Origin of the sequence: Flagellimonas sp. S3867 (genome assembly GCF_014698935.1) — a bacterium.
Classification (GTDB): Bacteria; Bacteroidota; Bacteroidia; order Flavobacteriales; family Flavobacteriaceae; genus Flagellimonas.
This window is the reverse complement of record NZ_JACVMN010000002.1, coordinates 1-461,373: the sequence shown is the minus strand read 5'-3', so window position 1 is coordinate 461,373 and position 461,373 is coordinate 1. Positions and strand designations below refer to the sequence as shown.

Genomic DNA, 461,373 nt, shown 5'->3' with positions numbered 1-461,373 from the left:
TAGATTGTATTTTTCTGGATAACGGGTAGCGAATACCAAATCCAAGATATATTTTTCAATTTTTTCATCCATGTAGACATCCTGTACGGCTTTTTGCCCACTTAGAATTTGTTTCAAAGTCACCACTGGTTTAATGGGTTCGTTTGATCCACTCAAATTTTGTCTGATAATCAACTGCTCCTCATTAAGTTTTGGGTAGTCGATCACAGTTTTGAGCATAAAACGGTCTACTTGAGCTTCTGGCAGAGGATATGTTCCCTCTTGTTCTACCGGGTTTTGCGTTGCCATTACCAGGAAAGGAGCATCCAACTTAAAGGTTTCATCACCGATGGTAACTTGCTTTTCCTGCATGGCCTCAAGCAGGGCAGATTGCACTTTAGCGGGAGCTCTGTTAATTTCATCAGCTAAGACAAAATTTGCAAAAATGGGACCCTTTTTAATGGAGAAGTCGTTCTCTTTAATGTTATAGATCATAGTTCCAACCACATCGGCAGGTAGTAGATCAGGCGTAAACTGAATTCTGCTAAAATCACCTTTTACCGCTTTTGCCAGTGTGTTAATGGCCAAGGTTTTGGCAAGCCCCGGTACACCTTCCAGCAAAATATGGCCCTTGCCCAAAAGACCGATCAGCAAGCGTTCTACCATATGTTTTTGACCAACAATGGCCTTGTTCATCTCGTGTGTAAGGAGGTCAATAAAAGCACTTTCCTTGGCAATTTTTTCATTCACAGCACTAATATCAATAGTAGTGTTTTCTTCCATACAAATTATAATTGTAAAGTGTTAACGTCAGTGTTTTTCTAAGAAGTGCAAAATGAAAATTTATTTAAAATCCACCTGTTAATTAATGGTTAAAAAAAACGCTGAACCCCCAGTTTTGTGAAGGATTTAAGGGTTTAATTTTATAATTTCACCCTTTATGCAACATACAGATAACTATTCGAGAATTATGGTTTGATTCTGATGTTCTATTCAAAATATAAAAATGAGCGAGAAAAGAACGGTCTTTATTACGGGAGCGACAAGTGGTATAGGCAAAGCTACGGCTGAATTATTGGCCAAACATGGATTTAATCTGATTCTTTGTGGACGGAGGAAAAACAGACTTGCGGTTCTAAAAGAACAATTGGGTAAAACTGCCAAGGTCCACACCCTAAATTTTGATGTTCGCGACAAAGCAGCCGTTCATAGATCAGTTGAAAGCTTACCTGCTGAATTTTCACAAATAGACATCTTGATCAACAATGCTGGAAATGCCCATGGTCTGGATTATATAGATCAAGGGAGTACCGATGATTGGGATGCCATGTTGGACATTAATGTAAAGGGATTGCTTTACGTGTCCAACGCTATATTGCCAGAAATGGTGAAACGAAAAGCGGGTCATATCATCAATATAGGATCTACTGCAGGGAAAGAGGTGTACCCCAAAGGCAATGTGTATTGTGCCAGCAAGCATGCGGTGGACGCCATCAACCAAGGGATGCGCATAGACCTGAATGAACATGGGATACGAGTGGGTGCGATAAATCCAGGGTTGGTAGAGACAGAATTTAGCGATGTTCGATTTAAAGGGGATTCAAATATAGCCGGCAAGGTTTATCAGGGATATCAACCATTGAAACCAGAAGATATTGCCGAAATCATCCATTTCACCATCACCAGACCCAATCATGTTAACATAGCGGACTTGGTGGTAATGCCAACTGCACAAGCCAGCAGCACTATTGTGAAAAAAGAGCTATGATCAACAAACGCTTATTGGTCAAAAATCTTTTGGCGCATAATGATGAGAACAGTTTTTACGACAAAAAACGGTTTATTTCCATTGGTGAAAAGGAAGGTAAGGCCAAGTTTTTAAAGCATGTTTGTGCTTTGGCCAACAGCAACCCAAAAAACAACTCATTTATTGTGGTTGGGGTTGAAGATGCCGACAACGAAATTGTAGGGGTCGATTTTTTTGATGACAGCAAAATTCAAAACTTGGTGAACGCCTATTTGGATAATCCCCCCATAATTTCTTATGAAAACATTCCATTTCCGCACTTACCCGAAGGAAGGGTTGTGGGCTTGGTGACCATAAAATCAAATGGTAAAGTATGTGCCCTTAGAAAAAACATATGGAAGTATTACGGCGGAGCTGTATTTTTCAGGGAAGGAAGCATCAGTTTGCCAAAAGCATTCGATATTGAATTGAAAGATATTAATTCGGAAGCCGTAGCTATCATAGAACAGCATGCTCGAAACAATATTGAACTGACATTGGATGCAGTAATCGATTTCATCAACACACGACATGCCGATTTAACCCGGGACTACAAGGTATTCAAAGAGCAATTTGTGGTCTGTTGGGCTGGGAACAAGAAAACCATTAAGGATAAAATATATTATTCCAGAGTAGATATTGAATTGATCAACGAACAGGTTAAACTATTTTATTCTGCCCTAGATGAAATTACAATAACCTATAATGAAGATTCTTTTAGTATGATGGAATTTGTGCAGTTGGGGTTGGGTGCGCAGCAAAAGTATTACCCTTTGGAAGAGATGGTGATTACCTTTTCTGAAAATGGAAAGTATAGAATTGATAGCAAGTTGGTTTTTGAGCCTCCTCAATATGACAAAAAAACCTTGCATCATGTATTGAATTCGAACAACTCGATCATGCAAAAACTTGAAAAAAGAATCGACCTGAACAAAACTGAGACGGAGGATTTAAATCACCTACCGGCCACATATCTTATTTGCTATTTAAACGGATTTGAGGAAGCTAGGGAACAAATGGAACGGGCTCGACCCATATTAAAGGCCGATTATAAAAAGGTGTATCGTTCATTAAAAGAATCTTTGCGAATACTTAGAAAGGTTCGATACAACTAGCCCTTCATTAACCACATAAGTTGATAAGGGTCTAATCGCAGTAAGCCGCTTTTTAATGGGACTTTTTTATTGGAAACCAGGTTTTTTGGTTCTCCTTTGGTAAAATATCCGAGTTTGGAAATCCATCGGGACTGCACAACCTGTTCTTTTTCATCAAAATTGCATAATACTAATAGCCCTTCCCTTTCGCTTGTTCGTTCAAAGGCAAAAATATGATCATTGCCGGTATGATGAATGACTAAATTGTTATCGTCAGCAAAAACAGAATGTTTTTTTCTAATGGCTATCAATTTTTGTACGGCATTAAATATTTGGGATTGCGGAAGCTTTTTATCATTTAAGTTGGCAACCATATCCCAATTTTGTTTGGGACGATTTACCCATCTGTTATCATCCTTTTTATCGGTTTCTTCCAAAAAAGAATAATCGTTGAGGGTCCCTATTTCATCCCCGCCGTAGATAAGCGGAATACCACCATATGCGAGAACAATGCCGTATAACAATATCATTTTTGATACAGCTTCTTGGATCAAAACCTTATCTTTTTTGGCGAGGCCTTTTTCCAGACCAAGCAAAGAGGTCGCACTGCCCGTGATTCTGCCATCACCAGTTTTTGGATTGTACATGAAAAGTAATCCGGTAGCAGGGGACCAATCCAATCGTTGACAATAATAATCCAGTAAAAATTTACGGTGCAATTGCGGGTTCCATCCAATTTCTCGAATAAAACCATCGTCATACCCCAGACCGATATCATCATGGCATCTGATATAATTGATCCAGGTACAATCGTTGGGTTTTTGGGGAACATTGGTAAGGCTCTTGTACAATAAAAGCGTTTTTTTGGTGGCTATGGAGTTCCAAAGCAAAGCCATTAACGAAGCATTATAGGCAATTTCACATTCGTTGCCTTTTGTGCTTTCCTGTCCGAAATATTTCACAATCTCTTTTGGTGCTACAATGGCCTCTGCCAAAAAAATCGCACCCGGAGCTATTATTTGTAGGCACATTCTGAACAGGGAAATCAAAGTATGGGCTTCAGGAAGATTTTGTGAAATGGTTCCCATTTTTTTCCAAAGAAATGCCAAGGCATCAAAACGTACGATATCGACTCCTTGGTTGACCATTTTAATGAGATTGGTCAACATTTCCAAAAAAACCTCTGGGTTGGAATAGTTTAAATCCCACTGATAATTATTGAAAACGGTCATTACCCATCTTTTCATCTCAGGATCATAGGTGAAATTCCCAGGAGAAGTTTCAGGAAACACTTCAGGCAGCGATTTTTCAAATGCCTTAGGCACTGTATCATCGGCATAGGTGTAATAATAATCTTGATATTTTTTGTCACCTGCCCTTGCTTTTTTTGCCCAAGTAAACTCATCCGATGTATGGTTGACCACAAAATCCAACATCAAAAACATATCTTGTTTTCTAAGCTCTTGGGTCAGATTTAAAAGATCTTTGGATGAACCATATTGTTTGGCCACCCCATGGTATTTGTTCACGGCATAACCCCCATCATTTTCCCCGGTTGGACGAGGCGTAATGGGCATTAAATGCAATAAGTTGATTCCTAAATCTTTCAAGTATGGTATTTTGGACTGTAGCCCCTTCAAATCTTTGTTGAAATGCTCCACGTAGAGCTGCATTCCCACCATTTTTTCAGATTGATACCAATTACCACTTTCCAGTCGATTTAAATCTTGAATTTTCAATTCGTCTGGTCGGGACTGGAAAAGTTTAGGAAGCAATACCATCAATTTTTGAAAGTGATTGCTCTCAGTTTCCTTTGGGTAAAGTTGGTGGAACAAACGTTGGACTAGACCTAAGTTTGCCGCTAAACGAAGGTCGAAAAACTGTTTGGAGCTTTTCTTGTGGCCCATCGCAGCCGTTAACCTATGAACAGAGGCTTGATTCATAAGGCTTCCAGTTCCGATTTCGTGGGAAGCGCCACGATCGCCCCGTAATTTGTTGTGGTAATTGCTCCTGCCTTATTTGCCTGCTCAACCATTTTTAGGAGCAGATCATAATTTTCAAAAACTTGGTCAAAGTTGTCCAGATTGGCAATTTGGTATAAAAGGCAGCCAATAAATGCATCTCCTGCACCTGTAGTATCAACAGGTTTTACAACAATACTTGGCACCATTTTTTTTGAACCGCCCATGCTTAGCAATGTCCCTTCTTTGCCCAAAGTAACGGTAATAATTCTTGCTCCAACACCGTGAAGTTTTTCACAAGCTTCATGAACATCTTCTTTCCCTGACAGAATTTGTGCTTCCTCCAGACTGAACTTGCACAAATGCGATTTTTCAACGAAGGGCATGCATTTTTTAATAAACTGCTGCTCGCTGCCTTTCCATAGATCCTGTCTGAAGTTTGGGTCAAAACTGATAAACATTTCCTTGGTAAGTGCGTCAAACAAATATTTGCCATAGGTTTTCTCCAAGGCACCACCCAAAAGCGCAGTTGCGGCTCCAAGATGCATCAAATTACCTTTAAAATTTTTCCGGAGAGCAGGGTCATAGGTCAATTCCTTGTCGGCACCCCGACTGAAGACAAAATCACGTTCGCCGTCTTCCGCCAATGAAACAAAAGCCAAAGTGGTGAAGGTATCACTGGTTTGGGCCATGGAAACATCTACGCGTTGTTCCTTAAGAACATTAAGCAAAAAATTGCCAAATGGATCATTGCCCACACTGCCAATAAAAAAACTTTTTCCGCCAAGTTTGGAAATGGCACAGGCTACGTTGGCAGGTGCACCGCCGGCTTTTTTTGTGAAAGTGATTGCCTTGGAAAGATCACTTCCCTGTTTTTCGGCAACAAAATCTATTAATAACTCCCCTACGCAGAATACTTTTTTCATTTTCTTGATTGGAATAGTACAATGTACACAGAAATTTAGTCCATAACCAAAAATTTAAATTGGTTTTATGGCGTTCAAATTCTCAACGCCTGCCCAAAACTTTACCTTTATTTATCATATTACATTTCCTTTGTAAGTATTATTGCAAAAAATTTCTAGATGCGAACATTGGTTGTGGGAGATGTCCATTCAGGCTTAAGAGCATTAGAACAGCTGTTGGAGAAGGCTAATGTAAATGAGAAAGATCACCTAGTTTTCTTAGGAGATTATGTTGACGGATGGAGTATGGCAGTGGAAACCGTGGATTTCTTGATCGATTTGAAATCAAGTCATAACTGCACCTTTATCAGAGGAAACCACGATGAGCTTTGCAGACATTGGTTATTGACCAAGGAAGAAAACCCACAATGGCTTGCCCATGGAGGTAAGGCAACCCGTGATTCTTATCTTAAAGCCAACAGGGAAAAATGGGATGCACATCTTGAATTTTATGCCGGATTGAAGAACTATTTTTTAGATAGTAACAATCGGCTATATCTTCATGCGGGTTATACCAATTTAAAGGGAGTGGATTTTGAATATTTCGATCAACTGTTTTATTGGGACAGAACTTTATGGGAATTGGCCAAGGCTTTGGATCCAAAATTAAAACCAGAAGATCCTAATTTCCCCAAAAGATTGACCCACTACAAAGAGATTTTTATTGGTCATACACCTATTTCAAAAAAAACCATTACTGTTCCCCAAAGAGGTGCTAACGTATGGAATATTGATACGGGAGCTGCCTTTATGGGTCAGCTTACCATGATGGATGTTGAATCAAAGGAATTTTGGCAAAGCGACCCTGTTCACACATTGTATCCTGGGGAAAACGGGAGGAACTAAAATTTACCTGATTTGTGTTTTATTTGCCATTTGGCCAATTCTTCCCATTGGCCTTTATAGGCCATTTTGGCTTGCATAGGCCATGAAGCGGGGTCATGTATTCGATACCTTTTGCCCGCAGAGGTTAAAACTTCTTGGCATTTTACGGTAGAGGTCTCGGACAGCGCTTTCCAAGTTTTTATCCCGTGATTATGAAATAAACCCTGGATTTTTGGCCCTATTCCCTCTACAAGGGTAAGGTCGTCTTCTTTTATTTTTTTTCCGAATGCCGCTTTTGCGGCCACAGCATCAAAACCATCTGCTGTCGACGTTGAAACAATTTTGGTTTTTGATGAGGCAACTGCTGCATATTGTTCTTTTTGACAAGCTTCCAACTTGGCTTGAAGGCTTTCGTTCTCGCTTTGGAGCTTCTCTATTTCCTCATTGGAAGAATTTTTTGCTTTTCCCCAATAAGAACCTATAATTCCGCCCATGAGTCCGACTAAAACCACCAGGGCCCAATACCAAATATTAATGTGTTCAAAATCCATTGTTATGGGGTTATTTTTAGCTGTCTTTACCCACAAAGTATTAAAAAAATGCTAAAAAATGGAGATTACATCCAAGAATGTGAGCTTCTTAAGAAGAAACTTGGTGAAACCACACAATGCATATTAACTAATAATGAACAAAAAGAAACCAATCATACAATTTTTTTGACCAGTGATACCAACACCTGTTCAGAATAGGGGAATTATGCAGAAATTTGGACTATATATTAGGTAAGGAACCCTATTTCTCCCGACGAAGTTCCGGCATTGAAGTAGGGTTTAATTTTTAAGTTTGAGTTAGTTAAGTTGGTTTTATAAAACCGCCTATTTTCAGGTTCGTCGAAAGTAGGCGGCTTTGTTTTTTATAGATCAAACTTTATTCCCTGTGCTAACGGAAGTTCTGTAGTGTAATTGATAGTATTGGTTTGTCTCCTCATATAAACTTTCCAGGCATCTGAACCACTTTCGCGGCCACCACCAGTTTCCTTCTCACCTCCAAAAGCTCCTCCTATTTCAGCTCCTGAGGTACCAATATTTACATTGGCGATACCGCAGTCACTACCAGAAGCAGATAAAAAACGTTCGGCCTCTCTAAGATTATTGGTCATAATCGCTGAAGAAAGACCTTGTACAACACCATTTTGTTGAGCAATGGCATTTTCCACATCACCGGAATATTTCAATAGGTACAAAATGGGGGCAAAAGTTTCCTCCTGAACAATTTCAAAAGAGTTTGCTGCTTCAACAATGGCTGGCTTTACATAACAACCACTTTCATAGCCTTCGCCGGAAAGCACTCCTCCTTCAACCAAAATGTTTCCACCTTCATTCTTGGCTTTTTCAAGCGCTTTGGAATACATATCCACGGCATCGGTATCGATAAGTGGACCAACATGATTGTTCTCATCGAGAGGGTTGCCAATACGTAATTGTTTATAGGCGTCGGTAATTGCTGTTTTTACCTGATCATAAATAGATTCATGTATAATAAGTCTACGTGTTGAGGTACAACGCTGACCGGCAGTACCAACAGCACCAAATACAGCACCAATTACCGTCATTTTGATGTCGGCTTCCGGCGTAACTATAATGGCATTGTTACCGCCAAGTTCCAAAAGGGATTTCCCGAGTCTAGCTGCGACTGCTTGGGCAACAATTTTTCCCATTCTTATTGAACCTGTAGCCGAAACTAAAGGAATTCTTTTATCGTTGGTCATATACTCCCCAACTTTATAATCTCCATTGATAAGGCAAGAAATTCCTTCCGGAAGGTTGTTTTGTTTTAAAATATCAGCAATAATGTTTTGGCAAGCAACACCGCATATCGGAGCCTTTTCTGAAGGTTTCCAAACGCAAACATCACCACATATCCATGCTAATGCCGTATTCCAGGCCCAAACCGCAACCGGGAAGTTGAAGGCAGATATTATGCCCACAATACCTAGCGGATGGTATTGTTCGTACATTCTGTGGCCTGGTCTTTCGGAGTGCATGGTCAAACCGTGCAATTGTCGTGAAAGGCCAACAGCGAAGTCACAGATATCAATCATTTCTTGAACTTCACCTAATCCTTCTTGGTAGGATTTTCCCATTTCATAGGAAACCAATTTTCCTAAAGGTTCTTTTAGCTCACGAAGCTTGTCCCCAAACTGTCGTACGATTTCTCCCCGTTGGGGAGCAGGCATTAAACGCCATTCTGCAAAAGCTGAAGACGCAGCATCCATAACTTTTTCATAATCTTCTTTGGAAGTGGTTTTTACTTTGCCGATAAGGGCACCATCTACAGGAGAATACGATTCAATAATCTCACCTGAACCAAAGTTTTCGGAACCTGTAGAGGTTCCGTTGTTTACTTCTGTTAGCCCAAGTTGTTTTAGGGCTTCGGCTATTCCAAAAGCCGTTGCAATTTTTGACATTTATAACTTTTTAAGTATGAATTGTTATATTTTTCAAAACTACGAATAATACCAGAGAGCGAAACTAAGATTTTTAAAGGAAATGGGACAATAGCAAAAGCACAATTCCGATAAGCGCGGGAAGTGCTTGTACAGTAAATATTTTTTTGGAAGCGGTCACGGCACCAAATACCCCGGCCACAGCTACACATCCTAAAAAGAATAGGGCAACGTAGAGTTGCCACTCTTGATTTTCAATCAACAAGGACCAAATTAATCCAGCAGCCAAAAAGCCATTGTACAAACCTTGGTTGGCTGCTAATGTTTTGGTAGGCTCAAAGAGATGTTCTGGTAATGAGCGAAAAACTTTTTTGGCTTTGGTGGTCCAAGCAAACATTTCCAACCATAAAAAATACAGATGCAAGATGGCAACTAATACGATAAAGAATTTTCCGGCTATAAGCATATTTAATCTTTTGCTATAAATCGTTCATCAACAGGCATAACAGTACCACAATTGTCACAGGTTCGAAGTTCTTCGGAACCATAAAAATATTCGAAATGGCCCAAAAAATCTTTTTCAATATCGTGCAAGGTAAAATAGGCCTCATACAATTTATGATTACAGTTATCACAAAACCACAACAAACCGTCATCCACGTTCATCTCTGCCCGTTTTCTTTCCACTACCAAACCAATGGACCCTTTATGTCGCACTGGCGAATGGGGAACCTTGGCCGGATGTAAATACATATCACCAGGCCCTAAGGTCATCGTCTTTTTTTGTCCATCCTCTTGAATATGTACCTCAATATTACCTTCCAACTGGTAAAAGAGCTCTTCAGTTTCATTGTAATGGTAATCTTTTCGGGCATTGGGACCGGCTACGATCATCACAATATAGTCACCGGCTTCTTTGTAAAGATTCCTGTTGCCGACCGGAGGCTTTAAGGTATCCCGGTTTTCTTCTATCCACTTGTTCAGATTAAATGGTGGTTGAATTGCCATTTTGCAATGATTTTGTGAAAGGTATAAAAATCCTTTTTTGAAACATAGGCTTTAATAAAAAAGACCCGCTATTTGCATATCTTTTTAGCACTAATATAACTACTGCCTTAAGGGTTGTTGGATTCTATCTTCATGAATATTTGGGTAAAATATGGTCTCCCATCTTTATCCAATTGCACGCTTAAGGTAGTATGTGTAAAGGCTTTTTCAAGGGTTTCTTTATGCGATGTACTGTTGAGCCATCCTTCAACGACCAGTGCTGCCGAGGAATAAAATCTAGCCACATTTTCGCCTACCTCTACCGCATTGATTTCTGTAGCTATGTCAGATGCCCGGGCATCAAAATTATCATGGCTCAATTTGTTTTTGGAAATCATGTAGGTGTTATGCTCTTGTGCATACTTATAAGACGAAGGACTAGAAATTAAAGCAGAAACTCCTATGGAGGAACGATGTTCGTTGACCATATCCAAAACCGCTTCTTCCATTTTGGAAGCATCGATTACTACCTTTTCGTTACCAGGAAACGAGCCTGAGAGATCGGTCTGCTCTTCAACTGAGGAAGATTTGCTGCATGTGCTGAGCACCACCACGGATGCCGCAGCTAAAAAAGCGTAATATAATTTTTTCATTTTCGAGGGCAATCATTGGGATTTGTTCTCTAATCCCATGTGTTCTAGGGCCTAAGCTAGAAGAGGAATATGCTTTGACCATAAATCATCCGCAGGAGGTGCAATTAATCCGTCGAGCTGCATTAAACCCCTATTAAATACCAAAAAGTTCGATATAGTGAATCCCATTCATCGGGAAAAACATACCGTTTATGTGACGCTTATGGTCGTGTTTTAGATGATGTCCAAAGACCGATTATGAAAAGTTACTCTTCGTCTGAAATAGGTTTATTATTCTCTTCTTTCAGGACAAGATCAAAAACGAAAGCACCAATTTCCTTTACCGGCTCGTAGAAGATGGATTCTTTCTTGGTTTCCTCATTTACAAAGTTGAAAGAATCGGTAAGTCGTTCGAAAAAGATGAGCAAAGCTCCGATAATGATGGCAACTTTTAAAGTGCCAAATACCCCACCTGCCAGTTTGTTTAAAAATCCGAGCATGGCAAAATCTGCAATTTTTGTCAAAAATTTTCCAGCAAAATGGACCAAGAGGACAATAGCAAAAAAAGTAATCAAAAAAGCAGTGATATTGATGTATGTTTCGCTCCAATCAAAACGTTTTGCCAGGGAGTTCCCAATAATGTATGAAAAATGGATAGCCCCATAAATTCCTCCTATAAGCGCGACCAGCGAAGCAATTTCAACAAAAAGACCATTTTTTAGTCCCTTGTATAACCCCCACACCAAAAGAATTCCTATAACAATATCCAAAAACTCCATACCTCGGTTTTAAACAAATATAGGATATTGATTTGTACCTTTGGAACTCCTAAATGCATGTATGTCCAGAGACGATAAACTTAAGGAACGATGGGAATTTTTGGTTGAAAAATTGTCCATGCAATTTTCTGATGGCGACCCTTTGGATTTGGATGGCATGATTTATTTAGTGGGCGTTCAAGAATTGGGAAAACTGCATAGAAGTTTTAAAAAAGATGAGAAGGTCAATTTGATGCATATCGCCATTTGCAGGTTGCTGGAACCATATGGCTATTATGATTTTGATTTTTTTGACGATGATGGTTGGCCACATTATAAAATAAAAGAGCAATTACCACCACTAAAGGCAGGTGAGCAGGCCGTTCTAATGAAAGAAGCATTGGTTCACTATTTTGTGGAAAAGGAATACATTAAATAAATGGAGTTACAGAAGCCCTATTACGCCGTAATTTTTACAAATACCCGAACCGAAGGCGATAACGGATATTCCCAAATGGCGGATGATATGGAAAAATTGGCCAAAGAGCAGCCGGGTTTTTTGCACTACGAAAGTGCTCGTGACGAACTGGGAATTACTATAAGTTATTGGGAGAATTTAGAGGCGATTGCCAATTGGAAAGCAAATATGGACCATAAAGTTGCCCAAAGAAAGGGAATCAAAGACTGGTATTCGTGGTACAAGGTTCGAATTTGTCTGGTGGAAAGGGAATATGAGTTCAACAAGCAGAATTGAGACAAACTTAATCTAGCTTGTTCCATGAAATATTCAAATTACCTTTTCCTTTTGCTCCAGCAGAATTAAACAGCTATGAAAAATAATATTAGATTTTCCAACCTAGATAGAAATGATGCCATTAAAAAACTTTCGGAAGAAGATTTCGATTTGGTGGTTATCGGAGGTGGTATTACTGGGGGAGGAATTGCTTTGGATGCTGCTTCAAGAGGAATGAAAGTGGCCTTGTTGGAAAAAGGGGATTTTGCATCCGGAACCAGCAGTAAATCAACCAAATTGATTCACGGAGGACTGCGTTACCTCAAACAATTCGACTTTTGGTTGGTGAAGGAAGTAGGTTCCGAAAGGGCGATTGTTCACAAATTGGCTCCCCATTTAGTGTTACCCGAAAAAATGTTGCTCCCATTGATCGAAGGAGGCTCCTATGGCAAATGGTTGACTTCAATTGGCTTAAAAGTGTACGATATTCTGGCCCAAGTAACTGGTGATGACAAACGTCAAATGTTAGAGAAAAAAGAGGCACTGAAACTTGAACCACTATTGCCGAGGAAGATTTTGAATGGAGCGGGTTATTATGCTGAATACCGAACCGATGATGCCCGACTTACCATCGAAAATATCAAAACTAGCCTTCAGTTTGGCGCTTCGGCGCTGAACTACGCCAAGGTCGTCGATTTTATATATGAAGAAGAAAAAGTTGTTGGGGTTAAGGTGAAAGATGAAGTTTCAGGCGATGAATTTCAAATAAAATCAAAGTATGTAATTAGCGCGGCCGGTCCGTGGGTAGACGAACTCCGAGGTGTAAACAAGTCCAAAAAGGGAAAACGTCTGCATTTGACAAAAGGAGCACATTTGGTATTCCCAAAGGACAAGCTTCCTGTGAAACAATCTGTCTATTTTGACATTCCTGATGGGAGAATGATGTTTGCCATCCCAAGAGGCAAAGTTACCTATGTGGGCACAACTGATACCAATTATGATTCCGATAAGGATAAAATCGATGTGGATTTAGCCGATGCCATTTATCTGATTTCTGCAGTGAACAATATGTTCCCTTCCATTAACCTGGAAATGGACGATATTATTTCTTCTTGGGCCGGACTACGTCCGCTGATTCATGAAGAAGGGAAATCAGCCTCCGAATTATCGCGCAAAGATGAGATTTTTACTTCTGATTCTGGATTAGTGAGCATTGCAGGAGGAAAATTGACCGGCTATCGAAAAATGGCCGAACGGGTGGTGAACCGTATCGCCAAGAAAATGGAGGAGGACCATGAAATTGAAGTTGAACCTTGTGTTACCGATAAAATTCCACTCTGCGGAAGCGATTTTAAAAAATACAAACAAGTAAAAAAATACATTGCACAGGTGTTTGGGCAAATCAAGGAATATGGATTTACAGAATACGATGCTTGGTATTTGGTGACCACCTACGGTAAACAGACTGACACCATTTTGGAATATTACAATACTTTAGAACACGAAAATATCCATGTTCGGATGCTATGTGCCGAGACGCAGTTTGCTATTGACCATGAGATGGTAATCAACCCAATGGACTTTTTTATTAGGCGAACAGGACGATTATACTTTGACATTGATAGTGTTCGAAATTATATGGAACCCGTTCTGGAAGAATTCAAGAAAGCGTATGAGTATGATGAGGCACAAATTCAATCTTTCAAAGAAGACCTTTTGACAGCATTGGATTCCCATTCCAATTTTTCATTGGAACGGGCTTAAGATTTTAAGCCGACCATTTCCTGGGCCCATTCAACAATTAGGTTGATGGTGCCCTCATCCCATTTACCTGGTTTTCCCTCAAAGGAATTTTTCGGACTGTCATGAATGGTATTCCAATGATCCAATCCCGGATACTCGTGTAAAAGATGGTCTTTATGTCCACTTCGTTCCAAAACATCAATAATCATTTTGTTATCGAAGGAAGACATGATCCAATCATTGGTGCCACGCAAAATACGAACCGGAACTTTTAGTTTTTCCCATTGGCCGGCCAAATCAAAATTTTGTAGTTGCTGATAATAGGCTACCGGACGACCGTACATATGTGCTGCGGAGTGATAATTATAATCTGCAAGGGCAGGATATGCATCAACCACTTCTTGATACGTCTTTTTTTCAATGAGCATCCCATAATATAAGGGGATGTAATATTTATTCATTTTTTGTACTATCTCGGATTCGCTATTACCCCTGAATTGTAGCAAGCGACGTTCAATTTCAAGCATGTGTTCATACCATGTCTTAAAAAACGTCCCATCGGAAATTACACCGGCCAAATCAAATTCATTCGCAAATAGCGGGGCAAGGGCGCTGCCCATACTTGATCCGTAAACAATGATTTTGGAAGTATCCACATAAGGTTTAGTCTTTAGTTTTTTAATGGCGGCTCGGAAGCCTTCGATATCCGTTTTAAAATCAGATTGACTACAATCACCCTCACTATCGCCAACACCTGCTTTTTCAATGCGCATAACCACCATTCCCGATTTTTCGACCAAATCCTTAATGGTCTGTACCCAATTTCCTTTTCTTCCCGGATACGTTTCAATGCTTGAACAACTTAACCCTCCAATTAAAACTATGGCTGGTTGTTTTCCAGATTTTTTAGGTTTGGTAATAATGATGCGCTGTGTAATCCCGTAAGTACTTGTTATTTCTTCATAATAGGTGTCCAATCCTGGATGATTTTCCTTTTCCAAAGGATTAAATTGAACCATGGCCTCTACCACTTCACCATTTCGGATTGCTTTTATTTTGGTGCGCTTGTTTGCCCTCAGCCCGTAGGAAACCTCGCTCCAAACCTCTTCATCAGAAATTGGGATTGCATCAACTTCGATAATAACATCATTGGCTAAGAAATTTGCTTTTCCAAGTGGAGAATTGGTTTTTACTTCCATGATTTTGGAGCCCGGAAGACCTCCTTCTGGTCCTTTTATTTTGGCTTCCCACGAGCTTCTTCTTCCTAAAATTTGAGAACTAACCGTCAAAGTTGAAAATAAGGCAAGAACACATATTACAAATAATCCGTTTTTTGATTTCATGCTGATGATTTAAGTTTTCTTTAAAATTAGATTGCCTATTTTTAGATAAGGGACAATTTATACGAAGGGAACTGTTTTTTATGCCAATGAAGCTTAGGCAATGATTTGAAATTTATAGCACGTGAAATCAGCCAATAATTTTAACCTATTTAATTCAAGAGTGGCGACACATGCCATTTTTTGGGTGCTCTATTATGTGCTTTTTGGATTGATTTGGGTAGGAGAGGAAGGCTATTTAGCCTCTTTTTATTTGGAATTTATTTTGCTGCCCATTCGAATATTGGCAGTTTATTTTACCATTTATTTTCTATTACCTCGGTTTTTGTTGAAGCGAAAGTTTAAGGAGTTTTTTACAGGTTATGCCATTGCCTTAATTTTGGGAGGCATTCTTCAACGCATTTTCATCCACCTTTTTTATGAAGAATTGTTATTGAATGATTCTAGCTCAGGATTGTTCAGTATAATGATGTTGGTGAGGGCCATTATTTTGATAAATACCACAGTTTTATTGGTGCTGGGGGCAAAATTGTTCCAATTGTGGGCGATTGAACATGAAAAAAACAAGGGTCTCGAATCTGAAATCTTGGAAATTCGCTCCAACAGAAAAACCCATCGTGTACCTATAGAAAACATTCTTTTTGTTGAAGGTCTTGGAAATTATGTGACCTATCATTTAGCCGATAAATCGAAGATTACCAGTTATGGCAGTGTAAAGGCGGCTTTAGAGGCTTTACCTGATAATTTTCGAAGGGTGCACAAATCTTATATTGTGAACAAGGCGCATATAAAATCATATGACGCTATGACCATAGATATTCAGGACAATTCCATTCCAAGAGGGAAAAGTATAAGTGATGAGGTATTGTTGAATTGATTCTGTCATATCGGGCGCAGTCGAGATGTGTTAGGCGGATATTTCAACTAGGTCTCAACCTGACAAGGGAACTATACATTGTATGATCTAGTCCAATTTTTCCGTAAGCTTTTTAAAGACTTTTTTAGGATTTTTATCTTGATAAAGGATTTGGTAAACCGCATTGATGATAGGAAGCTTCGACTTCTTTTTGTTTTTTTCATTTATTAGGTAAGCACTTTTGGTGGCATAATAACCTTCGGCTACCATATTCATTTCCATCATCGCGCTTTTTACCGTATAACCTCTGCCGATCATATTTCCGAACATACGGTTGCGACTAAAAGTAGAATATCCGGTTACTAGCAAATCACCCAAATAGGCCGAATTGTTGATATTTCGTTTCATTTTATACACTTTGCCTATAAAACGCTTCATCTCACGAATGGCATTGCTCATTAAAACACTTTGAAAATTATCACCATATCTTAGACCGTGTGCAATTCCCGCGGCAATGGCATAGATGTTTTTGAGCATTGCTGCATATTCAGTTCCTATAATATCATCGGAAATTTTAGTTCGGATGTAATGGCTTCGCAGTTTACTTGCAACTATTTCCGCTTTGGCGGCATCGGCACAAGCAATGGTGAGGTATGACAAACGCTCCAATGCAACCTCTTCCGCATGGCAAGGACCTGTAATCACACCAATGTTTTCAAATGGGATTTGATAAACGTCATGAAAATGTTCCCCCACAATTAGTCCACTCTCAGGCACAATTCCTTTAATAGCCGAAAAAATTATTTTGCCATTTAGTGAAGAGGTGAGCTTTTCAAGCTCTCCTTCCAAAAAGGCAGAGGGAATGGCAAAAATTAGAATATCAGACTGTTCAACAACCTCATTAATGTTGTTGCTCAATTGAAGTTTGGAGACGTCAAACTCAGCTGAGCTGATATAGTTGGGGTTGTGCCCCTCACTTTTTAAGTGTTCAATAACGTAGACACTTCGCATATACCAGGCAACATTGTCCAAGTTTTCAGATAGCATTTTAACAATGGCTGTTGCCCAGCTACCGCCTCCCAATACACCAAACCGAGGTTTTTGAATCATTAATAAAATTTATGGCATAAAGCTAAACAATCTAATTTTTAATATGTAAACAGATGGTTTACAGTAAGTTATAAATTTTGGCATAATGCTTGAACTTAACTAGTTGAATCAAAAAACTTGGATTATGAGATTTGGAAAACTACTTTTGGGAATATTATTTACAGGATTATTGGTCAGCTCATGCTACACAGAAGTTGTATTTGAGGATGACTTTATTGAAGAATCACCTATAAATACCGCTTTGGTATTGGAATCATACGATTTATGGTATATCGACATTAACGCCACCAAAGGAAATGGCGAAGTACCTTATTTGCAGCGTGCATTTACCATTTCATTTGACCGTGGAATTATGTACGCCAACAATAATATGGTCGGAATTGGGAAAACTGGTAACGGACTGGGAATTGATGTGGGATCCTATGCCACATTGAACGGTGTTGTTGAAATTGATCATGATGTGGATGGGCTTTGGTTGTTGGACGTTTATGCCATTAACAATAACACCTTGGAATTGTTTGATTCCCGCTCCAATACTTCCTATGTGCTGCGTGGATACCAAAAAAACATTTTCGATTATGACATGGTCTTTTATGATAACATCCATTACTTCTTGCAAGAATATGAGGCTTGGGAAAAAACCTATACCAGCGAAGTTGGTGCTGTAAATGACTTCGACGAGGAAAACCATCTTCAGTTTTTCTCCGATGAGAACTTTAGGTCATCAGTGGATGCAACAGGAACCTCGCTAGCCAATTTAGTTTGGGATCATGAAGGTGGTTTTGAAGTCTTTGATGTGGCCAATGATGCATCACTCAAAACTTTAACATTGGATTACGACTTTTTGGGCAATGATTATTTTGAGCTTTACGTTATTAATGATAGTACCATTGAATTGTACCATGTGGCGAGCGAGACCATATATGAGTTTAAGGGAAGAGGATACATTCAATATTTGAAAACAGGAAAAACAGCGGGGAAAAAACGTTCAAAAGTTAAAAATTCCATAATGAACGTGTCTAGACAAAGAAAAATGTAAGGATAAAATAGAGTCCTCGACTACGTATACAAGTTTTTTGGTTGGTTATTTAGTTAAGAATCGCTTCAGGTACCTCAACTTGGGGCGGTTCTTTTTTTTGACCTTTTGAAGTCAAAAGAGAACTTGGTACAATTACATTCTCACCTCCCTTTTGAAATTAAATCGCTTTTTTCTTTGTAACTTTTTGGTTATGAAGAAAGAAGAAAAACTTGAAATGGCCAACAAGGCACATCAAGAAATCCCAGGTAATCCATCCACAGCAACCAGTAGTAAGTTACGATTGAATGATAGATCCAATGGCAAACCACTACGTGTATTGTCCGAAGAAGATTGGGAATTTTGGATACACAATGGATACATCATTATAAAAAATGCAGTCCCCGTTGAACAGGCTAAAGCCACGGCAGATTTTCTATGGGAGTTTGAGGAAAAAAGTCCCATAGACCCAGAAACATGGTACGCCCCTCCGCGAGCTGAAATGAAAATGAAAGAGCTAACCGGAACAGGAATGGTAGAAGTGTACAACCATCAACATTTATGGAACAACAGACAACAACAAAGAGTGTACGATGCTTTTGCGGATATCTGGGGAACAGAGAAATTATGGGTGACCATAGATCGTGCAAATCTCAATTTTCCAAATCGACCAGGCTTTGAACAAAAAGGATTCATTCATTGGGATTACGACCCAGAGACTCGTCCGCAAAATGTACAAGGTGTATTGGCACTCGCCGATCAAACAGATGAAAATATGGGTGGATTTCAGTGCATTCCTTGGCTTTATCGAAATTATGATACCTGGAAATTGACACAACCTGAAGATCGTGATAGATTTCAACCCAATACAGATGGCATAGAAGACAAAATTGTGAAAGTCAAAATGAATGCGGGTGATTTGTTGATCTTTAACAGTACCGAACCCCATGGAATCCGACCAAATAAATCCAAAGATAAAGTTAGAATTGCACAGTATATTTCCATGATGCCCGCTGAAGAAGATAATGAAGAACTTAAAACATGGCGAACAAACTCTTGGAAGCATAGAATAGCCCCGGAAGGCTACGCTTTCCCGGGTGACCCAAGAAACTGGGAACGAGATAAATACGAAACTGCAAGATTAAATCCGCTAGGAGAGAAGTTATTGGGTTTAAAGCGCTGGTAATATTGCCAAATCCCTAAAAATTAGTAGAGTTATGGTCTGCTAAGGGAATAATGGTATTTTTGCCGGCTTCAAGTAGCGCAAATGAAAAAGTATCTCAATCTTTTTGACTTTTCTCAAAAAGTAAATTATAGAACAGAAGTCTTATCTGGTTTAACCGTAGCATTGGCATTGGTGCCAGAAGCAATAGCTTTTGCCTTGATTCCGGGATTTTCTCCCTTAACAGGTTTATATGCTGCTTTTATATTGGCTTTGGTGACTTCCATTTTAGGAGGTCGTCCTGGTATGATTTCAGGTGCAACCGGAGCAGTGGCGGTAATTTTTGTTGGATTAATCTTGGAGCTCAAAAGAACCTTTCCAGGAATAGAACCCTCCACGATTCTAAACTATGTTTTTGCAACCGTCATTATTGCAGGGGTACTTCAAATTTTGGCAGGCGTACTTCGCCTAGGAAAGTTTATTCGTCTTGTCCCACATCCGGTAATGTTTGGATTTGTTAACGGTCTGGCCATTATCATTTTCATGGCGCAGTTTCCCAATTTTTACGAAAAGGGAACAGACGAACTGTTGTCAGGAAGTTCATTATATATTATGTTGGGTCTAACACTTTTAACCATGGTCATTATCTGGGGATTTCCAAAACTGACAAAAGCGATACCATCTTCTTTATTGGCAATTGTTATTGTATCGGCCATTGTTATTGGTTTTGGCGTTGATACATTGACCGTTGCGGACACTATGCGTGAAGGGGAGAGCATAAAAGGTGGATTCCCACCCATATCAATCCCTACTATTCCTTTTACATGGGATTCGTTCTTGATTATTGTTCCATACGCTGGTATTGTTGCTGGAGTAGGGTTGATTGAAAGTTTATTGACGCTTAATATTATTGATGAAATAACAGAAACCCGTGGTAGTGGAAATAAAGAATGCGTAGCTCAAGGAACCGCCAATATTTTATCAGGATTTCTATCTGGTATGGGAGGCTGTGCAATGATTGGACAAAGTTTGATTAACACTTCATCAGGAGCTAGGGCAAGACTCTCTGGAATTACGGCCGCCGTTATGCTTTTGGTATTTATTATGTTCGGTAGTAGCTTAATTGAACAATTGCCAATGGCAGCTTTAGTTGGGTTGATGTTTATGGTCGCCATTGGAACTTTTGAGTGGGCCAGTTTCAAAACATTCAGAAAAATGCCTAATTCTGATGTCATTGTAATGGTCTTAGTGACATTAATAACCGCCATAACGCATAACCTTGCTGTCGCAGTTTTGTTAGGTGTAATTATTTCTGCCCTAGCCTATTCTTGGGAAAATGCAAAACGCATACGGGCAAGAAAATACATTGATGAAGATGGAGTAAAGCACTATGAAATATATGGTCCTTTATTTTTTGGATCAACCACGTTATTTGCTGAAAAATTTGATATTCAAAATGACCCAAGTGAAGTAATCATTGATTTTCAAGAAAGCCGCGTTGCCGATATGTCTGGTATAGAGGCTTTGAACAAGATTACAGAGCGTTACGCCAAGGCGGGTAAAAAGGTACATTTAAGGCACTTGAGCAAAGACTGTATTCTTTTGTTGAAAAACGCCCAAGATATTATTGAGGTCAATGTGCTTGAAGACCCAACTTATAAGGTTGTTGCTGATAAAATTTAGTTTGACCTACAGGATTGAATTATTCCCTTAATCTGCCATTAAATACACTTACCTTAGAATTGATGGGATTGCCAGATGCCCTTCGCATCAAAGTGATTTGTCCCGCATGGTAAATACAATCGGAGAGCATACCATTGATCATATTCCAATAAGGAAAAGGTGTTTGTTTTTCTCCACGCTGAAAAATGACCTTGAAGTCTTCAAAATCCGCGGCATTTTTACCTGCCATTGCTTGGCTTGCTGCTTGAAGGTTTTTTAAGGTTCCCTTACGTAAATCCTCATAGGTAAGTGAAGAGATATCCATAGGACGAACATTGGGAGTTGCCGTTGGAGCATTTTTTATCATTTCTGACATGCCATAAATGTGAAACATCGTTTCCATTATGGTTCTTCCGTCTTCTGAAGGTTTGTATTCCAAATCCTTCTGGGATAGTCCTTCTGTTGCCCAATAATAACGAAAACCTAGGCCGTCAATCATTCTTGCGACCACGTTGCCAGGGCCATAATCTTCTGGGTATTCTGGAATTTGATAATAGGGAAGTTCTTCGTTTTGTGCTTGCATACTAAATGTCAAAATGAATATAAGACCAAAAAACAGCTTTTTTTTCATATACGTGGTTATTCTAAACAACCTTTGTAAAAGGCATTAAAGGCATGGATTTCAACAGTAAAAAGTTTTTGTTGCAGCGCAACATCTTGATACAGCATCTTTTTTGCAGCTTCAAGATTGTCTGCTAATATTATAATCATTCCTGTATCGGAATATCGAGCTCCCATCGTAATTTTTTTCTCTTTCCGCATGTTGGACAAAAATTTGGAATGCTCATTAAAATACTCTTGCTCGTGAGGTTTTTTTTCTGTATCCCAAAGCTCTCCAATTGTGTATAAGGCAATGAAAGTTGATTTTTGGTTTGCGTTGTCCTGCGAAAGCACAAAAAATGGAAGTAAAAGCAGTAAAAGAAAAAGTTTCATTTTTTTGAAATTAGAAACCACACTTAAGAATGCATTATCATCGTATCAAATCTAGAGCCAATTGTTAAATAATCAATGTTGGATAGATTTTGGTTGTTAAAAGATAAAAATAGTAGTTGTAAGCTAACCTTTTCGTATCTGAAGTAAATTTTTAACATTTCCCAAATTTAGTTGGACATGGAACAAACAAAAAATGCTGTCATCCGAAAAGACGACAGCACTACATGAAACATTTTTCGCTCTTACAAAGTACGCAAGTACTCAGCGACGTCTCGAGCTTCTTCTTCGGTTAGATTTTGGTTGAGCATAATGGCATTGTTATATTCTTTGAGCAATGCTTTTGCGATAGGATCTTCCTTAAGCATCCCATCCGGATTCAGAATCATATTCATGACCCATGCAGGACTACGTCTTTCGTAAACACCCTTCATGGCCGGGCCGATCATTCGCTGATCCACCATGTGACATGCCACACAAATGGAGTTGAACGCAGTCTCGCCACGCGCTGCCATCTCAGAGTCGATATCGGACGGGAAATCCAAATCTTTTATAGGCCCCACACCATTGTTGTCCAAGTCTACAGGAACACCCTCTTTGACTTGCGCCTTTTTATCTTCTTTTTTGGCTCTACTTACTTCGAAACCTTCTTTTTTTTCTTCCTTTTTTCCACCGCAGCTTGCGATGAATGCCCCTAGAGCGATAAGCAATACCAGTTTTTTCATTGGTGATGATTTAGTTGTAGCTAACAGAAGCAACTAATATAACGAAATATTACTAGTAAAATGGACGATACAGGGCGTTTCGGAATGATTTATCAAGCGAAAACCTTTTCGTTTAACAATTCAAAACAAATGATTCAAATTTAGTTATCGATGAAAAAATCCAGTGCTCTTCTCTCTGTGTAGGTAATATTGTTTTTGCCCCAGAAACCTACATGCCCACCATAAGTTGGGGTTTGCAAAAAAAGCTTTTTGTTTTTTTCTGTTTCAGCAATAGGATAACAGTCCATTCCTAAAAAAGAATCGTTTTTTGCATTTATAATCAAGCTTGGGACAGTAATATTTGGTAAGAATTGAAGTGAACTGCACTTATCGTAATAATCGAACGCATCTTTAAAATTGTGAGCCTTGCTGGTATATACATCATCAAAATCTCTCAAAGTCTTTATGGCTTTAATATCAGCATCGGAAATGAGGTGGGGAAATTTTGGCTGTTTTAGTTTTAGTTTGGCAATCAAATGTTTTCTGAATCTTTTCTCATACAGCACATTGTTGTTTGACAGTAACTGATCGCAGGTGTCCTTTAGACTGCATGGAACTGAAACGGCTACGGCCGCTTTAATTTCCTTAGGAATTTCATTGTCTTCGCCCAAATATTTAAGTGCTAGGTTGCCCCCCAAGCTGAAACCCTTTAAGTAGACTTCTGTATAATCTTTGGTTGCCAGAATATGATGGATAATCTCCTTTAAATCTTCGGTGGCGCCAGAGTGATAAGAGCGGTAATGTTTATTGGTTTCTCCACTACACCCCCTGTAGTTTATTGCACAGGCATCAAAACCATTTTTATTGAACAATTTTGCACTTCCGGTAATATAGGGACGCTGTGCGTCACCTTCCAACCCATGTAGAAGTAGTACCAGTTTGTTGGTTTTACCTATGGCTTGGCTCCAGTCCAAGTCCAAAAAATCTTCATCTGAAAGAATTACTCGCTCCCTGGTTTGGACCAGTCCGTTAACTCTTCTGAAAAGCCCACAATATATGGTAGCCAAATGTCCGCTTCTAAAAAATAAGGGAGGGGAGTAATTTGATGGCACCAAAGGCATTGCTGTAAGGTGTTTTATTGAAGGATTATACCATTCTAGTTTTTAGGGAAAGTTTCCAACAAGTTGGCCTGCTCTTCAATTGCGGTTTTAAATTCAGATTTTAAAGTGTCCACCAATTCCGAAACGGGCATCACGTTTTCAATAGTGGTTACCCCTTGTCCGGCGGACCAAATGGTTTTCCACGCTTTGACTTCGGTGTCCAATTCCTTTCCAAAATCAACTTTATGTTCTTTTTTCAGATCTTCTTCCGTAATTCCGGCTGCTTGGAGGCTTGCCGACAAGAAATTGGCATGCACTCCAGAAATTGCCGCAGTATATACGATATCGTTAGCGCCAGCTTCAATAATCATTTTTCGATATTCTTCTGGCGCTTTGCTTTCTTCAACATTAATAAACCGGGTTCCCATATAGGCGAGATCGGCCCCCATTTGCATGGCAGAAGCAATGTCTCTTCCTGTGCTGATACAACCTGAAAGCAGAATCGTCTTTTTGAATATTTTTTTCACTTCGGCAATCAAACTCATCGGGTTAAGGTTACCTCCATGACCTCCTGCACCAGCGGAAACCAAAATAAGGCCATCTACTCCTGCTTCCGAAGCTTTCTCCGCGTGTCTCTTTTTAATGATATCATGAAAAACCAATCCGCCATAGCTGTGTATGGCATCTACGACCATACTAACGGCTCCCAGGGAAGTTATTATCAGTGGAACCTTGTGTTTCATGCAGAGTTTGACGTCTGCTTCAAGTCTTGGATTGGTCGGGTGCACAATAAGGTTTACTCCAAAAGGTGCGGGTTTTTTGCCAGTTTCCTTCTCAAACTGTTCCAGTTCCGCTTTTATTTGAACAAGCCATTCCTCAAAACCTTCGCTAGTCCGTTGGTTAAGCGCTGGAAAGGTTCCCACAATGCCATTTTTACAGCATTCCACCACCAATTTTGGACCTGAAATAAGAAACATGGGTGCAGCTACTGCAGGTAAAGAAAGGTCTTTGATGAATTCGGCTTTTTCGCTCATGGTTTTTCTGTTAAAGTGTCTTTAAAAATAGATTAATTATTGCACTCGGATGCGGTCTGTTTTCAAAACTATGGTAATTTTACAATTATTATGCATGCATAACAAATGAACAGTCCATGTTTTTTAAAGAATTTGATATTAGATGGAGCGATTTGGATGCCAATCGCCATTTGGCCAACTCGGCCTATATAAATTTTATGAGTCATACCCGAATGGCCTATTTAGGTCAGTTGGGGTTTAATCAAAAGTCCATGGCGGAACACAATATTGGTCCTGCGGTATTTTATGAGCACATGTATTACTTTAAAGAAGTATTTCCAGGAAAACCGGTAAAAGTCTCATTGAATTTAAAGGGATTGAGTGAAGATGGGATGTTCTTTGAATTTCAACATGATTTTTATGATAGTGAAGGCAAAAACTTTGCCCGTTGCCAAATGATGGGTGCCTGGATGGACCTTAACGAACGAAAGTTGACCGCCTTACCTCAAATATTTTTGGATGCTTTTCATAAAATGGAAAGGGCGATGGATTTTAAGCTTTTAACCAAAGCAGATACCCGAAAGCATGTTCAAATTCCGAAGAACTTATAATGAAGTTGATTTTATGGACTCGGTTTCGGCTTTCTACTGGCCAGATAAACTCCCAATAACACCAATACGGTCGCCAAAATCTTTACCAATGTAAGGTGGTCCTTGCCCGAAGAAAGGGCAAACAAAATTCCTAACAATGGTTGTAAATAAATAAATGCACCCACGGTGGACGCTTTGAGCTCTGTAAGGGCAAAAACATTGAATAGATAGGTCAAGAAAGTAGTGCCAATGACTACAAATGCAATTACACCATAAACCCATAATGGCATGTTTAGCCAGTCTATTTCTGAAAATTCAGGAAAGGTAATCGGAAAAGCAAGCACCAATCCAATGGCAAACAGCCATTTCATTAAAGTGAAAGGGTGATATTTTTCAATCAACTTTTTTATCAGAATAAGATAGGAACCATAAACTGTGGCATTGAGAACAAAAAGCATGTTTCCCAAAGGGATATTGGGAGCATCCTGTCGTATTTCGGCCCCGAATAAGATCAGTCCTAATGCACCAATAAATCCCATAAAAATTCCCAAGCCCTTGTTCCAGGTAATGCGTTCTTTTATGAACAGTGCCGAAAGAACCACAACAATTATGGGGGTAATGGTAACTAGAACAGAGCTATTGATGGGAGTGGACAGCTCAAGGCCTTTAAAAAAGGCAAGCATATTAATGGCCATTCCCAGAAGTGAGCAGAAGAAAATTCTTCCCCAGTCTTTTTTTTCAATTTTTTCTTTTGGACCGAAAATAGAAATAGCCCAAAAGAGTATTGTAGCACCGCCTAGGCGCAACATAATAAAACCAAACGCACCCACATAATGGGGCATTACACCCTTTGCAAGGGTATGGTTGATTCCATAAATGGTGGTGGCGCCAAGTGCAGCCAACAGGGCGAGTGTTCTTTTGCTCATGAATGTAGTGCCTCTTTAGTGGCTTCAACCACTTTTTTTGAATTTCCGATGAAAATCTGATCTTCAAAAATGGTCACTGGCCTTTTTAAAAAGGTGTAGTGCTCCAAGATGAGATTTTTAAAATCATCTTCAGACAATTGTTGCTCATGTAATCCTCTTTGACGAAAAAGCATGGCTCTTCTACTGAACAAGGCCTCGTAGCTTCCAATAAGGTTTTTCATTTCTTCCAATTGCTCTGGGGTAATGGATGCTGACTTTATTTCTTGCAATTCAATCCCGTCCAAGGGTTCCAATTCTTTCAGTATACGTTGACAGGTAGAACAGCTTCCTAAATGATAGATTTTTTTCATTGGGTGTTGAATTAATTTCAGTGGTTTTAATTAGTTTTCTATGTATTCGGAAACTCCTGTTTTTGCTGAATCTCCCAGCCATTGCCAATTCAAATGTAAATGGATTTTATTGTTTACATCAACTCGTATTTGTGCTTTTGCTTTTCCGGCCTTCAGCTCCCCATCCACAGTTATGCATTGATATAGCATTGTCAATTTGTCTCCATCGAGTTGGGCAATTATTTTCCCATATCGAATTGTTCCTCCGTCGTACTCTGCCGTTACAAGATCATCTTCTTGTTGGTATCTGAAAATGGTATTTGAATCAACCTTTCCGTTTTCAGAGTTTTCAAGAAGGGAGAAGGTCTTGTTGTTCAGGTTAAAGAGCTGCATTTATAAAACTTTTATGGATTGCATTTCGCAATGCAAAATAAATCTATTTTTAGCAAGAAAGGGATTTAGATTTAGCTTGATTTAATATTATGAAAGCGCAAAATCCACAGCTTTTTGCGCATGTATTTTTGCCGTGTCAAAAGTTGGGATATCGACCTCATCGGCCGGAATCAAAATCGGCAATTCCGTGCAGCCCAAAATGGCTCCTTCGGCCCCTTGCTCTTTCAATTTTTTAATGATTTTTATGCATGTGTTCTTGGCCTCTTCGGTAAAGATTCCTTTAACCAGTTGGTTATAGATCATATCCTGTAATATGTCCATATCCTCATTGTTGGGAACCAAGATTTCCAAACCATACTGATCTTCCAATATTTTGGTATAGAAATCTTTCTGCATAGTGAATTTGGTGCCCAAGAGCGCTACTTTTTTCAATCCTTTTGCTTGGATTGCCTCTCCCGTAGCATTGGCGATGTGCAAAAAAGGAACATTTACGGCATTGGTTATGGAATCACTGACCAAATGGATTGTATTTGTGCATAGAACCACCATTTCGGCACCAGCTTTTTCTAAATTTTTGGAATAGGAAGCCATAATATTTCCAATTTTGTCCCAGTCATTGGAAAATGAATGACGTTCAATTTCTTCAAAATCCACAGAGGAAAGAATGCTCTTGGCCGAGTGGGAACCACCCAATCTTTCACGAATCATTTCATTGATATGTTGATAGTATATTTTTGAGGATTCCCAACTCATACCACCTATTAATCCAATGGTTTTCATAGCTTTTTATTTAGTTTTTGACATATGCTCTGCACCTTCTATGGTGAAGGTCTTCACAAAGTTTGTTATTCGTTCAATTAAATTGTTATGAACCCTTTGAGGAATCACCATTTCGTCGACGCAGTTACCATTGATACAATTTTCCATAAGCTTCAAATTCATATTTCGCTAAATATCGATATGTGGAATAAAAAAATTATAAATCGTGTTTTAAGCTTTCCACATAAGCTTTGATCACTTGTTCATTTCTTTTGTAATAGGTCCATTTTCCATGCCGGGTCGGAATGACCAAATCGGCATTTTGCATGGAATTCAGATATGTTGAAATAGTAGATTGTGAGAGTCCTGTTTTGTCTTGGATGTATCCGACACAGACTCCATCATCAAAATGATCTATATCTTGGTGGGATGGAAAATTCGCTTCGGGATTCTTCAGCCACTTCAATATATTGACCCGGGTCTTGTTTGACAACACTTTACTTATTTCAACAATATCCATAGTACAAATGTATGTAAATATTTATATATCTAAATATATAGATATGTTTTAACTTAAGTTTTGCATTCTCACCCAAAAGAATGCTCTATAGTTTAATTTTCCGTTTGAGGTATTTGTTTACTTCGGCATAAGGCAAGGTCAAGTTGATTGGGCCATCGGCATAAGAAGCTACCTCATATTGATTGTAGATGAGGGCAATACCCTTAGCAGTGTATCCTATGTTTTCCGACAGGTGAAAGGCATCTCGCTCAAACATAAATCCGGTTGCATTAATGTTTACATCTTGCGGAATGTCTTCTTGAATCCGAAATTTGATCTCGGCAAACTTTAAAAACCCTTCCAAATCATCAAAAAGCTCCCAATTTTCAAGTTCAACAGCTTTTCGCTTGTCAAAATTTAAAAAAGATGTGGAGCCATAACCATGCGCTCCACCTGTAAAGGTATAGGCGTTGAACTCTAATGTTAGCATATCATTGTCCTCATAAGAGATGTCACTTTCCACACTGGCTTCCCATCCTACAGTTTCATCCGGAAATTTGGATTTCAACTCCTTAAAACTTTTTGTAAATGAAATAATAGCATCGTTGATCGAAGTAATTTCTTGTTCTTCATCAAAAGATAGAAGTAGGATAATTTCCTCTTCCAGTGCTGTATTTATTTTATTGGATATAATAGTTTCGTCCAATGCCTTTGGAATAGCTATCTCAATTTTCGGACAGCCTTCACAAACTTCATTGGTTAGGTGTATAGGTTCAAAAGTAAGTTTGTCGCCATTTTCGCAACCAAGAATGGGCAGAAAAAGTAGGAGTAGGTAAATCACTTTTCTCATAAGTTGAGGTTTTAGGGTCTTCAAAAATAAGACATGATTGATTACTCCAAAAGATAACAATACATTTGTAGCCAGATTAAGACGAAATGAGCAAAAAAGATTTGAAATTCAACAGTAAGACCATTCACGGAGGGCAGCATCCAGACAAAGCTTATGGAGCAGTTATGCCTCCCATTTATCAAACATCGACCTATGCGCAGACCACACCGGGAGGCCATAAAGGTTTTGAATATTCGCGTAGCGCCAACCCAACTCGTACAGCCTTGGAAAATTCCTTGGCCAGCATTGAAAATGGCACCTATGGCCTTGCATTTGCAAGTGGACTTTCCGCCATGGATGCAGTAATTAAATTGTTGAATCCCGGCGATGAAGTAGTTTCTACCAATGATTTATACGGGGGTAGCTATCGATTGTTCAAACAGGTTTTCGAAAAATATGGGATTACATTTCATTTTGTTGGGATGCAGAGCATTGATGCCATTGAAGAACAGATAAATGACAAGACCAAGCTAATTTGGGTGGAAACGCCAACGAATCCCATGATGAATGTTATTGATGTCAAGGCAGTATCCGATCTAGCCAAGAAAAACAACCTGCTTTTGGCCGTCGATAATACGTTTGCAACACCGTATTTGCAGCGACCATTGGATTTGGGAGCTGATATTGTGATGCATTCGGCCACTAAATATTTGGGTGGACACAGTGATGTTGTTGTTGGAGCTTTGGTTGTAAAGGATAAAGATTTGGCAGACCAACTGTATTTCATCCAAAATGCAAGTGGAGCTGTTTGTGGTCCCATGGATAGTTTTTTAACGCTTCGCGGAATCAAGACTTTGCACGTTCGTATGCAACGGCATTGCGATAATGGGAGAGCCATTGCCGAGTATTTAGCCAAACATCCAAAAATTGAAAAAGTATACTGGCCTGGATTTGAAGAGCACCCCAATCACCATGTTGCCAAAAGTCAAATGGACGATTTCGGTGGAATGATATCTTTTGTGCCAAAAGGAAGTAACTACGAAGATGCGATTAAAATTGTAGAAAAATTGGAAGTGTTCACCCTTGCCGAATCTCTAGGAGGTGTAGAAAGTTTGGCCGGTCACCCTGCAAGCATGACCCATGCCAGTATTCCCAAGGAAGAACGGGAAAAAAGCGGAGTGGTTGATTCCCTTATTCGCCTGAGTGTGGGAATCGAAGATGTGGATGATTTAATAGCTGATTTGGATCAAGCCATCGCATAATTGTTTTTTGAAAAATTTTTAAAAAACAGGGCTTTAAATTATGTAAATACCATAATTTTGCCGTCTAATTCCTAATTCAATAAAATTGACCCCAATTGAGAAACTGGGGGCATTAAATCAGTAATCCGTTTTATGGAAGCAAAAATCAAAGCATTTATGGATGAGGTCATTGCCAGAAATGGCCATGAACCTGAGTTCATCCAAGCGGTACAGGAGGTAGCTGAAACCGTTATCCCTTACATTGTAAAAAACGATATCTACCACGGGAAAAATATCCTTTTAAGAATGGTAGAGCCAGAGCGATTGATTTCGTTTAGAGTGGCTTGGGTCGATGATCAAGGAGAGATTCACGTAAATCGTGGATATCGTATACAAATGAACTCCGCAATTGGTCCGTATAAAGGCGGGCTTCGTTTTCACCCAACGGTGAATGCCAGTGTACTAAAATTCTTGGCATTTGAGCAAGTCTTTAAAAACAGCTTGACAACCTTGCCTATGGGCGGGGGTAAAGGAGGTTCCGATTTTGACCCTAAAGGAAAGTCCGATGATGAAGTAATGCGTTTTTGCCATGCTTTTATGTTGGAGCTGAACAGGCACATTGGTCCTAACACGGATGTCCCTGCCGGAGATATAGGTGTTGGTGCCAGAGAAATAGGATTCCTATTCGGAATGTACAAAAGAATCAGAAATGAATTTACCGGGGTATTAACAGGTAAAGGTCGTTCTTGGGGTGGATCGTTGATTCGTCCAGAAGCAACCGGATACGGCACGGTTTATTTTGCAGATAGCATGCTTAAAACCCAGGGTAAATCCTTCGAAGGCAAAAATGTTGTGATTTCAGGTTCTGGAAACGTGGCCCAATATGCTGCTGAAAAAGTAATGCATTTAGGAGGAAAGGTGTTGACACTTTCCGATTCTGGCGGATATGTTTATGACAAGGACGGCATTAATGAAGAAAAGTTGGCCTTTGTCATAGATTTGAAAAATAACAGAAGAGGAAGAATTTCTGAATACGCCGATAAATATGCTTCTGCGGAATATCATAAAGGAAAAACACCATGGGAGGTTGCATGTGATGTCGCATTACCATGTGCCACGCAGAACGAACTTGACGGTGACGATGCGGCCGCTTTGATCAAGAATGGTTGTACGGCAGTTGCTGAAGGTGCAAACATGCCTTCAACCCCAGAAGCTATACATGCGTTCCATGAGTCCAGAATACTTTTTGCGCCAGGAAAGGCGTCTAATGCCGGAGGGGTAGCCACCTCTGGATTGGAAATGTCACAAAATTCACTTCGCATCAGTTGGACGCGTGAAGAAGTTGATGATCGATTAAAAGGTATCATGGGCGATATCCATGACTCCTGTATCGAATATGGAAAAGAAGAAGATGGCTATTGTAATTATGTAAAAGGGGCCAATATTGCAGGTTTCGTAAAAGTTGCGGATGCTATGCTGGCACAAGGGGTGATTTAAACCTTGTCCAAATATTCAAAATGATAAAGTGGGCGGTTCATTTACAATCGCCCACTTTTTTTATCTTCATACAGAAGTAAAATGTTCCCTTAAGGGAACATTAGGGGTGTTTTTCCAAGGGTTTATATAGTCTTAATGCAGATCACAACCAAAGCCATCATATTTTCATCTCTTAAATACGGGGACACCAGCCTTATTGTAAAAGCATTTACAGAATCTGACGGACTAAAATCCTATCTGCTCAAAGGAGTTTTGACCTCCAAAAAAGGAAAATTAAAGGCCGCTTATTTTCTTCCCTTGATGCAATTGGAAATTATAGCGATACATAAAAACAAGGGAACTCTAGAAAGTATTCGCGAAGCCAAGGTTGCGGTACCCTATAAATCGCTACATACCAATATTGCCAAGAACAGTATGGTACTCTTTTTAGCGGAGATGTTGGGCAACAGCATCCAAGAAGAAGAGCAGAACGAGGGATTGTTCAACTATTTGGAATATGCACTTTATTGGCTCGATGTACATGCTCCCAATCCCAATTTCCACACCCTGTTTTTACTCAATCTGACCAAGTATTTGGGCTTCTATCCAGATACTTCATTTCAAAATCAACCCTATTTTGACCTTTTAGAAGGAAGTTTTTATAAGAAACCTTCATTGAACCCATTGATTCAGGGAGATGATTTAGACCACTTCAAGAGGCTTTTGGGCATAAATTTTGATGCACTTCCAACAGTACGAATGAACAAGCCACAAAGACAACAACTCCTAAAGAATGTTATTCTGTATTTTGAACTACATTTGCACGGATTCAGAAAACCCAAGTCCTTGGCTGTTTTAAATGCAGTTTTTGAGTAGTATGCGAACCATAGGTTTTATCCTCTTTTTTTTGCTGGCTCACACAACGGTATCCGCTCAGGAAATAACGGTGTTGGATGCCGATACCGGCACGCCTATTGCCAATATGGCCATCTACAATAAAGACAAATCAAAAACAGTTGTTACAGACGTTGAAGGGATCAGCGAACTGGATATTTTTTCCAGAAACGAACGGATTACTTTCAGACATATTAGCTACGAAGTATACAGTACAACAAAAGCACAGATAGGCCGAAAGGGCAATCGCGTTTACCTTGACCTTAAACCGGAAGAACTACAAGAAGTGGTTATGTCCGTTTCCAAATGGGAACAACAAAAAAAGGATGTCCCATTGAAAATCGAATCCATTGATGCTCGTTCCATAGCCTTTACAAATCCACAGACTTCAGCCGATCTTTTGCAGAACAGTGGGAAAGTCTTTGTGCAAAAGAGTCAATTGGGAGGAGGAAGTCCCATGATTAGAGGTTTTGCGACAAATAGATTGTTGCTCTCTGTTGATGGAGTACGAATGAACAATGCCATATTTAGAGGGGGGAATATCCAAAATGTTATTTCCATAGATCCATTCACCGTAAAAAACACCGAAGTAATTTTTGGCCCTGGATCGGTAATCTACGGTAGTGATGCCATAGGGGGTGTAATGAATTTTTTCACTCAAAAACCTCGGTTTTCATTTACCGACAGCCTCACATTCTCTGGAAATGTAAATTATAGATTCGCTTCGGCCAATAATGAAAACACCGCACATGTCGATTTTAATTTTGGACAACAAAAATGGGCTTCATACACTAGTTTCAGCTATAACGATTTTGATGATTTGACCATGGGTAAAAATGGGCCTGACACATATCTACGCAACAATTACGCAATTCGCGAAAATGGAACAGATGTATTGATGACCAATAATGATCCAAGAAAACAAGTTTCATCGGGGTATGATCAAATAAATTTCCTTCAGAAATTCACCTATCGACCTAACAACACTTGGAATTATGATTTAGGACTGTACTATTCCGAAACCTCGGAATATTCCAGGTATGATAGATTGATACGACCAAATAGTTCGGGGGATGGACTTCGCTCAGCTGAATGGTTTTACGGTCCACAAAAGTGGATGATGGGAAATTTTCAGGTGACCAAGCAGGGGAAGAATAAATTTTATGACGGTGTAAAACTGACTACCGCATATCAACATTTTGAAGAGAGCAGAAGTGAAAGATTGTTTCAAGACCCCAATCGATTTACAACAGTGGAAAAGGTAGACGCCATATCGATAAATCTTGATTTTGAGAACAAAAAAATAGGCGATTTGCGACTTTATTATGGGGCAGAATATATTTTCAATAAGGTAAATTCCGAAGGAACCCAAACCAATATTGAAACCAACACTGTGGCCGATGCCGCTTCGCGCTATCCCGATGGAGCCACCTGGCAAACCTTTGCGGGTTACATTAATGGCGAGTATAAACTGAAGCCCAACTTCACATTACTCTCAGGTGCAAGATACAGTCAGGTTTGGGTAGATGCCCAGTTCGATAAAACATTTTTCCCTTTCCCTTTTGATGAAGCGGATCTTATTACAGGTGCGTTCACCGGAAGTCTTGGATTTAGCTGGTTCCCAAAAGCGGACCTTCAGATAACACTAAATGGATCAACCGGATTTAGGGCGCCGAACATAGATGACATTGGAAAAATATTCGATTCCGAACCTGGCTCCGTGGTTGTGCCAAATCCAGAATTGGAACCCGAATATGCATATAATGCGGAGATTGGGGTTCGAAAAAACTTCAATGACAAAGTAGTTTTAAAGGGAGCGGCTTTCTATACGTATTTGGTAGATGCATTAGTGCGAAGAAATTTCACTTTTAATGGGGAAAGGGAGATTTTGTACAACGGAGAATTAAGCAATGTTCAGGCGATTCAAAATGCTGCAAAAGCTTACGTGTACGGTTTTGAGTTGGGTTTAGAAGCTTTTTTAGATGAAAACTGGTCATTAACATCAAACCTTACCATTACCGAAGGCACTGAAGAAGATGATAATGGAGAGGATTCCCCGGCAAGGCATGCTGCACCCACCTTTGGTGATTTTCATGTGATATGGCAAAATCAAAAACTAAAAACAGATTTGTTCCTAAACTATAATGGAGAAATCAGTTACAATAATTTGGCACTTTCCGAACGAAGCAAGGATTATATCTACGATATTGATGCGAATGGAAATGCATTTTCCCCTTCGTGGTATACATTAAATTTTAGGTCGCAATATCAAATATCGAACGCATTAAAAGCTACCATAAACTTGGAAAACATCACTAACCAACGATTTCGAACCTATTCGTCGGGCATAGCAGCTCCAGGCACTAACCTAATTTTAGGATTGGGGTACAGCTTTTAACAAAAAAAGGCCTGGAAAAATCCAAGCCTTTTTTATTTGGTTAGCAGAGTTTAATGGTCTAGTTCATCTGCCGCTTTTTTAAGATCGTCTGCGGTTTCTTGTACCGCATCTTTAGCATCTTCACCCATTTCTTTGGCCTTGTCCAAGGCGTCCTCACCAGCTTTTTTGATGCTGTCCAAGGCTTGTTCTCCAGCTTCTTTGGCATCCTCACCAGCTTCTTTTACAGCATCCACGGCATCATTGGCCGCATCTTTTAGGCCCTCTCCGGCCTCCTCAAGCGACTTTTCCGCTTCTTCGGTGGCCTCTTTGGCCTTGTTGGCCGACTCTTTACAAGAAATAGTTGCCGACATTGAAAAACACAATGCTACGGCTACAATCAATACTCTTTTCATTATAAAATGGTTTAGTGTTAAAGCCGTTAAGGTATGGATTTTAACGGGAAGCGTCGCTTTTGTGATTTCATATTTCGATTAACTGTCATAGGGAGTCGCAAATACCTTGTTTACAGGGGGATTATTCCATCTAAATTTATAATTTTGCAAACTTGGAAATCTTGAAGAAGTAGCAGTACATATGAAGTTTGCGGAATACAAAGGATTGGATTTACCCAAAGTATCGGAAGAGGTTCTTGACTTCTGGAAAAACAACCAGATTTTTGAGAAAAGCGTCTCTACACGAGAAGGAGGGGAAAGCTATGTATTTTATGAAGGCCCACCTTCAGCTAATGGTATGCCTGGGATTCATCATGTAATGGCCCGTACCATAAAGGATATTTTCCCAAGGTATAAGACCATGAAGGGATATCAGGTAAAGCGTAAAGCTGGATGGGATACCCATGGATTACCTATTGAGATCGGTGTTGAAAAAGAATTGGGCATTACCAAGGAAGATATTGGCAAAAAGATTTCAGTTGAGGAGTATAACGCGGCTTGTAAAAAAGCGGTAATGCGCTATACAGATGTCTGGAATGAGATGACCGAGAAAGTTGGGTATTGGGTAGATATGGATGACCCATATATTACCTACAAATCCAAGTACATGGAATCGGTTTGGTGGTTACTCAAGCAGATTTACGATAAAGGGCTTCTATATAAAGGATATACCATTCAGCCATATTCTCCGAAAGCAGGTACAGGATTGAGTTCGCATGAGCTTAATCAACCTGGAACCTATCAAGATGTTACAGATACCACGGTCACTGCTCAGTTTAAGGCTGTAGAACGCACATTACCCGAATTCTTAAAAGGGTTTGACCATCTACATTTGCTAGCTTGGACAACTACCCCGTGGACACTTCCGAGTAATACAGCGTTAACAGTAGGAGCTAAAATTGATTATGTTGTTGTTGCCACGTATAACCAATATACTTTTGAACCCCTCCATGTAATCCTTGCCAAAAATTTAGTAGGCAAACAATTTGGAGGTAAGTATGAAGAAACCGATGATGTTTCAGTGCTATCATCGTATTCCAAAGAAAACAAGAAGATACCGTTCTTGATTGCAACAGAATGTAAAGGTGCAGATTTGCTCGGAATTAAATATGAGCAGTTGATCAATTATGTGCAACCGTACCAAAACCCAGAAAATGCCTTTCGGGTTATTGCGGGTGACTTTGTTACCACTGAAGATGGTACTGGTATTGTGCACACAGCGCCCACTTTTGGTGCAGATGATGCCCTTGTGGCTAAACAGGCAAAACCTGAGGTGCCACCCATGTTGGTGTTGGATGACAATAATAATCCCGTTCCTTTAGTTGACCTTCAAGGTAGATTTAGACCTGAGATGAAAGAGTTGGGAGGTAAATACGTGAAGAATGAATATTATGCCGATGATGAGGTTCCGGAAAAGTCTGTTGACGTTGAGATTGCCATCAAACTAAAAATAGAGAACAAAGCATTTAAGGTTGAAAAGTATGTGCACAGTTACCCTAACTGTTGGCGCACCGACAAACCCATTTTATATTACCCCTTAGATTCCTGGTTCATTAAAGTGACCGATGTCAAGGACCGTATGTTCGAACTCAACCAGAGTATCAACTGGAAACCTAAAGCAACAGGTGAAGGACGTTTTGGAAATTGGCTGGCCAACGCAAACGATTGGAACTTGTCACGTTCTCGATATTGGGGTATTCCATTACCAATTTGGCGCACGGATGATGGTAAAGAAGAAATGATTATTGGTTCCGTTGAAGAATTGAAGTCAGAAATGGCCAAAGCCGTTGATGCCGAAGTTTTAGACAAAGCTGTTTTTGAGGATTTTGTGGTAGGAGACATGAGTGAGTCCAACTATGACAAAATTGATCTGCATAAGAACATTGTAGATCAAATCACCTTGGTTTCATCTTCTGGTCAACCTATGAAACGTGAATCCGACCTTATTGATGTTTGGTTCGATAGTGGTTCCATGCCCTATGCGCAATGGCACTATCCTTTTGAGAATAAAGAAATGATCGACGATGGAGCGGCTTTCCCAGCCAATTTTATCGCCGAAGGCGTCGACCAGACCAGAGGATGGTTCTACACCCTGCATGCAATCGCAACTATGGTTTTTGATACCGTTTCCTATAAAAATGTGGTTTCCAACGGACTTGTTTTGGACAAAGAAGGAAAGAAAATGTCCAAACGTTTGGGTAACGCCGTAGATCCATTTGAGGTGCTTCCAAAACATGGAGCAGATGCTACACGATGGTACATGATTTCCAATGCCAACCCATGGGACAACCTTAAGTTTGATATTGAAGGCATTGTAGAGGTAAAACGTAAGTTCTTTGGCACCCTGTACAACACCTATTCCTTTTTGACCCTATATGCCAATATTGATGAATTCACCTATGCCGAGGCCGATATTCCTTTAAAGGAAAGACCCGAGATTGATCAGTGGATTCTATCCGAATTGCATTCATTGATTAAAAAGGTGGATGAAGCCTATGCTGATTACGAAGCGACCAAGGCAGCAAGAATAATTTCTGACTATGTTCAAGAAAATCTTAGCAACTGGTATGTGCGTTTGAGCAGAAGAAGGTTTTGGAAAGGAGATTATCAACCAGATAAAATTTCGGCCTATCAAACTTTGTATACCTGTTTGGTCACCGTTGCAAAACTGTCGGCACCTATAGCTCCTTTTTATATGGAACGACTGTACAAAGATTTGGATGCCATCACCCAAAAAGAAGGTTTTGAAAGTGTGCATTTGGCCAAATTCCCAACTTTTGATACGGAGATGGTAGATGAAAAATTGGAACGAAAAATGCAATTGGCACAAAAAATTTCATCATTGGTATTGTCCATTCGTCAAAAAGAAAGAATAAAAGTGCGTCAACCCTTACAGAAAATCATGATTCCAATTTTGGATAATGCACAAAAAGAAGATATTGAAGCAGTTTCAGACTTGATCAAGTCAGAGGTTAATGTAAAGGAAATTGAACTGTTGGATGATGCCTCCGGGATTTTGGTAAAACAAATAAAACCCAATTTTAAGGTTTTGGGCCCTCGATTTGGCAAGGATATGAAGGAGATAGCAGGGGCCGTAGGTCAATTGGGGCAGGAGGATATACAAAAAATTGAGCGGGATGAAGAATTAATGCTGCAATTGAAAAATAAAAGTATTATTTTACAGTTAACTGATGTAGAAATCAGTTCCCAAGATATTGAGGGCTGGTTAGTGGCAAGTTCAGGTGCATTGACCGTGGCATTGGATGTTACTATCGATGACAACTTAAGAAAAGAAGGAATTGCCAGAGAATTGGTCAATAGAATTCAGAACCTTAGAAAAGAATCTGGATTTGAAGTGACCGATAAAATTGACATCAAAATATTAAAAGACGGCTTTGTGGAAAGTGCTGTGACCAGCAACGAGGAATACATTAAAACAGAAACCTTGACCGCTAAGCTTAATTTCGAAGAAAAATTAGATGAAGGTATAGCGATTGCCTTCGATGAAGTGAACACAAAATTGTTTATCCAAAAACATTAAAAAATGGCACAAGATTTAAAAGTAAGATATTCAGATAAAGACCTAGAGGAATTCAGAGGACTGATAGAGGAAAAAATAGATAAAGCCAATAGCCATTTAGAGCTTTTAAAAAGTTCTTATATGAACGATGGGAATAACGGAACTGACGACACTTCTCCGACGTTCAAAGCTTTTGAAGAAGGTTCCGAGACCATGAGCAAAGAAGCTAATACTCAATTGGCCATCCGTCAAGAAAAATTCATTAGGGATTTGAAGAATGCTCTACTGCGTATAGAAAACAAAACCTATGGTATTTGCCGAGTAACCGGTAAGCTGATCAATAAAGATCGCCTGAAGTTAGTTCCACACGCCACTTTGAGCATTGAAGCGAAGAATATGCAGAAATAGACAAAACGCCTCTGGCGTTTTTTGTTCATGAAAACCCTTTGCTTTTTTCTAGGATTTTTGGCTTTTGCGCACTTGCAAGGTCAAAAGCTGGTAAAAAAAGCATTAGTCAATGCGCAAACCCACTATATTCAAATTGACTCCCAGTTTTGCTACAAGGTAAATCTAGACACCTCAGCTACCGATGAGGTTACCATTGAAGCAAGTATGGAAGGGGAATATTCAAAAGATTTGATAATTGCCATTGAAGAACAAGGGGCCACTTTGCTAATTAGTGCGCGATTTCAACCCAATTTTACAAATCCTAACGATAAATTAAGTGCGCATAAAGTCATTTCCATTGCTTTGGATGTCAAACTCCCAGAATATAAAGATGTGTATATATATGGAACCAGCAGTAATGTTAGTGCAAACGGAAAATACAAAAAGCTTAAGGTAAAGCTTTCCGATGGCAGGTGCCAGCTTAACAATGTAAGGGAAACCGTTGAGGTGACCACTCAAAAGGGAGATATAACCCTAACTGTTCCTGCAGGTAATATTGTAGCGCGGAGCACTTACGGCAAAGTATTTAAAGAGGATATCCCCTTTGGGGATAATCAATTTACATTGAATACAATAGAAGGTAAAATCCATCTGAAGAAAACGAAATAATATCCATATTTTTGCCCAATCTTTTTAAAGGTATGAAACTACAGAAGTCCCTCTTAATCATTGTATTGGTCTTGTTGATAGATCAAATCAGCAAAATTTATGTCAAGACCCATTTTTTTCTTGGAGAATACCATGAAGTTTTTAGTTGGTTCAAGATTCTTTTCATTGAAAACGAAGGAGCAGCTTGGGGAACCAAACTGAGTGACTTGCTTCCGGTATCGGAGTCGGCTGGAAAATTGATATTGACCATTTTCCGACTTTTTGCCATTGCGGGTATTGGATATTGGCTTTGGGACATTATCAAAAAACAATCTCCCAAAACTCTGATTTTGGCAGTATCACTCATTTTTGCCGGCGCATTGGGAAATATTATCGACTCTGTTTTTTACGGGTTAATATTTGACCACAGCAATGGTAAGGTAGCCACATTATTTTCTCCAGAACCGTATGAGGGATTGTTTTATGGAAAAGTGGTGGATATGCTGTACTTTCCATTAGTAAATACTTCATGGCCTGATTGGGTGCCTTTTGTTGGCGGAAACCAATTCCGTTTTTTTGAGCCTGTTTTTAATATAGCGGATACTGCAATAAGTACTGGGGTCGGTATATTGATCGTATTCAATAAAAAGGCCTTTCCGAAACCCGAAAAAGAAGAAACCAAGAGCTAAAACTTATAAACTCTGTTTGGCGATATACAGTAATCCAAGCATACATCGTTAGCATGTGTTTCAATAATTGTTTCCTCTGCCTCGAACAGAGACAAACCTATTTTTACAGTTTCTTTTTTACACTTGGCCAAAAAAGTATCATAATAACCCTTGCCATATCCAACACGATTTCCGTGTTTGTCAAAAGCTAGAAGGGGTAGAAAAACGACATCAATTTTCCCCTCAGGAATTTGAACTCCTTCGACAGGCTCTGGGATGTGCCATTTGTTTTTTTTGAGGAAGGTATTATCAGTAAGCAAATAATGTTCCATAGTGTTCCCATCACTTACTTTGGGGATGACCACATTCTTGTCTTTTCCTTGTAAAAGTGTAATCAAGGGCAAGGTGTCAATTTCCTTGTTCTTTTCGATACTTAGGAACGTATGGAAATAAAAAAAATCCCAAATAGGGATTTGAAGTGCATGATTCGCTAAATTGATACTCAAATCTGAAATATGCGAACTTTCGAGCTCCGCTCTCAGACTTTTGTATTTTTTTCTTAGTTCATGTTTCAACATTTAAATGTTGAATTTTTTTGGGGTGTTTTGGGAAACTACTTACTCTCTTGTTGAGAAACGGAGAAAAAAATCTTGAAGAAAAGCATCAAGATCAAATACATTCCCAAAACGATAATATAGTTCACCTCCATAGAATTTAGAATTGTATTTATACGGTTAAAAATAAGTAAAAGAATTGGGAATTTTACTATGAAATGCATTTTTAATCGATGAAATACACTTTTTTAGCAGCAGTTTAACAAAAAATCACACTTTTTTAGACTGGTAATCCTTTGTAAAGTGAAAATACACATTGATCAAAGCGCTGGTAATACCGGTCAATTTTAACAAAAAAACACTATTATTAAGGCATACCTTTGTAAAAGCGTCAATTTTTGGAAATTATATGCCCGAACCTCCTTCCATTAGTGTTCAAATAAGCGCCCTGCCGAATAACCCTGGAGTATATCAATTTTATGATGCCGAAGGCAAAATCCTTTATGTGGGAAAGGCCAAGAACCTGAAAAAACGTGTTTCTTCCTATTTCAATAAAAAACAAGAATATGGAAAGACAAGGGTTCTTGTAAAGAAAATCAATAGCATAAAACATATAGTGGTAGCTACAGAGTCCGATGCACTCTTGTTGGAGAACAACTTGATCAAGAAACTCATGCCCCGCTATAATGTCTTACTTAAAGACGACAAATCCTATCCCTGGATCTGTATTAAGAAGGAGCGTTTTCCAAGGGTTTTTTCAACCCGGAAGCTGATCAAGGATGGGTCGGAGTATTATGGCCCTTACACAAGCATGAAAACTGTAAGAACATTATTAGATCTTGTAAGAAGTCTATACCCATTGCGAACTTGCAATTATGATTTATCCAAGGATAAAATTGAAGCTGGCAAGTACAAGGTTTGTTTAGAATATCATTTGGGAAATTGTTTGGGTCCCTGTGAAGGTTTACAAAAAGAAGAAGATTATCAGAAACAAATTGAGGACATTAGACAGATCATCAAGGGGAATTTTAAAAGTTCACTGCAATCTTTTAAGACACAAATGAAAGACTTGGCCACAGCCATGGAGTTTGAAAAAGCGCAAAGGATAAAGGACAAAATTGATATTTTGGAAAATTATCAGGCTAAATCCACCGTTGTTAATCCAAAGATCAACAACGTTGATGTGTTCACCATAATTTCGGATGAGACCCACGCTTATGTTAATTTCGTGCAGCTTTCCCATGGCGCTATTATCAGGTCGCATACAATGGAAATTAAAAAGAAACTGGAAGAGACCAATGAAGAATTACTTCAGCTTGCTATAACAGAACTCAGACAACGGTTCAAATCCCAATCTAAAGAAATTTACCTTCAATTTCCGGTAATGGTTGAGGAAGACCTTAAGGTCACCTTGCCAAAACTGGGAGATAAAAGAAGGATTTTGGAGCTTTCCGAACGCAATGCCAGATTTTTTAGACAGGATAGGTTCAAACAGATAAAAATTACTGATCCGGATAGACATACCAAGCGAATAATGGCTCAAATGAAAGCTGATTTAAGACTTTCGGAGGAGCCAACGCACATTGAATGTTTTGACAACTCCAACATACAAGGAAGCAATCCTGTAGCGGCCTGCGTGGTTTTTAAAAATGGAAAGCCCTCTAAAAAAGAGTATCGCCACTACAATATCAAAACAGTTGAAGGCCCTGACGACTTTGCGAGTATGGAGGAAGTAGTTTTTAGAAGATATAAAAGATTGCTCAATGAAGATGAACCATTGCCCCACCTTATAGTTATTGATGGAGGCAAAGGTCAGCTTTCAAGTGCATTGAAAAGTTTAGATATTTTGGGCCTTCGGGGGAAAATAGCGATTATAGGGATTGCCAAACGATTGGAAGAAATTTACTTTCCTGAGGATCCCATTCCTTTGTATTTGGATAAAAAATCGGAAAGTTTGAAAATTATCCAGCAATTGAGAAACGAGGCGCATAGATTTGGGATAACACATCATCGCAACAAAAGAAGCAAAGCCGCCATAGATTCTGAACTCGAAAATATTGAAGGGATTGGAAAAAAGACAGCAGAACAGCTTTTACAACAATTTAGATCGGTAAAACGAATAAGAGAAGCAACCATTGAGAGCCTTGCGGAATCTATAGGTATGGCCAAGGCAAAAAAAATCTATAAATCGTTCCACTAGCACATGAACTTTAAAAACATTGTAATAAGTAGTGTCTTCATTTTGTTTGGAGTTTTGGGTTGGTCGCAGACCTCGAATAACAATGACGATCTAAAGGTGGGGTTGGTTCTGAGTGGTGGAGGAGCCAAAGGCTTGGCACATATTGGAGCACTGAAAATTATTGATGAGGCCGGAATAAAGGTGGATTATATTGGTGGCACAAGTATGGGAGCCATTGTAGGGGCCCTATATGCCTCTGGGTATTCGGCAAATGAATTGGACTCCATTTTTAGGGTAACCAATTTTTCACGGCTCATCCAGGACAATGTGCCCAGGGGGGCCAAGACTTTTTACGAAAAGGAGGATTCTGAGCGTTATGCACTTAGTCTTCCCTTTACCAACTTTAATGTTTCCTTTCCGCAAGCAATTTCTGGAGGCCAAAATATTTATAACGAATTGGTGCGTCTTCTTTTTCATGTAAAAGATGTTCAGGATTTTAAAAAATTGCCAATACCCTTTTTGTGTATCGCAACCAACGTGGAGACTGGTGAGGAGGTTTTGTTGGATTCTGGGTACTTACCGGAAGCGATTATGGCCAGCGGTACATTTCCTTCGCTTTTTGAACCCGCGGAAATAGAAGGAGAAATTTTGATTGATGGAGGGGTGGTCAACAATTATCCGATAGATGAAGTAAGAGCGCTTGGCGCCAACCTTATTATAGGTGTGGATGTTCAGCATGGACTGGCCACCAGGGAATCACTTTCGTCCGCAACAGAGATTTTACTTCAAATCAACAATTATCGCACGGTAAACGATATGAAATTGAAGGCGGAAAACACGGACATCTATATTAGGCCAGATATTGATGATTTTTCGGTTATCGATTTTGATCGCGGCACCGAAATTATGGATAGTGGTGAGAAAGCAGCTTCAGCTACTATTGAAAAGCTAAAAGAACTTGCTCAAAAGCAAAAGATCGTTATCAGAAGCAGTAAAAGAATTGAATCGATGGATAGCCTAACTATTAATCGATTGATCATAAGGGGAAATGACCAATATACAAGAGGGTACATAAAAGGTAAGCTAAGGTTTAGTCTAGCGGAGAAAATCCCGTTTGACAAATTAAAACAGGGCATGAATAACCTATCGGCAACAGGGAATTTCAAGGCAATTAGGTATAAATTGGTTTCAAACGGACTGGGTACGGACCTTATTCTAAAATTAAAGGAAAACCCCACCAAAATGTTTATAAAGATGGCGGCTCACTACGATGACCTTTATAAAAGTTCCGCATTGATCAACCTAACAAAAAAGAACTTTTTAATGAAAGATGATGTGGCTTCCTTCGATTTTATTCTCGGCGACCATATTCGATATAATATGCAATATTACTTGGACAAAGGTTTTTATTGGAGCTTAGGGATCAATTCAAGATTTACAGATTTTGATGAGGAAATTGATTTTGGACTCATTCAATCCAATTTTGATGCACCCATTGATCCCAACATTCGTGAAATCAATCTTGATGTTACCGATTTAACCAACCAGATCTATCTGCAAACGGTGCTCAGGGAGGAATTTGCCTTTACCTTGGGAGCCGAGCACAAGCTTTTAAGATATAGCACCAGAACATTGAATCAGTTTGAAGAAAACGAAGCAGCGCTGCAATTGTCATCTTCAGATCGGACCTTCTTTGACAATTCTAACTTTTTCAGTGCTTATGGAAAAATTACTTTGGACACCTACGACGATAAATATTTTCCGACGAAAGGAGTGCTTTTTGATAGTGATTTCCATTTGTATCTCTTTTCATCAGACTTCAATGATAATTTCAAGGAATTTTCAATTGGAAAAGCAAAATTGGGAACAGCCTTCCCATTGGTGGATAATTTAACCTTGAATTTGGAGACTGAAGGTGGGTTTAAATTGGGCACCTCTGGTGTAACATCTTTCGATTTTGTTTTAGGTGGGTTTGGCAACGATTTCATAAATAATTTCACACCTTTTATCGGATACGATTTTTTGACCCTTCCTGGTAACAGCTATGTAAAAGCATATGGTAGATTGGACTACGAATTTGCCGCCAAGAATCATTTTTTATTTTCTGCAAATTTTGCAAACGTCGATGATGATCTGTTCAGAACCGGAGAATGGTTTTCAGAACCCAGCTTTTCAGGATATGGAGTTGGCTACGGACTGGAATCTTTTTTGGGGCCGATACAAATCTATTATTCATGGTCTCCCGAAAGCGATAATAGCAATGTATTCTTTAGTGTAGGATACTGGTTCTGATCCAGACAAAAAACAATCTAAAAACCTTGATTTTTGTAGGGGAAATATGGAATGGTGTGGGTACAAAACCCCTAATTTTTCTTAATAAATTGCCAAATGTTCGCTATTTGATAAAAAGATAGTTAAAGTACGTTAAAACTTACATTACTGAAAGGTCTTAATGTATCTTTGTGTCACATAAGGGGTGGTTCCCTTATAACTTTAAGTATTGGTTTTTCATAATTTAAAGTTTGGTTGGTTATTTAGGAAAAGCCCAGTTCACAAACTGGGCTTTTTTTGTATATAATATTTTGGAACAAGTTTTGTTAAGTATATATAAAGTACTGAAAGCGAGATGTGATTTTAGTAATTTTATACCGACAAAAGAATTATGAAAAAAATTGTTACCATATTCGCCCTCCTACTTATCATGCCACTTATGGCCCAAAAAACCCGTCCAGCGTTTAAGGCCGGAGAGTGGTTAAAATTTCGCATACACTACGGTTTTTTGAATGCGAGCTATGCAACCCTTCAACTCAGTAATGATTCAATCGATAGCATTCCGGTCTACCATGTTGTGGGAAGAGGCAAGACAACAGGTTTTGCCAGCATCTTTTTTAAAGTAGACGACACTTATGAAAGTTATTTTGGAAAAAAAGATGGAAAGCCGCACCGTTTCATTAGAAAAATAAACGAAGGAGGTTATACCAAGGACATCGAGATAGATTTTTATTATGACCAAGACAAGGCCATTTTAAAAGACAATAAAAATGGGAAACAAATGGATATTCCCGTGCACGATGACATTCAAGATTTGTTATCGGCTTCCTACCATTTGAGAAACAAATATGCTTTGGCTGATTTTGAAGTTGGCGAATCCATAGATATGGATATGCTGTTTGATGACGATGGAGTTTACAAGTTTAAACTGAAGTTTTTAGGAAAAGAAATCATTCGAACCAAGTTCGGCAAAGTAGAATGTCTTAAATTTAGGCCCGTGGTTCAATCAGGCCGTGTTTTTAAAGAACAAGAGAGTCTTACCCTGTGGGTTTCCAACGATTTGAACAAAATTCCAGTTCGAATCAAAGCAGATTTGGCCGTTGGATCATTAAAAGCAGATTTAGATGCCTATAACGGGCTAAGAAACCAGTTTAAAATCATAATGAAATAGCTTGAATGAAGAATGATGAGCGAATTGAGTCCCAAATCAATAAGCTTGAAGAAAAGTACAAAAACTCTGGACAAGACTTAAGCTCTTACCTTGACGGACTCCTTTATCAACGATACCTTACCTACTGGGATTATATCCATTTAGATACCTTGTTGAGCATTCAGGTGCCGCGCACACACTTTCCCGATGAAGAAATCTTCATCATGTATCATCAAATTACTGAGCTTTACTTTAAGCTGATTCTGCATGAGCAAAAACAGATAGTCGAGGACAAATCCCAGGACCTAGCCTTTTTTATCGAAAAAGTGAATAGGATCAACAACTACTTTAAAGCATTGACTTCTTCTTTTGGCATTATGATCAGAGGAATGGAGAGGGAGCAGTTTTTAAGATATCGAATGGCATTGTTACCTGCTAGTGGATTTCAGTCAGTACAATACCGAATGATAGAAATTTATGCCACTCCTTTAGAAAATCTGGTTCATTATACAGAACGTGAAAATTATTCAAAAAAAGACGGTATAGAAGAACTTTTTGAACATATTTATTGGAAAAAAGGAGCAACAGATCTAACCAGCGGAGAAAAGACATTGACCCTTAAACAATTTGAGTTTAGGTATACACCAAGATTGTTGCGAATAGCAAACCAGGTCAAGCATAGCAACATTTACCATAAATACCTTCAATTACCGGAGGATGCAAGAAATGATGAAACTTTGATCAAATCATTAAAAGATTTGGATCTAAATGCGAATGTGAACTGGCCCCTGATGCATATGGGGTCGGCATATAGGTATTTGGCCAAGGAAAATAAGGAGGTTGATGCTACCGGAGGCACAAATTGGAAAGACTTTTTGCCTCCAAGTTTTCAGAAAATAATATTTTTCCCAACTTTGTACTCTGAAGAAGAGCTGGATATGTGGGGAAAACAATGGGTTGACCATATTTTTAATCCAGCTAACAAGTAATAGAGATGCAAAGATTTTTTGGGGCAATCTTGGCACTATTGGTATTAGTGTCTTGCAAAGAGAAGAAAGAATTGGTACAGCAACTGGAACCTAAAGACCCAGTTCAAAAACCTATTGTAAAACGATTTGGGTTTAATCTGGATGATTTCAGTGTCGTTTACGATACCATAAAAAAAGGGGAAACTTTCGGAGAGCTCATGCTCAAAAATAAAGTAGACTACCCCAAGATCATTCACATTGCAGAAGAATACAAAGACACTTTTGATATTCGACGGATAGACAGAAAACCATATGTGCTTTTAAGATCAAAAGACACTTCCGAATCCGCCCAGGTTTTTATTTATCAAAACGATAAGATCAATTACACTGTTTTTGATTTTAGAGACAGTACGGCCAATGCTTATAAAGGAAGGAGAAAGGTAAAATCGGTAGAGCGAGAGGTGGCCGGAATTATCGAGAACAATCTTTCCGAAACACTAGATAACTTAGGAGTGGATTATAATGTGACCATAGACCTTTCGGAAATCTATGCATGGACCATTGATTTCTTCAGATTGGAAAAAGGTGACAAGTTCAAGGTCATTTACGATGAACATTTTATAAACGATTCGGTTTATGCTGGACGCGGAGCTATAAAAGCAGCGCTTTTTGAACATAAGGGCACACCCATCTATGCATTTCCCTATGTAACCGACTCCCTAAAGAACATCTTGGATTATTACGATCAAGACGCCAACAATTTGCGAAGCACATTTTTAAGAGCTCCCATAAAATTTGGATATCGACTTTCTTCAAGATATAATTTAAGAAGAAAGATTGCCTATTACGGATACAGAGTAAGACCCCATAAAGGAACAGATTATGCCGCTCCGGTTGGCACTCCCATAATCGCAACCGCAGATGGTACAGTAACCGAATCGACCCGAAGAGGTGGAAATGGCCGATATGTTAAGATCAGGCATAACGGAACCTATAGTACTCAATACCTTCACATGAGAAAGCAAAAAGCAAAGCGGGGAGAATTTGTTAGACAAGGAGACGTTATCGGCTGGGTAGGCATGACCGGAAATACTGGAGGACCTCATGTTTGCTATAGATTTTGGAAAAACGGAAGACAAGTAGATCCATTAAGAGAAAAATTACCATCAGCTGAACCTATTGTCGATTCTTTGCGAGTTGGATACCTAGCTCATATTGACCCATTAAAAACCCAGTTGGATTGCATAGAGTTCTTGGAGATGGCTCCCATTCCCATAGAACAGGAAGATCAAATAACACTGAACCCATAAAATGACGTTGCCCACCACCAACCCTACGACTACTCAGACCTGGAAAAAACTTTTAGAACACCATAAAGAAACAAAGGATACTCACTTAAGAGAGCTATTTGCTACCGACAAGGATCGTGGGCAAAAATTTTCATTGCTTTGGAATGATTTCTTCGTGGATTTCTCAAAAAACCGGATTTCAGAAGAAACTTTTTCTCTCTTATTGGATTTAGCTGATGAAGTTGGGCTAAAAGAATCTATTTCAAGTTATTTTGGTGGCGAGGCCATTAACCAGACTGAAGGTCGGGCAGTGCTTCATACCGCACTAAGGGCCAAAAAAGGGGATGAAGTTTTCGTTGATGGTGAAAACATTGTTCCAGAGGTATATCAGGTGCGTGAGAAGATAAAGACTTTCACTGAATCGATAATTTCTGGAAGTAAGAAGGGCTTCACCGATAAATCTTTTACCGATGTTGTGAATATTGGAATCGGGGGATCTGATTTAGGGCCGGCTATGGTCGCTGAGGCACTTAAATTCTACAAAAATCATCTAAAAATGCACTTTGTCAGCAATGTAGATGGTGATCACGTAAATGAAGTCCTAAAAGCACTTGATCCCGAAACCACTTTATTTGTTGTGGTATCCAAAACCTTTACAACCCAAGAGACATTGAGCAATGCATTGACCATTAAAAAATGGTTTTTGAATCATGCCTCCGAGGCGGACATTGCAAAACACTTTGTTGCAGTTTCCACAAACATTCAAAAAATAAAAGAATTTGGCATAGCTGATGAAAATGTGTTTCCGATGTGGGATTGGGTCGGCGGACGTTTCTCCCTTTGGAGTGCGGTGGGATTGTCCATAGCTTTGTCTGTAGGACACAAAAACTTCGAAGCCTTGTTGGATGGAGCCAATGAAATGGACACTCATTTTAAAGAAACCCCATTTTCAGAAAATATTCCAGTAGTTTTGGCTTTGTTGAGCGTTTGGTACAATAACTTCTTTGGGGCCGAAACAGAAGCGATAATTCCCTACACCCAATATTTACATCGATTTTCGGCCTATTTGCAGCAGGGCATCATGGAAAGTAATGGTAAAAGCGTAGATAGGGCAGGAAATAGATGCAACTACGAAACCGGCACTATTATTTGGGGAGAGCCCGGCACAAACTCCCAGCATGCATTCTTTCAATTGATTCACCAAGGAACCAAGTTGATTCCAGCCGATTTTATAGGATTCAAAGAATCACTCCATGGAGATAAAGACCACCACAACAAGCTCATGGCAAACTTCTTTGCCCAGACCGAAGCATTAATGAATGGGAAAACTGCAGATGAGGTACAATCCGAATTGCAAGCACAAGGTCTAACTCAAAACGAAATATCTTCCTTGCTCCCGTTTAAGGTTTTTGAAGGGAACAAACCCACAAATACTATTTTGATAGAAAAGTTGGATCCAAAAAACTTGGGGTCTTTAATTGCACTCTATGAGCATAAAATCTTTGTTCAGGGTATTATCTGGAATATTTTCAGTTATGATCAATGGGGTGTGGAATTGGGCAAACAGCTTGCAAAAAATATACTAGATGATATTGAAAGTTCCGAAATTGGCAAACATGATAGTTCAACCCTGAACCTTTTGCAGTTTTTTAAGAAATGATTTAAAGTTTCTTAAAATTCAAAATACTCGTAATCACCTGTTTTTCAGTAGTTTAAATAATCATTGATATTTATTATATTTGGTTTTCTTAACGTTAACTTAACATTTTGAATGTTAAAAAACGGGACTTTTGTAATGCTATTCAAATAACTTAAACACTACTGAAATGAAAAAACTGTATGTATTAATTGTGGCGCTCTTTAGCACCATGATTATGTTCTCGCAAGGAACAGTTTCTGGTACCGTAATGGACGGTGATCTTGGAAGTCCACTTCCTGGTGCCAGTGTTGTGCTTCAAGGAACAGACAATGGAGCATCAACTGACTTCGATGGTAAATTTGCACTTGAGGTTTCCGAAAGTTCGGGAACACTTGTAGTTTCTTACATCGGATTTATTACCAAAAGAATTTCTTTCAGTTCTTACGGAGATTTGGGATCAATCACTTTGAATCCTGATGCCGAAGAACTTGAAGGTGTTGTTGTAACTGGAATCTTGGATATTGCCAAGGATAGGGAAACACCTGTTGCTGTGTCAACTATCACAGCTTTAGAAATTCAAGAAAAACTTGGTTCACAAGAACTACCTGAAGTATTGAAATCAACTCCATCCATCTATGCTACTAAAACAGGCGGTGGATTTGGAGATGGTAGGATCAACGTACGTGGATTCGATTCTCAGAACACTGCGATCATGATCAATGGAATTCCAGTGAACGATATGGAAAACGGCCGTGTATTCTGGAGTAACTGGGCTGGCCTTGGTGATGTTACCACTGCGATGCAAGTTCAAAGAGGTCTTGGATCTTCCAAACTGGCGATTAGTTCAGTTGGCGGGACCATTAACATTCTTACCAAATCAACTGATAAAGAAGAGGGCGGTTCCGTTCGCTTTGGAGGTGGTAACGATGGGTACATGAAAATGACGGCCTCTTATAATACGGGCAAAAGTGAGAATGGATTCGCAGCCTCAATATTGTTGGGAAGAACAGACGGAGACGGATATGTTCAAGGGACAAATTTTGAAGGCTATAATTACTTCATCGGATTGGGGTATGAGCCAAATGACAAGAACAGCTTTCAGTTTGTACTTACCGGAGCACCTCAAGTTCACAACCAAAGAACATCGAGCTTCTTTAACGTAGCAACACTAGCAGACCATGTACAATACGGGGCTAAATACAACTTTAACGGTGGTACCCTAAACGGAGAGCAATTTGGATGGAGAAGAAACTTTTACCATAAACCGATTGCTTCTTTGAATTGGGATCACAAATTCAACGATAAAACAACACTTTCTACCTCTCTTTATGCTTCAGTGGGAAGAGGTGGTGGAACAGGGGACATAGGTGTTGGTCCAGGTTTTGGCTTCGCTAGTTCCAGTAGATATCGTATACCAGAGACTGGACAAGTAGATTATGATTTAATTTCAAGATTCAATAGTGGTGAGGCAGTTACTTTCTATAATGGGGATAACGGCGGAAATCCACGGCAAATAGCCCCTACCAATGGTGAGCAAATTGTAACAAGCTTTGGAGATGGAATTATTCGAAGAGCTTCCATGAACTCCCATAATTGGTTTGGACTTATTGCAAACTTACATACTGAAATCAACGATGAATGGAGTTGGGATGTTGGTCTAGATGCCAGGAGTTATAAGGGAATCCACTATAGAAGAGTAGATAACCTTTTAGGAGCGGACGGATATTTTGATGATGATGACATGAACAACCCAAACCATACCGTAAGACAGGATGGTGCTATAGCCTCTGATTTTGGTTCAATCATCAACATCTTTAAAAATATTGATGAAGAAGAAAAAATCGATTACTATAACGATGGTATAGTAAGATGGTTGGGTACCTTCGGACAATTGGAGTACAGCAATGGAATTGTATCTGCATTTGTACAAGGAGGTTTCTCTCAACAAGGATTCAAAAGGATAGACTATTTTGGTTATTTGAATTCTGACCCAGAACAAGAAACAGATTTTGAGAACAGATTGGGCGGAAACATCAAAGGTGGTGTTAACTATAACATTAATGAAGCTCATAACGTTTTTGTAAATGCAGGATATTATTCAAAACAACCATTGTTTGATGCTGTTTACTTGAACTTTAGAAATGACCTTAACCCAGAGTTGACTAATGAAAAAATCTTGGGTCTGGAAGCAGGTTATGGAATCAATCTAGGAGATTTTAGAGCAAAAATCAACATCTACAGAACCTCTTGGAAAGATAGGTTTGAAGATTTGGATATAGAAACTCCACAGGGAGACGAGGGAACGGCCAATATTAATGGCGTTGAACAGATTCACTCTGGATTTGAACTTGAAACTAGTTACAGAGCTTCCGAAGTTGTGCAGTTTAAAGGAATGCTTTCTATGGGTAACTGGGAATATGGAGGAGATGCAAATGGAACAGCTCTGGATGACGATAGAAACGTTATTGATCCAGATGTAACTTTGTATTTAGATGACGTTAAAGTTGGAGATGCCGCTCAGTTCACCACCAATTTGGAAATGATCATCAGACCGTGTGATAATTTGAAGTTGAGCACTAATCTTTACTCAGCTTCCAGATTGTTTGCACAGATCAATGCTGAGGATTTCGCAGACCCAGACCATCAAGGTTCTTTAAGACTGCCAAGTTATAGTTTGGTTGATTTTGGAGCATATTACAAGTTCAATATTGGTGGGGGCAACGATGCAATTAGCATTGCGGCCAATGTCTACAACCTTTTTGATACAGAGTACATTGCCGAATCATTGACAAACACTTTTGCAAGCGGTAATGACGCAACCTTTAGAGGATTGAATACAAGAAACAAAGTGTTCTTTGGTTTTGGAAGAACATGGAACATAAGCATGAGATATAACTTCTAGGAGTTCTTATCCAACATTTTGAAAAACCCGCCGATCGGCGGGTTTTTTTATGGCTAAAATCCTTACTTTTAGAATTCAAACTTTACCCATGGAAATTTTACGTTCACTTCACTCTTACTTTGCCTATATAGTATTGGCACTTTTAATTTTTGCAGTTTTCAACGCCCTAATGGGCTGGCTGGGAAAAAAGGAGTTTACCATGCATAAAGATTTAAGGATTAGTCTTTTTGCCCTGATTTTAACCCATATGCAATTGGTCATTGGGTTGATTTTGTTCTTTGTTTCTGCAAATGGTCTTAAGGCCATCCAAACTTTGGGAATGGGCGGTTTAAATTCGGCGGCTCGTTTATTGGCTGTGGAACATCCCTTTATCAACATTTTGGCTGTTGCTTTGATTACTATAGGATGGTCTCGCCATAAAAAGAAAAATGAGAGTGTGGCAAAATTCAAGAGCATTGCCATGTTGTACGGTTTTGGACTGCTATTGATTTTAACGCGTATTCCTTGGAATCAGTGGTTTAGTTAAAATCTTAAATATCATTCCCACGACCGCGTGTGCCTAAAACTTTAGCGGAGGTGCAAAGCGGGAATCTTATTCTGTTTCCTTGATCAAAAACAAATACACGGGAAAATGGTCGCTATAACCGCCGGTGTACGTGCCTCCTACATAGGTTCTTAAAGGATAACCTTTATATTTTCCATTTTGCACTTTTAAATAGGGAGGGGAGTATACTCCAGCTTTCCAAAAGCGAAAACGCTCGCTGTTTTTTTGTGCTAAGTTTGTAGTCATAAAAAATTGATCAAAAAGATTCCACTTGTCTCGATACGCCAATGAACCAATTCCTTTTTTGTACAATTTCTCCATGGGATTAAAAAGTGAAATACTATCTAGCCTTTTAATTTTTCCTTGAGTTTTTAAAATCTTTTTAAGGCTGTCGTCACGTGGGTCATCATTTAAATCACCCATGCTGATGATTTTCGCATCAGGATTTAATCGTTGAATAGAATCAATAATCCGTTTGTTTAGCAATGCGGCTCGTATTCGATTGGGTTTACTTTTGGATGCTCCACCCCTTCTTGAGGGCCAATGGTTAACAATAAAATAAAACTCATCATCATCTAGCATTCCTCCAACAACAAGTTGATCGCGGGTGTAATTCCTTTCCCCTAAATCATCAAACAAAAGCAGCCGATGACTCTTAAAAGATGATGGTAAAAATGCCGATTTCTTAAAAAGGAGAGCCACATCGATACCACGTTCATCAGGTGAATCAAAATGTATGATGCCATAATTTTTCTTGATAAGATTGTCATGTTGAATTAAATCTTCAATAACAGTTTTGTTTTCAACTTCACAAAGTCCAATGATATCTGGCGATGTTTCAGTAACATTTTCAGTGATTTTGGAAAGCACTTCCGAAACATGTTCAATTTTGTTGTTGTACCGTAGCTCTGTCCATTTATAACGACCTTCTGGCGTACGGTCATCATCGAAGATTAGAGAATCATTTTTGGTATCGAAAAGGTTTTCAACATTGTAGAAAACCACAGAACGAACCCTGTAAGTTTTCTGGGATTGTGCCGAATGAAAAACGGAAGTCAACACAAATACGTAGGTAAAAAATTTCATTTGGGTTTTGTTTTTTGCTCGAAAATAAGTAAGATTGTTTGTTTTTCGTACATATATCGAAAGATAATAGCCCCGAAACTTATTTAATTAACCTACTATAGCGAGCCTATGAGAACTGCTTTGTTCTTGTCTGTGTTTTGTTATGCTGGATTCTTCTATGGCCAGCAAAACATAACCATTACAGGATTTGTAAAAGACAAGGTCACAGAAAAACCTATACACAATACTGTAATTTATATACAGGAGTTTTCCAAAGAATTTTTTACCGACACTCAGGGTCGATTTCAAATTGAAACTTCTTTAACAGGAGAACATGTACTCAACATTAGTAGTCCGGACTTTGTATTGAAACGTCTTCCCCTGTTTTTAGAAAATCAGCACCTTGATTTGGGGATTATTTTTTTGGAGAAAGACCTCCAGACTGAAAAAGAAGACAACTTAATTGCTCTTACCGAAGGAGATTTATCCAATGATGGAGAAATTATTTCAGGATCTTCAGGATTGCTTCAATCCACTAGAGATGTTTTTTTGAGTCGTGCTGCATTTGATTTTGGACAGGCATTTTTTAGGGTAAGGGGATACGATTCTAGAAATGGAATTGTAATGCTTAATGGAATTCCTATGAATAAACTTTTTAATGGCCGTCCGCAGTGGAACAATTGGGGAGGACTTAATGATGTAACTCGAAATCAGGAATTCACCAATACCCTGTCTCTAAATCGGTATACATTTGGCGGATTATTGGGGAGTACCAACATAGATTTAAGGCCGTCCCAGCAAAGGCCAGGGACTAGGTTGTCAAGTTCCATTTCCAATCGAACTTATAGGGGAAGAATTATGGCGACCTATAATTCCGGACAGAATCAAAATGGATTGGCCTATACTTTTTCTTCTTCCCGAAGGTGGGCCAGTTCAGGATATGTTGAAGGAACGCTATATGATGCATATTCCTTTTTTGGAGCCGCCGAGTATAAAATCGACTCAAAACATAGCATTTCTCTTTCCTCAATCCTGGCCAAAAACCGAAGAGGCCGGTCTGCCGCAATTACAGATGAGGTATATGAACTCATTGGCAACAAATACAATCCATATTGGGGGAATCATAATGATAAAATGAGAAATTCACGGGAACGACAAATTTTTGAACCCTTGTTTTTGCTCAACTATTTTGGGAAATTCAAGAAGTGGAACTGGAACTCAGGCGTTGCCTATCAATTTGGCTCAAATGCCAGAAGTAGACTGGGGTATTTTAATGCACCAAGTCCAGACCCCACATATTACAGATATCTTCCGAGCTTTTATTTGAACAGTCCCATAGGTGCCGATTTTACTAATGCTGGTTTGGCCAAAAGTGGATTCCTTGAGAACTCCGCATTAGACTGGGCATCTTTATATAGGTCCAATGCCAATAATGATGGAAAAGCGGCCTATGTGTTCTATGATGATATATCCAAGAGCCATCAACTGACCCTATCAAGCGCTTTCAATTACAGCATAAACGAACACATAAAAATGGGCTTTGGCCTTAATCACAAAACCATGAACTCCGAAAATTATGCTGAAGTACAAGATTTGTTGGGAGCCCAAATTCATGAGGATTTGGACACATTTTCAAACACTAGAAATGACCTAAATGGAAATCTTGGCAAGGTCGAAAAAGAGAAGTTCAGCTATAATTATTACCTAAATACCTCCGAGACGGAAGCATTTGGCCAGCTGCAGGTAGATTTCAACAAAGTAAGTGGTTTTGCATCTATAGCGCTCAACAATTTTGGCACACAAAGAGAAGGATTATTCCAAAATGAACGGTTTTTGGAAAACTCATTGGGCAAGAGCGAAAAAGTTTCCTTTTCCAACATAAAACTAAAAGGAGGAACTTCTTTTTTCCTTTCTGCGCGACATTGGTTTACAGTAAATGGGGCCTTGATGGAACGGTCTCCAACCATGCAGAATATATTCATCAACCCGAGGGAAAACAACGAAGTTGTTCCAGAAATTTTGAGTGAGACCATTAACTCAATTGATATGGGGTACCATATTCGCTTGCCAGATGTCAGCGGCCGAATTAGTGCTTACTATACTAGGTTTCAAAACACTACCGATATCAATTTCTTTTATGTTGAATCAGGCTTGGGGTCAGATTTTGTACAAGAAGCGGTTACAGCATTGGACAAACTTCACAGGGGTATCGAATTTGGCATGCAATACGAGGTTTCTTCCAGTGTGAAACTATCAGCAGCTGGTAATCTTGGGCAATATGTTTATGCCAGCGATCCTAGAGTACAGATAAATTTTGACACTTCCGGAGAGGAAGAAGACCTTATTAATCTGGATGGAAACATCGATTTGGGCATTGCTAAACTTAAAGGCATAAAACTAGCTCAAGGACCTCAAACAGCATTTGCATTAGGAGTGGAATATCGTAGTCCCAAATATTGGTGGGCAGGGGCAACCACAAATTATCTAGCAGGTAATCATGTCGATATCTCAACAATCAGATACACCGATAGTTTCCTTTTAGACCCGGATACGGGGGAACGTTTTTTAGATGCAACTGACGAAAATGTTGGGGAAATACTGAAACAGCAAAAATTAAATGATTTCTATTTGCTCAATTTGGTTGGAGGAAAATCTTGGTTGTTGGACAAAAAATATGTCAGCGCCTTTTTGAGTATAAACAATCTTTTTGATGAGATTTTTAAAACAGGGGGTTACCAGCAAGGCAGAAATGGAAATTATGCTCAAATGTATAATGATAACCTAGGTGGGACCCCCTCATTTGGACCCAAATATTGGTTTGGTTTTGGGCGCACCTATTTTTTAAATCTAGCCGTGAGTTTTTAAATAGAACGTATGAGAATTAAGAATAAAATAGGAGGTTTTTTGATTTTGGGAACAATGTTGTCATGTGTAGAGGGTACGGAATTCGATGTGCCAAAACAAGCCTGCAATTTGAAATTGGAACCCAATATCAGCTTTGCCGAGTTGGAAGCTATGTGCCAAGAAGAAGCAATACAAATACATGAAGATGTAATCATTGAAGGGTATGTGATTTCCTCAGACAAAAGCGGAAATTTTTACAATGCCCTGTTGATTCAGGATAAACCCAACAACCCATCAGCTGGGATTCAATTGGAGATAGAATTAAGGGAATCCCATTTATCTTTTAAGCTGGGGAGCAAGCTCTTTGTAAAACTTAAAGGATTATATCTTAAAAAGACGGGCTCAATAATAGAACTTGGCGGGACATTTTCTTCTTTCGGAAACATTTCTGTTGGTAGATTGCCCACGCTTAAAATCAAGGACCATCTATATCCATCATGTGAAGATTTGGAGCCGGTGGAACCTACATCGACCACACTTTTAGAACTGGACAGCATAGGACTAAATACCTTAATTCGAGTTGACGGAATGGAAGTGGTTGATGGGGAAATTGGAAATACTTTTGCCACTTCTGGACAGGAAACCAAACGTACACTTAAAGATTGTGAAGAGAATACCATTGTTTTGTTCAACAGCGGATTTTCAGATTTTCAAGATGAACCTTTACCCCAGGGTAATGGAACTATAATTGGAATTCTACAAAAAGACAAAGATGAGTTCCAGTTGATAATCAGAGGTAGTAACGACTTGGACTTTTCAAATGAACGTTGCCCAGAAATTATTACCGAATTTACCTCAGCCCAGTTTTTTATTTCTGAATTGGCGGACCCTGATAATAATTCAAAAGCAAGATTTGTTGAATTGTACAATGCTGCCGAAGAGCCTTTGGATTTGAATAAATGGTCATTGAGACGCTATACCAATGACAAGACAGAGGTGAGCTCTACAATTGATTTATCCGGTTTTGTCGTCGAGCCCAAAAACACTCTTGTTATTTCTCCTAATGCTGTCGAATTTGAGTTAGTGTATGGTTTTTCGCCGGACATGGGAGTGTCGACCAATAGTCCGGCGGATTCCAATGGAGATGACAATTTAGAATTGGTAGACCCCTTCGGGGTCGTTATTGATAGGTTTGGAGTAGTTGGCGAAGATGGTTCTGGCACCAATCACGAATTTGAAGATGGCAGGGCCTTAAGAAATGCTAACATTACCGAAGGTAATCACATATACACTTTTGAAGAGTGGACAATTTTTAACGATACGGGTGATTCGGGGACAACAAAATTGCCCCAAAATGCACCTGAGGATTTTACTCCAGGAGTTAGGCAATAGATGCCCCCTTGAGGGCTTCGTTTGGGTTGCAAAACGTCCAATCCTTCACATATTCACGTAAATCATAGCATAACATAATAACCATAACTATGAAACACGTTTTATTTACCCTTGTTTTGGGTCTTGCACTAGTTTTTCAGGGCCAAGCCCAAGAAATTTCAAAACATGCACTTGGAATCCGTGCCGGCGACGACGACGGCTTTGATTCTTTGGGAGCTGAAATTAGCTATCAATTGGGTCTTACCGAGAATAACAGATTGGAATTTGCTCTCGGGATTAGAAGCGGTGACGCTTATGATGCCTTTAAGGCCGTAGGTCTTTATCAATGGGTTTTCCCATTGGATCAATCTTTCCATTGGTACGTAGGAGCTGGTGCTGGACTTGGAAATGTAGATGTTGATGGAGTTGGATCGAGCACCTTTGCCTTGTTGGCCGGGGATATCGGAATTGAGTATAACTTTAAGATTCCATTACTTTTATCCTTGGATATTAGACCAGAAATTGGTTTTGGTGATGAAGGCTACGGCAGTGATTTTGACTTTGATCTAGGACTTGGAATCAGATACCAATTCTAATTCAATTACACATAAAATAGAAAATCCCAAGAAGTTTTTAATCAGCCTCTTGGGATTTTTTATGACCTTTTAATAAAGTTAAAACGGCTTATAACTGAATTTTTGGCCACCCACGGAGGCATCAGCCATTAAACCAGCCTTAGGAAGCGCAAAAACCGCGACCCCATCCTTATATTTTGCATTAAATGCTATTCCGGACTTTAAAGCCACCGCCGAAGTTTCCGCGGCAAAAGCGAATTTTCCTTCCTTAAAACGTTGCAGGTCCACCGAGGTTTCAAAGAAAATAACTTCGATAATGGCCTGTCCGCCAGCTTGCAATCCAATATTCAATTTTTTAAGGCCTGCCATTCCAACACTAGCACCTCCTTCATACACCACTCCATTGCCTGAGGCGCCGCCAATGATAAACCCACCCTTGCCAACATTGGGGAAAATCACATAGCCGGCAGAGTTATCAAAGAATCGTTCAAGTCCCGAATCCGCCTTTAAAAGTGTTTTTTTTGCCTTTTTGGCATCGTTCATTATTTTTCTATCCTTCTTATTTTGGGCAAATGTTGCAGATGTGGCCAACATCAAGCAAATTAACACAAGAGGTCTAACTAATTTCATATAGTATTGTGTTTAAAAATGAAGGTTAAAGGTAAAAAATAAACCCCTTCCAATATGGAAAGGGTTTGCCAATAAGTGTTAACACTAGTTTACTTTCCCTTCGGGAAAAGTTTGTGTGCCATTATTTCTTTCATCTGATTTACATGTCGTTCTGTATGTCCCGACATAAAAAGAACTACTTGAAGACCATCAACCGTTCCAAAAGGAAGATTGGAATTGTAGCGATTTCTTAGATCGTCATCTGTTGTTTTAATGTAGTTGATGTGTTCATCTCTTTTGTCCATAAAGGCTTTCACAGTAGCATCGTGCGAACCAAACTTACCCGTTGGTTCAAAAGGTTCTCTGGTCTTAACTCTTTTAGATCTGTCTGAGATGATGCCCAAAAGTTGATCATCCTTAAATTTCACAGAATCTTTAAGGGCAGGATTTGGACCTGCGGCCACCGTTTTTTGGATCATTCCACCAAAAGCATTTTCAGAAATTGCAAGGTGCTCAACACATTCTGCAATGGACCATGCATCCTCTTCTGCTTTAAAGTTTAGTTGTTCTTCCGAAAGTCCATGGAGAACATTGGACATTTCGTTACGAGTTTTCTTCAAATGATCAACAGCCATTTTGCGGTCATCATCCGATAGTTTGAAAGTATCTGCACTGAAACTTAAAAGTAATATAGCAACCAGTGGTAAAATCAGTTTTTTCATTTTTGTTATAGTTTAAAGTTAATTTTAAAATGTATAGACTTTATTCATAGACGTTTACCAAGTACGAAATTGGACAAGCAGTGATTTCAAAGTTAATGTAAATATGCACCATAAAAGGGGGCAAATATGCCAAAATGAATGTTGATTTGAGCAAAAAGGAAGGTTTTAGTCAAACAAACATAGATTATAGTTATGTTTTTATAATGTTTTCATATGAATTATCTATTATTTAGGGTGAAGTTTGTCTAATTTTATAGAGGCAGAAAAAATTATAAAACACTATACGATCATGAGTAAAAAATCTACAACTTCGGCAGGAGCCGAAGGAAAAAATTCAAATGGCGAAAGCAAGTGCCCATTTATGGCAGGAGCACTTAAGCATGGTGCCGGAGGTGGCACATCTAACCGCGATTGGTGGCCAAACCAATTAAGACTGAATATTCTTCGTCAACATTCTTCACTGTCCAATCCTATGGATGCCGATTTTGATTACGCGAAAGAATTCAAAACCCTTGATTTGGACGCAATTAAAAAAGATCTCTATAATTTAATGACGGATTCCCAAGATTGGTGGCCTGCCGATTATGGACATTACGGACCATTTTTCATTCGTATGGCATGGCACAGCGCCGGTACGTATCGTATTGCAGATGGAAGAGGGGGAGCTGGTTCGGGAACGCAAAGATTTGCGCCATTGAATAGCTGGCCAGATAATGCCAATCTTGATAAGGCTCGTTTGTTGCTATGGCCTATCAAGCAGAAATACGGAAAGAAAATTTCATGGGCAGATTTGATGATTCTTGCAGGTAACTGCGCATTGGAATCCATGGGCTTTAAAACCTTCGGTTTTGCAGGAGGACGCGAAGATGTTTGGGAACCAGAGGAAGATGTGTATTGGGGAGCTGAAACAGAATGGCTTGGTGACAAGCGTTATGAAGGTGATCGCGAGTTGGAAAATCCATTGGGAGCTGTACAAATGGGATTGATTTATGTGAATCCCGAAGGACCTAATGGAAACCCTGACCCTATAGCTGCTGCTCATGATATTCGTGAGACTTTTGGCAGAATGGCTATGGACGATGAGGAAACCGTTGCGTTGATCGCAGGCGGACATACTTTTGGAAAGACCCATGGTGCAGCAGATCCTGATAAATATGTAGAGCGAGAACCTGCAGCAGCCGGAATCGAAGAACAAAGCCAAGGATGGAAGAATAACTATGGAACGGGAAATGCTGGTGATACGATTACCAGTGGCCTAGAAGGTGCTTGGACCACTACACCCACCAAATGGAGCAACAACTTTTTCTGGAATTTGTTCGGGTACGAATGGGAATTGACCAAAAGTCCTGCAGGAGCCCAACAATGGATTCCAACACATGGTGCTGGAGCCAATAGTGTGCCCGATGCCCATGATTCTTCTAAAAGACATACACCTATAATGTTGACAACGGACCTTTCCCTTCGGGAGGATCCAGCTTATGAAAAAATCTCAAGACGTTTTCATGAAAACCCGGATGATTTTGCAGATGCCTTTGCAAGGGCTTGGTTTAAACTCACCCATCGTGATATGGGTCCAATTTCAAGATATTTAGGTTCCGAAGTACCCTCGGAGGAATTGATTTGGCAAGACCCAATTCCAGCCGTTGACCATGAGTTGATCAGCGAGGAGGATATAACTGCTTTAAAACAGAATATTTTGGCTTCTGGACTTTCTGTTTCAGAGTTGGTAGGTACTGCCTGGGCTTCAGCTTCTACATTTAGAGGTTCGGATAAAAGAGGCGGTGCCAATGGTGCACGCATCAGGCTTGCGCCACAAAAAGATTGGGAAGTGAACAATCCGGAGCAACTTTCAAAAGTATTGGACACCTTGGAAAGAATCCAAAATGAGTTCAACAGTAACCAATCCGGCAAAAAGAAGGTTTCCATAGCAGATTTAATTGTGCTTGGAGGAAATGTGGGAATTGAACAGGCTGCCACAAATGCTGGTCAAAATGTTACAGTTCCTTTCGCACCGGGAAGAGGAGATGCTTCACAAGAGCAAACAGATGTAGGGTCCATGGCGGTATTAGAACCCAAAGCTGATGGATTTAGAAATTATATGAAGTCAAAATATACGGTATCCGCTGAGGAAATGTTGATTGACAGAGCTCAGTTATTGACCTTGTCGGCTCCAGAAATGACCGTCCTTTTAGGTGGACTTCGTGTACTGGATATCAACCATGACCAATCACAGCATGGTGTTTTCACGGAACGAGCTGGATCACTGACCAACGATTTCTTTGTAAATCTATTAAACCTAAGCACCAAGTGGGAAGCAACATCTGATGAAGAAAATGTGTTTGCTGGTCGTGATCGGGCTTCAGGCGAGGTTAAGTGGGCCGGTAGTCGTGTCGATTTAATATTTGGATCAAACACCGAACTTAGGGCAATTGCAGAAGTTTATGGAAGTGCTGATTCCAATGATCGTTTTCTGAACGATTTTGTTGCTGCATGGACCAAAGTGATGAACCTAGATCGTTTTGATTTGGTATAAAAGAGAAAAAGAAAATTAATTTAAAGAACTGTCACTTCCTTCAAAAGTTGTGGCAGTTTTTTTATAACTTTCCGTAAGATTATGAGCAATACAGAAGACTTCTTCAATGCAATCAGAAATGGCAATCTTGATACCACCTCTAAATTACTGGAATCGGACACCACTTTATTGGAAACCAAGGACGAACGAGGTTCAACACCTCTGATTTTGGCCACCTATTACAATCATGAAAACATAACAGCACTGTTGCTGGAAAAAGGTGCGAATATTGATGCCAAGGATGGGTCCGGAAATACTGCATTGATGGGTGTATGCTTCAAAGGATTTTTAGGGATAGCAGAACTTTTAATCAAAGCCGGAGCCAATGTTAACCACATAAACGCCATGGGTGCTACCTGCCTAATTTATGCCGCTACTTTTAATAGAATAGAAATAGCACGATTATTACTGGAACATAAAGCAGATGTTTCAATTAAGGATGCTCGAGGCAGTACGGCCTTAGACCATGCCAAAATACAGGGAACAAAACCTTTGATACAACTATTGCAGGAAAACCAAAAACTTTAATGGACTCTAAAGAACAGCTCAACCTGATCAAACGCATAAAAGCAATTTCCGAAATAGGATTGGTATACGCCCAGGACCCTTATGATCGAGAGCGGTACGAAGAACTTCAGCAGATAAGTCTAAACCTCATGTCCAATATTGGCGATACTGCCATTGAAGTGTTGCAAGAATTTTTTATGCCGCAAGATGATTACCCAACACCAAAAGTGGACGTACGGGGATTTGTATTGAACGAAAAAGATGAAATTCTAATGGCGAAGGAAAGTATAGACGGCAAATGGACAATTCCAGGCGGTTGGGCGGATATCGGAAGTACCCCTTCAGAAATAGCCATTAAAGAAATAGAAGAGGAAACAGGGTTAAAAGTTGAGGTGGTAAAACTACTTGCCGTTTATGACAAACAAGTACATCCGCATCCGCCAGAGCCCTATTACATTTACAAGCTGAATTTTTTCTGTAAGATTGTTGGAGGTGAACTGAAACCAGGATTTGATATGTTGGGAGCTGAGTTTTTTGCTTTGGATAGTCTACCCGAGCTTTCCGAAGAACGTATTTTGGAAAGTCAGTTGAAGCATTTGTTTCAATTGGCAAAATCCTCCGCGCCAGAAGTGTATTTTGATTAGCAATAGATAAAATTGTCATGCTGAGCCTGTCGAAGCATGTTTTTACTACAAGCGATGAACCAAAAATTAAAACTAGCCTTAATACAATCCCATCTAATTTGGGAAGATCCCGAAGCCAATAGAAAACTGTTTGATGGGAAGATCGGGGCAATTTCTGAAGATGTGGATATAATAGTACTCCCAGAAATGTTTTCTACAGGATTTACTATGAATCCTGAACATATAAATGCTGACGAAGGAAGAAAGACTCTGACCTGGATGCGAAATTTGGCACAACAAAAGCATACGGCATTGATCGGCAGTATCATTTTTTATGAAGATGGTAAAAACCACAACCGATTGTTTTTTGTTGACCCTGATGGAAAGGTTGAGCATTACGACAAGAAACACTCCTTCACCTTAGCTGGGGAGGATAAGGTTTTTAAAGCTGGGAAATCAAAGCTGATTTTGGAGTACAAGGAGTTTAAACTTTTTCCATTGATCTGTTATGATCTTCGTTTTCCTGTTTGGGCACGAAACATAGAAAATTATGATGCCTTGATCTATGTGGCCAATTGGCCAAAAGCCCGTATTCAAGCTTGGGATACACTTTTAAAAGCCCGGGCTATTGAAAATATGGCATACTGTGTAGGGGTTAACCGAATAGGCTCTGATGGAATGGGATATGAATACTCAGGGCATTCTGCTGCATATGATGTTTTAGGAGATCAATTGGCCTATTCTGAGGACGAAGAAATACTCTATGTTACCTTGAATAAGGAACACATTGCATCAAATAGAGAAAAATTAAGGTTTTTAGAAGATCGAGATCACTTTACTCTGAAATGACAAAAGTCTGTTCCAGTTCCCAGTTGGCGCGCACATCAATGACATCGGGATAATAACTCACCTTTTCGGGTTGAACCTTTGTCAAGTAACTTCCCGTATCCCACTTGCCGTTTCCATTCTCGTCAAAGATTACCCGAATTATATAATCACTTGGCTCAAGATTGTTAAATTCAAACTGTCTGGGTTGGTCGGCAAAAAGTTCACGTTTAGTATCACCGGCCTTATCGGTCAGTTGTACAATAAGGGGGTATCGGACAGCGCCACCAATATTCAATCTTAGGTTGCCAAAATCTGCATAACCTTGAGTAGAAAACCGGTAATTGAGTGAGTCATTTTGAATTCCAAAAAAGTCAGTAACTGCACCTGGCAATAGCTCAAAGGAGTAGCTCTGGTTGGGTTCAACGGCAAAATCAAAATCGATTTTATTCTCCAAAGTATCCAATTCAATAGAAAAAGGAGAACTTATGGAATCACTAATAAACAGGGCAATTTTAGAAGAATCCATTTCAGCGATTGGAGTATTTGCCAAAATGCTGAAAGTATCCTCAAAACCCAAAGCTCTTCCCACATTTGTTCTTAATTTCAAAGAGTCTAGCGGAAGCTTTCTGGTTTTTACGGTGAAAGTATCTATGGCTTCAAGCTTTTTGTTTGCCACCGTAAAAATTATGGAATCGATATCTGTGGGCGTCAACCAATAATCCAAGGTGTCCTTTTCCCTATCCTTTAAAATCATAGTTTTTACAGAATCGGGAAGTGGGGTTAAAGCCGATATTTCAATATCCTTATGATTTCCCTGATACCCAAAGATTATCCGATTTTTGGAAACATAACTTGGTACAGAAACACTGTAGTCAGGCAACTCCTGAAAAAGAGTTAAGAGGTAAATGGAATCTGTGGGAATGGTAATCGTGTCCTGCAAAAAACCAATCTTATCTTGCCGTTGATCAAACATGTTGTTTTTGTTGATGTCCTTTACGGCGGCCAAGGCATATTCTCCGGCCTTTAAATTTTTTAGTTCAAAAAAGGGAACACTATCCAATGTATTGGTGATATAATTGGGGGGATTTTTATAAATGGTAGAGTCGGTATAGGCCGTGTCCAATTCATAGAGCATTACACTTATAAATTGATCCGCCTTTCGATTAAACGCATCCTTGACAGCACCCGATAAAGTCAAAGAATCAATATAATCTCCAGTGGAGAAAACATAACTTAAAAAACTATTTGGATTTCCCTCATTGTTGTCGGTGATGCTCTGCCCAAAATTAAAAGTGTACGTGGTGTTCTCTTTTAAAGTATCCTTTATTACTACCTGAATGTACTTACTGGCTCCACCTTGCGGGGTGACTTCGGGGGGATATTTCAATGGAGGGGAAACAATCAGTTGATTTTGAACGTCTTTGAGTTTAATGAATTCATCAAAATACAATCGAATTTCTTTCGCCTTAAAATTAATGGAAAAATTATCGGGCTCCGTTCTAAGAAGTACAGGTGGAGTTACGTCTTTTGGTCCACCCGTGGGTGTACCTCTTTTGGCACATTGCCAAAGCGCCAAACCCATTAGAAAAAGGAAGGACAGACTCAACAGTTTTTTTAAGTACCGCATTGAAAAACAAGTGTTGGGCAAAGAAACAACTAATTTAAAAATTGAAACCAAGGATTTATAGAATTTTAACCCTTGGGTACTACCGCCATACTCAGTACTGAAACGGACACATTACCAAGTGTATGTAGTTTTTTTGCACAGGCCTCAATGGTTGCTCCTGTCGTAATAACATCATCTACCAGTAAAATATGTTGAAAGCTTTTTTTGGCGATAGGGTTTACCTCAAAGACCTCTTGGGCATTTTCCCATCGCAAAAGCCTGCCTTTTTTGGTTTGTGTCTTAGTGTTATTGACTTTTATTAAAATATCATCTCTGTACTGCGCCTGTATGGCATTCGAAATACTTTTTGCAAACAAGGTCACTTGGTTATAACCTCGCTTCTTTTGTTTCTTGGGATGAAGTGGAACCGGAACTACAATATCGACTGATTTAAGGTTTTCCTCGTCCTCCAAATAAGCACCACACCATTCCCCTAAAAAGCTTCCGACCGTCTCTTGGTTTTTGTATTTTAGGTAATGTAATAGCTGTTTTACAGCACCTTGTTTTGAAAAAAACAGGAAAGAAACCGCCTTTTTTATAGGAATCCTCCCATAAAATATGCGGTCTACGGGGTTTTCATCGGAGAAGTTATAATCGGTGAGTGGCATTTCATGTCGACAAACGGCACACAATACGTTTTCTCCTCTGGATAATTGCGCATTACATCCAAAACATACCCTTGGCAATAGGATGTTGTTAATCTCGTTTAGTATCTTAGCCAACTTATCGATCAAGTCTTATACGCGTTACAGAAGCCTAATTGACCCCATGGATGCCCAAGATAACAATTTCAACTACAAGATTATCTTCGCAGCGCTTGTCGCGGTAATCGTAGGCATTCTAATAGCTTTTTACTACAGTTATGCGCAGTCCCAAAACCAAATGACCTTTTTGGAACAAGAAAAATCACTTTTGGTTAAGGATTTGACATTGATGAAGGCCGAAGTAGATCGTTTGTCCGGTTTAAATGAAGTCAATGAAATTGAGTTACAGACATCCCGTTTCAGAGTTCAAGAATTGTTGGATTCTGTAGGCAGGTTGAATTTCAGTTTAACCAAACTGAAAGAGACTCGAAAAGAGCTCCGTATGTTGGAAATCGGGTTCGATAGTCTAAAACTCAAGAACAACTTTCTCCGCTATAACAATAGTTTGTTGGCCAATCGATATGAGGAAACCCGAAAACAATTGGAAGATGCGAGAGGCAGGGCAAGTTCAATGGAACAAGCTGAATCTTTACTGCGAGAAACCAATAAAGAATTGGCAAGAGAATTGCGCATCAAAAGTTACCTAAAACTTCAAGATGCCGAGGGCAGTGGTTTTAGACTACGGGCAGGTAGGCCCCTGAAAACCAATAAAGCATCTACCATAGAAAAACTGAGGGGCTGCGTAACTATTTTGGCAAATCCCGGTGAAGAAGGAGATGTTAAAGTCTTATACCTTCAATTTTTGGACCCCAATATGGCGGTTATTGAGGATAATGCCAGTACTATTTCCGTTAGTGGGAATACCTATAGCAAAAAAGTAGAGATTATTTACACCGGTAAAGAGATTAGTGTATGTGATGCTATCACAGTGCCCGAAGGCTCCTTGGCGGAAGGAATTTACACGCTGAATGTATTTGAGGACGAGAGATTATTGGCTTCCACCGAATTTCAGTTGAAATAGCACTTTTCTTTTAGGGCAAAATTCTATTTTTGCCCAATGGCAAATCAAGAAGACATTTTTAAGAAGGTTATCTCCCATGCAAAGGAGTATGGATACGTATTCCAATCCAGTGAGATTTATGACGGACTCAGTGCGGTATATGATTATGCGCAGAATGGAGCTGAGCTAAAGAAAAATATTCGGGAATATTGGTGGCAAGCCATGGTGCAGCTCAATGATAATATTGTTGGGATTGACGCTGCTATTTTTATGCACCCCACCACTTGGAAAGCGTCCGGTCACGTAGATGCCTTCAATGACCCATTGATTGATAACAAAGATTCCAAAAAAAGATATCGTGCTGATGTTTTGGTTGAGGACCATGTTGCGAAAATTGAGGCCAAAATAGAGAAGGAAGTCAAGAAAGCCGCTAAACGCTTTGGCGATAGTTTTGACAAGGAACAATTCTTGGCCACCAACCAACGTGTATTGGATTACCAAGCCAAAGGCGATGGAATCCTAAAACGTTTGGGCAAATCATTGGAAAACGAAGATTTGGCAGATGTAAAGGCATTGATTGAAGAATTGGAAATTGCATGTCCACTTTCGGGATCCAAAAACTGGACCGATGTGAAGCAGTTCAATCTGATGTTCGGAACCAAGTTGGGAGCTTCCGCAGATTCTGCTATGGACCTCTACCTTCGTCCAGAGACAGCACAGGGAATATTCGTCAACTTTTTAAATGTTCAGAAAACAGGACGTATGAAAATCCCGTTTGGAATTGCCCAAACTGGAAAAGCCTTCCGTAACGAGATCGTTGCTCGTCAGTTCATCTTCCGGATGCGTGAATTTGAACAGATGGAAATGCAATATTTCATCAAGCCCGGCACCCAGCAAGAATGGTATGAGAAATGGAAAGAAAAAAGAATGAAATGGCATCTTTCTTTGGGAATGGGAGAAGATAATTATCGTTTTCATGATCATGAAAAATTGGCTCATTACGCCGATGCCGCTGCGGATATCGAATTCAAGTTTCCATTTGGGTTTAAGGAACTGGAAGGAATCCATTCCCGTACCGATTTCGATTTAAGTCAACACGAAGAATTTTCAGGTAAAAAATTACAATATTTCGACCCCGAGGAAAATAAGAGCTACGTACCTTATGTACTTGAAACTTCCATTGGGTTGGATCGTATGTTTTTGGCTGTTTTTTCAAACTCCTTGAAAGAAGAGGAATTGGAAAATGGTACTACACGGACAGTGTTGAAATTGCCGGCGGTACTGGCACCGACCAAAGCGGCAGTTTTACCATTGCTAAAACGAGATGGACTGCCTGAAGTGGCCCACAAGCTTATTGATGATTTGAAATGGGATTTTAACGTAATATATGATGAGAAGGATGCCGTGGGTCGCCGTTACCGACGTCAAGATGCTGCCGGCACACCTTTCTGTATTACTGTTGACCATCAAACTTTGGAAGATGATACCGTTACCATTCGTCATCGTGATACGATGGAACAGCAACGTGTAAAACTGGATGAGGTCAAAGAAATCATCTCCAAAGAGGTGGATATGCGCTATTGGTTACAGCGTATCTAAATCATAGAGTTTAGAACAGACCCGTAATCTCACCATCATCATTTACATCTATCCCTTCGGATGAAGGTTGGGCTGGCAAGCCGGGCATACGCATTATATCTCCGGTAATGGGAACTAAAAATCCCGCTCCAACCGCAATTTCGATTTCCCGAACGGTGATGATAAAATCCTTAGGCCGTCCTAACAGTTTAGGATTGTCCGAAAGGGACTTTTGAGTTTTAGCAATACAAACGGGTAGATGGTCCAAGCCTAAATTCGTTATTTTTCTAAGATGCGCTTTAGCCTTGGAAGTATAGTCCACATATTCAGCTCCATAAATTTCGGTAGCAATGGTTGCAATTTTATCCATGACACTCGATTCCCATTTGTACAAGGGTGTAAAATCTGAAGCGTCAGATTCCACAATATCAATGACATGTTGCGCCAACTCCTCTGCACCTTCTCCGCCTTTGGCCCAAACTTCTGCCAAGGCCACACGAACACCTTTGGATGCTGCCAATTCTTTTATGGCGGCAATTTCCTCATCCGTATCGGTTACAAATCTATTGATGGAAATAACAGGAACAACATTGAACTTGGCTATATTCTCCAGATGCTTCTCTAGATTGGGCAATCCTTTTTTAAGTGCCTCTACATTAGGTTCGGTCAACGATTTCAAATCGGCTCCTCCATGATATTTTAATGCTCGAATAGTTGCGGTGAGCACAACAGCCTTTGGCTTTAATCCTGCACTCTGACATTTGATATCGAAGAACTTTTCGGCCCCTAGATCAAATCCGAAACCTGCTTCCGTAACAGTGTAATCCGAATATGTCATCCCAATTCGCGTTGCAATCACAGAGTTCGTTCCTTGGGCGATATTCGCAAATGGACCACCGTGAATAATTGCCGGATTCCCTTCCATCGTCTGCACTAGGTTAGGTTTGATAGCATCTTTCAGCAAAGCCGTCATGGCGCCTTCGGCATTTAAGTCTCGCGCATAAATCGGCTCTTTGTCAAAAGTATAACCGATAAAAATGTTCCCTAAGCGTTTTTTGAGGTCGCTCAGGTTTTCGGCCAAACATAAAATGGCCATTATTTCGGATGCGGCCGTAATATCAAAACCCGTTTCTCTGGGTATACCTGATGTGGTTCCGCCCAAACCTACAATAACATGGCGAAGTGAACGGTCGTTCATATCCATCACCCTTTTCCAGCCAATGGTCCTGGGGTCCAACCGTAAAGACCTTGTTTTGCTTTGTATATTATTGTCAATAACTGCTGAAAGTAGATTATGCGCTTTTTCTATGGCGGCAAAATCCCCGGTAAAATGAAGGTTGATATCCTCCATCGGAAGTACCTGTGAATATCCACCTCCTGTGGCCCCGCCTTTGATGCCAAAAACAGGTCCCAAAGAAGGTTCTCGCAGCACTACCGTTGTTTTTTTGCCCAAGCGGTTCAATCCTTCGGTCAACCCAATGGACATGGTAGTCTTGCCCTCCCCTGCAGGGGTCGGGGAAATGGCCGACACCAAAATAAGGTTACTTTGTTCTGCTTTGGACTTATCAATGGCGTTCAAAGGTAATTTAGCTTTATGCTTGCCATACATTTCTATGGAATCTGGATCAATTCCAAATTTTTCTGCAATGTTAGAAATAGGTTGTAGGGTAACGCCTTTGGCAATTTCCAAATCGGTCATAGGTTGTTGTTTTGAATTAGTCGGAATGGAACAAAATGGTTCCGTGTTAGCTTGTACAATATACTACAATCGGAACAGTTTTCAAGGTCATTTTCTGGCCCTTTTTTGTTTGAAATACCCCTTGTCCGCAATGTAAATGGTCTTCTTGACTTGGCAGAAGACTTTGCTTTTGTCTTTGTTGGTGAGGTCAGTGGTTTTTATGATCTCCAATTCGTTTTGTCGGATCACTTGAGCTTTAATTTCCTCAAGCTCATTCAAAGTATATTGGAATTCGGCATAGAGAGTTTCCTTTGCGGGACGCTTAAAGAAAATCTCTGCGGATTTATCCCAAACCACATAATCAGGACCCAATAGATTGATGAGTTGCACCATGGGTATGGGATCAGTGGCCGAAAACATACTACCTCCAAAAATGGTGTTCACATAGTTTCGGTTTTTGTAGGTAATGGGAAGTTTCATTTTCATCGTCAACAAGTCCTCTGAAATAAAAGTGATCCTACCCGTGCTACGTCGATACATGGGAGACAGATTGAAGCCATATTTTAGAAGGACATTCTTGTTTAAGAACTTGGTGCCGAAATCCATTAAGGTTTGGTACATGGTCTGTTAATTTGAGGGTTCTGGCAAAAAGGCATAATGCCCAATAATCTTAAAATCAAAAAGGATGTCTTCCATCACCTGCCCACGGCCAATATTATGGACAATCAGATGTCGTTTTCCATCACGTGATTTTTTATCCACCACAATCCCGATATGGGTGATAGCTCCGCCCAAGTTCCAGCAGACCACATCTCCAGGAAGGTAATCTTTCGCATTATCGGTAATGGGCTTTTCAGCGCCTTGACGTTTAAAATAGGTCATCAAATTGGGAACACGGCGATGGTCTATATTGGTATCGGTTCGGGAAAGACCCCAAATGTTTGGATAGGCTCTAAAGTTGGCCTTCATATCTTCATGCACCTCTTTTTGAAGGTCCACCCCCATTTTTCGGTAGGCACGGATGACCACATCGGTACAAACACCTTTGCCTTTCGGCACATCTCCGTTGGGATAGGGAATGGAAAAATAACTGCCGTCGTAGGTCACTTGTTGTTGGGTGAGCTCAAGAGCCGCATCCACCAATTCCGAAGAAGTAACGGTGATTTGAGACCACAACATTTGGCACATCAAAAAAAACAAAACAAATATGGGATGGCACTTCCGCATTGGACTAAGATAAGAAGCAGAATAGAAAATCAAACCCTTTTAACGAAGGCTTATGAACGGTTATAACCCCAAACTAGGCAAATGTTTTACCTTATGGTATTGCAAAGTGGTACGAATGCAGTTTTTGAGTTCCTCCACAGGGAGTTTATCCTCCAACTGAAACACGATGGCCCGATTGCCCTCATAGCTGAATGTATTACCGTAGACCATTTTAAAGGTGGATACCAACATACTGGAACATTGAAAATAGAGCGCATATTGGTGGGGCGATTTGGCTTTCCAGTCCATACGAAGGGTGCTCCCTTTGTTAGTCAGGTAACTAGGTTCGCTCCATTTTAGGGTTTCCTCGAGTTTAGTGATTTCGGGAGTTTCTTGGGCAACCTCGAGGACCAATTGTCGTAGGGTTTCCATTTTTTTACGGACCGTATCGGGGTAGTTTTTAAAAACCGTAGCAACTGCTGGGTTTGATTGTAGTTGTAATGTTCCCATGAGTTAGCTTTCATTGAATCTTAAACGGTACATACCACTCTCCGCTTTTACAAACCCCAGTTTTGTGTATAAACGGATGGCACTTTGCCTATGGTTGCCTGTAAAGAGCAATACCTCGGTTAGGCCTTTTTGTTCAGCTATGGTAAGCAGTTGCTCCATAAGTTTGCGGCCAAGGCCCTTGCCCCGGGAGTTGACATCTACCACCACATCTTCTACCAAACCTTTACTGCCCGAAAGTACACTGTAAGCAACCATGGAGGCCATCCCTATGATTTGGCTGCCCTCATGGCAATATACCAAGCTCAACTGGTCTTGTTTTTCCATGATCTTGGCAAAGGGGTTGAGTTGTAGATCAGGGTTAAGTTGCTTAAAAAGGCTAACCATTTGGTTTTCCATATCAGTAGTTAAGTCTTCTGGGGTTAGGAGTTTGATGGTCATTCTTCCGTTTTTCTATTTTAAAAATACTACTAATTAGTGGTTACATAGTTCTGTTTTGCGGTTTACCTTGCACCCATGTTGACACCTTCCCAAATTGAAAACCTAAACGAATGGATCAAGGAGGCCTATGGCTCTCCTGAAGAATTAATTAAACAATTGGACAACATAGTTTTTATGCTCCACTTTTTGGAAGAAGAAGTTTTTACCCGAAGGGAGGTTCAAAGTGCTGTAGAATTGTTAAAGGGATTGGGAGAGGTTTTGGGATAAAAGATTTCTGTATATATCTTTCATTTTTCCATTTTGTTACCTTACCCACAATTACTTATATACACTGTTATGGGTACGTGATTTATCAATTTCAATTAGCATGGTTAAATAGTTTTTGGCTTTACTATTATCTGGCTCAATTGTTAATACATAATTCAACTTTCCGATTAAAGATTCCAAATAATTTGGGTTTCGGATTTTCAGTTTAGTTCTATGGGAATTTAAACCAAATATTTCTATATAGTATAGAGTTTGGAATAATTTTCTCTTGTAGCTTTTTGGCGCCTTAACTATTTCTCCATTTACTGCTACACCAGTAATAATTCTTTTTCCTTTGCTTTTATGTAATTGTGTTTTTGAGTTATTTATCTCAAAACTCTCTGTTGTGACAATTTCTGTAACATAATCAATGAAACGAGCAGGAATGTTGCCTCCGGAGAATGCTAGATCATCTGCATATCTTGTATATCTAATTTCAAATTTTTGAGATAAAGCGAATAGTCTATTATCTAGACTTTTTGCTATAATGTTGCTAATAGATGGACTTGTTGGGGCTCCTTGAGGTAAGCAATCCATTTTGCAGCAAATAGAAGCAAGATAAAATGACACTTCTGTTGAGTAACCTAATTTACAGAACATCGCTATAACTCGACCTTTTTTTATTGAAGGAAAAAAGTCTTTCAAATCTATTTTGAGCAAATGCTCCTGATTTGTGTGCTTCCTAGCATTAGTTACTATTGACTTTTTTTTTGCGAATCCGTGAGCATAGGGGCTAATTTTTACCTTTGACAATATGTTTTTATGAATCCATTTCTGACATTCAAGAAGTGCTGGATATGGAACTGATATTATCCTGAAACCACCTTTCCGTTTTCTTAATTTAAAATCGCGATAATGCAATTCTGTACTAAAAACAACAGAATTCAAATAAACCTCATTTCTTCCTAATAAAAGTGAAAGGTGCTCAGATTCAAAAATTATAGGTAAATTATTTGTCAATAACCCATCTATATATACCAAATAAGAATCTAGAAGGTTTTTTTCAAGACCTCGATTCGAAAAATAATCTTCCCATTTATTATATATAATTTTATGATTGGTCATATTTTAAAAAAGGTGATGGCAAACTTCTTTCTTCATCTTTAGCATTCCACTTATATTAATATTTAAGTGGAGACGCTACACTTAAATATTAATTAAGTGCGTGAATCTCATCTTTGATGAGTGAACCGGAATAAAATAAACAATCTCTGATTTTAATTTTATTCCCAATGGCTAAATCTAGCCTTAGTTCACGAAGGCGACTACACCTTCTAAATGCAAGTTCTTTTAGCCATCACCTTTGATTTTTAAATTTAAAATTTCTTTTGATATTTTACTTAAATTTGGAATGTAAGGTGCATTTACACCTATTTTATTCCCTAAAAATTCTTTTGGTATTCTATCATATTTGTGATTGTCATAAATAAACCTATTCTCTTCTACAAATGCTTTTCCCTTTTCTGTAATAAATAGTTTGTCATCTTTATTGACAATGAATTCCATTTTTTGAAATCTAGTTGAGGACTTGAACACCGTTGGAGGTGTATATTTATACCTTTGATAAAAAATATAAGGCCCCAAACCATCAGCTGACTTATATAGGTCCACTAGTATTTTGATATCTGTTTTAGTCACCTTCATAAACCTAATCCTTCCTCATTTCTTATTAATAGAGAATTTCTAAGAGTTTCTTTTACATCATATGGCCACCAAAAAAAAGGAAATAACGAATTTGGTGCATTTCCATATGATGAATACAATGCTTCAGCCTTACCAAAACCAAATGAATAGTCAGTTAATTTCTTTTTGTTTATTACGGGTAATAATTGATTTTCTAGTTCAAGCATTTGTTTAATTGCTTCTTCTTTCTCAGGGCTATCATATTTATCGCTTATCCCTTTTTTCAAAGGGATTAAACACCTAAAATCATTAAATCTAGTTTTAACATTATTTATTCCATCTTCCATTCCTGAAAGAAATATTGCATTTATAACATATTCCTCATTGGCTTTTTTCTCTAAATAGTCTAATCGCCCATCAACAGATTGACCAGTTCCTATAAATTCATCGATTAAAATTAAATTTGTTAATCCTTCTTTATTTAATTTTCTAACTGCTCGATGAAATTCGGTTGTAATTTTAACATTATTCCAACCTTTCTTAGTTAGAATAGGTTTTAGAAATTGCAAAATCCATTGACTACTATCGGGGTTTGAATCCATAACCATTCCAACAATTTGCGTGTTATCTATATCAAATCCAGATTCGTTAATGATATAATCTGCGATATCCTCTAAATATCTCATAAAAAGCTTATAGTCAACATACCTGAAATCTTCCAGCAATTCAAAGAGTAACTTTTTTTGACTTTTGTATTTACAGCTTGAAATTAAGCTAATCATTTGCTCTTCTTTCTCAGCTAGCCAAGCTTGTCTTGGTAAAAGTTCAAAGTAATTTTTAAAATCCTCTTTTGTCATGCGATGTAGTTATTCAGCATTATCCACAACGAAATCAGCCATTGATTAATACTTTTATTTCGGTGTGGAACAAAACCACAATGAATTATAGCCAATGTTGGGCTTAGTTATTTTTATTTTTTACTCAAATTTTCAATAACTCCAAGCACCTTTTCCTGATCAGTACCGACTCGTTGGTAAGTAATGCCTTCTTCATGCCTATAATTATAAAGCTTGTCAATTTTGTAATTTGCTGATTGACTTAAATTTGAGTAAGTCCCATTGATATAGAGATAGAGGCTAATTATATTTTCGTCAAATGGGATTAAACCTCTGTAGGCTTTAGTTAATATTTCCGAATTTTTAGGTATCAATTCCGTTGGGTGTAACTTCGTCGAACCATTTTTATATTCGGCGAGAATAAAGCAGTCCAATTCGAAATTTGTCGACCCAGCATTTAGACTTTCTAAACAAAGCCAAAAATAAGGTCCAGAGGTTGTGTCCTTGATTTCAATTCCATTCTTGCTATTTATACTTAATGTTGGTTCTTTATGAATTGATGCAGAACTTTTTAGGATCTCTTTTTTTGAGTCACTAATCTTTTCAAGAATTATTTTCTGATTTTCCACAGCGGATTTACTTCTACCTTTTTGAATATAATAATTACCCAATGCCCCAAATAGGGCCATAAGTATGACTCCTATGCATATTAAAATAATTCCAGTCGACATTTCTTTGTTCATTTTTATAATTAAGCCCAACTTGTCTATATAGATGTAAAATACATCGACATATCTCCAAATATAGCGTATAAACGCCATAAACTGTAAGGGGTATCTGTAATGTTTTAAATAAGATAAGTTGGTTTCTTTGGCTAAAAAGATACTTGAAACTGTATAACTTCACTAGGTTTAAACCCAATTCTATGGGCTTCAATTTCCAGTTGGGTGCCATTCTGCACTTTAAAAGGTGCTGTATAAATTTTCCATGGTGTGGCTGGGTCATCACCCATAATCCGGTAGCCAATGGAGGCGCCTTCAGTCTTACATTCCATCGTAATCTCGTTATCCACTTGGATCAGCACAGGTTTAGCGGTCACGGGTTGTTCATTGGCTCCTTGCCATAGTTGGTCTATAAGTTCGCGTTCAGGCAAGTTGGGTTGGTCGCCAATTTCAGCCAGCCAACGGTCCATTTCGGAGCTTAACTCTTGGAGTTTTTGGGCGTATTCCGGGTTTTGGACAAGGTTGTTGATTTCGTGGGGGTCGTTTACACAATCGTACAGTTCTTCTTTGGGCTTGCTTTCGCTAAACCAAAGCATTTGTGTTTCGTTCAGCTGCCCATTATCGCGCATGCGCAAGAGTTCTTGCATGGTGGGTATGCGCTCCCGGTACGTATTGGCCAAATAGTTGCCCTGCTCCGGCCTATAGTTTCTAACATATTTAAAACGTTGATCTCGCACCGCCCGGATGGCATCGGTAACACCATCAAACCGGTCCGCCGCCCCATGGATGTACTGTCTGGGTTGTTGGTCACCCATAAAGGTTTGGCCTTGAAGGTGCTCGGGAGGGGTCTGTCCTGTCAAAGTGAGCATGGTAGGGGCAAAATCTATAAAACTGATGAGCTGATCGTTGCTAGTTCCGGCATGTGATTTATCTGGAAAACGTATGATCATGGGCACATTCAGTCCAGAATCATACACCAATCTTTTTTGGCGCGGCAATGGCCCACCATGATCGGCATAGAAAAAGATGATGGTGCTTTCCAAAAGTCCGTCGGCCTCCAATTGCTCCAAGATTTCCCCAACCTGCCGGTCCATTAGAGCGATATTGTTGTACATTTTCCAAAGGTCATGACGCACCACTTCGGTATCTGGCAAATAAGGCGGAATGGGAAATGGCGTATCCTTGGGGATGACTTCTTCCCTTTCATAAGGTTCAAAAAGCCCCGATTCATGTGTTACCCCAATATTAAAAATGGAAAAGAAGGGTTGCTCAGGGTTTCGGTTTCTCCAATGGCCGTTTTTGGCATTTTGGTCCCAAGCGGTTACGGGAGCCTTAAATTGATAATCGTTTTTGGCATTGTTGGTGCAAAAGTAGCCTTCGCTTCGCAGTAGTTCACTGAACATTTTTACCTGTGGCGGAGGAATGGCTTCGTATGGGGGCAATCCGGTAACCTCGGTATAGGAATGGGTACGCATATGGCTGGCCCCAATACTGGTTGGGTACATGCCCGTAGCAATGGCGGCCCTACTCGGAGCACAAACCCCGGAAGGAGAAAAAACATGGGTATACCGGATGCCTTCGGATGCCAATTTGCTCAGGTTGGGCGTGAATACGGTTGAATCTCCAAAGGAGGGAATGTACGGCCCCATATCCTCGACCACCAACCATAAGATATTGGGCTGCTCAAATGCTGAAGTGGATTCAACTTCCTTGTCTTTGGATTTGGTCTGGCATGCCAATACCAAGATCAAAATACATAAGGCCGAAGTGCTTTTTAATCGTGGTATCATAATCGGATGTTGGTTGGGTATTCAAATATAGCTTATAAACCCAATCAATGTTAAGGTGCTTTAATCAACAAAGCCCCGATTCGGGGCTTTGCTAAACATCAATCATCGGAACACTAACGTTCCAAACTTTTGTCATAATCCCCATAAAATTTATGTTGGTCCTCCAACAAATCCATATAGGATTTACCGAAAACATAATCGCTATTATCTCCAAACAGCACCAAAATACCTTCTAGAGGTTCGTCATACGGGTTATAGATCACATGCTTTACGTAAGGCCCGATAAAAATGCTCATCCCTGGTTCTAATTCCACCACGCCTTCGCCCAGCTCGGCACGGCCTTTACCTTTGGTAATAATAAAGAGATTGGGCACCTGGCCTTTGTCCAGACCTCGTTCTGTGTTTGCTGCCTGCTCAGGTCCAATACTGAACCAACCTATGCGCTTGTCCTTCATGGTGTAGAGACCCACATGATCAACGCCATGGGTTGGAAGCGAGGCATCGCGGGTAAAATAAGTAATCTCCACAGCGTCTTTTTTCCAAAAATGTTCCATGACCTCATAGGCAAGCGCATCTTCTTGAATACCACTCTTGTACCCTTTCATATCGCGGATGTTCAGTCCTACCACATCCGACCCAAAAGATTTTGCCGAAGCTGTCGATGCCGTCCACTTTTTGGAGTAAATGTTGTTCAGCACCTCTTTGTTCGCAAAATGAAAGTACCAAGTTGGCTTGTTGGGCTTTCCTTTGTGCAAGCTCACTGTATGTGGACCAAAATTATGGAAGGTGTACTGTTTCTTTTTCCCGACGGCATAGCCTTCTTGCTTTCTTTGGGAGCGCACATGCCACCAATCTTCACCCACTTTTATGCCAAAGGTCACGGTATGGGCCATATGATCCTTTTTGTAACTGTCCACAAAACTTTGGAGCATTTTCTCTGTGGTTTCTGTCTGGGCTTGTATGGCTGAAAGACTACATAGCATACAAAGGCTTAATAGCCCAATAGTTCTTCTGTTTAATCGAAATCTTGTTTTCATTTTGATTGATTTTTTAGGTTAATAATTTGTATTGTTCATACAGAAGAGTGTTGGAAAAGGCCCTTTGTTACTGCGGTGGTAAGGTATTGTGGTGAAATTTCCCTATTTGTGGTGAAATCGCATATCAGCCAAAATTCTTAAGGCTACGCAGATTTTTTAGCACAGCACTTTTGAAGGATTTTGAAATGGGTACGGTAGCATTTGAGGGGTCAAGATGGAGGGTCAAATCTTGGTTTCCGCCTTTTATGGATTTAACGTGCAACAAGTTTACCATATAGGATCGGTGACACCTAACAATGGCCATGTTGTTGATTGAGGAAACCAAATTCCCCAAAGGGGAACGCATTAAAAATTTCTTCAATTGTTGTTGCTCCAGGTAAACGAGTTCCACATAATTATCCTGTGCCTTTCCATACAGAAAACTGGAAGCTGAAAGGGTGATCTGATCTTTGCTTCCCATGCCTTTGAATAGAATCAACTGTCCGGAATCTACGTATTCCTCTTTGGTGGTAAGGATATGCTCCATTTGATTTTGCAAAGACCGAAACTTAAAAAAGAAAAATGTGCCGACCATGGGAAAAAGCAATACCGCCGAAACATCACGTAAAAACCCAAAATAACTTGTTAGGAAAAAGTCATGCCAATTGCCCAAGTAGTTATAGGTAAAGAAAATGATGGTCGATAAAAGAACTAGTGTCCAAACACTCCATAAAATCACTTTTTTTAGCGTAGCTTTTTTGAAGAACAGGGGACGAAGTAGAAATTCATTCAACAGCAAAAACAAGGACAAGGGAATTAAAAAGTAAATGAATTCCAGTAGGAAGCTGAGGGTATATTCATGGTTTGGATTGTAATTATCCACTCCAAATGGCAGAAAAAAAACAATAAAACAATAGAAAAACACAGCTATGGCCATGCTCAGGCTGAGCTTATATTTTTTGGTGTCGTAAAACGAGAGGTCATTTTTGTCCATTAGGCGGGTAAACCAATTTTCCCAGGATTAAATATAATGGATCGGGTAAATAAATTGAAAAACATAGAGGAGTGGTAGTTAAAAAAGATACCCCAATTTCACCCCTCCGTAAAAGTTTCTGTCATTTCCGGGATAAAAATAGCGAGGCAGAGCGCCACCAAAACCAACGGCATTGATCAATACACTTTGGGCATAACTGGTATCGAACAGATTGTTCACGCCAAGATTCAGTCCTAAAGAAAAATGGTTGGAGAGCTGGGTTTCGTATCCCATTTTGGCATTGAACACATTGAAGGAATCACTATTTAGAGAATTGGCATCGGTTAACGGAATCTCGTCCACAAATTGATGGATCAGATTCAATTGCAATCCACCGGTGTGCTTTAGATCAATCCCAGAACTAATTCGGTGTTTGGGTACCCCGGTCAAAGGATTGCCAGAGAAATCATCGTCTTCGTCCACAAAATCCACAAAACTATGGTCACTATAAGTGTAGTTTAGGTAGGGATAGACCTTTAGGTCTTTGCAAAGTGTGAATGCTGATCTTGCACTGAGTTCCAGACCTTGGTGGCGGGTCTCACCTGCATTTCGGCCAATAAATTGATCTTCACCCACACGTTGGGCCACCAACAGATTGTTGATATCCATTCGGTAGAGGGACCAATCTAAAAATAGACGTTCATTGAAAAGGGTAGCAATTCCTCCAAGTTCATAATTGGTTCCGGTCTCTTGGGCAATATCCGGATTGATCACCCCGTCAGGTGTCAAAGTTTCCTCCAAACTGGGGTTGGAGAATCCACGACTTACATTGGCATATAACTTTCCACCAGCAAACAGATATTGCAATCCAAAACTGGGCAAGAGTATGGCATCAAAATTTCGGTTGGCGGAGGTATTTGCATCTCCCTGATTGAAAAGGTCTTGAAAATTGTAATTGGTCTTATTCAGGTTGAGTCCCAATTGGGCCGAAAACCGAGTGGTAAAGTTATGGGTGAGCGTACCAAACAGGTTAAACTGCCTCCGAAATTCACTGTTATCGCTTAAGCGATCTCCCTGTAAGCTTCCATTGCCATTATTATCCCTAAAAAGGTTCTGAAAAGTGCCCCAATGGTATTCGTCTTTGTACAACTCCCCCCCAAAAGTGTACTCAATACTTCCGGCCATGCCCTTAAACTGGCTTCGAACACCAAATCCGTTGGTGAACTCATCTAAAATATTGAAAGGTCGAGGCTCATAATGGTCTAAATAGGTGTAAAAAATACTGGTGGTGTTTTTAAAGGTCTGATCAAATTCGTAAGTATGGTATAGTCCGGCAAGCACATATTTATTGGCCTCAAAACCTTGTGCTGCGAGCCAATTTCCCGCAGCACGGGTTGGGTCTTCGTCAAAATCGGTCTGGTTCAACGAACTCGGAATCTGTGCGGTGTAGTCAATATAATTGACCAATAGACCCAATTTGCTTTTTTCACTGAGGTCAACATTGGTACTCAGCAAAAAGCCATCGCGATCAAAGCGGTTATTTTGTCGATAACCATCTGTTTCAAAATGATTGTAATTAAAGGTCAAGTTGAAATTATCTTCGGAATGTGTGAAAGATAGATTCTCTTTTAACATTTGATACGAACCCAAGGTGAAGGAACTCCTTAATTCAGTTTTGTTCTCCGCATGATCTTTGGTATCCAGCAGAATTGCCCCACCCAAATTGGTTCCGATAGCGGTGCCCTTTGGACCTTTGATAACTTCAATTTTGCCCAAATTCTCCAAATCGAAGGCTTCAATAGTAGAAGACCCTGTTCCGTTGGTCACCGGGATTCCGTTAAAATACATACGTAGCTTATCCGTTCCAAAAGGAGTACGCGCGCCCACTCCGCGGATAGTGATTCGGTTAGTGTTGAGCGCTCCGGAGAGCACATAAACCCCGGGAATTTGATTTACAGCCGAAGAAATGTCTATCGGATTAAATTTTGCAAAGGTCTGCTCATTTATGATGGAATACGGGGTGATTCCGGTGGCATTTCTGATGGTAATATCCTCGATAAGAATGATTTCATCCAATTGGTTTACAGAATCTTTTTGGACTTCCTGAGCAAAGAAAGAAGTTGTAAAAAACAATAGAATAATGAAGGGGGCTTTTATATATGGCATGGGTTGAATTGTGGTTGAGATTGATGAATTTAGTTGTTCAAGTTGATTGTTTTTCCATATTTGGCACTTTCTCGTGCGGCGTCCAAAATTTCCATAACCACCAAATTGTTTTCCAAAGAGGAGAGACTATATGGTCGTAACCGAATTTTATGCTGCACAACTGCAGCCAACATGGCAAAAGGGTCGTTATAAGGAGAGGGCCTTTCTTGTAAAGTGAATTTTTCCTCATGATAACCATCATAACCCTCTGCGATCCGAAGACGAAGTTCATTTCTGTTATCGGCAAAGAGGGCACCTATCAATCCATATAATTCCATATCCTTGCGACCAATGGGCCAATTCCACGAAGCTTGGATGATGGCTTGGGTGTTATCGTAGGTAAGTAGAATGGTGGCTTCGTCATCTACTTTTGGGTTGTTTTCGGGCTGTAGTTGTTGGGTAATAGCGGTTACGGTATTGGGTCGCATTCCATTCATGAGCCATGTGGTCAAATTGGCACCGTAGCAACCAAAATCAGTAATCGCTCCCCCACCATTTTCCTTTGGGTCTTGCAGCCAGTCCAAAAACTCTTTGTTGACACCTATTTTAACCGGTCCTTTATGTCCATCCCGAATAATCACCTTTCTAAGTCTTCCAATTTTACCGTGGTTTAAAAACTGCTTGGCCATATGGTTTGTTGGATACCAAGTGGTCTCATAATTGGTCAATAAATGGATATCGTGTTTTTCCGCAAGGGCGGCCATTTGCTTGGCATGATCCAAACTCACGGCCAAAGGTTTTTCTACCATTACATGAATGCCCAAAGGAGCACAAGTCTGTACAACCTCCAAATGATCATAAATAGTTCCGAAGGCGGTAACAGCCTCGGGTTTAGTTGCGTAGATCATTTCTTCTAGGGTATTGAAGACCAAATCCATGGAATATCCGTACTGATCAGCGTAGCGTTGTGCCAGTTCGCGATTGGGCTCGGTAATGCCTACAATTTCAATGTCACCCAAATCTTCTCTTCCCAAAATCCAATGCACGTGGGTATGGGTAAGTCCGGCCACACCAATTCTTAAGGGTTTTTCTTGAGCTTGGGCAAAACCAACGATAGTTAAACAAAAGATGCAAAAAATGAGATATGGATGTAAAAGGGTCTTTTTAAAATGCATTATCGGATTCATGATTCAATGGGCAAGTTGGTTTAGTATGGTTTTGGTATTCTTTATAGCTGCAAATTCGTCTTTTAGATTGGCCAAAGCAGCATTATGAATAAGATGTGCGCTAAGTTTTTGGCCGTCAACCCCGACTTTATCAAAAGCTGCCGTGGCATCGGAAACCAAAGTTACATTGAACCCCAAATTGGCGGCCATTCGTACCGATGTTGATACACAATGTTCCGTGGTAAGCCCAGCTATGATAATGTCAGTGATATTTTGGTTTTTGAGTTGTTGCTCTAAATCAGTTCCGATAAAAGCGCTGTTCACACTTTTTTGAATAATAGGTTCCCCATTTATAGGAGTTACCACGGGATGGAACCCATTTCCTTTTTTGGCGGGAAATAATGGAGACTGCGGATTGGATGAGTTATGCTGAACGTGAAAGACCGATAGATTTCTATTTCGACAACTGCTCAAGATTTTACCTGCATTGATTTCGGCATTCGGATTGTTTCGTTCACTCCCATAAAAATGGGTTTCTTGGAGACCAAGTTGGATATCTATCAATACTAAGGCGTTCATTCAGGAAAACTTAAGCTTAAATTTAACGTTTAAACCTATAATTCTTATTGGTTCGCCAGACATTAACAATCTTTTATGTTGATACGGTTATTACAAAAATCAATTTTAAAGAGCCAAATACTATGGCTACATTTAGTGAAAATTTTGAAATGAAAATTGTTACTTACAACGTAAACGGAATCAGGGCCGCATTGAACAAGGGTTTTATTGATTGGCTGCAAGCTGTTGATCCAGATGTAGTTTGTCTTCAAGAAACCAAGGCGATGAAGGAGCAGGTCGATGTCGCTTTGTTTGAAGCTGCTGGCTATAACCATCATTATTGGTTCAGTGCCCAAAAAAAAGGGTACAGTGGTGTTGCTTTGTTATGTAAGGAAAAGCCGGACCATATTGAATATGGCACGGGTATAGATTATATGGATTTTGAAGGTCGAAATATTAGAGCTGACTACGGAGATATATCGGTAATGAGCATGTATTTACCTTCTGGAACCAATTTGGATCGTTTGGAGCATAAGCTCACGTACATGGCAGATTTTCAGAAATATGCTGATAATCTTCGAAAAGAAAGACCGAATCTTATTGTTTGTGGTGATTATAATATTTGTCATGAAGCTATTGACATCCATGATCCTGTCCGAAACAAAAATGTATCGGGATTTTTACCTGTTGAGCGGGAATGGATCAGTAATTTCATCAAAAGTGGATTTATAGACAGTTTCAGGCATTTCAACCAAGAGCCCCATAACTATACATGGTGGAGCTACCGAGCAAATTCTAGGGCCAATAATAAAGGTTGGCGATTGGATTATGGTATGGTCAATGAATCATTAAAGGATAGGCTTAAGCGTTCCGTAATTCTTTCGGATGCCAAACACAGTGATCACTGCCCCGTTCTTCTAGAGATAGAAAAATAACAATTCCATTTAAAGGTGAAATTATGGATTAAGTATTTTTGCCTGTTCAAAAAACATTGCTAAATGAAATATACCAGACTACCACATACCGATATCAAAGTCAGCAAAATCTGTTTGGGAACCATGACATGGGGGCGACAGAATACGGAAGAGGAGGGTCATGAACAGATGGACTATGCGCTCGATCAAGGAATTAATTTCTTTGATACGGCCGAAATGTATCCAATTCCACCGAAAAAGGAGCTGTATGCGGTAACGGAGGAATTTATCGGAAGCTGGTTCAAAAAAACGGGAAATCGTGATAAAGTTGTGCTTGCCACTAAAATTGTTGGAAGGGCCGATTTCGCAAAATATATCCGAACGACTGGGTTTAGCAAAGATTCTATAATCAGCGCCGTCGAAGGAAGTTTAAAGCGTTTACAGACCGATTATATCGATTTGTACCAATTGCACTGGCCGGAACGTAACACCAACTTTTTTGGTCAACGCGGATTCAATGCGCACTCTTTAGATCCATGGGAAGATAATATCCATCAAATTTTGGAAACCCTACGGGACTTAATTGCTGAAGGAAAGATTCGGCAGGTTGGATTATCCAATGAAACCCCATGGGGAACAATGCGTTATTTGGAAGAAAGCAAGGTACACCAGGATCTTCCACGGATGCTGACGATACAAAACCCATACAACCTGTTGAACAGATTATACGAAGTGGGACTTTCAGAAATTTCAATACGCGAAGATATTGGTCTTTTGGCCTATTCGCCATTGGCATTTGGTGTGTTGAGCGGTAAATATCTGGATGATATAGGTCCTAGAAAAGGAAGATTGACCTTGTTTCCGCATTATGATCGTTACAGTGGTGAAACTGCGACTGCCGCTACCCAAAAGTATGATCAATTGGCAAAGGAACATGGTATGAGTTTGGCTCAAATGGCATTGGCTTTTATTAATACAAGACCATTTTTGACGAGCAATATTATCGGGGCCACGAGTATGGAACAATTGAAGGAGAATATCGAGAGCATCGATATTGAGCTTTCCGATGAAGTGATAAAGGGGATTGAGGATATCCATAATTCCATTCCCAATCCGGCTCCATAATCTTACTCTAGAGCATACGCCCGATATTCATCACCAGATGGAGTTCCCATTTTTCCACCTCCGCAGGAAATGACCACATACTGCTTACCATTAACTTCATAGGTGGCGGGGGTAGCGTAACCACCAGCGGGAAGTTTATCTTCCCATAACATTTTCCCCGTTTTCATATGAAAAGCACGGATTTTTTCATCTTTCGTGGCGGCAATGAATAAGATTCCACCTGCGGTAATTACGGGACCACCATAGTTTTCTGTGCCCGAAACTTGAATTTCAGGGTCATTCAATTGATTTTCATGCCCAAGAGGAACCTTCCAAAGGTACTCTCCGGTATTTAAATTGATGGCGTTTAGGGTACCCCAAGGCGGTTTTACAACTGGGAAGCCTCGATCATCTTTAAAACGGCCAAATCCGGCTACTGCATAGGGAACTTCTGTATCGGTTTTTTCTGCTCGATGATCGGTTTCTTCTTCAATGCCTAAAAGAAAATTGGTGATTCCCGAAATTTCATCATCTGATAGATTGGGCATTCCAGGCATGGCACCTTTGCCATTTTTTATAATGCTCGATATGGAATCTGGCGTAAACTTTTCTTTTAAATCCTGAAGATTGGGAATGTCATCCAGCCCTTGAAGCTCACCTCCGTGGCATCGGGCACAATGAATTTGGGCAAGCGTGTTGCCTCTATGGGATGCACCCCCAGCCTTTCCTCCAACTTTGGACATACGAACGATCCAAGCCATTTCATTGGAATTCACATACATTACGCCATTGTTGGGGTCCAATGCCGCCCCTCCCCATTCAGCTCCTCCATCGGCTCCTGGATATAGAACGACTCCGGTGGTGTCGATGGGAATAAATTGCCCTTCGGAAGTGATTTGTTCAAACTTTTCCAATACGGTCGGGGGGTCAATATTTTGATCTTTGTCAACAAAATCATCCACAAAGGCAGGTCTGTCAGGATCATATAAATCCTCTTTCCGTAAAATTTGACGTGCAAAAGGTTCTGGTTTTAAGGGTAATGGCTGTGTTGTATGGGCTATTTCACCTTCAAGTTTGGAGGCGGGATATTCCTTTTCTTCAATTGGAAAAAGCGGTTCACCTGTTAAACGATCAAAGATAAAAACATGTCCACTTTTGGTCACCTGGGCAACTGCTGGAATCTTTTCACCGTCTCGCTCTGCTTCAAAAAGATTTGGAGGCGCTGGCAAATCCCTATCCCACATATCATGATGAACCATTTGAAAATGCCAAATGCGGTCGCCGGTTCCTGCATTCAAAGCCAATAAGGTATTGGCAAATAAATTTTCTCCCTCACGATCACCGCCATACCAATCAAATGCGGCTGACCCTGTTGGAACATAGGCAATGCCATTTTTTTCGTCCAAAGCAATGCCCGCCCAGCTGTTTGACCCACCTACTGTTTTGTAGGCTTCTTTGGGCCAAGTGTCGTATCCGAACTCACCGGGCTGGGGAATGGTATGGAAAATCCATTCGATGGCACCGGTAATTACGTTATAAGCTCTAATGTGCCCCGGGGAAGATCCTGGTCCTTCACCTACACGGGTTCCCATAATGAGCAAGTCTTTATAAATGACCCCGGGGGTATTGGCAACCACCGATAATTTTTTGGAATCTCTTCCCAGACCATCTCGCAGATCAATACTTCCATTTGAGCCAAAGGAATTAACAACCTCACCTGTTTTAATGTCCACAGCATACATCTTGGGGCCTGAAGAAAAGAACAATCTACTTTTTTCAGTTGAATTGGATTCCCAAAAACTTAAACCACGATTCACCCCAAGTCCTGAAACATCTGCCAATGGAGTTTTGAATTTCCAAATCTCCTTGCCTGAACTGGCGTTTAGGGCAAATAGTTCAATAGCGGCGTTTACCCCATATAAAACATCATTAATAATCAAAGGATTTGTTTGAATTTGGGTTGTTCTGCCTTCCTCAATTCCACCACTTTTGTACGACCAAGCCAACTTGAGTTTGGTTACGTTTGAAGTATCGATTTGAGTCAATGTTGAAAAATGGGATCTACCTGGATCGCCAAGATAGTGCTGCCATGTGGTATGATGTTCTTTAATCGAGGATTCGTTGCAGGAAAAAAGAAGAAAAATCAGAAAAACGGAAAGTTTGAAGTTTTTCATGTGGCTGTTTTTCTAAATATAGCAAGATAACTCTAGAGAATCAAGATAGGTAAAGACCTTCTAAAACAAGGCGCTAACAACATCCTCAATTTTGGAGACCAAATGCACTTGGATAGTTGTGTTCTTTAGACCGATTTTATTGTTTTTGGCAACATAAATTACAGTGAAACCTAATTTTTCGGCTTCCAAAATGCGTTGGTCTATACGCTGAACGGGCCTGACCTCTCCCGCAAGTCCTATTTCGGCCGCAAAACAGACTCCTTTTTCAATCGGAATATCAGCATTGCTGGAAAGGATTGCGGCTACAACAGCTAAATCTATAGCTGGGTCATCTACAGAAATTCCGCCAGTAATGTTTAAAAAGACATCTTTGGCTCCAAGTTTAAATCCAGCTCTTTTTTCAAGTACGGCCAAAAGCATGTTCAAACGTTTTGCATTAAATCCTGTTGCCGAACGTTGAGGGGTTCCATAAACGGCTGTGCTCACCAAGGCTTGTATTTCAATCAATAATGGGCGCATGCCTTCAACGGTAGCTGCTATAGCTGTTCCGCTTAGGTCTTCCTCATTTTTGGAAATCAAAACTTCAGATGGATTGTTTACCTCTCGAAGTCCACTTCCCTGCATTTCATAAATACCAAGTTCGGCAGTGGAACCAAATCGATTTTTTAAAGAGCGAAGAATTCTATACACATAATTGCGGTCACCTTCAAATTGCAAAACCGTATCGACCATGTGTTCCAAAATCTTTGGTCCGGCAATAGCGCCATCCTTCGTAATATGACCTACTAAAATGACCGGAGTATGGCTCTCTTTTGCAAATTTGATAAGCTCCGCAGTGCATCCCCTAATTTGCGAAATGCTACCGGCTGCCGACTCAATATAATCGGTATGCAAGGTTTGAATAGAATCTATTACAAGAATATCTGGCTCAAGAGCGGCAATTTGTTGAAAGATATTTTGGGTCTTGGTTTCGGTAAGGATATAGCAATTTTCACTATTGGGGTGAATGCGATCTGCTCGCATTTTAATCTGCTTTTGACTTTCCTCCCCGGAAACATATAATGTTTTGTAAGACAGTTTTAGAGCTATCTGTAAAAGTAGTGTGCTTTTTCCTATCCCAGGTTCTCCACCTAATAGCGTCAAGGAACCAGGCACCAAACCACCACCTAAAACTCGATTGAACTCTTGATCTTTTGTATCTAACCGAAGCTCTTTTTCATTGGTTATTTCGGAGATTCTTAATGGCGTAGTTGCCTTTTTTGTGATATTGGAGCTGTTTTTCCAATTTTGTTTTTCTTCTTTTTGAACGACTTCTTCCACAATAGTGTTCCATTGTTTACAGGATGAGCATTGCCCAATCCATTTTGGATATTGGGAACCGCAGTTTTGACAAAAAAAAGCTGTTTTGGTTTTGGCCATTCGTTTTAAAAGAAGAGCCTAAAGATATGGATTATCCGACTACTTAGTATCCGAAGTCTGCTTTGAGTGCATCAATTTTTTCGAGAGCCATGTCCTTGGTCAAAAAATCGATTTCTTCCATTTGAAATGCCTTTTCGAATGTTTTAAAGGCTTTTTTGGGTTCACCAAGTTGCTCGTAATATTCGCCTTCAAAATAAAAACCCATCATGGTATCAGGAAACTGCTTTTTGCAGACCTCTGCCAATGGTTTCAAGGATTCAAAATCCTCTTTTTTCAAAGAGGCAGCATAAATGGCCATGATATCATTGAGTTCGACAGGTTTTCTGAACCCAAGCAAACTCTCTATCATATCGTATCGGTCTTGTAGATATTTAAATACCGGTTCGTCCGAAGCCAGAATTTCCGTTTTGTATTCTTTTGGAGTAATGGGACGGAAGATTTTGAAAACATTATCAAAAGCTTTGCTTATGCCATATGCGGCGATGGAAACATGGTCAGCATTGTTGTACTCATCAAAAAAGTAATGCAATGATTCTTTATCTATGGACTTGATCGCATTGTTCATTTGCAAAATTCGCTGCCTATCTTCTGTGGGTTCTTTTTCCAGTACTACATTATAAAAAATTTGTTGATTTAAATCAGACAATCTTGCGGGCACCCTACTCTCCATTTCTGTAGCAAGCACTGGTGATATAGATAGGTATGAATTGAACAACGATTTGTCCTTGAACAAAAAGTAGTTGCCAAAATTTGCTGTGATGTCGTACCCTATGAACATTTTGAAAGGGGCAACATTGTATTGTGTCTCTAAATATGGAATAAGCTCAGTGCCTAAAAATTCATAAAACTTGGCGCCTTTCTCTGTTGGAAGTCCAGAAGTCTGATCAAAGTCACAATCTTCCCAACGCAAATCATTTTCAGCTTGATCGATACCTACAATTATAACTTCAGGCATCCGATGATGCCTACTATAAAACTTAGCATTGGCTACCACAATATCAAAAAGATATTCAGCATCAAGTACCACCAAAAGTGGGTATTTTTTTTCTTCGGAATAATCTTCTGGGAAGTAATAGGAAACATCCCTTCTTTCTTGAAGTTTAAAGGATTCAAAAATCTCTTTTTTTACCTGCGCACCTAAGTTGAAGCACAGTAGGCCTATTAAAATAAATAGACATCTTTTCATTTGGTAAAATTTTACGTGGTCGGGATCTACCGATTTCTATTCAATAACGGCAAGATGATAAAGGATATTGTCCCGAAAACAACGACCATCAAGGTCTGAGCGGTCCACATGATCCAACCATAGGCGTCACCTGAGGTTTTGCTGACACCATAAACGGACAAAGCTGCGGTAACAACTATTGGGAAGAGTCCCAAGCCGCCATTGGTTGTTGCCATTGCAAAAGCTCCTGCAACAAATGCTACCAAAAAGGCCCCTAAGGGAAGTTCGGTTGTTTCGGGCACAGTAAATTTTATTACCCAGAACATGGCTATGTAGCATGCCCATATAAAGAAGGTGTGAAAGATAAAAGCACCTCTTCGTTTCATTTTGAAGATGCTGAGCACTCCATCTAAAAGACCTTTCAAGAAAGTTTTTATTCTCACCGCAAATTTGGAAGTTGACTTTTTAATAAGATGTATCGATATGAAAAGTCCAAGCACTCCAACCAAAAGCAATACTAGAGACCCTACCAAACCAACACCATTTTCTTCTAAAATGCCCAATATTACATCGGTTTGGACAACAAGAGCAGCGGTTATAATCAACAAAAGCATGATTACATCAATAATCCTTTCCGTTACAATGGTGCCGAAGCCTTTTTCAAAGGGTACGTCCTCGTAGGTGTTCAATGCAGTTGCCCTAAGAAATTCACCAGAACGTAAAACAAGGGTATTTGCAAAATAGCTGGTAAGGATAATAAGTACGTTATTGACCAACTTTGGTTTGTAACCCATTGGTTCCAAAAGATAATTCCAGCGGATTGCCCTGGAAATATGACTTAATACACCAATAAATATGGATAAGAAAACCCAGATCGGGTTTGCGTTTTTAATTGCTTCAACAATTCTAGCCCGATCATCTGGAGTTGTGGAAGAATAAGAATAAAAAACAAGGCCTAACCCAATTAGGATCGGAACCAAAATTTTTAATGTCTTTTTTAAAGAACTGCTCAAAACTAATTCAAAAGGTTGGTTTCCTCGTTTGGAAATACCAATGCTGGATTGAATGATTTGGCTTCTTCAATTTCCATCCAAGCATAGGTAATTAGAATAAGCACATCGCCAACCGCAACTTTGCGGGCCGCTGCTCCGTTTAGGGTGAGTTCGCCAGAGCCTCTTGGTCCCGGTATTGCGTAGGTTTCCAAACGCTCTCCGTTGTTGTTGTTCACAATCTGTACTTTTTCTCCTCGAATTATGTTTGCGGCATCCATCAAATCTTCATCAATGGTTATGCTGCCAATATAATTGAGGTCGGCCCCTGTGACCTTTACTCTGTGAACTTTAGATTTTACAACTTCTACTTGCATGGTGCAAAATTAGTTAATTCAGTCTTAGATTGTCTATCAGCCTTACGCCTTCGGCATAAACGGCAATAAAAGCTCTATATTTTTTATAGGTCTGCTTTTCTGAGACTGGAGTCAAGGTTTCTTCATCTGAAATTTCGAAATACTCCAACTCCAACACTTCGTTTTTAACAAATTGGTCATTTACCCAATCCACTATATGATTAGCACTTTCCGTGCCAAATTTTGATTTGGCAGCTTGCAAGGTTTTATAAATAAAACCTGCTTCATTTCTGGTGGTTTGTGATAGGCGTTCGTTGCGTGAACTCATAGCCAAACCATGTGGCTCACGTTCTATTGGGCAGGGTACAATCTCATAAGGCAAGCCCTTCAATTGCACCATCTTTTTAATAATCTGGAGCTGTTGAAAATCTTTCTCCCCAAAATAAGCCTTATCTGGAGAAACTGCTGCAAGCAAAAGTCCCACAATTGTTCCAACACCGTCAAAATGTCCTTCCCTGAATTTGCCTTCCATCACCTGGTCCAAACCATCAAACTGATAAGATTCAGATTGCACCTTACCATTATAAATTTCGTTGACAGATGGTGCGAAAACCACAATGTCCTTATCAATATCATTTAAGAGTGCAAGATCCTCATCCAGATTACGAGGGTATTTTTTCAGATCATCTTTCTTGTCAAATTGGGTAGGATTTACAAAAATGCTTACTACCACAACATCATTTTGATCAAGCGCTGCCCTTACGAGCGACAAATGTCCTTGATGCAATGCGCCCATAGTGGGGACCAGTCCAACACTTCGATTTTCATCTTTATGGGACGATAGGAACGGAATTAAATCCTTTTTTTGGTCAAATACTTGCATTGTAAGGTTCAAAAGCGTGCAAAAATACTATAAATACTGCTAATCGGCATAATTTTTGTACTTTTGCAGCTACGTTTTTCAGATAAGCAAAAGAAAGTGTTTATGAATGGTAAAAAGATATTGTTTGTATCTTCTGAATTAGTACCCTATCTACCAGAGAACCCAGTTTCCTTAATGTCATACGAAGCGCCGAGAATGGTCAACAGCAATGGGGGCCAAATCCGCATTTTTATGCCAAGGTATGGAAACATAAACGAAAGAAGACATCAGTTGCATGAGGTAATTCGTTTATCTGGGATGAATTTGGTGATCAATGACATGGATATGCCACTTATCATTAAAGTAGCTTCCATTCCAAGGGAACGTATCCAGGTTTATTTTATTGATAACGAAGAATATTTTAAGAGAAAGGCCACGTTTGAAGATGCCGATGGGAATTTGTTTCCAGATAATGATGAACGGGCAATCTTTTTTGCAAAAGGCGTTGTTGAAACGGTAAAAAAGCTCAACTGGTCGCCAGATATTATTCATGTGCATGGTTGGATGGCTTCATTGCTTCCTTTGTACTTGCGCAAGTATTATGCTGATGAACCCTTGTTTGCAGACAGTAAAATTGTCACATCAATATATAATAAGGGGTATGATGGAGAGCTCGATGGAGGTATGATGGATAAAATTGCTTTTGATGGTATTGACAAGGAAAGTATTTCTTCTCTTTCAACACCTGACTATAATAATTTGTTAAAAGTTGCCGCCGATTATTCCGATGCGATTATTTTAGCCTCGGAAGAGGTGTCGGAGGACTTGAAAAATCATATTGCAAATCTTTCCAAACCGGTATTGCCCTATGTCTCGCTTCAGGAGGCAGAGGAAGCATACACAAATTTCTATCAAACAGAGGTTTTAAAATAAGTTGCATGAAATTTTCTAGGATTATAAAAGTTTCAGCTTTCGTTGGAGCTTTATTTCTAATCATTACTTCTTGTGAAGAAGAATTGGGAACAATTGGAGAAGGAGTTGTTGGTGGTGAACCTTTTACAACAGGGAAGCAGTCATTTGATGTTTTTGCATTTAATAAAGGCATTGAGGCCGTGCAAACCAATCAATTGCCACTATACCAATTGGGCATGTTCGACGACCCAGTTTATGGCCGACGAAATGCGAGTATAGTGTCGCAGCTAATTTTGCCCAATGGCGGACAGGGAAATCCAACATTTGGTGATTCTACACAAGAAACTGAAGATAATGCTGATAACGATGACTTGGATACTACCATTCCTGAAAACGAAACCGTAAAGGAAGTTTATCTGTATATACCTTTTCAATTACCTCCTGCTTCGTTGCGAGACAACGATGGTGATGGAGTGGAGAATATGTTCGATGACGATTCCAATGATCCTAATACTGATGAGGACGGAGATGGAGTTAGTGATAATGAAGAACGTATTATTGGCTCCAATCCTTTTGATCCAAATGAAGATGGTACCGGCGAGGATTTTGTTGCGAATACATTTCCTAAAAAGTTTGATCTTGACAGCATTTATGGAGATAGGCAAGAAGCTTTTAATTTAAGGGTGGCAAGGAATACTTTTTTCTTAAGAGATCTTGATCCAAATGCCAACTTTGAAGAAGCCCAGGAGTATTTTTCCAACCAAGATTTTACCTCTTTTGAAGGAGAGGTACTGTTTGAAGGCCCCGTGACCATAAGTGATGAGGAAATGTTATTTTTTAATGAAGATGACCCAGAGACCGATGATATTGATGAATCTACAACGGTTAGAACTCGACTTAACCCGGGAATTCGTGTAGCCTTGAACAACGACTTTTTTCAAACCAATATTTTGGACAAGGAAGGGCAGTCAGAGTTGCTGAGTCAAGCTAACTTCCGGGATTTCTTAAGAGGAATCCGGATTTCTGGAGTCACAGATACTGAAAAACTAATGTTCTTGTTTGATTTAACCCAAGCAAATATTACAATAACCTATAATTATCAAGATTACAATGCAACCGATGATGTTATAGAGACGGCCGAAAGAGATTTCGTGCTCAATCTTTTGATAAATACAAATGGAATTGTTTCTGGTAATGCAGTAAATACCTTTACAAATGATCCTTTACCTATTGCCAATGAATTGGATAATGGTGAAAACGCTTCTAGAATATATGTGAAAGGAGCTGGTACATTTACAGAGATCAGATTGTTCGACGAGGCTGAAAATGGTGGTGGAGATCTAATAAACCAAATACGATCAAACAACTGGATAATCAACGAAGCCAATCTTGTATTTTATGTAGATCAATCAGCTGGAGTTGGAGAAGAACCACCACGACTATATTTATACAACGGGGAAACCAATCAGATTATATTTAATCCAGCTACTGAAAATAATGTTACCAATGAACCTTTGGGGCTTTTTCTGGAATACGATGGTATACTGGAAAAGGAAAATAATCAAGGGAAATACACTGTTCGAATTACTGATCATATCAACAATATCATTGTAAGAGATTCAACAAATGCTAAATTGGCACTTACTTTAACTTCTAACATAGGTGTAGGTGTGGTATCAGAAGCTGTTGGAACCCAAGAACCCGTTCTGGATGTTCCGATTATGGCTAACATAAACCCTTTGGGAACTGTTCTTTTTGGCAGTAATGTTGACCCGGCCGATGAGGATAAAAAGTTGAAACTGGAGATTTACTACACCCAGGCCAACTAATCATACACAATTTACTACCATTTATAGATTTTTTCTGCGTTAGAACCCTTGTGATACAAATTATCCCAATTGTAATACTAAATTTGCAGGTAACTCAAACTATTATAACTACTTAAAACTATCCTTATGTGTGGAATTGTTGGATATATTGGTCACAGGGATGCTTATCCCGTCATTATAAAAGGGTTGCAACGTCTCGAATATAGGGGGTATGATAGCGCCGGTATTGTGCTATTTGATGGAGAGGAAACCCACCTTTCCAAAACCAAGGGCAAGGTCGAAGACTTAAAGAAAAAGTCTGAAGCAACTATTGACACCAAAGGAAAATTAGGACTTGGACACACTCGATGGGCAACCCACGGGGTGCCAAATGATGCGAACTCGCATCCACATTATTCCAATTCTGGAGACTTGGTTATCATCCATAATGGGATTATCGAAAACTATGAAGCCATAAAAAAAGCGCTCATAGAAAGAGGATACACCTTTCAGTCGGATACGGATACCGAAGTATTGATTAACCTTATCGAAGAGGTAAAGAAAAAAGAAGGCGTTAAATTGGGGCAAGCTGTTCAAATTGCGCTGAACCAGGTTGTGGGGGCCTATGCCATTGCCGTTTTTGATAGGAATAAACCCGATGAGATTGTAGTGGCAAAACTGGGAAGCCCTCTTGCTATCGGTATTGGTGAAAATGAATATTTTATTGCTTCTGATGCTTCACCGTTTATTGAATTCACCAATAATGCCGTGTATTTGGAAGATGAAGAAATGGCCATTGTGCGTATTGGTAAAGAAATCAAGTTACGTAAGATAAAGGACGATGCGATCGCATATCCGAATATTCTTGAACTTCAATTGAACCTTGAGGAAATTGAAAAAGGAGGTTACGATCATTTCATGCTCAAAGAAATATACGAGCAGCCTAGAGCAATTTTGGATACTTATCGAGGCCGCTTATTGGCCGATCAGGGCATAATTAGGATGGCGGGAATTGACCAGAATTTGGAAAAGTTCCTGAACGCAAATAGAATCATCATTGTGGCTTGCGGTACTTCATGGCATGCAGGCCTTGTAGCCGAGTATATTTTTGAGGACTTGGCAAGAATTCCCGTTGAGGTAGAATACGCCTCCGAGTTCCGATATAGAAATCCGGTCATTACCGAGAATGATGTCCTAATCGCCATTTCACAATCTGGTGAGACCGCAGATACCTTGGCAGCTATTAAAATGGCCAAAGAAAAAGGAGCCTTCGTATTTGGAGTTTGCAATGTAGTTGGATCTTCCATTGCCCGGGAAACACATGCAGGCGCTTACACACATGCTGGTCCTGAAATAGGAGTGGCTTCTACAAAAGCATTTACAACACAGATTACGGTTCTTACCCTAATCGCCCTGAAATTGGCCCATGAAAAAGGAATTTTTTCAGAATCCAAATACCATGAATATCTAGCTGAATTGGAAAGCGTTCCCGCTAAAGTGGAAAAGATGTTGGAATCCAATCAGGTTGTCGAAGATATAGCAGAGATATATAAAGACTCCACCAATTGTCTTTATTTAGGTCGGGGGTATAATTTCCCTGTTGCCTTGGAAGGCGCACTTAAACTGAAAGAAATCAGTTATATACATGCAGAGGGATATCCAGCAGCAGAAATGAAGCATGGTCCCATTGCATTGATTGATGAACAAATGCCTGTTGTGGTCATTGCCACTAAAAAAGGACATTATGAAAAAGTGGTAAGCAATATCCAGGAAATCAAATCGAGGAGCGGTAAGATCATTGCAATAGTTACTGAAGGAGATGTGTCGGTAAAAGAACTGGCAGACCATGTAATTGAGGTTCCAGAAACTTCTGAAAGTTTATCTCCACTGTTGACAACAATTCCCTTACAATTGCTTTCGTATCACATTGCCGTGATGAGAGATTGCAATGTAGATCAGCCTCGAAATCTAGCCAAATCGGTTACCGTGGAGTGACTTGGTTTAATAAATAAAATTTAGAAAAGGCGTCGATTTCAACGCCTTTTTTGTTAAAACCACAGATAAACCACGGTTTTCTTAGCAAAAAATTACTATGCATGCATAATTTTTTTCAATTTTGTGGTGAGCAAATGAAAAAAAATGTATCTTCCGACTCCAATACTTAGCAGATCTTTAAACTAATTAACTCTAATATAAAACTGATGAGAAGATTAATGATTATTTCCCTCATGCTGTTTGGTGTTATCGCTTATGCACAAACCACAGTTCAGGGAAAAGTAGTTGACGAAAATAACGAACCAATACCAGGAACCAATGTGATCTTGGTAGGAAAGGCAGAAGGTACAACGACCGATTTCGATGGAAATTTTACCTTCAATACTTCTGAACAACCTCCCTTTCAACTACGATTTACCAGCATAGGATTTTCCGATTTCCTTGCCAGCGTAACTTCGAATAATCAAACACTTTCCATAACCTTGTCCGAAGCGTCGACACTTTTGGATGAAATTGTAATATCGGCCTCAAGAACGCCCGAACGTATTTTTGAGTCCCCGGTCTCCGTTGAGCGATTCGGGTTGAAGGAAATCAAGAATACAACAGCTGAATCCTTCTATGGCGGATTGCAAAATCTAAAAGGTGTTGATATCAACACGAACAGTTTAACCTTCCAATCCATTAACACTAGAGGTTTTGCCACTTTTGCAAACAACAGGTTTTTGCAATTGGTTGATGGAATGGACAACTCAGCACCAGGACTGAACTTCGTTCTTGGAAACTTGGTGGGTATGTCAGAATTGGAAGTTCAAAGTATAGAGATCCTGCCAGGAGCATCCTCCGCACTATATGGTGCCGGCGCCTTCAACGGTATTTTGTTTATGAACAGTAAAAGTCCGTTTGACTTCCAAGGAATAAGTGCCTATGGCAAAACGGGTATAACCTCGCAAGATGCCGCAGGAGACAACAACTACTATGATTTTGGAATAAGGGTTGCACATGCATTTAGCGACAAATTTGCGGTCAAAGCAAATCTATCTTTTTTAAAAGGAGAAGATTGGCATGCAGTCAATACTTTAGATCTAAACAATCTTGGTGCGGATAGAACAGATCCTAATTATAATGGTTTAAATATATATGGTGATGAAGTTTCTACTTTATTGAACTTTGATGAAGCAGCAGGCTTTCCAACGGGCACAGTTGGAAGTGCTCAGGTTTCACGAACCGGATATGCAGAAAGCGATCTGTTAGATTATGATGCGGAAAGTGTGAAGACTGATTTTTCACTTTTCTACAGACCATTTGCTGATGATTTTGAAATTATTTATAACGGAAGAGTTGGGCGTGGTAATACTATTTATCAAGGAGCCAATCGATATTCGGTTAAAAACTTTATTCTTCAGCAGCATAAAATTGAATTCAGAAATAAAAACTTCTTCCTAAGAGGATATATCACAACGGAGAATGCAGGTGATTCTTACGATACCCGGTTTACGGCCATTAACGTGAATAGGGCATGGAAAGATGATGTGCCATGGTTTACTGATTATGCTACGGCCTACATTCCTGCATTCTTAGGTGGAATTCAGCAGGGAGGACTTACCAGGGAGCAAGCATCTGTGGCTGCCCATGCAGCGGCAAGACAAGCAGCAGATACTGGAAGGCTTATCCCGGGAACTCCTGGGTTCCAAAGTGCATTTAATAGAGTTACCAATGATGGTGACCTAACAACTGGAGCAAAATTTATAGACAATACCAAATTCCGTCACATTAACGGAAACTATAATTTGGCACATTTGATTGACAATTGGGCTGATTTACAAGTAGGTGGTTCATATAGACAATACGAGTTGAATTCTGGAGGAACGATTTTTACGGATTTCGATGGACCAATAGAGTATAATGAATATGGTGCCTATGTCCAGCTTCAAAAAAAGCTATTGGATGATCGATTGAAGTTTACTGGTTCCGCTCGTTATGATAAAAATGAATTTTTTGATGGATTCGTTTCTCCAAGAATTTCATTGGGTTATACGGCCGGTGAAAGAAGAAATCACAACATAAGGGTTTCAGCCCAGCAAGGTTTTAGAAACCCAACAACCCAGGATTTGTTTATTGGGTTGAATGCAGGTTCGGCTATTTTAGTCGGATCAGCACCGTCAAACCTGGATAGAGATGTTAGAACTTTTCCAGTAAGCCAAAGCGGACAAGGTGTTATTGGTCAATCTACTGTAGATATTGTAGGTAGGGCTGCATATGAAAATGCTTACTCATTAAGCTCAGTTCTTAGTGGAGCTCCAGAAGCTGTTAACACATCAATAATCAAACCTGAAGAAATTACAGCTTTGGAAGCGGGATACAGAGGTCAGGTTGGGAAATTCACCATTGATTTAAGTGGATATTACAATAGCTACAAAGATTTCATAGCTAATGTAACCGTTTTGGTTCCGTTTTATGGTACCGCAGGAGATGGCGGACTTTCATTGCTTGCACTTCAAAATGGTGATAGACAGGCCTATCAAACATACACCAATTCAACAACCGATATTAATTCTTACGGAGGAACAATTGGAGTGGACACCAAGCTTGGAAACTTTGATTTGGGTGTTAACTATACGTATGCTGAATTGGATTTTGATGAAGCAAGGTTCCCGGACTTTAGAACTAACTTCAATACACCTAAACATAAAGTAAAAGCTTCCTTTGGAAATACAGAACTTTTCAAAAACTTCGGTTTCAATGTAAACTACAGATGGAGCGATAGCTATTTCTGGGAAGCATCTTTTGCTGATGGAGATGTACCAGCGTATACAGTTCTTGATGCCCAGATCAACTATTCCGTACCAAGTATAAAATCTGTTTTCAAGGCAGGTGGGTCCAATCTTTTGGGAGATGAATACTTTACGGCTGTGGGTACAGGTAACATAGGTTCAATCTACTACGTGTCTTGGACAGTAAATCCATAGAAAAGAAAGAAAAAATACTACCTAAGGCGCTGAGAAAATCAGCGCCTTTTTTGTTGCTAAAAAAACAGTTTATAAGTTTCATTTAAAAAATGGAATAGTATATCTTTGCAGCCGGAAAAAAAGCAGTTTTTTCCTTCGTATTCAATTAAAAATAAACACAGTAATGTCTAAAGTTACAGGTAAGGTTGCACAGATTATTGGCCCGGTCATTGATGTTGAGTTTGAATCGGGAACTGAAATCCCGAAAATTTACGATTCCCTTGAAATCAATAAAGAAGATGGCTCCAAATTAGTATTGGAAGTTCAATCCCATGTTGGTGAAAACACAGTAAGAACCATTTCCATGGATTCTACAGATGGTTTGAGCAGAGGAGTTGAGGCCCATGCCACTGGAAATGCAATACAAATGCCAATTGGAGAGGATGTTTACGGACGACTTTTCAATGTAATTGGAGATGCTATCGATGGAATGGAAAACCTGCCAAAAACTGGCGACAACGGATTGCCAATTCACAGGGAAGCGCCAAAATTTGAAGACCTTTCTACATCTACTGAAGTACTTTTTACTGGAATCAAGGTTATCGATTTGATTGAGCCTTATGCAAAAGGTGGTAAAATTGGATTGTTTGGTGGTGCTGGTGTGGGTAAAACCGTATTGATTCAGGAATTGATCAACAACATTGCCAAAGGACACGGTGGTCTTTCTGTATTTGCCGGTGTTGGTGAAAGAACACGTGAAGGGAACGATTTACTACGTGAGATGTTGGAATCAGGGATTATCAAATACGGAGACGATTTCTTGCATTCCATGGAAGAAGGTGGATGGGATTTATCCAAAGTAGATAAAAAAGCAATGAAGGAGTCCAAAGCGACTTTCGTTTTCGGACAGATGAACGAACCTCCTGGTGCTCGTGCCCGTGTTGCCCTTTCAGGATTGACAATCGCCGAATATTTCCGTGATGGAGCTGGAGATGGACAAGGAAAAGATGTTCTTTTCTTCGTAGATAACATTTTCCGTTTTACGCAAGCTGGTTCCGAGGTATCTGCACTTTTGGGTCGTATGCCTTCAGCGGTGGGTTACCAACCAACCTTGGCAACAGAGATGGGTGCGATGCAGGAAAGAATTACTTCTACAAAAAGAGGTTCCATTACATCAGTACAGGCGGTTTACGTTCCTGCGGATGATTTAACGGATCCTGCACCTGCTACAACATTTGCTCACTTGGATGCTACAACAGTACTTTCACGTAAAATTGCTGAGCTGGGTATTTATCCTGCGGTTGATCCTTTGGATTCAACTTCAAGGATTCTTACTGCTGAGATTTTAGGAAAAGATCATTACGCATGTGCACAGCGCGTAAAAGAGTTGTTGCAACGCTATAAAGAACTTCAAGATATTATTGCCATCCTTGGTATGGAAGAACTTTCAGAAGAGGATAAATTGGCGGTAGGTAGAGCAAGAAGAGTACAACGCTTCTTGTCACAACCTTTCCATGTCGCTGAACAGTTTACCGGAATCCCTGGGGTATTGGTAGACATTAAGGACACCATCAAAGGATTTAACATGATTATGGATGGAGAACTAGATCACCTTCCAGAGTCCGCCTTCAACCTTAAAGGGAGCATCCAAGATGCAATTGAAGCTGGAGAGAAAATGTTGGCCGAAGCATAATTAGTAAAGAGTTATCAGTATTGAGTAGTTAGAAAGACTCAGTACTTTATTCTCAATACGCAATACTTGAAAAAATGTATTTAGAAATTGTATCACCAGAAGCCACTTTGTTTGCCGGAGAAGTAACCTCGGTTACCGTTCCCGGAATCAATGGCGAATTTCAAATGTTGCAGAATCACGCACCTATTGTTTCTTTGTTACAAGAGGGTCATGTGAAGGTACAAGGAGACATCACTATTGAAGAAGATTTTCAAAACAAATTTTCAAAGGGACCAAACGGAGAAACGGTATTGTCCATTTCTAGCGGCACCATTGAAATGAAGGATAACAAAGTTATTGTGTTGGCCGATTAGACCAATTCAAACATATAGATAGATAAAAAAGCCACTCATTTGAGTGGCTTTTTTTATGATAAAGTAATGAGCAGCCAATCTTTTCCATCTGAGCAATACTTTTTAAGCTCGGTAAAACCAATAGTCTTATGTGCGTTGATAGATCGCTGATTTTCGGCATCTACCTCGGTGATGATAGTGTCAAACCCAATTGGCAATTTTTCCTTCATGGTTTCGTAGAGCCGTCTGAATATGCCTTTACCTCGATATGATTTGGCTACACAAATCTGCCCCATCACCATATAATTGTCTTTCTCCTTTACAACTTTGTTGATTTCATGGAACATGGGTTTAAGCACTTCAATACTTTCTGCATATTTGGGATGCATGCAGAGCGCATAAGCGACCACTTTCTCATTTTCCAAAGCGATAATGTGCCCACATTCATCATTCATTTCTTTTAGCAGGGGCAAAGAGTGCTCCACAGTCAAAAACCCTTCAAGTTTCTTTTCTTCATCCGCAAGATTCTTGGGAAGATTTTCTTGTTGCAACAAAAGAATCTGCACAAGATGGTCAATAGTTGAGGCTTGGGCATAGCGTATCATCTAATCACTTTTAAGCCATTCCTTTCGCTTTTTCAACATATCTTCAGTGGGCTGTTTTTTGGTGTCCTCCATGAGGTTTATGGAATAATTGGGGCTCGGTGTCAGAATCAACCTTGTTTTTTTAGCATTGCCAAAGCGTGAATAGTTGACCTCCAAAGAATCACCTAATGTAAATTGCTTTAGATAATCCGAAAACTTTTGTCCTGGAGTAAATGGAATATTATTGATATTTTGGATTACATCCCCTTTGGTCAAACTGGCATTATATGCTGAACTTCCCTTCTTTGGATTTCCGGCAATGGTTCCCTCCGTAGCTTCGTTATTTACAGATACAAAAGCTCCGAAATAGGGATTTTCTTTCTTTTGTTTTAAAACTACCCCCATCGATTCAAAGAGCGTAGCATAATTAGGCATCCCACTTTGATAGATATACTTGTTGAAAAAATCATCCCCAAAGGCTTTCCCTGCATACTCATTTAATAGCTTATGTAAATTTTCGATGGCATATGGAATTTCCCTTTTTCCATGTCGCCGCCAAACCAATTTCATATAATCATCTAGGTTCAATCCCTTTTCTCTTAAAGATAAATCAAGTGCCAACCCCAAAACACTGCCATAGGAATAATAGGAGATAAAGGTGTTTTCTCGGTTTACAGGATCCACCGAGGTAGCAGCGTCCACAAAGGGAGCTTGGTAGCTCATTTCAATGGGGTTAAAAAACTGTCGCGCAGGAGAAGTCCAAACATAGTTGAAATTCCCGGCAAGCCCTTCCACATATTCTTTTGGGGAAATAAGACCAGCTCTGCACAGAATTAAGTTGGTATAATAACTTGTAAAACCTTCAGCAAACCAAAGCGCTCCGCTCATATCAGCAGCTTCAAAATCGAAAGGCTCCAAGCTTTTGGGACGGATACGTTCAACATTCCATGCATGAAAAAACTCATGGGAAACAGTTCCTAGGTTTCCCTTCATACCTCCTCCTGCCAAACTTCTGGTGCTGGTTAAAATGGTGGAATTTCTATGTTCCATCCCATCACCTGATGCATTTGGAATGTAACATGCCAAAAAAGTATAGGTATCATAATCAAAGTCGGGAAGTTCGCCAAACACCTTTTTTTCCGCCAAAACAGTTTTTTTGACGCTTTCAAAGTAATCATCAGCTTCCTCTTCAGTACCATTATGATGAAGAGCCAATTGTATTTTTTGTGAATCCAATTCAAAGGATTTGAGTGTGAAATTGCTGATTTCGGTCGGGCTATCCATAAAATAATACAGATTTGGAGCCATATAAGTTGTCCCAGAAATTAAGGGCAGTTGTGTGGCCACTTTCCAATTTAAATCTTCCCGAACGTCAAAATCCACTTCAATTTTTCGGTCACTTAATGCGGGAGCATACATAAATGTTGCAGGAATATTCAAATGGGCGTGGGTTTCATCAATTTGTGAATATGTCCCGTCTCCTCGATTGGCAAAAAGAATGTAATTTATTTTTACTGTGCCATCATGCCCTGTCACTTCCCATTCGTAGGGGTTTGGTCTAGATGTCGTCAACGGATTTCCTTTACCATCTGTGGCTTTGAATCCGTATACATTTTTGGCAAATTCGTGTAGAGCATACCTTCCAGGGGACGTTCTGCTCATTCGTAATGAAATGGTATCCATACTTAAATTTGGAAAAGAGGCTTCGATCATAGCTTCGTGATGCACAGCATTCTCAAATGATATTTTGTAGGTGTTTGTTTGACCTAATGCCAGGCAAGAATAAAAGAGGATTAATAAAGTAAATGGGATTTTCATATTCCAATGGTTTATTGATGACGAATATAATGTTTAAGGATAGTAAATACTAAATTTGCCGTATGGCAAAACTTCCCGAGAAGCTTGAGCAAAAATTAGAAAAAAGACGATTGGACAATGCGTTAAGGGCACTTCCTGAGACACCATCCCTTATTGACTTTTCTTCAAATGACTATTTGGGCTTTACTCGAAAGGAGGAGATGGTCAACGATACCTCAAAATTGCTAAACGAGGAAAAATTGACTTCTATAGGGTCCACAGGATCCAGATTGCTTACTGGAAATCATATTTTGTACAAAGAGCTGGAGGATTTTTTGGCAGTTTACCATGTGTCGGACTCCGCCTTGGTGTTCAACTCAGGATACGATGCTAACATCGGCTTTTTTTCTTCTGTTCCGCAGCGAGGAGATATTGTTTTTTATGACGAATTGGTTCATGCCAGTATCCGTGATGGTATAAAAATGGGCAATGCCAAAAGTTATAAGTTCGCTCACAACGATTTGAATGATTTGCGCCGTCAGATTGAGCGAAGTCAAAATATAGACGGCAATACAGAAGTTTACATCGTCACAGAAGCTGTCTTTTCCATGGATGGAGATTCCCCCGACTTAAAAGCTCTTGCCAATTTATGCGCGAAAAACAACTATCATTTGATTGTGGATGAAGCTCATGCCGTTGGAATTTTTGGAGGTGGGAAAGGATTGATTTCCGAATTGGGAATTGAAAAAGATGTATTTGCCCGTGTCGTTACCTTTGGCAAGGCCATGGGTTGCCATGGAGCGGCAATATTATGTGGTAATGAATTGAAAACGTATCTCGTTAATTTTGCCCGCAGCTTAATTTATACTACTGCACTTTCGCCACATGCCATTGCTTCCGTTTTAGTTGCATATCAATATTTGGAGCAATACGGGAAAGAGGAAATTACTGGACTTCGAGCCAATATCTTATATTTTAAAGAACAGATTCATCATTTGGAACTAGAAGAAAGTTTTATCCAAAGTAATTCCTCGATCCATTGTTTATTGGCGCCAGGAAACCAAAAAGCAAAACAATTGTCCAAACAACTTAAGGAAGAAGGTTTTGATGTGAAACCCATTCTTTCCCCAACGGTAAAGATGGGTGAGGAACGACTTCGATTTTGTTTACATTCGTATAACACAAAAGAGGAAATAAAAAACTTACTTCAAATAATTAGAACGTATATATGAGCAGAGATTTAGTGACCTTGGGAAGTTTTGAATTCTTGGCAGATGTTCAGATCATAAAAGGCAGATTGGAGGCGGAAGGCATTGAAGTTGTTTTAAAAGATGCAAATACCGTAAGTGTTGAACCTTTTGCCAGCAATGCTTTGGGAGGCATTAAATTGCAGGTCTATGCTGGCGATAAAGAAAAAGCACAAACTATTTTTAATGAGGTTAGAAATTATGCTGTCGATGAGAACGGCACTCTGATAAAATGCCCCAACTGTGGCCAGAGCAAATCTGAAACACATTATTTAAGAAACACCATTTTCTATAAACTGTTTCCCTTTTTCGAACCAAAAAAGTACAGATGTACCCATTGTAATTTTATCACCAAACCACAGTAATGAAATTTTTTGTTACAGGAATATCCACAGAGGTTGGCAAAACCATAGCTTCGGCCATTGTTGTTGAGGCACTTGAGGCTGACTATTGGAAACCTGTTCAGGCGGGGGATTTGGACAATTCGGATAGCCATAAGATTCAAGATTTGATTTCGAATGGTAGAACAAAAATCCATGAGAACAGCTATGCGCTCAATACTCCTATGAGCCCTCATGCAGCTGCAGAGATTGATGGAATCACCATCGAATTGGACAAGATTATTCCTCCTGAAACTGAAAACCACTTGATAATTGAAGGTGCTGGCGGACTATTGGTTCCATTGAATGATACGGACACTATTTTTGATATAATTCAACCCGATGACAAGGTCATTGTTGTGTCTCGGCATTATTTGGGAAGTATAAATCATTCCCTTTTAACCATTGAAAAACTTCAGGAAAGAAGTCTTAAGGTTGGAATCATTTTTAGTGGAGATGAACACCCGACCACGGAGAGCATTATCCTTAAAAAAACGGGGGTGACTTTTTTAGGCAGAATCAATGAAGAAGTAAGTTTTAACAGGCAAGTGGTTAAAAAATATGCAGCTCAGTTTAAAGATGCACTGGAATCATTTTAGTCGTTGATAGACGAGCCCTCTGTCAATGGTCTTGATTAAAGTATAGTTTTCTTCTAGATAAGAATCAATGTAAAAATTGAATTCGGTAAGTTTTTTATCAAAAATGTGCTTGCCTTTTCGAGCTACAACAGTTTCGGGTTTTACTACTTCCAAAATATATCTTAGTTCTTGCATTCCTGTCTTTCTCGGGTTATTCATATAAGGAAAAAGTTCCTCTCGGGTTATACTGCTTGGGTGCGTAGCAGCTTTAGTGAGTGGGTGTTCACCCAAAACCCAATACCCAATATGATATTCAGTAAAAAAGATATTTTCCGTGTCAATATTATTTTCAATAATGTAATTGGGGACATCAATGCCTTCACCGTTAAAAAAGGAACCCTTTTCTACCTTATTGGAAATTACGTTGGCATATTCCAAATAGGCTTCCATAGGAAGCAAAACAAAAAGAAAGACAACAACGAAAGTATATTTTTTAGGTATGGAGGGTAGTTTACTTAATGCAATTCCTAATGGAATCAAGATGAACGGGTACAACTGAATCAAATAATGACCATTAACCTTGCCGGTCTGCATAAACGAAATCAAAACACCTATAGTAATAGCCGTAAGTAGTTGAACTGGTTTTGACTTGAAATCAACAATTTTTGATTTGTAACCTCCGAACAACAAACCCACTATAATAAATACAAAAGGGAGTGTTTTTAAAAATGAATGCTGTTTAGACCCTGCATATGCAAGAGGAGCTTCAAAAATAGATACCCACCATATTTGGATTTCTCCCTGCAAGTAATATGGGACAGCGGTCATTACCACAAGGGCGATAAAACCAATTCCCATAAAAACAAGCCGGTGAAAACTATGCCAAAACTGTCTTTTTGCCCAAGCGTCCCAAATTAAATAAACTACCAAAGAAAGTAAGGGATAGGCCATGTTCAATTTTGACATCACAGACAATCCAAAAAGAAGCCCGATTACCAAATACCAACCTTTACTTTCTTTAGAAAGTAAAAGATATACTCCCAAAACAAAAAACAAGGTGCAGATGTGTTCGGACATAACTCCCTGTAAACTTCCAAACGAACTCAGCAAGAAAACACAGAACACCGCACACCAAAAACTTACTTTTCTGGTTGTGACTTTTCTTCCAATACCATAGGTGAACAGGGCTGTAAGAGCAACCAAAACAACCCCAAAAAAACGGACAGCTATAAAACTCTTGCCAAATACTTTAATGATCACGGCAAAAAACAAAAAGGTAATAGGAGGTTTAAGGTCCCAAAGTTGGGTATATGGTAAATGCCCCTCAACCCAGGATTGCGCCATAATTATAAAGGTGCTTTCATCACGATCCACATAATCCCGGAAAAAAAATGGGAAACGGATAAAAAAGGCAATCAAAAACACAATTAGGAAAACCGTTTTCCAATCTAAGGTTTGATAATTGGGGGTTAAATATGAGGTTGCTTTTTTAAGCACTGTTGTAATGAGGTTTTATGTGTTTTATTAGCATCTTTGCAAGATAGATAAATTGAAGCGTTTGACTGATCCAGTTGCATCGGAAAAAATTTCGGAGAGGGACAAAAAACACCTTTGGCACCCATTGACCCAACATAAAACCCACCCAGAGATGTTGGCGATAGCCAAGGCTAAAGGCGCAGTACTTTTTGACGAGGATGGCAAAGAATACATCGATGGTATCGCATCGTGGTATACCTGTATGTATGGGCATTGTAATCCACATATTTTGAAAAAAGTAGGTGAACAGATGCAGCAATTGGATCAAGTAGTATTTAGTGGGTTTACTCATGAACCTGCGGTTAAGCTATCCGAAGCATTGATTAAAATCCTTCCTGAAAACCAGCAAAAATTGTTCTTTTCGGACAATGGTTCCACAGCCACCGAAATCGGGATAAAAATGGCTTTGCAATATCATTTTAATACGGGAGAAAAGCGAAATGTATTATTAGCTTTTGAAGAAGGATTCCATGGTGACACCTTCGGTGCGATGTCAGTTTCCGGACTTTCCGTATATAATGGCCCTTTTGAGGATTTCTTTATTTCAGTTGAACGAATTCCTGTTCCGACTGAAGAAAACATAGTGGACATTTTAACTCAGCTAAAGAACCGGTTGGAACAAAATGATGTAGCTGGCTTTATATACGAACCTTTGGTTCAGGGTGCAGCAGCCATGAAAGTGCACGAAGCCAATGGTCTTGACCAAATTTTGGCATTGTTAAAAGAACATAACGTGCTCACTATTGCCGATGAGGTCATGACCGGATTCGGCAAAACAGGAAAATATTTTGCGTCCGATCATATAACGACCAAACCAGACATTATCTGCCTTTCCAAAGCGTTGACCGCAGGATTGGTGCCCATGGGGCTTACCACTTGCACAGAAAAAGTGTACAAGGCTTTTTATAGTGATGAGATTGCCAAGGGATTGTTCCATGGACATACCTATACCGCAAACCCATTGGCTTGCGCAGCCGCTCTGGCAGCTGTTGAGTTGCTGCAAACCAAAGAAATTCAAGATAACATCCAGAACATAATGCAATGGCATCAAGAGTTTGATGCAAAAATCAAGGATCATCCCAAAGTTGGCACAACACGCCAATTAGGGGTAATTTATGCTTTGGATTTAGATATCCAAATGGAACGCTATGGGAATTTAAGGGACAAATTGTTCAAACATTTTATGGATAATGGAGTTTTTCTCCGTCCATTAGGGAACACGATTTATATTTTGGCGCCTTTTATTATTTCCAAAGAGCAAATGGAAAAGATTTATTTAACCATCCAATCCGCATTGGAAATTGTGTAGTGTTATATGCTAAAAGAGCCCATTTCTATAACAGCTTTGTCCTCAATTTCAGCACTGGGAAGTACTTCTGAAGAAGTTTGGAAATCTTATTTGGACGAAAATCATTTTTTGTCAGACATCAACATTGGCAATGATAAAGTTTGGGGCTCCAAACTGCAAAATGAGATAAAATCTTCACTGCAGGAGCTCAGAAATTCTGATTCCAAGTACCGAGATTTGGATGACACCGTTCTTTATGCGATGTATTCGGCGAGGAAAGCAGTTGAAAAAGCCGGTTGGAACGGTTCTGATAATTTTGGGGTCAATATAGGGTCATCAAGAGGAGCAACCTCGCTATTTGAAAAGTATCACAAAGAATATTTGGAAGGTGGAAAATCCTCGACCTTATCGTCCCCAACCACTACTTTAGGAAACATTTCTTCTTGGGTGGCCCATGATTTAAAAACCAAAGGACCTGAAATCTCGCATTCCATTACTTGTTCCACTGCATTGCATGCCATGTTAAACGGAATTGCGTGGATCCAAAGTGGAATGACCAATAAGTTTTTGGTTGGTGGAAGTGAGGCACCTTTGACACCTTTTACCATAGCACAAATGCAAGCCCTAAAGATTTATTCTAAATTCAAGGCAAAAGGTCATCCCGATCCTGTAGAAGGATATCCGTGCAGAGCTTTGGATTTTGAAAAAAAACAAAATACTATGGTTCTTGGAGAAGGAGCCGGAATGGCTTGTTTGGAAAAAGGTGAAAATACTAGTGCTTTGGCCTTGATTGAGGGAATTGGGTATGCCACCGAACCCTTAGAACATAATATTTCCATATCCGCAGATGCACAGTGCTTTCAAAATTCCATGAGAATGGCACTTGGAAATAGAAGTCCTGAGGAGATAGATGTTATAGTGATGCATTCACCCGGGACAATAAAAGGTGATCTATCTGAATTTAATGCCATCAAAAGTTTATTTGGAAACAACACACCTTTTTTAACCACCAATAAATGGAAAGTAGGCCACACTTTTGGCGCTTCTGGAGTGCTGAGTGTTGAGATGGGAGCACTGATGCTTAAGCACCAAAAATGTGTTCCAACGCCATTTGTCGAAAATACTTCGGAACCCAAAGAAATTAATGAAATAATGGTAAATGCCGTGGGCTTCGGTGGGAATGCGGTAAGCATACTTTTAAGAAATTCCAAAGGCAAATAAATTACCCGAGCTCGTGACAATTATCATGGCCTTTTTCTTTTTAAGGTGATATTATTACAGCATTTTACGAATAAGGGCTATTTTTGATTTTGATATACGTGTACAATGATTACAGCAAGACATAACTGGACCAAAGAAGAGATTTTGGAAATTTATAACAAGCCGTTAATGGAATTGTTATATGATGCGGCAACGATCCATAGGCAACATCACGACCCAAATACAGTTCAAGTTTCTACATTACTTTCCATTAAAACTGGAGGATGTCCTGAGGATTGTGGCTATTGTCCACAAGCAGCACGATATCATACGGATATCGAAGGCAATGATTTAATGACGGTTTCGCATGTAAAAGCCCAAGCACTTCGTGCCAAAGCTTCGGGAAGTTCAAGAGTTTGTATGGGCGCTGCATGGAGAAATGTAAAGGATGGGCCAGAGTTTGATCAAGTGTTGGAAATGGTCCGCACCATCAATAAATTGGATATGGAGGTATGCTGTACCTTGGGAATGTTAACGGAAAATCAGGCTAAAAGACTAGCTGAAGCTGGCCTTTACGCCTATAACCATAACTTGGACACTTCTGAAGATTATTACAAGGATGTCATTTCTACCCGTGCTTTTGAAGACCGATTGGAAACGATAGACAACGTTCGCAAGAGCAATGTGACTGTTTGTAGTGGCGGAATTATTGGAATGGGCGAGGCCTTGGAAGATCGTGCAGGGATGCTTGTGGCCTTGGCGTCGTTAAATCCACAACCAGAATCGGTTCCGATAAATGCCCTTGTGGCTGTGGAAGGAACGCCCATGGAGGACATGGAACCTATTTCCATTTGGGAAATGATCAGAATGGTGGCAACAACGCGAATTGTAATGCCAGAAACCCAGGTAAGACTATCTGCAGGACGTACCGATATGAGCCGCGAAGGACAGGCTATGTGTTTTTTTGCAGGAGCCAATTCCATTTTTGCCGGGGATAAATTATTGACTACACCCAATCCGGATGTGAATGAAGATATGGAAATGTTCAAGCTTCTTGGCTTGAATCCACAAAAACCATTTACCAAAATTTCCCAGCCCAAAACTGTGGAAGCGGAGGATTCGGAACTACAACCATTGGGAGAAAAACCAAAATGGTCTAGACCAGAACATAGTATTGATCGTAATGAGGCGGCCAAGCAAAAATCAAAATTGGTTTCCAAAGAATAGTAGTACAAAAGCTGTTTAAAAACCTTTTATTAATTTAGCTCTTTCAAAATCATTGAAATTTTGGAGCTCAACCTTGACCAAATTCCTCGAGAAAAAACACTTTCCAAGAAAGCGTTTATCCGAAAGTATTTTAAACCTCAAAAACCAGTTGTCATTGAACACTGTATTGAGGATTGGCCTGCATATTCTAAATGGAACCTGGATTATATGCGCGAGATTGCCGGAGACATCACAGTTCCATTATATGACGATAGGCCAGTAAAGCATGATGAGGGTTTCAATGAACCCCATGCCAAAATGAAAATGCGAAACTATATTGACCTTTTAAAAAAGGAACCCACGAAGTATCGCATATTTCTATGGAACATCTTAAAAGAAGTTCCAGGACTTCAAAAGGATTTTAAGTATCCCGATTTTGGACTTCGGTTAATGAAAGGGTTGCCAATGCTCTTTTTTGGCGGGAGCAATTCGCACACCTTTATGCATTATGATATTGACTTGGCCAATATCTTTCATTTTCATTTTGAAGGGAAGAAGCAATGCATTCTTTTTTCGCAAGCCGAAACGAAGTTTCTGTATAAAATTCCACATTCGTTGATCACTAGGGAAGATATAGATTTTGCCAATCCAGATTTGGAAAAATGGCCAGCTTTAAAGCATGCCAAAGGTCATATTGCGCAATTGGAACATGGAAATGTGCTCTATATACCTGAAGGGTATTGGCATCACATGAAATATATATCACCCGGATTTTCTATGAGCTTGAGGGCGATACCACGCAAACCCAAAAACCTGGGTAGAGCAATCTATAACATCTTTTTAATGCGTCATTTTGATAACCTAATGCGAAGATTAAAAGGACAAAAATGGATTGACTGGAAAAATGAAAGAGCTGTTTCTCGGACCCATGATTTTCTCTATGGCAGATAACAAAGACTTTTTAGATTAACTCTTTCAGCTTTTCATAGACCAGATTGCTTTCCCAACCGCGATAGAGTAAATAGTCAGCCAGTTTTTTCTTTCTCTTTTGAATGTTGGTTTCTTTGATCTGTATTAATCTTTTTTTGGCTAGTTCGTTTAAAGTGTTGTGATAGTCCTCCTCATTAATTTCTTTTAGTGCACTTTTAATGTTAAATGCTGAAATTTGACGTTGCTTCAGTTCATTTATTATTCGAATTTTGCCCCATTTTTTAATGGAAAATTTTCCTCTAGCAAAACTTCTGGCAAAGCGTTCCTCATTCAAATAGTTTTCTTGGATCAAATGGGCCATTATTTGGTCAATGGCTTCTGGAATCATTCGCATTTCTCTTAACTTTTGCAGTACCTCTTTATGGCACCGGTCTTGATAAGCACAATAGCCTTCTATTTTTCGCTGCGCTTCGGTGACGCTATAGGATTTGGAAGAGTACATTTTTCAAATATATAAAACAAAAAAAGCGACCCCATTGCTGAAGTCGCTTTGTATTATCTAATTGTTTTACCGTCTTTGTTTTTGAAACGGTATTCAAGGTAAGTATAGGCATCCCTTGGTTGAATTTTTATCCATTTTTTGTACTCCAAAAACCATTTGAAGCGCGGTGATGGAAATCCTTGGTTTAAATATGCCGCAATAAAAGGATGAATGTTCAAAATAATGCCATTATCCTTTTGGTTACCTTTCATGATTCGCTCTAAATCCACATTGATTTTATCGATCAAAACAATTGGAGCTTCCACTTCGGTACCTGTGCCGTTGGGATTTTCCTCACTTGTTTTGATGTTCATCTCGGGACGAACTCTTTGCCTTGTAATTTGTACCAATCCAAACTTACTTGGAGGTAAAATTTTGTGTTTGGCCCGATCGTCCTTCATTTCATCCCTTAAATGATCAAAAAGCTTTCTTCTATGATCACCTTTGGTCATATCGATAAAATCCACAACAATGATTCCACCCATATCACGAAGTCTAAGTTGACGTGCAATTTCAGAGGCAGCTAGTAAATTTACCTCTAAAGCGGTGTCTTCTTGGTTCTTAGCCTTGTTGGAACGGTTACCACTGTTCACATCTATTACGTGAAGTGCTTCGGTATGTTCAATTACAAGGTAAGCTCCCTTACTCATAGAGGCCGTTTGACCAAAAGAGGTTTTTATTTGACGTTCGATACCGAACTTTTCAAAAATTGGAGCTGAACCGGAATAATGTTTTACGATGGATTCTTTTTGTGGTGCGATCTCATGCAAATAATCTTTGATTTGATTAAAAAGGGTCTCATCATCAACATGAATTCCTGTAAAGGAATCGTTGAAAACATCTCTTAATATTGATGACGCTCTGTTGAGCTCTATCAATACCTTGGATGGATGAGGTGCCTTTTGCAGTCTCCTGCACATTTTCATCCATTTGGATGATAAATTCTGGAGATCTTTGTCTAGTTCTGCAACTTTTTTACCTTCTGCAACGGTACGTATAATTACGCCAAATCCTTTGGGCTTAATACTTTTTACAAGTCGTATTAGCCTATCTTTTTCTTCCTTGCTTCCTATTTTTTGTGAAACGGAAACACGGTCAGAAAATGGAACCATGACCAAATAACGTCCGGCTAAGGAAAGCTCGGAACTTATTCGTGGTCCTTTGGTGGAAATGGGTTCTTTTACAATCTGTACCAATAATGACTGATTGGCCTTAATAACTTCGTTAATACTGCCATTCTTGTCTATATCTTTTTCAAATGGAAAATCTTTTAGGGAATAATCTTTTAATTTTCCCGTTCTAACTTTTTTTATGAATTGCAACATGGAGGACAATTGCGGACCAAGGTCATGATAGTGCAGGAATGCATCTTTTTCATAACCCACATTTACGAATGCCGCATTTAGGCCAGTGACGGGTTTTCTTATCTTGGCTAAGAAGATATCCCCAACGGAAAAGTTGTTGTCATCCTCGTCTTTGTGTAATTCAATTAGTTTTCCATCCTTTAGTAAGGCAAAATCGACTGCATCAGGACTAGATCTTACTATTAATTCTCTATTCACCTGAATCGATTTTAATTTATTCCACTAATACGTTACTGGAATAAATGATTAAACAATATATAGAATCGGTTTTATTAGAAACCGATTGAAATTCTTTACTTGAATCTCTATGTCAAAGAACGTAGGTGTGTAAAATGAAAAAGTAGTTGCAACAACTACTTTTTCTTGTGTCGGTTAGCTCTTCTGCGCTTTTTACGCTTGTGGGTAGCTACCTTATGTCTTTTTCTTTTTTTACCACTCGGCATAGGGCTCTTCCTTTAGTGTTAGTTATATTTTATTTTACTTGAACGTTGCTCTTTACGCCTTCAACAAAAACCTTGGCAGGTTTAAAGGCAGGTATATTGTGTGCTGGAATTTTAATGGTAGTGTTTTTTGAGATGTTTCTACCTGTTTTTTCCGCCCTCGTCTTAATGATAAAGCTTCCAAAACCTCTTAAATAAACATTATCTCCATTCTCCAAGGACGATTTTACCTCCTCCATAAAAGATTCTACAGTCGCTTGTACGTCTCCTTTTTCTATACCTAGTTTTTCTGAGATTCTAGTTACAATATCTGCTTTCGTCATTTCGTATTATTATTTTCTTATTTTTTTAGGCTTGCAAATATAAAAATTAAAATTAATCTTTTGTTTAAACCCTTTAATTTTAAGTATATAAACTGATACATTTGGTCCTTAGTATTTTATTGAATGACTTTTTCCGAGCATATTCTTAAATGGTATGGCCAACACAAGCGCGATCTCCCGTGGAGAGCGACAAAAGATCCCTACAAAATCTGGCTTTCCGAAATTATGCTGCAACAGACTCGGGTGGCACAGGGAATGCCATATTACCATAAGTTTTTACATGCTTTTCCAACCGTTTTTGAACTTGCAAATGCCAGCGAGGAAAAAGTTTTGAAGTTATGGCAAGGCCTTGGGTACTATTCTAGGGCCAGAAATCTTCATGCAACTGCCAAAATAGTTGTGAAAACCTATGGAGGTCAGTTTCCCAATACCTATAAAGAGCTAAAAAAGTTAAAAGGTGTTGGAGATTATACGGCAAGTGCCATAGCATCCATTTGTTTTGATGAACCGGAGCCGGTGGTAGATGGAAACGTGTATCGGGTGTTGTCCAGATATTTTGGGGTTGAGACACCCATAAACAGCACCGCGGGCATCAAGTATTTCAAAAAATTGGCCAGGGAGGTAATGCATTCTGTTAATATTCGTGATTACAACCAGGGCATCATGGAGTTTGGAGCCATTCAATGCGCCCCTAAAAAACCGTACTGCTTACATTGCCCGCTAAACGGAAGTTGTGTTGCTCTTAAAGAAAATATGGTCGCTAACCTTCCTATAAAGATCAACAAGACCAAAATCAAGGATAGGTATTTTAATTATTTGGTTTTCTTGGATGATGAAGGAAAAACTTTATTGGAGCAGAGAACAGGGAAGGGCATTTGGCAAAACCTGTATCAATTTCCGTTGCTGGAATCTAAAAAAATACTGGATGGGAAACTCTTGAAAGAGGAATTGGCGCATAAAAATGGTTTCCCAATTTTTAAAACAATCAAATTGTACAACCAAGAAACTATTGTGCATAAACTGTCACATCAGCATTTGCATACCAGATTCTGGATTTTGGATACCGCACAACCAATGCCAGAAGGAATTTTATGGGAAAATATAGGCTCATTTCCTGTGCCTGTTTTGATTGCAGACTTTATTAGGACGTTTAAAATTTAGTACTTTTGATTAACTAAAAAATTATGAGCGGAACATTAAACAAAGTAATGCTGATCGGGCATTTGGGAGACGAGGTCAAAATACACTATTTTGAAGGAGGAAATTGCATTGCAAGGTTCCCATTGGCAACGAATGAAACGTATACCAATAAACAAACCGGTGAGAAAGTCACCAATACGGATTGGCACAATGTTGTAGTAAGAAACAAAGCCGCGGAAATTTGTGAAAAGTACCTTAGTAAAGGCGATAAAGTATATGTGGAAGGCAGATTAAAAAACAGACAATGGCAAGGTGAAGATGGTAATACCCGCTACACCACGGAGGTACATGTACAGGATTTCACTTTTCTATCCACTAAAAAGGAAAGCATGGCCCATGCCCAACAAGTTCCAGCAGCAAGCCCTCAGCAAGAACCAGCAAAACCTTCCGGTCCCGAATCGGTTGAAGAAGCAGAACAAGATGATGATCTACCGTTCTAAAAAGTAAGTTTAAACAATACGAATTTGGATCCCGAACCCTATTGTTTGGCATTTTTCTTGACACCCTTCAGCGGTATATTCGCCATAAAAGTGATTGTACTTTTACTTCTTTTGGTATGTTCAGCATTGATTTCTGGAGCAGAGGTGGCATTGTTCGGCCTTTCCCAAACCGATTTGAACGAACTTGAAGAAAAAGATTCACCTAGCGGAAGACGGATTGTCCAATTACTTGCTAAACCCAAAAAACTATTGGCCACCATTCTTATTGCCAATAATGCCATAAATATTGGAATAGTCTTATTGTTCAGCGCTATAGGCAATACTATTTTTTCAAAGGTTGATCAAACACTTTTTGGTGTTGTTTCGGTGAGATTCCTGTTGGAAGTTATCGTGGCAACCTTCTTGATCTTAATGTTTGGGGAAATACTACCAAAGATATATGCCAGCCGAAACAAGATCCAGTTTTCACTTTTCATGTCCATTCCGCTTAAACTGTTGAATAATGTATTCACTCCTTTAAGCTCTCCAATGAGCTCGGCAACTGGATTTCTTCAAGAAAAATTGGGAAGGCAAAAATCCAATTTGAGTGTAGATCATTTATCCCAAGCCTTAGAATTGGCTTCCGAAGGAGATACAACAAAAGAAGAACAGAAAATTTTAGAAGGGATCGTTACCTTCGGTAACACCGATACCAAGCAGGTGATGCGCCCGCGTATAGACATCTTCGCATTGAATGAGGAAATGAAGTTTTCTGAAGTATTGGAAGAGATCAAAAAAAATGGCTATTCCCGAATTCCAGTTTTTTCGGAGAACATGGACAATGTTCTTGGGGTGCTGTATGTAAAAGATCTACTGCCTTATATTGACCGAAAAAATTTCAATTGGATGCCGCTGATACGTGAACCCTATTTTGTTCCTGAGAACAAAAAACTGGATGACTTATTGTTGGAGTTCCAGGATAAAAAGAACCATTTGGCTGTGGTAGTCGATGAATATGGAGGAACATCCGGCATTGTGACCTTAGAAGATATTATCGAAGAAATTGTTGGGGACATCAGCGACGAATTTGATGATGAGGACCTCATTTTTTCCAAATTGGACGATTACAACTATGTTTTTGATGGAAAAACCACCTTGAAAGATTTTTATAGAGTGGTAAAAATTGAAGATGAGCAAGAGTTTGAAGACCAAAAAGGAGAATCGGAAACCATAGCAGGCTTTGTGCTCGAAATTTCAGGGAGTTTTCCCAAACAAGGAGAAAAAATCTTGTTCAAAAACTATCAATTTGTTGTGGAAAGTCTTGATAAAAAAAGACTTAAACGCATAAAAGTAACCCTGCCCCATGAAGCATAAATTTGCCATATATGTGATTTTGCCAATGCTTGTTGTTGGATGTAAAGAAGAGGTATTGCCCAAACCCAACGCTATGCTAAGGCTCGATTATCCCGAAGCACAGTACAGGGAAATCAATGAGAATTGTGATTATTCGTTCCAAATGAATACCCTATCGAACGTAAAAGAAAATAAGGATTGTTCTTTGGTGTTGGATTATCCAATGATGAAGGGTTCCGTTTTTCTTACCTATAAAAAAGTTGATGGCAATATCAGGGAGTTGCTTATAGATGCGCAAAATCTTACCTATGAGCATGTGGTGAAAGCAGATGGGATTTCTCCCAAGGAGTTCATCAACAAAGAGGCACAGGTTTATGGAATGTTCTATGAAGTCAGCGGAAATGCTGCTTCACAGTCGCAATTTTATGTCACTGATAGTACCAACCATTTTGTGACCGGTTCCCTGTATTTTTATGCCAAACCGAATTTCGATTCCATATTGCCGGCAGCGGCCTACCTCCAAAATGATATCCAAAGGATTATGGAAACCTTGCGTTGGAAGAAATAATAGTTTGTATTAATCGAAAAAGTTATGTGCCTGAATACATACAAACAATTTGCCCGTTTAAATCCTTGGTCATGTCCAATGGACTTTGCGTGGCAAAAAAGTTGAGGTTACCTTCTCCGTAATCCATGCAAAAAAGCGTATCGTAGAATGGGTCATAGACTTGATAGCTGCCTTCACCATCCTCGTCTTCAAAGTCTTCTTCATATCCACCACCGCCGTATTCATCTTGCCAAAAACGGGGTTCGCCAAAAATAAAATTGTTAATTAGGTAATGGTTGTTAAAATCAGGACACATTTTGATTTTAACACCCAAAGCGCTTTCCAGTTCTTTGAATAGCTCATGACATTTATCACCTAAAAGCTCCTCATAAATGCCTTCTCTCAATACCGTGAATTGGTCATCTTTATCAAAATGTATGGTAACGGCATCTTTTAATGCCAACTCAAAACCATAAGGCATTTCTTCTTGTTCTGGATATGGAGTTACCTTTAAAGCTTCTAAAGGGCCATCATAATAAAAACATTTGGCTTGGCAAAAATCATCGGTAAAGAGATAGATGATACCCTTTTCCGGAATTACCGAATATCTTTCTTCAAAAGGTTTTAATTGGCAACAATTCAGTTGGGCTATAAACAGACAGCCTTCTGGAAATGCAATGGAATCTGGTAGGTGCGGTAAGCCATAAATTTTACATGTGCCCAATGGGACGTTAGACTCATCTTTTATAGCTGTTTTGGAATAAGCCAGATAGTTGTGCAGTTTTTCGTGAAGTTTTTTTGCATGTTCTTCCAACTTATGAGTTTTCAGAAATTGATCTAGAATCCCTCTTGTTTTTTTGTAGGGTGACATAGTCAGACTTTAAGATTACTTCTGTTGAAATTAAAAAGCAACCTATATGCCAAGGGACTTCAATTGACCTATCACGCATTTGGATTGACCTATGTCGCGCAAGACCAATGTTGTCGGAAAACTTTCCGATGAAAAATTTGGTTATTCTATGGCCAAAAGTGCTTCCGCTTTTTCAATACTGGAGTTGATCTGTTCACGAAGCGCTTTTACTTTTGCCTCTTCTTCATTTAGCCATTGCTGCTTTTGTTCGGAAAGTGCTTTTCCATCCAATATCTCTTCCGAATCAAAGCGTTCCCCAAAATTCATCATCCAATCCATCATGGATTCGTTGGCGGCCTGAAGATCTTTCATGGCTGCTTCATGTTGCAAACTAGTGGCCGTGGTATCCACCTTGCTTTTTAGCTCACCTACAAGTTTTCCAAGTTTTCCCATTTTGGGCATGACCTCGTCGTGAATTGCCATTACTTGTTCCATTTGTGTTGGGGATTTATCATTCTTTTTTTCCTGTTTGCAAGAGAAAAGTGCTAAGGAAAGTACCAAAAACGAGAAAGAGATAATTTTTTTCATGATATAGAAATTGGACACAAATTTAGATATTGCAATCGAATCTTTGTCGTGTTCCAATGTAATACCTTCATTTTATTTTCAAAGCTGACTCTTGTCAGCTTTTGTAGATGAGGAATCATTAATTTTGTGATTCAAAAATAGGCCATTGACCAAAAACGACTCCAAATCGCTTGTTTTTTCACTATTTCTAATAGTCTTGATTTTGATGAGCAACCTCCGGTTTTCTTCAATGTACGTGTATTACAGCATTGACCGGGATGGGTTTATCGAAAGGCTTTGTGAGAACAAAGACAAGCCTGAGCTTAATTGTGATGGTAAATGTATGCTGTCAAAAATGTTGTCGACCCAAAATGAGGACAATGAGCTTCCAATGCCGGCAATAGGATGGGAACAAGTTTTGGTCTTTTTTGAAGAACCCCAAAACTATATTATATCAAGTGTAAAAGAAGTTGAACGGACATACTTTCACTATACCAATAACTATTCCTATAACTTCACTTCATCCTCTTACAAACCTCCTACTGTTTAAGGTTTTACATAAAAAGCGGTTGTCAAATTATTGACCGCATCGGTATAACCTTAAATATTAAATCAAAAATGAAAAATTTTACAATAATAAAACTTTTGGTTTTGTTTTTTGGGACCAGTGTGTCCTACGCGCAAGTTGAAAACGCGCAAGATTCCCTCATCCAAAAAACGGTTAAATTAAATGAAGTCGTAGTAGAGGGAGAAAATAAATCAGATCCAGTTTTTTCAATGGTGGAAAGTGAACATTCCAAAAAAATTGTCCAACCAAAGAACGTGGCGGACCTTTTTAAGGACATAAACGGGTTCTCTTTGATCAAACGTGGAAATTATGCCATAGATCCATCTTTTAGAGCCTCGCAATACGAACAATTGAACATTCAATTTAACGGGGGAACCAAGGTGATGCATGCGTGTCCAAACCGAATGGATCCCATTACAACGCATGTTATACCTGAAGAGATTGAACGTATTGAGGTGGTCAAAGGCCCATACACTTTTAGATTTGGCGCAACTTTTGGCGGGGTTGTAAACCTTGTTACCCATGAAACCGAAAAAGGAGAAAAAGGATACCATGGAAAGGTAAATTTTGGAGATGAAAGCAATGGGAACTCTATTACCACCCTTGCTAATGTGAAATATGTACACGAGGATTTCGATGTAAACCTGAACCTTGGTTATCGAGATTTTGGGAACTATGAGGACGGAGATGGAAACGAAATACCTTCCTCTTTCAAGAGTACGGACTACGGAGTTGAAGTTGGATATAATCCAAATGAGAAACAACGTTTCCAGGTAGAGTTCAGGCAATCTTATGGTAGGGATGTGATGCACGCTGGTTTACCCATGGATACAGATGAGGACAATAGTACAGTGACCTCTTTGGACTATAAATTGGAAACATCGGAAGGAGCGCTCAAACAGATGAGTGTTAAAACATACTATTCAAAGGTAGATCATATTATGTCCAATACCTTAAGACCAAGTTTTAATCGCATAGATGCAGTTTCCACTGTGGATGCAACCACAATTGGTGGAAGGATTGAGCTTGAGTGGGAGCCAAGCACAGATTTTAAACTGTTTACCGGAGTGGATGCTTTTTCAGTGGGTAGAGAAGGTGAACGGGTACGTTTGGTAAAACTCAATATGAACGGAGATCCACTGCCAAGTCCAATGGAATTTGTTGATAATGTATGGCAAGATTCCAGGATAGATGATTATGGAGTTTTTGTGGAAGGAAAATATCCGTTGGCGGAAAAACTGTTGCTCAATGTAGGTTTTCGTTATGATTTGGTAAGATCGGAAATCAATGCCGCTGATGATGATTTTAATGCACTTTATCCAGATCTGGACAGCCGTACCGAAAATAACTTCAGCGCCACAGCATCCATGAAATACATGGCAACGCCAGATATCTTGTTTGAAGTTGCATATGGCCGGGGAGTGCGATCTGCCAATATGGTTGAAAGGTTCATTAATCATTTCAATGTGGGGCAAGACCCTTATGAACATGTCGGAAATCCGTTTTTGGACGCAGAGGTCAACAACCAATTTGAATTGGGGATTAAAGCCAAAAAAACATTTGATAATTCATTTTTGGATAGGGTTGATTATGGGGCATCCGCCTATTATTCTTTTTACGACAACTATATCGCCCCTTTGATCGATGAATCATTGCAGAAGAAATACATGCCCATGGCCCAACCTCAAGAAGTGAAGAGGTTTGTGAACGTGGACGAAGCTTATAAAACAGGTTTTGAGGTCTTTGGAGAGCTACATTTTTTAGAAGATTTCAATTTAAAGACTGAAATTTCCTATGTATACACCAAAAATGAAGATTTAGATGAAGCACTTCCCTTGACTCCACCTTTGGTGACCCGTTTTAATTTAGGGTATGAAAGGGAGAAAATTTGGGCGAGGACAACCTACACCCTCACTTCCGAACAATCTGAAATAGCCTCCTCCTTCGGAGAACAGGTCACTGATGGTTATGGCATTCTTGATTTTCGTTTTGGAACTAAACCTTTTAAACACATGACATTAGGCTTGGCAGCACTGAACATTCTGGACAAAACCTATAACAACCACTTGAACTTTTCCTTTGTCAACCAAGCAGATTTTGGAAGGGTCCCGATAAACGACCCAGGCCGGAATTTTTCAGCTTTTGTACAATATAGTTTTTAGTTGTTCCGGTCTTCATAACCCATAAAATATGTGATAATTAACAGGCGTAAACAAAAAGGGCACCATTTAAATGGTGCCCTTTTTGTTCTTCATAATAATCCTCTATTCAAAATCGGAAGGGCTCACACCTTCGTTGACCTTGATTTCCTTTACTACAAATTCAAAACTTTGTGGACCCATGGTTTGGGTGAGACTGAACGGAAATTTAATTCCCGACACTTCTTGGTAGTCATCCAGCGTAACCGTATTGTTCATTTGTTGACCCTGTACCTCCTCAACACTTACTTCCTGAAGTTTGAGCCCGGTTTCAGTGTCATAAAATGCTGATTTCTTATCGGTAATTTTCAGCTTATAGGCTTTTTTATCGCCAACAGTTTCAACGCCTTCCAATGCAATGTTTCCGGCAGCTAAATAGTTAAGTTCTGGAAAGGCTGCGGATTCTTCCTTGATGCGCTCAATCTCTTCGGGAGATAGATCGTTTCGTTGTCCTTGAGCAACCATATATCCTTTATCTCCATCCAAAACTTGTTTTTGCATGGAATTCCCCATCACTTTTAGATCTTGCATAAATTGATCCTTGGAGGTTTTTTTCAACTCCAACTCAAGTTTCATCCCTTGCATTTCGGCTTCGGCCGACATCGAATAAGATTCCACCCCTTCCAATTTTGCTTGTCCGCCAATGGCAGCGATGTATTTCTGGAGAATGGATTCCACGGTTACCCCATCTGGAACAGCGGCATCGTAATCTGGTTTTTCAGTTTTACCGGCCTGCTTGTCATAAAACAAAACGGGAACCTTTTTGCCATTAAAATCAACTTTTTCCAGATTTTTCAAAACCTCACTTCCTTTTCCTGTAACCACAACTCTGGCGTTCTTGGTGGAAAAGTACTTTTGAGCGGCTTTTTGTACGTCTTCCGCGCTTACCGCTTCAATGCGCTCCAAATATGTTTTGTAGAAATCTTTGGATAGCCCTTCGGTTTCTATATTAAGCGCATAATTGGCAATAGTGGATGGGTTTTCAAGGGCCATAACAAAGCTTCCGGCGTATTTGGCCTTTGCATTGGTCAACTCCTCGGGAGTTACCGGTTCGGAAACAATTTTATCTATCTCCTTTAAAATTTCGACCACCGAACTATCGGTAACCATATTCCTGACTTGGGCTGAGGCACTAAATCGCATAGGACTGTATTTATTGGCCCGAATTCCGGAATATGATCCATAGGTATATCCCTTGTCCTCTCGCAGATTTTTAAACAACCTTGCTTGTGAACCACCTCCTAAAATCCGATTGGCCAAAAGGGCATCTAAATAATCCTCGTCCTTCATTTTAAGATTGGTGATGTTCTGCACCACAACTTCAGATTGCACGGCATTGGGAACATCAACAAAATTGATTTGCGTGTATTGCGCATCTGTTGGCTGGGAATAACTGAAAGAAGGGGGTACTGCTTTGGACCAGGGTGTGAAGTGAGTTGTTACCAATTCTTTGGCATTTTCGAACTCAACATCACCAATAATCACCAAATAGGCATTGGCCGGAACAAAGTAATCCCTGTAATGTTTCTCAACATCCGCTAAAGTCACATTGTTCACAGTCTCTTCAGAAGTAATTTCGCCAAAGGGATGGCCTTTTCCATAGGCCAGGGCCAATTGAACGCGATCTGCTATTGCCGAAACATCTTTTTCTTGTGATTTGATTCCGGTAATTATTCTATCCTTTTCCTTATCAAATTCTTCTTGGGTAAAGTTTGGATTTAAGGCAGCATCGGCCATTAATTCCAGAATTCTAGGAAAATATTTTGAAAGACAACTAGCGGAAGCGCTTTGGTCGCTGAAACTGATATTGGCACCTAAAAAGTCTACTTCTTCATTAAAATCGTCTTTGGAAATGGATTTTGACCCTTTTCCCAACAAGGTTGATGTCAAATCAGACACCCCTGCTTTGTTGCCTTGTAAAATAGGAGGATTATCAATGGTCAACGTCATGGAAACCCTTGGTAACTTGTGATTTTCTACCACCATTACCTTTAGTCCATTATTGAGCTCAAAACGTGCTGGTTCTTGCAAATTAATTTCAGGAGCAGGACCTGGTTTAGGCTGTTTGCTTCTATCTATTTGTGCTTGTGAGACTGCCATAAAAAGTGACAGCACAGAAAAAACGATATACTTTTTCATTTTAATTGGCTTCTTTTTGTTCTGGTAAATATTCTAGCTCCACCCTTTGGTTCACCTTCAAATACTTTTTGGCAACTTCCCTAATTTCCTCTCGTGTGATGGAACGATATATATCAATTTCGGTATTGATCAGGTTGGTGTTGTCCCGTAGCATATAATTTTCTGCAAGCGAATTGGCAATTCCTGAAATACTGCTGTTCGCGTTCACAAAATTGTTCTCAAACTTGTTTTGAAGCTTTTGATAGTCTTTCTCGGAGATAAGGTCGGTCTGTATTTTCAAAATTTCGGCATCGATTTCATTTTTAATGTCTTGAATCGAATTTTCACCAACAGGAAGTCCTCCAACAACATACGAACTGTAATCCTCGGCACTAATGGGTACTGAAAATATCTGAAGGGCGATTTTCTTTTCATCCACCAGCTTTTTGTATAATTTGGAACTTTCTCCATCACTGAGGTAGGTAGAGATCATGTCAATTACATAGGCATCCCTTTCTGCTTGCCCGGGAGTTCTGTATGCCAACAAAATGGCAGGGATTTGAATGTTGGGATCATAGTATTTGGTCTGTACCGTATTTACGATAGGATCTTCGACAACCTGATTTCTTTTGATTTCTGCTCCTCTGGGAATGGGCCCAAAATAATCTGAGATCATCTTCTTTGTTTTGGGTACATCAATGTCACCGGCCACGACCAAAACACCATTGTTTGGAACATAATAGGTTTTATTGAAATGTTTAAAATCTTCTAGCGTAGCACTGGCCAAATGATCCAAAGATCCTATTACACCCCATCTATATGGATGATCTTTGTAAAGATTTTTCAAAAGTACTTCAAAGAAAGCACCGTATGGAGAATTGTCTACGCGAAGCCTTCTTTCTTCTTGGACCACTTCTTTTTGGGTATCGACACCAACTTGACCAATTATGGGATGGAGCAAACGTTCAGATTCCAACCATAACCCTATTTCTAAACTATTTGATGGGAAAGTTTCATAATAATAGGTTCTATCCAAAAATGTATTTGCGTTCCCGCTGCCGCCATTGGATGCAACAATTTTATCCCATTCGCCTCTTTCAATGTTTTTGGTGCCCTCGAACAAGAGATGTTCAAAAAAATGGGCGAAACCGGTTTTTTCGGGGTCTTCATCTTTAGAGCCGACGTGGTACATAACGGCTGTAGTGACAACGGGGGCAGCATTGTCTTGATGCAAAATAACATGGAGCCCATTGTCCAAATTATACTCTTCAAAAGCAACCTCTTGAGCATTAATAGTATAGCCCATTGGAAAAATGAAAAGTACAGATAGTAGAAATCTTTTCATGATCATATGTTTTGTAATGATTTAATAAATAGGATTAGTATCAATTTTAGATTGATGTTACACGAAATATACGGGAAAAAATAAAAGATCTAGAGATTACAAGGTGGGTCTTTAACAAGAATTTGTAGCATAATTCGTCAACATTCAGTAAATTAAACATCCATCCAAAATTTTAGCGCAATGAAAAATCTATCCCTTCCCATTCGTTTTGGCATTGTAACCAGCGCTGTTCTCATAGCATATTTTTTGATTTTGGCCCTTATGGGAAAGCATACCAATGTTTTTTATAGTTTGTTCAATGGGGTGATCACAGGTCTGGGAATTTACGAGACCATAAAATATACCAAACTAAGGATGGGCAAGGAATTTGATTATGGAAAGGGATTCATGGCGGGCATCACCACAGGATTTGTGGCCACTTTGCTGTTTACTATATTCTTTGCCTTGTATTCCACAGAGCTCGATTCAGGTTTCTTGGATGAACTTTCACAGGTATGGGCCAAAGATTACAGTAATTTTCAAGGAATAGTTTTCTTTACGGTGGCAATTATGGGGTTTGCCACGACCTTGGTTTTGACATTGTCTTTTATGCAGCTCTTTAAAACCTCAAACAATCCTAAAAAATAATAGCCTGAAATGCGTTGATTGTGCTTGTACATTAAGGAATTAGCAGTATATTTGCACCCGCTAATTTTGATAAAGCGACAAATAATAAATCTAATTAACGCATTATGTACGCAATTGTAGAGATGGCAGGGCAGCAATTTAAAGTTGCAAAAGACCAGAAGGTGTACGTTCATCGTTTGCAGACAGAAGAAGGTAAAAAAGTCACTTTTGACAAAGTTCTTCTTTTGGATGACGAAGGTAACGTTACCATTGGCGCCCCAGTCATAGAAGGTGCGGCTGTTGAAGCCAAAGTTGTAAAACACCTGAAAGGTGATAAGGTAATCGTCTTTAAAAAGAAAAGACGTAAAGGTTACAGGGTAAAAAATGGACATAGACAATCTTTAACAGAGATTGTTGTTGAAGGCATTGTTGCCAAGGGCGCTAAAAAAGCAGCTCCGGCTAAACCAAAAGCGAAGGCCGAGAAACCAGCAGCGGAAGCAAAAAAAGCGGCCCCTGCAAAAAAAGAAGCTCCAAAGAAAGCAGCTCCTAAAAAGGCGGCAGTTGAAGATTTGAGTGGAAAGACCGTGGCTGAGTTGAAAGAAATGGCAAAGGCAAAAGGTATCTCTGGTATTTCTTCAATGAAGAAAGCTGACCTTATTGAAGCTCTAAAAAAATAAAACGAACTAAAATTTATATATCATGGCACATAAGAAAGGTGTAGGTAGTTCAAAAAACGGTAGAGAATCAGAATCGAAACGACTAGGTGTTAAGATTTTTGGTGGACAGGCCGCTGTAGCTGGAAACATTATTGTTAGACAGCGAGGCACAAAGCACAATCCTGGAGAAAACGTTTATGCAGGAAAAGACCATACATTGCACGCCAAAGTTGATGGTATTGTAAAGTTCCAAAAGAAAGCCGGTGGAAAATCTTTCGTTTCCATTGACCCTTTTGAAGCATAAAAAAGAAAATATTTCTTTACTATACGGACCCTCACTGCAAAGTGGGGGTTTTTCTTTTATCAAAACCGAAGCTTTCGTTTTCGCGCCGTGATTTGCCAAGAATCCACTTTCAGCCCATTTTCGATTACAGAAACTTCATCATGTAGGTTTATGGTTGGGCAAATGTGATAAGGGACTCCATAGAAAACATCCCCAATCTTGAGCTCATCCCAATTGGATACTTTGAGAACACCATGTTCTTCGCTTTGTGACAACAGCTCGTAGTTGTCAATATTTAAAAACTTCATTCTTTTATCGATGGGGTTTTCCGCAGCAACTGATTTGTGTCCCAAATCCAAGGTGACAAATCCTTCTATGGGCTTTGAAATTATCCGTGTGACCAACAACGCAGCATGTTTGAAATTTTGCTCCGTCAGTTTTTCACTATAGCCCCAATCCCATAAAACGCAGGTTCCAGGACTGGTTATTCGGTCTTTCTGTAAAAGGTGGGAAGTGAATGAAGGTGTCCCACCGCATATCAATTCAATATTGGGATATATGTGCTGCAAGGCTTCAAAATATGTGGTGACATCTTCAAACCCCGACTCAATCTTTTCATTGCGTACGGAAAATTCAGGATCCCTTAAATGTCCATCGTAAACGTGAAGACCTTTAAATTGAAGATTTTTACAATCCCTTACCACTGAAAGGAGAGAATCAAGGGCCGATCCAATTTTTATCCCCGAACGGTTCATCCCATTGTTGATATCAATATAAATATTGATTTTGAGTCCATTTTCATCAGCTTTTTTGTTTAAAAGAATAGCACTTTCAGTATCATCAATGATTGTGGAAAAAAGGGTTGCTGAAAAATGTCCTGATAGTTTAAGAAAACGATCCACTTTTGGCCCAACCAACTGATGCGCGATCAAAACTGAATTTGCTCCAGCTTCTGCCGCAATTTCTGCTTCGGCAATGGTTGAAGCTTTAAAATTGGTAATGCCTGAAGCTAATAATAGCTTTAATACCTCGGGCATTTTATTGGTTTTAAGGTGGGGCATCAGCCTATCTGCTTTGCCGTCGACCAAACTCACCATTTGTTTGATATTGAACAACAAATGTTCTCTATACAATGCTACCGAAGGTGAATCCACAGTATCCACATTTTCAATATTGAACCAATTATCTTTCATATTCCTGTGCTATCTATTACTGTTTCTTAACAATGTCCCTTACAATTTTTAGATGATGCCGTGTATGTATTTTTAAAAACTGGATACTTCGGTTTTTATCTAGGATGTCGAAATAAGGGTGCTCAAAATGAGCTTTGGAATCCAAATTTTGAAAAGTTTTTAAGTTTTCCTTTGCCCGTTCCATTTGTCGATGGAGATCCTCAGTCAGGATTTCATCAGGCGGACGCACTATTCTAGGAGCTTTGGCAATTCCCCTTGGAAAATCGCCCCATGCATAGATCACAGCTCTGGTAAGATTAAAGTTGGATTTGTACTCACAGGGGTTGGAAGCTTCCAAAGATTTGCATATCACATTGATGGTCTTGAGTATATGATCCAAATGCCAAGCAACGTCTGCTTTGGATACCCTATGATTGGATGCGTCCCTCTCCGAAATATAATCTTTTATGCGGTCGAACTCTGCATCCAAAAAGGAATATGAAGGTGAAGTATCGTTAGTCAAAAAGGATAATTTAAAATGATTATCTAAAACTAGGAAATTCCTTCGAGCTTTATAAAAAGAGATTTCTTGAACAAAAACTTTTGTAGTTTTAAGAACATTAACTATAAAATTTATTATCATGAAAAAAGTAATTAGTTGTTTGTTGTTGTCCTCCACGATTTTGTTTTCAAGTTGTTTAGGGTCTTTTAGGGCGTTCAATAATTTGAAGGATTGGAATCAAGGTGCAACGGACAGTAAATTTTTGGATAACCTAATTTTCTGGGGATTGAACATAGTTCCTGTTTATGGGTTATTTTTCATAGGCGATGCCCTCATCTTCAATGTTATCGAATTTTGGTCAGGTTCTAATCCCATAGCTATGAAAGAGGGAGATTCTGAAACCCAAATGGTGGAGCATGACGGCAATACCTTTAAAATGGTAGCAACGAAGAACAGGGTACAAGTCACGGTTGTGGAAGGGCCTAAAAAAGGAAAAAAAATCGATTTGGTATACAAACCTGATGAAAAATCATGGAACGCAGTAAGACCAAATGGAGAAATAATCAAGCTATCTTCGTTTGAAGAAGGCTTTTACATTGTGTACATGCCCAATGGAACAGAAGTAAAAATCAATCCTTTGAGTCCGCATGAAGAAGGATTGGCCATTTTAAAGGAGAACAAACTCTGTTATTACTCTGAAGGAATGTTGGCAGAGGCCAATTAGGAATATTAAAAAAACCCATGGCACGCCATGGGTTTTTTAATTCATAAGTTTAATCTTTTAGTATCTATAATACTCTGGCTTATATGGTCCTTCCACTTTTACGCCAATGTAATCCGCCTGGTCTTTTTTAAGTTCTGTGAGCTCAGCCCCTAGACGTGACAAGTGAAGTTTGGCCACTTTTTCATCCAAATGCTTTGGAAGCATATAAACATCATTTTGGTACTTGTCGCTGTTGTTCCAAAGCTCAATCTGGGCCAAGGTTTGGTTGGTAAATGAATTGCTCATCACAAAACTTGGGTGTCCAGTAGCGCATCCTAAGTTGACCAATCGACCTTCAGCTAGAATAATAATGTCTTTGCCCTCAACAGTGTATTTATCCACCTGTGGTTTGATTTCATCTTTAGTATGACCATAGGCACCATTCAACCACGCCATATCAATCTCATTGTCAAAATGACCAATATTACAAACAATGGCTTTATCCTTTAGTCCTCGGAAATGCTCTTCACGGATAATATCTTTATTTCCTGTTGTGGTAATGACAACATCGGCTTTGCCTATAACGGTTTCCAGTTTTTTAACCTCATAGCCGTCCATACAAGCTTGTAATGCGCAAATCGGATCTATTTCGGTAACTGTGACAATGGCACCTGCACCTCTAAATGAAGCGGCAGTTCCTTTCCCTACATCCCCGTAACCCGCAACTACTACCTGTTTTCCAGCCAACATAGTATCAGTGGCTCTACGTATGGCATCAACTGCACTTTCTCGACAACCGTATTTATTGTCGAATTTAGATTTGGTAACCGAATCATTCACATTAATGGCCGGCATAGGAAGTGTTCCGTTTTTTACTCGGTCATACAAACGGTGAACCCCAGTCGTGGTTTCTTCGGAAAGCCCTTTGATTGCTGACGCCAGCTCAGGGTATTGATCCAATACCATATTGGTAAGATCTCCGCCGTCGTCCAAAATCATGTTCAATGGCTGTCTGTCTTCACCAAAGAACAAGGTTTGCTCAATACACCATTCAAATTCCTCTTCAGTCATTCCTTTCCAGGCATAAACTGGAACTCCAGCGGCAGCTATCGCAGCGGCAGCATGATCTTGTGTAGAGAAGATATTACAGGAGCTCCAGGTGACATCTGCACCTAGCTCAACCAATGTTTCTATTAATACTGCCGTCTGAATGGTCATATGCAAGCATCCAGCGATTCTTGACCCTTTCAAAGGCTGTTCATTTTTATATTCTTTGCGCAATGCCATTAGACCGGGCATCTCTGCCTCCGCTAGTTCAATCTCTTTTCGGCCCCAATCTGCAAGGGAAATATCCTTTACTTTAAAAGGAACATATGGAATTGTCTTTGTGCTCATATCTAACTTCGTTTTCTTTTTGTAGCTTAGCTCTTATCGGATGCAAATATACGAAAACACTTAACGCTGTAGGGTGCCTATTTACAAAACCATAACAATTTCCCCGACCACTTCGGCATATATTTGGAAGGTGACCGAACTAGAGAAGAATTTATCTAAAGGGATTCAACTTACCCCCCATTGCCAAGCTCGCATGGATGGCATGAAATCCGAAACCCATCGCAGGGCATTTTTGAGTATTCGCCATCTCATGGGTCTTGCGGGATACAAGGATTATGATTTGTACTATGACGATTTTGGCAAGCCCCATCTAAAAGATGGAAACCATATTTCCATCACACATTCCCATAATTTTACGGGTATTATCATTAGTAAAACTGATGAGGTGGGCATTGATATTGAAATGCAGCGCGATAAAATTTTGAGAATTGCCAATAAGTTCACACCTCTGCAAGAATATAGAACGCTTGCCAATACTGAGGCTATAATAAGAAAATTGACCATAGTTTGGGGAGCCAAAGAATCGCTTTATAAAATTTATGCACAACAAGGGCTTAGCTTTTTAAAACATATTGATGTGATGGATTTTGCCTTTGATGATAAAAGAACCATAGCGCAAATTTTATATAAGGGCAAAAAATCACATTATGACGTCGAATTTTTAGAGTTTGAAGGTTTTACTTGTGTTTATGCGCTTCGAATGATGGGCGGTTGATGCTTCTTTTTAGTAGCTTTGTTCTGAAAATTTTCCATGGCCCATGAACATTTCCGTTGAGCTTACGTTGACTCCGCTTCAAGATAATTTTGAACCACCAATCATCAATTTCATTAAAAAAATAAGAGCTTCCGGACTTACTGTTTTAGAGAATCCGTTAAGCACACAGGTATATGGGTCGTATGATGACGTAATGAAGCTGTTGAGCACTGAGATAAAAGATACTTTCTCCAATTTGGAACATGTGGTGTTGACAATGAAAATGGTTAAATCGGACCGAAGCGCGTATGAGCCACATTTTTGATTGGATTTTTTCGCAGTATCAAGATGTCCCCGTCCATTTAGTTATTTTGGAAATGGTTGGTGTAGTATTCGGTTTCCTAAGTGTCTGGTACTCCAAAAGAGAAAACATCTTGGTGTTCCCTACAGGAATAATAAGCACGGGAATCTTTGTCTATATTTTATTGGTGTATGGTTTGTTGGGCGATATGCTCATCAATGCATATTATTTTATAATGAGTGTTATCGGGTGGTACCTTTGGACACGTAAAGTGGATGAAACCCATTTTGTGCCTATTACAAAAGCTACGGAAAATGAGAAAAAATGGTCTATTTTTCTGTTTGTGGGAACCATTGTATTTGTTAGCGTAGTCTATTTTGTTGCGGATAAATTTAATACATGGACAGCCTATATAGATACGGTGACCACAGCAATCTTTTTTGTGGGAATGTGGTTGATGGCAAAAAAGAGGCTTGAAAATTGGATATTCTGGATTATTGGTGATGTCATTTCCGTACCATTGTATTTATATAAAGGATTAGTGTTTTCATCATTTCAATATTTTTTGTTCACCATTATTGCTATTTACGGTTATAAAGCATGGAAGAAAAACTTGGGCAAGAGCCCTCAGACCTTGTTAAAATAGTCCTTTTTGGGCCAGAATCCACTGGGAAAACTACACTTTCAAAGCAGTTGGCCAGGCATTACAATACCGTCTGGGTTCCAGAATATGCCCGCGAGTATTTGCAGAACAAATGGAACAACGAGCGTAAAACATGTGAACCTCAAGATTTGCTGCCAATCGCAGAAGGCCAGATTCGTTTAGAAAATGAACTTTCCAAAAAAACCACCGAATTGCTTATTTGTGATACCGATTTGTTGGAGACCAAGGTCTATTCCGAAGCTTATTATATTGGTCATTGCGATCCAATTCTGGAAAAATATGCATTACAAAACCAGTATGACCTATACTTTTTGACCTACATAGATACACCTTGGGAAGCGGATGACTTAAGAGATAAACCCAATGAAAGAGAGAAAATGTTCAAGTGTTTCCAAGAAACTTTGGAAAAGTATGACAGGAATTTCGTTATCTTGAAAGGAGATAAAAAAGCAAGGTTACAAACTGCAATCAACCATATCGATAAACTCCTCAAAACATGAACAATTTAAGTCAACAAGACTTGGCCCAAATGGAAAAAAAGGGCATTTCCACAGAAAAAGTTGAAAATCAAATAGCAACATTTAAGGCAGGAATCCCATTTGTTAACCTTGAAAAAGCGGCTATAGTATCAGATGGTATTTTAAGATTTTCACAAGAAGAACAAAACAAGCTTATCCAATATTTTGAAGATGAAAGAGGAGGAATGGATCTGTTGAAATTTGTACCGGCCTCTGGAGCAGCTTCTCGTATGTTCAAGGCTATGTTTAATTTTTTGGACGCTTATGACGCTTCCAAAGAGAAACTATCCGAATATATTACACGAACTGGTGAGACTACAGTTAAACAGTTTTCAGATAATTTGGAGAACCTTCCTTTTTATGATTTGATTATGGAAAGGATTGCTGGTAAAGCAGAAAATAAGGATGAAGAAATCTATCTTTTTGTAAAGGAAATGCTGGTGGCCGAAGGATTGAACTATGGTTTTTATCCGAAGGGACTGCTCCCTTTTCATAAGTATGATGCCGGAACGGCTACCCCTTTTGAAGAACATTTAAAAGAAGCTTCGCTCTATGCAAAAACCATGGGGAAGGCCAATCTTCATTTTACGATTTCCGAACAGCACGACACCATGTTCAAAACGGAGCATAAAATTGCCGCACCAAGAGTATCGGATGCGACAAATACCCAATTTGATGTTACCTATTCCAATCAAAAACCATCCACAGACACCATTGCTGTGGACATGGAGAACAAACCGTTCAAAAATAGCGATGGTTCATTGCTGTTCCGACCAGGAGGGCACGGAGCATTGATTGAAAACCTGAACGACCAAGATGCAGATATCATTTTCATTAAGAACATAGACAATGTGGTTGTTGATGAAAATTTGAATGAAGTTGCCAATAGCAAAAAAATGCTGGCCGGAGTTTTACGAAAAGCACAAACTAGGGCATTTGAGTACGCCAAAGCAATCGAAAATAGAACCGTTTCGGAAGAAGATGTTCAGGATATAAAAAACTTCTTGGAACAAGAGCTTAATGTTCGATTGCCCAATAACTTTTCAAGCCTTGGGTTGGATGGGCAAATTTCAATGCTTGCTGATAAATTGAACCGTCCGATCAGAGTGTGCGGAATGGTTAAAAATGAAGGTGAACCTGGCGGCGGCCCATTTTGGATAACCGATGAAAATGGAAATGTTTCACTTCAAATCATCGAATCGGCCCAGGTTGATTTGTCCAATGAAGATCAAGCTTCAATTCTTAAGAATTCAACCCATTTCAACCCTGTGGATTTGATATGTGGAATTCGAAACCATAAGGGTGAGAAATACAATTTGTTGAATTTTGTTGACGTAAAGCAAGGTTTCATCACCAATAAAACAAAAGAAGGCAAAGAACTGAAGGCATTGGAACTGCCTGGATTATGGAACGGCGCAATGGCTTTTTGGAACACCATTTTTGTAGAGGTGCCTCTGGTCACGTTTAATCCGGTTAAAACCGTAAACGACCTTTTAAAACCCTCTCACCAGGTATAATAGCTATAAACGTGTTTGAATATGACCGCTCTAAAACATACTGGAGCGGTCTTTTTTGTGACCTTTTTTAAGAAATGGTGTCTAATAAGTGAAAAGGATGAAGAAATTGCATTTAAATTAAGGTTGTTAAATAATAAGATAAAGATTTTGCTAGGCGAGGGCCTAGGATTTTTGGTTGGTTGATTTGGTTTAAAAGGTCGCACTATGTGCGACCTTTTACTTTATTGTGACTTTAAATAAAAACTAGTGTCTTACAAATTAGAAGATGAAAAGATTGAAGCTGGTTCAAAAAATAATTAAAGCATTTCTAGACGTCGGTGTCTAGATTTTTTGGTTGGCAGGAGGGCTGTGCTTGCATAGTCCTCCTCTTTTGTGACCAATTCATAAAAGATGTGTCCAACTAATTGAAACACTATATATGTTTTTTGAAATAGTATTGGTTCTTGGTTTATTATCATTTGTGTTGGCAATTTTTTTGGTAGTGCCCCATTTAAGCCGAGAGTACAAAAAGGAAAAAAGAAAAAAAGTAGGATAGCTATGCAAACACTAACCTTTGCGTTATCCGCGACCGCCAATAATTAGTACGGTCCTGTTTGCTCCATAACAGGCCATAAGAATTGGCAATATAGAAAGGCTGCTTCGGCAGCCTTTTGCATTTCTTTTGGTTTTACTATGAAAACAAATTTTCCGGTATTACATTTGCGCTATCTCAAAGGGGTGCTTTTTATAAAGGCTGAGATTATACCCAATGAACCTGGGCGGGTAATGCTGCCAAGGGACTGCGCAAAGCGCATGTTGGAAATTCAACGTTTCAATTGAAACAAAATCACTTTAATTAACCAGAATAATAGCCCCTTTTATTCGTAAATTTTTTTACGGATGAAACCGCTCTATTCAATTTTTATCAAAACCGCAAATTCGAAAAGCGGTTCAATGCGACTACCAAAAATCAAAGGGAAGTTTCGCATGAAAACAGTATTATTCACAATAACGGCTTTTTTTGGCCTGGCACTGACAGGCAGTGCGCAACAATTACCAACAGATTCGCTCGAAGGAAAAAAAATTGTGCTAGACGAGGTACTGGTGCAAGCTATTCGGGTAACCAAGGAATTCCCTATTACCTTTTCCAATTTGAACAAGGAGGAAATCGCACCCAGAAATTTAGGACAGGACATCCCTGTTTTAATGAATTTCTTGCCCGCAGTGGTTACTACATCCGATGCGGGAGCAGGTATCGGCTACACAAGCATACGAGTTAGGGGAAGTGATGCGACCAGAGTCAATGTGACCATCAACGGAGTACCGTACAACGATGCCGAATCGCAAGGCACTTTTTGGGTAAATATGCCCGATTTTGCTTCTTCGACCGAAAGTCTGCAATTGCAACGCGGCGTAGGGACATCAACCAACGGAGCAAGTGCTTTTGGTGCCAGTTTGAACCTTCTGACAGATGCTTTCTCGGAAGACGGTTATGCCAAGATTTCCTCATCAGTGGGAAGCTTTAATACATTAAGAAACAATATTAAATTTAGCACAGGCCTTCTCAATAATAATCTGGAAATCTCTGGGCGACTCTCTCGTATAACCTCTGATGGTTATATCGATAGGGCAAGTTCCGAACTGGAAAGCTATTTTTTGCAGGGAGCTTACAAAGATGATAATACCCTTATAAAAGCCTTGTTTTTTGGAGGACACGAAATCACATACCAATCTTGGTTTGGAATTGATGCAGAAACCTTAAGAACCAATAGAAAGTTCAATCCGGCTGGAATCTATACTGATGAAAATGGGAATACCCAGTTCTATGACAGGGAAGAAGACAATTATAAGCAAGATCACTTCCAATTGCATTGGAATGAGACCATCAGTCCCGCTTGGAATGGGAATATAGCCTTGCATTATACCCGAGGAAGAGGCTATTTTGAACAGTTCAGAGAAGATGATGACTTTGCAACCTATAGTTTTGAACCAATCACGGTAGATGGAGAAGCCGTAAATACCACGGACTTAATAAGACGAAGATGGTTGGACAATGATTTTTACGGAACCGTTCTTTCGCTTAGCCATAAAAAAGAAAATCTTGATTTGATTTTTGGTGGAGGGTACAACATTTACAAAGGCGATCATTTTGGAGAGGTAATTTGGGCCCGGTTTGCCACTGACAGCAATATTCGCGACCGTTATTACGATGACAATTCAACAAAAACCGATTTCAACATATATGCAAAGGCCAATTATAAATTGGATGACAAATGGTCCGTTTTTGGTGATTTGCAATACCGAGGAGTGGGGTATGAAGCCAATGGAGAGGACACTGGTTTGGTAGATGATACCTTTGATTTTTTTAACCCAAAGGCAGGAATCACGTTTAATTTGAATCCTAACAATAACTTCTATTTTTCGTATGCAGTGGCCAATAGGGAGCCCAATCGAAACGATTACGAAAATGGAAACCCAAAACCAGAACGCTTAAATGATTTTGAACTTGGTTGGCGCTATGTTTCCCCATCTTTTCAATTGAATGCAAACGCTTATTACATGAGTTACAAAGATCAATTGGTCCTAACTGGCGAATTGAATGATGTTGGGGCACCTTTAAGAGCTAATGTGGGAGATAGCTATCGCCTGGGATTGGAATTGGATGCAAATATTCAACTGGGGGATAAATTTACAATTCGACCCAATATTGCATTGAGTGAGAACCGTAATCAAGATTTCTTCTTTCAACGTGATGGAACACTTCAAAATTTAGGTAATACCAACATTGCCTATTCGCCAGACTTGGTGGCTGCAAACATTCTTTCATTTTTGCCCTCCGAGAATTTTCAAGTTTCGCTACTTTCCAAATTTGTTGGAAAACAGTACATGGGAAACATTGATTCAGAAAATTCCGTGCTTGAAAGCTACTCCCAAACCGATGTAAACCTTCAATATGCTATTGAAACCAACTCTTTTATAAAGAGTATCGTCTTATCTGGTTTAGTGAATAACGTCTTTGATAAGGATATTGTCTCCAATGGATATTTCTTCACCTTCGATGACGACTTTTCAAACCCAGGAACTATAACAACGGTTGAAGGAGCAGGGTTTTACCCCCAAGCTGGAATCAACTTTCTGCTAGGAGCTTCAATTAATTTCTAGTGGGAGACATTACCTTTTTGAGGGATTCTGTACATTTATAAACCATGACAGAGTCCCTCAAATTTTTTGACAAGACCCTAATTCGATGGGGTGTAATAGGCTGCGGAAGTGTTACCGAGAAAAAAAGCGTTCCTGCGTATCAAATGGTGCCAGGGTTCGAGGTTAGCATAGTAATGCGAAGAGATGCGGAGAAAGCCAAAGATTACGCCCAAAGACATATGATACCCCATTGGACGAGCAATGCAAAGGATGTGATTGAAAATCCAGAAATTGATGCGATTTACATTGCTACCCCACCCGATTCCCACAAAATGTATGCAATTCAAGTTGCCGAGGCAGGAAAACCTTGCTGTATAGAAAAACCGATGACCCCAAATTTTCAGGACAGTTTAATGGTCTACGAAACATTCAAAGCAAAAGAACTACCCTTATTTATAGCTTATTATAGAAGGTCATTACCAAGATTTGTTAAGATCAAGGAATGGTTGGACGATGGACAAATAGGAACAATTAGACATATTCATTGGCAAAAGACCAAACCACCAACTGAATTGGATTTGAACCAAGAATACAACTGGAGAACGGATAAAAAGGTTGCTCCAGGAGGTTATTTTGACGATTTGGCAAGTCACGGCTTGGACCTTTTTACCTATCTATTGGGAGACATAAAACGGGCCAAGGGAATGGCCATAAACCAACAAAGGTTGTATTCGGCATACGATGCGGTCACGGCATCATGGATTCATGAAAATGGCGTAACGGGGGAGGGCAATTGGAATTTTGGAACCTTTCATCGTGTCGACAAGGTTGAAATATTGGGTTCAGAAGGGAAAATTACATTTTCTGTACTGGACGAAGCGCCCATTGCGTTGGAAAATGATAGGGGACATCAACTATTGGATATACCTCACCCAAAACACGTACAGCAATTTCATGTTGAAAACATTCAAAAACATCTGTTGGGAAAAGAACCACATCCTTCCCAAGGAATATCAGGGCTACATACAAGTTGGGTAATGGACTGCATTCTTGGAGCAAATTAATTGAAAATGGCAATAATATTGCCACTTTGGGTAGCACGGTAAAAGAGCAAATCGTAATACCGATTACCATCGTCGGGCCTATTAAGATGTTGGCCGGTGAAAAGACTATAAGTGAAGTCTTCACACGAACAAACCACATTTTGCCCATCAATGGTCATCGTGGAACAATTGTTTGGCGCATGGTTTGGGCAACTGGCCTCAAAAGCAAAAAAAGAATCCAAACTAGATTTCATTACAAATATTCCTCTAGTACCCACGCCAGTATTTCTAATATAAACCGGATTTCCTATGTTATTCAAATTGTTATAAAGTGGAAGGTTAAGATTGATCTCAAACCTGAAATTTACCTCTTGCAGAAAAGGATTGCGATTAGTACTATCTGAAGAACAAGCCATTAAAAATAATAACAAAATAATCCCTCCAAGGTGTCTCATAGATTGAATTTGAAAGCTTTACAACAGCAAATTTGAGCAAAAATTGTCTATATTTGCGTTAAATCCTCGCAAAAAAACTGTGCCAGGCATAGTGGTAGTTGAGGATTTTTTCTATTTGAAAAAAGTACATTGGAAAAGCCCGTTGTTTTTCTTAAATGTTCTTTTTTGTATTTAAATATGACGATATGAGCAAGGTATCTTACTATACGGAAGAAGGATTAAAAAACCTGAGGGAAGAATTGAACCATTTAAAGGATGTTGAACGCCCTAAGGCGTCGCAAGCTATAGGCGAGGCGAGGGATAAGGGAGATTTGTCCGAAAACGCCGAATATGATGCGGCCAAAGAGGCACAAGGACTTTTGGAACTTAAAATATCCAAGATGGAAGAAACCTTGGCCAATGCTAGATTGATAGATGAATCACAACTCGATACTACAAAAGTATTGGTGTTGTCCACCGTTAAACTTAAAAACCAATCCAACGGTATGGAAATGAAGTACACTTTGGTGGCTGAGAGTGAGGCAAACCTTAAAACGGGTAAAATTTCAGTTACCTCACCAATAGGGAAAGGATTATTGGGGAAATCTGTTGGAGATGTAGCCGAAATTCAAGTGCCGAACGGAACGTTAAAGTTTGATATTTTAGAAATTACCAGAGAATAGCATTGACAAAATCGCTATATTTAATCCCGTCACTCGACGGGATTTTTTAATTATAATCAAGCCAACTAACACCGACATGCCAAGTATATTCACCAAAATCATTAATGGAGACATTCCATGTTATAAAATTACCGAGGACGAGCATAATTTCGCTTTTTTGGACATTAACCCCAATGCCAAAGGACATACCTTATGCGTTCCTAAAAAGGAAGTGAACAAAATAATGGATTTGGATGAAGCTTCTTATTTGAAATTAATGGCATTTTCAAGAAAAGTTGGGAAAGCCATCGAATCTGCGGTTCCATGCAAAAGGGTGGGAATGTCGGTTATTGGCCTTGAAGTTCCGCATGTACACGTGCACCTTATTCCTTTGCACAGCATGAAAAATGCTACTTTTCAGCACAAGGAAAAACTCGACCCTGCTGAGTTTGAAAAAATTGCTGAACAAATCCGAAGTCAACTTAAATAAGTCCTTCGGTATATAAATATACAAGGGTTCCCGCTGCACCGATAACCAGAATCAACAGTACAAAAAACAAGGCGGTAAATTTGACCGAAGGCTTATCAGGGGTTACTAATTTGTTGTAATAATCAAAAACCCTTTCAATATCTGGCGTCCAATTGACCGGATAAATGACAGAATAGCACTTTCGACACTTTATCTCATGGACTACCTCACCTGTGGTTCTATGAAAAAAGGGGTTGTAGGTATGTTTTTGATAAAAAGAGAGCTTCAGGTCCTGATTGAAACATTCAGGGCAATTGTTCGTAATCTCGGCTTCTTTTATTGCAATTCTTTTTTCTTTAGCCATAACTTCATCCGTTTGCTTTCAAAGAAATTTGCATGATTGTTCCTTCTTTACTTGACGAAAGTACTTTAATTTTTCCTTTATGATACTCTTCAACTATTCTTTTAACAAGTGACAATCCCAATCCCCAGCCCCTTTTTTTGGTGGTTACCCCTGGGTTGAAAATGCTTTGAAAACTACTTTTTGGGATGCCGCGTCCTGTGTCAGATACCAAAATATTGACGTTTTGCCCTTTGCCCTCAATTTGTATTGCAATGTTGCCCTTACCTTTCATTGCATCGATGCCATTTTTGACCAAATTCTCAATGCTCCAGTTGTAAAGCGGGGGATTTAGAAGTACAGGAAGTTGATCTATATCCGAACTGAACGAAAAATGAACCAACTTGGAACTTCTTCGTTTTAAATATTGATATGCTTTTTCAGTCTCTGCTACAATATCATATTCCTCAAGATTTGGAATAGAACCAATTTTTGAAAATCTATCTGTAATAGTCTGTAATCGGTTAATGTCTTTTTCAATCTCTTTGGTAATGTCCTGATTAATATTTTCGGACCGCAACAACTCGTTCCACCCTAAAAGAGAGGTCAAAGGAGTGCCTATTTGATGAGCTGTTTCCTTAGCCATACCTGCCCAAAGTTTGTTTTGCTCAGAGGCTTTATTGATTCGAAAGAAAAAGAAGATTACAGCTCCAAAAAGACAGATTATGAGCAGCAGAGCCAATGGATAAAATTTTAGTTTATTGAGAACTTCCGAATTCCCGTAGTAGAGTGTTTCCAACAGTTCACCTTCTTGAATAATATGAATGGGATCATTTTCACTTTCAAATTGTCTTATTTTTTTCTGGATGTAAATACTGTCAGAAGCTTGTTCAATCGGAATGTTATGGGTTTTTATGGTTCCCTCCTCATTTACCAAAATCATCGGTGTAGAGGTGTTGTTCCCCATGACCTTTAAGGTCAAATTACCCAATTCCTGATCTACGGAAGACTGGATGAGTTCCAGTTGCGCTGTTGCCCATATCTCCATTTTCAAGCGCTCCTCCTCCTTAAACTTTTTAAAAAAGCTGTTGGTGTTCCAAAGTATAAGGCTTACAATGATAAAAGCGGAAATCAGCAATATAATATTGGAAGCCTTCTTTTTGGGGTTGAAATTCATTTTTGGGTGAATTGATTTTAAAGATAACGGAAAAAGTAAAAATTTGTTGATAGTTCTTTATTTGATATTTTTCTATGGGTGGTCATTTTATGTACATTTGGTGCTTATTGAAAAGTAATTTACATGGAAGTTCAGGGAAGAATTAAAATGATTGATGAGACCAAAACCTATGGTAACAATGGTTTCAGAAAAAGAGAATTGGTAATCACAACAGAAGAGCAGTATCCTCAACATATTTTAGTAGAATTTGTGCAGGATAAATGTGACTTGTTGAATTCGTATTCAGTTGGCCAAATGGCGAAAGTGAGTATCAATTTAAGAGGAAGAGAATGGGTCAATCCACAAGGAGAGACCAAATATTTTAATTCTATTCAAGGTTGGCGCATTGAAAATCTGGAAGCAGCACAAGGAACTGAAAATATGCCACCAGTCCCTCCAGTGGAAGCTTTTGAGCCGGCGGATGATCTCAATGAAGAAGATCACGACGATCTTCCATTCTAATGCATTTTGGGCCTAACTAAGGGTATAGAAAGAGTTTTCAGAAGGTATTTGCCTTCTCCTTTCACAATTGCGGTGCTGTTAACGTTACTGACAATTGTTTTGGCTCTTTTTTTTACCGAAAACACTTCGGAGAAAAACCATTTGGTTACCATTCTTTCCTATTGGGAAAATGGGATTTGGAACAGCGGACTATTGGTATTTGCCTATCAAATGATGCTCATTTTGGTGTTGGGACATGTATTGGTATTGAGCAAACCCATGGAGCGATTGATCCTTGGCATTACCAAATTTGTAAAAAACACATCCACTGCAGCTGTTTTGGTCGTTTTACCTACGATGTTGGTTGCTTTCTTCAATTGGGGATTGGGACTCATTTTTGGAGCCATTTTAGCTCGTAAAGTAGGAGAGTATGCCCATGCCAATAACATCCCCCTAAATTATCCATTGATAGGAGCTTGCGGTTATGGTGGACTTATGGTGTGGCATGGAGGAATCAGCGGGTCTGCGCCAATAAAAGTTGCAGAGGAAGGACATTTGAAAGAATTGGTCGCTGGAATTTCCAATTTGGAATTGGCTGCTCAATTACCAGAAACACTCTCCACTTCCCTTACCGTATTTAGTAGTTGGAACATTATCCTTTTCCTTTTGGTTGCAATAGCAATAAGCATGCTGGTTTATTTCTTGGGAAAAAAAGCTTCTCCCCATAATTTCAAACTAAAAGAATACAAGTTTCAGTCAATCGACAAGAAAAATTTAAAGGGTGCCGAAAAATTGGATTATTCCAGATTGGCTGCTTCGCTCTTTGGCGGATTGATTTTATTGGCTTTTTTGTTACAATATTTGCCAGCCCTGAAAAAGTTGAACATTACACCAAACATGCTTAATTTTTTTATGTTGGGATTGGCAATCGTACTACATGGGAGTTTCAAAAGCTTTCTGGTCGCTGTTGAAGAAGCCATTGGAGATACAGCCGGAATTTTGATTCAGTTTCCATTGTATTTCGGTATCATGGGAATTATGGCCAGTAGCGGGATGATAACTGGAATTTCTGATTTTTTTGTTTCCATTAGCAATACTACAACCCTTCCGATATTTACCTTTTTGAGCGCCGGGCTTGTCAATATTTTTGTGCCCAGTGGAGGAGGGCAATGGGCTATTCAAGGACCTCTCGTGCTGGAATCTTCATTGCAATTGGGAGTTCCATTGCCCAAAGCAGTGATGGCGTTGGCCTACGGAGACCAAATCACGAATATGTTGCAACCTTTTTGGGCCTTACCACTTTTGGGAATCACCAAGCTTAAGGCCAAAGAAATACTTCCCTATACCTTACTTTTTATGCTGGTGGGAAGTATCATCTATATTGGTGGACTTTTAGTCTTCTAGCTCGTTTTATGTAACTTTATGTAAAACTGTATTTTGGAAAAGGACCAGAAAAAATTGCCATTGTTCTTTTTGGGAGATCGATTGGAATTCCCGCCAGTTGAAATGGCAAATGATGATGGACTGTTGGCAGTAGGAGGAGATTTATCCCCGGAACGCTTATTGCTAGCCTATAAAAACGGAATTTTTCCATGGTTCAATGAAGATGCATTGATTCTATGGTGGAGTCCAGACCCCAGAATGGTGCTTTACCCAAGAGACCTAAAGATTTCGAAAAGCATGCGAAAGATTTTACGCAGTAGCCAGTTTACCCTCACTCAAAACACCTGCTTTGAACAAGTGTTGGACAATTGCGCACAGGTCGAGCGTAAAGAGCAAGAAGGGACTTGGATCACACCAAAAATGAAATCCGCTTACATGGAATTGTTCAATAAAGGCTTTGCAAAATCATATGAAGTTTGGCAGGACAAAGAATTGGTCGGTGGGCTTTATGGAGTGGATTTGGGACATGTGTTTTGCGGAGAAAGTATGTTCAGTACGGTTGCCAACGCTTCAAAATATGCATTTATCAAAATGGTTGAACAGTTGCATGAGAAAAACTATAAACTTATAGATTGCCAGGTCCATACGGATCATTTGGAAAGCCTGGGAGCCAAGGAAATCCGAAGGGAGACATTTTTGAAAGCCCTAAAGCCGAAGACTTAAACTTCATTGTATCTAAAACAACTTACCTCGTGGTCATTGACCATTCCTGTGGCTTGCATCTGTGCATAAATAACAGTGCTTCCCACAAATTTGAATCCTCTTTTTTTTAGGTCCTTGCTGATGGTATCTGAAAATGGGGTCGTTGCAGGTCCTTCTTTGTAATTTTTAAGTGAATTTTTAATGGGCTTGCCATCGACAAAATCCCAGATGTATTTACTGAAGCTTCCATATTCCTTTTGGATTTCCATAAAAGCTTTGGCATTTGAAATTGTTGAATGGATCTTTAATTTGTTTCTGATAATCCCGGGATTATCCAGTAGTTCATCAATTTTATCTTGATTATAATCTGCAATTTTCCGGTAATCAAAATTGTCAAAGGCCTTGCGAAAATTTTCTCTTTTTTTCAGCACGGTTATCCAGCTTAGACCTGCCTGAAAGGTTTCCAATATCAAAAATTCGAAAAGGGTAGCATCATCTTTTACCGGGACTCCCCATTCCTTGTCATGATAAGCCTCATAAAGTGAATCACCTTCGCACCAACCACATCGATGTTTGTTCATATCAAGTTTTTGTTAAATATAATGGAAATCAGATTTTTTGCGAATGCTATTTTTAAGGACAAAATCTTTATCGGGATTCTTTTGTATCCTCTTGGACTTTTTCAGGGAAAATAAGTTCTCCTGTGCTTATACCACCGGCAAGGTCAGCAGTGAGTGTTTTGTATACCCTAAAGAACTTTCTGCCATCGGTTCTCTTAAAAGTAATCAAGGTTTTTTCTCCATAACTAATAGCTGTTACCACTATAGATGCATTTATCAAGGAAGATGTATTGGGGAGACCACCACGTTTTATTATAAAGTTTTTACGAGGGATATTAATATACGAGTAGTTTGTGGTCGAAGGTGCTCCAAGCACAAGCTTGTCGCCTATCTCAACTAAATCTGTCTGTTTTTCTTGCGCTTGTAATGAACCGAACATTACAAGAAGCAACATTGATAAGATGTAACAGTGTTTCATGGGATTTTTTTCTCCTAACTAAAATTACATTAATTTTTACAAATAGCAATGCTTTTGTTAAATAGTAGTTAAACTATTATATATTAATAGTAATACTATTAAATTTGAATGAATTTAAATAACTGATAACATGGAAAGACTTATGCAGTCCATTCGGATCGAAATCAATGACAAAATCTATCTAAAGGATCCAGAATCGTCAGATTTAGGAAGAAGAATTATCCAACAGAGCATTCTGATGATTGACGAAATGGGATTTGAAAGCTTTACGTTCAGAAAATTGGGTGAGCGTATCAAGTCCAATGAGAGTTCCATATATCGCTATTTTGAAAATAAGCACAAGTTGCTGGTCTATCTTACCTCGTGGTATTGGGGCTGGCTTGAATACAAGACGGTCTTTGCTACTAGCGGGATTGCTGATACAGCAGAAAAATTGCAAAAAACTATTGAGATCTTAACACAGACAATCCAACAAGATGTATCCTTTTCCCATATTAATGAGGTGCTGCTCAATAAAATTGTCATAAACGAATATTCCAAATCATACCTAACCAAGGAGGTAGATCAAGAAAATAAGGAAGGTTATTTTGTTATCTATAAAAGATTGGTGAACAGGCTAAGTGAAATGATCATTGAGGTAGACGCAAAATTTCCCTTTCCTTCCAGCCTTGCCAGTACAATTTTGGAGGGCGCATTGCATCAGTACTTTTTAAAGGAACATTTCCCAAAACTTACCGATTGTAATGAAACAACAACCCCGACACACTATTTTACCGACTTGGTTTTTAGAGCTTTAAACCCCAACAACTATGGCTGAAATGATTCTAACCGCTTGGCAGCGGCTTCTTGGACTGCTAGCATTGGATAGAAAGGACATACTTCAAATTTTTTACTACGCCATCTTTGCTGGCTTGGTAAATCTTTCTCTTCCACTTGGTATTCAAGCAATTATCAATCTGATTCAAGGCGCTCAAGTAAGCACCTCATGGATTGTTTTGGTGGTACTTGTAACACTCGGAGTTGCCTTTTCGGGCACCTTGCAATTGATGCAGATGCGTATTATTGAAAACATACAGCAGAAGATATTCACCCGTTCTTCGTTTGAATTCGCGTATCGTTTTCCTAAAATAAGAATGCACGAGCTCCGCAATTATTACCCCCCGGAATTGGCAAATCGATTTTTCGACACATTGACCATTCAAAAAGGACTATCCAAGATTCTAATTGACTTTCCTGCCTCATTCCTTCAGGTGGTTTTTGGACTTTTGTTGCTGTCGTTTTATCACCCATTCTTTATTCTTTATGGTCTGCTTCTTGTCCTTTTAATTTATGGGGTTTTCAAGTTCACAGTACAAAAGGGATTGGAAACAAGTCTTGATGAATCCAAAAACAAATACAAAGTGGCCCATTGGATTCAAGAAATTGCAAGATCCCTGGTCAGTTTCAAATTGTCGGGCAAAACAACACATGCCATGGACAAGAATGACACTCTTGTAACCGATTATTTGGATGCAAGAGAGGGGCATTTTAAAGTATTGGTCCTTCAGTTTATACAGATGATTGGGTTCAAAGTTTTGGTTACGGCCGGACTTCTATTGATCGGTGGATTATTAGTGTTGAACCAAGAAATGAATATTGGACAGTTTGTGGCCGCAGAAATTATCATAATTCTTGTCATAAGTTCTGTGGAAAAAATGATTTTGGGTCTTGAGACCTTCTACGATCTTTTAACCTCCTTGGAAAAACTGGGACAAGTTGTGGATAAAGAGTTGGAACCCCAAGATGGCGAGAAACCTTTTGGAAAAAATGAAGGATTTGTCGTGGAATTGAAAGATGTGTCCTATAATGTGCCCGAAAGGGACAAAAAAATTATAGACAATGTTTCGTTGACAATTACCCCATCATGCACGATTCTTTTGCAAGGGTCAAGCGGTTCCGGAAAATCTACCCTCTTAAGACTGATGGCTGGAATCTTGGAGCCAGACAGTGGAAAGATTTTTGTCAATAACGTCGCCATTCAAGGAATGAGCCTCAATTACTATCGCTCACATTTGGGGCAATCACTTAGTGAGGAAACTCCGTTCGAAGGTACGCTGCTGAACAATATCACCTTTGGTGATAAAGCAATTGCTATGGACAATGTTTATTGGGCCCTAGAGAAAACAGGGTTAACCCAATTTGTCAAAGAGCTACCCCAAGGTTTAAATACCGTGCTATATCCGGAAGGGCGACAAATTCCTTATACTATTTCCAAGAAAATAGTGTTGGCCAGAAGTATTGTGAGCAGACCAAAACTGCTGATTCTTAAGGATCCCCTTGATCAGTTTGGCGAAATCGAAGCTGAAAGAATTATGGACTTTTTAACCAACCCTGAAAATGGCTGGGCTTTGGTCATTGTCAGTGAGAACCCTAAGTGGGTTGAGCGCTGTGGACGTATTATTACCATGGAAAACGGAAAATTGATTAACGAAAGATAGAATTGCCATGCTCAATATATCACCCAATAAGTTGAATGAAAAGGTAGATCTTGGCGGTTATAAAGCAGCCCAAAAAGTCTTTGTAAAAAGGCACAATAAACACTTCAATAGATTGCTGACCGTATTCTCGGTAATTGTAATTATTGTTATGTTCCTTCCTTGGACGCAAAACATTTCTGGTAAAGGATATTTAACTACGCTAAAGCCAGACCAGCGTCCGCAGACCATTCAATCCCCAATACCAGGGCGGATTGAAAAATGGTTCGTGAAAGAAGGAGATTTTGTTCAAAAAGGAGACACAATTCTGCATATTTCAGAAATTAAGAGCGAATATTTCGATCCTAATTTGATTGCTCGTACTGGCAAGCAAATAGAGGCCAAATCCATGGCCGTTAATTCTTACCAAGAAAAAGTAAAGGCATTGAACGTTCAAATTGGGGCACTTTCCAATGAACGTCAGCTTAAATTGGAACAAGCCAAAAACAAATTAATTCAGTCAAAATTGAAAGTGCAGAGTGACAGTATTGATTTGGAAGCAGCCAAAACCAATATTTCAATAGCAGAACGCCAGCATACTAGAACTTCCCAGTTACAAGAAGAAGGACTCAAGGCAATTACTGATGTAGAAGGAAAAAAGCTCAAGCTGCAAGAAACCCAGGCCAAATTGATTTCGCAAGAAAATAAACTCCTAACCAGTAAAAATGAAGTAATAAACGCCCAAGTTGAAATCAGCAGGGTGCAGGCCGAATACACGGACAAAATTTCAAAGGCAAGAAGCAATATGCTCACGGCTCGATCAAACCGGTTTGATTCCGAGGCCCAAGTGACCAAGTTGGAAAATGCATACACCAATTATGAGGTTCGAAACAGTATGCTGTACATCCGCGCACCTCAAAGTGGCTTTATAAACCGGGCTTTGCAATCCGGTATTGGTGAAACCTTTAAGGCAGGGGATCGTTTAGTGGGAATAATGCCGGACAATTACGATATGGCTGTTGAAACCTATGTCGAACCTATAGACCTTCCCTTGATTCATGTAGGGGAGAAAGTAAGAATTCAATTCGATGGTTGGCCAGCAATTGTATTCAACGGATGGCCCAATGTTTCGTTTGGAACCTTTGGAGGAAAAGTGGTAGCCATTGAGACTTTTATCAGTGATAACGGAAAGTACAGGATTCTTTTGGCACCAGACAAAGACGACGTTCCATGGCCAGAGGCCATACGAGTTGGATCCGGTGCAAATACCATTGCACTCTTGGAAGATGTTCCAATCTGGTTCGAGTTATGGCGCCAGTTGAATGGATTCCCTCCCAATTATTACCAACCGGAAAACAAAGTGGCGGATGTCAAGAAAAAATAGCCTTAGTATTCTGTTTTTTATGTTATGCTTGTCAGCCATAAACAAAGTTTATGGTCAGCAGGATACCCTAGTGCTCAATTTCAGAGAGTACTTGGGTTATGTGAAGAAATATCATCCTATTGCCAAACAGGCCCAACTGACTATAGCCATGGGTCAAGCCAATTTAATGAAGGCCAGGGGTGGATTTGACCCTAAAATTGAGGTAGATTATGACCGAAAGGAATTTAAGGGCACCGAATATTGGGATAGGCTCAACACCACATTTAAAATTCCAACATGGTTTGGGGTGGAACTTAAGGGAAATTTTGAGCAGAATCAGGGAGCATTCATAAATCCAGACGAAACCCTTCCCTCAGACGGATTGTACAGCGCTGGAGTTTCCATGTCGCTTGGGCAGGGTTTTTGGGTCAATGAACGTATGGCAACCTTACGAAAGGCCAAGTTCTTTAGAGAACAGTCCAAGGCTGATCAAGATGTATTGGTGAATGAAGTGCTTTATAAAGCCTCACTGGCTTATTTTGATTGGTTAAGGGCACATCAAGATGCCAAAGTCTTTAAAGACTTTTTGCGCAATGCGAAAGTTCGTTTTGATGGAGTAAAACAACGGGCAAAAGCTGGTGATATCGCTGCGATTGATACTGTTGAAGCAAAAATTACCTTGCAAAATAGGATATTAGGCATGGAGCAGGCCAAGGTAAAATTGATGAAAAAGTCCTTGGAACTATCCAATTATCTTTGGATAAATAACGTGCCCGTAGAATTGCAAGAACAAGTGATCCCGGATATGGAGATCGAGAGAGATATTGATAGTACCTTAGAGATTTTAGGACGCCCGTTGGATAGCTTCACTTTGGAAAACCACCCGAAGTTAAAATCTTTGGATTACAAAATTGACGGCCTAGCTGTAGACAAGCGGTTAAAAGCAAATAAACTATTGCCCAAGCTGGATGTGGAATATAATTTTTTGACTGAATCCCCAGATAATATAAGTTCATTTGTACCGGATGAGTTCAAAGGTGGTGTTACATTTAGGTTCCCCTTGTTTTTACGAAAAGAAAGAGGTGATTTAAAATTAGCGAAGTTCAAGCTTAGGGATGTGGAATTTGAAAGAGATAATGCTCAGGTCGAAATTCAAAATAAGATAACAGCAATCTACCGTGAATTAAATTCGTATACTGTCCAAAACAAATTAATTGAAAGCATTGTTACTGATTATGGTACTTTACTTGCAGCCGAAGAGCGCAAGTTCACCTTTGGTGAAAGTTCCCTGTTTTTGATCAATTCCAGAGAAAGTAAGCTTATCGATGCCAACCTAAAGCAGAATGAGGTTCAAAACAAGTTCTTTTATACTAAAGCCATGCTTTTTAAAAGTCTGGCCATTAATCCACAAATACTGTAAAATATGAAGGCAGAGATCAGAACATGGAAAATTTACAGGCGATTGCTCAAGGCACCAAGAACACAGATTACCCTAAAGTCTTTTTTTAGGGATATGTTTTTTATAATTGTTGGTATTTTCTGCGCAGCTTTTGGTTTAGAAAGCTTTTTGTTGCCCAATACATTTATCGATGGTGGTGCCACGGGAATTTCCCTGTTGATAACTGAAGTTACCACCATTCCATTATGGATGCTCATTGTTTTGGTGAACCTTCCCTTTTTGGTATTGGGTTATCGGGTCATTGGCAAAACTTTTACCATAAAGGCCATTGCTGCAATTTTGGGGTTGGCATTGGTACTTGCTTTGGTACAGTTTCCAGAAGTGACCCAGGACAAGTTATTAGTAGCGGTTTTTGGCGGATTTTTTCTGGGTGCCGGCATAGGACTCTCCATTCGGGGAGGGAGTGTTTTGGATGGCACCGAGGTTCTGGCCATATTTTTAAGCAGAAAATTGTCGGTTAAGATCGGGGATGTCATCATCCTTATCAACATTCTGATATTTTTGGCTGCCGCCTATCTACTCTCGATTGAAACGGCCCTGTATTCCATGCTGACCTACTTGGCTGCATCAAAGACATTGGATTTTGTGGTAGATGGAATCGAAGAGTATACCGGGGTGACCATCATTTCAAAAAAAAGTGAGGAGATCAGACAGGTTGTCACCGAAAAACTGGGAAGGGGCCTTACCGTGTACAAAGCTACAGGTGGCTATGGCAAGGAAGGTATACGAAATGAGTATGATGTAATATACACGGTGATTACTCGATTGGAAATCCGAAAACTGAACATCGAGATCAGCAAGATCGACCCCAAAGCTTTTGTGGTAATGAACAGCATCAATGATACAAAAGGCGGTATGGTCAAGAAAAGATTTTTAAAAACTTGAATCTTAGATTCTATTTTTTCTTTTTAAATACCCGTTTCGTATCATAAATGTGTTTTTTTCGTCATTCCGAATTTATTTCGGAATCTCAGAATGCTGATATTAGCTAGCTTATAATGAGAACCTGAAACAAGTTCAGGTTGACAAACCATGATTATGGTAAATTACGAACAATCAACCTTTTCCTATAAGATTACCCTGTAAGTTTTATCCATTTCTAACAACCAATGACGGAAGTCACATTTTAGCGGATTTATGCAGTTTAACTTTGGAGAAAATTTGACATGGAAGTAGCAGAAAGAAACATATCGAAAAAACAATTGGAGTATATCCAAAAAGGCATCGCGAAAGGGATAAGTTATCAGGAATATCGTGATTTGGTGAGTGATTTGGCCAAGAATAGACAAACCACGGGTGAGGAGCAGTTGGAATCATTGATCAATTATACCGAATTGAACGATCGTCGTATGAAACGATGGGACAAAACCTTAAAGATTCCAGCCGATGTTCAAGAAAAAATTGCCAAGATAGATTCCAAAATGACCTTTTTGGTCCTTAGCGAAAGCTGGTGTGGCGATGCGGCACCAAGCTTACCGGTGATGAACAAAATTGTGGAGCTGAACCCCAATATTGATTTTAAAATCATTTTACGGGATGAAAATTTGGAGTTGATGGATGAATTCTTAACCAATGGGTCCCGTTCCATTCCTAAATTGATCGTCTTTGATGAAACATCCGAAGAAGTTGCAGGAGAATGGGGTCCAAGACCAAGTATAGCTACCCAAATGGTGGAAGATTATAAAAAAGAGCACGGGAAATTAGATGCACAGTTTAAACAAGATCTTCAATTGTGGTACAACAAGGATAAAGGTCAGAATACTTTAGAGGATTTGTTGGAGTTGCTTTTTAACTAAGATTTGCGAGCACACATAGAATATGGTATTAACTATGCTCCTTATTATTGCTAGTTTATTTGTTTAGCCAGTTCCGAAATAAATTCATTAGCAAAGGTTGAGCTATATAAACCATTAGTATTACTAAAACTGTTGTTAAAAGCAGCTCTGCCATAACTTCACTTACTCCTAATGCTATTAACTTAGGCATAAAGAATGGCATAATTGTAAAAATTAAAGGTACAATGGCAATCCAAACTATGATTGCCATTTTCCATTTTTTCGGTTCTTTATGTTTAGTCATTTTATCTATCTGTAATTCTTTTATAATTTACTGTAGTTGGAGATTTTAGAACAAACAGCTCGCTATTTTCCATAACATTTATACTTATTTTTTCAGTAGCGCTTGTTTTTGTAAAGCTATTTTTTCGCATTTCATTTCCGTCAATTTCAATACTACCCTCCATTAAATAGAAAGAATGAAAGCTATTCTTATCCAAATTGATAGTATGATTCCCCTTTGGAAATTTATATCGCTTTGCGGAGATGCCAGGTGCATCAGTTTGTATTGGAGCATTTTCTCCTGCGTATAATTTCACCTCATAACCATTTTCAAGTTCCCAATTAAAAGCGTTTGCTTGATAATCTTTGTAGTATGGTGCTTTGCGCAGTGCTTTACTAAAATCTGGATCAAACCAAATTTGAAAAGCTCTTGAACCTTTCCAGTATTTTTCCGAGTGTTGTAAACCACTTCCTGCTTGAATATGTTGTACACCATCAGCAGGTAAAGGTGTCCATTTGTTGGTAGCTGTATCGTAATGTTCCAGACCGCCTTCAAAAATGAAAGTAAGTATTTCTATTCCTTGGTGTGGATGCATAGGAAAAGCACCTTCTTCAATGGCTTCAACATTAGCCCAATATAAAAGGTTGGAATATAAAGGTTCTCCAGACAAAGGTTTGTTTTCATGAAGGCTACCTCCAAAAAGGGAAACACTTTGTTGCTCTTTTTTTGACTTTATATGTAATTTCATTTTATATGTTTTATTTGAATTAAATATATTTCCAAAAGCCCAACCTGAAGTTCCTAATAGAACTCCAAGGGTTGAACTTAATTCCAGAAAATATCTTCGCTTCATTTTAGATTTATTTTCTCTGCTTTACTGAAGATAGATAGCTTTCGTAAATCCAACCATAAGAAGTAAATTGCCCTAGAACACCACCTAATTCCATAGATTTTTCATCTCTCCAATCACGCATTAATTCTGCATTAACTGAAGCCCAAGTTGCCACTTTCGCGCCAGCTTGAGATAAACGATGCATAGTAGCATCTTGTACCATTTTGTTCCAAGTTCCAGAAGCATCAACAACTGCATAAGGATCATATCCATCACGAACAGCTGAAATTGCTGGAAATAATAAGCAAACGTCTGTCACAATTCCAGCCATAATAACTTTCTTTCTTCCAGCTTTGTCTATTGCAGCTTTAAAATCTGGATTATCCCAAGCGTTTATCTCTCCTGGTCTGTCAACAATAGTTGCATCTGGAACGATATTTAATATCTCTTGCCAAAAAGGACCGTTTGGTCCATCAGCCATACTTGTAGTTATGATAACTGGAATCCCAGCTACTTTGGCCATGGTAGCCAATGCTTTTAAATTATTTTGCAGTAAGAGAGGGTCAATGTCTCTAACGCTTGCTAGCAAACCAGTTTGGTGGTCTATTAATGTTAGCACTGCGTTTTCTTTTGTTAAAAACTCGGTAAATCTGTTGTTTGTGTTCATAATACTAATTTAAATTTATAATTGTATAGGTAATATTTGTATAGGAGAATGTAAAATTAAATTTTTTTACCCCCTAATTTTGATTAAAATTTTTGAAACAATTTTAGCTTCATCTTCGGTAATAGAGTAGAGGACTTTAATAAGTTCGTTAATTTCTTTAGTTGCTTCTAATAGCACTTTTATTCCTTTGTCAGTAATATCTATATCCATCTGTCTGCGATTAGTTTCACACAGACTACGTGTAACCCATTTTTTGATTTCCATTTTATCAATTAAACGTGTGATATTGCTACCTTTATCGATTACCTGGTCTTTCAAATATGAAGCCGATACTGGTCTATTTTTAGCACCATTTAAAATTCTTAGGATATTATATTGGGCTGGTGAAATATCATAAGGTTTCAAAACTGCCTTCAATTGATGCATATACCAACTTTGGGTTGTTAGCAGTTCTACCGCAACACTTTGATATAAGTCCTTTTTGTTTTTCATTGTATAGGTGATAGTTTCCTATGCAAATATATAATTCATTTTTGACTATTCAAAATCCTTATTGAAAAGCTAACGGTTTACAGGGAATTAACTGTAACGCTTATGATGTTGCTCGTTTTTAAAGCGCTAGACCAGATAAGTGAAGTTGTGGATTTTTAACTTAATAAGCCTTGCTAAATAAGTCTACATAGTTTGAGTTGTAGAACAGTGTCGTTGGGATAAAAAGAAATAAGTAGCTTACTTACTTTGGAACAAATACGTAATGGTTCCTATCTGAGTGTCTTTGGAATCCGAGCTAAACCGTGCCTTATATGCATAGGCAATGGCGTTGTCTACCAAACAACCGTTGGAAGTACCAGAACTTTTATCGTTAAAGGTGGCTTCGGATACATAGCCACTTGAATCTACCTTTATATTAATAACAACCTTGCCTCCCTCGATACAGGTATATATAGGAGGGGGGAGTGAGTAGGCATTTCTATCGACCAAGGAATAGCTTATTGAGGTACGTTTATCTTTCAAATTGTTGGTGAATTCTTCTTTTTGAGACTCACGTTCACTTAGCTGTTGTTTTTTTTCTTCCCTTTTAGCGGCCAATTCCTTGAGTTGGGAAGCAAATTCTCCATTCGCGTCAGAAGATTCACTGGCGTCACTGTTCAGAGCACGCTCTTCCATTATTTCTTCCAAGGTTTTTAAGGGTTCTGGACTTTTTACTGAAGGTTTAGCGGTCTCGTTAAAGGCCAAATGGCTTTTAATAGGGTCATTGTTGACGAATTCTTCTAATCTTTTCACCTCTTCTTCCAACAGCGCTTCGATGTCTTCATCGGCCAGACTCATTTCAATAACATACTCTTCCTCCTTAACGCCTCCTAAATGAATATTGAACAACAACAATACAATTATGGACATGGAGAAAAAAGTTATTAATAACGATAACTGGTTTCTGTTTAGGTTCATGGTCCTATTATAACCGATTTTTTATAAAAATATTTTACTCAATTCAGATGTCCAAATCACCATCTAAAGGATAATTGGTCTTACCTAGACTACAAATTTTCCTTGAAAGCAAGTGGACTTACAGCATTAATTACGTTGAAATCGCCTATTTTGGTTCTTCTGAGGGCCGATAAATGTGCTCCGGATTGTAGGGCTTGGCCAAAATCATGGGCCAATGAACGAATATAGGTGCCTTTGCTACAGACGACCCTAAAATCGATTTTTGGCATGTTTATTTGGGTAATTTCAAACTCAAATATTTGAACAATTCTGGATTTTATCTCAATTTTTTTTCCCTCGCGTGCCAATTCGTACATGCGTTTACCATCTTTTTTTAGGGCTGAGAAAATGGGAGGGACCTGTTCAATTTCTCCCAAAAACTGTTCGGTTGTGGCTTTGATAAGTTCCTCGGTTATGTGTTTTACAGGAAATGAATGGTCCACTTCCGTTTCAAGATCATAGGAAGGAGTTGTAGCTCCCAATGTAAAAGTTCCGGTATATTCTTTGACCTGTCCTTGAAGTTCTGGAATTTTCTTGGTGAATTTTCCTGTGCAGATAATCAAAAGACCAGTAGCCAACGGATCTAACGTACCCGCATGACCAATTTTTATTTTTTTGATGTTAAACTTTCTTCGGATAGCCCATTTTAGTGCGTTTACAGCCTGAAAAGAGGACCACTCCAAAGGCTTATCGATCAACAAGATCTGTCCGTTTAAAAAATCGTCTTTGGTTTTCAAAAATTCAGTAGGTTTTGAGGTAAAGGTACTAAGTTAAGATTACCCCCAAATGCTCCAAGCAATGGCAATAAGACCTACAATTACGCAATAAATGGCAAAATAGGTGAGTTTGCTTTGGCGTACTAATTTGATCATCCAGGTACAAGCGGCAAGTCCAGCAATAAAAGCAGCAGCAAAACCGACTCCCATGGCAACGGCTTGGTCACCGACAAAATTAATATCACCTCCCAAAAGATCTTTGGCCACTTTGCCGATAATCAAGGGAACTACCATTAAAAAAGAAAATCTAGCGGATTTGGATTTGTCCACCCCCAATAATACGGCAGCGGATATGGTGGCTCCACTTCGTGATATACCAGGTAATATGGCCACAGCTTGCGCCATACCAATAACAAATGCACTTCGGTATGACACTCCTTTGTCGGTGGTTTTGGCCAAATCGGCCAAGTATAAAAGGAATCCGGTAATAAGAAGCATTATGCCCACAATGATAATGGCTCCATCAAAAAACACTTCCAAAAAATCCTCTAAAAAGAAACCTACCAGCGCTGCGGGAATCATGGAAATGATAATTTTGAGCGAAAATTGGGTCTGCTCATTCCATTTGAATTGGAATAACCCTTTGAAAATATCCCAAACATCTTTTCGGAAAACAACAATAGTGCTTAAAGCTGTAGCAAAATGCAAAACAACAGTGAACAAAAGACTCTCTTCTGGAAGGGAATCTGCACCCAAAATGGCTTTCCCCAATTCTAAATGTCCACTTGATGATACCGGTAAAAATTCAGTAAGTCCTTGGATAATACCAAGGATGATGGCGTCAATAATGTCCAAAATTATTTTTTGTTTTTGTTAGGGTTCAACAATATGGCATATACCTGAATGCCAAGTCCGATCAGCACTAAAGTAGGTGCCAAGCGGATTCTTCTAAAATTGTATATATCCGGATTAAAGACGTTGGGGTCATCACTTCCGCCACCGCTCATCAAAATAAACCCTAGGGCAATCAATCCAAGGCCAATAAAAAGAAAGATGTAGTTTTTCTTTTGAAAAACAAACTCTTTGGTTGGCTTTTGAACATTCTTATTTTTCTTGCTCATATTGTAAAGTTAATAATAAAGATCGTCTGTCCTTAAATTCAAAAAACGTTGGGTGGCAATATGGGTGCTCAACCATGAAATTAGCACTCCGAGTCCAAAAATCCCGGCAAATAACGTAATAAGAACAACTACATCTTGAAATATAGCCAGCTCCGGAAAATTGGTATTTACATAGTAAAGTACAATTGCCAATGCGACCAATGCGATTAATGACCCGAGTATTCCCAGTTTAATATTGGTCCACACAAAAGGTTTTCTAATAAATGTTTTGGTGGCCCCAACCATTTGCATAGTCTTGATAATGAATCGTTTGGAGTAAATGGAAAGTCTTATGGAGCTATTGATCAGCAACACGGCTATAAATGTGAAAATTGCACTTGCGATTAAAATCCAGAGACTAATTTTCTTGACATTATCATTGAGCAAAGAAATTAAGGGCTTGTCGTAACTCACCTCATCCACATATGTTTTGGAAGCAAGCTCATCTGCAATCTCCGCAATCTGTGTTGTGGAGACATAATCGGCCTTCAAGTTGACATCGATCGAATTTTTAAGGGGGTTATATCCCAAAAATTCAATGAAATTCTCACCAATGTCCTCACTATACTGTTCTGCGGCATCTTCTTTTGAAACAAAATTGGCTGATTTGGTATAATCGGCCATGGCCAAACTTTTTTGCAATTGTTCTATCTCAACAGGCTTGGCATTGTCCTTTAAAAAGACCGAAACGGTGATTTGTTCCTTAAAATGATCCGCCAATTTTTTGGTGTTCAATACCAAAAGTCCCAAAACTCCCAATAAAAAAAGTACAAGGGCAATACTTAGCACTACCGAAAAATATGAGGAGATCAGCCTTCTGCGTTGGTATCGTTCAATATATTGGGCCATACGTAAAATTCAGTATGTAAAAATAGAAAAGTAAATCCTAATCATTGTGATAAACTTATTTTTGTGGTTTAACAGTATGAAGAGACTTTTATTTGATTTGAAAATTTCGAGGCCGGGCTTATGGTTTCCAACCATTTGGATTTATCTCGTTCCATTTGGAAACGAAGAAGGCTTTCTGAACACATTTCCATTTTGGTTAGGATTATTTTTTGTCACCTTTCCTTTGAATTATCTTGTTTACGGATTGAATGATTATAATGATTTTGAAGCTGATGCAATTAATAGTAGAAAGGGAAATTATCTTTTTGGAGCGAAAGCAAGGAAGGAACAATTGAAACCTATACTGAGACGTATTGCTTTGGTGATTTTGCCTTTTTTTATTGTTTTCACTTTGCTTTCCGGCATTAAAATGTTGTTACTGTTAGTTCTAATGGTATTCGTTAATATTATCTATAATTTTGAACCGTTTCGGTTAAAGGAAAGACCTCCATTTGAAATTTTGATTCAATCGGGATATGTACTTACCGTCTTTTTTTGCATTCAGTTGAACGGCTTACCTAAGCTTCCATGGCAAACAGTAATTTATTTAGGCTTATTTGCTTTTCAAGCTCACATCGCTGGTGAGATTATGGACATCGAGCCTGATGAGCAAGCTGGAAAAACAACTACTGCTGTCCTTTTGGGAAGAAAAAAGAGTAAAATCTTAATGCTTTTGTTATTGGTGGTCGAATCATATTTACTCCTATACTGGTTTGGTGATTGGGTTTTGGCTTCCTTTTTAATGCTTTTCTCCGTTTGGTTGATATTAGATATCTTTTTTATTTTCAAAGACAGACCCTATACTAACGAACAGATGGTCTTTTTTGGATATGCCATTAATGCATCAGCCATTCTGACAATGATATGGGTATTGTATAGTGCTAAATTATTGATGATACAATAGATAAGGATTACCTTTTTAAAGCAAAATGGCCTTTAAACAAATTGTTGCCAATCTTTACCGTGTACCAATAGTCAGATGCCGGTAAAGGTTTATTGTTGTAAGTACCATCCCATGAGTAATCTTTACTTGTAGATTGGGCAATGAGTCTTGAAGTTCTATCAAAAATACTGATTTCAAAATCCTCAAATGCCTGGATGCCTTCAAGTTTAAAACTGTCATTGAACCCATCACCGTTAGGGGTGAAAAATCGAGGCAGAACTAAATGGACAAAAGGAAATTGGACCGCACCACAATAATTCTTTTCCTTGACAAATGCGGTATATGTACCACCTTCAAGGTTTTCAAAATTCGGACTGTCCTGATAATTAAACCCATTGAGCGAATACACAAAATCACCCATATTCTGGGTTACTATGGTTAAATCTCTATGATTGGAAACCACACTATCCACTATAGGCTTGTCTATCTGGATTACTTCTATTGTTTTTGTGGCACTGCATCCATTCAAATCGGTTACACGTACCGTATAAGTTCCAGGCTTGTCCACGGTTATTTCGCGTGTATTCGCTGCGGTACTCCAAAAATAAGTGGCATTGAGGAAATCGGCAGACAAAACCAAGGTTTCGCCTTGACATAGAATCAGATTTTCATCTTTCAAAACGGGCAGGTCATTGAAAACAATTGATACGGCGGTTCTTGAATCAGAAAAGCAACCGGCAATTTCTGTCACTGCTTCTGCATAATAGGTTCCGCTTATGGCTGTGGAATAGAACCGAGTGCCAGCCTCCAATAGGTTTCCGCCTGTTGGTGCATCATACCAATCCGCAGTTATACCATCTGGAGTGGAAACAGATACCCCTCCCATAGTATCGACACAACGGGAAACATCGCCCAAAGAAATCGGGGCGACCGGCTTACCTTCAATAATAACCTGAAAAACATCGGATACGGTATTGCATTTTGAGTTGGAAAGATTGACCGGGTCCTCCGCAACCTTAACCCGATATCTTGTGGTGCCAAAAATTAATGGAGAGGTATAAGTTTGGCTGGTTTCTCCAACGAGATCATTCCAGTTGACCCCATCAGTGCTTTCTTGCCATTGATAGGCATGGGTGCTATAAACAGAAAAATCCGGATTTGCAGTCAGCTCAACGGTGGTCGGGGCATTTTCTTGACATACACCGAGGATGTTGGTGTTATTTGCGGCATCCGTTAAAGTAATTCGATCACCGCAAGCTTTGAAAACAATATCATCAATTGCGAGATCATTGCCACAACCGCCGGCTCCATTGTTAATCATTTTTAAAATAACAGACGTCTGACCTGGCAAGGTCTGGAAAACCAATGCATATTGTTCCCAAACCGGTGAGGTCTTGTCAAAAATACTTCCCGTATCACCAGTTGCCAATAAATTGGTATCCGTATTGTCCCAAATCTGGAATTTGACATTCACAGGAATACCATTGCCGTTACAGCCTGATTTGGGATGTAGGTTCATCAACCACGATGAAAATTCATAAGAGGTATTTTCACAAAGTCCACTGATCGTTCTGCGGAAAAATTCACCAGCGGTAAAACTGGCATTTACAATAAATACTTTCCCTTCCGTGTCTCCTGGGGTATGATCATTGGTGTCAAACCAATCAAAATAGGTTGTCGTACTCGAAATGGTATAGCTTCCATCAATAGGCTGCCCATTTACATAAGTATATGAGGTTGCTCCTGAAGGAAGTGCAGGTCCGTTAGTTGTGCCGGCCCCAAAAGTTTCCATAAAAATGGGGTCGCCTGAATTACCGCTGCAAAACCCCAATTGCGCATCGATGTTAAACACGATGAAGCAAAAAAATAATATTGAGAGTATCGGGGTTATTTTTCGCAATGGATGGCTTCTTTATGGCTTTATAGGACAACGCATTTTATCTTTTTCGCTTTGCGTGATTAAACCTATTTTTGCCAAATCAAAGGAGTAAGATATAAAATGAATTACAATTTCAGGGAAATAGAGGCCAAATGGCAGAAGTATTGGGCAGATAACCAAACATTTAAAGCTCATAATGAATCGGACAAGCCAAAATATTATGTATTGGATATGTTTCCTTACCCTTCAGGAGCTGGATTGCATGTTGGACATCCCTTGGGTTATATCGCCAGTGATATTTATGCCCGATACAAAAGACATAAGGGGTTCAATGTGTTGCATCCCATGGGATATGACTCCTTTGGATTGCCAGCGGAGCAATATGCTATCCAAACAGGGCAGCATCCAGCTATCACCACCGAGGTAAATATTAAAAGATATCGTGAGCAGATGGATCAGCTCGGATTTTCATTCGATTGGAGCCGTGAAGTTCGAACCTCTGATCCGAAATACTATAAATGGACGCAATGGGTCTTTATCCAGTTGTTCAATTCGTGGTATGATAAAAAAACGGATAAAGCTGAGGACATAACCGATTTGATTTCCATTTTTGAAAAAGAAGGAAATACAAATGTAGAAGCCCTCTGTGATGATGATACACCTGCATTTACCGCAGAAAAATGGGCAAGCTTTTCCGATAAAACCAAACAAGAGGTCCTTTTAAAATATAGGCTAACCTATTTGGCAGATGCCGAAGTGAACTGGTGTCCTGCATTGGGCACTGTTTTGGCCAATGATGAGGTGGTCAATGGTGTTTCGGAACGAGGAGGACATCCAGTGATTCGAAAAAAAATGACGCAATGGATGATGCGGATCACTGCCTATGCACAACGCTTATTGGATGGACTTGACACTATTGATTGGCCACAACCTTTAAAGGACTCCCAAACTAATTGGATTGGTCGCTCCGAAGGAGCGCATGTGGAATTCAAAGTTCAGAATTCAAATGATACCATTCCTGTTTTCACCACTAGACCCGATACCATTTTTGGGGTAAGCTTTATGACTTTGGCCCCAGAGCATGAACTTGTGGCAAAAATTACCACTCCTGGGCAAAAAGAGGTAGTGGATGCCTATGTGGAGGCGACAGCCAAACGTTCCGAGCGTGACCGAATGGCGGATGTAAAGACTATTTCTGGAGTGTTTACCGGCGGTTTTGCAGAGCATCCATTTACCAAAGAGCCTATTCCTATTTGGATTGGCGACTACGTTTTGGCAAGCTATGGAACCGGAGCCGTGATGGCTGTTCCCTGTGGAGACCAACGTGATTATGATTTTGCGAAACACTTCAATATTCCAATTCCAAACATTTTTGATGGAGTGGATATTTCTGAGGAAGCATTTGCCGATAAGGCGACAACCATTATTGGCAATTCTGATTTTTTAAATGGCCTTTCTTATAAAGAGGCAACAAAAAAGATTATTGAGGAGTTAGAGAAAATTGGACAAGGAGAAGGGAAAATCAATTACCGTCTTCGCGATGCCGTTTTTAGCCGTCAACGCTATTGGGGCGAACCATTTCCTGTCTATTATGTAGATGGAATGCCGCAAATGATAGCTGACGAACATTTACCGTTGGAATTGCCCGAGGTGGAAAAGTACCTTCCCACAGAAACAGGAGAACCGCCATTAGGAAATGCTACAGTTTGGGCTTGGAATACTGAAACGAATGCTGTGGTGGAAAATGAAAAAATAGATCACACAAGTGTGTTTCCTTTGGAATTGAACACCATGCCGGGTTGGGCTGGTAGTTCCCAATACTTTAACCGCTATATGGATTCCCAGAATAGCGAAGCCATTTACTCACAAGAAGCGATTGACTATTGGCAAGATGTGGATCTTTATATTGGAGGAAGTGAACATGCCACAGGCCATTTGCTCTACTCCCGTTTTTGGCAGAAGTTTTTGTTCGACATGGGCATTGCTCCCAAAAAAGAGTTTGCCAAAAAATTAATTAATCAAGGGATGATTACTGGGACGAGCGCATTAATATATAGAGTACTTGGTTTTAAAGACAAGTTTGTTTCCAAAACCTTTCGGAATAAATTTGTTCATGAGATGGATGAAGAAGTTGTCAGAAAGATCAGAAACTTTGTGCAATTAGAACAAGGAACATTGGCATTTCAAGAATTGCATGTGGATGTGTCATTAGTAAATCCATCAAATGAACTTGACATAGAGGGATTAAGAAAATGGCAGCCGGAGTATGAAAAGGCGGATTTTCTTTTGGAAGATGGAAAATACATTGTTGGACGTGAAATAGAGAAAATGTCCAAAAGATGGTTCAATGTCGTCAATCCCGATGCCATTTGTGAGGAGTATGGAGCCGATTCATTGCGTTTGTATGAAATGTTCCTAGGGCCGTTGGAGCAGTCCAAACCTTGGAACACTGCTGGGATATCAGGGGTGTATTCCTTCCTTAAAAAACTATGGAAACTCTACACGTCCATAGATGATAGTGAGCCAACAGCTGACAATTTGAAGGCCTTGCACAAAACCATCAAAAAAGTGGAAGAAGACATTGAGAATTTCTCCTTCAACACTTCAGTGTCCACTTTTATGATCTGTGTGAATGAGTTAACCGCCCAAAAGTGCAGTAGCAACGCTATTTTAGAACCTTTGGCCATTGTGATATCGCCATACGCTCCACATATTGCGGAGGAATTATGGGAAAAGTTGGGTCATTCCGAATCTATTTCAGAAGCATCTTTTCCAAAATTTGAAGAAAAATATTTGGTGGAAAGCAGCAAGGAATATCCCATTTCCTTTAATGGAAAAATGAGATTCAAACTTGAACTTCCGTTGGATATGGACAAGAATGACATTGAAGCCGCAGTAATGGCCCATGAAAAAACACAGGCACAATTGAAGGGACGCACACCCAAAAAAGTAATTGTGGTGCCCGGCAAGATTGTTAATATAGTGGGGTAATGTAATTTTTATGTCACGATGAGCCTGTCCAAGCGTTTTTTGCGGCAAATAGGAATATTTTGACAAGTTCAGTAATACCACTTAAATTTAATACCATGGAAACCCTTGAGATTATTGGACTTATTGCCGCTACGTTAACCACAAGTTCGTTTGTGCCCCAAGTGTATAAAACATGGAAGGATAAATCAACAAAGGACATCTCCTTAACCATGTATTTGGTATTCTTGTTGGGAACATTCCTTTGGCTGTATTATGGAATCCAATATGAGAGTTTGGCCATAATTTTAGCCAATGTGATAACCGGGTTGCTGGTCCTGTTTATGCTTGTTCTAAAATTCAGGTACAAATAGGTTGATTCGATTTATAAGGGTTCTTCACTTCTTTTATGTACAAATTGTCAGTATGTAAGCAATGGCCGGATTTTTGCGGTATAGTTGGTATATTTATAAGACTAAAACGAAGTAGTTATGATGACATATTATATATTGATCGGTGGAATCGCGCTGATCAGCTGGTTGGTAAGCAGCAGATTAAAAAGCAAGTTCAAGCACTACTCCAAAGTACATCTTCGCAATGGCATGAGTGGTGCCGAAATTGCCCAAAAGATGTTGGATGACCACGGGATTAGAGATGTAAAGGTGATATCTACACCAGGAATGCTTACCGATCATTACAATCCAAAAAATAAAACCGTTAACCTTAGCGAAGGGGTGTATAGCCAACGCAATGCATCAGCGGCTGCGGTCGCTGCCCACGAAGTAGGTCATGCTGTACAACATGCGCAGGCCTATGAATGGTTGACCATGCGTTCCAAATTAGTGCCTGTTGTGAGTGTTACCTCAGGAATGTCCACATGGATTGTTTTTGGAGGATTGATGCTGGGTGCTGCGGCAGGAGTTGGATTTGGCTTTTATATTGCAGTCGCTGGATTGGTCATGATGGGATTGGCAACTGTTTTTAGCTTTATCACATTGCCCGTGGAGTATGATGCCAGTAATCGTGCACTAGCATGGCTAAAGCAAAAACACGTCGTAAGCCAAGAAGAATATGCTGGAGCAGAAGATGCCTTAAAGTGGGCTGCTAGAACCTATTTGGTGGCGGCATTGGGAGCTTTGGCCTCATTGGTCTATTGGGCTTTCCAAGTTTTTGGAGGGAGAGATTAAAAAATAGACTTCCTTCTTTAGAAGGAATAATACTGGAAAACCTGTTTGGAGCAATTCAAGCGGGTTTTTTTAGATTGAAATCTGCCGATCTATTTGCTGATGCAATGAAATAAAAGTTTCAGTTCGTGAAACCCCTTCAATTTGTTGTATGCGTTTGTTCAGCACATGCATCAAATGCTCGTTGTCTTTGCAAAGCACCTTAATCAAAATAGACCAGTTTCCCGTCGTGTAATGACATTCAAGCACTTCCGGAATTTTTTCAAGTTCCTTTACAGCCTGGGGATTGGACATCGCCTTGTCTAAAAAAATACCGATATAGGCCATAGTGGTATACCCTAATACCTTGGGGTTAATGACAAACTTTGAGCCGGACAGCAGTTTAGAATTTTCCAACTTGCGCAAACGCTGGTGAATGGCTGCACCAGAGATTCCAATATTTCTGGCAATCTCAAGAATTGGCCGCCGGGCATCCTCCATCAAATACCTAAGTATTTTTTTGTCTATACCGTCAATTTTAACCGAAGTGTTAGTGTTTTTCATGTCAATACTTCAAAATTGAAGCTAAAGATACCGAAAAACCGAAAATAATTAACTTCCGATAGTGTCAGGGTTGTAACCCAGATAAGGAACCTCGTGTTCTTTAAAAGTAATTCCGTAAGATTTTAACTCTGAAAGAATAGGTTCATAGACCTCCTTGCTAATAGGTATCTGGACTCCGGGAGTGGTAATTTTATTGTTTAAAATCTGAAGTGTGGCAATGGCGACCGGTAAACCAACAGTCTTGGCCATGGCAGTATACGTTTGGTTTTCACCCAGCACAACCATATTGGCATCAATCTGTTTTTTTTGCCCATCCATTTCATAACCAAACTTGTGGTACATAACGATCATGTCCTTTTCATCCTTTTTCAAGGTCCAGCTATCCTCTAGGATGTATTGCAACATTTTAGCTGGTGTGGCATTCTTAATAGGAATCTTTTTGGAATGATTGAATAGGTCTAGTTCTATAAGTTTGCCCCACCTAATATCGTCCTGGTCTATCTTAAGATAGTGCCTCAATTTCAATTCAACCGAATCTGTAGGTGAATAGGGAAGAAATAGGTTTACAAAATCACGGTATGACATTCCTTCGGAATTTTCAATGGTATAACTATCATCTGTCATCCCCAACATTACGAACACATGCCAAGCTTTGGAAAAACCCACTCTTCTCATAGTGCCTCGATACAAGGTCAATGCATCCTGTAGTCCATAGGCATCAGTATACTTTAAAGAATCCCTATTGGGATACACTTCGAAGGAGCCATATCCTTCAATTTCAACAAGCTCAGTTCGTCGGAAAAGTTTCTGATAGGGAATATATTTGTAGGTACCTTCTTGAATAAATTTGGCCGCACCCCCTTGTCCGGCCAAAACCACATTTCTGGGATTCCAGGTAAACTTATAATTCCAAAGATTGGAGTCATTGGCCGGGGCGACCAGACCACCTGTAAACGATTCAAAAAGAAGCATTTTTCCACCATTTCCATGAATGCGGTCAATGATTTCCATAGCGCTCATGTGATCAATTCCAGGGTCAAGCCCAACTTCGTTCATAAAAACGAGGCCATTTTTCTTGGCTTCATCGTTCAGTGCTTCGATTTCCTTACTTACATAAGAAGCCGTTACAAGATGTTTTTTATAGTGGATACAATCCTCAGCAATTTTAATGTGCAATCTTGGGGGTAACATGGACACTACAATCGAAGATGATTCGATCAACCTCCTTCTGTCATCATCATTAAAAATATCCAAGGCTACAACCCTACAATTGGGATGGGAGGAAATATCGGCGGAAATATTTTCTGGATGAAGATCACCAATAATCAACTGAAGATTTTCTTTTTCAGCATTTTTTAGGATATAGTCTAGCAAATATGAGGTAGATTTTCCTGCGCCAAGAACCAAAATAGTACGAACCATGCGTTTTATTTACTTTTGATTAAAACGGACACTAAAGTATCAAATTGTTATATTTTTAAAAAAATAAGATTACAAAGTTATGAACAAAACAATTTTGATGACAGCCACAATTTTCGGTTTATTGGCCATAATGCTTGGGGCTTTTGGCGCACATGGGCTCGAAAAGGTAATTGATAGAGACTCCATCCAATCTTTTGAAACTGGTGTTCGCTATCAAATGTACCATGCGCTGTTCCTGCTCTTTTTGGGTATATGGGATGGATTGGATTCGAAACCACGAAAATTGGTTTTTAGATTGGTTTGGATTGGAACCGTCTTGTTTTCCTTTTCCATTTACCTATTGGCCTTAAATGAACTTACCTCGTTTGATTTTAGAAAGATTGGATTTGTTACACCCATTGGAGGCAGCATCTTAATTGTTGGTTGGGCCCTGCTCAGCTATTACATTTTGACCAGAAAACTAGATAAATAAGCAATATTTTAAGGTGGAACTGACTAGATTTTCTAGCTTTGCACCAACTTAAAATTAACTAAATGAGTACGCCTATCTCAACTACGAAATCGATTTCGTTAAAATCATATGGAATCGACCACAATCGTATACATTATCAGCTGTCATCAGACAATTTGCATCGGGTCACCATTGAAAAAGATATGGGAAAAGAAGCCTCATCAGGTGCTTTGGCAGTAAATACGGGAGAGTTTACCGGTAGATCTCCAATGGACCGCTTTATTGTTGAGGATGAGATAACCAAAGATAAAGTGTGGTGGGGGAATATCAACATTCCTTTTGAGAGTCAAAAATTTGACAAACTATACGACAAGGTTATTGCCTACCTTAATGAAAAAGAGTTGTTCGTTCGTGATTGTTACGCCTGTGCGGATGCGGATTACAAATTGAGTATTAGGGTAGTCAATGAATATCCTTGGTCCAATATGTTTGCGCAGAACATGTTCATTAGGCCAACCGAGGAAGAGCTAACCGGCTTTGAACCTGAGTGGACAGTGTTAAACGCACCAGGATTTATGGCCGATGCTGAGGTTGATGGGACACGTCAACACAACTTTGCAATCTTAAATTTTTCAAGAAAAATTGCATTGATTGGGGGCACCGGATATACAGGAGAAATAAAAAAGGGGATTTTCTCGGCACTTAATTTTATTCTTCCAGTGTACAAGAATACATTACCTATGCACTGTTCGGCCAATATTGGTGAGGAAGGCGACACTGCAATTTTCTTTGGCCTTTCTGGAACAGGTAAAACCACACTTTCTACGGATCCTAACCGTAAATTGATTGGTGATGATGAACATGGTTGGACTGCGGATAATTCAGTATTTAACTTTGAAGGTGGTTGCTATGCTAAGGTGATTGATCTTTCGAAAGAAAAAGAACCGGAAATTTATGGAGCCATTAAAAAGGGCGCTATCCTAGAGAATGTGATTATGGATGAAAAGGGAGAGGTCGATTTTGCAGATACTTCCATCACTCAAAACACAAGAGTTAGCTATCCTATCCACCATATTGAAAATATTCAGGTTCCTTCCATAGGGAAAAACGTAAAAAATATCTTTTTCCTTACAGCAGATGCTTTTGGAGTATTGCCTCCAATCTCAAAATTGACGCCGGCACAGGCTGCTTACCATTTTATTTCGGGATATACTGCAAAAGTTGCAGGTACTGAAGCTGGAGTCGTTGAGCCACAACCTTCGTTTTCGGCTTGTTTTGGTGCTCCTTTTATGCCTTTACATCCGGCGGCCTATGCTGAGATGTTGAGCAATAAGATGCTCGAGTCCGGGGTGGATGTTTGGTTGATCAATACTGGCTGGACAGGTGGCTCTTATGGTGTTGGTAAACGAATGGAATTAGAATATACCCGCGCAATGATCAGTGCTGCCCTAAGTGGAGAATTGGGGTTATACAATTACGATAATTATCACATTCATTCCGTATTTGGGGTGGCCCAGCCAAGAAAGTGTCCTGGTGTACCTACCAGTGTGCTTAGCCCAAGAGCTACTTGGAATGACGATGAAGCCTATTACAGCACAGCATTTAAATTAACAAATGCGTTTCGTGAAAACTTCAAAAAATATGAAGCCTATGCCAGTGAGGAAATAAGGCGAGGTGGTCCGCAACGATATGCTTTCTAAAAAAAAGGCCCGATTCATTGAATCGGGCCTTTTTTTTATATCGTTAGAATACTATTTGTTCACACTGGTAATATACTTCTGTAAAGCCATGGTCATTGATGGCGTTTCAGGAGTTGGTGCCTGAATATCTATTCGTAGCCCAGCATCCGTAGCTGCTTTTACCGTGCTGTTTCCAAAAACAGCGATTCGTGTATTGTTCTGTTCAAAATCGGGAAAGTTCTTCAATAGAGATTCAATGCCCGAAGGGCTAAAGAAAACCAAAACGTCATAGGTGACTTCTCTTAGATCAGATAAATCACTGATTACGGTTTTATAGAAAATACCTCGTTTCCAATCAACCTGTAGTTCATTCAATTCCTGAGGAACAGTGGCCTTTAGGGTGTCCGATGATGGTAAAAGAAATTTTTCGTCCTTGTATTTTTTAATCAAGGGAACCAATTCGTTAAAGGTTCGCTTACCAACATATATTTTACGCTTGCGGTATACCACATATTTTTGAAGATAGTAGGCTACTGCTTCAGATTGACAGAAGTACTTCATGCTGTCCGGAACCTTGAAACGCATTTCCTCTGCAATCCTAAAAAAATGATCAACGGAATTTCTGCTGGTAAGAATTATGGCGGTAAAATTGTTAAGATCAATTTTTTGCTGCCTTACACTTTTGGCTTGAACTCCTTCAACATGTATAAAAGGTCTAAAATCTACTTTTACCTTCTCTTTTTCAATCAATCGTGAATAAGGGGAATTTTCGATTTTAGGTTCAGGTTGGGAAACCAAAATTGTCTTTACTTTCATAAGCTTTCAGTCGTTTAGATAGGTTCCAACTATCACTAAGGGTGCAATTTCGAGTGTGCAAAGGTACAAAATAAAATAGAATAAATTGGGGACAATTGCTTTTTGATAGTTCTTCAACAGCTTGATAAAACCTATGGCATTTATGGAAACAATTAAGATAAAAGCAACATAAAACACAATTTTATAGCTAGGGGCAATGTAAATAAGAATCACATTGGCCATAAACATGATGAGACTACTATAATTTAGGTAAGAAGTTTTGTTAAAAAGCAGTTCGGCTATCAGGTTTTGTGTGTTGAATACATAACCTTTTACCCATTGAAGTCCCAATTTTACCAATTGAAATAGTACTACCGCCACTAGAACCGTTAAAAATGAAACCAGATCGTCTTCGACCAGATTAAAAAAGGTTTTAATGACCAAAAAAAGAAACAATGAAAAGTTGACCAACTGGAACAATGTCAATAGAATATGGAACCAATTCAGCAATCGCCCCTTTTTGCTATGGAGCACCACATATTTGTTATTAAAAGGAAGGATGATAAAGTTTAAAAACCTATTCTGGAAAAGATACTTTCCCAAGGCAAGTACAACCATACTAAAGAAAAGGACCATCGTCATCCAATCCAAAGAATCTACCACCTTTTCTATTGGGTTCATTTGTTTAGTTTAATTGGTTTACCATTAAGTCCGGGAAGCAAGCCATTTTCGGAGATGCCGATTCGAAAATACCCGGGATGCTCCATTGTTGGTTCGGGTAGTTTTACGCTGTAATATGCAGTATCCTTCGGTTTCAATAAAAATTGGTTATCATCAAGGGGTTTTGCTTTAATCGGTAATAGCTGTTTGACCTGTTTATATTTATTGGAATATGCCACTTTATAGTCCAATTTATCTAACGGAATGTCAAAAGAATAAGGGTTGTAGACTTTCAATACATGGAAAGTTGAGTCTTTAGATAATTCTACCAGACATTGCAATTTACGGTAGGACTGAAAATCATCTATAAAAACGCCATAAAATAGTGTGCCATCTGGATAGGAGTATGAGATGTCCCCACTTTTTCGATATTTCGTAACATAAAGAATGCGTTTATTCCTCACTCGTTCTTCAGCATCATCGATGGAATACTGGTTTTTTCGATACATATGATTGTTCAAGGAAAAAGTGGGTTCTCCAGTATAGAATTCATACATAGGAGATGCACGATACGAATTTTCAAAAACAATTGGGGCACCTTCTGCTTTGGATTGTAATGACTTGACCCATTCCTTATTCCCGTGGGTTTCAAACAATAAGGGAACCAAGGGTTGATGCACTAACCATGCCCGGGCATATAACAAGACTACCAAGCTGATGAGACCCATACGGTACATCCACTTTCTACTTTTTACATTTTCCAAAAGATGGTTGAAGGCCAGTACAGCCATGGGAATTGAAATTACAATGATCCATTGCGTTTGCACCCGTCGGTTAAAACTGGATATAAAAAAGAAAATAAGTACCCCGTAGGCGAGATATTTTAAGGCTTTGATAAACTTATCCGAATATCTGGTCTTGATCAAGGACAAATAAACCCAGTAAAAGAGGAGCCCAAAAATTGCAACCAAATTTATAAAATAGCCGAGCGTAAATTTCTCAAAGGAATATGCTTGATTTGGCCTTTCGAATAGGTGGTATTTAATGGAAACAAAATCATGTTCATATAACCATAGAAAATGTGGGGTATAACATATCAAAGCTACAATCACCGCTAACCAAGCTTTCCAATTTCCAATTAACTTAAAATTGGAAACAAAGACGAAAAGTATGACCAATACGGCATGATACTTACTGTACATCAAAGCAGCCATCACAATCCCCAAAAAAACCGAAACTAGAATAGTGGGTTTTCTTAAAAAAAGCTTGTACAACCAAAGAAAGAGTGCTGTAAAGAACAATAGCGGAGTATCCGGTAGGGTGAAAAATCCGTAGGCATTCAGCAAGGTCATTGAAAACAACAACAGGAAAAAATGGATTACATAATCCTTCTTTTTCTGGCTATCAATAAGAAGCCATAAAAAAGCGTAGGTCCCTACGGAAAGGACACAACTCATAAAACGCACTCCCAATTCCCCTTCAAAAAAAAGACTGCTTAGCTTTATTAAAAAAGCGACCATCGGAGGGTGGTCAAAATAGCCCCAATCCAACTGCTGCGCGTAATACCAATAGTAAGCTTCGTCATATATCAGCTCGGTAAAATGGCTCTGCACAAGGTTGAGAACAAAAAGAACGGCCAGAAGAACAAGAAAAAGTCTGGGAAACTTTTGGGTCATCAAATGGGATTTTAGATGACGCAAAGTTACGAATATTGAATTACAGCAAAACGATTTAGGCACAGAGTAACATCGACAGACAAATGAGAAAACCGTATTTTAGCGCTTCTAATCTTTAGCGAATGGCAGACGGCCTGGTGATCATACCCACTTTCAATGAAATTGAGAACATTGAAGCCATTATCAAAACAGTTTTTGACCTAAAAAAAGACTTTCATGTGCTGGTGGTTGATGATAACTCGCCTGATGGCACGGCAGCAAATGTAAGAAAGCTGCAAGATCAATTTGCCGATCGACTTTTTTTGGAAGTCCGAAAAGAAAAATCAGGATTGGGAACAGCCTACATCCATGGTTTTAAATGGGCTTTGGAGCGAGATTATGAGTACATTTTTGAAATGGATGCCGACTTTTCGCATCGACCCGCGGATTTGTCAAGGTTGCACCGTGCATGTTTAAATGGAGCCGATGTAGCTGTTGGATCTAGATATAAAAAAGGGGTCAATGTGGTCAACTGGCCCTTATTCAGAATATTGTTGTCTTACGGTGCGTCATTTTATGTGAAGATTATTACCGGAATGCGGGTGCATGACCCCACCGCCGGTTTTGTGTGCTACCATAGAAAAGTTTTGGAGGGCATAAATTTAGATGCAGTACGCTTTATTGGCTATGCCTTTCAAATTGAAATGAAATATCGAGCCCACCTCAAAGGATTTAGGATTGATGAGGTTTCCATAATATTTACGGATAGAATCAACGGAAAATCAAAGATGAATTCTGCCATTATTCGAGAAGCCATATTTGGTGTAATTGCCATGAAATTTAGAAGTATATTTTTTAAAAAGAATTTTTAATAATGCCGAAGATCCTCTTAAAAAATGCCACGGTTGTCAATGAAAATCAAATTTCTGAAACTGATGTGCTGCTTGATGGTGACTTTATAGCGAGACTTGACAGGGATATATCTGATTCCGATGCCAAAACCATTGATTTGGAAGGGAACCTTTTGTTACCGGGCATAATAGACGATCAAGTTCATTTTAGAGAACCCGGACTTACCCACAAGGGTAATATTGCCTCTGAGAGCCGGGCAGCTATTGCGGGTGGAATTACCACCTTTATGGAACAACCCAATACCAATCCCCAAACAACTACCATTGAAAAGTTAGAAGAAAAGTTTTCCATAGCCTCAAGGGATTCCTATGCCAACTATTCTTTTTTGTTCGGGGGAACAAACGATAATCTGGAAGAACTCAAAAAGCTGGATAAGAAAGCATGTTCCGGGGTAAAATTGTTTCTTGGCTCCTCAACGGGCAATATGTTGGTTGATAATGAGGAAGTACTTGAAAAAATCTTCAGCAATACCGAAATGGTCATTTCCGCCCATTGTGAGGATGAAACAACCATCAGGACCAATTTGGCCAAGTATCAGGAAATGTACGGAGAGGATATTCCTATAGCGTTGCATCCCATAATACGAAGTGAGCAAGCTTGTTACCTTTCTTCATCAAGAGCAATTGCTTTGGCCAAAAAAACCGGGGCAAGGCTGCATGTTTTTCATGTTTCAACCGGCATTGAGACGGATTTGTTCACAAACGAGATTCCTTTGGAAGAAAAAAAGATTACCTCTGAGGTATGTATACACCATCTGTGGTTTTCAGATGAGGATTATGCAAAAAAGGGAACATTGATCAAATGGAACCCCGCGGTGAAAACGAAAAAGGACCGTGAAACACTTTGGGAGGCACTTTTGGATGATAGAATTGATGTGGTTGCCACCGATCATGCACCGCATACGCTAGAGGAAAAGAACAATCCGTATGCCAATGCCCCTTCAGGTGGCCCGTTGGTGCAACATGCTTTGTTGGCCATGTTGCAAAAAGAACAAGAAGGGAAGATTTCCTTGGAGAAAATAGTTGAGAAAATGTGCCATAATCCTGCAAAACTGTTCGACTTGGATAGACGGGGTTATATTAAGGAAGGATACTATGCCGATTTGGTGCAGGTGAATCGAAACACCCAAAATGAAGTTAAAAAAGCCAATATTTTGTATAAATGCGGTTGGTCACCCTTTGAAGGCGTTACCTTTGGTTCTGAAGTGGTGCGTACTTTTGTGAACGGTCATTTGGCCTATGAACTAGGGAACTTTTCTGAGGAAAAACATGCCAAACGACTCACATTTGATAGATAATATATGAAGAGGAGTATTTTATTTTTTTTGGCAATACTGTTGTTCTCTTGCAATGAAAAAGTTGTAGAAGAACCGGAAAATCTTATTCCAAAAGAAAAAATGATCACTATTTTACATGATTTGGCCCTTCTCAATGCCACTAAATCGTCCTATAGGGCAGCTCTGGAGCTACATGAAATAAAGATTATGGATTTTCTATATGAAAAACATGGCATTGATAGTGTCCAATTTGCACAGAGCGACCTATACTATGCGTCATTACCATTGGAATATCAGTCCATTTATGAAAAAGTAGAGGCGCTATTAGAGAAAAAATCGGCCGATTTAGAGCAGGTTACCCAAAAACGAAACGATAGCGTTCGAAAATCTCAAGAAAAGAAAAAAGATTCTATTACAGAGACAGCGGGAAATAAAACTACTGAGCCTTAAATTTTTCGCAGCAAAATTCAATCATGTCATCTAAATTTTCAAACTTAAAATCAATTGTATTTTTAATTTTAGTACTGCTATAGGTCTCTTGGTGGTACAGTCCTTTCATCACATTTTTGGTAAGCTTTCTTCTTTTTCCACGCAAATTACTTCGTAACCAATCCATTCTCCATAAAATTTCCAACAACCAAAACGGAATGGGTTTAATTGGTGCTTTCACATTTAGCTTAGCAGCTATTTTTTGAAAAAACTCCCGGTAGGAAAGATTTTCACTGACCAAGATGAATTGCTCCTTTTCAACATCGGATTGCATTAAAGAAATCATGGCATTGGTCACATCATTAATGGAAACAAAACCTGTACCTCCGGGAAAATAACTTTTTTTCTCCTTGGATACATATTTAAAAAAGGTGCCACTTCCTGAATGCCAAAAGCCTGGACCAAGAACAACTCCCGGATTGACCATAACCACAGGAAGCCCTTCCTGCGAGCCGCGCCAAACTTCTAGTTCCGCTTCATGTTTGGTCAGTCCGTAAACAGAAACGTTGGTGTCATTCCATTCATTTTCTTCGTTAGTTATTTGTCCTTTGGTGCTTGGGCCGATGGCGGCAATGGAGCTCACATAACAGAGCTTTTTTATGCTGTGTTCCAAACAGAGATTCACCATGTTTGCAGTACCTTCTATATTGGTTTTTACCAATACTTGATAATCTTTTGGACTAAAAGAAATCAGTGCTGCACAATGATATACATAGTCAACCCCCTCAAACAATGGCATTAATGAACTGATATCTGAAATATCTGCCTTGACCCAAGATATTTTCTGAAATAAAGTAGCAGCTTGGTCGGAGTAGTAACCGAAAATTTCCAAGACTTTATCGATGGAATTTTTGTTACGATAGCTGGCCTTTACATTTTTTCCATTTTTTACTAGATGGAACAATAAATGTGAACCTATTAGACCTGTACCTCCCGTAACCAAAATCATTGGATAAAAGTACCCAATTGTAATGGATTTATTCAGCGATGTAAGAACTTCATTTTATATTTGCAGCTATTCATAAAGATATTAATGGTGAAGAATTTTGTTCAAGAGCTACAGTGGAGAGGAATGATTCATGATGTTATGCCCGGTGCAGAGGAACATCTTATGGAGGGAATGCAGGCAGCTTATGTTGGAATTGATCCCACGGCAGATTCATTGCATATTGGTCATTTGGTCAGTGTAATGATGCTCAGGCATTTCCAGTTGGCAGGGCACAAACCCTTTGCGCTGGTAGGTGGAGCAACAGGGATGATTGGAGATCCATCCGGAAAATCTGCGGAAAGAAACCTTTTGGACGAAAAAACACTTCGCCATAATCAAGAAGCCATCAAAGAGCAGCTGAGCCGATTTTTGGACTTTGAAGGCGATGAGCCGAATGCAGCGATATTGGTGAACAATTATGATTGGATGAAGAATTTCTCCTTTCTTGATTTTATAAGGGATGTTGGGAAGCACATCACGGTCAACTATATGATGGCCAAGGATTCGGTGAAAAAACGACTTTCCTCAGATGCCAAAGAAGGGATGTCCTTTACAGAATTCACCTATCAGTTGGTTCAGGGATATGACTTTTTACACCTGTATCAGCACCACAATTGTACATTGCAAATGGGGGGTAGCGATCAATGGGGCAACATTACCACAGGAACCGAACTTATTCGAAGAATAGGAGGAGGAAAAGGTTTTGCCCTAACCTGTCCGTTGATTACCAAAGCCGATGGAACAAAATTCGGAAAAACGGAGGGAGGAAATGTCTGGTTGGATGCGGACCGCACATCACCATACAAATTTTACCAGTATTGGCTGAATACTTCCGATGAGGATGCAGAAAAATATATCAAAATCTTTACTTTTTTGACCCAACAAGAAATTGAAGGTTTGGTCATGGAGCATAAAGAAGCGCCACACTTAAGGATACTTCAGAAACGACTAGCTGAGGAAATAACCACCATGGTACATTCCAAATCGGATTTGGACAATGCTCTTAAAGCGACCAACATTTTGTTTGGAAAGTCCACTGCTGATGATTTAAAACAGCTGGACGAGAAAACTTTTCTGGATGTTTTTGAAGGAGTTCCACAGGCCATTGTTTCCAAAGATGATATTAACAATGGTTTGGATATGATCGGTGCTTTGGCTGCGAAAACAGGCTTTTTGGGTTCCAATGGAGAGGCAAGAAGGGAATTGAAACAGAATTCCATATCCGTAAACAAGCAGAAAGTAAAAGAAGATTACAGCATAACGGAAAACGACCTTATCAATGATAAGTTTGTTCTACTTCAAAGAGGGAAGAAGAACTATTTTGTGTTGGTGGTCGATTAATTACGCAACGCTGAACGGTATTTCTCGTCTACAGGTTGAATCAATCTCTTTAAAAAAATGAGGAAATCCATCTTCTTTTTAGTTATTCTTTATGTGTTTGCAAGTTGTTCATCGGATGATAACATCATCAACCCAGAACTTGACCAAACATGGGTGCTGAACAACGTAACCTGTTTTTGTTTTTTTGGTGATGATTTCGATTTTACCACACATAAATTAACCTTCCATAGTTCAAAGAAAACAGTAACCATTGAAAATTCAGGAGATAGTTCTTTTATAGCCCCTTCTGGAACTTATCCGTACACAGATAATGGTGAGATTATAGAAATAGATGGAAGGCAATATACCTACGAAATCAAGGCAAATTCATTGAATTTACATTTTGTGGATGAGCCATTGATTGCGGATGACGAAGTCTCCTATTTTTACACAAAAGGTTAAAGCGCCATTAAATTACATCCTCTGATATCGGAGTGGTCAAATCGTCCTAGAACTTCAAAAGTACCATCGGGGTAAACTTTACCCAAATCTTGGGTGGCAATGAACGAACAGGAATACACATTGGCCAAATCTATTACATTAATACCTCCAGTTTTTCCATGAGGTTGCATGCCTAGTGGGTCTTCGGTATCTCGAGTTATGATTTTCATCCATGGAGGACATTGAAAAAGACCATTGCCTTGGGAATAGGCTTGCGAAAGTAGCTCGGTCATTCCATATTCTGAATGAATTTTCGGAACATGAAATGCCGTTTGAAGAATGTTGTGAAGCTCTTCACGAATCAATTCCTTTCTTCTACCTTTCATTCCCCCCGTCTCCATAATAATTGTATTGGGGATGGCCATAGGTTGTTGTTCTGCTAAATTCAATAGTGCAAAAGAAACACCAATGAGTAAGGTTTTGGTTCCTTTGTGTTGCAGTTGAATTAGCTTTTTGCACAAGTCATTCAAGTTATCGAGATAAAAGCCGCTGCCTGAATGTTTGGATTGTTGAATTAAGTCATTGACCATATAGATCAAAGAGGAACCTTCTCGCTCCAAATAAGAAGGCAACAATGCTAAAATGCAGTAATCTTCCACCGGACCATAAAATTTAGTAAATCCTTTGAGGAAACTCTGTTGGTAGAGGGCCATATCTATGACAAAATGCTTGCTCGTATTGCCAGAAGTAGTGCCACTACTTTTGAAGACTACCTCTGGAGTTTTGTCGGAGGAAATTATCTTGTGACTTTTGAAAAATTCGATAGGAAGAAATGGAATGTCCGCGACCCGTTGAACATTCTCGGGTGATTTGTTCAAATAGGTGCAATATGTTTTGTAAGTGGGATTGTTTTGAAATTGAAAGGTAAAGACCTTTATCGCCAACTCCTCAAATTCGGCTTGACTGGATATCGAGAAAATTTGTTGAATATTCTTGCTGTTCATGGATGGATAAAAGTACCCAAAAATAAAAAGGCCTTTCCGCGGAAAGGCCTTTTTTACAGCAATTTTTATTTGACGACCAGTTTTCTGGTCATGGTCTTTTCTTGTTCCGTTACCTGAAGTACATAAACACCAGGAACGAGTCTTGAAATATTTAAGGTATTGGTAGAAATTTTGTCTGTTAACACTACTTCGCCAAAAACATCATATATTTTAATTTCCTTGGCTCCGTTTGAAGCTGTGGTCACATATACTTCATCACCATATGCTGGGTTGGGATACATTTTAAATCCCTTTAGTTCTTGCTTTTGCTCAGTATTGACACTGACCAACTCTTGACCGAAAGTGAATATAGGTAACGCCATAATGAATAGAAAGTAGATTATTTTCATAAATGCTGATTTGGGGTATAGCAATATAAAAATAGATAAACCTCTCTTTTATGGCTACAAAATGTTGTGAAACAAAGAATTATGTATGTAAAGGTGTAAAAAGAGGTGTTTTACAGCAAAAAGCGAAGAAACAGTAACTATTTGACAATAAGCTTTCTAGTGGCAACTTTGTTGTTCTCGAAAACACGAAGAATGTAAACTCCTTTATCCAGATTTGACAAGTTAAGTTCCTTGCCCAATATTGTTGTTTGAAGCACTTGGGTTCCAAGCACATCAAAAATCAAAATTTTCTTGGGAGCATTCAGATTGGTCTCAATATAGACCTTGCCGTAAGTAACTGGATTAGGATACAACTTAAATCCGCCGATATCTGCATTCTTCTGGGCATTTTGGGAAAAAGCCAGAGAACAGATACAAAAGAAAAAGACGAAGTAAAGTTGCTTCATACAAAGATTTGGTTGCAAAGGTTATGCCACAAATATAATTAATTTGCAGACTGATAGGACTTTAGAGGTTGAAAAAAGCTACATTTTTCGACGAATGGTAAAAGAAAAGCTCTGCATTGCAGAGCTTTTTCGTTGAAATACATTGTTCTTTAATTTATACCTCTAGCCCAACCGGCACCCCAGGAGGCTATATCGGTTCCAGTTCCATTTCCAACACCGGAGATAACATCTGATTCGTTGAAAGTGAATCCGGTATCGTTTTTCAGGGTGGTTGTTACATTAGTAAAGGTGATGTCCACGATGTTCAAAAAGTCATCTATAACACCTTGACCAGTAGGGTTATCGCCAGTGTCTCCGTCCAAATCAAATGCCTCATCAAAATCATTGATTACAATGTTCGTGAAAGTACCCTGGGTGCCAGCACGTAGTCTTATAGCTTCACCGCCGTCATTTGCTCCAGCAATGGTTACGTTGGTAACGGTTGGAGTTGAAAAATAACCTCCTTCATTGCTAAAATCTGTGTTGTAGCCATCACATTCAAAAGCTTTGTCATGTGAAGTGCCGTGTTGCACGTAAATATCGGTTAAAGACCCTGTATAACCTTCGGTCCAATCAATGGAATCATCTTCTGCGTTTACTACGACCAAGTGACTTGCATTAACGGTTCCCCCGAAAAATTCAAATCCGTCATCAGACCCTTCATAAACCTGAACAAAATCTATGGTTGTGCCATTTCCAACACCGTAAACAGAAAGACCGTTCAATTCAGCATTTCCATCGATGGCACCACCGGCATATTCGATTCTTACATATTCTAAATTCCCTGAGTTATCGGTTGGAGCGTTACCGCCGAAGGCCAATGCACCCACTTCGGAAGTAGCAATGTCATCAGAGCCTTCAGGAGTTGAATTGATAGGAGCTCTTCCACACAAAATCAACCCTCCCCAATCACCCGATGACGGAGTTGTAGCATTGGAAGTTAAGATAATAGGCTCACTTGAAGAACCTATCGCATTAATTCGAGCACCTTGCTGAATTGCAATGTAGGCATTCACACCAATTGGCTCTGCCTTGATTGTCATGCCCCCAGGAATAGTCAATGTAGTTCCATCGGCCATTAAAACTGGTCCTGTGATAATGTATTCTATATCTGAGTCCAAGGTGAGATCCTCAGTATATAACCCATTTAGGTTAACTCTTGTTTCGGTCGGTGTTCCACCTCCTCCAGATGTGCTGGTCGTGGTGGTAACACTGTTGTCATTTATGATAATTTCCGAGGTATCGTCGCTTTCACAAGCCATGAATAATGTAGCGGCTATACCAAAAAGTAAAAACTTGTTTTTCATTTCGTTTAGTTTAAAAAAGTTAAAATTTATATGTAAGGGTCAGCCCAAGGTTAACCCCAAGATTATATGCTCTTATTGTAATGTCACCAATACCGGTTCCTTCTCTAACAAGGGTAACATCTGGATCCAAAATGTTCTTTGCAAAAAGGTTGGCTTCAAAGTGCTCTCCGAAGGAGTTCTTAAAAACAAAATTCAAGGTGGGAACTGCCTTTTCTACGATATTCCCAAGACTTCCTGATCCCAAAGAGAAAACCCGATCGGAGAAATAGGAAAACGCCACAGTTGCTTTTGGCATATAATTGCCAAATACGGGACTATAGTTGATATCGGTATTGATAATAAATGGCGATGCACCTTCCAACTCATCGGAAGTTCGGTCAAAAGTGGTTCCAAAGGTGTTTTCGGCACCTCCTGGGATATCTTTAAGGTCTTGCTCGGTATGTGTATACGCTGCATTTAACCCGATGGATACTATTGCATTGTCCTCAGCATCTGTGTAAAGATTTTTTCGTATTTCCAATTCCGCACCATAAATATTGGCTTGATTACCTGTTCTAAAGTAACGCTGAGTGCCGGTTGCGTCGGCCGCAACAACCCTGTTCACCGGATTTTTAATAGTCTTGGCAAAGGCAGCAATGGAAATTATTTCGCCACGTTCCAAAAACCACTCATATTTTATATCATAGTTGAAAATGTCAGAATAAGAAGGTCCATTTCCGTCTAGTCCACCCAAAAGATCAGGATTGCCGCCTATCCTTTGGGTAACCGATTCGTAAACAAATGGCGCAACTTCCTTAAATTCTGGAAAAGATGCTGTTTTACTGAACCCAAACCTTAGGTTTGAATTATCGTTCAATGCATAGCGCACATTTAAACTAGGCAAGAAAATGTTTTCATATACATTTCTGAAACCGGGGTCGTCCACTCTTATGTTGATTACGTCGTAACCCACTTTTTGGCTGTAAGACTCCAGTCGAACACCAGGAACGATTCCTAATTTTTCGCCTAGGGTAATTTCTGCGGCTGCATAAACAGCATGAATATTCAGATTGCCCTTATATGTGTTTTCGGGAAGACCTGGTCTGTTACGGTTGCCAATTTCATTGTTGATAGGATTCAGCACTAACAAATCCCATAACCCTTGGTCCGCTGGAATGTTAATATTGGTTACATTGAAAATGGAGTTGAAATTGTTTACATCTGTGATTGGAGTATTGTCCCTATCTTGGATTTCATATCCATAACGAATACTGTTGAACCTTCTTTCTTTTCTTCTACCGTTATATCCAAAATTGAATTTGACCTTTTCAGAAGCTTGATAACCTAGATTGAGAAAACTGTTTAGTTCGTCATCTTCAATGCTTTGGAAAAAACGCTGGTTGTCAAAAGGAATGTTGGTGTAGAAAACTGGATTTGTGGCAGTGTCATTATCCAAGACCAACTGATAGTTTTCCAAAGTGACCCTTTTTCTGTCTGGTTCATCAGAAAACACCTTGTTGAAACCTGTTCCCCAATCCAAAGAAAGCTTTTCATTAAATATGTGTTGGCCTGTTAATTGATGAACAAAGATCATATCCTGATTGAATTGCGCGTTCATCACATAAAACCCTTCGTCTGTGGTAATGATGGCGTCCCTGTTTGTTCCCTGTCCGTTTACACCATAAAATCCGACAGCATCGGAAGAACTATTTATGAAAAGTGAACTGTACTTCAGTTTATGTTCGTTGTTTATTTTATAGGTGACATTACCCAAGGCGGTGGTTGTGGTTTTATAGGCAAATTCCCTGACATTGGGAAAATCCACTTTTAAAACATTGGTAAAATCCCTAGCTGGGCCTTCCAAAAGTTCGTATCCGTTGCTAAAGCTCGCAGCTCCAAAAAAGCTCAACCTAGACTCATCGTTATTAAAGTTGAATGAAAACCCTCCCTCGATGGCGCCAGAAATATTAATTGGGTTCAATGCCTCTTGTGGATCCACTCCATGTGAAAGGACTATGGCAAAAGGATCATTACCATACCTATTATAAAAGCCAAAATTGCTGGGTCCTTCACTTCGAACAAAATTCTCTCCCGAAGCATTGCTGTTGACACCGCTTCCCAATGAAATTTCCCAATACCCATCTCCTGTATATTCTTTGGAGTCGATATTGACATTGCCAGCGGCAAAATCCCCATAAAATGAAGGACTGTAGGCTTTGCTTACCGATACATTTTCTATAATACTGGAAGAGAAAAGATCAAGATTGATATTTTTCTTGCTCACATCATTGGATGGAAGCGAAAGACCGTTCATAGTTGTATTTTGATAACGATCACCCAGTCCCCGAACATAAACATTGCTAGAACCTTGCTGCTTGGAGATTCCTGATATTTGCGCAACAGCGGAAGCAGCGTCATCAATACCCTTTAAGGTTAAAACTTCGGCACTAATGGCCTCTTGAATGACCAAAGCCTTTTTTTGCTGAAGCAAAAGTGCAATTTCCGAATCCTTGCGAGCAGATGTGGTCACAACAACCTCTTCCAGCCCAAAACTGCTAGCCCCCAATCCTGCATTTATTTCGGTTACTTTTCCGGCCTCGACCAGTACCCTGGGAATTTCCAAAGTCTCATATCCCAAAAAACTGATGACAAGGGTATATGACCCAGGTTCTACTTGCGAAATTTCGAATAAACCATCAAAATCTGATGTGGTCCCTATTGTGGTCCCCTTTAGTAAAATATTGGCAAATGCAAGAGGCTCATTGCTAAGTTCCTTATCGGTCAACTTACCAATTACACTACCGTTTTCTTGGGAGAAACCTATCAAGGTGAAAAAGAAAAAGACAAATTTCAGATATGTTTTCATTCGCTATGCAGTTCTATTTAATTTGAGGCAAAGAACGATACAGGTTGTAAAAGCGATGTTACGGACAGGTTAAGTGTTTATTTGAAAACTGTTACAATAATGTTAGCACATTAAATCAATGTTAAGCATTAACATGGTTATAGTATTATCTTTACATTTGGGCGACCAATAGTTAAAAATCAGCTATGGATACTAAGGATATTAAGATTCTACTTGTTGATGACGAGCCCGATATTTTGGAGATTGTGAGCTACAATCTTTCATCCGAAGGATATCAAGTATACACCGCCAAAAATGGTGTTGAGGGTGTGGCCAAAGCCAAAAAGAAAAACCCACATCTGATTATTTTGGATGTGATGATGCCGGAGATGGATGGCATAGAGGCATGCGAAATAATAAGAAATACACCTGGATTGGAAAGTACCATAATCACTTTTCTTACCGCACGAGGCGAGGATTATTCCCAAGTTGCCGGTTTCGATGCCGGAGCTGATGATTACATTACCAAACCAATCAAACCAAAGGTATTGGTGAGCAAAGTAAAAGCCTTGCTCAGAAGGTTGAAAGAAGATAAGAAAGATGCTGAAGAAATAGTGAAGGTGGGCAATATTGTGATCAATAGAGAAGAATATAAGATTATTAACGATGGCGAAGAGGTACTGCTTCCCAGAAAAGAATTTGAACTGTTATCGTTGCTTACTTCCAAACCGAACAAGGTTTTTAAAAGAGAGGTCATAATGGACAAGGTGTGGGGTAACGAAGTTGTTGTAGGAGGTCGTACAATCGATGTCCATATTAGAAAACTCAGGGAAAAAATTGGCGATCATCACTTTAAAACTGTAAAAGGTGTAGGGTACAAGTTTGTTTTGTAATGGCTGTACGGTTAAGGAAATCTTATAAGTTTGCCCTAAGGTCATCCTTGCTGATCACCATTGCCCTTACCACATTGCTTGCGCTTTTTCTCAATTCCAAAGATCAATTGGATTGGTTGGTTCTTGGTCTAGATGCGCTCATCACTTTTGCAGTTTGCTTTATCATTATCCAAATCAGGGTAGAGCGGTTCATATATAGAAGAGTAAAAAAAATATATGACGATGTCTCCCTTCTTGAATCCTCAACATTCTCTTCACAACATGTCACTACTGATATGAAAACCTTGATTCAAGAAATCGAAAGATTTGCAGAAGGCAAGAAAGTAGAAATCGACACCTTAAAAATTAGGGAAGAGTATCGAAAAGATTTCCTTGGCAATGTTTCCCACGAACTTAAAACACCCTTGTTTACCGTTCAGGGTTATATTCTAACCTTGCTTGATGGGGCGATGAACGATAAGAAAATTAGGGAAAAATACCTAAATAGGGCCAACAAGGGCGTAGAACGATTGATCTACATTGTAAAAGACCTTGATTTGATTACTAAGCTCGAAGTAGGGGAGCTCAAATTAGAGCGGGAGGATTTTGATATTATCGAATTGATTCAAAATGTATTTGAGCTGTTGGAAATGAAGGCCACCCAAAAAGATATAATGCTCACTTTCGATATGGAATATGAACCTATCTATGTCAACGCCGATAGGGAAAAAATTCAGCAGCTACTAAGTAATCTATTGGTGAATTCCATAAAATATGGGCATCCAAATGGAACAACTGAGGTAAGCGTTGAAAATTTGATCAAGAACAAGGTTATTATCAGAATCACTGATAATGGGTATGGAATACCCAAACAACATATTCCTAGACTTTTTGAACGATTTTTTAGGGTTGATCAAAGTGGAAGTCGTAGTGAGGGAGGCTCTGGATTGGGACTTTCAATTGTAAAACATATTATTGAGGCCCATGATGAAAAGATTTATGTGGAAAGTGAAGAGGGCGTAGGCTCCGAATTCTCATTTACTCTGGAAAAGGGCGTAAATAGTTCTTCATAAAAACAATGTCAAAATTGCTTCCGGATTTCATTAGTTTTGCCAAAACATTAAGTTTTAGCTCAGAATAAAAAACAGTAGTGGGAAGCAAGAACAAACTGAAGAGATTTAAGGAAAACGAAACATTTTCCAATGTAGTTCAACCAAAAAGAGAGGAAATTTTTGAAGGATTTGAACTTAAAGGAAAATGGAACGAGTTTTTCAAAAACGATTGCCCCATTGTTTTGGAATTGGGTTGTGGTAAAGGAGAATATACCATTGGACTCGCGCAACGAAATCCAGAGAAAAACTTTATTGGTATTGACATCAAAGGAGCACGGTTTTGGCGAGGTGCCAAGTCGGCTCAAGAAGAAAAACTAGAAAATGTTGCCTTTTTGCGTACTCAAATTGAATTGATTGATAATCTTTTTGATGAAAGTGAGATAGATGAGATTTGGATAACTTTCCCCGACCCACAGATCAAATACAAACGAACCAAACATCGATTAACCAATCCTGTATTTCTAAAGAAATACAAACACATCCTAAAACCAGAGGGAGTAGTTCACCTTAAAACAGATAGTGAGTTCATGCACGGGTACACCCTTGGGCTTTTACAAGGGCAAGGGGATGAAATATTGTATTCCAATCACGATGTATATAAAAATGCGGGAAGTCCATCCGAAGTTTTGGAAATCCAGACATTTTATGAAAATCAGTATCTTGAACAAGGAAAACCAATTACCTATATCCAGTTTAGGATAAACTAACCAATGACGCATATACTTATACTTTTCTTCGCCACCTTTTCGGCTGCTTTTATGGCAACCGTACCTCCCGGTTTGCTAAATATGAATGCAGCTAAAACAAGTGTGGAAAAAGGAAAACTGAACGGCATTATTTTCAGCTTGGGGGTTTCGTCCATGATTATGGTTCAAGCGTATATTTCTGTGCTTATTTCCAAGTTTTTATATAGAAACCCTGAGGTGATCGATATCCTTCTAAAAATAGCTTTGGGAGTTTTTGCTTTTTTTGCCATCTATTTCTTTGTCAACGCAAAACGGAATAAGAAACAAACCATAAAAGAAGTTAAGGTCAGTAAAAAGAACAGCTTTTTTAAAGGAATGTTGTTGGCCGCGGTCAACCTGCTTACCATACCCTATTATAGTGGACTGAATGCAATGTGGAACGAAGCGGGGTGGATTAAATTTGAAGCTTGGGACATCACCACCTTCGTGTTGGCAGCAGGTGCGGGAACCTTTTCCGTACTATACCTTTACACCTTCTATTTTAATAAGCTCGAGACCAAGACCAATCGATTTTCGAAAAATTCCAATTACATTTTAAGTGCTTTGATGTTGGTGCTGCTTGTCATTACATTGATTCGTATTTTCTACAAATAATATGGAAGAGAAAAACTTTTTTGATAAGGTCTACGAAGTGGCCAGACTGATTCCATATGGAAAAGTGACCTCCTATGGGGCCATTGCCAAATACTTGGGAGCTGCGCGTAGCGCAAGAATGGTAGGCTGGGCCATGAATAATTCTTCCGCCAAGGATGTCCCAGCCCATCGAGTTGTGAATAGAAAAGGAATATTGACAGGTAAACACCATTTTGATGGCACCAGTTTAATGCAACAATTACTTGAAAACGAAGGTGTAGAGATTCAAGATAATCAAATTGTCGATTTGCAAAAGTATTTTTGGGACCCTGGGAAAGAACTACTCTGAAGGGAACAATAAACAATGTTCAATGAACAATTTACAATGGGCAGCCCTTCGTCCAAAACCTTTAACCTTTTACCCAACCTCTCATCACCCTTTTACCTAAGACCCCTCACCTTTCAACAATAGCCTTACCCAATCCCACCATCTTCATTTTCAATCACCAAACTTCTTAATATAAGGGTCAAGCCGTATCTTTGTAATTTAGAATAAGTTTAAACGACTGCAAACAAAACAGGATTGATGAAGCTGAACAAGGCAGATATTCTTAAAGCATTGGAAAACATTTCCGCTCCCGGAGAAGGCCAGAATTTGGTAGAGAGTGGTGCGGTTACCAACGTACAGGTGTTCGGAGATGAAGTTGAGGTAGATGTGACCATTAAAAACCCAAGTCTTCAAGCTAGAAAGAAAACAGAGGTTGAGATTTTAAAAATTATCCATAGAGAAGTTTATGAAAAGGCCAAGATAAAGATCAATCTAAAGGTTGATGCTCCCGCAAAGCCGAAGGTCAATCAAATAAAAGGGAACCCAATACCGGGAATCCAAAATATTATTGCCGTAGCCTCTGGTAAAGGAGGTGTGGGAAAATCCACTGTAACTGCTAATTTGGCGGTTACCTTGGCAAAAATGGGCTTTAAAGTAGGCTTGTTGGATACGGATATTTACGGGCCCTCCATGCCCATTATGTTCGATGTTGCATTGGAAAAACCATTGTCGGTCAATGTTAATGGCAAATCCAAAATGAAACCAGTGGAAAATTATGGTGTAAAGCTATTGTCCATTGGATTTTTCACTCAGCCCAACCAAGCGGTAATCTGGAGAGGACCTATGGCTTCCAAAGCGTTGAACCAGATGATTTTTGATGCCCATTGGGGAGAATTGGACTTTCTTTTATTGGATTTACCTCCAGGGACAGGAGATATTCACTTGAGCATAATGCAATCCCTGCCGGTTACAGGGGCTGTTGTGGTAAGCACTCCCCAAGAAATTGCATTGGCAGATGCAAGAAAAGGAGTTGCCATGTTCCAACAAGAAGCTATTAGCGTTCCCGTGTTGGGAATTGTGGAAAACATGGCCTACTTTACACCAGCAGAGCTGCCTAACAACAAATACCATATCTTTGGAAAGCATGGAGCTAAAAACTTGGCAGACGACTTGGACATACCATTTTTGGGAGAAATCCCATTAGTGCAGAGCATTCGCGAAGCAGGAGATATAGGTAGACCAGCAGCACTGCAAACCGCCACTCCGATTGAAGAGGCATTTGAAGAATTGACCAAGAACATAGTTCAAGAATTGGTAAAAAGAAATACAGATCTACCACCTACCGAAGCAATAAAAATTACAACAATGGCAGGTTGTGCTGCCGTTAAAAAGAAATGAGCATGACATCAGAAGAGATTAAAAACAATGTTGAAAAAGCTTTGGATGAAATAAGACCATTTCTGCAAAGTGATGGCGGAGATATTTCGTTGATTTCGATAGATAATGGTAGTTCCGTAAAAGTAAAACTCGAAGGAAACTGCATTGGATGCAGTGTAAACCAGATGACTTTAAAAAGTGGTGTTGAGATGACCATTAAAAAGTACGTGCCTCAGATTGAAGAAGTCATTAATGTAAGTTAGGCTGATAAAAATCATAAATCCTTCCCACTACAAATCTTAAGTTGCGCGGATATCCAAAAACGATTCTGAATGATTAAAACCGATATTTTGATTATTGGAGCGGGACCTACGGGTCTTTTTGCCGTTTTTGAGGCAGGTCTGCTACAATTAAAGTGTCATTTAATAGATGCTTTACCGCAACCCGGAGGACAGTGTTCCGAAATATATCCCAAGAAACCCATATACGATATTCCAGGTTTTCCAGAAGTGCTGGCAGGTGAACTGGTAGACAACTTAATGGAACAAATTAAACCGTTCCAGCCTGGTTTTACTTTAGGGGAGCGCGCAGAAAAAATTGAGAAGTTGGAAGATGGCACTTTTGTGGTTACCACAAACAAAGGAACAAAGCATAATGCTCCAATTATTGCTATTGCAGGCGGACTTGGTAGTTTTGAACCAAGAAAACCTTTGTTGGACAACCTTTCCAAGTTTGAGGACAAAGGAGTAGCCTACATGATCAAAGAACCTGAAGTTTATCGAGATAAAAAGGTGTTGATTGCAGGTGGTGGCGATTCAGCTTTGGACTGGTCCATATTTTTAGCGGAGATAGCTTCAGAGGTAACCTTGGTACACCGTCGTAACGAGTTCAGAGGAGCTTTGGACTCCGTGGAAAAAGTGCAGCAGTTAAAAAATCAAGGAAAGATTAATTTGATAACCCCTGCTGAGGTAATTGACTTGCAGGGTGAGGATAAGCTTGAAAAGATAATTGTTAGGAAAACAGATAATTCAGAAGAAATTGATCTAGAGGCAGACAATTTTATTCCTCTTTTTGGACTTTCCCCTAAATTGGGCCCGATTTCAGAATGGGGATTGGAAATTGAAAAAAATGCCATCAAAGTGGATAACACTTTGGATTATCAAACCAATATTCCGGGTATTTATGCCATAGGTGATGTGAATACCTATCCGGGCAAGCTAAAATTGATTTTATGTGGTTTCCATGAAGCTACTTTGATGTGTCAAAGTGCCTATCAACGAATCTATCCAGATAAAAAATATGTAATGAAGTATACCACGGTTGGTGGAGTTATTGGTTTTGATGGCAGTAAAAAAGAAGCACCAAAAGCTGTGGTAAAAACAATTGAATAAATATTAATCGGCGTTATGCTGAGCCTGTTGAAGTACACGGCAAATGTGAATTATGAGTGACATCAAACTAAAAATAGTTGACCGCGATGGCGTACTCCACGAAGTGGACGCACCAACGGATATGAATATGAACCTTATGGAAGTGGTCCGTTCTTATGAATTGGCACCTGAGGGAACAATTGGCATTTGTGGTGGAATGGCCATGTGCGCTTCCTGCCAATGTTATGTAAAATCTGGACACGAGCTTCCCGAAAAGTCAGATGATGAGGAAGCCATGTTGGCCGAGGCCTTTTATGTAGAGGATAACAGCCGATTGGGATGTCAATTGCACATTACACCTGAGCTTGAAGGCTTAGAGGTTGAGTTGGCTCCTGAAGAAGCTTAGATTCTCGCCTGATACGTAAACAGATTATAATACCTTCCTTCGGAAGCGATTAACTCTTCATGGGTGCCTTGCTCGGCTATCCTGCCATTCTCGATTACTAAAATCTGGTCTGCTTTTCTAATAGTACTCAATCGGTGGGCAATCACAAAAGTTGTTCTTCCCTTAGTAAGTTCAGCTAAACTTTTCTGGATCAATGCTTCGGACTCCGTGTCCAAACTTGAAGTGGCCTCATCCAAAATCAATATTCTTGGATCCGCCAAAACCGCCCTTGCTATTGCAATTCGTTGACGTTGTCCACCAGATAATTTTACCCCTCTTTCGCCAATTAAAGTGTCCAATCCTTCATCAAATCGGTTGGTAAACTCATCTACGTAAGCAGCTTTTACAGCTTTTAGTAACTGGTCTTCAGAGGCATTGGGTCTAGGAAACTGGATATTTTCTTTTATGGTTCCCTCAAACAGAAAATCATCTTGTAGAACCACGCCCAAATGTTGCCGAAAGCTGTTGAGGTCAACTTTGGACATATCCTTCCCATCTATGGTGATGATGCCTGAATCAGGATTTAAAAAACTTGCTGCGAGACCGGCTATGGTGGATTTTCCTGAACCTGAACTTCCCACCAAAGCGATTACCTGCCCAGACTTCACCTTAAAACTGATATTGTGCAAAACTTCCTTATCCTCTTCATACGCAAATGAGACATTGGTGAAATTCATATCCCCATGAATGGATTTAAGCACATTGGTTCGCTCGGCTTCATTTGCCTCAGGGGTTATATTCATGAGCTCTTCCGTTCGGTCCAAACCGGCCAAGGCTTCGGTCAATTGACTTCCAATGTTGCTCATTTGAACAATTGGAGCTATCATTAGGCCCAACAACACGGTAAACTCCACAAATTCTCCAATTGTTAGATTTCCTTCTATGATTTTATAGCCGCCAAAACCCATAACACTTGTGGTGGCAACTCCCAATAAAAATGTGGATGAACTGGTCATAAAAGCGGTGGTGGTCAAACTCTTTTTTACATTTTGATATAAACGTTCAACCCCAGTTTCAAAAACTGCATGCTCTTGTTGCTCGGCATTGAATCCTTTAATGACTCTAATACCACCTAAAGTTTCAGTCAATCTACCCTTCACTTCAGCATTAATTTTTCCGCGATCTCTAAAAATTGGACGGATAATTTTAAAAGCCTTGAGGGCAATAATTGAAAAAATAATCAAGGGAATAAAAGTGAACAAGGTCATGAAAACGCTGATATCCAACAAAAGAATAACTGAAACCACTGCGGTGATGATTCCGCCTACCAGTTGAACCAAGCCGGTTCCGACAAGGTTTCGAACCCCCTCCACATCGGACATAATTCGCGATACAAGCGCTCCAGATTTTGTATTATCAAAAAACCGAATAGGCAGTGAAAGCACTTTTTTTTGTACTTGTGCCCGTAGCTCAGAAATTAGATACTGTGCCTGGACACTTAAAATTCGTGTCAACAAAAAAGAGGTCACCGCTTGGATAAAAATAGCCAGCATAACCCCAGCCACTAGAAATTTGAGCATACTGATATCCTTGTTAACAATAACATCATCAATAAGGTATTTTGAGGCAATTGGGGCAACAAAACTAGCCGCCTTGCTTATGGCAATCAAAAACAAACCGATAAAGACCAATTTTCTTTTGGGCCATATTATAGTTTTAAATGCAGTTAAGACGCTTACTTTTTTATCGGACATGAAAATTTTAAAAGGAGGTACAAGTTAGTTGAAATTATACGGACATAAAACCATTGATACTGTTTGTACATTGGTAGCCGAAGAACAGGGCAACATATTGTATATTTAATTTTTTCTGTTCAATATTTATAATGAAAAAGACACTTCTTGCTGTTCTTCTGATTGTAATTTCTTCCGTAAGCTTTGGGCAACAACGTTATCTGCTGTTGGAGGAAATCGTTACGGATAGTGCCCATATTTTTTCGACACAAGAATTGGAAGGACTCAAAGCAAAGCTTACCCAGTTTGAAACAGAAACCACAAACCAATTGGTGATTTTGACCATTGATGCTTTGGGCAATGAGACGATTGAAGAATATGCAAACGGCACGTTCAATCAAAATCAATTGGGTCAGAAGGATAAAGATAATGGCATTCTTATTCTGTTTTCCAAAAACGACAGGGAGGTACGTATTGAGGTGGGTTACGGTTTAGAACCCTATATCACGGATGCGGTTGCTTCTGGTATCATAAGAAACACCATGATTCCAGCATTCAAGGAGGATAATTATTTTGATGGATTGAACTTGGCCACTGATCAACTCATTGAATTTCTAAACAATCCAGAAGCGTTGGAAGAATTTAAAAATGAATTGGAGGCCGAGGGTGAAATGGGATGGGGTATCAGAATCTTTATTATCCTTTTCCTTTTGATTTTTGTGGCTGCCGGAGGTTTTATTTTTTACAGAACATACTCTGGCGTAATTGAAGCATTTCGCGGAATGATGATTGGAAAGCTAGGTGTCTTACAGGGCATTTTTATGATACTTTTTCAACTGATTCCCATTCTTTTTTCAATAGTTTTCATTGTAATGCCTTTGTTCTTTGCAGTCGAAATATTCGGTTTAGGCATCAATCTAGAAGATTACACATATTTGCTGGACGACGTTTCTTGGACTTATTACCTAGTTGCTGGTTTTTTGGTTTTTACCTTGGTGTTGGCCGCGGTGAAAATTCTGATCAAAGGCAAAGAGGGATTCAAGCTTTCGTTGCTCAAAAGTGATAGCACATATATGAGCAAAACCTTTTCTTCCGGGGGAAGTCATTCCTTTGGGTCAAGTTCTTCTGGTGGGAGCTCAAGTAGCTTTTCTGGTGGTGGCGGCAGTTCTGGCGGAGGTGGTGCCAGCGGTAGTTGGTAATGTTCCCTTCCAATTAGTAATTCAATGGCATTTGATGTATTTTAATCGTCTAAAACATACAAATGGATACCAAGGACTGTAATGGAAACATTCTTGAGGATGGAGACAATGTGCATGTTGTCAAAGATTTAAAAATCAAGGGAATGTCCAAGACCCTAAAAAGAGGGAATGTGATAAAAAATATTCGCTTAACAGGGAGTCCGCAAGAAGTTGAGTGTAGAATCGGAAAATCCCAAATTGTATTGAAGACCCAGTTTCTGAAAAAAGCATAAAACAATGAGAAGTTTACTGTTGATTGCGTTGTTCATTTTAGTGAACTGCACCCCAAAACCACAAACTGAAGTTGAAGAATGGCAAACCCAAGCGGAAAACGTTACCATCATACGGGACGACTTTGGAGTCCCACATATTTATGGAGAAACTGATGCCGATGCTGTTTTTGGCTTGTTATATGCGCAATGTGAAGATGATTTTAACCGGGTTGAACAAAACTACATTTGGGCCACTGGAAGATTGGCAGAAGTAGAAGGCGAAGCTGCACTTTACAGTGATCTTCGGGCTCAACTTTTTATGACCGAGAAAGAAGCAATTGCCAATTATGAGAAAAGCCCTGAATGGCTGAAAAAACTTTGTGATGCCTTTGCCGATGGTATCAATTACTATTTATATACACATCCAGAGGTAAAACCTAAACTGTTGACCCGATTTGAACCCTGGATGCCCATGTATTTTAGTGAAGGGAGTATTGGTGGGGATATTGAGCGCATATCAGTTGCCAAAATCAAGGCATTTTATGAAGGCGGAAGGGAACTTCCAGAAATGGAAGCACTCAAACAGGAAAAAGAAAAGGAAATGGCAGAGCCTCAAGGCTCAAACGGAATCGCTATTGCTGGAAAGTTAACCGAATCGGGAAACACCATGCTGTTGATAAATCCGCATACCTCTTTTTATTTTAGAGGAGAGGTGCATGTGGTCAGCGAAGAAGGGTTAAATGCTTATGGAGCTGTAACCTGGGGGCAATTTTTTGTGTACCAGGGTTTCAATGAAAAAACCGGTTGGATGCATACATCTACGTACACAGATGTTATGGATGAGTTCAAGGAAACTATCGTAAAAAATGGTGATAATCTTTTTTATCACTATGGAGAAGAACTAAGATTGGTTGGTTCTAAGGAGGTGGCCTTAAAGTATAAAAATGGAGATGGTGTGAAAGAAAAAACTTTCCCAATGTACCGCACCCATCATGGACCCATTACCCATTCAGTTGATGGTCAATGGACCGCTTCGGCCATGATGTGGGAACCAGTTAAAGCGTTGGAACAATCTTTCATTCGAACCAAACAAAGTGGATATGACGGCTTCCGAAAAATGATGGACATTCGAACCAATTCCTCAAACAATACGGTTTATGCCGATGCCGAGGGCAATATTGCCTATTTCCATGGAAATTTCATCCCAAAAAGGGATACAAATTTTGATTTTACCCAACCAGTCGATGGGAATAATCCCCTGACGGATTGGAAAGGATTGCACACGGTGGATGAAAATATTTTGGTATTGAACCCCGAAAATGGCTGGATTCAAAACTGCAATTCAACGCCTTATACCTCCGCTTCGGAAAATAGTCCTAAACGAGGTGATTATCCCAAATATATGTCCCGTGATGAAGAAAATTTTAGGGGAGTACATGCGATTGAGCTATTGAGTGCTAAAAGAGAAAAAGGATATAGTTTGGATAATTTAATTGCCTTGGCCCATGATCCCTATTTACCAGCCTTTAAAGTACTGATTCCGGGATTGATTAAAGCTTATGATCAAGCACCAATATCTAAACTTCAAGCACCAATCGAGGTGCTGCGAAATTGGGATTTTAAAACTTCCAAAGAATCTGTGGCGATGACTTTATCTCATTATTATGGTACTTTGTGTTTAATATATGAAAGTAAAGAAGATAGAAGTTTCAAAAGTCCGATGGAAAAGATTGTCTTTTACGGAAAAGAATCTCCCGATAAAGAAAAATTAATGCATTTTAGGCATGCCATTGAAAAACTTGAAGCAGATTTTGGCACTTGGCAGATGCCATGGGGGGAGGTAAATCGATACCAACGCTTAAATGGAGATATTCGCCAAGCTTTTGACGATTCCAAGCCCAGCATTCCAATCGGTTTTGCTAGTGGAAGATGGGGGGCATTGGCTGCATACGGTGCACGTTATAACAATGGAACCAAAAAAATCTATGGTACACGGGGCAACAGTTTTGTGGCTGCGGTGGAATTTGGCGATAAGGTCAAGGCCAAAACTATTTTAGCGGGTGGTCAAAGTGGAGACCCCAATTCGCCGCATTTTGATGACCAAATTCAAAAGTATGCCGATGTGCAATGGAAAGATGCTGCATTTTATAAGGAAGATGTGCTAAAGAGAGCTGTAAAAATGTACAAGCCAGGAGAATAGCTATTCTTTTTCTTTAACCACAATTAAGCTGGCCTTGGCGCCGGTTGAAAGATTCCATCGGTTGTTGTGAATTACTTGACCTTTATCATCAGCCACCACAACTTGGGCGGTATTCGGACCCGATGAACCTTGGTTCAGAGCTTCGAAATCAAGCCGGTTAAAGCCTTCTACCAAATCAATATTGATTCCTTTAAAAGTACCCGAAAGTAGAATGTTGGGTTCAATCACCATACCATTGAGATAGATTTTTACACGATCACCATCAACATATTCATGGTCTCGACAAACGATCCCGATAAATTTCGCGGTGGTTTTTATATCTCCCAAGTATTGATCACCGTGGTGTTCCTTAGAACCTTTTTTCTCTTTTTCTCCAACTTTGGGGTCAATCACCAAATCGTGTCCAGCCTGAAGTAATTGTTTGTCCGGTAACATTTTAACACCGGGTTTGTTACTGTTGGAGGTCAGATTTTCATCAATAACGGAAGGTATGCGAAGTGAAGTGCCTTGATTACTGGATTTAATATCCAAATCGTTCCGTTCCCCGATTTTCAGCGGGCGAGTGGTAGGAATATCCCCTTGAGCATGCAAAGTTGCAAGCCCAAAGACCAAACCAATTAACAACAGAACAAGACTTTTCATAGCAATTTGGTCGATAAGTTTATTTAAAGTTAACAAATACCTTGCCATCAACCTGATAAAGAGACGTTAAATCGCAAACTAGGCGGTAAAATTGTAACTTGAATCAGTAACGGTACATTACCAGTATTTTCAACGGATGAATTATGAAAAAAAGACAATTTTTAAAGCGTCTGGGGCAGGCTGCGATGGCAACAACGATTGTGCCCATAGCAAGCAGAAGTCAGAAAATAACCCATACTAATCAACCATATCCTAAAGGAGAAGGCAAAGATTTCTGGACTCGTATCCGACAAGATTTCGATTTAAAACCGGATTATATCAATCTGGAAAACGGTTACTATTGTATTTCTCCTAAACCAGTTATGGAAAAGCTGTACGCATTAACCCAAATGGTGAACTACGAGGGGTCTTATTATATGAGGACATCCCAATGGGAAAACAAGGAAAAAGTTACGGCTAGATTGGCAAAGTTTGTTGGTTGCAATCCAAATTCACTTGCCATTACAAGGAATACTACGGAATCTTTGGACCTTATTATCGGTGGTTTTCCATGGAGGGAAGGAGATGAGGCCATATTTGCAAATCAGGATTATGGAGCCATGAAAGACCATTTTTACATGGTACGTGATCGTTATGGCGTTGTATGCAAGGAAGTTTCCATTCCTAACCACCCTAGATCAGATGAAGAAATCGTGGCCCTTTATGAATCAAAAATTACCCAAAGAACCAAATTATTAATGGTATGCCATATGATTAATATAACCGGTCATATTCTCCCTATTAGAAAAATTTGTGACATGGCACACAAGCATGGGGTAGAGGTAATGGTTGATGGTGCACATGCCATAGGCCATATTGACGTTAATATATCAGAACTGGACTGTGATTATTATGGGTCCAGTTTGCATAAGTGGTTGAATGCACCGCTTGGAGTTGGGTTATTGTATGTATCTCCAAAGAATATTCCCAACATATGGCCTTTGCTTGCAGAATATGGCAGAATGCCAAGAGATATTTTAAGACTCAATCATACCGGCACCAATCCAGTGCAAATTTATTTGGCCATTGAAGCGGCAATAGATTATTTGGAAAACATTGGAATACAAAAAAAGGAAAAACGCCTGCGTTTTTTGCAAAAATATTGGAGTGATAAACTAAGGGATGTACCAAATATTGTGGTTAACACACCAATTCAGCCAGAAAGATCATGCGGTATAGCCAATGTTGGAATTGCACATATGCCACCTAAATTACTGGCAGAAACATTATTGGATGAATTTGGCATTTGGACAGTGGCCATTGATGGATTCAATGTACACGGATGCCGCATTACGCCCAATATTTATACCACCACAAAAGAGCTGGATGTTTTTGTAGAAGCTATGAAAACTTTGGCCACGCGAAAATAATCGAAGATTAGGAGGTGTAATCAGATAGTTTTTCTGGACCCTCCAGTAAAACCCTTACAATTTGAAGTGTACCGTCCACTTTAGTGGCAATTTGCCATTTGATCAAGGAAATTTCACCCTTTTCAATCTCAATTCCAGTAATACTTCGTGGATGTACACAACTTCCATCATTAAAAAATGGAATTTGACCTGGCTCAGGGAATCGAGGTCTATGGGTGTGCCCTGCAATGGTAATTCTTAAGTTGTTTTTTAGAATCCAGCGTTTGATACGTTTTTCAATTCGAATAAGCTCTTTATAATTTTTGGCAGGGCTGGTTGGATCGGCAATACCGACAACTTGAAGAGGTTTCCAAAGAATTCGCACCAAAAAACGACCTATTCGCCAGCAAACATAATTCCACCAATCCGCTTGGTGCCCATGGGTACAGAATATTTCTTGTTGGGTTTGGGTATGCTTTAAAATTAGGGATTCATGATAGTTTATTCCTTCAAAAAGCTCTTTGTCCTTATCCTCAATAGGCTCAAAATAGCTAGATAAGTGCTTGTCCACATACGATTTTTGACTGTAGACCATATCGTGGTTGCCCCAGACCATATGGAGTCGATTTTCCAAATGGAATTGTCGCAGCAGTTGGTACACATTTTTATGAGCTTCAAAAATCGACTCGAAATGCAGATTCTCCCAAAGTTCATCACCATCACCGAGTTCGCAGTACTGAAATCCTTCGCGATAGTAATGGTTCAATGCATGAAAATAAATATTCCGATTATTGGCAAAATCATCGGCAAAACTGTTATCACCTCGATGGCAGTCACTGAAGAAAATAAATCTCGAATCATCATCAAAATAGATGGTTTTCGCCTTCTCGTAAGCTCGGTCTAACCTAAAATTGGAGGACATGCAACAAATTTCTTTAAATATCCAAAAAAAGTGAACAATTCCATAAGGATTACTTTAACAACTGGCATTTTTTCTTTTTGTAACTTTACAGGCTAAACCTCGACTTATATTGTATGGAGCAGAATTACCAGGCAGAGAGTCCCATGTTGCATCTGGTTAGTTTCAACAAACTGTTGCAACACTACGACGAGCAACTTAAAAGCAAGGACAAGTATTTGGCAGAAAGGGCCAAATATATTCTTGATACACAAGCGCCGTATCCGGAGTTAAGAGAAGGTTTTGACGATTTTGAGCTTTTAAAGAAGCACAAGGACGTAATAAGTGTTATCCTGGCGGATACGTTTTCCCCAGTACTTACCAAAAATGAGATTAAAACAGCATCAACACCTTTTGAAAGCTTGGTGTTTAATTCCTCTGAGCGATTTCAGAATATTTTAAAAGATGCAGGTGAAGGATTTGAGCTCCAGATTCGGAATCTTCCGCAGAATGTGGATTACATTATGAGATGTACCGTGGTATTGGCTTTTTACTACGGGTTTAAGATGGACTTTAGAAGACCTTTGTTTTATGATATACCTGATGCCAATGGGGTAATGCGCCATTACCGTATTCTGTATAATGCAGATTTTATGGAGATTGTACCTACCAAAAAGGCAAAGGAACTTTCACAGGCCGATGTTGATGAACTATTGGAAAATTTTGACAATGTTGATCTGTGGAAAGAAAAAATCCCACCAAACAGCTTCATCTCTAAAGGATTTGTGATTTCGAACATGTTCGATGTAACAGCCGAACATTCCATTTCTGAAATTAAATCCACATTGATTGGCAGCAACAAAAGGGCAAATGAAAACTTCATGGATAGTTTTCAGGAAACCTTTAGATCACTCTTCAACCTAAGAAAAATAAATGTAGGCTTTGCTGGATATGATTCTGGAACCAATAGATTTCTTAAAATCTACGGTAAAGGAATAGAAAGTTATATTCTCAAAGGCAAGGAAATGGAATCTTGCGACAGGATGCTCTGTAGTTATTCTTCTGATAAACTCTTAAAGGAAAACAACTATTTTGCCATTTCCAATGTAGAAAAGTACTATAAGAAATCAAATGGGGAGCAACCTTATAAAAATTTACATGAGCAAGGCATAAAAAGTGCCATATTGGCCCCAATAGCCAGTGATGGTAATCTGTTAGGTGTTTTAGAACTGGTTTCGACCACGGAGAATGAACTCAATAGTGTCAATGCCAACAAGCTGGAAGATGTAATGCCATTCATTATTTCTGCCGTGATTCGATCTATAGAAGAAGAGGAAAATTTGGTTGATGCCATTATTCAGCATGAGTGCACTACCGTACACTCCTCTGTCTATTGGAAGTTTCAGGAAGAAGCCAAACGTTTTATGGGCGATGAGCTTGTAGGAAATCAGCCGGTTTTTAAAGAGATTGTTTTCAAGGATGTATATCCGCTTTACGGTCAAATTGATATCAAGGAATCCTCAAAACAAAGAAATCTGTCCATTCAGCGTGATTTAATGATTCAACTCTCCGAAATCAACGGAGTTTTGATTGAGGCGTTCAAAAAATTCAAGCTACCTATTTATGAGGAGCTTATGTTTAGGGTGAACACCTATCTTGACGAAGTAAAAGAGGCATTGTACACACATACAGAACAGGCCATTTTTGATTTTGTAAAAGAAGAAATAGCTCCGGTATTTAAGCACCTAAAAAGCGAAAACAAGAAGTTGGCGACGTTGGTTGACACCTATGAAGAGCGGATAGACGAAGGAACAGAATCTTATTATGATCATCGTAGAAATTACGATAACAGTGTAATGGAAGCCAACATGGAGCTAGCAGCTTTGTTGGACAAAAAACAGGTTGAGGCCCAAGAGATGTTTCCGCATTATTTTGAACGTTACAAAACGGATGGGGTAGAGCATAATATGTACATTGGTAGTTCTATAGCTAACGATAGGAACTTCAATGAGCTTTATTTAAGCAACCTCCGGTTGTGGCAATTGCAGGTGATGTGCGATATGGAAAACAAATACTACGCCCTAAAACCTAAACTACCTGTAAAGTTAGATGTTGCATCGCTGATTTTGGTATACAGTACTTCGTTGTCCATTCGGTTTAGAATGGATGAAAAGCGATTTGATGTAGACGGTACTTACAATGCAAGATATGAGATTATCAAAAAACGTATCGACAAGTCCTACATTAAGGGCACCAATGAAAGATTGACCCAAAAAGGAAAATTGGCCATTGTGTACAGTCAGCGTAAAGATGAGAAGGAATATATGCGCTATATCAAATTCCTAAAGGCTAAAGGTTATTTTACCAACAATATCGAGATTGTTGAGCTGGAAGGATTGCAAGGCGTAACTGGATTAAAGGCTATTCGAGCCGAAATTCTCTATACCAAGGATAAGGACACCAAATCTGAGCGTACTTATACGTATGAAGATTTGATGGAAGAGCTTAAATCTTAGTTCTATAATCTACCTGTACCACCAAAAAAGTTGAACGCGATCGCGAAGGCGATTACGGATATTACTATTCCGATAATAAAAATGGTATAGGTAAGCCTAAGAATCTTATATTTTCTGTTCAGCACTAATCCTAAGAAGTACAAATCCTTTGTTAGGGAAGAATAAATGTATTGATTGTCCTTTACCAATTCTTTTATGGCCCATTCGTAATCACCAAGGCTCATTTTATGAAAATTTCCAAAGAACAGGAGATTTACCTTCTTGTTTTCCACATCTTGTTTGGTAAACTGCCCGCTTGTTACATTAGGCCTTGTGGCCAATACCGCCAAAACCATTGAAATTACACTAAAAGTGATGAAAATTCCCGTTGGCCAAATTAAATATTCATTGGATGGATTATCGAGCTTGGGAATAAGGTTGGATAAAGCGACCGAAATAATAATGGCATTTACCGAAAGCAGTATGTTGGCCTTGGTGTCTGCGATATCACTAAGGGTCAAATGGTTTTTTAAGGTAACTCTAAACAAGGTTTGGATACCCCTATCCGGACTTTCACTTTTGTATTTTGCTTTAAGCGCTTCTTTTTTGGCAATTTCCTTTTCCGTTTTTTTCTCTTTCACTAATTGTTTCAGATTACGCTCTTTGCCCTCTAGCCAGTTTTCCTTGGCATACGCTGTATAAAACTGATGTTCATTTCGGAACATTTTAATATTTGCGTCCCTCCACTCTTTGTTCGAATATTTGGCAATATTGAGCAGTTCCAATTCTTCCTTCAAAAAATCGGTGGTCTCCCAATAGCTTTTTTGGGCAAAATGCGAAGCATCGGCATCCCTAATAATTTCCTGATGCAAATTTTCTGGTTCATGATATCGTTCAGTGGCCATTATATTGGCACTTATTTCAGCAATACCTTTTGGGTCGTAGTTATTTTCTTCAAGAAAATTGCTCGCTATTTCGCAACTGGTCTCCTCATGGTTTTGGGTGCCTTTCGTGTAACCGGTATCATGGAACCATGCAGCCAGTAAAAGCCTTTCCTGCTCATCATCACTTAAATTATAAAAATTGAGTAATTCTTTAGTACTTTTAACTACGCGCTGGGTATGTCGCAAATTGTGGTATAAGAACTTTGGATCCAATTTATTTTCTAAAATTTCGGAGACAAAATGTTCAGCTTTTTCTAAAATTTCCGACATAACAGTACTTTGAATTCTCCAAAATACAAAATTTTGGAATCAACCTCCGAGATATGAAAAAACATTACTTGGTTATCCTTCTATTGGCCTTGGCAACTGGGTGCGCAACTTATGAAGCAAAGTATGCAACCCCATTCAATAAAACAGATGTTTCCAACAATAAAGAAATTGAACATACCTTCTATTTGATTGGTGATGCGGGGAAATCCCCAGTAGGCGATCTGAATTCTACACTAAAGCAATTTAAGGATCGATTGCAAAAAGCAAACAAGAATAGCACCGTGCTATTTTTGGGCGATAATATTTATCCGGCTGGATTCCCGAGTAAAAATGATGACCCCTCAGGTCATGCATTGGCCAAGAACCATTTGGATGCCCAATTAAGTACCGTAAAAGAATACAAAGGAAAAACGGTTTTTATTCCAGGAAACCATGATTGGTACAGCAATGGGCTTAAAGGGTTGGAGCGGCAGGAAAAGTATGTTCAAAAAGCATTGAATAGCAAAGATGTGTTTTTGCCAGACAATGGTTGTCCTTTGGAAAAGATTGAAGTGAGCGATAACATCCTGGTAATAGCCATTGATACAGAGTGGTATTTGACCAATTGGGATAGGCATCCAACGATGAATGATGATTGCGAAATCAAAGATCGGGGCAGACTTTTTGAAGAACTGGAAAGTTTGATTAAAAAAAATGTGGATAAGACCACGATCATAGCCATGCACCATCCCATGTTCACATATGGGTCACATGGCGGGTATTTTTCGTTTAAAGAGCATATGAATCCGAGCGGAAAAGGGTTTCCGTTGCCTGGTATTAGCTCATTGGCAAATTTGTTGCGGAAGACATCTGGAGCCTCAATTACCGATCTTCAGAATAAAATGTACAACTACTTAAAGAATAGGATAATCACATTATCTCAATATTCAGATAAGGTAGTTTTTGTTTCTGGGCATGAGCATTCATTACAATATATTGAAGAAAAAGGTATTCCGCAGATAGTGAGTGGTTCAGGTGCCAATACAGGGGCAACCCGCTTATTAAATGGCAGTAAATTTTCAACAGGAAAAACAGGTTACGCGGTGTTGAATGTTTTTACCGATGGGTCATCTGAGGTGGATTTCTATGGCGCTGGTGAAAATCCGGAAGAACTGTTGTACCAATCGCAAGTGATTCCGCCAGACACTTCTACCGAAAGCGTATCCTACACCAATGATTTTCCCGCATTTAAAGCAGCATCCATCTATACCGATGAAGAAATCGACAAAAGTGGATTTCACAAATGGCTTTGGGGAGAGCGATATAGAAAATACTATGCCACCAAAGTGAAAGCACCTACTGTGTTGCTCGATACCCTTTATGGTGGACTCTCCGTAGTGCGAAAAGGAGGTGGAAACCAATCCAATTCCTTGCGATTAAAAGATAAAGAGGGAAAGCAGTATGTAATGCGAGATTTACGCAAGAGTGCAGAACGCTATTTACAGGCCATTGCTTTTCAAGAACGATATGTTATTGGCCAATTCGATGATACTTCTATCGAAAAACTATTATTGGATTTGTACACTGGGGCCCATCCGTATGCTCCTTTTACAGTGGCAGAACTTTCTAATGCAGCGAAACTTTACCACACCAACCCAAAACTGTTTTACGTACCCAAACAATCGGTGTTAGGTGGTTTCAATGCTGATTTTGGTGGTGGATTGTACATGATCGAAGAACATGTTTCTGATGGACATTCTGATTTGGAAAGCTTTGGAAAGACCGAAAAGATTGAAAGCACTTATGATTTTATTCAGAAGTTGCGCAAGGACGAAAAATACAGGTTGGATGGTGAGACTTATGCCAGGGCGCGCCTGTTTGATATGTTGATAGGAGATTGGGATAGACACGTAGATCAATGGCGATGGGCTGAATTTGATGGCAAGGATGGAAAAAAAATCTACAAACCCATCCCCCGGGACAGAGATCAAGCCTATTCACTTTGGGGAGATGGTTTTATAATGGGATTTGGTTCACGGGCAGTACCCGCACTTCGAATTTTTGAAGGATTCCACGAAGATATCAAAAGTGTAAAAGGGTTTACCTCTTCACCACGAACTTTTGCCTTGGATATGGCCCTTCTGTCCGAAACGGATATGGAAACATGGGTGGAACAAGCCAAATTTCTTCAACAACATATTACAGAAGCCGTAATTGATGAGGCATTGTTGAACTTTCCTGAGGAAGTTCGGGATGAGACCATCGACAAAATAAAGAAGACCCTTTTGGCCAGAAAAAGAAACCTTGTAGGCACTGCCCAGGAGTATTTCGGGGTCATCAATAAATATAGTGTGGTCACCGGAACAGATAAGGACGATTACTTCAGTATAGTCTCAGCTCCAAATGGAGATTTGGAAGTTAGGGGCTATCGCATCAAAAACGGAGAAAAGGAAGATCTCTTTTTCAAGAAGATTTACAAGCCGGAATACACAAAAGAGGTTTGGGTATATGGCTTAGATGATGAGGACGTTTTTGAGGTAAACACCAAAACATCGAAAATTAAGGTGCGGATTGTTGGAGGGCAAAACAATGACATTTATAAAATCGATGAAAAGTCAAGAAAAGTGCATACCTATGACTTTAAGGCCAAAAAGAATACTTACGATGAAGCTTTTGGTGGAACCCTACATCAGATAAACGATTATGACACCAATACCTATGAGTTTCTTAAGATAAAGGCCAGCAACAACCAATTTCTACCTATTATAGGGTCCAATCCAGACGATGGTTTTAAGATAGGATTTACAAACACGTATACGTTCAATGGTTTTAGACAAAATCCGTTTACGCAACAGCACGTTATCAATGCAGCCTACTATTTTGCCACCAACGGTTTTGATGTGGGGTATAATGGGGAATTTGCAAATGTCTTCGAAGGCGTAAACTTGGAGCTGGATGCTAGGTTTACAAGTCCAAATTTTGCTGTCAATTTCTTTGGTTTTGGCAACGAAACCGAAAACAATGATGATGATGAGCCTCTAGGGCTCGATTTCAATAGGGTTAGGTTAAGAACAATAAAAATAGCACCCTCCTTGGTTTGGCGAGGATATTTAGGTTCTAAAGTAAGATTGGGTGTTTCCTATGAAGATATTGAGGTTGAAGAGACAGAAGATCGCTTCATCAACCAGTTTTATGTTCAAAATGGCGAAGAGAGCGAGCAGAGTTTCTTTGGTTTGGATGCCGAATACACTTATTCCAATTCGGACAATGAAGCGTTCCCAACCATGGGAATGAGTTTTTCATTGCATGGGGGTTACAAGATGAATTTAAATGATTCCGATAGGGCATTTGGGTATGTTATTCCCAGTCTGTCCATAGATCATAAATTATGTTCCAATGGAAAACTGGTTTTAGCGACCAAACTAAAAGGTCATATAAATATTGGTGATGATTTTGAGTTTTACCAAGGTGCGAATATTGGGGCAAACAATGGACTACGTGGGTTTAGATTTGAACGTTTTACAGGGAAATCCGCTTTCTACCAAAATACGGATCTTCGCTTAAGTTTTAGAAACAGACAAACTGGATTACTGCCGGTAACTCCTGGAATTTATGGAGGTTTTGATTATGGGCGGGTATGGTTTCCAGGAGATGATTCTGATAAATGGCACAACTCCGTAGGAGGAGGTTTCTTTTTAAATGGAGCCGATGTCCTTTCCGCAAACTTTGGGCTGTTCAGCAGCGCTGACGGAATGCGTTTTGCCTTTGGGGTTGGATTTGGGTTTTAGGCTGAAAATAATGTCATCCTGAGCCTGTCGAAGGAAACAAGAAGAAATCATTTCATGTTTGTGAATTTATATGTTGGATCTATAAATTTACTATTGAATCTTAGGCTAAATTTCCCGAACTTCACTTATCGTAGGATATAAATCATTAAAACGAATTCATATCCTCTTAGTTGGCAACAATTATGAAAAAACCTCTAATAAAGTCGATTTCAGAGCACATTGAATTGAATTCGGAAGAGCAAAATCTAATTGAAAGTTTTTGGACAGAAAAAACGCTTAAAAAAGGAGAATACTTGTTAAGAAATGGAGAAATTTGCAGAACTGACAATTTTGTAGTTAGTGGAACTTTAAAAGCTTTTTACATAAATTCTAAAACAGGCAAAGAAGAAATACTCTATTTTGCAATTGAAAATTGGTGGGCAACAGATATTGATAGCTTTCAGAAACAAAAACCTTCAATTTATAACATTCAAGCAATTGAGCAAACTGAATTATTACAAATTCGTTACGATTCTTTTCAAGAAATGTTAAAACAAATCCCCAAGCTTGAACGCTTTTTCAGAATCATACTTGAAAAGTATTTAGGAAGTTTACAAAAAAGAATAATAGAAGATAATGTACTAGATGCAGAACAACGATATGCGAATTTTATAGAAAATTACCCAAAAATAACTGATAAAGTACCACAATACTTAATCGCTTCATATTTAGGTATTACTGCTGAGTTTTTAAGTAGAATTCGTAAAAAATATAAGTCATCTTAAACTAGGTCAATATTTATCTGCATTACGATAACGAACTTTGTGTCATCATTCAAAATTAAAAAAAATGAACAAAGTACTTATCATTAACTCAAGTGTACGAAATGAAAAATCGCACAGTCGAGAATTAACAAAACTGTTTCTAAAAAACTGGAAAAATAAAAATCCAAAAGACACATTTTCCTTTCGAGAAGTCGGACTAGAAGAAATTCCTGCCATAAATGAAAAATGGATTTCAAGTGCGTTTGTTAACCCCAAAGACAGAACAAAAGAAAATCAATCTGGCGTTGAATTTAGCGACATACTAATTAAAGAGTTTAAAGAGCATAATATATATGTTCTCGCAACACCAATGTACAATTGGTCAATTCCTAGTGGTTTAAAATCATATATTGACCAACTTATGCGAATAAATGAAACGTGGAAATTTCGTTCAGGAAAGCCAGATGGAGATTATGTAGGTCTTTTAAAAAATAAAAAAATGTTCATTCTATCAAGTCGAGGAGACACAGGTTATGGAGAAAATGAAAAAAATGAACATATGAACTTTCAAACAACTTACCTTAAATTTGTGTTCGGAATAATGGGAATAAAAGATGTTACTACAATTTCACTAGACAATGAAGAATTTGGAGGAGAAATATTTGAGAACTCAAAAAGAAAAATTCATCAAGAAATTGAACGAATATAAAAAACTGTTGCCAACAAAGTGTATAAGTAATAAGGGTTAAGTGCCAAACCCAAAGTTATTACGTATTTGGCTAAGTGCTAATCCGAAAATTGTCATATATTTATTCCCTTACTACTCATACGCAAACCGATAAGTGTGCCTAAATAGCATATCTTCTTTTCATCACCAATTACTCCCTTGTGATTGTTCCAAATAGGGTTGATAAATGTCTTAACGTAAGGAGCGGTTTAAACCTATTTATCAAGATTATAGGAATATAAATTCCTTCCCTTAGTCTGTGATTGTTCGTCTGCAATCAAAAGGGTAGTGTCATCCAAAAAACAAATAGATTCTTGCTGTGTTCTATGCTTAACATCTATGATTTGCTGGGTCCCTTTTGTAAAATCGTCTCCAATAAAATCAGAAAACAACCAAATATATCCTGAGCCTAGTAATGCGATTTTTTTACCGTCAGGTGAAATATCGGCAGAAGTAACAGAACAGAATTTTTGATTGGTGCATGTAGTAAATTCACCTACGAATTCTGCCTTATGAGAACCCTTTGCTGCAGGAATTTTATAGATCAAAGCCTTTCCAGTATACGGCCTTGTTCTGTTTTTGGTGATGAGGTATAGAAAATCATTATTGTAAAAAAAGGCTTCGCAATCAAATAGCAACTTAGATTTCTTAGGCGGGAATTTCTTTTGTTCCGGATAATGAAAAGCTATTTTTTCAGCCTCGATTTTATTACCAGGTTCATTATCAGGATTTGGAATTTTGTAAACAGAAAGATTCTCTCTGTCATTATTATTATTGCCGAAATTTCCAATATAAATGTTGCCCTTTTCATCTTTGGCCAAGTCTTCCCAATCATTGTTCTTGGCATTTTTTACCTTAAATTCTTTAGTTTGTTGCCCTTGTAGGTTAAGAGAATATATATGATCCTTGTTCCCATTGTCTTCTATTGCCCAAATGGTAGATGCATCAGTAGAAATCAAACCAGAAATCTCGCTTAAATGAGCGGGAATCTTGCCTTCGAATTTCAAATCGCCGTACCATGGTTTTTGCGCACATGCCTGTACAAATAAAAGAAGCACTATGGGTACTAGTCTATTCATTGCTTTCCTTTATTGGCATGTAAATTTCAGCCTTCCATTGAAGTGCGTTGCCGCCAAAGTTAGGATTGTTATAAAAGATTTCAACTGGGGTCGGTTCCACTTCAATATTATTGGCCTTGGCATAATCTAAAAGAGCATACCAAGCCCTGTCCGATGTAATGTAATTGCCATTGTATTCGGCTTTTAATGCCTTTTTGGAGAAAACACGCCGGTATTTAATTTCGGTGTTCATCGGTAAACTTTCGGAACGGATGATAGGTTGACCAAAATTATAATCGATACTGTCTTTTTCCATATTCCATTTGGTGACCTGAACCATTGGCGGTCCATCGAGTTGTACCTCGTTTTGCAGTAAAATATGGGTAATAAAGTTTAAATTTTTCATCATTCCACCCGCTTTTTGAAATTGGGTGACCTTTAATGGAATGTATGCCAAATACTTGGTTGGTAGATCTTCCTCTCCCACAATGGTAACTTTAAACTTGTTTGTGTGATCGTTTAGGTTCTCCATAAAATCAAGCACCGTCTTTCTAGAGCGCTTTTCAAAATCAGTATCAGAAAATGGTACTTTTATCTTGTTGGATAGGCTGTGGTTTTCATCACTAATGTTAACCTTGACATTGGATGTAGAATCTGTAGTCGCTTCTATTTCCCAATCATAAATGTGTATGGAATCGCCGAATTTAACCCTTTGGGTTAGATGGTAAATATTATTTCCTTCTTGTGATACGGGATTTATAGTATCCAAGGTTTGATCCCAAAGTTTAATGGTTTGGTTTATAGCTCCGGGGAAGGTCTTCGCCTCAAATCGTATGGTGTAATCCGATGGTTTAAGGAACAGATACCATAACAGGGCAATCATCAAAATTACCAATATGCTCAAAAGAACTTTTTTCATACTATTAAGCTTGATTTATAGGATTGAGAATTTTAATTCATATCAAGATTGTCCACGACAAATTTTCCCAAAGATCTTCCCTGATTTACACCAATTTCTACTGCGGCCCTATAGTGTATGCCTCCATACATTCTACTTATGGCGGCTTCATCTGCCGCTGCCTTGAACGATTTGAATGATCTAACCGGTAAGCCATAGGGTACTTCGGTATCATCATCAAAGGCAAAATTGTCACCGAAAACACTGGTCAAAGCCATTGCGGCAGCTCCCGATGCAACGCTATGCCCACTTGTATACTCCGGAAACGGAGGCGTTTGAAGCACCGGTTCCCAACTATCGTCAATATGTTCGTTGATCAAAGTTTCAGGACGGATAAGGTTACTTCGATATTTTTCATCCCAACAGCTAATAAAGGCATCGGCAATGGCAATAGAGGTTTTGGTATAGGCATATACGGTTTTGCCTAAATCAGCATTTGTTTTTTTGGCAGCTATTTTTGCAATACCAATCCAATGTGCTCCTGGCGTAATTTTTTTAGTGGCGAACATTAAGTGGCCCCGGGTTACAGAAACATAGGGGTTGCAATCCCAGAATTTGGCAATTTCTATTTCTTCAGATTCATCACCCTTGGCCGTAATCTCATTGCTTATGTTGTATACCTCAACTACCTCTTTGTAAAAATCGGAATCTTCCTCCATTGAAAATGGTGGCGGGGGCGATGGTTTAAACTGATTGGAAGAGTCGATGACAAAAGGTCTTATTTTGTTCCAGTGAGGCTCAATACCATCCATATAGGATGGTGGGGTAGGTTGCCATCTTGATGCATCTTCAGAATCTACCGTGAACTTGGGCATGGTTCGGGTTTGTTTGTAATTGTCCTTGTCCATCCATGCAGCAATATGGTCCGCTACTTTCAATCCATAGGCCTTGGAAGCTTCAAATTCAACAGGATTTTGCTCCTCCCATTTATGGTAAAGGCTATCTCGGTAGGTTTCAATCCTATCTTCTGAAAAAATCAGCCTTTTGTTCATATCGATATGAGCTATCAATGCAGCCAAATCCCAATTGATATTTTCTTCGCTATCAGGTTGGGGGATTGGGGACAGATCTGAGACCTGACCTTGTAATGAGTTATAATTGCCATCTTTTAATGCCAATATTTCGTAGGCAGCAACATTAGGATACGCATAGATACGACTTGCCACAGGAGGTGAAAAAATATCATGGATCATAACCTGGGTCACTTTGTCCACAGAACTGTGGTAATCCTCCGGAGTTATCACAATAGGTCCCGTTGTTTTTGAACAAGAGAAACAGGTAAGAGCGATAATCAGCAGTGTTCCTAAACTTTTTTTCATAACCAATTTATTTTATTTGTTGATTTGATATAGTTGGGCTTTTTCATTATTAAATATGGCAAGTAGGTACCTATTATCCTTAAAAGGAAGAATGGCCAGATGACGTATTGACTTCTGACTGAAATCTAGTCCTAGGCGATTGCCCAAAATTACATTATTTTCATTTTTAATCAATGCTCCAGGGAAGCTGTCAAATCTTCCGTGATATGGCTTTACTCCAAAATAGTTGCCGCCTGCCAATACTTCTACGCTACCATCATTGTCAAAGTCGTATGCCAGAAAATCCATTATGGGCGAAACCTGCAGTTCAAAAGAAAAGGGTATAAATTCAAAGGTACCACCTTCATTTTTTAAATAACCTGAACGAAGTTCAGTTACTGACAATACTTCTGCATTTTTGATGGTTTCAGCATCCAAAATTTCCTTGATTTCCTTACCGGCAAATGATGTATAACTATTGAATTTTTTTCTCAAGGATACCATTTGGGAGGCCAGATCGTCCAAATCGTGAATGGGATATTCTTTTCCATTCTTGTTTACTACTATAATAGTTTCCGTGCTCCCATTATCGTCAAAATCGGAAAAGTACATTTTTAAAGGATCCTGTTTTGAGGCTGTAAATTTTGAATTCTGTCCCCAATTGCCCAGCAAATAATCATCGTCACCATCTTGATCTATATCGAAGGGTTCTATGGTTTGCCATAATCCGTTTAAATCCATCGATATGGCTTCGGTAAAACTTCCGTTGGTATTTTTATAAAATTTTGGCGACATCCATTCCCCGATCACTATAAGGTCTTTGATGCCATCCGAATCAAAATCATGCCAAATGGCATCGGTAACCATTCCGGCAAGACTCGCTGCAAATTCATCGACAATTGAAAATGTTCCTTGTTCATTATTCAGCAAATAAGAGGTCGGTGATTCTCCGAACTTGGTGGTGACCATATGGTTTCCAATAAAAATGTCCATATCACCATCTTGATCATAATCGCAAGGTTTGATCACGCTGGCATTTTGAAAATATTCGGGGAGCTTGCTCTTAACGTATGTTGTGTCGTTTTGGATATAATAATTGTCAAGCAAAGGCCTGGATTGTCCAAAGAAATCGGCCCCTCCGTTTCCAGTAATTAAATCATTTTTTTGATCTCCGTTAAAATCAAAAATTGCGGCACTCACGGTTTCTTTAATTGAGTCTTGAACAATCTCCGGTATATTCGCCAAAACGAAGGTGGAATCTTGTTGAACAAAAACCCGTGATGGAACAAATTTGGACCCCCCAAGAAAAACATCTTCTTTCCCATCGTTATTTAAATCTCCAATGGCCAGAGCAGGACCACGATCAGAGGCTTTGTATGGGATCAATTTCTCTCGGTTAAAATCGATATAGTTGTCTTCCTTGTGCACAAAATCAATTCCTAATGCATTATCCACTTTATTGAAAATTGTTGGATTTTTGGCCTTTAAAGAGCCATAATCGAAAGGTTTGGTGTTTTCCGGTGAAATTGTCAAGGTTTGATTGGTAGTGATATCCTTGATGACCTGATAGGTGCTGTTTGGCCAAATCACTTTTAAAGAATCCAGCTTTTCAGCAGATCCAAAACCAAAGTGGATGATAGGTTCGCTGGAGGCCTGAAAACCTCTGCTCATATACAATTCTTTGAATTGTAATTTCCCGTTTGCGTAGGCGTATACTTTTGAGCCTATTCCAATTTTGTTGGGGTTGACATAGTCAAATCTAATTTTGAGGTAGTTGGATTTTCCATTGGTCTTGTTAATGTAAAGGGATGCGGTGCTATTTAAATTGGATGTGACAACATCGATATCCCCATCATTATCAAAATCTCCAAGTGCTGTGGCCCCAGATATTAAGGTGTCTTTAGAAATCCATTTTGATGACATGTCCTCAAATGCCAAATTTGGTTGGCCCTTGAACACATAATTGTGTGTTGCTCCCGTAGGCATCATATTCAGTGCATCTTGGTCTACCAATTTAGTGTTGTTGACCTTACTTTGTATTTGATCGCTGGATAAAAAGTTGATGAAATCCAGATCGTTTGGACGTTTAGGGATTCCGTTGGAGACGAAGATATCTTGTTCGCCATCCTGATCATAATCAGCAAAAAGGGCACTCCAACTCCAATCTGTAGCGGCAACACCACTCATTAGAGCGGTCTCCATATAATTTCCATCTTCTTGATTCACATAGAGCATATTACGCGTGAATTGATAATGGTAACCATATTGCTCAATTCGGAGCTTTTGGGTTTGGACATTGTCATCACCTTCAGAGGATTTCAATGGAATTTCATCTTCTGGAAGCATGTCCAAAGAAATCATGTCCGGAAGTCCATCATGGTTGATGTCTGCCACATCATTGCCCATGGAAAATCTACTACTGTGGCCAAAATGCTGTTTTAGCCTTTCACTAAAAGTGCCATCACCATTGTTCAGATAGTAATAATCATCTTCATGAAAATCATTCCCAACATAAATATCAGGATAGCCATCTTGATTGAAATCAGAAACCGCAACCCCAAGACCATAACCATTTATGCCGCCAAAAATGCCAGCTTCTTCACTTACTTCGATAAATTTTCCGTTGTCATTTCGCAATAGCTTGTCTCCGGTCTCATAGCTTCTTTTATGGCGAAGGTCAGCCTTTCCATAAGAATCTTGGGTATGCACGGCATGGTTGAGAAGGTATAGATCCAAATCACCATCAAGGTCATAGTCCAAAAAAGCTGCGGAAGAACTGTAAGAATCAAAATCCAGTCCATAATCAACAGAACTTTCGGTAAAGGTGACCTCTGAGTTATCACTTGAAGGACCATTATTAATATAAAGCTCGTTGTGCCCATTGAACCCATTAATGCCCACTACGGCACAGACATAAATATCAAGTAATCCATCGCCGTTAACATCGGCCATTACAGCCCCGGTGTTCCAAGTACTATTGCCTTCAACTCCTGCGGATGTTGATATATCTTCAAATTTGAGGTCTCCCTTGTTGAGGTACAATTTATTCTTTACTTGATTGCCCGAGAAGAAAATATCGGGGAGCTCATCTCCATTAACGTCACCTACGGCAACCCCTCCACCGTTATAAAAGTAGAGATAGTCCAAAATATTGAGCTCATCGGACTCTATAATCGTGTTTTCGAATGTGATGCCGGTTTTATTTGGCGATGGATTTTCGAACAGGGAACCGCCCTGTTTGCAACCCAACACCAAAATAAAAGCAATTAAAAGACCTGCAAATTTATTCATCCAACGCAAAAATCTTAGGTTTTTCATCATTAATCGCTGCTACCAAATATCTTTTGCCGTTTTGATCCTTGAACTGTTTAAGATGTTTTACTTCATCTCGAATCAAGAATCCACTTTCATCAAAACTCTGCCAATCAAAGCCCAATTTGCCATCGCCCAGAAGCACATTACCATAGCCTGCGTCCAATCGGGAAAACTGAGGTTTGAATTCAAAATTATTACCGGCCATTATCAAGTCCAAGTTCCCATCATTATTAATATCGGTACAGGTAATTCCGCAAATACAAGAAAGCTGAACACGACTTGGAAGTCTTTTGATTTTAAATTTGCCCTCTCCTTCATTTATAGCAATTAGAGATCCTGAGTAAGAGACCTCTTTAACAATGGAGCGGTCGATTATTTCTTTTGAAAAAAGTTCGTGAATGGTCCTTTTGGCATAATCCGAAGCTTTTAGGTTTTGTTTTTTCAGAGATACCAATTGCTCGGTCAATTCTTTTTTCTGGTGGATTGGATAATCACCTCCATCATAGTTTTGGGTGACAATCTGTTCAATGGTTCCGTTATCATCGAAATCGTTGATCCACATTTTCATTGGGTTCTCTTTTTTTGGAGTGTAATGAAGATTTTCTCCTTGGTTGCCCAATACTAGATCATAGTCTCCATCATTATCCAAATCTGCAGCCTCGACAGTATTCCACCAACCGTGAAGGCTGTCAAGGGATGATTTTACTTTGGAAATTCGCCGACCAGAATTCTTGTATATTTTGGGTGTGCCCCATTCTGAAACTGTTATGAGATCCTCTTTTTTGTCTCCATCAATATCAATCCAAAGGGAGTTAGTGACCATACCGGCATCTTTTAGGTCGTAACCTAATCTTTCCGTTACATTGGTAAATTCACCATTACCTTGATTTTCCAAAAACAGGTGATTCGGATCCAGCCCATATACCCCAACAATGCTTCTTGAGCCGATAAAAACATCGATATCTCCATCAGCATCAAAGTCGCTGGTGGATATGGTGGAAATGTTCTTGAAAGCAGAAGGTAGTGTTTGATCGGATTTTTGAAAGTTACCAGACCCATTGTTCAAATATAATCTTGGTCGGTATGTACGTTCCTTACCAACTTCGTTGCCACCTGAGCCAACAATAAGGTCCAAATCCCCGTCGCCATCCGCATCAAAGAAAGCTGCCGCCGTATCTTCATATGTACTGTCTTCTTGCAGTGCTCTTTGTGTTGTTTTGGATAATTTCCCCAGTCCCTGATGTGTATAAATTACTGCGGACTGACCTGAGGCTCCACCGACAAAAATATCTTCGTTTCCATCTCCATTGATGTCGCCTATGGCCAAGGAAGGACCTTCTTGAGAGGTTTTCTTGTAAATGAGGCCTTCATAATCGAAGTCACTATACGTATTTTCCTTATGTGAGGTCAGTGCATTATTTTGCAACTCTCGGATTAAGGTCTTTTTTGTTTCTTCATTTGCCAAAACATAGCCTTCTGTCGCATCTGATTGCTTGAAAGTCAATACCTGATTGGCTTCAACATTCGTAAGTTTTTGGGTTTTGTCATTGGGCCAAAGGATTCTTACGGAGTCAATCTTTTTGGCTTCACCTAATCCAATGGTCATGGTGTAATCCATGGAAGATTGGAACCCTCTGGATGGAATCAACTCTTGGTTTACGATATGATCATCATAATATAGGAATGCCGTGGTGCCCACTGCAAATGGATTGGAACCCTCACCTTCCAACTTTAGTTGAATATAGTTGTGATTTTTCTGCTCGTTGGTATTATTTCGGTAGATAAAGGTTTCGGTATTTACGTTGTTGATTACCAAATCTAAATCTCCATCGTTGTCAAGATCACCATATGCTGCCCCATTAGATCTTGTAGGAAGGTCAAAACCCCAATCTTTATTTGCCTTGTCAAAGGTGATATCTCCTTTGTTCCTATATGCATAATTGGGCTGTGGTTTTATGGGCATTTTATTGATGATGGAGTCAATGGATTCTTTACGACCTGTAAGTGCCATTTTTTGGATAATTTCATTGGCAAAAAAGTCAACAAAGTCCAAATCGGTTAGATCATGGTTGATTCCATTGGTGATAAAAATATCACGGAGTCCGTCGTTGTCCATATCAAAAAGTAGACCTGCCCAACTCCAATCGGTTGCATCAACACCGCTGTAATAAGCTACTTCTGAGAATGAACCATTCCCATTGTTAAGTTGTAGGGTATTTTGAATGTACTGTTGGTAGAAATCTTTGCTTCGTTTTAACTCATAGATGTTATATCCTTCAAATTCCATAACCGATTTTACCCTTTGATCGGGCTCGGGAAGCATATCAGTGATAAAAATGTCGTTATGACCATCGTTATTGATATCTGCAATATCGATTCCCATTGCGGAAAGGCTCAAATGTTGGGTATAATCCTTTATTTCTTCTCTAAATGTACCATCTTGATTGTTGATGTAGAGGTAGTCTCTTTCATAGAAATCGTTGGATACGTAAATATCAGGATATAAATCTTTGTTGATGTCGGTGACCAAAACCCCTAAACCGAATCCAATCAGGCTTCCATAAATTCCGGCTTCTTCGCTTACATCTACATATTTGCCATTGTCGTTTCTCAAGAGCATATCGCCAACACCTCTGAAAATATGAGGTACACCCTCCCAATCTTGAGCCCTTACTTCACGCTGCTCTGCATAGCCCAAGCTGCTGACGGGAATGTTGCTGTTATTGAGAATATAGGCATCTAAATCTCCATCTTTATCATAATCGAAAAAAGAGGCATGGGTAGAAAAACCAGTTTCAGCCAGATTATATTCACTGGCTTTTTCTGTAAAGGTCAAATCTCCATTATTGATATAGAGATCATTGTCATGATTGTTGCCTTCTAAATTCCCTGCATTGCTTACATAAATATCCAAAAGACCGTCTGCATTTACATCTACCATAACCACTCCGGTGGACCAGGGCTTATTTCCCGTAACTCCTGCTTTTTCAGAAATATCGTCGAATTGAAGATTGCCCTTGTTCACATACAGTTTATTGGGTTCCATATTGCCCGTTAGATAAATATCTGGCAACCCATCGTTATTAATGTCGCCAATGGCAACACCGCCGCCATTATAAAAATTTCTATACTTGAAAATGTTGAAATTCTTCTGATTTTCGACCTTGTTCACAAAATCAACCCCTGTTTGTGCCGATGGCATAAGGGTAAACAGGGTCTCTGATTTTTCATTGGAATCTGTTTCCTTTTCTTTTGAGTTGCACGAGCCTAGTAGTAACAACAAACAAAATATCTTCAAAATAGGTGTTCTCATTTCTTCATTGATTTTTGACCAAAAAAATAGGTGAATCGTTATTGCGTCCGGCAACGTAAGACGGCTTGCCGGCTATAGTAATTTTTTTCAAAGTTCTAATGGCTCCAAAAACGTGGAAACCATCATTTTTCACCAGGTTAAAACCCCCGGTTGTGTCGTTTTGTAAAATTAGTCCATGAAAAGCGTCCAATCTACCCAACTGGGTGCTTATTTCATAATTATTCCCTACAATTAACAAATCCAGATAACCGTCTTCATTCAAATCATCCGTTTCAAAGTCGTAAATGGGCGACGCTTGGGCCATTTTAGGCAACTCTCTTTTGGTAAAGTTTCCATGTCCATTGTTCTCAAAAAATACGCTTCCCAGTTCTACTACGGATTTCTTTGCTGCCATGTCCAACTTCACCTTACCGAACAAATCTTGAACGGATGCGGCGGCAAAATCTTTGTAGGATAGATAGTTTTTGTTTAAGAAAGGCATTTGTTTTGCAAGTTCATCTTTAGATGCAAAAGGAGTTTCTGTGTTTTTGTGATAATGAGTGATCACAGGCTCTTCGGAACCATTGTCATCAAAATCAGCTAAATAGAGTGTAATCGGGTGTTCTTGGGAAGCCTTAAATTTACTGTTGTGGCCCCAATTACCACAAACTAGGTCCAAATCTCCGTCTTTGTCCATGTCGGCTAATTCTACGGTATTCCACCACCCTTCGGTGTTTTGCAGGCCATTATTTTTTTGAAGCTTAAACTGGTTACCATCATTTAAGAATATAGACACCGACATCCAGTGACCCACAACAATCAGATCTTCATATCCATTGGCATCGATATCGATGGACACCGCATCTTTTATATTTCCGAAAAGTGACAATTCGGGGATAATTTCTTGGGTGCGTTCTGCAAAATTTCCTTTGCCGTCGTTGCTGAACAAATATTGCGCTGGTGTTTTTCCATATTGACCGGGGACCTGATCGGACACAATTATTACATCTTGATCACCATCTTGATCAAAATCTATTGGCAATACCTTGGAAGCATTGACCTCAATTCCATCGAACTGGTTTTCAGCAAGTTTAAAAACACCGTTGTGGTTCAGGTATAATCGCGGTTGTAATGGTTTTCCGCTTTTAAATTCATTGCCTCCACTAACCACAATTAGATCTTGGAAAGGATCCCCATTTGCATTAAAAAATAGATGGGATGTGTCCTCATTCGCTGCACTTTCTTGAAAAAGTTCTACTTGTTGCAAATGAAATTGACCGTCTTCTTCTTGAACATACAACTCAGAGCTTTGGGTTTTGGCTCCGCTGATCAAAAAATCATCCAGACCATCATTATTCACGTCGGCAACCGAAATGTCGGGTCCTTCATTGGAATTGGCAAAGGGGACCAACGGTTCGCGGTCAAAATCCAATGATGCTCGTTCGTCATGAACAAAGTTGACCAACGAATCCAGTTTTGAAAACTTTGACTGCCCATTTTCTTTTTTGTTATGATAGTAATTGGATGAGGCATTATTTTGGTTGACTTTGATCCTACCGGACGTTGCAACATTATGAAGGGTTTCAAATGCTCCTCCCGGCCAAATAATTTTAAGGGAATCTAGAATTGAATCTTTCCCTAAGCCCAAGTGCATAATTGGCGAAACGGCAGACAAATAACCTTTTGAATTAAAATTCTCCTGAGACAGGCTTTGCGATTTTGAAAAAGAAAGCACTTTCGCCCCGATTCCGAAATTGTTTTGTGGGTTACCCTTGAATTCAATAGCAAGGCTATTGTTTTCAGTGCCGGTATTTTCCATTACATAGGCCATCTGATCTACATTGTTTACCACAATATCCAAATCACCATCGTTGTCCAGGTCGGCATAAATACTACCATTACTGAACGATGTTTCCTTATCGAGCCATTTATCGGTCACATCTGAAAATGTTAGGTCGCCATTATTTTTAAAGATGTAGTTGGCAATCTTTTTTTCAGGAATTTCTTCAATCAAGGGCATATCAGAAACTGACATTCCTTGTTCTATCCTTCTTTGGATATTGTCGTTGGAAATAAAACTGATAAAATCCATATCGTTTGTGGCACCTTTGATTCCGTTGGATACAAAAACATCTTTTTTGCCATCATTATCAAAATCGGCCAATAGGGCACCCCAAGACCATTCAGTTGCCGATAGACCACTTAAATTTCCTATTTCAGCGAAATTTTCTCCATCGAGATTTAGGTGTAAAGTGTTTTGCATGTATTGCGGAGCGAACCCATTTTTTAAATATTGCTGGTAAATAGGAAAGCCATATTCGAGCCCAGAGGTTTTGTAGGTTTCTAAATTTTCTGGGAGCATGTCCAAAGAAATAATATCCATTAATCCATCATTGTTCACATCGGCAATATCATTTCCCATGGAATAGTGGGTGGTATGGCCCAATTTGTTTTCAGGATTCGAAATCATCTCTTGAAAAGTTCCATCTTGCCTATTTATATAGAGGTAATCGTTTTCGAAGAAGTCGTTGCCTACATAAATATCTGGAAATCCGTCGTTGTTTACATCACTAACCGAGAGCCCTAATCCGTACCCGCTTTTGCCTTGATATATTCCAGCCTCTGCACTTATATCAACAAATTTTCCATCATCGTTTCGAAACAAAATGTCACCGGATAGCCTGTCCAATTTCTTACGCTGATTACCTTTTCCATAGGTTCTGTTGGGATAAACGGAATGATTCATAAGGTACATGTCAAGGTCTCCGTCTAAATCAAAATCAAAAAATGCTGAGTGAGTAGAAAATCCTGAAAAATCCAACCCATAAGATTTGGCATCTTCTTTAAAAGTTGGAACACCTTCGTCATTCACACCTTGATTAATGTACAAGCGATTTGCGTCATCCAAATGTTTGTAATTACCCACTTTACATACATATAAATCAAGAAGGCCATCATTATTTATGTCCACATGCGTAGCGCCAGTTGTCCACCCGTCTCCATTTTCAATTTGAGCTTCTTTGGTAACTTTTTGAAAAGTGAATCCCCCTTTGTTCAAATAGAGTTCATCGGATACTTGATTCCCTGTGAAATATAAATCTACAAGACTATCGTTGTTAAAATCACCGGCAACAACACCTGCTCCGTTGTAATAGTACAAATAGGTGAGAATATTTAATTCGGGAGTTTCAGAAAGTTGATTGACGAAATCGATTGCGGTATGTTCGAAGGCCAGTTTTTTGAACTGTTTTTCCACTTTGTTTTGACATGAAATAGTGGAAAAAAGGAGTACAAAAACCGCAATCACCTTCCTTTTCATACTTCTCATAAATAGGCGTACAATATAAGTAAACTTAGGAGAAGTATAAAGGTTATTTGTGATGTTTAACGTGTAAAAAATAGTGAGTTGTGATTATGATGAAATGGATGCTATTTTTGAAGGAATCTGGCATATTTACAAAATAATCGAACTATATTTAAAGGTCACAACCAAACACAAATTAATTATGATAGGAGTACTTTCTTTTTTGGGCTTTACCATATTAGTTGGGGTCATCGCGTATTTGGCAACACGAAGCACAAATGAAAAATCATCGGACGGTTATTTTTTGGGAGGAAGAAGTTTAACGGCCGGGGTCATTGCCGGTTCTTTGCTTTTGACCAACTTGTCAACAGAACAAATAGTGGGATTAAATGGTCAAGCCTATTCCGAAGGAATATTGGTAATGGCCTGGGAAACATTGGCAGCTATTGCCATGGTGGTCACGGCGGTATTTTTACTGCCCAGATATTTAAAAAGTGGTTTGACCACGGTCCCCCAGTTTTTACAGGATCGGTATGATACATCGACCAAAACCATTACTTCTATATTGTTTTTAACAGGTTATGTTATAGTGCTTTTACCAATCATTCTTTATTCGGGATCTTTGGCGATCAGCACCATGTTTGATATCTCGGGTATGCTTGGGGTTTCAGAAAAAACGGCTTTGATTCTGTGTATTTGGGGGATTGGTATTATTGGGTCCATATATGCTGTTTTTGGCGGTTTGAAGGCTGTTGCCGTGTCTGATAGTATTAACGCGATTGGACTTTTGCTTGGAGGTATTCTAATTCCTGTTTTTGGATTAATTGCCATTGGCGATGGAAGTTTGTTTTCGGGAATAGATGTGCTTTTTGAAGAGAATCCTGAAAAATTCAACTCGATTGGTGGGTCTGATGCCTCTGTACCCTTCTCAACCATTTTTACCGGAATGATGTTGGTGCAGCTTTTTTATTGGGGTACCAATCAACAGATCATACAACGTGCATTAGGAGCTAAAAATCTAAAGGAAGGTCAAAAGGGATTATTGTTGGGGTCATTTATTAAAATTTTGGGGCCATTGATTGTAGTGTTACCTGGTATTATAGCCTATCATATGTTCCAAGGGAGCTTGGAAGTCCCTGATCAGGCTTATCCGGCTTTGGTCAATAAAGTATTACCTGATTACTTGATAGGATTTTTTGCAGCCGTATTGTTTGGTGCAATTCTGAGTTCTTTCAATAGTGTGTTGAACAGTTCTGTTACCTTGTTTGGTATTGATATCTACAAGGAACATATTAACAAAGAGGCTGATGAAAAGACGGTGGTAAAATATGGAAAAGCTTTTGGAATTGTTTTGGCGTTTGCGGCGATGTTCATTGCACCCTTAATTGCAAATGCGGGAAGCCTTTTTGCTTACTTACAGGAGGTAAATGGAATCTATAGCATTCCTATTTTGACCATTATCATTGTAGGGTATTTAACCAAGCGTGTGCCCGCATTGGCAGCCAAGATTGGTATAATAGGTGGATCGGCATTGTATATATTGAGTCAGTTCATATTAAAACCATTTGTTTTTGGCGAGGATAATTACCCTCATTTTTTGCATGTAATGGCCATTTTGTTCATTTTGAATGCGGTGATTATGCTAATTATTGGTAAAATAAAGCCAAGGCCAGAGGCATACGAACAAACCTATACCAAACAGGTAGATATTGAGCCCTACAAACATGTAAAGCAGGTCGGGCTTCTTATTTGTGTAATAGTGATCGGTATATATATCTATTTTGCCAATTAGATAAGTAATAAAAAAACATTTTCATTAAGGCATTCCTTTCTTTTTTGGGATGCCTTTTTCTTGTGCCTTATTGAAAAGAGATATTTGACATTTTGTTATACAGTTGGGATTCAAGTATGCTGAATTTGACTGTGGACTTGTTTTGTTCTCCCAGTGGTATTATTTGTTGTAGTTATTTTGAAGGTTGTGGTTTGGACAAGGTTTATAGACGATAAACACTAACTGTCAACTGGACAGAAAAAGAAGTTATAAGTTTTGAGAAAACAAATAAAAAAGGCTGCCAAACGGCAGCCTTTTTCAATTATCGCTATTCTCTTCTGAGCATGCTCAGAGAAATTTTTAGTAACCTGGGTTCTGTACCAAATTTGGATTAGCCAAAAGTTGAGCAGCTGGAATTGGGAACAACTGACGAGTTGCATCTCCAACTTTATCAGCAGATTTAAACTCCCAATCTCTGGTATATTGTCCGAAACGAATCATATCATTTCTTCTCCATGTTTCACCAAATAGCTCACGTCCTCTTTCATTCAATAATTGTTGTTCGCTAACAGATCCAAAAGGAGCTACACCACGAATGGCTCTTAACTCATTTACTAGAGCAGTAGCGTCTCCACCACTTCTCATTTGAGCTTCGGCCTTCATCAAGTGGGCATCAGAATATCTGAATACTGGTTGATGTGAACGGAATTCACCAAATCTAGGAGCATATTTAATAACACGGATACCTGTGACTTCGCTGTTGTTGATAAGACTATTACCTCCATTTCCATCAACGAATTCACGGGAAAATGCCAAAGGACCACCAGCTCTATCTTCTAATGCGGTACCATCGAGTGCATACTGCTGTCCTATAAGGAAACCATTTCCAACATTGGAACCGGCTTCAAAACCTCCATCATCGGTTGTTTGGTCAGCACTTGAGAAAGTAGTTCCACCTGGAGGCACACCACCTCTTCGCTCTTCTTGTCCATCAAGTGGAGCTCCACTGGCATCCAACCTGTTATTGTTAGGGTCTCCTTCAAACAAATCATAGTATTCGGCTAGCGTACTGAAACCGTTCCAACCACCACCACCTAAAGAGGTAGAGTTGTAATGTAAACCATTAAAAATTCGGTTACCAACACCAGATGCCAATGCCCAAATAGTCTCGTTGTCCGCACTATCTCGGAAAATGTCAAAGTATCCAGCTTCCAATCCATAACCTTGAGCTGCTATTGCATCGACCAAGGAAATTACCTCGTTCATATCTGCAGAGTCTGCCGAACCACCTAGGTAGATGTGCTTGTTCAAAAGCACTTTTGCTTTTAAAAATCTTGCCGCTGCTTTACTGGCCGCATTGTTTTCAACGTTGCCCGCTGTAACATCAGGAAGATTGGAAATCGCCTGATCAAGATCTGCTATAATAAAATCTACAGCTGCTTGACCTGTTAAAACCTCAGGTAATGCTGTGGATGAAAGCGCAGTATCTCTAAACGGAATTTGTCCGAACAAATCAAGGATGTTCCACATAGAGTAGGCTCTCAAAAAGCTAGCATCCCCGATGTTTTGTCCACTTGCATTACTTCTTGAATCTAAAATCTGTGAAGCAACAAGCTGATTGGCGTTCCAGTTATTGAATGGGCCAATGATATCTGCTGCTTCAGTGGTCCAATCGTGTGTGTGCAGATTTCTCCAACGTCCGTTATCACCCCAGTCAGTACCTCTAGTTGGTACTAAAAAGGCATCTGTAGTAACTTCGTTCAAAGCAAATCTATTGGCTTGATCGCTATATTGACCAGCAACAGTGTTGAATAAGCCTTCCACAGCTGAACTGGGATCGGCAATACCCTGGAAACCGTCACTGATTATGGAATCAGATTCTTCAATTTCCAGATTGGTACAAGAATATACCCCGGCCAAGGTTATGGCTGAAAGTATATAAAGTTTTACAATTCTTCTTTTCATGATTTTCAATTTTTTTGTTTAGAATGAGGCGTTAATTCCGAAAGTAACCGTTCTTGGGTTAGGGAATCCAGACCAGTCAATACCTCTGGAAGGAATACCTGAACCTAAATCACCAGTGTTTACGGTAATTTCTGGATCTAAACCGCTATAATCTGTAATAAGGAACAAATTTTGTCCTGTAAGGGAAAGCCTTAGGGATTTAAAAGTTCCGTCACCACTAAGAGGAACATTATAACCTATGGTTGCGTTCTGTAATCTCACAAAATCACCTTTTTCCAAGAATCTTGTGGATGGATCAGCAGAAGCACCACCAGACTCACCACTTGTAAGTACATCTGGAGTAACGTTTCTTGCGTTGTTAATAGAACCTGCCGTGAAGAAACCGTTTTGCGTATTGTTATACACAGAGAAACCAAACTGACCTGCAAAATAAGTAGAGAAATCCCAGTTGTTTATATTAAGGTTTAAGGATAAACCAGTTGTAACGTCGGGAAGGGCATCTTCTCCTACGAAAGTTCTGTCTGCAATAGGATCACCTACGCCATTTCCGTCCAAATCAGCATAGATTGGGAAACCATCTCCATCGAATCCTTCAAAAATTGCCATATAATATGCGAAAAGGGACTGACCAGCTTCAAATCGCTGAGAGAAAGCTCCAGAAAGACCTTGACCGTTAATTGCACCGGTGTTTACAGCACTTGCAAAATCTTGTATCTCATTTTCGTTATAAGCAATATTAAAAGAAGAAGAGAAATTAACGTTTTCTGATTGTATGAAATCATACGAAAATGCCAATTCTATACCTCTGTTGATAATAGCTGCATCCTGATTACCAAACTGGAATGGGTCAACAGCAGGTGCTGCTGGAGGAGTTTGAAGTAAAACATCTGTAGTTTCACTGCGATAAACATCCAAGCTACCACTAAAGCGGTCATCATTGAAACCAAAGTCAAGACCAAAGTTTATGTTCAAGGTTGGCTCCCATTTCAAATCAGGAACATCGGTGGCAACAATTGCCAAACCATTTTGGTTAACCGTAAGGTCATTGTTAAGACCTAAACCATCAAATCGTTGTCTTGCTACGAATGCACCAAAACCAAGACCATCTTGGTTACCAGTGATACCAGCACTTAAACGAAGCTTAAGTGTTGAAACTGCATCTCCGATGAAATCTTCTTCACCAATTTGCCAAGCGAAAGCTCCTGAAGGGAAATATCCGTACTGATTTTCAGGACCAAACCTTGAAGAACCATCTGCTCTAACTGTACCAGTGAAAAGATATTTTCCAGCTATGGAATAATTTACTCTAGCGAAGAATGACTGAAGTTCATCAGTATTGTCGAATGTATCGGCAACCAAAGCTTGAACTCTTTTTGTAAAAGCAAATGGTATAGCATCACCAGGTGTAACTGTAGGGAAAAGTCTGTTTACAATAAGGTCAGTGGTGTTGGTTCCATAATAGAACTGTTGGAACGAACCATTAATTGAACCACCTGCATCTTTAACTGTTGAAACCAGGTCATTACTCATTGTCTCAAGGTTCGTAGTATCAAAACCTCTACCCGCAGAATTTATACCTGAAGTACCAAAATCTTGATAAGAGTAACCTAATAAAACATCTAGATTAGAATTTTCAAACTCTTTCTTATAGTTTAGAGTCGCTTCCAAAAGCCTGTTTTCATTTACCAAGGTGTTAAATACACCAAAACCTTGTCCTTCTATCCCAGCAAGGTTTAAAATATTGCCAGAAACCGCTGAAAAGTTTTGACCGTTTGATTTGTCATAACCAATGTTAACTTTACCTTTAAGTTCGTCGGTAAACTTGTATTCTGCCGAACCGTTAACCAATAATCTGTTTGTTTTGGTCTCTAGCAAAGAGTTTTCTAAAAAGTTTGCTGGCAACAATTGTGTTCCACCATCGGTAAAGGTTGGATCATTTGGCCATGTTGGATTTGCAGAATACGAAGCACCTAAAAGGTCACCACGGAAACCGGAACCACCACTCAAAGGAGCTGTACCATCATTAACCCTGGAAATAGATACCTGAAGATTAAGTGTTAAATCATCATCAAGGAATCTATGCACTGCATTGATTCTACCTGTTATTCTTTCCAGATCCGTGTTTTCAACAATACCGAGCGTTTTAGTGTATCCAAAAGTTGCTCTTAAGTTTCCTTGTCCGTAATTATTGGAATATGAAAGGTTTTGATTGTGAGAAGCTACAGTACGTGTAACTACTTTTTGCCAATCAGTGACTCCTCCGAAATCCACAGCGGCTGCATTACCTCCAAATTGGGTAACACCTGCCAAAAACTCGTCACGATCTAATAGATCATAATCGTTTGCTGGGGTTGAAATACTTAAACTGGAAGAGAATTCAATAGTGCTTCCGACACTTCCTTTACCACTTTTAGTAGTAATGATAACAACACCGTTGGCACCACGAGAACCGTAAATAGCCGTTGCAGAAGCATCTTTAAGGATACTGATACTTTCAATATCGGCTGGATTCAAGAAGTTTAATGGGTTTCTAACCGTAGTAGCGCCATTACCTGAATCTCCAGAAGGAGAAGTTGGCGCTCCAGATAATGGAATACCATCTACTACAAATAATGGATTGTTGTTCGCACGTACAGAATTGGAACCTCTAATATTTACGGAGATTCCGGCACCTGGCTCACCACTGGTTTGAGAAATGTTAACACCAGCAGTTTTACCTTGGATCAACTGTTCTGGAGAAGCAATAACACCTCCGTTGAAGTCTTTTGCTGTAACTGCTGTTACAGATCCTGTAGCATCTTTGACCGTTGTTGAACCATAACCAATGATAACAACTTCATCCAACGCTTGGGCATCTTCCTGTAGCGTTACATTGATGGTCGCCTGTCCGTTATAAGAGATTTCCTGAGTACTGAAACCAATATAACTGAAGACCAAAACTGAACCATTGTCAACATCGTTCAGTGAGTAATTACCATCAAAATCCGATTGGGTACCATTTGTTGTGCCCTTTACCAAGACACTAGCTCCCGGCAATGGACCATTAGCATCAGAAACAGTACCTGATACCGTCTGTGCCTTGGCCGCACTGAAGCATATAAATGCCCCAAGCAACATCAGGCTTTTAAGTAGCGTAATCTTCATAAATAATTAATTTTAAGTTTAGTTAATTTTAATTCAAGTGTTAAACATATGCAAAAAAAGTATTATTAGAAATCCAACAGTATAATAGCATCAAACGAAAACGGTTTCGTGTTAATAACTTTAGTCTCTGTGAAAGTTTGACAAAATTTAAGGAATTATTTTGTTCAAATCACAACGGTGGCATGGGAAAATAAAGAAAAATGTAAATTTTTGAGCTAATATACTATTTTTATTTTTTGTGGTGATATAACTATTGGAACGGATTTCGTTTCATTTTTTTAACCTTTTGTTAAAACATGAAGTCAAAAATGTATTGTTGCATAACGAAACAAATTATTTCAAAATTTAGCGCTAAATTGTACAGTCAAAACCTAGAACATTATTGAAAGCTAAAATCACTTTAAAAGATATTGCAAGAGAATTGGAAGTTTCGATTTCCACGGTTTCCAAAGCACTTAAGAATAGTGAGGAAATAAGCAGGGATACAAAGGAAAAAGTGCAGGCTTTTGCCAAATTGTACAACTACAAGCCGAACAATATTGCCATTAGCCTTAAGAACAAGAGGACAAAGAATATTGGGGTTGTAATTCCGGCAATTGTGCATCACTTTTTCACTACTGTGATTCGAGGTATAGAAAAATATGCAAATGCACATGGATATAATGTTATCGTATGTCTTTCAGAAGAGTCTTTTGATAAAGAAGTCATCAACATGGAAATGTTGGCTAATGGAAGTATAGATGGATTCATTATGTCGCTTTCTTCCGAAACACAACAAAAAGGAGACTACAACCATTTAAAGGAGGTCACCGAACAAGGAATTCCGGTTGTTTTGTTTGACCGCATCACCAATGAGATTGATTGCGATAAGGTGGTCATCGATGACCAATTGGGTGCTTATATGGCCACCAAAAAACTGATAGATCAAGGAAGAAGAAAAATAGCTTTGATTACAACCGACGATTATCTTAGTGTTAGCAAAGCTCGCACCCAAGGATACCGTAAAGCCCTGCAAGAGAGCGATGTTGATATCAATGAATCTAGGATACTCAAATTATCGACCATGGAAATGGACGAAGAACGAATCCAACAGTTTTTTGACACCAATGAAGTTGACGCTGTGCTCTGTGTAAATGAAATTTTTACGGTTTACAGCATGCGGTTGGTACAGGAAAAGGGACTCGACATACCAAATGATATATCGTTCATCGGATTTACCGACGGCAAGTTGTCCAGATATGCCAACCCTAGTTTAACTGTGGTTGCCCAACATGGCGAGAAAATGGGAGAGATTTCTGCCCAAATGCTCATAGATAAAGTTGAAAGCGAAGAAGAAGAGGAATCTTTCCAAACAAAAATTTTGGAACCTACATTGGTAATAAGGAATTCCACAATCAATTAAGCTGATGGCCTTTCAAAGGTGAATACGATTGTTTACTAACTCTCACTATAACTAACTAATGAACCAGGATTATATAAAGGTGGACCCTTGGTCCATTATCGAAGATAATTTTGACCCAGAGAAGGTCAAATCCTCAGAAAGTCTATTCAGTATTGGTAACGGAGCCATGGGGCAACGTGCCAATTTTGAAGAGCAATATTCCGGAGGAACATTTCAAGGAAGCTACATTGCAGGAGTATATTACCCCGACAAGACAAGAGTTGGCTGGTGGAAAAACGGCTATCCCGAATACTTTGCTAAGGTGTTGAACGCCCCTAACTGGATAGGGATCGATGTTTTTGTTGACAACGAGCCATTGGATTTGAATACCTGCACCAAGGTTTCAAATTTTAAGCGCGAGCTTAATATGAAAGAAGGCTGGTACCAAAGGAGTTTCGTTGCTACACTACCTAACGGAATTGAACTATCAGCAACTATCACCAGATTTTTAAGCTTGGACCTCGATGAAGTTGGTGCCATTAAAATGGAAATTGAGCTACTAAACTCCGATGTCAAGATACGACTGGTGCCATACCTAGATAGCGGAATCACCAATGAGGATACCAATTGGGATGACAAATTCTGGAATACCACTGCGGTACAGCAAGAAGGAAATAGTGCTTTTATAGAGGCGCATACCATGAAGACCAATTTTGCCACTTGCACTTATATGCATGCAGATGTGGAATATTTGGGCAACGCATTGAAACCCAAATCCGGAAAGCAAACAGAAACCTATGTTTCGCTTGAGTTTGAAACACAGCTCGCAAAAGGCTCTAAAATTTCATTGGTCAAATTCGGAGGATATACCGTTTCAAGAAACCACCAAGAATCCGAATTGGTGAATGCGGCAAAAAACGTTTTAAAACAAACCACCGAGATCGGATTTGACCACTTGCTTCAAAAACAAAAAGATACCTGGGCCAAAATATGGGAGATGAGTGATATTGCGATCGCAGGCGACGTAAAAGCCCAGCAAGGTATCAGGTTCAACATTTTTCAACTTAATCAAACCTATTTGGGTAAAGATTCCCGCCTTAATATTGGACCAAAAGGGTTTACAGGAGAAAAATATGGAGGTAGCACCTACTGGGACACCGAGGCGTACTGTTTGCCCTTTTATATGGCCACAAAAAATCAAGAAGTGGCTTGGAACTTATTGGAATATCGCTATAATCATTTGGAAAAGGCTATTGAAAATGCCGAAAAACTTGGTTTTTCCAATGGAGCGGCGCTGTACCCCATGGTCACCATGAATGGAGAAGAGTGTCATAACGAATGGGAAATCACCTTTGAAGAAATCCATCGCAACGGGGCCATTGCATTTGCTATCTACAACTATTATAGGTTCACCGGAGATTATAGTTATATCCCTAAAATGGGGTTGGAGGTCCTTATTGGGATTGCCAGATTTTGGAACCAAAGAGTAAATTATTCGGAAGACAAAAACAAATATGTCATGCTGGGAGTAACAGGCCCAAATGAGTATGAAAACAATGTCAATAACAACTGGTACACCAACTATATGACCAAGTGGTGCCTGGAGTATACCTCAGAGCAGCTAAATGTGGTCAAAGAAAAATACCCTGAAGATTATAAACGCATATGGTCCAAAACAAAATTGACAGAGTCGGAGACGGACGAGTGGTCAAAAATTATGGGCAATATGTATTTTCCTTATGCTGAAAAACAAGGCGTATATCTACAACAAGATGGCTTTTTGGACAAAGTGCTGATTAAAGTCAATGATCTTGATAAATCAGAGCGCCCTATAAATCAAAAATGGAGTTGGGACAGAATATTACGTTCCCCATATATAAAACAGGCCGATGTGCTGCAAGGGTTTTATTTCTTCGAAAATGATTTTACGATTGAAGAACTGGAGAAACATTTCGACTTTTATGAGCCTTTCACAGTACATGAATCATCACTATCTCCATGCGTGCATAGTATTCAGGCCGCAATGTTGGGCAGAATGGAACAGGCCTATACCTTTTATTTGAGAACATCCCGTTTAGATTTGGACGACTATAACAAGGAGGTGGAAGAAGGGTTGCACATTACCTCAATGGCCGGAACCTGGATGAGTATTGTGGAAGGGTTTGGTGGAATGCGGGTGAAAAATGACCAGCTTTGCTTTACACCCCAAATACCAAAACAGTGGGAATCCTATTCCTTTAAAATCAATTTCAGAAATCAAATTGTGACCATTACAGTTTCTGGTCAAGAAGTGAATTTTGAGATATCTGGAGATAAAGAGCTTACAATTCAAGTGAACAACAAGCCAGTTACATTAATTCCAGGAAAAATAGTTAAAGCATGAAAAAAATGCTCTACAGCATTAGCTTTTTAGCACTTGGAGTTGCACTTTCATGCCAACAAAAAACCGATAAAAACCCAGTTCAACCTACAATGAAAAAGAAAGCCGTTGTTTATCAGGTTTTTACAAGACTTTTTGGAAATACAAACATAACCAATAAACCCTGGGGTACCATTCAGGAAAATGGCGTGGGTAAGTTTGCCGATTTCAATGAAAAAGCTTTACAGGAAATCAAGAACCTGGGCGTAACTCATATTTGGTATACTGGAGTTCCGCACCATGCATTGATCAATGATTATTCGGCATATGGTATTTCCAATGACGACCCCGATGTGGTCAAAGGTCGTGCCGGATCACCGTATGCTGTCAAGGATTATTATAACGTAAACCCAGATTTGGCACTTGATCCTGCCAAAAGATTGGAAGAATTCAAAGAACTTATAGACCGAACACATAATGCGGGAATGAAAGCTCTGATTGATATAGTTCCCAATCATGTTGCTCGAAGCTATAAAGGGTTGACCAACCCCGAAGGGGTATCCGATTTTGGTGCCAATGATAACACCTTGGTGGAATATGATGTGAACAATAATTTTTACTATATCCCCAATTCGCAATTCAGAGTGCCCAAATGGCAAAACGGATATATGCCTTTGGGAGGGGAAGCACACCGTGTTTCTGATGGAAAATTTGATGAAGTGCCTGCTAAATGGACAGGAAATGGTTCTAGGCTGGCACAACCCCATTTCAACGATTGGTATGAAACCGTAAAAGTTAATTACGGAGTAAGGCCGGATGGAACTGAAGATTTTGATCAGCTACCAGAAGGTTTTGACAAGGAAGATTACAATGCACATTTTACTTTTTGGGAAGGAAAGACTGTGCCGGACTCTTGGATTAAGTTTAGGGACATTGCTCTCTATTGGCTCGATTTTGGGGTGGATGGTTTTAGGTTTGATATGGCAGAAATGGTTCCGGTTGAGTTTTGGAGCTATCTCAATTCCAATATAAAAATGAAAAACCCGGAAGCTTTTTTGTTGGCAGAGGTGTACAATCCAAAGTTATATCGAGAATATATCCAAAAAGGGAAAATGGACTATCTCTACGACAAGGTGGAGCTGTACGACAGTATTAAACATATTATGAAAGGCTACGGATGGACTGATCATATTCCTGTAGTGCAAAAAGGAATGGCCGATATTGAGCACCACATGCTGCACTTTCTCGAAAACCATGATGAACAACGAATTGCAAGTCTTGATTTTGCCGGAAAAGCGGAACTTGGCAAGCCGGCCATGGTGGTGTCGGCAACCATTAGCACATCACCGACCATGATATATTTTGGACAGGAAGTTGGCGAACCTGGAGCTGAAGATGCTGGATTTGGAAAACCGACCCGAACTTCCATTTTCGATTATATTGGAGTACCACACCATCAACGTTGGATGAACAATAAAAACTTTGATGGGGGTCAATTGTCCGAAGGTGAGAAAAGCTTAAGGGATTTTTATAAACGACTTTTGAACTTCACAATTTCCAGTGATGCCCTTATGGGCGAATACCAAGAAATTCATTTTTTCAACAAAGACCATACTGAAAATTACAATCATAAAGTACTGTCCTATGTTCGTTGGTCTGAAAATGAAAAGTTGATCATTGTGTCAAACTTTGATGATGCCAATTCGTATGCTTTTGATTTAAAAGTTCCAAAAAATGTCGTTGAGAAATGGAAACTTAAGGAAGGAAGTTATACACTGGAGGAAGAACTTTATATGAAGGCAAATGAAACCCTATCCATAAAGAATGGCCAAGGAAGTATTGATATAACCCTGCAACCTTTGGAGTCGTACATATTTAAAGTTGTAGAATAAAAAAGGTGGACCGCGTAGCAGTCCACCTATGGTTTAGGGTCGGTTAGTTTACTTTACCCCTCTTTAGTTGCTGTTTTTTGGTAAACAAGTGCAATAACAGCACCAGCAATACCATAATAAATGATGTCAATAATGGCTTCAACGGTATGTCCGGTAAAATCCATCCAGTTGGAAGTGGCATACCATATGAGCCCCATTCCAACACCTACAAAAACTCCAACCCATGCGCCAAATTGAAATCCTTGGCCCATGGAATGATGCCCTCTTGCCCATTTACTATATAAAGTACTCAATGCAAAAGCCTGCACAAGATTACCTACCACGATAAGCCCCATATTAGGAACCTCTTTCATCGCATTTACAAGAGAATGTTCAGCGAAAAAATCAACAGTGGCAACACCCCAAATCAAATATCCCAAAAGAAACATGGTAGCACCGCCGGCCAATGTGGCCAATAAATTAGATTTTGAAAACATGTTAGTTATTTTATTGGTTATTAATTTGGCAAAAGTATTAAATAAATTTTAACGTATTGATAATATTGCATATATAAAATTATCAAAATCACATAATGAAGTTAAAAAATTGATGTTGTTGCATTTTTTATGAGATGAGAATTTCATTTGCAAATTGTATTTTTAGAAACTATTACAAACCAAAAAAATGAAAATAAGAATAAACCTACTAGGAGCTGCAATAGCCACTTTTTTATTAACTAGTTGTACTATGAAGGATACTACATTAGTCATTGGGCATCGCGGTGCAATGGGACACGAAACGGAGAACAGTTTAGCGTCCATTCAAAAAGCTTTGGATTTGGGCGTAGACATAATTGAGATTGACGTGTTTAAGATTCATAGTGGAGAAATTGTTGTGTTTCATGACGAAAGAGTTGAGCGATTAACCAATGGAGGAGGAAGTATTGAAGACTACAATGTTGTGGATATGAAACAACTTACCTTGGAAGGAAACCATAAAATACCGTTGTTACAAGATGTTTTAAAACTGATAGACAATCAATCAGCGTTGAACATTGAACTCAAGGGGGCAAATACTGCTGACAGGGTGAACTTCATTACTAATTATTATAGTGAGAAGAGAGGTTGGGATGCAGGTAATTTCATCATTTCAAGCTTCAAATGGGACGAATTACGAGCAATGCGTCAGTTGAATAATAGCATCAAGATCGCTGTTTTAACAGAAGAAGACCCGCTTGGGGCCATTGCAGTAGCAAAAGAGTTGAAAGCTGTGGCAATAAACCCTAATTTTAAAACCTTGAATGAAGAAAATGTGGCCAAAATTCAAGAAGAGAACTTGAAGATATACACATGGACGGTCAACGAAACTGAAGACATCCAAAGGATGAAAGATCTTGGCGTGGATGGTATAATTACCAATTACCCAGAGCGTGTGCATTAATGTATGATGTTATAATTGTTGGAGGCGGAGCGGCTGGGTTTTACGCGGCGGTTCATATGGCAGAAAAAGCACCCAATCTTAGAATAGCCATTTTTGAAAGAGGGAAAACCGTACTTTCAAAAGTCAAGGTTTCTGGAGGTGGGCGTTGTAATGTGACGCATGGCGAGTTTTTGGCGAATGAACTTGTAACCAATTATCCAAGAGGACAAAAAGAACTTTTAGGTCCTTTCCATAAACACGCTCCCGGCGATGTTATGGATTTCTTTGAACAACGGGGAGTTCCTTTAAAAATTGAAGAGGATGGACGCGTTTTTCCACAAAGTGATTCATCACAATCAATTATTGACTGTTTTTTGGCAGAAACCGAACGCTTGGGCATAAAAGTGCTTAGGAACAGTTCGGTAAAACAAATAAATAAAGCCGAAAATGGGATAGGGTGGCATGTCACTACCATGAACAAACGTTATTTTGCCCCTAACTTGCTTTTAACGACTGGGAGCAGCACTAAAATCTGGAAAATTTTACAGGAAATGGGACATATCATCGTCCCACCAGTTCCATCTTTATTTACTTTTAATATTGATGATGAAAGAATAAAGGGCATACCGGGGATTAGTGTTCAAGCAGAAGTGGAAATTCCATCAAAGAAAATGTTCTCCCCAGATATAAAAATCAAGCTCAAAAGCGCAAGAGGTGAAGGGCCAGGACTGAAATCTGAAGGACCAGTATTAATTACCCACTGGGGCTTAAGCGGACCTGCAATTCTGAAACTTTCTGCATGGGGTGCAACCATTTTGAATAAATACAACTATAGATTTAAGATCAACATTAATTGGACGCCTGACTATACTACAGGGTCTATGGAAAACTATTTAAAGAAGATAAAGGGCATTGAATCAAAAAAGACGGTTCTAAGGACCAAAGCAGTTGAGATTCCCCGCAGACTATGGAGCAATTTGGTAGAGGCAGCAGGAATTGGAAAAAACCTGAAATGGGCCGACCTTACCAAGCAACAACTTCAAAATCTTGCAGGGCAATTGACCAAATGCACATTTAATGTAGATGGAAAAAGTACTTTTAAAGAAGAATTTGTTACTGCCGGAGGGATTGACCTAAAGGAAGTCAATTTTAAAACCTTTGAAAGTAAAAAATTTCCAAACCTCTATTTCGCTGGTGAAATCATCAATATTGATGCAATTACAGGTGGATTCAATTTTCAAAATGCATGGACAGGAGCATATATTGCTGCCCAAGCAATTGCCTCCAAGTAAACTCAATTTAGGGCCATAGCAATTACAGCAGCTAGTGACGCTCCCAATATCGGACCAACAATTGGAATCCAAGAATATCCCCAACCGTTTGAGCCTTTATTTTTAATGGGTAACAGAGCGTGGACAATTCGAGGTCCTAAATCCCGTGCCGGATTAATAGCATATCCTGTTGTGCCTCCTAACGATAAACCAATACTCCAAACAATAATGGCTACTGGTAATGCCCCTAAAGAACCAAGGCCTATAATTGTATTGTCCTTAGTTGAGACTGCATCGGTAAAATACAGCACTGCAAAAACCAAAACAAAGGTTCCTAAAACCTCTGTTAAAATGTTGGCAAAGGTGTTTGAAATGGAAGGTGCGGTACAAAACACCCCCCTTTTGGTAGCCCCATCCTCAGTGGAATCAAATTGAGGTTTGTTCATAAGCCATACACAGAATGCACCAAGCATAGCTCCAATAAATTGTGCTAAAATATAACTGGGAACGTCAAACAGGGAAAACTCACCTGCGACTGCGAGACCAATAGTAACAGCAGGGTTCATATGTGCTCCACTATACGGGCCAGCCACAACTACACCGGTATACACAGCAAAGGCCCACCCTGTGGTAATTACTATCCAACCAGAGTTATTTCCATATGTATTCTTTAAGGAGACATTGGCGTTGACACCACAGCCCAATAAAATCAACAAAAAAGTGCCGACAATCTCGGCAATAAAAGGAGTCATATAAATTTGGTTTAGTTATTCTTGGTCCAATGTTCCAAAGCATCAATGGCTCTGTACCATCCTTTGATATCTGTTTCAATAGTTGCTCTTTCTTGAGTAGGGTTAAAACGGGTATCGGTTTGCCAAATATCCTGAATTTCTTCTGGGTTTTTCCAAAAACCAACAGCCAAACCTGCCAAATATGCCGCACCCATAACCGTTGTCTCCACAATTTTGGGACGAACGGTTGTGGTATTTAAAACATCGGCTTGAAACTGCATGAGCATATTGTTTACGGTAGCGCCACCGTCAACTCTGAGTTCTTTTACCGAAATACCGGAATCAGCTTCCATGGCTTTTAAAACATCCATGGTTTGATAGGCAATGGATTCTAAAGCTGCCCTTGCAATATGGGCATCAGTACTTCCCCTCGTCAACCCAAAAATGGTTCCTTGTGCATGTTGATTCCAATGCGGGGCTCCCAAACCAGCAAAGGCGGGAACAAAATAAACACCATCAGAACTTTCTACCGAAGTAGCCAATTTTTCAACATCAGAAGAAGATTCAATTACTTTTAAACTATCTCTGAGCCATTGCACCACAGCTCCTGCAATAAAAATACTTCCTTCCAAAGCATATGTGGTCTTTCCATTTATTTTCCATGCTACCGTGGTAAGCAGATTGTTTTTGGAAACAATTGGCTTTTCTCCAATGTTCATCAGCATAAAACAACCAGTTCCATAGGTGTTTTTGACCATTCCCTGCTTTGTGCACATTTGTCCGAACAAAGCAGCCTGTTGATCCCCAGCAATCCCAGATATTGGAATATCGGAAACCGCAAAATCTGCACTAGTATTTCCATAAATTTCACTGGATTGCCGTAGGGAGGGAAGCATGCTTTCAGGAATATCAAATAACTCTAAAAGGTCCTTGTCCCACGACATGGAGTTGATATTGAAAATCAAGGAACGAGAGGCGTTGGTAACGTCGGTAACATGAAGGGCTCCGTTGGTCATTTTCCAAATAAGCCAGGTATCGATAGTTCCCAAGATAAGGTCTCCCGCTTCGGCCTTGTTTCGGGCCCCTTCGACATTATCGAGAATCCATTTCACCTTGGTTCCTGAAAAATAAGCATCTATGACCAAACCCGTCTTCTCACGGATCATTTGGGATTTACCCTGACTTTTCAATTGATCACAATAGTCGGCCGTTCTCTTATCTTGCCAAACAATGGCATTATGAATGGGTTCGCCTGTGTTTTTATCCCATACCACCACGGTTTCACGTTGATTGGTAATGCCAATGGCCGCAATTTCCTTACTTGTTAAATTTTGTTTGCTTAATGCTTCAGAGACCATTCCCGCTTGGGTGTCCCAAATCTCAATAGGGTCGTGTTCTACCCATCCGGGTTTAGGGAAAATCTGCGTAAATTCTTGTTGGGCAACGGATATTATGGTTCCTTTTTTGTCAAAAACCACAGCTCTTGAACTGGTAGTGCCTTGATCTAAGGCTAGGATATATTCACTCATTGTGGTTATTTTAGCGTGCCTGAATTTAATAAAATAAATCGTGTAAACTAATTTGATAAATTAACAAAACATGAAATCTTTTATCGCATTTCTAAGAGGAATAAATGTTGGAGGACAAAAGAAAATTAAGATGGCCGACTTGAGACAAGTCTTGGAAAAAAATGGATTTCATGATGTTCAAACTTATATACAGAGTGGGAATGTCGCATTTCAAAGTGATGAATTTAGTCCAGAGAAACTTCAAGAAGTAATGAACAAAACGATTTTATCCGCATTTGGATTCGATGTGCCTGTGTTGGTATTGACACTTGATGGGTTAAAGCAAATTTTAAACGCAAACCCTTTTGCTGATGAACCCGACAAGAAGAGTCTCTACTTCGTACTGCTTAAAAACAGTCCAAATCCTGATTTGGTGAATGAATTTGCTCAAGTGAAGTTTGAAAATGAGGATTTTGTCATCACTGACCATTGTGTTTACCTATGTTGCAAGGCAGGATACGGAAAAGCCAAACTAAGCAACAATCTCATTGAAAGGAAGTTAAAGGTGGTTGCAACCGCGCGTAACCTAAGAACTATGCAAAAAATGATTGAAATGGCAAAAAATAGCTGAGCTTTTCAGTTCAGCATCCAAATATTGTAATTCAATACCGTAGCAAAGCACACCCAGAGCAGATAAGGAATCAATAAATATGCAGCCAGTTTACTTACTACCTTGAACCATTTCATGGTCAAAATAATCAAAGTGAGCAAGGCAAGAATAACAAAAAGTGCCCAAGTCGGGCTTTTTAACCCAAAAAACACAATACTCCATAACGCATTCAATAGTAATTGGAAACCAAAATGATACAATGCAGTTTTTACCCAAACATGATGGAAACCTTTGGACCAAACAATGCCAGCCGAAACACCCATCAAAACATATAAAATGGTCCAAATAGGAGCAAAAATGGAATTAGGAGGGTTAAAACTTGGTTTGTTCAGCGTAGTGTACCAGTCGTTGACCGAACTTTGGGTGGCAAAGCTGGAAAGGAAACCGATCAAAAGGCAGACGGCAACAGCGATTCCAATATTGACAACTTTCTTTTTTTTCATGGTCGGTGCAACTCCGTCTAAAATAAGAATTTATTTGTATCCACTACATGTGATGCCAATGGCTTCATTTATATTTGCCCCAAAGAATTAGCCCATGATTCAAAAAGACTTTCTTCCAAATCAATATACCGACTTGCCGGAAGAAGGTAAAGTCACATGGAAAGCGCCGAGCAACATTGCGTTGGTCAAATATTGGGGCAAAAGGAAAAATCAAATACCGGCCAATCCATCTATCAGTTTTACATTGGATGCCTGTGCAACCACCACCAAGGTGATATATTCGAAAAAAAAGGACGTTTCACAATTTTCTTTTGACCTACTTTTGGATGGAAAACCCAAGGAGGACTTTAAGCCAAAAATCGAGGTCTTTTTCGAACGTATTTTGGATTATCTACCTTTCTTAAAATCCTATCACTTTAAAATAGAAACATCCAATTCCTTTCCGCATAGCAGTGGAATTGCATCTTCCGCCAGTGGAATGGCAGCACTGTCTTTATGTTTGATGGATATTGAAAGGCAGCTTGATGCTGGAATGGATCAAGACTTGTTCAATAGAAAGGCCTCTTTTTTAGCTCGGTTGGGGTCAGGTAGCGCTTGCAGAAGTATTGAAGGAGGTATAATTCAATGGGGAGGGCATTCAGGTGTTTCCGGAAGCTCAGATTTGTTTGGAATCCAGTATCCATATGAGGTGAATGCTGTTTTTAAAAATTTTCACGATACCATTTTGTTAGTGCATAAAGGTGAAAAACAAGTTAGCAGCACGGTTGGGCATGATTTAATGCACAATCATCCGTATGCGGAAAATCGATTTAAGCAAGCGTATGCCAACCTCGATAAGCTAAAAACTGTTTTTTCCGAAGGAAATCTGGAGGGTTTTATTGAGATTGTAGAAAGCGAGGCGCTCACACTTCACGCTATGATGATGACAAGCATGCCATATTTTATTTTGATGAAGCCAGAAACCTTGGAAATAATCAATAAAATATGGAGTTTTAGAAAGGAGACAAAAGTCCCTATTTGTTTTACTTTGGATGCCGGGGCAAATGTACATGTGTTGTATCCAGAGTCAGTAAAAGAAAAAGCGATTCAATTTATTCAGAATGAATTGGTTGCGCATTGCGAGAATGGACACTATATTTGCGATCGAATAGGCAGTGGAGCCAAAAAATTATAGTGGCTCAACTAATTATCAGTACGGTTTGCCGTTAGTTTGGCATTACAGCACAAATTATTCGTATTTTAGTAAACACACATGAAAGGACCTTTATTTTATTCCAAAATTCTTCTGTTTGGCGAGTATGGTATCATCAAAGACTCCAAAGGTCTTTCCATTCCCTACAACTTTTTTAAAGGTGCCCTTAAATCGAATGATAATCTTTCTGATCAAGCTAGTGAATCCAACAAGAGTCTAAATGATTTTGCCAAATACCTACGCAATCTTGAAAAAGAAGAGCAAGGTTTGGTTGCTTTCGATTTGGAAGCTTTGGAAAAGGATGTTGCCAAGGGAATGTATTTTGACAGTTCTATTCCACAAGGGTATGGCATAGGAAGTAGTGGGGCACTGGTTGCGGCTATTTACGACAAGTATGCTACCGATAAAATTACGGTCCTGGAAAATTTGACCCGTGAGAAGTTGTTGAAACTCAAGGAGATTTTTGGAAAAATGGAATCCTTCTTCCATGGTAAATCCTCGGGATTGGACCCTTTGAACAGTTATTTGAGCTTACCAATCCTTATCAATTCCAAAGACAATATAGAATCAACAAGTATACCTTCCCAAAATAAAGAGGGCAAGGGAGCTGTCTTTTTATTGGATAGTGGGATGACCGGTGAAACAGCACCAATGGTCCAGATTTTTATGGAAAAAATGAAGCAGGAAGGTTTCCGAAATATGATCAAGACCCAATTTGTAAAGCATACCGATGCCTGCGTAGAGGACTTTTTGAACGGAAACGTTAAATCGCTATTTGGAAACCTAAAACAGCTTTCCCATGTGGCGTTCGATCATTTTAAACCTATGATTCCTTCAAAATTCCATAAGCTTTGGCGACAAGGAATCGAAACCAATGACTACTACCTAAAACTCTGCGGATCAGGTGGCGGAGGTTATATCTTGGGCTTCACCCAAGACTTTGATCGTGCTAAAAAAGCACTTGACGGGCACAAACTGGAAGTGGTTTATCACTTCTAAATCTGTATTATGCTTAGTAGAAAAAATAGGCTCCTGCTGTTTAAGCTGTTGAGTTTATTTTCCGTAGTTCGAGGGTATAATATTTTGGTGATTACCATTGCCCAGTATTTGGCTTCCATATATATTTTGTCACCCAAATTACCTTTGCGAGAGGTGGTTTTGGATTTTAACCTATTTCTCATAGTTACCTCCTCTGCGCTTGTCATTGCAAGCGGATATATCATCAATAATTTTTATGATGCCGAAAAGGATTTGATCAACAAGCCTACTAAAAGTATGCTCGATAGATTGGTTAGTCAGCGATTTAAATTAACCACTTATTTTATACTCAACCTTTTAGCGGTTTTTGCGGCCAGTTATATTTCTTTTAGGGCGGTTTTTTTCTTTTCGGCCTACATTTTCGGAATTTGGTTGTACTCCCACAAGTTGAAGCGAATTCCGTTTATTGGAAATTTGATTTCCGCTTCCTTGGCCATTGCTCCATTTTTTGTGGTCTTTGTATACTATCAGAATTTTGAACAAGTCATATTTGTCCATGGGATGTTTTTGACCCTATTGATTTTAGCCAGGGAAATGATCAAGGATTTAGAAAATATGGCTGGAGATTTGGCACAGAACTACAAGACCATTCCGATTTTATATGGTCCCCGTTTTTCCAAAATTTTAATTGGACTGTTGGTTCTTTTAACCTTGGTTCCGTCACTTTTGCTCATCAATTTTTTCGATATCGGATATATGTACATCTACTTTTATGGGTGTATTTTTCTTTTGGGTCTTTTTATTGTTTTGTTGGGAAAATCAAAAGGCAAAAAGCACTATGTTTGGCTTCATAATATCCTCAAATTCGTCATCGTTGCCGGTGTTTTCAGCATATTATTGATAGACGTTGATTTGGTCTTAAACAGAATTCTATAATGGAAAATCTTTTAAAGGTGGCCATGGCGCAAATTGCTCCGGTTTGGTTGAATAAACAGGGCACACTTGATAAAATTAAATCTACCATTCAAGAAGCGGCATCCAATGGAGCAGAGCTTGTGGTTTTTGGCGAAGCATTTTTACCAGGATATCCATTTTGGTTGGCACATACCGAAGGAGCCGCCTGGGACTTGAAAGTAAACAAGGAATTGCATGCACACTATGCCCGAAACTCCATTCAAATTGAAGCCGGAGAATTGGATTCCATATGTGAGCTGGCCAAAACCCATAAGATTGCCATTTATTTGGGAATGATGGAACGCGCCAAAGACCGTGGAGGTCATAGTTTGTATTGTTCTTTGGTATATATCGATGCGAGTGGGAATATAAAATCGGTGCATCGAAAGTTGCAACCAACTTATGATGAACGCCTGACTTGGGCTCCTGGCGATGGAAATGGACTTCAAGTGCATCCGTTAAAACAATTTACCGTTGGTGGACTCAATTGCTGGGAAAACTGGATGCCGTTGCCTAGAACGGCTTTATACGGACAAGGTGAAAATTTACATGTGGCCGTATGGCCGGGGGGACTGCACAACACTAAAGATATTACCCGTTTTATTGCCCGGGAATCGCGAAGCTTTGTTGTTTCAGTTTCCTCGTTAATGCGCAAATCCGATTTTCCAATAGAAACTCCACATTTGGATAAAATCCTAGAGAAAGTACAGCCAGTTTTGGCTAATGGTGGTTCCGCTATTGCAGGCCCGGATGGGGAATGGATTGTAGAACCGGTTGTGGATAAAGAGGGATTGATCTATGAAACCTTGGATTTTAACCGTGTGTACGAAGAGCGTCAAAACTTTGACCCGGTTGGGCATTATTCCCGACCTGATGTGACCAAACTACATGTGAATCGGGAGCGGCAATCTACAATAGAATTTGAAGATTGATAGTACGCCCGAGTAATTTTCTAACTATTTGCTCATAGTTACAAGTACAGGTTGTGTCCATGCAGTTTCGTACAATAAATCCTCAACAGGGTTTTCATGTAATTTTGACGAAGTTATTTTACATCTGACAAAAAGAAGATCGTCGGTTAATTCAAAACTTGCCTTAAATCCTTCAGTTGACGTTAATTCTTCTGGGATATCCTTCCCCTTTTTACATCCGATGAAAGTTATTTGGTATGTTACACCTGCTTTTTGGTTTACTTCAATAGAAATCTTTTTTTCATCTACTATCAAACTACTAAGTTCAACTCCGGTACTAGCATAAAAATCTCCCGTTTCCATAGCATTTATTAGCGATTTTGAACTGAGAGAATCTGCCCTTACTACAATCCAGCCCCTACCAGCATTGCTCCATTTACCACCTTTAACATGATAATTATGGGAATCATCAGTAGCAAGCCCGTACATTAACGGTTTGTTTTTTTCAACATATGCAATATTGATAAGGTCCCACATTTTTTCGGTAGACATGTGAGTAGAGTCGCCTGAGTTATTTACCATGTGATGGCCATTGTACACCTCAAAATACTTTTCATTTTTTAATGCTATCATGTCCTGTAAGCCGATTGCATAGCCAAAATTGGGGTGGTTTATATGCGCGATCATCGGTATTTCCAATTCATCGCGTTGTTTGATTACTTCGTCTATATTATTTTGAAGAACTTCCACCACGCTATTTCCTCCTTGGGGATCTATTTTCTTTTTAATATTGGTGGCATTCATATGCAAGGGTTTACCTTGGAAGTGATCTGTAATTTCTTCAGATTGGATAATCAAAAACTTTTCTCGCTCTTCAAATAGACTTTTGTATTCTTCATAAGTCTTAAGCTTAACATGTGTTTGATTTAACGAATCAATTTTATAATTAACCCAATTAGAACCATAGTGGTCGAGATAGTTTTTGAATCCATTTTGGTAAAGTGAATCTTGCGAGACCACTTTCCATTTATCTCCCTCTGCCAAGGTGTTATGATCCGTCAATGCGACAAACTGATAATCATGGGATTTGTACCAGTCCATGATTACTTCAGGAAATTCATCTCCATCACTCCAATAAGAATGTGTGTGCAAATTTCCTTTAAACCAGTGTTCTGTGGAAGGTTTTTGTTGTTCACCACATCCAATGACTGTGATAAAGGATAGTACTACAAATAATCTTAAATAATTCATTTCTGTTGTTTTAGAGAATAATAAGCACCAATTATTCTTTTAATACGTCTTCAAATAACTACCAATCTATGTTTTCTTCAATAAAGCTAATCAAGCCATTTGCCATTACTTCTTGATCTTCAATAGAAGGGTGGGCCGTAGCTTCTATATAAGGCATAAAATGGGTGTAAATGGCTTTGTCATTTAAGTTGGCAACAGCTTTTTCAATATAACCTGGCCATTTTGAACCTTCTTTTGTGGCATCCATGCATCCCAAGGAACATATGATTTTAGCATTGGGATATTTTTGTCTTAAGTTCGTAATAAATTGCTGGTAAGCAGCAATAATTTTATCATCATCTGGAGTTTCCGTGCCAAATCTTACTTTAAACTCTTCATATTCTGGCATATTAACGAGCCAAGAGTCATTTTGGAATAAATTGACCACTACAATATCAGGGTTGTACAAAGAAAAATCCCATTTACTGTTTGAATCTGTGGGAACCAATCTATCATACAATTCGGGCATTGTTAGAGGATGCCAACTCACCAATATGCCGGTACCACTTGTACAGATACATTGATATTCCGCATCAAAGTGTCTGGAAGTAATAGCCGCATAACTTAAGTAGTTATTGGTATATGTGCTATCGGGGGAATCTTTTCCGGATAAATCTTCAACAGCATATCCTGCGGTTATCGAGTTCCCATAAAACTCTATCTTCTTTTTAAGGCGAATAGGTTTGGGCAATACTTTAGCATTTTCTTTAATTTGAAAACCATAGAAGGTGGTTTTACCGCTACCCCATTCATTCCGTTTAAAAATTTGGATAGTATGCTTTCCTTTTGACAATCCTGAGGCCAGTTGATGGTAGTGTTTAATGGTATCAGGACGAAAAATAAAAGGGTCATTGGCATCAATGATGATGTTGTAATAATTATCCCCTTTTTCATCTTCAATCAATGCAGCAATGGATTCACCCTCAAAATTGAGTTTAATCGAGCTACCAGACCAATATAGTTCCACTCCTTTAACCTGTGATGAATCTATTCTACCTGAATATACAATTTGAGGATTTGAATAATCGACAAACAATTCTTTTCTATTTGTGCAGGCAAAAACAAGGGTTAAAGTGAGCAAGAGAAGCGTTGTTCTGCTAAAAATGGACATGGTTTCTGTTGGTATGGCTATTAGAAAATGAAGTTCGGAAATTTTAAACTAAAAATGCTATGCAAATGATTGTTCATAAGATGTTTGGGGGAACTAAAAACCACTACTTTTGCAAAAAATTTATGACTGATGGCGAAATCAGACTATAACAGAGGCAGAAAGCCCTCTGGAAACTCTCAAAAAAGAAATCCAAAGAAACCATTCCCTAAAAAAGAAGGATTTCGAAAAAAACCTCAAAACCCGGTAAGGAAATCAAATCCCGATGAAATTCGATTGAACCGCTATGTGGCCAATGCGGGAATCTGTTCCCGAAGGGAAGCAGACACCTATATTGCTGCGGGCAGTGTTTCGGTAAACGGAAAAGTGATCACCGAAATGGGTTACAAGGTAAAATTGAACGACGATGTCCGTTTTGATGGTAGAAAACTCAATCCAGAGAAAAAGGAATACATCTTGCTGAACAAACCCAAGAACTTCATTACCACAACCAGTGATGAAAAGGGTAGAAGAACCGTGATGGAATTGATATCCAATGCCTCAAATGCCAGATTGCTGCCTGTTGGTCGTTTGGATCGTAATACCACAGGGTTATTGGTTTTTACCAACGATGGTGATTTGACCAAAAAATTAACGCATCCCAAACACGGCGTTCGCAAGATCTACCATGTGCATTTGGATAAAAATCTTGTTCTTTCCGATTTACGACAAATTCAAGAAGGGATAAAATTGGACGATGGTGATGTTACCGTGGATGATGTTAGCTACATACAGGGCGCTCCCAAAAAAGAGATTGGGATTGAGATACACAGCGGACGAAACCGTATTGTGCGACGCATATTTGAACATCTGGGCTACAATGTTATCAAATTGGATCGCGTAATCTTTGCAGGACTCACCAAAAAAGACCTCCCCCGCGGTCATTGGCGCAATTTGACCGAGCAGGAGGTGGTGAATTTGAAAATGATCAAGTAATTCGCTTTTTGATTATACTGTAACTTGTTTTTGGTAGCTGTTCCGCTCTTCAGGAACCTCACTTAGGTATTGTACAAACTCAAATTGGTTTCCATCGGTATCGGCAAAGTAATCTCGGATTCTAAATTGCTCAACCTCTTTCGGAAAATCCCGTTTGTACCCTGCGTTTAGCAAATTATTGGCTATTTCCTCTACATCCTGGACTACAAAACCGATGTGGTTTATTCCAATTTTATCATAGTTTTTGTCAATTTTTAAATCGCTGTACTTGGCTTGATTAATGGCGATGTAGGTGTCTTCATCGCCAAGATGGACCCATTCCCTTGTTTCATTGCCACCTCCTCTTATCCTAAAATGGGGGAAAGCAGTTTGAAAGAAATTTATGGACTCCTGTAGGTTATTCACGGTGATGTTCGCATGTTCTAAATATATATTCCGTGTTTTCATAATATTTTGTGTTTTAGTGAATTACAAAGGTCAGAAGAGAAAATGACGTGTAAAACGAACCTAAGTACAGAAAGTGAGCTGTACTTAAGTACAGGTATAAATTTAATGACGGTTTAGACACCAAAAAGCCCACGTTTTAAGGCAATATCCACCGCTTCTGTTCTATTGTCCGCATGAAGTTTGGAAAGGATTGCGGTAACATGAAATTTCACGGTTCGTTCCGTGATGTACAGTTGATTGCCTATTTGTTCATTGGTAAGCCCCTTTTTTATGAGTGTTAGTACTTCCAATTCGCGTTTTGTAAGAGGTAGCTCAGGATAATTTAACTCATTTTGTGAGGTACGTTCTTCATACTGCGCAGTTTCCTTGAGCAGTATTTTTAATTGTTTTTGAAGAGATACAGTTCTTTTGTGGGCCTCCGTCACCTTGGCCGTATCGCTCTTGGCACTTTCAAGATAGGAGATAATGGCCTCGATTTTAGGAGCGAAAACCCGATGTAGTATTTGAGGCATGTTGGAGCTTGATTCTGCACTTTTGTTCCCAAAGGATTGTTGCAATCGAGTACGCTGAATTGCGGTTCCCACCAATTCGCTAACAGTGTTAAGAATGGTTAGCTCCTTTTCGGTTAGTTTTCGGGTTTCTCCACTAAGTAAATTAATGAGTCCTACCTTTTGGTTATTAATGATGATAGGAATTGTTGCATGAAATTTAAGCCCTTCGGTACCCGAGCTAATATCCTTCAATCTCGTACAAGCAATCTCGCTGATGTTTGTGGCCTGGTCTATATCGTCAGACAGATATTGATTTATGCAATAACACCCACCAGACAAACGCTCGGGATGATTACTTAATGCTGGGGGTAGATTATGGGTGGCCGCTAAATATACCGATTTGTTATCGGGCTCCGTAAGCCAGATCCAACCCGTGCGCATATCAAGAATTTCCACCATTTTCTCCAACGAAATACGAAGCGCAGAATGCAGGGAAAATTCCTTGTTAAGGTGACTCGCTATTTCATAGAGATGGGCAAAGTAATCCGTATCGTTCATTACTGAAAACTACTAATAAAAAGAGGATTATCACAAAGAAGTACTTTTTGGCCTACACGGTAACCTAAAGTATCGGAGTATATCATTCAGAGGAACCAATAAAATTAAGTGTGGTTTTGGTTACTCTTATTGGTTTGTGAGCGCTGTTAGAGCATCCCTAAGGATGCAATGCCCAGCACATATCGTTGTTGAACTTAGAATTTATTATTTCTTCTTTGTTTCTTAATCCTTTTTATCAATTTCCCTAGGTCTTTACCCTTCTTTTTTCTTTCCTGAGCATTCGATTCAAAATGCATTCGTTCTTTTTCCATCTTCAGGAAGTTCTCGTACAATTCAGAATTTAATGTATCATTTTCTAAAGCAGTCAATACTGCACACCCATCTTCATTGCTGTGAGTGCAGTCATTGTATTTGCAATCTTGTGCGAGATTCAATATATCCTCAAATGTCATTTCAAATCCATCAGAAGCGTCAGTTATGCCAACTTCTCTCATTCCTGGATTGTCGATTAGAACACCGTTTTCAAAAACAATCAATTCCCTATGTGTAGTTACATGCTTTCCTCGGTCTATACCCTCACTAATTACACCCGTTTCCATCAACTTTTCTCCAATTATAGTGTTGATTAGTGTAGATTTTCCAACGCCTGAAGACCCCAATAAGCAATAAGTTTTGCCCCTAATCAACTTGGAGTTAATTTCATCAATCCCCATTTTGGATTGATTGCTAATTGCTATTACGGGGACATTTTTAATTCTCTCCCGTACTTGAACTAACAATTCTTCTAATCTCTGCTTCTTAATTAAATCGATTTTACTCAGAAGAATAATAGGTTCAATTTTAGCGGTATTGCAAATAGTTAAGTATCGCTCGAGTCGATTGATATTAAAATCCCTATTGACGGATTGAACGATAAGTCCAAAATCAATATTTGTTGCAATAACTTGAGTTTGTCCTGACTTGCCAACCGCTTTTCTTTCTAAAATTGAATTCCTCGGAAGTACTGCATGAATCAAGGCTTTGCCATCATCATATTCTGAAATCGAAACCCAATCTCCAACAGCAGGTAATTCGCTCTTGTCAGTGACAGTGAATCTTAAATTTCCAACGAGTTCACAATCAAATTCGTTTGATTCGGTTTTTACGGTATACCGATCTCTATGTAATAAGATAACTCTGCCAACACCAAAGGAATCTAGATTTTGTTTCTTTCGGGATTCTTCGAAATCGGTATTGTATCCTAAATCTTCTAAAGTCATCTTTTTTTTTAAGCGGTGAAAGAAAAATCGAAGATGATATTCGAGCAATAAAACCCTGCTTTTTCAATTGCTCTTTGAGATGCCTTATTATCAAAAGTGGTAGAGCAAATAGGTTTTCTTCCTAATTTTAAAACTCTGTTTACCTGTTGTTGCAATACCTGTGTGGCAATCCCTTTTCCTTGAAATGAGCGGTTTACAATAATGCCTAAATCGGCTATGTCAGGTTGAGTGTCACTAATTCGACATTCGCTGGTTGCGACTATTATATCTTCTTCTTTTACCAGATATATTTCTTTTCTGGAAACAAGGTTTTCCGTGTAACCAAAAGTATCATCCATGCCTATTTGTTCTTTCAAAAACAATTTAATAGTAGGGATATCATTGGATGTAACCGCTTCAACGTTACGATTGGAATTAATTTCCATAGCCTTGTTATTGTGTTCGAAACAAAAGGTATTTGCTTGTTGTGACTTTGCGTTCAGCAAACATGAGTTGAAGGCCATGGGCTCATTTGTGCTAAGACTTGCAGAGCCAATCATCTTAGATGTAATCAGTTCTTGTATCACATTGTTCATGTTAGACCGGAATTCATCCTTGAGGTATATTTGCAGTAATGATTCTTCGCTATCGATGCAGCAATACCCGATAGTTACTCCATTATTTGATATCAAATAATGTTGGGATGATGCAATGTACAGTAACTCCCACATTGCATCAATTGGAGATTTAAGGCTGCGGTACAACCTAGCTCTAAAACTTTGGATTGTATCTGTAATATCAGTTTTGATGAAATTCATCATTCCATTTTTTTTCGGATTTCATCCAAACATAAATTCCCCAAACTGCCCTCATGGGAATGGTCAATATCTTTTTTAGGTGTAAAGGTACCCTCCTCAATATCCTTGCCCATAGATTTGTACGCATCCCGGAACGGCATACCATTTTTCACCAATTCGTTCAACGTATCCACACTAAATAAATAGTCATACTTTGGGTCATCTAGAATTTTGGTGTTCACTTGGATTTCCTTCAAACCGAAAACCATCATTTCTAAACAGGCTTTGGTATCTTGGATTGCGGGTACAATAACCTCTTTCACCAATTGCAAATCTCTATGGTATCCACTGGGCAGGTTATTGGTTATTAGGGTCAATTGATTGGGAATGGACTGAATTTTATTGCATTTTCCCCGAATCAACTCAAAAACATCTGGATTTTTCTTGTGTGGCATAATGCTACTGCCCGTGGTTAGTTCATCAGGAAAAGAAATAAAGTCAAAATTTTGACTCATATACAAACAAATATCCATGGCCAATTTGGATAGGGTAGCTGCTATACTCGATATGCCCAGAGCTGTTGCTTTTTCCGCTTTTCCCCGGCCCATCTGGGCCGCGACAACATTGTATTTTAGAGTATCAAAGCCCATTTCGGCCGTTGTGAAGCTTCTGTCAATAGGAAACGAACTACCATAACCGGCCGCACTCCCCAAAGGATTTTGATCCGCAATTTTATAGGCTGCCTGTACAAAGTACAGATCATCTACCAAACTTTCGGCATAGGCAGAAAACCAGAGTCCAAAAGAAGAAGGCATCGCAATTTGTAAATGGGTATAGCCAGGCAGCAAAACGGATTGGTGTTGTTCGGCCAGGTCAAGTAATAGATCAAAAAGGGATTTGACCTCATTTTTTATTTCTGTCAACTCATTTTTCAGATAGAGTTGCATGGCCACCAAAACCTGGTCGTTTCTAGACCTTGCAGTATGGATTTTTTTGCCGGTATCGCCAAGTCTTTGGGTGAGAACAAATTCAATTTTGGAGTGCATATCCTCAAAATCATCCTCAATTGTAAATACGCCATCCTCGATACAATGGGCAATTTTGTCCAATTCCTTGATCAATTCTTCGGTTTCTTCTTCGGAAATCAATCCAACCTTGCCCAACATTTTGGCATGTGCTTTAGATGCGATCACATCGTATTTGGCCAAAAGCAAATCCAGCTCACGATCGTTACCTACGGTGAAATGATCTATTTTTTTATCGGTACTAAATCCTTTGTCCCAGAGTTTCATTTTTTTTGATTGTAAAGGTTCATTAATCCCAGCAAAACTTCCATGGCGTCATTGGCGTCTTGTTTGTCTACAAAAATATGGTCGTGGTAAAATGCGGCGACCACATTGCAACTTATTCCATTATTGGCAAGGGTATTGGAAATAGCTGCTGTAAAACCAACAGCTTCTAGCGCCGAGTGTATGTTTAATGTAATACATGAAGCTACATAGGCGTATTTCAGGCCCAAATCATCTGCCTTTTCCCTTTTTAGTATGAGAGTTGTACCTTCTTTTTCTTTAAAAGTGCCATGAACAAAGGAGATATCCAAAGGATACGAGTGGTCCACGCTCACAAAAACATAATCACCTTCATTAAGAACGGGTTGCATTTTAGACAATATGGTCGATAAATCGGTTTCTCCTGACATAGTTGTAATTGTTATGTTCCTATCAAAAATCCTGAAAGAATTTTGATATACAAATCTATTCCTTCTTCAATTTCATTTACATATATAAATTCATCTGCTGAATGGGAGCGAGTGCTATCACCTGGACCTAACTTTACTGATTGGCAGCTTAAGGCTGCCTGATCTGACAAGGTAGGAGAGCCGTAAGTGTTTCTGCCAAGACCGATTCCACTTTTGACCAAATCATGGTTAGGGTCAATGGCCGACGAATTTAATCGAAGTGAGCGTGGTGTCATTTTACACGGAGCTTCCTTTTCCAATATATCCGTAATTTCTTTGTTGGAATAGCGATCGTTAACCCGAACATCCACCACCAAATCAACTTTAGCCGGTACAACATTATGTTGATTTCCGGCATTGATCTGGGTTACCGTCAATTTTACTTTTCCAAGAGCTTCTGATTCTTTCTCAAATGAGCAATTTTTAAACCAATCAAGTACTTCTATGGTATTGTAGATGGAATTATTTCCGTTCGGATGTGCGGCATGGGAGGGTGTTCCTTCTACAACAGCATCAAATACGATCAATCCTTTTTCGGCGATGGCCAAATTCATCAATGTAGGTTCGCCAACAACCGCAACTTCAATGCTTGGAAGAATGGGTAAAAGTGCCCTTAAACTTTTTTTGCCAGCGTTCTCTTCCTCCGCCGTTGCTGCCATAATGATATTATGACTTAAATTCTCCTGTTTATAAAAATGGACGAAAGTGGCCAAAAGCGAAACCAAACATCCGCCTGCATCATTACTGCCCAGACCATATAGTTTTCCATCTTCCACATGCGGAAGAAAAGGGTCTTTGGTATACGCGGAATTGGGTTTTACAGTATCGTGATGCGAATTTAGAAGTAGCGTGGGCTTACTTTCGTCAAAATGTTTGTTGAAAGCATATATATTGTTGAACTGTCGTTGCGTTTCAACCCCAAAACCCCTTAACCAGTTTTCAATGGCGTCGCCGGTTTTGTCTTCTTCACCAGAAAAGGAAGGAATGGATATTAGCTGTTGCAGCAATTCAATAGCTTTTTGAGTCAAGTGTCCTTGGTCGATTTTCATAGCGTTAAAGTCGTAAAATTTGATGTTGTTTGTAGCAACATATCACTGTCACCAATGCAAACTTGCTTTACATTATTTTGAAGTGCATGAAAGCAATTGTGCATTTTTGGAAGCATTCCATCGGCAATGATTCCATCAGCTAAAAGTGTTTCATATGTTTTGGAATTAATATGCTGGATTACTGAATTTTCATCTTCAACATCTCGAAGGACACCTTTTTTTTCAAAACAATAATAGAGAGTAGTCTCAAATTCTGCAGATAAACCAATTGACAATTCAGATGCAATAGTATCGGCATTGGTGTTGAGCAATTGACCCTTGCCGTCATGGGTCAATGCACAAAACACAGGTGTAAAACCTGCCAGTAATAGTTTGGTGATTCCTCTGGAATTTACCTCGTCAACATCTCCGACCCAACCAAAATCAACTTCTTTCACAGGTCTTTTGTGGGCATGTATGGCATTGGCATCCGCTCCGCTCAAACCTAGTGCGTTGCATTCCAATGCCTGCAATTGGGCCGTAATTTTCTTACTTACCAATCCACCATAAACCATGATTGCCACATCCAAACTTTGGGCATCAGTAATTCTTCGACCGTTGATCATCTTGGCTTCAATTCCCAATTTATTTCCAATTTCAGTAGCTTTTTTACCTCCCCCGTGCACTAATATTTTGTATCCGTCGAGTTTAGAGAACAATCCCAATAGGTGGGTAAGACCCTTTGGGTCTTCGATAATGTTCCCTCCTATTTTTACTATGGACAGTTTGTGTTTCATGTTATGCGTTTAGTATTCCACCATCAATGGTCATGGCTGTTCCGGTAATCCATGAAGAATCATCTGAAATTAAGAAAAGAGCCAACTTTGCAATGTCTTCCGGAGTTCCCAATCTATTTAGAAGGGTAGCATTTGCAGCGTTTTGTACCGCTTCCTCAGGATTATCAAAGGCTTTGGCCGAATCCCAAATCAACGGGGTGTCCACAGGTCCTGGACAGATGGCATTAACTCTTATTTGAGGAGCGTATTCAACTGCCATTTGTTTCATCAAAGCTATGCTTGCAGCTTTTGAGGCACAATATGCAGGATGATTCGGAAAGCTCTTAAAAGCAGCTATTGATGCATTGATAAGAATGTTACCTTGCCCACTTTTTTGAAGGTGCGGAATGGCATATTTTGAAATGTAGAAAATGGAACTTAGGTTGACATCCAAAGTGTTTCGCCAATCGGAAACGGAAAGGTCAACCACATTTCCCAATCCCAAAACCCCGGCATTTAAGGATAGTACATCCAACTTCCCGAATTGATCAATAGCGGTTTTGACCAATTTTTCATTGTACTCGGGTTGAGAAACATCTCCAGGAACAAATACGGAACCTTTTAGTTTTTCAGATAATTTGTTACCTCTTTTTGTATTGCGTCCAGATAATATCAGCTTAGCTCCTTCAGCATATAACGTTTCTGCAATGCCCTTTCCCATACCACTGGTAGCGCCTGTTACAATACACACTTTGTCCACTAACTTTGCCATTTCTCTTACTTTATGGATTCCAAAATTTTCTTTAATACAATTTGAGCTGAGTACGTTCGATTATTTGCTTGTTCAATCACTAAAGATTGGCCGCCATCTAAAACGGCATCTTCAACCACTACATTTCTTCGAACAGGTAAACAGTGCATAAACTTGGCCTTGCCCAACTTTTTCGCAGTCATCATCCAATTCGAATCTTGCTGCAAAACCTTTCCATAATCTGAATAACTAGTCCAGTTTTTCACATAAACAAAGTCTGCATTTTCCAGCGCCTTTTCCTGATCATATTCAATTGTACATTCTTTGGTTATTTCAGGATTCAATTCATAACCTTTGGGGTGTGTAATAACGAAATCAGCTTCTTGCAACTGCATCATTGTTACAAATGAATTGGCCACGGCATGAGGTAATGCCTTCGGATGCGGTGCCCAAGATAAAACCACTTTGGGTTTGGAGGTGGTCTTGTTTTCTGCTAAAGTAATGGCATCCGCCAAAGCTTGCAAAGGATGTGCAACAGAACTTTCCATATTTATAATGGGAATTGAAGTGTATTTGGTAAATCCAGTTAAAACCTCTTCGGCCTCGTCTCTCGTTTTATCCTCCAATTTGGCAAAAGCTCTAATTGCTACAACATCACAAAACTGCGAAACTACTTGGGCCGCTTCTTTAATATGTTCCGACGTTCCTTGATTCATGACGGTACCATCGCCATACTCCAAAGTCCAACCTTCATTGCCAAAATTCATGACCATCACATCCATTCCCAAATTCATGGCTGCTTTTTGAGTGCTTAATCGTGTTCGCAACGAATTGTTGAAAAACAAAAGGCAAATGGTTTTGCCTTCACCAAGAGCATCAAATTTTTTAGGGGCTGCCTTCAAAGCTCTAGCCTCTTTAACCCATTCAGAAAGATTATCGATGTCGTTTATAGAACGATAGTGTTTCATGATTTGATTTTTGTATAATTAATGGAATCCTGAAGTGCATCCTGTATGAAATTTTCATTCAAACCATTTACAATCCAGGTTTCTATACCAGCATTTCTTGCAATAGTAGCTGCCTCAATCTTGGATTGCATTCCTCCCGTTCCATGGGTTGATTTTCCATTGTCTATTTCCTTGACTAGATTTTGAAGGTCGCTGACTGCTTCGATTGTTTTAGGTTGGTTGTTTTCAAGGGATTCTTTTGTATAAATCCCATTGGTGTTGGTTGCTATCAATAGTAAATCGGCCTCCAACAAAGCTGCGGTTAAGGCTGCCAACTTATCGTTATCACCAAATTTGATTTCATCCGTTGCAACGGTATCATTTTCATTGATAATCGGGATGAAATTATTGGCCACCAAAACATTGATGGTATTTTTAATGTTCACTTTTGAATCTGAATTTTCAAAATCTGAATAGGACAGTAGGCATTGCGATGTGAGCAATCCCAATTCTCTGAAACTTTCCTGAAAGATTCGCATCAAATGCGGTTGACCAATTGCGGCCAGTGCTTGTTTTACATTGATTTCGGGACCGGAATGCTCCAATTTTACAAATTGTTTTGCTGCGGCAATGGCACCTGAACTGACAATGATGAATTCATACTCCGAGGAAAGTTGGGCAATTTGTCGGCCAATATCCTCGACTTTTCCTCGGGAAATTTGATTGGTCTCCTTGGTCAGTGTATTTGAGCCTATTTTAAGTAATATTCGTTTCTTCTTCTTCATCTTATCTGGTTTGACCATTGCCGGTAACGTACCATTTGTTACTTACCAAATGTTGGAGCCCGATAGGTCCTCTTTGATGCAATTTATCTGTGCTTATAGCGAGTTCTCCACCCAATCCAAACTGACCTCCATCGGTAAATCGGGTAGAGGCGTTATGGTACACCGCAGCTGAATCCACAGATTGCATAAACGTTTCAGCTTTCTTGTTGTTGGCCGTAATAATAGCAGCCGAATGTCCGCCGCTATAGGTGTTTATTTTCATGATGGCCTCGGTCAAATCCGTTACTTGTCCAAGCACAATTTTGTAGTCCAAGAATTCCTCATACCAAATAGATTCATCATCAATTTCGTTGGTTTCCGATAGACTGGACAATGGTTTATCCGTTAAAATTTGAACCTTACTTTTTTTAAGTTTTTGGGCCAATTGCATCAAGAATTCCTGTTTTCTTGGTAAATCAGCGGCAACAAGTACTTTATCTAGAGCATTGCAGGCTGATATTTTTGTTGTTTTTGCATTTAGAATTACATCCAATGCGATTTCCAAATCAGCCTCCGAATCCACATACAAAAAGTTGTTTCCACGTCCACTTACAATTACGGGACAGGTGGCATGCTGTTTTACAAACGCGATTAATTTTTCACCTCCTCTTGGAACTATTAAATCAATTTTCTGGGAAGGGTTTTCCAGAAAGCCTTGCGTTTGTGCCCTATCAAACTCCAAGTAGGTGATCCAATCTTTTGAGCATCCATGTTCTTCAAGCGCCCTGTGCCACAATTGAACCAAAACCTGATTGCTATTGAATGATTCCTTTCCTCCCTTGAGCAAAATTCTATTCCCTGATTTGAATGCGATTCCAGCGGCTTCTATGGTCACGTCGGGCCTAGATTCGTAGATGATTAAAATAGTGCCAAAAGGCGCTGTTTTGTTGCTAATGTGGATGCCATTTTCGTGGTTAAACTGAAAACGCTCCACACCTAAAGGGTCTTGTTGGGATGCCAGTTGTTGGAGTGATAATACCATTCCATCGATTTTAGACACATCTACTTTCAGTCTATCTCGCATGGCCAAATCGTCCCCAGTATAACCATCAAGGTCGTTTTTATTCGCAGTTAGAATCTTGGATTGTTCTAGTTTGACCAACTCACTCATAGTGGTCAAAACGGCGTTTCGTTTTTCTATCGATAATATCAAGCTCATCTCAATTCTGCTTTTAATGCTTCAAAAAATAGGTCGATGTGATGTTTTGTGATGTTCAATGCTGGTAAAATTCGAAGTACATACTTATCCTTTGCGCCCCCAGTGAACAATTTTTGGTTGAAAATCAGTTTTTTACGTAGTTCGGCCACTTCAAAATCAAATTCGAGACCTAGCATCAATCCTCTCCCTTTAATTTTCTTTACCTGGGGAATTTCCTTGGCTTTTTCTTTGAAATAATTTCCAAGTTCATCCGCATTGGAGATTAGATTTTCCTTTTCCAAAACCTCCAAAACCGCCAACGTTGCCACACATGCTAAATGATTGCCACCAAACGTTGTGCCTAAAAGGCCATAAGATGCCTTGAAAGATTCATGAATCAAAATACCGCCGACAGGAAAACCATTGCCCATGCCTTTGGCCATGGAAATAATGTCCGGTTGAATATTGTGATGCTGAAAAGCAAAAAATTTACCGCTTCTTCCAAATCCACATTGAATCTCATCAGCAATGAACACAATCCCTTTTTCTTTTGATTTTTCTGAAATAAATTGAATAAACTCTGTCGTTGGTTCATCCAAACCACCAATACCTTGAATGGTTTCAATAATTACTGCACAATAGTCGTCTGATTGAATGGTGTTTTCAAACGCTTTAAAATCGTTCAGTTCTAAAAATGTCACTTTTTGTTGCTGGTTGATAGGAGCATTTATGGTGTGGTTGTCAGTAGCTGCCACCGCTGCCGACGTCCGTCCATGGAAACCATTTTTAAAGGCAATAACTTTAGATTTTCCGGTATGAAATGATGCCAATTTCAATGCATTTTCGTTGGCCTCGGCACCCGAATTACACATAAAAAGATTGTAGTCATTGCATTGAGACAATTCTTCCAACTTTTCAGCCAATTGCTGCTGCAATGGATTTTGAATTGAGTTGCTATAGAACCCAATTTTATCCAATTGGTCCTTAATTCGATTTACATAATGGGGATGGGAATGTCCAATGGAAATCACCGCATGTCCTCCATAAAAATCAAGATATGTCGACCCTTTGTCATCGGTGACCTCAATGCCTTTGGCAGAGACCGGTGTTACATCGTAAAGTGGATATACGTCAAATAGTTTCATCTTTTCTTTGTTGTCTTTCTCGCACAAGCGGGAATCTCGTTATTTATGTCTAACCTGCTTTTTTGACCAATCCTTTGACTGGCTCAGGATAACTGCTCGACCTGACATTTATTTACCCTTTTCTGATTTTACTAATTTTTTCGAACGATGTTACAATCCCTCGGATAAGCGATGAACTTAGTCCTTGGTGTTCCATTTCATTCAATCCTTCAATGGTACACCCTCTGGGTGTGGTTACGCGGTCAATCTCTTCCTCTGGATGATTGCCGGATTCGATTAACAAGCTTGCAGCGCCGTTACAGGTATGCATCGCCAGCTCTTGAGCTTCTTTGGCATCGAAGCCTAATTGAATGGCTCCTTGGGTCGTAGCACGAATCAAACGCATCCAAAAAGCAATGCCGCTGGCACATATTACGGTTGCAGCTTGCATCTGCTCTTCTGGAATTTCCAAGGTATGTCCCATTCTATTGAAAATGGCCTTGGCTAAATCAATTCGTTTTTTGCCTAATTCATTGCTGCAAATACAGGTCATGGAGTTTCCAACGGAGATGGCCGTATTGGGCATGCTTCGGATAATGTATTTGTCGGAGCCAATGATTTCTTCAATTTTTGAAATACTAAAACCCGTTATGGTGCTAATAATCACATGATTTTCGGTCAAAAGGTCTTTGACTTCTTCCAAAATGGAACTGAAATGACCGGGCTGAACGGCAAAAATCAACGTGTCCGAATTTTGAATAGCCTCTTTATTATCTGAAGTGACCGTTACATTGCCATACTTCTCAAAATCTTTGATTTCTGATGTATTTCTTTTGGTAAGGTACATGGTGGTGGCTCCATTACTGTGTAAAACTCCTTTTGCAATGGACAGCCCCAAATTTCCCGCTCCTATGATTGCTACTTTCATAATTTCTTTTTTAAAATACTCCTGCTTTTAACTGCAGTCCTTTTGCTTCTTCCAAGCCGAAGATCAAATTCATATTTTGAACGGCTTGTCCGGAAGCTCCTTTTAGTAAATTGTCGATTGCCGAGGTAACTAGTAAAGTACCCTCATGTTTATGTAAATGTACATGGCATTGGTTGGTATTTACCACTTGTTTTAGATGGATGGGTTCCGCTGAAACATGCGTAAAGACATCATCTTTGTAATACTCTTGATACAATTGTTGAGCTTCTTCCAAACTACCATCAAATTGCGTATAACTGGTTGCGAGAATTCCCCGAGTGAAATTCCCTCTATTGGGCAGGAAGAACAGTTGACCGGTTTTGTTTCCGAACGAATCCAAACTTTCGCCTATTTCGCCCAAATGTTGATGGGTAAAGGGTTTATACCAAGAAACATTATTATTTCGCCAACTAAAATGTGAGGTGGATGAAAGTCCAACTCCAGCGCCAGTACTTCCTGTAATTGCATTGATATGTACTTGATTTTGCAACAATCCAGCCTTTGCCAATGGCAGCAAGCCTAATTGAATGGTTGTGGCAAAACACCCGGGATTTGCAATATAATCCGCCTTTTTAATCTTTTCATTGTTCAATTCTGTGAGGCCATAAACAAATGTTTTCCCTTGAAAAGTGGCATCAGCTTTCAACCTAAAATCATTACTTAAATCGATGATCTTAGTTGTCTCACTAAAGGAGTTTTCATTAAGAAATTTTGATGAGTTTCCATGACCCAAGCAAAGGAAAACAACATCTACATTTGGGTTCACTTCGCCCGTAAATTCCAAGTTGGTAACCCCCAATAAATCTGGATGAGCCGAAGTAATTGGTTTTCCAGCTCTAGTTGTGCTGAAAACAAAATCGATTTCTACATCAGGGTGGTTGAGGAGCAATCGAATTAGTTCGCCTCCCGTATAACCAGATCCTCCGATAATACCTGCTTTAATCATGGTGTTGGTTTACATGGTTTGCAATTTTTCCAGGGTTGGAAAGAATTTTAATGAATCCTTTAGCATCGTCCGCGGTCCAACCTTTGTTGATTTCACCATAACTTCCAAAGGAAGCATTCATTAGATCATGGGAAGAAGCAACTCCATCTAAATTAAATCGATAAGGGTGGAGGGTCACAAAAACATCACCGGAAACATTCCTTTGGGTATCGGCCAAGAAAGCTTCGATGTTTCGCATAACCTCGTCCAAATAATTGCCTTCGTGCAAGAGCATTCCGTAAAAATTGCCCAATTGCTCTTTTTGATATTGTTGCCACTTGCTCAAGGTGTGCTTTTCCAGCAGATGGTGTGCTTTTATAATGATGAGTGGAGCGGCAGCTTCAAAACCGACCCTTCCTTTGATACCGATAATAGTATCCCCAACATGAATATCCCTTCCGATAGCATATTTGGATGCGATTTCTGAAAGTTTTTCGATGTTTTCTATAGGACTGGCCACTTCTCCGTCAATTGAGACCAATTCTCCTTTATTAAAAGTCAATTTGAGCTGCTTGGAACTTTGCTTTTCCAACTGACTTGGATAAGCCGTTTCAGGAAGGGGTAAATGTGAGGTCAAGGTTTCATCTCCACCTACCGATGTACCCCATAGTCCTCGGTTGATAGAATATTTTGCTTTTTCCCATGGGTAATCCACGCCATTTTGTTTGAGATATTCTATTTCAGCTTCTCTGGACAGTTTATTATCCCTGATTGGAGTGATAATCTCTATTTCTGGAGCAATGGTTTGAAAGATCATATCAAATCGGACTTGATCATTACCTGCGCCAGTACTACCATGCGCGATGTATTTAGCACCTACTTTCTTGGCATGATTTACAATTTCAACGGCCTGAACTATACGTTCCGCACTTACCGAAAGGGGATAGGTGTTGTTTCTTAGCACATTTCCGAAGATGAGGTATTTAACCACTTTTTCATAAAAGTTGGAAACAGCATCCAATGATGTATAGGAAGTGGCGCCAAGTTCAAGCGCTTTTTGCTCGATTTCCTTGATTTCGGATGGAGAAAACCCACCAGTGTTCACGCTAACCGCATGTACTTCAAAGCCTTCTTCTTTTGATAGGGATTTTGCGCAATACGAAGTATCTAATCCGCCACTATAGGCCAGTATTAGTTTTTTCATTTTGTTTTCTTTTTTAGGAAAAGGGTTTCCTTAATGCTCTTTAATCGTTTAAAGGCTTTTCCGTTTAATTTTTTCGATTCTGGTTTTTTATTCGTGGGATTGTACAGCATTCCCGTGCAAAGGCACATGTTCCGTTCTGTTCTGGTCAGGATGTCAAAATTCTTGCAAGTTTGGCAACCTTTCCAAAATTCAGGGTCATCTGTCAACTCCGAAAAAGTAACCGGTTTGTAACCGAGCTCGTAATTCATTTTCATCACTGCCAAGCCCGTGGTAATTCCAAAAATTTTGGCATCTGGAAACTTCTTTCTTGATAGTTCAAAAATGGATTTCTTTATTTTTTTGGCAAGCCCCTGATTTCTATAATCTGGGTGGACTATCAGGCCCGAGTTGGCCACAAAGTTTTTGTTTCCCCAAACTTCAATATAACAGAACCCGGCAAAGGTATCCCCATCCAATGCAATTACGGCATTGCCATTTTGCAATCGTTTTATGATATATTCTGGAGTTCGCTGGGCAATGCCAGTTCCCCGAACCTTGGCAGATTCGGTTATGGTATCGCTGATTACCTGGGCGTATTTAAAATGTGACTCGTTAGCAACTAAAATTTCCATTGCTATTTAATTATTGACTAAAACTGAAATTGATTTTGTGATTTTGCGGAAATGGACTCACCTATTTCCATAGACTGATATGCACCCTTACGGGCGACGGCGGCGAGCGAATGGACGTACTGGAGCAAGGATGCTCAATGAGGTTAATATGTATTCTTGTCCTTTCATTATGGGATTAAAAGTACAAATTAATTTCAACCGACCTAGATTGGCGTCTATTTTTTGAAGAAATGTAACTTTTTCCCTCCTTTAACCACGATTTCATAAATCAAGAAGCCCATAACCGCGATATACTCAATGGCCAATAACCAAAAACTCTCAGTAAAATCGGAGTTGGAATAGGCCCAATAGCTCAGAATAACCAACAATGACCAGACTATTGCATAACGATATTCTGTAAAAATGGCCAATACCAAAAGAAAAATAATATACCAAGGGTGCACCGTACTCGATAAGAAATAATAGGTTGTTAAAACCATAAGCATGGATGTAATCAGGGTACCCATTTTTTGGTTTTTTCGTAGGAATGCGATCAAAACCGCAGTGATGACTACTATGATTGCCATCCATTTTCCGTAATCTTTGATTAAAATCCACGGTTTGGCATCAAAGAAGGTTATCCCAATGTGCTTTACCAGATTATATATGCTCGAATTAAACTCAAAATTAGAAAACCAAAGACCTACGGTTTCTGAATAATTATCAATAAATGAGGAGGAGTAAAAAGGGAGTAAAAGAAGGACACAGGAAGCGCCGACCATAATATAGAAGAGGACACTTTTTTTGAACCCAAAGTACTTAACAAATAAGGGCAAGAACAAAATAGGCACCAACTTGATCATAATTGACATTGCATAGATGGGTGCCGCCGCTAACCATTTTTTATCTGCGATTAAATACAGGGACCACACAAAGAAGAATAACATTACACCTTCAAAGTGGAGATTTCCTGTCAATTCAATGATTACCAAAGGGTTTAGGAAATACCAGAAGGCCATATGGTTAGACTTGTTCAATTTTTGGAGCAATTTTCTTCCGAAATAAAGGATGCCTAGATCAGCCAGTACTATGGTTAGGCGCATTACAATAACTGAGCCGAGGATACTTCCGCCTCCCAAAAATGCGGCGATGGTGAATATAATTTGGTTGAGTGGAGGGTAGTTACTAAAATGTTTCGCACTCAAACTTCCCATGCCATCAAATAATTGTTGGGCATTGGAGATGGGTAAATGGGGTTGGAGTATTAAATTATTTGGAACATCCAAATAGGGATTGACACCATTTTTTATCAATTCTCCATCCCAGATAAAACGATAAAAATCTTGGGAAAGATTCGGTTCGGCCAACAAAAACACTAATCGAAACAGAATGCCGGAGATCAGTAGGAACTTAAAGTTCCATTTTTGGAGTTGGATAAGTTTGTAATGGAGAAAAAAAACCGCGGCGACCAGACTGATGAGCTTTGGAAAATCTTCCCGATTTAAATCATAAGCAAAGCTTGTGTAAAACAAAATGCTTCCCAAAACAAGTAGCATTGGGATTTTGTGAAGCTTCCAAAATTTTATGATTTGATGAGGCATTGCTGATCAGCATTTCTAAGGTCAGCAAAAAATATAAAAATATATTGGATTGAGAATCATATCCTGCCATGTATTGAGCGTAAATTTACGTAACAGCCACGACAGGATATGCCTAGTATTATTCTATGGCAATCAAAATTTCCGCTTCCCCGTTGGTGGGGTTCAGCGCTTTTTCACCATAGATTTCTATATCGGTAGTATATGTTCTCTTCAAATCTGTATTCCAGATGTCCATCCAAGTGTTGATTACGGCATCTTTTGTAAGGTCGCCCTTAGCAGTGAATTTGGTATAGTTAGATTCGGGAATCATTTTGACGGTCATATCTTCCGGAATATTGTCAAGATGGGCCACATTGCAACCGATAACTATGGTGTAGGGTTTGGTATGATCTCCCTCATAGTCCGTGTAGATGGCATAAAGGGTATCATCCACTTTATTTGGGATTCGGTTAAGCGCATTTTCCGCCATAAACTTTTCCCATAGTTGTGGAATGTCCTTGTCAGCTTTTCCACGGTCATTGGATGTTCTTGTAGCTAAACCTACAATGGTTAATGCGTCTCTTTTTGTGCTTGTCATGATATAATACGTTTTTAAGATTTGACCAAAAATATTTACGGTTTATGACAAGGGTATGTCAGGGGTGGTTGGAATAGGTCAATTCATAACCTGTATATGTCAATTGGAGCTGTTTTTTAAGCTAAAATTCTCGAACTTAACTTATTAGTTGTAAGTAATTTACGCATGAAATTAGTTTCGAGAATACTACTTGTTTTATTCTTATTTCAAACGAGTTCTTCCTTTGCATGCAGTTGCAAAAAAATGAAAGATGTAAAAACCGAATTTGAACGTTCGGATATTGTATTTGTTGGGAAGGTAGTTTCGAAAGAAATTATTGAAATTGAACACGATAACAAAATGTATTCATTTCACAAATATGAAATAAAGGCATACAAAGCATATAAAGGGACATTTGATGACAGAATCATAACGATTTTAACCATTGCACATGTGGGTGCTTGCCGAGCCAACTTTGAAATTGATTCAAATTACATTTTATACGGATTCAAGAATAATCTTTGGTCTCATTACGGTGAATATGATTACTCTGAACCACAGACTTATTGGACTAGCAGATGTCACCGAAATAGAAAATACTCGAAAGAGGAAATCGAGGCAATTGAAAAAATCGCAAACTAATTGATGTAAACAGCGGACAATAACGTGTAAAATCTATTGCTTTAGTTGGTTAACAGAAGGAATATTTCCTGCCTACATTCTACAATGATTCCTACTCCGAAACTCATGCTGATTTTAGTGAAATAGAATCTTACACGAAAACGATAAGTGTAATTGGAAAAAGTGCGCTTTTTTGCTCAATCATTTCCCATTTAGCTCAGGATTATCCTGATAATAGGCATCATACGATTTATAATATTCTTCCAAGGTCATGTTGTGCGATTCGAAATGCTCGTAGGTGTTGGTTATTTTTTGAATATGATCTATTCTAAACACCCTAAAAGCTTTGCGGAGTCTACAATAAGCGATAAGCAACCATTTCTCTTGGGAACTATAAAGTGCAAAAGGTTCTATGTTCCTATTGGTGAATTTTTGATCTAGGGATAAATAATCAATGCTCAAAACCTGAAAATTGGTCAAGGCCGATTGAATGCGCATGAGATAATTACTGGTTCTTTGATTTAAATAGTTATCCATAAAATAGATACGCTCTGTAAGTAAGCTGGCCTTGTCTTTTTGAGGGCCTTTTAGCAACGCCTTTATTTTTAGAATGGCTTCGGAATAATGTTGCACAAAAGAGGCATCCTTGTTTTTCAGAATCAATTGCTCGGCAGTTATGAGCGCATTGGCTTCATCTTCGGTGAACATTACAGGAGGTAATTGATACCCTTCCATCATGGAATATCCCTTGCCTTCTTCCGTAATAATGGGAACCCCGGATTTTTCCAAAGTCCGGATATCCCGATAAATGGTCCTGACACTTACATTGTGCTTTTCGGCAAGCGTTTTTGCGGTGACAATCCTTGAGGATTGCAGTTGAGTTAAAATTGCAGTAAGTCGTGAAAGTCTAGGTTTTTCTTCCATTTAGTCGAATTCTTGAGTGACGAACCGTATAAATGTAGCTATTTTGATTTTTTGAAAGTGAATACACTCATAGCCATCCAGCAAGGAAATGAACCGTAATTTTAAAATTGAAAAGGATTTACGCTTTCGCTGTCAAGGACTTAAAGAACACGAAGCCAAAGCCCAAGAACAACATTAAATGAAAGGGGAAAAGTCCGAAGTCATTTAAAGGAATTGCGCTGTACATGCCAAATAAGAAATAGATCATCAAAGCAAATTCTATAACCATGTTCGGAGACATTTTTTTGGCTAAATATTTATTTCCTTTCCAACTATCTTTTAGATTGTTGATGTTGAATTTTGGTGTTCTCACAAATTCACTTCGTTTACCCATATGGCCTTCCAATACGGCAATGGAATTATGTAATGAAAATCCAAGGGCTACCGAGAAAAAGGTAAAAAACAATTTGATATAGTCCACAAATTTGTCAAAACTACTGCCCTGAATACTTTTATAGGTGAACCAATAACAAATAAATAGAATAATGGTACTGATGATAAAGAAACTGGTTACTTCAAAAATCCAACCTAAATGACCATAGGTGTTTTTGATGTACAACATGGGAATGCTTAAAACTGCAACTATAAAAACGCACAAGAACATGGAACTGTTCAACAAGTGCATTACGCCATGGAATTTGGTTTTGAATGGAATATTTTTGGCCGTAACAACACTCCAAACCGATTTTTTGAAGTTTTCGGCTCCGCCTTTGTTCCATCTGAATTGTTGGGAACGAGCAGCACTTATAACAACAGGAAGCTCTGCAGGAGTTTCCACATCTTCCAAATACTTAAACTTCCAATTTTTTAATTGGGCTCTGTAACTTAAATCCAAATCTTCTGTAAGGGTGTCACCCTCCCAGTTACCGGCATCAAGGATGCAATCTTTTCTCCAGATACCAGCAGTACCGTTAAAGTTGATAAAATGCCCTTTTGAATTTCTTCCTACTTGTTCTAAAGTAAAATGTGCATCAAGAGCAAAAGCTTGAATCTTGGTAAGCGTAGAATAATCCCTATTGATGTGTCCCCATCTTGTTTGGACAACACCGATTTCTTCATCCTTAAAGTAAGGAACGGTCTTTTTTAGCCAATCGCTCTCCGGAAGAAAATCAGCATCAAAAATGGCGATGAAATCTCCTTTCGCTATTTCCAATCCTTCTTTTAGGGCCCCGGCTTTAAAACCTTGTCGGTTTTCTCTTCGTATATGGGTAATGTCAAGGCCGTTTTCCTTTAGTAATTTTATTTTTTCTGCAGTGTCAATGACAGTATCATCCGTGGAATCGTCCAAAACCTGAATTTCCAATTTACTTTTTGGGTATTCTATTTTGGAGATATTTTCCAAAAGTCGCTGCATTACATATTCCTCATTGTAAATGGGAAGTTGAATGGTAACGAAAGGGATTTCTTTGGGATCTAAAAGGTTGTATTTTGGAGCTTCTTCGTTTTGCTTTTTGTTGCCCAAATAATTCACCAAAAGGTTCAATTGCGCAAGGCTATAGAAGAAAATCAAAATTAAGGCCGTACTATAAATAGCGATAATAAAAATAGCGATAGTTAGTCCCATATTACTTTATACTGTATTTAAAAATCCAACCTAGAATTTTTATGCCTGCAAATATAGTACCTTTTACCGTACCTGAAACTTTTGAGACACCAATTCTGCGTTTATAACGCACTGGTACTTCGGTATATGACATTTTTTTTCGCAAGACTTTTAGCTGCATTTCCACGGTCCAACCGTAGGTTTGGTCCTGCATTTCCAATGCGATGAGCTTATCATATTTTATAGCTCTGAAGGGCCCCAAATCGGTAAATTTTGCCCTAAACAACAATCGCATTAAAAAGGTGGCCAATTGATTTCCAAAAACCTGTTGAGGGGTCATGGAACCCGGTTCACGAAGTGCTTTTTTCCGTGCGCCGACCACAAAATCGATGTCCTTTTCCAAAATTGGAGCTACCACCTTGTCCAGTTCTTCTGGATAGTCGGAGTAATCTCCGTCAATAAATACGATAATGTCGGGTCGTTTGGATTGTTTCGAAATGTAATCCATCCCCTTTAGGCATGCGAAACCGTACCCACGCTGATTTTCAGTAAGTACAGTTGCTCCGGCTTTTTTTGCGTTTTCTACAGTTTGGTCCGTAGATCCGTTGTTTACAACTATGATTTCCGATACCGATTTTGGAATTCCTGAAACAACTTTTCCAATGGAATCTCCCTCATTTACTGCTGGGATTATGACTTTGATTTCTGCCATTTATTTAAGATCGGACAGTTTGTTTTCTTGTTTAAAGCTTCTAAAGTCATACCACTCCTTTACTTTTTTGCCATGATTGTATTTTTCAGCAGAAGTCAATTTTTCATTCTTGTATTTTAAACAGTATCCGTTTTTCACTCCTTTTTGCAGTTGACATTTATGGTTGATTTTACCATTATTATCATAGAACAACCACCACATACCCATTTTCCCTCCTTTATAATGTCCTTCCATTGCGGGCCTTCCATTTCGGTCGTAAAAATACCAATATCCAACCCTTAGGTCATGTTTAAAATGACCTTTTTCTTTTATTTTTCCAGTGGAATGATAGAATTTCCAGAAATCCTCTTTGGATTCGCCATTTTTCCAACCTTCAGATTTGATTTTACCATTGGAATGGTATTCACGGGAGTATTCCCTTTTCGTTAAAACAAAGGCGGCCAGTAAAAACATACCCACCAGAAACAGTCGAAGCATCTTATTTTTGGTTCACCAATTGCATCAAATCAACATCATTGCCCAACAATACTTGATTACTGTCTATCCTGTTTTCTAAAGGACCGTTTTCCAATTTAAGGACACCTCTTGGGCATACCGCCGAACAAATACCACATCCCACGCAACTGGAACGTACAATGTTTTCACCTTTTTGTGCATATGCACGGACATCGATTCCCATTTCACAATAGGTGGAACAGTTACCGCATGAGATACACTGTCCTCCGTTGGTTGTAATCCTGAACCGCGAGAACAAGCGTTGCTGAAAGCCCATTATAGCTGCCATCGGACAACCAAAACGACACCAGACCCTGTTTCCAAAAATAGGATAGAATCCGGTTCCGATAACACCTGAAAAGATACTTCCAATTAAAAATGAATAGGATTTACGTAGCGTTTCAGATTTGAATAAAAAGACGTTACCATCGCCGCTGAAAAAATGCATACCTATAAGTGCCATGATGATTACGAAGTAACCGATTGCACCATACTGCGCATCTTTTTGCAGTTGCTGGCGCTTGAACAACATTACCCAACCAAAAACCAAGGTCAATAGAACGGTAACTCCGATTAAAAAGGAACTTTTGGTCAACCAATATTTGCTAGTGTCGGTTCCTAAATAAGAGTAGATAACAGCCGTGGTCATCAAGGTTACAAAAACTACCACGCTATGCACTACCCAGCGCTCAACATTCCAAGCCTTAACCGTTTTGTCACTTAGGTGTCTAAATGAATCTCCGGCAGTTTCGGCCAATCCACCACAACCACATACCCAAGAGCAGTACCATCTTTTTCCATATTTATAGGTTAAGATGGGAGTGATAACAAATACGGATAAGATTCCAAAAATTAATAGTGCAAGGCCAATATCCCCCGAACTTAAGAATGCTTTTATGCGATAACCTTCAAAGTTATAGTAATTCAAGGGCCATACATTTTTAAGATCGTAATAGGGAAGACTTCCGCCATTCAGAATTTTATCGCCATTTAAACGCGCCATCAATTCTGGGATAATAAATGCAAAAGCAGTTTGGAAAAACATCACGCTTATGGTTCGAAGGCGTTCATAACGATTGTGACGGTATTTCCAGATGAATTTTATACCGAAAGCGAAAATGGCCACCGTATAAAGTGTTCCATATACAAACCATTGGCTTGCTGCGTTACCACTTAATATTTTACTCAGAGGGTCGAACAAAGCAATAACGCCCTTGTTTTCTCCGCCCTTGACCAAACCAAGGTATTCAGGATAGAAATATAATATGATGTAAAACCCGGTCAATGCAATTCCGGCTATCCATCCCCAAAATCCTTTACTGGATATGGATTTGAACCAAACACCATCATTTTTTATCCCTGGTAATTTTTGGGAATAGGCATCCCATGAAAACCAAATAGTTCCCAGGGTAATGGACAACAATGAAATGGTCAGCCATAATCCTTTGTTCGGAAAACTGACATTGAAAGCGGCCAAAAGGACGATTGCCAATCCGAACATGCCCAAGAGGGTAGCCATCTTTTGGTTTCGACTCAATATTTTGGGAGGTTGCCCGGTAAGGGCCATACTTTTATCGTAAGTGCTCATTGGATAGTAGTTAATTAAGCAGTTTGAAATATTCGTTTAAGGCTTTTCTTTTTGGGGTTTATGGATTTTCCCAAATCTGAATTGAACTTAGATACAATTTCAGTTTCATATTTTTTGAAGAATTCTGGGTCAAAATTGGCATCGGCCAAATGTTCCATTACATAGTCCACATCCCTTTCTTCCGTAAGCCATCGGTCAAAAACTTCATGTCGCATACGAATACCAAAAGTATTCAGACCGAGAAACTGATTAGTGTCTTTATGAAAAGCCACAGTTATGCATATTTTTTCTTCGGAATGTCGCCAATGGAAATGAGCTTCATATTCCTTTTTTCCTTTATTTGAAAATACCCAACCATAGGTTTGGTACTCGATATCCAAGAATTTTGCCGAGTTGAACCAGTGCCCTGGTTTGTACTCAATGCGATTACCGCATATGGTCTGGGCAACCGTTTCTCCCATCATCCGACCGGTGTACCAAACGGCTTCAATGGGCCGTCTATTTCCTATGGCTTCGTGCTGTTCTGCACAATCGCCGATGGCATAAACGTCATTGACATTGGTTTCGAGGTATCTGTTGACTTTGACTCCTCGACCTAGTTCAATTCCCGAATCTTTTAGAAAATTGACATTTGGAGTAACTCCTGCCGTTAATCCAACCACATCGCAGGGTAGTTCTTCCCCAGTTTCTGTTATGATAACAGATTTTACTTTGCCATTTTCATCTGCCACAATTTCTTTGAGGTTGTTGCCCAATCGAAGATCTATATGATGTTCCAGTATATGTTCATTGATCATGGCAGATTCACCATCAGGCAAAACGCCGTTCCAAAAGCTTTCCTCCCGAACCAAAAAAGTGACTGGGATATCGCGGCTTCTTAGCATCTCTGCCATCTCAATACCAATCAATCCACCGCCAACAATTACAGCTCTTTTACAAACTTCTTTGTTTGGGGCATTCACTTCCAATAAATCCAAGTCCTGCTTGGAATAGAGGCCCTGAACACCGTGAAGGTCTTGTCCAGGCCAACCAAACTTGTTGGGTTTGGATCCTGTAGCAATAATCAATTTGTCATATTGGATTGCTCGGGAGCCATCCATTTGAAGTTGTTTTGTTTCAGTATCAACCTGTGTGACATAGCCACGAACCAATTCGATGCGATTTTTTTCCCAAAACCAATTTTCGTAAGGTTGGATGTGCTCAAACTTCATATGCCCCATGTATACGTACATTAAGGCTGTTCTTGAAAAGAAGAAATCCGTCTCTGCCGAGATTACGATAATTCTTTTATCTGAAAGTTTCCGAATATGTCGCGCCGCAGAAATTCCTGCAACTCCATTTCCGATTATTACAATATTATCCATGGGATTGAATTGGTTGTTGCTAATGTGTCGTCCTTAAATATATGAACTTAACTTAATCCGTTAATTTAGAAAGAATTTAAATTCTTTCGGTTATGTAAGGTAATAGATCTTTGTGCGAACGGTAACTTACTGATTTATAAAATCTTAAATAAATCACAAAAAAATTGTGCTGATGTATGGACTTAGAAATATGATCGACATATGCCTCAGTTTTAATCGGCTAAAAGTTTAAACCATGACTATTAAAAAAACACTGACCGCATTTGCACTGGTAATTTTCATTGGCCCGGGTTGGGCCCAAGACACTTCTAGTTTTTTTACCAAAACTGATGCTTTTTTCAATACATATGTGAAAAATGGAAGGGTGGCTTACAATAAAATAAAAGCCAATCCTGATGGTCTAAACGAATTGGTTGAACTGGCAAGGACCATCAAAATATCAAAAAGTGATGCCAAAACATATCAAGCATTTTGGATAAACGGATATAACTTGTCCGTAATAAAAGGCATAGTTGATAATTATCCGCTTAAATCCCCCCTGGACGTGCCTGGATTTTTTGATAAAACCAAACACAGTATTGGAGGAAAAGACATCACCCTTAATGATATTGAAAATAAACTGCTACGGGCAAACTTTACCCAAGAAACAAGGTTCCATTTTGTTTTGGTCTGCGCAGGTCTGGGCTGTCCACCAATAATTAATAAAGCGTATTTGCCTAATACTTTGGACGCTCAATTGCAGCAGCAAACAAAATTGGCATTGAATGACCCAAATTTTGTCAGGATCAAAGGAAAAAGAGTAAATCTTTCCCAAATATTTGAATGGTATAAAGGCGACTTTATCCAAGGAGGTAGAAGTCTTGTGGATTACGTGAATTTGTACCGGAAAGAAAAATTGGACACCAATTCCAAGGTAGGATACTACCCTTATGATTGGGCCTTAAACGAAATCAAATAAAAGAGTAATACAACTAACATGAGAGAATTGAAAAGCCACATTATTGCGGCAGCACTTTTAATGTCTTCTTTGGCAGGATTTGCCCAAGATGACCAAACAGGAAGTAACATACAGAATTTGACTCCATCCAAACTGATTGGCCAAGGGCAATGGGATATCAAATGGTTTAACAATCTGTACACGGAGACCGAAGACACCTTTAATGGAGACATTCCCAGAAACGTATTTTTTACCTCGACATTGGACATTTTCACGGGTGTAGGTCAAAATCGACGTGTAAATTTAGGATTGCTTTTAGAGTTTAGATCCAATACCGTTGGCGGAAGAGATTTGTTTGATTTTTTATCTTTCGATGGTGAGGAAGGCTCTGCAAGATCGGGATTGACATCTATAGCCCCGGCGATTAAATTTACTCCATTTCCGAACGTGAATAATTTCTCCATCCAAAGTGCATTTTTTATCCCACTTGTGGATAATGAGACCGAAAATGGGGTGTTTTTAGACCAAAAAGGGTATACATGGCAAAATCGATTTTTCTATGATTACACCTTCCCAGGGAATAAATGGCAGTTGTTCAGCGAACTCAACAGTGAGCTAAATTTAGGAGACGAAGTAGACAGTTTCGCCAATAACAGTTTGCGATTGACCCCAGGGGTATTCTTGAGTTATTTTCCGAGCTCCGACTTTACCATATTGGGATTGGTGCAGCATTCGCAACTTCTCGATCTAGGAAACAATTTCACGCAAAACTTTACCGCAGTGGGTGGTGGAGTCAAATTCCAACTGTCACAACCACTAAATTTGGAGTTGCTTTATACCAACTTTGTAAGAGGAAATAACACCGGTTTAGGTCAAACATTTAACATAGGATTACGGGCAGTGTTGTAGCTTCAATCATATAAAACAGTATTTTAGGAGTCTTAATTTTTTATCTATGAAAAGATTAGGGCTCTTTTTTTTGTGCTTGCTCCAGTTTTCCTGCAATAGTCAACATGAGGAAAAAATAAATGGAGTTAGCTTTGTAGGTTCAAGAGAAAAGGTGGTGCAAAAGCACATAGACCCTGTTGTGAAAATTCAGGCCAACTATGCGGCGGTAATGCCATTTGGATTCGCTAGGGACCTAAACTCACCAAATATTATTTTTGATACAGAGAGGCAATGGTACGGCGAAACCAAACGCGGAGCCAAACAATACATTGAATTGCTACAGCGAAATGGGATTAAAGTAATGTTGAAACCCCAGATTTGGATTTGGAGAGGTGAATTTACGGGTGATATGAGCATGAAGTCGGAAAAAGATTGGAAGATATTGGAAGATTCGTACAGCAAGTTTGCGCTCACCTATGCGAAGCTGGCCGAAGAAACAAAATCAGAAATTTATTGCATAGGAACCGAATTGGAGGAGTTTGTTAAAAATCGACCGGAATTCTGGTTGAGTTTAATTGATAAAATAAAGAATATCTATTCTGGGAAGTTAACCTATGCTGCCAATTGGGATGAATACACAAGATCTCCTTTTTGGGATAAATTGGATTTTATAGGGGTGGATGGCTATTTTCCGCTTTCAGATAAACGACATCCCAAATTGGAAGATTTGAAATCCGGATGGCAACCTTGGAAATCCAAACTAAAAGACCTGTCCCAAAAACATGATAAGCCTATCCTTTTTACCGAATTTGGATATCGAAGCATGGACTATACCGCAAAAAAACCTTGGTTGGTAGATAGAAACCAAACGGAAGTGAATTTGACTGGACAGGCCGATGCTACGCGAGCGGTTTTCGAGGAATTTTGGAAAGAAGACTGGTTTGCCGGCGGATTTGTATGGAAATGGTTCATCCATCACGAAGTTTCCGGAGGAAATGCAGACAATAGATTTACACCACAAAACAAACCAGCAGAATCCGTAATACAAAATTACTATTCAAGTTTGCAAGAATCTGGATTTTAATACGTCCAAGGACACATGAATCGGATAATTATTGTATTTCTTTTTGCATTGTCTACCGGTTCGGTTCTAGGTCAAGATATTATTGCTGATATAAAGGTCCAAGGAAATAAAAGAACCAAGACGGCCTTTATAAAAAAGATCGCCAGACTTAAAGCTGGTATGGAATTGGACTCTTCCCTAATAGCCGAGGACATATATCGACTAAAGCGATTGCCATCTGTTTCCCATGCCTATTTTCAGGTATTCCCTGCCAATGAAGAGGGCAGCTATAATGTGTTTTATGGCATTGAGGAAAACTTCACTTTGATTCCCTTTGCCAGTGTCTATACTTCCAACAATGATGAGTTTGCCTTCCGAATAGGATTACAGGAATTTAATGTTCTGGGAAACAACATCACCTTAGGTGGATTTTACCAAAAGGACATTTTTGATTCTTTCGGTGCGCACATACGTGCACCGTATCTGTTTAGCAATAAATTGGGATTGGCTTTTAATTATCAAGATCTAACAACACAAGAACCCGTTTTTTTGGAGAATGGAACGGCGGATTATCGATACAATAATGAATCTTTCGAAGTTCTTGGATTGTATGAATTGAACTTCAGAAACCGACTTGAGCTTGGGTTAAACTTTTTCACAGAAGACTATACATATCTTTTTGGCAGTACAGACCCCTCTGTTCCGCAAGCTCTGAACGTGAACAAATATTTGTACAAGTTCATTTACAATCACGATGCCATTGAATACTATTATCAATATTTATCTGGATTCAAGAGTAGCCTTAATTTTCAATACGTCCACAGTACCAGTCAACAACTACCAGATTTTGTAATTGGTTTCAACGATTTTAGCTATTTCGCAAGGATAGGGCAAAAGGGTAATTGGGCCAATAGATTACGTTTGGGACTTTCCAGTAATATGGACACTCCCTTTGCGCCCTTTGCTGTAGACAATAATCTGAATATCCGCGGAGTAGGGAATAGTATCGACAGAGGTACAGCAGCCATTGTATTGAATACGGAGTACAGGCATACTCTTATTGACAAGGATTGGTTTGTGTTGCAGAGCAATGTTTTTATTGATGGAGGAACTTGGCGGAATCCCGGAGGAGATTTTAGTGATTTTGGTGATAACCAAAACCTTAGGGTATACCCAGGAATCGGAATTCGATTTATACATAAAAGAATATTCAATGCAATTTTCAGAATAGATTATGGGCATGGCATTACTCAAGATGCTACCAAAGGAATTGTATTTGGAATCGGCCAATATTTTTAATTTTGACGTATTTCATCGATGATTTGTGCATTTCATCGATTTTTAGCATATTTGCTTAGCACCCCAGCTTCAAAACATAACTATGAAATTACTACCAGCGCTTTTGCTATGGGCAGGCATGTCTTTGACTTTAGTTGGACAAACTGACTACTATGATGTTGTTGCCGAACCAGGTGATGGTATCTATTCCATTCTTCGAAAGCAAGGATTAGACCCCGTGACCTATTACGAGACATTTTTAAATGCAAATTTGGAAAACATTAAAAATGGAAGCCAATTGCATGAGGGGCGCACCTACAAAATACCGGTTGTAGATGATTCCTTTAAAAAAACGGGGGTCAAGGTTCAATTGATAGATAAAAAGGAAACGCCCATTTTTGATGATGAACTTGCCAATATGTCGCTGAAAAGTCGAACACTAGGTAATGCCATATATTATTTGATTCTTGAGAGTCCGGCGAGCAAAAATAAATTCATTGCTGATATCGCCAACAATCTTGCCGCTTCACTTATGGTGCATGGAGCCAAGGTTTATGTTTTTGGGAGTGGGGAAGAGAATTTGTCGCAAAGCAATCCAGAGACAGCCGCAAAAGAAAAAATGGGACAGTACATTGAAGCTATAAACAAGCGTTATCTTCAAAATTCAGGAAAGTATCAGCGATTACTTGTTATTCGGGCTAATGGTTTAATTGAAAATGGCAAAATGGATGTCGCTGTCTACCATCATCAAAAGAGTGAGAATAGCCAACGTTTTGCTGAGAATATACAAAAAGTCTTTAAGGACAATAGTGTGTCAAATCGTTCTTACAAAGATGTAGAACGAATTTTTGAGGATAGAAATAGTCTTTATTTAGCTACAAATACCCTTCCTGCAGTCAGTTTGTTGACCATCGATGGCAATTCCAAAACCAATAGCCCAAATGGAATACCGGTACGTTCTGATAAAAACAACTTTACAAGTTTGATAACCAGTGGAATCTTAAAAGATTATGCTGATTTGGAAATAGAGGATTAACCTCACGCATTCAGAATATGCTTGGAGTAATATTGGAAAAGCTCTTTGGGACCAGCTCCCAGATAATTTTTCAAGTGGATCATTCCAAAATGAAATTGGATTCTAACCCATCCCTTTTCACGATATTTTCGGGCTGAGGTAATCACTGCTTCCGATAGCACTTTGAATTTTGTTTGTCGGTAAAGCCGTGTAATAAACTCGGTGTCCTCATAAATCAGATAGTCTTCATTAAACCCTTCATTAAGTTCAAAAAGCTCTCGCTTAATGAATAACGATTGATCACCACCCCTGCAGAGCGTATGGTTTATGTGCGATAGCCATGCAAAAAATCGTAAAATGGGGTTTTTGGTATCGAACTGCATTCGAAAGCAACCAGACTCGTGGCCCTCATCAATTGCGTTCAAAATGGTTGTGTCAAAGTGCTTGGGAGTAAGCGTATCCGCATGCAAAAAGTAAAGAATCTCTCCTTGCGCATGCTTAGCGCCAAAGTTCATTTGCCTGGCCCTTCCTTTTTTTGACTGAAGTACCGTGCCACCATGAGCTTTGACCACTTCTACGGTTTTGTCGGTACTTCCTCCGTCGACGCAGATAATTTCTTTAATATTGAATGAGCTGCTAGTTTGCCCGAGGTGCTGAAGAACATCTCCTATGAATCCCTCTTCGTTCAATACAGGGATGATAATACTTATGGATGAATCTTTATTTTGCCTCATTCAAACTCCAATCATAATCTAAGTATTCAATTTTGGAATTTTTACCAATAGGATTGTCTAAATATTGGTTGATGTAGTCCAACAGTTTGCCATTTTCAGTAAAATCACCCTTGTACCATTTAAATATTCTGGAAAGCTGTGCAAAACCATCCCCAAATCGGTTTCTGGTCTTGTCATTTACAAAATCCACAGCTGTTTTAGTAAGTAACCGTTCCATACTTTGAGGAGTAAAAGGAACATTAAGCAGTTTTGGACATGAATAGGAAGCGCAATTAATGGCGAAATGAATACGTGGTTCGTTCATTTTGCGCAAAACCTCATGCTCAATATCGTTTAATGAGGTGGTTTCACTACCCACCTTTATCCATTTTTTCTTCCAGCGGTTTGGAATATCCTTTATGCTTTTAACGGGGTAATGATCTACAATCAATTTTACCGTTGCCGCATTATAAAGGTTGATATAATAAGCGAGTTTTTCGTTTTTCGTCCAATTGTTGGCTGGTGAATTTTGAGCCATTTTGGCCAAATATGCATCCAATTTGGCTATGTCATCTTTGATGCCAGAGTAGTTGACATTGCCCATATCATCGACATATTCTTCCAATAAACTGGCCCATATGGTTTGATCAGGTGATACAATTTTGGGTTGACTGGTTGGCTTTTGAGCCTCAGGTTTTGTTTGTACTTTCTGTTGTACCGACACCAATTTTACAGGAGGTTTAACAAGACTATCCTTTTTTGCCGATGGTGTTTCTTCAATGGCAATCGTAGCTACGGAAGTCTCTTCCTGAACATCATGGGCTTGTTTTTTGACATTGCCATCGCATGAAAACAAGAATATTCCAAGCAATACATTGAGGATAAAGTTCACAGGCCTTTATTAAGATTCAAGTATTATTGTTAGAACAGTCTTAAAAACTGTCCGAACCTTTCATTTTACTTTGAAAAAATCCCTAGCAGCAACCACCTCCGTTGTAATGCCAAGTGCTTTCACTAATGTGAATTTCATCGGAAGCCTGATCTAATGCTGCTGCTGTTTTATCGCATACCGCCAAAGGTTGATTTTGAAGCAATACATGACCCAATCCATCATCAAAATACTCTTGATCACCATAATAAATGGCCGTTTTTCCTGTAAACATACATGGCCCATCTGCTGGCATGGGGTCTTTAATGGCCGCTATTTCAATAGATTCAATATGTACAAGCTCATCTGTGGGGTAGTGATTTGGTGAAAGCACCCTATAAGATTTTCGAGCCCTTATTTCAATTGTGCCAAAACCAGCATCGGTAAGCACTTTTACATAATCTTTTATTGGGATACTTCCGCTTAGGCACAATGCTCTGAGCCTATCATCGTTTCGGAGTTCATCATTCATAGGCTGTTCACAAGTGGGGTCACTCATCACCAATCTACCATGAGGTTTGAGCACACGATACATTTCTGACACTGCCTTTTTTAAATCTTCCATTTTAAAAATGTTGAAAAGACAATTTTGTGCCGCTACATCAATACTCTCATCTGCCACCGGAAGATTCAGTGCATCACCCTTGACCAAATCCACAAATTCACTTTTGAACCAGTCGTTTTCTTCTTCGGCTACCTTAAAGTTTTTGTGGGAGGCCTCCAGCATTTCATCTACAGAGTCTACTCCCGTGATTCCTCCTTTTTGACGAGAGAAATAGGCAAATTGAAGCAGTTCCATTCCGCCACCTACACCTACATACAGCACTTTGGGATTATTGACCAAATCCTGCGCAGAAACGGTACTTCCGCAACCATAATTCATTTCTTGCATGATTTTGGGAATGGAGAGTCCGGGAAACTGCCAAACGGGATTGGTGGTGCAGCAAAGCCCAACATCGGGGGTTAGGGCAGCTTCTTTGTACAGATCTTGCGTTGCATCTAAATAACTCATATCGTCTTTATTAGTTCTTTGAATAATTGGATCATTTTTGGTTCGGTGTCACCCGCAATTTCAATAATCTCTTGTATGTTAACTGGTTGTAGATTATCAGGGTCGCATTCGTCCGTTAAAACAGAGACTGCTACTATTGGTAGTCGTAAATGATTGGCAACAATTACTTCAGGAACAGTACTCATTCCTACGGCATCGGCTCCCAAAATTTTCAACATGCGATATTCTGCTTTGGTTTCCAATTGTGGTCCGACTACTGAGGCATAAACTCCTTTTTTGAGTGATATTCCTTCTTTTAGGGCAATACCCTCAATTTTATTGCGCATATCCAGATCATATGGCTCGGCCATATCTACAAAGCGATCTCCAAACTCGGCCACATTTTTGAAAGCCAATGGAGAACCTCCTTGTAAATTGATATGATCTTCAATGAGCATCAAGTCTCCTTTTTTGAAATCAAGGTTTATTGCACCAGCGGCATTGGAAACGAACAGTTTTTTGATGCCCAGTTGTTGCATCACCCGAATGGGATAGGTAATGTCAAGAAAATCATAACCTTCATATAAATGAAACCTTCCCTGCATTACTACCACCTTTTTATTGGCAATGGTTCCAAAAATAAGTTTCCCGGTATGAAATTCCACAGTGGCCAACGGAAAATAGGGAATATGGTTGTAGTGTGCCTCTATAGGTTGCTCTATTTCATTTACCAATTGCCCTAATCCTGTGCCGAGTACTATGCCAATTTCCGGGGAGTCGAACCCTTTCTTATTTAAATACTCAACCGACTCGTCAAGTTGTTTTTTGGTCATTCTTTTATATGTTTTAAATACGGTCTGAAAGCTTCAACATCTTTAATGTCCTCATAATGATCAACATCGTTTTTTGTAGGGAGGATAAAAACCTTTTCATCTTTTAAATCTTTCATGGTGTTGGACAGTACGGTTTCGGTGCCCCAAGATTTGTTATGAAACACCTTCTTTTTAAGAGATGTCATCCCCAACAGATAATAGCCACCATCTTCTGCCGGTCCAACAACAAAACTATGTGTTTCGAGCTTTTCAAAAGCTTCCTCCAAATCAGTTTGGGAAAGATCGTACATATCGCTTCCAATAATAATGATTTTTTCAAAACCTATGTCAAATCCATGTTCGAATGCTCGCAGCATGCGTTGGCCTAGATCTGCACCCTTTTGCACCTCTTTTTTAAAGGTTTGATCGTCCCAGACATCGTTGGTCCAAATATTTTCGGAATAATAAACGCATTTTTCAGCCTTCAGACTTTTGGTTATCCCAGCGGTATGTGCAAGCAAGAACTCATATATCTCTAAAGCGGTTACATCACCGATTTTGGCCGCAAGTCTAGTTTTGCATTTTCCAAGTTCAGGGTTTCGGGTGAAAATTAGAAGCAAATCCTTTTTTTTGTTCAAAAGCTATGTTTTGTAGGGTGATAATTGCCTTGTGTTAGTCAAAATTCAAATCAATACTTACTAAAGAAATAAACAAGCAAACAGAAAGGCAATTGAAACAGGTCAAAAATAACACTTTACCAAATTGTCAAATATTTATTCTATCTTAATTTTTCAATATTATTGACGCCATATGTTCCGCACGATCTTTACTTTCTGTATAATTGCATTGTTATGTTCTTGTAAGAAAAAGACTAACAAAGACCTTGTTCCCTCAAAACAAGTAGCTTTGAATTATACCGAACAATATCGTCCACAATTTCATTTTTCCCCTCAGGAGAAATGGATGAATGACCCTAATGGTCTTGTCTTTCATAATGGGGTTTATCATTTATTCTATCAATACTATCCTGAAGATATAGTTTGGGGCCCTATGCATTGGGGTCATGCGATTAGCAAAGACATGGTGCATTGGGAACATAAGCCAATCGCTCTTTATCCGGATGAGCATGGACTTATTTTTTCGGGTAGTGCAGTGGTCGACCATAAAAACACATCTGGATTTGCCAACAATGGAGAAACACCCTTGGTAGCGGTGTTTACCTACCATCTCATGGAAGGTGAAAAGGCCGGAAGGACCGATTATCAAACTCAAGGTATTGCGTATAGTCTTGATAATGGAGAAACTTGGGCCAAATATGAAGGTAATCCGGTTATAGGCAATAAGGGAATAAAGGATTTTAGAGATCCAAAGGTATTTTGGCATAACGAAACGGAACGCTGGATTATGGCCTTGGTGGCTGGAGACCATGCAAAGTTCTATTCCTCCAAAAATCTAAAGGAATGGAGTCACATAAGTGATTTTGGAAAGACCCAGGGAGCACATGGCGGAGTTTGGGAATGTCCGGACCTGTTTCCTTTAAAAGTTGAAGGGTCCGATGAGGAAAAATGGATACTTATAATAAGTATAAACCCCGGAGCTCCCAATGGAGGTAGTGGAACTCAATATTTTGTTGGAGAGTTTGATGGCAAAAGATTTAAGTCAGATCAGAAGGAACCCAAATGGTTGGATCTTGGCACAGATAATTATGCAGGAGTAACGTACAACAATACACCTGAAGCCCGTCGTGTTTTTATCGGCTGGATGAGCAACTGGGATTATGCCCGAGACACTCCCACTGAAAAATGGAGAAGCGCTATGACGGTTCCCCGTAAACTTTCCCTAAGAAAGGTTGGAGAAGATTATTTGCTGGCAAATTACCCATTAGAGGAGACAAATTCTCTAGTAGGCGAGACTTTGGCCAAGGACGTAAGTATTAAAGGAAAGAGTACAAAGCTTTTGGAAATTGAGAATTTAAATCAGTCCCAGATTCAATTTCAATCTACATCAAAAGATTTCAAATTGACTTGGAAAAATGAACTGGATGAACAATTGGAACTCATAATGGATTCGAAAAACAATCACCTATTATTTGATAGGATGAAGTCGGGCCAAGTGAATTTTCAATCTGAATTCGGTAATAAAAAACACCACATGCCAATTGGAAAATTGGGTGATGGACCCTATAAGGTAACAATCTTAATGGATTGGTCGTCAATAGAAGTTTTTATCGATAATGGACTCTATGTGATGACATCGCAGATTTTCCCAACAGAACCATATAATCAATTGATTGTTCAGAATATGGATGAAGAATCTATTATCAACAACATCAATGTGCATCGAATGAAATCTATTTGGTAGCTTATTTTGGTTCATTAAAATAGTGCTTGCAATCATACCTTTTTAGCAAAGTTCCATGTTGTAATTTGAGCAGTCATTATCAGACTAATACAGCTCAAACAATTAATAACTATAAGAACATTTAAAATGAGAATAGGAATAAACGGAATGGGCCGAATTGGGCGCGCAGCTTTAAAGGTAATCAACGATACTCCAGGTTTGGAGGTTGTGGCGGTCAACGATATCGTTTCCATTGAAAACACAGCGTACTTGTTGAAGTATGACACCGTGTATGGAGTATACGAAAAAGAGGTTTCCAATGAGGCAAATACCTTGATCGTAGATGGAAATAAAATCAATTACTCTTCAATAAGAACGCCAGAGGAATTGCCATGGAAAGAATTTCAAGTGGATTTGGTTATTGAAAGTACTGGTGTTTTTACCAGTGGGGAAGATGCCGAAAGACATTTAAAAGCTGGAGCAAAAACTGTAGTCATCTCTGCTCCGACCAAGAGTGAGGACACACCCACTGTAGTGCATGGAGTTAACGGTCAAGACGGTGCAACAAGTGTTTTTTCTTGTGCTAGCTGTACCACAAATAATATAAGTCCGATTGTGGAGATTTTGGGAAGGAGAATAGGAATAAAAAAGGCCATCATGACTACGGTTCATGCGTACACAGCTTCCCAAGGGATTGTAGATGCACCGTCAAAGAAGAATTTTAGAATGGGACGAGCGGGTGCTCAAAATTTGATTCCTACCACTACCGGAGCAGCCATTGCTACCACCAAAGCACTACCAGAATATGCTGGAAAATTTGATGGTGTGGCTATCCGCGTACCTGTTCCGGTTGGATCCATTTCTGATATGACCTTCGTTACGGAAAAACCCGTGACAGTAGAAGAGGTTAATCAAATTCTAATGGAAGAAGCCAATACGGAACGTTACAAAAATGTCTTGGACACAACGGATGAGCCCATTGTATCATCTGACATTATACAAAGCCCGTATGCCTCAACGGTAGACCTGGCAATGACCAAGGTTGTAGATGGCGATTTGCTAAAGGTGATGACTTGGTATGACAACGAGTGGGGTTTTACAAACCAAATGGTTCGTCAGATTCTCGAAATAAGAGGTTAAGACCAATTATTAAAAAAGGGCTGCATTTAAATGCAGCCCTTTTTCTTTTGAGACATTGGGTATTGATTCTTACAAGCTTGTTATGATAGACCTAATAAAAATAGTGGTACAGGCTGTTTAGGAGTGAACCTAAAGAGCATGCTATTACAAAATACCAGAAGATATAGCCCATTCTTTCATCTACAGTGTTCATTTCAATAGTGTTTATTCTTGGTTGAGGTTTTATTTATACCTCTAAATTATTGAAATGAAAGCCTCAAAAATCTACAATTTCATTTGTGGCACTGAAAACAATATAATTGGTACCAATTATGCTGTAAATTGCATTTAGGTGAAGTTTGTTAAAAGTATGTAAGTACATGAATAAGTGATACACCTGTCTACATGATAACGATATTCCATCATTAACCAAACAGATATAAAAACTTGCGTGTTATACCAACGGGGTTCCTTTTAAACGCTTTTCAATTTTACGTTTTTTCTCGGTCAGACTTTTCATGACATCCATAAGATTGGAGTCTTTGGTCTCTTTATAAATCTCATTTATGGAAAGTATCAAGCTTTTTGCCTCGCGAGAAGCAGCTACTCTATCACTTGTAGACATATGACTCAAAGTCCTGCCTTGAAATTCTTTTGCCTTTTCTAATAAATCCTCGGACATTTTTATTTAAAATTAATCTAGATCGGCTAAATATAAGCCTTAGTTTCATATTTTCTAACTATACTGCTATTCGATTTTCATATTTATGAAATAATTATGAATCCCGCAATAGCTTAACGGAAATAATTCGAAATTTAAAAATAAGTACATTTTGTACTTTTAGAACATAAAATCAAACCTCAGCATGCACAAAAAAGGGATTTACTACTTTTTGTTAACCATCTTAATTATTGCATGCGACACTAAAAAACCTTCTGTGGACAAAACATTGAATGTTAAGGAAATTGAATTTGATGGTGTTGTGAATTTTCAAAATGTATCCCGATTGTTAGATGAACATGCAGAAACCCATTATGTTGACGAGATAAACTGGGACGACTTTCCCTATAAACCTAAGGTAGGGTTTAAGATCGCGCACAGCAATAATCAGATTTGGTTAAAATATGAAGTAGAAGAAGAGAATATTTTAGCAGAGAAAACCGAGCCCAACAGTTATGTATTCAAGGACAGTTGTGTTGAATTTTTCTTCGACCCCTTGGCAAACGGTGAGTATTACAACTTTGAGATCAATTGTATTGGAACAACCCTTTTGGCGCATGGTCCTCAAAGAAAACCTCGAAAATTTATATCCGGGGATACTATTAAAAATGTGATAAAAACAGAATCTTCTTTAGGATCCGAATCTTTTACTGAAAGGACTGGAGGACATACCTGGGAAATGACAGTAATTCTTCCCGCTGAAATTTTTACCAACGACCCAGGAATTCAATTAAAAGGTCTCCGATCTCGAGGTAATTTTTACAAATGCGCAGATAACACTTCTAAACGGCATTATTTGAGTTGGAATCCGATAGATACAAAAAAGCCAGATTTTCATCGACCAGAGTATTTTGGCGAGTTAATATTTGAGTAGTTAAATGGCGTTAGGGCTGAAGGAAATGGAAAAGATTTTGAACTCCTTCAAACCAAATTAATCACAATGGTGGGTAAAATCCCGTTGAACAGATACTTCTGCGACGCCCTTGGTCTAAATCTTTTGTTTTAAGGAAGTTAAAAGTATAGATTTAGTCGGGCCATCCTATGCGATAAGCCCAAGCAACCCGAAGCACAGACAAAAGTAAAAGTCAGTTTCGATTTTTTGATGTCATTTACCAAATTTTGAAGTCATATAAATAGTATGGTACAACGTATTGATTGACACCACTATAAAGGGAATAATTTTCCACCCGACTTCGAGATTGGAAAATGAACACGTTATTTTGACAAAACCATGGAAGACCAACCAGACCACTCTATGAATAAAGTATTAGCATCCGTAACCTTTGTCTTTCGTTTAAAAGCTGTTCTATGTTATCTTGTTATGGCTACTTTTTTTACCCAATGCGCAAAAGAAGTGGGCCCTATGAACGGGGGTCTTTTTTTACCAGAAGGATTTGAAGCTACGGTTGTAGTTGATAGTACAGAGGGGAAAGTAAGACATATGGCAGTTTCCGAAGATGGATATCTGTATGCAAAGCTCAGAAACTCAAGCGAAAAAGGATCCATTACGGTTCTTCAAGACACGGATGGAGATGGTGGTGCAGATAATATTGAAAGCTTTGGCTCTTATAGAACAAGTCAAAAGTGGAGCTATGCCACCGCAATGCGAATCTACAGCGGATACCTATATTTCAGTTCAGAATTGGTGGTGTATCGATACAAACTTAAACCTGGAACGTTAATTCCTGAAGGAGAAATGGAAATTGTGTTTACGGACGATCACCTCCATGGCAAACACGAACATATTGGAAAACCTTTGGCTTTTGATGACGAAGGGCATATGTATATCCCATTTGGGGCACCCTCCAATGCTTGCCAAAGCCCAAAAAGAACACCTGGGGCACCCGGTCTAGATCCTTGCCCACAGTTGGAAAACCACGGAGGTATATGGCGATTCGATGCCAACAAACTGGGCCAGACCCAAAAAGATGGTTATAAATACGCTTCAGGTATACGAAGTGTTGTGGCCATGGATTGGAATCCAGCTGATAAAAATCTCTATGTTGTGGTACATGGTCGTGATGATCTTTTACGATTGTTCCCGGGCAAATATGATCCTTGGCAAAGTGCTCTTCTTCCATCCGAAGAATTCATCAAAGTAACAGAAGGTTCGGATTTCGGGTGGCCATACTGCTATTACGATCAGCTTAAAGAGAAAAAAGTATTGGCGCCGGAATACGGTGGTGATGGCGAAATTGTGGGGAGATGTGATCAATATGATGATCCCATAGTAGGTTTCCCTGGGCATTGGGCTCCCAACGACTTGGTGTTTTATGAAGGAGATGCCTTTCCTGAACATTATAAAAATGGAGCGTTTATCGCATTTCATGGATCAACAAATAGAGCTCCGTATCCACAATCTGGGTACTTTGTTGGTTTTGTCCCTTTCAAAGATGGCAAGCCATCAGGTAATTGGGAGGTATTTGTAGATGGTTTTGCAGGAGTGGATCCTCTGGAAAGTGTAAACGATGCCATCTACAGGCCCATGGGAATTGCCTTCGGACCAGATGGTGGGATGTACATTTCAGATTCTGTGAAAGGCAAAATATGGAAGGTTAATTATACAGAAGATAGGGATTCATTCGGCAAAGAGCAGTTGGCTCAAATGGAAAAAAGAAAAGAACTTTCCCATATACGGACTCCTGATGCAACAAAAGACCACTTGATGCAGGATGCAGTTTCTGGCGGAGCAAAAACCTATTATACCTATTGTAGTGCCTGTCATCAAAAAGATGGAGGCGGAGCTACGGGAAGATTTCCACCTATAAGTAATACTGATTGGGTCACTGGGGATAAGGAAAGACTGATAAAAATTATTTTAGAAGGAATGGAAGGCAGCATGCAAGTGCACGGGGAAACCTACAATGGGGTTATGCCCCAACATAGCTTCCTGTCGGACGAGGAAATAGCCGATGTGCTGACCTATATACGCTCAAATTTTGAGAATCAGGCAAGTGCGATTGAACCTGAAGAAGTAAAAGAAATTCGAAACAGCTCTGAAACTGGGCTTTAGCGAATATAAAAAATTGACAACCAACAATATTACCTAAGCGGCAATACCATTGCTAGCTAAAAACACTTGAAAATGAAAAAACACACCAAAAACATCCTCCTTGCCATTTTGACCATGTTTATCGCAGGTCAAGTTGAGGCCCAAGAGTATGATATGCTCATTAACGATGGGCATGTAATAGATGCCAAAAATGGAATTGACGAGGTTATGGATGTGGCAATTCTCGACGGAAAAATTGCCAAAGTAAATGCCAGAATCCCCGAACGAAACGCTAAAAAAGTAATCAATGCCAAAGGGTATTATGTGGTACCAGGTTTATTGGATATCCATAGTCATAACTTCCATGGCACAGAACCCGATGCATACCTAAGCAATAGTGATACAGCATTACCTCCTGATGGATTTTCATTCCGTAGCGGGGTAACCACAATTGTAGATGTTGGTGGAGCAGGCTGGAGAAATTTCAAGCAATTTAAAAAACAGACCATTGACCGTTCCAAAACAAGAGTACTTTCCTTTTTAAATATTATAGGATCAGGAATGAAGGGAGGGGCCATCGAGCAAAATATTGCAGACATGGATCCCAAATTAACGGCCATGGTTGCAAAACAATACCAAGGAGTGGTTGTTGGTGTAAAGTTGGCCCATTATCATGGATTCGATTGGGTTCCGACCGAACGAGTTGTTGAAGCAGGCAAACTGGCCAATATTCCGGTAATGATTGACTTTGGAGGAAGTGATCCCGAATTATCGATAGAAACACTGTTTATGGAAAAGTTGAGGCCGGGGGATATTTTTACCCATACTTATGCCCATGTAAACGGAAGAACCCCTATTGTGGATGAAAGTGGGAAAGTCAGGGATTACGTCTTTGCTGCCCAAAAAAGGGGGATAATTTTCGATGTTGGTCATGGAGGAGGGAGTTTTTTGTTCGAACAAGCTGTACCTGCAATGAAACAAGGTTTTAAACCCAATTCCATAAGCACAGATTTACATACTGGGAGTATGAACGGGGGAATGAAGAGCCAAATCAACGTAATGTCCAAATTCCTTAATATGGATATGCCCTTGAAAGAGGTAATTGCAGCATCCACTTGGCAACCCGCTAAAATTATTCAAAGAGAAGATTTGGGTCATTTATCCGAAGGTGCCGTTGCAGACGTCGCAATTTTGAATCTAAGAAAAGGAAACTTTGGGTTCATCGATACCCAAAGAAAGAAAATGCAGGGCGACAAAAAGTTGGAATGTGAATTGACCGTCCGAGAAGGAAAAATAGTATGGGACCTGAACGGAATGGCTAGCGCTCCATGGAACGAATAACCACCTAAAATATAACACCGACCAAATGAAAAAACAATACCAAATTCTTCTAATTGCTTCGCTGGTCTGCTTATTGACCACTATTGTTATGCTTATTTTGGGAAATGGAGAACAGACAGGACCTTTTATTGTGTTCTTTTTCCTTTTGCTGGCTTTGGCCATCAGGGGACATAAGAAATTTAAAGGATTTTCATTTACCGTTTTAGTGTTTGCTGCGGTCAGTGTTTCAATGTTTTATCCATCTTTTTTTACCAGCATAGGTGACTTTCAATTGAAATCATTAATAGTTCCCCTCCTACAGCTGATCATGTTCGGAATGGGAACGGCAATGAGCATAAAGGATTTTGCTGGAGTGGTTAAAATGCCCAAGGGTGTTTTGGTTGGATTGATTTGCCAGTTTACAATTATGCCGGTGTTGGGCTTTGCAATTGCAAGTATGTTTGGTTTTCCAGCCGAGATTGCCGCCGGAGTGGTGTTAATTGGGTCATCTCCGAGCGGATTAGCTTCCAATGTAATGGCCTATTTGGCCAAAGCAAATCTTGCATTGTCTGTTACCCTTACGGCAGTTTCCACGGTATTGGCCCCACTTATGACACCGCTGTTGATGGAAACCTTTGCCGGACAGTTTGTTCCCATTGATTTTTTAGGAATGATGTTAAGTATTGTCAAAATTGTGATTCTACCTATTATAGCAGGATTGCTTTTCAATTATTTTTTCCATGGAAAAGCAAAATGGTTGGATAAAGCTATGCCCGTTGTATCCATGGCAGGTATCGCATTGATCATTGCTATAATCACCGCAGCGGGAAGGGACAGTTTGCTCACTATTGGACTTTTCTTGATTGTAGCGGCCATCATACATAATATCGCAGGTTATTTCTTGGGGTACTGGTCGTGTCGAGCATTGAAAATGAAAGAACAAGATTGCCGAACAATTGCCCTTGAAGTGGGTATGCAAAATGGTGGATTGGCCTCTGGCATTGCCTTGGAAATGGGAAAAGTGGCCACGATTGGATTGGCACCGGCCGTTTTTGGTCCATGGATGAATATTTCTGGTTCTTCTTTGGCGACCTGGTGGCGCGACAAAGACCCAGATAAGAAAAGTGATGAATCTGAAGAAACATGAAAATCAAAATGAACACAACCAAATTTTTGAAAATGAAATTAATCTATAGATTAAGCCTTTCCATGGGCCTTTTATTTTTTGCCTTTGGAAATGTAAACGCGCAGACATTGACCAGGGAACAAATGGTGTTCCTTACCCCCCAATGGACCGGGGAAAGATTTGAGGACGGAAGGCCCAAAGTGGCTGATGACGTTCTGAAACGGATGAAAAATGTCACCATAGAAGAAGCATGGGGCGTGTTACGCAACGAAGGCTACCACAATCAGTTTGAAAGTGGTTGGCAGCCTTTGCACGATGATGTACCGGTTGTAGGCCGTGCCTTGACCGTTCAATATATGCCCAATAGGCCCGATGTATCGGACCAGATTAAGAAAAAAGGGAAAGCAGATGGTCGAATTGGCAACACCAATTCATGGCCCATTGATATGTTGGTTGAAGGCGATGTTTATGTAGCAGATGCTTTTGGAAAAATTGTGGATGGAACTTTGATTGGGGACAATTTAGGTAATTCTATCTATGCCAAATCAAAAAATGGGGTTGTTTTCAATGCTTCCAGTAGGGATATGGAAGGACTCTCAGAAATTGAAGGCTTCAATGCTTTTGTGAGAGGATGGGACCCATCTTTTCTTACCGAAGTAATGCTGCTCAGTATCAATACTCCCATACGTATGGGAGCAGCTACCGTACTTCCTGGCGATATAGTTTTGGCCAAAAAGGAGGGAGTTATGTTTATCCCTGCCCATTTAGCTGAAAAAGTAGTGGTCACTTCCGAAGTGGTTCGTCTTCGCGACCTGTTCGGAATCTCAAGATTAAAAGAAGGGAAATATACGCCCGGGCAAATTGATAATAAATGGACCGAGGAAATAGAAAAAGATTTCTCACAATGGTTAAGAAGCCACATCGACGAACTTCCTGTTCCGAAGGAACAAGTTCGGGAACTATTAAAAAAACGCATGTGGTAACAACCAAACTCAAAAGATTAAAAACAAATCATTAACTAAAGCATTATAAAATGGAAAGAACAGATAGAAGATCCGCATTTAAAAAATTAGGAATGGGCGTAGCGGCCTTATTGGGTGTAGGCACAATAAAGGCGATGGGAAAAGAATCAAAACCCAAAAAAGAAGTAGTGGGAGATATTGTACAGGATAAAAAGATTCCATTGTTCTCTGGAGCGGTAAAACATGGGAACACCCTTTATGTAGCTGGAAAAGGAGCACATTTTGAAGGAGATATAAAATCCCATACCGATCATGTGCTAAAGGAGATTGAAAAAGAACTGGTAAAACACGGTTCATCCATGGATAAGGTGCTCAAAGTAAATGTGTATCTACATGATTTAGAAGATTATCATGGAATGAATTCTGTTTACAGAGGTCGTTTTGGTGAGAACCCACCTGTACGAACCACGGTTGCCGTTTATGGTGGAGTGCCAGGTGACTCTTTGGTAGAGATTGATTGTATTGCTGCAGTAGACTAAAAATTAGAGAAATGAAAAAATCACAAGATAAACTTACTAGAAGAAAACTAATAAAGACCCTTTCAAGCCTTCCTGTTGTGGGAGGATTGGTCGGGACAGGCTTGCTTACCCCACAAATGATGCATGCCGCAGTTGAAACCCCAGCTTCTCGGAACTTTTTTAAAGAATTGGGAATAAGAACTTTCATTAATGCAGCGGGCACATATACTTCTATGACAGGCTCGCTTATGTCAGATAATGTACTTTCAGCTATCACTTTTGGAGCTACGGAGTATGTAGATTTGGATGAACTTCAAGATAAAGTAGGCGAGCGAATAGCAGAATTGTTGGAGTGCGAGTATGCTACGGTGACCTCAGGAGCTTTTGGAGCTATGTCGATTGGAATGGCAGGAGTATTATGTGGAATGGATACCAGCAAAGTATCACAATTACCAGATACAACTGGACTTAAAAATGAGGTTATCCTTCAAGATGCACATAACATTGGGTATTCTCAAGCTTTGACCAATGTAGGTGGAAAGTTGGTTCGCGTGAAAACCACAAAAGAACTGGAAAAAGCCATCAACAAGAACACAGCAATGCTATGGTTTTTAAATGCGAACACAGAGGAAGGGGAAATTAAAAGAGAAGAGTTTGTTGCTTTGGGCAAAAAACACGGAATACCAACCTTTATTGATTGTGCTGCCGATGTGCCTCCGGTAGAAAACCTATTCAAATTCACAAAAATGGGATTTGATTTAGTTGCTTTTTCAGGGGGAAAAGGAATCAGAGGGCCACAAAGTGCTGGACTTTTATTGGGAAAGCGTAAGCATATCGAAGCTGCTAGATTACATACCCCACCTAGAGGAACTACCATTGCTAGAGGGATGAAAGTAAACAAAGAAGAAGTACTCGGAATGTTGGCAGCTATTGAAACCTATTTACAAAAAGACCATGACGCGGAATGGAAACTGTGGGAAAGTCAGATTAAATTGATTAGCGATAGTGCATCATCGGTAAAAGGAGTGGAAACTGAGATTCATGTTCCACCCCATGCCAACCACGTGCCATCCTTAAAGATTACATGGGATGAAAATGTGGTTAAGATTACCGCTGAAGAAGCTCGAAAGAAACTGAAAGATGGACATCCTTCCATTGCCACCGTTGGAAACAAAGACACCATTGGCATAACCACGTGGATGATGGTTCCTGGTCAAGAACGAATCGTTGCACAAAGAGTGAAGGAAGTGCTGGAAAACGTTTAATTTTATGAAAATCCAATAAACTTTTGACCATGAAGAATTATTTTTCAGGAATACTACTTTTATTGTTGTTGGTTTCCTGCGTAATATCCAACGAAAAAAAGGAAGAAATAACTACAACCGATGAAGTTGCTGAAACAAAAGCTCCTGATTACGACCCGGAAGCCAAACTGGAGGAATTGGGGATTGAATTAAGCACACCCTCCGCACCGGTGGCTAATTACGTCAATGCGGTCCGCACTGGAAATCTGATTTTTTTGGCAGGGAAAGGACCTTTACAATCCAATGGTGAGTATATTACCGGAAAGGTGGGAGAGGACTTGTCCATTGAGGAAGGATACTATGCGGCCAGAGTTACCGGTATTAACCAATTGTCCGTTCTTAAAGCTGAGCTTGGCGATTTAAGTAAGGTGAAACGGATTGTAAAAGTATTGGGAATGGTAAACGCCGCTTCCGATTTTACAGACCATCCCAAGGTTGTCAACGGATATTCAGATTTAATGGTGCAGGTTTTTGGAGAAAAGGGCAAACATGCCCGTGCCGCTGTTGGAATGGGATCACTTCCGACCAATATCGCAGTAGAAATTGAAATGATCGTTGAGGTGGAATAAGAACTTCCATAACCCATGAAACAAGAAAATCGCAACATCTTAATACAAGATAATTGCGATTTTTTCTTGTGGTACCTCCAGGAATCGAACCAGGGACACACGGATTTTCAGTCCGTTGCTCTACCAACTGAGCTAAGGTACCATGCTCATAAAGCGGGTGCAAATATAATTTCAAAATTAGGATATACAAACAAAAACTTGAAAAAAGGCAAGGGTTTTTTTTCAATTCTCCATCTTTGTATTATGAACTTGGTAATAGACATTGGAAACACCTTGATAAAGTATGCCATTTTTGAAAATGGTACAATCTTGTTCGATCAAGGCTCTGAGTCTAACCTGTTTTTATCTAAGGTAAAAGAACTGTTTGAAAAATACCCTAAAATTGACCATGCATTGATTTCCTCTGTAGGACCTCTTGAGCGCAAGGAGAGGGATATTGTTTCATTATTCTGTAAAGTGCATGTCCTATCCAATGCATCAAGAATACCGTTCAAAAACAGTTATGCCACGCCCCATACCTTAGGTATGGATCGTGTGGCTTTGGCCACCGCGGCATTTTATAAATACCCAAGACGGAACACCTTGGTGATAGACGCCGGCACTTGTATTACTTACGATATGATCAATGATTCAGGAGAATATGTTGGCGGTGCTATTTCACCGGGCATTCAGATGCGTTATAAGGCTATGCACAACCAAACTGCAAAGCTTCCATTACTGCAGCCCGAAGAGATTTTGGATTTCATTGGAAATTCTACCCAAACCAGCATGCACAGTGGTGTTGTTAACGGAGTTTCACAAGAATTGGATGGCGTAATAAGTCAGTATAGAACCCGCTTCAAAGATTTAACAGTTATTTTAACAGGCGGAGACTCCCATTTTTTTGCTAAACGACTAAAAAATACCATATTTGCGAATTCTAAATTTCTCTTGGAGGGGCTTAATTACTTGCTGGAATACAACAAACGCTAGATGGTAAAGAAATTTTTGATTGCTTTTTTTTGCGTAGCCGCACACGGCATTTTTGCGCAAAACGGTACCATATCACCCTATTCGTATTTTGGAATAGGAGACCTTAAAAACGGTGGTGCAGTAGAAAACCAAATGATGGGAGGTATAAGCATGTATGGCGATAGTATCCACTTGAACCTTACCAATCCTGCAGCATATTCCAAATTAAAACTGACGGTTTATACGGGAGGTATATCCAGAACAGAATTTAAGCTGGAGGATTTTACAGAAACGCAAAGCGCTTCCATCACCAATTTGGATTATTTGGCCATTGGATTTCCAGTCGCTAAAAATGCCGGAATAGGTTTTGGTCTCAAGCCTTTTTCATCCGTGGGGTATAACCTTACCGATGAGACTACAAATACAGACCAGCAAACGGTGACCAATGTTTTTACAGGAGAAGGAGGATTGAACAGAGCTTTTCTTTCATTTGGATTTGAACCGATAAAGAACCTGAGCTTAGGTGCTACCGCTAATTTTAACTTCGGAACCCTCGATTACCGAAGATTGCAAAGTGTTGAAGGCGTACAGTTAGGCACTTTGGATGATAGGGAATCGCGAATAAACGGTTACGATTTTACTTATGCCCTTAATTATACCCCAACTATAAAGGATAAATACACTTTATATACTTCGCTGTTGATAGACACTCAGATTAACCTTACTTCCCAGAATTCAGCACGGTTGGGCTCATTTTCATTGGTGACCGGAGATGATGTAGAGGTAATCGATGTAAACCTTGATGCAAGTAATTTAAGAAATACCGAGTTGAAAATCCCAACCAGAACAACTGTAGGCCTTGGTTTTGGGGAAAACAAAAAATGGTTTTTGGGCGGAGAATATAGTTTTCAAAAATTCAGTGAATTCAAGAACGACTTTTTAGGATTGAGCAATGTAACCTACAATGACGCGAGCACCTTTGCTTTCGGAGGGTATTATATACCCGACTATCGCTCACTATCTAGCTACTTTAAAAGAATAACCTACAGGGCTGGAGTCCGCTATGATGTAAGCGGATTAGAGGTAAATAACAAGGAGATAAATGATTTTGGCATAACTTTTGGATTTGGGTTACCGTTGAGCAACAACTTTTCCAATGTCAACGTAGGTTTCGAACTAGGTAAACGTGGAACAACAGATGCCAACCTGATAGAGGAAAATTACTTTAAGGTCAACATCGGTTTATCTTTGAATGATAGATGGTTCATCAAAAGGAAAATAAATTAAGAACAAGTCTTTTTTTTGAATTATCCATAAATAACCACCAATATATGTTGCATTAAGATGATTTTTTCATGAAAATTTGTACATTAACCGCTTTAAAATTAGTAAGATGAAGACGAAACACTACTTAACGATGATAGCGATTCTTATGTCGATGGGATTAAGTATGGCCCAAGCTCAAAATCCTGAGTGCATGACCAATCTTTCCATTTATGCAGAACACGCAAAAGTTAAAAATTACGATGCTGCTTATGAACCATGGAAAATGGTCTACGAAAGTTGCCCAGATATCAATAAGGCAAATTTCACCTATGGTGAGCGTATTCTAAAACACAAGATCAAAAACTCTTCCGGTGCCGATAAGGATGGATACATTCAAGAGCTTTTGTCAATGTATGACAACAGCATGAAATATTTCCCGACCAAATTTAAAGTGGCAGACGTTGTAATCGATAAAGTTTTGTTGCAGTATGACAACAAAATGACTTCAGATGACAAGGTTTACGAAATGTTGAACAAAGCCTTTAAGGAGGATAGGAAAAACTTCAAAAACCCAAAGGCACTCTACCTATATTTCTCAAGTTTGGTAGATTTGCACGAAGGAGGTAAAAAAGATTTGCAAGAGGTTTTTGATACCTATGATGATGTAACCGAAAAAGTAGAAGAAGAAAACAAAAAATTGACCAGCGTAGTTACTAAATTACTTCCAAAGGATTCAATTGGAAACATAACTACAAAAGAAAAAAGGCAACTTAAGGCCGCTACGGTAAACTCAAAATCTTACGGTAAGATTGCTGGCAGTATCGATTCTAAATTAGGCGCACTTGCGGAATGCGAGAACCTTATTCCCCTTTACGAAAAAAGCTACGAAGCCAAAAAGAACGACGTGAACTGGGTGAAGCGTGCTGTGGGAAGAATGTTCTCCAAAGAATGTACAGATGATCCAATGTTTAGAAAACTGTTCGAAGCGCAATTGGCATTAGACCCTTCTGCAGATGCCTATATGTATGGTGGCGTATTGAAACAAAAATCAGGAGATAGCAAGGGAGCTATTGCTGATTTTAACAAGGCAGTCGAGTTGGAGACTGACTCGTACAGAAAATCCAATATCCTATATAAGATTGCTACTACGGTTAGAAGAAGTAGTAAATCAAAAGCTAGAAGCTACGCGCTTAAAGCTATTGATGCAAACCCAGCAAATGGGAAAGCCTATTTGTTGATTGCTAACCTATACGCAGGAAGTGCCAATGCATGTGGAAAAACTCCTTTCGAGAAAAGAGCTATCTATTGGAAGGCAGCTGAAATGGCCAGAAAAGCAGGTCGTGTAGATCCATCGTTAAGTGGACGTGCTAGTAGATCTGCAGCAAGTTATACAGAGAGAGCTCCTTCAAAAGAAATGATCTTCAGCTCTGGCATGGCCGGAAAGCGTGTTACTTTCAGCTGTTGGGTAGGAGGCAGTGTAAAGGTGCCGAGTTTGTAGCGTGAAACAGACATCAAAAAATAATTTAATGAGTTTTGCCACGGTCATCGCCGTGGCAATCCTTTTTATGTCCTGTACGGACAACTATCAGCGGGTCGGAGAAGAGGCAGTCAAACCCATTTTTCCGCAAGGTGTGGCACAAAATTTTACCCTTACCTACACCGAGACTCCCAAAGAATTGAGTTCTGAGGATGCAGATAGCACCAAGGTCATAGCCATTCTTACCAGTCCCATTACCGAAGATTACGATAACCAGAGTTTCAAATACCGTACATTTCCAGATGGGTTGAAAGTCGATTTTTTCGATGACAAGAATCAAAAAAGTGTTATCACCGCGGATTACGGAATAGTCTATTCACAGACCAATTTAATAGATTTGCAGGGCAATGTGGTCATAGAAAGTCATGATGGGACGAAATTGGAAACTCCACAGTTGTTCTTTGATCGAACCAACAATTGGATTTTTACCGAGGAGGCCTTCACATTTACCAACCCAGAAGATGGTTCCGTTATGGATGGGGAAGGAATGGATTTCAATAGGGACCGTACCTATTTTAAGGCTCACAAGACTTACGGTTTAATGACAATAAAAGAAAAAGAACTGGATGATTAAGATTTTAAAATATACCGAATACTTGTATCTGGCCGTAGCTGCCATTTCTATATATAAAGTTGCCGAACTTTGGAGTGTAGAACCCAAAGAAACCTATATTTTCATATTTTTTGCTGTGGTTTCCATAGCCATGTTCCTTTTCAGGAGAAAATATCGGAAACGATTCGAACAACGAAAAAAAGATAACCAATAGACCAACCGTTGAGCACATCGGTAATCATTATAATACTGTCTCTCGTATTTTCAGCATTCTTTTCAGGAATGGAAATAGCTTTTGTATCGGCCAACCGTATTCATATTGAAATCGAGAAAAAACAGGAAGGTTTTTTTGCCAAGGTACTGACTTGGCTCACGCAAAAACCCTCAAAGTTTATCGCCACCATGCTTATTGGTAACAATATTGCCTTGGTGATTTACGGACTGTTCATGGGCGATATGCTTATGGAGTGGTTTCAACAATTGCTCCCTACTACATCTGAGTTTTTAAACTCAATGTTGACAGATTTCAGCATGCTTTCCCAAACCATGATCTCAACCTTGATCATTTTGGTTACAGCAGAGTTTTTGCCTAAAGTTCTGTTTCAAATTTACTCCAACACCCTGCTTAAGGTATTTGCCATTCCTGCCTATTTTTTTTATTTACTATTTTGGTTTTTCTCATGGATTGTAATCAAGGTTTCTGACTTCATTCTCCGGGTATTTTTTAAAACCGAGGGCGATCAAGTACAACTGGCCTTTACAAAACTGGAATTGGGCGATTATATCACAGAACAAATGGAAGCTGTTGAAGAGGAAGATGAGGTGGATTCCGAGATTCAAATTTTCCAAAATGCACTGGAGTTTTCAACTGTGAAAGCCCGGGAGGTTATGGTGCCGCGTACCGAGATCATGGCTGTGGAAATCGATGAGACCCCTAAGAACCTGGCCAAACTATTTTCAGAGACCGGTTACTCCAAAATATTGGTATATAAAGAAAGTATTGATGAGATTATTGGGTATGTACACTCCTACGAGCTGTTCAAAAAGCCAAAGACCATAAAAAGCATACTTCTTCCGGTGGAATTTGTCCCAGAGACCATGTTGGTGCAAGATATCCTAAATGTACTGACCAAAAAAAGGAAGAGTATGGCGGTGGTACTGGATGAATATGGAGGAACATCTGGTATTTTGACCGTGGAAGATATAGTAGAAGAATTGTTTGGCGAAATAGAGGACGAGCACGACTCTACAGACCTTCATGAAGAACAGTTGAGTGAGAACGTTTACAAATTCTCGGCCCGATTGGAAGTCGATTACATTAATGAGCATTACAAGTTGGAACTTCCGGAAAGTGAAGAATACGAAACCTTGGGGGGATTGATCATGAGTGAAACCGAAGAGATTCCAGAATTGGATTCAGAAATAAAGACTGAAAATTTTACATTCCGCATTCTTGAAGTGTCCAACACCAAAATCGACCTGGTCAATGTGCACGTTCATCCTGAAGATTAACAGTTTCCGTACTTCGTAGTACTTTCCTATTTGAAAAGAAAATGGTATTTTCGCCCACTGAAAATAAAGAAAACAAGCAGTAAAATGGCAATATTAGAGAATATTAGAAAACGAACAACTGTACTGATTTTGATCATTGGTATGGCATTGTTCGCATTTGTAATATCTGGAGTCTTCACCAGCAACGACCTTGGTGGTGCAAAAGTAGGCTCATCTGTAGTTGAAGTAAATGGGGAAAGTGTTTCCATTGACGATTTTAGAAGAGAAGTAGAAAATGCCTCAAGAAGATTTGGCCCCAGCATTTCCTCTACCCAATTGGTGAATACCGTATACGATCAAGAATTGAGAAAAGCCATTTTGGAGCAACAATTCGAAGATTTGGGGATTGATGTGGAAAGCGACCAAATTATAGAGTATGTTAAAACTTCAGGATATGCACAAATTCCTGATTTTTTGGATGAAAACGGAATCTTCAACGAAGAAGTTTTTAGAAGTGCCATTGCAGATTGGAAGGCCAATGACCCATTACGATATGATGCTTGGTTGCAAGATGAACAACGCATCATTCAATTAGCAAAAGAACGTATGTATTTTAACCTGATCAAAGGTGGTGTCGGAGCAACACTCTCAGAAGGGGAGTTCGATTACAATATGGCCAACGAAAAAGTAGATATCCAATACGTGCGTGTACCTTATACCACTATTGCCGATAGTACAATTCAGGTTTCCAAAGATGATATACAAGCTTATATTAGTCAGCACAAAGACGATTTTAAACAAGACAAGGCGCGTGATATTCGTTTTGTGTTTTTTGAAGAGAAAGCCTCAGGTGATGATGAGACAGCTGTTGAAGATGCCATTACCGCATTGCTAGAAGATTCTATTGAGTATTCTGAAGAAAGAGATGCCAATGACACTATTCCCGGTTTCAGGAATACACAAGACATGGCTGCCTTTTTGGATAGAAACTCCGATAGCAAGTTCGACACTATTTACAAATCCAAAAACGAACTGCCAATTGTTGTTGCGGACACCTTAATGACATTGGACGCTGGAGAAATCCACGGACCATACCGCGATGGTGGATTCTTTAAGGTTTCCAAAATAATGGATGTAAAACCCGAAGGTTCCGTCAAGTCAAGCCATATTCTTTTTGCATATGCCGGTTCCGAAAGAGCTGCAGCGAACATCACAAGAACAAAAGAAGAAGCAGAAGAAGAGGCGAAAAAGATGCTAATTGAAGCAAGAAAGGCCGATGCCAATTTTGCGACCTTGGCAAGAGAAAATTCAGACGACCCAACTGCTGCGCAACGCTCCGGAGATATCGGATACTTTCAAGAATCCAATCTAGGGTTGGCCGAAGCATACAGAAATTATCTATTTTCTCATGATTTGGACGAGATTGGTATGGTGGAGACCCCTTTCGGCTTCCATATCATCAAAATAGATGATAAGCAAGACTTAGTGCAGGTAGCAACACTTTCAAGAGAGATAGAACCCTCAGAAGAGACCATCAATACCTTGTTTACCGATGCCACCAAGTTTGAAATGGCATCCATAGATGCAGCACCTGAAGCTTTTGGTGATATTGCCAGAGAAAGCACCTATACGGTTAGACCTGTGAACAAAATCAAAGAGATGGACGAGAACCTTCCAGGCTTGTCAGCACAAAGAGGAGTTGTACAATGGGCCTTTAATGACGATACTAAGGTGGGTGACATCAAAAGATTCAACATCAACAATGGATATGCCGTAGTGCAGCTTACCAAAAAATATAAAGAAGGATTGATGTCTACAGAAGATGCCTCGGCTACTGCGTTACCAAGAATCAGAAAAGAACGTAAAGCAGAGCAGATAATAAATGCAAACCAAGGAAAAACTTTGGATGCCGTTGCTAAGGACAATAACGTTAACCTTTCCAACGCTTCAGCATTGACCTTAAAATCTCCGACCATTCCTGGAGCAGGTCGTGAACCTTTGGTGGTTGGGACCGCATTTACCTTGGCTCCAGATGCAACGTCTACACTTGTTGAAGGTGAAACGGGAGTATTTATCCTGAAGGTCACCAAAAAGGAAGATGCTCCTAGCGTGGACAATTTTAGCACTTACGCCAATACGTTAAAAACAAATGCAGCCAGCCGTGTAAACAATGCAGTTTACAATGCGCTAAAAGAAGGTGCTGAGATTGAAGATAAAAGAGCTACTTTTTATTAAGAAGCAAAAGAACAGTAAAAAAAAGCCACTCTTAAGAGTGGCTTTTTTTGTTTTCGGGAATTCAATTCAATGGTCCAATGTATACATTGAATCCTATTGCGTCAAAACACAAATTTCATAATTTCCATTTCGGTACGCGGTAATCAAAATTTTGTTTTCGGCAGGATGCCAATTGGGAAGCGTTTCACCATTTTTATTATGGGTAATCCGCTGCTTATTGGTTCCATCGGCATCCATGATATAGATTTCAGGTCGGGAGCCTTCCATGGATGTCACATAAGCTATTCGAGTGCCATCTCCAGACCAGGAGGGGCAAAAATTATGCTTGGGCCATTGGGTCAATCTTTTTTCGGTTCCAGTTCTAATGTTTAGACGGTAAATTTCGTCATCGTTATTTTCGGTGTCTTTTCTTGAAAAAAACAGGATTTCGACCCCATCCTTGGACCATTTGGGATAGAAATTTCGATAATCATTGTGAACCAACTTTCTGCGCAGCTTGCCTTTTTTGTTCAATAAAGCCAAACTACCTTGCTGTTCAGCTTCTTGAATGCTAACTGCTATATTTTTTCCATTTGGTGAAAATTCGGCAAAGATAGGTTCGCCGGCTGTGCCCAGATTTTTGAGTTTTTGTGCTGTTCCAGAACCCAACTTAAGTGTGTAAAGCTGATTGGTTCCGCTTCGGTTTGACTCGAACAACAATTTTTTGCCGTTTGGATGCCAAGTCGGTCGTCTATCATCTGCTGGGTTGTTTGTCAATCGTCTTATATTTTCCCCTTCACCATCAATTAGATAAATCTCCCAATTCCCATCTCGGTCCGATTCAAAAACAATCGAATTTCCATCAGGCGAGTAGGAGGCATAGCGATCATCAGCAGAATTATTGGTAAGACATTGCTCTTTCCAACTATCAGCTTGACCAATTAACAGGCAAGGCATAAAAAGGATTAAAGAAAGAAAGTTTATGTGCATATTTTCCTTTTAGTGAAGAAAAAAGATACGCATTAAATAGGCGTGTTTTATTGGGCAATCACCATTTCGGTATATGAAATAATGGTATGGTATCCTTTGGATTTGAAATAATCCATTTCTTTTTCATCGCCAGTAGCCAATATAAAATCCCCGCCCCAGGCGCCAAGACTTTTTATTGCTCCTGGGTAATCGGAAAAAAGCTGGACTTTTATTGGGACCAATCCCAACACTTTGGATAAGGTTGCCTCATGTTCAATCATTAAAGATTCAAGCACATGTAAAGATTCAGCTTCCACCATGCTTTTTGTGAGCGTTGAAATATTCGACAGTAACAAATCTTTATCAAAACTTTGATTACGGTAGTTTGAAATAGCTTCCTTACTGCTCTGCTTTTGGTTTAGGTATACAAAGTATAAGGAGTCTTTATATGGAGGGTCAAAAGGAATTTCATCCACTTTTGGTATACCATCAATCAATTGATAAAGAACAGGAACATTGTGTTTTGCGCAGGCAATATCATAGCCACTGCCACCGAAAGCCTTCTGTAAAAGTCGGTAAGCGTCAACTTGCGCCCATTGCGCAATATTGTTTATTAAGGTTGATGAAGTGCCGAGTCCCCAAACTCGTGGAAAACTGAGTTTAGTTTCTACTTTGATTCCGGAACCGTTGTCCAGAAAAGATGAATTTTGTGCCTTAGCTTCGTTAAGTAACTGAATTAAGGTTATTGATATGGATTTATCGGAAGTGGAAATCTCTTCCAAATTTTCCAATCCTAAAGTGCATTCAAACCAAACTGAACCATTTTCATCGAAGCTTTCCCATTCCAAAACTCCTGAAGATGTTTCGGTTACTTGAAGAGTTTGACCATACTTGGTAGGAACCGCAAGTCCAACAGCCCCATCTAAAATGGCATACTCCCCAGAGAGCAACAATTTACCGTTGCTGTAGAATGTTTTCTGCATTATTCCGATTGAATCTTTTCCAAAGCCTCTTTGACCGATGCATTGGTCACAGTATTGGTTTTAAAATATTGTACCAATTGTTGTTTTTCATTTTCAGTGGCACCCATTTGATTCAGCAGGTTCAACAAATGCATTTTCATATGTCCCTTTTGGATTCCCGTGGTGACCAATGAGCGTACGGCTGCAAAATTTTGGGCCAACCCGGCAACAGCGACAATTTGCATCAATTCTTCGGCTGAGGGATTTTGAAGAATTTCCAGAGCCAATTTTACCAGGGGATGCAGTGAAGTTAGTCCACCTACGGTACCCAAGGCCAAGGGAATCTCAATCCAAAATTTAAAAACATCGCCTTCGACCGTAGCATGGGTCAAACTGGAATAGGGACCATCTTTGGAAGCATAGGCATGAATTCCTGCTTCAATGGCCCTAAAATCGTTTCCTGTAGCTAAAATAACTGCATCAACACCGTTCATAATACCTTTGTTATGGGTCACGGCACGATAAGGTTCGGCCTTGGCAATAGCTATGGCCTGAATAATTTTTTCGGCAAACTCCTTGGCGGAAATGCCATCCTCGGTTAAAGCATCGACAGCGCAACTAACTTCGGCCCTGACCAAACAATTGGGCACATAATTGGAAAGGATGCTCATTACCACTTCAATATCCTGCTCCTCCGTGGTAAAAGATTCATAAGCACTTGCCCTTACCTTCAATGTACTAGCAAATTGTTCCAAACAAGAGTTGATAAAGTTTGCGCCCATGGCGTCTTTGGTCTCAAAAGTGCAGTGCAGTTGATGATACCCTTCAACTTTGTCGGACATATTCCTTAAAAGGATTTCCTTGATTCCACCACCTCTTTTCTCCATACTTTGCGTAATGGACTTGGTGTTTTTGAAAAAATCTGGTTTGATTTCATCAAAAAACCCTTGTAGCTTGTTCGAATCACCCTTAAAAATAAAATGGACCTGCCCTACCTTTTCAGTTCCAATTACCGCTGTCTTAAAACCACCACGGTTTAGCCAGAACTTAGCTGCTTTGCTTGCCGCTGCCACCACCGAACTTTCTTCAATGACCATGGGAATGGCATAGAGCTTATCATTGATCAAAAAATTGGGGGCAAGGGCAAATGGCAGATAATAATTGGAAACCGTATTTTCTATAAACTCATCATGTACTTTTTGGACTTTTTTATCAGGATTCCAATATTGTTGAAGCAATTGCTTTGTCCGTTCAGCATCCTTCGTAAAGTTGGAAGCTATCCAATCAATTTTTTCTGCTTTGGAAAGTCTGGAAAATCCTTCAACAGGAGTGTTCATGTCGCTTGGTTAAAGGATTCAAATATAAGGATAATAGAATTTTGCTTTTTTGGGAGTCCTATTTTGGCGTGGTTCTTGCCACAAATGCAAAAACAAAGTTTATTTTTTGAATAAATATTAGTAAACTTGACGGTTTTTAATAAATTCTTAATTTCAATGCGAAAACAGGCCTTACTGTTCCTATTCACCCTCGGATTTTTAACCCTATCCTTAGCACAAAAGAAAAAAATTACCCTTGAAGATATTTGGGGCGGCACTTTTAGAACCGAATATATGGATGTTCTGCGGTCCATGAAAAATGGAAAGCAGTATACCGTACTAAACTTTGATGGTTCACCACGATCAAGTAGTTTGGATAAATATGACTACGCAACATTGGAAAAAGTGGAGACTGTTGTGTCTTCTTCCGATGAGGTGCCTTTATTCAGTTCATATACTTTTAGTAAGGACGAATCCAAAATATTGTTGGCTACCGAAATTGAACCCATTTTTAGGCATTCAAGACTGGGTGTCTATTATGTCTACGATGTATCCAGTAAAAAAGTAACCCAGGTTTCTGACGATAAAATTCAGGAACCTTTGTTGTCTCCAGACGGTTCTCAAGTGGCCTATGTAAAGGAAAATAACATCTACATTTTCGATATCGACTCAGGAAACACCAAACAAATCACAACAGATGGTAGTAAAGGAACCATTATTAATGGAGTGACCGATTGGGTGTACGAAGAAGAATTTGCCTTTGTCCGTGCGTTTGATTGGAACAGTAACGGTACCAAAATTGCCTTCCTGCGGTTTGATGAGACCGATGTACCCCACTTTTCCATGGACGTTTTCGGGCAAAACTTATACCCATTCCAATACGAATTTAAATATCCAAAGGCGGGGGAGGTCAATGCAGAGGTATCCTTGCATATGTATGATATGGCTTCGGGAAGCACGTCGGATGTAAGTCTCGGAGATGCCTATTACATTCCAAGAATCAAATGGAGGAACAATCCAGATCATTTGAGTGTACAGACCCTAAACAGACATCAAAATCATTTAAAGTTACTTTCGGTTAATGCCACCAACAACTCAGTTTCTTTACTTATGGAAGAAAAGGATGCTGCTTATGTGGATGTAACCGATTACCTGACTTTTTTAGCAGATGATAGCTTTATTTGGGTCAGTGAGATGGATGGGTACAATCATATTTACCTTTATGGAAAGGATGGAAAGTTAAAGAATCAGATTACCCAGGGTGAATGGGAGGTAACCGATTACTACGGATATGATTCAAAATCAAAAAAGATTTTTTATCAATCAACAGAGAATGGATCTATAAACCGTGATGTGTACAGCATCGGAACCAATGGAAAGAAAAAGAATAGGTTGACTTCAAAAACAGGTTCAAATTCCGCTGCCTTTAGTACGGATTACTCTTATTTCATCAATACTTTTTCCAGTGCAACAACTCCTTATATGTTTACTTTGAACAAGGCTTCAAACGGGGAAACGCTTAAAAGCATTAAGGACAATGCTGTTTTAGATAATAAATTGGAGGAATATGAATTGAGTCCCAAAGAGTTTTCCACGATTTCCATCAATGGCAACGATTTGAATATGTATATGGTAAAACCGGCGGATTTCGATGAAAACAAAAAATACCCGCTTTTAATGTTTCAATACAGTGGACCAGGTTCACAGCAGGTGGCAAACAGATGGTTTGGAGCCAATGATTATTGGCATCAAATGCTAGCCTCCGAAGGATACATAATTGCATGTGTAGATGGTCGTGGAACGGGATACAAAGGACGTGATTTTAAAAAAGTGACCTACCTAAATTTGGTCAAATATGAGACCGAAGATCAGATCGCTGCAGCTAAGAAACTGAGTGAGCTTCCATTTATTGACGAAGACAGAACAGGAATCTGGGGATGGAGCTACGGAGGTCATATGAGCACAAACTGCCTTTTAAAAGGGAATGATATCTTTGAAATGGCCATTGCGGTTGCACCAGTAACCTCATGGCGTTTTTATGATACGATTTACACGGAGCGCTTTATGCGTACACCGCAAGAAAACCCAGAAGGGTATGATAACGAATCGCCATTTAATTATCCTGAACTGTTGAAAGGAAAATATTTGTTGGTCCACGGTTCCGGGGATGATAATGTACATGTGCAGAACTCCATGCGAATGATAGAAGCTCTCGTTCAGGCGAACAAGTCATTTGATTGGGCAATTTACCCCGATAAAAACCATGGAATTTATGGTGGAAACACCAGGCTCCATTTGTTTACTAAAATGACCGACTTCGTTAAGAAAAATTTGTAACCAAACTCATTAATATATGTCAGATAATGTAAAACCAGCCAGTGAGAAACAGCTTTTTGGGCACCCACAAGGTCTTTTCTATTTGTTCTTTGCCGAATTATGGGAGCGTTTCAGTTTCTATGGAATGCGGGCCTTGCTCACCTTGTACATGGTCAATGTTATATTCGAGGCATTGGCAACAAGAGATTATGCGGCAGCTGCTGTATATGCATCTTACGGGTCTTTAGTGTACGCTTCTACGGTCATTGGGGGGAAAATCTCAGATTCTATTTTGGGAATGCGTTCTTCCATTTTTTTAGGAGGTGTTTTAATGGCACTCGGTCATTTTGTGTTGGCCATTGAACATAATACTGCCTTCTTTTTGGCCTTGGCATTTATTATTGTTGGGAATGGATTTTTTAAACCTAACATTTCAACATTTGTAGGAACGCTTTATAAAGATGGTGATACTAGAAAGGATTCTGGATTCACCATTTTTTATATGGGTATTAACATTGGTGGAGCGGTGGCTCCTTTACTTTGCGGATGGCTTGGTGCAACCTACGGTTGGCATTACGGCTTTGGATTGGCAGGTATTGGAATGTTAACCGGACTGCTTTTCTTTTGGAGCGGTATTAAGAAGAATGTTTTTGGAGAAGGTGGAAAACCGCCAAGTATTGAGGTGTATGAGAGAAAGGTGTGGGGTATTCCACAAAAACAGTTAATTCCAATTCTTGCATTTCTATCTGCTCCTTTGATTGCATTTTTGTTGTATTCCTATAAATCTTTGGGAGAAGAAGGAACTGCTTTTGAAAATACCAATATTGTCAACTTATTATTTTATCTCATAGGAATAGCAGTTGTGGTATATATGGCGACCATTATGATAAAATCCTCGCCAGATGAGCGAAAGAAACTTTTCATGGCCGTATTGATTACTTTTTTCATGACTATTTTCTGGGGATTCCATGAGTTGCATGGTAGTGTAATTACTCTTTTTGCGGCGAGAAATGTGAATCTGTCATTAATCAATGCAAGTCAGACCAATGCATTGAATTCCATTTTTATAGTTATTCTTTCAATTCCAATTTCTGTGATGTGGACGAAATTGGCACGAAATAAACTCAACCCAAGAACACCATACAAATTTGGCATGGGACTCGTATTGGCCGGTTTGGCTTTTTATGTAGTATCGCTTAGTGGTGGAAGTGCAGACGAAAACGGGATGGTTCCTTTTTCATATTTATTGGCGTTATATTTCTTGATTTCTGTTGGAGAACTATTTATGTCACCAGTAGGACTTTCCAAAATAACCGATTTATCGCCTAAACGTATTGTGGCCTTTATGATGGGAGTTTGGTTTTTATCATCGGCCTATGCCTTTCAAATAGTTGGATTTATTTCCAAACAGTTGGCTATAGAAAGTACCGATGTCAATGTAGGCGGTTTAGATACCTTACATGTTTACTTGGATGGCTTTAGCCTGATTGCTAAATATTCTTTGGTGGCAGGAATTGTGGTATTGGTGTTTGGTCCGCTCATGAAAAAGTTGATGGGCAACGTGCATTGATCAATCTAAATTAAAAACATAGAATCCCTTTTCGCCGGTATGGTGGAAAGGGATTTCTTTTTTAAGACAAGTTTTTTTCCATCGGGCCACATAACTTTTGAAGTTACTGCCATCGGCAAGAATAATTTTAGGATGAAGGGAGTCAAGCAATCGGTCTAAGTTGATTTTTGGAGATTGGGTCAATACTAAAAAATTAACCTCTTGTGTGCGAGGATAAATGCCTAAACTGTCCATTATATATAAGTTTTTTCCATTAACATGAAGACTGTGTTGCAATGGATTGTCTGAAACGGATGCGATTCCTTCGGCAACAGCATAATCTTTTGTAATCCGGTTGTTTTGTGTACAGTCTGTTTTGTAATTATTCAAAGTGCTCCCTTTCTGATGGAGTAATACAGTATTTCTGTTTTGATGTGCTAGAATCAAGGTTTCTGTTTGATGCAAACGAGCTTCTTTCCAAATGGCCCAGGCTTGTAATACAATTATGGACCCTAAAAGCACAAAAATGTTTTTCCTTTTCGGTTTGGAGAGAAATACGACCATTGAAATAATCAGAACGTACACGAATACCAATTGAATGGCGTCAAATGGAATGTCTCTGATAACAAAACCTTCTTGTTTGGCCACCCACGAAATAACGGAATTCATCAGTTTGATAATGGCGTTGTAGCTTTCAGCCAGAAATTTGGGTAGAAAATCCACCAGTGAAAGAAATATGACCGCAATACCCATACCGAGAATGATTCCCAAAAACGGAATTACCAAAAGGTTGGAAATAAAGAAAAGTGCAGGAAATTGATGAAAGTAATATAAACTGATTGGCAATACGCCCAATTGAGCAGCCACACTAACGGAGAGCAATTGCCATATTTTACGAATGATAACATTATCTGGAAACCAGAATCGCTGGAGTTTGGGATAAATCCAAACAATGGAAAGTACGGCGGCATAACTCATTTGAAAACCAACCTGAAAAAGAAAAAGCGGTTTTGCCAATAAAATAAAGAACATGGACAAGGTGACAATGTTAAACGAATTGGTGGGGCGGTTTAAATGCATGGCATAGGCCACAAAAGTGAACATGGTTACAGCCCGCACTATAGATGGTGAAAGTCCGGCAATAAATGCATAGCCCCAAAGTAAGAGCACCACACAGATTAATTTTAGGATTTTACCTTTAGGTAACCGGTTCAAAGGTGTGAGCAGGAATTGGAAAAACAACAATAAAATTCCAATATGAAGCCCGGAAACTGCCAAAATATGTATGGCCCCTGCATCTTTATAGCTGTTATAGGTTGTTTCCGAAATGTCATCACGTTTGCCCAAAAGCAAAGCTTGGATTACGCTCAATTCATTCTTTTCAAAATTTTGTTCCTTCAATTTTAGAATAATGCCTTCCCTAAAGTTTGATGCGATGCCTACAATGGTTTTAGAAGGGTTTTTCTTTAACAGGAGTTGTTTAGATTGAACTCGTATTTGATGATAAATGCTCTGTTTCCGCAAAAAATCTTTATAATCAAATTGGTTTGGATTTAATGGAGGTTTAATTGCTCCGGCTTTGGCAAATACAAAAAGTTCATCATCCACCTTTAATTTTTTTGAAGTTGAATCATTGGGAATGCTCAACAGCAATTTTCCGCTGGATTCTTTGTTTTCCAACGATAGGGCCTGCGCAACATAACGTTGGTTGAAAGGATTGGATTTAAGGACTTCCCTGATTTTAATTTCCCATATTTTGGAGTTTTTCAAATCGGTTTGGGTGTAATGATGTGCTAGATGTTTGGATTGGGATAGATTAATAACATGAACACCCAACAAAACTGTCAGCAAGATTGAGGTGAGCTCAAAAATCGGAAACCCTTTTCTAGCTTGTTTTTTATTGACCCAATACAAAAGAGGAAGCAGCCCAAGAATTGAATAAAAGGGTATCTGCGGTCCAATTTCAAGGTAAAACCCCCAAATAATGCCCACAACAAGACATAAGGTTAGCCTTATGGAAACAAAATCAAAAAATCGCACTATGCTATAAGATTCGCGTTGCTTTTACAAACGCATGGTTCCAATACCCTTCCCGAAGGGAAGAGACAATTACACCCCTTGAGGTTGTGGAGTGTATAAATTTTATATCTGTTCCTTTTACATCAACGACCAATCCAACATGGTTAATGCGTTTGCCACGCTTACTGGTTTTGAAAAAAAGGAGATCACCTTTTTGCACTTGGGTTAGTTTTATTCGCTTTCCCTCTTCGGCCATTTGATATGACACCCGGGGAAAAAGGATTTCGTTTTCCTTTAAGGAAACAAAAACCAGCCCGGAGCAGTCCATACCTTTTTTAGTGGTTCCCCCAAACTTATATCGGGTTCCGCTAAAGGTTAAAGCAGTTGAAATGACAGCTTTGGCCTTGGTGTTTTTTCGTTCTTCTTTTTTGGATTTTTTGGGCGGAGGGGTTTCTTCAACAGAGCCTTCTACAGAAACGGTTCTAGGTTTGTTATAGGTTCTTTTTTTGGAACCACAACCAACAAGCAGCGAAAGGATAAGAAAACAAAGGGCCTTTTTCAGCATTCAAGAACAGTTTTTTTATTCTTGACGCATAAATTAAGCATTTTCGATGATTAATCGGGCTGCCAATTGACTGGCGCCTTTTCCACCCAATTTTTCTTTTAAGGATTTGTAGTCGGATAAAATACGGTCCCGTTCTTCACCTTCAACTATTTTTGAAAGTTCTTGTTTTAATTTTTTTGTGGTTAATTCATTCTGAATCAATTCCTTTACCACTTCTTTGTCCATAATCAAATTGACCAACGAAATATAATCCAAAGTAATAATTTGTTTCGCAATCTGATACGAAATCCAATTGCCTTTGTAGCAAACCACTTGAGGGATTTGAAAAAGTGCTGTTTCTAAAGTAGCCGTTCCACTTGTGACCAAAGCTGCATGCGAATGCTTGAGCAAGGAGTAGGTCTGATTGGATACATACCCCACTTCTTGTGTCAAAAATGGCTCATAAAACCCATCAGGCAAACTTGGAGCCCCAGCAATTACAAATTGGTATTCTGGAAAATCTCCACTCACGGACAGCATGACCGTCAACATTTTTTGTACCTCTTGTTTTCTACTACCGGGTAAAAGCGCAATAATTGGTTTTTGCGGATGAAGATTGTTCTCTTTTCTAAAAGTGGTTTCATCAACAATTTGGGTGTTTTCTATAGCATCGATGAGGGGGTGGCCCACAAAATGAACCGGGAAGTTGTGCTTCTTTTCGTAAAATTCCTTTTCAAAAGGAAGGATAACGTACATATTGTCGATATCCCGTTTAATTTTTTCAATTCTGCCTTCTCTGGAAGCCCAAATTTGAGGCGAGATATAGTAATTGGTTTTAAAGCCATTTTTCTTGGCCCATTTCGCTATGCGGAGGTTGAAACCGGAAAAATCAATAAAAATGATAAGGTCAGGGTCAAAATTTTGAATATCCTCTTTACAAAATGAAATATTCTTGAATATGGTTGGAATGTTCTTGATGACTTCCAAAAAGCCCATAAAGGCCATTTCTTTATAATGTTTGGCCAATTCACCGCCTGCATTGTGCATTAGATTACCGCCCCAACACCTAATCTGGGTCTCTGAATCTTGAAGTTTCAAAGCCTTGATCAAGTTGGAGCCATGCAGGTCTCCCGAAGCTTCACCGGCGATTATATAGTATTTCATTTAAAATTCAAGTTCAAGAACTAAGACTTTAGGCAAAAATTTTATAGTACAATATTACCAAAGCCGTTATAAGGGTTGCTATCATTACTCCTCTGGCGCGATAATCTCTTTTTATCCTCAGAAAACCAAAAAAAGCCACCAAATTTAAAATTGCTCCCAACGCCAACAAACTGCCAACATGGCCCTGTCTAACAGCCGCATTGAAGGTTTCGGAAATGGATAGATCGGAAAAAAGTATGATATATACCAAGGTGCCAAAGGTGTTTGCTATGACCCCGACAGCAAAACCAATTAATACTTCTTTTCTATGCTTCATTTAAATTCCAATTGTTAATACGTGAAATGGCATGGTGGGCGGTAAGGTCAAATTGTGTTGGCACTACAGAAATGTAGCCCTGCGCCAAGGCCCACTCATCGGTGTCCTCACCTTTGTCCAAAAGTTCAAATTCACCAGAAAGCCAGTAATAATCCTTTCCTGTAGGGCTAGTTCGCTTATCAAATTGTTCTTTCCAGTTGGCTCGTGCCTGTCTGCAAACTTTAATGCCTTTTGGTGCTGTATCCGTTTTTGGAATGTTGACATTGAGCACGGTGCCTTTCGGAATACCCTGTGCCAACGCTTCTTGGACAATCTTTTTTATGGAATCTCTGGCATGGCTGAAATCGGCATCCCATGAATAGTCGCAAAGTGAAAATCCGATAGCTGGAATACCCTCTATCCCGGCTTCAATGGCAGCGCTCATGGTTCCGGAATAAATCACATTTATAGACGCATTTGAGCCGTGATTGATGCCACTTATGCAGATATCTGGTTTTCTATCCAAAATTTCCTGCAAACCAAGTTTAACACAATCTGCAGGCGTTCCACTACAACTATATTCACTGGGCGCACCCTTTTCATGGTCTATAACCACCTTTTTGGAATAAAGCGTACTGTCAATGGTAATGGCATGTCCCATGCCTGATTGTGGACTATCTGGGGCAACCACTACCACTTCTCCAATTTCCTTCATTACCTGGATAAGTACCCGGAGTCCGGGTGCGGTAATTCCATCATCATTAGTGACCAGGATGAGTGGTTTTTTCATTTTGAATAATTAATGACGTAAAAATACGTTTTTCATAAGGATATGATACCCTTGCCGTTTAACAAAAAATTAAATATGGCGCACTGGAATGGCACGGTTTTTTCAGTATCTTAGGGAATTCATATGAACAGAAACGGAGATGGATTTAATGATGAAAGGGCCTATAAAGGCTAAATAAATTTGCTCCCAACAAATACCATATTATGAAAAAGAATTTCGCCTTGGCACTTTTGGTAATTCTTGTTGCAGTAGCCTCCTGCAGTTTTACTAATAAATCTTTTGAAAACGACGATAAGGACAAATTACTTTTGGATTTGATCACTTATGTGTTGGAACGTGGCCATTATGAGCCCAAGGATTTGAACGATAATTTTTCTTCCAATGTTTTTGACGATTTCATCGATATTTTGGATCCTACCAAAAGATACTTTTTAGCCAGCGATGTCAGAGAGTTTGAGAAGTACAGGTTTATGATTGATGATGAAATAAAGAATACAGACATTACTTTTTTCAATATCGTTTACCAAAGATTAATGAAGCGAATGGGTGATGCAAAAGAAATTTATAAAGAAGTGCTATCACAGCCCTTTGATTATACCCTACAGGAAAACATTAATATAGACTACAAAGACCAAGAGTTTGCCGCCAATAAAAAACAACTCAAAGAACGGTGGAGAAAACAACTGAAATATAATACCCTTGGTGTTTTTGACAATAAGGTTGAAAACCGAATAATTGAGATGAGTGGCACTTCCGAAACCGATGCGGTTGCCGAGGTGGTAACATTTAAAGGTATTTCAGAAAAGATAGATAGAAACTTGACAGAACAAGAAGCTCGAGAGAATACCTTGAACACATTGGATGAGTTTTTTGACTTTATAGACGATCTTGAGCGTAAAGATTGGTTTGTGCAGTACATCAATACCATTGTAGATGAGTTTGACCCTCACACCTTCTACTTTGCCCCAGATGATAAAGAGAAGTTCGATATTGGGATGTCGGGTAAGTTTGAAGGAATTGGGGCCCGATTGCAGAAAAAGCCGGAAGGAGCAAGAATCATGGAAATTATTTCCGGAGGACCTGTATGGAGAGATCAAAATTTGGAAGTGGGTGATGAGATATTAAAAGTTGGTCAAGAAGGTGAAGAACCTATTGATATAGTGGGCATGCGCTTGGATGATGCCATAAAATTGATAAAAGGACCCAAAGGAACCATTGTTGACCTTACCATTCGAAAAGTTGATGGTACCATTGAGGTGGTTTCCATAACCCGTGATGTGGTTTTGTTGGAAGAAGCCTATGCGAAATCGGCAACCGTAAAAAGAGAAGATCACAAATATGGATTGATCAACTTACCAAAGTTTTATGTCGACTTTGAAGATTATACAGAACGTAATGCCGCTACCGATGTGGCCAAAGAAGTAGATCGTTTAAAGAAAGCAGGTGTAGAAGGTATTGTACTTGATCTTCGCGATAATGGAGGTGGATCCTTAAAAACGGTGGTTGAAATGGCCGGTTTGTTTATCAAGGATGGCCCAATTGTGCAAGTACGGTCTTCAGGACAGAGAAAAGAAGTGCATGAAGATAAAGATGAACGCATTCAATGGGATGGCCCATTGGTAATTTTGGTAAATGAATTATCAGCCTCGGCTTCGGAGATTTTAGCCGCCGCCATGCAAGATTATAAAAGAGCTGTTGTTATTGGAAGCAAGCAAACCTTCGGAAAAGGTACCGTTCAAAATGTGATTCCTTTAGATAATATTGTTCGTAGCAATGAACATGGTGATTTAGGAGCTATCAAGCTTACAACCCAAAAATTCTATAGGATCAATGGAGGTTCTACCCAATTGGAAGGTGTTAAGAGTGATATTGTGGTTCCAGATAGATACAGTTATATCGATTTGGGAGAAAGAGATCAAGAAAATCCACTTGGTTGGGATAAAATTACTCCTGCGGATTATAAAATATGGGACGGTTATATCGATTTTGAGACCACCGTTGCCAATAGCAAAGCTAGAATGGCAGGCAATGAGTACATAAAACTTATAGAAGAAAATGCGAAATGGTTGAAGGAACAACAAGATGAGACTGTGGTATCCTTGAACTATGACGATTATAAAATACGAGAGGGTAAGGCTAAAAACCGCTCCGAACAGTTTAAAAGCCTTAGAGAATATGATTCAAAGCTGACCTTCGAATCGTTAAAGTATGAAACCGAGTTGTTTACGCAAGACCAGGTGCTTAGGGAAAAGAGAGATCGTTGGCACAAAAATCTGGCAAAGGACCTTTATGTAGAAGAAGCTATAAATGTATTACGAGACTTGCAGCTAAACAATATAAAGAACAACGAAAGAAAGTTGGCCAGTGTAAAGGGCTAGAATATATTTCTTATAGAGAATTAAAAAACCGACTCAATTGAGTCGGTTTTTTTATAGTGATTATCTTTTCTTTCTCCGGAAACCTGGGTTTTGCGAACCTCTTTTTTTATTGCGATTGGCAAAAAATTCCTGCTTTTGCCTTTGTTTTTCCTTTTCCATAGCCTTCTTTTCGGCAGTGTTCATAGGTTTGTCGGTCTGAGGAAATGGGTTGTCATTTACTATTTGAATTTTTTGCTTAATGAGCTTTTCAATATCCCTTATGTACACGTTCTCCTCTGGTTCGCAGATTGAAATAGAAGTGCCATCTTCACCGGCACGGCCACAACGCCCAATTCTATGCACATAAGTTTCAGGTTCATTGGGGATGTCATAATTAATTACATAACGAAGCTTGTCGATGTCTATACCACGCGCTGCAATATCTGTAGCCACCAATACTCTTATGTTATCGGCTTTAAATTCTTTTAACGCTCTTTGTCTTTGGTTTTGAGACTTGTCACCATGTATGGCCGCACAGTCGATTTTTTTCTTTCGGAGATTGCGTACAATACGATCAGCCCCATGCTTGGTCCTGGAAAAAAGCAATACCTGCTCAAGTTCTGGATTCTCTAGAATATGCAAAAGCAATTTGCCTTTGTCCTGTTTATTGGTGGTATATAAAAATTGCTGAATTGTTTCTGCGGTAGAAGAAACCGGATTGACAGCTACCTTCTTTGGGTTGATCAATATTTGTTGTGACAGGGCCAAAATCTTTTTGGGCATGGTTGCCGAGAAAAATAAGGACTGTCTTTGTTTGGGTAATTTGGCTAAAATCTTCTTAATATCATGGATAAACCCCATATCTAGCATACGGTCCGCTTCATCCAATACAAAATATTTGACATCTTTTAAAGAGATATACCCTTGGTTCATTAAATCCAATAAGCGTCCAGGAGTGGCAATTAAAACATCTACGCCTTGTCTCAATACATTTGTTTGAGACCTTTGATTTACACCTCCAAAAATCACGGTATTTGTGATTGTAGTGTATTTGCCATAGGCAGTAAAGCTTTCCCCAATTTGTATGGCAAGTTCGCGTGTTGGGGTAATCACCAGGGTTGAAATCCTTCGTTTACCATTTTGATTTTGCTGATCTTTCGCTAAATGTTGAATGATGGGAATGGCAAAAGCTGCAGTTTTTCCCGTACCCGTCTGCGCGCTGCCCAATACATCTTCTCTATTTAAAACCAATGGAATCGATTTTGCCTGAATGGATGTGGGCTCTGTATAGTTTTCATCCCTCAAAGCTTTGAGTATTGAAGGAATCAATTTTAAATCTTGGAATGTCATATTGCTTTCAATGGATTACAGCGGTTCGTGGGTAAATGGAATTGAAAAACTACGCTGTTTTTAATATGAGCCAAAGGTAGTTGAATACAAGGGTTTTCATTTAAGAAATGTGTTGGCAGTTAATCATGCGGGGTGTTTGTATTAGTTTTACTCTAGATTATTCTTGACAATGTTAATTTTAAACGGCAGTAAATTTTATGAACTTCTTTCCGTCCGTTGACATATATCTCGTATAAACCTGTTTTTGCATGGTATTTAAACATCAAAGGCTGTCAACGATATTTAGCTTTTAAGCCTAATAGGAATATATGATTCAATACGATATATTTTCTATTTGGGTTTTATTTCCTAAACTTGAAAAAACATGCTGTAGTCAACTGAATGAAAAATAAAACCATCTACACCTTGCTCTTTATTATTTGCGTGATAGGTTTTTGGGTATTTGAGAACTTTTATACACCAGATACTTATTCCAAACCTGAGATTGGTGAAGTTCCGACACCTTTGAACATAGATTTTTTGCCAAGTTCCACAGCAGGTGATGTGATTACGCATCAACACTACACGTTGTCATACAGCGAACCTCACGAGCAAGCAGAGTGGGTAGCATATCAGTTAAGAAGAACACATTTGACCTATGATGATAGAAGACGCCCCTATTTTATCGAAGACCCCAAAGTAAGGACTAAATCAGCCGACTGGAGAAATTACAAAGGTTCAGGTTATGATAGGGGGCATCTCTGCCCGGCCGGTGATAGACGTTTCTCTGAACAAGCCTATAACGAAACTTTTTACACCAGTAATATAAGTCCACAAGACAGGGAGTTTAATGCCGGAGTTTGGAACAGATTGGAACAACAAGTTCGCTCTTGGTGCAAAAAATATGGAGACCTCACTGTTATCACAGGAGGGGTTTTAGAAAACGGATTGAAAGAAATTGGCGAGGAAGATGTAGATGTTCCAAATGCGTTTTACAAAATTGTGTTTAGACAGGAAGGGAAGTCGATTAAAGCACTATGTTTTTTGATTCCGAATAACGAAAGTCCAGCTGCTCTCAAGAGTTTTTTGGTTTCCATTGACGCATTGGAAAAAACTACCTCCATTGATTTTTTTGAGAATCAGTCCGATTCTTGGCAAGAAAAGGTTGAGGCTAGGGTCAATGCTTCCGGGTGGAAGTTTTAAATACCGTCTTTAAGTCGGTTTGAATCCAATTTCAAGAATATAAAAAGGAGCATCGTAAAGAAAATAAGCCCTGAACCCCCATAACTGAAAAAGGGTAGTGGAATTCCAATTGTAGGCAGTAGTCCAATTACCATTCCAATGTTTACAAAGTAATGTATAAACAAAATGGAGATAACCCCATAGCCATACATTCTACTAAAATCACTTTTTTGTCGTTCCGCGATGTAAATCAGCCGTAAAAAAAGAAACGAAAATAATAGGATAACGGCCGTTGTCCCAGCGAACCCCCATTCCTCTCCTACTGAACTAAAAATGTAATCCGTATGTTGTTCGGGTACAAAGTCACCTTTGGTACGGGTGCCCTCCAAAAAACCTTTTCCAAAAAATCCACCCGACTCAATAGCTTTTTCAGATTGATAGGTGTTATATCCGATGGTTTTTCTGATTTCCTCCAGTTTGCCCTCGTCTTTTTCCAAACTCAACCAAAGCGCAAAACGGTCTCGATGGCGTTGCTCAAAAACGTTATCAAAAACAAACCTAACGGAAAGGGAAAACAATATTGAAACAATGAGAACCAAGCTAAATGGAAAAATCGGAATCTTTGTTGTGGCTCTTTTGAAAGTAAAAATCAAAACCGTTAAAATTCCTAGACCAATCCCCACCCAAACAGTGCCGAACATCAATGTTGTGGCAAAAAGTACTACTGCAATTATTAGAACACCAAGATAATAGAGTGGAAAACCCTCTCTAAACAATACAAAAAACAGAGAAAAATAGATTAAGGAACTCCCCGGGTCTGGTTGTGGCAAAATCAACAAGGCCGGCAATAATATGATTACCAATGCATAAAATTGATGTTTACGGGTTTTAATATCTGTTTGAATATCACTCAGATATTTGGCCAATGCGAGCGCTGTTGCAACTTTGGCCAATTCCGATGGCTGTAGGTTAAAAAAGCCCAAATCGTACCACGAGGTTGCGCCGGCTATGGTCTTTCCAAAAGCAAATAACCCGACCAACAAAAGCATGGCTATGATATAAAAAATGGAGGCAAAACGTTCAAAAAAATTGGTTTCGATAAAAAGAACCAATACAATCCCGACCAGTGCCAATCCAATAAAAAAAAGTTGTTTGCCATAAAGGGTAGAGAAATCAAAAATAGAGGCGCTTGTATCGGTCATTGTAGTGGAGTAGATGTTTACCCACCCTATTAAAACCAAAAAGACATAGATAAAAACAGTAAACCAGTCAATTCTGCCAAAAAGCCCTCTACCAGACATACTCGTTTATCTTGAAAGGTTCACCACTGTATGGTTTGGCATATTCATGTTCCAAGGTCTTTTCGAGCATGCGCTTTTCCAAATCTTTTCTGGTGATTTCTCCTTTTATATATTTTTCAATCAATAGCGAGGCAATGTGACCTGCGTAGCGTGAGCCGTAATACCCGTTTTCAATATAAACTGCCAAGGCAATTTTAGGATTATCCACAGGCGCGAATGCCACAAAAACGGAATGGTCTGTTAATTGCATACGCTCTCCTTTTACTCGGATGAAATTTTCTACAGTACCGGTTTTTCCGGCAATTTCAATCCCGGGAATTTGCACCCAACGGGCCGTTCCGTATTTATATACATTGGCCATCCCTTGGATTACAGGCTCAAAATACTCACGATCTATGGTTGTGTAATGGGGTTCGGTATATTTTGGGTCAATGGCACCCATATTACCAACAGTCTTAAGGATATGAGGTGTATAATAGTAGCCTCGATTACCTATGGCAGTGGCCATATTGGCCAATTGTAATGGCGTTGCGGCAACTTCACCCTGACCAATGGCGTTTGAAATAATGGTTGAAGAAGCCCAACTTCCGTCACCATACCATTTATCGTAAAAAGCTTTTCCAGGAATTCTTCCAGGTCTTCCCGTAGGGATATCTGTTCCTAAATACCGTCCAAGGCCAAAACTTTTCATATGCCTTTCCCACATATCCATACCTTCATCGGTTGTGGGGTATTTTTCAAATATTTTTCTAAAGGTTCCAGCGAAATAGGCGTTACAGGATTGAAATATTCCCGAATTCATATCGCGTACCCCACCTCCACAATGGCATCCTTTTTTCTGATTGCCCACATAGAAGCCATTATAACATCTAAACTTTGTTTTTTGGTCAATTACCCCTTCTTGAAGAGCGACTAGGGCATTCAAGGTTTTAAAAGGTGATCCCGGGGAAGGTTCTGCCAATATGGAACGGTCCCAAGTAGGCTTCGAAATTGTATCGTAATGCAGTTTGCTATAGTTTTTGGAACGTTCCCTGCCAACCAAAAGTGCTGGGTCATAGGTAGGGCCCGATATCATAGTGAGTATCTCCCCCGATTTGGGTTCAATGGCAACAATACCACCTCTTTTACCATGCATTAACCTTTCGCCATATTCTTGTAGGGCTTTATCCAATGTAATATGGATTTCCCTTCCTTGCTCTGGAAGGGTATCCAATTTCCCTTCTTTATAGGGCCCAATATCTCTATTAAACCTATCTTTTTGAATATGCTTCACTCCTTTCCTACCGCGCAAGATATCTTCATATTGTTTTTCAATTCCTGTGCGACCTTTTAGTTCACCTGCAACGTAATAAGGGTTGTTTTTCAAATCCCGTTCGTTCACCTCGCTAATGTAACCTAACACGTTGGCTGAACTGTTGGTGGTGTAATATCGTAATGACCTTTTTTGGATATAAAAGCCCTCAAAATGTCTCATTTTTTCTTGAAGTCTGGCATAGTCCTCTTTAGATAACTGTGGCACCAAAACCGAAGGTAATCTGGGGGAGTACACCCGTGCTTTTCTCATTTTGTTGATGAAGTGTTCCTTGTCAATCTTTAAAAGGTTGCAGAATTCTATGGTATCCAGAGGCTTTACTTCTCGTGGAATGACCATGACATCATAAGCCGGCTGATTACCCACCATAAGCTCTCCATTTCTGTCATAGATATAACCGCGTTCAGGATAGTCGTAAATCTTTTTAATGGCCGGATCATCCAACACCTGATCGGGCGAAAATCGAAAAAGCTGCAAATAGGAAAGTCTCCCTATAAAAGTGAATCCGATGATGACAACAATGGAGGATAACAGCAGTTTTTTCATGGACAATTATATTTTGCGCATTCGAGTCATATGTATTTCAACGAAACAACAGCTTTTTTATTCGCTCTTTGGACTAAAAAGTGAACTAAAAAGCGTGCATAGTATCAAAGTTACTATTCCCGTAGCAAAAACCTTTTTCAAAATTAACAGGATGTGTGAGATACTTAAAATTTCCAATGAAAAGAAAACGATTTGATGAACTAAGATCAAAAGCGCCAAAAAGGTAATCCGTTGTACTTTGGTCGTATTCTTAAAACTGAAATTTTGAAATTCATAATTAACTCCAAAACAAAACCGCATGATTACCGGTCTTGCATATGCAACTGTTAACGCGGCAATGGAATGTAGTGCAAGGGTATCGGAAAAAAGGTCGATTATAAATCCCAAAAAAAAGGAGGTTACCATAAAAAATGCCCTATTGCTTTTTAGTGGATACCAATAAAAGAAAATTACATAGACCAATGGATTGATAAAACCCATAAAATTCAAAGTATTGAAAATAAGCACTTGGGTGAGCACAAGCAAGGTAAAGCGAAGCGTATTTAAGAAAATTGTGTTATTCATCCTCGGTCAGTGCTTCAAGTTCTTGAATTTCTTCCCTGTTTTTATCCTTGATCAAATAGACATTCTTGATGTTGGCCATATCGTTGAACAGTGCCACATCAATATTGTACAAGCTTTTAGAGGTGTTGAGGTCATATTTTTTAATTACGCCAATTGGAATTCCCTCAGGGAAAATACTGGACATGCCTCCTGTGATAATAGTGTCTCCAACAACAAGCGGCACCAATCTGGGAATGTCTTTGAGTTGTGCTACCGAGTAATCTTCAGCATCCCATTCGAGAGAACCAAAATGTTCAGAGTTTTTGATTTTGGCGTTTATGCTTGATTTGGTATTTAAAACACTTTGGACTGTGGCAAAGTTTGAGGAAACATTTTCCACTATACCCAGAATCCCTCGTGTGGTGATCACACCCATGTCTTGTGTGACTCCTTGATTTCTGCCCTTGTCAATGGTAAGGTAATTTCTTGGAGAGGCGAAGCTGTTTTTTATCAGATTGGCATTGATCACATCAAAATTGATTGAAGTTGTGTCGACTGGCTGGGCGATTTCCTGTTCCGGATTAAACAACAGCTTGCGTAATCGTTCATTTTCCTGAACCAGTCGTTCGTTTTCCTCCCTTAATCCAAAATACGATGAGATATTAGCAGCAATACCATAAACATTACCCGTCAACCATTTGGAAGAGTTAAAAAACTTGGATTGATGGTAGGAGTGGGAGCGAACGGTCAAACTCAAAGAAATAACCATAAGAAAGCCATAGAGAAAAGCATTTCTATAACTTAGAATAAAATTGATGATGCGCTGCATGCAATCGTATCATTAGGAAAGTCCGCAAACTTTCAAATGGCCCCCAAAACGGTTTCGGTAACCGAATTACTTTATCAATATACTTTTATATCGCTCCAAATTCTTAAGCGCGATACCCGTACCACGAACAACTGCCCTCAAAGGATCTTCGGCAATATAGACCGGTAAATCTGTTTTTTGGGAGAGTCTTCTGTCCAATCCCCGCAACATAGATCCACCACCGGCAAGATAAATTCCGGTATTGTAAATATCAGCCGCCAGCTCTGGTGGAGTTTGTGATAAGGTCTCCATAACGGCATCCTCAACCCTCAAAATACTTTTATCCAATGCCTTGGCAATCTCACGATACGAAACTTGAACCTGTTTTGGTTTTCCTGTTAAAAGATCTCGTCCTTGGATTGATTTATCATCTGGAGGGGATTTCAAATCCTCTGTAGCAGAACCTATTTCAATCTTTATGGCCTCTGCTGTACTTTCTCCAACATAAAGGTTGTGCTGTGTACGCATGTAATAAATGATGTCGTTTGTAAATACATCACCTGCAATCTTCACTGATTTGTCACATACAATTCCACCCAAGGCAATTACCGCAATCTCTGTTGTTCCACCTCCTATATCAACAATCATGTTTCCTTTGGGCTGCATAATATCCAGTCCAATACCAATTGCCGCGGCCATTGGCTCATGAATCAAATACACTTCTTTCCCGTTTACCCTTTCCGCAGATTCGCGAACGGCTCGCATTTCCACTTCGGTAATTCCTGAAGGTATACAAATGACCATTCGCAAAGCTGGAGGAAACCATTTTTTCTTTAATGCAGGAATATTCTTGATGAACATATTGATCATCTTTTCAGAGGCATCAAAGTCGGCAATTACCCCATCCTTCAAAGGTCGGATAGTCTTGATGTTCTCATGGGTCTTTCCCTGCATCATGTTGGCTTCCCTTCCCACTGCAATAATTTTCCCAGAGATTCTATCTCGGGCCACAATGGATGGGCTGTCAACTACAACTTTGTCTAAATGAATGATCAGGGTGTTCGCAGTACCAAGGTCAATGGCAATCTCCTCGGTCATGAAATCAAAAAATCCCATAAAAAGCTTCGGTTTTTCGGATTAACGGTAAATTTTATCGGCTAATGTACTAAAATTAATGCTTAAAATGCCGAGTCCCGGTCATTACCATGGCCAATCCATTTTCGTTGCAATAATCAATGCTCAATTGATCCTTGATAGAGCCTCCTGGTTGGATTACACTTTTGATTCCTGCATTGTCTGCAATCTCTACACAATCAGGGAATGGGAAGAAGGCATCACTGGCCATAACGGCACCTTCCAACTCAAAATTGAAGGAATTTGCTTTATGAATTGCTTGATTCAAAGCATCTACTCTTGAAGTTTGCCCTGTTCCACTAGCACAAAGTTGTTTGTTCTTGGCCAAAACAATGGTGTTACTCTTGGTGTGTTTGCACAATTTGGAAGCAAAAATCAAATCTTCAATTTCTTCTGAAGAGGGTTTTTTATCTGTTACCGATTGCAATGCTTCAGCAGTATCCGTTTTAAAATCTTTATCCTGAACCAAAACACCATTCAAACATGTTCTCACCAAAGTCTCTGGTAATGCAACCTCATTTTGAATCAGAATGATTCGGTTCTTTTTGCCTTTTAATATTTCCAAAGCTTCATCGGAATAGGATGGGGCAATGACCACTTCGCAAAACAATTTGTGGATTTCCTCAGCCGTTGGGGCATCAATTCCAACATTGGAGATCAATATTCCTCCAAAAGCTGAAACAGGATCGCCGGCCAGGGCATCTACATAAGCCTGTTTGATGGTGCTTCTTGTTGCCAATCCGCAAGCGTTGTTGTGTTTTAGGATGGCAAAAGTTGGGGCATCATTTTTAAATTCGCCCATCAGGTTTACGGCAGCATCAACGTCCAAAAGGTTGTTGTATGAAAGCTCCTTGCCGTGCAACTTGTTGAACATGGCTTCAAAATCTCCAAAGAAAAACCCTTTTTGATGTGGGTTTTCTCCATAGCGAAGCACTTGTCCATTTTGTTCGCTTATCTTCAATACTGCCTCATCATGATTTTGATTGAAATAGTTAAAGATAGCAGTGTCATAATGGGAAGAAATGTTGAAGGCCTTTGAAGCAAAGCGTTTGCGGTCTTCAAGAGTTGTGGTGCCATTTCCTTCGGAAATCGCATTTAGAAAGTCTTCGTAGTCTTCCATTGATGAAACACAAAGCACGTCTTTGTAGTTTTTAGCGGCTGCTCGAATCAAAGAAATGCCACCAATATCTATTTTTTCAATTATATCTTGCTCAGAGGCACCACTTGCCACTGTTTTTTCAAAGGGATAGAGATCAACAATTACAATGTCCAATTGTGGGATTTCAAATTCTTCCATTTGGGCTACATCACTTTCGTTGTCTTGACGATTAAGGATTCCCCCAAAGACTTTCGGATGAAGGGTTTTTACGCGTCCACCCAAAATGGAAGGATAACTGGTAACATCTTCAACTGGAACAACATTGATTCCCAAATCACGGATAAATTTCTCGGTTCCACCTGTGGAGTACAAGGTTACGCCAAGTTCATCCAATTTTTTAACGATGGGTTCCAATCCGTCTTTATGGAAAACGGAAATAAGTGCTGCGGAAGCTTTTTTGGTGGTGCTCATTTTGTGTCTTAAAAATCAAATTATTAAGCACACAAAAGTAATTTTTTTGCCTCTAAAAATTGAAGTGTGTTATCAACAAAATGACACTAGTTTTAAAGAATTTGTGATACTTCTTGGTTTACAAATTCCAAAAAACGTTCATCTTCTTCCGTAAAGGGGTCAGGTGTGTTGGAATCGATATCAATTTGGCCTATGTTCTCGCCATTTTTAAACAGAGGAACCACAATTTCAGCTTTTACAGTAATGCTGCATGCGATATAGTTGTCTTGGGCTGCCACATCAGGTACTACAAAGTTTTCATTGCTTACCGCAACCTGTCCACAAATACCTTTCCCGAAGGGAATGATGGTATGGTCAGTCGGTTCACCGGCATACGGACCCAGCTTCAGCTCTTTCTTATCCCCATTTTTAAAATAAAATCCGACCCAATCATAGTAATCGATAGTGTCTCTAAGTAAATTACAGAGTGCTGCTAGACGATTTTCCACACTTTCAGCGTTATTGGATAAGATGGTGGTCACCTTAGGTTTTAGTGATGCGAGCATTGAATTATTTTTTGCAAATGTATTTGAAATGGACTTTTTAGTTCGTGTGAAATGATAAAAATTACGATTCTGATAGCCTAAAATTTAGTTAAGGAATCATCTGGAAATAAAGACAAAGCCAAATAAATTGTAATTTTGCAGTGTGAAAGACATTTTTCGCAATATCAGTTCTATCTTCTTGGCACTTATGGTGTTACTATCTACGGTTTCGTGGACGGTTGACAAGCATTTGTGTATGGGAAGAGTGATGGACGTCTCGTTCTTTGCCCATGCCGATGATTGTGGTATGGAAGAAGCCATGGCAGCTATGGGAACGGATGCTGGTGAAAACCATTGTTGCGATGATGAAACTTTCACAGTGAAAGGACAGGACGATCTAAAGCTTTCTTGGTATGATTTGGAATTGGAGCACCAAACTTTTTTGGTGGCCTTTGCCCATTCTTATCTTGATTTGTTCATCCCAGTTGAGAAACTGCCTGTTCCCCATGAAAAATACCCACCTCCCATTTTGGTCAAGGACATTCAGGTGCTGGACCAAGTCTTCTTGATTTGATGTATTGAATATTTGTTATTTACCCGTTTCATATGATTCGGGAACTGATTTTTATTTCAATAATTATTCAATACATACAATGAAACATATTTTAATACTACTTTTTTGGCTTCCCATGCTACTGACTGCCCAGGATAAAATTGAGGGTATGGTCATGGAGGCCAATGCAGAAAACGAGCATATAGGTCTTGCCGGAGCCAATGTGTACTGGTTAAATTCCCAAATAGGGACGATTACCAAAGAAAATGGAACCTTTAGCATTCCCTATTCTACAGATTACAACCAGTTGGTCATAAGTTTTGTAGGTTTTAAAACAGATACCTTGACCATTAATGAACCTAAGATGGTACATCATTGGTTAGTGCCCTCCAACCAGCTGGATGAGGTGGTGGTGGAAAAAGAACGCGATGCTGTGCAGAAGACCTTTTTCTCCACTCAAAATGTAATAACGGTGAATAGTGCTGAACTCTTAAAAGCGGCTTGCTGTAACCTGTCGGAAAGTTTTGAGACCAATCCAGCTATCGACGTCAATTTCAATGATGCACTTACGGGCACCAAACAAATACAGATGTTGGGTCTTACCAGTCCTTATTTATTGATTACCCAAGAGAACATCCCCATGGTTCGTGGAGCTTCGCAAACCTATGGTTTAACCTTTACACCTGGAACATGGGTAGAAAGCATCCAGATTACAAAAGGAGCTGGTAGTGTTGTAAATGGGTACGAGAGTATTTCTGGCCAAATCAACACAGAATTACAAAAACCGCTTACAGATGTCCCCGTTTTCGTAAATGGTTATGCCAATTTAAACGGGCGATTGGAACTGAACACCCACTTAAATACCAAACTGTCGGATAAATGGAGCACGGGATTGTACCTCCATGGCAACCGAAGGGATGTTGAGGTGGACAATAATGATGATGGGTTTTTGGACAATCCTCTGGCCAATCAAATCAACATTATGAACAGATGGCAATACCAAGATCCAGAAAAAGGATGGGTAAGCTTTTTCAATGTTCGCTATTTGAATGATGAAAAGCAGATTGGTCAGGTCGATTTTAATCCAGATACTGATAAGTTTACTACCAATGCATGGGGAAGTGAAATTGATACGGAGCGATTGGATGGTTCGGTAAAATTAGGATACGTTTTTCCTGAGTTGCCCTATCAAAGTTTTGGTTTTCAGACGTCATATAGTAGCCACAAACAAGACTCTTATTACGGATTCAACATTTATAATATTGACCATGAGAGCATCTATACCAATCTATTGTTCAATTCCATTATTGGAAATACCAAAAGCAAGTTCAAAACTGGTTTGACCTTCGCATATGATGGATACAACGAATTGGTCAATAGTCAAGAATTCAGTCGTACCGATACATCTGCCGGAGCTTTTTTCGAATACAGCTATTCCAATTTAGAAAAGTTGAGCTTTACAGCAGGTCTTCGGTTGGATACCCACAATCGATTGGGAACATTCTTTACGCCGAGATTTCATATCCGTTACACGCCATGGGAAAAAGGAAGTTTACGGGGGTCTTTTGGTATTGGTCGTAGGGCTGCCAATATTTTTGCGGAGAACCAACGACTTTTTGCTTCCTCAAGGACAATTCAACTACAGACTAATGGTGGGGAGGTTTACGGTTTTGACCCTGAGAAAGCGGTAAATTACGGAGTAAGCTTTATTCAAGGATTCTCATTGTTTGAAAGACCGGGAAATTTTTCTTTGGATTTTTACCGCACCGATTTTGATAATCAAATAGTCGTGGACTGGGAAAATCCAGATGAAGTTGTTTTCTCCAATTTGGATGGAAAAAGTTATGCCAATAGTCTGCAGGTGGAATTAAACCACGAAGTATTGCCCAATGTTGAATTGCGCACGGCCTATAAATTTTATGATGTAAAAACGGATTATCAAACTGGACTTTTACAAAAACCTTTACAGGCCAGACACCGGTATTTCGCAAACATTGGTTATAACACAATTCCTACAGAAAATGGGTCGCAATGGCGCTTCGATTATACCTTGCATGCTCTTGGGGAACAGCGATTGCCCAGTACTGCTTCGAACCCGGTTAATTTTCAATTGGGGGATTTTTCCGAAGGATACAGTTTGATGAACGCCCAAGTAACTAAGGTCTTTTCAAAGAAGTTTGAAGTCTATGTGGGTGGAGAGAATTTGACTAATTTTAGACAAGATAATCCAGTTTTGGGGTCAAATGACCCTTTTGGAACAAACTTTGACACTACCATTGTATATGCCCCAATTTTTGGACGGATGGTGTATGCAGGTTTTAGATTTAAATCCTAACAACTTAAATATAAATAAGATGAAAAATAAAATTTTGATTTTAATGTGCCTATTGGTATCGACCATAGGTTTTGCACAAGACAAAAACAAAAAAGTTGCATTTGAGGTTGATGGCAAATGCGAAATGTGCAAAATGCGAATTGAAAAAGCTGCCTTGGGTGTGCCCGGAGTTAAATATGCCCTTTGGGATATTCCTTCGCATCAATTATCGTTGGTTGTTGATGAAAGAAAGACAGACCCAATGAAAATTAAGACAGCTTTGGTTGCTGCTGGGCATGATACCAAGGAGTTAAAAGCGACACAAGAAGCCTATGATGATATTCATCCGTGTTGCAAATACCGCGAAGACAACACAGACGATAGCGAAAAGCATTAAAAACCATGAAACATTTGTATACAATCACAGGAATGACCTGTGAAGGATGCGTAGCGTCCGTAAAAGAAAAACTCTCAAGAGTAGATGGTGTTTCAGATGTGAGTGTGAATTTAGAAACTTCTACTGCGCAAATTTTGATGGAACGCCATATTCCAATTGAAGATTTTAACGCTGTGTTGTCCGACAAATACGGGATTCATGAAAAAGAAAGAGAGATTGTATCTACTGTGGGAGAAATGATGGGAGAAAAATCCAAATGGGCGCAATTGCGCCCATTATTTTTGATTTTTACCTATCTGTTCGCTGCTTCAATCTTATTAAATTATAAAGATTGGAATTTAGGAGAGGCCATGTTGGACTTCATGGGACTTTTCTATATAGTTTTTAGTTTTTTCAAATTTTTAGATCTAAAAGGTTTTCCCGAAAGTTTCAGAATGTACGACCCCTTGGCAAAAGTATTGCCAGCTTATGGTTGGGTGTACCCCTTTCTGGAATTGGGCCTAGGCCTTCTATTCTTAATGCGCTTTCAAGTGACCATGGCCTTGATTATAACCGTAGTTATTTTGGGCATTACAACAATTGGTGTGACCAAAACCTTATTGGATAAACGAAGTATTCGCTGTGCGTGCTTGGGGACCGCTTTGAATCTTCCTATGACCGAGGCTACCTTTATCGAAAATACAATTATGTTGGTTATGGCATTTTGGATGCTTTTAATGTAAAAGCCTGAAAATTTAACAGTTGTAAGTTCCATTTAACTGTAAGGTATTCATATTAAGTCCTACTGAACTAGGGCGACTATGAAAAACTTTGCGAGGTTTTTGGTCCTAACCACACTTTTTCTAGGGCAATTGGGTTTCTCACAAACCTGTTGTTCTGGCGGAGTTCCCTTGTCCAATAATTTGGGCTTACCCAATGATGGCAAGGGAACGTTGCTTTTAGGGTTGAGCTATGATTACAACAACCTTAATACTTTAAATGCGGGTTCTAGTGAATTGGATGACGATTCGCGATTGCGTGTGACTAACTCTGTTTTATTGAGTATTGGATATTCATTCTCTGACCGCCTTTCTATTGAATCGCTTATTACCTGGGTCAACCAATTACGGACCATAACTCAGTTTGGTAATGAAACCGATACCGAAACCAATGGGATTGGAGATGCTGTTTTTTTGGTGAAATACGCATTTCCTAACCTATTGGGACAGCGCTCCACCGTCAGCTTTGGAGCAGGAGCAAAAGCTCCTTTAGGAAAATCTAACCTTACCACCTCACAAGGCATACAATTAACTGCGGACTTACAACCGGGCAGCGGTGCTTGGGACTTTATTGGCTTGGTTTCCATATCCAAGGGGTTAAATTTTAGACCCTCAGCTACATTATCCGGGAGTTTCACTTATCGGGAAACCGGCATAAATGAAGAGTATTTGAATAATACTGCCACATACGAGTTTGGAAATGAAATGCAAGTAAATTTGGGGTATACTGACCAATTTGGGTTGTTCAATACCATTTTCAATCCTGGTTTGATAATCAAATACCGCAAAGCACAAGTAGATATAATTGATGAATCCGACCTTCCCAACACAGGTGGTGAATGGATATTTATAAGACCCGAGTTATCGGCCAATATTTCCCAAAACTTGGTTTTGGTATCACGGTTCGAACTGCCCTTGTATAGCTATGTCGATGGCACTCAACTCACACCAACCAATAGGTTTACGATTGGATTGTTATGGAAATTACAGAAAAAGAAAATTGGAGTTTTAAATTAGAAAAAATGAAGAATTGGATTTTAGTGCTGACATCTATTGGGATTTTGGCTTCTTGCAGTTCATCCAGTGTTGATGAGACCACCGATGGGGAGCAAAGAACCGTCAATCCTATAATGAACAACTTTTGGAGCATCCCAGTGGTTCAAGTATTGGATGGGGGTCCAGGCAGAGACGGGATTCCTTCTTTGCAAAACCTAAGTTTTACTGAAGCTTCGAGTGTAGACTTTTTAGACAATAATGATTTGATTATTGGAATTAAAAATGGAGATGATGTAAGGGGATATCCCCATATTATTTTGGATTGGCATGAAATTGTCAATGACAATATTGGAGACGAATCTGTAGCCATTACCTACTGTCCTTTAACTGGAACTGGAATAGGTTGGGGTAGAATCATTGATGATAAAGAAACCACATTTGGGGTATCAGGGTTGTTGTACAATACCAACCTTATTCCCTTCGACAGGGAGACAAGAAGTAATTGGTCCCAAATTTTAAATGAATCGGTCAATGGAGATCTGTTGGGAAGAAAGGCCAACTTATCCATGTTGGTCGAAATGGACTGGAGAACATGGAAGCAAATGTATCCCAACTCGCAGGTGTTGAACTTAAGCACAGGTTTTCAACGTACTTACGGGACCTCTCCATATGGTAACTACAGTACGGACAATGATTTCTTTTTGTTCCCTGTAAGCAAGGATAACCGATTACCGCTCAAAGAGCGTGTGCTGGCCATAATCAATGATGGGAGTGCCAAGGTATATCGCTTTGGGGATTTTACTACCGAGAATGTTATTACAGATGCATTCAAAGGAAGAAATTATCTGGTAGTAGGAAATGGGGACTTTATGGTTGCCTTTGAACCTATTGGGGACCACAGCACTTTGCAGTTCACATATATCCATGATGGGAATTCCGATATTTTGTTGCAAGATGATGAGGGCAACGAATGGGATATCTTCGGAAATGCAGTTTCCGGCCCCCGTTTGGGAGAACGTTTAAAAACACCAGCTTCTTTTATGGCTTATTGGTTTTCCGTTCCGGCATTTTATGAAACTGATATTTTTGCCAATTGATACAAACAACTATTGAAATAGGGAGAACACTATTTCAATTGTATGGTGAAAGCATTCGTTTTTAAAAGCTTGGATTTTAAGTTATCAGGTATTTTGATGGTTAACCCATCTTTGGTTGTACTACATTTTAATCGAGTATTTGACTCTAGTAATTTTGCCCTTACATTTCGGGAACTTTTAAATCCAGAAAAGTTGATTTCAGAAGGCAGTGAATTTTGCCCTTTATCGACCAAATAGATAAGATAAACGGTTCCATCCGGTTTGGAAGTAACACAAATATTGTCAAATTTGTAGGGAGCCATGGCACGGGTACCGTAAATAGCTTCGCTATTTATGTCCATCCATTTGCCAATTTCTTCGAGCAATTTGTAGGCTCCTTCATCCCATTCGCCCTCAGGACTTGGAGCAATATTTAACAATAGATTCCCACCTTTGGCTACAATGTCAACAAGAGTGTGTATGGCTTCCCGCCCTGACATGTATTCTGCATTAAAGGTATAAGACCAACCTCCGCCGGCAATAATACAGGATTCCCAAGGATAGGGTAGAGGTTTTTCGGGAACTCTGTTTTCAGGAGTCAAATAATTTTGATTTTTCCCGTGAACAGCACGGTCAACCACAATCAAACCAGGTTGTTTTACCCTTGCTTTCTTGACCAACTCGTCCATTTTTATATCTTGATTGATATTTCGATATTTCAAATAACCAGATTCATTATTTTTAAGTTGGCGGTCATACCAACTACTAATGGCCGAGTTGGGCTTTTTGGCTACCCATCCACCATCTAACCAAAGGATATCTACATTGCCATAATCCGTAAGCAATTCCAATATTTGATTGTGTGTGAAATCTACATATTCCTGCCACTTTTCTGGATTTGCCTCAGGTTCATAGTTTACATTCCTATCACGTGGTGGATAGTATGGGTCCCAATAGGAGGGCATATGCCAATCAGGTTTTGAAAAATAAGCGCCGGCCCATAAACCTTGCTCCCTGAACGAGGCAAAAATTTCTTTGGTGATATTTGCCTTTGGATGGGTAGAAAAAGGAGTTTTCGAATCTGTAATTTTGTAATCTGTGTACTTAGAATCGAACATTGAAAAACCATCATGGTGCTTGGTAGTGAAAACCACATATTTCATACCAGCATTTTTGGCTGCCTTGGCCCATTTATTTGGGTCAAACTTAACCGGATTGAAGGTTTTTCTAAGATTTTCATATTCTTTCTTATAGGCAAAATAATTATCGGGGTTTGAACCCTTTTTTCGTTCGCACCAACCATATTCTTCGGGACATATGGACCATGACTCAACAATACCCCACTGGCTATAAGCTCCCCAGTGCATTAATAACCCAAATTTGAGATTTTGCCATTCATCTAACTTCTTCAAGACCAAGGGGTCAGTTTCAGGAACATAACGTTCATCTTCGTAAACTGCTTGCGACAATCCACTTTTGGCCGTAAATATTGTACAGATCAATAGTGCCGCAACAAATGGTACGCGTATTTTCATTCTTATTTTAATTGATTATGATTTCATCGGCAAAAACCCACGACGGTAACCCTGCGGCATGATGCCAATAAGGAGTTTCCGTATTTTTGGCCATCACTTTAATGTAGTTGACATCGGTTGGTTCAAATTTTAGATCAAAGTAATGTATGTCATTTACTTTGCTCTTTTTGTTCAAGGGGGATGGATTTTTTAGATTCCCCAATTTGGTGAAATTGACATTATCCGTTGAGCCATAATAGGCAACGGAGGAAGGAAAAAATACCACATGATTGGTCACCTGCAAGAATGCCATTGAAATGCTGCTAATATTTTGTGTTTCACCAAGATCAATAACAACCTCCATATCATTGCCTTCATATCCCAACCAGTTTGCATAAAAACTACTTCCACCTAGCGCACTATCAGTTAGGACCATTGGGTCTTCATTGGCATATTTTTTCGGTTTTGTCAAACTGACAACTTTCTTCCCCTTGGCCTTGTTTGGTTTTTGGGCGATTTTTAAGGCAGACATATAGTTTGAAGCATATTCATTTATGGTAAAGCCCATTTCGTTCATAAGGGTGATATTGTTTTTTCGTGCTGTATTAATGAAATTATCCAGTAGCGAAGCCACCATCGGATTAATGGATTGTTTGGAATTAGCATCCACGGTCATTAGGCTAAAGTTCTCGGTAAGGTTCTTTCTGCAGGCTTCCAAAACGGCATAATCGACACCCAAACGCGCCATTCCTACCCTTTCCAAAACATCAGGCTTATTTGCAACGGCTTTCTCAGCTTGATTGAACAATTTTGAATATTCTTCCAACAAATCTGGATTCAAATAAGATGAAAATGCTTCTGAGGGATCTCCATATAAAAAGAGAAAGAAATCTGGATCTTCCTTGATTTTGGAATGAATTAAATCGACATATTGTTTAATGAAAGGACCGGCTTCATGATAATAGCCTGTTGTAAATTCGGTTAGTAAAGCATCAAAATCCAAATCCGGATTCCAAAGCAATTTGGCAGTAATGTACGACCGAAGCTCAAAAAGTTCGCTCGGATTATTGCTATGCTGTTCAAAAATCCATTTGGCGTTGTTGTCCCTAAATAAATGAATATTTGGTTGTAACGTTTGGATATTTGGAAATGGAGATAGGAAGTTGGTGAACTGTGTGGTGTAGTCCCAAATTCGAATATTGTCCGTAAGTTTTCCCCATCCAACTAAATCATCAGCAAAGTCTTTGCATTTTTCCGCGATTGGAGCACTTCTATCGCATTCTATTGAGCAAAGGGTAATCAGAACATTTGAAGCTGGACGTACTTTTGGCGGTTTACGGGTATACTGATAAGCCAAAGTAGAAATGGTTTTCTCTGGAAACGCGTTGGCCACATTGTTGACAAAATGAATCATTGTGCCGGCTGGACTGTCCTCTTCTGTGTCAATTTTACTGCAATTATCGCACTGACAATGTTGTTGGTTATCGTCTTGACTAACAGAAATTACAGAAGTATTTGGATTTCTCTTAAAATGGGCTGCCACGGAATCTTTGACTATCTCAAGAACTGTTTCATTGGTCAGGCACAGCTGTGTAGGCAATCTTTTGCCATCCCGGAGAGCATAATATTCGGGATTTGCCTTGTAAAAAGTCTCTTCCGGCATAAATCTATGGAATGTATGTACCCTTGCACCAGGCACATAATATGGAAAAGCCTCGTAGGTAACCTTTTGCTGGTCTGCAAACTCATGGTTTTCATAGAAAAGTCGAGAATGGACAGTTCTTGTAGTGATTTCAGGAATGTAGCTGTGATCTATATCATCTATTGCGACCGTTTTTAAAAATGGAATGGATTCTGCGCCTGGAGCGTACCACTTACAGTCCAAATAAGTTTCAAGAAACTCATATACGGCATTTTGGGTCGCAGCATCTGAACCTCCATAAATGAATAGATCATTATTTTCCGTTTTTATCCTTATTTCATGGGGTAAAAGGTTTTCTGTTCCAAGATTGCCAACATATATCTTCCCCTTTTTTATATTTTGCTTGTCCTCACCAACGACATCCAATTCAGCACCGCTCATTTTTTGAAGGTAGTGCTGCAGATTTTGTGCTGATTTGTTGCCCTGCTCACTTGCATTGGCTGGAATAACAATTTCGTAATTCGATTTTCCATTTTGGGCAAGGGTCAATCCGTTATCCGAACAGGAAACCATGCAAAGTCCAAAAAGGAATACAATCAATGGGATTTGCTTTTTCATAATGGTAGTTTGGTTGGCTATTTTTTAGTTGAAGCGTCGTAAATAGATTTTAAGAGGCTGTTCTTTTCTTTGGTGTCGTTGCCCAGTTGCCAAAACATTATTCCACCTAACTTCTTTTTCATAGCAAACTCTGTTTTAAGGCGTACCGAAACAGAATCGTCATAACTTATGAAAATACTGTCTTTGGCATTGTAGATATAAGGAGCTTTTGCAACGGGATCCCAATATCTTTTATAGTTATTATCCGATTCAAATTCTGCTCGAATCTGTTTATAGGTGCTCCAGCCAATATGTGCTCCTGAATTCATTTGATATAGTCCGTTATTTTCTGGTGGGACACCTTTCCAGGCTCTTCCGTAAAAGGCAGCACCTATTATAATCTGTTCTTTTTTCACCCCTTTTTCTATGCAGTAGGCCACAATTTTTTCAGCAGATTGGGGTTCATATGCACCTCGGTCTTCTTTCGAAGCTTTTCTTCTTTCTTCTACATATTTCCATGCAGGGGTGTCTTGAACGTCTTTTTCCTGAATCAATCCAAGAGCGGTATGGTGCCCTGTAAATGGTGCTGTGGAACCGATTTGATCATAGGTCATCACGTTCATGTAATCGGCATATTTCATGACCTCTTCAATCTCAATGTTTTTATAGTAAGGTTCCCATCCTGCCGAGGCGAAAGTCAACGTTTGTTTGCGATCTAGGGCGTCCAATGCTTCTCGCAATTCCTTCATCAATAGTGTAAAATTTTGTTTGTCCTCAGGTCTTGCACCCGTATCGGCCGCCGGAATGGCTGGGTATTCCCAATCGATATCAATTCCGTCCAATTCATATTTTTTGTTGAATTCTATCACGCTTTGCACAAATTTCTTTCGATTCTCTTCGGTATGCGACATATCGGAGAAACCGTCGGCTCCCCATCCACCACAGGCAATCATCACTTTTAAATGAGGATGGTTTTTTCTCTGGGCAACTAGTTGACGTAGCTTTTCACCTGTTTTTTCGTTTTTAAACTTCATCTCACCATCTATTACCTTGGTGAAGGAAAAAATTATGTGGGTCAACTGTTCCAGTGGCAATTGTTCGGGTTTATAATCGCTTTCGGGAACATAATAGGCCATTACGGTAAATTCAGGTGGTTTTTGTTCTTCTGAATTGTTGCTAAATGAGGCGAACAAAACCAGAACGAAAAGCAGGGTATAGAACTTTGTGTACTTCATAGGAAAGAAATTATCGACCATAAAAATTAATCAATAAAAATGGCTCTTCAGAAACTATTAGACAGAGGACATTTGGGAAAGTACAAACAACGAATTTGGAGAGAACAAGAATATTGGAGGAAGGGTAACAAAAAAGGCCCGTGAAACTTCACGGGCCTTTTCTAAATATTATGTTATCGGAATTACATCATTCCTGGCATTCCGCCACCACCTCCCATCGGAGGCATTGCGGGAGCATCTTCTTTAATATCGGTCAACGCACATTCTGTGGTCAAGATCATACCTGAAACAGAAGCGGCATTTTCCAAAGCAACACGGGTTACTTTTGTTGGGTCTATAATTCCTGCTTTCATCATTTGAACATACTTGTCCGATTTTGCATCAAAACCAAAATCGGCTTTTCCATCCAAAATTTTGGCTACAACTACAGAACCTTCACCACCAGCATTTTCAACTATGGTGCGTAAAGGAGACTCAATGGCTTTAGCAACAATTTGTAATCCTGTAGCTTCATCGGCATTTACAGTATCCACTTTTGAAAGAACAGATATAGCTCTTACCAAAGCAACTCCACCACCAGCAACAATACCTTCTTCTACAGCTGCTCTTGTAGCGTGAAGCGCATCATCTACACGGTCTTTTTTCTCTTTCATTTCAACTTCAGAGGCAGCACCAACATAAAGTACGGCAACTCCACCTGCTAACTTGGCCAAACGTTCTTGCAGTTTTTCCTTATCGTAGTCAGAAGTTGTAGTTTCTATCTGCGATTTGATTTGGTTAACACGGGCCTTGATGTTTTTGGCTACTCCAGCACCATTTACAATGGTAGTGTTGTCTTTATCTATAGTTACTCTTTCAGTAGTCCCTAACATGTCAATCGTGGCAGTTTCTAAAGAGAATCCTCTTTCTTCAGAAATTACTGTACCATTGGTCAAAATTGCAATGTCTTCCAACATGGCCTTTCTTCTATCGCCAAAACCTGGAGCTTTTACTGCTGCAATTTTCAAAGAACCTCTCAACTTGTTCACTACCAAAGTGGCCAATGCCTCACCATCAACATCTTCGGCAATAATCAACAAAGGCTTTCCTGATTGCGCAACTGGTTCCAAAACAGGAAGCAAATCTTTCATGGAAGAGATTTTCTTGTCGAATAACAAGATGTATGGGTTATCAAGATCAGCAACCATTTTTTCTGAATCGGTAACAAAGTAAGGAGATAGGTAACCTCTGTCGAACTGCATTCCTTCAACCACATCAACATAAGTATCTGTTCCTTTGGCTTCTTCAACAGTAATTACACCTTCTTTGCCTACTTTTTCAAAAGCTTGGGCAATCAAATCTCCGATGGTTCCATCGTTATTTGCTGAAATGGCAGCTACCTGTTTGATTTTTTCAGAAGAATCTCCAACTTTCTTGGATTGCTTGGATAGGTTCTCAACGATAGCCTCAACTGCTTTGTCAATACCTCTTTTAAGATCCATTGGGTTTGCGCCGGCGGCAACGTTTTTCAGCCCTTCTTTTACGATAGCTTGGGCAAGAACCGTTGCAGTTGTTGTTCCGTCACCTGCAAGATCGTTGGTTTTGGAAGCAACTTCCTTTACCATTTGTGCGCCCATGTTCTCAAGGGCATCTTCCAATTCGATTTCTTTTGCTACGGTAACTCCATCTTTGGTCACTTGTGGTGCTCCGAAAGATTTGCTAATGATTACGTTTCTACCTTTAGGCCCTAAAGTGACCTTTACCGCATTGGCCAAGGCATCAACACCTTTTTTAAGGCCATCACGTGCTTCTATATCGAACTTTATATCTTTTGCCATGTTTAAATTTTTTATGTTTGATTTTGCAATTAAACGATTGCTAATATGTCACTTTCACGCATGATCAAATAATCAGCACCATCCAATTTTAGTTCGGTACCAGCATATTTGCCATAAAGAACCGTGTCACCAACCTTAACAGTGATGGATTCATCTTTGGTTCCTGGGCCAACAGCTACTACTTTTCCTTTTTGTGGTTTTTCTTTTGCGGTATCTGGAATAATGATACCAGAAGCCGTTTTGGTTTCAGCTTCAACAGGTTCTACAAGAACTCTGTCTGCCAATGGTTTGATGTTAACTTTAGCCATATTATTAATCTTTAGGTATTTGTTTTAAAAATTCTCGAAACTTTGGGCAGAAATTATGCCATTACTTGAAAACTGACAGGATTTTAAAACAAAAATGCCAGCTTGTCATTCAAGCTGGCATTATGTATTTATTCTGTCATTAATTTTTAATTAATGGTGTCAGTCGGATTTGCGGTGGGCACCTGCTCGGGAACTTCTTCCGGAACGGTTTCTGGTACCGTAGTTTCAATATCATCTCCTTGCAATAGCTTAGAATCTGCCTGACTATAACTTCCTTTTAGGGAAACATTGGAAAGCAAGATCAGAACAATTAATAAAGCAGCAAGGGTCCAAGTACTTTTATCTAAAAAGTCTCCGGTTTTTTTCACACCTCCCACAACTTGGTTTCCACTTCCACCAAATGAAGAAGACAATCCACCTCCTTTTGGATTTTGGACCATGATTACCAAAACCAACAAAAGGCACACTATGATGATCAATATCAAAAAAATTGTAAACGTGCTCATTTTTCTATCTTATTCTTTTTCTTTCTGCAGCTTCTTAACCGCTCGAATTTGATCTGCAAAGAAACCACTTTTTTCCGGATATTTCAAACTCAATATTTTAAAAGCCTGGACGGCTTTTTTGAACTTTTTTTGTTCCAAATAAACCTTGGCCAAAGTCTCGGTCATCAACTCATTTTTGTCCATTTTCACAGACTCCTTTATGTTGACTTTTGATTTGGAATCTTCCTTGGGCACAATCTTGGGTCTGCTCTCGATAAACTTGTCAAGCAAATCGAATTTTTGCTTTTTTTCCAATTCTTTTTTTGAAGCTAAACCTTCATTTTCTTCTGGATTGTTGGATGCAAGTTTCAGCCATTCAGTAAAGGAGTGTTTTTCACTTTTTGTAAATGGAATGGGTTTGCCCATTTCCAAATCAATTTCGGAGGGAGTTTGTTCTTCCTCTACCGGAACTTCTTCACTTGACTTTTTGGATTCGAACAATTCAGGATTCAATATCTGTTCTGCATCTTGAACATTTTGGGGAAGTGCTTCTTCAGATTCACCCAAAATGGTTTCCGTTTCTGGATTGGGAATTATCTCTTCGGAAACAGCTTTTTTGTCCTGAAGTTTTGGAACCCTGCCGGCAATAGTATCTGCAATATTGTTCTGAACGAATTCTTGTGAAGTAATAAAATCGAATAGTACGTCCCGGTCCGATGTGTGGGCCGCTGTAACTTTTAGGGCATTGTTGTATTTGTAACTATCCAGATTTTTCAATCCCTTTAGGTGCAGCGCACGTGCAGCTTGAAAATAGGGATATTCCTCAATAATACCTTCCAGTTCCCTTGTTTGTTTAGGGGAGAGGATGGTATTTGATTTTTGAAGAATTTGTATAAAATCGGATACGTTCATGTTTACCAATTGCCCAAAGAGGCGTTAAAAATATCTTGTGTCAATCGTTCAAATATTACTTCATGAGCTTGCGCCTGAACTGATGTCAATGATGCAGCGGCATCAAAATCGAAAAAGAAGGAGAACCTACGTTCAAAATCTACTTCTTCTTTGGTTTTGTTGAAAAACCGAACATTTACGCTCATAGTCAACCGGTTTTGAGCTGTACGTTGGTCGGCGGTGGCAGTCATCGGTGTGACCTTGTACTCCACAATTTCACCTTCATAAAGCAAATCACCGTTACTTCCGGTAAGGGAAAGACTTGTCAAATTATTGATTAAATCCTGTAGTGCTAAAGTAAAATCTCGATCCAGTCCTGGTTGCATTGTGGACCCGGGGTTTTGATCGGCATAGTTTTGAAAGAAATTTACTTGAAAGCTCTCCGCAGTTCCAATATCGGCTCCGGAAAAATTGTAAATACCGCAATTATAGAAAGTTAAGACAAAGCTTAACAACATGATTTTTATACTATGATGCTTCATGTATTTCAAAGGTCGTATTGTTTTATTTTTCTATAGAGCGTGCGTTCTGAAATCCCTAGTTCGGAAGCTGCTGCTTTTCGTTTTCCCCGATTGCGTTCCAGCGACTTTTTTATCAGTTCTATTTCTTTTTCCTGTAAAGATAAAGTTTCTTCTTCTTCAATTTCCTCCGCGAAATGATACCTATCTTCTTGGGTTTGCACAACCGTGGTAGTCGGTTCTGCAACCGGCTCTGGAAGGTGTAAAATTTCTGCTACGTTATCTTCTTGTTGTGCAACTTCTTCTTCCTTGTCACCATAGATTTTCTGGATCAAGGTTTGATTCTCTTCTTGGACTTTTTCCGAATCATTGTTTTTCAGTAATTCCAAAGTGAGTTTTTTCAAATCATGAAGATCACCCTTCATGTCAAAAAGTACCTTGTAAAGAATTTCCCTTTCGTTGCTGAAATCACCTTCTTTCTTGCTTTGTTCTACTACAGCAGGCAAATTTGTGTTGCCTGCATTGGGCAGATACCCATGTAATGTTGCTGCTGTTACAATCCTGTTTTCTTCCAAAACGGAAATCTGTTCAGCAATGTTTCGCAGTTGTCTGATGTTTCCGGGCCATCTGTATTTTTGAAGTATCTGAATGGCCGGCTCGTCCAAACGAATGGTGGGCATTTTATATTTCTGTCCAAAATCCGAAGCAAATTTTCGAAACAACAAATGAATATCTTCTCGACGCTCCCGTAATGGTGGAATGTGGATTTCTACCGTGCTTAATCGATAATAAAGATCTTCACGGAACTTTTCTTTTTTGATGGCCTCAAACATATTAATATTTGTTGCAGCCACAATACGTACATCGGTTTTTTGCACTTGTGACGAACCTACTTTCAAGAATTCGCCATTCTCCAAAACCCTTAGTAAACGTACCTGCGTGGTCAATGGAAGTTCGCCGACCTCATCCAAAAAAATAGTTCCTCCGTCGGCTACTTCAAAATAGCCACTTCGTGTTTGGGTAGCGCCGGTAAAGGCACCCTTTTCGTGTCCAAAAAGTTCACTGTCGATGGTACCTTCTGGAATAGCTCCGCAGTTTACCGCAATATATTTGGCGTGCTTGCGATGCGAAAGGGAATGTATGATTTTTGGAATGGCTTCCTTACCTACACCACTTTCGCCAGTAACCAAAACCGAAATATCGGTCGGGGCAACTTGAATTGCTTTTTCTAAAGCACGATTCAACTTTACATCGTTTCCAATGAGTTCAAATCGTTGTTTTATGGATTGAACACCTTCCATATTAGTTATTCTTAGAATATTCAACAGCCTCACCAATTAAAGTTGCCGAGGTACATTCGTTGATTTTTACATTAACAAAATCGCCTATTTCATAATTTTCCTTTGGAAAAACCACAACCGTGTTTTGGGAATTTCTCCCCATCCAATGTGCATTGGACTTTTTGGAGGGACCTTCTATCAAAACCTCTTCTACCTTACCAACATGTTGTTGGGTGCGGTATAGGCTATGCTTTTGCTGTACGTCTATGATTTCTGTTAATCTTCTTTTTTTGGTTTCTTCTGGAATATCGTCATCCATTTTTCTTTCTGCCAGCGTTCCAGGGCGCTCGGAATAAGCGAACATAAAACCAAAATCGTATTTCACATATTCCATTAAACTCAAAGTATCTTGATGATCCTCTTCCGTTTCGGTGGGAAAACCGGTAATCATATCCTGACTTATAGCACAATCAGGGATTATTTTTCGAATATTGTCTATTAATTCAAAATATTCTTCCCGTGTGTGAAGGCGGTTCATTGCTTTTAGAATTCGATTGCTTCCACTTTGTACGGGTAAATGGATGTATTTACAGATGTTGCCGAACTTTGCCATGACCTCAATGACATCCAAGGTCATATCTTGAGGGTTGGAGGTGGAAAAACGAATCCGCATTTTAGGCTGGGCCTGCGCCGTAAGTTCCAACAGTTTCGCAAAATTCACCGAAGTCGCTTTTTGTATGTCGGTAGCTTTTTCAAAATCTTTTTTCAGTCCCCCTCCGTACCAGAGATAGCTATCGACATTCTGCCCTAATAGTGTTATTTCTCTGAAGCCTTTTTCCCATAGATCGTTCACTTCTTCCAAAATGGATTGTGGGTCACGACTCCGCTCACGGCCACGAGTAAATGGTACTACGCAGAAGGTGCACATATTGTCACAACCCCGGGTTATGGATACAAAGGCGGTAACTCCATTGGAGTTTAACCGAACTGGGGCAACATCAGCATAAGTTTCATCTTTGGAGAGAATGACATTTACTGCATTTCTACCTTCATCTATTTCTTGAATGAGGTTGGGAAGGTCTTTATAAGCATCAGGCCCTACGACCATATCCACTATTTTTTCCTCTTCTAAGAATTTGCTCTTTAGGCGTTCGGCCATGCATCCAAGCACACCGACTTTCATTCCGGGATTTGTTTTTTTTACGGCATTGAATTTTTCCAAGCGTTTACGAACCGTGGTTTCGGCCTTTTCACGAATGGAGCAGGTATTTACCAAGACCAAATCGGCCTCTTCGAGCTTTTGGGTAGTATTAAATCCTTCCTTGGCCAAGATGGAGGCTACAATTTCACTGTCGGAAAAATTCATTTGGCAGCCATAACTTTCAATATATAGCTTTCTGTTGTTGTCTTCGTTTTTTTCCAGTGTCAAGGTTGTTCCTTGCTGGCTTTCATCTATGGTTTTCTCAGTCGCTTCGTTCTTCGTCATTTCATTTAAATGGTCTGCAAAGATAGTGCATAATCCACTTTAGTGACAATTTGGCAGTTAAATTTTGCACAAATAAACACGCAACTTTGTTTAGCCATTTCTATCTATGGGGTGTTATCTATCCAAAAAACTTAAACAACTATGAAAAAGAAAATCCTGTTTATTTTATCCTTGGCCACTTTGGCCTTTGTCTCATGTGACAAAAACGATGACAATGACGGTTACGCTGAATATCTGGTAGCGAAGCCCTTAGTAATCAGCAAAGCTGATTTTGTAAATAGTGTGGATATTATTGCCCCGCGGCCTATCGATGAGTCTGGCAAAGTATACACCTACAAAGATTACATTTTTGTCAATGACAAATACAAGGGAATCCATGTAATCAACAACAGTAACCCTTTGCAACCACGAAAGATTGGTTTTATCAGAATTCCTGGAAACGTTGATATTTCTGTGAAAGACGATTTCCTATATGCGGATAGTCTAATGGACTTGATCGTATTGGATATTTCGAATATTACCGAAATCAAACAAGTTAATAGGTTGGAAAATGTATTGCACAACAATGTGTTCTGGCCATTTGAAGCCGATATCATTGAAAATGAAGGCTACGACTATGAAACTGAAATTTTAGTTGGCTGGGAAACCACTACGGAAAGAAGATTGATTTCTGAGGTTGAAGAGAACAGAGGTGTCGGAATCTTTTTAGAAGATGCCTTGGCCAATTCTGCCGAGGGAGGTACAACTGGACAAGGAGGATCTTTGGCCCGTTTTAAGATTGTGGATGATTATTTATATGCGGTGGACAGCCATAACATCAATATTTTTAATATTTCAGATTTAGATAATCCACAAGATTTAGAAGATGTTTATGCAGGCTTTGATATTGAGACCATTTTTAACCGAGGCAACCATTTGTTCTTGGGTAGCATGCGCGGAATGTACATTTATGATATCACTTCACCCGATAAACCAATATTTGTTTCCGAATTTCAGCATGGCACTGCTTGTGACCCTGTAGTTGTAGATGGTGATTACGCTTACGTTACTCTGCGAGGCGGGAATTTTTGTGGAGCAACCGAAAGCGGTCTTTTTATTGTTGACATTTCGGATATACAGAACCCAGAATTGGCCAAAACCTACCCTATGGATGAGCCATACGGTTTGGGAATAAAGGATGAAAAATTATTTGTCTGCGATGGAGAATCCGGACTCAAGGTCTATGACAAGACCGACATTGAAGATTTGAAATCCTTAAATCACTTTAAAGATATTATCACGTTTGATGTGATTCCATTAGAGAGTCATTTGATAATGGTTGGCGACGATGTATTGTACCAATATGAATATTTGGATGATGAGATTAAGCTGATGAGTCAGATAGGACTCAATTAAATTCACACAATAACATTATCAAATATCCCGTTTTTAGCGGGATATTTTTTTGTGCGAGATTTTGAAAAAAATTTAAAATCGAAAAATTCATATACTTTTGTTACCTTAAAATCCATTGCATGCCTAAGAATTTAGTTATTGTTGAGTCACCAGCAAAAGCAAAAACCATTGAACGTTTTTTGGGAAAGGACTATCAGGTCGAATCCAGCTTCGGACACATTGCAGACCTTCCTTCCAAAGAACTGGGAGTTGATGTGGAAAACGATTTTAAGCCAAAATATATCGTTGATAAGGAGAAGAAAGCCTTGGTGAAAAAGCTTAAAGATCTAGCTCAAAAGTCTGAAACCATTTGGTTGGCCAGTGATGAGGATCGTGAAGGAGAGGCAATTTCTTGGCATCTGGCAGAAATCTTAAAATTGGATTACAGCAAGACCAAACGTATTGTTTTTAACTCCATTACCAAATCAGCTATCCAAAAGGCAATAGAGAATCCACGTGAGATCAATTACAATTTGGTAAATGCCCAACAAGCAAGAAGGGTTTTGGACCGTTTGGTTGGTTATGAACTTTCTCCAGTGCTTTGGAAAAAAATAAAACCAGGATTGTCTGCTGGACGTGTGCAGTCGGTTGCTGTACGTTTGATCGTTGAGCGCGAAAGAGAGATTGAAGCTTTTAAGCCTGAAGCATCTTTTAGGATACGTGCTGAATTCAAAACAAATAATGGAAATGTTTTTTCAGCAAAGCTGAACAAGACTTTCACCACAAAAGGAGAAGCGGAATCTTTTCTAAAACAGAATATTGGTGCTGATTTTTCAGTGGCAAATTTGGATAAAAAACCAGCTAAAAAATCTCCGGCTCCGCCATTTACAACATCGACCTTACAGCAAGAAGCATCGCGAAAATTGTATTTCTCGGTAAGTCGGACCATGCAGGTTGCACAACGATTGTATGAAGCTGGTTTGATTACTTACATGAGAACCGATAGCGTAAACCTATCCAAAGAAGCATTGAATGCTGCCAAGGATGCTATTGTAAAAAATTACGGAGAACCTTATAGCAAGGTGAGAAACTATACCGGAAAGTCGAAAGGAGCCCAAGAAGCTCATGAAGCTGTTAGGCCTACCGATATGAATTTGTCATCCCCATCCCTGGAACGAGATCAGGCAAAGCTGTACGAACTTATCTGGAAACGGACCTTAGCTTCGCAAATGAGCGATGCCCAATTGGAAAGAACCAATGTAAAAGTGAAGACAAGCAATCACAATGAAGAGTTTGTTGCCACAGGTGAAGTTGTAAAATTCGATGGATTTCTAAAAGTATATTTGGAAGGAATTGATGAAGAGGATAAAGCCGAAGAACAAGAAGGTATGTTGCCAGCATTAAGTGTTGGAGAATCATTGCAGAACAACTTCATTACCGCTACCGAACGCTTTTCAAGACCACCATATCGCTATACCGAAGCATCTTTGGTTAAGAAGTTGGAGGAGCTTGGGATCGGAAGACCATCAACATATGCCCCAACCATTTCTACCATCCAAAACAGGGGTTATGTAGAAAAAGGAACCGTGGAAGGTACAGAGCGCAACTATGCGCAGTTGGTGCTCGAAGCTGGTAACCTTGCGGAAAAAAAACTTTCCGAAATGATAGGTTCCGATAAAGGGAAATTGGTTCCCACGGATATCGGCATGATTGTGAACGATTTCCTGGTCAGCCATTTCAAGACCATTTTAGATTATAATTTCACGGCCAAAGTAGAAGAAAACTTTGATGAAATAGCCACAGGAGATGAGGATTGGAAGAAGATGATGAAGGACTTCTACAAAGATTTCCATCCTAACGTACAAGATGTAGAGGAAAATGCAGATCGTGCAAGTGGTGAACGTGTACTCGGAACAGATCCGAAATCAGGTAGGCAAGTCGCCGCCAGATTAGGTCGTTTTGGGCCGATGGTTCAAATTGGAACTGTTGATGAAGAAGAAAAACCATTGTTCGCAAGCCTTTTGCCAGAACAGTCCATCACTACCATCACTTTTGATGAGGCCATGGAACTGTTCGAGCTACCTCGAAAATTGGGAACATACGAAGGCGAAGAAGTAGAAGCCAATGTTGGTCGATTTGGGCCTTATGTAAGATTTGGCAAAAAATTCATTTCACTGGCTAAAGGAGAAAGCGCTTTTGATGTGGATATGGATCGTGCCATAGAAATGATCAAGGCCAAACAAATTGCTGACGCACCTATTGCTCATTATGAGGATTTAGAAGTTACCAAGGGAGTAGGTCGGTTTGGGCCGTTCATCAAATGGAATGGAATGTTTATCAACGTGAATAAAAAGTACGATTTTGATAATCTGACCAAAGATGATATTGTTGAGCTTATCGAGGCAAAGAAAATAAAGGAAGCTGAGAAGTTGGTGCAAGAATGGCCAGAAGAAAAAATACGTATTGAAAAAGCGCGATGGGGAAGGCACAATATCATCAAGGGAAGAATTAAAGTAGAATTGTCCAAAGATGTCGATGCTTCCAAAATTTCATTGGAAGAGGCCCAGGCACTGATAGAAAAGAAAACTCCAAAGAAAAAAACCAAGGCCAAAGCAAAGGCTAAGAAATAGTATGGCATTCGATTTTTTGGTTCCCGTCACAGACAAAGTCCTGGCATTTTCAGAATTATTACCTCCCCAGGCCTTGGGTAAAAACATCCATAAGCATACCGAAAAAAAAGGTTTGCCCGTATTCGCCAATGCAACTGTTGCCATATTTGGCGTATTGGAATCCAGAAACGCCTTCGAAAAAAAACCGGAAAAGTTAGATCTTGATGGCATCCGAATCCAGTTGTACCGACTTATGGCCGGAAATTGGAATTCCACCATCCTGGATATTGGAGATGTTGAAGAAGGCGATACCGTAGAGGACACCTATTTTGTGGTCAAGGAAATCGTTGCCGGACTTTTGGAAGAAAATATTATACCTATTATAATAGGTGCCACCCAAGACATCACCTTTCCAGCATACAGAGCTTTCGATAATATTCGGGATATGGTTAACCTAGTTTCCATAGACAGTCGCTTTGACTTTGGGGAAGATGAAGAGTTGATTTCGTCCCACTCTTACATGAGCAAGATCATAACCGACAAGCCCAACAACCTTTTTAACTTTTCCAATATTGGGTATCAAAGTTATTTTAACGCCCAAGAGGAAATGGATTTGATGGAGCGTTTGTTTTTTGATGCCTATCGCTTGGGTGAGGTTGCTGCCAATATAGAACTTGCAGAACCCGTTCTACGAAACTCACATATTGTAAGCATGGACCTTCGGGCCATTAGGGCCGGTGAGATGGGATTGCATCCCAATTTTTCCCCCAATGGGTTTACCGGAAGGGAGATTTGTGCCATAGCACGATATGCTGGCATAAGTGATAAAGTTTCCTTGTTCGGTATTTATGAGGCGGAGAATTCGCCACAAGCCTTTCAGATGATTGCCCAGATCATTTGGTATTTTATTGAGGGGATAAGTTTTAGGATAAAGGAATTTCCAAGTTCCAAAAGCGAGGACTTTACCAAGTTCACCGTTCCTACCGATACCGAGGAACTCATATTCTACAAGAGCCATGTTACAGAGCGTTGGTGGGTAGAGGTGCCATCAATTTTGCCAGAACATACTAAAACCAATTCGGTGGCGTTATTACCTTGCACCGAAGGGGACTATTTGGATGCTTGCAACCAGAACATTCCAGAAAGGTGGTTCAAAGCCTACAGAAAGGGCTTTAACTAAACAAATTAAATTTTAAGCATTAATTGTTTTTACACAATAAATTGTTCAAAAATCAGTTTTGATGAGTAATGAATTTGTGTTGTACAGTTTGTAATCTTAAATCGAAAATTTAACCTAAAGTATGAGAAAGCTATTCTTTTCATCTATAGCATTTGTTTTTTTACTCGCAAGTTGCGGTTCAAATTCAAAGTCAAAAGGTGAACTGGTTGGTGCCAAAGGAAAAAAATGGTATCCAGAAAAACCTTACGGGATGGAATTGATTCCGAGAGGTTCCTATGTTATGGGTAAAGCTGAAGAGGATCAGGCGAAAGTTTTGAACGCACCCACAAGAACTGTTACCGTTCGTTCATTTTATATGGATGATACGGAAATCACAAATAGTGAGTATCGACAATTTGTGGAGTGGGTAAAAGATTCCATCACAAGAACCAAATTGGCCATTTTGGCCGATGAGTTGGGATTTGGACCTGAAGACGAAGGCATTGGAGAGTATGGGTTTAAGGATACCGATACCACCAAAATATCCGTTTACGAAAAATACATGCTCGATAACTACGCAGGTCTTGGTGAAACAGGATACGAGGGTAGGGCATTGAATACAGATGTTGATTTGGTATGGGATACCTCTGAATATCCAGATGAGTACTATGCCGAGGTTATGGATTCAATATATCTTCCAGAAGAAGAAAGTTATAATGGATTAAGGACTTTAGATGTCACCCAATTGAAATACAAGTATAATTGGATGGATATCGAAGCTGCTGCCAGAGCTAAAACAGGACGTAGAAAAGACTTTATAAGACAAGAAGTGGCTGCGATTTACCCAGACACTACAGTGTGGATCAAAGATTTTGAGTACTCCTATAATGAGCCCATGCACAACGATTATTTTTGGCACGATGCTTACAGCGAATACCCTGTTGTTGGGATAAACTGGATGCAGGCCAAGGCATTCTGTAATTGGAGGACCAAGTTTAAAAATGACGATCAAAAAAGCCGTGGTAGACAATTTGTAAACCAGTTTAGGTTGCCTACCGAGGCCGAATGGGAATATGCGGCCAGAGGTGGTATTGATGGAGGAACGTACCCATGGGGTGGACCTTATGTAATTAGTGATACAGGTTGTTTTATGGCCAACTTTAAACCACAACGTGGAGATTACGCAGCAGATGCTGCCCTGTACACCGTGGAAGCAAAGTCGTATGAGCCCAATGAGTACAACCTTTATAATATGGCCGGTAACGTATCGGAATGGACAAGCTCCAGCTTTGACCAGGGTGCATACGAATACCTGTCGACCATGAACCCAAATATAGGTTCAGGTCAGAACCAAAGAAAAGTGATCCGTGGAGGATCTTGGAAAGATGTTGCTTACTTCTTACAAGTAAGTACCAGAGATTACGAATACCAAGATTCCGCCCGAAGTTATATTGGATTCCGAACCGTTCAGGATTATATGGGCGAAGAGGATTCAACAAAGGGACAAGGACTTCCCAACTAATTGTTATTATTGTAAAAGAGAAGAGAACATTATATAAACCAGTAACCAAATACTTATTTATATAACTTAATTAAATTTAGAATTATGGCACAGTCAAAATCAACAAAAAAGCTGTTTAACATGGCCTACGGGCTTGGGGCATCAGTAGTAATTATTGGTGCACTATTTAAGATCCTTCACTGGGAATTCGGACCACTGACCGGTGGATTGCTTCTTGCTGTCGGACTTATTACTGAAGCATTGATCTTTGCAATCTCTGCATTTGAACCAGTAGACGACGAATACGATTGGTCTTTGGTTTATCCAGAATTGAACAATGGTCAAGTTAGCGGAGGTAAAAATGACGCTAAGCAAGCTAAAGAAGCTGAAGGTCTTCTTTCCAGAAAATTGGATGACCTTTTAAAAGAAGCGAATATCGATTCTGAACTTTTCACAAGTTTGGGAGATAGCATCAAGAATTTTGAAGGTGCTGCCAAAGGTATTGCTCCAACTACAGATGCTATCCAACATACTAAGAAATATTCTGAAGAGTTGTCACATGCTGCCGCTCAGATGGAATCTTTGAACAGCTTGTACAAAGTACAATTGGAAAGCGCTAGTCGCCAAGCTTCTATCAACGAAGAAGTTGTACAGAACGCAGGTGCTCTTAAAGAGCAAATGGAATCATTGGCAACCAACCTTTCTTCATTAAATGGAGTATACGGTGGTATGTTGTCTGCTATGGCAAAAAACTAATTAGGGATTTGATTAATATACCAAACCCAGATCAAATTAATTATTAATTCTAATTAGAGAAAAACATGGCATCAGGAAAACAAACCCCACGTCAGAAGATGATCAACCTTATGTACTTGATCTTCATCGCGATGTTGGCCTTAAATATGAGTAAGGAAGTTCTTGCAGCGTTCGGTATCATGAACGAAAAGCTTGAGACTTCCAATACCAAGACTACAGAAAGTAACGATAACTTTTTGGCCAGTCTTGAAACTAAATCGGAAGAAGATTCCGTAAAATATGGAGAGTTGTTTCAAAATGCTCAAAAGATAAAAAGTTTATCCCAAGAGTACTTTGATTACTTGGAATCTCTTAAAAAAGGTATGACCGAAAAGCTTGAGGATCCTAAGGATTATGCAAGAATGGACAACTCTGATTATTTAGATCAGAAACTTTTTCAAGGAGATAATCTATCTAAAGATGGTCAGGAATTCATGAAAAGAATAAATGACTATAGAACCCAAGTTGCTGCTATCGTTCCAGAAAAATTGAAAGAGTCTGTAGAGACACGTTTTCAAACTGGAGATGAAAAAGGCAAAGTGGAGAAAAGAGATGGTACCAGACAAGATTGGATCAACTATCATTATGAAGGTTATCCCTTAGTAGCTTCTTTAGCCAAATTAACATCGCTTCAAGCTGATGTTAAAATCACTGAAGAAAGTGCTTTGAAATCAATGTTGGAAGGTGAGCTTACAGATCAAGTTTCATTGACAAACTTTGCTACTTCATTGCTCGCATCTAAGTCTGCTTTCTATAACGGAGACAAGTACGATGGTAAAATTATCATCAGCAAAACAGATAAAACATCTACACCAGTAAAAGCTGAATTGACTTTAGACGGCAGAAAACTGACTGAAGGAAAAGACTATAAGTTAGAAGCTGGTGGTATTCAAATGTTGATTGGTGCCGGTAACCCTGGCGATCATGAGATCGTAGGTACAATGTACTTTATGCAAGATGGAGAGGAAATTCCTGTAGAAGTTAAAAATTCTTTTGCTACAATTTCTAAACCTAATGCTGCTGTAATCGCTGCCGATAAGATGAATGTGGTATACCGTGGGGTTGCTAACCCTATGACCATTTCCATTCCTGGTATTCCAGATAACAAGGTTTCTGCATCTGCTCCCGGACTTTCTAAAAGAAGTGGTAGCAAGTATGTTATGAATCCTGGAAAAGGTAGAGAAGTTACGATCAGTGCATCTGGTATTTTGCCTGACGGTCAAAGAATCAATACCCCTGCAACCTTCCGTATCAAGGATATTCCTAGACCAGGAGGTACCGTGCGTGGTGAAGCAGGTAGTGTTAAAATGCCAAGAAGAAACCTTGAGATTTCTACTGTAGGTGCAATGTTGGAAGACTTCGATTTTGATTTGAACCTTGCCGTTAGCGGATTTAAGTTCAAAGTGCCAGGTCAACCAACGATTATTGTAAACGGTAATAAATTGGATGGAAGAGCCAAATCTGCTTTAAAAAGAGCTAAAAGAGGTGAAACCGTTCAGGTATTCGATATCAAGGCATACATTACAAACAACAGAAGCTACAAGCTTAAGAAAATTTCTCCTGTTGTTGTAGAACTTACAAACTAATAAAGTATAGAAGTTAGTAAATCATGAATTGGAAAAATGCATTTTTAATTGGAGCTTTAAGCTTATTGCCAGTATCAATGATGGCCCAGGCGAACATTTTGAACGCCAAGTTGCCAGATGATGTCGGGAAAAAGACCGAAGCTCAAATAGAGCAAGACAATGATGCTCCCCTAAAATATGGTTATGTGGATGATAGGGATATCCTTTGGTCCAAAACCATTTGGGAAGTGATTGACTTGGATGAGCGTGTTAATTTTCCATTATACTACCCAACCGATACCATAGGTATTGGAGCGGATAGAAGGTCACTCTACCACGTTTTGATGAAGAACATCAAAAATGGAAATTTGACCGAGGTATATACGGATTCATACTTCACTGAAAAGCGAAAGTTTGAGGATTTAAGCGCTACATTGAGTAAAGTCGATACCACCGACCTTGGATATGAGCAATTGAACGCTGGAGAACAGATTTCTGCGGAATTTATAAACCAAAGAGATTTAAATGCAGCTGATATTGAAGAATATCGTACCAAAGGAATCTGGTATTTCGATAAGCGTCAGGGAGAATTAAAATATAGGCTGTTGGGTATAGCACCAGTAGCACCTGATGTAAACTTTGTCGATGACGAATCTGTAGATCCGGGAGAGAACAAAGTAGAATTGTTTTGGGTCTGGTATCCAGCTGCAAGACAAATTCTACACGAAGCAAAGGTGTATAACCAGCGCAACTCGGCCCGACCAATCTCCTATGACATGCTGTTGAACGCACGTCGTTTTAACGCAGTGATCTATAAAGAAGACAATGTTCACGGTGATCGTGAGATTGACGACTACGTTTTTGACAATGCCTTGTTCCAACTATTGGAAGCCAAACGTATCAAAGAGGTTATCCGAGACAGGGAACAAGATATGTGGGCTTATTAATGAGAATCCAAATTTTAATTTGGTAATTCGAATTAATCCCGACGTAGATCGGGATACCACAAACAATTATATTTCCAATTCAAATCATACAGACGCCGCTCAATTGAGCGGCGTTTTTTATTTTATAAATGTCATTTCTAATAGCTCCTTTCCCTCTGCTGGGAAAGGTGTCCCGAAGGGACGGAAAGGGTGTAAACCACATCATCTTTTTCATTATTTTGGTATGATAAAATGAAAAGGCACGACGACCCAAATCTTAGGCCATACCGAAAAGAATTACGCCAAAACCTGACCCCGGCCGAAGCGTATCTTTGGAAACAGTTGCAAAACAAAAAATTGGAAGGCCGAAAGTTCAGGAGGCAGCATAGTATAGACCGCTATATTGTGGATTTTTATTGTGCTTCGGAGAGGCTCATTATTGAACTGGATGGGGAAGTGCATATGAATCCAACCGCTGAGGAAAAGGATTTGAAAAGAACAAAAAATCTTGAAGGTTTGGGGTTTACCGTAATCCGTTTTGAGAATAAAATGGTGTTCGAAAATCTACGTTCCGTACTTCAGGAGATTCGATCCCATTTTAAATAAACAAACTAAAGCTCCTTTCCCTCTGTAGGGAAAGGTGTCCCGAAGGGACGGAAAGGGTAGAACAGTAATGTTTTCAATCCCTTCCGTCTTGACATTTTATGTCAATCCACCTTCCCTTGGCCAAGGGAAGGAGTTCTTTTGTTTGTGCCAACTTGCTCCTTTCCTCTGTAGGGAAAGGTGTCCCGAAGGGACGGAAAGGGTAGAACAGTAATGTTTTCAATCCCTTCCGTCTTGACATTTTATGTCAATCCACCTTCCTTGGCCAAGGGAAGGAGTTCTTTTGTTTGTGCCAACTTGCTCCTTTCCCTCTGTAGGGAAAGGTGTCCCGAAGGGACGGAAAGGGTAGTTTTTAATAATAATAAAACAGTTTGAAGGTCAATCCCCTCCGGTTCCAATAAAAATTGGAACCACCTCCCCTTGTCCAAGGTGAGGAATTAGGTTGTGTGTGTAAAACAATCCCTTCCGTCTTGATGCCGTGTTTCAATCCCTTCCGTCTTGACATTTTATGTCAATCCACCTTCCCTTGGCTAAGGGAAGGAGTTCTTTTATTTGTGCCAACTTGTTCTTTTCCCTTCCTTCGACTTTGCTCAGGGTACGGGTGGGGAGCTGTTTTTTATTTTTATGCCAAACAAAAACCCCGGGAAATTTCCCGGGGCCTTCGAAACTGCAACCTAAAAATTTAGGTTAGCGCAATATGGGTGCTTAATTAATTGTTGGGCGTGGAACGGGTATAGCTTATAGCACCCGCATCGCCAATGGCACCAAAGGTGAGCGTAAAGTAAATATCCTCATCGGGTAGGTAAACGCCAAGCAATACGCCTTCAACATAATCACTCCACTCTTGAGAAGTAGATGGTTTAATCTGAATGTAATTGTTGTCATAAGTAATCCCAAAGTCATCTGAGACGGCCTCAGGATTGTCATTAGTCGCAAGCATTTCTAACATTGTCAAAACATTGTTCAGGGAATAAAAATTCTCGGAATCTCCCAATTTACCATAGATGTCAAAACCTTGCCAAGCTTGGGTGTTGCCACTTTGCTCCACAATGGCCCAACGCGCTCTTTTGGTACCCCCTTGAGGAGCAATGGTGTTAAAATCTTTTACAGCGTTTGACATACTGTCAAAAAATTCAGCTTCTAAATCACAATCATCGTCAGATGGAACATGTATGGTTGGTCCTGTTCCAAAAGTATCCAGCCACCATTTGTAATTATAGATAGGAGGGTGAGCGCCGATTCCGAAGCCGTCAGAATCAAGATGTACTGGTCTTGTAAACCATACATTTTCGGTAATATGGTCTTGATTTGCGTTTAATCCATGTGGTTGATTGGGACCTTTATCAAATTCAAAATTTGCCCCCGTCCAAATATCGCCGCTACGGGCGTTGCAATCGTTTATAATAAACCCTGCGGTAGATTGTGATCCAGGGTAAGCATCCCCATTGTTGTCGTCACAGTCACCGCCTTGCAGGGCGTAATTGTAATTTGGTAGCGGATCGCAAACATCCAAGGTCTCGGATATGCTGGAGTTACCAAAATCGTCATCATCCAAATCTTGGTAATAGGTGATCTGGCCAGAGGCATTTATATTTACTTCCGGGTTTTGGTCGTTACAGTCACCACCTTCCAAGGCGTAATCGAAAAGTGGTGCCTCTTCGCATGCACTCCTAATATCAGACTCGTTGCTATTGCCATAACCATCGTCGTCCGCATCTAAATAATAGGTAATCTCAACCCCGGGGTTTACGTTTTCGTCCCCATCATTACAATCGGTATTGTCGAGTACATGATTGGCCGGTGCTTCATCGCAGGCTTTTACAATCATGGTTGCAGCGTTGGGGTCGCCATAAAGGTCTCCGTCTTCGTCTAAATAATACGTGACATCCACTTCGGGGTTAATTTTATCATCATTATCATTACAGTCAAAGGCAGCGTCGTTATCGGTGTAGTTGCCTTCGGGCACCACGCAAGAAAGTACAAATTCGCTTTCCAGACCATAACCATCGTCATCTTCATCTACATAATATTTTGTAGGTGTTTCGCATTCTCCGGTTTCGGGGGTAATGGCATCGTTGGTATCGTCGGGGTCGCCGCCTTTTGGGGCGTACTTGGTGTCATCGGGGTTGTTGCAGGCCAATATGGCATCTCCGGCACCAAAGCCGTCGCCGTCGCCGTCCACAAAGAATTCGTTTTTACAATCGGGGTTTATGTTGGCGTCCAAATCGTTGGTATCTCCGTCTACTGTGGCAAATTTGGTGTCATCGGGGTTTTCACAGAACAAAATGGGATTTCCGGTACCAAAGCCGTCATCATCTTTGTCTTCATAGAATTCCTTGGTACAGTCTGGGTTTACATTGGCGTCCTCATCATTGGTATCGCCACCCACCAGCACATAGTTGCCTTCGGGTTTTTTACAGGCGGTCTCTGATTTGGAGCTATCACCGTAGCCGTCTTTGTCAAAATCAAGGTAATAGGTTTCTTTTTCACAATCATCGTCTTTGCTACAGGCCGATATGACCAAAACAACAAGCCCTAGGGCAAGGGCCAAATGGAGTAAGTGTTTCTTTTCCATAGGTTTAAAAATTTAAAGGTTATCAAATTGAATCCAAGTTAGGGGAGTTGGTAGGGCGATCTGGGTGCGAATTGACGGATGGGCTTTTTGGGTTGACGCTTGGGCTTTGCTCAGCGTGGGTAAAGGGGTAAATGGGTAAAGGGTGAAAGGTGGAAGGTGGAAGGTGAAAAGGTTTTCAACAATCAGTGTACAGTTGTCATTAATCAATAAACAATTATTTTCCCTAAACCCTAAACCCTAAACCCTAAACCCTAAACCCTAAACCCTAAACCCTAAACCCTAAACCCTAAACCCTTTCTCGCCCTTAACCCTTAACCAATATCCAACATCCTTCCTTACTTTTGCAACATGCTCGATTATCTGATTGTTGGCCTAGGATTGGCCGGAATATCGTTTTGTGAAACTCTTGAAAAAGAAGGCAGATCATTTAAGGTAATTTCCGATGACTCACAGCAAGCTTCGTTGGTGGCTGGCGGGCTTTACAATCCCGTTATTTTAAAACGGTTTACCCTAGCCTGGAAAGCCAAGGAACAATTGGAGATGGCAATGCCGTTTTACCAACATATGGAAAAGAAATTGGGCATTACACTGGACCATAAAATTCCGGTGTTGCGAAAGTTTGCTTCCATTGAGGAGCAGAATGCCTGGTTTGAAGCTGCGGACCGTCCGGGTCTCGATTATTTTTTGTCGACAAAGATTCTCAAAAACCAAAATCCAAACATCGATGCCCCCTTCGGGTTTGGTGAGGTAAAATATACCGGACGGATAAATACCAGAACGTTGCTCACTTCGTATGCGGAATATTTGAGCCAAAAAGCGCTTTTGACTTCAGAACCCTTTGACTTTGATTGTTTTACCGCTTCCTTGGACCATATTTCCTATAAATCGATAAATGCCAGGCAAATTGTTTTTTGCGAGGGCTACGGGCTTAAAACCAACCCGTTTTTTGGCTATCTGCCCTTAAATGGTACCAAAGGTGAACTGTTGATCATTAAAGCTCCGGCATACCAAGAGACGAATGTGGTAAAGTCGTCCGTTTTCACCATTCCCTTAAGGGAAGATCTATACCTTGTGGGGGCCACTTATAAATGGAAGGACAAGACCAACGAACCTACCCAAGAAGCGAAAACAGAATTATTGGAAAAACTAAAGACCTTTCTGAAATGTGATTTCGAGGTGGTTGACCATGTAGCCGGAATTCGGCCAACGGTTGTAGATAGGAGACCTTTGGTGGGCCAACACCCGGAACATAAAAACCTGTTTGTGCTGAACGGGTTAGGATCTAGGGGTGTACTTATTGCTCCCTATGCTTCGCAGCAGCTGTTCAATGCTATTGAAAAGGGAAGCGGTCTTGATTCGGAAATTGATATTAACCGATTTATCAAAAAATACCCCCTCCGTCCCACAAAGCGGGACACCTCCCCCTAAAAAGGGTGAGGAGTTTTTTTTGTTTAATCTCACTTGTTCCTTTCCCTTTGTAGGGAAAGGTGTCCCGAAGGGACGGAAAGGGTAGAGTCTTCAGAACACCCACTCCGTCCACGGAAGGTGGTCACCTCCCTCTAAAAAGGGTGAGGAGCTTGTTTGCGGAAATCAATCCCTTCCGTCTTGACACTTTGTGTCAATCCACCTTCCCATGGCAAGGGAAGGCGCTATTTAAGTCAATTTATTATTGCCCAACCTGACTTGCTATCCCAGGCTCGTACTTTATGAAGAAATTAATCCAGATGTTTCGCGATAAACGTACAATTATGGGCAAAAATACGATTAGAGTGGCTACAATGGCAATAAAGGTATTTACCAATGATGCATCCAAAATCAAAAAGGCTATTACAAAAGCTGCAGCCGCAAAAGCAATTCCCACACCATAGCTTACATACATTGAACCATAGAAGAACGAAGGTTCGATTTTGTATTTTGTATTGCAATTGGAACAGCGCTCATGCATTTTGAATAATTGCGAAATGGCGTACGGATTGGTGTTCTGGTACATGCTCTCCTGATGACATTTAGGACAACTTCCTGTTAAAATACTGTAGAGTTTGCTTCCTTTTTTTAACATTTGCATGGCTTTTAACAAAGGTAAGATTTGTAGTTATTTTTGCGGTTCCATGACAATACCAAAAGTCGATTTTAACATAATGAATTTTTATAACCAATATGCTTAATATCCATAACCTTTCAGTCTCTTTTGGGGGCGAATATCTTTTTGAGGAAATCGCGTTCCGGTTGAACGGGGGCGACCGGGTTGGGCTTATTGGAAAGAACGGTGCAGGAAAATCAACTTTATTGAAACTGCTTTCCAAGGAAATGGCTCTAGATTCTGGCACTATTGCCATGGAAAAGGATATCAAGATTGGATTTTTAAAACAAGATATCGATTTTGAGCACGGAAGAACTGTTTTAGAAGAATCCTATCAAGCCTTTCATGAAATCAAGTCTTTGGAGCAGAGGCTGGAGGAAATAAATCAACAGCTTGCAGAGCGTACGGACTACGAAAGTGGGTTGTACAATCAGTTAATGATAGATTTGACGGATGTTACCCATCGTTATGAGATTTTGGGTGGTTACAACTATCAAGGCGATACCGAGAAAGTCCTGATGGGATTGGGTTTTAAACGAGACGATTTCAACAAGCTTACAGATACCTTTTCCGGGGGATGGCGAATGCGTATTGAATTGGCCAAACTTTTATTGCAAAACAATGATGTGTTGCTTTTGGATGAGCCGACCAACCATTTGGATATTGAATCCATTATTTGGTTGGAGCAATTCCTGAAGAATTATTCGGGGGCGGTGGTTATTGTCTCTCACGATAAAATGTTCTTGGACAATGTGACCAACAGGACGATAGAAATTTCGTTGGGTCGAATTTACGATTACAATAAACCCTATTCCAAGTTTTTGGTGCACCGCAAGGAAATCATGGATCAGCAATTAAATGCCCAAAAAAATCAGGAAAAGCAAATACAGCAGACAGAAAAACTTATCGAGAAGTTTCGTGCGAAGGCTTCCAAGGCCTCCATGGCACAATCGCTAATTAAAAAACTCGATAAAATTGAACGCATAGAAGTTGATGAAGAGGACAATAGTGTGATGAATGTGCGGTTTCCGGTCTCCATTACACCGGGAAAAGTGATTGCAGAACTGGAAGATCTTTCTAAAAATTATGGAGACAATAAAGTCTTAACGGGCATCGATTTATTGGTGGAACGTGGCAGCAAAACCGCTTTTGTGGGTCAAAATGGACAAGGAAAGACCACCTTGGCAAAAATTATGGTCGGAGAATTGGACCATACCGGAAAACTGAAGATCGGCCACAATGTCCAAATTGGATATTTTGCCCAAAACCAAGCTGAGTATTTAGAAGGCAACAAAACGGTTTTGGATACCATGATCGATGTGGCCAACGAAAAGAATAGAAGCAAGGTGCGAGACATTCTCGGATCCTTTTTATTTCGGGGAGATGAGGTGGACAAATATGTAAAGGTACTCTCCGGGGGCGAACGGAACCGTTTGGCATTGGCCAAAATGTTGTTGCAGCCCTTCAATGTGTTGGTAATGGATGAACCTACCAATCACCTCGACATCAAATCCAAAAATGTATTGAAACAGGCCTTACAAAAGTTTGAAGGCACCCTGATCTTGGTTTCACATGATCGTGATTTCCTCCAAGGATTGACTGATAGGGTTTATGAGTTCAAAGATGGAAACATCAAAGAGTATTTAGGTGATATCGACTTTTATTTGGAACAGCGAAAGGCAGAAGATTTCAGAAAAATTGAAAAGGGAGAGAAGAAGACCCAGCCCAAAGCAGAAGTAGCACCAAAGCAAAACGATTATCGGGCCCAGAAGAAAGTCAAATCGCTCAAGAACAAATTGAGCAATGTCGAAAAGAAAATTTCACAATTGGAAAAGGATATTGCCAATATCGACCATGAAATGCTCATGGATTATGACGCCACCATTGCCAAACCTGGCTTTTTTGATGGATATCAGGGCAAAAAAGAGCAATTGGAATCCTTGATGGAAGAATGGGAAAAGCTGTCACACGAGCTTGAAACACTGGATTAGGCCAAAAAAACTACCCTTACCACATAATTGGGCCGGTTTACAACATAATTTCCTTGTTACACCTATTTAATTTGTAGCAACTCATGTTCTGCCGTTAATTTGTAGGTAAATTCTTATAAATTGAGTTTATCAACCTCTATGCGATTAACGAGTATTTATATATTGTTGCTTTTTGTTCCAACCTTGGTGTTTTCAAATTTTGAAGTTTCACAAAAGGAAAAGACTGCTCTTTTGGACCTATATAATAGTACCAATGGAGCTGACTGGAGTACACCTTGGAACTTGGATGCCCCAGTAAATTCATGGAAAGGCGTTACGCTAAAAGAGGGACATGTTGTTGCCATAAACCTTTTTAGGAATAATTTGGATGGCACACTGCCAGAAAGTATAGGGAGACTTAGGCATCTTACCCATTTAAACTTGGCATTCAATAGCATTACCGGTGTTCTGCCAAAGGACATTGTAAAACTCAAAAGTTTGAAGGTGTTAAGATTGGAGATGAACCGCATTAAGGGCTCTTTGCCGCTAGGTATTGGTCAACTTCAAGAACTGGAAGTGTTTTCGATGTTCAATAATTTTCTGAACGGCTCCATACCATCCACTTTCGGAGAGTTAAAAAACCTTAGGGAACTCAACCTTTCAAGCAATAACCTAAAGGGAATAATTCCTAATTCCATAGGAAACCTGACCAAATTGGAGGCCTTGGGACTTTTTGAAAACAATTTGGAGGGGTCAATACCCGAAGAAATGGGACAATTGGGACGATTAAAAGAATTGGTGCTGGCCAATAATCAATTAGGTGGTGAGATTCCAGTGGAATTTAGTCAACTGGCAAGCCTTAAAATACTTCAGATACAGAATAACCGATTTGATTCCTATACCGGACTCAAACAAATGGATACAAAACAATTTTTGGTCTTTGATACGGACGAAAAAACCTTGAATCCACGGTTCAACGATATACAGCTTCAACGTACCCGCATGGCGGATACAAAATTTGAAGATGATGACGATAATGAGTAGTTAGTTATACTTTAGTTTGTTTGGTTTGGGGATACAGGCGTGTATCCCCTTTTTTTTTGTGCCCTCAAACAGCATTTCTATCAAACAATTTATGAAATATTTAACCTAAATGACTTATCGCAGCTAATAGCTTTGCAAAGCTAATTCACACCAACACATGCGTAAGTTGATTATTTCCGTCGTTGTGGGCGGCCTCATTATTTTTGGGTCTATTTTTTTGGCTGGGCAAATTGCAGGAAGCAAGAAAAATAGAAGGCCCAAACCTCAAAAAGTGATAAAAACTGTCTTTGTCGATACCATTAAAAATGGAACGGTTCCGATCATAATTCCTGCAAACGGCAATTTGAAGGCAAAAAGAAGGGTTGAACTGTTTTCTGAAGTACAAGGTGTCTTTAGGTCGGGGAGCAAATTGTTCCGTACAGGCCAAGAGTACAGTTTGGGTCAGACATTGATTCGTATTGATGCGAATGAATACTATGCAAGTGTGCAATCTGCGAAAAGCAATTTGTATAATTTATTGACCTCCATAATGCCCGACTTACGTTTGGATTATCAGAAGGTCTATCCGAAATGGCAGGCTTATTTAAATAGTTTTGACCTTAACAAAACAACCCCGGGTCTACCGGAAATGGACACCGAAAAAGAAAAATTCTTTATTTCGGGAAGAGGGATCATCAGTAGTTACTACAACGTAAAAAACTTAGAGCAGCGCCTATCAAAATACACCATAACAGCTCCGTTCAATGGGGTTTTGACGGATGCGCTGGTTACAGAAGGAACTTTGATACGGTCCGGTCAAAAATTGGGAGAATATATCAATACAGGTGTCTACGAGTTGGAAGTTTCAGTGAGCAAGACTTTCGGTGACTTTTTAAAAGTTGGAAAACAGGTAGAACTAGCCAATTTGGGCAAAAGCCAAAACTATATCGGTAAAGTTGCCCGCGTCAATGGAAGGGTTGACCAAAGTTCGCAGACGATCACCGTTTTTATCGAAGTAAGTGACCATAGCTTAAAAGAAGGGCAGTATTTGGAAGCCAATTTGGAGGCCCGGGAAGAACCCAATGCCATAGAAATTGATCGTTCCCTGCTGTTGGAAAACAACCAGATTTTTGTGGTTAGGGATTCTATTCTTGACCTTATTGATGTAAAACCCATATACTTTACCGACAAAAAAGTGGTCTTAAAGGATGTTCCGGATAACGAGGTAATTGTCACCAGAATAATGACGGGTGCTTACGAAGGAATGCTGGTCAAGGTTTTTGACGGCACAACACCCAAAAGAGCCAAGTCGTGAAGAAGCTCATCTCATATTTTATCAAATACCATGTTGCCGTTAATGTGATCATTATCGCATTTTTCATCTTTGGATTGGTTGGGGCCTTTTCTTTAAAATCTTCCTTTTTTCCATTAGTGGAATCAAGAAATGTATTGATCAATATTACCTATCCTGGAGCTTCACCCCAAGAAGTTGAAGAAGGCATTGTACTAAAAATCGAAGATAATCTCAAAGGTTTACAGGGTGTAGAACGGGTTACTTCTACTTCAAGGGAAAACAGTGGATCGATCAATGTTGAGATTGAAAAGGGAAGAGATATCGATTTTATGTTGTTGGAGGTCAAAAATGCAGTGGATCGTGTTCCAACTTTCCCAACAGGTATGGAACCTTTGGTAGTTTCAAAATTAGAACCTGTTCGCCCGACCATCAGTTTTGCGGTCAGTGGCGAAAACATTCCCTTGGCAACCTTAAAACAAATTGGGCGACAAATTGAAAATGACCTCAGGGCCATTGATGGCATTTCACAAATAGATATTTCTGGTTATCCGGCAGAAGAAATTGAGATTGCTGTGGACGAGAACAGCCTTTTGGCCTATAATATTTCCTTTAATGAAGTAGCCCAAGCCGTTTCCAATGTCAATATTCTGGTCACTGGGGGAAACATTAAAACCAATTCCGAAGAGTATTTGATTCGAGCAAACAATCGTGCCTATTACGGAGACGAATTGTCCAATGTTATTGTTCGTGCCGATGCCAGTGGAAGAACAATTCGGTTAAAAGATGTGGCCACGATCCGTGACCGGTTTTCAGAAACACCGAATGCATCCTATTATAATGGGGGTTTATCGGTAAATGTTACCGTAACCAGCACCAATACCGAAGATCTTATAGGTTCAGCTGAAAAGGTTAAGGAGTATATGGAAGAGTTTAATCAGAAATACACCAATGTCCATTTGGATGTGGTTCGTGATCTGTCAAAAACCCTTACCCAGCGTACCGATTTACTTACTGAAAATGCCATTGTAGGGATGATATTGGTGCTCATTTTCCTCTCCCTGTTCTTGAATACCAGATTGGCATTTTGGGTAGCATTTGGGTTGCCCATTGCATTTTTGGGGATGTTCATTTTTGCGCCCATGTTAGGTGTGACAATCAATGTATTATCGTTGTTTGGGATGATTATTGTAATTGGGATCCTAGTCGACGACGGAATTGTTATAGCTGAAAACATCTATCAGCATTACGAAAAAGGAAAAACACCGGTACAGGCAGCTATAGATGGAACAATGGAGGTGATTCCGCCTATTCTTTCAGCTATAATAACAACCATACTGGCATTTTCAATTTTCCTGTTTTTGGATGGACGAATCGGCGATTTTTTCGGAGAAGTATCCGTAATTGTGATGTTGACCTTGTTGGTATCTCTAGTTGAGGCCCTTATAATTTTACCAGCGCATTTGGCGCATTCCAAAGCTTTGCAACCCCAAAAAGAAGGTCCAAAATCGAGTATCGGACAGGCGTTTGCAAAACTTAGGGTCATCAATAAGATGGGAGATCAATCCATGGCCTGGATGCGCGATAAAATTTACAGCCCCACACTTAGATTCGCGCTAGAATATAAACTTTTGACCTTCGCATTATTTTTTATGGCCTTGGCGTTGACATTCGGATCTATTGGTGGAGGTATCATACGAACTTCCTTTTTTCCAAGAATTGCAAGTGATCGAATTGCAGTGGAATTGCAAATGCCCAATGGCACCAATGAAAAAGTTACGGATTCCATCATTAGTATGATTCAAGATAAGGCCCAAATAGTCAATCAAGAACTTACGGAAGAATACTTGGGGGGAACAAACAAGGTCCTTTTTGAAAACATGCTCAAAAATGTAGGTCCCGGGTCATCCGCCGCAACCTTGGTGATTAATTTATTGCCCGGAGAAGAACGCCCAGATGAGGTTAGGGCTGATTTGGTTACCGGGCGATTGCGCGAACTGGTAGGTCCTGTAATCGGCGTTGAAAGCTTGATTTATGGATCAGGAGGAAACTTTGGTGGCGATCCAGTTTCAGTTTCACTATTGGGCAATAATATTGCCGAGCTTAAAGCGGCCAAAGCGGAGCTGAAAACCGCATTGCTGAACAATGCCTTGTTAAAGGATGTTGCGGACAATGATCCTGCGGGAATCAAAGAAATTCGATTAGAGTTAAAAGAAAATGCATACCTATTAGGTCTTGACCTTAGAACTGTAATGAATCAGGTAAGGGCCGGGTTTTTTGGTGCACAAGCACAACGATTCCAAAGAGGACAAGATGAAATTCGTGTTTGGGTGCGCTATGACCGTGAAAATAGATCTTCCATCGCAGATTTGGACGAAATGCGAATTTTGGCTCCTAGCGGTGAACGTATTCCGCTGAAAGAGATTGCCAGTTATACCATTGAACGCGGCGATGTGGCTGTAAATCATTTAGATAGTCAACGCGAGATTCAAGTATCATCCGATCTAACCGATCCCAACACCACGAGCGGCACAGATGCCATGGCATGGATCAAGGATGAGGTGATGCCCGATATTCAATCAAAATACCCATCAATAACCCCATCTTTTGAAGGTCAAAATAGAGAAGCGAACAAACTTTTGGATTCGTTGACCTTTGTTGGTCTTTCGGTTTTGTTCTTGATTTATGTGACCATAGCCTTTACCTTCCGCAGTTTCAGTCAACCATTACTATTGATATTGTTGGTGCCCTTTAGCCTTACGGCAGTGGCATGGGGACATTGGTTCCATGGTTTTCCTATTAATATTTTGTCTATGTTGGGCATTATCGCCCTTATCGGAATTATGGTGAATGATGGCTTGGTGCTTATTGGCAAGTTCAACATCAACCTTAGGAATGGTCTTGATTTTAATGAGGCATTGTATGAGGCCGGACGCTCCCGTTTTAGAGCTATATTTTTGACTTCGATTACAACAATTGCTGGTTTGGCGCCATTGCTTTTGGAAAAGAGTAGACAAGCGCAATTTTTAAAGCCCATGGCCATTTCCATAGCGTACGGAATTGGGTTTGCTACCGTGCTTACGCTGTTGATGCTGCCTTTGTTTCTTTCTTTCGGAAATAATGTCAAAGTATTGGCAAAAAGAGCTTGGACTGGTGAAAAAACAACTAGAGAAGAAGTGGAACGAGCTATAAAAGAGCAAAACGAAGAACAATATATGCTGGAGGAAGGTGCACATCAACTCAATGGAAGCACCAATAATCCAGAACTAACGGATGAATCTTCAAAAGTTTTAGAAGAAGCAACAGAATGAGAAGAATTTTATATTTCCTACCCCTTTGTTTATTCCTGATTCCCATTGCTGCACAAGCCCAGGATAAAATGTTATCCAAAGAAGAAGCGGTGGCCATGGCCTTGGAATACAACTTGGGTATTCAAGTGGCCAAAAACACCCGAAAAATTGATGAAAACAACGCCAGTATTTTAAATTCTGGTTACTTGCCAACAGTTACGGCCAATGCCGGAGGAAGTATCGACCGTCAAAATACCGAAGGTCAACTAGCAAGTGGCGATTCACGTACGGCGGATGGAGCGGAAACAAGGCGGTACAATGCTTCAGTAAATGTCAACTACACCCTTTTTGATGGGTTGAACCGGTATTACAGCTATAAAAGTTTCCAAGAACGTTCCCAGCAATCCGAATTAGAGGTAAGGCAGACCATTGAAAATACCATTTTACAATTGTTTACGGTGTACTATGAAGCGGCTCGTCTTACCGAAAACACAAAAAACCTTGAACAGGCATTGGATATTTCCAAGGATAGGCTAACAAGGGCTCGGTATCAATTTGAATACGGACAAAACACAGGGCTTGACGTATTGAATGCTGAAGTGGACATTAATACAGATAGCATAAACCTATTAAATTCCAGACAGCAATTGCGAAATACCATGCGGGATTTAAATCTCGTACTCAACCAAGAACTAGAAGCACAATTTGTAGCCGATACAACAGTCAGTTTTGTTCCTGGGTTGGAAATGGAAAATATGCACAAGGAAGCAAAATCGAATAATATCAGATTGCAAATTGTAGAAAAGGACATGAACATTTTGAGTTACAATGTAAAAGCGGCCAAAAGTGTTTTTTTACCCACTATTGGTTTGACCGGGACATACGGTTGGAACGAATCTAGCAACAATAGTCCTTTGGCTTTTCTAATTCAAAATACATCAACAGGATTAACAGGAGCAGTAAACCTATCATGGAACCTTTTTGATGGTGGACGAGGTGTTACCGGAATAAAGAACGTTAAAATTGGCTACGAAAATCAAGAATTGCTCAAAAAGCAGATTGTATTGGAGGTGGAACGCGACATTAGAAATGCGTGGGATAGTTATACCAACGCCCTTTATGTTTTTGAGGTGCAGGAAAAAAACCTCCAGACCAACCAAGACAATTTTAGCCGTACGGATGAACGATATAAATTGGGACAGGCAACTTCCATAGAATTTAGACAGGCGCAATTAAATTTACTTAATGCCGAGCTGGCCAGAAGTCAAGCAAAATACAGTGCTAAATTGGCTGAGCTGCAAATGTTGCAAGTTAGCGGTCAATTGTTGAACGTGGAGTTTTAACCCATGTACGAGCACTTTTTTCAATGCCCATTTTGTTGGGAAGAAATTTCATTTCTTTTGGACAACTCAATTGCAAAACAGACTTATGTTGAGGATTGCGAAGTATGCTGCAATCCAATCGAGGTAACCACTGCTTTTGAAAATAATGAATTGTTTCATTTTGAAGCAAACGAATTGGGGCAATAAGCTTCTCCATTACTGCTAAACTATTATTCAATTAAAGATTTAACCAATAATTAAGTTTAAGAACAATGGCCCGTTGCCTGGGAATCCTAATATCGGGAAATAACAAACCACCTCTGGGAGAAAGGCTTTCGGCAAAATAATTGTCGGTATACACCAAAAAGAGGTCTGAAACTGGTTTAAAACGCCATTGAAGTCGGGTGTTTATGTTCAGATTTTCTATTTGACTGTTCAATTGTACAAAAGTGGTTAAAAAGAAATTTTTGGTAAACGTAAAATCAAATCGGGTTCCTATCAAGAGTAAATCCGAATCATTGAACCCATCGGGAAGACGAATACGATTATACATAAAATTCAACGAAGCGAATCCCAAGGGTTGATATCGATACGTGAAGGTGCCGCCAATATTGTAAAGGTTCCCATTAAAGTATTCGCCCAATCGAGTTGATAGGTTATAAGAAAGTTTTTTACGGGCATCTGACCGAAAATCAGCTGTTAAATATGAGAATGCATACTCAGAATTTGCTGCCAAGGGCAGGGTGTTCAATCCACTTGGATCAAACGGATTAAGAAGATAAGTGTACTGCCTAAGTGCTGAAAAGTTTAAAATGGCGGTGTTTTTAAAATTCGTCCTATAATTAAAACCATAGTTCCAGTCTAGATCATTAAAATTCCGATTGTTTCCCACCCAATCTGCCGAGATTCCTGGGCCATGGCGTTGAATAGATCCTTTTTTGGGGTATATGTTGAGCCATACTTCTGGATTGGCCTGAAAAATGTTTCTTCTTCTAACAAATCCGACTTCAGGATTGTACCCAGAACCAATACTTTGTAAGGTAAAATTACTTTCCCATCGATAAGAATTATAATTGATGAATCCTCCGGTTGCAAATTCCGATGTGCTGTTGTTTGGGTCAAAAGATTGATGGTAAAAGAATTTGGAGTTCCATGTGTTGTCGTTGGATGCCAAATTAACATCCAGACCCAATGCCCTGTTATATTGTGAGGGGGAAAGATCAAAATCTCCCCCAACAGAATCTGTAAAGGCCTGCTTATTAATGAAAAATACACCCACATTGGAACGAGACAAAAAACGCTGCTGCATTGCGGCCACAAAATAATTGGTAGAAGGCAGTTGAATGGTCTTATTTTCTTCCAATTGTGTATCCAATAGCCCAATTCTCAGATTTTTATTCAATTTCCCGTTAAGTCTAAAACCACCATAAATTCTGTTTTGAAGATTTTGCCCTGTGGAAGTATCCACGCTTACCCCTATACGCCTAGAGAAGAAAGGACGCGTTCCATCTATCCCAAAATTGGCAAATAGATCTGCATTTTCAAGAAAGAACTGCCGTCTTTCAGGAAAGAATATTTCAAACCTGTCTAAATTTGTTACCTGTTGATCCACTTCCACCTGCGAAAAATCAGGATTTACGGTCAAATCCAAGGTCATAGCAGGACCAAGCCCGATTTTGGTGTCCAAGCCAAAATCAAATTCATTAGATGTTGGTGTGTCTTGTTCAAAGTCCTTGGAATTGCGATAAATCCCGTATGGAATCAATGAAATGTTCTTTTTGCTTTGATTTAGAGGTTGGTCCCAGATTAGTTCCTTGGTAAATGCAAGGTTGATGATAAACTGATTTCTTGGAATGCGGGTCCAGGTAGATTGTTCGGCATATTCGCTATCAAAACGATAGAAATTAATGTTCCAAGCGGGGGATCCCTTTTTGTATCGGAGCGTCTTTAAGGGAATGGCCATTTCCACCATCCAAAAACCATCATAAATTTTTGCTTCGGAATACCAGACATTGTCCCATCCAGTCGAAAAAGTACTGGGGCTGGCCAAACTACCACCGTTGGCAATCAAACCCTCTCGTTGTACGCCAAATGGGTTCACTCCGAACAAAAAAGCATTGTTTTTGTCGGCATATGTATCCAATACAATAGAGAAGACATCATTGGCTTCTCCCCTAAAATCTCTACGCAAAGAAGGCGTTACGTATGATCTTTCACCTAAATTGTACATTTTGGCCAGAACATACAGGTAATTTTGGTCATAGATCAATCTTACTTCGGTATCTGCTTGTGCATGTACTGAATCACTTGGGAAGTACTGCCAAAAGTTTTGGGCAACATCTGCAATTTTCCAATCTGCTTCGTCCATTATGGCATCAACAGCTATTTTACCTGAAGCTTTTTTTATATTTAGTGCTTCTTGTGCTTGGCAAAAGCTGTAGGAAAACAATACTGCGGAAGCTAGAATTATAACGTGTTGTTTCATTGATTAGAATTTGTTTTTGAAACTATATAGCTTTGTCCTGAAATACATATGGCATCGGGAGAAGTTGTTATTATTTCAGATATAATTTGGAGAAATATGAATAAGAGAAGTTCCAGAGTCATTAAAAACCTTAAAGGAGAAGACTATCATGGAAAAAGGGTGGAGATAGCGCTGGAAAACTTCTTACTTTATAGTTCTGGGCTTCGAACATCCGAAGCGGTGGAGTTTACCGTTGATGGCGCTGATGATTGGCTGCAGTTTCATTATCAATTATCGGGGAAAACCAATACGCTGATTGTAGAAGAAAACAGGACAATTGGTATTGATTCCAATTCGTTTGCCATTTTATACCAAAAAAGAGGATGCTGTAAGATCAAGTTTCCTAAGAATTGTGTCTATCAAAGTTTTGGGTTTAGGGTGGACCCAAAGTACTTTGTGCATTCCTTTTTAAAGGATTTTAAGGAACTGACGCCTATAAAAAAAGCCATTGAAAACAACAGCTTGTTTTATTTGGATAAGAAATATGCTTCGTTGGACACAAAAACCAGGGAAATTATTAACGAAATTTTGGAGAACCCTTATCAAGGTAGTTTGTATGAAGTGTATGTAAAACATAAGCTTGTGGAGCTTATTTTTTATTCCATTCCTGTATTGCGGGAGAATGCCGAAAAATTGTCACCTGAAAAACCTGTTAAAAGAGAAAATATTGAAAAGGCCAGAGATTTTATGGTTTCCAATCTGGACGAAAAACTTTCCTTAAAGATCATTGCTAAACACGCCGGATTGAACGAGTACACCTTAAAAACCGAGTTCAAAGAACAATTTGGACAGAGCGTTATCGATTTTTTTATTGAGCTGCGGTTAAAACGTGCTTTTGATGATATACAGCATTCTGACAAAAAAATTACTGCAATTGCCTATGAAACAGGTTACTCCAGTGTAGGTAATTTTTCCAATGCTTTTTTTAAAAGATATGGTTTTCGCCCTAGTGAATTGAGAAAGTGAAGGGTGATGAAAATAGAAAGACCAAAGACTGATCTGTGGTTTGCTAATCTCTTTTATTCAGTCAATTTTTTACAACTAAACTCTTTCGCAGGTTAACCATTTCCTTTGAGAAATTGAACAAAGGAATTCCAGGTCACTTGATCATAACAGTAGATAGGCCACTGGGCCACAACTTTGTGGCATTGGAATCTTTTGGACCCTCAAAAGAATTCAGTACATTTAGTAAAATCAACTAGTTCACCTTCAACACCATACATAATCTATAACCATGAATCGTAGAGAAATTATTAAACAACTGGGAATTGTCCCCGTGGCTGGCAGTTTTCTTGCCAGTGAATCTTTATTTGGCAATCCCCTCTCAGAATCCCCACCATATATCCTTGATCCGCTTTCGCCGGATAAGAACATTTACGAATCCATTGGGGTAGAAACCATTATTAATTGCAGAGGTACATTTACAATCCTGGGAGGATCAACAGAACGTCCTCAAGTACTGAAGGCCATGGAGGCGGCTTCTGGATATTTTGTGCAGTACGATGAACTGGCCAATGGAATAGGTCAACGGCTTGCAGCTATTACAAAAGCCCCATGGGGTATGGTTTCGGCGGGTTGCGCAGCTGGGCTAAAGCATGTTACTGCTGCTTGCGTAGCTGGCGGAAATCCTGAAAAACTAATTCAGATTCCTAATCTCAACGGATTGGATAAAACAGAAGTCATCATTCCCCGCTACTCCAGAAATGTATATGATCATGCAGTCCGTAATATTGGTGTCACTGTTATTATGGTGGAAACCGCGGAGGAACTTGAACGGGCTATAAATCCCAAAACGGCAATGATATATGTCAATTCCGGCAGACAATCAGAAACCGGAGAGCCCCTTTCTTTAGAGGTAATCAGTGAGATTGCTAAAGCAAAAAAAATACCGGTCCTTCTCGATGCTGCCGCGGAGAACCTAACAATTCCATGTGTACACCTTGAACGTGGGGCTACCGTAGTGGCATACAGTGGAGGAAAGGCAATTTGTGGCCCGCAATGTGCTGGCTTGCTTCTTGGAGATAAGGAGTTGCTTCTTTCGGCCTGGCAGGCAAGTTCACCTCACCATGGACCAGGTCGTGACAACAAAGTAGGCAAGGAAGAAATGTTGGGCATGCTCGCCGCCGTTGAAGCTTGGACAACCAGAGATCATGATGCTGAATGGGCTACATGGCTTTCATGGCTTGATGAAATCTCGAAGAAGATGTTGAAAATAAAAGGTGTAACAACGGAGGTGCAACAACCACAAGGACGCTCCAATCTTGCTCCTGTATTGCATATAAAATGGAACCCTGATAAATTGCATATCACAGGCGAGGAAATAGCAGAGGAAGTAGCCCGAAATAAACCTAGGATTGCCATTGGTAGTCGCACAAAAGACGAAATCACATCTATAAATATTACACCAAATCAGATGCGCCCTGGAAACGCCAAAGTAGTAGCAAACCGTCTCTATGACATCCTATCGAAGCAGCGTAGCCCTCGCTCAGATAAGATGGAAGCGGCTAAAGTCAATGTTACAGGTCATTGGGAGGTAGAAGTGGAATTTTTTAATAGCAAGAGTACCCATATGCTGTTCCTTGAACAAGACGGTAACTGGATCAAGGGTACACATAAGAGCGATTTTTCCATTCAGGAAGTTGCTGGAATGATTGAAGGAGATGACTTGAAGCTTCGAAGCGACTATCGTATACCGGGGAATTCCATCAGTTATTGGTTTTCTGCGAAAGCTTCCGATGATACGCTGTCGGGTTCTATTTATCTGGGAGAATATCTTACGGCAAAATTCACTGCCAAACGTTCTGCCTATAATGAAGAACATAAGAAAATTGTTATTCCCGGCGGACCACCCTTGGCAACCTAACAATCATAAAACCGGATTTAACATTTACAATATGATTCACCTAAAAGGATTTCAGCAAAAACATTTTATCATCCTATTCCTTTTTTTACTCCCTTCCCTGAGCCTACAGGCTCAAGAACTTGATATCCTTTTAAAAGGGGGACATCTTATTGACCCAAAAAACAATATTAACACCGTTATGGATGTGGGTATTGCTGATGGTAAAATTGCAGAAATAGCACCAAATATTTCCGAGAAAAGAGCAGTAAAACTTATCAATATTGCCGGTTTATACATTACCCCGGGACTCTTGGATATGCACGTACATGTCTTTATGGGTAACGAACCTGGGGTCTATATCGCTAACGGTGCGACCAGCGTAATGCCCGATGGATTTACCTTTAAAGCCGGGGTTACAACCGTTGTGGATGCAGGTTCTTCGGGATGGAGAAACTTTCCTCTTTTTAAAGAACAGACCATAGATAAAGCTAAAACCAGGGTGTTGGCGCTCTTGAATATCGTTGGCACTGGAATGCGGAGTCGTTTTGAAGAGCAAGATGTATCGGATATGAATCCGGTGATGACGGCTCACAGTATTAAGAAATTATATCCGGATATTCTGGTTGGCATCAAAGCCGCTCATTATTGGGGAGATTTCACACAAGTTGACCTTGCCGTTGAAGCAGGTGAAAAAGCAGGTGTCCCGGTAATGGTCGATTTTGGAGAACACGATCCACCAAATTCAATCGAATCACTTTTTATGGAACACCTTCGACCCGGTGATATTTTTACGCATACCTATTCATACGGACCGTCGCAACGTGAAACCATTGTAGATGAAAAAGGAAAAGTAAAGTCTTTTGTCTTTGAAGCACAACAGAAAGGGATTGTTTTCGATTTAGGCCATGGTGGAGGTGCTTTTTCATGGAGGCAGGCTGTGCCAGCAACCGAACAAGGATTTAAAGCAAATGTCATCAGTTCTGATCTCCATACACAAAGTATGAATTCTGGCATGAAGGATCTAAGTAATGTTTTATCAAAATTTATGGCAATGGATGTTCCTTTGACAGATGTTATTTATCGAGCCACTTGGTCACCGGCACAGGTCATTGGAAGACCCGATTTGGGACACCTAAGTATAGGAGCTGAAGCCGACGTAGCCGTGTTCAATTTAAGAGAAGGCAATTTTGGCTTTATCGATGTTCGTGGTATGAAGATAAAAGGAAGCAAAAAATTAGAAACCGAACTTACCATTCGTGCCGGTAAGATTGTTTGGGACTTAAATGGTTTGGCTGCCAAAGATTTTAGAAAGTAGCTTACTTTCACTTCGGGTTGTTTTTATCCGGTATCAAAGCTTGTTGTATGATTTTAAACAACGTGATTAAAAATACGGTCAGAATACTCATACTTTCCACATTGCTTGTAGGGCAAGCACAGGAAATTGACCTCCTAATCAAAAACGGACATGTTTTTGATGCGAAAAACAATCTTGACACCGTATTGGATATTGCTATCACAGATGGCAAAATAGTAAAGGTAGCTCCCGACATCTCGGTTAATGGGGTCAAAAAAGTTGTTGATGCAACTGATCTCTATGTATGTCCCGGATTAATAGACATCCACACACATGTTTTTGTAGGTAGTAAGCCAGGCGTATTTGCTGACGGTATCAATAGCTTGTCTCCCGACGATTTTACCTTTAGAGCAGGGATTACAACCGTTGTTGATGCTGGAACTTCTGGCTGGCGAAATTTTCCGCAGTTTAAAAGTCAGGTAATAGATCAATCAAAAACCCGGGTTTTAGCCTTTTTAAATATCGCAGGCGATGGTATGAGCGGAAATTCTTCCCAGCAGAACATAGATGACATGGATGTCCATAAGACGTCAGAAGTAAGTCGGGAGTATTCCAATCTGATTGTAGGCACCAAAATTGGTCACTTTGAAGGAAAAAGTTGGACACCCTTTGATAAGGCTTTGAAAGTGGGATTGAAAACAGATACTCCACTCTTTGTAGAATGCCATCTACCACAATATTCCTTAAAAGCACAGCTTGATCGTATGCGACCTGGAGACATCATTACCCATTCCTATGAAAATATTTCGGAACGTATGCCAGTTGTTGATGATGAAGGTAAAGTACATCCCTTTGTACTCGAAGCCAAAGAGAAAGGTATTCTGTTCGATGTGGGTCACGGAGGGGCTGGTTTCTGGTTCGATCAAGCCATTCCAGCTTTGGAACAAGGGCTTTGGCCTAATACCTTTGGTACGGATTTGCACCGTTTTAGCATGAATGCAGGAATGAAAGATATGTTGAATGTAATGTCGAAATACTTGAATATGGGGATGCCATTAAATGAAGTGCTCTTAAGAGGAAGCTGGAATCCGGCCCAGGCTATTAAAAGGGAAGACTTGGGACATTTGAGCGTTGGAGCAGAAGCCGATATTGTTTTGCTAAGCCTCAAAAACGGCAAATTTGGTTTTATTGATGCAGCAGGAAACCGGATTGCAGGAAATCGAAAATTTGAAGCCGAACTTACCCTTCGCGCTGGCAAAGTGGTGTGGGATCTTAATGGACTGGCAGCAAAGGATTTTAAAAAGTAAGTAGAAAAACGCAATACAACTTGAACAACACAAAAGGATGAACAGATAATACTCAACATTCAATGAACATCAGTTTAAGACCTCTCATAGTATTTTTAGTTTTTTCAAAAAGGCTCCTTACACTATTGCTGGCCTTAGGTCTGAGTCAATGTAGTTCAGATAAAAAACTCCCTCCTGGAGACCCGGATAATGGAGGGCTGTTTTTACCTGATCAGTTTGAGGCTCTCGTTGTAGCTGACAGCATCGGTCGTGCCAGACATATGGCAGTCAACTATAATGGTGATATCTATGTTAAGTTGAGCTCCTCGGACAGTCTTTATGGTGGGAATGTTGCCCTACGGGATACAACGTACAATGGTAAGGCCGATATTATTAAAAAATTCGGAGCAGTTGAAGCAAAAAGAAGTTACTACGGAACAAGCATGACCCTTCACAAAGACTACTTATATTTTAGCACTGCATTGGCGCTTTATCGATATAAACTTGTTCCGGGAAGCTTGATTCCTGAAGGTGAACCAGAGGTAGTCTTGAGCGATGATCACGAGCATGGCATACATTGGCATATAACCAAACCCGTGTCCTTCGATGACAAAGGTTTTATGTATGTGCCATTTGGAACTCCATCCAACGCGTGCCAGGACCTTGCTGAGACACCAAATGGCGCTACTGGCGGGATAGGGCTTGATCCCTGTCCTGAACTTGAGTTACATGGAGGAATTTGGCGATTTGATGCCAATAAAACTGGATTGCATCAAGAAGACGGTTACCGATTTGCCACAGGTATACGAAGTGTTGTAGCCATGGATTGGAATCCAGCTGATAAACATTTGTACGTTGTAATGCACGGTCGCGATAACCTTTATAGCCTATTTCCAAACACCTTTACACCATGGGAGAGCGCATTACTTCCGTCAGAAGAGTTTCTTCAGATTAAAGAAGGAGCGGATTATGGATGGCCTTATTGTTATTATGATCAGATTAAAGAAAAGAAGGTATTGGCACCTGAATATGGTGGAGATGGAGAAATAATTGGCCGCTGCGAAGAAATGAATGTGCCGGTGATGGGATTTCCGGGCCACTGGGCTCCGAACGACCTATTGTTTTATAACGGAGATCAATTTCCGGAGCACTACAAAAATGGTGCTTTTATTGCTTTTCATGGGTCCACTAACAGAGCACCCTACCCACAGTCTGGATATTTTGTGTGTTTTGTGCCCTTTGAAAATGGAATACCTAAAGGGGATTGGGAGGTTTTTGCGGATGGCTTCCCTGGGGTAGACCAAATTGTGAATACGAGCGATGCCCAATACCGGCCTGTGGGACTTGCAGAAGGCCCAGACGGTTCCCTATACATCGCAGAATCTAAAAAAGGGAAGATATGGCGGGTAATGTATAAAGGAGACAAAAAGAAATTCGGGGTATCCCAACTAGCTAAAATGGAACAACGGAAATCCCAATCCCACATCCGTATGCCTCACCAAATTGATGATGATCTTCAAAAAAACTTGACTTTGGGACAAAAAAAATACAACACTTTCTGTGGTAACTGTCACCAGCAAGATGGCAAAGGAGCCGTTGGTAGATTTCCCCCGCTTAAGCATACCGATTGGGTACTTGGAGACAAAGAAAGGTTAATAGATCTTGTCTTAAATGGATTGCAAGGTGAAATTGATGTAAATGGAGAAGTTTACAATGGGGTCATGCCCCCCAGCTCCTTTTTGAGCGATGAGGAAATTGCGAACATACTTAGCTATATCCGACAGAATTTTGGCAATAAGGCTGAAAAAATTAGCATTTCAGAGGTGAAAGCAGTTAGGGATAGTTCTGTTGAACGCAAATAAAAAGAAATAATAAATTAGGGGATAAAGACGGATTTCTTTGAATAATCCGAAAGAATTATTGACGTATTTGGCTGACCATAAGTTGTTAATCTGTCAATTAAATTTTCCAATGCATCATTATTTCGTAAAGCCGCTTTTAAATAAACACAGTATTCTCCAGTTACTTTTATGCACTCAAATATTTCTGGAAAATCTTCAAGCTTGGAAGCAAATGCTTTAAAACGATTGGAATCGATCTTTAAAGCGATATTGGCTTGAATATGATAATCGAGCTTCGCAAGGTTTAATTTAACGGAGTACCCCGTAATCAATCCCAATTCTTCCATTTTTTGAATTCTTTCAGCCACAGATGGCGCTGATAAACCCACTTTTCGCCCAATCTCAACAAATGAACTTCTTCCATTCTCTGTTAAAGCTTTCAGTATTCTTTTGTTTATAGAGTCCATTTGCCAATTATCAATTTAATTTAAGGCAAAAATATGAAAATACGATAGATTCAAAGGTGTATAATATGATGTACAGTATAAATTTGAAAAAACTTAGAAAAAGAATGAATTATAACATTGCACAAATTAATGTTGCAAGAATGATTGGGGTGAACATTGAAGACCCCGTTATGAAAGAGTTCGTGGATAATCTGGATAAGGTCAACCAACTAGCTGAAAATAGCGAGGGATTCGTTTGGAGATTAAAAGATGAGTCCAACAATGCTGCAAGTTTTAACCCATTCAATGACGAGCAAGTCATCATAAATATTTCGGTTTGGAAAAATATTACTTCACTTGAAAACTTCATCTACCAAACATTCCATACCGAATTCCTGAAGCGAAGAAAGGAATGGTTCAACAAATATGGAAAAACGCACTTTGCCTTATGGTGGACTAGGGAAGTAGATTTTCCAACTATTGAAGAATCAATAGATAGATTGGAGCATTTACAAATAAACGGACCATCGGAAAGAGCTTTTAATTTTAAGGTAAAGTTCCCCAGTCCTAATGAGTTGTAATTAATATCAATTGCCAATAACTTATTGAATGACAAGCCCTGAATGGGTTTTCAAGAAAAGTAAAGCATAAAAAAGGATCGTTGTTATATGATCCTTTTTTAATTAAGACTTAGTAGAGGGAACAGGAATTCCTTCGGCTTCGCTCAGGATTAACTTCTCGTACTGTTGATATGTGCCATAAAAAAAAGTCACAACCTTGGATGGTCATGACTTTCTGTTTAGTAGCGGGAACAGGACTCGAACCTGTGACCTTCGGGTTATGAGAATTTACGTTAAAATTTCGAATTAATACAAAATAACTGAAAATCAATTAGTTAATCAATTTTTAATTAATAATAATATCAAAAAATATCAATTAAAAGCGTAAAATGTTGTACCTATGTTGTACCCAGGATTTTGTACCTTTAAAAAAAGGAACAGAATATGGCGACGGTTCAGGCAGTTTTAAGGAAAAAAAGGAATGCGCAAAATTTGTTTCCAATTGCCATTCGAATTATCAAAGACCGAAGGGCCTCTTTTATTTCTATTGGCCAATATATAGACCAAAAATATTGGGATGAAAAAAATAGGAGGGTCAGAAAATCACATCCAAATTCATCTAGGATAAATCATTTGATTTTAACAAAACTTACCCAAGCAAATGATAAATTACTTGAAGCTGAAATAAATGAGGACGTTATTTCAGCATCCCACATTAGAGAAAATGTTAAAGGGACTAACAAATTGGATTTTTTTGGAGTAGCTGAACTACACCTTGAAAATCTTCAAAATGCGGAAAAATACCGCCAATATCAAACCCAAAAAGGACGAATCGAAAAGTTCAAGAAGTTTACGGGGCAAAATATCTTACATTTTAAAGAGATTACAGTTTTTCTGCTTAAGAACTTTGAAAGTTATATCCTCAATCAGGAGAAAAGAAAACCACGCACCGCGGTGAATTATATGATTTTGATTCGGAAGATTTTCAACCTAGCTATATCAGAAGGCATAACAGAACGGACTTCCTATCCATTTGGAAAAGGAAAAATTCAAATACGTATTCCTGAATCAGAGAAAATAGGATTGTCCATAGAAGAAGTGAAAAAAATGGAAAATGCTCGGGGGTTGACCGAGGCACAACAACATGCCGTGAATGTTTGGTTAACAAGTTTTTATTTTGCCGGAATTAGGGTGAGTGATGTTTTGCAACTTAAATGGTCTGATTTTAAAGATGGTCGGTTGCAATACAGGATGAATAAAAACCAAAAGCTGGTGTCTCTCAAAGTTCCTAAAAAAGCACAATTGCTAATAGATCAATATGCAGATTTATCTTCAAATAAGGATAATCTGATTTTTCCTTACCTAAAAGGAACGGACTTTAACAATGTAAAGGAGACACTTGTTAGGGTCAGAACTGTCACAAGAACTTTGAATAGAAGGTTGCAGCTAGTTTCAAATCACCTGAAGATTAACAAAAAGTTGAGTATGCACATAGCCAGGCATACTTTTGGAAACATATCTGGAGATAAAATACCTATTCAGATGCTACAGAAGTTATATCGACATTCTTCCATTACTACGACGGTTGCTTACCAAGCCAGTTTCATGAAAAAAGATACGGACGATGCTTTGGACAGGGTTGTGAATTTTTAGAACACTTAATAGGTCCCAAATTCTTACCTCAAAACTTTGTGCATGGATCCTGTTCCGATTTTATAGCATTCGGAAAGATACGCGTAAAGAAAAATTGGAATAGGGCACACAACCTATCCATCTGACCAAAAGAAGTTGGTTTGGTAGTGTTCAAGATTCGGGATACGAAGTAGACCAATTTTGAACAGCGAGAGGGTAGCACGCTAAAGCGATGCTACGTTGTCCAATTTCTGCCCCAAAGGCCAGTAAAATCAGTACTTTTACTAATTTTTAATTACAAACAAAGCATTCTGTTTTTTGTTGTAAAAACTCTGAAAACCCCTGAAAACATTGAAAAATTTTGTTGCAAAAACGCAAAATAGGATGTTTTTGGATGGTAATCTTTGGTCCGCTCAATTTTTTTGAAAGCTGCTGTAGATGGCTAGGTGATTTTTTGATGAAATTGGGTCAAATCCTCTCGAGTGTCCCATAAACAGAAGTAAAAGTTGACCCATTTTCGTTTTGAAATGGAAGTTTTGCCTCGCTCAGTAGTATTAGTTTGGCAAGGTTTGGGACGCTTGCAGCGCAAAACTCTGTTTTGCTCGCTGAATTTTATCGAAATGCAATTTTTATCATGGCATTGGGAGTTATGCCCAAGGAGCCTTGCAGCACTTTCTGTGCGTTTTGCTGGGCACTCAATCGGTAAAATGTATTGATAGGATTTTCCCTGTCCAGCACATTCCAAATGGATAAACCTGCTTGTAGTCTCATTTTCTTTCCAAGCTCCATTTTATAGATTGCCGAAACATCGAGTCGTACATAATCTTCCAATTGACTTCCATTGGCTTCAGCATAATTAATTTGGTCATTCACAACTTCATTTCCTGTAATCGATGAGGTAAATGGCTTTCCGGTTCTCCAATTGACTCCTGCTGCCATATGTAATTTTTGCGTCGAAAAGGTGATTCCCGATGAAACGGAATGGGTAATATCAAAATTACTTCGGAAATGAGTTTCTTCAAGTTCCGCAAAAGTGTATTGGCTATACAAATAGCCATAGCTCAACCACATATTCCAATTTTGCAATTGTTTTCTCAATAATAGTTCAATTCCATTTGCATCATATTTCCCTGAGGTGCGGACAAACTCGTAGCGGTCCAAAAATCCTTGGCTTTGTGTTGTGATTCCTTCCACCTCCTTGATAAACCCGACAGCATTGACCAGCCAACCATCCTCTTTATAGCTTAGGCCCAAAGAACCTTGTTTGCTCTTTATGATGGGAATATTGGCATCATTGGAAAGTTGCCAACGTCTTTTTTCAATCCCCAAAAAGTCATTTTGAAAATTGATGACCTGAGATGTGTTCTGATGCTTGAATTCCCCCAACAATTCCAAATTGAATACATCGAGAATTTTTTGGTTAAGGCTCAACCTTGGCTCCCAAAGCTGCTTTTGGTATTTGTCGAGGTAATTAAAACGAACCCCGGCATTGATAATGGTCTCCTTGTTGGTCGTCGACCAGTTTACTTCTGTGAACAAACCATGGGTCCGCAATACTTCACCATCCAACCTTCTAAAAATGGGATTATCCACATCGTCCAGATTGGTGACCTTGGTCTCGGTAAAATGGTAGCCGTTGTTCCAGCCCAAATTTTCGGAAAAAGTAGATTTGGCCATGGCGCGAACCCCGGTTTCTGACACTTTGTTTTCTTGCAAAAAGCGTTGGTCCTGCAGTATATTGGCATTGATGGCCCTAAGCTTATAGTCGGTTTCGTAAACAGAAAGTTCGGTGGTAAAATTGGGTTTCCACTGTCTGGAGTAATAAAAACCACCTGCGATACTGCTTTGGTCCAGGCGACTTTCCTTTATTTCTTCGCTCCCATCAAAGATGGCATTCTCGTCAAAGGCGACCTCATTGGCCGTGTAAATAAAATTCAGCCGTACAAAATCCTTGTCACTGGGCCGATAGAGCAGTCTAAGCGAAGTATCATAAAAATCGAAACCAACATTGGAATTTGTAACGGATTCCACATTGCTGTCAATCTCAGTGTTACGTGTTATCCTATTGAAATATTCCGAATATGTCGGAGTTTCAAAAAAGTCGCTTATTGCCTTTCTGGCCGCAACTTGAATGGATGCATTTTTCCCCAAAGGTGCATCCACAAATCCATTTATGTCTATAAGGTTGATACCAATGCTGCTATTAAAGTTAGGGTTGATATTTTTGTCGGTGGACATGGCAATGGTGCCCGAAACCCCATCCGTAAATGCCGTTGAAGTACCATTTTTTTGCAAGGTCACTTTTTGGGTTATCTGCGGATTGTACATGGAAATCAACCCAAAAAAATGGCCGGATTGGTACATTTTAATGCCGTCCCAGAGTATAAGGTTCTGGTCATTGCTTCCACCACGTATATTGATGTTGGAAACGGTCTCATCAATGCTCTGAATACCAGGAAGGGCCTGTACCGATTGTAAAACATCTTCTTCCACCAGCCCTGGGAGTATCGAAAAACGGTCAAAATCCAAAAGAAAGGCTCCGTTATCCAGTTTATCCAATCCTCTAATTAAATAATCGGACAATACAATTTCCGGTAACAACTGTTGCTCGGGAACCAAGTGAATGGTCCCACAATCCCCAGTTTTAAAAAACCGATATTCCCGTCTAACGGTCTTATGCCCAAAATGTCTGATCAAGATCAAATCCGATGCGTTCGCCACAGGAAGTTCAAAATAGCCATTTTCGTCGGACACCGTGCCACCTTTAGAGGACTGTAAAGTGACATAGGGCAAAGGTTCCCCGCTATCTTTGTCACGGATAAACCCGCAAAGCCGTAATGGTTTTGCTTTTATGGTGATTACCTGATTGGAAATAAAATCGAAATCAAGACCTGTTCGGTTTTTTAAAAATTCGATTACACCCTGAAGGCCAAGTTCAGTATCTGGTTTGGCTATTTTTATGTTCTCGATAAGTTCTGAAGCATAGTTGAACCGGACTTGATAGCGCTTTTGGAGTTCTGCTAGGACATTCAACAAGGGCTCCTCTGTTTCGGTCTGCTGACCAAAGAAAGGGATACTGAAAAGTATTGTCGATATATGGAAAAGAAGAATTAGTCTATTTTTCACGAGGCTTTACCCTAACTTTATCGGTTGCTATAAATTCATAGTCCAAGTTTAAGGGTTCAGTTATCGATTTTAGGGCATTTTCCAAATTATCATGTACAAATCCACCAGAGAAAAGTTGTTTGGTGTTTACATTTTCCAGAGCCACTCCCACTTTGTACTGCCTTTCCAGTTCGGCGAAAACCTCAGAAACTTCAACTCTTTGAAAATTACTGATATTTTTGGTCCATTGGGCAACAGAAAAGGTGTTTTTTCCTTTGGAGATACTTCCATTAAAAAATCTAAGGTTATCCCCCTCGAGCAAGGTGGCCTCATGTGCTCCAGCAACAACCTGTACCTTGCCTTCAAAGCATCTTACCTCAAACAAGTTTTTCCTTTGCTTTACATTGAACTCGGTTCCCAAAACAGTTACGGTTCCCGATGTGGTCACTACATTAAACTTGGAGCCTTTGGCCACATCAAAAAATGCCTCTCCTTCCAAAGTTATTTCCCTTTTTTGATTCCATTTCTTCTCGTTATAGGCAATTTCTGATAAAGCATTTACATGTATCGTGGAAGCATCAGGGAGTGTAACTGTTACTTTTTCGCCAATGTGGGTTTCAACGGTTGTCAGGTTTTCATAAATGAAAAGGTAATACATTGAGAATCCCACCACAAAAATGCTGGCTATCCTCATTAACGGCCTTATCCAGCGGATTTTGGCATCTTGTGGTTTAGCCAACTCCAAATGTTTTTTGAACTGTTGGTAGCCGTCCATCTTGGAAAACCTCGATGCCTTAAAGGCAGAAGCATTCTCCACGATACCCTTTAAATAAGGGGCGTCGTCCATGGCTTCAAAAGCTTTGGACTCTTCCGTAGAAAGCTCATCAGCCAACCATTTTTCGATCAAGTAGTCCTTGTCCATAAAACATGCATTTTATTATATAACAACCAAAATCCTATTTTTCCTGATTATTTTATTCTAAATCCTTCCAATTCTTTTTTTAAAGTATTGAAAGCGGCATAAATTCTGTACTCTACCACCTTTCTGGTCACGCCCAACATTTGTGCGATTTCCTCATGTCGTTTTCCTTCCACCTTGTTCAACAAAAATGCAGTCCGCTGCTCCTCGGTCAATTTTGATAGCACTTCCTGATACTTTTTAAAGTACTCTTCCTGCTCCAAAATAAAATCGGGAGATTCATTGGTATGCTGTTTGGGTTTTGTGGACTGATATCTTAAAACAACTTTTTGATGTTTGATGTCGTTGAGCATCAAATTGTTCGCAACGGTGAACAAAAAGGATTTGGCTTTGTCCACTGTCACCTTTTTGCAGTTTTCCCAAAGTTTTATGAAAGCTTCCTGGGTCTTATCGTTGGGATTGAGCTGTTCACCATATTTATAATAGAGGTAATCGTGAAGGTTGCCCGATAGCCTTTCATAAAGACTGGAAAACACGGTTTCTTCACAAATATCTTTATGTAGTTCCTTTTTCAAATGGGTAGGTTTGGTTTATTCCAAATGTATAAAATCTATTTTTTTCATTTTTTTTCGGGAATTTTTAAATCAAGGTTGTTCTATACATAAATACTTGTCATCAAAAACTTAAACGCTATGAATGAAATTTGGAAAAGATTGATGCTCCTTGGCCTATTGGCCCTGTTCCTATTGGTCGCTTCATGTCGGGAAGAAGAATCGGTTTTGATCGAAGGACCCCAGGAAGATACCCTTAAATCGAATTCAACTGTTGCAGGCCTTTTGCAAAATACGGCCACAAAAGATGGCTCTCATGACAACATAATAGACAATGCCAGCTGTATCAGTGTCCAATTCCCGGTAACCGTAACGGCCAATGGCATTGAGATTATTGTTGATTCCGATGCGGATCTTGATGATATAGAGGATGTTTTTGATGAATTTGATGATGACGACGATATCTTGGAAATCGCTTTCCCCATCACCATAACCCTGGCCGATTTTTCTGAGGTTGTCATCGCAAATGCAGATGAATTTGAAAGCTTTGTGGACGATTGTGTCGGAGAGAACGAATTTGATGACGATATCGAGTGTGCCGACATTAAATATCCGGTTACGGCCTCTGTTTTTAATTCCAGTAACGAAATCATCGATACCATTACCATTTCCAACGATGAAACCCTTTATAAATTTATAGATGACTTGGATGAGGATGACGTTGTAAGTGTCAATTTCCCCATTACCGTTATTTTGTTTGACGGGACAGAGGTACAAGCTTTAGATTTGGATGCACTTGAAAATATCTTGGAAGATGCCAGGGATGATTGCGATGAGGATGATGACAATGATTTTAACGATGATGACTGTGATAATTGTACCACAAACCAACTTTCAGATGCTTTGACAGGCTGTTCTGATTGGAACGTTGACAAGTTGGAGCGCAACGACCAGGATTTGGAGGACCAATACACGGCATATGTCTTCAACTTTATGACAGATGGAACATTGAGTGCCGTATCCAATACCGATTCGTTTGCGGGAACATGGGAGGCCAGCGGGTCGGGGAATACCATTGCGGTGATCATAAATATTCCCAACCTATCCGATTTCAATGCCACTTGGAACTTGCACGAAATAAAACAAGGTGATGTTGATTTTAGATTGGGAGATGATCGTTTGAGGTTCAGGAGTGATTGTACTTCCAATGGTGGGGGCACCGGAGGTATTGATGATACGGCACTTGTTCAGGCACTGACCAATGGCGACTGGTATGTGACCAACTATTTTGACGATGTGGATGAAACTGCACTTTTTGATGGGATGGTCTTCAATTTTTCTTCCGATGGGTCGGCGACTGCTGATGATTCTGGAGCTATAACCAATGGAACCTGGTCTACGGGTTCGGGTGACGAGACGGAACTTGAACTCAACCTGAACTTCGGTACGGATGCTCCGTTCGATGAACTGTTGGAAGATTGGGATGTTTTGGAAGCTACGGATGACATCATTCGATTAAAAGATATCAGTGGAGGAGATGGTACTACGGACTTTCTCACTTTTGAGCGAAACGCATCAAGCAATGGCAATGGTGGAGTGGATTTGGCGGCCGTGATTGTGGACGGCATCTGGATCGTCTCAACCTATCTTGATGATGGTGTTGATGAGACCAACAACTTCAATGCTTACACTTTTAATTTTAGTACCGATGGTTCAGTAACCGCAGATAACGGTAGTGCGACCAACGGTACTTGGTCCGCTGAAAATGGCGAGAACAAATTTGTGTTGGACTTTGGTGTCGTATCTCCTTTGGATGAGTTCAACGATGATTGGGACGTAATCTCAGTTACCGATACCCAATTGGAACTACGTGATGTGAGTGGTGGCAGTGGTGCTACGGACACCTTGATTTTTTCAAAACAATAAACCCAAAATAGAATACTATGAAAAAGTACATTTTAAATCTTGGAATTTTAATGCTTGCCCTATGGGCAACCTCCTGCACAACAGATGGCGAAAACGATGAAGCGGCCAATCTGGCGCAATTACAGGCTGATGTGGAGGAAATTACCAATACGGCAACTTCCGACACTTGGTCGGTGACAAACTTTGTTGATTCAGGAAAAAATGAGACCGCAAACTTTGATGGATATGGTTTTAGCTTTAATATCGATGGAAGTCTGGTGGCCGAAAATGGAAATACCACGGTAACGGGAACTTGGTCCGTGACCATTGATGATGACTCCAGCGACGATTCCGATGACGATAGCTCAAATAATAATATTGAAGACGATTGTAATGGTTGTACGGTGGAACAACTTGTAGGAGTTTTATCGGGATGTTCCGATTGGTTTGTTGAAAAACTCGAAAGAGGAAGCAACAATGACCTAGAAGACAATTTTGTAGGCTATGATTTCAACTTTTCGTCGGATGGTGCCGTAACTGTCACAACGGGCTCGGATAGCTATTCAGGTACTTGGGAAGCTTCGGGCAGCGGAAACAACATTCAAGTGGTCTTGAGCATAGCCGACCTGACCGACATACCCGATACATGGACCCTCCATGAAATTGAACTGTACAATGGTGAATCGAATGTAGACCTAAGAATCAATGGTGAAGACCGGTTACGTTTTAGAAATGGCTGTACCCTTGGTAATTTCAATGAGGGACAGACCACAGGTGAGATTGATTTTAATATTTTCTTCGCCTCCCCGGCCGATTTTGCCGAGCTTTCCGAAGACTGGAACATTGTTTCCTTTTCGGCGAATAAGATTGAGCTGATCCATGAAAGTGGTGGTGATGGCGATACGGACCTATTGACTTTTGAAAAATAAGTGCCCCAATTCTTAATTGGCAAATCCAGCCGTTAAAAAATGGAATGAGGTTTCCCCTGCTATGGAGAAGAAGGTTGGTTGCCGCCCCAAACTATTACTTGGGGCGGTTTTTTTATATTTAAGGTCAAATGCACCTCCGCATGGAAGATTTATCCAAATTTGAATCCCTCTTTGAAAAAATGGCCCAGGTGGGCATAGTTCAAAATATAACCAAGGGAACCGAAGTTCTAAGGGAAGGGCAATTTGTAAAGGTCGTTCCCTTTGTGAAAAAAGGATTGATTAAGGTTTTTACGCGCTATGAGGACAGGGAACTGTTGCTCTATTATATACAGCCCAACCAAAGTTGCATTATGTCTTTTTCGGCAAGTATCAATAATGAGCCCAGCCAAGTATATGCCATAACCGAAGAAGATACCGAGGCCATCCTTGTGCCCGTGGATAAATTGGATGCTATGACCAAGGAAAACCCTAAGATCAACAGCTTTTTCTTTCAGCAATATAAAGGTCGATATGCAGAACTGTTGGACACTATCCACCATGTATTGTTTGACAGGATGGACAAACGGGTATATAGCCATTTAAGGGACAAGGTCCTGCTCAAAAAGGAAAATCCTTTGCAAATATCCCATCAACAACTCGCAAATGAAGTCGGCACTGTTAGGGAAGTAGTAAGCCGTGTACTGAAAAAACTGGAGGGAGAGGGCATGATTGAGCAAATTGGAAATAAAATACAGGTACTTCGGTTGTGACCAAAGTCACTGCACAGATCCACATGCTTCATTAGCTTTGATAAAAGTAAAAATGGGCAAAAAACTGCTAAAACTTTTGTTGATCTGCATTATTTGCATATCGGTCATCACAGCTATCATATTGCTCGTTGAATATTTGTCTAACTAAATTTTTATGAAATGAAAAAAAATATGGGATCTGCGGACCGAATCATCCGTTTTGTTGTTGCAGCTATAATTGCCATACTGTATTTTACAGGAACCATCAGTGGTACTTTGGGAATTGTACTGCTGGTTTTGGGCGGAGTCTTTGTGCTTACCAGCTTTATTAGCTTCTGCCCGCTCTACGCCCCCTTTGGTATAAGTACCTGTCCAACAAAAAAAGAGTAAAACAGCTATCTAAACACTAAGCTAAGAGCGGTTAGCGCCGCTCTTTTTTAGTTTCCAATTTATTGGTTATAAAGTAGTTGAAAATTACTTCTATTTTTTTCAGGAAAAATAGGGCTTAGATTGTTTTATAATAAAAGTTTCAAATCTTACGTATTAACCAAATTCAATTGTTATGAAGTATTCCATTTTATTTTTTAGTACAATGACCTTGTTTATGGGAAGTTGTTCCAGTGATGAAATTGACGATAGTCGAATTCGCCTTAAAGTTGCGGTATCCAATGCAGGGGGCACCACGTCAAAATCAGTCTCTTTTACGGGAAAGAACAACGAAAATGTCATTTTTACCGATTTCCGTATTTCAATCAGGGATGTGGTTTTTAAAAATGATGACGACTCAAACAGTAGCTTAGATACCGACGAAATTCAGTTTAGGGGTCCCTACCAAATAGACCTTTTGAACGGTAGTGATGCAATTACACAAACTATTGGCGATGTTATTGTACCCGATGGAACATACAAGGAACTTCGCTTTAAATTCCATAAAGATGAAGGCCTTCCAACTACCGATAATCTTTACGATAGGTCTATTTATATTGAAGGTACAATCAATGACATTCCTTTTATTTTCTGGCACGATACCAGCGAAAATCTGGATGTAGGAAGAAGCACGGGAGTTCAAGTGTCTGGGGGAGTCATCAATTTTACCGTTGATTTCAACATGGATCAATTTTTAAACTCCCTAAAACAAATCGACTTGAGCCTTGCCTTAGATGGTAATGAAAATGGCACCATAGAAATATTCCCAAACGATCAAGATGGCAATCAAGAAATCGCTAAAGATTTAAAGGACAACATCAAGGAAACAGCGGACTTGATCAATCAGTAGTTAACAACACATCTTTATTCTGTATCGAAAGCACCGCTTCAAGTGGTGCTTTTTTTCTAACAACTCATATAATTTTTTAAGTCAAAAGAAAAGTTTAAAGTTCTAAAACCCCATAGGCTTAAGCCAAGAATTCATAGATTAACAAGGGTGTTTAGTATCAAAACAATTTGAATAGGCTCATTTGAAATGGATAATTAAAAAAATGTCAATTGTTGTACCTATGTTGTACCTGAGTCAATTTTAGACATTAAAAAAGGGCTTCAATCTCTTGAAACCCTTGTCTTTTCTAGTAGCGGGAACAGGACTCGAACCTGTGACCTTCGGGTTATGAGCCCGACGAGCTACCTACTGCTCTATCCCGCGATGTGGACGGCAAATATACAACCGTTTTTGGTTTATTTCCAAATTTAGTGAGACTTTGATTTGAAAAACGGAAAGAATTCAAATCAAATAGCTGAACTAATACTGAGCCTGACGAAGTATCTTTTTTAAGTTTTGTTTGGATTTCCCCGCTTTTATTTGAAAATGAATTGAAATGCATATCCTTTAGTAAAATTTTAATCGAAATAACTACCTTCGAAACCATGGAAATAATCAATGACTTTTTATCCGGAATGTTACCCTATACCGAATGGGCAATGCTCATTTTTTTAATTGGCGGCGGTTTGTTCCTTGTTTTTCAATCCAAATTTTTACCATATCGTTACTTTGGTCATGCCATCGCTATTACAGCTGGAAAGTATGATAAAGAAGACGCGAAAGGAGACGTAAGTCATTTACAGGCACTATCGGCAGCAGTAGCTGCAACTGTAGGTCTTGGAAACATTTCGGGAGTAGCTATTGCTATATATATGGGTGGTCCAGGTGTTGTTTTCTGGATTTGGGTCACCGCACTGATTGGAATGTGCATCAAATTCTATTCTTGTAGCCTTTCCATAATGTTCCGGGGAACTGATTCTGAAGGAAAATTGCAAGGTGGTCCCATGTTCTACATTACCCAGGGTATTGGCAGAAAAGCGAAGCCACTGGCCACTTTTTTCTGTATCGCAGGGCTTTTTGGTTTTCTCGGGGTATTTACAGCCAACCAGTTTACGCAGACCTTCATGAATGTGGTAAAACCAGACGAAAGTTTGGCCATGTTAGGAGATTTTAATTGGAAATTGATTGTTGGGATATCTCTTGCCATTATTACCTCGTTTGTCATTTTTGGGGGACTCAAAAAAATTGCAAAAGTAGCTTCTGCAATAGTGCCGTTTATGGTATTGGTATACTTTGTTGCCGTTTTGGTAGTCATGGTGAACAATGCTACTGAGGTTCTTCCCTCCTTAAAACTTATTGTGATGGAAGCTTTCAATTTTGATACCATGGTCAAGGGAGGTTTTTGGGGATTGGTGATATTAGGCGTACGTCGTGCTATGTTTTCCAATGAAGCAGGATTGGGTAGCGCGCCCATGTACCATGGTCAATCCAAAACCGATGAGCCTGTACAAGAAGGTTTGGTGGCCATGTTAGGCCCTTTTATAGATACTATTATTGTATGTACATTGACTGCAATAGTGATTATTTTAAGCGGGGCGTATTTGGAAGCTGAAAGTAATGGGATATTGATGACTTTGATTGCCTTTAAAAAATCCTTGTTTGGGTATGGGGATGTGCTGCTCATGATCATTGTTTCTGCCTTTGCTTTGTCAACTCTGTTCACCTATTCATACTACGGGGTAAAATGCCTCTCGTTTTTGACCAATGCCAAAATTGGGAAATACTACAATTGGTATTTTGTGGCGACCATTGTTTTTGCAGCGGTAGCTTCTGTGGATTTGGTTATTAACCTGATAGATTTGGCCTACGCGTTAATGGTTATTCCAAATATGATAGCGGTGCTATATCTGTCTCCCAAAGTGAATTTGGCAGCAAAAAAATATTTTTCAAAAATTAAGCATGAAAAAGCATAAAGCAGGTTTTGTAAATATAATCGGCAACCCCAACGTGGGTAAATCTACCTTGATGAATGCTTTTGTGGGTGAGAAACTTTCCATTATTACCTCAAAAGCACAGACTACACGCCATCGAATCTTGGGAATTGTGAACGGGGATGATTTTCAGGCGATTCTTTCCGACACTCCGGGAATTATTAAGCCTGCGTACGAGTTGCAATCTTCGATGATGGATTTTGTAAAATCGGCCTTTGAGGATGCCGATGTGTTACTTTATATGGTGGAGATTGGAGAAAAAGCGTTAAAAGATGAAGCCTTCTTCCAAAAGATTCAAAGCAGCAATATTCCAGTGTTGTTGCTCATCAACAAAATAGATACTTCCGAACAGCAAGTGTTGGAAGAGCAAATACAACATTGGCAAAGCTTACTTCCCAAAGCCGAAATCCATCCCATTTCAGCATTGGAAAACTTTAATGTAAAAGAAGTCTTTGAGCGGATTATTGAACTCCTACCAGAAGCACCGCCCTATTACCCAAAAGACCAACTTACGGACAAGCCGGAGCGATTTTTTGTGAACGAGACTATCCGTGAGAAAATATTGATGCACTACAAAAAGGAGATTCCATATGCGGTAGAAGTGGAAACTGAAGAGTTTATCGAAGATGAGGATATCATCCGCATTCGTTCCGTAATTATGGTAGAACGTGATACCCAAAAAGGAATCATAATCGGTCATAAGGGTAGTGCGCTAAAAAGGGTTGGCGTGGAATCTCGCAAGGATTTGGAAAAATTCTTTGACAAACAGGTGCATATCGAGCTCTATGTAAAGGTGAATAAAAATTGGCGCAGTAATTCCCGACAACTAAGACGGTTTGGGTACAATAATTAAATTTCGCGGGTCTTTTGAGGGTAAGTGTTGAAGGGTGAAGGGTAAATGGTTAAGGGTTTAATTTTACTCCTTGTTCAAATCCAAAATCAACTCTCTTATATAATCTTTAAGTTGATTCATCTGCGGTTGCCCTTTGGACTTTCCCATCCTTCCAAAAGCATATAACACAAACCAAATCACGACCAGAAAAACCATTCCCGCAATCCATAATTTAATATCCTTACCCAACAAATAATTGGAATACGCGAAAGCTCCAAGAATTAAGAAAAGCGTACCAACTCCGAAATGTAGAAACATAAAAAACGTCCACAGTGTGGGGTTGGGTCCAAACACGCCATGAATCTTACTTACTCCCTTTTCAAATGATGTAAGCTCCAAATGTAATTGGGGCGTCCAGAACGTAGTATCTTTCTTTTTAAACTTGATATATATATGCTCATCCAAGCGTTTTACCAAAAAAGGCTCCTTGGAACATTCGTCAAAAACCAGTTTTAATTGTTCCAGTTCTGTGTTAAGGGACAGCTCAAAACGAGGCCGTAATACAATTTCATTGGTTAGGTCACTCATAAGTAGTTGACATTGATTGAAAAAGGTATCATTTTTTCTACATAAATAATGGTACTTTTGCCAAAATTTGATGCAGATGGGCGCTATTGTTGCCATTGTGGGGAGGCCTAATGTTGGGAAATCCACTTTTTTTAACCGATTGATACAACGCCGCGAAGCTATTGTAGATGCCGTGAGCGGAGTTACACGCGACCGCCATTACGGCAAGAGTGATTGGAATGGAAAGGAATTCTCATTGATCGATACCGGTGGATATGTTGTTGGTAGTGACGACATCTTTGAACAGGAAATCGATAAACAAGTAGAACTGGCCATAGATGAGGCGGATGCCATCATTTTTATGGTCGATGTAGAATCTGGTGTCACCGGAATGGATGAAGACGTTTCCAGATTGCTTCGTAAAGTTGACAAACCCGTGTTTTTGGCTGTAAACAAGGTTGATAATGCACAACGTGATGCGGATGCCGTGGAATTTTATGCTTTGGGGCTGGGAGAGTATTATACCCTATCGAGCATTAATGGCAGTGGAACCGGAGAGCTTTTGGATGCTTTGGTTGAGGTACTTCCCGATATTGAGGAGGAGGAAAGTGAATTACCTCGATTTGCTGTGGTAGGAAGGCCCAATGCCGGAAAATCATCATTTATTAATGCGCTTATTGGTGAAGACCGTTATATTGTAACCGATATTGCAGGGACTACTAGAGATAGTATTGATACCAAATACAACAGATTTGGATTCGAGTTTAATTTGGTGGATACGGCAGGAATACGGAGAAAAGCTAAGGTAAAGGAAGACCTGGAGTTTTATTCGGTGATGCGTTCCGTTAGGGCCATTGAACATTGTGATGTTTGTATTTTACTTTTAGATGCCACTCGTGGATTTGATGGACAGGTGCAGAATATTTTCTGGTTGGCACAGCGAAACAATAAGGGAATCGTTATTTTGGTAAATAAGTGGGATTTGGTTGAAAAAGAGACCAACTCCGTAAAAGAATTTACCCAAAAAATTAAAAAAATCATCGAGCCTTTTGATGATGTCCCCATCCTTTTTATTTCCGTATTGAATAAGCAGCGAATTTTTAAGGCTATCGAAACCGCTGTTGATGTTTATAAAAACCGTTCGAAAAAGATTGTCACCCGCAAACTGAACGATATTATGCTGCCCATTATTGAGCATACACCTCCCCCTGCTTACAAAGGAAAATATGTAAAGATCAAGTTCTGTACACAATTACCATCTCACTATCCGCAATTTGCCTTTTTCTGTAATCTGCCGCAATATGTGAGAGAGCCATACAAACGTTTTTTGGAGAACAAGCTTAGAGAAAACTTCGATTTTACCGGTGTGCCAATCACCATTTTTATGCGAAAAAAGTAAAGATTTAATTTTCGGTAGCCATTTGTATATTCAGATTCTGTTGAATTCTATTGCCTTCATCATCAACCGCGGTTAATTTGTAGTTGCGAAGTTGTGTTTCAATAATCAATTCGTGAAAGTTGGAGGTTGACCCAATATAAGTTTCGTCCAAATACCAATGTACTGTGCTTTCCGGTTGTTGGTGAGCCAGTTTAAATATGATTTCTTTAGAAGTTTTGCCCAAGTCCCGTGGCAAAAGAATTTCTTCATTCTTTTTGGGATAGATAAACTCCATCAATTGCTTTTCTTCGGCATGGCACCCTTCCAAAAAAGAGGGCAGACTCTTATAATTGGGGTGGGAATTGGCATAATAATATTCAACCACCGTAGGTAAGCTGAACCAATTTTTCTGTACCATATTTTCCAGAGGATAACAATCCGAATTTACTCTGAATTCCCCCTCTTTGTCCAAAAACATTTGATGATGATAGGGGCATTGTTTACTTCTAGTTCCTTTTATTGGTAACAGCTCTTTCTGAATGATATCACAAAATGTTGAGGCTATAAATCCACTTTCCTTACAAACTTCCAGTTCAATTAGGTCATCAAAAGGTTCCTGAAACCATCCACTTCGTGGCAATGCGTCCAAAACATCAAAAAGCAGTGGTGCCGCGGCTGTAATTCCAGTGAGTCCAGGTCTGCCTTCACCATCTGCATTACCAACCCAGATTCCAATGGCATATTTTGGTGTAACCCCAACCGCCCAGGCATCCTTAAACCCAAAACTGGTTCCCGTTTTCCATGCAATGGCTTGTGACGAGTCAAAAAACTGCCAGTTTTCATCTCCTTCGGGACGATTCACTTCTTGCAACGATTTAAAGGTGTGGTACAATGACCCTGCATTCAAAATTGGAGGTTCGAACTGTTCAGTGCCAAAATCGGATTCTCCCTGTTGAAAATAAGTTGGCTCTGCAAATTCGTCGGTACGATAAGTGCTCGAATTGGATAAGAAAAAATTTAAGGTAGAAGCTGCCGAAGCATAAGTTTTGGTAATATCCCACAAAGAACCTTCTGCACCACCTAAAATAAGAGGAAGGCCATAGTGACTGGCGGGCCTATCCAAAGACCGCAGATTCATTTTATGTAGCTTGTTGTAGAATTTTTGCAGCCCATATTGTCTAAGCAGTCGAACTGCGGGTACATTTAATGAACGTGAAAGTGCCCTGCTCGCAGGTACTGCTCCAGCGTATTTTTTGTTGAAGTTTTTAGGATTGTAGCCATTGATTACGGTTGGAATATCCTTTACCAAACTATTGGGCAGCAACTGACCTTCGTGCAACAGGGAGGCAAACAAAAAAGGTTTTAAAGTGCTTCCGGTACTTCTTTTTTTGGTGATGATGTCCACATAATTTCCATGCGCTTTGGTAGTAGGGGAATTGCCAACATAACTCAGCACTTTTCTGGTTTCGACATCCAAAACCAAAATGGAAAGGTTATAGATTTCATTGGTTTTCAGTTGATTGTAATGACGTTCCGCCAGAATATTTACCTGATTTTGTAAATGCCTATCAATGGAAGTCTTTATGCGCTCCCCAGGATGTTCTTTTTTTATTCGCTCCGTGAGATGAGGAGCAATATTGGGCAAGGAACGTGGTTTTTGTGGCAATGGCTCTAAAATGGCAAGTTCGTAGGTGGTTTGATCAATATGTTTTTTATCCAATAATTTTTTCAGCAATCGATTACGCTTTGCAAGTAAGATTTGTTCATTCCTACCTGGAAAAATCAATGAGGGGGCATTGGGCAATACCGCCAAGGTTGCGGATTGCCCCCAGCTCAATTCTTGCGCAGGAATGCCAAAATAACGCCAAGAAGCCGTTTCCAACCCCACCACATTACCACCGTAAGGGGTATGCGTAGCGTATAGTTTGAGAATGTCATCCTTGGAATGTCTAAATTCCAAACGGGTAGCCAAAAAAAGCTCAATGCACTTTTCAAAATAGGTGCGAGACTTGTTTTTTCTGCTCAACCTGATTACCTGTTGGGTTATGGTGCTTCCTCCCCTTCGGGTGTCCTTGGTCAAGTTGTGTTTTATAGCATTGAAAATAGAAATGGGATTAAATCCAGGATGTTTATAAAAATATTCATCTTCAAACAACAGCACACTTTGTTTGAAACGCTCTGGTATAGAATCCATCTTCGGAAAACGCCATTGCCCGTCATCAGCAATTCGGGCGCCAATCAATATTCCATCTGAACTGGTGACCACGGTTGAGGTGGGTTCCTCAAACAAAACCTTGGGCAAACAGAAGAGCCAAATCAAGAAGAAAAGTAAGAGCAGGCTTAATTTAAATTTATGCTTCTTCCACATGACTTTGTGTTGGGGTCTGTGTCATCCTGAGCTTGTCGAAGGGTGAGACCCAATTGGTTTTGTATCCCGATTGGCCCAACAACAACACTTCGACAGGCTCAGTGTGACATTTTATTGCACTATGGAAATCCATTTTCCTTTGTTTCGAGCGTGGTAATTATTATCGTACATGGCTTCAACCTGTGACCCCGGTAGATAATACTCACCCAAGAAAGAAGCATTCAGCTTTACAATGAAGGTTTTGGACTTTTTGCCCGCTAGATCAAAATAGAAATGGGTTCGTTCGTCACGCACATCAATGTATTCAGCTTTGCTGGAATTGGAGTCCGATGTTCCTGCATAAGATGTATTCACAATTTCCCACCCGCTGGGCACAATCTGTGTCAGTGCCAAGTTATCAATATAATCGTTGGAACTATTGAAAACGGTCAATTTTGCCTGTAACTCTGTTCCCTGACGTAATTGTGCAACATCGATATGGTTTCCAAGGGCATCAAGATAGTCTACGGAAAGCCTTAGATTTTGAGCTTGGGCCAATTCTTGACCCACAGGAAGCTTGCCGCTTTGCACCAGAGTGGCATAAATGGTATTGTTTTGATTGTTCTTGACCTGAATCTCCTCTCTTGCTTCTGAAATAACAAGATTGCGCTGTGCGATGGCCCTATCTGTTTTTACAACAACTTCTTTTCCATTATTGGTAAAAGTAAGGTCAAGGGATTTGCCTCCATTTTTCCCCACCATTTTGGCCATTGCCAATAGGGCATATGATGTTTCCTGGGTGCTGTACCATCGTTGGGAAGAAAGGTTCTTCGCCAATGAAACAGCCAAATCACGTTGTTGGGAATCACCAAGAATGACCATGGTCTCCAAAGCCATAGCCCGATTTCTGAACACAGAACCATAGGTTCTATAATTATAGGAATTGGGTTCAAAGTCAATGTTGGCAATTTGAACCAGCTCTTTTGCCACTTCTTTTTTGCCGACCAATGCATAGGCTGCTGCCAATCGCCATTTAGCTTCATTGCTAAGGTTTTTTGCCTCTCGGAGGCGGTTCATGGCCGCCAGCTCTGGTTGTTGGGCCAAGGCCAAGGTATACAAACGGTACGCTTGAGCCATATCGTCATTATACCGGCTTTGTTGATTGCTCCATTGCCGGGCTGTGTTTTTCTGATAGCGTAACCAATTGCTTAAAAAAGTCAAAGGCAGTTGATATCCTTTTTGTTTGGCTTCCAACATAAAATGACCGGCGTAGGAGGTGCCCCAATCATCTGCCCCACTATTACCTGGCCAGTAACTTAATCCTCCACTGGAAGTTTGGAAATTGTTGAGCCTTTTAATCGCAGCTTTGATGTTTTTCTCCACCTCTTTTTTCTTATCGAAAGTAATATCGAGCACATCATCCAAAAACAATTGTGGAAATGCCGCTGAGGTAGTTTGCTCAACACAACCATGCGGATATCTCAAGAGATACTCCATCCGTTTGGAGAAATCCATAGGAGGGAGCGTTGAAAACTCAATTGTTGCTGAGTTGGTGCCAGAAGTTCCAAAAGGTTCCAACAACACGGATTCGGATTGATTGGCATCTAAAGTGTATAAAGTACTTTTGGTGGTAACCGGATTTGGATTTTCTACATCTATTTCAATTGCATTGCTGGCATTTTCCCCTGCACCCGAAGCAGTAACTTTTATGGTTTGAAAGGACTTGGTTGGATTAACCTTGAAATCAAAATTCACGATTTGCTCACCCACAGCATCAAAAGTGATGTTTTTGGAGATTGCACCCAATGGTTCCAACGCTTTGCCCGCATCAATAGAAACCTTTACGTTTTTCACCTTTTTTTCCATGGCAAATACGGTAACTGGAATTGTCACCTTTTCCCCAGGAGACAATTTTCTGGGCAAAGAGGTCAAAACCATTAATGGTTTCCGAACAGGGGTAGTTTTTTCTGTATTGCCATAGGCATTGTTTTGGTTTCCGGCAATCAACATGGTGCGAACCGAGCCGACATAATTGGGCATGTTTATGGTGTGTGATACTTTTTCGCCGGCCTTCAAATGAAATGGCCCAAGATAGCTGACAACAGGTTTGAAACGTTGTGCTTTTCTATTTTTGGCGCCTTCTCCAATGCCTCCGCCTCCGATTTCATAAATATTATCGACACTAATGGAATAGGCTCCCATAACATCATCAAAAATGTCAAAGGTTTTTACGCCTAAAGCTTGTCTTGCATAAAATGCACCATGAATATCCGGGGTTTTGAATCGAGTAAGGTCCAATAAACCTTCATCAACTACCGCTAGGGAGTAGGTCATGGGTTTGTTACTGGTTTCAGATACGCTTACTTTAAATGAGGTTTCCGGCTGCAACACATCCGGCATTTGAAGTTCTGGGTTTAGATGTGTAGCTGGATTTTCAACTAATAAGGGCACCACGCCATATAAGCGGATAGGAAGGTCGTTGGCGACCTGACCATGGGGTTGCAATAAAGAAATGTTGATGTAGGCATTCGGTGCCATCTCTGCTGAAATAGGAATTGTTGCTTTGGTTTCTTTAGCCGAAGTTTCAATCCATTGTTGGGATAAGACTTCAGAACCATTTTCAATGCTCAACAAGGCTCTGCCACCTCTGTCTGAAGGAAAAGTGACCACGGCCTCTTCACCCAAAGAATATTTTTCTTTGTCAGCCGAGAAAACCAAGATTTTTGAACTTTCGGAATCCCCTGAAGCAGGTCTTCTCCACCAATTTCTATAAAAATATGCAGTGCGTCCAGTGGCATGACCTGAAACTTCATCAATTACCCGAATTAGAAAACGGCCGCCGTCATCATCTGGAATGTTCACTTTAAAGCTTCCTTTTCCGTTGTTTGCTGTAGTGACGGACATTTCTTTATAAGGTCTGTGAACCGTAGCATTTTCATAGCGGGAAAGATTATCTCGGCCTCGGTTCCACCACCAACGCCATTCAATCTTAAAGATTTGCACTTTTAGTTTGCGATTTCCAGCTGCCTTCCCATCAGCATTTACACTTGCTACATCGAATTCGGTATTCTCATCGGTTAAAAATGAACCATATCTACGCGCTTTTGGGGAACGAAGCCCCACAAAATGACTAAAGGGAGCTAGTTTTTTGGAAAAAACATCGATGGAGAAATCACCCCCGCCTTCAAAAACCTTGGTAGTAAATGTGGTCTGGAGCATTCCCGGAGCATTTCCATTTACATTGATTTTTTCATTGATATTTAGAATCCCATTATCATCCAATTTGGATTGGATAAATTGATTTTCAATTGCATTGAAAGTGCGCACGGGATCTTGGAAGGTATAATCATTAAACTTTGGAAAGGCCGAAGGCGCATTTTGTATATTGGCATTGATGTCAATCTTAAGATTACGTGCAGGGGCACCGTGCAACCATTGTACTTTTGCTTGGCCAATATTGTTTTTATTTGCTTTTAGGATTTCATCTTCAAAAGAGAAATCAACCTTAAGTCGATTGGGTTTTATGGTGGCAATTTTTAAACTCTTGTTGTATTCAGCACCACCCACAATGATTTTGGTATTCCAGGTACCGGTTGAGGCTTCAGGTTTTGTGGGAATGGGGAAGTAATAAAAATCCCCTTCTTTTTTGGCATAAAGACCATCTTCAATATGCAATGAACTTTCTTTGAGCACATTTCTTTGGACAAGCTTTCCTCGGGCATCACTCACTTCCAAAGTAACGGGATGATTATTTGGAATGGGGTTGCTCTTATCGTTCAAAACAAAGGTTAAATGCACAGTGTCGCCAGGACGGTGCACACCACGTTCGGTATACATGAAACCCTGTAACCCATTTTGCAAAGTTTCGCCAGATACGTCAAACTTGCTTAGCGAAAGTGCGTTGCCATCGGCCAGCTTTGCGTAGGCGAAATTGTTGTTCTTTTCTGCAATGGCGAAGGCCACTTTTTTCTCACTATCAAATATTCCGAATCCAGAAGCATCTGTGGTAATTTCACCCAATGGCTGTTGTTGATAGTTATACAGTTTTAAAGTAGCGTTGGCCTCCGGCTTGGTGGTGAGTAAATTGGTTGCTGCAAAATGGTAGGAGCGATTGTTGCCTTTTTTCACGATCAATCCCAAATCACTTCCGAGAAGATTCGTGGTTACCAATCGGGTATCGTTGTAATAGGCAGAGTGACATGGGTTGTCCCGTTCTTCCCAATTCCAATTATAATTTCTCCAATTATAAATTTCATTGTCCCAATAGCGTTCTTCTTGGGTTTCATCATGGTTAGATAGGGCAATGTCCTCTGAAATTCCTTCGGAATCCTCAACATCTCCACAATCGTAGGTGGTGTGCTCCTTTTTAAAGCTAAACTCAACCCGATACAAAGACCCTGGATTTATTTTTATCAATTCGGAAAGGTTCAGCGCATGGGCTTTCCAGTAGCTAGTGTTTTCACCACCTTTTTCTGAAAGCGGAATCACTTTGTAAGCTACTCTTCTACCCACCGTTCTGAGATCAGAATTGTATTCTTGGGTTAGGTTATTGTTTTGGAGAAACTGTAACATATTGTTCTCAAATACTTGGATAACCCGTACTTCAACAGCGGAAAGATTTACGGTTTCAAAATAAATAGGTGTGGAGGCCGCATCTGGAAGAATGGTTCCTTTGGAAATGAGGCGCACAGCTGGTTTTAATTGCTCAAAAGACACCAATTCAGAAAATTGATTTTTCAAGGTAAAACCATATTCACTTTTGATGCCCTCAAAAACATTGACCCGTACTTCTCCCAAAATTCGGTTGGAAGGATAAACTTTCAATAGATTTCCATCAATTTCGTAGCGCAGATTTTGGGCATTTTCGATGGTGACAAGACCGTTGAGATTCTGATTTTGTTTCAGAGGTTCTGAAAAATTCAAGGTAAGTGCGGCATTGGGGGCAGAAGTTGTTTTCGCATCAACCACCACAAATTTGTTCAACCCAGGGATGGTGTATTTTTCTTCACCTTCATTGTCAATACCAAAATTATTGCCATTCCAATTGATTGTGAGTTCGCTATCTTCAGTTTTACGGGAAATACTATCAATTTTAAAACTGAAATATTGGGCGTTTTCTTCATTATTGTCCCATTTTACTGGAATTTCTTTATCACCCTGTTTTACCAAAAGGACACCATTCATTTTGGATGCGTTTAAAATGTCGGAAGCATTTAACGTGCCAGAAAGGTATTGCCAGTTTTTGCTATACGATTGCAGATTCCCCAAAGTAATTTTAAAATTTGGGGCAATGGTTTTAAAACTAAAAGTGTATTCTTTAAAGTCGCGGTCAATATCCTCAAAAAGCTTGTTAAGGGCTAAGCTCACAACATATTCGGTATCTGGGTTTAGGTATTCCGATGGCTGAAAAGTAAGCTCCCTTCCATTTTCAATGGCTAGTTTGCCTTCAATTTTTGGTGATATTTTGAGGTATTCCGATGGTAGTTCTTGTGTAAGTTCAAATTGGTTTAATTGTTGGGCAAGAACAATGGTAATGGGTGTAGAGATGCTCTGATTGCCATGGGTATGATAGCTGATATAATCCTTAAACTTGAAAAGATTGTCGGTTTCGGATTCAGGTGCTTTCTTTTTACAAGAAACTGAAAGGATAACAAGAGTTAAAAAGAGAATTCGAAGAAAACGCGACATACCAAATGGGAATTAATTATACTGTGATTTAACCACAGACAAGATAGCTTAAAAATGGATGTTGGGGCACATCGAGTTTATGAATGGCTCGTAAAGATTTACGGATGGTTTTGACATACTGGACTTAACCTTATGAAATATTTATGATTTATAGGTAGGGGCTAGCATGGAAAATTAATAAATTGAAACCATCAACAAAAAAAACTGCAACCGCCATGATACGCAATCTTCTCTTATTATTTTTTTCTGTAAGCGTTTTTTACTCAGTTAATGCTCAAGAATCGGATTATCAATTGATTGAGAAAACCCTAAATTATTATATGGAGGGAGGTTCCAATCGAGATTTTGACACCCTCAAAAAGGCCTTTCATGATACCGCTACCATGAAGTACATTACTGAGGAAGGATATAAAGAGGTAAATGCTCTTGAATTTTTCAGTGGAATGAAATCGGGTTCAAGAGTGGATAGGGTCAATCGCATAGCCGAGATTACCATTTCGGGTCATGCAGCGAATGCCAGATTGGAACTGGAATATAAAGATTTCACCTTTGTGGATTTTATGAATTTGTTAAAGATAGATGGGGAGTGGAAAATAGTAAATAAGATATTTTACAAGCGAATGGATTGATTTGTCTGCGGGTTAGTTGAACTTAAAATTAATATCACCATCCCCCGGAAGCACCTCCGCCACCGAATCCGCCTCCACCAAATCCACCTCCAAATCCACCTCCAAAGCCACCGGAGCCAAAACCTCCGCCTCCAAAACCACCTCCTGAGGAACGGGAACTACGTCCCATATTGCTGAGTATGATCATGTCCCAAATGTCCATGCCCGATTTGCGACCACCTTTGCCACCTCTATTATTACGGTTGTTTTTTCGACCTCGTGAAAGAATGATCAGAATAACGATGAATATGATAAGGGGCAATAACGATTTTAAAGAAAAACCTGGGTCGTTCCCAAAAGTGCGTTCCTCTTCAAACTCTCCTGTCAAAACCTGAAAAATGGCGTCGGCACCTTTGTCCAGCCCTCCATAATAGTCCCCTCTTTTGAATTCGGGGATTATTACAGACTCAATAATACGCTTCGACATAATATCGGTCAAGGAACCTTCAACGCCATACCCGGTATTAATGGCTATTCTACGGTCATCTCTGGCCAAAAGTACTAGTACTCCGTTGTCTTTGTTGGCTTGGCCGATCCCCCATTTTTGTCCCCATTGCGCTCCAAGATAATTGATGTTTTCTCCTTCCGTGGAGCCAATTATCGCAATAACTATTTGCGTTGAGGTACTATCGGAATATCTAATGAGTTTTTGCTCCAAAGTTTTGCTTTGGGAAGCAGGCAATAGGTTTATATAATCATAAACACTGGTCTGTTTTTGTGGTTTTTCGGGTATGGTGAATTGCCCCCAGGCCATGGAGACGCATAAAAAAGTAACAAATAGACTAACCTTTGGATATGGCATCGCTAAGCTCATTGGTGTCCGTTTGGTCCCACGGAAAGTGGGTGTTGAGTTCCGTACCAGCCATTAAAACGCCTTCTACTATACCTTTCTTAAAATCACCTTTTTTAAAGTGCGTAGCAATTATATTTTTGGTATTGTCCCAAAAACCTTTGGGAACGGCTCTGTCAATACCCGTATCGCCATAAATAACGAATTTTTTATCATCGACGGCAACATAAAGTAGGACCCCATTTTCATCTTTGGTATTGTCCATTTTTAGAAAGTGGAAAATCTGCTGCGCCCTACTAAAATGATCCATTTTAGTGGTAGCCTCAATATGCACCCTGATCTCTCCTGAAGTGTTTTTTTCAGCTTCAAGAATGGCATTGACAATCTCCTGCTCCTCTTCAGCAGTCAAAAATTCTTCTACGTGCGACATGTTTAATCGAATTCGAAATTTACATCTGGGGCATTTTCAGCACCTGGATTGGAACTGAATAACGCCAATGGATCAAAATTTGCAATACTGGCAATGATATTCGTTGGAATTTTCTCAATTTTTATATTGTATTCTCCAGCGAGATTATTGAACCGATTACGTTCTACATTGATTCTATTTTCAGTGCCCTCTAATTGTGATTGCAATTCCAAAAAGTTTTGATTCGCCTTAAGTTCTGGATAGCGTTCCACTGTTACCAAAAGCCTGGAAAGTGCAGAGGAAAGACCAGTTTGTGCTTGTTGGAACTCCGCCAACTGTTGTGGGGTTATATTATTCGCATCGATGGTGGTCGAAGTTGCCTTCGCACGTGCCTCAATCACCTCTTTTAAGGTGTTTCTTTCAAAATCGGCTGCTCCCTGCACGGTTTTTACCAGATTGCCAATCAAATCACTTCGGCGTTGATATGAGCTCTCGACGTTGGCCCATTGCTTGGTGGCTTGTCCTTTCATATCTACTAAGGTGTTGTTGGTCCTCACATACCAACCACCCAGAATAACTACCAGTACTATAAGTACAATTACGGCAAGTATACCTTTTTTCATGTTCTCGGTTTTGTGTTTATAATTATAGTTGTTCTTTGATCTTTAAAAGCTCGGCCTTTACTTTTTGTAGTTTTTGAATGACCTCAAATTTGGAAAGTGTTTTTTGCTTTTCCTCTTTCAAATGGATTTTGGCCCCTTCCAAGGTAAAGCCTCTTTCTTTTACCAAGTGATAAATAAGTTGAAGGTTTTGGATATCCTTAGGCGTGAACTTTCGGTTGCCCTTGGCATTTTTTTTAGGCTGGAGCACATCGAATTCCTTTTCCCAAAACCGAATCAATGAAGTGTTCACTCCAAAAGCCTTGGCTACTTCGCCAATACCATAATATCGTTTTTCGGGAAGGTCTATATGCATTAATCCAAGGATTGGTTCTCTTGATTGGCGAATTTGAGCATATTCTCAAACTCTTCCGCTGTCAAACTTCCGTAATAGAAGTTAATAGGGTTGATGCGTTCCTCATCTTTGAACACCTCGTAGTGCAAATGGGGAGCCTCTGACCGTCCTGTATTGCCTACAAAACCTATCAAATCCCCACGTTTTACTTTTTGACCTTTGGTCACATTGTATTTGCTTAAATGCGCATACAAGGACATATAGCCATACCCATGATCAACTCGTATATGTTTGCCATAACCGGAAGAACGGTTATCGGCACGTTTTACTGTTCCATCGCCTGTTGCGTAGATGGGCACTCCTCTTGGAGCCGTAAAGTCCATTCCCCAGTGCATTTTTCGTGCTTTGGTAAAAGGATCTGATCGCCATCCATAACCCGATGCCATTCGGGTCAAGTCCTCATTTCTGACAGGTTGAATTGCAGGAATGGAAGCCAGCAACTTTTCTTTTTCTTCAGCTAGTTTAGCAATCTCGTCCAACGATTTGGACTGAATGACCATTTGTTTTTGAATGATATCCAAGCGTTGGGTAGCGTTGGTTATAATTTGGGAGTTGTTGAAACCTTCAAGTGACTTGTATCGGTTTACCCCTCCAAAACCGGCTTTACGTTGTTCCTCAGGAATCGGATTGGCTTCAAAATATAATCGATAAATATTATTGTCCCGATCTTCAATATTGGCTAAAACCTGCTCCATTTGCTCCATTTTTTTTGTCAATATCTCAAATTGGAGCTCATAATTGCGCACCTCACGATCGAGGGAAAGTTCTTTAGGAGTGTTCAAAAGATTGGTGTTCAATAGCACAATAAGGCCAATAAGGCCAAACAAAGCAGCACCAACGATAAAAAAGAAAAGATTCCTATACTTTTTGGATTTTTTGGGCTCTATCTTCCGATAGGAAAGCGTATCTGGATCGTAATAGTACTTAACTTTAGACATGAAGGGATTTTATCCTATTTTTGCGCATTCTTTTTTAAGAAAACAAACAAATATAAAAATTGTTTTCCTTAAAGTGTTAAATTTAATAAAACCCTAGCAAATTCAATGACATCCCAAGAAGTTAGAACCCAATTTTTAAGTTTTTTCAAAGGGAAAGAGCATAAGATTGTTCCGTCGGCACCTATGGTGATGAAAGACGACCCCACTTTGATGTTTACCAATGCGGGCATGAACCAGTTCAAAGAATTTTTCTTGGGAAATTCTGTTTCAAGGTCAAAAAGAGTTTCTGATACCCAAAAATGTCTCCGTGTAAGTGGAAAACACAATGATTTGGATGAGGTGGGCAAGGATACCTACCACCACACCATGTTTGAGATGTTGGGGAATTGGAGTTTTGGGGATTATTTTAAAAAAGAAGCCATTCAATGGGCGTGGGAATTGTTGACCAAAGTCTACAAAATTGATAAAGACAGCCTTTATGTTTCCGTTTTTGAAGGGAGTGAGGATGCGGATAATCTGGAAATGGATAAAGAGGCTTTTGAATTATGGAAAGCAATTGTGCCTGAGGATAGAATCATCCTAGGGAATAAAAAAGACAATTTCTGGGAAATGGGTGACCAAGGTCCCTGTGGTCCATGCTCCGAAATCCATGTGGATATTCGGTCTGCAGCAGAAAAAGCTAAGGTTTCGGGTGCTTCATTGGTGAACCAAGACCATCCACAAGTTGTTGAAATTTGGAATTTGGTCTTTATGCAATACAATCGGAAGGCCAATGGCAAACTTGAAAACCTCCCAGAAAAGCATGTGGATACCGGAATGGGCTTTGAGCGCCTTTGTATGGTGTTGCAAGGAGTACAATCCAACTATGACACCGATGTATTTGCACCCCTTATTCGTGAAATAGAAATTATTACCGGTCATAAATACGGAAAGGACGAACAGACCGATATCGCCATTCGTGTGGTGGCGGACCATATACGAGCGGTTGCTTTTTCCATAGCAGATGGACAATTGCCAAGCAATAATGGCGCGGGATATGTAATCCGAAGAATTTTAAGACGGGCTATTCGCTACGGATTTACCTTTTTGGGCACCAACAAGCCATTCATCTACCGATTGGTAAAAGTGTTGGGTGAAACCATGGGCAAAGCCTTCCCAGAGCTACACGAGCAATACCAATTGATTGAAAATGTAGTCAAGGAGGAGGAAGCATCTTTCTTAAAAACGATAGAACAAGGTTTGTCCCTGTTAGATGCTATTATGGACTTCACAGATGGAAATGTAATTGATGGACAAAAAGCATTTGAGTTGTATGATACTTTCGGCTTTCCGATTGACCTTACATCACTCATTCTGGAAGAGAAAGGGTATGAACTCGACAGTGAAGGTTTCGAAAAAGCATTGAAGGCTCAAAAGGACCGTTCCAGGGCTGCTTCAGAAGTTTCCAAAGACGACTGGACAATACTTTTAGAAGATTCAGAACAAGAATTCATTGGTTACGACAGTTTGGAGGCGGAAGTGAAATTGGTGAAATACCGAAAAGTCAGCAGCAAAAAAGAAGGGGATCAATATCAAATGGTCTTCAATTTAACCCCATTTTATCCCGAAGGTGGTGGACAAGTAGGTGATAAAGGCTATCTGGAAGTTCCCAATGGCGATGTGGTTTACATTTTGGATACCAAAAGGGAAAACAACGAAGTTGTCCATTTTTCCAGTAACCTACCAAAGAACATTTCTGGCACACTAAAAGCGGTAGTCGACAAAAAACAAAGGCAACGTACAGCAAGCAATCATACAGCTACGCATTTGTTGCATCAAGCTTTAAGAGAAGTTTTGGGATCTCATGTAGAGCAAAAAGGATCGGCGGTACATTCAAAACATCTTCGATTCGACTTTTCCCATTTTTCAAAACTGACCACCGGAGAACTTCGAGATGTAGAAAACTTTGTGAATGCTCGGATAGAAGGGCAGCTTCCTTTTGAAGAAAACCGAAATATTCCCATCAAGGAGGCCATGGAGCAAGGAGCCATGGCGCTATTTGGAGAAAAATATGGAGACACTGTTCGTACCGTCCGTTTTGGGCAGTCCATAGAATTATGTGGGGGAACCCATGTAAAAAATACGGCGGACATTTGGCATTTCAAAATTGTTTCGGAAGGTGCGGTTGCTGCCGGAATCCGAAGGATTGAGGCCATTACCTCAGATGCGGTAAAGGAATTCTATTTTAAGAACAACCGAATGTTGTTTGAGATAAAGGACCTATTGAACAAGGCCCAAGACCCTGTAAAAGCAGTTGAAAATCTACAAGACGAAAACGTAGCTTTAAAAAAGCAGGTCGAGCAGTTATTGAAGGACAAGGCCAAAGGATTAAAAAGCGATTTGATCACGGAACTGGAAGAGGTCAACGGAGTTCAATTTTTAGCTAAAAAAGTCGATTTGGATGCCGCTGGCATCAAAGATTTGGCTTTTGAAATTGGAGGACAAGTATCGAACCTATTTCTACTTCTTGGAGCAGAAAAGGATGGAAAAGCCATACTGTCCTGTTACATTTCCAAGGAAATGGTGTCAAACAAGGGATTAAATGCCGGCAACATTGTCCGAGAGTTGGGCAAATACATCCAAGGAGGAGGGGGAGGACAACCTTTCTTTGCAACAGCTGGGGGTAAAAATCCTGCTGGAATAGCAGATGCATTGAAAAATGCCAAGGAGTTTGTTGCCGCGACAAACTAGGATATGCGATTCTTCAAGAATAAACACGTTAATTGGAAATACATTGTAGGTGAGATAGTGCTACTTTTTGTCGGCATAAATCTTGCCATTTGGTTTAACGATTGGAATGCTTCCAAAACGGTTCAGCAGAATAAAGAGGTAGCTCTGGTCAAAATAAAGGGTGAAATCGAAGCGAATTTGGAGGAACTGGTCGAGAATGGAGCAATTAACCAACAAATCCCATCTTTTTATGCCGAAATGGATAGTTTAAATGGCGATGATGGAAAGTTAATTCTGACACCAACGGCCATGCAGAATTTTATGCATAGATATCCTGGGTATTTTTCAAACGTTGATTCGGTAGCGGTAGGTAATGGCGATTACGAGTATCAGGTTGCTGCTTTTGTGAACCTTGAAATTACCGATTTAAGTAGTATAGCTTGGGAAATTGCAAAATCGACCGGAATATTCCATGAGTTTGGATATGATTGTCTGTATGACCTACAAGGGTTGTACAATACTCAGGATTTGGTCAAGGATGAATTAAACAAAGCCACAGATGCCCTGAGGGATGGGTCTATGCGAGAACTGATTCGGATATTGCAAATTCTGAAGCAACTGGAGGCACAATTGGAAAATCAATACAGGGATATGATTCAAAATATTGACAATTGTAAGTAGTTCGGTCGCATGAAACTTCAGACAACAGTTCCGCTTATTACAGCTGAGAATCTTATCGATTATCAATCAAAGCTATTGATGATGGGTTCCTGCTTTGTGGAGAACATTGGGGATAAATTGGAGTACTATAAGTTTCGAACGGCCCAAAATCCCTTCGGGATTCTTTTTCACCCAATTGCCATTGAAAATTTGATAGAAAGGGCTCTAACAAATCAAACGTATCAAAAAGAAGAAGTTTTTGAGCATGGGGGAATTTGGCATTGTTTTGATGCGCATTCCGATTTAAATACCACATCGGAACAGGAATTGCTGGATAATTTGAACAATGGATTGCAGGAAACTTCAAAAGCATTAAAGGACGCCACTCATATAATTTTAACCTTGGGTACCGCGTGGGCATATAGGCACAATTTAACCCAAAAACTTGTGGCCAATTGTCATAAAGTGCCCCAAAGGGAATTTTCCAAAGAGTTATTATCCACAGAAATGATTCAATCAAGCCTTAAAAAAGTGGTGGAATTGGTTCAATCGATAAACAAAAAAGTACAGATCATTTTTACCATTTCTCCCGTACGCCATTTGAAAGATGGGTTTGTGGAGAACCAGCGAAGTAAAGCCAACCTAATAGGAGCAGTTCATGAAATGCTAGAAGGACACGATATGTCATATTTTCCTTCGTATGAAATAATGATGGACGAACTACGCGATTATCGTTTTTATGGAAAGGATATGGTGCATCCCAATGACTTGGCCGTGGGTTACATCTGGGAAAAGTTCAAATCCACATTGATTTCTCCAGAAATCCACACAATTATGGATGAAGTGGAAACTGTTCAAAAGGGATTGCAACACAAACCTTTTAACCCAGATTCAGAAGCACATCAGAAGTTTAAAAAGTCGCTGGGAGGTAAAATTACGTATCTTCAAGAGAGGTATCCTTTTATGAAATTTTAAGCAATGAAAAAAGTTCTTGTTGGTGCAATCATAGCTCTTGCTTCTGTGTTGATCTACAAATCCTGTACAGATTATAATGAACGGGCTACCCTGCTCAAAGAAAGTTCTTTGTTGATTCAGCAAGAATTAAAAAACGTATCCAAACTTATTGTGACCGAAGGTCATTTTGTGGAGGTGTACAATTATGCAGATTCCAAGGAATTATTTGGGTCTTTGGTAACGGCGGATAAAAAAGCATTGGTGGTTGTAAATGCTGAAGCGACTATTTCTTATGATTTGGGCAAGATAGCTTATGAGTTGGATGAGACCCAAAAAATTATTAAGATTTCATCAATTCCCGAACCAGAGATAAAAGTCAATCCTGATTTTGAGTATTATGATGTAACGGCGGATTACTTTAACCCATTTAAAGCTGAGGATTACAACGCCATTAAGGAAAATGTAAATGCTTCACTAATGCGAAAAATTGAAGCATCCTCGTTAAAATCCAATGCCGAGAATAGGTTGGTAAGCGAACTTTCCCGAATCTACGTGCTTTCCAATTCAATGGGATGGACTTTGGAGTACAATCAAAAAAACATAGCTTCTTACGACCAATTACTCAACCTTGGTAAAACTAAGCTCGACTAGTTCAATACCACCATCAATCAAATGCCCAACTTTGGGGTTGCTTTGTTTTACGGTTTCGAGATGTGCTTTGATTTCATTTTGAAACCCAGAATCATTGCCTTTTTTAGCCAGTTCAAAAAGTTCAACGGATAATAACCAATCCTCAGGATATTTTTCCTGAAGCTCCTTGAAAACCTTGTTTCGGGAGATGGTAGTGTTTGTACCTTCCCTGAAATCCCTTATTTGCTGATAGTACAGTTCTAATTGTGTTCTTGAAGCGCTTTTCTTTGGTTTTATTGTGGTTTCGGTTAGTTCGTGGGTAATCAGGTTAAAACTGTTCAAGTCCGCGGGACCGTTGTATGCCGAAACAACCTCCTGGCCTACGGCCATATGGTAGAGTCCCCACTCTGGAAGAAATAATATAGTACCATCATGGGTTACCTTGCAATCCTTAAAGGTGATCAACAGGATTTTACCTTGCAGATTTCGGGTTCCAGTGATAATGGTACCCTCCACTTTAACCCCGCCTTCAAATTCAAGGGAAACTTGTTCGCCCTCATAAATTTTATAGGCCTTCAAATCTCTTGGCCCCATATCTTCAATGGCCAAATTAATGCCTTTCAACTTTCCTAAAGGTGAGCCAAATCCTTCTTGATGATATTCGGTACTGTGTCCAACCAATTCCTTTTCCCTGTACGCCAAGGCTGTTAGCCCAACGGTTCTTAGATAAATGGGTTTGCCTTCATGTTCGATAATAGAATTGAATTGCCCTGATATTTGCAATCCCGTACTAAGTTCGATGGTACCCAAGGCTCTGGAGTTAACCAATTTTTGCAATCCAGAGTGTCCACCGGTACGCAAGGCCATGGTATTGGCGAAATCTTCCAATACTTGACTTAGGAATGCAAAATCAGGCGTTACAAATAACTGGGGTTGGGGTTTAGTGATGTCAAAAGCTTGATGTGCGGCTTCAATGGTATAGGGTAATTTAACCACCTCGTCTTGCATGCACCATTTACTTTCCCCAATAGATGAGAGTAGCCCTGCCCCATAAATTTTCGGATTGTCAATGGTTCCTATCAATCCATATTCCACGGTCCACCAATGTAAATTCCGAATTAGGGCCATCTCGCTGGGTTCGCCCATGTTTTCCTGTAGGTGTTCAATATGTTTTTCAGCTTTATTAATTTCTTCTTGGGAGGTACCTTGGGCTTCTTTGATTATGGAGAGGTGCCTTACGGCCTCATAGAGTTCATAATCCTTGGCACTGGAAATCGCCTTGCTTCCTATTTCCCCAAATCGTCGAAGGTATTCGGCATATTCCGGATTGGCGATGATTGGGGCATGGCCCGCCCCTTCATGAATAATATCCGGTGCAGGGGTGTATTCGATATTTTCCAATTGTCTGATATCTGAAGCAATTACCAATACATTATAGGCCTGGAACTCCATAAAAGCAGAGGGAGGGATAAAACCATCAACGGCAACAGCCGCCCAACCAATTTCCTTTAAAATGCGGTTCATGCCATACATGTTAGGGATATGGTCTATGGAAATTCCGGTCTGTTCCAATCCTTCCACATATGTCTGATGAGCGACTTTGCTCAAGTAATCCACATTTTTGCGCATCACATAACGCCAAACGGCTTGATCAATGGCGGAGTAGTCCTCATAATCCTGAGGCTTTATAAACTGCTTTAAATGCTCAGGAAGCTTATCTAGAATGGGATTGCTTTCGTATGCGCTTTTTTTCATAGGAATTCGATTTTCAAGTTATTCAATCATTAAAATTTAAAAATTGATAACTTCCTATAAATATACAATGAATAGAAAAATTAACATGTTAAATGAAATTGAATAGGAATAAAGACTAGAATTAGGATATATTTCAGGAATAAATGATATTTTTGTTGTATTGATAACGACAAAACAGGAAAAAGTATGCAAGCCCAGTTAGATGTCATTGATAGGGAGATTTTAAAAATCTTGGAAAAAGATGCTAAAACGGTGGCAAAACACATAGCGGAACAACTTGGTTTGACCAAAACGCCGGTTTATGAGCGCATCAAAAGATTGGAAAATGAAGGTTTTATCAAAAACTACGCGGCCATCATTGATAAGGAAAAAGTAGAGAGTAGTATTACCGTATTCAGTTTTGTTTCACTGGAAGCCCAAAAAGGTCATTTGATGGATGATTTTTTAAATCAGATGAAACAATTTTCCGAAGTTACAGAATGTTTTGTGGTGGGAGGTGAGTTTGATTTTCTGTTAAAAGTTATCGTGAAGAACTTGGACGCTTATTACAAGTTTGCGAAGACCAAAATTGCAACGTTGCCCAATATAGGGGCTGTAAAAAGTGCATTTGTTTTAAACGAGGTCAAGAACGAAAATACCTTTCCGCTATTGTAGCGGATAAAATTAAAAAAGAACGAAGAATCCACATCACCTTTCCAACTTCGATGAACACCTTCAATTCAGCTACTTTGGATTCTTCGCTCTGTTAAGTATTTTCTAGTTAGCGGCAACCGCGGTTGTAGATGGAGGATATTCCTTAAGAATATGAGATACAAACTCACGAATGCGCTCCTCTTTCTTTTCAATGTTCTTGGTATTGTTCAAGGTGCCAACACCACGACCTTGCCACACCAATTCTTTCTTTTTGGCGTCTATTACATCTATATATAGCGACCCTTCAGTACGGGTGCTTACGTTGGGCCTGTTGTTCCAGCCCCAGCCCCATCCAGGGCCCCAGACCCAAGGATTGTAAAAACCACCATAACCCCAACCAAAGTTGTTGTTGTAGACATCGACGCGTTCACGTTCTTTGGTAAAAATACTTACCAGAACGTCGGGCTGCTGGGATTTAACAAAACCTCTAGAGCTCATTTCGTTTTCTATTGCTCGGAGGATACGTTTCTTGTCCAAATCTGAAATTTGAGCTTTGTCTATACCAGTTTTATAAAAGGCATAGGATTTGAAAGTTTGAAAATCAGCTTTTTTATCATAATCGGAAACCACCCTTACCGAAGTGCAGGATGCCAAAAAAATAACTGCAAGGGCAGCCAGGGAAAACAGTTTTAAATTTTTCATAGTAATCTTTTTTGAGTTCAACGAAATCACTAAAATAAGTCACAAATATTATGCCGAAGATAGCTCTAACGCCTTGTGTTGGTTTTTTTATCGTAACCGTAAGGGCAATGCCGGCAACCACTCTCACAGCAATACCCTCTTTTAAGGTGATATTGCTTGGTAAATACCCTATAACCTTCCTCCGAAATGTAAAAATCGCCCTCCTCTAAGGGAATATATTCCTTCATAAAAATCGAAACCAACATAAAATTACAGTATTCCGATGAAAAGCACCAATTGTGCAATTGTTAAGTAGTTCACCGAAATTGTTAATGCTATCATCGGATCAATCCAATTTTCTAATATCTTGGAGGCTATCTTTGTAGGAAACCTATTATAGTTTTAGAGTGATATTAGTTTTTAAACATTTCTTTTATCGAAATTATGTAGGCCTATCCCTTTGGCCATTTATCTTTTTAAAAGAGGATAACCTCAAAAAAGATGAAGTACTCATCAATCATGAGCGCATACACCTAAAACAACAGCAAGAGTTATTGATACTCCCATTTTACATCTTTTATGTTGCGGAATGGTTACTTAGAACCATACTTTATTTGGATAGTTACAGAGCTTACCAAAACATTAGTTTTGAACGCGAGGCCTATGCCAATGAAGAGGATAAAGAGTATCTTGCGCGTAGAAAATCTTTTGGTTTTTTAGACTATTTGACGCGTTAATCACACAACTTGTTTGTTCCCAATCAAAAAATAGATTTACCCTTTCTTGAGGAAAAAGGAGTGACCCTTTATATTAAAAGGGAGGATACCATCCACCCACATATTTCCGGAAACAAATACCGAAAGCTCAAATACAACCTGCTCGAAGCAAAACAACAAAACCATACCACCTTGCTCACCTTTGGCGGGGCTTTTTCCAACCATATAGCTGCTACGGCCTGTGCAGGTAAGGAAACTGGTTTCAAAACGATTGGAGTAATTCGTGGGGAAGAGTTAAAAGACAATTGGCAGGGAAACCCGACCTTGAAATTGGCGCACGAGCATGGAATGGAATTTCATTTTGTTTCCCGAAGTGATTATCGAAAAAAGAATGAAAAAGAGTTTACGGAAGAACTGGAATCTCTTTTCGGAAGGTTTTATTGTTTACCTGAAGGTGGAACGAATGCACAGGCTGTAAAAGGCTGCGAGGAAATTTTGACCGAAGCCGATGCTGTATTCGATTTCATCTGCAGCTGTGTTGGGACTGGCGGAACCATAGCTGGACTCATCAACTCTGCACAAGGCCATCAAACGGTTTGGGGTTTCCCGGCGCTCAAAGGCGATTTTCTAAAAGAAGATATCCGTAAATTTGCCCGAAATGAAAATTGGAATCTAATTTCTGATTATCATTTTGGAGGATATGCCAAAGTGGATGCTAGCTTAATTGATTTCATCAACACCTTTAAAAAAGAAACAGGCATTCCTTTGGACCCCATTTATACCGGAAAAATGCTTTTTGGTATTTTTGATCTGATAAAAAAGGATACTTTTAAAAAAGGAACCCAAATTTTGGCCATCCATACCGGGGGGCTGCAAGGCATACAAGGCATGAATCTTGCACTAAAGAAAAGAAATTTACCGTTGTTGGACATATGATCAGGAGAATAGGATATGTTTTGGTACTTGTTGTGTTGTTTACAAGTTGTAAATCCAAAAAAAGGACAGTAACCCGTCAACCCAAACCCGTTGTAGAGGTTAAAAAAGACCGAAATCCCAACGCAGGACTTCCAAAAGATGGACCCAAAGATTCTGAATTATATCCCTTACCTGTCAACCCGGGTCGATTTGTAAAATTTCCCATCGCTGACACCCAAGAATACATTGAGACTTTTGCCGAAATGGCCAAATACGAAATGAGAGCTTTTGGCATTCCGGCCAGTATTACCTTAGCACAGGGTATTTTAGAAAGTGGTTCAGGAAGAGGTGCGCTTACCCGAAAGACCAACAACCATTTTGGGATAAAATGCCATACCGGATGGGACGGAGAATTCGATTTTCACGACGATGATGCTAAGGGGGAGTGCTTCCGAAAGTACAACCACCCCATGTATTCGTTCCGGGACCATAGTATTTTCCTTTCTTCAAGATCACGGTACAAATTCCTGTTTAACTACAGACGCAACGATTATAAAAAATGGGCCTATGGTTTACGTCAGGCTGGGTATGCTACAGACCGTAAATATCCGCAAAAGTTGATTGCCCTAATTGAAAGATACAATTTGGACGAGTATGATGAAGAAGTTGTACGCGGAGGATTGGAAACCGTTCGAGCACCCAAAAAATATGAAGTATTTACCCATGTGGTGGAGCAAGGGGAAACGCTTTACGCCATCTCCCGTAAATATGCCATTTCGGTGGATGAACTCAAACAAATCAATAACCTGAACAACAATACTATTTCCATTGGGCAGGTGCTCAATATCCGGAAAGAAATATCAAAATAAGCTGTCATATCGAGTACAGTCGAGACGTGACTGTTAAAAAAATCTTTCTCAACTGCACTCGAACTGACATTATAGAATAGAACACTAAATGCTATACCAACGAAGCAGTGCCCTGTTCGCAGAGGCCAAAAAATACATTCCCGGAGGGGTAAATTCCCCGGTAAGGGCATTCAAAGCTGTGGGGGGTGACCCCATTTTTGTAAAAGAAGCCAAAGGAGCTTATTTATATGATGAGGACGGCAACCAGCTTATCGATTTCATTGCCTCATGGGGGCCACTGATTCTGGGTCATGCCCATGAACCTGTAATCAATGCGGTAATAGAAAAAGCCAAAAAAGGAACTTCCTTCGGAATGCCCACCGAAATTGAGACCGAGTTGGCCCAACTAGCAGTTTCAATGGTGCCTAATATCGATAAGATTCGTTTTGTAAATAGCGGAACCGAGGCCTGTATGAGTGCAGTGCGTTTGGCGCGTGGTTATACTGGAAAAGATAAGATCATCAAGTTTGCTGGTTGCTACCATGGCCATTCCGATTCGTTTTTGATTCAGGCTGGGAGTGGGGCAGTGACCTTTGGAAGTCCCAACAGTCCTGGAGTGACCCAAGGAACTGCAAAAGATACCCTTTTGGCCAATTATAACGATTTGGAAAGTGTAAAAGCTTTGGTTGAAGCCAATAAAGGTGAGATTGCAGCCTTGATTCTGGAACCTGTTGCCGGAAATATGGGATGCATCATTCCAACGGATGAATTTATTCAGGGTTTACGAGATATCTGTACTCAAGAAGGCATTTTGTTGTTGTTTGATGAGGTGATGACCGGATTCCGATTGGGAAAAGGAGGTGCTCAGGAAGCTTTGGGTATTGATGCCGATATTGTAATGTTCGGAAAAGTAATCGGTGGCGGACTTCCCGTAGGGGCTTTTGCGGCCCGGGCGGAAATTATGGCCCATTTGGCACCAGAAGGACCGGTATACCAAGCTGGAACCTTAAGTGGAAACCCTTTGGCGATGAGTGCAGGGCTTGCTATGCTTACCGAACTTAACAACAGATCAGAAGTGTTTACGAGTTTGGCTGAGAAAACAACATACTTGCATAAAGGTATCGCTGAAGTATTGACCGAAAAAGGGATTACCCATCAGATTAACCGCTATGGCAGCATGATCTCTGTGCACTTTTGTGAAGAACCTGTGGTAGATTTTGCTTCCTCTACCAAAGGCAATAACGATACCTTTAAAAAGTACTTTCATGGGATGTTGGAGCAGGGGGTTTATTTACCGCCTTCGGCATTTGAAAGCTACTTTTTGAATGACGCTTTAAGCTATACCGATTTGGACAAGACTGTTGATGCATTAAAAGCTACTTTTTAACCACTACAAATGTTTTGGACGGAGCAGAGAGGATATACTAAAGTTTATTTTTTTAAACATTTTCAAAAAACTTGACCGCAAAGGCACAAAAGTCTCGAATTACATTTTTGTCTAAATCAAATTCTTTTCTATTTCCTAAATAGTTTTTGGTGTTTGGAGTGATTTCTTTTTTATCCTTTAGTTCCAGAACAGTAATACATTTAATATGTTTTTTAGAAACTAAAACAATATAAGCATTGTCATAAGGATAATCTTTTGGCAAATCTTTGTGTGTAAACTCACCGTTAGCTCTGAACTTTACTTCAATGAAATAAACAGCTTTGGTATTTTGATTCTGGATAACAAAATCTGGCATTCTTTTTATCTGGTCAGAAACATCGGACCGAACACCTTTAAGTAAATCCATAATGCCTGGGATAGTGTTTTCCATACCATAACGAAAAACATTATAACCTAAGCTTAAAAAAAGTTCTTGAATAAGGGTTTCTGCAATTCTTCCCTTAATCATATTATATCTGTAGTTTTTGTCCTTTTTCGTAAAAGTCATTTCTTTTATGACACTCATTATGAGTTGTTTACGATTTATTGCTGAAAATTGTCTTTGTATAAATATTATTTTTTCAGTTCTGCCTTTTGAACGATTGAGAAACCTTTTGTTTTGCTAAAACTCATTTGATGAACAAAGTTCTTCATGCTGTCGGAGGGGTCAATAGTTTCTAAATTTAATGAGTTAATTGTTTCAGGCAGAAAAATTACAGACAATATAGGTTGCTCTTCAAGATGTCCAGTTGTTGAATTTACAATTTTGGATAAAGCATTAATTCGAGCATAGCTAATTGGTAAGTATGCGAAAGCTTCGCGCGCAACCCTTATTGAAGCACTGCAAATATGATCTTGGTACAATTCATTAAACCTCGACTTTGACATACTTTTTTTTGAAAGTTTACCAGTTGAAGTTTGTTTTAGCTCATAATCAGGAATAACATCCAAACTATTTACATACAAATCAATATCAATAAAATTTTGGTCAAAGGCAAAATTTATTTTGCTCCCTAACTCACCAATATCAGAAAAAGGCTCAAAATATTCAAGAGCATTTTTATAATACTCAGGGTCCCTATTTTTAACTCCTTTGCTTATATTTTGAAGCTCTTCCCAATTTTGAAGCTCTTCCAAATATTTCTGGTAATTTGAATCATATTTCTTTTTGTCCTTTGATTTAGCTTCATTCATATTTTCATTTAATTCATTTACCTTCCTTTGAGTAGAACCAAATATTTTGTCAAAAAATGATGGCTTAAAGTTGTCCAATTTGTATTTAGCGGCAAGTTCGAAATTACCTTCAAAAGGAGGCTCAATCGGTTTGGTAGTATTTTCGATTTGTTTCCAATCTATTGGTTCGGTACAATTCTTATGGACAGATTGAATTGTGTCAACATAGTTTTCCCAATCTGCAACAGCTTGGGTTGAATTTTGAATTTCTTTTAATTTTTGCTGTTGCTTAATTTTTTTCGCTGCTTCACGGGCTTGTCTTTGTTGTTCCCTTTCCATTCTTCGCACAGCTGCTCCGTAAGAACGTATTGCTCCCTTTATCGTGGTCATAACGTCTATTTTTATACCTGAGGTAATATTAAAAACTCAGTTTAAACTAATACATGTTGTGGAGGAACATATAAATGTTAAAGTAATATTTCTACTTAATATATGGTTACAATAAAATCCTAAAAAAACTATGGTTTTTCCCTAATTTTTGAATCTAATCCTTAATAACAGCCCGTAAAAAAGCTTCCACCGCTGGAGAACGGCCTAAAGGTTCTAAAAAACAGGTATAAATATTCACGAATATGGCCAAATAAGTAGCTGGGTGTTTTAGTTTTTTATACTTCCATGCTGCCAAGAGAATCATACCAATAATAAGAGCTTGTGTAAAATAGACCGGGGTCATAATATCAATAGCTGGCCATTCTTCTAAGTGTATTAAAACATAAATGTTTTGGATTCCTCGCCCTAAAGCGGGCATCATTATTAAGAATACCGTAGTGATTAACCACCAAGCATGATCTTCCAGGCTTTTTCGTTTTATAATACTCATGATCACCGCATAACCAAAGGCCAATATCATAACAATTTCCACCGCAGCTACTCCAATAAAGAACCAAGGTTCAAAAGGGCCAAAGTTGTCTCTATATTGAGCTGAATCATTGGCATTGGTAATGTCTCTAAACAACATGCTAAAGGCTGTAATACAAACGCCGCCAGCCAAAAACATACCTATAATGCCATTTGTTCGATGTTTTTCCAATTTACCGTGGGTGGCGTAATACGGTTGTATGATCAAGTACAGATACCAGATGGTTCCAGTCCAGTAATGCACATGTACGGCCCAGCCGTTTTCGGTAAAATCTCCCCAATAGTCCCTGAAAATTCCAAATTGCATAAAGACCATGGGAATGATCATCCATTTGTACAGGCTTTTGTAACGATCCATTGCGCTATTTTTTGGTGGTTAGAAAATTGCGTAGCTAATTAGTGCATGGGGATATGCAACTAGCACTTTATAAAAAAATAGGGGGAGTTTGTTGATTACAAGATAGTTAAAATTATTTAGCGCTCTTGATTGTAATCCAACTAGCTAATTGTTCGATTTTTGTCTTACAGCATTTAAATAAATGTTAAAACTTTACCGAACGTTTGGTAAAATTGAAAATTTAATTACATTTGTCCTATGAGAATGGCAAAAGTATCAGATCTAGAAATTTTAAACGGCTTAATGTCGGTGTTCCGAGCAAAGGGATATGATGGGGCAAGTTTAAATGAATTGGCGGAAGCTACAGGTCTAAAAAAAGCTAGTCTGTACCATCGTTTTCCAGGAGGGAAGAAAGAAATGACCGCTGCCGTGCTTGATTTTATGGAATCGTGGGTAATTAATAAGGTTTACAATGTACTGTCCGATGCTAAGATAGCACCAACTGAACGTTTGAGAGAGGCTTTGGCTAATATCAATGCTGTTTATAATGAAGGACGGGAGGTTTGTCTATATCGTTCGCTTTCTATGGACACGGGAATGGCCCTTTTTGGAGAGAAGATAGAAAAGGGGATCAACCAATGGTTGGAGTCGTTCAGTATTCTTGGAAAAGCCGTTGGGAAGGACAAGGATACTGCCACGCAAATGGCCAAGCAAAGCTTTATTGAGGTACAGGGCAGTTTGGTATTATCCAAAGCTATGGGGTCAACAGAACCTTTTCAAAATGCAATCCAGCAAATAGAAAACCGATATAAAACCTAAAAAAATTTGAATATTAAAATTACCGAACGTTCGGTAAATCAATGATAACAACAATTAAATTAAAAACAATGAAAACTAGAAAAACAATTGTAGCACTTTTTACATTGGCGGTATTGGTCGCCTCGAACCTTAACGGACAAAACAAAAGAAGGTCCGTAACAAAACAAGATTATCCAACCACCTACCACACCGCAAAGGTGTCCGGATTGGATATTTTTTACCGGGAAGCGGGTCCCAAAGATGCTCCCACCTTGCTTTTATTGCATGGTTATCCGACTTCTTCGCACATGTTCCGCAATTTGATGGAAGACCTATCATCCAAGTACCATTTAATTGCACCCGATTACCCCGGTTATGGGCGTAGCTCACAACCTCCAATGTCGGAATTTGAATATTCATTTGACAATTTTGCGGAGATTATTGATGAGCTTTTGGTGCAACTTAAGGTAGACCGCTATAGTTTGTATTTAATGGATTATGGTGCACCGGTGGGGTATAGAATCTTTGAAAAGCACCCAGAACGTGTAGATGCATTTATCGTTCAAAATGGGAATGCCTATGACGAAGGTTTGGTGGATTTCTGGATTCCCCTTAAAAAGTATTGGAACGAATACACCGTTGAAAACGGGAAGGCTCTGGAAGGATTCCATCAAATAGATGGTCTAAAATGGCAGTACTTACATGGTGTGCAGGACAGTACTAAAATTAGCCCTGACAACTGGAACGTAGATTTGCAACATTTGACCCGTCCTGAAAACAATGACATCCAATTGGCCATGTTCTATGATTACCGTACGAATGTGGACCGATATCCTGGATGGCAAAAACTGTTTCGTGAGTACCAAGTACCAACCTTGATCGTATGGGGTAAGAACGACTATATTTTTCCACCAGCTGGGGCACATCCATATAAAAGGGATTTAAAAAATGTAGAAATCCATTTATTGAACACGGGCCACTTTGCCTTGGAAGAAAAAGGAGATGAAATTGCCAACTACATTGACAATTTCTTAAAAAAGAACAAGATTCAGTAATTAGGTTCGCTGCCCGTAGCACATTTTTTTCATGATGCTGCGGGTAGTGTTTTTTATGTTTTTACGACTTAGTTGTAATTACAAATTAGTATAAAACATGATGAAAGAAGACGAGATAAAATTACCAGTTCCTCCCTTTACTTTGGACACAGCAAAACAGAAGATTCAACTAGCCGAAGGTGCCTGGAATAGCCAGGACCCGGTTAAGGTATCCAAAGCCTATACGGTGGACAGTGAATGGCGAAATCGTTCCCAATTTGTGCATGGGCGTGAGGAGATTCAACAATTCTTAACGGACAAATGGCAAAACGAGCGCAACTATAAATTGAAAAAGGAATATTGGGCTCATGGAGATGATCGCATTGCTGTTCGTTTCGAATACGAATACCAAACCAAAGATGGTGATTGGTTTCGTGCCTATGGTAATGAAAATTGGGAGTTTGATGCTAAAGGTTTAATGAAAAAACGCTTTGCGAGTATTAATGATGTGCCGATAAAAGAGGAGGAGCGACGGTTGGGGTAGCTTTTACCCTTTCCAGTTTCAAATTTTATTGGAATAGAAGGAGATTGAAAACTAAAACCACATAGTGAAGTTAAAACGACTTTTTTTATAGGGTCTCCACCAAATAATTGTACAGCATTCCGGCTAAAATGGCCAAGCCAAAGCTTAATAATGTACCGATTAATACATACTCAGTGAGTTTTCTGTTCTTACCTTTGTTTAGGTCACCAAATCGAAAAACCGATTTAGCTGTTATCAACAACCCGATAGCTGCCCATTGATTTAACAGAATAAAACCAAATACGAACAACCGTTCCAACATTCCGATATATTTACCCGCATTTTTAAGTGAACCACCTTCAGTATGGTCATCTTTAATTACTTCAGCATAATAAGGTGCCAATAACATTCTCATGATAATACCAGATACATAGGTCACAAATGCCAAGAATGTTAGAAATAGTAGGTTTTCCTCTCCGAATAGTGTTTGGAAATCAATTTCAAATGGGGTTGTCCAATAAACCACTACAATGATAACCCCAATATGCAGCAGCTGATCTATGGCAAAGAGCCATCTGTAATTTTTCTCATTGGTGAAGGCAAGCTTGGCCAAATCGATTAGATAATGGGAAACAATGATTACCGCAATAACGCCCAACTGGTTAAATTGAAGCAAAAGGAGTAATGCCAACAAGTGTACACCGATATGCCAATAGAGGTATTTGGATTTCCACTTTTTCTCAAGCTTATCTTCGACCCAATGGGCAGGTTGAAATACAAAATCGCCCAGAAAATGGGCTAGAATCAATTTTAAGGCGAATAAAATCATAGTTCTGTGAGTTGGGATATATAAAATTGGATCATTTTTTTCACTTCATCAAATCCAGCACGAAGTAAAGCTTCGCTTATACTACTTTGTGATTTACCCAATAGTGCGGCTAATTCTTTTTGATTGGCTTCGGGGTGTTCCAAAGCTGTCTTTACAATTCTTGAAGTGGCCGGCAACCAATGGTCCATACTTAATGAGGCAAGTTGTATCATAAGATTGATTTGGGTGTCGAATATCTCGGAATTGGATTTTATGGCCAAGGTCTGTTTTTTCAAATTCTCGAAACATTCCCCTGAAAATACAAAGGCCGAACCATTGGATTCGGTTATTTTTTCAGAGCTATAATCTTTTTCACCTATACCGATACCCATACGTACATCAATACCTTTTTTTTGTTTTAGACAAGCTTTTATGTGAATGGCCGCTTCCAATGCTTTTTCTGGTGATATTTCCATCTGAAAACTGTCACCACGGTATATTTCCCACTGCTTGGGCTCTTTTCCGTACTTGTTCAATACCTTTTTTAGGTTGGGCAACCAAGCTTCAGGAATATCCTTCCTAGAATTAATGATATCTCCGGTTATTATGGCTATTGCTGCAATCATAAATACAAATATCGGTAAAATAACCGATAATTGCAAATATCTGTAAAATAGCCGATAATTGATAATATCTGTAAAATAACCGATAACTATTTGAAATTCTAAAAAAGAAGAGATTCCTCCAATAAATTTATGGAAGGATCTATCTATTAATGAGGTGCTTTTTGCTGATAATTTGGAACCAACTTGCCATCAACCCAACTCAATTGTCTGGTTTCGACAAAAGTTTTGGTCCAAAGCGAAGCTTCATCAAGGTTTTCTCCTTGCTCTTTTTTGAAAAATATTTTACCAGGAATGCCGCCTTGGTCATCTGGAAAAATAAACTGTTCAGAACGATAGGATACCCCTGCATCAGAAATTTCAGAAAGCTCGGCCACTTTGGTGAGTCCGCTGGCATGTGCAAAAAAATAGATGCCGCCAGTTTCTACACCACATGCCTCTGCAATGTAATCGACATATAAAATACCATCCAAATTGGGAAGTCCTCTATCACCAATTACATGAATAGCGATATTGGTATGGGAAAGCGGAATTTTTTGTTCAAGGTATTCCCCTCTGACCACATTTCTAATATTCAAAAAGTCACGGTTCCCTTCCTTGGAGAAAGCGAAAAAGTAATCCATTGCATTCAAGTTTTTCTTTTCAATGGACAATAACCCACCAAGAATATAACCAGTGGCATCATCATACTTTACTTTGTAAAAAGGGGAGTCGTATCCATTATAGGGCCATGAGAATTCTGTTTTCTCAATAATCTGGACCCATTCCCCTATTTTCAAGAATTCCAATACCTCGGATTCCATTTTTGGGGCACTACGCAATTTTACATTGTTACCAAAGACATAGACCTGTTCTCCAGGTTCAAAAACACTCCCATTCCAAGAATTATTGTTTTCATCTTGGGCTGAGCAAAAGAATATAGTTAATAGAGTGGTTAGGGCCGAAATCAAAGTTACTTTCATTTTATATCATTTTAAGATTAAGACAGCCCTTATGGGTGTTATAATATATACGCCTTAAAATGTTAAAATGGTTCGAAGGGCATTTTTAAATTTTGTGAAAGAAGTGAATCAATTAATTCGCCAAGGTGGATTCAATCTGTTTTCGCCGGCAAAAAATAGGATCAATCGGTTATTATCTGGATCATGAAGTCGGGCCTCTCTCCATAACCACGGCCGATCAGAAGGCGGTTCGTCAATTTGAATACCGTTTTCTTGGAGCTGCTCAACTTTTTCATCCAAATCTACACATTCAAAATAGAGATAGATGCCTTCACCTATAGGTAATTGATCTACCATATGGATAGAAAATGTACTGTTCCCATCTGGACAAACAAAACGAGCGTAATGAGGAAGGGCCTTTACAATTAATTGTAATCCTAATGTGTTGTAGAAGGCAATACTTTTTTCAACGTTAAGGGAAGGAACTGTAACCTGATTGAGATTCATAAAACCAAATTGTTAATGGATATTCCAAATTACGATTTTGATTTCACAGTCTGATTAGGATGGGGCAAAAAAAGAAGCCGCGTCCATGGCCGGCGCGGCTTCTAAAATCAACAAAAAACACTATCCTCTTCTTCCCTTCTCCTGCATTTTCTTTTTGCCGTTCATTCCCTTTTTCAGTTTCAATTTCTTCCAGGTTTGATACTGCTCTTTGCTCAATACCTCCTTCATTTTTTGCTGATGTGCGATTTGACGGTCTAATCGGGAATTTTCAAATTCAAATCGTTCATCAGATGTAGGTCTTTTCCATTCCCCACTTTCTCTTTTAGCTTGGATTTCTGCATACTTTGCTTTGCGATACTCTGCCAGTTCCAAACTTATGTCCATCACCTTTGCTTGTTGTGCTTTGGTGAGATCAAGGGCCAAGGTCAATTTTTTGGTTTTTAAGGTGGCCAATTGCTCAACCGTCATGTCCATCTTTGGTCCTTTTCTTCCTTTTGTGTGTTTTTGGGCCACAACACCCATCGTGGTCATCAAGACCAACAATACTGCTAACTGTTTCATATGTTTAAATTTTAATGATTTGGTTTTAGGACAGTACTTATGTACTATGGTTTAATCACCATATCATCATTTATGAAGCATTTAACACGTGGAATTTTTGGACCCTACTCCAATTTCTTTACAGAATCTTCTTGGGTCTCATCAAGATTATCGACATCCTCGAAATCGGTTTCAACCACAGATGTGGAGTTTACTTGGTTTTGAAACCTTTCATCTTCTTGCTCAATGTTATTGTATATATAGGCCGCGATGGCAAAGCATAAAAAATAAAGGAAGCTCTTGATTTTGTAGGTCATGATTTTGAGATTTGGGATTACTAAAATAGGGAAAGCAAGAGCACTTATCCATCATATGTTGTGAAATGGTCTTTTTTAGATGTGAACTGGACGAAAAGCATGGTATAATCGACAAAACGCACAGTTTAACCAAAAAAGGCCATTTCTTCATGTAAATTCCTACAAAAATAGAATTTATTTTGGGTCCAAAATCAGGTCGATACGTTCCAAGGCATCTTGAAGATGGTATCTGCTCATTGTATCTGAGGTTCTATTAAGTCCATTTCTAATGTCTCGTTTCAAATTGTTGAGCTCTGCTCTTGCTACCGAACGGATATCGGACTGACTAGTATTCACGATTGTGGATTTACGATATCCTCCAAAATCTGACAATTTACCTTGATTTTTGGCCGTCATCAAATATTCTAAACGGTCGATATGTGCTTTTTGAAGATTTCTTCGGTAGGTGTCTATCGATTTACCGCTACGGGTTTCGGACCAAATTCCTCTTCTGAGGTCACGCATCATTTCCAATAGTCCGTATGCTTCTGTTCCATTGATGGTTTCATTCTCAATAATCCGGGCTAGTTTTCCCAAATGAAGAATATTGTCCAAATAGCGAACCTGCATGGAACGGATACGCTCTACGGAACCTGAATATTCAATTTTATTGAAAATTTCCTGATCAATCAGCCAATTGGGCGTTTTGAATAATTCCTCTTGCATAAAAGTCATGCAATTTTTTTGATGTTCTTTGTCTACATGGGTATATACTGCTCCTTCCTGATCAGCGGTTTTATAATATTCGTAAACACCTCCTATGTTATTGGAAACATGTCCCATATATCTTCTGAACTGAGAAACAACTTGTCCATACAATGTTCCAAGGTCATCATAATCCTTCCCTTCTTCGGTTGTCCAGTTTGCAAGGTTAGGCATGATACGTTTTAGGTTTGCTATACCATATAAACTTGCTTTTATGGCGTCATCTCCTAAATCTTCAGTTTGTGAACTTGGATCATGTATATCGCCAACTTGTTGATGCCCAAATCTATATCTGGGGTCATTATCGTGAGCTCTGATCCAACCATTTAAAATGGGCTTTTCATCTTCTGCAGCAGTGTCTAAAATAGGTTTATACCCCCATTTGATTGCATGTTTGTCATAGATGCCAATATTGGGCATGAGCGCCACACCTTTATCTTCGGGTTGGGCAACATAGTTGAATCTGGCATAATCCATTATGGAGGGAGCAGTACCAAATTTTTGGGTAAAGCTTGCGGAACGAAGGGAATCCACTGGGTAGGCAACACTACTTCCCATATTATGTGGAAGCCCTAGAGTGTGTCCTACTTCGTGCGCCGATACAAAACGGATTAATCGACCCATAATCTCATCTTTGAAAGCAACAGTTTGCGCTTCAGGATTTATGGCTGCTGTTTGCACAAAGAACCAGTTCCGAAGTAAGGTCATTACATTATGGTACCAATTAATATCAGATTCCAAAATTTCACCACTTCGAGGATCACTTACATGAGGTCCGTTGGCATTTGGAATGGGTGATGCTAGATAACGCACTACGGAATACCGAACGTCTTCGGGAGACCATTCGGGATCTTCCTCCTTGGTAGGAGGGTCCTTCGCAAGGATGGCATTTTTAAATCCGGCGGCCTCAAAGGCAACTTGCCAATCTTCGATTCCCTGTTTAATATAAGGAACCCATGTTTTTGGTGTTGCACGGTCTACATAATATATAATAGGTTTCTTGGGTTCTACCAATTCTCCTGCCTTGTATTTTTCAATATCCTCATCTTTAACCTCAAGTCTCCAGCGATCTAAATAACGAACGGTTTTACTTTCTTGTGCATCTAAACCATAATCAACCTGGCCTCTTGCAAACCAACCCACACGTTCATCAAAATAGCGACGCTTCATCGGGTTCTTTGGCAAAAGAATCATGGAATTGTTGATTTCTATGGAAATGGAACCTAAACTTTGATTGCTTGGTGGGGCGCCTGCGGCATAAGTTTTTACATGTCTCGCCTCAATGTTCAATGGATAACTTTTAATTGACTCGATATAGCTGCGGTCCCCATCCAATCGACTTACTTTGTATTGTTTTCTTCTTCCATCAGGCATGCCCAATGGCTTTACATCCTTACTGAACAATGGGTCCACCTCAATGACCGTAGCCAGGTTTAAGGAATCTTTTTTGTTGAACGCTTTTATGTCAAACGCAAAGAGCACAGGTTCAAAGTTTGAATTGACCACGGCTTCATGTACTGGCAATGAATCAGCAGCTACATTTCCGTAGGAAACCACCCTAAGCAATACTTTTTTGGGCTTTTTTTCCCATCGCAACACTTGGGTGTTGATTTTTCCTCCTCCAAAACCAATTCCCGTAGCGGTTTTGGAAATTCGGCTTACCATCAACATCTCCCTATTAAAAAGAGAATCGGGAATCTCGTAGTAATGTTTGTCCTCTACTTGATGAACTTGAAAAAGTCCTTTATCTGTTTTTGCCTCTTTGGTGATTACCTTTTCGTAAGGTTTGATTTCACCTTTTTTTGGTTTACTGTCCGCATTTTGTTCGGTTTTCTTCTTTTTCTTTTTAAAAAGTTGAGCGTCTGAAGACTGAACTGCACCAATAAGAAAAAGGGCGAAGAAAACTTTGGTAAGAACGTTTTTGATCATTTGATGTCGGTTTGATGTAATGAATAGCCACCAAAGAACCTAAAAAACATAAAAACAGACTGTTAAATAAATATTAACTCTCAACTTTTTTCTGGAATATAGTAACCTTTGGGAGTATCTAATTTTACTGGTGCTTCCCGTTGAAACGCCACCTATAGCTGAGCTCAGGGGAAATTTGTTTTTCCTTAAAAAAACTAAAAAGCTGTAACATTTTAGAATATGGGTAGTCTTATAAGCATACATCATCAATCAAAAAATTCAATCAAAAATGAACAAATTATTAATGATTTACGGTTGCGTACTCTTAGGTAGTACCGCTGTAGCAAACGACCAACAAAGTACGGCGGTCCCTGTTGTAGAAACCAAATTGGAATCCACCGGTACGTTTGAGAACAATTTTACAGTATTGCAGATCAATGCTGAGGTAGAAGGAGCAACTTCTAAATTATGCGCTATGTATAATGAGTTGTCCTTTGAACTGAATTTAAACGAAATAGAATTCGTAGAAGAAGAATCGGTGGACGATTTGGGGTTTGACACCTCTGATTACCTTCCCGAGGGCTTTAACCCCTATGAAACTTATTTTGATTTGAATTCCATTATATACATCGAAGACGAAACTGAGTTGAACCTTGATTTTAATGCTTCCGAGCATTTGCCTGAAGGATTTAACCCTTATACCGACATCGTTGATGTCCATTCCATAAACTATATGGAGTATGAAGACAATGATCTAGGCTTCAACACCAAGGATTATTTGCCAGAAGGTTTTTCGCCTTACGAAACGTATATTGATTTGAATTCCATCCCTTATATAGAAGAGGAAGTTGAGCTTAACCTGGGCCTTAACAGTGAGTACATGTTGCCGGAAGGATTTGATCCTTATGAAGGTTCAGCTGAAGTGACTTCTATTAATTATATGGAGGAAGAAGATATAGATTTGGGTTTTGATGCTTCAGTGTATCTCCCAGAAGGTTTTGACCCATATGCAAGGGCAAACTAAGTAGGATGTTTTAGTTTTCATTTTACAAATTTTTGAGTTAGTTAGAAAGGCCCTCGTTAGAGGGCTTTTTGTTGTTTTAAGGTTAATTTATTTGCACCGGATTGCTTTCTAGGGGAGTTAACAAAAAAATAACACAAAATTCGACTAAGTGTAAATGGCAATAAATCGGTTTTAATACTAACAATCCTACAAATTAAACTTTCCAAAACCGCTAGGTTGTCAATAATCCAAACCTAGAATTATGGACTCGGTTTTTACCCATTTCCTACACTACGTTAACAAAAAACTAATTGTAATAAACTTCACATAATGTGGTTTTACCTTTGTACAACAATTAAAAACGACGGTAATGAATTATAGAAATTTTAAACTTGGTATGCTTGCAGGAATAGCTTTCGTAGCGGCTGCAAGTGCAATGAAGCCAGAAGTTCCGAAAGAGGAATTCGATATAAATAAAGTAGTATTTATCGAACAAGATCAAGATTGGGAGCTGGGCTTTGATACGGCACCATATCTGCCAGAAAATTTTGATCCTTATAGTGGTTCATTTTCATTGAAGGCAATAAACTATATGGACGAATGCGACCATGTAGAACTTGGATTTAACACTTCAGGATACCTTCCAGAAGGTTTTGATCCGTATATACAGTAAAGTTAGTTTCATACTTTTTTGAGTTAGTTAGTTTGATTATGGCCCCTCCAATTTGGAGGGGCTGTTGTTTTAGAATAGCATCGGTACCACAAACTGAAAAACCAAGATCAAAAGTCCAACTGCAATAAGGTTCAGGAGTATCCCAACCCGAGCCATCTGTGCAATTTTTACGTAACCGCTAGCAAAAACAATGGCATTGGGCGGTGTGGCCATGGGCAGCATAAAGGCACAACTACTGGCAATGGTCACCGGAATCAGTAAATAGAGGATGGGAATGTTCAATCCTATGGCAATACCTGCCACTACGGGAGCCAGTACCGCTACCAGGGCAACATTGCTCATCAATTCGGTCATAAAGAGCATTAATAGAATCAGTAGGGAAGCGGTTAACAAAATGCTTATATCACTGGTCGCAATTGCTGCGGCCACCATATCTACAATGCCACTGGAAGACATGCCTTTGGCCAAAGCAAGTCCTCCCCCAAACAGAATTAAAATTCCCCAGGCAAGTCTTGAAGTATCTTTCCAGCGGATTATGAAATCTCCCTTTTTCAGATTATAGGGAATGGAGAAAAGAGCAATGGCGGCAAAAATACTTATCATGGTATCTGTTAGTCCGAGTTGCGGAAAAATAGCGTTGATCAGGGTTCTGAAAATCCAGAGAAAAACAGTAACACCAAAAATGGCAAGGACCAATTTCTCCTTTCCAGAAGTCGGGCCTAACTTTTCAAGCTCGGTATCGATCACTTCCTTGGATGCATTAAACTTCAAATCCCGATTGGGAAACATCCATTTTACCAACACTACATAGCAAATAGTGACCATGATTATTGAAAAGGGGAGTCCCAACGTCATCCATTTTAAGAATGATATTTCTGTATTGTATTCGTTTTCCAGAAGCCCTATCAATACTGAATTGGGTGGAGTGCCTATTACAGTGGCAATTCCACCTGCATTGGCCGAAAAAGCGATGCCGAGCATTACACTAAGGGCAAAATTCTTGTCATTTTTTGTAAATCCATCTTCATCATCGATCAAAAGATTGATAACGGAAAGGGCAATTGGTAGCATTACCACAGTACTGGCCGTATTACTGATCCACATGCTCAATGAGGCGGTGGCGATCATAAAACCCAAAATTACCTTATTGGGTGTTGTACCCGTCAAGCGAATAATGTTTAAAGCTATGCGTTTATGTAAATTGACTTTTTCCAAAGCCAAAGCCATCACAAATCCACCAAAGAAGAGAAAAACAATGGGGCTGCCATAGTTCGCTCCTACTTCTGCTATAGGTAATATTTTAAGTATGGGCAGCAACAATAAAGGCAACAGTGCCGTAACAGAGATGGAAACAGCTTCAGTAATCCACCAAATAAGCATCCAGACAGCAACTGCAATCACGGAATCTCCTTTTTCGGAGACCAGTTCTGTTGGTAGATTAATCAAGATAAAGAATGCGATTGGACCTAAAAGGAGTCCGAGGATTTTGGATTTTTCCATTTCAGAAGTAGAATTCAAAGCTCTAAAGATAGCAGTCTAGATGGCATAAAAAAAACCCTCCTTTAAAGGAGGGTTTTATCAATAAACCAAACTCAAATAATTTAAGCAGTATGAAACATTACAGACTTAAACGTAATCTCGCGAACAGATAACGTCCGCTATATCCAAATTGTGATGTTCTTCTTGAGTACACAAATTGATCTCCGGAAGTACCTCCGGCCCTGTTTTCATCAGGATAAACATCCAAGAGATTGTTGGCACCAACTGTTAGTGTTAGATTTTCCGAAAATGATTTGGTCACCGTAAGATCAGTCACCAATTTTCCACCATAAACCGCATCATCACTTACCGTGGTTCCCTCGACCCTTGCATCTCCATTAAAATCATCGGGATCAGTAACTTCACCAAAGAATACATTACGCAACATAAAATCCCATGAATTAAGGGAAACCAGATTGGTAAGGTTCAATTTAGTTCGAGGCTGTGCCAAAGTTAAAAAGGCTTCCTCCTGTCCGTCAAAGAATGAACCGCTCAGGCCGGCATTGGCTATCAGTGTTGGAACAAAAATGTCTTCCACTTCCGTCTTGTTGAAAGTTGCCGCCAAATCATTTTTTAAGGTGGCATCTCCCACCACTGTTTTATGGGAAATAACAACATCCAAACCAGAGGATTTTGTATCAATGGCATTTACAAAGAAACGGGCACTTGTAGCTCCAGCTGAATCGAAGATTCCTGTTAGTTCTGGATCGCCGCCATTGCCAAAGCTTCCACTATAAACAATTCGATCATCGATATTGATCAAGTATCCGTCAATAGTTATCGTGAATTCACCAAAATTTCCGGTTAATCCAGCGCTAAAACTATTGGAGGTTTCTTCTCTTAATTTATCAATCCCGATTAGGGAAGCGGCTCTACTATCGTTGGTAAAGGTGCCTTGTTCAAAAGGGACATTATCTACAAAAACCGTACTTGTTCTGCTAAAGAACTGTTGATGCAAAGAGGGTGCTCTAAAACCCGAGCTGTTTGCAGCTCTAAATGCAAGATTTTCCGTAAGCTTTAATCTTGTTGCGAGCTTATAGTTGAAAGTACTACCAAAATCAGAATAATTCTCGTACCTACCAGCCAAGCTTACCAACCAATTTTCGGTAAAATCAGCTTCAAAATCGGCATACAGTGAAATATTGTTTCTGAATTTTTCAGTCGCGTTTCCAGGATCATATCCTCTAAAAACTTGAGCTCCACCTCCCAATGGCGAACCAGTGAAATTGTTGCGTACCAATTGGTCATCAGGCGTGATGCTATTAACAGGGTTACCATTAATATCATAGCTTGTAAACGATGATTCTTCTCCGGCCACAATTTCATACTTTTCAACTTTGTACTCAGCGCCAAACGCTACGTTGAAACCTTCAAAAACATCTTCATGGAATCGACTGAAATCCAAATTGGTGGTGTTTTGGGTAAAGCCTAATCCACCGGCATCAAAGGAACGCGGTGTGGCGACCCCAAGAGTTCCATTACTGGAATTACCTACTGTAATATCAAAAGTGTTTCTTCCATAAGTGTTGGAGAAATCGACATCCCATTCGTTAACTTTTCCTCGAATACCAACGGCAAGGGATTGATCTAGAATATCTGTTCCAATATTGGGTAAAAATCCATTAGGAAATGCAGGGGTATTGGCACGGCCATCACCTTGTGCAGGTCTTCTGTAGAATCCAGAGGCCAAACCTTGACGGTAGCTGATGCCGCCAAAACCATAAATCTCGGTTGTTTCTGAAACTGGAATGGACATATTGGCAAAAAACTTCCCTTCTCTAAGTCTGGAAGTACCGACTTTGAATCTGAAATCTTCACGAGTAAGGCCACGGGCGGCCAATTCATCTTCATCTGCATCAAAACCTAACAAATCACGAAATGTGCCAATATCGGTGTCATCATTTAGGTTTAATCCTGCAATTTGATCCTTTACAGTTTGATCCAGATAACCGATGCTTTGCGAAGCATTGGCATAATCTTGAAGGGTCATATCGGCTACAGTACCTCCGCCAGCCGCAAAAATACGTTCGGCTCCATGAAAACCTTGAAAAATATCACCAGCGTAATCTTTATTTCTCAATGCGGGTTCTCTTGTGGATAGAGATCCTGTAAAATTGATATAGCCTCTATCTCCGATGGGAAGTCCGAAATTGGCATCCAACTGGAATTTTTCTCCGTCACTTCCACCTTCAAACTGATTGCTGTTTTCACTGAAGTTAGCTCCAGAGGTCAATGAAAGGTCTAATTTTCCTGTTGCTTTTTTCAACACAATATTGATAACCCCGGCAATGGCATCTGAACCATATTGTGCGGCGGCTCCATCTCGAAGCACTTCAATACGTTGAATGGCTGCAGCGGGAATGGCATTCATGTCCGTACCTACGCTACCGGCACCAACGGTACCATTTACATTGATAAGTGCAGTATTGTGTCTTCTTTTGCCATTGATCAAAACCAAAACTTGGTCAGGACCTAAACCACGAAGCGAGGCAGGATCAATATGATCAGTACCATCTGAAACTGTTTGTGATTGGGAAGTGAAAGAAGGTGCTACATAGTTCAATATCTGGTTTACGCTTACTTGGGGGCCTTGATTGGCAATCGCAGCTATGTCAATAACATCAACCGGAACGGTTGTTTCAGTGGCTGTTCTATTGGGGTTTCTGGATCCCACAACTACAACATCATCCAGCTGGGCAGCATCTTCCTTAAGTATAATAGCAATGTTGGATTGACCATTTAAACCTACTTCTGTGGTCTTGAATCCCAGATACGAAACTACAAGAGTGGCATTTTCGTCATCAAGTTCAAGAGTGAAATTACCATCAAAATCGGCTTGTGTACCATTAGTGGTTCCTTTTACCAAAATATTGGCGCCAGGAAGGGGATTGCCATCGGCATCCTTTACAGAACCTCTAATTTCCTGTTGGGCCTTAGAGGAAGAGTTCAGGTTATCCAGGGATTTTCTTTTAAGAACTATTTGATTTCCGTTTATGGAATACTCCAAACTTTCTTGGGCCGAAAGCCTGTCCAAAACGGCAAATATCTTTTCATCAGAAGCGGATAATGACGTCTTTTTGGTATCATCAATTTCTTTTACGTTATAAAAAAACTTATAACCTGACTGTTTTTTTATCTCGTTGAGTACTTCTTTCAAGGGAACATTTTCAAATTCGAAATGAACCCTTTTCTGCGAGTAGATGTCACTGGCAGAGAGCTGGCATATAATAAAGAAAGTAAATAAAAAACTAATCTTCATTTTAAATGACATTTTTGCATTGGCCACCAAGAATAAAGGTGACTTGAAAACCATGCTTTTTTTCATAATTTTGAGTGTTTGATTGTTAATAATCCATGTTAGCGATCTAGTATTGGGGAAGGTGGTGCAACACCTTCCCTTTTTCATTCTGTAATTGTAATTACATTGTTCTCAATTTTAAACGTAAATGGTGTGCTCGCGGCAATTGTGGTTAAGATTGTTTTGATATCCTCATTTTCAAACTCCCCTTTATATACCTCACCTTTTAGGTTTTCAACTTGATTTTGAATGGAAACATTGTGTGTTCTTTCCAGTTTGGCCAAAATCTCTTGAAATGTTAGGTTGTCTATGATCAATCTGTTTTCCATCCAGCTTGTGAATATTCGAGTGTCCACTTTCTTTTTGGCGATGGTGCCATTTTCCTTGATAAAAGCCGCTTGATAACTCGGTGTCAATAAAACCTTTGCATCAGGATTGGAGTTTTCATAGACGTTTACCGAACCTTCAACAAGTGTGGTGGCTATTTTGCCGTCCGATTTGTATGCGGATACGTTGAACTGTGTTCCCAAGACTTTGATATCCAGATTTTCTGCATTGACTATAAAAGGTCTGTTTTTATCTTTGGTAACATCGAAATAGGCTTCACCTTCCAGATAAACGATACGGTTTTGAGTAGCTGAGTTTAGGTTTTGAGGGAATTTTAATCGAGTTCCTGCATTCAACCAAACTTTGGTTCCGTCAGAAAGTGTGAGATTAAAGGTTTGTCCAAACGGCACATAAATTTCATTAAAAACAAGATTCTGGTCCAGGCTATTGTCAAGTTGACTAAAATCCAATCCTTGTGCTTGTTTTTTGGCGATGGTCTTTCCGTCTTTGTCAACAAGTTCTGTTGCTCCATCCAAAGTGATGACTCGTTCCGTGCCATCTGCAAGTGAAATAACAACATTACTTTGTTTCTTTTGACCTGGTTCTTCAATTTGAACCAGAATTTCCGGTTGCTCAACATAGTTCAATGAGCGATAGGCTATAAACCCAATAGATAACAATCCTACGAAAACGGCTGCATATTTCAAGAAGTTCTTAGGAACTCTTTTGTTGGCTTGCTTCTTCTCAACAGTGGCCATAAATCTTTTAAAAGCTTCGCTTTCATCAAAATGGTGGTAGAGCGTATTTTTTGAACGTTTTCTAATTTCTTTCTTAAAAAATTCAAGATTTTCTCTCCTTGTCAGCACCCATTTTTTTAGTATTCTTCGCTCCAAAGGCGAAATGGTCCTGGCTAAAAACTTTTCAATCAATGCTTCTTTATTTTGCATTTTTACATAGGGTTGTGTTATAAAGATGCAGGATGTTCAAAAAACCCCTATTTATTTTATTTTTTTACTTTTAACCAGTTTACGCTGTACTATGGATGAGCAAGAACTTATTGAAAAGCTTAAGCAAGGAGAGATTCAGGCTTATGAATATTTATTTAACCATCACTATGATTGGTTATGTAACTACATTTTTCAATTGAGTGGGGACAGGAATTTATCCAAGGATATTGTTCAGGAGGTGATGGTAAGGCTTTGGGAGAAAAAGAAACAGATTACTATTAAAGGTTCTTTGAAGGGATATTTGTTCAAGTCGTGCCATAACCAGTTTTTGCAGCAACTTCGTAAAAAGAAGAAGCAACCAGACTTATTGGATAAAATTCGATGGGATACCATTTACGAGAGCTATTTTGAACAGAAGGAGGACGATACCTATTTCAAAACAACCTTGCTCAAGTTGGAAGAGCTTATTGATAAGTTGCCTCCAAAATGCAAGGAAATCTTTATCATGAACAAGCTAGAGCGAAGAAAATATCGCGAAATAGCCCAAGATATGGGTATTTCGATTAAGACCGTGGAAAACCAAATGTCCAAAGCTCTTCGGATAATTCGAGAAAATGCATCGGTTTTAATGCTGTGACCCATCTTCAATTTCAAATCTTCAATAAATAATGGAATCAGCTGCTATTTTTGGCAATTCGTAATTCCCATAATCCAAAACAGTCTGATTTTCTTTTAAACGTTGCCAGTCCTTTGGATTCGCTTTGGTATTGTATAAATAGACCTTTTCCAATGCTTTAAATTCTTTGAGCAATGGGATAAAGGAGTCTCCAAAATCTGTATGGGTCAGATTTATTGATTTTAAATATTTCAATTGGGATAAAAGCTCAATTCCATCACCGGTTATGGAGGTATCGTCCAGTTTTAGAGTAGTTAAATGAGGTAGGGAGGTGAGTTTATCAAAAATGTCATCAGTTACCTGCGTTCCACCAAGGTCCAAAACCACTATATGCTTGAGTATCGGATTCAATATTTCAAAGTCGCTGTTGCTAAAAGAGGGTTTATTGATACTGGAAACACTTAAAAAGGTTGAAACATTGCTGATTTGCTGCACGTGTAGCCCGAACATTTTAATGTGTGCTATTGAATCTGAAGGAGCTGCTGCAATGGTGGTATCCGGATAGATTTTATTTTCTTTTTGAGGAAAGAATGATAGAAAAAGCTCTTTTTGTAATCCTAAGTGCCCTATTGTTTTATTGGACGGATTGCCGTGCAATATCCACGTTTTTATCAATGTAATTTCTTCCTTCGTGAGTTGGGTTTTTTCCTTCGGAGGCATATGGTCTTCATCATCCTTGGACAATATAAGTCTGCTATACAATGGACTTTCACTTGGATTGTTTTCCACAATGATTTCTCCATTTTCTCCACCGACCAGCATGTCTTCCAAAGAATGAAGTTTTAACTCTCCCTTTGACTTTTTAGGGTTATGGCAGCTAACACATTTGTTATTGATCAAAGGGTGAATCACATCTTCATAAAATAGCGAGTTCTCCCAATTTTCCTCGTTGAGGACAATGGGTTTTTCTTCGAAGATTTCATGGCCAAAAAAGGATTTCACTGAGTTCGGAAAGGGTTCAAGCAGGTATCCCTTGCCATGGGTAATATCACCTCCTAAATGCCCTGTGAATGAAATCAGAACAAACAAAAGCGAAGAAAACAATAAGATTGGAAACTTTTTGAGAAATACCAAGATCGGCTTTTCAGAAATCTTAGAATACATCAAAAAACAAAAAATAGTAGTAGTGATTCCTAACCACAAATGCCATTTTACGGTGTCAAAAGCATAGCCTTCGCCCAAATATTGCAGATATCCCGTCACACATGCAAAGGCGGAAAGGATGCCAGCCCAAAGGAAAATCAAGGCTATAATTTTGGAATGTGCACGGATTTTTCTGTCGTACCACTGCAGCAAAAGTCCCAAAATGATAAAGCCAATGGGTAAATGGACCAAAATAGGGTGCAAACGGCCTAAAAACTGCTTCAGAATATCCATAGTGAGAAGGGCTTATTCAATTTTCATCCTTTTTTTCAAGGCATTCATGATGAACACATTGGCTTTCCATTGGTCGGCAACGGGAATTTGAGTATATGGAAGTGCTGGTAAATAGGTTGGCGGGCCAAACTCCGAAGTAATAGTTACTGTATGTTGACCTTCTGCCCAACGTTTGCGAATAATCTGCTCCCAGATCTCCATATGCCTATCCAAAGCCTTTTTCCATTCAGGGGCTTCGGGGTTATTAACTTGTGGGCCTTCGGCATGTCCAACTCTTGCATGAATATGGTATGAACGATCTATAATTGCTTCCAAATCCTTGTTTTGACCTTCCAGCAAGGATTCATGGACCACCATCCAATGGCTAATGTCCAACGTCAATTTTAGATTTGGAATATCACTGACATACTTTTTAGTATCCGGAAGGTTGTAACTAAATCTTCCCCTGTGCGTTTCATGATAAACCGGAATGCCACTCTCACTGGAAATTTTGTTGCCGATATCGATAAAGGCTTGATTCTGTTCTTGAGTAAAAAAGTCACTTCCTGTATGGCAATTGATCAAGACTGGATTCCATTGTATCAAAGCCTTGAGTTTTTCTTCAAATTGAACCAAACTTTGTTTGAAAGGGATGCTTTTATTGGTTCCGTGCATTAAATTGAGCAATAGCCCATGTTTTTTTAAAGCGATTTTAAGTGCATCTTGGCTTTCAGATTTAGAAGGTAACCAAATATCGATTCCATCGAATCCGGAAGTTTTTGCCCTTTCGCAAAATGCATCCCATGAGAGGGTATTTCCCCAGTTGGTTTGGAAAAATAGGATTTTTTGCTCTTGAGCAGGTGATTGAACCCAGAGAAGCATGAAGAGGACAATAAGAACTTTTTTCATAAATGTTCAAAGTTGGTTATGGTTGGTTTTATGCAAGTATTTCTTTAATTATTTCTCCTTCAACATCGGTCAGTCTATAGTTTCTTCCTTGAAATTCAAAGGTGAACTCCTCATGGTCAAAGCCAAGTAAATGCAAAATGGTGGCATGAACATCGTGAACGGATACTCTGCCTTCGATACCTAAAAATCCGATATCGTCCGTTTTGCCATGGCAGGCTCCTTTTTTTACACCTCCGCCGGCCATCCACATGGTAAATGCATCGCCATGATGATCTCTACCCTTGAAACCCATTTCTTTGTTGCCCCTGTTTTCCTGCATTGGGGTACGGCCGAATTCACCGCCCCAAACAACCAATGTTTCATCAAGTAGTCCACGTTGTTTTAGATCTAACAGCAAAGCTGTGATGGGCCTGTCAATTTCACGACATTTATTGCGTAACCCAAGGTCAACTGCGGTGCTATGATCGGTGCCATGACTATCCCAGCCCCAATCGAACAATTGCACAAACCGAACACCATCTTCCACTAATTTACGGGCTAATAGACAATTGTTGGCAAAAGACTCTTTTCCAGGCTCCACCCCATACATTTCTTTAATGTTTTCCGGCTCACTTTCAATGTTCATGATTTCAGGAACGGCAATTTGCATGCGATAGGCCATTTCATATTGGTTGATGCGCGCCAGGATTTCTGGATCTGCATACTTGGCATATTCTTCTTTGTTGATTTTGTTGATGGCATCTATGGTACTTCTTTTGAGGTTTCGCGAAATACCTTTCGGGTCCTCTATATAAAGAACAGGATCTCCTTCGGACCGACATTGCACACCTTGGTAGACTGAGGGTAAAAAACCACTTCCCCATACACTCTTTCCGGCATCTGGGGTTTTTCCGCCGGAAGTCAACACCACAAACCCGGGCAAATTTTGATTTTCTGACCCCAAACCATAAGTTGCCCATGCTCCAATGCTAGGCCTTCCCAACCTGGGACTCCCTGTATGCATGAACAACTGGGCCGGCCCATGATTGAATTGGTCGGTATGCACAGCTTTTAAAAAAGCTACCTCATCGATTACTTTCTTGAAATGGGGTAAATAGTTGGATACCCAATTGCCAGATTCACCTTCTTGTGAAAATTCGGCCTGAGGGCCCAATAGTTTTGGGGTGCCTTTTATGAAAGCGAATTTTTTGCCTTGTAATAAAGATTCCGGGCAATCTTGATTGTTCAATTTATGGAGAACGGGCTTGTGGTCGAACATTTCCAACTGTGAAGGTGAACCTGCCATATGAAGGTAAATGACTGATTTTACTTTTGGAGTATAAGGAGGGGGTAAAGTAGCCAGCGGGTTTAGATCTCTGTCCGAGAAGACTATTTTTTCTTTTTTCCCTTTTGGTTCCAATGGATCACAACCTAAAAAAATGGAGCCTAAGGCCAATCCACCCAGACCAGTTGCACAATCTTTAATAAAATGCCTTCGGGTCTTGGCTTGCGCATCCCGCATCAATTTCTCTCTGATAAGTCGTTCTATCTGATCCATTTCAGGCCTTGGTTAAAAATTCATCTAGATTCATTATCGCATTGGCTACCACGGTCAACGCTCCGAGTTCTGCTGTTGGGTTTGCATCAAAATGTAAAAACTGAATTAACCCATCATTATCCTTTTTGAATTCGTTCAATGAAGTATCATACAACGCTTTTAGCGCATTTAATTTTTCGGGGGATATTGTTGATAGGGTTGCTTTTTCATAACCATGAATCAATTGTTCTTCAATAGTATCAGAGGATTGCATTGCTTTTGCCAGATGGTATGACGCTTCTAGATATACAGGGTCGTTCAATGTTACCAATGCTTGTAAGGGTGTGTTGGTAACCGTTCTTCTGATGGTGCATACTTCTCTACTACCTGCATCAAAAGTGAGGAAAGAAGGGTAAGGGCTTGTTCTCTTTAAATAGGTGTACACCGCTCTTCTATAACGATCTTCATTTTTACTTTCTAACCATTGTTCGCCACTATATACCGTTTGCCAAACTCCTTCGGGCTGTGGAGGCATTACTCCTGGGCCGTACATTTTGGGGCTGAGCAAACCTGAAACAGCCAAGGCTTGATCACGAATCTGTTCGGCGCTTAATCGTAGTCTGGGACCCCTTGCATAAAGTTCATTTTCTGGATCTTGTTGATAGGTTTCAGGGGTCAATTCTGAGTTTTGGCGATAGGTGCCAGATACTACAATTTCCTTAATAAGCGCTTTTATGCTCCATTGGTGTTCATTCATAAATCGCAATGCCAACCAATCCAGTAGACCTGGATGGGAAGGAAAATCGGATTGAGAACCTATATCCTCAACAGTTGACAAAAGACCTCTACCAAAGATTTGGTGCCAAACTCTGTTCACCAAAGTTCGAGCGGTTAAAGGATTTTTTTTGTCGACCAACCATTTGGAAAATCCCAAACGGTCCTTGGACCAAGATGCTTCCCAAGAATTCAACACCGAAGGTGTGGCTGGCTGCACCGTATCGGTTTGTAGCAACCAATTTCCACGTTCAAAAACTTGAGTGCTGCGCGATATATATTCCGGATTTTCGGCCATGACAGGCAGAATTGGAGCTTTAAAGTCGATTGCTTTGTCAAACGCTCTCTGAATTCTGGAAAAACCAGCTTGGTCACTTCCAGGAATATCTGGTAAAAATCCTAGCCAATAAATATGCAGAGCATTCGTGGTTTTGGGAATCTTGGGGTTATTTATTTCAATATGAATGTTGATCGGCCCATGCACTCTTTTGATGGGGATTCGTTTGGTTACGGGTTCTTCGGTCTTATTCAACGTAAATTGAGTCAGAATTTCGCCTTCGGCGTTATCTTTTCGAATGGTGAATGAAACCCCACTATAATAGGAGTAGTGCTTAAAATAGAGGTATTCTGAACCATGGGTAAATACGTTTTCCAATCTGCATGAACCATTGTTCCAAAGTACTGCAGAAGCATGGTCATCATAGGATCCATTGATAAAATCTTGTAACGAATGGGATTTGTATACAGGTTCCTGGAACCTCAAAAAATCTGTATAAACCTTGGCGGTATTTTCATCACCATGATTTGATAACCACGTATTGATTTCATCAATTGATTCTTGTTGTTCAGGAGTATAAAATCGCAATGCTGGAGCTTCATCTGGGGTGTCTTCATCTCGCGTATTGTTAAAAAATGCCATTACATTGTAATAATCCTTTTGTTTGAAAGGATCATATGGATGTCCATGACATTGCACGCAACCCATTGTGGTGCTTTGCCAAACATCGAAAGTGGTGTTCACCCTATCGATTATTGCCGCAACCCGAAATTCTTCATCATCAGTTCCTCCTTCATCGTTATTCATGGTATTTCGATGGAATGCTGTGGCGATCAACTGATCAATGGAAGGATTTGGTAATAAATCTCCAGCCAATTGTTCTATAGTGAATTGATCATAGGGTAGATCATTATTTAGAGCCTTGATAACCCAGTCACGATATTGCCACATGCTTCGCCCTAAATCTTTTTCATAGCCTTTTGTATCCGCATAGCGGGCCATATCCAACCACCAGCTGGCCCATTTTTCACCGAATGAAGGTTGAGCCAAGAGGCTGTCTATCATGCCTTCATAATCAAGCTTTCCTGTTTTATAATTTTGAAATAGTACAGTATTTGGTGGGAGTCCAGTAATATCTAAGGCCACTCTTCGGGCCAGTATATTATCTTCTGCGGACGGACTTGGTTCTACACCTTCTTTTTTTAAGCGGTGAAGTATGAATTGGTCTATACCATTGTTAACGACAGCTGTATTTTCACTCGAAAAGCCGGCTTCTTCGGTCAGTTTTGGAATTTCAACTTCTTGGGGCAGGCTATATGCCCAATGTTCACCCCAATTTGCGCCTTGGTTTACCCATTTGGTCAACAAGTCGATTTCCTCATCAGAGAGCTTTGGTTTTTCATAGGGCATTCGAAGTTCAGGATCTTCTTCCTTCAAGCGTTTTATGAACTCACTTCCGGATGCGTTGCCTGGAATAATGGCAGGTTTGCCCGATTCAGTATTTGCGAAGGCCTCTTCTTCAAACAAAAGGCTGAATCCTCCATTTTTTTTGACCCCACCATGACACGTGATACAATGTTTGTTGAGGATGGGTTTGATTTCCGCACTGAAATCCACTTCTTTTGAAGGTTTGAGTAAATTCCATAGGAATACCAAAGAAAATAAACCCAAAATCACCCCAATAACGGATACTATTTTCTTGTTCATATTTATGCTCGGAAAGCGCTAAACGCTGTGAATCATAAATATAGGAAATTTTGAAAGTGGTTTTGCTAAACTTCGCTGAACGACTTTTGAACGAAGCCAAACAATGGCTTCGTTAAGAAATGCACCTTATTTTTGGGAGGCAAAAAGCCCGTCCTCTCTTTTTTCTACTTGAAAAAGACCCAATTTGGATAGGTTCTTAGTGCTCTTGTCCCATTTTTTGCCACTGAGTCCAGCTTTTTGCTTTAATTCAGCTAATGGCATTTCATCCAAAGGTTTTAGAATATCCATGATTGTTTTCTCTTCCTCGGTAAGCTCTACCTGTTTTTTTTCGGGTCGCATTTGTGGGAAGAAAAGTACTTCTTGGATAGAAGAGTTATTGGTCATGAGCATCACCAAACGGTCAATCCCGATTCCAATTCCAGATGTTGGGGGCATTCCATATTCCAAGGCGCGCAGAAAATCTTGATCAATGAACATGGCTTCGTCATCTCCTTTTTCGGAAAGTTTGAGCTGTTCTTCAAAACGCTCACGTTGATCGATGGGATCATTCAACTCTGAATATGCGTTTGCCAATTCTTTTCCGTTGACCATTAACTCAAAGCGCTCGGTCAAAGCAGGATTGCTGCGATGCTCTTTGGTTAATGGACTCATTTCTTTTGGATAATCGGTAATGAAGGTGGGTTGCACGTAGTGGTGTTCACATTTTTCACCAAAAATCTCATCAATCAATTTACCGACTCCCATGGTCTCATCAACTTCAATGTCGAGTTTTTGGGCCACCTCACGTAATTGGGTTTCATCCATTCCAGCTACATCATGGCCAGTGTGGATTTTTATGGCTTCTAAAATCGGTACTCGGGCATATGGCGCTTTAAACTCAATTTCGTTATCTCCAACGGGCACTTTTGTGCTGCCAGTGGCATCCAAGGCGATTTTTTCCAACAACTGCTCCGTTGTATCCATCATCCAATTGTAATCTTTATACGCCACATAGAGTTCCATTACGGTAAACTCCGGATTGTGGGTACGATCCATTCCTTCATTTCTAAAGTCCTTGGAAAATTCATAGACACCATCAAAACCACCTACAATCAGCCTTTTTAGGTACAATTCGTTGGCAATTCGCAAATACAACGGAATGTTCAGTGCGTTATGATGGGTTAAAAATGGACGTGCAGCAGCTCCACCCGGAATGGGTTGTAGAATTGGAGTTTCAACTTCCAAATACCCTCTTTCATTATAAAACTCGCGTATACTGTTGGTAATTTTGGTACGCTTGATGAAAGTTTCCTTTACCGAAGGATTAACTACCAAGTCCACGTAACGTTGACGGTAGCGAAGCTCCGGATCGTTGAATTCGTCGTATACTTTTCCATCCGCGTCTACCTTTGGTAGCGGTAATGGACGTAAAGCTTTGCTCAACAAACTAAAGTTTTTGACCATGACGGTCTTTTCCCCAACCTGAGTTGTAAACAGTTCACCTTCTACACCGATAATGTCACCAATATCCAGCAATTTTTTGTACACATCGTTGTAAAGCGTTTTGTCCTCACCAGCGCAGATTTCATCACGGTTAAAATACACTTGTATGCGACCTTCACTGTCTTGTAATTCTGCAAAAGATGCTTTGCCTTGGATTCTTCTCGACATCAATCTACCGGAAATCACCACTTTTTTTCCTTCCTTAAAATCGTTTTTGATGCTTTTTGAGGTGGCATCTACTGGATAAAGTGCAGCAGGATAGGGGTTGATTCCCAGTTCCCTAAGCTTTGATAATTTTTCCCTTCGAACGATTTCCTGTTCCGATAGTTGCATAGTCGATAAAAAATTAAAGCGCAAAATTACACTTTTGCGCTTTAATTCCTTACTTGGCCTTGCTTAATGTGGCATAATTCGGAGTATATGGTTTCCCGGTCATGATTTGAGCCATGTCTTCCTCCCAGGATTCCAGTGGACTTTCTACGATCCGGTTGACCTCTTTTTCCTTTTTAAAGAATACCATTGTTGGAACTTTGATGATGTCAAGACCTTTTTCTTCTCCGGTGGGACTTTTTTTATAATGTTCCTTACGTCGGTCCAGAGCGACAATTTCTATTTGGTTCATGGGGAATTTGGCCTCATGTAAAATTTTTAGCATTCGAGGGACCTCTCGCTTACTGTCGCCACACCAGGTGCCCAGAAAAAGTTTGATGTGATGTTTTTTGAGTTGTTTTTTGAACATCTTCACCATGGATTTATCTACCACATAGTTCTCATAATTGGTACTAAACCAGTTTGCGTAGGGTTCGGATTGCAGACCTTCTAAATTTATTTTTCCGACCATAAATGTTTTACCATTTTCCAATTCAATTTCTTTGTTGAATTCTTGGGCAAACAAGCTTGTACTGATCATTAAGAATGTTGCTAAAATTGATTTCATGATTTTTCAGTTTAAAATTTGGAACCGAAAATTCTATAAAATCAGGGGTGGAATGGTTTTTTGATGGTTGGAAATAGGGACTAGACCCCAGGTGGAATTTTATTTTTTGAAGATGGAGACAATTTCCTGGCGGGAAGAAACTGCTAGTTTTTTGTACAGATTGTTGATGTGGGTTTTAATGGTGCTGTGGCTCACAAAAAGTGCTGAAGCAATTTCCTTATTGCTTTTGTCCAATAGAATTTGTTGTACTATTTTTTGCTCTTGTGGGGTCAGTTTCTGAAGTAGATCGTTCACTTTGGTCCTTGCTTTGGATTTTCTAGTTACAAGTAAAAATAAATTCAATCCAAGGGAAACGCCAAGTAGCATCAACACGCCCCATTTCCAATTCCAAATGGCAGAATCTTGAAAATTGGCCAATTGGCTATCTGTTGTGATTTCGGCTTCAAATTGCTTTGTAAATTCAGTGTTTGGATAGATGGCGTTCAAACGGTCAAGAAGTTGCTCGTAGTAGTTATTGGAAGCAATGTCCCCTAGATAATGATCATAGGTCTCATTTCGTTTGTCTGAGAGAAAATCGTAAATGAGTAATTCGGCCAAAGGTTCTCCGGAGTCTTTGCCAAACTTTTGAAGGGAGGCAAACCACTTTTCTGAATTTAATTTTCTGTTGGCCTCACTTCGGTAGTCGGCAAAATCAAAGATCATTTCTTCTTTAAGTGCGTCAATTTCCAAAGGAAGTGAGGATTTAGGATTTGACGAGCTAATGGTACAGAGTTCTTGGTCTTCGAAAGAAGTGGGAAATTCCAAAGAGTCATTGTTATTGGCAATAAACAGCACACTTTTACTACTGTTGCAAGTTCCCAAAAAATGACTGGCATCGGAATTACCGGAACAACCATCCAAATGAATTCGATATAAACGGTTATCTATTAAAAGATTGTCGCCAATAAATTGAAAAGTACCCAATGAGTCAACTGTGGTCTTACTTATGATTTGTTCCAGATAGACCCGAGATGTCTTTCGGTAATCCTCAACAAGGGATAGATATATGGTATTCCCTCGGTTTTCTTCGGAAACATGACCCGAGAAATTGTACTGCCCCATGACGGACAGGCTACCAAATAAGATTATAATAAAGGAAATGACCTTCATAAATTTTCTATCTGCGTTAAAAATAAAGGTTTTGTGTAACAATTGGTTAGGATTTAATACTAATAGGTTACATCAATCAAAATCAAATTAATGAGTTTCTGGAGAGTTTTATTGGCCGTTCTTTTCCCACCCTTGTCAGTCATCGGGAAAGGTTGTGGTTCTTTTGTTATTGTATTACTTTTAACACTTTGTGGATGGGTGCCTGGAGTTATCGGTGCACTTGTCATTTTAAATAATACGAACTAATATAACCACAATGAGAAATATCCAAATCTTAGTATGGGCCATAATTGTTGCCCTTACTTCCTCATGCAACTTTACCGAAGAAATTACTTTACAAGAAGACGGCTCTGGAAAGCTATCTATCAATTTTGATGGGTCGGAACTGATGGAAATGGCTGGTGATGAAATGAAAAAGAGCACTGAAAAACCGGTGGACTCTCTAATTTCATTTAAAGACTTATTAGAAGAGAAAAAGGACAGTATTGCCCAACTTTCTCCTGAAGAACAGGCTAAATTGAAAAAATTGGAGCCTTTCAACATGCATATGGTCATGAACCCGGATGAAAAAGTAATGAAGTTTGATTTGTTCAGTGAATTCAAAAATGTAAGCGAGGTAAATGATGCATTTAACGCTTTTCAAGGAGCAAACGTGCTGGGTTCCCAAAAAGAGGGCGCAGCTCCGCCACCAATGGAAAGCTCCGCTTCAGAGGTGAGTTATGCCTTTTCAAACAATAGTTTTTCGAGAAAAGCCAATATTTTAGATCAAGAACTGTTTCAACAGCAAATTGATAGCCTCCAAGGAGCCGAAATGTTCCTTTCAGGTTCTACTTATACCCTTAAATATCATTTCCCGAAAAAGGTGAAATCCACCACCGCGGAAGAGGCTACTTTTAGCGCAGATGGCAAGACCTTGATTTATGAGGTCAAGTTTTTGGAGTTGATGAAGGATCCTTCGCTTTTAGATCTTGAAGTGGAGTTGGAAGACTAGTTTCCATTTAAAGCTCTTTGTATCTTTGCCAGATGAACAAGAAAGTCCAACTGCAAGATTTGGGTTTTAAGGATTACAAGGAAACTTGGGATTTCCAAGAAACCCTTTTTAAGGAAATTGTTGATTTAAAAATCAAGAATAGAAGGGAAGAAGCGAATCTTGAAACCCCTAACCATTTTCTTTTTGTGGAGCATCCCCATGTGTATACTTTGGGAAAAAGTGGAGACATCGACAATCTTCTGGTGGATGAAAAGAAACTACAGGAAAAAGGCGCCACTTTTTACAAAATCAACAGGGGAGGGGACATTACCTATCATGGTCCTGGCCAAATTGTGGGTTATCCCATTTTAGATCTGGACAATTTCTTTACTGACATCCATAAGTATCTCCGTTTGTTGGAGGAGATGGTGATTTTGACGTTAGCCGAATATGGATTAAAAGCTGTCCGCTCCGAAGGAGAAACAGGCGTTTGGTTAGATGTTGGCACTCCTTTTGCTCGAAAAATTTGCGCCATGGGTGTTCGGGCAAGTCGTTGGGTGACCATGCATGGTTTTGCCTTGAATGTAAATGCCGACTTAGGTTATTTTGATATGATGATTCCCTGTGGCATCAGAGGGAAATCTGTTACCTCATTGAATGTGGAATTGGGTCAGAAGGAGGTTGATATGGAAGAGGTGAAACAGAAATTACAGCATCATTTTGCAGCACTTTTTGAAGCGGAACTTATTAAAGAAAAAACTGAAGCTTAAGCCTTGGTTTAGAATTTAAAGTTCATAAGAGGTCAATACCATTAAACCCCTTAACGTTCCCCCGTCTACGTCAAAATCTTTTGTTTTTAGCAACCCAACATCTTCCGCTAACCATTGCTTTGCATGTGAACGAATGGTTGTTCCCATGTTCATGATCAAGTCGTAGCTCAAAATAAAACATTCACGAGGCTCTCCATTTGGATCTATAATGGTTTCAGTTCCCTCTACTTTTCTATTGGTCATTTTCATGGAAATGTTCACTCCTCCAGGAGCACCACTCACTCTTAGATCCATAGTTGCATCGGGTAGGGTACGCCCTACGCTAAGGTCATTCGGGATATAGATGTTCGTTCCAGCTATATCTACATCCATATTGGAATATCTGGAAAGCATTCCACCACCCATGGAACTGAAATCAATATCAACTCCATCATCCGTACAGGAAATGGTGTATTGTGCACTGTTCAGAACGGTGTTTCCCATGGCCATTGAGTAGGTATAACGACCAGAATCTCCGGTCACCTCGTCTACTTTATAGGTAACGGTTCCTTGCGATATGCTGTCCTGGTCAAAGATGGTCAAAGTAAAATGCGCTCCTTCTTTCAGTGGATAAAATTTGCTACACTTTCCTTGAGCCCATAACTGACTTCCTCCAATTAAGGCAATCAGCGAAATTGTAAGGACAATTTTTTTCATTTTTATTGTTTTATAAATTCTACCCTTCTATTTTGTGATTTCCCATCTGGAGTATTGTTGTCTCCAACGGGTTCCAATTCCCCTTTTCCTTCGGAAAGTAATCGGTCTGACGAAATTCCATATACCGAGACCAGCGCATTTTTTACCGCTTCGGCTCGATCTTGTGAAAGTTTCATGTTGCCCTCATCTGATCCATCGGCATCCGTATGTCCGACAATTTTTAACTTCATTCCTTTTTCTTGCATGAGCACCTGCGATATTTGCCGTATGATTCCCATGGATTGGGGTTGAATGTTGGCCGAACCCGAATCGAACAAAATCCCATTCGTGGAAATCTTCCCCTCGGAGATGAGTTTTCGGCGTAGGTCAACACCACCCTCAGCAACTTTAAGGTTGGTGATAAAAACTTTTTCTTTTCCATCCTTAAAACCATTGGCAAGGAATTTTACTGTATGTATAACTGCGCCAGGGGCCACCAATCTGGGCACATCAATATATTTTACCTCGTTAACCCATAACCTAAAACGCAGTTTGTTCACGGCAATCGAAATGTGTGGGTTGTTCAATGCAACATCCCTTAAATCTGCCTTGACAGTGCTTCTTATTTCTCTTTTATTGTTGATGTTGTTTTGAACAGTAATTCCTATAGCGGCATATTGACAAAATGGTATCTCAGCATACGCATTGTTACTGCCCGGTTTAAATTTATCATCATTACTTAAGGTAATCGCCACCTTTGCCTGCGAGGAGGTTTGATTATCCACACCTACGGCAGCCAGATCAAATTCAATGGTATATTCTTCTGGCAGTTGAGGAACATCAGGTATGTAATAAATATTAAAACCAGATTTTAATTCCAACCATTTTTGGGGTGAATCACCTAAGGTGACCAATTCACCACCAGCATTGGTGTTCCATTTAGATGGAAAATCTCCAATGAAATCGTTACCGAAATCATCGTAGAATAACTGTTTGTCACCAGGGACATAGTCAAATTTGCTATAAACCTGAATAGTTTTCGGACCCCCTGCTTCGGGAGACCCAGTATCGGATGGTCCATTAGTGGTATTCCCTGGGGTATTTTGACCACCAGTATTATCAGGTGCTTTAGGATTTTTTTTATCCTTTGAGCCAGGTTCAAGGATACTATCCAGGGCCTGATCGGTTTTTTTTGTGGTTTCCTTTTCCACACGGCGTTCTATAGTCCGTTCTGCGGCTCTTTCAGCTTTTTTTCCTAATTTTTTCAGTAATTGCGCGTCACTATTGAGACTGTAGGCAAAAGCAAAAAGCAAGCAAAATACAGCTTTGCCCAAAAAAGAGGTTTTCATTTTTAAAGTGTTTAGATAGTGTAATCATCTGTAAATTAAAAATTTACAGGGCTTTTACCAAGAAAGGATGTGTGTTTTGCCCTTACCGTTGTATAAGTTGCAGTAATGAGGTTGCTAGTTCATTTTATACACAATAATGGAGTTTTCTTGATCCTTGGCAACCAACTCCAGTTTTTTATCATTATCCATGTCAACCATGTCTATCAAAGAGTTTCCAAAAACTGGGAAATTGGAAATAGGCTTTGCCTGACTATCAAAGAGGTATATTTTTTGATTCTGAAAGTCTGTAACACTTACATAGATTTTATCGTAGATGTAAAAAATCTTGGGTTTTGAATATACGCCAAGGTCCAGCGCTACTTTTTTTCCTTTTATGCTTAGCACATTATCATCCATAAAAACAAGAGTTTTACTTGTAGTGAACATTCCATGGTCTGCACTCAAGTTAAAATTGGTGGCTGTCAACTTTCCTTTGGTGTCAATTTGGTGTAACACCCCTTTTTTGTTGGTTACTGAAAATTTATTCTTGTATAGAAAGATTTCATTATCTGAAAAATCGATCTTGTCTTTGACTTTCAAACGTTCATGACCGGTTCTATGCAAAATTTTAAGGCTTTTATCTTCTAGTTGGAAAATCAAATAGTCCTTATTGGATACCCTAAAATGCTTTGGGGTGGATATTATCGGGCTTTGGGCCTCTGTGAACCTAAAGCCACCAACAGTTTGCATTTGGCTGTTATACATAAATACCTTGTTTCCTTGTGTGATCACAAACCTATAATTCTTGTTGCCCTCATAATCGAACACTGCCAAGGGATTCAGGTTGCCGCCTTCAAAGGTTTTCTTAAATGGCAGTACATCTTTACCGTTACGATCGATTATCATAAATTGATTGCTGGTACAAAAGGCCAATTGCAGCCGACCATTTTTATAGATATCAACTTGTTGAATAGGCCCCTGTATTCTCCCACTAAGCTGTTTGCTCCAAAGTATTTTTCCTTTGGCGGAAATCAAATACAGAATATTGCTTTGATCCTGGACTACGATTTCTTGTTTATTGGTGCGATGGTTCTTTACAAATTGAGGATCTATGGTAAGGTCAGTATCCAATTCTAAGGTGAATAGAGGAGTCACTGAATTAACGGCTACGGTTTTCCCCACTTTGGACACCAAGAAATTGGCATGAACAAATTTTTGGTCTGCAACTATTTGCGCAGCAAAGGTGTGGTCTGAAAAACTGGCTTTTTTAACCGAATTAAAAAATTGTGGGACAAAATGTTGTTCCGAAAGGAAATTAATTCCTGAATCATTGGAAATGAACAACATGCTGGATTCATTTGCAAGTTGCCCCATGGCCGTTTTATAGACGGGGGAATTATTAAATGAAGAGGTATTTCTATGGTTGCTAATAATGGCTTGCAAAGACTCCCTACGCTCAGCAAAAAGAAATGTATTCTCTAAAATAGTGCAGAAGTTGGATTTGAAATTTTTGATCAGAGGGTTAAAACTAGCAACTAAAAAATCACTTTTTTTCAAGTTCATTATTTCGCTGCCTTGATAAACTGTGGAAGACACTTTATCAGCATTCAAAGCTTCAGTAAGACTTTCGGTTCCAAAGGAGCTTAAGAGAACTACTTTTTGATTATTAGAATATATGATTCCGACTTCCTCAATGGTGTTGAATAGGGAATCTACAGGTTTAACCCGGTCCAAATAGGTATTTTGGTTTTTGGCGAATGTTTGATAGTCATCAAAAGTGTATGAACTAATTGCCTGGGCACTCATTGGAGCAAATTGAGGTGTTTTGTGAGCAAGGGGATTGGTGCCTCGAAATAAATTGATGAAGTTTTTGGTCGAATCTGATGCAACGGCCACTCCGGTTAGACCAATATTATCAGAATTGGAAGAAAAATCCATGGAAATCCAATCAGCGAATGTGTTTACACGATTGTCATCCTCTTTCAATTGACCTGAAAATAGAGATGAAGGTTCATCTAAATTAACGAAAAATGTAGCCGACTTGATTTGACTGGAGGTGTCATACAATCGTTTCAAGGTAGGGTTTACAGGATTACCTTTTTTTGTTCGCACCATGTTCTCTAGGAGCATTAGCGAGCTGCCTACCACTATGTTTTTGTCTAACAACATGCTAAACACCTCTTGGTCTTCCAAAGTGTATTTGGTGATGTTTTTATTTTGATAGGTAAGCGTTTCTACAGTTTTGTCGGATAGATCATCAACATTAAAAAAATTGGGAGACGACTCCAAAATCAAAACAAATTCATAATTGTCCTTTCCAATGGAGTAGAGTCCAAGTAGGCTTTTTGATTCTGTCTTTATGTGGTCCAGCACTCCTGTTTTGCCCTGTATTTCTTTGTATAGGGAAAAGTCCTTGGAAGCTTCAAGGACGGAGCTGTTTTTTAGCTCACTTTTAAAATTGGTGAGATTGTTTATTTTAATGATCAGAGCGGCATTGGAAGGAAAATATTCCAATAATGAATCCGTGTTTTTTACTTCAGTTTTGCAATTGATAAGAAAAAGCGCAAGCAGTACTAGGAGTGCCTTGAATTTCATTGTTGAAGTTTCGAACAAATTTAGGGTTTTAGATATCCAGTGTCAACTGTTCTGGAAGTTGTCTGAAACTTTTTCTATGGTATTTGGTCAATCCATATTTTCTAATGGCCTCTCGATGTTCTTTTGTGGGATATCCTTTGTTCTTTTTCCAATTATACATGGGAAATTCTTCATGAATCTTGGCCATATATGCATCTCTATGGGTTTTGGCCAACACTGATGCCGCCGCAATGCTCATATATTTTCCATCACCTTTAATGATGCATTGATGAGAAATCGACGGATAAGGTTTAAAGCGGTTCCCATCGACCAGAATAAAGCTAGGGGATTTCTTTAGTTGGTCCAAAGCACGATGCATAGCCATAATGGATGCGTTAAGAATGTTGATTTTGTCAATTTCTGCTTCAAAAACATGACAAACCGAAAATGTTAGGGCCTCCCTCTCCAAAGTTGGTCGCAATAGTTCCCTTTTTAATTCTGACAATTGTTTGGAGTCGTTCAATATTGAATTGCTAAACCCTTTGGGTAAGATGATGGCCCCAGCGGTGACCGGCCCTGCCAAGCAACCCCTTCCGGCCTCATCCGTTCCGGCCTCGTTGGTAAATTTAAAAAAAGGTTCAAGCATGTGTGTATAGACAGGTTTGATCCACCTAAAACAAGGTATTGTTAAAGTTGTCCAATATTATTGATTTTTAAGGTATAAACTTTCACATTTCTTTAGAAACAAAACATATACCTTTGCCTGACCAATAATATGGAATGAGATTTTTAGTATTTGCCCTTCTCCTTTTGGTGAGCCCAACCTTATCAGCCCAACAAGATTCCCTACCCCCTGTAAAGGAAGTGGACTCCATAAATAAGGTTCGAACAAAAGACTCAATAAAAACCAAAAAACCAAATTTCCGAATTCCCGAAAGGGCTGCAAAGGAAAAAGATACGGTCCCAATCACAGATTATAAGATCATTTCTTACCATAGGGATACTACCATTGTTGATACTACCCTGACCATTAGAAAAGAATACAAATACAATTATATACGACAGGATGATTTTGAGCTGATGCCTTTTTCAAACATTGGCCAACCCTATAATGTTTTGGGGAGAACCTTTTCCAATAATACATTGTACCCTCAAATTGGTGCTGTTGCGAAGCACTCCAATTATTTTGAAATCGAAGACATCAACTATTACAACGTGCCTACACCCATGACCGAACTAATGTTCAAAACTACATTGGAGCAAGGGCAGCTGTTGGATGCACTCCTGGCTTTTAATTTCAATAAGAGATTTAATGTCGCAATTGCGTTTAAAGGTTTTAGGTCGCTCGGAAAGTATAGGTTTGATCAAGCGCAATCCGGAAACTTTAGAACATCGTTTAATTATGCAAACGAAAAGGGCAACTATAATATAAGGGGGCATATTGCAGCTCAGGATATTGAAGGAGAAGAAAATGGTGGGTTGCTGAACAGAGACCAGTTTGAAGATACCGAAACGGATGACTTTACCGATAGAGCACGGATTGATGTGCGCTATACCAATGCAAACAACAGGATTTTGGGTAAACGATATTTTTTGGATCATGAGTTAAAACTGTTTAAAGGAAAAGACTCCACCAAAACCCGACCAACATCTCTGGCTATTGGACATGAGTTTAACTACGAAACAAAATTCTACGATTTTACACAATCTGCCCAAAATGATGCCTTTGGTCTGGACCCTTTTGTGACTCCTATTGAAGATCGAGCACGATTAAAGACCATGTTCAATAGAGGGTCATTAAAATTCTCGAATAAAACCTTGGGAGACATAAAAGGATGGGCAAGCCTTTATAGCTACAATTATTTTTTCAATAGCATTCTTATAACCGACGAAGGCACAATTCAGAACCAGTTGAAAGGGGAAGAAATTGCTGTGGGAGGAAGCTATAAAAAGAATTTTGGCAAGTTACTATTGAAAGGAGATATCAATTACAATGTTTCTGGAGAATTGGGAGGAAGCTATTTTAATGCCTCAGTGGATTATAAGATCAACGATAACAATTTGATCTCGGGTGGTATACATGCCTCATCTCGAATGCCAAATTTTAATTACTTGTTGTACCAAAGTGATTACCGTAACTATAATTGGCAGAACACGGATACATTTAACATGCAACAGATACAAAGTGTACGTTTCGGATTTAACTCAAAAAAATTGGGGCATCTGCAAGCAGAATACAGTGCTTTGGACAATTACACCTATTTTGAATCCATAGCTACCCAAGAGCAAATAGACAATGCGCAAGAAACAGCTTTTGTGAAACCCTTCCAACAGACAGAGACCATAAACCATTTAAGGGTGAAATACATGAAAGACTTTAAATGGAGAAGATGGACGTTGACCAATACCGTACTTTATCAAGAGGTAACACAAGACGACCAAGTCTTGAACCTACCTCAATTGATTGCAAGGAATTCCCTGTTTTTTTCAAAAGATGTCTTCAAAAAGGCCATGTTTCTGCAAACGGGGGTTACCTTTAAATACTTTACTTCCTATAATATGAATGCCTATAATCCTTTATTGGGCGAGTTCTATATTCAAAACAGAGAGGAATTTGGAGCATACCCACTGTTGGATGTATTCATAAATGCCAAGGTGAGGCAAACAAGAATATATTTTAAAGCAGAACACCTGAATTCAATCTTTTCAAAACCCAATTATTATTCAGCACCAAACTATCCCTATCGTGATTTTGTGATCCGCTTTGGACTAGTTTGGAATTTCTTTTCTTAAAATTTTATTTAGTTGAAATAATTTGTGGTTGAAAAACAGGGTTTTACGAAAGAAGATAATCTTTTGAAAAAAAATAGTTCAAAACTATTTGCGGAGAAAAAATAAGCTAACTATATTTGCACCCGCTTAGCTGATAAGGCTGGGTGGTAAACGACAAAATGGGAGGGCTCTGTTAGGCCCGATTTTTTTCTCGTTTATGGATTTAAGAAGTTCATTGACATATTGTATAGACAGCGT

409 protein-coding genes, 2 tRNA genes and 1 riboswitch (1 of these 412 only partly in view) are annotated in these 461,373 nt (G+C 39.5%); of the genes, 203 read left to right on the top strand and 208 right to left on the bottom strand.

Going from position 1 to position 461,373, the window contains the following annotated elements; all coding sequences use genetic code 11:
- Positions 1 to 762, bottom strand: the 5' portion of a protein-coding gene (locus tag IAG46_RS09790) for a MoxR family ATPase (RefSeq protein WP_190810175.1). It extends 240 nt beyond the left edge of the window; only the first 762 of its 1,002 coding nucleotides appear in the window; the start codon lies at positions 760 to 762; the stop codon falls past the left edge of the window.
- Positions 763 to 985: 223 nt separating this feature from the next.
- Here IAG46_RS09790 and IAG46_RS09785 point away from each other — a divergent pair, with 223 nt between their 5' ends.
- Both IAG46_RS09785 and IAG46_RS09780 read left to right on the top strand, forming a co-directional pair.
- Positions 986 to 1,747, top strand: coding sequence for an SDR family NAD(P)-dependent oxidoreductase (locus tag IAG46_RS09785; RefSeq protein ID WP_190810174.1), 762 nt, complete (start codon positions 986 to 988; stop codon positions 1,745 to 1,747).
- A complete protein-coding gene (locus IAG46_RS09780; protein ID WP_190810173.1) occupies positions 1,744 to 2,880 on the top strand; it encodes an ATP-binding protein in 1,137 nt (378 codons plus the stop codon). Before IAG46_RS09785 ends, IAG46_RS09780 begins: the two co-directional genes overlap by 4 nt.
- Here IAG46_RS09780 and IAG46_RS09775 read toward each other — a convergent pair.
- Positions 2,877 to 4,766, bottom strand: coding sequence for an alpha-amylase family glycosyl hydrolase (locus tag IAG46_RS09775; protein ID WP_223826643.1), 1,890 nt, complete (start codon positions 4,764 to 4,766; stop codon positions 2,877 to 2,879). The genes IAG46_RS09780 and IAG46_RS09775 overlap by 4 nt on opposite strands.
- Positions 4,767 to 4,798: 32 nt before the next feature.
- Complete coding sequence (locus IAG46_RS09770) at positions 4,799 to 5,746, bottom strand: carbohydrate kinase (protein WP_190810171.1); 948 nt, start codon at positions 5,744 to 5,746, stop codon at positions 4,799 to 4,801.
- A gap of 159 nt (positions 5,747 to 5,905) precedes the next feature.
- Between IAG46_RS09770 and IAG46_RS09765 the strand changes: the two genes are divergently transcribed.
- Complete coding sequence (locus IAG46_RS09765) at positions 5,906 to 6,631, top strand: metallophosphoesterase family protein (RefSeq protein ID WP_190810170.1); 726 nt, start codon at positions 5,906 to 5,908, stop codon at positions 6,629 to 6,631.
- Here the strand turns inward: IAG46_RS09765 and IAG46_RS09760 are convergent.
- From IAG46_RS09760 to IAG46_RS09735, 6 genes are all read right to left on the bottom strand, one after another.
- Positions 6,628 to 7,161, bottom strand: a complete 534-nt coding sequence (locus IAG46_RS09760) for a hypothetical protein (protein ID WP_190810169.1) — start codon at positions 7,159 to 7,161, stop codon at positions 6,628 to 6,630. The two genes, IAG46_RS09765 and IAG46_RS09760, sit on opposite strands and share 4 nt — an antisense overlap.
- Positions 7,162 to 7,523: 362 nt before the next feature.
- Entirely contained in the window at positions 7,524 to 9,077 is a 1,554-nt protein-coding gene (locus IAG46_RS09755; RefSeq protein WP_190810168.1) for an aldehyde dehydrogenase family protein, read from the bottom strand.
- 73 nt (positions 9,078 to 9,150) lie between these two features.
- Positions 9,151 to 9,522: a DUF1304 domain-containing protein gene (locus IAG46_RS09750; RefSeq protein ID WP_190810167.1), complete on the bottom strand. Its 372-nt coding sequence runs from the start codon at positions 9,520 to 9,522 to the stop codon at positions 9,151 to 9,153.
- Positions 9,523 to 9,524: 2 nt separating this feature from the next.
- Complete coding sequence (locus IAG46_RS09745) at positions 9,525 to 10,064, bottom strand: 3-hydroxyanthranilate 3,4-dioxygenase (protein WP_190810166.1); 540 nt, start codon at positions 10,062 to 10,064, stop codon at positions 9,525 to 9,527.
- A 107-nt stretch (positions 10,065 to 10,171) separates the two neighbouring features.
- Positions 10,172 to 10,696: a CAP domain-containing protein gene (locus IAG46_RS09740; RefSeq protein WP_190810165.1), complete on the bottom strand. Its 525-nt coding sequence runs from the start codon at positions 10,694 to 10,696 to the stop codon at positions 10,172 to 10,174.
- Positions 10,697 to 10,941: 245 nt separating this feature from the next.
- Positions 10,942 to 11,454, bottom strand: a complete 513-nt coding sequence (locus IAG46_RS09735; protein ID WP_190810164.1) for a CvpA family protein — start codon at positions 11,452 to 11,454, stop codon at positions 10,942 to 10,944.
- Positions 11,455 to 11,515: 61 nt separating this feature from the next.
- On the opposite strand from IAG46_RS09735, the gene IAG46_RS09730 reads away from it, so the two are divergent.
- From IAG46_RS09730 to IAG46_RS09720, 3 genes are all read left to right on the top strand, one after another.
- Positions 11,516 to 11,872 (top strand): hypothetical protein, encoded by a 357-nt coding sequence (locus tag IAG46_RS09730; RefSeq protein WP_190810163.1) that lies wholly within the window; start codon positions 11,516 to 11,518, stop codon positions 11,870 to 11,872.
- Positions 11,873 to 12,187 (top strand): antibiotic biosynthesis monooxygenase, encoded by a 315-nt coding sequence (locus IAG46_RS09725; protein ID WP_190810162.1) that lies wholly within the window; start codon positions 11,873 to 11,875, stop codon positions 12,185 to 12,187. It begins immediately after the preceding gene.
- A gap of 75 nt (positions 12,188 to 12,262) precedes the next feature.
- Positions 12,263 to 13,930 carry a glycerol-3-phosphate dehydrogenase/oxidase gene (locus IAG46_RS09720; protein WP_190810161.1) on the top strand — a complete coding sequence of 556 codons (1,668 nt, stop codon included), beginning with the start codon at positions 12,263 to 12,265 and terminating at the stop codon, positions 13,928 to 13,930.
- Here IAG46_RS09720 and IAG46_RS09715 read toward each other — a convergent pair.
- Entirely contained in the window at positions 13,927 to 15,252 is a 1,326-nt protein-coding gene (locus IAG46_RS09715; RefSeq protein WP_190810160.1) for an alpha/beta hydrolase, read from the bottom strand. The two genes, IAG46_RS09720 and IAG46_RS09715, sit on opposite strands and share 4 nt — an antisense overlap.
- Positions 15,253 to 15,373: 121 nt before the next feature.
- Between IAG46_RS09715 and IAG46_RS17835 the strand changes: the two genes are divergently transcribed.
- A complete protein-coding gene (locus IAG46_RS17835; protein ID WP_190810159.1) occupies positions 15,374 to 16,126 on the top strand; it encodes a LytTR family DNA-binding domain-containing protein in 753 nt (250 codons plus the stop codon).
- Positions 16,127 to 16,213: 87 nt separating this feature from the next.
- On the opposite strand, the gene IAG46_RS09705 is transcribed toward IAG46_RS17835, so the two are convergent.
- Complete coding sequence (locus tag IAG46_RS09705; protein WP_190810158.1) at positions 16,214 to 17,215, bottom strand: NAD(P)H-dependent glycerol-3-phosphate dehydrogenase; 1,002 nt, start codon at positions 17,213 to 17,215, stop codon at positions 16,214 to 16,216.
- A 124-nt stretch (positions 17,216 to 17,339) separates the two neighbouring features.
- On the opposite strand from IAG46_RS09705, the gene IAG46_RS09700 reads away from it, so the two are divergent.
- From IAG46_RS09700 to IAG46_RS09690, 3 genes are all read left to right on the top strand, one after another.
- Positions 17,340 to 18,254: a nicotinic acid mononucleotide adenyltransferase gene (locus IAG46_RS09700; protein WP_190810157.1), complete on the top strand. Its 915-nt coding sequence runs from the start codon at positions 17,340 to 17,342 to the stop codon at positions 18,252 to 18,254.
- Positions 18,255 to 18,444: 190 nt separating this feature from the next.
- Complete coding sequence (locus tag IAG46_RS09695; protein WP_190810156.1) at positions 18,445 to 19,416, top strand: phytanoyl-CoA dioxygenase family protein; 972 nt, start codon at positions 18,445 to 18,447, stop codon at positions 19,414 to 19,416.
- An 81-nt stretch (positions 19,417 to 19,497) separates the two neighbouring features.
- The gene (locus IAG46_RS09690; protein WP_190810155.1) at positions 19,498 to 21,075 is read left to right on the top strand and encodes a SulP family inorganic anion transporter; all 1,578 of its coding nucleotides are present in this window, start codon (positions 19,498 to 19,500) and stop codon (positions 21,073 to 21,075) included.
- Between the two features lie 19 nt (positions 21,076 to 21,094).
- Here IAG46_RS09690 and IAG46_RS09685 read toward each other — a convergent pair whose 3' ends face one another.
- From IAG46_RS09685 to IAG46_RS09665, 5 genes are all read right to left on the bottom strand, one after another.
- Complete coding sequence (locus IAG46_RS09685) at positions 21,095 to 21,685, bottom strand: DinB family protein (RefSeq protein WP_190810154.1); 591 nt, start codon at positions 21,683 to 21,685, stop codon at positions 21,095 to 21,097.
- 8 nt (positions 21,686 to 21,693) lie between these two features.
- A complete protein-coding gene (locus IAG46_RS09680; RefSeq protein ID WP_190810153.1) occupies positions 21,694 to 22,047 on the bottom strand; it encodes a hypothetical protein in 354 nt (117 codons plus the stop codon).
- A 242-nt stretch (positions 22,048 to 22,289) separates the two neighbouring features.
- Positions 22,290 to 22,769, bottom strand: a complete 480-nt coding sequence (locus tag IAG46_RS09675) for a cytochrome c family protein (RefSeq protein WP_190810851.1) — start codon at positions 22,767 to 22,769, stop codon at positions 22,290 to 22,292.
- A 140-nt stretch (positions 22,770 to 22,909) separates the two neighbouring features.
- Entirely contained in the window at positions 22,910 to 23,869 is a 960-nt protein-coding gene (locus IAG46_RS09670) for a YheT family hydrolase (protein WP_190810152.1), read from the bottom strand.
- Positions 23,870 to 23,904: 35 nt separating this feature from the next.
- Positions 23,905 to 24,882 (bottom strand): nitronate monooxygenase family protein, encoded by a 978-nt coding sequence (locus IAG46_RS09665; RefSeq protein WP_190810151.1) that lies wholly within the window; start codon positions 24,880 to 24,882, stop codon positions 23,905 to 23,907.
- 116 nt (positions 24,883 to 24,998) lie between these two features.
- On the opposite strand from IAG46_RS09665, the gene IAG46_RS09660 reads away from it, so the two are divergent.
- Complete coding sequence (locus tag IAG46_RS09660; RefSeq protein ID WP_190810150.1) at positions 24,999 to 25,472, top strand: thioesterase family protein; 474 nt, start codon at positions 24,999 to 25,001, stop codon at positions 25,470 to 25,472.
- An 11-nt stretch (positions 25,473 to 25,483) separates the two neighbouring features.
- On the opposite strand, the gene IAG46_RS09655 is transcribed toward IAG46_RS09660, so the two are convergent.
- The 6 genes from IAG46_RS09655 to IAG46_RS09630 all read right to left on the bottom strand — a co-directional run bounded on the left by IAG46_RS09655 (position 25,484) and on the right by IAG46_RS09630 (position 29,207).
- The gene (locus IAG46_RS09655) at positions 25,484 to 26,377 is read right to left on the bottom strand and encodes a DMT family transporter (protein ID WP_190810149.1); all 894 of its coding nucleotides are present in this window, start codon (positions 26,375 to 26,377) and stop codon (positions 25,484 to 25,486) included.
- A complete protein-coding gene (locus tag IAG46_RS09650; RefSeq protein WP_190810148.1) occupies positions 26,374 to 26,727 on the bottom strand; it encodes an arsenate reductase family protein in 354 nt (117 codons plus the stop codon). Before IAG46_RS09650 ends, IAG46_RS09655 begins: the two co-directional genes overlap by 4 nt.
- 30 nt (positions 26,728 to 26,757) lie before the next feature.
- The gene (locus IAG46_RS09645) at positions 26,758 to 27,099 is read right to left on the bottom strand and encodes a hypothetical protein (protein ID WP_190810147.1); all 342 of its coding nucleotides are present in this window, start codon (positions 27,097 to 27,099) and stop codon (positions 26,758 to 26,760) included.
- Between the two features lie 87 nt (positions 27,100 to 27,186).
- The gene (locus tag IAG46_RS09640) at positions 27,187 to 27,879 is read right to left on the bottom strand and encodes an aspartate/glutamate racemase family protein (protein WP_190810146.1); all 693 of its coding nucleotides are present in this window, start codon (positions 27,877 to 27,879) and stop codon (positions 27,187 to 27,189) included.
- Between the two features lie 196 nt (positions 27,880 to 28,075).
- Positions 28,076 to 28,378: a helix-turn-helix transcriptional regulator gene (locus IAG46_RS09635; RefSeq protein ID WP_190810145.1), complete on the bottom strand. Its 303-nt coding sequence runs from the start codon at positions 28,376 to 28,378 to the stop codon at positions 28,076 to 28,078.
- Positions 28,379 to 28,463: 85 nt separating this feature from the next.
- Positions 28,464 to 29,207, bottom strand: a complete 744-nt coding sequence (locus tag IAG46_RS09630; RefSeq protein WP_190810144.1) for a DUF3298 and DUF4163 domain-containing protein — start codon at positions 29,205 to 29,207, stop codon at positions 28,464 to 28,466.
- 86 nt (positions 29,208 to 29,293) lie between these two features.
- Here IAG46_RS09630 and IAG46_RS09625 point away from each other — a divergent pair, with 86 nt between their 5' ends.
- From IAG46_RS09625 to IAG46_RS09610, 4 genes are all read left to right on the top strand, one after another.
- Positions 29,294 to 30,448, top strand: coding sequence for a cystathionine gamma-synthase (locus IAG46_RS09625; protein WP_190810143.1), 1,155 nt, complete (start codon positions 29,294 to 29,296; stop codon positions 30,446 to 30,448).
- A gap of 132 nt (positions 30,449 to 30,580) precedes the next feature.
- On the top strand, positions 30,581 to 31,924 hold the full coding sequence (gene gdhA / locus IAG46_RS09620; RefSeq protein ID WP_190810142.1) for an NADP-specific glutamate dehydrogenase: 1,344 nt from the start codon (positions 30,581 to 30,583) through the stop codon (positions 31,922 to 31,924).
- A 135-nt stretch (positions 31,925 to 32,059) separates the two neighbouring features.
- Positions 32,060 to 32,779, top strand: coding sequence for a DNA repair protein RecO (gene recO, locus IAG46_RS09615; protein WP_190810141.1), 720 nt, complete (start codon positions 32,060 to 32,062; stop codon positions 32,777 to 32,779).
- Positions 32,763 to 35,195 carry a TonB-dependent receptor gene (locus IAG46_RS09610; protein ID WP_190810140.1) on the top strand — a complete coding sequence of 811 codons (2,433 nt, stop codon included), beginning with the start codon at positions 32,763 to 32,765 and terminating at the stop codon, positions 35,193 to 35,195. The genes recO and IAG46_RS09610 overlap by 17 nt, the downstream gene beginning before the upstream one ends.
- Positions 35,196 to 35,245: 50 nt before the next feature.
- On the opposite strand, the gene IAG46_RS09605 is transcribed toward IAG46_RS09610, so the two are convergent.
- Positions 35,246 to 35,587, bottom strand: a complete 342-nt coding sequence (locus tag IAG46_RS09605; protein ID WP_190810139.1) for a YtxH domain-containing protein — start codon at positions 35,585 to 35,587, stop codon at positions 35,246 to 35,248.
- 181 nt (positions 35,588 to 35,768) lie between these two features.
- On the opposite strand from IAG46_RS09605, the gene ileS reads away from it, so the two are divergent.
- The 4 genes from ileS to IAG46_RS09585 are packed head-to-tail and all read left to right on the top strand — an operon-like array spanning position 35,769 to position 40,870.
- The gene (gene ileS, locus IAG46_RS09600; protein WP_190810138.1) at positions 35,769 to 39,167 is read left to right on the top strand and encodes an isoleucine--tRNA ligase; all 3,399 of its coding nucleotides are present in this window, start codon (positions 35,769 to 35,771) and stop codon (positions 39,165 to 39,167) included.
- Positions 39,168 to 39,170: 3 nt separating this feature from the next.
- Entirely contained in the window at positions 39,171 to 39,554 is a 384-nt protein-coding gene (locus tag IAG46_RS09595; protein ID WP_190810137.1) for a TraR/DksA C4-type zinc finger protein, read from the top strand.
- A 27-nt stretch (positions 39,555 to 39,581) separates the two neighbouring features.
- Positions 39,582 to 40,202 carry a DUF4097 family beta strand repeat-containing protein gene (locus IAG46_RS09590; RefSeq protein WP_190810850.1) on the top strand — a complete coding sequence of 207 codons (621 nt, stop codon included), beginning with the start codon at positions 39,582 to 39,584 and terminating at the stop codon, positions 40,200 to 40,202.
- Between the two features lie 32 nt (positions 40,203 to 40,234).
- Positions 40,235 to 40,870, top strand: coding sequence for a lipoprotein signal peptidase (locus IAG46_RS09585; RefSeq protein WP_190810136.1), 636 nt, complete (start codon positions 40,235 to 40,237; stop codon positions 40,868 to 40,870).
- Here the strand turns inward: IAG46_RS09585 and IAG46_RS09580 are convergent.
- Complete coding sequence (locus tag IAG46_RS09580; protein WP_190810135.1) at positions 40,867 to 41,427, bottom strand: 5-formyltetrahydrofolate cyclo-ligase; 561 nt, start codon at positions 41,425 to 41,427, stop codon at positions 40,867 to 40,869. The genes IAG46_RS09585 and IAG46_RS09580 overlap by 4 nt on opposite strands.
- 385 nt (positions 41,428 to 41,812) lie before the next feature.
- On the opposite strand from IAG46_RS09580, the gene uvrC reads away from it, so the two are divergent.
- From uvrC to IAG46_RS09540, 8 genes are all read left to right on the top strand, one after another.
- The gene (gene uvrC, locus IAG46_RS09575) at positions 41,813 to 43,603 is read left to right on the top strand and encodes an excinuclease ABC subunit UvrC (RefSeq protein WP_190810849.1); all 1,791 of its coding nucleotides are present in this window, start codon (positions 41,813 to 41,815) and stop codon (positions 43,601 to 43,603) included.
- Between the two features lie 3 nt (positions 43,604 to 43,606).
- Positions 43,607 to 45,874: a patatin-like phospholipase family protein gene (locus IAG46_RS09570; RefSeq protein ID WP_190810134.1), complete on the top strand. Its 2,268-nt coding sequence runs from the start codon at positions 43,607 to 43,609 to the stop codon at positions 45,872 to 45,874.
- A gap of 370 nt (positions 45,875 to 46,244) precedes the next feature.
- Entirely contained in the window at positions 46,245 to 47,024 is a 780-nt protein-coding gene (locus tag IAG46_RS09565; RefSeq protein ID WP_190810133.1) for a DUF3108 domain-containing protein, read from the top strand.
- Positions 47,025 to 47,029: 5 nt separating this feature from the next.
- Positions 47,030 to 47,992, top strand: coding sequence for a tryptophan 2,3-dioxygenase family protein (locus tag IAG46_RS09560; protein ID WP_190810132.1), 963 nt, complete (start codon positions 47,030 to 47,032; stop codon positions 47,990 to 47,992).
- Positions 47,993 to 47,997: 5 nt separating this feature from the next.
- On the top strand, positions 47,998 to 49,281 hold the full coding sequence (locus tag IAG46_RS09555; protein WP_190810131.1) for a peptidoglycan DD-metalloendopeptidase family protein: 1,284 nt from the start codon (positions 47,998 to 48,000) through the stop codon (positions 49,279 to 49,281).
- A gap of 1 nt (position 49,282) precedes the next feature.
- Positions 49,283 to 50,920 (top strand): glucose-6-phosphate isomerase, encoded by a 1,638-nt coding sequence (pgi, locus tag IAG46_RS09550; RefSeq protein WP_190810130.1) that lies wholly within the window; start codon positions 49,283 to 49,285, stop codon positions 50,918 to 50,920.
- A gap of 166 nt (positions 50,921 to 51,086) precedes the next feature.
- Positions 51,087 to 53,801, top strand: coding sequence for a TonB-dependent receptor (locus IAG46_RS09545; RefSeq protein ID WP_190810129.1), 2,715 nt, complete (start codon positions 51,087 to 51,089; stop codon positions 53,799 to 53,801).
- Between the two features lie 88 nt (positions 53,802 to 53,889).
- Entirely contained in the window at positions 53,890 to 54,327 is a 438-nt protein-coding gene (locus tag IAG46_RS09540) for a hypothetical protein (protein WP_190810128.1), read from the top strand.
- Positions 54,328 to 54,393: 66 nt separating this feature from the next.
- Here the strand turns inward: IAG46_RS09540 and IAG46_RS09535 are convergent, their stop codons facing one another.
- Positions 54,394 to 55,431, bottom strand: a complete 1,038-nt coding sequence (locus IAG46_RS09535) for an endonuclease/exonuclease/phosphatase family protein (protein WP_190810127.1) — start codon at positions 55,429 to 55,431, stop codon at positions 54,394 to 54,396.
- A gap of 108 nt (positions 55,432 to 55,539) precedes the next feature.
- Between IAG46_RS09535 and IAG46_RS09530 the strand changes: the two genes are divergently transcribed.
- From IAG46_RS09530 to IAG46_RS09520, 3 genes are all read left to right on the top strand, one after another.
- The gene (locus tag IAG46_RS09530) at positions 55,540 to 58,275 is read left to right on the top strand and encodes a TonB-dependent receptor (protein ID WP_190810126.1); all 2,736 of its coding nucleotides are present in this window, start codon (positions 55,540 to 55,542) and stop codon (positions 58,273 to 58,275) included.
- 9 nt (positions 58,276 to 58,284) lie between these two features.
- On the top strand, positions 58,285 to 59,646 hold the full coding sequence (locus IAG46_RS09525; RefSeq protein ID WP_223826642.1) for a DUF5689 domain-containing protein: 1,362 nt from the start codon (positions 58,285 to 58,287) through the stop codon (positions 59,644 to 59,646).
- A gap of 89 nt (positions 59,647 to 59,735) precedes the next feature.
- Positions 59,736 to 60,221, top strand: coding sequence for a hypothetical protein (locus IAG46_RS09520; protein WP_190810125.1), 486 nt, complete (start codon positions 59,736 to 59,738; stop codon positions 60,219 to 60,221).
- A 78-nt stretch (positions 60,222 to 60,299) separates the two neighbouring features.
- Here IAG46_RS09520 and IAG46_RS09515 read toward each other — a convergent pair whose 3' ends face one another.
- Both IAG46_RS09515 and IAG46_RS09510 read right to left on the bottom strand, forming a co-directional pair.
- Positions 60,300 to 60,830: a lipid-binding SYLF domain-containing protein gene (locus IAG46_RS09515; protein WP_190810124.1), complete on the bottom strand. Its 531-nt coding sequence runs from the start codon at positions 60,828 to 60,830 to the stop codon at positions 60,300 to 60,302.
- 89 nt (positions 60,831 to 60,919) lie between these two features.
- Positions 60,920 to 61,531 (bottom strand): DinB family protein, encoded by a 612-nt coding sequence (locus tag IAG46_RS09510; protein ID WP_190810123.1) that lies wholly within the window; start codon positions 61,529 to 61,531, stop codon positions 60,920 to 60,922.
- A 289-nt stretch (positions 61,532 to 61,820) separates the two neighbouring features.
- Here IAG46_RS09510 and katG point away from each other — a divergent pair, with 289 nt between their 5' ends.
- The 4 genes from katG (at position 61,821) to IAG46_RS09490 (ending at position 66,082) form a co-directional block, all read left to right on the top strand.
- Positions 61,821 to 64,064 carry a catalase/peroxidase HPI gene (gene katG, locus IAG46_RS09505; protein ID WP_190810122.1) on the top strand — a complete coding sequence of 748 codons (2,244 nt, stop codon included), beginning with the start codon at positions 61,821 to 61,823 and terminating at the stop codon, positions 64,062 to 64,064.
- Positions 64,065 to 64,145: 81 nt separating this feature from the next.
- Complete coding sequence (locus tag IAG46_RS09500; RefSeq protein WP_190810121.1) at positions 64,146 to 64,631, top strand: ankyrin repeat domain-containing protein; 486 nt, start codon at positions 64,146 to 64,148, stop codon at positions 64,629 to 64,631.
- A complete protein-coding gene (locus IAG46_RS09495) occupies positions 64,631 to 65,254 on the top strand; it encodes an NUDIX hydrolase N-terminal domain-containing protein (protein WP_190810120.1) in 624 nt (207 codons plus the stop codon). The genes IAG46_RS09500 and IAG46_RS09495 overlap by 1 nt, the downstream gene beginning before the upstream one ends.
- A 54-nt stretch (positions 65,255 to 65,308) precedes the next feature.
- Entirely contained in the window at positions 65,309 to 66,082 is a 774-nt protein-coding gene (locus IAG46_RS09490; protein ID WP_190810847.1) for a nitrilase family protein, read from the top strand.
- Here IAG46_RS09490 and IAG46_RS09485 read toward each other — a convergent pair.
- Complete coding sequence (locus tag IAG46_RS09485; RefSeq protein ID WP_190810119.1) at positions 66,069 to 67,688, bottom strand: Ig-like domain-containing protein; 1,620 nt, start codon at positions 67,686 to 67,688, stop codon at positions 66,069 to 66,071. The genes IAG46_RS09490 and IAG46_RS09485 overlap by 14 nt on opposite strands.
- Before the next feature lie 65 nt (positions 67,689 to 67,753).
- Positions 67,754 to 68,449 carry a ComF family protein gene (locus IAG46_RS09480; RefSeq protein WP_223826641.1) on the bottom strand — a complete coding sequence of 232 codons (696 nt, stop codon included), beginning with the start codon at positions 68,447 to 68,449 and terminating at the stop codon, positions 67,754 to 67,756.
- A gap of 46 nt (positions 68,450 to 68,495) precedes the next feature.
- On the opposite strand from IAG46_RS09480, the gene IAG46_RS09475 reads away from it, so the two are divergent.
- Both IAG46_RS09475 and IAG46_RS09470 read left to right on the top strand, forming a co-directional pair.
- A complete protein-coding gene (locus IAG46_RS09475; RefSeq protein ID WP_190810117.1) occupies positions 68,496 to 69,392 on the top strand; it encodes a hypothetical protein in 897 nt (298 codons plus the stop codon).
- Positions 69,393 to 69,428: 36 nt separating this feature from the next.
- A complete protein-coding gene (locus tag IAG46_RS09470; RefSeq protein WP_190810116.1) occupies positions 69,429 to 70,970 on the top strand; it encodes a glycine--tRNA ligase in 1,542 nt (513 codons plus the stop codon).
- A 10-nt stretch (positions 70,971 to 70,980) separates the two neighbouring features.
- Here IAG46_RS09470 and IAG46_RS09465 read toward each other — a convergent pair whose 3' ends face one another.
- From IAG46_RS09465 to IAG46_RS09445, 5 genes are all read right to left on the bottom strand, one after another.
- Complete coding sequence (locus IAG46_RS09465; protein WP_190810115.1) at positions 70,981 to 72,648, bottom strand: formate--tetrahydrofolate ligase; 1,668 nt, start codon at positions 72,646 to 72,648, stop codon at positions 70,981 to 70,983.
- Positions 72,649 to 72,735: 87 nt separating this feature from the next.
- Positions 72,736 to 73,248 carry a PaaI family thioesterase gene (locus IAG46_RS09460; RefSeq protein ID WP_190810114.1) on the bottom strand — a complete coding sequence of 171 codons (513 nt, stop codon included), beginning with the start codon at positions 73,246 to 73,248 and terminating at the stop codon, positions 72,736 to 72,738.
- Positions 73,249 to 73,254: 6 nt separating this feature from the next.
- Positions 73,255 to 73,854: a DUF1287 domain-containing protein gene (locus IAG46_RS09455; protein WP_190810113.1), complete on the bottom strand. Its 600-nt coding sequence runs from the start codon at positions 73,852 to 73,854 to the stop codon at positions 73,255 to 73,257.
- Between the two features lie 60 nt (positions 73,855 to 73,914).
- A complete protein-coding gene (locus tag IAG46_RS09450) occupies positions 73,915 to 74,343 on the bottom strand; it encodes a DUF1801 domain-containing protein (RefSeq protein ID WP_190810112.1) in 429 nt (142 codons plus the stop codon).
- A gap of 3 nt (positions 74,344 to 74,346) precedes the next feature.
- Positions 74,347 to 74,781, bottom strand: a complete 435-nt coding sequence (locus IAG46_RS09445) for a GNAT family N-acetyltransferase (protein ID WP_190810111.1) — start codon at positions 74,779 to 74,781, stop codon at positions 74,347 to 74,349.
- A gap of 75 nt (positions 74,782 to 74,856) precedes the next feature.
- Here IAG46_RS09445 and IAG46_RS09440 point away from each other — a divergent pair, with 75 nt between their 5' ends.
- A complete protein-coding gene (locus IAG46_RS09440; protein ID WP_190810110.1) occupies positions 74,857 to 75,048 on the top strand; it encodes a hypothetical protein in 192 nt (63 codons plus the stop codon).
- Positions 75,049 to 75,099: 51 nt separating this feature from the next.
- Here IAG46_RS09440 and IAG46_RS09435 read toward each other — a convergent pair whose 3' ends face one another.
- The 10 genes from IAG46_RS09435 to IAG46_RS09390 all read right to left on the bottom strand — a co-directional run bounded on the left by IAG46_RS09435 (position 75,100) and on the right by IAG46_RS09390 (position 85,937).
- On the bottom strand, positions 75,100 to 76,152 hold the full coding sequence (locus tag IAG46_RS09435) for a reverse transcriptase family protein (RefSeq protein ID WP_190810109.1): 1,053 nt from the start codon (positions 76,150 to 76,152) through the stop codon (positions 75,100 to 75,102).
- 225 nt (positions 76,153 to 76,377) lie between these two features.
- A complete protein-coding gene (locus IAG46_RS09430; RefSeq protein ID WP_190810108.1) occupies positions 76,378 to 76,593 on the bottom strand; it encodes a hypothetical protein in 216 nt (71 codons plus the stop codon).
- Between the two features lie 134 nt (positions 76,594 to 76,727).
- A complete protein-coding gene (locus IAG46_RS09425; RefSeq protein WP_190810107.1) occupies positions 76,728 to 77,567 on the bottom strand; it encodes a hypothetical protein in 840 nt (279 codons plus the stop codon).
- A 113-nt stretch (positions 77,568 to 77,680) separates the two neighbouring features.
- On the bottom strand, positions 77,681 to 78,289 hold the full coding sequence (locus IAG46_RS09420; protein WP_190810106.1) for a hypothetical protein: 609 nt from the start codon (positions 78,287 to 78,289) through the stop codon (positions 77,681 to 77,683).
- Positions 78,290 to 78,420: 131 nt separating this feature from the next.
- Positions 78,421 to 80,058: a sulfatase-like hydrolase/transferase gene (locus tag IAG46_RS09415; protein WP_190810105.1), complete on the bottom strand. Its 1,638-nt coding sequence runs from the start codon at positions 80,056 to 80,058 to the stop codon at positions 78,421 to 78,423.
- A gap of 113 nt (positions 80,059 to 80,171) precedes the next feature.
- Positions 80,172 to 81,095 (bottom strand): cupin domain-containing protein, encoded by a 924-nt coding sequence (locus IAG46_RS09410; RefSeq protein ID WP_190810104.1) that lies wholly within the window; start codon positions 81,093 to 81,095, stop codon positions 80,172 to 80,174.
- A gap of 124 nt (positions 81,096 to 81,219) precedes the next feature.
- Positions 81,220 to 82,068, bottom strand: a complete 849-nt coding sequence (locus IAG46_RS09405; protein WP_190810103.1) for a LytTR family DNA-binding domain-containing protein — start codon at positions 82,066 to 82,068, stop codon at positions 81,220 to 81,222.
- A 78-nt stretch (positions 82,069 to 82,146) separates the two neighbouring features.
- Positions 82,147 to 84,213 (bottom strand): TonB-dependent receptor, encoded by a 2,067-nt coding sequence (locus tag IAG46_RS09400; RefSeq protein WP_190810102.1) that lies wholly within the window; start codon positions 84,211 to 84,213, stop codon positions 82,147 to 82,149.
- Positions 84,214 to 84,242: 29 nt separating this feature from the next.
- Positions 84,243 to 85,379 carry a Gfo/Idh/MocA family protein gene (locus tag IAG46_RS09395; protein ID WP_223826640.1) on the bottom strand — a complete coding sequence of 379 codons (1,137 nt, stop codon included), beginning with the start codon at positions 85,377 to 85,379 and terminating at the stop codon, positions 84,243 to 84,245.
- 3 nt (positions 85,380 to 85,382) lie between these two features.
- Positions 85,383 to 85,937 (bottom strand): cysteine hydrolase family protein, encoded by a 555-nt coding sequence (locus IAG46_RS09390; protein WP_190810101.1) that lies wholly within the window; start codon positions 85,935 to 85,937, stop codon positions 85,383 to 85,385.
- 149 nt (positions 85,938 to 86,086) lie between these two features.
- Between IAG46_RS09390 and IAG46_RS09385 the strand changes: the two genes are divergently transcribed.
- Together IAG46_RS09385 and IAG46_RS09380 are read left to right on the top strand one after the other, a co-directional pair.
- Complete coding sequence (locus tag IAG46_RS09385) at positions 86,087 to 86,851, top strand: exodeoxyribonuclease III (protein ID WP_190810100.1); 765 nt, start codon at positions 86,087 to 86,089, stop codon at positions 86,849 to 86,851.
- Positions 86,852 to 86,914: 63 nt separating this feature from the next.
- A complete protein-coding gene (locus tag IAG46_RS09380) occupies positions 86,915 to 87,955 on the top strand; it encodes an aldo/keto reductase (protein ID WP_190810099.1) in 1,041 nt (346 codons plus the stop codon).
- 2 nt (positions 87,956 to 87,957) lie between these two features.
- On the opposite strand, the gene IAG46_RS09375 is transcribed toward IAG46_RS09380, so the two are convergent.
- The 6 genes from IAG46_RS09375 to panC are packed head-to-tail and all read right to left on the bottom strand — an operon-like array spanning position 87,958 to position 94,920.
- Complete coding sequence (locus tag IAG46_RS09375) at positions 87,958 to 90,108, bottom strand: pyrroloquinoline quinone-dependent dehydrogenase (protein ID WP_190810098.1); 2,151 nt, start codon at positions 90,106 to 90,108, stop codon at positions 87,958 to 87,960.
- Positions 90,109 to 90,168: 60 nt separating this feature from the next.
- The gene (radA, locus tag IAG46_RS09370; protein ID WP_190810097.1) at positions 90,169 to 91,527 is read right to left on the bottom strand and encodes a DNA repair protein RadA; all 1,359 of its coding nucleotides are present in this window, start codon (positions 91,525 to 91,527) and stop codon (positions 90,169 to 90,171) included.
- A gap of 43 nt (positions 91,528 to 91,570) precedes the next feature.
- A complete protein-coding gene (locus tag IAG46_RS09365) occupies positions 91,571 to 92,713 on the bottom strand; it encodes an alpha/beta hydrolase (RefSeq protein WP_190810096.1) in 1,143 nt (380 codons plus the stop codon).
- A 26-nt stretch (positions 92,714 to 92,739) separates the two neighbouring features.
- A complete protein-coding gene (locus IAG46_RS09360) occupies positions 92,740 to 93,672 on the bottom strand; it encodes a YbhN family protein (RefSeq protein ID WP_368668177.1) in 933 nt (310 codons plus the stop codon).
- Between the two features lie 35 nt (positions 93,673 to 93,707).
- Positions 93,708 to 94,058 (bottom strand): aspartate 1-decarboxylase, encoded by a 351-nt coding sequence (panD, locus tag IAG46_RS09355; RefSeq protein ID WP_190810094.1) that lies wholly within the window; start codon positions 94,056 to 94,058, stop codon positions 93,708 to 93,710.
- Between the two features lie 13 nt (positions 94,059 to 94,071).
- The gene (gene panC, locus IAG46_RS09350) at positions 94,072 to 94,920 is read right to left on the bottom strand and encodes a pantoate--beta-alanine ligase (RefSeq protein ID WP_190810093.1); all 849 of its coding nucleotides are present in this window, start codon (positions 94,918 to 94,920) and stop codon (positions 94,072 to 94,074) included.
- Positions 94,921 to 95,022: 102 nt separating this feature from the next.
- On the opposite strand from panC, the gene IAG46_RS09345 reads away from it, so the two are divergent.
- The 6 genes from IAG46_RS09345 to IAG46_RS09320 all read left to right on the top strand — a co-directional run bounded on the left by IAG46_RS09345 (position 95,023) and on the right by IAG46_RS09320 (position 104,605).
- On the top strand, positions 95,023 to 95,832 hold the full coding sequence (locus tag IAG46_RS09345; RefSeq protein WP_190810092.1) for a glycogen/starch synthase: 810 nt from the start codon (positions 95,023 to 95,025) through the stop codon (positions 95,830 to 95,832).
- Positions 95,833 to 95,837: 5 nt separating this feature from the next.
- Entirely contained in the window at positions 95,838 to 97,640 is a 1,803-nt protein-coding gene (locus tag IAG46_RS09340) for a DUF4270 domain-containing protein (RefSeq protein ID WP_190810091.1), read from the top strand.
- Between the two features lie 126 nt (positions 97,641 to 97,766).
- Positions 97,767 to 99,614, top strand: a complete 1,848-nt coding sequence (gene glmS / locus IAG46_RS09335; RefSeq protein WP_190810090.1) for a glutamine--fructose-6-phosphate transaminase (isomerizing) — start codon at positions 97,767 to 97,769, stop codon at positions 99,612 to 99,614.
- 206 nt (positions 99,615 to 99,820) lie between these two features.
- Positions 99,821 to 102,580 carry a TonB-dependent receptor gene (locus tag IAG46_RS09330; protein WP_190810089.1) on the top strand — a complete coding sequence of 920 codons (2,760 nt, stop codon included), beginning with the start codon at positions 99,821 to 99,823 and terminating at the stop codon, positions 102,578 to 102,580.
- A gap of 163 nt (positions 102,581 to 102,743) precedes the next feature.
- The gene (gene atpD / locus IAG46_RS09325) at positions 102,744 to 104,252 is read left to right on the top strand and encodes a F0F1 ATP synthase subunit beta (protein WP_190810088.1); all 1,509 of its coding nucleotides are present in this window, start codon (positions 102,744 to 102,746) and stop codon (positions 104,250 to 104,252) included.
- Positions 104,253 to 104,326: 74 nt separating this feature from the next.
- The gene (locus IAG46_RS09320; RefSeq protein WP_190810087.1) at positions 104,327 to 104,605 is read left to right on the top strand and encodes a F0F1 ATP synthase subunit epsilon; all 279 of its coding nucleotides are present in this window, start codon (positions 104,327 to 104,329) and stop codon (positions 104,603 to 104,605) included.
- A gap of 53 nt (positions 104,606 to 104,658) precedes the next feature.
- Here IAG46_RS09320 and IAG46_RS09315 read toward each other — a convergent pair whose 3' ends face one another.
- Together IAG46_RS09315 and IAG46_RS09310 are read right to left on the bottom strand one after the other, a co-directional pair.
- Positions 104,659 to 105,189, bottom strand: a complete 531-nt coding sequence (locus IAG46_RS09315) for a GNAT family N-acetyltransferase (protein ID WP_190810086.1) — start codon at positions 105,187 to 105,189, stop codon at positions 104,659 to 104,661.
- A complete protein-coding gene (locus IAG46_RS09310; RefSeq protein ID WP_190810085.1) occupies positions 105,190 to 106,986 on the bottom strand; it encodes a M61 family metallopeptidase in 1,797 nt (598 codons plus the stop codon). It abuts the gene before it with no gap.
- 62 nt (positions 106,987 to 107,048) lie between these two features.
- On the opposite strand from IAG46_RS09310, the gene IAG46_RS09305 reads away from it, so the two are divergent.
- From IAG46_RS09305 to bioD, 3 genes are read left to right on the top strand one after another with little or no spacing between them, the layout of a single operon-like run.
- Positions 107,049 to 108,197, top strand: coding sequence for a pyridoxal phosphate-dependent aminotransferase family protein (locus IAG46_RS09305; RefSeq protein WP_190810084.1), 1,149 nt, complete (start codon positions 107,049 to 107,051; stop codon positions 108,195 to 108,197).
- The gene (locus IAG46_RS09300) at positions 108,194 to 108,577 is read left to right on the top strand and encodes a DUF2007 domain-containing protein (protein WP_190810083.1); all 384 of its coding nucleotides are present in this window, start codon (positions 108,194 to 108,196) and stop codon (positions 108,575 to 108,577) included. The genes IAG46_RS09305 and IAG46_RS09300 overlap by 4 nt, the downstream gene beginning before the upstream one ends.
- Entirely contained in the window at positions 108,577 to 109,191 is a 615-nt protein-coding gene (gene bioD, locus IAG46_RS09295) for a dethiobiotin synthase (protein ID WP_190810082.1), read from the top strand. Before IAG46_RS09300 ends, bioD begins: the two co-directional genes overlap by 1 nt.
- Here the strand turns inward: bioD and IAG46_RS09290 are convergent.
- Positions 109,183 to 110,667 carry a glycosyltransferase family 39 protein gene (locus IAG46_RS09290; RefSeq protein WP_190810081.1) on the bottom strand — a complete coding sequence of 495 codons (1,485 nt, stop codon included), beginning with the start codon at positions 110,665 to 110,667 and terminating at the stop codon, positions 109,183 to 109,185. The genes bioD and IAG46_RS09290 overlap by 9 nt on opposite strands.
- Positions 110,668 to 110,719: 52 nt before the next feature.
- Here IAG46_RS09290 and bioA point away from each other — a divergent pair, with 52 nt between their 5' ends.
- From bioA to IAG46_RS09270, 4 genes are all read left to right on the top strand, one after another.
- The gene (gene bioA / locus IAG46_RS09285; RefSeq protein WP_223826639.1) at positions 110,720 to 112,015 is read left to right on the top strand and encodes an adenosylmethionine--8-amino-7-oxononanoate transaminase; all 1,296 of its coding nucleotides are present in this window, start codon (positions 110,720 to 110,722) and stop codon (positions 112,013 to 112,015) included.
- 6 nt (positions 112,016 to 112,021) lie between these two features.
- Entirely contained in the window at positions 112,022 to 113,215 is a 1,194-nt protein-coding gene (locus tag IAG46_RS09280) for a beta-ketoacyl synthase N-terminal-like domain-containing protein (protein WP_190810080.1), read from the top strand.
- 105 nt (positions 113,216 to 113,320) lie between these two features.
- Entirely contained in the window at positions 113,321 to 114,421 is a 1,101-nt protein-coding gene (bioB, locus tag IAG46_RS09275) for a biotin synthase BioB (RefSeq protein ID WP_190810079.1), read from the top strand.
- Between the two features lie 60 nt (positions 114,422 to 114,481).
- The gene (locus IAG46_RS09270; protein ID WP_190810078.1) at positions 114,482 to 115,351 is read left to right on the top strand and encodes a cupin-like domain-containing protein; all 870 of its coding nucleotides are present in this window, start codon (positions 114,482 to 114,484) and stop codon (positions 115,349 to 115,351) included.
- Between the two features lie 10 nt (positions 115,352 to 115,361).
- Here IAG46_RS09270 and IAG46_RS09265 read toward each other — a convergent pair whose 3' ends face one another.
- From IAG46_RS09265 to IAG46_RS09255, 3 genes are all read right to left on the bottom strand, one after another.
- Positions 115,362 to 115,832, bottom strand: coding sequence for a regulatory protein RecX (locus IAG46_RS09265; RefSeq protein ID WP_190810077.1), 471 nt, complete (start codon positions 115,830 to 115,832; stop codon positions 115,362 to 115,364).
- A gap of 53 nt (positions 115,833 to 115,885) precedes the next feature.
- Positions 115,886 to 117,433: a ribonuclease E/G gene (locus IAG46_RS09260; RefSeq protein WP_190810076.1), complete on the bottom strand. Its 1,548-nt coding sequence runs from the start codon at positions 117,431 to 117,433 to the stop codon at positions 115,886 to 115,888.
- A gap of 274 nt (positions 117,434 to 117,707) precedes the next feature.
- Complete coding sequence (locus IAG46_RS09255; protein ID WP_036380395.1) at positions 117,708 to 117,998, bottom strand: HU family DNA-binding protein; 291 nt, start codon at positions 117,996 to 117,998, stop codon at positions 117,708 to 117,710.
- Between the two features lie 123 nt (positions 117,999 to 118,121).
- Here IAG46_RS09255 and mutY point away from each other — a divergent pair, with 123 nt between their 5' ends.
- From mutY to gldD, 4 genes are read left to right on the top strand one after another with little or no spacing between them, the layout of a single operon-like run.
- Positions 118,122 to 119,159 (top strand): A/G-specific adenine glycosylase, encoded by a 1,038-nt coding sequence (gene mutY / locus IAG46_RS09250; protein WP_190810075.1) that lies wholly within the window; start codon positions 118,122 to 118,124, stop codon positions 119,157 to 119,159.
- A 23-nt stretch (positions 119,160 to 119,182) separates the two neighbouring features.
- Entirely contained in the window at positions 119,183 to 119,638 is a 456-nt protein-coding gene (locus IAG46_RS09245) for a single-stranded DNA-binding protein (protein ID WP_190810074.1), read from the top strand.
- Positions 119,639 to 119,683: 45 nt separating this feature from the next.
- Positions 119,684 to 120,991: a gliding motility-associated protein GldE gene (locus IAG46_RS09240; protein ID WP_223826638.1), complete on the top strand. Its 1,308-nt coding sequence runs from the start codon at positions 119,684 to 119,686 to the stop codon at positions 120,989 to 120,991.
- On the top strand, positions 120,981 to 121,538 hold the full coding sequence (gene gldD, locus IAG46_RS09235) for a gliding motility lipoprotein GldD (protein WP_190810072.1): 558 nt from the start codon (positions 120,981 to 120,983) through the stop codon (positions 121,536 to 121,538). Before IAG46_RS09240 ends, gldD begins: the two co-directional genes overlap by 11 nt.
- A gap of 22 nt (positions 121,539 to 121,560) precedes the next feature.
- On the opposite strand, the gene IAG46_RS09230 is transcribed toward gldD, so the two are convergent.
- Complete coding sequence (locus IAG46_RS09230) at positions 121,561 to 122,388, bottom strand: DUF1963 domain-containing protein (RefSeq protein ID WP_190810071.1); 828 nt, start codon at positions 122,386 to 122,388, stop codon at positions 121,561 to 121,563.
- Between the two features lie 141 nt (positions 122,389 to 122,529).
- Positions 122,530 to 122,955 carry a hypothetical protein gene (locus tag IAG46_RS09225; RefSeq protein ID WP_190810070.1) on the bottom strand — a complete coding sequence of 142 codons (426 nt, stop codon included), beginning with the start codon at positions 122,953 to 122,955 and terminating at the stop codon, positions 122,530 to 122,532.
- Between the two features lie 145 nt (positions 122,956 to 123,100).
- On the opposite strand from IAG46_RS09225, the gene IAG46_RS09220 reads away from it, so the two are divergent.
- Both IAG46_RS09220 and IAG46_RS09215 read left to right on the top strand, forming a co-directional pair.
- Positions 123,101 to 123,484: a hypothetical protein gene (locus tag IAG46_RS09220; protein WP_190810069.1), complete on the top strand. Its 384-nt coding sequence runs from the start codon at positions 123,101 to 123,103 to the stop codon at positions 123,482 to 123,484.
- A gap of 68 nt (positions 123,485 to 123,552) precedes the next feature.
- Positions 123,553 to 125,664: a TonB-dependent receptor gene (locus IAG46_RS09215; RefSeq protein WP_190810068.1), complete on the top strand. Its 2,112-nt coding sequence runs from the start codon at positions 123,553 to 123,555 to the stop codon at positions 125,662 to 125,664.
- 102 nt (positions 125,665 to 125,766) lie between these two features.
- Here IAG46_RS09215 and IAG46_RS09210 read toward each other — a convergent pair whose 3' ends face one another.
- Both IAG46_RS09210 and IAG46_RS09205 read right to left on the bottom strand, forming a co-directional pair.
- Positions 125,767 to 127,839 (bottom strand): pitrilysin family protein, encoded by a 2,073-nt coding sequence (locus tag IAG46_RS09210; RefSeq protein ID WP_190810067.1) that lies wholly within the window; start codon positions 127,837 to 127,839, stop codon positions 125,767 to 125,769.
- Position 127,840: 1 nt separating this feature from the next.
- A complete protein-coding gene (locus IAG46_RS09205) occupies positions 127,841 to 129,163 on the bottom strand; it encodes a pitrilysin family protein (RefSeq protein ID WP_190810066.1) in 1,323 nt (440 codons plus the stop codon).
- A 180-nt stretch (positions 129,164 to 129,343) separates the two neighbouring features.
- Between IAG46_RS09205 and IAG46_RS09200 the strand changes: the two genes are divergently transcribed.
- The 3 genes from IAG46_RS09200 to rpmA all read left to right on the top strand — a co-directional run bounded on the left by IAG46_RS09200 (position 129,344) and on the right by rpmA (position 130,729).
- A complete protein-coding gene (locus tag IAG46_RS09200) occupies positions 129,344 to 129,790 on the top strand; it encodes a DUF4199 domain-containing protein (protein ID WP_190810065.1) in 447 nt (148 codons plus the stop codon).
- 104 nt (positions 129,791 to 129,894) lie between these two features.
- Entirely contained in the window at positions 129,895 to 130,446 is a 552-nt protein-coding gene (rplU, locus tag IAG46_RS09195; protein ID WP_190810064.1) for a 50S ribosomal protein L21, read from the top strand.
- A gap of 22 nt (positions 130,447 to 130,468) precedes the next feature.
- Positions 130,469 to 130,729 (top strand): 50S ribosomal protein L27, encoded by a 261-nt coding sequence (gene rpmA, locus IAG46_RS09190; protein ID WP_190810063.1) that lies wholly within the window; start codon positions 130,469 to 130,471, stop codon positions 130,727 to 130,729.
- A 59-nt stretch (positions 130,730 to 130,788) separates the two neighbouring features.
- On the opposite strand, the gene IAG46_RS09185 is transcribed toward rpmA, so the two are convergent.
- Positions 130,789 to 131,901 (bottom strand): alanine racemase, encoded by a 1,113-nt coding sequence (locus IAG46_RS09185; RefSeq protein WP_190810062.1) that lies wholly within the window; start codon positions 131,899 to 131,901, stop codon positions 130,789 to 130,791.
- 16 nt (positions 131,902 to 131,917) lie between these two features.
- Positions 131,918 to 132,403 (bottom strand): DUF1569 domain-containing protein, encoded by a 486-nt coding sequence (locus tag IAG46_RS09180; RefSeq protein WP_190810061.1) that lies wholly within the window; start codon positions 132,401 to 132,403, stop codon positions 131,918 to 131,920.
- A 118-nt stretch (positions 132,404 to 132,521) separates the two neighbouring features.
- On the opposite strand from IAG46_RS09180, the gene IAG46_RS09175 reads away from it, so the two are divergent.
- Positions 132,522 to 133,106, top strand: a complete 585-nt coding sequence (locus IAG46_RS09175; protein WP_190810060.1) for a DUF3332 domain-containing protein — start codon at positions 132,522 to 132,524, stop codon at positions 133,104 to 133,106.
- A gap of 57 nt (positions 133,107 to 133,163) precedes the next feature.
- Here IAG46_RS09175 and ahcY read toward each other — a convergent pair whose 3' ends face one another.
- Complete coding sequence (gene ahcY, locus IAG46_RS09170; protein ID WP_190810059.1) at positions 133,164 to 134,480, bottom strand: adenosylhomocysteinase; 1,317 nt, start codon at positions 134,478 to 134,480, stop codon at positions 133,164 to 133,166.
- A 73-nt stretch (positions 134,481 to 134,553) separates the two neighbouring features.
- Between ahcY and IAG46_RS09165 the strand changes: the two genes are divergently transcribed.
- The 7 genes from IAG46_RS09165 (at position 134,554) to IAG46_RS09135 (ending at position 142,358) form a co-directional block, all read left to right on the top strand.
- Positions 134,554 to 135,195 carry a 4'-phosphopantetheinyl transferase superfamily protein gene (locus tag IAG46_RS09165; protein ID WP_190810058.1) on the top strand — a complete coding sequence of 214 codons (642 nt, stop codon included), beginning with the start codon at positions 134,554 to 134,556 and terminating at the stop codon, positions 135,193 to 135,195.
- A 43-nt stretch (positions 135,196 to 135,238) separates the two neighbouring features.
- Positions 135,239 to 135,499: a thiamine-binding protein gene (locus IAG46_RS09160; RefSeq protein WP_190810057.1), complete on the top strand. Its 261-nt coding sequence runs from the start codon at positions 135,239 to 135,241 to the stop codon at positions 135,497 to 135,499.
- On the top strand, positions 135,483 to 136,121 hold the full coding sequence (gene pnuC / locus IAG46_RS09155) for a nicotinamide riboside transporter PnuC (protein ID WP_190810056.1): 639 nt from the start codon (positions 135,483 to 135,485) through the stop codon (positions 136,119 to 136,121). The genes IAG46_RS09160 and pnuC overlap by 17 nt, the downstream gene beginning before the upstream one ends.
- A complete protein-coding gene (locus IAG46_RS09150; protein WP_190810055.1) occupies positions 136,076 to 136,639 on the top strand; it encodes an AAA family ATPase in 564 nt (187 codons plus the stop codon). The genes pnuC and IAG46_RS09150 overlap by 46 nt, the downstream gene beginning before the upstream one ends.
- A complete protein-coding gene (locus tag IAG46_RS09145) occupies positions 136,636 to 138,174 on the top strand; it encodes a DUF4301 family protein (protein WP_190810054.1) in 1,539 nt (512 codons plus the stop codon). Before IAG46_RS09150 ends, IAG46_RS09145 begins: the two co-directional genes overlap by 4 nt.
- Positions 138,175 to 138,877: 703 nt before the next feature.
- Positions 138,878 to 138,970: riboswitch (TPP riboswitch) on the top strand.
- Positions 138,971 to 139,140: 170 nt separating this feature from the next.
- The gene (locus tag IAG46_RS09140) at positions 139,141 to 141,315 is read left to right on the top strand and encodes a TonB-dependent receptor (RefSeq protein ID WP_190810053.1); all 2,175 of its coding nucleotides are present in this window, start codon (positions 139,141 to 139,143) and stop codon (positions 141,313 to 141,315) included.
- Positions 141,316 to 141,359: 44 nt separating this feature from the next.
- Positions 141,360 to 142,358 carry a Gfo/Idh/MocA family protein gene (locus IAG46_RS09135; protein WP_190810052.1) on the top strand — a complete coding sequence of 333 codons (999 nt, stop codon included), beginning with the start codon at positions 141,360 to 141,362 and terminating at the stop codon, positions 142,356 to 142,358.
- Here IAG46_RS09135 and IAG46_RS09130 read toward each other — a convergent pair.
- Entirely contained in the window at positions 142,355 to 142,792 is a 438-nt protein-coding gene (locus IAG46_RS09130) for a hypothetical protein (RefSeq protein ID WP_190810051.1), read from the bottom strand. The genes IAG46_RS09135 and IAG46_RS09130 overlap by 4 nt on opposite strands.
- 185 nt (positions 142,793 to 142,977) lie before the next feature.
- On the opposite strand from IAG46_RS09130, the gene greA reads away from it, so the two are divergent.
- Positions 142,978 to 143,454 carry a transcription elongation factor GreA gene (gene greA, locus IAG46_RS09125; protein ID WP_190810050.1) on the top strand — a complete coding sequence of 159 codons (477 nt, stop codon included), beginning with the start codon at positions 142,978 to 142,980 and terminating at the stop codon, positions 143,452 to 143,454.
- A gap of 76 nt (positions 143,455 to 143,530) precedes the next feature.
- Complete coding sequence (locus tag IAG46_RS09120) at positions 143,531 to 143,923, top strand: HIT family protein (RefSeq protein ID WP_190810049.1); 393 nt, start codon at positions 143,531 to 143,533, stop codon at positions 143,921 to 143,923.
- Here IAG46_RS09120 and IAG46_RS09115 read toward each other — a convergent pair.
- Positions 143,916 to 144,266, bottom strand: a complete 351-nt coding sequence (locus tag IAG46_RS09115; RefSeq protein ID WP_190810048.1) for a hypothetical protein — start codon at positions 144,264 to 144,266, stop codon at positions 143,916 to 143,918. The genes IAG46_RS09120 and IAG46_RS09115 overlap by 8 nt on opposite strands.
- A 4-nt stretch (positions 144,267 to 144,270) precedes the next feature.
- Positions 144,271 to 145,419: a PAS domain-containing sensor histidine kinase gene (locus tag IAG46_RS09110; protein ID WP_190810047.1), complete on the bottom strand. Its 1,149-nt coding sequence runs from the start codon at positions 145,417 to 145,419 to the stop codon at positions 144,271 to 144,273.
- Between the two features lie 123 nt (positions 145,420 to 145,542).
- Between IAG46_RS09110 and IAG46_RS09105 the strand changes: the two genes are divergently transcribed.
- From IAG46_RS09105 to aat, 3 genes are read left to right on the top strand one after another with little or no spacing between them, the layout of a single operon-like run.
- Complete coding sequence (locus tag IAG46_RS09105; protein WP_190810046.1) at positions 145,543 to 145,920, top strand: DUF3127 domain-containing protein; 378 nt, start codon at positions 145,543 to 145,545, stop codon at positions 145,918 to 145,920.
- A 6-nt stretch (positions 145,921 to 145,926) separates the two neighbouring features.
- On the top strand, positions 145,927 to 147,303 hold the full coding sequence (locus IAG46_RS09100; protein WP_190810045.1) for a short-chain fatty acid transporter: 1,377 nt from the start codon (positions 145,927 to 145,929) through the stop codon (positions 147,301 to 147,303).
- A 60-nt stretch (positions 147,304 to 147,363) separates the two neighbouring features.
- Entirely contained in the window at positions 147,364 to 148,005 is a 642-nt protein-coding gene (gene aat, locus IAG46_RS09095; protein ID WP_190810844.1) for a leucyl/phenylalanyl-tRNA--protein transferase, read from the top strand.
- On the opposite strand, the gene IAG46_RS09090 is transcribed toward aat, so the two are convergent.
- A complete protein-coding gene (locus IAG46_RS09090; RefSeq protein WP_190810044.1) occupies positions 148,002 to 148,565 on the bottom strand; it encodes a DNA-3-methyladenine glycosylase I in 564 nt (187 codons plus the stop codon). The genes aat and IAG46_RS09090 overlap by 4 nt on opposite strands.
- A 67-nt stretch (positions 148,566 to 148,632) precedes the next feature.
- Positions 148,633 to 149,022, bottom strand: a complete 390-nt coding sequence (locus IAG46_RS09085; RefSeq protein WP_190810043.1) for a hypothetical protein — start codon at positions 149,020 to 149,022, stop codon at positions 148,633 to 148,635.
- A 130-nt stretch (positions 149,023 to 149,152) separates the two neighbouring features.
- Between IAG46_RS09085 and IAG46_RS09080 the strand changes: the two genes are divergently transcribed.
- The 6 genes from IAG46_RS09080 to IAG46_RS09055 all read left to right on the top strand — a co-directional run bounded on the left by IAG46_RS09080 (position 149,153) and on the right by IAG46_RS09055 (position 156,093).
- Entirely contained in the window at positions 149,153 to 149,839 is a 687-nt protein-coding gene (locus IAG46_RS09080; protein ID WP_190810042.1) for a TetR/AcrR family transcriptional regulator, read from the top strand.
- Positions 149,832 to 151,499, top strand: a complete 1,668-nt coding sequence (locus IAG46_RS09075) for a peptidase domain-containing ABC transporter (protein ID WP_190810041.1) — start codon at positions 149,832 to 149,834, stop codon at positions 151,497 to 151,499. Before IAG46_RS09080 ends, IAG46_RS09075 begins: the two co-directional genes overlap by 8 nt.
- A gap of 7 nt (positions 151,500 to 151,506) precedes the next feature.
- Positions 151,507 to 152,859 carry an HlyD family secretion protein gene (locus IAG46_RS09070; protein WP_190810040.1) on the top strand — a complete coding sequence of 451 codons (1,353 nt, stop codon included), beginning with the start codon at positions 151,507 to 151,509 and terminating at the stop codon, positions 152,857 to 152,859.
- The gene (locus IAG46_RS09065) at positions 152,843 to 154,258 is read left to right on the top strand and encodes a TolC family protein (RefSeq protein WP_190810039.1); all 1,416 of its coding nucleotides are present in this window, start codon (positions 152,843 to 152,845) and stop codon (positions 154,256 to 154,258) included. The genes IAG46_RS09070 and IAG46_RS09065 overlap by 17 nt, the downstream gene beginning before the upstream one ends.
- A 93-nt stretch (positions 154,259 to 154,351) precedes the next feature.
- Positions 154,352 to 155,182, top strand: coding sequence for a YitT family protein (locus IAG46_RS09060; protein ID WP_223826690.1), 831 nt, complete (start codon positions 154,352 to 154,354; stop codon positions 155,180 to 155,182).
- A gap of 281 nt (positions 155,183 to 155,463) precedes the next feature.
- Positions 155,464 to 156,093, top strand: coding sequence for a thioredoxin family protein (locus tag IAG46_RS09055; RefSeq protein ID WP_190810037.1), 630 nt, complete (start codon positions 155,464 to 155,466; stop codon positions 156,091 to 156,093).
- A gap of 55 nt (positions 156,094 to 156,148) precedes the next feature.
- Here IAG46_RS09055 and IAG46_RS09050 read toward each other — a convergent pair whose 3' ends face one another.
- From IAG46_RS09050 to IAG46_RS09010, 9 genes are all read right to left on the bottom strand, one after another.
- Positions 156,149 to 156,376 (bottom strand): hypothetical protein, encoded by a 228-nt coding sequence (locus IAG46_RS09050; RefSeq protein WP_190810036.1) that lies wholly within the window; start codon positions 156,374 to 156,376, stop codon positions 156,149 to 156,151.
- A 1-nt stretch (position 156,377) separates the two neighbouring features.
- Positions 156,378 to 157,103, bottom strand: coding sequence for a pirin family protein (locus IAG46_RS09045; protein WP_190810035.1), 726 nt, complete (start codon positions 157,101 to 157,103; stop codon positions 156,378 to 156,380).
- A 112-nt stretch (positions 157,104 to 157,215) separates the two neighbouring features.
- Positions 157,216 to 157,854, bottom strand: coding sequence for an isochorismatase family protein (locus IAG46_RS09040; protein ID WP_190810034.1), 639 nt, complete (start codon positions 157,852 to 157,854; stop codon positions 157,216 to 157,218).
- Positions 157,855 to 157,920: 66 nt separating this feature from the next.
- The gene (locus IAG46_RS09035) at positions 157,921 to 158,346 is read right to left on the bottom strand and encodes a MarR family winged helix-turn-helix transcriptional regulator (protein WP_190810033.1); all 426 of its coding nucleotides are present in this window, start codon (positions 158,344 to 158,346) and stop codon (positions 157,921 to 157,923) included.
- Between the two features lie 237 nt (positions 158,347 to 158,583).
- On the bottom strand, positions 158,584 to 159,255 hold the full coding sequence (locus tag IAG46_RS09030; protein WP_368668176.1) for a hypothetical protein: 672 nt from the start codon (positions 159,253 to 159,255) through the stop codon (positions 158,584 to 158,586).
- Positions 159,256 to 159,392: 137 nt separating this feature from the next.
- Positions 159,393 to 160,079, bottom strand: coding sequence for a tRNA pseudouridine(55) synthase TruB (gene truB, locus IAG46_RS09025; protein ID WP_190810031.1), 687 nt, complete (start codon positions 160,077 to 160,079; stop codon positions 159,393 to 159,395).
- A 39-nt stretch (positions 160,080 to 160,118) separates the two neighbouring features.
- Complete coding sequence (locus IAG46_RS09020; RefSeq protein WP_190810030.1) at positions 160,119 to 160,913, bottom strand: undecaprenyl-diphosphate phosphatase; 795 nt, start codon at positions 160,911 to 160,913, stop codon at positions 160,119 to 160,121.
- A 2-nt stretch (positions 160,914 to 160,915) separates the two neighbouring features.
- Positions 160,916 to 161,179 carry a DUF3098 domain-containing protein gene (locus IAG46_RS09015; RefSeq protein ID WP_190810029.1) on the bottom strand — a complete coding sequence of 88 codons (264 nt, stop codon included), beginning with the start codon at positions 161,177 to 161,179 and terminating at the stop codon, positions 160,916 to 160,918.
- Positions 161,180 to 161,188: 9 nt separating this feature from the next.
- On the bottom strand, positions 161,189 to 162,067 hold the full coding sequence (locus tag IAG46_RS09010) for an ABC transporter permease (RefSeq protein ID WP_190810028.1): 879 nt from the start codon (positions 162,065 to 162,067) through the stop codon (positions 161,189 to 161,191).
- 76 nt (positions 162,068 to 162,143) lie between these two features.
- On the opposite strand from IAG46_RS09010, the gene IAG46_RS09005 reads away from it, so the two are divergent.
- Positions 162,144 to 163,010: a UbiA family prenyltransferase gene (locus IAG46_RS09005; protein WP_190810027.1), complete on the top strand. Its 867-nt coding sequence runs from the start codon at positions 162,144 to 162,146 to the stop codon at positions 163,008 to 163,010.
- Positions 163,011 to 163,017: 7 nt separating this feature from the next.
- Here the strand turns inward: IAG46_RS09005 and IAG46_RS09000 are convergent, their stop codons facing one another.
- Entirely contained in the window at positions 163,018 to 164,841 is a 1,824-nt protein-coding gene (locus IAG46_RS09000) for a T9SS type B sorting domain-containing protein (protein WP_190810026.1), read from the bottom strand.
- Positions 164,842 to 164,988: 147 nt separating this feature from the next.
- Between IAG46_RS09000 and IAG46_RS08995 the strand changes: the two genes are divergently transcribed.
- The 3 genes from IAG46_RS08995 to IAG46_RS08985 all read left to right on the top strand — a co-directional run bounded on the left by IAG46_RS08995 (position 164,989) and on the right by IAG46_RS08985 (position 169,022).
- Positions 164,989 to 167,859, top strand: a complete 2,871-nt coding sequence (locus IAG46_RS08995; protein WP_190810025.1) for a leucine--tRNA ligase — start codon at positions 164,989 to 164,991, stop codon at positions 167,857 to 167,859.
- 95 nt (positions 167,860 to 167,954) lie between these two features.
- Positions 167,955 to 168,209, top strand: a complete 255-nt coding sequence (locus tag IAG46_RS08990; RefSeq protein ID WP_190810024.1) for a SemiSWEET family sugar transporter — start codon at positions 167,955 to 167,957, stop codon at positions 168,207 to 168,209.
- A gap of 117 nt (positions 168,210 to 168,326) precedes the next feature.
- Positions 168,327 to 169,022, top strand: a complete 696-nt coding sequence (locus IAG46_RS08985; protein ID WP_190810023.1) for a zinc metallopeptidase — start codon at positions 168,327 to 168,329, stop codon at positions 169,020 to 169,022.
- Between the two features lie 69 nt (positions 169,023 to 169,091).
- Here the strand turns inward: IAG46_RS08985 and IAG46_RS08980 are convergent, their stop codons facing one another.
- Positions 169,092 to 169,562 (bottom strand): Lrp/AsnC ligand binding domain-containing protein, encoded by a 471-nt coding sequence (locus IAG46_RS08980; RefSeq protein ID WP_190810022.1) that lies wholly within the window; start codon positions 169,560 to 169,562, stop codon positions 169,092 to 169,094.
- 48 nt (positions 169,563 to 169,610) lie between these two features.
- Entirely contained in the window at positions 169,611 to 170,984 is a 1,374-nt protein-coding gene (locus IAG46_RS08975) for a saccharopine dehydrogenase family protein (RefSeq protein WP_190810021.1), read from the bottom strand.
- Between the two features lie 97 nt (positions 170,985 to 171,081).
- Between IAG46_RS08975 and IAG46_RS08970 the strand changes: the two genes are divergently transcribed.
- Both IAG46_RS08970 and pckA read left to right on the top strand, forming a co-directional pair.
- Complete coding sequence (locus tag IAG46_RS08970) at positions 171,082 to 171,456, top strand: DUF423 domain-containing protein (RefSeq protein WP_368668175.1); 375 nt, start codon at positions 171,082 to 171,084, stop codon at positions 171,454 to 171,456.
- 62 nt (positions 171,457 to 171,518) lie between these two features.
- Positions 171,519 to 173,135, top strand: coding sequence for a phosphoenolpyruvate carboxykinase (ATP) (gene pckA / locus IAG46_RS08965; protein WP_190810019.1), 1,617 nt, complete (start codon positions 171,519 to 171,521; stop codon positions 173,133 to 173,135).
- Between the two features lie 51 nt (positions 173,136 to 173,186).
- Here pckA and IAG46_RS08960 read toward each other — a convergent pair whose 3' ends face one another.
- The 3 genes from IAG46_RS08960 to IAG46_RS08950 are packed head-to-tail and all read right to left on the bottom strand — an operon-like array spanning position 173,187 to position 176,245.
- Positions 173,187 to 173,930, bottom strand: a complete 744-nt coding sequence (locus tag IAG46_RS08960; protein WP_190810018.1) for a uroporphyrinogen-III synthase — start codon at positions 173,928 to 173,930, stop codon at positions 173,187 to 173,189.
- Positions 173,931 to 173,936: 6 nt separating this feature from the next.
- Positions 173,937 to 174,590, bottom strand: coding sequence for a DUF4271 domain-containing protein (locus tag IAG46_RS08955; RefSeq protein ID WP_190810017.1), 654 nt, complete (start codon positions 174,588 to 174,590; stop codon positions 173,937 to 173,939).
- Positions 174,587 to 176,245, bottom strand: coding sequence for a glycosyltransferase family 39 protein (locus tag IAG46_RS08950; RefSeq protein ID WP_190810016.1), 1,659 nt, complete (start codon positions 176,243 to 176,245; stop codon positions 174,587 to 174,589). Before IAG46_RS08950 ends, IAG46_RS08955 begins: the two co-directional genes overlap by 4 nt.
- A 122-nt stretch (positions 176,246 to 176,367) precedes the next feature.
- Between IAG46_RS08950 and IAG46_RS08945 the strand changes: the two genes are divergently transcribed.
- The 3 genes from IAG46_RS08945 to IAG46_RS08935 are packed head-to-tail and all read left to right on the top strand — an operon-like array spanning position 176,368 to position 178,862.
- Complete coding sequence (locus IAG46_RS08945; RefSeq protein WP_190810015.1) at positions 176,368 to 177,096, top strand: polyprenol monophosphomannose synthase; 729 nt, start codon at positions 176,368 to 176,370, stop codon at positions 177,094 to 177,096.
- 2 nt (positions 177,097 to 177,098) lie between these two features.
- The gene (locus tag IAG46_RS08940; RefSeq protein WP_190810014.1) at positions 177,099 to 178,433 is read left to right on the top strand and encodes a dihydroorotase; all 1,335 of its coding nucleotides are present in this window, start codon (positions 177,099 to 177,101) and stop codon (positions 178,431 to 178,433) included.
- A 3-nt stretch (positions 178,434 to 178,436) separates the two neighbouring features.
- The gene (locus IAG46_RS08935) at positions 178,437 to 178,862 is read left to right on the top strand and encodes a DUF4296 domain-containing protein (protein ID WP_190810013.1); all 426 of its coding nucleotides are present in this window, start codon (positions 178,437 to 178,439) and stop codon (positions 178,860 to 178,862) included.
- Here IAG46_RS08935 and IAG46_RS08930 read toward each other — a convergent pair.
- The gene (locus tag IAG46_RS08930; RefSeq protein WP_190810012.1) at positions 178,849 to 179,850 is read right to left on the bottom strand and encodes an SDR family NAD(P)-dependent oxidoreductase; all 1,002 of its coding nucleotides are present in this window, start codon (positions 179,848 to 179,850) and stop codon (positions 178,849 to 178,851) included. The two genes, IAG46_RS08935 and IAG46_RS08930, sit on opposite strands and share 14 nt — an antisense overlap.
- A gap of 84 nt (positions 179,851 to 179,934) precedes the next feature.
- Here IAG46_RS08930 and tyrS point away from each other — a divergent pair, with 84 nt between their 5' ends.
- Both tyrS and IAG46_RS08920 read left to right on the top strand, forming a co-directional pair.
- Positions 179,935 to 181,230: a tyrosine--tRNA ligase gene (gene tyrS, locus IAG46_RS08925; RefSeq protein WP_190810011.1), complete on the top strand. Its 1,296-nt coding sequence runs from the start codon at positions 179,935 to 179,937 to the stop codon at positions 181,228 to 181,230.
- Positions 181,231 to 181,287: 57 nt separating this feature from the next.
- Positions 181,288 to 181,671, top strand: coding sequence for a hypothetical protein (locus tag IAG46_RS08920; RefSeq protein ID WP_190810010.1), 384 nt, complete (start codon positions 181,288 to 181,290; stop codon positions 181,669 to 181,671).
- Here IAG46_RS08920 and IAG46_RS08915 read toward each other — a convergent pair.
- The 5 genes from IAG46_RS08915 to IAG46_RS08895 all read right to left on the bottom strand — a co-directional run bounded on the left by IAG46_RS08915 (position 181,668) and on the right by IAG46_RS08895 (position 187,680).
- Positions 181,668 to 182,654: an acyl transferase gene (locus IAG46_RS08915; protein ID WP_190810009.1), complete on the bottom strand. Its 987-nt coding sequence runs from the start codon at positions 182,652 to 182,654 to the stop codon at positions 181,668 to 181,670. The two genes, IAG46_RS08920 and IAG46_RS08915, sit on opposite strands and share 4 nt — an antisense overlap.
- A 65-nt stretch (positions 182,655 to 182,719) precedes the next feature.
- A complete protein-coding gene (locus tag IAG46_RS08910) occupies positions 182,720 to 183,043 on the bottom strand; it encodes a T9SS type A sorting domain-containing protein (protein ID WP_190810008.1) in 324 nt (107 codons plus the stop codon).
- 137 nt (positions 183,044 to 183,180) lie between these two features.
- Positions 183,181 to 183,489 (bottom strand): T9SS type A sorting domain-containing protein, encoded by a 309-nt coding sequence (locus IAG46_RS08905; RefSeq protein WP_190810007.1) that lies wholly within the window; start codon positions 183,487 to 183,489, stop codon positions 183,181 to 183,183.
- A gap of 149 nt (positions 183,490 to 183,638) precedes the next feature.
- Positions 183,639 to 184,835, bottom strand: a complete 1,197-nt coding sequence (locus IAG46_RS08900; protein ID WP_190810006.1) for a multidrug transporter — start codon at positions 184,833 to 184,835, stop codon at positions 183,639 to 183,641.
- A gap of 19 nt (positions 184,836 to 184,854) precedes the next feature.
- Positions 184,855 to 187,680: a TonB-dependent receptor gene (locus IAG46_RS08895; protein WP_190810005.1), complete on the bottom strand. Its 2,826-nt coding sequence runs from the start codon at positions 187,678 to 187,680 to the stop codon at positions 184,855 to 184,857.
- Positions 187,681 to 187,865: 185 nt separating this feature from the next.
- Between IAG46_RS08895 and IAG46_RS08890 the strand changes: the two genes are divergently transcribed.
- The 9 genes from IAG46_RS08890 (at position 187,866) to IAG46_RS08850 (ending at position 194,443) form a co-directional block, all read left to right on the top strand.
- Positions 187,866 to 188,552 carry a response regulator transcription factor gene (locus IAG46_RS08890; RefSeq protein WP_190810004.1) on the top strand — a complete coding sequence of 229 codons (687 nt, stop codon included), beginning with the start codon at positions 187,866 to 187,868 and terminating at the stop codon, positions 188,550 to 188,552.
- Positions 188,552 to 189,604, top strand: a complete 1,053-nt coding sequence (locus IAG46_RS08885; RefSeq protein ID WP_190810003.1) for a cell wall metabolism sensor histidine kinase WalK — start codon at positions 188,552 to 188,554, stop codon at positions 189,602 to 189,604. Before IAG46_RS08890 ends, IAG46_RS08885 begins: the two co-directional genes overlap by 1 nt.
- Before the next feature lie 77 nt (positions 189,605 to 189,681).
- Positions 189,682 to 190,350, top strand: a complete 669-nt coding sequence (gene trmB, locus IAG46_RS08880; protein WP_190810002.1) for a tRNA (guanosine(46)-N7)-methyltransferase TrmB — start codon at positions 189,682 to 189,684, stop codon at positions 190,348 to 190,350.
- 3 nt (positions 190,351 to 190,353) lie between these two features.
- On the top strand, positions 190,354 to 190,983 hold the full coding sequence (locus tag IAG46_RS08875; RefSeq protein WP_190810001.1) for a LysE family transporter: 630 nt from the start codon (positions 190,354 to 190,356) through the stop codon (positions 190,981 to 190,983).
- Position 190,984: 1 nt separating this feature from the next.
- On the top strand, positions 190,985 to 191,311 hold the full coding sequence (locus IAG46_RS08870; protein WP_190810000.1) for an MGMT family protein: 327 nt from the start codon (positions 190,985 to 190,987) through the stop codon (positions 191,309 to 191,311).
- Between the two features lie 237 nt (positions 191,312 to 191,548).
- Entirely contained in the window at positions 191,549 to 192,688 is a 1,140-nt protein-coding gene (locus tag IAG46_RS08865; protein ID WP_190809999.1) for an Mrp/NBP35 family ATP-binding protein, read from the top strand.
- 2 nt (positions 192,689 to 192,690) lie between these two features.
- The gene (locus IAG46_RS08860; RefSeq protein ID WP_190809998.1) at positions 192,691 to 192,930 is read left to right on the top strand and encodes a NifU family protein; all 240 of its coding nucleotides are present in this window, start codon (positions 192,691 to 192,693) and stop codon (positions 192,928 to 192,930) included.
- Positions 192,931 to 192,999: 69 nt separating this feature from the next.
- On the top strand, positions 193,000 to 194,058 hold the full coding sequence (locus IAG46_RS08855) for an NAD(P)/FAD-dependent oxidoreductase (protein WP_190809997.1): 1,059 nt from the start codon (positions 193,000 to 193,002) through the stop codon (positions 194,056 to 194,058).
- Between the two features lie 52 nt (positions 194,059 to 194,110).
- Entirely contained in the window at positions 194,111 to 194,443 is a 333-nt protein-coding gene (locus IAG46_RS08850) for a 2Fe-2S iron-sulfur cluster-binding protein (protein WP_190809996.1), read from the top strand.
- On the opposite strand, the gene IAG46_RS08845 is transcribed toward IAG46_RS08850, so the two are convergent.
- Positions 194,440 to 196,176: an ABC transporter ATP-binding protein gene (locus tag IAG46_RS08845; RefSeq protein ID WP_190809995.1), complete on the bottom strand. Its 1,737-nt coding sequence runs from the start codon at positions 196,174 to 196,176 to the stop codon at positions 194,440 to 194,442. The genes IAG46_RS08850 and IAG46_RS08845 overlap by 4 nt on opposite strands.
- A 131-nt stretch (positions 196,177 to 196,307) precedes the next feature.
- Between IAG46_RS08845 and IAG46_RS08840 the strand changes: the two genes are divergently transcribed.
- From IAG46_RS08840 to IAG46_RS08830, 3 genes are all read left to right on the top strand, one after another.
- Complete coding sequence (locus IAG46_RS08840; protein ID WP_190809994.1) at positions 196,308 to 197,354, top strand: YgcG family protein; 1,047 nt, start codon at positions 196,308 to 196,310, stop codon at positions 197,352 to 197,354.
- 62 nt (positions 197,355 to 197,416) lie between these two features.
- Positions 197,417 to 197,626 carry an alkylphosphonate utilization protein gene (locus tag IAG46_RS08835; RefSeq protein ID WP_190809993.1) on the top strand — a complete coding sequence of 70 codons (210 nt, stop codon included), beginning with the start codon at positions 197,417 to 197,419 and terminating at the stop codon, positions 197,624 to 197,626.
- Positions 197,627 to 197,630: 4 nt separating this feature from the next.
- Positions 197,631 to 199,805: an acylase gene (locus IAG46_RS08830; RefSeq protein WP_190809992.1), complete on the top strand. Its 2,175-nt coding sequence runs from the start codon at positions 197,631 to 197,633 to the stop codon at positions 199,803 to 199,805.
- On the opposite strand, the gene IAG46_RS08825 is transcribed toward IAG46_RS08830, so the two are convergent.
- Entirely contained in the window at positions 199,806 to 200,447 is a 642-nt protein-coding gene (locus IAG46_RS08825; protein WP_190809991.1) for a hypothetical protein, read from the bottom strand. It abuts the gene before it with no gap.
- Positions 200,448 to 200,590: 143 nt separating this feature from the next.
- On the opposite strand from IAG46_RS08825, the gene IAG46_RS08820 reads away from it, so the two are divergent.
- Positions 200,591 to 201,856 (top strand): aminotransferase class V-fold PLP-dependent enzyme, encoded by a 1,266-nt coding sequence (locus tag IAG46_RS08820; protein ID WP_190809990.1) that lies wholly within the window; start codon positions 200,591 to 200,593, stop codon positions 201,854 to 201,856.
- A gap of 7 nt (positions 201,857 to 201,863) precedes the next feature.
- Here IAG46_RS08820 and IAG46_RS08815 read toward each other — a convergent pair whose 3' ends face one another.
- A complete protein-coding gene (locus IAG46_RS08815) occupies positions 201,864 to 202,757 on the bottom strand; it encodes a metallophosphoesterase (protein WP_190809989.1) in 894 nt (297 codons plus the stop codon).
- 113 nt (positions 202,758 to 202,870) lie between these two features.
- Here IAG46_RS08815 and IAG46_RS08810 point away from each other — a divergent pair, with 113 nt between their 5' ends.
- Positions 202,871 to 205,249 carry a GAF domain-containing protein gene (locus tag IAG46_RS08810; protein ID WP_190809988.1) on the top strand — a complete coding sequence of 793 codons (2,379 nt, stop codon included), beginning with the start codon at positions 202,871 to 202,873 and terminating at the stop codon, positions 205,247 to 205,249.
- Positions 205,250 to 205,251: 2 nt separating this feature from the next.
- Here IAG46_RS08810 and IAG46_RS08805 read toward each other — a convergent pair whose 3' ends face one another.
- Positions 205,252 to 206,442: a Pycsar system effector family protein gene (locus tag IAG46_RS08805; protein ID WP_190809987.1), complete on the bottom strand. Its 1,191-nt coding sequence runs from the start codon at positions 206,440 to 206,442 to the stop codon at positions 205,252 to 205,254.
- A gap of 53 nt (positions 206,443 to 206,495) precedes the next feature.
- On the opposite strand from IAG46_RS08805, the gene IAG46_RS08800 reads away from it, so the two are divergent.
- The 3 genes from IAG46_RS08800 (at position 206,496) to IAG46_RS08790 (ending at position 211,661) form a co-directional block, all read left to right on the top strand.
- Positions 206,496 to 210,209, top strand: a complete 3,714-nt coding sequence (locus tag IAG46_RS08800) for a metallophosphoesterase (protein ID WP_190809986.1) — start codon at positions 206,496 to 206,498, stop codon at positions 210,207 to 210,209.
- Positions 210,210 to 210,391: 182 nt separating this feature from the next.
- Positions 210,392 to 210,973, top strand: coding sequence for a Crp/Fnr family transcriptional regulator (locus tag IAG46_RS08795; RefSeq protein ID WP_190809985.1), 582 nt, complete (start codon positions 210,392 to 210,394; stop codon positions 210,971 to 210,973).
- Positions 210,974 to 211,037: 64 nt separating this feature from the next.
- Entirely contained in the window at positions 211,038 to 211,661 is a 624-nt protein-coding gene (locus IAG46_RS08790) for an FMN-dependent NADH-azoreductase (protein WP_190809984.1), read from the top strand.
- A 233-nt stretch (positions 211,662 to 211,894) separates the two neighbouring features.
- Here IAG46_RS08790 and IAG46_RS08785 read toward each other — a convergent pair whose 3' ends face one another.
- The 6 genes from IAG46_RS08785 to IAG46_RS08760 are packed head-to-tail and all read right to left on the bottom strand — an operon-like array spanning position 211,895 to position 224,919.
- On the bottom strand, positions 211,895 to 212,758 hold the full coding sequence (locus tag IAG46_RS08785; RefSeq protein ID WP_190809983.1) for a hypothetical protein: 864 nt from the start codon (positions 212,756 to 212,758) through the stop codon (positions 211,895 to 211,897).
- Entirely contained in the window at positions 212,751 to 213,656 is a 906-nt protein-coding gene (locus tag IAG46_RS08780; protein WP_190809982.1) for an AraC family transcriptional regulator, read from the bottom strand. The genes IAG46_RS08785 and IAG46_RS08780 overlap by 8 nt, the downstream gene beginning before the upstream one ends.
- Before the next feature lie 32 nt (positions 213,657 to 213,688).
- Positions 213,689 to 215,014, bottom strand: coding sequence for a vanadium-dependent haloperoxidase (locus tag IAG46_RS08775; RefSeq protein ID WP_190809981.1), 1,326 nt, complete (start codon positions 215,012 to 215,014; stop codon positions 213,689 to 213,691).
- A 12-nt stretch (positions 215,015 to 215,026) separates the two neighbouring features.
- Positions 215,027 to 218,284, bottom strand: coding sequence for a VCBS repeat-containing protein (locus tag IAG46_RS08770; protein WP_190809980.1), 3,258 nt, complete (start codon positions 218,282 to 218,284; stop codon positions 215,027 to 215,029).
- Positions 218,277 to 221,621 carry a VCBS repeat-containing protein gene (locus tag IAG46_RS08765; RefSeq protein WP_190809979.1) on the bottom strand — a complete coding sequence of 1,115 codons (3,345 nt, stop codon included), beginning with the start codon at positions 221,619 to 221,621 and terminating at the stop codon, positions 218,277 to 218,279. The genes IAG46_RS08770 and IAG46_RS08765 overlap by 8 nt, the downstream gene beginning before the upstream one ends.
- 4 nt (positions 221,622 to 221,625) lie before the next feature.
- The gene (locus IAG46_RS08760) at positions 221,626 to 224,919 is read right to left on the bottom strand and encodes a VCBS repeat-containing protein (protein WP_223826637.1); all 3,294 of its coding nucleotides are present in this window, start codon (positions 224,917 to 224,919) and stop codon (positions 221,626 to 221,628) included.
- A gap of 187 nt (positions 224,920 to 225,106) precedes the next feature.
- Here IAG46_RS08760 and IAG46_RS08755 point away from each other — a divergent pair, with 187 nt between their 5' ends.
- Complete coding sequence (locus IAG46_RS08755; RefSeq protein ID WP_190809977.1) at positions 225,107 to 226,696, top strand: solute:sodium symporter family transporter; 1,590 nt, start codon at positions 225,107 to 225,109, stop codon at positions 226,694 to 226,696.
- 339 nt (positions 226,697 to 227,035) lie between these two features.
- Here IAG46_RS08755 and IAG46_RS08750 read toward each other — a convergent pair whose 3' ends face one another.
- Together IAG46_RS08750 and IAG46_RS08745 are read right to left on the bottom strand one after the other, a co-directional pair.
- Positions 227,036 to 228,640, bottom strand: a complete 1,605-nt coding sequence (locus IAG46_RS08750) for a RagB/SusD family nutrient uptake outer membrane protein (RefSeq protein WP_190809976.1) — start codon at positions 228,638 to 228,640, stop codon at positions 227,036 to 227,038.
- Between the two features lie 18 nt (positions 228,641 to 228,658).
- Positions 228,659 to 231,784 carry a SusC/RagA family TonB-linked outer membrane protein gene (locus IAG46_RS08745; RefSeq protein WP_190809975.1) on the bottom strand — a complete coding sequence of 1,042 codons (3,126 nt, stop codon included), beginning with the start codon at positions 231,782 to 231,784 and terminating at the stop codon, positions 228,659 to 228,661.
- Positions 231,785 to 232,166: 382 nt separating this feature from the next.
- On the opposite strand from IAG46_RS08745, the gene IAG46_RS08740 reads away from it, so the two are divergent.
- Genes IAG46_RS08740 through IAG46_RS08730 form a run of 3 tightly spaced genes read left to right on the top strand, consistent with a single transcriptional unit; the run spans position 232,167 to position 237,416 of the window.
- A complete protein-coding gene (locus tag IAG46_RS08740) occupies positions 232,167 to 233,186 on the top strand; it encodes a LacI family DNA-binding transcriptional regulator (protein WP_190809974.1) in 1,020 nt (339 codons plus the stop codon).
- Positions 233,187 to 233,244: 58 nt separating this feature from the next.
- A complete protein-coding gene (locus IAG46_RS08735) occupies positions 233,245 to 235,548 on the top strand; it encodes a glycoside hydrolase family 65 protein (protein WP_190809973.1) in 2,304 nt (767 codons plus the stop codon).
- Positions 235,545 to 237,416, top strand: a complete 1,872-nt coding sequence (locus IAG46_RS08730; RefSeq protein ID WP_190809972.1) for an alpha-amylase family glycosyl hydrolase — start codon at positions 235,545 to 235,547, stop codon at positions 237,414 to 237,416. The genes IAG46_RS08735 and IAG46_RS08730 overlap by 4 nt, the downstream gene beginning before the upstream one ends.
- Before the next feature lie 53 nt (positions 237,417 to 237,469).
- On the opposite strand, the gene IAG46_RS08725 is transcribed toward IAG46_RS08730, so the two are convergent.
- Complete coding sequence (locus IAG46_RS08725; protein ID WP_190809971.1) at positions 237,470 to 237,892, bottom strand: hypothetical protein; 423 nt, start codon at positions 237,890 to 237,892, stop codon at positions 237,470 to 237,472.
- Between the two features lie 187 nt (positions 237,893 to 238,079).
- Here IAG46_RS08725 and IAG46_RS08720 point away from each other — a divergent pair, with 187 nt between their 5' ends.
- Positions 238,080 to 238,835 (top strand): glycerophosphodiester phosphodiesterase family protein, encoded by a 756-nt coding sequence (locus IAG46_RS08720; RefSeq protein ID WP_190809970.1) that lies wholly within the window; start codon positions 238,080 to 238,082, stop codon positions 238,833 to 238,835.
- Positions 238,835 to 240,106, top strand: coding sequence for an NAD(P)/FAD-dependent oxidoreductase (locus IAG46_RS08715; protein ID WP_190809969.1), 1,272 nt, complete (start codon positions 238,835 to 238,837; stop codon positions 240,104 to 240,106). The genes IAG46_RS08720 and IAG46_RS08715 overlap by 1 nt, the downstream gene beginning before the upstream one ends.
- A gap of 2 nt (positions 240,107 to 240,108) precedes the next feature.
- Here IAG46_RS08715 and IAG46_RS08710 read toward each other — a convergent pair whose 3' ends face one another.
- On the bottom strand, positions 240,109 to 240,837 hold the full coding sequence (locus tag IAG46_RS08710) for an MIP/aquaporin family protein (RefSeq protein ID WP_190809968.1): 729 nt from the start codon (positions 240,835 to 240,837) through the stop codon (positions 240,109 to 240,111).
- Between the two features lie 11 nt (positions 240,838 to 240,848).
- Positions 240,849 to 242,345 (bottom strand): glycerol kinase GlpK, encoded by a 1,497-nt coding sequence (gene glpK, locus IAG46_RS08705; RefSeq protein WP_190809967.1) that lies wholly within the window; start codon positions 242,343 to 242,345, stop codon positions 240,849 to 240,851.
- 70 nt (positions 242,346 to 242,415) lie between these two features.
- Between glpK and IAG46_RS08700 the strand changes: the two genes are divergently transcribed.
- Complete coding sequence (locus IAG46_RS08700; protein WP_190809966.1) at positions 242,416 to 242,955, top strand: DUF1697 domain-containing protein; 540 nt, start codon at positions 242,416 to 242,418, stop codon at positions 242,953 to 242,955.
- 5 nt (positions 242,956 to 242,960) lie between these two features.
- On the opposite strand, the gene IAG46_RS08695 is transcribed toward IAG46_RS08700, so the two are convergent.
- Positions 242,961 to 243,437 (bottom strand): TspO/MBR family protein, encoded by a 477-nt coding sequence (locus tag IAG46_RS08695; protein ID WP_190809965.1) that lies wholly within the window; start codon positions 243,435 to 243,437, stop codon positions 242,961 to 242,963.
- A gap of 94 nt (positions 243,438 to 243,531) precedes the next feature.
- Between IAG46_RS08695 and IAG46_RS08690 the strand changes: the two genes are divergently transcribed.
- The 4 genes from IAG46_RS08690 (at position 243,532) to IAG46_RS08675 (ending at position 247,493) form a co-directional block, all read left to right on the top strand.
- On the top strand, positions 243,532 to 244,611 hold the full coding sequence (locus IAG46_RS08690; RefSeq protein WP_190809964.1) for a diphosphomevalonate/mevalonate 3,5-bisphosphate decarboxylase family protein: 1,080 nt from the start codon (positions 243,532 to 243,534) through the stop codon (positions 244,609 to 244,611).
- A gap of 78 nt (positions 244,612 to 244,689) precedes the next feature.
- Positions 244,690 to 245,628 (top strand): mevalonate kinase, encoded by a 939-nt coding sequence (locus IAG46_RS08685; protein ID WP_190809963.1) that lies wholly within the window; start codon positions 244,690 to 244,692, stop codon positions 245,626 to 245,628.
- A gap of 9 nt (positions 245,629 to 245,637) precedes the next feature.
- Positions 245,638 to 246,543, top strand: a complete 906-nt coding sequence (locus tag IAG46_RS08680; RefSeq protein ID WP_190809962.1) for a geranylgeranylglycerol-phosphate geranylgeranyltransferase — start codon at positions 245,638 to 245,640, stop codon at positions 246,541 to 246,543.
- Positions 246,543 to 247,493: a carbon-nitrogen hydrolase family protein gene (locus tag IAG46_RS08675; protein ID WP_190809961.1), complete on the top strand. Its 951-nt coding sequence runs from the start codon at positions 246,543 to 246,545 to the stop codon at positions 247,491 to 247,493. Before IAG46_RS08680 ends, IAG46_RS08675 begins: the two co-directional genes overlap by 1 nt.
- 24 nt (positions 247,494 to 247,517) lie before the next feature.
- Here IAG46_RS08675 and IAG46_RS08670 read toward each other — a convergent pair whose 3' ends face one another.
- On the bottom strand, positions 247,518 to 248,723 hold the full coding sequence (locus IAG46_RS08670) for a histidinol-phosphatase (RefSeq protein WP_190809960.1): 1,206 nt from the start codon (positions 248,721 to 248,723) through the stop codon (positions 247,518 to 247,520).
- A 58-nt stretch (positions 248,724 to 248,781) separates the two neighbouring features.
- Complete coding sequence (locus IAG46_RS08665) at positions 248,782 to 249,873, bottom strand: SGNH/GDSL hydrolase family protein (protein WP_190809959.1); 1,092 nt, start codon at positions 249,871 to 249,873, stop codon at positions 248,782 to 248,784.
- Between the two features lie 129 nt (positions 249,874 to 250,002).
- On the opposite strand from IAG46_RS08665, the gene IAG46_RS08660 reads away from it, so the two are divergent.
- Positions 250,003 to 250,845: a pseudouridine synthase gene (locus tag IAG46_RS08660; RefSeq protein ID WP_190809958.1), complete on the top strand. Its 843-nt coding sequence runs from the start codon at positions 250,003 to 250,005 to the stop codon at positions 250,843 to 250,845.
- Between the two features lie 12 nt (positions 250,846 to 250,857).
- Here IAG46_RS08660 and IAG46_RS08655 read toward each other — a convergent pair whose 3' ends face one another.
- The 19 genes from IAG46_RS08655 to IAG46_RS08565 form a co-directional block, all read right to left on the bottom strand.
- The gene (locus IAG46_RS08655; protein ID WP_190809957.1) at positions 250,858 to 251,292 is read right to left on the bottom strand and encodes a VOC family protein; all 435 of its coding nucleotides are present in this window, start codon (positions 251,290 to 251,292) and stop codon (positions 250,858 to 250,860) included.
- A 113-nt stretch (positions 251,293 to 251,405) separates the two neighbouring features.
- Complete coding sequence (locus IAG46_RS17770) at positions 251,406 to 252,341, bottom strand: LuxR C-terminal-related transcriptional regulator (protein ID WP_190809956.1); 936 nt, start codon at positions 252,339 to 252,341, stop codon at positions 251,406 to 251,408.
- A gap of 194 nt (positions 252,342 to 252,535) precedes the next feature.
- Positions 252,536 to 253,600 (bottom strand): ribosome small subunit-dependent GTPase A, encoded by a 1,065-nt coding sequence (gene rsgA, locus IAG46_RS08645; protein WP_190809955.1) that lies wholly within the window; start codon positions 253,598 to 253,600, stop codon positions 252,536 to 252,538.
- A gap of 8 nt (positions 253,601 to 253,608) precedes the next feature.
- Positions 253,609 to 254,400, bottom strand: a complete 792-nt coding sequence (locus IAG46_RS08640; RefSeq protein ID WP_223826636.1) for a GNAT family N-acetyltransferase — start codon at positions 254,398 to 254,400, stop codon at positions 253,609 to 253,611.
- Entirely contained in the window at positions 254,397 to 255,668 is a 1,272-nt protein-coding gene (gene argH / locus IAG46_RS08635) for an argininosuccinate lyase (RefSeq protein WP_190809954.1), read from the bottom strand. The genes IAG46_RS08640 and argH overlap by 4 nt, the downstream gene beginning before the upstream one ends.
- Positions 255,665 to 256,075 carry an ACT domain-containing protein gene (locus tag IAG46_RS08630; protein ID WP_190809953.1) on the bottom strand — a complete coding sequence of 137 codons (411 nt, stop codon included), beginning with the start codon at positions 256,073 to 256,075 and terminating at the stop codon, positions 255,665 to 255,667. The genes argH and IAG46_RS08630 overlap by 4 nt, the downstream gene beginning before the upstream one ends.
- An 11-nt stretch (positions 256,076 to 256,086) precedes the next feature.
- The gene (locus IAG46_RS08625; protein WP_190809952.1) at positions 256,087 to 257,163 is read right to left on the bottom strand and encodes a M20 family metallo-hydrolase; all 1,077 of its coding nucleotides are present in this window, start codon (positions 257,161 to 257,163) and stop codon (positions 256,087 to 256,089) included.
- Complete coding sequence (gene argB, locus IAG46_RS08620) at positions 257,160 to 257,939, bottom strand: acetylglutamate kinase (RefSeq protein WP_190809951.1); 780 nt, start codon at positions 257,937 to 257,939, stop codon at positions 257,160 to 257,162. Before argB ends, IAG46_RS08625 begins: the two co-directional genes overlap by 4 nt.
- Position 257,940: 1 nt before the next feature.
- Positions 257,941 to 258,690, bottom strand: coding sequence for an SDR family NAD(P)-dependent oxidoreductase (locus IAG46_RS08615; protein WP_190809950.1), 750 nt, complete (start codon positions 258,688 to 258,690; stop codon positions 257,941 to 257,943).
- Positions 258,691 to 258,695: 5 nt separating this feature from the next.
- A complete protein-coding gene (locus tag IAG46_RS08610; RefSeq protein WP_190809949.1) occupies positions 258,696 to 259,637 on the bottom strand; it encodes an acetylornithine carbamoyltransferase in 942 nt (313 codons plus the stop codon).
- The gene (gene proB, locus IAG46_RS08605) at positions 259,634 to 260,401 is read right to left on the bottom strand and encodes a glutamate 5-kinase (protein WP_190809948.1); all 768 of its coding nucleotides are present in this window, start codon (positions 260,399 to 260,401) and stop codon (positions 259,634 to 259,636) included. The genes IAG46_RS08610 and proB overlap by 4 nt, the downstream gene beginning before the upstream one ends.
- A gap of 1 nt (position 260,402) precedes the next feature.
- The gene (locus IAG46_RS08600; RefSeq protein ID WP_190809947.1) at positions 260,403 to 261,599 is read right to left on the bottom strand and encodes a glutamate-5-semialdehyde dehydrogenase; all 1,197 of its coding nucleotides are present in this window, start codon (positions 261,597 to 261,599) and stop codon (positions 260,403 to 260,405) included.
- Positions 261,596 to 262,723 (bottom strand): aspartate aminotransferase family protein, encoded by a 1,128-nt coding sequence (locus tag IAG46_RS08595; protein WP_190809946.1) that lies wholly within the window; start codon positions 262,721 to 262,723, stop codon positions 261,596 to 261,598. Before IAG46_RS08595 ends, IAG46_RS08600 begins: the two co-directional genes overlap by 4 nt.
- Positions 262,724 to 262,835: 112 nt before the next feature.
- Positions 262,836 to 263,630, bottom strand: coding sequence for a pyrroline-5-carboxylate reductase (gene proC, locus IAG46_RS08590; protein WP_190809945.1), 795 nt, complete (start codon positions 263,628 to 263,630; stop codon positions 262,836 to 262,838).
- 10 nt (positions 263,631 to 263,640) lie between these two features.
- The gene (argC, locus tag IAG46_RS08585) at positions 263,641 to 264,615 is read right to left on the bottom strand and encodes an N-acetyl-gamma-glutamyl-phosphate reductase (protein ID WP_190809944.1); all 975 of its coding nucleotides are present in this window, start codon (positions 264,613 to 264,615) and stop codon (positions 263,641 to 263,643) included.
- Complete coding sequence (locus tag IAG46_RS08580; protein ID WP_190809943.1) at positions 264,608 to 265,798, bottom strand: argininosuccinate synthase; 1,191 nt, start codon at positions 265,796 to 265,798, stop codon at positions 264,608 to 264,610. The genes argC and IAG46_RS08580 overlap by 8 nt, the downstream gene beginning before the upstream one ends.
- Positions 265,795 to 266,409: a GNAT family N-acetyltransferase gene (locus tag IAG46_RS08575; protein ID WP_190809942.1), complete on the bottom strand. Its 615-nt coding sequence runs from the start codon at positions 266,407 to 266,409 to the stop codon at positions 265,795 to 265,797. The genes IAG46_RS08580 and IAG46_RS08575 overlap by 4 nt, the downstream gene beginning before the upstream one ends.
- Before the next feature lie 215 nt (positions 266,410 to 266,624).
- Entirely contained in the window at positions 266,625 to 267,944 is a 1,320-nt protein-coding gene (locus IAG46_RS08570; protein WP_223826635.1) for a glycosyltransferase 87 family protein, read from the bottom strand.
- Positions 267,945 to 268,107: 163 nt separating this feature from the next.
- On the bottom strand, positions 268,108 to 268,566 hold the full coding sequence (locus tag IAG46_RS08565; protein WP_190809940.1) for a GyrI-like domain-containing protein: 459 nt from the start codon (positions 268,564 to 268,566) through the stop codon (positions 268,108 to 268,110).
- 165 nt (positions 268,567 to 268,731) lie between these two features.
- Here IAG46_RS08565 and IAG46_RS08560 point away from each other — a divergent pair, with 165 nt between their 5' ends.
- Positions 268,732 to 269,187, top strand: a complete 456-nt coding sequence (locus tag IAG46_RS08560) for a hypothetical protein (protein WP_223826634.1) — start codon at positions 268,732 to 268,734, stop codon at positions 269,185 to 269,187.
- Positions 269,188 to 269,367: 180 nt separating this feature from the next.
- Here IAG46_RS08560 and IAG46_RS08555 read toward each other — a convergent pair whose 3' ends face one another.
- The 6 genes from IAG46_RS08555 to IAG46_RS08530 form a co-directional block, all read right to left on the bottom strand.
- Positions 269,368 to 270,090 carry a YafY family protein gene (locus IAG46_RS08555; protein ID WP_190809938.1) on the bottom strand — a complete coding sequence of 241 codons (723 nt, stop codon included), beginning with the start codon at positions 270,088 to 270,090 and terminating at the stop codon, positions 269,368 to 269,370.
- A gap of 118 nt (positions 270,091 to 270,208) precedes the next feature.
- Entirely contained in the window at positions 270,209 to 271,693 is a 1,485-nt protein-coding gene (locus IAG46_RS08550; RefSeq protein ID WP_190809937.1) for a cellulose synthase family protein, read from the bottom strand.
- Position 271,694: 1 nt separating this feature from the next.
- Positions 271,695 to 272,384, bottom strand: a complete 690-nt coding sequence (locus IAG46_RS08545) for a glycosyltransferase family 2 protein (RefSeq protein ID WP_190809936.1) — start codon at positions 272,382 to 272,384, stop codon at positions 271,695 to 271,697.
- On the bottom strand, positions 272,385 to 272,861 hold the full coding sequence (locus IAG46_RS08540) for a toxin-antitoxin system YwqK family antitoxin (protein ID WP_190809935.1): 477 nt from the start codon (positions 272,859 to 272,861) through the stop codon (positions 272,385 to 272,387). It abuts the gene before it with no gap.
- 1 nt (position 272,862) lies between these two features.
- Complete coding sequence (locus IAG46_RS08535) at positions 272,863 to 274,467, bottom strand: 4Fe-4S dicluster domain-containing protein (protein ID WP_190809934.1); 1,605 nt, start codon at positions 274,465 to 274,467, stop codon at positions 272,863 to 272,865.
- Positions 274,468 to 274,481: 14 nt separating this feature from the next.
- A complete protein-coding gene (locus IAG46_RS08530; RefSeq protein WP_190809933.1) occupies positions 274,482 to 275,831 on the bottom strand; it encodes an NAD(P)/FAD-dependent oxidoreductase in 1,350 nt (449 codons plus the stop codon).
- Positions 275,832 to 276,066: 235 nt separating this feature from the next.
- On the opposite strand from IAG46_RS08530, the gene IAG46_RS08525 reads away from it, so the two are divergent.
- The 5 genes from IAG46_RS08525 to IAG46_RS08505 all read left to right on the top strand — a co-directional run bounded on the left by IAG46_RS08525 (position 276,067) and on the right by IAG46_RS08505 (position 281,033).
- Entirely contained in the window at positions 276,067 to 276,789 is a 723-nt protein-coding gene (locus tag IAG46_RS08525; protein WP_190809932.1) for a DUF547 domain-containing protein, read from the top strand.
- 18 nt (positions 276,790 to 276,807) lie between these two features.
- The gene (locus IAG46_RS08520) at positions 276,808 to 277,677 is read left to right on the top strand and encodes a hypothetical protein (protein WP_190809931.1); all 870 of its coding nucleotides are present in this window, start codon (positions 276,808 to 276,810) and stop codon (positions 277,675 to 277,677) included.
- Between the two features lie 46 nt (positions 277,678 to 277,723).
- Positions 277,724 to 278,740 carry a glycoside hydrolase gene (locus IAG46_RS08515; protein WP_190809930.1) on the top strand — a complete coding sequence of 339 codons (1,017 nt, stop codon included), beginning with the start codon at positions 277,724 to 277,726 and terminating at the stop codon, positions 278,738 to 278,740.
- Positions 278,741 to 278,755: 15 nt separating this feature from the next.
- On the top strand, positions 278,756 to 280,018 hold the full coding sequence (locus tag IAG46_RS08510; RefSeq protein ID WP_190809929.1) for a POTRA domain-containing protein: 1,263 nt from the start codon (positions 278,756 to 278,758) through the stop codon (positions 280,016 to 280,018).
- Positions 280,019 to 280,100: 82 nt separating this feature from the next.
- Positions 280,101 to 281,033, top strand: coding sequence for an N-acetylmuramoyl-L-alanine amidase (locus IAG46_RS08505; protein ID WP_190809928.1), 933 nt, complete (start codon positions 280,101 to 280,103; stop codon positions 281,031 to 281,033).
- Positions 281,034 to 281,035: 2 nt separating this feature from the next.
- Here IAG46_RS08505 and IAG46_RS08500 read toward each other — a convergent pair whose 3' ends face one another.
- From IAG46_RS08500 to IAG46_RS08480, 5 genes are all read right to left on the bottom strand, one after another.
- Complete coding sequence (locus tag IAG46_RS08500; protein WP_190809927.1) at positions 281,036 to 281,746, bottom strand: TIGR04283 family arsenosugar biosynthesis glycosyltransferase; 711 nt, start codon at positions 281,744 to 281,746, stop codon at positions 281,036 to 281,038.
- Positions 281,733 to 282,617: a DUF547 domain-containing protein gene (locus IAG46_RS17830; protein ID WP_190809926.1), complete on the bottom strand. Its 885-nt coding sequence runs from the start codon at positions 282,615 to 282,617 to the stop codon at positions 281,733 to 281,735. Before IAG46_RS17830 ends, IAG46_RS08500 begins: the two co-directional genes overlap by 14 nt.
- Before the next feature lie 82 nt (positions 282,618 to 282,699).
- Positions 282,700 to 283,665, bottom strand: a complete 966-nt coding sequence (gene arsM / locus IAG46_RS08490) for an arsenosugar biosynthesis arsenite methyltransferase ArsM (protein ID WP_190809925.1) — start codon at positions 283,663 to 283,665, stop codon at positions 282,700 to 282,702.
- Positions 283,662 to 284,477 carry a purine-nucleoside phosphorylase gene (locus tag IAG46_RS08485; RefSeq protein ID WP_190809924.1) on the bottom strand — a complete coding sequence of 272 codons (816 nt, stop codon included), beginning with the start codon at positions 284,475 to 284,477 and terminating at the stop codon, positions 283,662 to 283,664. The genes arsM and IAG46_RS08485 overlap by 4 nt, the downstream gene beginning before the upstream one ends.
- Positions 284,474 to 285,094 (bottom strand): TIGR04282 family arsenosugar biosynthesis glycosyltransferase, encoded by a 621-nt coding sequence (locus IAG46_RS08480; RefSeq protein ID WP_190809923.1) that lies wholly within the window; start codon positions 285,092 to 285,094, stop codon positions 284,474 to 284,476. Before IAG46_RS08480 ends, IAG46_RS08485 begins: the two co-directional genes overlap by 4 nt.
- A 268-nt stretch (positions 285,095 to 285,362) precedes the next feature.
- Between IAG46_RS08480 and IAG46_RS08475 the strand changes: the two genes are divergently transcribed.
- Together IAG46_RS08475 and gap are read left to right on the top strand one after the other, a co-directional pair.
- Entirely contained in the window at positions 285,363 to 286,817 is a 1,455-nt protein-coding gene (locus IAG46_RS08475; RefSeq protein ID WP_223826633.1) for a glycoside hydrolase family 32 protein, read from the top strand.
- 126 nt (positions 286,818 to 286,943) lie between these two features.
- Positions 286,944 to 287,936 carry a type I glyceraldehyde-3-phosphate dehydrogenase gene (gap, locus tag IAG46_RS08470; protein WP_190809921.1) on the top strand — a complete coding sequence of 331 codons (993 nt, stop codon included), beginning with the start codon at positions 286,944 to 286,946 and terminating at the stop codon, positions 287,934 to 287,936.
- Between the two features lie 433 nt (positions 287,937 to 288,369).
- Here the strand turns inward: gap and IAG46_RS08465 are convergent, their stop codons facing one another.
- On the bottom strand, positions 288,370 to 288,597 hold the full coding sequence (locus tag IAG46_RS08465; RefSeq protein ID WP_190809920.1) for a hypothetical protein: 228 nt from the start codon (positions 288,595 to 288,597) through the stop codon (positions 288,370 to 288,372).
- A 184-nt stretch (positions 288,598 to 288,781) separates the two neighbouring features.
- On the opposite strand from IAG46_RS08465, the gene IAG46_RS08460 reads away from it, so the two are divergent.
- The 8 genes from IAG46_RS08460 (at position 288,782) to IAG46_RS08425 (ending at position 297,427) form a co-directional block, all read left to right on the top strand.
- Positions 288,782 to 289,510 carry a carbohydrate-binding family 9-like protein gene (locus IAG46_RS08460; protein ID WP_190809919.1) on the top strand — a complete coding sequence of 243 codons (729 nt, stop codon included), beginning with the start codon at positions 288,782 to 288,784 and terminating at the stop codon, positions 289,508 to 289,510.
- A gap of 381 nt (positions 289,511 to 289,891) precedes the next feature.
- Entirely contained in the window at positions 289,892 to 291,649 is a 1,758-nt protein-coding gene (locus tag IAG46_RS08455; RefSeq protein WP_190809918.1) for a c-type cytochrome, read from the top strand.
- 72 nt (positions 291,650 to 291,721) lie between these two features.
- Positions 291,722 to 292,969, top strand: coding sequence for an amidohydrolase/deacetylase family metallohydrolase (locus IAG46_RS08450; protein ID WP_190809917.1), 1,248 nt, complete (start codon positions 291,722 to 291,724; stop codon positions 292,967 to 292,969).
- A gap of 25 nt (positions 292,970 to 292,994) precedes the next feature.
- A complete protein-coding gene (locus IAG46_RS08445; protein ID WP_190809916.1) occupies positions 292,995 to 294,095 on the top strand; it encodes a bile acid:sodium symporter family protein in 1,101 nt (366 codons plus the stop codon).
- Between the two features lie 32 nt (positions 294,096 to 294,127).
- On the top strand, positions 294,128 to 295,057 hold the full coding sequence (locus IAG46_RS08440) for an RraA family protein (RefSeq protein WP_223826632.1): 930 nt from the start codon (positions 294,128 to 294,130) through the stop codon (positions 295,055 to 295,057).
- A 50-nt stretch (positions 295,058 to 295,107) separates the two neighbouring features.
- Positions 295,108 to 295,575: a RidA family protein gene (locus IAG46_RS08435; protein WP_190809914.1), complete on the top strand. Its 468-nt coding sequence runs from the start codon at positions 295,108 to 295,110 to the stop codon at positions 295,573 to 295,575.
- An 11-nt stretch (positions 295,576 to 295,586) separates the two neighbouring features.
- Positions 295,587 to 296,819: an aminotransferase class V-fold PLP-dependent enzyme gene (locus tag IAG46_RS08430; RefSeq protein WP_190809913.1), complete on the top strand. Its 1,233-nt coding sequence runs from the start codon at positions 295,587 to 295,589 to the stop codon at positions 296,817 to 296,819.
- Between the two features lie 29 nt (positions 296,820 to 296,848).
- The gene (locus tag IAG46_RS08425; protein WP_190809912.1) at positions 296,849 to 297,427 is read left to right on the top strand and encodes a RidA family protein; all 579 of its coding nucleotides are present in this window, start codon (positions 296,849 to 296,851) and stop codon (positions 297,425 to 297,427) included.
- Positions 297,428 to 297,496: 69 nt separating this feature from the next.
- On the opposite strand, the gene IAG46_RS08420 is transcribed toward IAG46_RS08425, so the two are convergent.
- Positions 297,497 to 297,569, bottom strand: a tRNA-Phe gene (locus IAG46_RS08420).
- 101 nt (positions 297,570 to 297,670) lie between these two features.
- Here IAG46_RS08420 and IAG46_RS08415 point away from each other — a divergent pair.
- The 7 genes from IAG46_RS08415 to IAG46_RS08385 all read left to right on the top strand — a co-directional run bounded on the left by IAG46_RS08415 (position 297,671) and on the right by IAG46_RS08385 (position 305,460).
- The gene (locus tag IAG46_RS08415; protein WP_190809911.1) at positions 297,671 to 298,399 is read left to right on the top strand and encodes a type III pantothenate kinase; all 729 of its coding nucleotides are present in this window, start codon (positions 297,671 to 297,673) and stop codon (positions 298,397 to 298,399) included.
- On the top strand, positions 298,400 to 299,665 hold the full coding sequence (locus tag IAG46_RS08410) for a hypothetical protein (RefSeq protein ID WP_190809910.1): 1,266 nt from the start codon (positions 298,400 to 298,402) through the stop codon (positions 299,663 to 299,665).
- A 106-nt stretch (positions 299,666 to 299,771) separates the two neighbouring features.
- Complete coding sequence (locus IAG46_RS08405) at positions 299,772 to 301,142, top strand: hypothetical protein (protein ID WP_190809909.1); 1,371 nt, start codon at positions 299,772 to 299,774, stop codon at positions 301,140 to 301,142.
- Between the two features lie 28 nt (positions 301,143 to 301,170).
- The gene (gene lptC / locus IAG46_RS08400) at positions 301,171 to 301,755 is read left to right on the top strand and encodes an LPS export ABC transporter periplasmic protein LptC (RefSeq protein ID WP_223826631.1); all 585 of its coding nucleotides are present in this window, start codon (positions 301,171 to 301,173) and stop codon (positions 301,753 to 301,755) included.
- The gene (locus IAG46_RS08395) at positions 301,748 to 301,948 is read left to right on the top strand and encodes a hypothetical protein (protein ID WP_190809907.1); all 201 of its coding nucleotides are present in this window, start codon (positions 301,748 to 301,750) and stop codon (positions 301,946 to 301,948) included. Before lptC ends, IAG46_RS08395 begins: the two co-directional genes overlap by 8 nt.
- An 8-nt stretch (positions 301,949 to 301,956) precedes the next feature.
- Positions 301,957 to 303,246 (top strand): hemolysin family protein, encoded by a 1,290-nt coding sequence (locus IAG46_RS08390; protein ID WP_190809906.1) that lies wholly within the window; start codon positions 301,957 to 301,959, stop codon positions 303,244 to 303,246.
- Positions 303,247 to 303,330: 84 nt separating this feature from the next.
- Positions 303,331 to 305,460 (top strand): peptidylprolyl isomerase, encoded by a 2,130-nt coding sequence (locus IAG46_RS08385; protein WP_190809905.1) that lies wholly within the window; start codon positions 303,331 to 303,333, stop codon positions 305,458 to 305,460.
- Positions 305,461 to 305,553: 93 nt separating this feature from the next.
- On the opposite strand, the gene IAG46_RS08380 is transcribed toward IAG46_RS08385, so the two are convergent.
- From IAG46_RS08380 to IAG46_RS08370, 3 genes are read right to left on the bottom strand one after another with little or no spacing between them, the layout of a single operon-like run.
- The gene (locus IAG46_RS08380; RefSeq protein WP_190809904.1) at positions 305,554 to 306,429 is read right to left on the bottom strand and encodes a PD40 domain-containing protein; all 876 of its coding nucleotides are present in this window, start codon (positions 306,427 to 306,429) and stop codon (positions 305,554 to 305,556) included.
- Positions 306,430 to 306,476: 47 nt separating this feature from the next.
- Entirely contained in the window at positions 306,477 to 307,391 is a 915-nt protein-coding gene (locus IAG46_RS08375; protein WP_190809903.1) for a GYDIA family GHMP kinase, read from the bottom strand.
- Complete coding sequence (locus IAG46_RS08370) at positions 307,391 to 308,707, bottom strand: hydroxymethylglutaryl-CoA reductase, degradative (RefSeq protein ID WP_190809902.1); 1,317 nt, start codon at positions 308,705 to 308,707, stop codon at positions 307,391 to 307,393. Before IAG46_RS08370 ends, IAG46_RS08375 begins: the two co-directional genes overlap by 1 nt.
- A 156-nt stretch (positions 308,708 to 308,863) precedes the next feature.
- On the opposite strand from IAG46_RS08370, the gene IAG46_RS08365 reads away from it, so the two are divergent.
- Positions 308,864 to 311,023 (top strand): S9 family peptidase, encoded by a 2,160-nt coding sequence (locus IAG46_RS08365; protein ID WP_190809901.1) that lies wholly within the window; start codon positions 308,864 to 308,866, stop codon positions 311,021 to 311,023.
- 16 nt (positions 311,024 to 311,039) lie between these two features.
- Positions 311,040 to 312,572: a peptide MFS transporter gene (locus IAG46_RS08360; RefSeq protein WP_190809900.1), complete on the top strand. Its 1,533-nt coding sequence runs from the start codon at positions 311,040 to 311,042 to the stop codon at positions 312,570 to 312,572.
- On the opposite strand, the gene IAG46_RS08355 is transcribed toward IAG46_RS08360, so the two are convergent.
- From IAG46_RS08355 to surE, 5 genes are read right to left on the bottom strand one after another with little or no spacing between them, the layout of a single operon-like run.
- Positions 312,573 to 314,543: a ComEC/Rec2 family competence protein gene (locus tag IAG46_RS08355; RefSeq protein ID WP_368668174.1), complete on the bottom strand. Its 1,971-nt coding sequence runs from the start codon at positions 314,541 to 314,543 to the stop codon at positions 312,573 to 312,575.
- A gap of 52 nt (positions 314,544 to 314,595) precedes the next feature.
- A complete protein-coding gene (locus IAG46_RS08350) occupies positions 314,596 to 315,135 on the bottom strand; it encodes a C40 family peptidase (RefSeq protein WP_190809898.1) in 540 nt (179 codons plus the stop codon).
- 33 nt (positions 315,136 to 315,168) lie between these two features.
- Entirely contained in the window at positions 315,169 to 316,278 is a 1,110-nt protein-coding gene (gene lpxB / locus IAG46_RS08345; RefSeq protein WP_190809897.1) for a lipid-A-disaccharide synthase, read from the bottom strand.
- Positions 316,279 to 316,306: 28 nt separating this feature from the next.
- Positions 316,307 to 316,594, bottom strand: a complete 288-nt coding sequence (locus tag IAG46_RS08340) for a hypothetical protein (protein ID WP_190809896.1) — start codon at positions 316,592 to 316,594, stop codon at positions 316,307 to 316,309.
- Positions 316,584 to 317,363, bottom strand: coding sequence for a 5'/3'-nucleotidase SurE (surE, locus tag IAG46_RS08335; protein ID WP_190809895.1), 780 nt, complete (start codon positions 317,361 to 317,363; stop codon positions 316,584 to 316,586). The genes IAG46_RS08340 and surE overlap by 11 nt, the downstream gene beginning before the upstream one ends.
- A gap of 203 nt (positions 317,364 to 317,566) precedes the next feature.
- On the opposite strand from surE, the gene IAG46_RS08330 reads away from it, so the two are divergent.
- Entirely contained in the window at positions 317,567 to 319,741 is a 2,175-nt protein-coding gene (locus IAG46_RS08330) for a carboxy terminal-processing peptidase (RefSeq protein WP_190809894.1), read from the top strand.
- A 60-nt stretch (positions 319,742 to 319,801) separates the two neighbouring features.
- Here IAG46_RS08330 and IAG46_RS08325 read toward each other — a convergent pair whose 3' ends face one another.
- Positions 319,802 to 321,070, bottom strand: coding sequence for a DEAD/DEAH box helicase (locus IAG46_RS08325; RefSeq protein ID WP_190809893.1), 1,269 nt, complete (start codon positions 321,068 to 321,070; stop codon positions 319,802 to 319,804).
- Between the two features lie 381 nt (positions 321,071 to 321,451).
- Between IAG46_RS08325 and IAG46_RS08320 the strand changes: the two genes are divergently transcribed.
- The gene (locus IAG46_RS08320) at positions 321,452 to 322,252 is read left to right on the top strand and encodes a DNA/RNA non-specific endonuclease (RefSeq protein WP_190809892.1); all 801 of its coding nucleotides are present in this window, start codon (positions 321,452 to 321,454) and stop codon (positions 322,250 to 322,252) included.
- On the opposite strand, the gene rodA is transcribed toward IAG46_RS08320, so the two are convergent.
- The 7 genes from rodA to IAG46_RS08285 all read right to left on the bottom strand — a co-directional run bounded on the left by rodA (position 322,249) and on the right by IAG46_RS08285 (position 329,990).
- Positions 322,249 to 323,532 (bottom strand): rod shape-determining protein RodA, encoded by a 1,284-nt coding sequence (gene rodA / locus IAG46_RS08315; RefSeq protein WP_190809891.1) that lies wholly within the window; start codon positions 323,530 to 323,532, stop codon positions 322,249 to 322,251. The genes IAG46_RS08320 and rodA overlap by 4 nt on opposite strands.
- Complete coding sequence (locus IAG46_RS08310) at positions 323,522 to 325,390, bottom strand: penicillin-binding protein 2 (RefSeq protein WP_190809890.1); 1,869 nt, start codon at positions 325,388 to 325,390, stop codon at positions 323,522 to 323,524. The genes rodA and IAG46_RS08310 overlap by 11 nt, the downstream gene beginning before the upstream one ends.
- Before the next feature lie 57 nt (positions 325,391 to 325,447).
- Entirely contained in the window at positions 325,448 to 325,954 is a 507-nt protein-coding gene (locus IAG46_RS08305; RefSeq protein WP_190809889.1) for a rod shape-determining protein MreD, read from the bottom strand.
- The gene (gene mreC, locus IAG46_RS08300; RefSeq protein WP_190809888.1) at positions 325,947 to 326,762 is read right to left on the bottom strand and encodes a rod shape-determining protein MreC; all 816 of its coding nucleotides are present in this window, start codon (positions 326,760 to 326,762) and stop codon (positions 325,947 to 325,949) included. The genes IAG46_RS08305 and mreC overlap by 8 nt, the downstream gene beginning before the upstream one ends.
- A gap of 66 nt (positions 326,763 to 326,828) precedes the next feature.
- Positions 326,829 to 327,857, bottom strand: coding sequence for a rod shape-determining protein (locus IAG46_RS08295; RefSeq protein ID WP_055396723.1), 1,029 nt, complete (start codon positions 327,855 to 327,857; stop codon positions 326,829 to 326,831).
- Positions 327,858 to 327,912: 55 nt separating this feature from the next.
- On the bottom strand, positions 327,913 to 329,445 hold the full coding sequence (gene purH / locus IAG46_RS08290; protein ID WP_190809887.1) for a bifunctional phosphoribosylaminoimidazolecarboxamide formyltransferase/IMP cyclohydrolase: 1,533 nt from the start codon (positions 329,443 to 329,445) through the stop codon (positions 327,913 to 327,915).
- Between the two features lie 92 nt (positions 329,446 to 329,537).
- On the bottom strand, positions 329,538 to 329,990 hold the full coding sequence (locus IAG46_RS08285) for a GAF domain-containing protein (protein ID WP_190809886.1): 453 nt from the start codon (positions 329,988 to 329,990) through the stop codon (positions 329,538 to 329,540).
- Between the two features lie 142 nt (positions 329,991 to 330,132).
- Between IAG46_RS08285 and IAG46_RS08280 the strand changes: the two genes are divergently transcribed.
- The 6 genes from IAG46_RS08280 (at position 330,133) to IAG46_RS08255 (ending at position 336,084) form a co-directional block, all read left to right on the top strand.
- Positions 330,133 to 330,543: a hypothetical protein gene (locus IAG46_RS08280; protein WP_368668173.1), complete on the top strand. Its 411-nt coding sequence runs from the start codon at positions 330,133 to 330,135 to the stop codon at positions 330,541 to 330,543.
- A gap of 79 nt (positions 330,544 to 330,622) precedes the next feature.
- Positions 330,623 to 332,857, top strand: coding sequence for a TonB-dependent receptor (locus IAG46_RS08275; RefSeq protein ID WP_190809885.1), 2,235 nt, complete (start codon positions 330,623 to 330,625; stop codon positions 332,855 to 332,857).
- Positions 332,858 to 332,876: 19 nt separating this feature from the next.
- Complete coding sequence (locus IAG46_RS08270; RefSeq protein WP_190809884.1) at positions 332,877 to 333,233, top strand: heavy-metal-associated domain-containing protein; 357 nt, start codon at positions 332,877 to 332,879, stop codon at positions 333,231 to 333,233.
- A gap of 5 nt (positions 333,234 to 333,238) precedes the next feature.
- Positions 333,239 to 333,955, top strand: coding sequence for a heavy-metal-associated domain-containing protein (locus tag IAG46_RS08265; protein WP_190809883.1), 717 nt, complete (start codon positions 333,239 to 333,241; stop codon positions 333,953 to 333,955).
- Between the two features lie 78 nt (positions 333,956 to 334,033).
- Positions 334,034 to 335,008: a transporter gene (locus tag IAG46_RS08260; protein ID WP_190809882.1), complete on the top strand. Its 975-nt coding sequence runs from the start codon at positions 334,034 to 334,036 to the stop codon at positions 335,006 to 335,008.
- Positions 335,009 to 335,013: 5 nt separating this feature from the next.
- The gene (locus IAG46_RS08255) at positions 335,014 to 336,084 is read left to right on the top strand and encodes a DUF3179 domain-containing protein (RefSeq protein ID WP_190809881.1); all 1,071 of its coding nucleotides are present in this window, start codon (positions 335,014 to 335,016) and stop codon (positions 336,082 to 336,084) included.
- Positions 336,085 to 336,113: 29 nt separating this feature from the next.
- Here the strand turns inward: IAG46_RS08255 and IAG46_RS08250 are convergent, their stop codons facing one another.
- From IAG46_RS08250 to miaB, 10 genes are all read right to left on the bottom strand, one after another.
- Positions 336,114 to 337,598: an alpha-L-fucosidase gene (locus IAG46_RS08250; protein WP_190809880.1), complete on the bottom strand. Its 1,485-nt coding sequence runs from the start codon at positions 337,596 to 337,598 to the stop codon at positions 336,114 to 336,116.
- Positions 337,599 to 337,605: 7 nt separating this feature from the next.
- Entirely contained in the window at positions 337,606 to 339,837 is a 2,232-nt protein-coding gene (locus IAG46_RS08245; RefSeq protein WP_190809879.1) for a DUF4838 domain-containing protein, read from the bottom strand.
- Between the two features lie 17 nt (positions 339,838 to 339,854).
- Entirely contained in the window at positions 339,855 to 341,051 is a 1,197-nt protein-coding gene (locus tag IAG46_RS08240; RefSeq protein WP_223826630.1) for a glycoside hydrolase family 18 protein, read from the bottom strand.
- Positions 341,052 to 341,233: 182 nt separating this feature from the next.
- The gene (gene groL / locus IAG46_RS08235) at positions 341,234 to 342,868 is read right to left on the bottom strand and encodes a chaperonin GroEL (RefSeq protein ID WP_190809878.1); all 1,635 of its coding nucleotides are present in this window, start codon (positions 342,866 to 342,868) and stop codon (positions 341,234 to 341,236) included.
- Between the two features lie 29 nt (positions 342,869 to 342,897).
- Positions 342,898 to 343,176 (bottom strand): co-chaperone GroES, encoded by a 279-nt coding sequence (groES, locus tag IAG46_RS08230; protein WP_190809877.1) that lies wholly within the window; start codon positions 343,174 to 343,176, stop codon positions 342,898 to 342,900.
- Between the two features lie 146 nt (positions 343,177 to 343,322).
- Positions 343,323 to 343,682 (bottom strand): preprotein translocase subunit SecG, encoded by a 360-nt coding sequence (gene secG, locus IAG46_RS08225; RefSeq protein WP_190809876.1) that lies wholly within the window; start codon positions 343,680 to 343,682, stop codon positions 343,323 to 343,325.
- A gap of 9 nt (positions 343,683 to 343,691) precedes the next feature.
- The gene (locus IAG46_RS08220; protein WP_190809875.1) at positions 343,692 to 344,573 is read right to left on the bottom strand and encodes a hypothetical protein; all 882 of its coding nucleotides are present in this window, start codon (positions 344,571 to 344,573) and stop codon (positions 343,692 to 343,694) included.
- A gap of 2 nt (positions 344,574 to 344,575) precedes the next feature.
- Positions 344,576 to 345,094 carry an LptE family protein gene (locus IAG46_RS08215; protein ID WP_190809874.1) on the bottom strand — a complete coding sequence of 173 codons (519 nt, stop codon included), beginning with the start codon at positions 345,092 to 345,094 and terminating at the stop codon, positions 344,576 to 344,578.
- A gap of 5 nt (positions 345,095 to 345,099) precedes the next feature.
- On the bottom strand, positions 345,100 to 346,371 hold the full coding sequence (locus IAG46_RS08210) for a sigma-54-dependent Fis family transcriptional regulator (protein ID WP_190809873.1): 1,272 nt from the start codon (positions 346,369 to 346,371) through the stop codon (positions 345,100 to 345,102).
- A 1-nt stretch (position 346,372) separates the two neighbouring features.
- A complete protein-coding gene (miaB, locus tag IAG46_RS08205; protein WP_190809872.1) occupies positions 346,373 to 347,836 on the bottom strand; it encodes a tRNA (N6-isopentenyl adenosine(37)-C2)-methylthiotransferase MiaB in 1,464 nt (487 codons plus the stop codon).
- Positions 347,837 to 347,977: 141 nt separating this feature from the next.
- Here miaB and IAG46_RS08200 point away from each other — a divergent pair, with 141 nt between their 5' ends.
- The 8 genes from IAG46_RS08200 to IAG46_RS08165 all read left to right on the top strand — a co-directional run bounded on the left by IAG46_RS08200 (position 347,978) and on the right by IAG46_RS08165 (position 358,371).
- On the top strand, positions 347,978 to 349,231 hold the full coding sequence (locus IAG46_RS08200; RefSeq protein ID WP_190809871.1) for an LVIVD repeat-containing protein: 1,254 nt from the start codon (positions 347,978 to 347,980) through the stop codon (positions 349,229 to 349,231).
- Between the two features lie 119 nt (positions 349,232 to 349,350).
- Entirely contained in the window at positions 349,351 to 351,840 is a 2,490-nt protein-coding gene (gene topA / locus IAG46_RS08195; protein ID WP_190809870.1) for a type I DNA topoisomerase, read from the top strand.
- A 1-nt stretch (position 351,841) separates the two neighbouring features.
- Positions 351,842 to 352,999 carry a formimidoylglutamase gene (locus IAG46_RS08190; RefSeq protein ID WP_190809869.1) on the top strand — a complete coding sequence of 386 codons (1,158 nt, stop codon included), beginning with the start codon at positions 351,842 to 351,844 and terminating at the stop codon, positions 352,997 to 352,999.
- Between the two features lie 121 nt (positions 353,000 to 353,120).
- Entirely contained in the window at positions 353,121 to 354,500 is a 1,380-nt protein-coding gene (gene gldK / locus IAG46_RS08185; RefSeq protein ID WP_190809868.1) for a gliding motility lipoprotein GldK, read from the top strand.
- 84 nt (positions 354,501 to 354,584) lie between these two features.
- The gene (gldL, locus tag IAG46_RS08180) at positions 354,585 to 355,235 is read left to right on the top strand and encodes a gliding motility protein GldL (RefSeq protein ID WP_190809867.1); all 651 of its coding nucleotides are present in this window, start codon (positions 354,585 to 354,587) and stop codon (positions 355,233 to 355,235) included.
- A gap of 65 nt (positions 355,236 to 355,300) precedes the next feature.
- Positions 355,301 to 356,860 (top strand): gliding motility protein GldM, encoded by a 1,560-nt coding sequence (gene gldM, locus IAG46_RS08175; protein WP_190809866.1) that lies wholly within the window; start codon positions 355,301 to 355,303, stop codon positions 356,858 to 356,860.
- A 23-nt stretch (positions 356,861 to 356,883) separates the two neighbouring features.
- Positions 356,884 to 357,786 carry a gliding motility protein GldN gene (gene gldN, locus IAG46_RS08170; RefSeq protein ID WP_190809865.1) on the top strand — a complete coding sequence of 301 codons (903 nt, stop codon included), beginning with the start codon at positions 356,884 to 356,886 and terminating at the stop codon, positions 357,784 to 357,786.
- 231 nt (positions 357,787 to 358,017) lie between these two features.
- Positions 358,018 to 358,371 carry an endonuclease domain-containing protein gene (locus IAG46_RS08165; protein WP_190809864.1) on the top strand — a complete coding sequence of 118 codons (354 nt, stop codon included), beginning with the start codon at positions 358,018 to 358,020 and terminating at the stop codon, positions 358,369 to 358,371.
- A gap of 706 nt (positions 358,372 to 359,077) precedes the next feature.
- On the opposite strand, the gene IAG46_RS08160 is transcribed toward IAG46_RS08165, so the two are convergent.
- Entirely contained in the window at positions 359,078 to 360,943 is a 1,866-nt protein-coding gene (locus IAG46_RS08160; protein WP_190809863.1) for a hypothetical protein, read from the bottom strand.
- A 348-nt stretch (positions 360,944 to 361,291) separates the two neighbouring features.
- On the opposite strand from IAG46_RS08160, the gene IAG46_RS08155 reads away from it, so the two are divergent.
- The gene (locus IAG46_RS08155; RefSeq protein ID WP_190809862.1) at positions 361,292 to 362,371 is read left to right on the top strand and encodes an FAD-binding oxidoreductase; all 1,080 of its coding nucleotides are present in this window, start codon (positions 361,292 to 361,294) and stop codon (positions 362,369 to 362,371) included.
- A 238-nt stretch (positions 362,372 to 362,609) separates the two neighbouring features.
- Here the strand turns inward: IAG46_RS08155 and IAG46_RS08150 are convergent, their stop codons facing one another.
- Positions 362,610 to 363,002: a DUF983 domain-containing protein gene (locus IAG46_RS08150; protein ID WP_190809861.1), complete on the bottom strand. Its 393-nt coding sequence runs from the start codon at positions 363,000 to 363,002 to the stop codon at positions 362,610 to 362,612.
- Between the two features lie 98 nt (positions 363,003 to 363,100).
- Here IAG46_RS08150 and IAG46_RS08145 point away from each other — a divergent pair, with 98 nt between their 5' ends.
- The 6 genes from IAG46_RS08145 (at position 363,101) to IAG46_RS08120 (ending at position 372,126) form a co-directional block, all read left to right on the top strand.
- Entirely contained in the window at positions 363,101 to 365,014 is a 1,914-nt protein-coding gene (locus IAG46_RS08145; protein WP_190809860.1) for an ABC-F family ATP-binding cassette domain-containing protein, read from the top strand.
- 138 nt (positions 365,015 to 365,152) lie between these two features.
- Positions 365,153 to 366,037: a hypothetical protein gene (locus IAG46_RS08140; RefSeq protein ID WP_190809859.1), complete on the top strand. Its 885-nt coding sequence runs from the start codon at positions 365,153 to 365,155 to the stop codon at positions 366,035 to 366,037.
- A 157-nt stretch (positions 366,038 to 366,194) separates the two neighbouring features.
- The gene (locus tag IAG46_RS08135; protein WP_190809858.1) at positions 366,195 to 367,331 is read left to right on the top strand and encodes an efflux RND transporter periplasmic adaptor subunit; all 1,137 of its coding nucleotides are present in this window, start codon (positions 366,195 to 366,197) and stop codon (positions 367,329 to 367,331) included.
- The gene (locus IAG46_RS08130) at positions 367,328 to 370,618 is read left to right on the top strand and encodes an efflux RND transporter permease subunit (protein ID WP_190809857.1); all 3,291 of its coding nucleotides are present in this window, start codon (positions 367,328 to 367,330) and stop codon (positions 370,616 to 370,618) included. The genes IAG46_RS08135 and IAG46_RS08130 overlap by 4 nt, the downstream gene beginning before the upstream one ends.
- Positions 370,615 to 371,940 carry a TolC family protein gene (locus tag IAG46_RS08125; protein WP_190809856.1) on the top strand — a complete coding sequence of 442 codons (1,326 nt, stop codon included), beginning with the start codon at positions 370,615 to 370,617 and terminating at the stop codon, positions 371,938 to 371,940. Before IAG46_RS08130 ends, IAG46_RS08125 begins: the two co-directional genes overlap by 4 nt.
- Positions 371,941 to 371,943: 3 nt before the next feature.
- Complete coding sequence (locus IAG46_RS08120) at positions 371,944 to 372,126, top strand: CPXCG motif-containing cysteine-rich protein (protein ID WP_190809855.1); 183 nt, start codon at positions 371,944 to 371,946, stop codon at positions 372,124 to 372,126.
- 31 nt (positions 372,127 to 372,157) lie between these two features.
- Here the strand turns inward: IAG46_RS08120 and IAG46_RS08115 are convergent, their stop codons facing one another.
- Entirely contained in the window at positions 372,158 to 374,404 is a 2,247-nt protein-coding gene (locus IAG46_RS08115) for a DUF5916 domain-containing protein (protein WP_190809854.1), read from the bottom strand.
- Between the two features lie 96 nt (positions 374,405 to 374,500).
- Here IAG46_RS08115 and IAG46_RS08110 point away from each other — a divergent pair, with 96 nt between their 5' ends.
- The 5 genes from IAG46_RS08110 (at position 374,501) to IAG46_RS08090 (ending at position 381,727) form a co-directional block, all read left to right on the top strand.
- Positions 374,501 to 375,409, top strand: a complete 909-nt coding sequence (locus IAG46_RS08110; RefSeq protein ID WP_190809853.1) for an AraC family transcriptional regulator — start codon at positions 374,501 to 374,503, stop codon at positions 375,407 to 375,409.
- 268 nt (positions 375,410 to 375,677) lie between these two features.
- Complete coding sequence (locus IAG46_RS08105) at positions 375,678 to 377,306, top strand: aminotransferase class V-fold PLP-dependent enzyme (protein WP_190809852.1); 1,629 nt, start codon at positions 375,678 to 375,680, stop codon at positions 377,304 to 377,306.
- Positions 377,254 to 378,600 carry an amidohydrolase/deacetylase family metallohydrolase gene (locus IAG46_RS08100; protein WP_223826629.1) on the top strand — a complete coding sequence of 449 codons (1,347 nt, stop codon included), beginning with the start codon at positions 377,254 to 377,256 and terminating at the stop codon, positions 378,598 to 378,600. The genes IAG46_RS08105 and IAG46_RS08100 overlap by 53 nt, the downstream gene beginning before the upstream one ends.
- Before the next feature lie 47 nt (positions 378,601 to 378,647).
- Positions 378,648 to 379,886 carry an amidohydrolase/deacetylase family metallohydrolase gene (locus IAG46_RS08095; RefSeq protein WP_190809851.1) on the top strand — a complete coding sequence of 413 codons (1,239 nt, stop codon included), beginning with the start codon at positions 378,648 to 378,650 and terminating at the stop codon, positions 379,884 to 379,886.
- Positions 379,887 to 379,948: 62 nt separating this feature from the next.
- Positions 379,949 to 381,727, top strand: a complete 1,779-nt coding sequence (locus IAG46_RS08090) for a c-type cytochrome (RefSeq protein WP_190809850.1) — start codon at positions 379,949 to 379,951, stop codon at positions 381,725 to 381,727.
- Between the two features lie 14 nt (positions 381,728 to 381,741).
- On the opposite strand, the gene IAG46_RS08085 is transcribed toward IAG46_RS08090, so the two are convergent.
- Positions 381,742 to 382,173 (bottom strand): Lrp/AsnC family transcriptional regulator, encoded by a 432-nt coding sequence (locus IAG46_RS08085; protein WP_190809849.1) that lies wholly within the window; start codon positions 382,171 to 382,173, stop codon positions 381,742 to 381,744.
- A 104-nt stretch (positions 382,174 to 382,277) separates the two neighbouring features.
- Between IAG46_RS08085 and IAG46_RS08080 the strand changes: the two genes are divergently transcribed.
- Together IAG46_RS08080 and IAG46_RS08075 are read left to right on the top strand one after the other, a co-directional pair.
- A complete protein-coding gene (locus IAG46_RS08080; protein WP_190809848.1) occupies positions 382,278 to 382,733 on the top strand; it encodes a DUF3291 domain-containing protein in 456 nt (151 codons plus the stop codon).
- A gap of 423 nt (positions 382,734 to 383,156) precedes the next feature.
- Entirely contained in the window at positions 383,157 to 384,365 is a 1,209-nt protein-coding gene (locus IAG46_RS08075; protein WP_190809847.1) for a site-specific integrase, read from the top strand.
- A 591-nt stretch (positions 384,366 to 384,956) separates the two neighbouring features.
- Here the strand turns inward: IAG46_RS08075 and IAG46_RS08070 are convergent.
- The 3 genes from IAG46_RS08070 to IAG46_RS08060 are packed head-to-tail and all read right to left on the bottom strand — an operon-like array spanning position 384,957 to position 388,943.
- A complete protein-coding gene (locus IAG46_RS08070) occupies positions 384,957 to 387,470 on the bottom strand; it encodes a TonB-dependent receptor plug domain-containing protein (RefSeq protein ID WP_190809846.1) in 2,514 nt (837 codons plus the stop codon).
- Complete coding sequence (locus IAG46_RS08065) at positions 387,460 to 388,371, bottom strand: FecR family protein (protein WP_190809845.1); 912 nt, start codon at positions 388,369 to 388,371, stop codon at positions 387,460 to 387,462. Before IAG46_RS08065 ends, IAG46_RS08070 begins: the two co-directional genes overlap by 11 nt.
- A 47-nt stretch (positions 388,372 to 388,418) precedes the next feature.
- Positions 388,419 to 388,943: an RNA polymerase sigma factor gene (locus tag IAG46_RS08060; protein ID WP_190809844.1), complete on the bottom strand. Its 525-nt coding sequence runs from the start codon at positions 388,941 to 388,943 to the stop codon at positions 388,419 to 388,421.
- A 117-nt stretch (positions 388,944 to 389,060) separates the two neighbouring features.
- Between IAG46_RS08060 and IAG46_RS08055 the strand changes: the two genes are divergently transcribed.
- From IAG46_RS08055 to IAG46_RS08035, 5 genes are all read left to right on the top strand, one after another.
- Positions 389,061 to 390,845, top strand: a complete 1,785-nt coding sequence (locus tag IAG46_RS08055) for a hypothetical protein (protein WP_190809843.1) — start codon at positions 389,061 to 389,063, stop codon at positions 390,843 to 390,845.
- 17 nt (positions 390,846 to 390,862) lie between these two features.
- Entirely contained in the window at positions 390,863 to 391,753 is an 891-nt protein-coding gene (locus IAG46_RS08050) for a hypothetical protein (protein ID WP_190809842.1), read from the top strand.
- A gap of 140 nt (positions 391,754 to 391,893) precedes the next feature.
- Positions 391,894 to 392,502, top strand: coding sequence for a Crp/Fnr family transcriptional regulator (locus IAG46_RS08045; protein ID WP_190809841.1), 609 nt, complete (start codon positions 391,894 to 391,896; stop codon positions 392,500 to 392,502).
- 159 nt (positions 392,503 to 392,661) lie between these two features.
- The gene (locus tag IAG46_RS08040) at positions 392,662 to 392,871 is read left to right on the top strand and encodes a DUF2892 domain-containing protein (protein WP_190809840.1); all 210 of its coding nucleotides are present in this window, start codon (positions 392,662 to 392,664) and stop codon (positions 392,869 to 392,871) included.
- A gap of 172 nt (positions 392,872 to 393,043) precedes the next feature.
- Positions 393,044 to 393,757: a DUF4382 domain-containing protein gene (locus IAG46_RS08035; RefSeq protein WP_190809839.1), complete on the top strand. Its 714-nt coding sequence runs from the start codon at positions 393,044 to 393,046 to the stop codon at positions 393,755 to 393,757.
- Positions 393,758 to 394,047: 290 nt separating this feature from the next.
- Here the strand turns inward: IAG46_RS08035 and IAG46_RS08030 are convergent.
- Positions 394,048 to 394,120 (bottom strand) — tRNA-Met (locus IAG46_RS08030).
- A 221-nt stretch (positions 394,121 to 394,341) separates the two neighbouring features.
- Here IAG46_RS08030 and IAG46_RS08025 point away from each other — a divergent pair.
- A complete protein-coding gene (locus IAG46_RS08025) occupies positions 394,342 to 395,709 on the top strand; it encodes a sodium:alanine symporter family protein (RefSeq protein ID WP_190809838.1) in 1,368 nt (455 codons plus the stop codon).
- A complete protein-coding gene (gene era / locus IAG46_RS08020) occupies positions 395,696 to 396,580 on the top strand; it encodes a GTPase Era (protein ID WP_190809837.1) in 885 nt (294 codons plus the stop codon). Before IAG46_RS08025 ends, era begins: the two co-directional genes overlap by 14 nt.
- A gap of 63 nt (positions 396,581 to 396,643) precedes the next feature.
- Here the strand turns inward: era and IAG46_RS08015 are convergent, their stop codons facing one another.
- Complete coding sequence (locus IAG46_RS08015) at positions 396,644 to 397,147, bottom strand: GTP-binding protein (protein ID WP_190809836.1); 504 nt, start codon at positions 397,145 to 397,147, stop codon at positions 396,644 to 396,646.
- Positions 397,148 to 397,223: 76 nt separating this feature from the next.
- Here IAG46_RS08015 and der point away from each other — a divergent pair, with 76 nt between their 5' ends.
- Positions 397,224 to 398,525 carry a ribosome biogenesis GTPase Der gene (gene der, locus IAG46_RS08010; protein ID WP_190809835.1) on the top strand — a complete coding sequence of 434 codons (1,302 nt, stop codon included), beginning with the start codon at positions 397,224 to 397,226 and terminating at the stop codon, positions 398,523 to 398,525.
- Between the two features lie 4 nt (positions 398,526 to 398,529).
- On the opposite strand, the gene pbpC is transcribed toward der, so the two are convergent.
- Positions 398,530 to 400,872 carry a penicillin-binding protein 1C gene (gene pbpC, locus IAG46_RS08005; RefSeq protein ID WP_190809834.1) on the bottom strand — a complete coding sequence of 781 codons (2,343 nt, stop codon included), beginning with the start codon at positions 400,870 to 400,872 and terminating at the stop codon, positions 398,530 to 398,532.
- 111 nt (positions 400,873 to 400,983) lie between these two features.
- Positions 400,984 to 406,539: an alpha-2-macroglobulin gene (locus IAG46_RS08000; RefSeq protein ID WP_190809833.1), complete on the bottom strand. Its 5,556-nt coding sequence runs from the start codon at positions 406,537 to 406,539 to the stop codon at positions 400,984 to 400,986.
- A 215-nt stretch (positions 406,540 to 406,754) separates the two neighbouring features.
- Here IAG46_RS08000 and IAG46_RS07995 point away from each other — a divergent pair, with 215 nt between their 5' ends.
- Positions 406,755 to 407,168 carry a nuclear transport factor 2 family protein gene (locus IAG46_RS07995; RefSeq protein ID WP_190809832.1) on the top strand — a complete coding sequence of 138 codons (414 nt, stop codon included), beginning with the start codon at positions 406,755 to 406,757 and terminating at the stop codon, positions 407,166 to 407,168.
- 34 nt (positions 407,169 to 407,202) lie between these two features.
- Here the strand turns inward: IAG46_RS07995 and IAG46_RS07990 are convergent, their stop codons facing one another.
- The 5 genes from IAG46_RS07990 to IAG46_RS07970 are packed head-to-tail and all read right to left on the bottom strand — an operon-like array spanning position 407,203 to position 410,358.
- Positions 407,203 to 408,009 carry a YgcG family protein gene (locus IAG46_RS07990; RefSeq protein WP_190810839.1) on the bottom strand — a complete coding sequence of 269 codons (807 nt, stop codon included), beginning with the start codon at positions 408,007 to 408,009 and terminating at the stop codon, positions 407,203 to 407,205.
- Positions 407,990 to 408,427 carry a TPM domain-containing protein gene (locus IAG46_RS07985; RefSeq protein WP_190809831.1) on the bottom strand — a complete coding sequence of 146 codons (438 nt, stop codon included), beginning with the start codon at positions 408,425 to 408,427 and terminating at the stop codon, positions 407,990 to 407,992. The genes IAG46_RS07990 and IAG46_RS07985 overlap by 20 nt, the downstream gene beginning before the upstream one ends.
- 2 nt (positions 408,428 to 408,429) lie before the next feature.
- Positions 408,430 to 409,029, bottom strand: a complete 600-nt coding sequence (locus IAG46_RS07980; protein WP_190809830.1) for a LemA family protein — start codon at positions 409,027 to 409,029, stop codon at positions 408,430 to 408,432.
- Between the two features lie 22 nt (positions 409,030 to 409,051).
- Complete coding sequence (locus IAG46_RS07975; RefSeq protein ID WP_190809829.1) at positions 409,052 to 409,381, bottom strand: MerR family transcriptional regulator; 330 nt, start codon at positions 409,379 to 409,381, stop codon at positions 409,052 to 409,054.
- On the bottom strand, positions 409,381 to 410,358 hold the full coding sequence (locus IAG46_RS07970; RefSeq protein ID WP_190809828.1) for a M23 family metallopeptidase: 978 nt from the start codon (positions 410,356 to 410,358) through the stop codon (positions 409,381 to 409,383). Before IAG46_RS07970 ends, IAG46_RS07975 begins: the two co-directional genes overlap by 1 nt.
- A 105-nt stretch (positions 410,359 to 410,463) precedes the next feature.
- Between IAG46_RS07970 and alaS the strand changes: the two genes are divergently transcribed.
- The 4 genes from alaS to IAG46_RS07950 are packed head-to-tail and all read left to right on the top strand — an operon-like array spanning position 410,464 to position 415,332.
- Positions 410,464 to 413,088 carry an alanine--tRNA ligase gene (gene alaS / locus IAG46_RS07965; RefSeq protein ID WP_190809827.1) on the top strand — a complete coding sequence of 875 codons (2,625 nt, stop codon included), beginning with the start codon at positions 410,464 to 410,466 and terminating at the stop codon, positions 413,086 to 413,088.
- Between the two features lie 3 nt (positions 413,089 to 413,091).
- Entirely contained in the window at positions 413,092 to 413,748 is a 657-nt protein-coding gene (locus tag IAG46_RS07960; protein ID WP_190809826.1) for a hypothetical protein, read from the top strand.
- A 9-nt stretch (positions 413,749 to 413,757) separates the two neighbouring features.
- Positions 413,758 to 414,702 (top strand): GSCFA domain-containing protein, encoded by a 945-nt coding sequence (locus IAG46_RS07955; RefSeq protein WP_190809825.1) that lies wholly within the window; start codon positions 413,758 to 413,760, stop codon positions 414,700 to 414,702.
- A gap of 3 nt (positions 414,703 to 414,705) precedes the next feature.
- Positions 414,706 to 415,332 (top strand): DUF4230 domain-containing protein, encoded by a 627-nt coding sequence (locus tag IAG46_RS07950; protein ID WP_190809824.1) that lies wholly within the window; start codon positions 414,706 to 414,708, stop codon positions 415,330 to 415,332.
- On the opposite strand, the gene IAG46_RS07945 is transcribed toward IAG46_RS07950, so the two are convergent.
- The gene (locus IAG46_RS07945) at positions 415,300 to 417,066 is read right to left on the bottom strand and encodes an aromatic amino acid hydroxylase (protein WP_190809823.1); all 1,767 of its coding nucleotides are present in this window, start codon (positions 417,064 to 417,066) and stop codon (positions 415,300 to 415,302) included. The two genes, IAG46_RS07950 and IAG46_RS07945, sit on opposite strands and share 33 nt — an antisense overlap.
- Before the next feature lie 186 nt (positions 417,067 to 417,252).
- On the opposite strand from IAG46_RS07945, the gene IAG46_RS07940 reads away from it, so the two are divergent.
- Complete coding sequence (locus tag IAG46_RS07940) at positions 417,253 to 417,720, top strand: Lrp/AsnC family transcriptional regulator (protein WP_190809822.1); 468 nt, start codon at positions 417,253 to 417,255, stop codon at positions 417,718 to 417,720.
- A gap of 102 nt (positions 417,721 to 417,822) precedes the next feature.
- Here IAG46_RS07940 and IAG46_RS07935 read toward each other — a convergent pair whose 3' ends face one another.
- Together IAG46_RS07935 and IAG46_RS07930 are read right to left on the bottom strand one after the other, a co-directional pair.
- Positions 417,823 to 418,401, bottom strand: coding sequence for a DUF4136 domain-containing protein (locus IAG46_RS07935; protein ID WP_190809821.1), 579 nt, complete (start codon positions 418,399 to 418,401; stop codon positions 417,823 to 417,825).
- 65 nt (positions 418,402 to 418,466) lie between these two features.
- On the bottom strand, positions 418,467 to 418,628 hold the full coding sequence (locus IAG46_RS07930) for a DUF5522 domain-containing protein (RefSeq protein ID WP_190810838.1): 162 nt from the start codon (positions 418,626 to 418,628) through the stop codon (positions 418,467 to 418,469).
- A 159-nt stretch (positions 418,629 to 418,787) separates the two neighbouring features.
- On the opposite strand from IAG46_RS07930, the gene IAG46_RS07925 reads away from it, so the two are divergent.
- The 4 genes from IAG46_RS07925 to hemL all read left to right on the top strand — a co-directional run bounded on the left by IAG46_RS07925 (position 418,788) and on the right by hemL (position 422,246).
- Positions 418,788 to 419,117 carry a hypothetical protein gene (locus IAG46_RS07925; RefSeq protein WP_190809820.1) on the top strand — a complete coding sequence of 110 codons (330 nt, stop codon included), beginning with the start codon at positions 418,788 to 418,790 and terminating at the stop codon, positions 419,115 to 419,117.
- Positions 419,118 to 419,126: 9 nt separating this feature from the next.
- On the top strand, positions 419,127 to 420,032 hold the full coding sequence (locus IAG46_RS07920; protein ID WP_190809819.1) for a 1-aminocyclopropane-1-carboxylate deaminase/D-cysteine desulfhydrase: 906 nt from the start codon (positions 419,127 to 419,129) through the stop codon (positions 420,030 to 420,032).
- Positions 420,029 to 420,880 (top strand): glucosaminidase domain-containing protein, encoded by an 852-nt coding sequence (locus IAG46_RS07915; RefSeq protein ID WP_190809818.1) that lies wholly within the window; start codon positions 420,029 to 420,031, stop codon positions 420,878 to 420,880. Before IAG46_RS07920 ends, IAG46_RS07915 begins: the two co-directional genes overlap by 4 nt.
- 88 nt (positions 420,881 to 420,968) lie before the next feature.
- Entirely contained in the window at positions 420,969 to 422,246 is a 1,278-nt protein-coding gene (hemL, locus tag IAG46_RS07910) for a glutamate-1-semialdehyde 2,1-aminomutase (RefSeq protein WP_190809817.1), read from the top strand.
- Positions 422,247 to 422,298: 52 nt separating this feature from the next.
- Here hemL and IAG46_RS07905 read toward each other — a convergent pair whose 3' ends face one another.
- From IAG46_RS07905 to IAG46_RS07895, 3 genes are all read right to left on the bottom strand, one after another.
- Complete coding sequence (locus IAG46_RS07905; RefSeq protein WP_223826628.1) at positions 422,299 to 422,811, bottom strand: hypothetical protein; 513 nt, start codon at positions 422,809 to 422,811, stop codon at positions 422,299 to 422,301.
- A gap of 47 nt (positions 422,812 to 422,858) precedes the next feature.
- On the bottom strand, positions 422,859 to 423,848 hold the full coding sequence (locus IAG46_RS07900) for a hypothetical protein (RefSeq protein ID WP_190809816.1): 990 nt from the start codon (positions 423,846 to 423,848) through the stop codon (positions 422,859 to 422,861).
- Between the two features lie 154 nt (positions 423,849 to 424,002).
- Entirely contained in the window at positions 424,003 to 424,734 is a 732-nt protein-coding gene (locus IAG46_RS07895; RefSeq protein ID WP_190809815.1) for a hypothetical protein, read from the bottom strand.
- A 243-nt stretch (positions 424,735 to 424,977) separates the two neighbouring features.
- Between IAG46_RS07895 and IAG46_RS07890 the strand changes: the two genes are divergently transcribed.
- From IAG46_RS07890 to IAG46_RS07880, 3 genes are all read left to right on the top strand, one after another.
- Entirely contained in the window at positions 424,978 to 425,532 is a 555-nt protein-coding gene (locus IAG46_RS07890) for a TetR/AcrR family transcriptional regulator (RefSeq protein ID WP_190809814.1), read from the top strand.
- 68 nt (positions 425,533 to 425,600) lie between these two features.
- The gene (locus IAG46_RS07885; RefSeq protein WP_190809813.1) at positions 425,601 to 426,566 is read left to right on the top strand and encodes an alpha/beta fold hydrolase; all 966 of its coding nucleotides are present in this window, start codon (positions 425,601 to 425,603) and stop codon (positions 426,564 to 426,566) included.
- 100 nt (positions 426,567 to 426,666) lie between these two features.
- Positions 426,667 to 427,089, top strand: coding sequence for a nuclear transport factor 2 family protein (locus tag IAG46_RS07880; RefSeq protein WP_190810836.1), 423 nt, complete (start codon positions 426,667 to 426,669; stop codon positions 427,087 to 427,089).
- A gap of 85 nt (positions 427,090 to 427,174) precedes the next feature.
- Here the strand turns inward: IAG46_RS07880 and IAG46_RS07875 are convergent, their stop codons facing one another.
- The 7 genes from IAG46_RS07875 to IAG46_RS07845 all read right to left on the bottom strand — a co-directional run bounded on the left by IAG46_RS07875 (position 427,175) and on the right by IAG46_RS07845 (position 433,477).
- A complete protein-coding gene (locus tag IAG46_RS07875; protein WP_190809812.1) occupies positions 427,175 to 427,897 on the bottom strand; it encodes a DUF3307 domain-containing protein in 723 nt (240 codons plus the stop codon).
- Positions 427,894 to 428,502, bottom strand: a complete 609-nt coding sequence (locus tag IAG46_RS07870; protein ID WP_190809811.1) for a SatD family protein — start codon at positions 428,500 to 428,502, stop codon at positions 427,894 to 427,896. Before IAG46_RS07870 ends, IAG46_RS07875 begins: the two co-directional genes overlap by 4 nt.
- 146 nt (positions 428,503 to 428,648) lie before the next feature.
- Positions 428,649 to 429,461, bottom strand: coding sequence for an SH3 domain-containing protein (locus tag IAG46_RS07865; RefSeq protein WP_190809810.1), 813 nt, complete (start codon positions 429,459 to 429,461; stop codon positions 428,649 to 428,651).
- Between the two features lie 108 nt (positions 429,462 to 429,569).
- Complete coding sequence (locus IAG46_RS07860) at positions 429,570 to 429,947, bottom strand: VOC family protein (protein WP_190809809.1); 378 nt, start codon at positions 429,945 to 429,947, stop codon at positions 429,570 to 429,572.
- Between the two features lie 120 nt (positions 429,948 to 430,067).
- Positions 430,068 to 430,508: a hypothetical protein gene (locus tag IAG46_RS07855; protein WP_190809808.1), complete on the bottom strand. Its 441-nt coding sequence runs from the start codon at positions 430,506 to 430,508 to the stop codon at positions 430,068 to 430,070.
- A gap of 104 nt (positions 430,509 to 430,612) precedes the next feature.
- Positions 430,613 to 430,804 (bottom strand): hypothetical protein, encoded by a 192-nt coding sequence (locus IAG46_RS07850; protein ID WP_190809807.1) that lies wholly within the window; start codon positions 430,802 to 430,804, stop codon positions 430,613 to 430,615.
- A gap of 174 nt (positions 430,805 to 430,978) precedes the next feature.
- Positions 430,979 to 433,477: a zinc-dependent metalloprotease gene (locus IAG46_RS07845; RefSeq protein WP_190809806.1), complete on the bottom strand. Its 2,499-nt coding sequence runs from the start codon at positions 433,475 to 433,477 to the stop codon at positions 430,979 to 430,981.
- A gap of 268 nt (positions 433,478 to 433,745) precedes the next feature.
- Here IAG46_RS07845 and IAG46_RS07840 point away from each other — a divergent pair, with 268 nt between their 5' ends.
- Positions 433,746 to 434,480 (top strand): hypothetical protein, encoded by a 735-nt coding sequence (locus IAG46_RS07840; protein WP_190809805.1) that lies wholly within the window; start codon positions 433,746 to 433,748, stop codon positions 434,478 to 434,480.
- 349 nt (positions 434,481 to 434,829) lie between these two features.
- Positions 434,830 to 435,132, top strand: coding sequence for a hypothetical protein (locus IAG46_RS07835; protein WP_190809804.1), 303 nt, complete (start codon positions 434,830 to 434,832; stop codon positions 435,130 to 435,132).
- Between the two features lie 69 nt (positions 435,133 to 435,201).
- Here the strand turns inward: IAG46_RS07835 and IAG46_RS07830 are convergent, their stop codons facing one another.
- From IAG46_RS07830 to IAG46_RS07820, 3 genes are all read right to left on the bottom strand, one after another.
- Positions 435,202 to 436,632, bottom strand: coding sequence for a DASS family sodium-coupled anion symporter (locus IAG46_RS07830; RefSeq protein WP_190809803.1), 1,431 nt, complete (start codon positions 436,630 to 436,632; stop codon positions 435,202 to 435,204).
- A 118-nt stretch (positions 436,633 to 436,750) separates the two neighbouring features.
- Complete coding sequence (locus tag IAG46_RS07825; RefSeq protein ID WP_223826627.1) at positions 436,751 to 439,996, bottom strand: TonB-dependent receptor; 3,246 nt, start codon at positions 439,994 to 439,996, stop codon at positions 436,751 to 436,753.
- Between the two features lie 77 nt (positions 439,997 to 440,073).
- Complete coding sequence (locus IAG46_RS07820; RefSeq protein ID WP_190809802.1) at positions 440,074 to 441,243, bottom strand: FecR family protein; 1,170 nt, start codon at positions 441,241 to 441,243, stop codon at positions 440,074 to 440,076.
- 91 nt (positions 441,244 to 441,334) lie between these two features.
- On the opposite strand from IAG46_RS07820, the gene IAG46_RS07815 reads away from it, so the two are divergent.
- On the top strand, positions 441,335 to 441,880 hold the full coding sequence (locus IAG46_RS07815) for an RNA polymerase sigma factor (protein WP_190809801.1): 546 nt from the start codon (positions 441,335 to 441,337) through the stop codon (positions 441,878 to 441,880).
- Positions 441,881 to 441,901: 21 nt separating this feature from the next.
- Here IAG46_RS07815 and IAG46_RS07810 read toward each other — a convergent pair whose 3' ends face one another.
- From IAG46_RS07810 to IAG46_RS07780, 7 genes are all read right to left on the bottom strand, one after another.
- Complete coding sequence (locus IAG46_RS07810; protein ID WP_190809800.1) at positions 441,902 to 443,296, bottom strand: c-type cytochrome domain-containing protein; 1,395 nt, start codon at positions 443,294 to 443,296, stop codon at positions 441,902 to 441,904.
- A 12-nt stretch (positions 443,297 to 443,308) separates the two neighbouring features.
- Complete coding sequence (locus IAG46_RS07805) at positions 443,309 to 444,184, bottom strand: sugar phosphate isomerase/epimerase (protein WP_190809799.1); 876 nt, start codon at positions 444,182 to 444,184, stop codon at positions 443,309 to 443,311.
- 28 nt (positions 444,185 to 444,212) lie between these two features.
- Entirely contained in the window at positions 444,213 to 445,721 is a 1,509-nt protein-coding gene (locus tag IAG46_RS07800) for a DUF1501 domain-containing protein (protein ID WP_190809798.1), read from the bottom strand.
- Position 445,722: 1 nt separating this feature from the next.
- Positions 445,723 to 448,458: a PSD1 and planctomycete cytochrome C domain-containing protein gene (locus tag IAG46_RS07795; protein WP_190809797.1), complete on the bottom strand. Its 2,736-nt coding sequence runs from the start codon at positions 448,456 to 448,458 to the stop codon at positions 445,723 to 445,725.
- Between the two features lie 126 nt (positions 448,459 to 448,584).
- Positions 448,585 to 450,273 carry a lysine--tRNA ligase gene (gene lysS / locus IAG46_RS07790; protein ID WP_190809796.1) on the bottom strand — a complete coding sequence of 563 codons (1,689 nt, stop codon included), beginning with the start codon at positions 450,271 to 450,273 and terminating at the stop codon, positions 448,585 to 448,587.
- 49 nt (positions 450,274 to 450,322) lie between these two features.
- A complete protein-coding gene (locus IAG46_RS07785) occupies positions 450,323 to 450,877 on the bottom strand; it encodes a thioredoxin family protein (RefSeq protein WP_190809795.1) in 555 nt (184 codons plus the stop codon).
- A gap of 99 nt (positions 450,878 to 450,976) precedes the next feature.
- Positions 450,977 to 452,026: a response regulator transcription factor gene (locus IAG46_RS07780; protein ID WP_190809794.1), complete on the bottom strand. Its 1,050-nt coding sequence runs from the start codon at positions 452,024 to 452,026 to the stop codon at positions 450,977 to 450,979.
- 90 nt (positions 452,027 to 452,116) lie between these two features.
- Between IAG46_RS07780 and IAG46_RS07775 the strand changes: the two genes are divergently transcribed.
- The 3 genes from IAG46_RS07775 to lipB are packed head-to-tail and all read left to right on the top strand — an operon-like array spanning position 452,117 to position 453,766.
- On the top strand, positions 452,117 to 452,272 hold the full coding sequence (locus IAG46_RS07775; protein ID WP_190809793.1) for a YqaE/Pmp3 family membrane protein: 156 nt from the start codon (positions 452,117 to 452,119) through the stop codon (positions 452,270 to 452,272).
- A gap of 10 nt (positions 452,273 to 452,282) precedes the next feature.
- Positions 452,283 to 453,017: a hypothetical protein gene (locus IAG46_RS07770; RefSeq protein WP_190809792.1), complete on the top strand. Its 735-nt coding sequence runs from the start codon at positions 452,283 to 452,285 to the stop codon at positions 453,015 to 453,017.
- 32 nt (positions 453,018 to 453,049) lie between these two features.
- Positions 453,050 to 453,766, top strand: coding sequence for a lipoyl(octanoyl) transferase LipB (lipB, locus tag IAG46_RS07765; RefSeq protein WP_190809791.1), 717 nt, complete (start codon positions 453,050 to 453,052; stop codon positions 453,764 to 453,766).
- 15 nt (positions 453,767 to 453,781) lie between these two features.
- Here lipB and IAG46_RS07760 read toward each other — a convergent pair whose 3' ends face one another.
- The 4 genes from IAG46_RS07760 to IAG46_RS07745 all read right to left on the bottom strand — a co-directional run bounded on the left by IAG46_RS07760 (position 453,782) and on the right by IAG46_RS07745 (position 458,989).
- Positions 453,782 to 454,462, bottom strand: a complete 681-nt coding sequence (locus tag IAG46_RS07760; RefSeq protein ID WP_190809790.1) for a hypothetical protein — start codon at positions 454,460 to 454,462, stop codon at positions 453,782 to 453,784.
- A 2-nt stretch (positions 454,463 to 454,464) separates the two neighbouring features.
- On the bottom strand, positions 454,465 to 455,790 hold the full coding sequence (locus tag IAG46_RS07755; RefSeq protein WP_190809789.1) for an OmpA family protein: 1,326 nt from the start codon (positions 455,788 to 455,790) through the stop codon (positions 454,465 to 454,467).
- A 114-nt stretch (positions 455,791 to 455,904) separates the two neighbouring features.
- Positions 455,905 to 458,364, bottom strand: coding sequence for a ribonuclease HII (locus IAG46_RS07750; protein ID WP_190809788.1), 2,460 nt, complete (start codon positions 458,362 to 458,364; stop codon positions 455,905 to 455,907).
- Between the two features lie 28 nt (positions 458,365 to 458,392).
- Complete coding sequence (locus IAG46_RS07745; protein ID WP_190809787.1) at positions 458,393 to 458,989, bottom strand: ribonuclease HII; 597 nt, start codon at positions 458,987 to 458,989, stop codon at positions 458,393 to 458,395.
- A 134-nt stretch (positions 458,990 to 459,123) separates the two neighbouring features.
- On the opposite strand from IAG46_RS07745, the gene IAG46_RS07740 reads away from it, so the two are divergent.
- Positions 459,124 to 461,136, top strand: a complete 2,013-nt coding sequence (locus IAG46_RS07740; RefSeq protein WP_190809786.1) for a putative porin — start codon at positions 459,124 to 459,126, stop codon at positions 461,134 to 461,136.
- Positions 461,137 to 461,373: the final 237 nt, after the last annotated feature.

What these genes read in the sequence shown, in the direction of transcription:
- IAG46_RS09785 (WP_190810174.1), top strand. Translation starts at nt 986, where the DNA reads ATGAGCGAGAAAAGAACGGTCTTTATTACGGGAGCGACAAGTGGTATA.
- IAG46_RS09780 (WP_190810173.1), top strand. Translation starts at nt 1,744, where the DNA reads ATGATCAACAAACGCTTATTGGTCAAAAATCTTTTGGCGCATAATGAT.
- IAG46_RS09775 (WP_223826643.1), bottom strand. Translation starts at nt 4,766, where the DNA reads ATGGGCCACAAGAAAAGCTCCAAACAGTTTTTCGACCTTCGTTTAGCG.
- IAG46_RS09770 (WP_190810171.1), bottom strand. Translation starts at nt 5,746, where the DNA reads ATGAAAAAAGTATTCTGCGTAGGGGAGTTATTAATAGATTTTGTTGCC.
- IAG46_RS09765 (WP_190810170.1), top strand. Translation starts at nt 5,906, where the DNA reads ATGCGAACATTGGTTGTGGGAGATGTCCATTCAGGCTTAAGAGCATTA.
- IAG46_RS09760 (WP_190810169.1), bottom strand. Translation starts at nt 7,161, where the DNA reads ATGGATTTTGAACACATTAATATTTGGTATTGGGCCCTGGTGGTTTTA.
- IAG46_RS09755 (WP_190810168.1), bottom strand. Translation starts at nt 9,077, where the DNA reads ATGTCAAAAATTGCAACGGCTTTTGGAATAGCCGAAGCCCTAAAACAA.
- IAG46_RS09750 (WP_190810167.1), bottom strand. Translation starts at nt 9,522, where the DNA reads ATGCTTATAGCCGGAAAATTCTTTATCGTATTAGTTGCCATCTTGCAT.
- IAG46_RS09745 (WP_190810166.1), bottom strand. Translation starts at nt 10,064, where the DNA reads ATGGCAATTCAACCACCATTTAATCTGAACAAGTGGATAGAAGAAAAC.
- IAG46_RS09740 (WP_190810165.1), bottom strand. Translation starts at nt 10,696, where the DNA reads ATGAAAAAATTATATTACGCTTTTTTAGCTGCGGCATCCGTGGTGGTG.
- IAG46_RS09735 (WP_190810164.1), bottom strand. Translation starts at nt 11,454, where the DNA reads ATGGAGTTTTTGGATATTGTTATAGGAATTCTTTTGGTGTGGGGGTTA.
- IAG46_RS09730 (WP_190810163.1), top strand. Translation starts at nt 11,516, where the DNA reads ATGTCCAGAGACGATAAACTTAAGGAACGATGGGAATTTTTGGTTGAA.
- IAG46_RS09725 (WP_190810162.1), top strand. Translation starts at nt 11,873, where the DNA reads ATGGAGTTACAGAAGCCCTATTACGCCGTAATTTTTACAAATACCCGA.
- IAG46_RS09720 (WP_190810161.1), top strand. Translation starts at nt 12,263, where the DNA reads ATGAAAAATAATATTAGATTTTCCAACCTAGATAGAAATGATGCCATT.
- IAG46_RS09715 (WP_190810160.1), bottom strand. Translation starts at nt 15,252, where the DNA reads ATGAAATCAAAAAACGGATTATTTGTAATATGTGTTCTTGCCTTATTT.
- IAG46_RS09705 (WP_190810158.1), bottom strand. Translation starts at nt 17,215, where the DNA reads ATGATTCAAAAACCTCGGTTTGGTGTATTGGGAGGCGGTAGCTGGGCA.
- IAG46_RS09700 (WP_190810157.1), top strand. Translation starts at nt 17,340, where the DNA reads ATGAGATTTGGAAAACTACTTTTGGGAATATTATTTACAGGATTATTG.
- IAG46_RS09695 (WP_190810156.1), top strand. Translation starts at nt 18,445, where the DNA reads ATGAAGAAAGAAGAAAAACTTGAAATGGCCAACAAGGCACATCAAGAA.
- IAG46_RS09690 (WP_190810155.1), top strand. Translation starts at nt 19,498, where the DNA reads ATGAAAAAGTATCTCAATCTTTTTGACTTTTCTCAAAAAGTAAATTAT.
- IAG46_RS09685 (WP_190810154.1), bottom strand. Translation starts at nt 21,685, where the DNA reads ATGAAAAAAAAGCTGTTTTTTGGTCTTATATTCATTTTGACATTTAGT.
- IAG46_RS09680 (WP_190810153.1), bottom strand. Translation starts at nt 22,047, where the DNA reads ATGAAACTTTTTCTTTTACTGCTTTTACTTCCATTTTTTGTGCTTTCG.
- IAG46_RS09675 (WP_190810851.1), bottom strand. Translation starts at nt 22,769, where the DNA reads ATGAAAAAACTGGTATTGCTTATCGCTCTAGGGGCATTCATCGCAAGC.
- IAG46_RS09670 (WP_190810152.1), bottom strand. Translation starts at nt 23,869, where the DNA reads ATGCCTTTGGTGCCATCAAATTACTCCCCTCCCTTATTTTTTAGAAGC.
- IAG46_RS09665 (WP_190810151.1), bottom strand. Translation starts at nt 24,882, where the DNA reads ATGAGCGAAAAAGCCGAATTCATCAAAGACCTTTCTTTACCTGCAGTA.
- IAG46_RS09660 (WP_190810150.1), top strand. Translation starts at nt 24,999, where the DNA reads ATGTTTTTTAAAGAATTTGATATTAGATGGAGCGATTTGGATGCCAAT.
- IAG46_RS09655 (WP_190810149.1), bottom strand. Translation starts at nt 26,377, where the DNA reads ATGAGCAAAAGAACACTCGCCCTGTTGGCTGCACTTGGCGCCACCACC.
- IAG46_RS09650 (WP_190810148.1), bottom strand. Translation starts at nt 26,727, where the DNA reads ATGAAAAAAATCTATCATTTAGGAAGCTGTTCTACCTGTCAACGTATA.
- IAG46_RS09645 (WP_190810147.1), bottom strand. Translation starts at nt 27,099, where the DNA reads ATGCAGCTCTTTAACCTGAACAACAAGACCTTCTCCCTTCTTGAAAAC.
- IAG46_RS09640 (WP_190810146.1), bottom strand. Translation starts at nt 27,879, where the DNA reads ATGAAAACCATTGGATTAATAGGTGGTATGAGTTGGGAATCCTCAAAA.
- IAG46_RS09635 (WP_190810145.1), bottom strand. Translation starts at nt 28,378, where the DNA reads ATGGATATTGTTGAAATAAGTAAAGTGTTGTCAAACAAGACCCGGGTC.
- IAG46_RS09630 (WP_190810144.1), bottom strand. Translation starts at nt 29,207, where the DNA reads ATGAGAAAAGTGATTTACCTACTCCTACTTTTTCTGCCCATTCTTGGT.
- IAG46_RS09625 (WP_190810143.1), top strand. Translation starts at nt 29,294, where the DNA reads ATGAGCAAAAAAGATTTGAAATTCAACAGTAAGACCATTCACGGAGGG.
- gdhA (WP_190810142.1), top strand. Translation starts at nt 30,581, where the DNA reads ATGGAAGCAAAAATCAAAGCATTTATGGATGAGGTCATTGCCAGAAAT.
- recO (WP_190810141.1), top strand. Translation starts at nt 32,060, where the DNA reads ATGCAGATCACAACCAAAGCCATCATATTTTCATCTCTTAAATACGGG.
- IAG46_RS09610 (WP_190810140.1), top strand. Translation starts at nt 32,763, where the DNA reads ATGCAGTTTTTGAGTAGTATGCGAACCATAGGTTTTATCCTCTTTTTT.
- IAG46_RS09605 (WP_190810139.1), bottom strand. Translation starts at nt 35,587, where the DNA reads ATGAAAAGAGTATTGATTGTAGCCGTAGCATTGTGTTTTTCAATGTCG.
- ileS (WP_190810138.1), top strand. Translation starts at nt 35,769, where the DNA reads ATGAAGTTTGCGGAATACAAAGGATTGGATTTACCCAAAGTATCGGAA.
- IAG46_RS09595 (WP_190810137.1), top strand. Translation starts at nt 39,171, where the DNA reads ATGGCACAAGATTTAAAAGTAAGATATTCAGATAAAGACCTAGAGGAA.
- IAG46_RS09590 (WP_190810850.1), top strand. Translation starts at nt 39,582, where the DNA reads ATGAAAACCCTTTGCTTTTTTCTAGGATTTTTGGCTTTTGCGCACTTG.
- IAG46_RS09585 (WP_190810136.1), top strand. Translation starts at nt 40,235, where the DNA reads ATGAAACTACAGAAGTCCCTCTTAATCATTGTATTGGTCTTGTTGATA.
- IAG46_RS09580 (WP_190810135.1), bottom strand. Translation starts at nt 41,427, where the DNA reads ATGTTGAAACATGAACTAAGAAAAAAATACAAAAGTCTGAGAGCGGAG.
- uvrC (WP_190810849.1), top strand. Translation starts at nt 41,813, where the DNA reads ATGCCCGAACCTCCTTCCATTAGTGTTCAAATAAGCGCCCTGCCGAAT.
- IAG46_RS09570 (WP_190810134.1), top strand. Translation starts at nt 43,607, where the DNA reads ATGAACTTTAAAAACATTGTAATAAGTAGTGTCTTCATTTTGTTTGGA.
- IAG46_RS09565 (WP_190810133.1), top strand. Translation starts at nt 46,245, where the DNA reads ATGAAAAAAATTGTTACCATATTCGCCCTCCTACTTATCATGCCACTT.
- IAG46_RS09560 (WP_190810132.1), top strand. Translation starts at nt 47,030, where the DNA reads ATGAAGAATGATGAGCGAATTGAGTCCCAAATCAATAAGCTTGAAGAA.
- IAG46_RS09555 (WP_190810131.1), top strand. Translation starts at nt 47,998, where the DNA reads ATGCAAAGATTTTTTGGGGCAATCTTGGCACTATTGGTATTAGTGTCT.
- pgi (WP_190810130.1), top strand. Translation starts at nt 49,283, where the DNA reads ATGACGTTGCCCACCACCAACCCTACGACTACTCAGACCTGGAAAAAA.
- IAG46_RS09545 (WP_190810129.1), top strand. Translation starts at nt 51,087, where the DNA reads ATGAAAAAACTGTATGTATTAATTGTGGCGCTCTTTAGCACCATGATT.
- IAG46_RS09540 (WP_190810128.1), top strand. Translation starts at nt 53,890, where the DNA reads ATGGAAATTTTACGTTCACTTCACTCTTACTTTGCCTATATAGTATTG.
- IAG46_RS09535 (WP_190810127.1), bottom strand. Translation starts at nt 55,431, where the DNA reads ATGAAATTTTTTACCTACGTATTTGTGTTGACTTCCGTTTTTCATTCG.
- IAG46_RS09530 (WP_190810126.1), top strand. Translation starts at nt 55,540, where the DNA reads ATGAGAACTGCTTTGTTCTTGTCTGTGTTTTGTTATGCTGGATTCTTC.
- IAG46_RS09525 (WP_223826642.1), top strand. Translation starts at nt 58,285, where the DNA reads ATGAGAATTAAGAATAAAATAGGAGGTTTTTTGATTTTGGGAACAATG.
- IAG46_RS09520 (WP_190810125.1), top strand. Translation starts at nt 59,736, where the DNA reads ATGAAACACGTTTTATTTACCCTTGTTTTGGGTCTTGCACTAGTTTTT.
- IAG46_RS09515 (WP_190810124.1), bottom strand. Translation starts at nt 60,830, where the DNA reads ATGAAATTAGTTAGACCTCTTGTGTTAATTTGCTTGATGTTGGCCACA.
- IAG46_RS09510 (WP_190810123.1), bottom strand. Translation starts at nt 61,531, where the DNA reads ATGAAAAAACTGATTTTACCACTGGTTGCTATATTACTTTTAAGTTTC.
- katG (WP_190810122.1), top strand. Translation starts at nt 61,821, where the DNA reads ATGAGTAAAAAATCTACAACTTCGGCAGGAGCCGAAGGAAAAAATTCA.
- IAG46_RS09500 (WP_190810121.1), top strand. Translation starts at nt 64,146, where the DNA reads ATGAGCAATACAGAAGACTTCTTCAATGCAATCAGAAATGGCAATCTT.
- IAG46_RS09495 (WP_190810120.1), top strand. Translation starts at nt 64,631, where the DNA reads ATGGACTCTAAAGAACAGCTCAACCTGATCAAACGCATAAAAGCAATT.
- IAG46_RS09490 (WP_190810847.1), top strand. Translation starts at nt 65,309, where the DNA reads ATGAACCAAAAATTAAAACTAGCCTTAATACAATCCCATCTAATTTGG.
- IAG46_RS09485 (WP_190810119.1), bottom strand. Translation starts at nt 67,688, where the DNA reads ATGCGGTACTTAAAAAAACTGTTGAGTCTGTCCTTCCTTTTTCTAATG.
- IAG46_RS09475 (WP_190810117.1), top strand. Translation starts at nt 68,496, where the DNA reads ATGGATGCCCAAGATAACAATTTCAACTACAAGATTATCTTCGCAGCG.
- IAG46_RS09470 (WP_190810116.1), top strand. Translation starts at nt 69,429, where the DNA reads ATGGCAAATCAAGAAGACATTTTTAAGAAGGTTATCTCCCATGCAAAG.
- IAG46_RS09465 (WP_190810115.1), bottom strand. Translation starts at nt 72,648, where the DNA reads ATGACCGATTTGGAAATTGCCAAAGGCGTTACCCTACAACCTATTTCT.
- IAG46_RS09460 (WP_190810114.1), bottom strand. Translation starts at nt 73,248, where the DNA reads ATGTACCAAACCTTAATGGATTTCGGCACCAAGTTCTTAAACAAGAAT.
- IAG46_RS09455 (WP_190810113.1), bottom strand. Translation starts at nt 73,854, where the DNA reads ATGCGGAAGTGCCATCCCATATTTGTTTTGTTTTTTTTGATGTGCCAA.
- IAG46_RS09450 (WP_190810112.1), bottom strand. Translation starts at nt 74,343, where the DNA reads ATGGGAACATTACAACTACAATCAAACCCAGCAGTTGCTACGGTTTTT.
- IAG46_RS09445 (WP_190810111.1), bottom strand. Translation starts at nt 74,781, where the DNA reads ATGACCATCAAACTCCTAACCCCAGAAGACTTAACTACTGATATGGAA.
- IAG46_RS09440 (WP_190810110.1), top strand. Translation starts at nt 74,857, where the DNA reads ATGTTGACACCTTCCCAAATTGAAAACCTAAACGAATGGATCAAGGAG.
- IAG46_RS09435 (WP_190810109.1), bottom strand. Translation starts at nt 76,152, where the DNA reads ATGACCAATCATAAAATTATATATAATAAATGGGAAGATTATTTTTCG.
- IAG46_RS09430 (WP_190810108.1), bottom strand. Translation starts at nt 76,593, where the DNA reads ATGGAATTCATTGTCAATAAAGATGACAAACTATTTATTACAGAAAAG.
- IAG46_RS09425 (WP_190810107.1), bottom strand. Translation starts at nt 77,567, where the DNA reads ATGACAAAAGAGGATTTTAAAAATTACTTTGAACTTTTACCAAGACAA.
- IAG46_RS09420 (WP_190810106.1), bottom strand. Translation starts at nt 78,289, where the DNA reads ATGAACAAAGAAATGTCGACTGGAATTATTTTAATATGCATAGGAGTC.
- IAG46_RS09415 (WP_190810105.1), bottom strand. Translation starts at nt 80,058, where the DNA reads ATGATACCACGATTAAAAAGCACTTCGGCCTTATGTATTTTGATCTTG.
- IAG46_RS09410 (WP_190810104.1), bottom strand. Translation starts at nt 81,095, where the DNA reads ATGAAAACAAGATTTCGATTAAACAGAAGAACTATTGGGCTATTAAGC.
- IAG46_RS09405 (WP_190810103.1), bottom strand. Translation starts at nt 82,068, where the DNA reads ATGGACAAAAATGACCTCTCGTTTTACGACACCAAAAAATATAAGCTC.
- IAG46_RS09400 (WP_190810102.1), bottom strand. Translation starts at nt 84,213, where the DNA reads ATGCCATATATAAAAGCCCCCTTCATTATTCTATTGTTTTTTACAACT.
- IAG46_RS09395 (WP_223826640.1), bottom strand. Translation starts at nt 85,379, where the DNA reads ATGAATCCGATAATGCATTTTAAAAAGACCCTTTTACATCCATATCTC.
- IAG46_RS09390 (WP_190810101.1), bottom strand. Translation starts at nt 85,937, where the DNA reads ATGAACGCCTTAGTATTGATAGATATCCAACTTGGTCTCCAAGAAACC.
- IAG46_RS09385 (WP_190810100.1), top strand. Translation starts at nt 86,087, where the DNA reads ATGAAAATTGTTACTTACAACGTAAACGGAATCAGGGCCGCATTGAAC.
- IAG46_RS09380 (WP_190810099.1), top strand. Translation starts at nt 86,915, where the DNA reads ATGAAATATACCAGACTACCACATACCGATATCAAAGTCAGCAAAATC.
- IAG46_RS09375 (WP_190810098.1), bottom strand. Translation starts at nt 90,108, where the DNA reads ATGAAAAACTTCAAACTTTCCGTTTTTCTGATTTTTCTTCTTTTTTCC.
- radA (WP_190810097.1), bottom strand. Translation starts at nt 91,527, where the DNA reads ATGGCCAAAACCAAAACAGCTTTTTTTTGTCAAAACTGCGGTTCCCAA.
- IAG46_RS09365 (WP_190810096.1), bottom strand. Translation starts at nt 92,713, where the DNA reads ATGAAAAGATGTCTATTTATTTTAATAGGCCTACTGTGCTTCAACTTA.
- panD (WP_190810094.1), bottom strand. Translation starts at nt 94,058, where the DNA reads ATGCAAGTAGAAGTTGTAAAATCTAAAGTTCACAGAGTAAAGGTCACA.
- panC (WP_190810093.1), bottom strand. Translation starts at nt 94,920, where the DNA reads ATGCAAGTATTTGACCAAAAAAAGGATTTAATTCCGTTCCTATCGTCC.
- IAG46_RS09345 (WP_190810092.1), top strand. Translation starts at nt 95,023, where the DNA reads ATGAATGGTAAAAAGATATTGTTTGTATCTTCTGAATTAGTACCCTAT.
- IAG46_RS09340 (WP_190810091.1), top strand. Translation starts at nt 95,838, where the DNA reads ATGAAATTTTCTAGGATTATAAAAGTTTCAGCTTTCGTTGGAGCTTTA.
- glmS (WP_190810090.1), top strand. Translation starts at nt 97,767, where the DNA reads ATGTGTGGAATTGTTGGATATATTGGTCACAGGGATGCTTATCCCGTC.
- IAG46_RS09330 (WP_190810089.1), top strand. Translation starts at nt 99,821, where the DNA reads ATGAGAAGATTAATGATTATTTCCCTCATGCTGTTTGGTGTTATCGCT.
- atpD (WP_190810088.1), top strand. Translation starts at nt 102,744, where the DNA reads ATGTCTAAAGTTACAGGTAAGGTTGCACAGATTATTGGCCCGGTCATT.
- IAG46_RS09320 (WP_190810087.1), top strand. Translation starts at nt 104,327, where the DNA reads ATGTATTTAGAAATTGTATCACCAGAAGCCACTTTGTTTGCCGGAGAA.
- IAG46_RS09315 (WP_190810086.1), bottom strand. Translation starts at nt 105,189, where the DNA reads ATGATACGCTATGCCCAAGCCTCAACTATTGACCATCTTGTGCAGATT.
- IAG46_RS09310 (WP_190810085.1), bottom strand. Translation starts at nt 106,986, where the DNA reads ATGAAAATCCCATTTACTTTATTAATCCTCTTTTATTCTTGCCTGGCA.
- IAG46_RS09305 (WP_190810084.1), top strand. Translation starts at nt 107,049, where the DNA reads ATGGCAAAACTTCCCGAGAAGCTTGAGCAAAAATTAGAAAAAAGACGA.
- IAG46_RS09300 (WP_190810083.1), top strand. Translation starts at nt 108,194, where the DNA reads ATGAGCAGAGATTTAGTGACCTTGGGAAGTTTTGAATTCTTGGCAGAT.
- bioD (WP_190810082.1), top strand. Translation starts at nt 108,577, where the DNA reads ATGAAATTTTTTGTTACAGGAATATCCACAGAGGTTGGCAAAACCATA.
- IAG46_RS09280 (WP_190810080.1), top strand. Translation starts at nt 112,022, where the DNA reads ATGCTAAAAGAGCCCATTTCTATAACAGCTTTGTCCTCAATTTCAGCA.
- bioB (WP_190810079.1), top strand. Translation starts at nt 113,321, where the DNA reads ATGATTACAGCAAGACATAACTGGACCAAAGAAGAGATTTTGGAAATT.
- IAG46_RS09265 (WP_190810077.1), bottom strand. Translation starts at nt 115,832, where the DNA reads ATGTACTCTTCCAAATCCTATAGCGTCACCGAAGCGCAGCGAAAAATA.
- IAG46_RS09255 (WP_036380395.1), bottom strand. Translation starts at nt 117,998, where the DNA reads ATGACGAAAGCAGATATTGTAACTAGAATCTCAGAAAAACTAGGTATA.
- mutY (WP_190810075.1), top strand. Translation starts at nt 118,122, where the DNA reads ATGACTTTTTCCGAGCATATTCTTAAATGGTATGGCCAACACAAGCGC.
- IAG46_RS09245 (WP_190810074.1), top strand. Translation starts at nt 119,183, where the DNA reads ATGAGCGGAACATTAAACAAAGTAATGCTGATCGGGCATTTGGGAGAC.
- gldD (WP_190810072.1), top strand. Translation starts at nt 120,981, where the DNA reads ATGAAGCATAAATTTGCCATATATGTGATTTTGCCAATGCTTGTTGTT.
- IAG46_RS09230 (WP_190810071.1), bottom strand. Translation starts at nt 122,388, where the DNA reads ATGTCACCCTACAAAAAAACAAGAGGGATTCTAGATCAATTTCTGAAA.
- IAG46_RS09225 (WP_190810070.1), bottom strand. Translation starts at nt 122,955, where the DNA reads ATGAAAAAAATTATCTCTTTCTCGTTTTTGGTACTTTCCTTAGCACTT.
- IAG46_RS09215 (WP_190810068.1), top strand. Translation starts at nt 123,553, where the DNA reads ATGAAAAATTTTACAATAATAAAACTTTTGGTTTTGTTTTTTGGGACC.
- IAG46_RS09210 (WP_190810067.1), bottom strand. Translation starts at nt 127,839, where the DNA reads ATGAAAAAGTATATCGTTTTTTCTGTGCTGTCACTTTTTATGGCAGTC.
- IAG46_RS09205 (WP_190810066.1), bottom strand. Translation starts at nt 129,163, where the DNA reads ATGAAAAGATTTCTACTATCTGTACTTTTCATTTTTCCAATGGGCTAT.
- IAG46_RS09200 (WP_190810065.1), top strand. Translation starts at nt 129,344, where the DNA reads ATGAAAAATCTATCCCTTCCCATTCGTTTTGGCATTGTAACCAGCGCT.
- rplU (WP_190810064.1), top strand. Translation starts at nt 129,895, where the DNA reads ATGTACGCAATTGTAGAGATGGCAGGGCAGCAATTTAAAGTTGCAAAA.
- rpmA (WP_190810063.1), top strand. Translation starts at nt 130,469, where the DNA reads ATGGCACATAAGAAAGGTGTAGGTAGTTCAAAAAACGGTAGAGAATCA.
- IAG46_RS09185 (WP_190810062.1), bottom strand. Translation starts at nt 131,901, where the DNA reads ATGAAAGATAATTGGTTCAATATTGAAAATGTGGATACTGTGGATTCA.
- IAG46_RS09175 (WP_190810060.1), top strand. Translation starts at nt 132,522, where the DNA reads ATGAAAAAAGTAATTAGTTGTTTGTTGTTGTCCTCCACGATTTTGTTT.
- ahcY (WP_190810059.1), bottom strand. Translation starts at nt 134,480, where the DNA reads ATGAGCACAAAGACAATTCCATATGTTCCTTTTAAAGTAAAGGATATT.
- IAG46_RS09160 (WP_190810057.1), top strand. Translation starts at nt 135,239, where the DNA reads ATGAACATTTCCGTTGAGCTTACGTTGACTCCGCTTCAAGATAATTTT.
- pnuC (WP_190810056.1), top strand. Translation starts at nt 135,483, where the DNA reads ATGAGCCACATTTTTGATTGGATTTTTTCGCAGTATCAAGATGTCCCC.
- IAG46_RS09150 (WP_190810055.1), top strand. Translation starts at nt 136,076, where the DNA reads ATGGAAGAAAAACTTGGGCAAGAGCCCTCAGACCTTGTTAAAATAGTC.
- IAG46_RS09145 (WP_190810054.1), top strand. Translation starts at nt 136,636, where the DNA reads ATGAACAATTTAAGTCAACAAGACTTGGCCCAAATGGAAAAAAAGGGC.
- IAG46_RS09140 (WP_190810053.1), top strand. Translation starts at nt 139,141, where the DNA reads ATGAAAACAGTATTATTCACAATAACGGCTTTTTTTGGCCTGGCACTG.
- IAG46_RS09135 (WP_190810052.1), top strand. Translation starts at nt 141,360, where the DNA reads ATGACAGAGTCCCTCAAATTTTTTGACAAGACCCTAATTCGATGGGGT.
- IAG46_RS09130 (WP_190810051.1), bottom strand. Translation starts at nt 142,792, where the DNA reads ATGAGACACCTTGGAGGGATTATTTTGTTATTATTTTTAATGGCTTGT.
- greA (WP_190810050.1), top strand. Translation starts at nt 142,978, where the DNA reads ATGAGCAAGGTATCTTACTATACGGAAGAAGGATTAAAAAACCTGAGG.
- IAG46_RS09120 (WP_190810049.1), top strand. Translation starts at nt 143,531, where the DNA reads ATGCCAAGTATATTCACCAAAATCATTAATGGAGACATTCCATGTTAT.
- IAG46_RS09115 (WP_190810048.1), bottom strand. Translation starts at nt 144,266, where the DNA reads ATGGCTAAAGAAAAAAGAATTGCAATAAAAGAAGCCGAGATTACGAAC.
- IAG46_RS09110 (WP_190810047.1), bottom strand. Translation starts at nt 145,419, where the DNA reads ATGAATTTCAACCCCAAAAAGAAGGCTTCCAATATTATATTGCTGATT.
- IAG46_RS09105 (WP_190810046.1), top strand. Translation starts at nt 145,543, where the DNA reads ATGGAAGTTCAGGGAAGAATTAAAATGATTGATGAGACCAAAACCTAT.
- IAG46_RS09090 (WP_190810044.1), bottom strand. Translation starts at nt 148,565, where the DNA reads ATGAACAAACATCGATGTGGTTGGTGCGAAGGTGATTCACTTTATGAG.
- IAG46_RS09085 (WP_190810043.1), bottom strand. Translation starts at nt 149,022, where the DNA reads ATGAAACACTGTTACATCTTATCAATGTTGCTTCTTGTAATGTTCGGT.
- IAG46_RS09080 (WP_190810042.1), top strand. Translation starts at nt 149,153, where the DNA reads ATGGAAAGACTTATGCAGTCCATTCGGATCGAAATCAATGACAAAATC.
- IAG46_RS09075 (WP_190810041.1), top strand. Translation starts at nt 149,832, where the DNA reads ATGGCTGAAATGATTCTAACCGCTTGGCAGCGGCTTCTTGGACTGCTA.
- IAG46_RS09070 (WP_190810040.1), top strand. Translation starts at nt 151,507, where the DNA reads ATGCTCAATATATCACCCAATAAGTTGAATGAAAAGGTAGATCTTGGC.
- IAG46_RS09065 (WP_190810039.1), top strand. Translation starts at nt 152,843, where the DNA reads ATGTCAAGAAAAAATAGCCTTAGTATTCTGTTTTTTATGTTATGCTTG.
- IAG46_RS09060 (WP_223826690.1), top strand. Translation starts at nt 154,352, where the DNA reads ATGTTTTTTATAATTGTTGGTATTTTCTGCGCAGCTTTTGGTTTAGAA.
- IAG46_RS09055 (WP_190810037.1), top strand. Translation starts at nt 155,464, where the DNA reads ATGGAAGTAGCAGAAAGAAACATATCGAAAAAACAATTGGAGTATATC.
- IAG46_RS09050 (WP_190810036.1), bottom strand. Translation starts at nt 156,376, where the DNA reads ATGACTAAACATAAAGAACCGAAAAAATGGAAAATGGCAATCATAGTT.
- IAG46_RS09045 (WP_190810035.1), bottom strand. Translation starts at nt 157,103, where the DNA reads ATGAAATTACATATAAAGTCAAAAAAAGAGCAACAAAGTGTTTCCCTT.
- IAG46_RS09040 (WP_190810034.1), bottom strand. Translation starts at nt 157,854, where the DNA reads ATGAACACAAACAACAGATTTACCGAGTTTTTAACAAAAGAAAACGCA.
- IAG46_RS09035 (WP_190810033.1), bottom strand. Translation starts at nt 158,346, where the DNA reads ATGAAAAACAAAAAGGACTTATATCAAAGTGTTGCGGTAGAACTGCTA.
- IAG46_RS09030 (WP_368668176.1), bottom strand. Translation starts at nt 159,255, where the DNA reads ATGTCCATAATTGTATTGTTGTTGTTCAATATTCATTTAGGAGGCGTT.
- IAG46_RS09015 (WP_190810029.1), bottom strand. Translation starts at nt 161,179, where the DNA reads ATGAGCAAGAAAAATAAGAATGTTCAAAAGCCAACCAAAGAGTTTGTT.
- IAG46_RS09010 (WP_190810028.1), bottom strand. Translation starts at nt 162,067, where the DNA reads ATGGCCCAATATATTGAACGATACCAACGCAGAAGGCTGATCTCCTCA.
- IAG46_RS09005 (WP_190810027.1), top strand. Translation starts at nt 162,144, where the DNA reads ATGAAGAGACTTTTATTTGATTTGAAAATTTCGAGGCCGGGCTTATGG.
- IAG46_RS08995 (WP_190810025.1), top strand. Translation starts at nt 164,989, where the DNA reads ATGAATTACAATTTCAGGGAAATAGAGGCCAAATGGCAGAAGTATTGG.
- IAG46_RS08990 (WP_190810024.1), top strand. Translation starts at nt 167,955, where the DNA reads ATGGAAACCCTTGAGATTATTGGACTTATTGCCGCTACGTTAACCACA.
- IAG46_RS08985 (WP_190810023.1), top strand. Translation starts at nt 168,327, where the DNA reads ATGATGACATATTATATATTGATCGGTGGAATCGCGCTGATCAGCTGG.
- IAG46_RS08980 (WP_190810022.1), bottom strand. Translation starts at nt 169,562, where the DNA reads ATGAAAAACACTAACACTTCGGTTAAAATTGACGGTATAGACAAAAAA.
- IAG46_RS08975 (WP_190810021.1), bottom strand. Translation starts at nt 170,984, where the DNA reads ATGGTTCGTACTATTTTGGTTCTTGGCGCAGGAAAATCTACCTCATAT.
- IAG46_RS08970 (WP_368668175.1), top strand. Translation starts at nt 171,082, where the DNA reads ATGACAGCCACAATTTTCGGTTTATTGGCCATAATGCTTGGGGCTTTT.
- pckA (WP_190810019.1), top strand. Translation starts at nt 171,519, where the DNA reads ATGAGTACGCCTATCTCAACTACGAAATCGATTTCGTTAAAATCATAT.
- IAG46_RS08960 (WP_190810018.1), bottom strand. Translation starts at nt 173,930, where the DNA reads ATGAAAGTAAAGACAATTTTGGTTTCCCAACCTGAACCTAAAATCGAA.
- IAG46_RS08955 (WP_190810017.1), bottom strand. Translation starts at nt 174,590, where the DNA reads ATGAACCCAATAGAAAAGGTGGTAGATTCTTTGGATTGGATGACGATG.
- IAG46_RS08950 (WP_190810016.1), bottom strand. Translation starts at nt 176,245, where the DNA reads ATGACCCAAAAGTTTCCCAGACTTTTTCTTGTTCTTCTGGCCGTTCTT.
- IAG46_RS08945 (WP_190810015.1), top strand. Translation starts at nt 176,368, where the DNA reads ATGGCAGACGGCCTGGTGATCATACCCACTTTCAATGAAATTGAGAAC.
- IAG46_RS08940 (WP_190810014.1), top strand. Translation starts at nt 177,099, where the DNA reads ATGCCGAAGATCCTCTTAAAAAATGCCACGGTTGTCAATGAAAATCAA.
- IAG46_RS08935 (WP_190810013.1), top strand. Translation starts at nt 178,437, where the DNA reads ATGAAGAGGAGTATTTTATTTTTTTTGGCAATACTGTTGTTCTCTTGC.
- IAG46_RS08930 (WP_190810012.1), bottom strand. Translation starts at nt 179,850, where the DNA reads ATGATTTTGGTTACGGGAGGTACAGGTCTAATAGGTTCACATTTATTG.
- tyrS (WP_190810011.1), top strand. Translation starts at nt 179,935, where the DNA reads ATGGTGAAGAATTTTGTTCAAGAGCTACAGTGGAGAGGAATGATTCAT.
- IAG46_RS08920 (WP_190810010.1), top strand. Translation starts at nt 181,288, where the DNA reads ATGAGGAAATCCATCTTCTTTTTAGTTATTCTTTATGTGTTTGCAAGT.
- IAG46_RS08915 (WP_190810009.1), bottom strand. Translation starts at nt 182,654, where the DNA reads ATGAACAGCAAGAATATTCAACAAATTTTCTCGATATCCAGTCAAGCC.
- IAG46_RS08910 (WP_190810008.1), bottom strand. Translation starts at nt 183,043, where the DNA reads ATGAAAATAATCTACTTTCTATTCATTATGGCGTTACCTATATTCACT.
- IAG46_RS08905 (WP_190810007.1), bottom strand. Translation starts at nt 183,489, where the DNA reads ATGAAGCAACTTTACTTCGTCTTTTTCTTTTGTATCTGTTCTCTGGCT.
- IAG46_RS08900 (WP_190810006.1), bottom strand. Translation starts at nt 184,835, where the DNA reads ATGAAAAACAAGTTTTTACTTTTTGGTATAGCCGCTACATTATTCATG.
- IAG46_RS08895 (WP_190810005.1), bottom strand. Translation starts at nt 187,680, where the DNA reads ATGAAAACATATCTGAAATTTGTCTTTTTCTTTTTCACCTTGATAGGT.
- IAG46_RS08890 (WP_190810004.1), top strand. Translation starts at nt 187,866, where the DNA reads ATGGATACTAAGGATATTAAGATTCTACTTGTTGATGACGAGCCCGAT.
- IAG46_RS08885 (WP_190810003.1), top strand. Translation starts at nt 188,552, where the DNA reads ATGGCTGTACGGTTAAGGAAATCTTATAAGTTTGCCCTAAGGTCATCC.
- IAG46_RS08875 (WP_190810001.1), top strand. Translation starts at nt 190,354, where the DNA reads ATGACGCATATACTTATACTTTTCTTCGCCACCTTTTCGGCTGCTTTT.
- IAG46_RS08870 (WP_190810000.1), top strand. Translation starts at nt 190,985, where the DNA reads ATGGAAGAGAAAAACTTTTTTGATAAGGTCTACGAAGTGGCCAGACTG.
- IAG46_RS08865 (WP_190809999.1), top strand. Translation starts at nt 191,549, where the DNA reads ATGAAGCTGAACAAGGCAGATATTCTTAAAGCATTGGAAAACATTTCC.
- IAG46_RS08860 (WP_190809998.1), top strand. Translation starts at nt 192,691, where the DNA reads ATGACATCAGAAGAGATTAAAAACAATGTTGAAAAAGCTTTGGATGAA.
- IAG46_RS08855 (WP_190809997.1), top strand. Translation starts at nt 193,000, where the DNA reads ATGATTAAAACCGATATTTTGATTATTGGAGCGGGACCTACGGGTCTT.
- IAG46_RS08850 (WP_190809996.1), top strand. Translation starts at nt 194,111, where the DNA reads ATGAGTGACATCAAACTAAAAATAGTTGACCGCGATGGCGTACTCCAC.
- IAG46_RS08845 (WP_190809995.1), bottom strand. Translation starts at nt 196,176, where the DNA reads ATGTCCGATAAAAAAGTAAGCGTCTTAACTGCATTTAAAACTATAATA.
- IAG46_RS08840 (WP_190809994.1), top strand. Translation starts at nt 196,308, where the DNA reads ATGAAAAAGACACTTCTTGCTGTTCTTCTGATTGTAATTTCTTCCGTA.
- IAG46_RS08835 (WP_190809993.1), top strand. Translation starts at nt 197,417, where the DNA reads ATGGATACCAAGGACTGTAATGGAAACATTCTTGAGGATGGAGACAAT.
- IAG46_RS08830 (WP_190809992.1), top strand. Translation starts at nt 197,631, where the DNA reads ATGAGAAGTTTACTGTTGATTGCGTTGTTCATTTTAGTGAACTGCACC.
- IAG46_RS08825 (WP_190809991.1), bottom strand. Translation starts at nt 200,447, where the DNA reads ATGAAAAGTCTTGTTCTGTTGTTAATTGGTTTGGTCTTTGGGCTTGCA.
- IAG46_RS08820 (WP_190809990.1), top strand. Translation starts at nt 200,591, where the DNA reads ATGAAAAAAAGACAATTTTTAAAGCGTCTGGGGCAGGCTGCGATGGCA.
- IAG46_RS08815 (WP_190809989.1), bottom strand. Translation starts at nt 202,757, where the DNA reads ATGTCCTCCAATTTTAGGTTAGACCGAGCTTACGAGAAGGCGAAAACC.
- IAG46_RS08810 (WP_190809988.1), top strand. Translation starts at nt 202,871, where the DNA reads ATGGAGCAGAATTACCAGGCAGAGAGTCCCATGTTGCATCTGGTTAGT.
- IAG46_RS08805 (WP_190809987.1), bottom strand. Translation starts at nt 206,442, where the DNA reads ATGTCGGAAATTTTAGAAAAAGCTGAACATTTTGTCTCCGAAATTTTA.
- IAG46_RS08800 (WP_190809986.1), top strand. Translation starts at nt 206,496, where the DNA reads ATGAAAAAACATTACTTGGTTATCCTTCTATTGGCCTTGGCAACTGGG.
- IAG46_RS08795 (WP_190809985.1), top strand. Translation starts at nt 210,392, where the DNA reads ATGAAAAAACCTCTAATAAAGTCGATTTCAGAGCACATTGAATTGAAT.
- IAG46_RS08790 (WP_190809984.1), top strand. Translation starts at nt 211,038, where the DNA reads ATGAACAAAGTACTTATCATTAACTCAAGTGTACGAAATGAAAAATCG.
- IAG46_RS08785 (WP_190809983.1), bottom strand. Translation starts at nt 212,758, where the DNA reads ATGAATAGACTAGTACCCATAGTGCTTCTTTTATTTGTACAGGCATGT.
- IAG46_RS08780 (WP_190809982.1), bottom strand. Translation starts at nt 213,656, where the DNA reads ATGAAAAAAGTTCTTTTGAGCATATTGGTAATTTTGATGATTGCCCTG.
- IAG46_RS08775 (WP_190809981.1), bottom strand. Translation starts at nt 215,014, where the DNA reads ATGAAAAAAAGTTTAGGAACACTGCTGATTATCGCTCTTACCTGTTTC.
- IAG46_RS08770 (WP_190809980.1), bottom strand. Translation starts at nt 218,284, where the DNA reads ATGAATAAATTTGCAGGTCTTTTAATTGCTTTTATTTTGGTGTTGGGT.
- IAG46_RS08765 (WP_190809979.1), bottom strand. Translation starts at nt 221,621, where the DNA reads ATGAGAACACCTATTTTGAAGATATTTTGTTTGTTGTTACTACTAGGC.
- IAG46_RS08760 (WP_223826637.1), bottom strand. Translation starts at nt 224,919, where the DNA reads ATGAAAAGGAAGGTGATTGCGGTTTTTGTACTCCTTTTTTCCACTATT.
- IAG46_RS08755 (WP_190809977.1), top strand. Translation starts at nt 225,107, where the DNA reads ATGATAGGAGTACTTTCTTTTTTGGGCTTTACCATATTAGTTGGGGTC.
- IAG46_RS08750 (WP_190809976.1), bottom strand. Translation starts at nt 228,640, where the DNA reads ATGAAAAGAAGAATTGTAAAACTTTATATACTTTCAGCCATAACCTTG.
- IAG46_RS08745 (WP_190809975.1), bottom strand. Translation starts at nt 231,784, where the DNA reads ATGAAGATTACGCTACTTAAAAGCCTGATGTTGCTTGGGGCATTTATA.
- IAG46_RS08735 (WP_190809973.1), top strand. Translation starts at nt 233,245, where the DNA reads ATGAACCAGGATTATATAAAGGTGGACCCTTGGTCCATTATCGAAGAT.
- IAG46_RS08730 (WP_190809972.1), top strand. Translation starts at nt 235,545, where the DNA reads ATGAAAAAAATGCTCTACAGCATTAGCTTTTTAGCACTTGGAGTTGCA.
- IAG46_RS08725 (WP_190809971.1), bottom strand. Translation starts at nt 237,892, where the DNA reads ATGTTTTCAAAATCTAATTTATTGGCCACATTGGCCGGCGGTGCTACC.
- IAG46_RS08720 (WP_190809970.1), top strand. Translation starts at nt 238,080, where the DNA reads ATGAAAATAAGAATAAACCTACTAGGAGCTGCAATAGCCACTTTTTTA.
- IAG46_RS08715 (WP_190809969.1), top strand. Translation starts at nt 238,835, where the DNA reads ATGTATGATGTTATAATTGTTGGAGGCGGAGCGGCTGGGTTTTACGCG.
- IAG46_RS08710 (WP_190809968.1), bottom strand. Translation starts at nt 240,837, where the DNA reads ATGACTCCTTTTATTGCCGAGATTGTCGGCACTTTTTTGTTGATTTTA.
- glpK (WP_190809967.1), bottom strand. Translation starts at nt 242,345, where the DNA reads ATGAGTGAATATATCCTAGCCTTAGATCAAGGCACTACCAGTTCAAGA.
- IAG46_RS08700 (WP_190809966.1), top strand. Translation starts at nt 242,416, where the DNA reads ATGAAATCTTTTATCGCATTTCTAAGAGGAATAAATGTTGGAGGACAA.
- IAG46_RS08695 (WP_190809965.1), bottom strand. Translation starts at nt 243,437, where the DNA reads ATGAAAAAAAAGAAAGTTGTCAATATTGGAATCGCTGTTGCCGTCTGC.
- IAG46_RS08690 (WP_190809964.1), top strand. Translation starts at nt 243,532, where the DNA reads ATGATTCAAAAAGACTTTCTTCCAAATCAATATACCGACTTGCCGGAA.
- IAG46_RS08685 (WP_190809963.1), top strand. Translation starts at nt 244,690, where the DNA reads ATGAAAGGACCTTTATTTTATTCCAAAATTCTTCTGTTTGGCGAGTAT.
- IAG46_RS08680 (WP_190809962.1), top strand. Translation starts at nt 245,638, where the DNA reads ATGCTTAGTAGAAAAAATAGGCTCCTGCTGTTTAAGCTGTTGAGTTTA.
- IAG46_RS08675 (WP_190809961.1), top strand. Translation starts at nt 246,543, where the DNA reads ATGGAAAATCTTTTAAAGGTGGCCATGGCGCAAATTGCTCCGGTTTGG.
- IAG46_RS08670 (WP_190809960.1), bottom strand. Translation starts at nt 248,723, where the DNA reads ATGAATTATTTAAGATTATTTGTAGTACTATCCTTTATCACAGTCATT.
- IAG46_RS08665 (WP_190809959.1), bottom strand. Translation starts at nt 249,873, where the DNA reads ATGTCCATTTTTAGCAGAACAACGCTTCTCTTGCTCACTTTAACCCTT.
- IAG46_RS08660 (WP_190809958.1), top strand. Translation starts at nt 250,003, where the DNA reads ATGGCGAAATCAGACTATAACAGAGGCAGAAAGCCCTCTGGAAACTCT.
- IAG46_RS08655 (WP_190809957.1), bottom strand. Translation starts at nt 251,292, where the DNA reads ATGAAAACACGGAATATATATTTAGAACATGCGAACATCACCGTGAAT.
- IAG46_RS17770 (WP_190809956.1), bottom strand. Translation starts at nt 252,341, where the DNA reads ATGAACGATACGGATTACTTTGCCCATCTCTATGAAATAGCGAGTCAC.
- rsgA (WP_190809955.1), bottom strand. Translation starts at nt 253,600, where the DNA reads ATGACTTTAGAAGATTTAGGATACAATACCGATTTCGAAGAATCCCGA.
- IAG46_RS08640 (WP_223826636.1), bottom strand. Translation starts at nt 254,400, where the DNA reads ATGATGAATTTCATCAAAACTGATATTACAGATACAATCCAAAGTTTT.
- argH (WP_190809954.1), bottom strand. Translation starts at nt 255,668, where the DNA reads ATGAAACTCTGGGACAAAGGATTTAGTACCGATAAAAAAATAGATCAT.
- IAG46_RS08630 (WP_190809953.1), bottom strand. Translation starts at nt 256,075, where the DNA reads ATGTCAGGAGAAACCGATTTATCGACCATATTGTCTAAAATGCAACCC.
- IAG46_RS08625 (WP_190809952.1), bottom strand. Translation starts at nt 257,163, where the DNA reads ATGAAAATCGACCAAGGACACTTGACTCAAAAAGCTATTGAATTGCTG.
- argB (WP_190809951.1), bottom strand. Translation starts at nt 257,939, where the DNA reads ATGAAACACAAACTGTCCATAGTAAAAATAGGAGGGAACATTATCGAA.
- IAG46_RS08615 (WP_190809950.1), bottom strand. Translation starts at nt 258,690, where the DNA reads ATGGCAAAGTTAGTGGACAAAGTGTGTATTGTAACAGGCGCTACCAGT.
- IAG46_RS08610 (WP_190809949.1), bottom strand. Translation starts at nt 259,637, where the DNA reads ATGAAACACTATCGTTCTATAAACGACATCGATAATCTTTCTGAATGG.
- proB (WP_190809948.1), bottom strand. Translation starts at nt 260,401, where the DNA reads ATGAAGAAGAAGAAACGAATATTACTTAAAATAGGCTCAAATACACTG.
- IAG46_RS08600 (WP_190809947.1), bottom strand. Translation starts at nt 261,599, where the DNA reads ATGAGCTTGATATTATCGATAGAAAAACGAAACGCCGTTTTGACCACT.
- IAG46_RS08595 (WP_190809946.1), bottom strand. Translation starts at nt 262,723, where the DNA reads ATGAAACTATTTGACGTATATCCACTTTACGATGTAACACCGGTCTCT.
- proC (WP_190809945.1), bottom strand. Translation starts at nt 263,630, where the DNA reads ATGAAAGTAGCAATCATAGGAGCGGGAAATTTGGGGCTGTCCATTGCA.
- argC (WP_190809944.1), bottom strand. Translation starts at nt 264,615, where the DNA reads ATGATTAAAGCAGGTATTATCGGAGGATCTGGTTATACGGGAGGCGAA.
- IAG46_RS08580 (WP_190809943.1), bottom strand. Translation starts at nt 265,798, where the DNA reads ATGAAAAAACTAATACTGGCCTATAGTGGCGGATTAGATACTTCGTAT.
- IAG46_RS08575 (WP_190809942.1), bottom strand. Translation starts at nt 266,409, where the DNA reads ATGGAAATTTTAGTTGCTAACGAGTCACATTTTAAATACGCCCAGGTA.
- IAG46_RS08570 (WP_223826635.1), bottom strand. Translation starts at nt 267,944, where the DNA reads ATGCTACTTGTTTTGGGAAGCATTTTGTTTTACACAAGCTTTGCTTAT.
- IAG46_RS08565 (WP_190809940.1), bottom strand. Translation starts at nt 268,566, where the DNA reads ATGACAAGCACAAAAAGAGACGCATTAACCATTGTAGGTTTAGCTACA.
- IAG46_RS08560 (WP_223826634.1), top strand. Translation starts at nt 268,732, where the DNA reads ATGAAATTAGTTTCGAGAATACTACTTGTTTTATTCTTATTTCAAACG.
- IAG46_RS08555 (WP_190809938.1), bottom strand. Translation starts at nt 270,090, where the DNA reads ATGGAAGAAAAACCTAGACTTTCACGACTTACTGCAATTTTAACTCAA.
- IAG46_RS08550 (WP_190809937.1), bottom strand. Translation starts at nt 271,693, where the DNA reads ATGGGACTAACTATCGCTATTTTTATTATCGCTATTTATAGTACGGCC.
- IAG46_RS08545 (WP_190809936.1), bottom strand. Translation starts at nt 272,384, where the DNA reads ATGGCAGAAATCAAAGTCATAATCCCAGCAGTAAATGAGGGAGATTCC.
- IAG46_RS08540 (WP_190809935.1), bottom strand. Translation starts at nt 272,861, where the DNA reads ATGCTTCGACTGTTTCTGGTGGGTATGTTTTTACTGGCCGCCTTTGTT.
- IAG46_RS08535 (WP_190809934.1), bottom strand. Translation starts at nt 274,467, where the DNA reads ATGAGCACTTACGATAAAAGTATGGCCCTTACCGGGCAACCTCCCAAA.
- IAG46_RS08530 (WP_190809933.1), bottom strand. Translation starts at nt 275,831, where the DNA reads ATGGATAATATTGTAATAATCGGAAATGGAGTTGCAGGAATTTCTGCG.
- IAG46_RS08525 (WP_190809932.1), top strand. Translation starts at nt 276,067, where the DNA reads ATGACTATTAAAAAAACACTGACCGCATTTGCACTGGTAATTTTCATT.
- IAG46_RS08520 (WP_190809931.1), top strand. Translation starts at nt 276,808, where the DNA reads ATGAGAGAATTGAAAAGCCACATTATTGCGGCAGCACTTTTAATGTCT.
- IAG46_RS08515 (WP_190809930.1), top strand. Translation starts at nt 277,724, where the DNA reads ATGAAAAGATTAGGGCTCTTTTTTTTGTGCTTGCTCCAGTTTTCCTGC.
- IAG46_RS08510 (WP_190809929.1), top strand. Translation starts at nt 278,756, where the DNA reads ATGAATCGGATAATTATTGTATTTCTTTTTGCATTGTCTACCGGTTCG.
- IAG46_RS08505 (WP_190809928.1), top strand. Translation starts at nt 280,101, where the DNA reads ATGAAATTACTACCAGCGCTTTTGCTATGGGCAGGCATGTCTTTGACT.
- IAG46_RS08500 (WP_190809927.1), bottom strand. Translation starts at nt 281,746, where the DNA reads ATGAGGCAAAATAAAGATTCATCCATAAGTATTATCATCCCTGTATTG.
- arsM (WP_190809925.1), bottom strand. Translation starts at nt 283,665, where the DNA reads ATGAGTTATTTAGATGCAACGCAAGATCTGTACAAAGAAGCTGCCCTA.
- IAG46_RS08485 (WP_190809924.1), bottom strand. Translation starts at nt 284,477, where the DNA reads ATGACCAAAAAACAACTTGACGAGTCGGTTGAGTATTTAAATAAGAAA.
- gap (WP_190809921.1), top strand. Translation starts at nt 286,944, where the DNA reads ATGAGAATAGGAATAAACGGAATGGGCCGAATTGGGCGCGCAGCTTTA.
- IAG46_RS08465 (WP_190809920.1), bottom strand. Translation starts at nt 288,597, where the DNA reads ATGTCCGAGGATTTATTAGAAAAGGCAAAAGAATTTCAAGGCAGGACT.
- IAG46_RS08460 (WP_190809919.1), top strand. Translation starts at nt 288,782, where the DNA reads ATGCACAAAAAAGGGATTTACTACTTTTTGTTAACCATCTTAATTATT.
- IAG46_RS08455 (WP_190809918.1), top strand. Translation starts at nt 289,892, where the DNA reads ATGAATAAAGTATTAGCATCCGTAACCTTTGTCTTTCGTTTAAAAGCT.
- IAG46_RS08450 (WP_190809917.1), top strand. Translation starts at nt 291,722, where the DNA reads ATGAAAAAACACACCAAAAACATCCTCCTTGCCATTTTGACCATGTTT.
- IAG46_RS08445 (WP_190809916.1), top strand. Translation starts at nt 292,995, where the DNA reads ATGAAAAAACAATACCAAATTCTTCTAATTGCTTCGCTGGTCTGCTTA.
- IAG46_RS08440 (WP_223826632.1), top strand. Translation starts at nt 294,128, where the DNA reads ATGAAATTAATCTATAGATTAAGCCTTTCCATGGGCCTTTTATTTTTT.
- IAG46_RS08435 (WP_190809914.1), top strand. Translation starts at nt 295,108, where the DNA reads ATGGAAAGAACAGATAGAAGATCCGCATTTAAAAAATTAGGAATGGGC.
- IAG46_RS08430 (WP_190809913.1), top strand. Translation starts at nt 295,587, where the DNA reads ATGAAAAAATCACAAGATAAACTTACTAGAAGAAAACTAATAAAGACC.
- IAG46_RS08425 (WP_190809912.1), top strand. Translation starts at nt 296,849, where the DNA reads ATGAAGAATTATTTTTCAGGAATACTACTTTTATTGTTGTTGGTTTCC.
- IAG46_RS08415 (WP_190809911.1), top strand. Translation starts at nt 297,671, where the DNA reads ATGAACTTGGTAATAGACATTGGAAACACCTTGATAAAGTATGCCATT.
- IAG46_RS08410 (WP_190809910.1), top strand. Translation starts at nt 298,400, where the DNA reads ATGGTAAAGAAATTTTTGATTGCTTTTTTTTGCGTAGCCGCACACGGC.
- IAG46_RS08405 (WP_190809909.1), top strand. Translation starts at nt 299,772, where the DNA reads ATGAAGACGAAACACTACTTAACGATGATAGCGATTCTTATGTCGATG.
- lptC (WP_223826631.1), top strand. Translation starts at nt 301,171, where the DNA reads ATGAGTTTTGCCACGGTCATCGCCGTGGCAATCCTTTTTATGTCCTGT.
- IAG46_RS08395 (WP_190809907.1), top strand. Translation starts at nt 301,748, where the DNA reads ATGATTAAGATTTTAAAATATACCGAATACTTGTATCTGGCCGTAGCT.
- IAG46_RS08385 (WP_190809905.1), top strand. Translation starts at nt 303,331, where the DNA reads ATGGCAATATTAGAGAATATTAGAAAACGAACAACTGTACTGATTTTG.
- IAG46_RS08380 (WP_190809904.1), bottom strand. Translation starts at nt 306,429, where the DNA reads ATGCACATAAACTTTCTTTCTTTAATCCTTTTTATGCCTTGCCTGTTA.
- IAG46_RS08375 (WP_190809903.1), bottom strand. Translation starts at nt 307,391, where the DNA reads ATGCAGAAAACATTCTACAGCAACGGTAAATTGTTGCTCTCTGGGGAG.
- IAG46_RS08370 (WP_190809902.1), bottom strand. Translation starts at nt 308,707, where the DNA reads ATGAACACTCCTGTTGAAGGATTTTCCAGACTTTCCAAAGCAGAAAAA.
- IAG46_RS08365 (WP_190809901.1), top strand. Translation starts at nt 308,864, where the DNA reads ATGCGAAAACAGGCCTTACTGTTCCTATTCACCCTCGGATTTTTAACC.
- IAG46_RS08360 (WP_190809900.1), top strand. Translation starts at nt 311,040, where the DNA reads ATGTCAGATAATGTAAAACCAGCCAGTGAGAAACAGCTTTTTGGGCAC.
- IAG46_RS08350 (WP_190809898.1), bottom strand. Translation starts at nt 315,135, where the DNA reads ATGCTGAAAAAGGCCCTTTGTTTTCTTATCCTTTCGCTGCTTGTTGGT.
- lpxB (WP_190809897.1), bottom strand. Translation starts at nt 316,278, where the DNA reads ATGAAATACTATATAATCGCCGGTGAAGCTTCGGGAGACCTGCATGGC.
- IAG46_RS08340 (WP_190809896.1), bottom strand. Translation starts at nt 316,594, where the DNA reads ATGAAGCATAGAAAAGAAGTATTAATTGGTTTTGCTGTCGGGGTCATA.
- surE (WP_190809895.1), bottom strand. Translation starts at nt 317,363, where the DNA reads ATGAAAAAACCACTCATCCTGGTCACTAATGATGATGGAATTACCGCA.
- IAG46_RS08330 (WP_190809894.1), top strand. Translation starts at nt 317,567, where the DNA reads ATGAAAAAGAATTTCGCCTTGGCACTTTTGGTAATTCTTGTTGCAGTA.
- IAG46_RS08325 (WP_190809893.1), bottom strand. Translation starts at nt 321,070, where the DNA reads ATGACATTCCAAGATTTAAAATTGATTCCTTCAATACTCAAAGCTTTG.
- IAG46_RS08320 (WP_190809892.1), top strand. Translation starts at nt 321,452, where the DNA reads ATGAAAAATAAAACCATCTACACCTTGCTCTTTATTATTTGCGTGATA.
- rodA (WP_190809891.1), bottom strand. Translation starts at nt 323,532, where the DNA reads ATGTCTGGTAGAGGGCTTTTTGGCAGAATTGACTGGTTTACTGTTTTT.
- IAG46_RS08310 (WP_190809890.1), bottom strand. Translation starts at nt 325,390, where the DNA reads ATGAAAAAACTGCTGTTATCCTCCATTGTTGTCATCATCGGATTCACT.
- IAG46_RS08305 (WP_190809889.1), bottom strand. Translation starts at nt 325,954, where the DNA reads ATGAATAACACAATTTTCTTAAATACGCTTCGCTTTACCTTGCTTGTG.
- mreC (WP_190809888.1), bottom strand. Translation starts at nt 326,762, where the DNA reads ATGCAGCGCATCATCAATTTTATTCTAAGTTATAGAAATGCTTTTCTC.
- IAG46_RS08295 (WP_055396723.1), bottom strand. Translation starts at nt 327,857, where the DNA reads ATGGGATTTTTTGATTTCATGACCGAGGAGATTGCCATTGACCTTGGT.
- purH (WP_190809887.1), bottom strand. Translation starts at nt 329,445, where the DNA reads ATGAGCACCACCAAAAAAGCTTCCGCAGCACTTATTTCCGTTTTCCAT.
- IAG46_RS08285 (WP_190809886.1), bottom strand. Translation starts at nt 329,990, where the DNA reads ATGCTCGCATCACTAAAACCTAAGGTGACCACCATCTTATCCAATAAC.
- IAG46_RS08275 (WP_190809885.1), top strand. Translation starts at nt 330,623, where the DNA reads ATGAAACATATTTTAATACTACTTTTTTGGCTTCCCATGCTACTGACT.
- IAG46_RS08270 (WP_190809884.1), top strand. Translation starts at nt 332,877, where the DNA reads ATGAAAAATAAAATTTTGATTTTAATGTGCCTATTGGTATCGACCATA.
- IAG46_RS08265 (WP_190809883.1), top strand. Translation starts at nt 333,239, where the DNA reads ATGAAACATTTGTATACAATCACAGGAATGACCTGTGAAGGATGCGTA.
- IAG46_RS08260 (WP_190809882.1), top strand. Translation starts at nt 334,034, where the DNA reads ATGAAAAACTTTGCGAGGTTTTTGGTCCTAACCACACTTTTTCTAGGG.
- IAG46_RS08255 (WP_190809881.1), top strand. Translation starts at nt 335,014, where the DNA reads ATGAAGAATTGGATTTTAGTGCTGACATCTATTGGGATTTTGGCTTCT.
- IAG46_RS08250 (WP_190809880.1), bottom strand. Translation starts at nt 337,598, where the DNA reads ATGAAAATACGCGTACCATTTGTTGCGGCACTATTGATCTGTACAATA.
- IAG46_RS08245 (WP_190809879.1), bottom strand. Translation starts at nt 339,837, where the DNA reads ATGAAAAAGCAAATCCCATTGATTGTATTCCTTTTTGGACTTTGCATG.
- IAG46_RS08240 (WP_223826630.1), bottom strand. Translation starts at nt 341,051, where the DNA reads ATGAAGTACACAAAGTTCTATACCCTGCTTTTCGTTCTGGTTTTGTTC.
- groL (WP_190809878.1), bottom strand. Translation starts at nt 342,868, where the DNA reads ATGGCAAAAGATATAAAGTTCGATATAGAAGCACGTGATGGCCTTAAA.
- groES (WP_190809877.1), bottom strand. Translation starts at nt 343,176, where the DNA reads ATGGCTAAAGTTAACATCAAACCATTGGCAGACAGAGTTCTTGTAGAA.
- secG (WP_190809876.1), bottom strand. Translation starts at nt 343,682, where the DNA reads ATGAGCACGTTTACAATTTTTTTGATATTGATCATCATAGTGTGCCTT.
- IAG46_RS08220 (WP_190809875.1), bottom strand. Translation starts at nt 344,573, where the DNA reads ATGAACGTATCCGATTTTATACAAATTCTTCAAAAATCAAATACCATC.
- IAG46_RS08215 (WP_190809874.1), bottom strand. Translation starts at nt 345,094, where the DNA reads ATGAAGCATCATAGTATAAAAATCATGTTGTTAAGCTTTGTCTTAACT.
- IAG46_RS08210 (WP_190809873.1), bottom strand. Translation starts at nt 346,371, where the DNA reads ATGGAAGGTGTTCAATCCATAAAACAACGATTTGAACTCATTGGAAAC.
- miaB (WP_190809872.1), bottom strand. Translation starts at nt 347,836, where the DNA reads ATGACGAAGAACGAAGCGACTGAGAAAACCATAGATGAAAGCCAGCAA.
- IAG46_RS08200 (WP_190809871.1), top strand. Translation starts at nt 347,978, where the DNA reads ATGAAAAAGAAAATCCTGTTTATTTTATCCTTGGCCACTTTGGCCTTT.
- topA (WP_190809870.1), top strand. Translation starts at nt 349,351, where the DNA reads ATGCCTAAGAATTTAGTTATTGTTGAGTCACCAGCAAAAGCAAAAACC.
- IAG46_RS08190 (WP_190809869.1), top strand. Translation starts at nt 351,842, where the DNA reads ATGGCATTCGATTTTTTGGTTCCCGTCACAGACAAAGTCCTGGCATTT.
- gldK (WP_190809868.1), top strand. Translation starts at nt 353,121, where the DNA reads ATGAGAAAGCTATTCTTTTCATCTATAGCATTTGTTTTTTTACTCGCA.
- gldL (WP_190809867.1), top strand. Translation starts at nt 354,585, where the DNA reads ATGGCACAGTCAAAATCAACAAAAAAGCTGTTTAACATGGCCTACGGG.
- gldM (WP_190809866.1), top strand. Translation starts at nt 355,301, where the DNA reads ATGGCATCAGGAAAACAAACCCCACGTCAGAAGATGATCAACCTTATG.
- gldN (WP_190809865.1), top strand. Translation starts at nt 356,884, where the DNA reads ATGAATTGGAAAAATGCATTTTTAATTGGAGCTTTAAGCTTATTGCCA.
- IAG46_RS08165 (WP_190809864.1), top strand. Translation starts at nt 358,018, where the DNA reads ATGAAAAGGCACGACGACCCAAATCTTAGGCCATACCGAAAAGAATTA.
- IAG46_RS08160 (WP_190809863.1), bottom strand. Translation starts at nt 360,943, where the DNA reads ATGGAAAAGAAACACTTACTCCATTTGGCCCTTGCCCTAGGGCTTGTT.
- IAG46_RS08155 (WP_190809862.1), top strand. Translation starts at nt 361,292, where the DNA reads ATGCTCGATTATCTGATTGTTGGCCTAGGATTGGCCGGAATATCGTTT.
- IAG46_RS08150 (WP_190809861.1), bottom strand. Translation starts at nt 363,002, where the DNA reads ATGTTAAAAAAAGGAAGCAAACTCTACAGTATTTTAACAGGAAGTTGT.
- IAG46_RS08145 (WP_190809860.1), top strand. Translation starts at nt 363,101, where the DNA reads ATGCTTAATATCCATAACCTTTCAGTCTCTTTTGGGGGCGAATATCTT.
- IAG46_RS08140 (WP_190809859.1), top strand. Translation starts at nt 365,153, where the DNA reads ATGCGATTAACGAGTATTTATATATTGTTGCTTTTTGTTCCAACCTTG.
- IAG46_RS08135 (WP_190809858.1), top strand. Translation starts at nt 366,195, where the DNA reads ATGCGTAAGTTGATTATTTCCGTCGTTGTGGGCGGCCTCATTATTTTT.
- IAG46_RS08125 (WP_190809856.1), top strand. Translation starts at nt 370,615, where the DNA reads ATGAGAAGAATTTTATATTTCCTACCCCTTTGTTTATTCCTGATTCCC.
- IAG46_RS08120 (WP_190809855.1), top strand. Translation starts at nt 371,944, where the DNA reads ATGTACGAGCACTTTTTTCAATGCCCATTTTGTTGGGAAGAAATTTCA.
- IAG46_RS08115 (WP_190809854.1), bottom strand. Translation starts at nt 374,404, where the DNA reads ATGAAACAACACGTTATAATTCTAGCTTCCGCAGTATTGTTTTCCTAC.
- IAG46_RS08110 (WP_190809853.1), top strand. Translation starts at nt 374,501, where the DNA reads ATGAATAAGAGAAGTTCCAGAGTCATTAAAAACCTTAAAGGAGAAGAC.
- IAG46_RS08105 (WP_190809852.1), top strand. Translation starts at nt 375,678, where the DNA reads ATGAATCGTAGAGAAATTATTAAACAACTGGGAATTGTCCCCGTGGCT.
- IAG46_RS08100 (WP_223826629.1), top strand. Translation starts at nt 377,254, where the DNA reads ATGAAGAACATAAGAAAATTGTTATTCCCGGCGGACCACCCTTGGCAA.
- IAG46_RS08095 (WP_190809851.1), top strand. Translation starts at nt 378,648, where the DNA reads ATGATTTTAAACAACGTGATTAAAAATACGGTCAGAATACTCATACTT.
- IAG46_RS08090 (WP_190809850.1), top strand. Translation starts at nt 379,949, where the DNA reads ATGAACATCAGTTTAAGACCTCTCATAGTATTTTTAGTTTTTTCAAAA.
- IAG46_RS08085 (WP_190809849.1), bottom strand. Translation starts at nt 382,173, where the DNA reads ATGGACTCTATAAACAAAAGAATACTGAAAGCTTTAACAGAGAATGGA.
- IAG46_RS08080 (WP_190809848.1), top strand. Translation starts at nt 382,278, where the DNA reads ATGAATTATAACATTGCACAAATTAATGTTGCAAGAATGATTGGGGTG.
- IAG46_RS08075 (WP_190809847.1), top strand. Translation starts at nt 383,157, where the DNA reads ATGGCGACGGTTCAGGCAGTTTTAAGGAAAAAAAGGAATGCGCAAAAT.
- IAG46_RS08065 (WP_190809845.1), bottom strand. Translation starts at nt 388,371, where the DNA reads ATGGACAAGGACTACTTGATCGAAAAATGGTTGGCTGATGAGCTTTCT.
- IAG46_RS08055 (WP_190809843.1), top strand. Translation starts at nt 389,061, where the DNA reads ATGAATGAAATTTGGAAAAGATTGATGCTCCTTGGCCTATTGGCCCTG.
- IAG46_RS08050 (WP_190809842.1), top strand. Translation starts at nt 390,863, where the DNA reads ATGAAAAAGTACATTTTAAATCTTGGAATTTTAATGCTTGCCCTATGG.
- IAG46_RS08045 (WP_190809841.1), top strand. Translation starts at nt 391,894, where the DNA reads ATGGAAGATTTATCCAAATTTGAATCCCTCTTTGAAAAAATGGCCCAG.
- IAG46_RS08040 (WP_190809840.1), top strand. Translation starts at nt 392,662, where the DNA reads ATGAAAAAAAATATGGGATCTGCGGACCGAATCATCCGTTTTGTTGTT.
- IAG46_RS08035 (WP_190809839.1), top strand. Translation starts at nt 393,044, where the DNA reads ATGAAGTATTCCATTTTATTTTTTAGTACAATGACCTTGTTTATGGGA.
- IAG46_RS08025 (WP_190809838.1), top strand. Translation starts at nt 394,342, where the DNA reads ATGGAAATAATCAATGACTTTTTATCCGGAATGTTACCCTATACCGAA.
- era (WP_190809837.1), top strand. Translation starts at nt 395,696, where the DNA reads ATGAAAAAGCATAAAGCAGGTTTTGTAAATATAATCGGCAACCCCAAC.
- IAG46_RS08015 (WP_190809836.1), bottom strand. Translation starts at nt 397,147, where the DNA reads ATGAGTGACCTAACCAATGAAATTGTATTACGGCCTCGTTTTGAGCTG.
- der (WP_190809835.1), top strand. Translation starts at nt 397,224, where the DNA reads ATGGGCGCTATTGTTGCCATTGTGGGGAGGCCTAATGTTGGGAAATCC.
- pbpC (WP_190809834.1), bottom strand. Translation starts at nt 400,872, where the DNA reads ATGTGGAAGAAGCATAAATTTAAATTAAGCCTGCTCTTACTTTTCTTC.
- IAG46_RS08000 (WP_190809833.1), bottom strand. Translation starts at nt 406,539, where the DNA reads ATGTCGCGTTTTCTTCGAATTCTCTTTTTAACTCTTGTTATCCTTTCA.
- IAG46_RS07995 (WP_190809832.1), top strand. Translation starts at nt 406,755, where the DNA reads ATGATACGCAATCTTCTCTTATTATTTTTTTCTGTAAGCGTTTTTTAC.
- IAG46_RS07990 (WP_190810839.1), bottom strand. Translation starts at nt 408,009, where the DNA reads ATGCCATATCCAAAGGTTAGTCTATTTGTTACTTTTTTATGCGTCTCC.
- IAG46_RS07985 (WP_190809831.1), bottom strand. Translation starts at nt 408,427, where the DNA reads ATGTCGCACGTAGAAGAATTTTTGACTGCTGAAGAGGAGCAGGAGATT.
- IAG46_RS07980 (WP_190809830.1), bottom strand. Translation starts at nt 409,029, where the DNA reads ATGAAAAAAGGTATACTTGCCGTAATTGTACTTATAGTACTGGTAGTT.
- IAG46_RS07975 (WP_190809829.1), bottom strand. Translation starts at nt 409,381, where the DNA reads ATGCATATAGACCTTCCCGAAAAACGATATTATGGTATTGGCGAAGTA.
- IAG46_RS07970 (WP_190809828.1), bottom strand. Translation starts at nt 410,358, where the DNA reads ATGTCTAAAGTTAAGTACTATTACGATCCAGATACGCTTTCCTATCGG.
- alaS (WP_190809827.1), top strand. Translation starts at nt 410,464, where the DNA reads ATGACATCCCAAGAAGTTAGAACCCAATTTTTAAGTTTTTTCAAAGGG.
- IAG46_RS07960 (WP_190809826.1), top strand. Translation starts at nt 413,092, where the DNA reads ATGCGATTCTTCAAGAATAAACACGTTAATTGGAAATACATTGTAGGT.
- IAG46_RS07955 (WP_190809825.1), top strand. Translation starts at nt 413,758, where the DNA reads ATGAAACTTCAGACAACAGTTCCGCTTATTACAGCTGAGAATCTTATC.
- IAG46_RS07950 (WP_190809824.1), top strand. Translation starts at nt 414,706, where the DNA reads ATGAAAAAAGTTCTTGTTGGTGCAATCATAGCTCTTGCTTCTGTGTTG.
- IAG46_RS07945 (WP_190809823.1), bottom strand. Translation starts at nt 417,066, where the DNA reads ATGAAAAAAAGCGCATACGAAAGCAATCCCATTCTAGATAAGCTTCCT.
- IAG46_RS07940 (WP_190809822.1), top strand. Translation starts at nt 417,253, where the DNA reads ATGCAAGCCCAGTTAGATGTCATTGATAGGGAGATTTTAAAAATCTTG.
- IAG46_RS07935 (WP_190809821.1), bottom strand. Translation starts at nt 418,401, where the DNA reads ATGAAAAATTTAAAACTGTTTTCCCTGGCTGCCCTTGCAGTTATTTTT.
- IAG46_RS07930 (WP_190810838.1), bottom strand. Translation starts at nt 418,628, where the DNA reads ATGAAGGAATATATTCCCTTAGAGGAGGGCGATTTTTACATTTCGGAG.
- IAG46_RS07915 (WP_190809818.1), top strand. Translation starts at nt 420,029, where the DNA reads ATGATCAGGAGAATAGGATATGTTTTGGTACTTGTTGTGTTGTTTACA.
- hemL (WP_190809817.1), top strand. Translation starts at nt 420,969, where the DNA reads ATGCTATACCAACGAAGCAGTGCCCTGTTCGCAGAGGCCAAAAAATAC.
- IAG46_RS07905 (WP_223826628.1), bottom strand. Translation starts at nt 422,811, where the DNA reads ATGAGTGTCATAAAAGAAATGACTTTTACGAAAAAGGACAAAAACTAC.
- IAG46_RS07900 (WP_190809816.1), bottom strand. Translation starts at nt 423,848, where the DNA reads ATGACCACGATAAAGGGAGCAATACGTTCTTACGGAGCAGCTGTGCGA.
- IAG46_RS07895 (WP_190809815.1), bottom strand. Translation starts at nt 424,734, where the DNA reads ATGGATCGTTACAAAAGCCTGTACAAATGGATGATCATTCCCATGGTC.
- IAG46_RS07890 (WP_190809814.1), top strand. Translation starts at nt 424,978, where the DNA reads ATGGCAAAAGTATCAGATCTAGAAATTTTAAACGGCTTAATGTCGGTG.
- IAG46_RS07885 (WP_190809813.1), top strand. Translation starts at nt 425,601, where the DNA reads ATGAAAACTAGAAAAACAATTGTAGCACTTTTTACATTGGCGGTATTG.
- IAG46_RS07880 (WP_190810836.1), top strand. Translation starts at nt 426,667, where the DNA reads ATGAAAGAAGACGAGATAAAATTACCAGTTCCTCCCTTTACTTTGGAC.
- IAG46_RS07875 (WP_190809812.1), bottom strand. Translation starts at nt 427,897, where the DNA reads ATGATTTTATTCGCCTTAAAATTGATTCTAGCCCATTTTCTGGGCGAT.
- IAG46_RS07870 (WP_190809811.1), bottom strand. Translation starts at nt 428,502, where the DNA reads ATGATTGCAGCAATAGCCATAATAACCGGAGATATCATTAATTCTAGG.
- IAG46_RS07865 (WP_190809810.1), bottom strand. Translation starts at nt 429,461, where the DNA reads ATGAAAGTAACTTTGATTTCGGCCCTAACCACTCTATTAACTATATTC.
- IAG46_RS07860 (WP_190809809.1), bottom strand. Translation starts at nt 429,947, where the DNA reads ATGAATCTCAATCAGGTTACAGTTCCTTCCCTTAACGTTGAAAAAAGT.
- IAG46_RS07855 (WP_190809808.1), bottom strand. Translation starts at nt 430,508, where the DNA reads ATGAAACAGTTAGCAGTATTGTTGGTCTTGATGACCACGATGGGTGTT.
- IAG46_RS07850 (WP_190809807.1), bottom strand. Translation starts at nt 430,804, where the DNA reads ATGACCTACAAAATCAAGAGCTTCCTTTATTTTTTATGCTTTGCCATC.
- IAG46_RS07845 (WP_190809806.1), bottom strand. Translation starts at nt 433,477, where the DNA reads ATGATCAAAAACGTTCTTACCAAAGTTTTCTTCGCCCTTTTTCTTATT.
- IAG46_RS07840 (WP_190809805.1), top strand. Translation starts at nt 433,746, where the DNA reads ATGAACAAATTATTAATGATTTACGGTTGCGTACTCTTAGGTAGTACC.
- IAG46_RS07835 (WP_190809804.1), top strand. Translation starts at nt 434,830, where the DNA reads ATGAATTATAGAAATTTTAAACTTGGTATGCTTGCAGGAATAGCTTTC.
- IAG46_RS07830 (WP_190809803.1), bottom strand. Translation starts at nt 436,632, where the DNA reads ATGGAAAAATCCAAAATCCTCGGACTCCTTTTAGGTCCAATCGCATTC.
- IAG46_RS07825 (WP_223826627.1), bottom strand. Translation starts at nt 439,996, where the DNA reads ATGAAAAAAAGCATGGTTTTCAAGTCACCTTTATTCTTGGTGGCCAAT.
- IAG46_RS07820 (WP_190809802.1), bottom strand. Translation starts at nt 441,243, where the DNA reads ATGCAAAATAAAGAAGCATTGATTGAAAAGTTTTTAGCCAGGACCATT.
- IAG46_RS07815 (WP_190809801.1), top strand. Translation starts at nt 441,335, where the DNA reads ATGGATGAGCAAGAACTTATTGAAAAGCTTAAGCAAGGAGAGATTCAG.
- IAG46_RS07810 (WP_190809800.1), bottom strand. Translation starts at nt 443,296, where the DNA reads ATGGATATTCTGAAGCAGTTTTTAGGCCGTTTGCACCCTATTTTGGTC.
- IAG46_RS07805 (WP_190809799.1), bottom strand. Translation starts at nt 444,184, where the DNA reads ATGAAAAAAGTTCTTATTGTCCTCTTCATGCTTCTCTGGGTTCAATCA.
- IAG46_RS07800 (WP_190809798.1), bottom strand. Translation starts at nt 445,721, where the DNA reads ATGGATCAGATAGAACGACTTATCAGAGAGAAATTGATGCGGGATGCG.
- IAG46_RS07795 (WP_190809797.1), bottom strand. Translation starts at nt 448,458, where the DNA reads ATGAACAAGAAAATAGTATCCGTTATTGGGGTGATTTTGGGTTTATTT.
- lysS (WP_190809796.1), bottom strand. Translation starts at nt 450,273, where the DNA reads ATGCAACTATCGGAACAGGAAATCGTTCGAAGGGAAAAATTATCAAAG.
- IAG46_RS07785 (WP_190809795.1), bottom strand. Translation starts at nt 450,877, where the DNA reads ATGAAATCAATTTTAGCAACATTCTTAATGATCAGTACAAGCTTGTTT.
- IAG46_RS07780 (WP_190809794.1), bottom strand. Translation starts at nt 452,026, where the DNA reads ATGAAGGTCATTTCCTTTATTATAATCTTATTTGGTAGCCTGTCCGTC.
- IAG46_RS07775 (WP_190809793.1), top strand. Translation starts at nt 452,117, where the DNA reads ATGAGTTTCTGGAGAGTTTTATTGGCCGTTCTTTTCCCACCCTTGTCA.
- IAG46_RS07770 (WP_190809792.1), top strand. Translation starts at nt 452,283, where the DNA reads ATGAGAAATATCCAAATCTTAGTATGGGCCATAATTGTTGCCCTTACT.
- lipB (WP_190809791.1), top strand. Translation starts at nt 453,050, where the DNA reads ATGAACAAGAAAGTCCAACTGCAAGATTTGGGTTTTAAGGATTACAAG.
- IAG46_RS07760 (WP_190809790.1), bottom strand. Translation starts at nt 454,462, where the DNA reads ATGAAAAAAATTGTCCTTACAATTTCGCTGATTGCCTTAATTGGAGGA.
- IAG46_RS07755 (WP_190809789.1), bottom strand. Translation starts at nt 455,790, where the DNA reads ATGAAAACCTCTTTTTTGGGCAAAGCTGTATTTTGCTTGCTTTTTGCT.
- IAG46_RS07750 (WP_190809788.1), bottom strand. Translation starts at nt 458,364, where the DNA reads ATGAAATTCAAGGCACTCCTAGTACTGCTTGCGCTTTTTCTTATCAAT.
- IAG46_RS07745 (WP_190809787.1), bottom strand. Translation starts at nt 458,989, where the DNA reads ATGCTTGAACCTTTTTTTAAATTTACCAACGAGGCCGGAACGGATGAG.
- IAG46_RS07740 (WP_190809786.1), top strand. Translation starts at nt 459,124, where the DNA reads ATGAGATTTTTAGTATTTGCCCTTCTCCTTTTGGTGAGCCCAACCTTA.